Origin of the sequence: Enterobacter sp. SES19 (assembly GCF_011765665.1) — a bacterium.
Classification (GTDB): domain Bacteria; phylum Pseudomonadota; class Gammaproteobacteria; order Enterobacterales; family Enterobacteriaceae; genus Enterobacter; species Enterobacter pseudoroggenkampii.
In genome coordinates this window covers 917373-1378745 of record NZ_CP050320.1, presented here as the reverse complement: position 1 = coordinate 1378745, position 461373 = coordinate 917373, and the positions used below count along the sequence as shown (strand labels likewise).

Here is a 461373-nt window from a genome sequence, read left to right as displayed (position 1 = left end):
TGTAGCAAGTTCAGCGCTTTAATAATTTCATCGTAGGGTACGTCTTTCGCGCCACCGATTAAGAAGACCGTTTTCGGATTTGACTCCAGGCGACGCTGCGCTTCAGCAATCACCTGCTCAGGCGGCAGCTGATCCATACGATCTTTCTCTACCACGACGCTGTATTGCCCTACGCCGGAAACCTCAATGATAACCGGAGGATCGTCATTGGTGCTCACCGCCTGTGATTCTGTCGCATCCGGCAGATCCACTTCCACGCTCTGGGTAATGATTGGCGCTGTCGCCATGAAGATCAGCAGCAGTACCAACAGGACGTCCAGCAGTGGAACGATATTGATTTCGGACTTGAGCTCGCGACGACCTCGTCCACGCGATCTGGCCATGGTTTACCCCTTGTTGCTCTCGGTGCTGGTAAACGCCTGACGGTGCAGAATCGCAGTGAACTCTTCCATAAAGTTGTCGTAGTTCAGTTCCAGTTTGTTCACACGCTGGTTCAGACGGTTGTATGCCATAACCGCCGGAATTGCCGCAAACAGACCGATAGCGGTCGCAATCAGTGCTTCAGCGATACCCGGTGCAACCATCTGCAACGTCGCCTGCTTCACCGCGCCCAGCGCGATAAAGGCGTGCATGATCCCCCACACGGTACCAAACAGGCCGATATACGGGCTGATGGAACCGACAGTGCCGAGGAAAGGAATATGCGTTTCAAGGTTTTCCAGCTCGCGGTTCATAGAGATGCGCATCGCACGCGAGGCACCTTCCACCACCGCTTCCGGCGCATGATTGTTTGCACGATGCAGACGGGCAAACTCTTTGAAACCGCTATAAAAAATTTGCTCGGAGCCTGTAAGGTTTTCACGGCGTCCCTGGCTTTCCTGATACAGACGAGAAAGCTCAATACCCGACCAGAACTTATCTTCAAACGCTTCAGCTTCACGGCCAGCGGCATTGAGGATACGCGTTCTCTGGATGATGATGGCCCAGGATGCGATTGAAAAACCAATCAAAATCAACATGATAAGTTTAACCAGAAGGCTTGCCTTCAGGAACAAATCAAGGATATTCATGTCAGTCACTGCTTAAACTCCGCGACAATAGACTTAGGAAGCGCACGAGGCTTCATTATGGTTGGATCAACACAAACAATCAGTACTTCAGCTGAGTTCAGTACGGTATTCTCTGCGTTGACTATCCGCTGCGTGAAAACCAGTGAGGTCCCGCGCATTGATGTAATTTCAGTTTGGACTTCGAGCATATCGTCGAGTCTGGCAGGCGCAAAATACTCAAGCGTCATCTTGCGAACCACGAAGGCAACTCGCTCAGCCAACAGTACCTGTTGACTAAAGTGATGATGGCGCAGCATCTCTGTGCGTGCCCGTTCATAAAAAGCAACGTAGCTGGCGTGGTAAACCACACCACCGGCATCGGTATCTTCGTAATAGACACGAACCGGCCATCGAAACAGCGTTGTATTCACTTTACATCCCGGTAATGCAACAAAAGTTAATGCTTTTAAACTTCGCTACTATACGCGCGGGAAAGAGGGTTGGGAATGGGGGAAAGTAAACGGAGAGTAAATTTTTATGGGCTCGGGTAAGCCCATAACGTTAACGGACATTTCTTATTCAGAAGAAGAAGAAAATCAAACCGGCGAGAAGCACCAGATCGGCAATCAGCGGGCAAAAAATTCCCTGCCAGTGAACGGCTTTCGGACGAAAGCCCACGCCGTGGATCACACCTGCACACACCGCCCACATAATGAGGAAGCCGTGCCAGATTTCAAGCTCGCTGGTTTTCGCTGCAAAGCGCGAAGGGTCCCAGAAGATACAACCTGCCAGCAGTAATGCCATCACTAAAGAAAGCGCCCGTAACGGGCGCTTGTCCATTACCGCGTAAAGTTTCGCGATAATATTCATCAGTGTTTTTCTTCACCCGCTTTGGTCGCTTCTACGTGCTCAAGCGCCAGGGCAGTGATGACACCAAATGCACAGGCAAGAAGCGTCCCTAAAATCCATGCGAAATACCACATATTCAGCTCCTTACTTAGTACATAGAGTGGGTGTTGCTTTCGATATGTTCTTTCGTGATGCGACCGAACATTTTCCAGTAACACCAGATGGTGTAGGCCAGAACAATCGGAACGAATACGCAAGCAACATATGTCATCAGGTTCAGCGTCATATGGCTGGACGTTGCATCCCACATGGTCAGGCTAGCATTCAGCATGGTGCTGGATGGCATGACGAATGGGAACATCGCAATACCCGATGTCAGGATGATGCACGCCAGGGTCAGTGATGAGAACACGAACGCCAGAGCGCCTTTCTCCAGACGGGACGTCAACACGGTCAGCAGCGGCAGCAATACGCCCAGAGCCGGAATAGCCCACAGCGCAGGGGTATTGTTAAAGTTCACCAGCCATGCACCTGCCTGACGCGCCACTTCTTTGGTCAGCGGATTAGACGGCGCAGTATGGTTAATCGCAGACGTCACCACGTAGCCATCAATGCCGTACACCACCCACACACCAGCCAGTGCGAAGCAGACCAGCGTGACCAGCGCAGCGACCTGAGCCGTCGCGCGAGAACGCAGGTGCAGTTCACCAACCGTACGCATCTGCAGGTAGGTTGCGCCCTGAGTGATGATCATCGCCACGCTCACTACGCCGGCCAGCAGACCAAACGGATTCAGCAGCTGGAAGAAGTTACCGGTGTAGTAGAGACGCATGTACTCGTCCAGGTGGAACGGCACGCCCTGCAGCAGGTTACCGAACGCCACGCCGATGACCAGCGGTGGAACGAAGCTACCGATGAAGATGCCCCAGTCCCACATGTTGCGCCAGCGGGTGTCTTCAATCTTGGAACGGTAGTCGAAACCGACCGGACGGAAGAATAAAGAAGCCAGCACCAGAATCATCGCCACGTAGAAGCCGGAGAACGCAGCCGCGTAGACCATCGGCCAGGCAGCGAACAGCGCGCCGCCTGCGGTGATCAGCCACACCTGGTTACCGTCCCAGTGTGGGGCGATGGAGTTGATCATGATTCGACGCTCGGTGTCATTACGACCGAGGAAACGGGTGAGCATCCCCACCCCCATGTCGAAACCATCCGTGACGGCGAAACCGATCAGCAGAACGCCGATCAACAGCCACCAGATAAAACGCAATACTTCATAATCGATCATTTGATGACTCCTGTCTTAGCGTGCCGGCTGAGTAGTCGCAGTGGACTGCTCGTAGTGATAGCGACCGGTTTTCAGGCTGCTTGGGCCAAGGCGCGCGAACTTGAACATCAGGAACAGTTCAGCTACCAGGAACAGGGTGTACAGACCACAAATCAGCAGCATGGAGAAGATCAGGTCGCCCGCTGTCAGGGAGGAGTTCGCTACCGCCGTTGGCAGTACCTCACCAATCGCCCATGGCTGACGGCCATACTCCGCCACAAACCAGCCGGATTCGATTGCGATCCACGGCAGTGGAATACCGTACAGCGCAGTGCGCAGCAGCCATTTTTTCTCGCCGATGCGGTTGCGAATCACGGACCAGAAGGACGCCGCAATGATCAGCAGCATGATGATGCCGCAGCCCACCATGATACGGAATGCGAAGTACAGAGGCGCAACGCGTGGAATCGAGTCTTTGGTTGCCATCTGGATCTGTGCTTCTGTCGCATCAGACACGTTCGGGGTATAGCGCTTCAGCAGCAGACCGTAACCCAGATCTTTCTTCACGTTATTGAACTGGTCGCGAACGGCCTGGTCGGTAGAACCGGCACGCAGCTGTTCCAGCAGCGAGTAGGCTTTCATACCGTTACGGATACGCTCTTCGTGCTGAACCATCAGCTCTTTCAGCCCCGTCACCTGCTTATCAACAGAACGGGTGGCGATGATACCCAGCGCGTAAGGGATCTGAATCGCGAAGTGGTTTTGCTGCGCGTCCTGATCCGGAATACCGAACAGCGTAAAGGCCGCAGGCGCCGGTTGGGTTTCCCATTCGGCTTCGATGGCGGCCAGTTTGGTTTTCTGCACGTCACCCATTTCGTAACCGGATTCATCACCCAGAACGATAACAGAGAGGATTGCAGCCATACCGAAGCTTGCCGCGATAGCAAAGGAGCGCTTAGCAAACGCGAAGTCACGACCGCGCAGCATGTAGTAAGAACTGATACCCAGGATAAACATTGCGCCGCACACATAGCCAGAAGCGACGGTGTGAACGAATTTAACCTGCGCAACCGGGTTCAGGACCAGCTCGGCAAAGCTGACCATCTCCATACGCATGGTTTCGAAGTTGAAATCAGACGCGATCGGGTTCTGCATCCAGCCGTTCGCCACCAGGATCCACAGCGCGGACAGGTTCGAACCTAATGCCACCAGCCAGGTCACCGCCATATGCTGGACTTTACCCAGACGGTCCCAACCGAAGAAGAACAGACCTACAAAGGTGGATTCGAGGAAGAATGCCATCAGACCTTCAATGGCCAGCGGCGCACCGAAGATATCCCCTACATAGTGGGAATAGTAAGACCAGTTAGTCCCGAACTGGAACTCCATAGTCAGACCGGTTGCCACGCCCAGTGCGAAGTTGATACCAAACAACTTGCCCCAGAACTTGGTCATATCTTTATAAATCTGTTTGCCGGAGAGAACGTATACCGTTTCCATGATGGCCAGCAGGAACGCCATACCGAGCGTCAGTGGCACAAAAAGGAAGTGGTACATCGCGGTCAAGGCAAACTGTAAGCGCGACAGTTCGACTATATCTAACATCATGACTCCTTGCTCATCGCATGAAGACTCCGAGAGTGAACCCCGTCAGAAAGAGATCCACACGCATGCCCCAATACAAATTATTCGCATCCTTGTCGTCGTTATTACCCTAAAGGAGGATAAAAACGATGACGTGAGGTTACAAATACGTTAATAAAAAACTCAAATTGATCCCGCAAATATAATACGCTGCAAAACCCTTACAATAAACAGGTTTTTATTGAATCACATTTACGTTTTTCGACGGTGATCAATTTATAGCAAAATTACCACTTTTCGGCCATTTTGATCGGGGACAATTTAGCGCCTTTTGGTGTGTTTTTCCAAACATTAAACATTGATTTAAATCAAAAACAGTCTGTTATGTTAATTGTGTTTTGATGCGGTGAACATAGTAAAGACCATGTTAAAGATATGTATATAAAATACAATTAAGGTTATCGAATCGACGGGTGAATATAAACAGAAGTGATTTTTATTAACTTAGTAGTCTGAATGCCGATTTATTCAGGACATAAATTTTAGTGGGTTTTTCGTTTTTTTCCATCTGCTCTCTTTAAGGCAAATAAATAACAATTATTTTACTTTTACATCCTCTCTAATTAACACCTGTTTGTGACTATTGCATGACGCCCGGCAGGCAATAAAAAAGGCCGCTTTACAGCGGCCAACCATGTCGAAACGGACATTTTTATACTGCAACGCCCCCCTTTCGGGGAGCAGAGAGGACTTACTTAATGATGGATTTCAGTGCTTCGCCGATATCCGCCAGGCTGCGAACGGTTTTCACGCCTGCGGCTTCCAGCGCTGCGAATTTCTCATCAGCCGTACCCTTACCACCGGCGATGATCGCGCCTGCGTGACCCATACGCTTGCCTTTCGGCGCAGTCACACCCGCGATGTAACCCACAACTGGCTTGGTCACGTGTTCTTTGATGTAAGCAGCCGCTTCTTCTTCCGCGCTACCACCGATCTCACCGATCATCACGATCGCTTCGGTCTGTGGATCTTCCTGGAACAGCTTCAGGATGTCGATGAAGTTAGAGCCCGGGATCGGGTCACCGCCGATGCCCACGCAGGTGGACTGGCCGAAGCCGTAGTCGGTGGTTTGCTTAACGGCTTCATAGGTCAGGGTACCGGAACGGGACACGATGCCCACTTTGCCCGGCTTGTGAATGTGGCCCGGCATGATGCCGATTTTGCATTCGCCCGGGGTGATAACGCCAGGGCAGTTCGGGCCGATCATGCGCACTCCTGCTTCATCCAGCTTTACCTTCACGGTCAGCATATCCAGCGTCGGGATGCCTTCTGTGATGGTGATGATCAGTTTGATGCCTGCGTCGATCGCTTCCAGAATGGAGTCTTTGCAGAACGGCGCCGGAACGTAGATCACGGTCGCGGTTGCGCCCGTCGCTTCTACGGCTTCACGCACGGTGTTGAACACCGGCAGGCCCAGGTGGGTGGTGCCGCCTTTACCTGGCGTTACGCCGCCAACCATCTGCGTACCGTAGGCAATCGCCTGTTCGGAGTGGAAAGTCCCCTGGCTACCGGTGAAGCCCTGGCAGATAACCTTGGTATCTTTATTAATTAAAACTGACATTATTTCCCCTCCACTGCGGCAACAACCTGCTGAGCTGCATCCGTCAGACTTTTCGCTGCAATAATATTCAGGCCGCTGTCAGCCAGTTTTTTCGCGCCGAGTTCAGCGTTGTTACCTTCCAGACGTACAACAACCGGAACGTTAACACCCACTTCTTCTACCGCACCGATGATACCGTCGGCGATCAGGTCGCAACGGACGATACCGCCGAAGATGTTAACCAGAACGGCCTTCACGTTGTCGTCGGAGAGAATGATTTTGAACGCTTCGGTTACGCGCTCTTTGGTTGCGCCACCGCCCACGTCGAGGAAGTTTGCTGGCTCACCGCCGTGCAGCTTAACGATGTCCATGGTGCCCATCGCCAGGCCCGCACCGTTAACCATGCAGCCGATGTTGCCGTCCAGCGCCACGTAGTTCAGCTCCCACTGTGCAGCCTGCGCTTCACGCGGATCTTCCTGAGACTGATCGCGCATTTCGCGCAGATCCGGCTGGCGGAACAGCGCGTTGCCGTCAGCGCCCAGCTTGCCGTCGAGGCAGATCAGGTCGCCCTGGGTGGTGATCACCAGCGGGTTAATCTCGATCAGCGCCAGATCGCGCTCCAGGAAGATGGTTGCCAGACCCATGAAGATCTTGGTGAACTGCTGAACCAGTTTACCTTCCAGACCCAGTTTGAACGCCAGCTCGCGACCCTGGTAAGGCATTGGACCCGCCAGCGGATCGATAGCCACTTTGTGGATCAGGTGCGGGGTCTCTTCCGCCACTTTTTCGATTTCCACGCCGCCTTCGGTAGACGCCATGAACACCACGCGACGGGAGCTACGGTCAACAACCGCGCCCAGGTACAGTTCTTTCGCGATGTCGGTCGCCGCTTCAACCAGGATCTGGTTAACCGGCTGGCCGTTCGCGTCTGTCTGGTAGGTCACCAGACGCTTGCCGAGCCAATGTTCAGCAAACGCACGAATCTCTTCTTTACTCTTAACAACCTTCACACCGCCCGCTTTACCACGGCCACCAGCGTGAACCTGACACTTAACTACCCACGGGCCGGAACCGATTTTAGATGCAGCTTCTTCTGCTTCACGCGGGGTAGTACAGGCATAACCCACCGGAGCCGGTAAGCCATACCGGGCAAACAGCTGTTTGGCCTGATATTCATGTAAGTTCATGTGTTCTATCCATCCTTCAGGGTAATCGTTATCTTCAAACCTGTAGACCGGCGCAGTCTGTGTGCCGGATGGCGCTACGCTTATCCGGCCTACAGGGCAGGTGATGCTAAATAGTCACTAGACGTCCAGCAGCAGACGCGTTGGATCTTCCAGCAGCTCTTTAATCGCTACCAGGAAGCCCACGGACTCGCGGCCGTCGATCAGGCGGTGGTCGTAAGAGAGCGCCAGATACATCATTGGCAGGATCTCAACTTTACCGTCTACCGCCATCGGGCGATCTTTAATGGCATGCATACCCAGGATCGCGCTCTGCGGCGGGTTAATGATCGGGGTAGACATCAGCGAGCCGAATACGCCGCCGTTGGTAATGGTGAAGTTACCGCCGGTCAGATCGTCTACGGTCAGCTTGCCGTCGCGGCCTTTAACAGCCAGCTCTTTAATGTTTTTCTCGATGTCAGCCATCCCCAGGGTATCCACATCACGCAGAACCGGCGTTACCAGGCCGCGTGGGGTAGAAACCGCCATGCTGACGTCGAAATAGTTGTGGTAAACCACGTCATCGCCATCGATAGACGCGTTCACTTCCGGGTAGCGTTTCAGCGCTTCAACTACCGCTTTCACGTAGAAGGACATAAAGCCCAGACGGATACCGTGACGTTTTTCAAACGCGTCACCGTACTGCTTACGCAGGTCCATGATTGGCTTCATGTTCACTTCGTTGAAGGTGGTCAGCATCGCGGTGGAGTTTTTCGCTTCCAGCAGACGCTCGGCCACGCGCTTACGCAGGCGAGTCATCGGCACGCGTTTTTCGCTGCGGGCGCCCAGAGCAGGCTGAGCTGCTGGTGCTGCCGCAGGGGCTTTCGCTTCTGCCTGAGCAGGCGCTTTCGCCAGGTGTTTGTCGATGTCTTCGCGGGTCAGACGTCCGCCTACACCGGTGCCTTTGATGGCTGCCGGGTCAAGGCTGTGTTCAGCCAGCAGGCGACGGATCGCCGGGCTGAGGGCGTCGTTAGACTGTTCTTCCAGAGAAGCCTGCTGGCGCTGAGCCGGCGTAGAGGCTTTCTCTTCAGACTTCGCACTGGACTCTTTGCCCGCGCTGTTGCCTTCACGCAGGCGACCCAGGATCTGACGAGAGGTGACGGTGGTACCTTCATCTTCCAGCACCGCGTCCAGAACACCATCCGCCGAAGCCGGTACTTCCAGTACCACTTTGTCAGTTTCGATTTCTACCAGCACTTCATCGCGCTTAACGGCATCGCCTGGTTTTTTGTGCCAGGTAGCGACGGTCGCATCTGCTACGGATTCAGGCAGGTCGGGAACAAGAATATCTACGCTACTCATTTTGTATCCTTTAATTAATCGACGTTCAGCGCGTCATTGACCAGATCTTGTTGCTGCTTCTGGTGAACGGACATATACCCTACCGCCGGAGAGGCGGAGGCCGGGCGACCTGCATAACGCAGGGCTGACCCAAATGGAATCACTTCACGGAAATGATGCTGGCTGCAGTACCATGCGCCCTGGTTGAGCGGCTCTTCCTGGCACCAGACAAAATCATGTACGTGAGCATATTGTTTCAGCACTTCCTGCATCGCCTGATGCGGGAACGGATAAAGCTGTTCGATACGCACAATGGCGACATCTTTCTGATCGTTCTTGCGGCGCTGTTCCAGCAGGTCGTAATAAACCTTACCAGAACACATCACCACGCGCTTCACGCCCTGCGGATCCAGCTCGTCAATTTCACCAATGGCCGGCTGGAAGGTACCGTTCGCCAGTTCTTCCAGGCTGGACACCGCCAGCGGATGACGCAGCAGGGATTTTGGCGACATCACCACCAGCGGACGGCGCATACCGCGCAGCGCCTGACGACGCAGCATGTGGTACACCTGAGCCGGAGTAGACGGCACGCAGACCTGCATGTTCTGCTCGGCGCAGAGCTGCAGATAACGTTCCAGACGCGCGGAGGAGTGCTCAGGACCCTGGCCTTCATAGCCGTGCGGCAGCAGCATAACCAGGCCACACATACGGCCCCACTTCTGCTCGCCGGAGGAGATGAACTGGTCGATAACCACCTGCGCGCCGTTGGCGAAGTCACCAAACTGCGCTTCCCAGATGGTCAGGGTGCGTGGTTCAGCGGTGGCGTAGCCGTATTCGAAAGCCAGTACCGCTTCTTCAGACAGCACGGAGTCCCAGACCTTGAACTGGCCCTGACCGTTGTGCACGTGCTGCAGCGGGGTGTAGGTTGAACCGTTGGACTGGTTGTGAACAACCGCGTGACGGTGGAAGAAGGTCCCACGGCCCGCATCTTCACCGGACAGACGAACAGGAATGCCTTCGTCAACCAGCGTTGCGTAAGCCAGCGTTTCCGCGCCGCCCCAGTCGAACAGCTTCTCGCCTGCCGCCATGGACTGACGGTCAGCGTAGATTTTCTGCACGCGAGACTGCATCTCGATAGCGTCCGGTACGGTGCTGATGCGTTTAGCCAGCTCCTGCAGGCGCTTCATCTCAACCTTGTTCGGGTAGCTCTCATCCCACTCGTGGTTGAGGTACGGCGACCAGGTAAAGGAGTGCATGTTCATCGGACGCAGCTCTTTCACCACGCATTCACCCGCATCCAGCGCGTCGCGGTAGAGGTTGACCATTTCGGTCGCATCTTCCAGCGTCGCCACTTTGTCGCTCTCCAGCTTGTCAGCATAGATTTTGCGCGGGGTTGGGTGTTTTTTGATTTTCTGGTACATCAGCGGCTGGGTTGCACTTGGCTCATCCGCTTCATTGTGGCCGTGACGGCGGTAGCAGAAGAGGTCAATGAACACATCGCGTTTAAAGGTATTACGGAAGTCCAGCGCCAGACGGGTAACGAAAGCAACGGCTTCCGGGTCATCCGCGTTAACGTGGAAGATCGGCGCCTGTACCATCTTACCGATGTCGGTGCAGTACGGGGTAGAACGCGCATCCAGCGGGTTAGAGGTGGTGAAGCCCACCTGGTTGTTAATCACGATGCGAACAGTACCGCCCACTTCGTAACCACGCGCTTTCGACATGTTCAGGGTTTCCTGAACCACGCCCTGCCCTGTTACCGCCGCATCACCGTGGATGGTGATTGGCAGCACTTTATTGCTGCTTGGCTCGTCCAGACGATCCAGACGCGCACGTACGGAACCGATAACCACCGGGCTGACGATTTCCAGGTGTGACGGGTTAAACGCCAGCGCCAGGTGAACCAGACCGCCTTCGGTTTCGATATCAGACGAGAAGCCCATGTGGTACTTCACGTCGCCGGTGCCGAGGTGTTCTTTATGTTTGCCCGCGAATTCGTCGAACAGGTCCTGTGGTTTTTTACCCAGCACGTTGACCAGTACGTTCAGACGACCGCGGTGCGCCATACCCAGTACCACTTCACGGGTACCGCTCTTGCCTGCGTGACGAATCAGCTCTTTCAGCATCGGCACCAGCGCGTCGCCGCCTTCCAGCGAGAAGCGTTTTGCGCCCGGGAATTTCGCGCCCAGATAGCGCTCAAGCCCTTCCGCTGCGGTCAGTTCGTTCAGGAAGCGTTTTTTCTCGTCAGCCGAGAAGGTCGCGTGGCCCGCTACGGATTCGATGCGCTGCTGGATCCAGCGTTTCTCTTCGGTAGAGGTAATGTGCATGTATTCCGCGCCGATGGAGCCGCAGTAGGTTTGCTTGAGCGCGTCAATCAGATCGCCCAGCTTCATCGTGTCTTTGCCGATGGCAAAGGAACCTACGTTAAAGCTTTCCTGGAAATCGGCCTCGGTCAGATCGTGATACGCCGGATCGAGATCGGCCACACGGTCTTGTTTCCACAGTCCCAGCGGATCGAGATTCGCATGCTGGTGACCGCGGAAGCGATAAGCGTTGATAAGCTGCAGGACTTTAACCTGCTTCGCATTGGTGTCAGGGTCGGAAATCGCGGAAGAGTAACGTGAGGCATCCTTCGCCAGACGACGGAAATAATCACGTGTTTTGGAATGGAATTGATCCGGTTTGACCCCTGTGCCAGGCAACTGCTGGAACATGGAACGCCAGTTTGCGTCCACTGAGTCAGGATCGGTTAAGAAGTCTTCATAGAGCTGTTCTATCCAGCTCTGGTTCGCACCAGAGAGGTAAGAAGAGTCCAGCCAGGCTTTCATTGCGCCGTTCTGCATCGTGATCCCTTAAGCATTTTTATGCTTACTTTCGCCGTAGAAACTACCACGCACACCGCGTGTACGTGCCGGGGTTCACCTGCGAGCTCTTTTCATTTGGCCCGCGAAGGAACCTTTAGAAACTGTCTGGACTCCAGGGTAGTACAGGGCAGTTTTTAAAGGTTTCTGCAATCTGTTCCCTCTCCCTTTGGAAGAGGGTCAGGGTGAGGGGAACAGCGCTCCCCTCTCACTACTTACGCACTGCGCTGCAGCAGCATCGACTTAATATGGCCGATGGCGCGCGTCGGGTTGAGCCCCTTCGGACACACACTGACGCAGTTCATGATGCTATGGCAGCGGAATACGCTGAAAGCGTCACTCAGTCCTTCCAGACGGCTGTCGGTTTCGGTGTCGCGGCTATCGATCAGGAAGCGATAGGCAGCCAGCAGACCGGCCGGGCCGATAAACTTGTCCGGGTTCCACCAGAACGACGGGCAGGACGTTGAACAGCATGCGCAGAGAATACACTCGTACAACCCATCGAGTTTTTCACGCTGCTCTGGAGACTGTAAGTGCTCGCGAGCGGGTGGATTTTGCCCATTATTCAATAAGTAAGGCTTAATCTTCTCATATTGTGCATAGAATTGCCCCATGTCTACCACCAAATCACGCACAACCGGCAGGCCTGGCAGAGGACGGATAACAATTTTCTGACCAGGACGCTGCAACGCTGAAATTGGCGTGATGCAGGCCAGGCCATTTTTGCCGTTCATGTTCACCCCGTCAGAGCCACAAACCCCTTCACGGCAGGAGCGGCGGAACGACAGCGTTGGATCTTTTTCTTTCAGCTGGATTAACGCATCCAGCAGCATCATGTCGCGACCTTCTTCCGCTTCCAGGGTGTAGTCCTGCATGCGCGGAGCGTCATCAACATCCGGGTTATAACGATAAACTGAGAATTCGAGTTTCATTATCCTGTCTCCGCATTAATAAGTACGAATCTTCGGCGGGAACGCCGGACGCAGTTTCGGTTCCATATTGACGCTACGACGCGTCATGGTTTCCGACTCTGGCAGATACAGGGAATGGCACAGCCAGTTTTCGTCATCACGCTCCGGGAAGTCGAAGCGGCTATGCGCGCCACGGCTTTCGGTACGGAAGTTTGCCGACATTGCCGTCGCGAACGCGGTTTCCATCAGGTTATCCAGCTCCAGGCACTCAACGCGCTGGGTGTTGAACTCGCTGGAGGTGTCGTCCAGACGGGCATTTTTGAGACGCTCGCGGATAGCTTTCAGCTGCTCAAGGCCTTTGGCCATCGCATCGCCTTCACGGAATACCGAGAAGTTGTGCTGCATGCATTCCTGCAACGCTTTACGGATCTCCACCGGATCTTCGCCGTTACGGTTACCGTTCCAGCGGTTGAGGCGCTCAAGAGAGGCATCAATTTCGTCATCGGTCGCGTCACGCAGCGCGCCCTGCTCGGCAATAGATTCCTGCAGATGCAGACCCACTGCGCGACCAAACACTACCAGGTCCAGCAGGGAGTTGCCGCCCAGACGGTTTGCACCATGTACGGATACGCAGGCAATTTCGCCTACCGCGAACAGGCCAGGAATAACCACGTCTTCGCCCTGCTCGTTCACGGTCAGCGCCTGACCGGTCACTTTGGTCGGAATACCGCCCATCATGTAGTGGCAGGTTGGGATAACCGGAATCGGCTCTTTCACCGGGTCGACGTGTGCAAAGGTGCGGGAGAGTTCCAGGATGCCCGGCAGACGGGATTCCAGCACTTCTTTACCCAGATGGTCGAGTTTCAGCTTCGCGTGTGGACCCCATGGGCCATCACAGCCGCGGCCTTCACGGATTTCGATCATGATGGAACGCGCCACCACGTCACGACCCGCAAGGTCTTTCGCATTCGGGGCATAACGCTCCATAAAGCGCTCGCCGTGTTTGTTCAGCAGGTAACCACCTTCACCGCGGCAACCTTCTGTTACCAGAACGCCCGCACCGGCGATACCGGTTGGGTGGAACTGCCACATCTCCATATCCTGCACCGGCACGCCCGCGCGGATAGCCATACCGACACCGTCACCGGTGTTGATGTGGGCGTTAGTGGTGGACTGATAGATACGGCCTGCGCCGCCGGTCGCCAGCACGGTAGCGCGGGCTTTGAAGTAAACCACTTCACCGGTTTCGATGCACAGCGCGGTACAGCCGACCACTGCGCCGTCGGCGTTTTTCACCAGATCCAGCGCGTACCACTCGGAGAAGATGGTGGTATGGTTTTTCAGGTTCTGCTGATACAGGGTGTGCAGCAGCGCGTGACCGGTACGGTCAGCCGCCGCCGCGGTACGTGCCGCCTGCTCGCCGCCGAAGTTTTTCGACTGGCCGCCAAACGGACGCTGATAGATAGTGCCATTTTCCAGACGGGAGAACGGCAGACCCATATGGTCCAGCTCCAGAATCGCTTCCGGGCCGGTTTTACACATATATTCGATGGCATCCTGGTCGCCGATGTAGTCGGAACCTTTTACCGTGTCATACATGTGCCATTCCCAGTTGTCTTCATGGGAGTTACCCAGCGCAACGGTGATACCGCCCTGCGCAGACACGGTGTGGGAACGGGTCGGGAAAACTTTAGAGAGCAGCGCACAGGTCTGGCCGCTCTGGGAAATTTGCAGTGCGGCACGCATACCTGCGCCACCGGCACCAATCACAACAGCATCAAATTCTCTGACTGGCAGTTTCATTACACACCCCACACCACAACGAATCCATAAATAACGTAAACCACCAGTGCAACCACAATGGCCAGCTGCAGCGGGAGGCGAATCGCCAGCGGTTTAACGTAATCGGTCAACACCTGCCACATACCAATCCAGGCATGAATAAGGATGGAGAACAGAGCCAGCAGGGTGAACACTTTGGTGAAGGCGGATCCGAAGAACCCACTCCAGATTTCCCACGTCAGCGTGCCGCTGGTCGCGAAGAAACCGATCATATAGATGATGTAAAGGGTGAGAACGATGGCGGTAGCACGGACCAGGATGAAGTCATGTACGCCGTTGCGTCCTAATGCGGAGGCGTTGCTTACCATACGAGAACTCCTGCGAGAAGTGAAAGCACGACTGTAATCACAAATGAAATGTTAGCGGAGCGTTTCCCGGCTTCGAAAGTCTCTTCCAGATAGCCAAAGTCCATCAGCATATGGCGAACACCCACGACGACGTGGTACGCCAGCGCGGTCAGAATGCCCCACATGATGAATTTCACGAAGAAGCTGTTCATGATGGCAGAGGCCTGGAGGAATCCTTCAGGGGAAGAGAGGCTGGTGCCCAGTAACCACAGCAAAATACCGACCGCCACAAACGTAATCACACCAGAAACACGGTGCAGAATGGACGCTATTGCTGTTACAGGGAACCGGATCGTTTTGAGATCCAGATTGACAGGTCTTTGTTTTTTCACATTTCTTATCATGAATAACGCCCACATGCTGTTCTTATTGTTTCCTTCCTCCGGACTGCGATGCGGGTCAAGCAGCGTTCCTTTTCTATAACTGCGCGTCATGCAAAACATTGCTTCCAGATGCTAAAACGACACGTTACAACGCTGGGTGGCTCGGGATTGCAGGGTGTTCCGGAGACCTGGCGGCAGTATAGGCCGTTCACAAAATCATTACAATTAACCTACATACAGTTTGTCGGGTTTTCTCTGGAACAGTGATCAGGGTCACGATAACAACATCTTTTTAATTTTTAATCATCTGATTTGACAAATGTTAAACAATATTGTTACAAACGTCATCAGAAAAGGCATATAATGCGCAAAAGTTATGAGGTCTCACTTTCACCTGACAAATAGTTATGTAACAGTGTGATGGTATTGACCGAAGTTATCAGGACAGTTATTAGTGATATACAGGTTTGAATAATTCGGACTGCAAAAACGCTGATTTGCTGTTGTTTCACTGATATTTCATTCGTTTACCTGCAAGGCGCCATAGCTCTGTACCCTGGTTTGTCCTCGTGAGCTGAGCGGTAAGCCAAATAACAATCTGGTAACGGTGATTTACAGCTGAAAGCAAATCCGGTGAAGCGCAGTCTTAAGCATAAGGCGCTAAGGAGACCGTAAATGGCTGATACAAAGGCAACGCTCACCCTAAATGGTGACACTGCTATTGAACTGGATGTGCTAAAAGGCACGCTCGGTCAGGATGTTATTGATATCCGTACGCTGGGTTCTAAAGGTGTGTTCACCTTTGACCCTGGATTTACCTCTACCGCATCTTGCGAATCCAAAATCACCTACATTGACGGTGACGAAGGTATCCTGCTCCATCGCGGCTTCCCCATCGATCAGTTAGCCACCGAATCCAACTATCTGGAAGTGTGCTACATTCTGCTGAACGGCGAAAAACCGACGCAGGCCCAGTACGATGAATTCAAAACCACCGTGACCCGTCACACCATGATCCATGAGCAGATTACCCGTCTGTTCCATGCGTTCCGTCGTGACTCTCACCCTATGGCGGTGATGTGCGGGATTACCGGTGCGCTGGCGGCGTTCTACCACGACTCCCTTGACGTGAATAACCCGCGTCACCGTGATATCGCGGCGTTCCGCCTGCTGTCCAAAATGCCTACCATGGCGGCGATGTGCTACAAATACTCCATCGGCCAGCCGTTTGTGTATCCGCGCAACGACCTCTCCTACGCGGGTAACTTCCTGCGCATGATGTTCTCCACGCCGTGCGAAGAGTACGAAGTGAACCCGGTACTGGAACGTGCGATGGACCGTATTCTGATCCTGCACGCTGACCACGAACAGAACGCCTCTACCTCTACCGTCCGTACCGCGGGCTCTTCAGGCGCGAACCCATTCGCCTGTATCGCTGCGGGTATCGCCTCCCTGTGGGGACCGGCGCACGGCGGCGCGAACGAAGCGGCACTGAAGATGCTGGAAGAGATCAGCACCGTTGAGCACATTCCTGAGTTTGTGCGTCGTGCGAAAGACAAGAATGACTCCTTCCGCCTGATGGGCTTCGGTCACCGTGTTTACAAAAACTACGACCCGCGCGCCACCGTCATGCGTGAGACCTGCCACGAAGTGCTGAAAGAGCTGGGTACCAAAGATGACCTGCTGGAAGTGGCGATGGAGCTGGAACACATCGCGCTGAACGACCCGTACTTCATCGAGAAGAAACTCTACCCGAACGTCGATTTCTACTCTGGCATTATTCTGAAAGCGATGGGCATTCCGTCTTCCATGTTCACCGTCATCTTCGCCATGGCCCGTACCGTAGGCTGGATTGCGCACTGGAACGAAATGCACAGCGAAGGCATGAAAATCGCCCGTCCTCGTCAGCTGTATACCGGCTACGAGCAGCGTGATTTTAAGTCTGATATTAAGCGCTAAACGACGTTGGGTGCGGCCTGATGCCCTCACCCCGGCCCTCTCCCACAGGGAGAGGGAGAAAACATTAAAAACGGCAACTTTCGTTGCCGTTTTGCTTTTATTTCTGGCAGTGCGGGCACCAGTAAAAGGGTCTCGAAGAGAGCATAATCTTGTCGATAATCCCGCCGCATCGCTCGCACATTTTCCCCTCCCGATGAAACACCTTGAACCGGAACAGCGCCCCGTGATGCTTGTTCTCATCCACCACGCCGCGCGTGTTGTACGACAGCCGCGGAATATCCAGCAGCGCGTGGGATAACGCGTCCAGCTGTTCATCATTCAGCTGAGACGCTTTGTGCTGCGGCGCCAGCCCGACTTCCCAGAGGATCTCTACCCGCAGGTAGTTGCCCAGCCCGGCCAGAAAGGCCTGGTCGAGGAACAGGCCGGAAAACTGCCGGTTACGGAATGTGGGCGATAGCAGCCGGGCCTTCACATCGCTCGCCGTCAGGCGCTTGTCCAGCACGTCCGGCCCGACACGCTGCAGAAACGGGTGCGTCAGCAGCTGCTCCGGCGTTAACATTTCGATATCCGACGCGCTATAGAGCAGGATCGCCTTATCCGCCGTTTGCAGCCTGACGCGCAGCACGCGGGTGGTTTGCGGCTGCTCGTCCGCCTCCACCACGCGCCAGACGCCGTAAAGCTGATTATGGCTATATAACGTCAGGTTATGGGAAAAATGCGTGAGCAACGCTTTGCCGCGCGTTTCAATATGGGTCACCGTCTGCCCCACCAGCTGTGATTCAAACGGTTTTAGCTGAGGAAAAGCAAACCAGACATGCGTCAACGGTTTGCCCTTTATCGCCGCCTCCAGGCTATCCGCCGCGCGGCGGATCTCCGGACCTTCTGGCATGTTATTGTCCTTTCATGATTATTCTGCGCTGACCAGAATGCCCTCTTCAGAGAACGCCGCCCGCAAGCGGCGCGCGAACTGGAGCGCATGCTCGCCGTCGCCGTGTAAACATACCGTATCAGCCTGAACGTTTGCCTGTGTGCCATCCACGGCGGTCACCCGCCCGGCGCGCACCATCTCCAGCGTCTGCGCCAGCGCTTTAGCTTCGTCGGTAATCAGCGCCCCGGCCTGTGTACGTGGAACCAGGCTGCCGTCCGGCAGGTATCCCCGGTCGGCAAACACTTCCTGACGGGTGGTCAGGCCCAGCCGCTGTCCGGCACGAATAAGCTCGCTACCCGCAAGGCCTACCAGAATCAGCTGCGGATTACAGTCCCGCACCGCGCGGGCAATCGCCTCCGCCAGCGCCGGATCTTTCGCCGCCTGGTTATAGAGCATGCCGTGCGGCTTCACGTGGCGCATGACACCGTTCTCAGCGCGTACCATCGCCTCCAGCGCGCCGATCTGGTAGAGCACCTGAGCGTAGACCGTCTCCGGCGGCAGATCCATCGCCGTGCGGCCAAAGTTTTCCCGGTCAGGGAAGCTCGGATGAGCGCCAATCGCGACACCGTTTTTGATGGCATTACGCACGCTCTCCAGCATGGTTTGCGCATCGCCCGCATGAAAGCCACAGGCGATGTTGACCGAGGTGACCAGCGTCATCAGCACCGCATCGGCGCTGCTGCCCTCGCCCAGATCGGCATTCAAATCAATCTTTACCATCAAGCCTCCACGCCAGCTGTTCGAGATAACGCTGCTGATCCTGCCGCGCCTTCAGCGCCTCTTCCAGTGAACACTGCACGAAGTGAATCGGCTGTCCGAGGGGAATTTGCGCCAGATGGTAGCGATCGGCTTCAATGATGCAGGCAATTCGCGGGTAACCGCCGGTCGTCTGCGCGTCGTTCATTAACACGATCGGTTGCCCGTTGCCTGGAACCTGAATGACCCCCGGCAATAAACCGTGGGAGAGCAGTTCCCGGTCCGTCGTGCGGGTCAGCGGTTGCCCCTGAAGACGGTAGCCCATGCGGTTACTCTGCGGACTGAGCTTCCACGGCGAGCGCCAGAAGGACTCTTTGGAAGCCTCGTCAAACTCATGATATTCCGGCCCCGGTAAGGCGCGGATCTGGTTTCCCCACAGCAGCTGTTTTACGCCCTGCGCGGTCGAGAAATGGCGTGCCGAGGGCTTGATTGCCAGCCGGTCGCCGTCGCGCAGCAAACGTCCTTCATGACCGCCGATCCCGGCTTTCTGATCGGTGCTGGATGAGCCCAGCACCTCCGGCACGTCGATGCCGCCCGCCACCGCGAGATAGCTACGTACACCGTGCAAAGGACGCTTTAAGGTTAGACGCTGTCCGGCTTTCGCCCGCAGCCGCCAGCCGGTCCACACCGCTTTACCATCCAGCGTCGCGTCACACCCTGCGCCAGTTAAGGCAAACCAGGTCTCCTGACTAAACTCAATGACGCACTGGCCGAGCGTAATTTCGAGCGCGGCCGTATTGCCGGGGTTGCCCACCAGCACGTTAGCAATCTCCAGCGCAGGCCTGTCCAGCGCGCCACAATAGCTCACGCCAGACTGGCGCATACCAAAGCGGCCCGCATCCTGTACGGAGGTATAAAGCCCGGCGCGAATAAGCGTTAACATACCCCCTCCTTCTGCGGGATAAAGCGAAGGGTATCGCCGGGACGCAGGAGTATTGGCGTCTCCAGCCCCGGGTCAAATAACGGTGTGGCGGTATGCCCAATAAGCTGCCAGCCGCCGGGCGATGTCAGCGGATAAACGCCGGTCTGCTCGCCGCCGATAGCCACCGTCCCCGCCGGTACGCTCAGGCGCGGTTCGGCACGACGTGGCGTATGCAGCTGAGGGGCTAATCCCCCCAGATACGGGAATCCGGGCTGAAACCCCAGGAACCAGACCACGTAGTCAACCGAGCTGTGCAGCTCAACAACCTGCTTTGCTGTTAAACCACAGTGGTCTGCCACCACGTCGAGATCCGGTCCCCCCGTGCCGCCATACACGACCGGGATCTCGATGGCACGCGATTCCGGCTCCAGCGCCTCACTCTCTTCCCACCAGCGCTGCAAACGTTCGATGGCATCCAGCGCCAGCGTATGCGGGCTACGCAGCACCACGGTGATGTTATTCATCCCCGGAATGGCTTCAACCACTTCCGGCAGATCGACCAGACGCTGGGTTAGCCGCCAGATACGTTTTTGCGTGGCAAGGGTCACCGGCGGCTCGAGCTCCAGAACCACTGCCGTTTCTCCCAGAAGATAACAACGCGCTCGCTGCACTCAGGCACCTCTCATCAGGCCGGGTTAGGGATATCAATAAAAGTCACATCCAGATCGGTGTTTTCCGTCAGCCACTCGCTGAGGGCGCGAATGCCGCCGCGCTCGGTGGCATGATGGCCTGCCGCGTAAAAATGCAGCCCCTGCTCACGCGCCGAATGAATCGTCTGCTCGGACACCTCGCCGGTGATAAAAGCATCGACACCAAAACGCGCGGCGCTGTCGATAAAGCCCTGCCCGCCACCGGTACACCAGGCCACACGCTTGACCGTATCCGGGCCGGTATCACCGCTCCATAGCGGACGACGCCCCAGGCGCGCTTCAATCCACGAGGCCAGCTCCAGCCCCGGAACCGGCATCGCCAGTTCGCCCCACGGCACCAGCGGCTCAATCTCCCCCATCACGGTAATGCCCAGTAGCTGCGCCAGCTGGACGTTGTTGCCGAGCTCCGGGTGCGCATCCAGCGGCAGGTGGTAACCGTACAGGTTAATGTCATTTGCCAGCAGCGTTTTCAGGCGGTTGCGCTTCATGCCGCGAATAATCGGCGATTCGTTTTTCCAGAAGTAACCGTGATGGACAATCACCGCATCAGCGTTCTGACGGACCGCCTCGTCCAGCAGCGCCTGGCTTGCCGTGACGCCGGTGATAATTTTTTGCACCGTTTCACGTCCTTCGACCTGGAGCCCGTTCGGGCCGTAATCGCTGAAGGAGGCACTATTCAGTTTTTCGTTAATCAGGCGTTCCAGTTCGCTGTTTTTCATCATCACTCTCTTATGCTTTGCGGGCCGCTTCGTACGCAGCCAGCGTGGCGACACGCGCCTGTTTATGATCGACAATCGGACGGGGATAATTCAGTTTTACACGCTGTTTATCCGCCCATGCCCACGGTTCGTGGATCGCTTTAGCCGGTATCTCTTTAAGTTCAGGGACCCAGCGGCGGATAAACTCGCCGTCCTCATCAAATTTTTGTCCCTGAGTGGTTGGATTAAAAATCCGGAAATAGGGAGCCGCATCGGTGCCCGTTGAGGCTGCCCACTGCCAGCCGCCGTTATTCGCGGCAAGATCGCCATCGATCAGCTGAGAGATAAAATAGCGCTCTCCGATACGCCAGTCGATAAGCAGATCCTTCACCAGAAAGCTGGCGGTAATCATTCGCAGGCGGTTGTGCATCCACCCCGTCTCATTGAGCTGACGCATCGCGGCATCGACTATCGGATAGCCCGTCAGCCCTTTTTGCCAGGCCTGTAAAAGTGCCTCGTCGTGCTGCCATTTTACGTTGTCGGTCCAGGGAATGAACGGACGATGCTTACAGAGATCGGGATGATACGTCATCAGATGGCGGTAGAACTCACGCCAGATCAGTTCATTCAGCCAGACGGACCCAGCGCCGCCCTCCAGCGCCTGCGGCTGCTCGGCCAGAAGACGGTGTAAACACTGGCGAGGAGAGATCGCGCCCAGCGCCAGACAGGCCGACAGGCGGCTGGTGCCCTCGATGGCCGGAAAATCTCGCCGCGCGTCGTAGTTGGCCGCGTCCTGTTTGCAGAACTGGCGGAGCTGAGCGATGGCCGCTTTTTCATCGGCGGGGAACAGCGCTTTATCAAACGGCTGCTGAGGATAATCGAACGTCAGTTCAGGCAGGTCCTTTATGGCTTCGCCCCTCGCGGCAGGCGCAGCAACGCACTCCGGCAACGCCTCTTTCAGACGTTTGATAAAGGCATTTTTAAAAGGTGTGAAAACTTTATACATCTCACGGTTGCCGGTCATCACGCTGCCCGGCGCCAGCATCACGCTGTCATCAAATCCTTCACAGACCACATCCTGCAGCTCCTTCTCCAGCTGACGGTCGCGCTGCTGCTCGTTGAATTCGTACTGATAGTTGTAAAAAAGATGCGTAACGTTGTGCTGCTTACAGGTCTCCTGCACCGTCCGCAGCTGTGCGGCAAAATCACTCACCTCTTTATAGAGAAGCGGTATGCCTTTTCCGGCAAGCGAATGCTGCAGTTCGGTCAGATACGCCCGCAGCAAGGCCGCCTGGCGTGGCGCCATATCATGCTGCCGCCACTGCCCGGGCGTAGCCACAAACAGAGCCAGTACGTTAGCGTCTTTGGCGCGGCAGGCTGCCGCGAGGGCGATATTGTCATGTACGCGCAGATCCGCGCGAAACCAAACCAGATGGGTGGGCATAAAACTCCAGGCAAATATCCATTATGTCCGTAAGGGCATGCCGTAAAAGGAAAAAGCATGCATTGAACTACTTTGCCATGAAGTGTAGACGGGATGAAATAAAAAAGGCCGCCCGAGGCGGCCTTAACGCTACTTGTCCTGCGAGATCGTGGTTAAAGCAACAAACCCGATCGGCTCATCACTTATTAGGATTTTATAAAGGCTTCGAGGGATTGCCATCTGCTTAGAGGAGGGGATGATAAAAATCCCGGGTAGGGGCTGGAAGACCACCCAACGGACCGCGAATCCCGAGGGACAAAAAAACCGCCACATTGCTGTTGGCGGTTTTTTTATTGCTGTGTGTAGTCTTAGTAGAAGTCGCAGGTCGCTTTCTCGGCCTGATCCATCCATACCGGCTTCTCGCTGGTTTTCGCCCAGACGCGGTGCAGATAGCTATAAAAACGTGCACGATCTTTCCAGAACAGCATCACCGGCAGAGCCAGCACGCCAGCCACTACGGCGAAAGCGCGGCGCATGAACACGATATGAGCCGGATACTCTTTATAAAGATCCATATTTTTCTCCCCTATAGTTGGCCGGAAACGTCATCCGGAAAATTCAAAATCTGTGACCTGGCTAAAATAATATCGCTTTGTTTGTAATTTTACTACTCATCCGACCACTTATTTTCGTCCGTTTAGCAAAAATTTACACTCACACCGTAATTAAGTTACAAAAAAGTTAACGATTTACTTATCAATAGTTAAATTGTGGGCTTTGCCATTTTTATACTTTTTTTACACCCGCCCTTCTCATTTTTGCGAAATCTTTGCGCCATAAATCCTACCGTTAGCACAACAACAAAAGTCACCCGGAGGTGGATTGTGAGTGCAGGTCTTATTGCCGGCATCGTGCTGGTGTTCCTGTTATTGGGTTATCTGGTTTATGCCCTGATTAATGCGGAGGCATTCTGATGGCTGCTCAGGCGTTTTTGCTTATTGCCAGTTTCTTAGTGGTGTTGTTCGTCCTGGCAAGGCCGCTGGGCTCGGGGCTGGCACGGCTAATCAATAACGTTCCCCTGCCCGGCACGGGAAGCGTTGAAAAAGGGATCTGGCGCGTACTGGGAATAGACGATCGGGAGATGAACTGGCGTGACTATCTGATCGCCATTCTGCTGCTGAATATCGTTGGGCTCATTGCGCTTTTTGCCATGCTGATGTTGCAGGGCATTCTGCCGCTGAATCCGCAACAATTACCGGGCCTGTCCTGGCATCTTGCGCTTAACACGGCAGTCAGTTTTGTCACCAACACCAACTGGCAGTCCTATTCCGGTGAAACCACGCTCAGCTACTTCAGCCAGATGGTCGGGTTAACCGTGCAGAACTTCCTCTCTGCCGCGAGCGGTATTGCGGTGATCTTCGCGCTGACGCGTGCGTTTGCGCGGCAGAAAGTGAGCACGCTGGGTAACGCGTGGGTGGATCTGACGCGCATTACGCTGTGGATCCTGCTGCCGATTGCGCTGCTGATCGCGCTGTTCTTTATTCAGCAGGGCACCCTGCAAAACCTGATGCCTTACACACCTTATACCTCGCTGGAAGGCGCAAAACAGCTCCTGCCGATGGGGCCGGTGGCGTCGCAGGAAGCCATCAAAATGCTCGGGACGAACGGCGGGGGCTTCTTTAACGCCAACTCCTCGCATCCGTTTGAAAACCCTACCGCTCTGACCAATTTTGTGCAGATGCTGGCGATTTTCCTGATCCCCGCCGCGCTCTGCTTTGCCTTTGGCGACGTAGTCAACGATCGCCGTCAGGGGCGCACCCTGCTCTGGACCATGTCGCTTATCTTCGTGGTCTGTGTTGCGCTGGTGATGTGGGCCGAATGGCAGGGTAATTCGCACTTCCTGACACTGGGTGCCGACAGCGCAATCAATATGGAAGGTAAAGAGAGCCGCTTTGGCATTCTTGCCAGCAGCCTGTATGCGGTGGTCACCACGGCTGCCTCGTGCGGGGCCGTCAACGCCATGCACGATTCCTTTACGGCGCTGGGTGGCATGATCCCGATGTGGCTGATGCAGATTGGCGAGGTGGTGTTTGGCGGCGTAGGCTCTGGTCTTTACGGCATGCTGCTGTTCGTGCTGCTGGCGGTGTTTATTGCCGGTCTGATGATTGGCCGCACCCCGGAATATCTGGGTAAAAAAATCGACGTTCGCGAGATGAAATTAACCGCGCTGGCGATTCTGGTCACCCCGGCGCTTGTGCTGCTCGGCACCGCGCTGGCGCTGATGACCGAGGCCGGACGCAGCGGCATCTTTAACCCTGGCATTCACGGTTTCAGTGAAGTGCTGTATGCCGTCTCCTCTGCCGCCAACAACAACGGCAGCGCCTTTGCAGGCTTAAGCGCCAACTCACCGTTCTGGAACTGCCTGCTGGCGTTCTGCATGTTCGTGGGTCGCTTCGGGATCATTGTGCCGGTTATGGCGATTGCCGGATCGCTGGTGAACAAAAAAATCCAACCGACCACCACCGGGACGTTACCGACCCACGGCGCGCTGTTTATCGGCCTGCTGACGGGCACCGTGTTACTGGTCGGCGCCCTGACCTTTATCCCCGCCCTCGCGTTAGGCCCGGTCGCGGAATACCTCTCTTTACGCTGATTTTGCGGAGAAATTGTCATGAGTCGTAAACAACTGGCCCTGTTCGAACCGTCATTAGTTCGTCAGGCGCTCATGGATGCGGTGAAAAAGCTGAGCCCGCGCGTGCAGTGGCACAACCCGGTGATGTTTATTGTCTGGGCGGGAAGCGTCCTGACCACCGGCCTGGCGATTGCCATGGGAACGGGCCACATGCCGGGGAATGCGATGTTTACCGGCGCCATCAGCCTGTGGCTGTGGTTTACCGTGCTGTTCGCCAATTTTGCGGAAGCGCTGGCGGAAGGCCGGAGTAAAGCCCAGGCCAACAGCCTGAAAGGGGTGAAAAAAACCGCCTTCGCGCGCAAGCTACGTGAACCGAAATACGGCGCGCAGATGGACCACGTTCCGGCGGATGAACTGCGTAAAGGCGATGTGGTGCTGGTGGAAGCCGGTGACATCATCCCTTGCGACGGCGAAGTCATTGAAGGGGGAGCATCGGTGGATGAAAGCGCCATCACCGGCGAATCCGCGCCGGTGATCCGTGAGTCCGGCGGCGATTTCGCCTCCGTGACGGGCGGGACGCGCATTCTTTCCGACTGGCTGGTGATACAGTGCAGCGTTAACCCGGGTGAAACCTTCCTCGACCGGATGATCGCCATGGTGGAAGGCGCCCAGCGCCGTAAAACGCCAAACGAAATTGCCCTGACCATCCTGCTGGTGGCCCTGACCATTGTCTTCCTGCTGGCAACCGCGACGCTGTGGCCATTCTCTGCCTATGGCGGTACCGCGGTCACCGTCACGGTACTGGTGGCGCTGCTGGTTTGTCTGATCCCAACCACCATTGGCGGCCTGCTGTCGGCCATCGGCGTGGCCGGCATGAGCCGTATGCTCGGTGCCAACGTTATCGCCACCAGCGGGCGTGCGGTGGAAGCCGCCGGTGACGTGGACGTCTTGCTGCTGGATAAAACCGGGACCATCACCCTCGGTAACCGTCAGGCGTCAGATTTCTTACCCGCCCCGGGCGTGGATGAAAAAACGCTGGCAGATGCCGCACAGCTCTCTTCGCTTGCCGATGAAACCCCGGAAGGCCGCAGTATCGTGATCCTCGCCAAGCAACGCTTTAACCTGCGCCAGCGCGACGTTCAGAGCCTGCACGCCACGTTCGTGCCCTTCACGGCACAAACCCGCATGAGCGGCATTAACATTCAGGATCGCATGATCCGTAAAGGCTCGGTTGACGCCATCCGCCGCCACATCGAGGCTAACAACGGTCACTTCCCGCCGGAAGTGGACAGCCTGGTCGAAAGCGTGGCCCGTCAGGGGGCGACGCCGCTGGTGGTGGCCGAAGGGGCCCATGTGCTGGGGGTAATTGCGCTGAAGGATATCGTCAAAGGCGGCATCAAGGAGCGCTTTGCCCAGCTGCGTAAGATGGGGATCAAAACGGTAATGATCACCGGGGATAACCGTCTTACCGCCGCGGCGATTGCCGCCGAAGCGGGCGTGGATGATTTCCTTTCCGAAGCCACACCGGAAGCCAAGCTGGCACTGATTCGTCAGTATCAGGCGGAAGGCCGTCTGGTGGCGATGACGGGTGACGGTACCAACGATGCCCCTGCCCTGGCGCAGGCCGACGTGGCGGTGGCAATGAACTCCGGTACCCAGGCGGCAAAAGAGGCGGGCAATATGGTCGACCTCGACTCTAACCCGACCAAGCTGATCGAAGTGGTACACATCGGCAAGCAGATGCTGATGACGCGCGGGTCGCTGACCACGTTCAGCATCGCCAACGACGTGGCGAAGTATTTCGCCATCATTCCGGCCGCGTTTGCCGCGACCTATCCGCAGTTAAACGCCCTGAACGTGATGCACCTGCACTCTCCGGCCTCGGCCATTCTGAGCGCAGTCATCTTTAACGCCCTGATTATTGTCTTCCTGATCCCGCTGGCGCTGAAGGGCGTGAGCTACAAGCCGCTCACGGCGGCCGCCATGCTGCGCCGTAACCTGTGGATTTACGGCCTGGGCGGGCTGGTGGTGCCCTTCGTCGGTATCAAGGTTATCGACCTGCTGTTGACGCTGTTCGGCCTGGTTTAAAAGGTGAATCAAATGACCATGTTACGCCCCGCTATACTTCTGTTTATTCTGCTGTCTCTCATTACCGGCGGGCTGTACCCGCTGGTGACCACCGCGCTGGGCCAGTGGTGGTTTAAGGATCAGGCTAACGGCTCGCTGATACTGCAAAACGGTGAAAACCGCGGTTCTCGCCTGATTGGTCAGAACTTTACGGATGCCCGCTACTTCCAGGGACGCCCTTCCGCCACTGCCGAAAGCCCGTATAATCCGATGGCATCCGGCGGCAGCAACCTGGCGGGCAGCAACCCGGAGCTGGACAAAGCCGTCGCTGAGCGCGTGGCAACCCTTCGCGCCGCGAATCCACAGGCCAGCCGGGAAGTACCCGTGGAGCTGGTGACCGCCTCGGCCAGCGGGCTGGACTACAGCCTGACGCCGGCAGCCGTGGCATGGCAGATCCCGCGCGTCGCCGCCGCCCGCCAGCTAACCGTCGAACAGGTGAGCCAGCTGGTTGCAGAGCACACGCAAAAGCCGCTGGTCAGCTTCATCGGCATGCCCGTGGTAAATATTGTTGAGCTGAATCTGGCGCTGGACGCGCTAAGGAAAAACTAAATGACCGACGAGCCCATGCGCCCGGATCCGGACAGGCTGCTTGAACAGACGGCTGAAGCCCATCGTGGCAAACTGAAAATTTTCTTCGGCGCCTGCGCGGGCGTCGGGAAAACCTTCGCCATGCTGACGGAAGCCCAGCGGCTTCGGGCGCAGGGGCTCGATATTTTGATCGGCGTGGTTGAAACCCACGGACGTAAAGAGACGGCATCGCTGCTGAAGGGGCTGGCTACCCAGCCGCCCCGCCGCATCAGCCATCGCGGTCGGTTAGTCACCGAATTCGATCTCGATGCCGCCCTCGCCCGCCGTCCCGCCCTTATCCTGATGGACGAACTGGCGCACAGCAATGCGCCAGGCTCACGCCACCCAAAACGCTGGCAGGATGTTGAAGAGCTACTTGAAGCCGGTATCGATGTGTTCACCACGGTTAACGTTCAGCATCTTGAAAGCCTGAACGACGTGGTCAGCGGCGTGACCGGCATTCAGGTGCGCGAGACGGTGCCCGACCCCTTCTTTGATTCCGCGGACGAGGTGGTGCTGGTCGACCTGCCCCCCGATGATTTGCGCCAGCGCCTCCATGAAGGCAAAGTGTATATCGCCGGCCAGGCCGAGCGCGCCATCGAACATTTCTTCCGTAAAGGCAACCTGATAGCCCTGCGCGAGCTGGCCCTGCGCCGAACCGCCGACCGGGTGGACGATCAGATGCGCGCCTGGCGCGACCTGCAGGGCCAGGAACGCGTCTGGCACACGCGGGATGCCATCCTGCTGTGCGTGGGCCACGGCAGCGGTAATGAAAAGCTTGTCCGCACCGCCGCGCGCCTCGCTGCCAAATTTGGCAGCGTCTGGCATGCGGTATATGTCGAAACGCCGCAGCTGCACGCGCTGCCCGAAAACCAGCGTCGCGCGATCCTGAGTTCGCTGCGCCTGGCACAGGAGCTGGGTGCCGAAACCGCGACGCTTTCCGATCCGCAGGAAGATAAAGCCATTCTGCGCTACGCGCGCGAGCACAACCTGGGGAAAATCGTCATTGGCCGTCGCCAGCATCGCCGCTGGTTTAGCCGCGAATCCTTTGCCGACAAGCTGGCTCGTCGTGCGCCGGATCTGGATCTGGTGATCGTGGCGCTGGATGACAAACCTACCCCCTTACCGAATCGCGCGCCGGACAGCCGCACCTTCAGCGATAAATGGCGCATTCAGCTTCGCGGCTGTCTTGTCGCCGTCGTGCTCTGCGCCCTGATTACCGTCATTGCCAGCCAGTGGCTGATTGCGTTTGATGCCGCCAACCTGGTGATGATCTACCTTCTTGGTGTGGTGGTGGTGGCGCTCTTTTACGGGCGCTGGCCGTCGGTACTGGCGACGGTTGTCAACGTCATCAGCTTCGATCTGTTCTTTATTGCTCCCCGCGGGACGCTCGCCGTCTCGGACGTGCAGTACATCCTTACCTTCGCCGTGATGCTCACCGTCGGGCTGGTGATCGGGAATCTGACGGCGGGCGTACGCTACCAGGCACGCATCGCCCGCTACCGCGAACAGCGTACGCGCCATCTCTATGAGATGTCGAAATCGCTGGCGGTGGGTCGTACGCCGCTGGATATCGTGCAGACCAGCGAGCAGTTTATTCGCTCGACGTTTCATGCCAGCAACCTGATTTTACTCCCGGACGAACACGGTAAGCTGCGCCCGCTGACCTCGGCCACCGGCATGACGCCCTGGGACGAAGCCATCGCGCGCTGGAGCTTTGACAAAGGCTTACCGGCAGGCGCAGGCACCGACACCCTCCCCGGCGTGCCCTATCAAATTCTGCCGCTGCGCAGTGCCGATAAAAATCAGGGGCTGGTCATCGTAGAGCCTTCCAACCTGCGCCAGCTGATGATCCCCGAACAGCAGCGTTTACTGGAGACGTTTACGCTGCTGGTTGCCAGCGCGCTGGAACGACTGGCTCTCACCGCCAGCGAGGAACAGGCCCGTCTGGCGAGCGAGCGGGAAAGCATTCGTAACTCGCTGCTGGCGGCGCTCTCGCACGATCTGCGTACCCCGCTCACCGTCCTGTTTGGTCAGTCAGAAATCCTGACGCTGGACCTGGCGGCGGAAGGCTCTAAACACGCCCTTCAGGCCAGCGAGATCCGCCAGCATGTGCTGAATACCACGCGCCTGGTGAATAACCTGCTCGATATGGCGCGTATCCAGTCAGGCGGTTTTAACCTCAAAAAAGAGTGGCTCACGCTGGAAGAGGTGGTGGGCAGCGCCCTGAAAATGCTCGAACCCGGCCTGGGCGGGCGACATATCGCGCTGAACATGCCCGAGCCTCTGACGTTAATTCACGTCGACGGTCCGCTGTTTGAGCGGGTGCTGATCAACCTGCTGGAGAACGCCGGCAAATATGCGGGCTCCAGCGCCCGGATTGGGGTGGATGCGACGGTGGACGATGGTACGCTTCGTCTTGACGTCTGGGATACCGGCCCCGGCATCCCAGCCGGGCAGGAGCTGGCTATTTTCGAAAAATTCGCACGCGGCAATAAGGAGTCGGCCATTCCAGGCGTCGGGCTGGGGCTGGCGATTTGCCAGGCGATCATTGACGTCCATGGCGGGACCATTTCCGCAGAGAATCGTCCGGAAGGCGGCGCGCGGTTTTGTGTTACACTTCCTCTGGAAACCCCGCCAGAACTTAATGAATTACCAGAGGATTTGTGATCAACGTTCTGATTGTTGAAGATGAGATCGCCATTAGCCGTTTTCTGCGCGCTGCGCTGGAAGGAGACGGTCTGCGCGTTCATGATGCGGGTACGCTTCAGCGGGGTTTAATTGAAGCCGCTACCCGCAAGCCGGACCTGGTGATCCTCGATCTTGGCCTACCGGACGGTGACGGCATCGATTTTATCCGGGAAGTCCGTCAGTGGAGCCAGATGCCGATCCTCGTGCTATCCGCCCGTACTGAAGAGACGGATAAAATCGCGGCGCTGGATGCCGGGGCGGATGACTATCTGATTAAACCTTTTGGGATCGGCGAATTACAGGCCCGCCTTCGCGTGGCGCTGCGTCGCCACAGCGCAACCACGCCTGCTGACCCAACCTACACGTTTGGGGATATCCGGGTTGACCTGGCCGCGCGGCGCATTGTGCGCGGCGATGAGGAGATTCACCTCACGCCGATAGAATTTCGCCTGCTCGCCGTACTGCTCAACAACCACGGTAAGGTACTCACCCAACGCCAACTGTTAAGTCAGGTGTGGGGACCCAACGCTGTGGAACATAGTCATTATTTACGCATATATATGGGACATCTTCGTCAGAAACTCGAAGTCGACCCCGCTCGCCCTCGCCATCTATTAACTGAAACCGGTATCGGTTATCGGTTTATGCTTTGAATAACTATTCATTTTATTTATAAATAAAACTAAATCCCTCAGAAAATATTTCACAAATAACCCATACGTTATTTTTACGGGTTATTTTTGCTCATTTAAAACATTGATAACACAACCTATTAACGCACCATCAACAAATCAGAATTTTGATCTGCGATATTCATCTAAAACGAATATTTATTTCTGATTTGATCGATTATCGGTGATCTACCTCACGGTTAATCGCCTTTTCCTGGATAAAATGACCATGCTTTCAATTACTGAAAGGAAAATGAATCATGGAAAACAACAATCGCTTAATGCCCCATATAAGGCGGACAACACATATCATGATGTTTGCCCACCGAAACTGCTTTGACTTTCATCTCTTTAATGCCCGGTAGTCCTTCGACTTCTGGCGCACTCGCTTACAGGTCATCCTGAAACATCTTATTTTACAGGCTTTTGCCTGTGAACCCGTGCGCTCATTCATCTTGATTCAGACTCATCCGCACCGGGCGGACTGAATTTCAATCATCAAAAAAGCAATTCACTGATTTAAATCAGCGGCCACCCTTTGCTTTTTTTCCGGAAAATTATCGATTTCTTTCTTGCAAGAAATCGAGGGACGTTTATTACCTAAAATAAAGAGAGAAAGATGAAAAGTTTAAAAATCGCAGCCAGCCGTGCCTGTCCGGATTGCTTTACCACCCAGCGTGAACTGGTGGATGTCCGCGCTTCTGATTATATTGATGTTGCCGCCATTGTTCTGGCGGTCACGGATATTGCCAGCGGTATCCTGGACGAAATAGAAGCCACCGGTTTTGGCATTCCTGTTTTTGTCGCGACGCATAAAGAAGAGATCATTCCGGCAGACTATTTATCGCGCATTCATGGCGTATTTGAGTATTCAGACACCAGCAACGACTTTTATGGACGCCAGCTGGAAGCAGCGGCCCTGAAGTACGAAACCCAACTGCGCCCGCCGTTTTTCCGCGCACTGGTCGACTACGTGAAGCAGGGCAACAGTGCGTTTGACTGCCCGGGGCATCAGGGCGGCCAGTTCTTCCGCCGCCATCCAGCCGGTAATCAGTTCGTTGATTTCTTTGGCGAGACGCTTTTCCGCTCCGATCTGTGTAACGCCGACGTCGCAATGGGCGATCTGCTGATTCACGAGGGCGCGCCGTGCATTGCGCAGCAACATGCAGCAAAAGTCTTTAATGCCGATAAGACCTACTTCGTGCTGAACGGCACCTCGTCATCCAACAAAGTGGTGCTTAACGCCCTGCTCACCCCGGGCGACCTGGTGCTGTTCGACCGTAACAACCACAAATCTAACCATCACGGTGCCCTCCTCCAGGCTGGCGCAACGCCGGTCTATCTCGAAACCGCGCGTAACCCGTACGGCTTCATTGGTGGCATTGACGCCCACTGCTTTGAAGAAAGCTATCTGCGCGAGCTGGTAGCAGAGGTGGCGCCGGGCCGTGCACGCGATGCGCGTCCGTTCCGTCTGGCGGTGATCCAACTGGGTACCTACGATGGCACCATCTATAACGCCCGTCAGGTGGTGGATAAGATTGGGCACCTGTGTGATTACATCCTGTTTGACTCAGCCTGGGTGGGTTACGAGCAGTTTATTCCGATGATGGCCGACTGCTCGCCGCTGCTGCTGGAGCTGAACGAAAACGATCCGGGGATTTTGGTTACCCAGTCCGTGCATAAACAGCAGGCCGGCTTCTCGCAGACCTCGCAAATCCATAAGAAAGACAGCCATATCAAAGGGCAACAGCGCTATGTCCCGCATAAGCGGCTGAATAATGCCTTTATGATGCATGCCTCCACCAGCCCGTTTTATCCGCTGTTCGCTGCGCTGGACATTAACGCCCGTATGCATGAAGGCCAGAGCGGCCGCAACATGTGGATGGACTGCGTGGTGAACGGTATCGAAGCGCGCAAGCTGATCCTGGAGAACTGCCAGTATCTGCGTCCCTTCGTGCCGGAGACGGTGGATGGCCGTCCGTGGGAAAGCTGGGACACGGCGGAGATTGCAACCGATCTGCGCTTCTTCCACTTCGTTCCGGGTGAAAACTGGCACGCTTTTGAAGGCTACGCAGAGCACCAGTATTTTATCGACCCGTGCAAGCTCCTGCTGACCACGCCGGGCATTAACGCCCGCACCGGGGAGTATGACGACTTCGGCGTGCCCGCCACTATCCTCGCCAACTTCCTGCGTGAAAACGGCATCGTGCCGGAAAAATGCGATCTCAACTCGATCCTGTTCCTGCTCACGCCTGCGGAAGATATGGGCAAACTGCAGCAGCTGGTGGCGCAGCTGGTGCGCTTCGAAAAACTGCTCGAGAGCGATGTTCCGCTGAAAGAGGTCCTGCCTTCTCTCTACAAACAGCATCCGGAACGTTACGCGGATTACACCCTGCGCCAGATCTGCCAGGAGATGCATGACCTGTACGCCCGTCACAACGTGAAACAACTGCAGAAAGAGATGTTCCGCAAGTCTCACTTCCCACGCGTGATGATGAACCCGCAGGACGCGAACTACGCCTATCTGCGCGGTGAAGTTGAGCTGGTCTCCCTGCGCGACGCGGAAGGCCGCATCGCCGCCGAAGGCGCACTTCCTTATCCGCCGGGGGTGCTGTGTGTTGTCCCAGGGGAAGTCTGGGGCGGTTCCGTGCTGCGCTACTTTGCCGCCCTGGAAGAAGGCATCAACCTTCTGCCGGGCTTCGCGCCGGAGCTGCAGGGCGTGTACGTCGAGGAGTGTGAGGGCCGCAAACAGGTTCGCTGCAATGTCATCAAACAACCCGCCGCTCAGCCCGCGCTGCTGAAAGGAGAGAAATTATGAGTAAGTCCAATAAGATGGGCGTGGTGCAGCTGACCATCCTCACCATGGTGAACATGATGGGCTCCGGGATTATCATGCTGCCCACCAAGCTTGCAGAGGTGGGTACCATCTCTATCATCTCCTGGCTGGTGACGGCAGTCGGTTCAATGGCGCTGGCGTGGGCGTTCGCCAAGTGCGGGATGTTCAGCCGTAAGTCAGGTGGGATGGGGGGCTATGCCGAATACGCTTTTGGCAAGTCGGGCAACTTTATGGCCAACTACACCTACGGTGTGTCGCTGCTGATCGCCAACGTGGCGATTGCCATCTCCGCGGTGGGTTACGGTACGGAGCTGTTCGGCGCGACGCTCAGCCCGGTACAAATTGGGCTGGCGACCATCGGGGTTCTGTGGATCTGCACCGTGGCTAACTTTGGCGGTGCGCGTATTACCGGACAGCTCTCCAGCATCACCGTCTGGGGCGTGATTATCCCGGTTGTCGGCCTGTGCATCATCGGCTGGTTCTGGTTCAGCCCGACGCTGTACGCCAACTCCTGGAACCCGCACCATGTGCCGTTCTTTACCGCTGTGGGCTCTTCTATCGCCATGACGCTCTGGGCTTTTCTGGGGCTGGAATCCGCCTGCGCGAACGCGGAAGTGGTGGAGAATCCTGAAAAGAACGTGCCGATTGCGGTCCTTGGCGGAACGCTGGGCGCGGCGGTGATCTATATCGTCTCGACTAACGTCATTGCGGGCATCGTACCGAATATGGATCTGGCTAACTCCACGGCGCCGTTCGGGCTGGCCTTCGCGCAGATGTTCACGCCGGAAGTCGGGAAAGTGATCATGGGTCTGATGGTGATGTCCTGCTGCGGTTCACTCCTTGGGTGGCAGTTCACCATCGCACAGGTGTTTAAATCTTCGGCTGATGAAGGTTACTTCCCAAAAATCTTCTCCCGCGTGACCAAAGCGGATGCGCCGGTGCAGGGCATGCTGGCGATTGTTATCTTCCAGAGCGGATTGTCGCTGATGACCATTAGCCCGTCGCTGAACAGCCAGTTCAACGTGCTGGTCAACCTGGCGGTCGTGACAAATATCATTCCGTATATTCTGTCGATGGCGGCGCTGGTGATTATTCAGAAAGTCGCGAAGGTGGATCCACGCAAGGCGCGGGCGGCGAATATCGTGGCGCTGATTGGAGCAATCTACAGCTTCTATGCGCTCTACTCATCCGGTGAGGAAGCGATGCTGTATGGCGCGATGGTGACCTTTATGGGCTGGACGCTGTACGGTCTGGTGTCACCACGGTTTGAATTGAAGAATAAGCACAGTTAGGTAAAAGCAAAACGGCAACCCAAGGGTTGCCGTTTTTATTGTTTTCTCCCTCTCCCTGTGGGAGAGGGCCGGGGTGAGGGCATCAGCCCGCACACAAACCGCACTTACGCGTTTTTCAGCACTTCGCTGACAATCTCTACCGCTTCTTTCTCAATCTGCTGACGGTGCTCAGCGCCGAGGAAGCTTTCGCAATAGATTTTATACGCATCTTCCGTACCGGATGGACGCGCGGCGAACCAGCCGTTTTCGGTCATCACTTTCAGCCCACCAATGGAGGCGCCGTTGCCCGGTGCCGCCGTCAGACGCGCGGTGATCGGGTCACCTGCCAGGGTGCTTGCGCTGACCATCTCCGGAGAGAGTTTGGACAGGGCCGCTTTCTGAGCTGACGTCGCGCTGGCCTGAATACGGTTATAGCTTGGTGCACCAAAGCGTGCCGCCAGATCATTGTAATGTTCCTGCGGGTTTTTACCGGTGACCGCGGTGATTTCCGCCGCCAGCAGGCACATGATGATGCCGTCTTTATCGGTTGACCATGGCGTGCCGTCGAAACGCAGGAAAGAGGCCCCCGCGCTCTCTTCACCACCGAAACCAAAGCTGCCGTCGTGCAAACCGTCAACGAACCATTTGAAGCCCACCGGCACTTCCACCAGCTTGCGGCCCAGCGCCTCGACCACCCGGTCGATCATCGCCGAGGAAACCAGCGTTTTACCGACGGCCACCTCTTTGCCCCACTGCGGACGGTGCTGGAACAGGTAGTTAATCGCAACCGCCAGATAGTGGTTCGGGTTCATCAGCCCGGCAGGGGTGACGATACCGTGACGGTCATAATCCGGGTCGTTAGCAAACGCCAGATCGAATTTATCACGCAGCGCCAGCAGGCCCGCCATTGCGCACTCGGAAGAGCAGTCCATACGGATCGCGCCGTCTTTATCCAGGTGCATAAAACGGAAGGTCTGATCGACGTGATCGTTCACGATGGTCAGATCCAGCTTGTAATGCTCGGCGATACGCTTCCAGTATTCGATACCAGAGCCGCCCAACGGATCCACGCCCAGCTTCAGGCCGGCTTTCTGAATGGCCGCCATATCGACGATATCCGCCAGCCCTTCCACGAACGGCTGAACCAGATCCTGCTCTTTTACGTGGCCGGACGCCATGGCCGCATCCAGAGAAATGCGCTTCACGCCTTTCAGGCCGTCAGCCAGCAAGGCGTTCGCACGATCTTCGACCACTTTGGTGACGTTGGTGTCCGCCGGGCCACCGTTAGGCGGGTTGTATTTGATGCCACCGTCTTCCGGCGGGTTGTGGGATGGCGTGATAACGATACCGTCAGCCAGCGCGCCACCTTTTTTGTTGTGTACCAGGATGGCGTTAGAGACCGCAGGCGTTGGGGTGAAGCCATTGTTCTCCTGAACAATGACATCGACGCCGTTTGCAGCCAGCACTTCCACAACAGAGATGAACGCCGGTTCAGACAGGGCATGGGTATCTTTCCCCACGTAGCACGGACCGGTAACGCCGTTTTTAGCGCGCTCTTCCGCAATGGCCTGAGCAATGGCCAGAATGTGCGGTTCGTTAAAGCTGTGGCGCGCCGCGCTGCCGCGGTGACCAGATGTACCAAACTTCACTGCGTGTTCTGCGTTGCCCACGACCGGCTTCAGCACGTAATACTGCGCGGTCAGCTGAGCGACGTTAATCAAATCGCTTTGTTGTGCAGGTTGGCCTGCACGGCTGTGATTTGCCATTACCGGGTCCTTCTGATGCAAGGGTTAAATTGTACCGCAAACCTTTTCAATCAATTCCGCCGGGAACTGCATGGACTGCATGATGTGTTCAATCATGCTGCACTTGCGGCCCGTATTGGTATTGGTTATCACCCAGTATGGGGTGCCAGGAACATGTTTGGGTTTGGTTTGATTGCCATTTTGCAGCAGCGTCTGCTCGTCGCCCGCGAAATAGACGCGAGTACGACCGTGCAGCGACTCGGTCGCTTCAGCAAACGCTTTGTTATCCAGTGAATAAAGTGTAGACAGCACCAGCATAAAGCGGTTAACCGCCTTTTTCTGCTCCGCGTATTCATCGGAGAGCAGCAGCTCGCGCATCGCGCGCACTTTATCTTTTGCCGGCGTCACGGCAGGTTTTGCTTGTGCAACAACGCTTGGCTGAGACACGACATCTTTGGTGACTGGGGTAGCAGGCTGTGAAGCGGCGGAAATTTTAAGCATGCGCCGTAAAATGTCGGACGCGCTCTCCCCGATATGCCGCGTCTGGCTGGCAATATACTGATAGAGTTCGTCATCAACTTCGATTGTTTTCATCTTAATCCAGTGCGATATCTTATCTGAATACAAGTCATTGGGATTATAAGGTCAAATCCCAACAGCGGATAGCGTCAAACCAGGTTGGCGGCAAAAGTCAGATTAAACTGGAACCTTGCAGCCGGGCGGCAGAATGGTCAACATGATACCCTAACCTGACATACGTAAAAAAAGAACTTTGCCATGAAATTGAATACCCGAGCGCAAACTGCACAATCGCCGAACAATAATTCTCCCATCGTACTGGTTCACGGGCTTTTTGGCAGCCTGGATAACCTGGGCGTGCTGGCACGCGATCTGGTTACCGACCACGATATTTTACAGGTCGATATGCGCAATCACGGTCTTTCCGGGCGTTCCGACGAGATGACCTACGCAGCGATGGCGCAGGATCTGCTGGATACGCTGGACGCACATAGCCTGCAGAAGGTAACGCTGATCGGGCATTCAATGGGTGGTAAAGCGGTGATGGCCCTGACGGCACTGGCCCCGGACCGTATTAACGGCCTGGTGGTAATTGACGTCGCGCCCGTGGATTATGACGTCCGTCGTCACGACGAGATTTTTGCCGCCATTAATGCGGTCACAGAAGCGGGTGTCGCGACACGCCAACAGGCGGCTGCCGTCATGCGTGAGCATCTTGATGAAGAAGGCGTCGTGCAGTTCCTGCTGAAGTCGTTTGTTGACGGGCAATGGCGTTTTAACGTGCCGGTGCTCTGGGACCAGTACAACAACATCGTGGGCTGGAAAACCGTCCCCGCCTGGCCGCACCCTACCCTCTTTATTCGCGGCGGAAACTCGCCTTACGTAACCGACGCATACCGCGACACGCTGCTGGCCCAATTCCCGCAGGCTCGCGCCCACGTTATTGCCGGTGCCGGGCACTGGGTGCATGCGGAAAAACCTGACGCCGTGCTGCGCGCCATTCGCCGCTATCTTGCTGATACTGCAAATTGATTAAAAAGAAAGCGACTGGAAGGCTGCAGGCGTCCAGTCGTTGGCGTGCCGTTTTTGGTGATGTATGATGGCGCGCTTATCGCCCGGGCATTAGCAGGGCGGCGTGTTTCCCCCGAAGTCTCAGAATCATGGCCAAAGAACAAACGGACCGTACGACACTAGATCTGTTCGCGAATGAGCGTCGCCCGGGACGACCCAAGACGAATCCGCTTTCGCGCGATGAACAGCTGCGTATCAATAAACGCAACCAGCTTAAACGCGATAAAAATCGTGGGCTTAAGCGTGTCGAACTGAAGCTTAACGCCGACGCCGTCGATGCGCTGAACGAGCTGGCCGACGCGCGAAATATCAGCCGCAGCGAACTCATTGAAGAGATGTTGATCGCGCAGCTTGAGACGTTACGCGGCCAGGCATAAGTCTGAAAATCCCCTTTATCGCCCTTTTCATGTAGCACAGAGTGCAGTCCTGCGCGATAGCTGTTTCCGCAGGGTTGCCAGTTCTGCTATTATTGCCCTTATCCGTGGCCGAATTGCGCCACCATACTATTAAGTTTCAAGAGGTTATTTTACTCATGGCAATCATCGGCATTTTCTTTGGCAGTGATACCGGCAATACTGAAAATATCGCAAAAAACATTCAAAAACAGCTCGGTAAAGACGTTGCTGATGTGCATGACATCGCCAAGAGCAGCAAAGAAGATCTGGAAGGCTATGACATCCTGCTGCTGGGTATCCCAACCTGGTACTACGGTGAAGCCCAGTGCGACTGGGATGATTTCTTCCCGACGCTGGAAGAAGTCGACTTCAACGGTAAGCTGGTCGCCCTGTTTGGCTGTGGCGATCAGGAAGACTACGCCGAATACTTCTGTGACGCGCTGGGCACCATCCGCGACATCATTGAGCCGAATGGCGCGGTTATTGTAGGCCACTGGCCGACCGCCGGTTACCACTTCGAAGCGTCTAAAGGCCTGGCCGATGACGATCACTTCGTGGGTCTGGCCATCGACGAAGACCGTCAGCCAGAACTGACCGCCGAGCGTGTTGAGAAGTGGGTGAAGCAGATCCGTGAAGAACTGCACCTGGACGATATTCTGAACGCCTGATTTTTTCGCGGCGCAACCGCGGTTGCGCCCATGCCCCAGGTCAAACCGATTAAATTAATCGCTACAATCTTTTAACTTTTTCGCCCAGACCTGTACAATGTCTCCCTGATAAAATGTGGTTTTCCATTGAGCAAGTTTGTTGGTGATACCCCATTTTTATAAGCATATTTTGCCTGAGACTTGCAGTTTTCATTTAGCCATGGCAGTTCTATAATGAGACGCATTATCCCAGGTGCATTTTCTGTCACTTCCTACAGAAGTGAATCGTTTAGCAACAGGACAGATTCCGCATGACTGACAACAATACCGCATTAAAGAAGGCTGGCCTGAAAGTTACGCTTCCTCGGTTAAAAATCCTTGAAGTGCTTCAGGGTCCAGACAATCACCATGTCAGTGCGGAAGACCTTTATAAACGTCTTATCGACATGGGTGAAGAGATTGGGCTGGCTACCGTCTATCGCGTGCTGAACCAGTTTGATGACGCGGGCATTGTTACCCGTCATAATTTCGAAGGCGGTAAATCTGTTTTCGAACTGACCCAGCAGCAGCACCACGATCACCTGATCTGCCTCGATTGCGGCAAGGTCATTGAATTCAGCGATGATTCCATCGAATCACGCCAGCGTGAAATCGCCGCGCGTCATGGCATCCGCCTGACCAACCACAGCCTGTACCTTTACGGTCATTGTGCTGAAGGCGATTGCCGCGAAGACGACCACGCGCACGACGCGAAATAAACAAGTGTTCATACTCTGAGCCAGCCGTAAGGTTGGCTTTTTTTTGCCTAAAAAAATGCCCGGTGGCGCAGCGCCACCGGGCATGATAACAGCGAGTTACTTACTGTTATTGCTTCGAATTTCTTTCCAAATCTGGTCGCAACGCTTCGCCACTTCCTGATCGTTACCGGTTTTACGCGCCTGGATACAGGCCTGGTAATCCATTACGCGGACATTTTCCTGCGTCGCGAACTGCTCATGCGCTTTCTCTTTCTTCAGCACGTTTAGCACGCTCTGACAGGCTTCAATTTTCTCCGGCGAACCTTCCGCAGTATTAATGCAGGCGCTATACGCCTCCTTCAGACGGGAGTCCTCTTTTGGTGCCTGAGTCTGAGCACACGCCACCAGCCCTGATGCCAGCAACGCGACGACTACGATTTTTTTCATCATATACAGTCTCCATACCGGCGGGACTCAGCCCGCCAGTGCGTTTATCAGAAGATGGTGAATGGGGCGATAACCATGAATTTCACGTCACGTTCATCCTGGAAGATGTTGCCGTAACCGCCCGCATAGCTCGGGATATCGGAGTGGTTGTCATACTGGGTGAAGTGCAGTTTGAACATCGTGCCTTTCGCGCGGCCATCCTGCAGGGTATAGATTGCATCCAGGCTGTAGGAAGACTCTTTCAGGCGATAGTTGGGATCGTAGTATGCGTCCGGTGTTGCCATATCGGCAGGTTTTGCGTCCCAGGCGTAAGCGTAAGAAGCGCCCACCGCCCAGCCAGGCAGGTTCCAGTTTTTCAGATCGTACATTGCACCGAAGAAGACCGCTTTCTCGCCGTCGGCGTTGAAGTCTGAGCGGTTATCCCACCAGATATCAAGACGGCCGTTGGAGGAGGCGTAGGTCGGAGTCATACGCTGCAGGAAGTAGCCCTGCTGCCCTTCCGCCTTCACCCATGTGCCTTCCAGACGCAAATCAACCTGGCCAACCTTGTAGCCGAAGGTGAGTGCCTGCAGCCACGCGGTGCCGTCATAAATGTCATTGACCCCACCGTTACTGACTTTATCGCGCGTACCGTAGAACTGGTAGCTGGTACTCAGCGGGCTACCCGCGACATCAAACTTATAGCTGGCCTTGGCAAAGTACTGATCGATATAGCCTTGTGCCTGACCAAATGCCGCTTCAAGCACCAGATCGTTTTTGAAGTCGTATTTCGCGCCCAGCGAGTGCAGGTAATCGACTTTGGTTTTTTTATCGTTCTGGTAGAACTTGTCCATCTCGATGTGCCAAGGCGCTTTGTACTCGTTGGTCCACATATAGGAGAAGCTCAACGCACCCGCATCACCGTAGTCAAAGTTAGCCCCCGCTTCCGCACCCTGATAGGTACCCGGCATAAAGCTCCAGTGCGGTGCTAACAGGGTCTGGCCAGTTGGCTGAATATAACCACCGCGCGCCCATACCGGACCGTATTTAAATTTCGCCGCGGCTTTGTAAAGGCTTATACCGCTCTTATCCCCGGACCAGTCTTCATCATAGGCTTTGTTGCTGGAGGAGAAGGCGATTTCGTTCGGGTGGCCGCTGTCGCCGTTTTCCGCCATTTCAATCGCGGTGAACGCTGCAATATCCAGACCGAACATATCCGCGGCATAGCCTGACTGGAAGTCCAGATTGGCGTTCCAGGTGGAGTGAGAAAGGTTGGTTTTGTATTTATCTTCAGTGACGTCTTTACGGTCACGCTCACGCTGCCAGTAATAAATACCGCCCGTGAGGGTAGAATCTTCGATGAAACCCGCTGCTTTTGCCTCTGGCGCAATCACAAGTCCCGACATTGCTGTCACACCGGCAATAGCCAGCGCCAGCGCACTACGTTTGCCACTGAACGTACGCATAGATTATTCCTCTTTGACGAATTAAAACGCCTGAAACGGCGTAAATAAAAAAGACCAAATGGTCAGGGGTAGTTTTAAATACCCTCGAATTAACTACCGTCTTTAGGTTATTTTTCGCGACGCGAATTATCAATGCTTTTTAGCGGACAAAAGTCAGGATTATGACGAAGTGCACATAATTGGTAGTGCTTTGTAACATTTACGGGAAGGCGAGGAATGACGGGGAATTATCAGGTATTTCAGTGGGTAGACGTGGTATCTCTTTCCTTTTATGTAACATTTTTGATTTTCGCAATGGCACAAACTTTTTTTAAAAAAATAAGTAGCACCTCATTGACCTGATATTTTCATGACGCCTCTTTAGGCCCTGGCTTAATACCCTGATCGTTATATAAAAAAACGCCGCACAGTGCGGCGTTTGTCTCTCATTGACCAGAGCAGCAATATTATTCGCCGATCTTCGTCCAGGTATCACGCAGACCTACAGTACGGTTAAATACTGGTTTTTCCGCGGTGCTGTAACGGCTGTCCAGGCAGAAGTAACCTTCACGTTCGAACTGGAACGCTTTGCCCGCTTCAGCAGCTTTCAGAGAAGGTTCCGCATAACCCTGCTTGATCACCAGCGATTCCGGGTTGATGGTCGCCAGGAAGTCTTCCGCCGCACCCGGGTTAGGCACGCTGAACAGACGATCGTACAGACGAATTTCTACCGGCAGCGCGTGGGATGCGCTCACCCAGTGGATAACGCCCTTCACTTTACGGCCGTCAGCAGGATCTTTGCTCAGCGTTTCAGCGTCATAAGAACAGAAGATGGTGGTGATATTCCCTTCCGCATCTTTTTCAACGCGCTCGGCTTTGATGACGTAAGCATTACGCAGACGCACTTCTTTACCCAGCACCAGACGCTTGTACTGCTTGTTGGCTTCTTCGCGGAAGTCAGCGCGGTCAATCCAGATCTCGCCGCTGAACGGCACGTCACGGCTTCCCATTTCCGGTTTGTTCGGATGGTTAGGCATGGAGACCAGCTCGCTTTCACCCTGCGGATAGTTTTCGATGACCAGTTTCACCGGGTCGATAACCGCCATCGCGCGCGGGGCGTTTTCGTTGAGATCTTCACGAATGCAGGATTCCAGGGAAGCCATCTCAATGGTGTTATCCTGCTTGGTCACGCCGATACGTTTGCAGAACTCACGAATAGACGCGGCAGTGTAACCACGACGACGCAAACCAGAAATGGTAGGCATACGCGGGTCATCCCAGCCCTCAACGTGCTTGTCGGTCACCAGCAGGTTCAGCTTACGCTTGGACATCACGGTGTATTCCAGATTCAGACGAGAGAACTCGTACTGGCGCGGGTGCACAGGAATGGTGATGTTATCCAGCACCCAGTCGTACAGACGACGGTTATCCTGGAACTCCAGCGTACACAGCGAGTGAGTGATGCCTTCCAGCGCATCGCTGATGCAGTGGGTAAAGTCGTACATCGGGTAGATGCACCACTTGTTACCGGTCTGGTGGTGTTCTGCGAACTTGATGCGGTACAGCACCGGATCGCGCATCACGATGAACGGAGACGCCATGTCGATTTTGGCACGCAGGCACGCTTTGCCTTCTTCGAAGCCGCCGGCACGCATTTTTTCAAACAGCGCCAGGTTCTCTTCCACGCTGCGATCGCGGAACGGGCTGTTTTTGCCCGGCGCGGTCAGCGTACCGCGGTATTCGCGGATTTCGTCAGCAGACAGCTCGTCGACATACGCCAGACCTTTGTTGATAAGCTCTACCGCATAGGCGTACAGCTGATCGAAATAGTCAGAGGAGTAGCAGATGTCGCCAGACCAGTTGAAGCCCAGCCACTGCACGTCGTTCTTAATGGACTCAACGTATTCGATGTCTTCTTTTACTGGGTTGGTGTCATCGAAACGCAGGTTGCACTGGCCCTGGTAGTCCTGGGCAATGCCAAAGTTCAGGCAGATAGATTTTGCATGCCCGATGTGCAGGTAGCCGTTCGGCTCCGGCGGGAAACGGGTATGGATTGTGGTGTGCTTACCACTGGCCAGATCTTCATCGATGATCTGACGAATAAAGTTACTCGGGCGGGCTTCTGCCTCACTCATCGTGGATTCCTCAAAGCGTAAACAACGTATAACGGCGTATGATCTTATAAGCCGGACGTAGTGACAACCCTTAAAACGTCTCTGAAGAAAATAATGGGGGCATTTGCTGCAAAAAAAAGCGGCGGAGGATATCCCCCGCCGCTTAAGGCATGACTCTACTCAGGAGCGATTACTTGCCTTTAATCTCATATAGCGGTGTTTGACCCGCAACAACCTGACCTTTCGCCTGGATGACCAGACCGCTGAAGTCGTCAATGTTGCTGCAAACCACCGGGCTTATCATGGAGCGTGCGTTGGCGTTCAGGAAGTCCAGATCCATTTCCAGAATCGGCTGCCCTGCCAACACTTCAGCGCCCTCTTCCACCAGGCGAGTAAAGCCCTGACCGTTCAGCGCAACGGTATCGATACCCATATGGACAACGATCTCCGCACCATTTTCGGTTTCGAGGCAGAACGCGTGGTTGGTGTTGAAGATTTTCACGATGGTACCGGCCGCCGGAGACACAACGGTTTTTTCCGTTGGTTTCACCGCCACACCGTCACCGACCGCTTTGCTGGCGAAGGCTTCGTCAGGCACTTGCTCAATCGCAACGACTTCACCGGTTACCGGTGAAACCAGCGCGGCTACCGTTTTGGCGTTAGGTACTGCCTGCGGTTTTGCAGCCGCTGGCGCGGCGGCAGGTGCGGCAGAAGCTTCTGCTGCGGCTACCGGACCGGTGGTTTTCATGGCGTTAGCAATTTTCTCTGCCACGAAGCCAACGATAATCTGCACGCTGGTTTTGTTCAGGCGGATAACACCGGAAGCACCCAGACGTTTGGCCAGCGCTTCGTTCACCAGGGAAGAATCTTTCACGTTCAGACGCAGACGGGTGATACAGGCGTCGATACCGGTCAGGTTGTCAGAACCGCCAACAGCGGCGATGTACTGACGCGCCAGACCTGAAACATCCTGATCCTGAGCACCGCTCACGTTCACATCCTGACCATCCGCTTCGCTACCGGCCACGGCCAGCTCACGACCCGGGGTCATCAGGTTGAATTTGGTGATAGTGAAACGGAACACCATGTAGTAGATCGCGAAGAACACCAGACCTTGTGGAATCAGCATCCACCAGTGGGTCGCCAGCGGGTTACGGGAAGAAAGCACCATATCCACCAGACCCGCACTGAAGCCGAAACCGGCAATCCAGTGCATGCTGGCAGCGATAAACACGGAGATACCGGTCAGCACAGCGTGGATCACATACAGAACTGGCGCCACGAACATGAAGGAGAACTCCAGCGGCTCGGTGATACCGGTGAAGAAGGCCGCGAACGCCCCCGCCATCATGATACCCAGCACTTTCGCTTTGTTCTCTGGACGCGCGCAGTGGTAGATAGCCAGCGCAGCTCCCGGCAGACCAAACATCATGATCGGGAAGAAGCCAGCCTGGTAACGACCGGTGATACCGACAACCGCTTTACCTGCTTCGATGGACTGCGCACCACCCAGGAAGTTAGGAATATCGTTAATACCGGCAACATCGAACCAGAATACAGAGTTCAGCGCGTGGTGCAGACCGACCGGGATCAGCAGACGGTTAAAGAACGCGTACACGCCCGCACCGACAGAACCCAGTTTCTGGATGTGCTCACCGAAGTTCACCAGACCGTCGAAGATCATCGGCCAGACGTACATCATGATGAACGCAACAACGATCATCACAAACGAGGTCAGGATGGGGACCAGACGGCGGCCGCTAAAGAAGGAGAGCGCTTTTGGCAGCTCTACGCTGCTGAAGCGGTTATACAGTTCAGCGGAGATGATACCCACAAGGATACCGACAAACTGGTTACTGATCTTACCAAATGCCGCCGGAACCTGGTCCGCCGGGATTTTTTGGATCATGGCCACCGCTGCCGGTGAGCAGAGAGTGGTTAACACAAGGAAACCGACAAAACCGGTCAGCGCAGCGGCGCCGTCTTTGTCTTTGGACATACCATAAGCCACACCAATAGCAAACAACACGGACATGTTGTCGATAATGGCAGAGCCCGACTTGATAAAGAACGCCGCCAGCGCGCTGGTATTACCCCAGCCGTTGGGGTCGATCCAGTAGCCGACACCCATCAGGATGGCTGCGGCAGGCAGCGTGGCGACCGGCACCATCAGTGCGCGACCAACCTTTTGTAAATAACCTAGAATACTCACTTTCTTCCCCCTATGAGACCCCGTTTAAGGCATGTTCTCAGCTCTGTTTTTTTATTGTGTCACGAACTATAGATACAGTTGATGATTCACTGGCATTGTGAGTGTGTGAAAAATTAATTCGTATCGCAAATTAAACGCGTACTTTTTGTGATTTTTGTCACCAAATATCGTTATTCACCCTCCCTTATACTGGCTAACAGCGAAAACTTATTTTATCATTCAAAAAATCAAGACGGATTGATCCGGCCTGAAAGTTTCCAGGTTACGCTTAAGTATCAGGTTCCGATAGCCATCCGCCCACTCTTCTACTTTAACTCTCGAGGTGAACAATGAGACTGATTCCCCTGGCAACTGCTGAACAAGTTGGTAAATGGGCCGCTCGCCATATCGTAAACCGCATTAACGCATTCAACCCGACTGCCGATCGTCCTTTCGTTCTTGGACTTCCAACAGGCGGCACGCCGCTGACAGCCTATAAGGCGCTGGTTGAGATGCATAAAGCAGGCCAGGTTAGCTTCAAACATGTTGTCACCTTCAATATGGATGAATACGTTGGCTTACCGAAAGACCACCCGGAAAGCTACCATAGCTTTATGCACCGCAATTTCTTTGATCACGTTGATATTCCATCTGAAAATATTAACCTGCTGAATGGAAACGCGCCGGATATTGACGCAGAATGCCGTCAGTATGAAGAAAAAATCCGTTCTTACGGTAAGATCCACCTGTTCATGGGTGGTGTAGGTAATGATGGTCATATCGCGTTTAACGAACCGGCGTCATCTCTGGCTTCCCGCACCCGTATTAAAACGCTGACCCATGACACGCGCGTGGCAAACTCCCGCTTCTTTGACGGCGATGTTAACCAGGTTCCAAAATACGCCCTGACCGTAGGCGTAGGCACCCTGCTGGATGCCGAAGAAGTGATGATTCTGGTGCTGGGCGGCGTGAAAGCGCAGGCGCTCCAGGCTGCCGTTGAAGGCAACGTTAACCATATGTGGACCATCAGCTGCCTGCAGCTGCATCCGAAATCCGTCATCGTCTGTGACGAACCGTCCACGATGGAGCTGAAGGTAAAAACGCTGAAATACTTCAACGAGTTAGAAGCCGAGAATATCAAAGGTCTGTAATTGAATAACCGCCTCTTCATCAGGAGGCGGCCGCTTTTTTTTAACCGGGGGTCGTTATGTACGCTTTAACCCACGGTCGGATTTATACCGGCCATGAAATTCTGGATGACCATGCGATTGTTATCGCTGATGGCCTGATTGAACGTGTTTGCCCGCTGGCAGAACTACCGCCGGAGATTGAACAGCGCTCACTCAATGGAGCAGTAATCTCCCCCGGTTTCATCGACGTTCAGCTCAACGGCTGCGGCGGTGTGCAATTCAATGATACCGCCGAAGCCGTAACGGTCGAAACGCTGGAGATCATGCAAAAAGCCAATGAGAAATCGGGCTGCACCAGCTATCTGCCAACGCTCATTACCAGCAGTGATGACCTTATGAAGCAGGGTATCCGTGTGATGCGTGAATATCTGGCCAAACATCCTAATCAGGCGCTGGGTCTGCACCTTGAAGGGCCATGGCTGAACATGGTCAAGAAAGGAACGCATAACCCGAATTACGTGCGTAAGCCTGATGCGGAGCTGGTTGACTACATGTGTGCCAACGCCGATGTGATCACCAAAGTGACGCTGGCACCTGAAATGACGGGTACGGATGTCATCAGCAAACTTGCTGCCGCCGGGATTATCGTTTCAGCCGGTCACTCAAACGCGACCCTGAAAGAAGCGAAAGCCGGTTTCCGCGCGGGCATTACCTTCGCGACGCATCTCTACAACGCCATGCCGTATATCACAGGCCGTGAACCGGGTCTGGTCGGGGCGATTCTGGATGAGCCAGACGTCTACTGCGGTATTATTGCTGACGGCTTACACGTTGATTACACCAACATTCGCAATGCTAAGCGGCTGAAAGGTGACAAGCTTTGTCTGGTGACGGATGCCACTGCACCGGCAGGTGCAAATATTGAGCAGTTCATTTTTGCCGGTAAAACAATATACTACCGCAATGGACTGTGTGTTGATGAAAACGGTACGCTGAGTGGTTCCTCTTTGACCATGATTGAAGGGGTGCGTAACCTGGTTGAGCATTGCGGGATTGCGCTTGATGAAGTCCTGCGTATGGCAACCCTTTATCCGGCTCGCGCAATGGGCGTGGATAAACAGCTCGGCGGAATTGCACCAGGTATGGTTGCAAACCTGACGGCATTCACACACGATTATAAAATTATTAAGACCATCGTTAATGGTAACGAGGTCGTCACTGAGTAAGTAAAAGTATGACACCTGGCGGACAAGCTCAAATCGGTAATGTCGATCTCGTTAAACAACTTAACAGTGCGGCGGTATATCGCCTGATTGACCAACACGGCCCCATCTCGCGAATTCAGATAGCCGAACAAAGCCAGCTTGCACCCGCCAGCGTGACAAAAATTACCCGCCAGCTTATTGAGCGCGGTCTGATCAAAGAAGTCGATCAGCAGGCCTCCACCGGAGGCCGTCGCGCCATCTCCATTATTACTGAAACCCGTAATTTTCAGGCAATTGGCGTCCGTCTGGGCCGTCATGACACCACGCTCACGCTATACGATCTGAGCAGTAAAGCCATCGCGGAAGAGCACTACCCTCTTCCGGAGCGCACCCAGGAGACGCTGGAGCATGCGCTGCTGAATACCATCGCGCAGTTTATTGAAAGCTGTCAGCGCAAGATCCGCGAACTCATCGCTATCTCCGTAATTCTACCCGGTCTGGTCGACCCGGAAAGCGGCGTGATCCGCTATATGCCGCACATTCCGGTTGAAAACTGGGGGCTGGTCGATGCGCTGGAAAAGCGTTTTAAAGTGACCTGCTTTGTGGGCCATGATATTCGCTCGCTGGCGCTGGCGGAGCACTACTTTGGTGCGAGCCAGGACTGTGAAGACTCTATTCTGGTGCGCGTTCACCGCGGAACGGGCGCGGGCATTATCTCTAACGGCCGTATTTTCATTGGTCGCAACGGTAACGTCGGTGAGATTGGCCACATTCAGGTTGAGCCCCTTGGGGAGCGCTGCCACTGCGGCAATTTCGGCTGTCTTGAAACCATCGCCGCCAACACGGCCATTGAGCAGCGCGTTCGCCATCTGCTTGAACAGGGTTACCAAAGCCGCGTCACGCTGGACGACTGCAAAATAGGCACCATCTGCAAAGCCGCTAATAAAGGCGACGCGCTGGCCTGTGAAGTAATCGAGCAGGTGGGGCGCCATCTGGGGAAAACTATCGCCATCGCCATTAACCTGTTTAACCCACAAAAAGTGGTGATCGCCGGTGAAATTGTGGAAGCGGAAAAGGTGCTGCTCCCCGCGATTGAAGGCTGTATTAACACCCAGGCGCTGAAAGCATTCCGCCAGAATCTTCCGGTGGTTCGTTCAAAGCTTGACCATCGCTCGGCGATTGGCGCGTTCGCGCTGGTCAAACGCGCCATGCTCAACGGAATTCTGCTGCAGCATTTGCTGGAAAGTTGATCGGACCTTATAGTAACGCCTTCTTTTTTTAATGTCGGACTGTCCATGACCATTAAGAATGTAATTTGTGATATCGACGGCGTGCTGATGCACGACAACGTTGCCGTGCCGGGTGCTGCGGAGTTTCTTCACCGCATCATCGACAAAGGAATGCCTCTGGTTCTTCTCACGAACTACCCTTCTCAGACCGGTCAGGATCTGGCAAACCGCTTTGCCACGGCGGGTGTCGACGTCCCGGACAGCGTGTTTTATACCTCGGCGATGGCCACGGCGGATTTTCTGAAGCGTCAGGAAGGGAAAAAAGCCTACGTGGTGGGTGAAGGTGCGCTGATCCATGAACTATACAAAGCGGGCTTTACCATCACCGACGTCAACCCGGACTTTGTGATTGTTGGCGAAACGCGATCCTTTAACTGGGAGATGATGCATAAAGCTGCATACTTTGTCGCCAGCGGTGCGCGCTTTATCGCCACCAACCCGGATACCCACGGCCGCGGTTTTTATCCGGCCTGCGGCGCGCTGTGTGCCGGTATCGAAAAAATCTCTGGTCGTCAGCCGTTCGTTGTCGGGAAACCGAGCCCGTGGATCATTCGTGCCGCACTGAACAAAATGCAGGCCCACTCTGAAGAAACCGTTATTGTCGGCGACAACCTGCGCACCGATATTCTGGCCGGTTTCCAGGCGGGTCTGGAGACGATTCTGGTCCTCTCTGGCGTCTCTCAGCTTGATGACATTGATTCGATGCCGTTCCGGCCAAGCTGGATTTACCCCTCCGTCGACGAAATCGACATTATCTGATTCCGAACCACGCCTCAGGGCGTGGTTTTTTATTTTCTCGCCTGTAAAACACAACTGCATCTAACGGAAAAGCACTTTCATTGCATAATCATCAATAAAAGCGCTCATGACATACGCATTTTTCACAGATCGGCAACCACCATTGCACTATTTCCGTTTTCACCCGTAAAACGCTTGCGCGCCCTGCCCCTTTGCGGCATTTTCATAAGCAAGCAACATTACAAAGCAACAGGGTTAACGGAGAAGGTTATGTGTTCAATTTTTGGCGTACTGGATATTAAAACTGACGCAGGCGAACTGCGTAAAAAGGCACTCGAACTGTCCCGCCTGATGCGCCATCGCGGACCGGACTGGTCAGGCGTTTACGCCAGTGACAAAGCGATTCTGGCTCACGAACGTCTGTCTATTGTTGACGTCAACGCCGGTGCACAGCCGCTGTATAACGAGAAAAAAACGCACGCGCTGGCTGTCAACGGTGAGATCTACAACCACCAGGCGCTGCGCGCCGAATACGGCGACCGCTACGCGTTCCAGACCGGTTCTGACTGTGAAGTGATCCTGGCGCTTTATCAGGAGAAAGGGCCTGAGTTCCTGGACGACCTGCAGGGCATGTTCGCCTTCGCGCTGTACGACAGCGAAAAAGACGCTTACCTGATTGGCCGCGACCATATCGGCATTATCCCGCTGTACATGGGCCACGATGAGCATGGCAACTTCTACGTTGCCTCTGAAATGAAAGCCCTGGTACCGGTCTGCCGCACCATCAAAGAATTCCCGGCAGGCAGCTACCTGTGGAGCAAAGACGGCGAGATCCGTCAATATTATCAGCGTGACTGGTTCGATTTCGACGCGGTAAAAGACAACGTCACGGACAAAGCCGAGCTGCGTCAGGCGCTGGAAGATTCCGTGAAAAGCCACCTGATGTCCGACGTGCCGTACGGCGTGCTGCTCTCTGGCGGTCTGGACTCCTCCGTGATCTCCGCGATCACCAAGAAATTCGCGGCCCGTCGCGTGGAAGATCAGGAGCGCTCAGAAGCCTGGTGGCCACAGCTGCACTCCTTTGCCGTGGGCCTGGAAGGCGCACCTGACCTGAAAGCCGCGCAGGAAGTGGCAAACCACCTGGGGACCGTGCACCATGAAATTCATTTCACCGTGCAGGAAGGTCTGGATGCGATCCGCGATGTGATCTATCACATTGAAACCTATGACGTGACCACCATCCGCGCCTCGACCCCGATGTACCTGATGTCACGTAAGATCAAAGCGATGGGCATCAAGATGGTGCTCTCCGGTGAAGGTTCTGACGAAGTGTTTGGCGGCTACCTGTACTTCCACAAAGCGCCGAATGCCAAAGAGCTGCACGAAGAGACCGTGCGCAAACTGCAGGCGTTGCACATGTTCGACTGTGCGCGTGCCAACAAAGCGATGTCCGCCTGGGGCGTGGAAGCGCGCGTGCCGTTCCTGGATAAGAAATTCCTCGACGTGGCGATGCGCATCAACCCGCAGGACAAGATGTGCGGCAACGGCAAAATGGAAAAACATATCCTGCGTGAATGTTTTGAATCCTACCTGCCGGCGAGCGTGGCGTGGCGTCAGAAAGAGCAGTTCTCTGATGGCGTAGGTTATAGCTGGATCGACACCCTGAAAGAGGTCGCGGCGAAACAGGTTTCTGACCAGCAGCTGGAAACCGCAAGCTTCCGCTTCCCGTACAACACGCCGGGTTCGAAAGAAGCGTATCTCTACCGTGAAATTTTTGAAGAATTGTTCCCGGTACCGAGCGCTGCGGAGTGTGTGCCGGGTGGCCCGTCCGTCGCCTGCTCGTCTGCCAAAGCGATTGAATGGGATGAATCGTTCAAATCCATGAACGATCCGTCAGGACGTGCGGTAGGCGTTCACCAGTCAGCCTACAAATAATCGCGTATTTCATCATCAGGCCCTGCGGGGCCTGATTTTTTTTGCCCCGCTTTTGCACAGCTAAAAACGATTAATAACCAATAATTGCCGAATATTCGGTCACGCTGTTCGCAACCTAACCAAACAGTCACATTCCGGCTATTTTCGTTGAAAAAGGTGTTGACGCTGCAAGGGTCTATACGCATAATGCGCCCCGCAACGCCGATAAGGTAACGCGAAAAAAGATGGCTACGTAGCTCAGTTGGTTAGAGCACATCACTCATAATGATGGGGTCACAGGTTCGAATCCCGTCGTAGCCACCATCTTTTTTGCGGGAGTGGCGAAATTGGTAGACGCACCAGATTTAGGTTCTGGCGCCGCAAGGTGTGCGAGTTCAAGTCTCGCCTCCCGCACCATTCCCGGGTAAGCGTTGCACGGATGGGGTATCGCCAAGCGGTAAGGCACCGGTTTTTGATACCGGCATTCCCTGGTTCGAATCCAGGTACCCCAGCCATCGAAGATTGCAGTACTGGCTACGTAGCTCAGTTGGTTAGAGCACATCACTCATAATGATGGGGTCACAGGTTCGAATCCCGTCGTAGCCACCAAATTTAGATTATCGATGTTGTTCGGTAATGAAAAAAATTGTTGGGGTATCGCCAAGCGGTAAGGCACCGGATTCTGATTCCGGCATTCCGAGGTTCGAATCCTCGTACCCCAGCCAATTTAAAAAAGTCGTTAAGCAGTTTGTTTAACGCAATTGGGGTGTCGCCAAGCGGTAAGGCTCTGGTTTCTGATACCAGCATTCCGGGGTTCGAATCCCTGCACCCCAGCCACTTAGTAACAAAAAAGCCCGCTCTGCGGGCTTTTTTGTTTTTGTTGCTCAGCATTGTGCGGCCTGATGCCCTCACCCTGGCCCTCTCCCACGGGGAGAGGGTAAAAGGATTAGAGTCCGAGAGCGTATTTCAGCGCCTGGCGCTTCAAGCCACCGGCGCGTTCCGCCGCCATTAACCCAATATTACGCAGAATGCGCACCGGGGCCAGGTCATTGCTGAACCCGGCATAGAACAGATCCATTCCCGACTGCATGATGAAATTGTCCGCCATACGCCGCGTCTGATAACGCTTTAGCACCTGATGGCTGGCCCAGTTTTCCGCGTGTCCGCGGGCGCTGCCCAGCACATCCAGTAATGCATCGACGTCGCGATATCCCAGGTTCACACCCTGCCCGGCCAGCGGATGAATGGTGTGTGCCGCATCGCCCACCAGCGCCAGCCCTTCACGGGCATACTGCAAAGCGTGACGGCGCGTGAGCGGGAACGCCCCTGCTGCGACCGGCGTAACGTTGCCCAGACGGCTCGGGAAGTGCAGGCGGATTTCCCGCTGCAATTGTTCCATTGAAAGCCCCTGCAGCTGGCGAATACGCGCCGGTTTGTCGTACCACACCAGTGACGCCCAGTTATCAAACAGCGGTAAAAAGGCGTGCGGGCCGTTCGGCGTAAAGTGCTGCCAGGTGCTCTCTCCCGGCGCATTCTCGCACTCGACGGTAATCAGCATGCAGGACTGCTCATACTGCCAGGCATGAACCCCGATACCCGCCATCTGTCTGACCTGCGAGTTAGCGCCGTCCGCCCCAACGACCAGCTTCACGGCCAGTTCATCGCCGCTGTCGAGCGTCAGTAGATAGCCGCTCTCGTGAGGATGCAGTTCCTTAATCGAGGCCGGAAAACGCAGCGTCACCTTCGGATGTGTCTCCAGCGCCTGCCAGAGCGCCAGCTGGAGCACGTTGTTTTCCACCATATAACCCAGGCGCGGCAGCTTCAGCTCAGCGGCATCAAACGCAACGTGGGCATTTTCCCACTCCCAGGTTTCAAGACGGCTGTAAGGATGGGCGCGCATTGCCAGCACCGCCTCCCAGACGCCCAGCCCGCGCAGCAGATCGACGGAAGCCGCGCTGATCGCGGAAATGCGCACATCCGGTTTACTGGCGGGATCGAAGGCCGGCGGTGCAGCCTGTTCAATTACCGTTACCTCAAATCCCTGCTGCGCCAGCCCCAGCGCCAGCGCGCCGCCGACCATACCGCCGCCGACAACGGCAACTTCGGTGTGTAGGAGTGTCATGGTCAATTTTCCTTATTGGAGAATCCCTTAAGTTTACCGGATTTTTGCGGTCCTGAGACACATAACCTTCATACTGGTCACAACCCCACCAAAGCATTACAATACGCGGCTTGCAATCCTGAGCTGAGCAAGTCGATGACTAAAAAACTCCATATAAAAACCTGGGGCTGTCAGATGAACGAATACGATTCATCCAAGATGGCCGATCTGCTGGATTCAACCCACGGATACCAGCTGACAGAAAATGTGAAAGAAGCGGACGTGCTGCTGCTGAACACCTGTTCGATTCGTGAAAAAGCGCAGGAAAAAGTCTTTCACGTGTTAGGCCGCTGGAAGCTTCTCAAGCGAAAAAATCCGGACCTGATCATCGGCGTGGGTGGCTGCGTTGCGTCGCAGGAAGGCAAGCTGATCCGCCAGAGAGCCCCGTATGTGGACATTGTCTTTGGCCCTCAGACCCTGCACCGTCTGCCCGAGATGATCAATCAGGTCCGCGGTAACCGTAGCCCGGTCGTTGACGTCAGCTTCCCGGAAATCGAAAAGTTTGACCGTCTGCCTGAGCCGCGCGCCGATGGCCCGACCGCCTTCGTCTCGATCATGGAAGGCTGCAACAAATACTGTACTTACTGCGTGGTACCGTACACCCGTGGTGAAGAGGTCAGCCGCCCGGCAGATGACATTCTGTTTGAAATCGCGCAGCTTGCCGCGCAGGGCGTTCGCGAAGTGAATCTGCTGGGCCAGAACGTTAACGCCTGGCGCGGGGAAAACTACGACGGCACCACCGGCAGCTTTGCCGAACTGCTGCGTCTGGTGGCCGCGATTGACGGTATCGACCGCATTCGCTTTACCACCAGCCATCCGATGGAATTTACCGACGACATTATTGACGTCTATCGCGATACGCCAGAGCTGGTGAGCTTCCTGCACCTGCCGATTCAGTGCGGCTCTGACCGCGTGCTGAACCTGATGGGCCGCCCGCATACGGTGCTGGAGTACAAGTCCACCATCCGCAAGCTGCGTGAAGCGCGTCCGGATATCCAGATTAGCTCCGACTTTATAGTCGGCTTCCCTGGCGAAACCGCTGATGACTTCGAGCGCACCATGAAGCTCATCGGTGAAGTGAATTTTGACGTCAGCTACAGCTTCATTTTCTCTGCGCGTCCGGGAACACCGGCGGCCGATATGGTTGACGATGTTCCGGAAGAAGAGAAGAAACAGCGTCTGTATATTCTGCAGGAGCGTATCCTTCAGCAGGCCAACGCCTGGAGCCGCCGCATGCTCGGCACCGTTCAGCGCATTTTGGTGGAAGGCACCTCACGCAAGAGCATTATGGAACTGTCCGGTCGTACCGAGAACAACCGCGTGGTGAACTTTGAAGGCACCCCGGATATGATCGGTAAATTCGTAGACGTCGAGATTGTTGAAGTGCTGACCAACTCGCTGCGCGCGAAGGTAGTCCGCACCGAGGACGAAATGGGCCTGCGCATTGCCGAGTCACCGGAATCCGTGATCTCGCGTACCCGTAAAGAAAACGATTCTGGCGTTGGGATTTACCAGCCTTAATCCTCATGGCCTGCCCTTCCGGCAGGCCTTGTATTTCCTCTCATCGCCCCCAATATCTTCCGCAACGCTTGCGCCTTTATTCTGTGGCGTGAATAATTTCGGTAATGACCGTTTTATTACGTCCTGTCGCAACGGATCGGTTAACCAATTAAAGAGGAACAGTTTGAACATAGATACGCGTGAAATTAGCCTTGAGCCAGCAGACAACGCTCGCCTGCTGAGCCTGTGCGGGCCGTTTGATGACAATATCAAACAACTGGAGCGACGTCTGGGTATCGAAATCAATCGTCGCGATAATCATTTCAAACTTACCGGACGCCCTATCTGCGTCAACGCCGCTGCGGACATTCTGCGTAGCCTGTATGTTGATACCGCCCCAATGCGCGGCGAAACGCAGGATATCGAGCCGGAACAGATCCACCTCGCCATTAAAGAGGCGCGCGTGCTTGAGCAGAGCGCGGAAAGCGTGCCGGACTACGGCAAGGCCATTAACATCAAGACCAAACGTGGCGTCATTAAGCCGCGTACGCCAAACCAGGCGCAGTACATCGCCAATATCCTCGACCACGACATCACCTTCGGGGTGGGTCCGGCGGGGACGGGTAAAACCTATCTCGCCGTTGCCGCGGCGGTCGATGCGCTGGAGCGTCAGGAAATCCGCCGTATCCTGCTGACCCGCCCTGCCGTTGAAGCCGGTGAAAAACTGGGCTTCCTGCCAGGCGATCTGAGCCAGAAGGTCGACCCGTATCTGCGTCCTTTATACGATGCGCTGTTCGAAATGCTGGGCTTTGAGAAGGTCGAGAAGCTCATTGAGCGTAACGTTATCGAAGTTGCCCCGCTCGCCTACATGCGCGGTCGTACGCTGAACGATGCGTTCATCATTCTCGATGAGAGCCAGAACACCACCATTGAACAGATGAAAATGTTCCTGACGCGTATTGGCTTTAACTCGAAGGCGGTGATTACCGGCGACGTCACTCAGATTGACCTGCCGCGCAGTACCAAATCCGGTCTGCGCCACGCCATTGAGGTGCTGGCCGAGGTCGACGAAATCAGCTTTAACTTCTTCCACAGTGAAGACGTGGTACGCCACCCGGTGGTCGCGCGTATCGTTAATGCCTATGAAGCCTGGGAAGAGGCGGATCAGAAGCGTAAGGCCGAACTGGCCGCAGAACGTAAGCGCGAAGCGCAGGAGCAAGAACAGAAATGAGTCAGGTGATCCTCGATTTACAGCTGGCCTGTGAAGACAATTCCGGCATGCCAGATGAGGCACAGTTTCAGAAATGGCTGGATGCCGTTATTCCTCAGTTTCAGGAAGAATCAGAAGTTACGATTCGCCTGGTGGATGAAGCGGAAAGCCATGAGCTTAACCTGACCTATCGCGGGAAAGATAAGCCGACCAACGTGCTCTCTTTCCCGTTCGAAGCGCCGCCGGGCATCGAGATGCCGCTGCTGGGCGATCTGATCATCTGCCGTCAGGTGGTTGAGCAGGAAGCCAAAGAGCAGCAAAAGCCGCTTGAGGCCCACTGGGCGCATATGGTGGTACACGGCAGCCTGCATCTGCTCGGCTACGATCATATTGAAGACGACGAAGCGGAAGAGATGGAGTCCCTCGAGACAGAGATAATGCTTGCTCTGGGCTATGAGGATCCGTACATTGCCGAGAAAGAATAGTCCGTCACCTGACGGACTCCCCTGCCGCCACGAAAGGACATCGCGTGGCGGTAAACGTTGAACTAACAAGAGAACCCTTAACAAACGCCATGAGCGACGACAATTCACACAGTAGCGACACGACAACCAGTAAAAAGGGATTTTTCTCCCTCATTCTGAACCAGCTTTTCCACGGCGAACCGAAAAACCGTGATGAACTGCTGGAGCTGATTCGTGATTCCGGGCAGAACGACCTTATCGACGAAGATACGCGCGAAATGCTCGAAGGGGTAATGGACATCGCCGACCAGCGCGTTCGCGATATCATGATCCCCCGCTCGCAGATGATCACCCTGAAACGTAACCAGACGCTGGACGAGTGCCTCGATGTGATCATCGAATCCGCCCACTCGCGTTTCCCGGTCATCAGCGAAGACAAAGATCACATCGAAGGGATTTTGATGGCGAAAGACCTGCTGCCGTTTATGCGCAGCGATGCCGAAGCCTTCAGCATGGAAAAAGTGTTACGCCAGGCCGTGGTTGTGCCGGAAAGTAAACGTGTGGATCGGATGCTGAAAGAGTTTCGCTCTCAGCGTTACCACATGGCGATTGTTATTGATGAATTTGGTGGCGTTTCCGGTCTGGTCACGATCGAGGATATCCTTGAGCTGATCGTGGGCGAAATCGAAGACGAGTACGACGAAGAAGAAGATATCGACTTCCGTCAGCTTAGCCGCCACACCTGGACCGTGCGCGCGCTGGCCTCCATCGAAGACTTCAACGACGCCTTCGGAACCCACTTCAGCGATGAAGAGGTCGATACCATTGGCGGGCTGGTGATGCAGGCCTTTGGCCACCTCCCGGCGCGTGGAGAGACCGTTGACATCGACGGTTACCAGTTCAAAGTAGCCATGGCCGACAGCCGACGTATTATACAGGTTCACGTCAGAACGCCGGACGACTCACCGGTGCCAAAACTGGAAGATTAATGTAAATGGCATTTGCCCCATTGCTTGAACGCCAGCGCGTCCGTTTGCTGCTGGCGCTGTTACTCGGAGCCAGCGGTACGCTGGCTTTTTCTCCTTACGATATCTGGCCCGCGGCCATTCTCTCCCTGATGGGGCTTCAGGGTCTGACCCTGAACCGTCGTCCGGTACAGGCTGCCGCTATCGGCTACTTCTGGGGGCTGGGGCTGTTTGGCTCAGGCATCAACTGGGTTTATGTCAGCATCGCCCAGTTTGGCGGTATGCCTGGCCCGGTAAACGTCTTCCTGGTGGTACTGCTCGCCGCCTATCTCTCGCTCTATACCGGTCTGTTCGCCGGCATCCTTTCTCGCCTGTGGCCCAAAACCAACTGGCTGCGCGTCGCCATTGCCGCGCCGGTGGTCTGGCAGGTAACCGAGTTCCTGCGCGGCTGGGTGTTGACCGGCTTCCCGTGGCTGCAGTTCGGCTACAGCCAGATTGACGGCCCGCTGAAAGGCCTGGCACCGGTAATGGGTGTTGAAGCTATCAACTTCCTGCTGATGGTCGTGAGCGGCCTGCTGGTATTAGCGCTGGTCACGCGCGGCTGGAAACCGCTGGCTGTGGCGCTGGTGCTGTTCGCCCTGCCCTTCCCGCTGCGCTATATCCAGTGGTTCACGCCTGAGCCCGATCGCGCCATGCGGGTTTCCATGGTGCAGGGGAATATCCCGCAGTCCATGAAGTGGGACGAAAAAGAGCTGCTGAATACGCTGAAGATCTACGCCAACGCCACTGAAGAGGTGATGGGTAAATCACAGCTGATTATCTGGCCGGAATCTGCGATCCCCGATCTGGAAATTAACCAGCAGCCGTTCCTCAACATGATGAACGACCTGCTGCTGGCCCGCGACAGCACGCTTATCACCGGGATTGTCGATGCGCGTCTGAATCAGCAGAACCGCTACGACACCTACAACACCATCATTACGCTCGGCAAAGACAGCGAATACAGCTACCACTCCACTGACCGGTACAACAAGAACCACCTGGTGCCATTTGGTGAATTTGTGCCGCTGGAATCGATTCTGCGCCCGCTGGCCCCGTTCTTTGATTTGCCGATGTCCTCCTTCAGCCGCGGACCGTACGTTCAGCCTCAGCTGCACGCGCACGGCGCTGCCCTGACACCGGCCATCTGCTACGAAATCATTCTCGGCGAGCAGGTGCGCGATAACTTCCGCCCGGATACTGACTATCTGCTGACCATCTCCAACGATGCCTGGTTTGGTAAGTCAATCGGCCCGTGGCAGCACTTCCAGATGGCTCGTATGCGCTCCCTGGAGCTGGCGCGTCCGCTGCTGCGCAGCACCAACAACGGCATCACCGCCGTGATTGGTCCTCAGGGTGAAATTCAGGCGATGATCCCGCAGTTTACCCGTGAGGTACTGACCGCTAACGTCACGCCAACCACGGGACTGACGCCATACGCCCGTACCGGCAACTGGTCGCTGTGGATACTGACCGCGCTGTTCGGCTTTGGCGCGGTGCTGATGAGCCTGCGTCAGCGTCGTAAATAACCTTCCCTTCTGTTGCCGGGTGGCGGCTACGCCTTACCTGGCCTACATTTTTGCTCCCGTAGGTCGGGTAAGGCGTAGCCGCCACCCGACAATTCCCTCCAAATGCCCATTCTGGCACGCCTATTGCTTTGTTTATTCAGGTAAACGCAGTTTGGCTTAACGTGCAACTTTGTCGCACCAGCGTAGATCATCGGTAGCACCGAAACGGTGCAACGGGAGATATTTGCCTCTGAATGGTGCGGCGCGCTTCGCAAAAATAAACAATAACGCAGCAAAATCTTTACATTAAGCCAGACTAAATGTTAACAAGCTTGCATAACACTGCACTCGCATTGCGCGAGATATAACAACATCACAATGGGTATCAATGCGTCGCTGGCGCTGATAAAAAAGGAGTTGGGTATGCAATTACGTAAACTGGCCACAGCAATGCTGGTTATGGGAATGTCTGCTGGCGTGGTTCACGCTGAAGATGCGCCTGCAGCAGGCAGCACTCTCGACAAGATTGCCAAAAACGGCGTCATCGTGGTCGGCCACCGTGAATCATCTGTCCCGTTCTCTTACTACGACAACACGCAAAAAGTCGTGGGCTATTCACAGGATTACTCCAACGCTATCGTTGAAGCCGTGAAGAAAAAGCTGAACAAACCTGACCTGCAGGTGAAGCTGATCCCTATCACTTCACAAAACCGTATTCCACTGTTGCAAAACGGCACCTTTGACTTCGAGTGTGGCTCCACCACCAACAACCTCGAGCGTCAAAAACAGGCTGCCTTCTCTGACACCATCTTTGTTGTAGGCACCCGCCTGCTGACGAAGAAAGGCGGTGAGATTAAAGACTTCGCTGACCTGAAAGGCAAAGCGGTTGTTGTAACCTCCGGTACCACGTCAGAAGTGCTGCTGCACAAGCTGAACGACGAGAAAAAAATGGATATGCGCATCATCAGCGCGAAAGACCATGGCGACTCCTTCCGTACCCTGGAAAGCGGTCGTGCCGTCGCGTTTATGATGGATGACGCCCTGCTGGCGGGTGAACGTGCGAAAGCGAAAAAACCAGACAACTGGGATATCGTCGGCACCGCGCAGTCGAAAGAAGCCTACGGCTGTATGCTGCGTAAAGACGATCCGCAGTTCAAAAAGCTGATCGATGACACCATCGCTCAGGTGCAGACCTCCGGCGAAGCGGAAAAATGGTTCGACAAATGGTTCAAGAACCCAATTCCACCTAAAAATCTGAACATGAATTTTGAACTGTCTGACGACATGAAAGCGCTGTTCAAATCTCCAAATGACAAGGCTCTTAACTAATTAGAACAACAGGGGCGGGATCTCCTGCCCTCTCGATTGTCGGGAAGCATGGACAGACTATACGTTGAGTGGTCGTTCCCCACTCAGCGCGAAAAATGAGCTTCTCACCAATCTTCGAGGGTAGCGCTGCTACCCTTTTTTTTCTGGAGTTTATTATGTCAATCGACTGGAACTGGGGCATATTTCTGCAACAAGCCCCGTTCGGCAACACCACCTATCTTGGCTGGCTGTGGAGCGGCTTTCAGGTCACCGTGGCATTATCGATAACGGCGTGGATCATCGCGTTTCTTGTCGGTTCTTTGTTCGGTATTCTGCGCACCGTCCCTAACCGTTTTCTTTCAACACTCGGCACCCTGTATGTGGAACTGTTCCGTAACGTTCCGCTGATCGTGCAATTCTTTACCTGGTATCTGGTTATCCCGGAACTGCTTCCGGAAAATATTGGCATGTGGTTCAAGTCGGAACTGGATCCGAACGTACAGTTCTTTGTCTCCTCCATGATGTGTCTGGGGCTGTTTACCGCTGCGCGCGTTTGCGAGCAGGTGCGTGCCGCCATTCAGTCATTGCCCCGTGGACAAAAAAATGCGGGTCTGGCGATGGGATTAACCCTGCCACAAACCTACCGCTACGTGCTGCTGCCTAACGCCTACCGCGTCATCGTTCCGCCGATGACCTCCGAGATGATGAACCTGGTGAAAAACTCGGCCATCGCCTCAACCATCGGCCTGGTCGATATGGCTGCACAGGCGGGCAAGCTGCTGGATTACTCCGCTCACGCGTGGGAATCCTTCACCGCGATCACGCTCGCGTACGTTCTGATTAACGCTTTCATCATGCTGGTGATGAACCTGGTTGAACGCAAAATTCGCCTGCCGGGCAACATGGGGGGCAAATAATGTACGAATTTGACTGGAGTTCTATCGTTCCATCCATGCCTTACCTGCTTGATGGCCTGATGATTACCTTAAAAATCACCGTCATTGCCATCATCGTCGGTATCGTCTGGGGCACTCTGCTGGCCGTTATGCGACTGTCGAGCTTTAAGCCGCTCGCCTGGTTCGCGACCGCTTACGTTAACGTATTCCGCTCCATCCCGCTGGTGATGGTGCTGCTGTGGTTTTACCTGATCGTGCCCGGCTTCCTGCAGAACGTGCTGGGGCTGTCGCCGAAAACCGATATCCGTCTGATCTCGGCGATGGTAGCGTTCTCGATGTTTGAAGCCGCTTACTATTCAGAGATTATCCGAGCGGGCATTCAGAGTATCTCCCGCGGACAGTCCAGCGCCGCGCTGGCGCTGGGGATGACGCACTGGCAGTCCATGCAGCTCATTATTCTGCCGCAGGCGTTTCGCGCCATGGTTCCGCTCCTGCTGACCCAGGGTATCGTGCTGTTCCAGGATACCTCGCTGGTCTACGTTCTGAGCCTGGCAGACTTCTTCCGTACCGCGTCAACCATCGGTGAGCGTGATGGTACGCAGGTTGAGATGGTGCTCTTCGCGGGTGCGGTCTATTTTGTGATTAGTTTAAGCGCGTCGCTGTTGGTCAGCTGGCTGAAGAAAAGGACGGTATAATGATTTCCCTGAAAAATGTTTCTAAATGGTATGGGCACTTTCAGGTGCTGACCGACTGCTCCACCGAAGTGAAAAAAGGCGACGTGGTGGTAGTGTGCGGGCCGTCAGGTTCCGGTAAATCGACGCTGATCAAAACCGTCAACGGACTGGAGCCAGTGCAGCAGGGTGAGATCGTCGTCAACGGTACTAAAGTCAACGACAAGAAAACCAACCTCGCCCAGCTTCGCTCTCATGTTGGCATGGTATTCCAGCATTTTGAGCTATTCCCTCACCTCTCTATTATTGAGAACCTGACGCTGGCGCAGGTAAAAGTGCTTAAGCGTGATAAAAAAGCGTCGCGCGAGAAAGGTCTGAAGCTCCTGGAACGCGTTGGGCTTTCTGCGCATGCCGATAAGTTCCCGGCGCAGCTTTCTGGCGGCCAACAGCAGCGTGTGGCGATCGCCCGCGCGTTGTGCATGGATCCGGTGGCGATGCTGTTTGATGAGCCCACGTCGGCGCTCGATCCAGAGATGATCAACGAAGTGCTGGACGTGATGGTCGAACTGGCGCACGAAGGAATGACGATGATGGTGGTGACCCACGAAATGGGCTTTGCCCGTAAAGTGGCAAACCGCGTGATCTTTATGGACGAAGGGAAAATTGTCGAAGACTCGCCGAAAGAAGAGTTCTTCGCTAACCCGAAATCCGAGCGTGCGAAAGATTTCCTCGCGAAAATCCTGCACTAATCTTCCCGGTGCGCAATCTGCGGATTGCGCACTGCTTCACGCTTTCACTCACTTCCTCTCGTCGGCGTCACATTGCAGCGTTAACCTTGTCACAAAATAACGCTACGTATGGAGAACGCTATGGCACAGCCTATTATTCTCGATTGCGATCCGGGTCATGATGACGCGATCGCGCTCGTCCTTGCACTTGCCTCCCCTGAACTCGACGTCAAAGCCGTCACCTCTTCTGCCGGAAACCAGACGCCGGATAAAACCCTGCGTAACGTTTTACGTATGCTGACGTTGCTCAAGCGCACCGATATTCCCGTCGCTGGTGGAGCCCTCAAGCCCCTGATGCGTGAATTAATTATCGCGGATAACGTGCATGGTGAAAGCGGGCTGGACGGTCCGGCGCTGCCGGAGCCGGGCTTTACGCCGCAAAACTGCACCGCCGTGGAGCTGATGGCGAAGGTGCTGCGCGAGAGCGCGGAACCCGTGACGCTGGTGGCTACCGGGCCGCAAACCAACGTCGCGCTGCTGCTGAACAGCTACCCTGAACTGCACAGCAAAATAGCCCGTATCGTCATCATGGGCGGGGCCATGGGGCTGGGTAACTGGACCCCTGCGGCGGAGTTCAACATTTTTGTCGACCCGGAAGCAGCTGAGATTGTCTTCCAGTCCGGCTTACCGATTGTAATGGCGGGACTGGACGTTACCCATCGCGCGCAGATTATGGCGGACGATATTGAGCGCTTCCGTTCCGTTGGTAATCCGGTCGCGACAACCGTGGCCGAGCTGCTCGACTTCTTTATGGAGTATCACAAAGCCGAGAAGTGGGGCTTCCACGGCGCGCCCCTGCACGACCCGTGCACCATTGCCTGGCTGTTAAAGCCTGAGATATTCACCACGGTTGACCGCTGGGTTGGCGTGGAAACGCAGGGAAAATACACCCAGGGAATGACTGTGGTGGATTATTACTCGCTGACGGGGAATAAGCCGAATACTACCGTGATGGTGGACATCGACAGGGAGGCGTTTGTGGATTTGCTGGCGGAAAGACTGGCTTATTATAGTGCGGCCTGATGCCCTCACCCCGGCCCTCTCCCACGGGGAGAGGGAGCACACACTAAAAACGGCAACATGGTTGCCGTTTTGCTTTTACCTTGTGCGGCCTGATGACCTCACCCCGCCCCTCTCCCATGGGGAGAGGGAGCAAACCTGCGCTTTTACCTAGGGCTCAAACGGCCGACGCTGAAACTGATCGTGGCCGCATTTCGGGCACAGCGACAGAACCTCCGGCGTATACACCGCAATATGGTGGTGGCAATTCTCGCACACCAGATTTCCCAGCCCGACTACCTCACCACTGTGATAGACACCATGGTGGTTCAAATCCTGAAAGACCTCGCGCCACTCCAGCTGCGTTTTATCCGTAATATCGGCCAGCTCCTGCCACAGGCTCTCTTTAATCACCCGCATAAAAACGCTGTCCGTGACCTCCTCCTGGCTCTCCTGGTAGCTGCGCGCGAACTCTTCCAGATCGCGACGCACGGCGCGCGTCACCTCTTCCACTTCGGTTCGCGTTAACTCACCCGTTTGCGACACGCGGGCACGCGCCTGCTCCACCAGCGCATCGATATCGCGCTCGCCGTTACGCAGTCGTTCCGTCAGTGTCGCCACCAGTTCGCGGTAAAATTGAGCAACCTTGTTCATCATTTTGCCTCCCGGGTAAGTAACTATTTCTAATAATAGACCTTATTTCATCGCCGCTTTGTCAGGTGAAGCACAGACCCGGTAAATTCCTGCAAAGCGCATTTGTGCGAAAGGCTGTTTTGACGCGGGCGTTTGGGCTATGCTATGCGGATCTGAATGACCACATCCATTGGCTACATTTGTAGCTGTATTGAAAACAGGACCACTGGCTGCCATGCAAGAGCAATACCGCCCGGAAGAGATAGAATCAAAAGTCCAGCAACACTGGGACGAGAAGCGCACCTTTGAAGTAACCGAAGACGAGAGCAAAGAGAAGTATTACTGCCTGTCGATGCTTCCCTATCCTTCTGGTCGACTACACATGGGCCATGTGCGTAACTACACCATTGGCGATGTGATCGCACGTTATCAGCGCATGCTGGGCAAAAACGTTCTGCAGCCTATCGGCTGGGATGCGTTCGGTCTGCCTGCGGAAGGCGCGGCGGTCAAAAACAACACCGCACCGGCCCCGTGGACATACGACAACATCGCGTACATGAAAAACCAGCTCAAAATGCTGGGCTTTGGCTATGACTGGAGCCGCGAGCTGGCAACCTGTACCCCGGAATACTACCGCTGGGAGCAGAAGTTCTTCACCGAGCTGTACAAAAAAGGCCTGGTGTATAAGAAGACCTCTGCCGTTAACTGGTGTCCGAATGACCAGACCGTTCTCGCGAACGAACAGGTTATCGATGGCTGCTGCTGGCGCTGCGACACCAAAGTTGAGCGTAAAGAGATCCCGCAGTGGTTTATCAAAATCACCGCTTACGCTGATGAGCTGCTGAACGATCTGGATAACCTCGACCACTGGCCAGATACCGTTAAGACCATGCAGCGCAACTGGATCGGCCGTTCTGAAGGCGTGGAGATTACCTTCAACGTTGAGAACTACGACCAGACTCTGACTGTCTACACCACCCGTCCGGACACCTTCATGGGCGCGACCTACCTGGCCGTGGCTGCAGGTCACCCGCTGGCGCAGAAAGCGGCAGAAAACAATCCGGAACTGGCTACCTTCATCGATGAGTGCCGCAACACCAAAGTGGCCGAAGCCGACATGGCGACGATGGAGAAAAAAGGCGTTGCGACAGGCTTCTATGCTAAGCATCCACTGACTGGCGAAGCGATCCCGGTCTGGGCAGCGAACTTCGTGCTGATGGAGTACGGTACAGGTGCGGTAATGGCTGTTCCGGGCCACGATCAGCGCGACTACGAATTTGCCACCAAATACAACCTGCCGATTAAAGCCGTTATTCTGGCCGCCGATGGTTCTGAACCAGACCTGTCCGAAAACGCGCTGACTGAAAAAGGCACCCTGTTCAACTCCGGTGAATTCAGTGGTCTGAGCTTCGAAGAGGGCTTTAACGCCATCGCCGATAAGCTGGCCTCCCTTGGCGTGGGCGAGCGTAAAGTTAACTTCCGTCTGCGCGACTGGGGCGTTTCCCGTCAGCGTTACTGGGGTGCGCCAATCCCGATGGTGACGCTGGAAGATGGCACCGTGATGCCAACGCCAGAAGATCAGCTGCCGGTGATCCTGCCGGAAGACGTCGTCATGGACGGCATCACCAGCCCGATCAAAGCCGATCCTGAGTGGGCAAAAACCACCGTCAACGGTCAGCCTGCGCTGCGTGAAACCGATACCTTTGACACCTTTATGGAGTCATCCTGGTACTATGCGCGCTACACATGCCCGCAGTATCAGGACGGTATGCTGGATTCCAAAGCGGCAAACTACTGGCTTCCGGTAGACATCTACATCGGTGGTATCGAACACGCCATCATGCACCTGCTCTACTTCCGCTTCTTCCACAAGCTGATGCGCGATGCGGGCATGGTGAACTCTGACGAACCTGCAAAACAGCTGCTGTGCCAGGGCATGGTGCTGGCGGATGCCTTCTATTACGTCGGTGCCAACGGCGAGCGTAACTGGGTTTCTCCGGTTGATGCGATCGTCGAGCGCGACGAGAAGGGCCGTATCGTGAAGGCAAAAGACGCCGAAGGTCATGAGCTGGTCTACACCGGCATGAGCAAGATGTCCAAGTCTAAAAACAACGGTATCGATCCGCAGGTGATGGTTGAGCGTTACGGTGCGGATACCGTGCGTCTGTTCATGATGTTTGCCTCTCCGGCGGACATGACCCTGGAATGGCAGGAGTCGGGGGTTGAAGGCGCGAACCGCTTCCTGAAACGCGTCTGGAAACTGGTTTATGAACACACCGCCCTGGGCGATGCCCCGGCGCTGAATGCCGCCGCACTGACTGAAGATCAGCAGGCGCTGCGTCGCGATGTTCATAAAACGATTGCAAAAGTGACCGATGATATTGGTCGTCGTCAGACCTTCAATACCGCAATTGCGGCTATTATGGAACTGATGAACAAGCTGGCGAAGGCTTCGCAGGACGGCGAGCAGGATCGTGCTTTAATGCGTGAAGCGCTGCTGGCCGTTGTTCGCATGCTGAACCCGTTCACACCGCACGTTAGCTTTACCCTGTGGCAGGAGCTGAAAGGCGAAGGCGATATCGACAACGCGCCGTGGCCGCAGGCTGACGAATCAGCGATGGTGGAAAACACGACGCTGGTCGTGGTCCAGGTGAACGGCAAAGTCCGCGGTAAAATTACCGTGGCGGTCGATGCAACCGAAGAACAGGTTCGCGAGCGCGCGGGCCAGGAACCTCTGGTCGCAAAATATCTTGAGGGCGTTACCGTACGTAAAGTGATCTACGTACCGGGTAAACTGCTCAATCTGGTCGTTGGCTAAGCGCGGGAGGAAACGTGCGACAACTGGCAACAATACTCTTATCACTGGCGGTGCTTGTCACCGCTGGCTGTGGCTGGCACCTGCGCAATACCACGGCGGTGCCCGCTGAGATGAAAACGATGATGTTCGACTCACCAGATCCGAATGGCCCACTCAGCCGGGCCATTCGTAATCAGCTGCGTCTCAACGGCGTAGAGATTGTCGAAAAACAAACCCTGCGCCAGGATGTACCGTCTCTGCGTGTTATAGGTGGCGGCCTGTCGAGAGATACAGCCTCTATCTTCCAGGATGGACGTACAGCTGAGTATCAGATGGTGTTGACGGTCGACGCGGCAGTCCTGATCCCCGGTAAAGACATCTACCCGATCAGCACGAAAGTGTACCGTTCGTTCTTCGATAACCCGCAGACGGCGCTGGCAAAAGATGCCGAACAGCAGATTATCATCAACGAAATGTACGACAAGGCAGCAGAACAGCTGATCCGTAAACTGCCAAGTATTGCAGCGTCAACTAAACAAGGATCTGACATCGTTGAAAAACCGGTTGCTGGCACGCTTCCTGCTGCTAACTCTCTGGGTAAATGATGATCAGGCTGTATCCTGAACAACTCCGCGCGCAGCTCAATGAAGGGCTGCGCGCGGCGTATCTGCTTCTTGGAAACGATCCGTTATTGCTTCAGGAAAGCCTGGATGCCGTGCGGCATGCTGCCGCCGCGCAGGGCTTCGATGAACACCACACCGTCCAACTGGACAACAACACCGACTGGAACGCCCTCTTCTCGCTTTGTCAGGCGATGAGCCTTTTCGCCTCGCGCCAGACTATTCAGATCCTGCTGCCGGAAAATGGTCCTAACGCGGCCATGAACGAGCAGCTCGCTACGCTGGTCAGCCTGTTACACAGCGATCTGCTCTTTATTGTGCGTGGCAACAAGCTTACCAAAGCCCAGGAAAACGCGGCGTGGTTTACCCAGATCGCAGCCCACGCGGTGCAGGTCACCTGTCAGACGCCTGAGCAGGCGCATCTGCCCAAATGGGTGTCAGCGAGAGCGAAGCAGAACAACCTTCAACTGGATGATGCGGCGAATCAACTGTTGTGCTACTGCTATGAAGGTAACCTGCTGGCCCTGGCGCAGGCGCTTGACAGACTCTCCCTGCTCTGGCCGGATGGCAAGCTGACCTTGCCGCGCGTCGAGCAGGCCGTTAACGACGCGGCGCACTTCACGCCGTTCCACTGGGTGGACGCGCTACTGTCGGCAAAAAGCAAACGCGCCCTGCATATTCTGCAACAGCTGCGTCTTGAAGGGAGCGAACCCGTTATTCTGCTGCGTACGCTTCAGCGCGAATTACTGCTGCTGATTACGCTCAAGCGTCAGTCTGCCCATACGCCGCTGCGTTCGCTGTTTGATAAACACCGCGTGTGGCAAAATCGCCGGGCTTTGACCACCGAGGCCGTCAACCGCCTGAGTCATGAACAGCTTCGTCAGGCTGTACAGCTTCTGATGCGCGCTGAGCTCACGTTAAAACAAGATTACGGCCAGTCAGTCTGGGCGGAGCTGGAAAGCCTTTCTCTGCTGCTCTGCCACAAGGCGCTGGCAGACGTTTTTATTGATGGATAGTATGCACTCTTTACAGGCCCTGTATGGCGGCACCTTCGACCCGGTACATTACGGGCATCTGAAGCCGGTTGAAATTCTGGCGAATTTGATCGGCCTTCAGCGCGTCACCATCATGCCCAATAATGTTCCGCCCCATCGTCCACAGCCGGAGGCGACCAGCGAGCAGCGAAAAGCGATGCTCGCCCTTGCCATCGAAGATAAACCGCTCTTCCAACTTGATGAGCGTGAGCTGCGTCGCGACACGCCCTCCTGGACGTCACAGACGCTTCAGGAGTGGCGCACAGAACAGGGTCCAGACCAGCCGCTGGCGTTTATCATCGGCCAGGATTCCCTGCTGAATTTACCCACATGGCATCAGTATGAAACCATCCTGGAGAACAGCCATCTGCTCGTCTGCCGCCGCCCTGGCTATCCTCTGACCATGCGAGAAGCGCAGTACCAGCAGTGGCTGGAAGATCATCTCACCGATAATGTTGAAGATCTTCACAATCGGCCTGCCGGGAAGATCTATCTGGCGGAAACGCCGTGGTTCGATATCTCTGCAACCCTCATACGTGAGCGTTTACAGCAGGGTTTAACCTGTGACGATCTACTGCCAGCCCCGGTGCTGGCGTATATCCATACGCACGGGTTGTATCAGAAAAGCGCAGATGAATAGCCGGAGGGCATAAAAAGCGGCTTATTGTTTATCCTGCCTTGACAGGTTAAGCCATACTGTTATTCTCCGCTGCCAGACTTTCCCGCCGATCATTGCTTTACAGAAATTGTTTTACAAAAATGGCGATGCAATCTCAGGCAGAGGGTGGGATGATACCCGCCTTCAAAAGCCCGGTCGGAGACATTTGTCCCGACACAGGCGTGAGTTCAGGTATACTGTCTGGCTACGAATTCAACGTTTTACAATCTCATTCACCCCAGGGGGAAAACTTGCAGGGTAAAGCACTCCAGGATTTTGTTATTGACAAAATTGATGACCTGAAAGGTCAGGACATCATCGCTATCGACGTTAAGGGTAAATCCAGTATTACCGACTGCATGATCATCTGCACCGGTACATCTACGCGTCATGTTGTTTCGATTGCCGATCACGTGGTTCAGGAATCGCGTGCAGCAGGACTGTTGCCACTGGGTGTTGAAGGTGAAGCAACGGCTGACTGGGTGGTTGTCGACCTCGGCGATGTGATTGTCCACGTCATGCAGGACGAGAGCCGTCGCCTGTATGAGCTGGAAAAACTCTGGGGTTAATGCGTGAAGTTGCAGCTGGTCGCCGTCGGCACCAAAATGCCGGACTGGGTACAAACCGGTTTTACTGAATATCTGCGTCGTTTTCCAAAAGACATGCCGTTCGAACTGGTGGAAATTCCCGCCGGTAAGCGCGGCAAGAACGCGGATATCAAACGTATTCTCGATAAAGAGGGCGAACTGATGCTGGCTGCCGCAGGCAAAAACCGCATCGTCACCCTCGATATTCCAGGAAAACCCTGGGATACGCCGCAGCTGGCGCACGAACTGGAGCGCTGGAAGCAGGATGGCCGTGACGTCAGTCTGTTGATTGGCGGTCCAGAAGGGTTATCCCCCGCCTGCAAAGCGGCGGCTGAACAAAGTTGGTCCCTCTCCGCGCTGACACTTCCCCACCCGCTCGTTCGGGTACTGGTGGCAGAAAGCCTGTATCGCGCGTGGAGCATTACTACCAACCACCCCTATCACCGCGAGTAATGACTGACCAGGGTAGATTAAGCAGCGGATGAAACTACAGAATTCTTTTCGCGACTATACGGCTGAGTCCGCGCTGTTTGTGCGCCGGGCGCTGGTCGCCTTTACCGGGATTTTGCTGCTTACCGGCGTGCTGATCGCCAACCTTTATAATCTGCAAATTGTCCGCTTTACCGACTACCAGACGCGCTCAAACGAAAACCGTATCAAGCTGGTGCCAATCGCCCCCAGCCGCGGCATTATTTACGATCGTAACGGCACGCCGCTGGCATTAAACCGCACCATCTATCAAATCGAGATGATGCCGGAAAAAGTTGATAATGTTCAGGATACGCTGGAAGCGCTGAAAAGCGTTGTCGACCTTAACGATGACGATATCGCGGCCTTTAAAAAAGAGCGCTCCCGCTCTCACCGTTTCACCTCCATTCCGGTTAAAACCAACCTGACGGAAGTCCAGGTGGCCCGCTTTGCGGTAAACCAGTACCGCTTCCCCGGCGTGGAAGTGAAGGGTTATAAGCGTCGCTACTATCCCTACGGCTCCGCGCTGACGCATGTGATTGGCTACGTCTCCAAGATTAACGACAAAGACGTCGACCGCCTTGATAAAGACGGCAAGCTGGCAAACTACGCTGCAACGCACGATATCGGTAAGCTGGGGATCGAACGTTACTACGAAGACGTTTTGCACGGGCAAACCGGCTATGAAGAAGTTGAGGTTAACAACCGCGGCCGCGTGATTCGCCAGCTGAAAGAAGTCCCTCCTCAGGCGGGGCATGACGTCTATCTTACCCTCGACCTTAAGCTGCAGCAGTATATCGAAACCCTGCTGGCGGGCAGCCGTGCAGCCGTTGTGGTCACCGATCCTCGTACTGGCGGCATTCTGGCAATGGTGTCTATGCCCAGCTATGACCCGAACCTGTTCGTTGACGGCATTTCCAGTAAGGACTATTCCGGTCTGCTGAATGACCCGAACACGCCGCTGGTGAACCGCGCGACGCAAGGGGTTTATCCGCCGGCATCAACGGTTAAGCCGTACGTGGCGGTTTCTGCGCTGAGTGCCGGCGTCATTAACCGTAATACCAGTCTGTTTGACCCGGGCTGGTGGCAACTGCCTGGTTCAGATAAACGCTATCGTGACTGGAAAAAATGGGGCCACGGTCATCTGAACGTCACCAAATCGCTGGAAGAATCTGCGGATACCTTCTTCTATCAGGTGGCGTATGACATGGGGATCGACCGCCTGTCAGAGTGGATGAGCAAATTCGGATACGGGCATTACACCGGCGTTGACCTTTCCGAAGAACGTTCTGGCAACATGCCAACGCGAGAATGGAAGCTGAAGCGCTTTAAAAAACCGTGGTATCAGGGTGACACCATTCCGGTGGGTATCGGCCAGGGCTACTGGACGGCAACACCGCTTCAGATGAACAAGGCCATGATGATCCTCATCAATGACGGCGTGGTGAAAGTACCACATCTGCTACAGAGCACGGTTGAAGACGGCAAAAAAGTGCCGTGGAACCAGCCGCACGAGGCGCCGGTGGGTGACATTCATTCCGGCTTCTGGGAAATTGCGAAAGACGGTATGTACGGCGTGGCAAACCGCCCCAACGGTACCGCGCATAAGTACTTCACCGGTACGCCGTACAAAGTGGCCGCGAAATCCGGTACTGCGCAGGTGTTCGGTCTGAAAGCCAACGAAACCTATAACGCGCACCGCATTGCTGAACGTCTGCGTGACCATAAGCTGATGACGGCGTTTGCCCCTTATGATAACCCGCAGGTCGCGGTGGCGATGATTCTGGAGAACGGCGGTGCCGGTCCAGCTGTAGGGACCATCATGCGCCAGATCCTTGACCACATTATGCTGGGTGATAACAACACCGAACTGCCGGCTGAAAACCCGGCCGCCGCTGCGGCGGAGGACCAATAATCATGACGGATAATCCAAATAAAAAATCGCTGTGGGACAAAATCCACATCGACCCAGCCATGCTGCTGATCCTGCTGGCCCTGCTGGTTTACAGCGCCCTGGTTATCTGGAGCGCCAGCGGCCAGGACATCGGCATGATGGAGCGCAAAATTGGCCAGATTGCCATGGGTCTGATCATTATGGTGGTGATGGCGCAGATCCCGCCGCGCGTCTACGAAGGCTGGGCGCCCTACCTCTACATCTTCTGTATTATTTTGCTGGTTGCGGTAGATGCGTTTGGCGCCATATCAAAAGGGGCGCAGCGCTGGCTGGATTTGGGTATTGTCCGCTTCCAGCCCTCGGAGATTGCCAAAATCGCCGTGCCACTGATGGTGGCACGCTTTATCAACCGCGACGTCTGTCCGCCGTCTCTGAAGAATACCGCTATCGCGCTGGTGCTGATTTTCCTGCCAACGCTGCTGGTTGCGGCACAGCCTGACCTGGGGACCTCAATCCTTATTGCCCTCTCCGGCCTGTTTGTCCTGTTTCTGTCGGGACTGAGCTGGCGCCTGATTGGTATCGCGGTGGTGCTGATTGCGGCGTTCATCCCTATCCTCTGGTTCTTCCTGATGCATGACTACCAGCGCCAGCGCGTCATGATGCTACTCGATCCGGAAACCGATCCGCTGGGCGCGGGCTATCATATTATTCAGTCGAAGATTGCGATTGGCTCCGGGGGGCTGCGCGGTAAAGGCTGGCTGCACGGTACGCAGTCGCAGCTGGAATTTTTACCGGAACGCCACACCGATTTTATCTTTGCCGTACTGGCGGAAGAACTGGGGCTGGTTGGCATTCTGATACTTCTTGCGCTGTATGTCCTGCTGATCATGCGGGGATTGTGGATTGCAGCGCGTGCACAAACCACGTTTGGTCGCGTCATGGCTGGCGGGTTGATGCTGATTTTATTCGTTTATGTCTTCGTAAATATTGGTATGGTGAGTGGTATTCTGCCGGTGGTAGGCGTACCGCTGCCGCTGGTGAGTTACGGAGGCTCGGCACTGATCGTGTTGATGGCCGGGTTTGGTATCGTGATGTCGATCCATACCCACAGAAAAATGTTGTCAAAAAGCGTATAAAAATAAGGGGATCGGAATGCGTAAGCAGTGGCTGGGGATCTGCATCGCGGCAAGTTTACTTGCGGCCTGCACAAGTGATGATGGTCAGCAACAGGCAACCGTCGCGCCGCCGCAGCCTGCGGTGTGTAATGGCCCGATCGTTGAAATCAGCGGTGCCGATCCCGTTTATGAACCGCTGAATGCCAGTGCCAATCAGGATTACGAGCGCGACGGCAAAAGCTATAAAATTGTTCAGGATCCTTCCCGTTTCAGTCAGGCAGGCTTTGCCGCCATTTATGATGCCGAGCCAGGCAGTAACCTGACGGCTTCCGGGGAGGCGTTCGACCCAATGCAACTGACGGCGGCACACCCAACGCTGCCGATTCCGAGCTACGCCCGTATCACCAACCTGGCGAATGGCCGCATGATCGTCGTGCGTATCAACGATCGCGGCCCGTACGGGAATGACCGGGTGATCTCCCTGTCGCGCGCGTCTGCCGATCGCCTGAACACCTCGAACAACACCAAAGTTCGTATTGACCCGATTATCGTCGCGCAGGATGGTTCGCTCTCCGGACCGGGTACCGCGTGTACAACGGTGGCGAAACAGACCTATGCCCTTCCTGACCGCCCAAATCTTGACGGCGGAATGGGAAGCGTCTCGTCTCCGGCAGAGCCTGCTCAGCCGGGAGGAGAAATACGCCCGATCAGCAATGACACGCTGCAAAGCGAGGATGCTACCGGCGCACCGGTAAAGAGTAGCGGCTTTCTTGGCGCACCGACGACCTTAGCCGCGGGCGTGCTGGAAGGCAGTGAACCCACTCCAGCCCCTGCTCCCGTCGCTGCGCCAGCGACCCAGCCGGCTCCCGTAACGGCACCAGCGGCCACGCAAAGTGCGGCGGTGACAGCTCCAGCAGCGGCCAGCGGAAACTATGTGGTTCAGGTAGGCGCAGTGAGCGATCAGGCCCGGGCCAAACAATATCAACAGCGTCTGAGCCAGCAGTTTGGCGTACCAGGACGCGTTGAGCAGAACGGCGCGGTCTGGCGCATTCAGATGGGGCCGTTTGCCAGCAAATCGCAGGCAGCCTCCCTGCAGCAGCGTCTGCAGAATGAAGCTCAACTTCAGTCATTTATCGCTGTTGCGAAATAATTAACCGGCGGTATCCGAATTGTCAGTTAGTGTAAAACACATTCACAAACTCATGCTTAAAGTCGGATGCCTGCCTGAATAGCATTTGCTATAGTAAGGCACTTTTTTTAATTCCATCACGGATGTCGTAGTTCTGACCATGAAGACCACTTTTTCTGCTCGTTTTGTGCAGCGCATGGCGCTGACCACGGCCCTTTGCGCGGCTGCTCTTTCTGCAGCTCACGCCGATGACCTGAATATCAAGACCATGATCCCTGGCGTTCCGCAAATCGATGCGGAATCCTACATCCTGATCGATTACAACTCTGGCAAAGTGCTGGCAGAACAGAATGCCGATGCCCGCCGTGATCCGGCCAGCCTGACCAAAATGATGACCAGCTACGTTATCGGCCAGGCGATGAAGGCAGGTAAATTCAAAGAATCGGATCTGGTCACCATCGGTAACGATGCGTGGGCAACCGGGAACCCTGTCTTCAAAGGTTCCTCTCTGATGTTCCTGAAGCCGGGTATGCAGGTTCCTGTTTCCCAGCTGATTCGTGGTATCAACCTGCAGTCGGGTAACGATGCCTGCGTGGCGATGGCCGATTTCGCCGCCGGTAGCCAGGATGCCTTCGTGGGTCTGATGAACAGCTACGTTACCGCGCTGGGTCTGAAAAACAGCCACTTCCAGACCGTACACGGCCTGGACGCAGACGGTCAGTACAGCTCCGCACGTGATATGGCCCTGATTGGTCAGGCGCTGATCCGCGATGTCCCTAACGAATACTCTATCTACAAAGAAAAAGAGTTCACCTTCAACGGTATTCGTCAGACCAACCGTAACGGCCTGCTGTGGGATAACAGCCTGAACGTTGACGGCATTAAAACTGGCCACACCGACAAAGCGGGCTACAACCTGGTGGCCTCTGCTACTGAAGGTCAGATGCGTCTGATCTCTGCCGTGATGGGCGGCCGCACCTTTAAAGGTCGTGAAACAGAAAGCAAGAAGCTGCTGACCTGGGGCTTCCGTTTCTTCGAAACCGTGAATCCACTGAAAGCAGGCAAAGAGTTTGCGTCTGAACCCGTCTGGTTCGGGGACAACGACCGTGCTTCTCTCGGCGTTGATAAAGACCTCTACCTGACCATTCCGCGCGGTCGTATGAAGGATCTGAAAGCCAGCTACGTGCTGAACAGCACCGAGCTGCACGCTCCACTGCAGAAAAACCAGGTTGTAGGCACGATCAACTTCCAGCTGGATGGAAAAACGATCGATCAGCGTCCGCTGGTTGTCCTGCAAGAAATTCCTGAAGGCAATTTCTTCGGCAAAATCATTGATTACATTAAATTGATGTTCCACCACTGGTTTGGTTAAAAATTGAACACTTGAAAGTGTGATTTTGATCCCCATATACTAAGTATCCTGATAACTCCCACCTGACGTGGGAGTTATTATTTTTTGACGTTACGCCGGAGCTGACATGAAAACCAAACTTAACGAACTGCTTGAATTCCCTACCCCATTTACCTACAAAGTAATGGGTCTGGCGAAACCTGAGCTGGTTGATCAGGTGGTTGAAGTGGTACAGCGCCATGCGCCGGGTGACTACTCTCCGTCAGTAAAACCAAGCAGCAAGGGCAACTACCACTCGGTTTCTATCACCATCACTGCGACACACATTGAGCAGGTTGAGACGCTGTACGAAGAGCTCGGCAATATCGAAATCGTTCGTATGGTACTGTAGTCCCTTTGCGGTTACCCGGTTTGCCGGGTAACCCTTCTCCCCGCTGTGATATACTCCCCCCACACCTTTTGTCCCTCGTCTTCGGAGACGCAGTTTTGTATCAGGATAAAATTCTGGTCCGTCACCTCGGGCTGCAACCTTATGAGCCTGTCTCCCAGGCCATGCATGACTTCACCGATTCACGCGATGACAGCACCCCAGATGAAATCTGGCTGGTCGAACACCTGCCGGTATTTACGCAGGGTCAGGCGGGTAAAGCAGAACATCTATTAATGACGGGAGATATCCCGGTTATTCAGAGCGATCGCGGCGGTCAGGTCACGTACCATGGGCCCGGGCAGCAGGTGATGTACGTCCTGCTCAATCTGAAACGCAGAAAGCTGGGCGTGCGTGAACTGGTCACTTTACTGGAACAAACCGTCGTCAACACGCTGGCGGAATATGGTATTGACGCGCATCCGCGTGCCGATGCGCCGGGCGTTTACGTTGGGGAAATGAAGATCTGCTCCCTGGGGCTGCGTATTCGAAAAGGCTGCTCATTCCATGGCCTGGCATTGAATATCAATATGGATCTCGCGCCGTTCCAGCGCATAAACCCCTGCGGCTACGCCGGCATGGAAATGACGCAAATGCGCCAGTGGGTAGAAGCCGCTACGCCGGAACATATTCGTCCCGTGCTTTTGAAGAACGTGTTAGCGCTACTTAACAATCCCCCACACGAATATATCCCTGCTTAATATATCGTACAACAGGGCTCGATAATTTGACGGGCCACTGTTTATTTACCGCTTTTGCACTTTACAATAATCCACAGATTCTATATTTTCGAAGCGCCCGAATATTACCGCTACATATTATTTAGCCTCCAGCAAGCTCGGCAAACACGGCATAAGTAACGTGAGCAATTATCACACAACTGTTTGCTTTTGATAAACAAGTGAAACAAAACCAACACTTTACGAATCTCTACAAGCATAATAAATAAATTCAACTATCATTCATATTGTGAATGTATACGGGGTGAAAGCGTGGAGTATAATAATTTACCAGCCAAACGACTGAATGAACCTGGTGGCGAAGACAAGCCGCAAATTTTTCGGACTTTACGTAATATTGATCTCAATTTACTGACTATTTTTGAGGCAGTATATGTCCATAAAGGTATCGTTAACGCTGCGAAAATTCTTAATCTCACGCCATCAGCAATAAGTCAGTCAATCCAAAAGCTACGCGCTATATTTCCTGACCCGTTATTTATTCGTAAGGGCCAGGGGGTAACGCCGACGGCTTACGCCACGCATCTCCACGAGTACATCAGCCAGGGGCTGGAGTCGATTCTGGGCGCACTGGATTTAACCGGGAGCTATGATAAGCAGAGAACCATCACCATCGGCTGCTCCCCTTCTGTGGGTGTGCTGGTGATGCCGGCGATCTTCCAGGCCGTGAAAGAGCATGCTCCGCAGCTCCTGCTTCGTAATGTGCCGCTCAATGAACCTGACATTCAGCTTGCCCAGTTCCAGACGGACCTGATTATTGAAAGCGGCAGCTTCAGTGCCAGAGCGCTGGGTCAAAATGTGCTCTATTCGGATAACCTGGTGCTGGTTTGCCGGCAGCAGCATCCGGTTCTCAGCGAACCGCTGACCATCGAAAACCTGCGCAACTACGACCACTCGTCTTTCATGACCGAAGGGCAGTCTAACCACGCCCTTCGTCAGCGTATTGATGAAATTTTCCCGGAACGTCAGATCAGCTTCAGCAGTTACAATATGTTTACCACCGCATCGCTGATTGGCAGCAGCGATATGCTGTGCGTTATGCCATCACGCCTGTACAGCCTGCTACAAAAATGCTGGCCCCTGGAGAGCATTCCACTCAGTCAGCTTAATGCGGAATCAATCGAAATTTCACTGCATTACAACAAACTGAGTTTACGCGACCCGGTTCTGGAAAACGTCATCCGCATTATCCGTCAGGCCTTCTGACAGGTTTAGCCAGCACAAGACCCTGCACCAGGCAGGGCGAAAGGCACAAAACAACAACTATTTTACAAATTGGCGATCTGGCAGGCTGCTTTAACGACCGTTTCAATGATATACTGCCTGTCGTTCGTTCAAAAATAGTTGATAAATACAACATTCCCTTGAATTGAAACGCTTTCCTTCGATATTCGCAACTGGAACACGCACGCTATGAGTAAACCCATTGTGATGGAACGCGGTGTTAAATACCGCGATGCCGATAAAATGGCCCTTATCCCGGTTAAAAACGTGGCTACAGAGCGCGAGGCGCTGTTAAGAAAACCGGAATGGATGAAAATCAAACTTCCGGCCGACTCTTCGCGTATCCAGGGGATCAAAGCGGCGATGCGCAAGAATGGCCTTCACTCCGTATGTGAAGAAGCCTCTTGTCCGAACCTTGCTGAATGTTTCAATCACGGTACCGCGACGTTTATGATTCTGGGTGCTATCTGTACCCGCCGCTGCCCGTTCTGCGATGTTGCTCATGGCCGTCCAGTCGCACCTGATGCTAACGAACCCCAGAAACTGGCGCAGACCATTGCTGACATGGCGCTGCGCTATGTGGTTATCACCTCCGTTGACCGTGACGATCTGCGTGACGGTGGTGCTCAGCACTTCGCCGACTGTATTACGGCCATTCGCGAGAAAAGCCCTAACATCAAAATCGAGACGCTGGTGCCTGACTTCCGTGGCCGTATGGACCGCGCGCTGGATATCCTGACCGCAACGCCGCCAGATGTGTTTAACCACAACCTGGAGAACGTGCCGCGTCTCTACCGTCAGGTCCGCCCGGGAGCTGACTATAACTGGTCTCTGAAACTGCTGGAGCGTTTCAAAGAAGCGCATCCGCATATTCCGACCAAGTCTGGTCTGATGGTGGGGCTGGGTGAAACCAATGAGGAAATCATTGAGGTGATGCGCGATCTTCGCCGCCACGGTGTGACCATGTTGACCCTGGGGCAGTATCTGCAGCCAAGCCGTCACCACCTGCCGGTACAGCGCTACGTGAGCCCGGACGAGTTCGATGAAATGAAAGCCGAAGCGATGGCGATGGGCTTCACCCACGCAGCCTGCGGCCCGTTCGTTCGCTCCTCATACCACGCCGATATGCAGGCAAAAGGCGAAGAAGTTAAATAATGCTGTAATATTCTTTTACAGTAATACAAAAAAACCGGCCTCATGAGCCGGTTTTTTTTCGCAAGCCCTCAGGCGTTGCTGTCACTCTTTGTGAGAAAGCTTGTCTGCCGGGACGTCATCCTCGGCGCTTTTCTTCGCTGCTGCATCATCGTCGTTCATCGCTTTCTTAAAGCCTTTGATGGCAGCCCCCAGGTCACCACCCAGCGTGCGTAACTTCTTGGTACCAAACAGCAGGACGACCAGTGCGGCAACCACCAGCAGTTTGGTAATACTAATCTCACCCATAGATACCTTCTTTACTTAAAACAGGCTGCATTCAGCGCCAAAACCTGATTGTATTAACGGTCATTTAGCGCGTGCACACAATAGCAATCTGTAACAAGGTGAATCAAGCATTGTTGAAAAAAACATCACAATAATTGCGGTGGCGCAAACCGACGATTGCGAAGAACAGGTAGTTGCTGACGTGCAAGCGTAATTCTGTCTAAGTTTATCTCCGCCACCAGCAAATGCGGGGCTTCAGCGGCGGCGGCGATCGTCACCCCCAGCGGATCGACCACCCTGCTTTGCCCGATGTTTTTCGTGCCGCATTCTCCTGCGGCAACGACATAGCAGGTGGTATCCAGCGCGCGTGCCGCCAGCAGCGTTGCCCAGTGGTGCTCTTTCAACGGCCCGCGAACCCACGCTGCAGGCAGTACCATCACGTCCGCGCCCTGTAGCGCCAGATGAAGCGCCAGCTCGGGAAAACGCAGATCATAGCAGGTCATCAAGCCAACCTTAAGTCCGTCAATCTCCAGAAGCGGTGGGATACTGTCTCCGGGGTCAACGCGCCGCGACTCCTGAATGCTGAACGCATCATAGAGATGCAGCTTGGCGTAGCGGGCGACAATGGCTCCGCCGCGAATCGCCACAAGCGTATTGACTGCGCGACCCGGCGTTGAGGGGACATGGATCGTTAAGATCGTCGTCATCGTATTGCCCACGCTCTGGGCGAGCAGTTGCTGCAAGAATTCGCCGTCCAGCGACTGCGCGGACTTCACCGATAAATCCGGGTCATTATCATCCCTGGCCAGCAGCGCTTCAGGGAGAACCAGCAGCGACGCGCCTTTCTGCCGGGCCTGCTTCATCAGGTTGACGCACGTGAGCGCATTTTCATGCCAGTCAGGCGTGACCGCAAATTGCCCTACCGCAACATACATATTTGTCCCCTCATCATAAACGGCGTTAAACTCGCTTCTCTTACACATCAAATAGCAGGTATTTAGCGTGTTACAACTACTTTTAGCCGTTTTTATTGGTGGAGGAACGGGTAGCGTTGCGCGATGGTTTCTGAGTATGCGGTTTAACCCTCTGCATCAGGCGATTCCTATGGGGACACTGGCCGCTAACCTGATTGGTGCCTTTATCATTGGCATGGGTCTGGCCTGGTTTAACCGAATGACGCACATCGACCCGATGTGGAAAGTCCTGATTACGACGGGTTTCTGCGGCGGGTTAACCACCTTCTCAACGTTCTCCGCAGAAGTCGTGTTTCTCTTTCAGGAAGGCCGTATCGGCTGGGCACTGGCGAACATCGCGATTAACATGCTCGGCTCGTTTGCGATGACGGGGATCGCATTTTGGCTCTTTTCCTCCGCAAGCACGCATTAACCGTCGAACCGTTAATGTTGGCTTAATTTTTCTCTGTCACTCTGAATGCAGAACTGAACGAGGGTGACAGAATGAAACAGAGTCTGATGAGCGCAGGCATGGTGTTGTTGAGCGTGCTGATCGTTGCCAGCTTCCTGAAAATGTATCTGCTTGGCTGATTCAAAACGAAAAAAACCCGCTCAGGGAGCGGGTTTTGAAATTCTTGCTGACGCGTCTGAATTACAGAGCGATTACGTTAGCAGCAGAAGGGCCTTTGGCACCGTTAGTGATTTCGAACTCTACACGCTGACCTTCAGCCAGAGTTTTGAAACCATTAGACTGGATTGCAGAGAAGTGTACGAACACGTCTTTGCTGCCATCTTCAGGAGTAATGAAACCGAATCCTTTGGACTCATTAAACCACTTAACGTTACCTTTAATCTTAGACATCAAAATTACCTTTACATTAAAAAACGACACAAATGCTGTGTCGGTTACCAGTACATCAATTGTGGGACCTTTTGTCCAGCGGATCTTTGATAAAAAGTGACTAAAGTCGCGTTAATTTTCACTGGCAGATTTTTATCGTTTATGAATCAACGCCTGCGCGTTTTTTCACCGCTATGTAACGTTTTGTCAGTTAAAACTGAAAACGCATCCAGGCGAAGTAAACGTTTCCGTTGTTGTACGTACCCGGGATGTAGGTCATCTGGAACGTTGCGGGGCCATAGCCAATAGAGGCCAAAGGCAGCAGCACCGGGATCGGGATGTAGTTCCAGTTGTCACGTGCAGTGACCCCGGCGGTATAGCCCAAACCGACGTGGAAGTTCTCGTCCGCTAGCGGACGCCAGGTTTTCTCCCAACCATACCCCCCAATCGGCTCCCATTTATTAAACGAGTCTTTGAAGGCCATCAGATAGATGCCATGCCAGTTTCCCTTTTCGTCCCAGCGAGACTGACCAAAACCCGCGCCCCACGGACGCTCGTTGTATTTATCGGTTTTCTCTTTGTCATAAGCAAAACGCGCATGCCACGTTATTGCCGGAACATAGAGATCATAATGTTCAGGAGCCGTCCAGGTCTGGGAAACATTATCCGTAAAGGTGGAGAACCAGCCTTTGTCCGTCGCGTTGCCTTCTGCCTGTGCAACAGAAGAAAACGTTAACTGCCCAAAAATAAACAACAAAACAGAGAAAAATGTATTACGTACGATCACAATGCAATTACCATTCTTAGTATTCGAGGCAAAGTTTACCATAAAATAGTTGAATCAAGGCTTAACGGCATCGGCGTTATTCCTAATTATTCGGCCATTTTCCGGGAATATTCTTAAAGAAATCGGGGGATATGCTCAAATAAGCCTACAAGAGGTGTGACTTTTTCCATTTAGCGTTCGTAATCAGTGACATGCAAAACCGCACAAAACATTAACAATTTGTTATCATTATTGGGACACATTGCGCCATTTCTGATGGTCAAGACCCTCATGGTATAAATGTATGGGCCATGGCAAAAACACGCTTGTTCTGTTCTCTAGTCGTCTGTTTATTGATTTTAATCAGCAAGAACAGGCCAATTATTCGGCACATTTCCATCCTTCTTTTTTTATTGATTTTTTGTGCTCCACTGCAGCAGAGATACAGGGGAAATCATGCTTACGTTATTCGAGCTCCTTATTGGAGTCGTCGTCATTGTCGGCGTCGCGCGCTACATCATTAAAGGCTACTCGGCCACGGGCGTATTATTTGTTGGCGGTTTAACGCTGTTGATTATCAGCGCACTGATGGGGCACCAGGTGTTACCTGCCAGCGCCACGAGCACCGGTTACACCGCTACAGATATTGTTGAATACATTAAAATATTGCTCATGAGCCGCGGCGGCGATCTGGGCATGATGATCATGATGCTGTGTGGTTTTGCGGCCTACATGACCCACATCGGCGCCAACGACATGGTCGTTAAACTTGCCTCAAAACCCCTGCAGTACATTAACTCGCCGTATCTGCTGATGGTCGCCGCCTATTTCCTCGCCTGCCTGATGTCGCTGGCCGTTTCGTCGGCTACCGGACTTGGCGTACTGCTGATGGCCACGCTGTTCCCGGTCATGGTAAACGTCGGTATCAGCCGCGGCGCGGCAGCAGCCATTTGCGCGTCTCCGGCCGCGATTATTCTTTCCCCTACCTCCGGCGATGTCGTGCTGGCGGCAAAGGCAGCGGAGATGTCGCTCATCGACTTCGCCTTTAAAACCACGCTGCCGATCTCCATTGTTGCCATTGTCGGCATGGGTATCGCGCATTTCTTCTGGCAGCGCTATCTCGATAAGAAAGAAAACATCAGCCATGAAATGATGGACGTGAGTGAAATCACCACCACCGCTCCCGCGTTTTATGCCATTCTGCCCTTCACGCCGATTATCGGGGTGCTGATTTTTGACGGCAAATGGGGTCCGCAGCTGCACATCATCACCATTCTGGTTATCTGCATGCTGCTGGCTGCCGTGCTGGAATTTGTGCGTGGTTTTAACACGCAAAAGGTGTTCTCCGGTCTGGAAGTTGCCTATCGCGGTATGGCGGATGCCTTCGCTGGCGTGGTGATGCTGCTGGTGGCAGCGGGCGTTTTTGCCCAGGGTCTGAGCACCATCGGCTTTATCCAGAGCCTGATCTCTATCGCCACCTCGTTCGGATCGGCCAGTATTATCCTGATGCTGGTTCTGGTGGTGCTCACCATGCTGGCGGCGATGACCACGGGTTCCGGTAATGCGCCTTTCTACGCTTTCGTTGAGATGATCCCGAAACTGGCTCACTCCTCCGGTATTAACCCGGCCTATCTCTCCATACCCATGCTGCAAGCGTCAAACCTGGGCCGTACCATCTCCCCGGTATCAGGTGTGGTGGTCGCCGTTGCCGGGATGGCGAAAATCTCACCATTCGAAGTGGTAAAACGCACCTCAGTGCCCGTTATGGTTGGCCTGATTATCGTGATTATCGCCACGGAAGTGCTGGTTCCCGGCGCGGCCTAAGCTAAATTAGGGATATCCAAAAAGCGCCTGCGGGCGCTTTTTATGCTTTAATAACCCTCAGAAATTAATCACGCTCATTCGATTAGGAAATCATATGTTCAGGAAGGATATCGTCATCCCGTCTGGCGCACTGGCGCTTGCACTCTGTATCTTCTCCGCACAGGCGGAACCGCTGAAGGCAACCCAGTATGGCGATTTCGATCGCTATGTGCTGGCTTTGTCCTGGCAAACCGGGTTTTGTCAGAGCATGGTTGAGCGCAACCGTAATGAACCTGACGAATGTCGCCTGCAAAAAGAGCGCGAGAATAAAGCCGATTTTCTGACCGTTCACGGGTTATGGCCCGGCCTGCCGAAATCTATTGCCGCACGCGGCGTGGATGACCGTCGATGGATGCGTTTTGGCTGCGCCACACGCCCCATTCCGAACATGCCGGAAGTGAAGGCCAGCCGCAAATGCGATGCCGCCGAAACCGGACTGTCGCTTTCCGCTGCCGCAAAGCTCAATGACGTGATGCCGGGCGCGGGCGGGAATTCCTGCCTGGAACGCTACGAATACGCCAAACATGGCGTCTGCTTTGGTTTTGACCCGGATGCCTATTTCGGCACGATGGTGCGGATGAATCAGGAAGTTAAAAACAGTGCGGTCGGAAAATTCCTCGCCGATAACTACGGGAAACCCGTCAATCGTAGTGATTTTGACAGTGCCGTGGCCAAAAGCTGGGGCAACGAGAACGTCAAAGCGTTCAAGCTGACCTGCAACGGCAATCCGGCGTATCTCACCGAGATGCAGATTTCGCTGAAGGCAAACGCCATTAACAACCCGCTTTCTGCGACCTCGTTTGCCCCGCAGCCACATCCGGGTAACTGCGGAAACCAATTCGTGATTGATAAAGCCGGCTACTGATCCGCGCCCGGGCGCACCATATCAAACCGGTTTTCATCGCTGATGCCATAGTACGCCGTCGGCCCACCCGCACGCAGGATGGGCTGCGCTTTCGCCGTCTGGTATATCCCCTCTTCCAGCAGCGTTTCGGCAATATGGATACCGACCACCTCCCCCAACACCAGCCATGTGTCCACCGGCGTACCGTCGGCACCGGTCAGCTGAATGCACTGCGACAGTCGACACTCAAAATTCACCGGGCTTTCTGCAACGCGTGGGGCGTTAACCAGCTGGCTGGCCGCTGGCGTAAGTCCGGCAAAGCTAAATTCATCCCGGTCGTGGGGAAGCATCGCGGAGGTTTGGTTCATCGCTTGCGCGAGATCGCGCGTCGCCAGATTCCAGACAAACTCTTTTGTCTCAGTAATATTACGCACGCTGTCCTTCCAGCCGTTGCTGGAAAAGCCGATGATCGGTGGGCGATAGTTAAAGCAGTTAAAGAAGCTATACGGCGCAAGGTTCAGTTGACCGGCCTTATCGCATGAGGAGATCCAGCCTATCGGACGTGGACCAATAATGGCGTTCAGCGGGTCATGCGGCAGGCCGTGTCCCTGAGACGGTTGATAGAAGTACATAGTGCTCTCTCGTTGGCGGGCAACGCCCGGATTCAGGACACTCAGCGTAACGTATTCCGCCAGGAATGAAGACTGAATAAATTTCAGCGAAAATTCATATGGACCATGAATGTGACTTTCATCACTTCAAACTTGCGCGCTCAGCCAGTATCATCGGGAGAGTTAAACCCTCGCTGCCAGACGGCGAGGGTTTTCTTTTGGATCAGTTTCTGCGTTAGACGCAGCATTAACGACATGGAGTAAAAAATGTCCAGACCTACCATTATCATCAATGAGCTCGACGCAGAACGTATCGACAGGCTGCTGGAAAAAGCGGAATTTGCCTCGCTCCCCGTGGCCGACGCCCTGAATGAGGAGCTCGACCGGGCACAGATGTGCACGCCTGAGACGATGCCGCATGACGTAGTCACTATGAATAGCCAGGTGAAATTCCGCAATCTGACCACCGGTGAAGAGCTGACCCGCACGCTGGTTTACCCGGCGCAGATGACCGACAGCAGCGCACAGCTTTCTGTGCTTGCGCCTGTGGGTGCCGCACTGCTGGGACTGCGTACGGGGGATACGATCCACTGGGAATTGCCGGGCGGCGCTTCGACCCATCTGGAAGTGCTGGAGCTGCTCTACCAGCCAGAAGCCGCAGGCGATTACCTGCGTTAATCTCTTCTGAATAAGCGCCTATCCGCTTTGCACAGAGGATGCCACCGCATCCTCTTTCCGCAAATTCACACGATTTTCCTATACCGCGCAAAATGGCCTTAATCCACGCTTAATCTGTTTTAGTGCCGCGGGGACGGTCATGAGTGAGATAGGCGTTATCACACTTATCTTTCTGATTTTTGTGGCGATTATCGTCACGGCCGTGCTCTATCTTGAACGCCACTGGTAAGCGAACATTCTCAGGCCACCCCACCCGGGAAGGCATTCACCAGGCCCTTAACGGTCTGCTCTGCGGCTTCGGGGGTCTCTGCGCCCGGGACCAGAATCACCTTCCGGCACTCCTCCTCCCGTTTTTCGAAAATCTTATAGGCGCGTTCCGCATCCGCAAGGGGGAGATAATGGGTCACGATCTCTTCCGGCGTAAGCAGCCCTTTTTCGATCAGCGGTAACAGTTCACCCAGCCAGGCATGGACGTGCGTCTGACCCATCTTAAACGTCAGCCCCTTATCAAAGGCATCGCCAAACAGGAAGCCATGGATAAACCCGGCGTACACGCCGGGTACGCTAACTACCCCACCGCGCCGCACGGCAGCAATGCATTGACGCAACGCTTTGCCGCTGCTGCCTTCAATTTTAAGATTGCTGAGGATTGTTTCCGTGGTGCTGCCTTTCGCTTCAAACCCGACCGCATCAATCACGGCGTCAACGCCGCGCTGGCCCGCGGTCTGCTCGATGATTTTTTCCGCAGCGTCGTTATCATCGTCAAAGTTGATGGGAATTGCGCCGTAACGGGCCTCGGCAAATCGCAAACGGTACGGGTGGTGATCGATAACAAAGATCTGCTCCGCTCCCAGCAGCCGCGCGCAGGCAATGGTCAGTAGCCCCACCGGCCCAGCGCCAAAAACGGCTACGCTTGAACCTTTTTCAATCTGCGCATTTTTTGCCGCCTGCCAGGCCGTGGGCAAAATGTCGGAAAGGAAAAGTGCCTTATCATCAGAAAGAAGCTGCGGGACTTTAAACGGCCCGACGTTCCCCTTTGGCACGCGAACGTATTCCGCCTGTCCCCCCGGCACACCGCCGTAAAGGTGGCTATAGCCAAACAGCGCGGCCGGCGCGGGGATTTGCTTTTTGTTCAGCGCGGCACCCTGCCCGGCGTTGGTATTCTCACAGGCCGCGTATTGCTGCAGACGACAGAAGAAACAGTCTCCGCAGGCGATGACAAAAGGGATCACCACGCGATCGCCTTTTTGCAAATTCTTGACCTCTGCACCGCACTCGACGATTTCCCCCATAAACTCATGGCCAAAAATATCGCCGTGCTGCACCTTCGGGATCTTTCCGCGGTAGAGATGCAAATCGGAGCCGCAGATCGCCGTGGCCGTGACGCGCAGAATGATATCGTCGGGCTGTTCGATGATGGGGTCAGGGACATTCTCGACGCGAACATGGTGTGGACCGTGATACGTAAGTGCTTTCATGCGACCTCCGAAAGGTTCCAGGTAAGTCTATAAGGGTAGCTACCCATGAAGGTCTGCCCCGGAATACGGGTCTTTTGAGATTTATCCTGGCGAGATAAGAAAACTGACGGGGCGCTTACAGAAACCATTAATATTTTGTGGTTGAATGAGTACAGCGTTTATAAACAAGGAGAAACGGGTATGTATCAGAGAATCATTATGCCGGTTGATGTTTTTGAGATGGAGTTGAGCGACAAGGCCGTTCGCCACGCGGAGTTCCTGGCGCAGCAGGACGGTGTCATCCATCTGTTGCACGTACTGCCGGGCTCCGCCAGCCTGAGCCTGCACCGCTTCGCTGCCGATGTGCGCCGCTTCGAGGAGCATTTGCAGCATGAAGCGGAAACGCGTCTGCAAACCATGGTCAGCCACTTCAGTATTGACCCTTCACGGATCAAAACGCACGTCAGATTCGGCAGCGTACGTGATGCGGTAAATGAACTGGCGAACGAGCTGAAAGCAGACGTGGTGGTCATCGGTTCGCGCAACCCTTCCATTACCACACATCTGCTGGGCTCTAACGCCTCCAGCGTGATCCGCCACACACACATACCGGTGATGGTCGTCAGATAAAAAAAGAGGCCACCTTTCGGTGGCCTCTCGCTATTGCAGGTATCGCCTTACTTTCTTTTCTTATGCGGTTTTGGTGCGAATCAGATAGTCAAACGAACTCAGCGACGCCTTCGCCCCTTCGCCCGTGGCGATGATGATCTGTTTGTACGGCACGGTAGTACAGTCACCCGCCGCAAACACGCCCTTCACGCTGGTTTCACACTTCGCATCGATGATGATTTCGCCCATGCGGTTGCGCTCAATCGCGCCTTCCAGCCAGGTGGTGTTTGGCAGCAGACCAATCTGCACGAAGATCCCTGAAAGCTGCACGCTGTGAACGTCGCCGCTCACGCGGTCACGGTATTCCAGGCCGGTCACCTTGCTGCCGTCGCCCTTCACTTCCGTGGTCTGCGCGTTCAGGACGATGTCGACGTTTTTCAGGCTGCGAACTTTATCCTGCAGAACCTGGTCGGCCTTCATATCTGGTGCGAACTCCAGAAGAGTGACGTGTTCAACAATCCCCGCCAGGTCGATAGCCGCTTCCACGCCGGAGTTACCTCCGCCGATCACCGCCACGCGTTTACCTTTAAACAGCGGGCCGTCGCAGTGCGGGCAGTAGGTCACGCCTTTGGTGCGATACTGATCTTCACCCGGGACGTTCATGTTGCGCCATTTCGCACCGGTGGCAATGATAATGCTGCGCGCTTTCAGCACCGCGCCGGATGCGGTTTCAATGTGGTGTAAACCACCCTCAACCGCAGCAGGTACCAGCCTGCTGGCGCTCTGGCTGTCGATCACGTCCACGTCGTAGTCGCTGACGTGCGCCTTCAGCGCCCCCGCCAGCTTCTGACCTTCGGTTTTCGGCACGGAGATATAGTTTTCAATGTCCACGGTATCCAGTACCTGGCCACCGAAACGCTCGCCCATCAGGCCAGTGCGGATCCCTTTACGCGCGGAGTACACTGCCGCCGCCGCGCCCGCCGGACCGGAACCGACGATCAGCACGTCGTAGGCATCGCGTTTGTTCAGCGCTTCTGCGGCACGTTTTTCGGCACCGGTATCCACTTTGGCGACGATTTCCGTCAGCGTCATACGACCCTGACCGAATTCCTGACCGTTCAGATACACCGCCGGAACGCCCATCACGTTGCGATCGGTGATTTCATTCTGGAAGGTACCGCCGTCAATCGCCGTGTGCTTAATGCGCGGGTTCAGGACCGACATCAGGTTCAGCGCCTGCACCACGTCCGGGCAGTTATGGCAAGAGAGCGAGTAATAAGTTTCAAACTCGAAATCGCCGTCGATATCGCGGATCTGCTCCAGCAGCGCCTGCGCCTCTTTCGACGGATGACCACCGGTCCACAGCAGCGCCAGCACCAGCGAGGTAAATTCGTGACCCAGCGGCGAGCCGGCAAAGCGCGGCCCCAGCTCAGAGCCTGGGTTAGTAATCAGGAAAGAAGGCTTACGGACGTTAAGCGAGTTATCTTCTTTGAAGGTCACTTTTGGCGACAGTTCGGCGATCTCAGCCAGCAGTTCCTTGATCTCTGCCGATTTCGCGCTGTCATCCAGCGTGGCAATCAGCTCAACGGGTTTGGTCAGTTTCTCAAGATAGGCCTTGAGCTGGGTTTTCATATTAGTGTCGAGCATTATTCTTCCCTCTCTTAAAACGTCATCATGCAAGCTGCCTTACACAGGCGGCCTGAATGCAACTTGCATCATGGTGCTGGAATGAAATGGGCGCGGGGGGCGCCCATTGATTGCCGGGTGGCACTTCGTTTACCCGGCCTACGATACTGTAGGCCTGTGCAAGCGCAGCCCCGCCAGGCTTTACAGACTTAGATCTTGCCGACCAGGTCTAAGGATGGAGCGAGAGTCGCTTCGCCTTCTTTCCATTTCGCCGGGCACACTTCGCCTGGGTGAGAAGCCACGTACTGCGCTGCTTTCACTTTACGCAGCAGGTCAGACGCATCACGGCCGATACCTTCAGCGGTAACTTCGATAGCCTGGATAATACCCTGCGGGTCAACAACGAAGGTGGCGCGGTCAGCCAGGCCTTCATCTTCACGCATGTTGTCGAAGTTACGGGTCAGGGCGCCAGTCGGGTCGCCGATCATCGCGTATTTGATTTTTGCGATGGTTTCAGAGCTGCTGTGCCATGCTTTGTGGGTGAAGTGGGTATCGGTAGACACAGAGTAAACGTCTACGCCCAGCTTCTGCAGTTCGTCATAATGGTCAGCCACGTCGCCCAGTTCGGTCGGGCAAACGAAGGTGAAGTCAGCCGGATAGAAGAAGAAGACGCTCCAGCGACCTTCGGTATCTTTCTCGGTTACTTCGATGAACTCACCGTTTTTGAACGCCTGGTTTTTGAAAGGTTTAATTTTAGTGTTAATCAAAGACATCTGTACTTCCTCCGTGTTTTCGTTGAGATGTAAGGTAACCAACTTTATTCATCGGGGCTAATGCGTATGCTTTATCAAATCAATCAGCCAAACCTTACAACGTCGACAAGACAACAAGGTGAACCTTTTACAGGAAAGCCTGAAAGTAAAAAGGCCGCCTCAACGGGCGGCCCTGATACCTGAATTCCCCGCAGGTACATTCAGTGCCAGCCGAAGCTGGCGTTGCGTTGCGCTCTACAACCCTTTATATCAAGGGGTAACAGCCCTTTGATTACACCACCCGTTCAGGAATTGGGCAATCCATAAGAGAGGTATTCCTGCCTATGGCTGCGATAGGTTTTGCCAAACATCATTTCGGGACGTTATAAATTTATTTTCATTATAAAAATACCTCAATATATAAATGACAATTGTTATTTAAAATGCTCACTCCAACATCTGAGATAAAATTATCTTAATGTTCCTTGAAGCACTATTTCAATAATCTGGCGTCATGATATATTAAGGTGACTTTAATTTAAATTTAAGAGGGTTAATCGAAAGGATTGTAAATGGTTAACTTCAAACTATAGTTATCAGTGATGTGATAACCACAGCAAACACAGCATCCTCAGGACGAAACATGGCAAACCTCTACGACCTTAAAAAATTCGATCTTAATCTGTTAGTCATTTTCGAGTGCATTTATCAACATCTTAGTATCAGTAAAGCCGCCGAGACGCTGTATATCACACCCTCTGCCGTGAGTCAGTCACTGCAACGCCTGCGAGGACAACTCAACGATCCTCTGTTTATCCGTTCCGGTAAAGGGATCACGCCCACGACCGTCGGCGTCAATTTGCATCATCATCTGGAACAGAACCTGAACCAGCTTGAGCAGACTATCAATATCATGCACAGCAGCGGGTTGAAGAAGAATTTTGTCATTTACTGCCCGCAGTTTATGAGCACCAAAACGATGCTTGAGCCAATGAAACTGCTCATGAACAAGTATAACTATTCGATTGAATTACATGATGTTTTTCTTGCCCCTGATTCAGCAGAAGATCTCCTGGCTTACCGAAAAGCCGACCTGATATTTTCTTTTTCCTCCTCAAGCAGCCGCTCAATTGCCTCCAGCCTTTTCCATAAGCTGCCTTTTGTGCTCGTTTGCCGGAATGATCATCCCCGCTTGAGCGGAAATCCCACGCGTGAAGAGATTCTGAATGAACATTTCACCGCCTACCTGAGCGATGAGAACAGCGTCAAAGACTACCAGGAAAAAGCCGAGAGCCTGTTAACCGAAAGAAATATCGTTTATCGAAGCGACTCTTTTATATCCCTTCTGTCGGTGATCAGTTCATCCGACCTCATAGGGTTAGCGCCCACGCCGGCCTTTGAACAATATGGTCCAGCGCTTAACCTGCGCAAAGTAGAGACAGACATTCAATTTCCCAGCATTGATATTTACATGATGTATAATCGCTCCGCACTGAATAGCTCAGCATTCGCGAGTTTTATTGAAGAAATAACTTTACCGTGAGATGTTAGCGTGGTTTTCACACAGGATGGGAACCACCTTTTCCAGAAACATACACCATCGTTATATAAACATTCAGCATTAACTTTATACACATCATAAATTATTGACTGATATCATTCTCACTCTAGTATTGACACTAACGTCTGGTATTTATTCCTCAGGATGAGAACAAATATGTCAATTTATAAGTATCCTCTTAATCAGGATGTTCTTTCTGCGGCTCGGGAACGAATAAAATGGACTCTCGAAAATTTACCGAGGATCTGTGTCTCTTTTTCAGGAGGTAAAGACTCCACCACCATGCTGCACCTGGTTGCCCGGCAGGCGCGACAGATGAATATAAAAATAGACGTTCTCTTTATCGACTGGGAAGCGCAGTTTAGCCATACCATCACCCATGTTGAACGTATGCGCGAGTTATACAGCGATATCATCGGCCATTTCTGGTGGGTCGCGCTTCCCCTGACAACGCAAAATTCCCTGTCGCAATTTCAGCCGGAATGGCAATGCTGGGAACCCGGCACCCGATGGGTCCGCCAGCCCCCTGACGGTGCGATAACCGATCCCGCTTTTTTTCCCTTCTACCAGCCCGGCATGACGTTTGAAACTTTTGTTCGCAGCTTCTCCGACTGGTTCTCTCGCAATCGCCCGGCGGCGGTGATGATTGGCATCCGCGCCGATGAATCTTACAACCGTTTTCTGGCTATCGCGTCAGCGCGTAAACAACGGTTTGCCGATGATAAACCCTGGACAACCGTCGCCCCGGGGGGACATGCCTGGTATATCTACCCTCTCTATGACTGGAAAACCGCCGATATCTGGACCTGGTTCGCCAAATCGGGATGTTGCTATAACCCACTCTATGACCTGATGTTCCAGGCTGGCGTGCCTCCCCGCTATATGCGTATTTGTGAGCCCTTTGGTCCGGAGCAGCGTCAGGGATTATGGCTCTACCATGTTGTTGAGCCCGATCGCTGGGCGGCCATGTGCGAGCGCGTGAGCGGCGTACGCAGCGGAGGAATTTACGCCGGGCACGATAACCACTTTTATGGTCACCGGAAAATCCTGAAACCCGATCACCTCTGCTGGCGCGAATATGCCCTGCTGCTGCTCGACAGCATGCCGCAAAATACGGCTGAGCATTACCGCAATAAAATCGCCATTTATCTGCGCTGGTATCAGAAGAAAGGCATAGAGGATATTCCCGACACCCAGGACGGTGATATTGGTGCCAAAGACATTCCCTCATGGCGCCGTATTTGCAAGGTTATCCTTAATAACGACTACTGGTGCAGAGCGCTGTCGTTCAGCCCAAATAAACCCAAACATTATCAGCGCTACAGTGAAAGAGTGAAGGCGAAACGCAAGGAGTGGGGCATATTATGCGACAACGATTAATCACCGAGATCGAAACGTACCTGCAGTCTCTTCCCGAAGAGGATCGGATTAACGCCATCAATGCTTTTCGTGAAGCGATCCATCGAAACAGTCCTTTTCGTGAGCAACCGATAGACTGCGTGCTTTGGATCAAACAGGACGCGATTACCGCTAACGACTACAACCCCAATAACGTTGCCCCTCCAGAAAAACGGCTGCTCAGCAAGTCGCTGGAACTCGATGGATTCACCCAACCTATTGTCGTGACGGAAAGTGAACCGCAACATTACGAAATTGTGGATGGTTTCCACCGCCATGAAATCGGCAAAACTCGGGCGACGTTGAAGCGTCAGCTCAGGGGATATCTCCCCGTCACCTGCCTGCGCCAGGATCGACAGGAAAAGCATGACCGTATGGCCGCCACGATCCGTCACAACCGGGCGCGGGGTCGGCACCAGATTAACGCCATGTCGGATATCGTGCGCGAACTGGCACAGCTCGGCTGGAACGATGAGCGAATTGGCAAAGAGCTGGGGATGGACAGCGACGAGGTTCTGCGTCTCAAGCAAATCAACGGTCTGCTGATGCTGTTTGCAGACCGTCGCTATTCCGAAGCCTGGACGGTGAAATAATCAGAGCGTGTTCAAACGCTCTGCCGCCGCCAGCAGCGTCGATTCCTGCTTCGCAAAGCAAAGGCGGATCAGCTTATGCGGGAAGGGATCGGCGCAGAACACCGACAGCGGAATGGCGGCCACCCCCACCTCTTTTGTCAACCACTGGCAAAAGCTGACGTCATCCTGATCGGAAATTGCACTGTAGTCCGCGAGCAGGAAATAGGTTCCTTCAGACGGCAAAATTTCCAGGCGGCTTTTACTCAGCGCCGTCACGAACAGATCCCGACGTTCACGGTAGAAACGCGGCAGCGCGCGATAATGCTCGGGCTCCGCGCGCAGCATATCCGCCAGCGCCAGCTGAGCCGGCGTGTTCACGGCAAAGGTCAGGTACTGATGCACCTTGCGCAGCTCAGCGCTAATGGCGGCCGGTGCGACGCAGTAGCCCACTTTCCAGCCGGTCATATGGTAGGTCTTACCGAACGACGAGACGGCGATAGCGCGCTCGCGAAGCTGCGGATGGGCCAGCACGCTGGCGTGTCCCTCTTCTGCGAAGCAGATGTGCTCGTAAACTTCATCGCTCAGCACGTAGATTTCACGTTCGGCAATCGCCTGCCACAGCGCGGCGAAGTCCGTTTTCTGCCACACCGTCGCCGACGGATTGTGCGGGGTATTCAGGATCACCAGCCGGGTTTTGTCGCTCAGCAGCGCAGCAAACGCCTGCCAGTCGGGGCGGAAATGCGGTGGCTGTAACGCCACGCGTTTCACCACGCCGCCGGAGAGTTCAACCGCAGGCGCATAGCTGTCGTAGCTCGGGTCAAAGCAGATAACTTCATCGCCCGCCCGCACCAGCGCGGTAATCGCCGCATACAGCGCTTCGGTCGCCCCTGCCGTCACCGTGATGTCGCTGTTGGCATCGGGCCTATGGCCATACAGCTCAGCCGTTTTGTCCGCAATGGCTTCCCGCAGCGCCTGCACGCCCGTCATTGGCGCATACTGATTCGCCCCCTGCGCCACGTGGTACGCCAGACGCTCCTGCAGATAGGTCGGCCCGTCGAAATCCGGAAATCCCTGAGAAAGGTTAATGGCGTTGTGCTGCTGCGCCAGGGCGCTCATCTGCGTAAAGATGGTGGTACCGAGATTGGGAAGTTTACTTTGCGGAATCAATGCGTTAATGCTCATTGTGTTGTGCCTGCTTGTAATACTTATGTTGCTGCCACTATAACACGATGTTAGTCTTTGGCAATCAAGACGCTTAGACGTCTAAACAATATGAATATTCCTGTCCGAGAGGGTAAAAGGAAAATGACAGACAACCTGCAACTCACGCATCTGGTCGACGCCTGCCGCTGGATTGGCGCCAAAGGCTGGGCACCCGCCACCGGGGGCAATATGTCGGTGCGTCAGGACGAACGCCTCTGCTGGCTCAGCGAATCGGGCAAAGACAAAGGCAGCCTGACGACGAAGGATTTTCTCCAGGTGGAGATCGCCACCAACCGCGCGCCGTCTGGTCGTAAGCCATCAGCCGAAACGGGGCTACACACCCTTATCTATCGTCTGTTCCCTGAGGCCAACGCCGTCCTGCACGTTCATACGGTCAACGCCACGGTGCTCTCGCGTCTGGTCAAAGAAGCCGAGCTCAACATCAGCGGCTTTGAGATGCAAAAATCCCTCACCGGGCAGACCACGCATCTGGATACGGTGGCTATCCCGGTCTTCGATAACGACCAGGACATTGACGCCCTCGCCTCGCGAATCGCCCATTACGCGCAGGAACGCCCGCTTAATTATGGTTTTCTTCTGCGCGGCCATGGCTTAACCTGCTGGGGACGCGATGTGGCCGAAGCCCGCCGTCATCTGGAAGGACTGGAATTCCTGTTTGAATGTGAAATGCGTTTACGACAACTGGAGAGAGTATGATTCGCGCGATTGTGACGGATATTGAAGGCACCACCAGCGATATTCGTTTTGTCCATGATGTTTTATTCCCCTACGCGCGTGAGCGGCTGGCGGCCTTCGTGACCGCGCAGCAGTACGCCGAGCCGGTCACATCCATTCTGGACAACCTGCGTGATGAAATCGGTAATCCGCACGCCAGCGTCAGCGAACTTATCGACGCCCTGTTTGCCTTTATGGATGAAGACCGCAAGTCTACCGCGCTAAAAGCGCTGCAGGGGATCATCTGGCACGACGGCTACGTCAACGGCGACTTTACCGGACATCTTTACCCGGACGTGCTGCCCGCGCTGGAAAAATGGAAAGCGCAAGGGATTGATCTCTATGTTTATTCCTCTGGCTCCGTTGCTGCGCAGAAACTGTTATTTGGCTATAGCGATGAAGGTGATATTACTCATCTGTTCAGCGGCTATTTCGACACCCACATCGGCGCCAAGCGCGAGGTGCAGTCGTATCAGAACATTGCGGCGCAAACGGGCATCGCCCCGTCGCAGATCCTGTTCCTCTCCGATATTCATCAGGAGCTGGACGCGGCTGAACAGGCAGGTTTTCGTACCCTGCAGCTGATTCGCGGTGATGATGACGGCGCAAGCCACCACCATCAGGTCCACCAGTTTGACGAGATTAACCCGGAACAGATCCCTTCATGAGCGCATTGACCATTTATTCCGATAAAGACGCCAGTCAACACCAGTGGCACAGTACCGACGCCGCCGAGATTGCCCAACAGCTCAACGCGAAAGGCGTGCGGTTTGAACGCTGGGCGGCGGATCGCGATTTAGGACACGATCCCGCGCCTGAAGCCGTGATCGCGGCGTATCAACATGCGATCGACAAGCTGGTCGCAGAGAAGGGTTACCAGAGCTGGGACGTGATCAGCCTGCGCGCCGACAACCCGCAGAAAGAGGCGCTGCGCGCGAAGTTCCTGAACGAGCACACCCACGGCGAAGACGAAGTGCGCTTTTTCGTGGAAGGCGCAGGGCTGTTCTGCCTGCACATTGGCGATGAGGTGTATCAGGTGCTGTGCGAGAAAAACGACCTGATCTCCGTTCCTGCGGGCACGCCGCACTGGTTTGATATGGGCTCAGAGCCGAACTTTACGGCGATTCGTATTTTCGACAATCCGGAAGGCTGGGTGGCCCAGTTTACGGGTGATGCGATCGCGGACGCGTATCCACGGCTGGCATAGGTAAAAGCAAAACGGCAGCTATAGCTGCCGTTTTTAGTGTTTGCTCCCTCTCCCTGTGGGAGAGGGTCGGGGTGAGGGCATCAGGCCGCTCGAGCTTCAACGCTTCAACCCCTTCACATACTCCACCAGCTGATCCAACACAATCCCCCACCCTTCGTGGAAGCCCATCTGCTCGTGCTGCTCGCGGATGTCCTTCGTGGGGTGACGCGCAATCGCCGTATAGCGCGTTTTGCCCTCCCCGACATCTTCCAGCAATAAAATCGCCGTCATAAACGGCTTCTCGGCCGGTTTCCAGCCTTCGGTATAGCCGTCGGTAAAGACCAGCTTTTTCCCCGGGTCGATTTCAAGGAACACACCCCGGTTATCCATCCGCTGACCGTCCACCTCAAACACGGTGTTGAACCGTCCGCCCACCCGCAGATCGAGGTCGCATTCGGTCACCTTATGGGGAGCAGGAATGAAGAAGTTTTTGATGTGTTCGGGCGTAGTCCAGCAAAGCCACAGCAGGTCGCGCGGGGCATCCACCACGCGCTCCAGTTTTAAGTCTGTTTCAGGATCGAGCGTCACGATATTGTCCTCTCAGGGAAACCCCTTAAAGAATAGCCCGACTCAGGCGAATTTCCCGTTTGCCACCGCGTCCGGCGTGACCACGCCCGTATCCAGCACCCAGCCGCTAATCAGCGAGGCTGGCGTAACGTCAAACGCCGGGTTGTAGACCTGCGCGTTTTCCGGCGCCCACTGCACCGCGCCAAAGCTTCCGGCGACGCCCTTCACCTCGCTGGCGGCGCGCTGCTCAATCGGGATCGCGTCGCCGTTCGGGCAGTCCGGATCGAGGGTCGTTTGCGGCGCGGCCACGTAGAACGGAATGCCGTGGAACTTCGCCAGCACCGCCAGGGAATAGGTGCCGATCTTGTTCGCCACGTCGCCGTTGGCGGCAATGCGGTCTGCGCCCACCCACACGGCGTCCACCTGCCCTTTCGCCATCAGGCTGGCGGCCATGGAATCGGTAATCAGCTGATACCGCACGCCCAGCTCGCCAAGTTCCCAGGCGGTTAATCTTCCCCCCTGCAGCAGCGGACGGGTTTCATCCACCCAGACGTTGCTGACCTTGCCCTCCTGATGCGCGCGAGCAATCACGCCCAGCGCCGTACCGACGCCTGCCGTTGCCAGCCCGCCGGTGTTGCAGTGGGTGAGCAGGCGGCTGCCGGGCTTCACCAGCGCGCTGCCCGCTTGCGCAATGGCGTCACAGAGCCGTTTGTCTTCGTCGATCAGGCGCAGCGCCTCCGCGACCAGCGCCGGAACATACTCTTCCTGCCACAGCGCAATCTTCATGCGGTCAAGGTTGTTCATCAGGTTCACCGCCGTCGGGCGGGATGCGCGCAGGGTTTCCAGCGCAACCGCCAGCTCGTCGCGGCTTTTGCCGTTTTCCGCCAGCAGCGCCAGCAGCAGACTTGCAGAGAGACCAATCAGCGGCGCGCCGCGCACCCGCAGGGCGTGAATATGCCCGACCAGTGCCTCTACCGTTGAGGCATCAAGCCAGCGTTTCTCCTGCGGAAGGGCCTGCTGGTCGAGAATAAAGAGCTGATTATCCGCTACCCGCAGGCTGGTCGTCTGTAATGTCTGCATGTCGTTAATTCCCTGTTGCGTTGTTGTAGCACATTGTGTCAGGATGAAATCCAGATGTATAGACGTCTACATGTCTTTATTAGCAAACCGTGAGGAGCAGGCCATGTCGCAATACCGTACCTTTACCGCTCAGGACGCCGTGGAGTATGCCAGGCAGTTTGGCGGCCTTGACGATCCTTCATCGCTGGTGGAGGCGCAGGAGGTAGGCGACGGCAACCTCAATCTGGTGTTCAAAATCTTCGACAGCGCGGGCGTGAGCCGCATCATCGTTAAGCAGGCGCTGCCCTACGTGCGCTGCGTCGGCGAGTCCTGGCCGCTGACGCTGGACCGCGCCCGTCTGGAGGCGCAAACCCTGGTCGAGCACTACCGGCACAGCCCGCAGCACACGGTGAAAATCCACCACTTCGACCCGGAGCTGGCGGTGATGGTGATGGAAGATCTCTCCAGCCATCGCATCTGGCGCGGCGAGCTGATCGGCAACATCTACTACCCTCAGGCGGCGCGTCAGCTGGGTGAATACCTCGCGCACGCGCTGTTCCACACCAGTGATTTCTACCTGCACCCGCACGAGAAAAAAGCGCAGGTGGCAAAATTCATCAATCCGGAGATGTGCGAGATCACCGAAGATCTGTTTTTCAACGATCCGTACCAGATCCACGAACGCAACAGCTACCCGGCCGAACTGGAAAATGACGTCGCCGCGCTGCGCGACGACGCCCAGCTGAAAATTGCCGTGGCCTCCCTCAAGCACCGTTTCTTTTCTCAGGCGGAAGCCCTGCTGCACGGAGACATTCACAGCGGCTCGATTTTTGTGGCCGACGGCAGCCTGAAGGCCATCGACGCCGAGTTCGGCTATTTCGGCCCGATTGGCTTTGACGTCGGCACCGCCATCGGCAACCTGCTGCTGAACTTCTGCGGCCTGCCGGGGCACCTGGGCATTCGCGATGCCGCCGCCGCCCGCGAGCAGCGCCTGACCAATATTCAGGAACTGTGGAACACCTTCGCGGAGCGCTTCCAGGCGCTGGCACACGAGAAAACGCGCGATGCCGCGCTCAGCGTGCCGGGCTATGCCTCCGCCTTCCTGAAAAAGGTCTGGCATGACGCCATTGGATTCTGCGGCACCGAGCTGATTCGCCGCAGCGTCGGGCTTTCCCACGTCGCGGATATCGACACCATTCAGGACGAGGCGATGCGCCACGAATGCCTTCGCCACGCGATAACGCTCGGCAAGGCGCTGATTGTTATTGCTGACCGTATCGACAACGCGGAAGATCTGGTGGCGCGGGTACGGCAGTACAGCTGAGTGCCGGCTTTGTGCCCGGTGGCGCTGCGCTTACCGGGCCTACGATTCTGATTTTCTCCCTCTCCCTGTGGGAGAGGGCCGGGGTGAGGGCATCAAACCGCACTCACCCCAAATACTCAATCACCGACAGCCCACCGTTATAGTCCGTGCTGTAGATAATTCCCTGCGCATCCACGAACACGTCACACGACTGGATCACCTGCGGGCGATTCGGGCGGGTATCCATCATTTTCGCCGGCGCGGCAGGCACCAGCGCACCCGTTTCAACCGGACGATACGGATTGGAAATGTCATACGCGCGCACGCCCGCATTCTGATACGTGGCAAAAATCAGCGTGGAGCTGACAAAGCTCCCCGGCCGGTTCTCGTGCAGGTTGTGCGGCCCGAAATGCGCCCCTTTCGCCACGTAGTCAGTTTCGTCCGGCTGCGGAAAGGTAGAGATGCTGACCGGATTCGACGGCTCGCGAATATCAAACAGCCAGATCAGCTTCTCGCCGTCTTCCTGGTTGTCGAGCACCGCTTCATCCAGCACCACCAGCAGATCGCGGTCCGGCAGCGGCAGCGCGGTGTGCGTCCCGCCGCCAAACGGCGGGCTCCAGTTACGGTGGCTAATCAGCTTCGGCTGGGTACGATCCTTCACGTCCAGCAGCGTCAGGCCGCCGTCGCGCCAGCTGCCGTACGCGGTATCGCCGGCAATAATCGCATGGTGGAGCGCGTAGCGTTTCCCTTCCGGCCAGTTCGGCTGTTCCCCTTCGGCCTGGTTCATCCCCGGCAGCCACCATCGCCCGGCCACTTCTGGCTTACGCGGGTCCGCCAGATCGATGGTCAGAAAGATGTAGTCGGTAAAGCCGTCGATCAGCGCCGACACGTACGCCCAGCGGCCGCCGACGTACCAGATGCGGTGAATGCCAATTCCGTTCAGCGACAGAAAGCCGATTTCGCGCGGCCTGTCCGGCGTGGAGATATCAAACACTCGCAGCCCGGCGCTCCAGCCTTTGTCCTGCACGTCGCTGACGGTCTCTCCCACCTGGCGGGTGTAGTAGACCTTTTCGTCGGCAAAGCGGGCATCGGCAAACAGATCCCGGGCGTTGATGACCAGCAGCAGGTCATCATGCGCCTGCAGGTGCACGTTCCAGGTGCCGGGCGGCGCGGGCACGTAGCCCGCCGCTTTCGGGTTCTTCGGATCGCGCACGTCGACAACCGAAAAGCCCTGCGACACCATATGGCCGATCCAGGCGAAACCGCGGTGCACCATCAGCTGCACGCCGTCCGGGCGACCGCCCTGATCGCTATGGCCAATCAGCCGCATATTGCGGCTGTATTCGGGAGGGGGTAAATGATTCACCGTTAGCTCCTGTTGGTTTTCCCCCTCTCCCCGTGGGAGAGGGCCGGGGTGAGGGCATCAGGCCGCACCTGATGCCACCCGGCTTGGTTTTATTTATTCTTCGCTTCCAGCGTCGCAAACCACGGCGCGATAAAATCTTCCGTCTGGCCCCAGCCCGGAATGATTTTCCCCAGCGACGCCACGTTCACCGCGCCCGGCCGGGCGGTCAGCAGCGCCTGCGGAATGGCCGCCGCTTTGAAATCGTAGGTCGCAGGCGTGGTTTCTCCGGCAATCTTATTCGCCACCAGACGCACGTTGGTCGCGCCAATCAGCTTCGGATCCACCGCCACGCTCACCTTCCACGGGCTGCCCGGCTCGCGCATCAGCTGCAGATCCTGGTTGGAGATGTCGATGCTGTAGAGTTTGATCTCGGTACGGCCGTTCTCTTTCAGCGCCTTATACGCGCCCTGGCTGAAGGCGTCCCAGGTTCCCCAGATAGCGTCGATTTTACCTTTCGGGTATTTCGCCAGGATCGCGCCCACTTTGTTGGCGGTGTCGCCCTGCACGTCAGAGGAGACCGCGCCGATAGACTCCAGCTCTTTGATGTCCGGGTACTGTTTTTGCAACTCTTTATACGCCGCCTGACGACGCTCCATCGGCGGGAAGCCCGCCACCCACAGCTTGACGATATTGGCCTTGCCGTTGAAATCTTTCGCCAGCTGGCCGAAGGAGAGGTTCGTCAGGGAGGCGTCGTCCTGCTGGGTGACGGTCACGCCCGGGATCTCGCCGTTAACGGCGGTATCAAAGACGGCGACCTTAATCCCGGCGTCCACCGCCTTCTTCACCAGCGCGGTGGAGTACGGATCGCGGCCCTGAGAAAGGATAATCCCGTCGTACTTCTGGCTGATGGCCTGGTTCACGAAGTCCTGGAATTTAGCGTCGTCGCCGTTGCTTAAAAAAGTGCTGACCTTAAAGCCGAGCTTCTTCCCTTCCTGAATTGCCCCGGCAATAAACTGCGTGGTGTTGTCGTCTGAGCCGAGGTTACGGATCACCGCGATGCGGATCGGGCCGTCATGGTTGGCAATGGCCGCCGGAAGCGGCGCGGGCGTAGCCGCGAAGCCTGGCAGAGCCGTGAGCAACCCAAGTGCCACCAAAGAGAGTGCAATCTTTTTCATTTTTTATCCCGTTGTGTTGTCAGCGTTTTTGTATGTAGGTAATCGCCAGCGCTACCGCGAGCACCAGCCCTTTTATAATGTCCATGGCGTAATACGGCACGGAGAGCATCACCAGCCCGTTCGACAGCACGCCGAGAATCACCGCCCCGACCAGAGTTCCCAGCGCGTTCGGTTTGCCGGACCCGGCCAGCGAGAAGCCGATCCACGCCGCCGCCACCGCATCCATCAGGTATCCGCCGCCCGCGTTCACCTGCGACGAACCGATGCGCGAGGCCAGCAAAATCCCGCCCAGGCCCGCCAGCAGGGAGGCGATCACGTAGGCCGCCACCTTGTAGCGGGTGGTGCGAATGCCGGAGAGACGCGCGGCTTCAGGGTTGCCGCCAATGGCGTACATCCGACGACCGTGAGTGGTGAGCGACAACCCAAGCTGCGCCAGCACGGTCACCACCAGCATGACGATCACGATGGTCGGCACCTGCCCCAGCAGGCTGAACGCCGCCGGAATAGTGCCTTCCGCCATGTCGCCGCTCGGCAGCACCATGTTCTCGGTAATCGATCCGCCGTAGCTGTAGGTCATCGCCACGCCCTGGATCACAAACAGGCTGGCCAGCGTCGCGAGCATGTCCGGAATGCGCAGGATGACGATAAGAAAGGCGTTAAACAGCCCCACCAGCGTGCAGAGCGCGAGGGTGATCAGAATCGACTCGGTGGTACCAAAGCCGTGCCAGACGAACAGGGAAATCACCAGCGCATTCGCCAGTGAGGCGGTCGATCCCACGGAGAGATCGAACCCGCCAATGGTCAATGATATCGACACGCCAACGGCAATCACCGTCACGATGGCGATTGAGCGCAGAATATTGATGATGTTGTTCGGATCGAGGAAGCTGTCCGACGCCAGGCCAAAGACGGCCACCAGCGCGACGACGGTTAACAGCATGCCCCACTTGTAGAGAAAATCGAAAATCTGCTGACGGCCAGACGCCGTCGCGTTTACTGAAAGGGCCTTGCTCACGACGCCGTTCCTCCGGTTGAATAATAAAGTAGTGTCTCTTCACGGGCTTCGGCTCCGGCGATTTCCGCCACGATGCGCCCGTCCCACAGCACGCAGATGCGGTCGCACAGCCCGACCAGCTCGGCAAACTCGCCCGAGGCGTAAATGACCCCTTTGCCCTCGCGCGCCAGGCCGTCAATCAGCTGGAACAGATCGGTTTTGGCCTTCACGTCCACGCCTTTGGTTGGCTCGTCGAAGATCAGCACGCTCGCATCATTGCGCAGCCACTTGCCGATGGCGACCTTCTGCTGGTTGCCGCCGGAGAGACGTCGCAAAACCTGCCCGGGACCGCGGGCGCGCACGCCGACGCGGGCAATCACCTCCTCCGCCCAGCGCCACGCCTGACGATGGCCAAACAGGCTCCAGCGCGAGAAGCTGTTATCGGCGCACACGGCAAGGTTCATGCTCACCGGCTCGTCGATAAAAATGCCCTCTTTGCGCCGCTCTTCCGGCACCAGCGCCAGGCCGCGCAGCACCGAGTCGGCCGGGTCGCGCGGTTGCCAGGATTGGTGATTCAGCTCACCGCGCGCCACGCGGCTTTTGCTGGCGCCAAACAGCGCCTTGCAGAGTTCGGTTTTCCCCGCCCCCGCCAGCCCGGCAATCCCGAGAATTTCGCCTTTGCGCAGGTGCAGGGAGATATCTTTCAGCAGCGCGTCGTCATGCAGACCGTCCACCCGCAGCAGCGTTTCGTCGCCGTGCGGCGGCCGAGCGGGCGGGTAGATATCGCTCAGCACGTGGCCGAGCATCTTCTCGACGATCGCTTCGCCGCTAAGATCGGCCATCGGGCCGGACTCGATCAGCTTGCCGTCGCGCAGCACCGTCAGGGTGTCGCAGATGGCCTTCAGCTCGTGAATGCGGTGGGAGATAAACACCACGCCGATGCCCTGCTGCTTTAACCGTCTCACCACGGCAAACAGGCGCTCGCTCTCGTGCGCGTCCAACGGCGCGGTGGGTTCATCAAGAATCAAAAAACGACAGTGATGGGACAGGGCACGCGCCAGCAAAATCTGCTGCTTTTCGGCAAGCGTGCAGCTGTCGATGGAACGGCGTACGTCCAGAGAGACATCCAGCTGCGCCAGCGCCTGTCTCGCCTGCTGGCGGATTGCACGCCAGCGGAAGCGATGCCCCGGCTGCGCCAGCTGGTCGAGCATGATGTTCTCGGCGATGCTTAACCCCGGGATCAGCGCCACGTCCACTTCCTGCTGCACGAGGTGGATCCCCAGCCGTTTGGCATCGAGCGGCTCGCGGATGCTTACCGGCTGGTTATTGATGGAGATTTCGCCCTCATAGTGGTCGTGTGTCCCGCACAGCACCGCCATCAGCGTCGATTTCCCCGCGCCGTTGGCGCCGGTCAGCGCATGTACCGATCCGCCGGTTAAGGTGAAATTCACGCGCGACAGCGCCTGAAACCCGGAAAAGGCCAGGCTGATACCGCGCATTTCAAGGCGACTGGAAACCATCCGCGTAAATCCTTCATTACTCTTCTGATTTATCGAATTTTTCACAGCTCCGGTTGACTGACAACGACGGAAAAGGCATAAGTTAAAGCGAAATATTATTAGCCATCCGGATGTCCAGACATAACATCGGGTTAGCGCTTGCTAAAAAAGGACAACACCATGAGCAACACCGATATCCGCGTCGTGCCTGGCCCGGCGAACTACTTCTCCCATCCCGGAAGCCTTGCGCATCTGAATGACTTCTTTACCCCGGAACAGCTTTCCCGCGCGGTGTGGATCTACGGCGAGCGCGCTATCGACGGCGCGCGCCCTTTCCTGCCGGAGAGCTTTCACGCGCCGGGGGCGAAACACCTGCTGTTTAAAGGTCACTGCAGCGAGCGCGACGTCACCCATCTGGTGAACGAATCCGGCAGTGACGCCAGCGTGGTGATTGGCGTGGGCGGCGGTGCGGTACTGGATACCGTCAAGGCCGTGGCGCGTCGTCTGGGCGTGCCGTTCGTGGGCATCCCCACCATTGCCGCCACCTGCGCGGCGTGGACCCCGCTCTCCGTCTGGTACAACGATGCAGGTCAGGCGCTGCATTTTGAGATCTTCGACGACGCCAACTACCTGGTGCTGGTGGAGCCGCAGATCGTCCTTAACGCCCCGGCTGAATACCTGCTGGCGGGTATCGGCGATACGCTGGCGAAGTGGTACGAAGCGGTTGTGTTGACACCTGAGCCGGAGAACCTGCCGCTGACCGTGCGGCTGGGCATCAACGGCGCGCTGGCGATCCGCGACGTGCTGCTGGAGCACAGTGAGGAAGCGCTGGCCGACCAGCAGCGCGGCGAACAGACGCAGGCGTTCCGGGACGTGGTAGATGCGATTATCGCCGGCGGCGGGATGGTCGGCGGTCTGGGCGAACGCTATACCCGCGTGGCGGCGGCGCATGCGGTGCACAATGGTTTAACCGTGCTGCCGCAGACGGAAAAATACCTCCACGGTACCAAGGTGGCCTACGGCATTCTGGTGCAGAGCGCCCTGCTCGGCCAGGACGACGTGCTGGCGCAGCTGGTGACGGCGTACCAGCGCTTTAACCTGCCGACCACGCTTCGCGAGCTGGACGTCGACATCAATAACCGGGAAGCGCTGGATAAGGTCATTGCTCACACCCTGCGCCCGGTGGAGTCGATTCACTATCTACCGGTTGCGTTAACGCCTGACGTTCTGCGCGCCGCGTTTGAGAAAGTGGAATCCTTCAGCCGTTAATCGCGCCGACAGGCTATACCTAATGATGATTCTTTCTACTCTTGCAACGAGGTCATCATGCAGATCGATTTAACAGGTAAAAAGGCGCTGGTTACCGGTGCCAGCCGCGGGTTGGGTCGGGCTATTGCACTCTCGCTGGCGCGCGCCGGTGCGGATGTGATTATTACGTATGAAAAATCGGCCGATAAAGCCCAGGCGGTCGCCGATGAGATTAAGGCGCTGGGACGACACAGCGAAGCCGTGCAGGCGGACAGCGCCAGCGCGCAGGCGATTCAGGATGCCGTCACCCATGCGGCACGTTCCCTTGGCGGGCTGGACATTCTGGTCAACAATGCCGGGATCGCGCGCGGCGGCCCGCTGGAGTCCATGACGCTGGCAGATATTGACGCCCTTATCAACGTCAACATCCGCGGCGTGGTGATCGCCATTCAGGAAGCGCTGGTGCACATGTCCGACGGCGGGCGCATCATCAACATCGGCAGCTGTCTGGCAAACCGCGTGGCGATGCCGGGCATTGCCGTTTACTCGATGACGAAGTCCGCTCTTAACTCCCTCACCCGCGGTCTGGCCCGTGATTTAGGACCGCGCGGCATTACCGTAAACCTGGTGCACCCCGGCCCCACCAACAGCGATATGAACCCGGAAGACGGCGAACAGGCGGAAGCCCAGCGCCAGATGATTGCGGTCGGTCACTACGGCCAGCCGGAAGACATCGCGGCGGCGGTCACCTTCCTCGCCAGCCCGGCTGCCGGGCAGATCTCCGGTACCGGTCTGGACGTGGACGGTGGTTTGAACGCCTGATCGCACATTTCCTGCAAGCCTCTGTCGTCCGGCAGAGGCCTTCCCGAGCACCCTCGACGGTTCACGTTTTGCCGCTTTCTCCCGGTTTTTCTCCGCTCTACAGTACCCCATTAGAAATTCGGAATTTATCTAATAGTCTTATTATTTCCTTATATTTTGTGTGGGCGTACAGTGGAGGTACGGATGAAGATTGTCTGGTCCAATGGTGCAAAGAAGGCGTTTTCAAAGATTGAAGAGCGGTATCAGCGGCGCATTGAGGTAAAGCTTACTGAGCTGGATGACCGCTCGGCTCCCCGGCCCGATATCAAAAAAATATCGGCGACAGAAGATCATTTCCGGCTACGCGTTGGCGATTACCGCATCATCTATACGCTTCGGGACGATCCCGATGACCATTGTTATGTTTTGGCCGTCAAGCGCAGAACTTCAACGACTTACCTGCATGAGGAGAGTGCCACATATGGCTGTACAGCTAATCAAGGACGATAACGGGAAAACGCAGTACGCCGTTATTCCCTATCACGAATATTTTCGTATGCTCTTACAGATGTCAGAAATTGACGACGAAACCGATGACGATCTGGAGGATATTGAGGTCGAACACGATAGTCTGGATGACGTGGAATTGCCCGGAGAAGTGTGCAGCATCATGACCTGGCAGAACGTCAGCCTGCAGGCCGCGTGGCGTATTCTGCGTGGGTTATCCCAGCAGGAGGTGGCGGAGAAACTCGGTATCAGCCAGTCCGCCGTGTCACAGCTGGAAGCGCTGGACTCCCGTCCGCAAAAACGCACCCGCGAAAAGCTGGCGGCGATCTACGGCTGTAAGCAGGAGCAGATCAGCCTCTATCTCCCGAAAGAGGGTTAACAGCACTTCGCCCCGCCCTTGCCGCCGTAGCGGGCGTCCTGACGGTCACGGAAAAATTCTTCGTAGGTCATTGGCGTCTGGTCCGGATGGTTGACGCGCATATGCTCGACGTAGTTGTCGTAGTCCGGCACGCCAATCATCATTTTGGCGGCCTGGCCCAGGTACTTACCGGCTTTGGAAAGGGTGTCGAACATGATTCTGATCTCACAGGGAATGTAGGCCGGGTAAGGCGAAGCCGCCACCCGGCACAAAGGTTAGTGCGCCCCTTTCGCCTGGGTCACAATCTCTTCCAGGTTTTCAGGCATTGGCTCGTACGGCGTCTCTTTCGCCGTTGGCTTATCGTTTTTCAACGCCGCCAGCGCGGTCTTGAGAGAATACAACGCCAGCACCACGACCACCACCATAAAGAAGATGGTCAGCCCGGCGTCCAGACGGTTGTTAAACACCAGCTGCGACAGCTGCGACTCGGTGTACTGCGCCGGGATCTTACCGCTGTCGATCATCGCCTGGAACTTGTTGGCGATCGCCAGGAAGCCCACTTTGTTGTCCGGGCTGAAGGCTTTCTGCCAGCCCGCCGTCAGGGTACAAATCAGCAGCCATGCGGTTGGCACTAATGCCACCCAGGCGTAACGCTGGCGCTTCATCTTGAACAGCACCACCGCGCAGAGCATCAGCGCCATACCTGCCAGCATCTGGTTGGCGATACCGAACAGCGGCCACAGGGTGTTAATCCCGCCCAGCGGGTCGACCACACCCTGATGCAGGAAGTAGCCCCACGCCAGCACGCACAGCGCCGTCGCCAGCAGGTTAGCCGGGAGCGAATCGGTACGCTTCAGGTTCGGGGAGATCACCCCCAGCAGGTCCTGCAGCATAAAGCGCGCCGCACGGGTTCCCGCATCCACCGCCGTCAGGATAAACAGCGCCTCGAACAGAATGGCGAAGTGATACCAGAAGGAGACGTCCATCAGCCCGCCCAGCGCGCCGTGCAGGATGTAGGCCATGCCGACCGCCAGCGTTGGCGCCCCGCCCGCACGGGAGATAATCGACTGCTCGCCCACTTCACTGGCGATGCTCGTCAACGTATCAGGGGTAATCGCAAAGCCCCAGCCGCTCACTACCTGCGCGGCGGAGGCCACCACGTCAACGGTTCCGGCAGGCGCCAGGACCGCCATCGGGCTGTTCATCGCGAAGTACACGCCCGGGTCGATGATACAGGCCGAGACCAGCGCCATGATGGCGACGAAGGACTCCATCAGCATGCCGCCGTAGCCAATCAGGCAGGCCTGATTTTCATTCGCCAGCATCTTCGGCGTCGTCCCGGAGGCGATCAGCGCGTGGAAGCCGGACACCGCGCCGCAGGCAATGGTAATAAACAGGAACGGGAACAGGTTACCGGTCCAGACCGGGCCGGTGCCGTCGATAAATTTGGTTAACGCAGGCATGGTCAGGGTCGGGCGCATAATCAGAATGCCGATCGCCAGCCCAATGATGGTGCCGATTTTCAGGAAGGTAGAGAGGTAGTCACGCGGGGCCAGCAGCAGCCACACCGGCAGTACCGCCGCCACAAAGCCGTAGCCCACCAGCATCCAGGTCAGCTGTACGCCGGTAAAGTCGAAGAACGGCGCCCAGGTCGGGCTTTCCGCCACCCAGCCGCCGGAGATAATGGCGAACACCAGGAATACCAGACCAATCACCGACACTTCACCAATGCGCCCCGGGCGCAGATAGCGAATGTAGATCCCCATAAACAGCGCCAGCGGAATGGTAAAGGCTACGGTATAGGTTCCCCACGGGCTGTGGGTCAGCGCTTTCACCACTATCATCGCCAGCACCGCGAGGATGATCACCATGATCATAAAGGTCGCCACCAGCGCAATCACCCCGGCGGTGGCCCCCATCTCCTCTTTCACCAGCTCACCCAGCGAACGTCCGTCGCGGCGGGTGGAGACAAACAGCACCATAAAGTCCTGTACCGCCCCCGCCAACACCACCCCGGCGAGGATCCAGATCATCCCCGGCAGGTAACCCATTTGCGCCGCCAGCACCGGACCCACCAGCGGGCCTGCCCCGGCAATCGCCGCAAAATGGTGACCGAACAGCACTTTCTTGTCGGTCGGCACGTAGTCCAGCCCGTCGTTGTGGCGGACGGCTGGCGTCATGCGCGTCGCATCAACGCCTAACACGTTCTTTGCGATATAGCGGCCATAAAAACGGTACGCGATCAGATAAATGCAGACGGAGGCGACAACGATCCAGAGCGCGTTGATCTGCTCCCCCCGGTTGAGGGCGATATAGCCCAGGGCAAAGGCTCCCACAACGGAGAGCCCTGCCCATGTAAGGTATTTCCCTGAGTTGTTCATAGTTGTTGTCCGTTGTTGTGAAACAGTGAGATGTTACATTTTGTTTCTAGAACAACCGGAAAAATTTAACAACTTTGAAACGCAATAATGCGTGGTCAAACCAGAGATTTACACCACAGTGTTAAGCCGATCACTTTGATCTGCCTGGGCTAGCCCAACACCATCGTACTCAGCCGACAGGTGCAGCACCGCCGCCCCTGCTCGTCGAAGACCACGATCTCCCAGCTTTGGCTCGAACGCCCAAGATGCAGCGGCTGGCACACCCCGCGCACCTTACCGTGGGAGACCGCGCGATGGTGCGTGGCGTTCAGCTCCGTCCCCACCACGCTCTGCCCGTCGCGGGTCATCAGAAAACCGGCCATTGAGCCCAGCGTCTCCGCCAGCGCCGCCGAGGCGCCGCCGTGCAGCAGGCCAAACGGCTGGTGGGTACGCGCATCCACCGGCATCTCCGCTTCCAGCGTGTCGTCCCCGATGCGGGTATAGACAATGCCGAGATGCGCCACCAGGGTGTTCAGGCTGGTCGCGTTCAGCTCCTCGAGCGGTATATGACGTTTCCAGATCATCTTACGCTCCCAGCGTGGAGCCGCCGTCCACCACGATATCCTGCAGGGTGATATGGCTGGCGGCATCGGATGCCAGGAACAGCACCGTGCTGGCAATCTCCTGCGGACTGGCGATTTTGCCCAGCGGAATGCCGAGCTTAAACTGCTCGCCGAAGCCGCGGATGCGCTGCTGCTCCGCATCGTCGCTTTTCCACAGGGTGCGCTGCATATCGGTATCCGTTGAGCCCGGCGACACCAGATTACAGCGAACGCCGCTGCCTGCCAGCTCCAGCCCGACGGTCAGAGCCAGGCTTTTCAGCGCCGCTTTCGATGCGCCATAGGCGCTCATGCCGATGCGCGGCGTGTGTGCCGCGTCGGACGCCACGGTAACTATCGCCCCGCCCTGCTGACGGCGGAACTGGCCCATGGTCAGCTGGAACAGATTGAACGCGCCGCCGACGTTGACCGCGAAGGTCTGCTGCCAGTCCTCCTGCGAGAGCTGGTCAGTTGCCCCCATGCGCAGAATGCCCGCCGCGTTGACCAGCACGTCCAGATGCTCAAGCGTTGTCAGCACGCGCCCGCACACCTCATGCACCTGCGCGGCGTTCGCCACGTCCAGCGTTTCGGTGGCGAACGGGTAATCATCCTGCGGAAACGCCAGATCGAACCCGGTCACCTGCGCGCCGGCTTCGGCGAACGCCAGAGCCGTCGCGTAGCCAATCCCCTTCCCCGCGCCCGTCACCCAGACGGTTTTACCGGTGAAATCCAGTCCCATCACTTCACCTCGCGGGAAAGCAGCGCCCACCAGGCGTCGATTGTTGGATTTTTTGCCAGCATCACGAAGTCGATATCGCCGTGTACTTTGCGCCAGCGGGCGGCCAGCGCCATCATGCGTACCGAGTCCAGGCCGTAGTCGATCAGGTTTTCGTCATCCATCGGCTCGTCGGACTCGTCCAGCAGCGGCAGGATCAGCTCGCGCAGCGCGGCCTTCGATGCCGGAATGGACGGCAGCAGCTCGTCGGTCATCACCACGCGGCCCGAGCGTCCGGCCACATAGTTCAGCGACATCAGATGTTCGTCACGGGTAAAGTCCGCCAGCGCGTCGGCAATGAAGAACGGCTTAATGTCGCGCATAAAGGCGTCGGTGGCGGTGGTCATGCAACCGATGTGGGCGTACACGCCGGTAATCAGCAGCTGGTTTCGTCCCGTCTCTTTCAGCATCTGCTCCAGCGGCGAGCGGTGAAACGCGCTGTAGCGCCACTTCACCAGCACCGTGTCCGCTTCGTCCGGCGTCAGTTCACTGACGATGCGCTGCTGCTCCGGCGAGCGGGTCAGGCCCGGCCCCCACATGTCGTTCAGCAGGGCGCGGTCTTCGTCGCTCTGCTCTTTCGGCTGAGCGGTGTAGTACACCGGGATATTGTGCGCTTTACAGTAAGCGCGCAGTCTGGCGATATTCGCTACCACCTGCTGCATCATCGCGCTGTTTTCGCCCCAGAAGTTCAGGAAATACTCCTGCATATCGTGGATCAGCAGCACCGCGCGCTCGGGCTCAAACGCCCAGTTCACCTTGCTGGTCGGCAGCTCTGCGGCGGTCGGCAGCGCGTAAGCGGTTAATTTTGGAATGGCCATACTCTTTTCCTCAGCCCCGGGCGCGTTCAGCAAGCCACAGGCGCAACTGTTTCTTATCGACTTTGCCGACAGGCGTCAGCGGGAGCGCATCCACGCTCTCCACTCGGTCCGGCAGCTTGAATTCGGCGACGCCCTGCTCGCGCAGGAAGCGACGCACCTCGACCGCGCGCAGGGGCTGTTTCACCACCAGATACGCGCAGCTTTTTTCGCCCAGCAGGCTGTCCTCCATGCTCACCAGCGCGGCGTGGATCACCGCCTCATGGCGCAGCAGCAGGTTTTCGATCTCTTCTGCAGCGATCTTCTCGCCGCCGCGGTTGATCTGATCCTTCTCGCGTCCCTGCACGGTGATGTAGCCCTGCTCGTCAATGGCGATCAGATCCCCGGAGCAGTAAAAGCCGTCGGCGTCGAAGGCGCTGGCGTTGTGTTCCGGGCTGTTGAAATAGCCGCGGAAGGTATACGGACCGCGCGTCATCAGACGCCCGACTTCCCCGCGAGGCAGCGGGTTGCCGTGCTCGTCCGCCACCCACACTTCGTCGTCCGGGCACATCGGGCGGCCCTGGGTGTTGATGATGCGCTCCGGCGCGTCGTCGAGCGCGGTGTAGTTCACCAGCCCTTCCGCCATGCCGAACACCTGCTGAAGCTGGCAGCCGATTTCCGCCGGAATGCGCGCCGCAAGCGTGGCGGAGAGGCGTGCGCCCCCCACCTGCAGCAGCTTCAGGGAGTTAAGCTGCGCGTTCCCCGCACCGTCGGCAATCGCCTGCAGCCAGAGGCTCACCGCCGGAGGGACCAGCGAGGTGACGTTAATCTTATGCCGTTCAATCAGCGGGAAGCAGAGCGTCGCGCTCGGATCGTTCGCCAGCACCACGCAGCCGCCCGCCGTGAAGACGCCCAGCGAGCCCGGCGAACTCATGGCGTAGTTATGCGCCGCAGGGAGCGCGTTCAGATAGCGGGTGTGCGCAGTAATGCCGCAGATCTCGTTGCTGCGGCGAATGCTGTAGTCATAGTCGTTGTGCGTGCGCGGGATCAGCTTCGGCGTGCCGGTGCTGCCGCCGGAGAGCTGGAAGAATGCCACTTCGTCGGCGGGCGTCGGGTTAGGGATGAAGTTGTCAGCTGGACGCGCAATCGCCGCTTCCAGGGCGTAGTCACCCTTATCGCCGCGCAGGAGTACGACCCGTGCCGAGCGGTGCGCATCCACAAAGGCGTTAAGGAACTCATCGTCCGCGAACAGCGCGTGGTCGCGATCGGCAATCAGCACGGCGGGTTTGATCTGCTCCGCGTAGGCGTTCAGCTCGCTGCGCTGATGGCTAAAGAGCGCGTTGACCGGCGCGACGCCGATTTGCAGCAGCGCGAAGAAGGTGATGTAAAATTCGGCCACGTTGCCAAGCTGCACCAGCGCCGTCTCGCCGCGGTGCAGCCCCTGAGCCTGAAGGGCGGACGCCAGGTTGTTCACCGCCTGATTAAACGCGCGATAGGTGATGTGCCGCTCGCCGTCGATTATCGCCACGGCATCGCTATCCGCACGATCCGTCAGGATGTGGGTCAGCGGCAGATCCTGCCAGTAGCCTTTTTCGCGGTAGCGCCGGACGAATTTCTCAGGCCAGCGGGTAAAAGGGATGGTCATGAGTCTTCCTTAGTGCAAACCAAACACGTTGAGCATGGTGGAAAGCTTCACGCCGGTTTCGCGCCACTCGCCCACCGGCGAGGAGGCAGGCACAATGCCCGCACCGGCAAACAGGCGAACGGTATTTTCACGAAGACGCGCGCAGCGGATGGTCACCACCCACTCGCCGTTGCCTTCGCTGTCGCACCAGCCGACGATGCCGCCGAACAGCTCGCGGTCGAACGGCTCCAGCTCGGCGATCAGGTCTTTCGCCACCTGATGCGGGAAACCGCTCAGCGCCGGCGTCGGGTGCAGCAGACAGGCCAGCGTCAGGGCGTTTTCATTTTTACGCGCCTCGCCTTCTACCGGCGTTGCCAGATGCCACAGCGTCGGCGTGGTAATCAACTGAGGCGAATCCGGCATGCTGAGATGGTGGCTGCGCGGTGCCAGAATGGCCTTCATCGCCTGGGTCACCAGGTCGTGCTCGTGACGGTCTTTTTCAGAGGCCAGCAGCTTGTTGCCCGCTTCACGATCAAGCAAGTCGTCCGGCTGACGACGCGCGGAGCCTGCCAGCGGCAGCGAGCTAAAGTGCCCACCCTCTTTGCGCAGCAGCAGTTCCGGGCTGGCGCCGAGCAGTACGCCGCCGTCTTCCAGCGGCACGTGGAAGTTAAAGCTCGCCGGGTTCTGAGCGATCAGGCGCTCCATCAGCGCGCCGCTATCAATGTGCTTATCGGTCGTGATATCAATCAGGCGCGACAGCACCACCTTGTTCACCTGCGGCGTGGCAGTGAGCGACGCGGCGCGGGCAACCATCTCTTCGAACACGGGCTGCGGCGGGATCTCGGTGCGTTGTTCCACCTTCAGCGCCTGCGAGCCGGAAAAATAGCGTGCGGACTGCTGACGCGCCGGACGGGAAAAGGTCTGCCAGCGTTGTGGAATAAACAGAGAGGATGGCTTGCGGGTATCGAACGGGATAGCCCCTACCATCACCGGATGGGCGATGCCGCTGGCCTTCGCGTTCTGGAAAGCCTGGGCTAATTTCTGCTGGAAACGGCCTGCCGGATCGTCGCCGCCAACGGCGGGTTCACTGAAGCGGGCAAAGCAGCCGGACGTGGTAAAGCTGCGGTAAGGCGACATAAAGAAAAAGCGGTCTGATTCGAGCGTGGTTGCGGTGTGCTGAACTTCCTCAGCCAGGGACGTATCCATATCATCCTCCTCAAAATGATAAAAGAAGCAATAATGATTATCATTTATATTTTCGTCGGCTAACCTAATCCCACATCGCTTCGCTGTCAACCGTCGGGCAAATAACTTGTGCGACAAAAGCTTGCATCCCTTCGCGGCAACCATGAAAATGAGAAGCATTATCTTCAACAAAAACAGGATGTCGCGCTGTGAAATTCCCCGCCGTTTTCCGTAATTCCCTGCTTTTATTCGCACTTTTTGTTTTAGGACTTACCTCAGCCGCTGCCGCCGACTGGCCGCGTCAGGTAACCGACAGCCGCGGAGTACATACCCTTGAGCACAAACCGACGCGCATTGTCTCCACCAGCGTGACCTTAACCGGCTCCCTGCTGGCGATTGACGCACCGGTCGTCGCCAGCGGCGCGACCACGCCGAATAACCGCGTGGCGGATGGGCAGGGCTTCATGCGCCAGTGGGGTGATATCGCGAAGCAGCGGAAGGTTGCGCGACTGTACATTGGCGAGCCGAGCGCTGAAGCGGTCGCCGCGCAAATGCCGGATCTGATTTTGATCAGCGCCACCGGCGGGGATTCCGCACTGGCGCTGTACGATCAGCTCTCCGCCATCGCCCCGACGCTTATCATCAACTACGACGACAAGAGCTGGCAGGCGCTGCTAACTCAGCTGGGCACCATCACCGGACAGGAAAAGCAGGCCGCAGAGCGCATTGCCACGTTTGATAAACAGCTCGCGCAGGTGAAACAGCAGATGAAGCTGCCGCCGCAGCCGGTGAACGCCATCGTCTACACCGCCGCCGCGCACAGCGCCAACCTGTGGACCGCGGAATCCGCGCAGGGCAAGCTGCTGCACCAGCTGGGCTTTGCGCTGGCGGAGCTGCCTGCCGGATTGCAGACCTCAACTAGCCAGGGTAAGCGCCACGACATTATCCAGCTGGGCGGGGAAAACCTGGCGACGGGGCTGAACGGCGAAGGGCTGTTTGTGTTTGCCGGTGACGAGAAAGACGTGGCGGCGATTTACGCCAACCCGCTGCTGGCGCACCTGCCGTCGGTGAAAAACAAACGGGTTTGGGCATTGGGAACCGAGACGTTCCGCCTGGATTATTACAGCGCGATGTTGGTATTAGACAGATTGAATACGTTATTTAAGTAGGCATTTTCCCCTCCCTCTCCCCGTGGGAGAGGGCCGGGATGAGGGCATCAGGCCGCACCGTCGTTCAACACACTCTCCTGCCTGAATCGGCGCAATTCCACCAGCGCCACTAACAAAATCCCACCAACTATCGCTAACGCAAACCCGCTGCTGCTCGCCGACGCCGCCGGGGTCATTATCGCCCCCAGCCCGCCGAGTATCGCCGCGCCGATGGCATCACCCGTCACGTTCTGCGCCGTCCACAGGCCGTTGATGCGCCCGAGCATCCCTTCCGGCGTCTGGGTCTGGATCAGGGTGTACTGCAACAGCGAGCTGATGGCGCTCAGCCAGCCGAAAATCACCAGACACAGCACCCCGAGCGCCCAGACCGGCATCAGGCTAAAGAAGCCGATGGCGATAAACGAGGCCAGCGTGGCAAGCAGCATAATCAGCCCCGGACGCGCACTCTGCGCCAGGTTGCCGCTGGTCAGCGCCCCGCAGGCCGCACCGAGCGGAATGGCGGCGTAGAGAATGCCAATCTCCGAGGTGCTCATCTGCCACTCTCCCGCCAGCGCCGGGTAGAGCACGCGCACGGCGCTCGCCATGGTCAGCAGGCCGCCGAGCAGGGCAATGCCGCCAATCAGCGGGTTGCTGAACAGGAAACGAATAGCGGCCATCAGTGATGTCAGCGGATGCTCGCGCGGCTGCGGCGGAGGCGGCAGCAGCGGCAGGCGCAGCAGCGTCAGGGTGGTGATAAAGGTCCCCGCCGCCGCCAGCCCGTAGTTCCACGCCACGTTGCCGGTTGCCAGCAGCAGGCCGCCCACCATCGGCGAAATCACCGAGCCCAGACGCACGGTGAGCATGGTGATCGCCCCCGCCTGCATCAGGTTATCGCGCCCGACCAGCGCGGGCGTCGCCGCCAGCAGCGCCGTCACGCCTAAGGAGGCAAAGAAACCGTCCCACAGCCCGAGGGCATAAATGGCGATCAGCGACGGCTCCGGCAGCATAGCGTTCAGACACAGCCCGATAAAGCCCACGCCGCAGGTACCGCGCGCCAGCAGGATCAGCTTCTTGCGCTCGTAGCGGTCCGCCAGCACGCCGCCGACCATCAGACCGATAAACATCGCCCCGCCGGTTAAGGTGACGGATAACCCCACCAGCCAGCTGGAGTGGGTCATAGTCTGGATCTGTACCGGCACGGCCACGCCGAGCAGCCCGAGGGACAAAATGGAGATAAAGCGAGCGATAAAAACGGCGCGATACGCCGGGTGCGTTTTGAGCAGGCTGAGGTTGAGCAGCCAGGGTTTTTGATTCATGACAAAGCCTTGAGTGTAATTCTACCCATTCCATGGGCGCACATGCTAACATAGCCAAATAAGATAGATAACGATAATCACTATCATTATCAAATCATGGATGTTGCTATGTCGTTTTCCTCTTCTTCGGTGCGCGCCGTTGCCGTGCCCGTTTTATTGCTGCTATTGAGCCTGGCGATTGCACTCAGCCTGCTGGTTGGCGCGAAGCCTCTGCCCGCGTCCGTTATCGTTGATGCGCTCTCCGGTACCTGCCAGAGCGCCGACTGCGTCATTGTGCTCGACGCCCGCCTGCCCCGCACCCTTGCCGGACTGCTGGCCGGTGGCGCGCTCGGCCTTGCCGGTGCCCTGATGCAAACCCTCACCCGTAACCCGCTGGCCGACCCCGGCATTCTCGGCGTGAACTCCGGTGCCAGCTTTGCCATCGTGCTGGGCGCGGCGCTGTTCGGGTTGACGTCGCCCTCTGAACAGCTGGTGATGGCCTTCTGCGGCGCGCTGGCCGCCTCGCTGGTCGTCGCCTTTACCGGCAGCCAGGGCGGCGGACAGCTGAGCCCGGTGCGCCTGACGCTGGCGGGCGTGGCGCTCGCGGCGGTGCTGGAAGGCTTATCCAACGGCATCGCCCTGCTCAACCCGGACGTTTACGACCAGCTACGCTTCTGGCAGGCCGGTTCGCTGGATATCCGCACTCTTGAAACCCTGAAAGTGGTGGCGATCCCGGTGATGATTGCCGCTGCCGTGGCGCTGTTTTTAAGCCGGTCGCTCAACAGCCTGAGCCTCGGCAGCGACACCGCGACAGCCCTCGGCAACCGCGTGGCACGTACGCAGCTGATTGGTCTGCTCGCCATCACCGTGCTGTGCGGCAGCGCGACCGCCGTGGTCGGCCCGATCGCCTTTATTGGCCTGATGATGCCGCACATGGCGCGCTGGCTGGTAGGTGCGGATCACCGCTGGTCGCTGCCGGTGACGCTGCTGGCCACCCCTGCCCTGCTGCTGTTTGCCGACGTACTGGGCCGCCTGCTGGTGCCGGGTGAATTGCGCGTCTCGGTGGTCAGCGCCTTTATCGGCGCGCCGGTGCTGATCTTCCTGGTACGACGCAGACGCGGGGGTGGCGCATGATGGCCCCGTCCCGTCGATTACTCACCAGCGTCGCTCTGCTGGTCGTCACCAGTCTGCTGCTGGCGGTCTGGAGCCTGCAAAGCGGTGCCGTAACGCTTGATTTCGCGCAGGTCTTTCATGCTCTCACCGGCAGCGCGCCGCGTAACATCACCATGGTGGTCACCGAATGGCGACTGCCGCGCGTGGCGATGGCGATCCTGGTTGGCGCGGCGCTTGGCGTCAGCGGCGCGATATTCCAGTCGCTGATGCGCAACCCGCTCGGCAGCCCGGACGTGATGGGCCTCAATACCGGGGCCTGGAGCGGCGTGCTGGTGGCGATGGTGCTGTTTGGTCAGCACCTGACGGCCATTACCTTTACGGCGATGGCGGGCGGCATTCTGACGTCCTTACTGATCTGGGCGCTGGCCTGGCGCAACGGTATCGACACCTTCCGCCTGATCATCATCGGGATTGGTATCCGCGCCATGCTGATGGCCTTTAACACCTGGCTTTTACTGCAGGCCTCGCTGGAAACCGCGCTCTCCGCCGGGCTGTGGTACGCCGGTTCCCTCAACGGCCTGACGTGGGGCAAAACCTGGCCCGCAGCACCGCTGATTGTGCTGATGTTTATCGGCGCGCTGCTGCTGGTGCGGCGCATGCGGCTGCTGGAGATGGGCGACGACAGCGCCTGCGCGCTGGGCGTGGGCGTCGAACGCTCGCGCCTGATGCTGATGCTGGTCGCCGTACTGCTGACCGCCGCCTCCACCGCTATCGCCGGGCCGATCTCGTTTATTGCCCTCGTCGCGCCGCATATCGCGCGGCGACTTAGCGGTACCGCGCGCTGGGGATTAACTCAGGCGGCGCTATGCGGCGCTGTGCTGCTGCTGGCCGCCGATCTCTGCGCCCAGCGGCTGTTTATGCCTTACCAGCTGCCGGTGGGCGTGGTGACCGTCAGCCTCGGCGGCATTTACCTTATCGTCTTGCTCGTTCAGGAGTCACGCAAGAAATGACAGACTTCGCATCCCGCTTGCGCGGCGAAAATCTCACCCTCGGCTACGGCAAAAAAATCATTGCCCGTGACTTATCCGTCACCATTCCGGACGGCCATTTCACGGCAATTATCGGCCCTAACGGCTGCGGAAAATCAACCCTGCTGCGCACCCTGAGCCGCCTGATGACGCCGGCAGAAGGCAGCGTGCTCCTCGACGGGGAGCAGATCCAGCGCTTCGCCAGCAAAGAGGTGGCCAGGCGCATCGGGCTGCTGGCGCAAAATGCCACCACGCCGGGGGACATCACGGTGCAGGAGCTGGTCTCGCGCGGGCGCTACCCGCACCAGCCGCTGTTTACCCGCTGGCGCAAGGAAGATGACGAGGCGGTGAACCTCGCGATGCGGGCGACAGGCATTACCGATCTCGCTCAGCAAAGCGTGGATACCCTTTCCGGCGGACAGCGTCAGCGCGCGTGGATCGCGATGGTGCTGGCGCAGGAGACCTCCATCATGCTGCTGGACGAGCCGACGACCTGGCTCGATATCAGCCATCAGATTGATCTGCTGGAGCTGCTGAGCGAGCTGAACCGCGCGCAGGGGTACACCCTGGCAGCGGTGCTGCACGATTTAAACCAGGCGTGCCGCTACGCTACGCATCTGATTGCCTTGCGAGACGGTGAGATTGTGGCGCAGGGCGCGCCGAAAGAGATTGTGACGCCGGAGCTGATCGAGCGGATCTACGGCATGCGCTGCATTATTATTGACGATCCGGTAGCGGGTACGCCGCTGGTGGTGCCGCTTGGAAAGCGTGCGGTCTGATGCCCTCACCCCGGCCCTCTCCCACAGGGAGAGGGAGCAAACCCAACGCCACCCGGCGCTTTTGACGTTACCTCAAAATATTCTTCAACACTGGCCCAATTTTCTCAAACGCCTGCGGTGAAATGATATCCACGTGGGCGCAGTCCTGACTGTACACCTCCAGTTCCGCCACCCACGGCGCCCAGGCAACCTGCGGATCCATCGTTCGCGTGCGCTCGGCGACGAACAGCGTCGCTTTGCCGTCAAACCGCGCGCTGTGCGCCGTGGTGAGCAGCCGCACCGCGTCGGCGTAGTTGCCTTCGATAGCATTAAACAGCTCGCTGGAGCCCTGCCCCTGCTGGGCGGCGATAAACGCCTGACGTTCCCGCTCGATCTCTGCCAGCACCGCCGGGTCAAGGCCGTTGGCCTCTTTTTCCGCCCAGTTCTGGGTTTCCGGCGGCCAGGTATCCAGCAGGCCGAGGAAGGCCACCTCTTCACCCTGCTCGCGCAGACGGGCGGCAATCCCTTGTGCCAGCGTACCCCCGAGGGAATAGCCGAACAGATAATACGGCCCTTGCGGCTGCTGCATACGCAGCGTATTCAGATGATGCTCAATCACTCCATCCAGATCCGCACACTGCTGCATCGGCCCGTCCGGGCGCGGCGACTGAATGCCGACGATTGACCAGCGCGGGCTGAGGTAGCGCGCCAGCACGCTAAACTGCCAGGCGAAGCCGGACGCCGGATGGAAGCAGAATAGCGTCGGGCCGCCGCTCTCGCGCAGCGGCAGAAGCGTTTCATAACCCAGACGCTGCGCCTGCTCGTCGCTCATCTGCGAGTCCAGCAGCGTGCTCAGCTTGCTCACCGTGGAGGCGACCATAATCTGCCCCGGCGTAACCTTGCGCTCGAACGCGCGGCTAAGCTGCGCCGCCAGACGCATCGCCAGCAGCGAGTGTCCGCCGAGGGCAAAGAAGTCGGCCTCAATGTCGTTGACCTCGCAGCCCAGCAGCGCGGCAAACGCCTGCGCGACGGCAATTTCGGATTCGCTTTCCGGCGCACGTCCGGAGATTTTGCTGGTCAGCTCCGGCAGCGGCAGCGCCTTGCGGTCAAGCTTGCCGTTGGCGCTCAGCGGCAGCGCGCTGATTTGCAGCAGCACCACCGGCACCATATGCGGCGGCAGCTGTGCCTTGAGCGATTCGAGCAGCGCGTCGCGGTCCAGCGGTAAGCCGGTTTCAGAAACCACGTACCCCACCAGCTGCCGGGCATCGCCACCTGTTGCCGCCGCCCGGTTGAACACGCAGGCGTGCGCCACGGCCTGAGCCACGTCCGGCAGCGACAGCATCGCCCGGTCGATTTCACCCAGCTCGATGCGCTGGCCGCGAATTTTAAGCTGGTCGTCGCTGCGGCCCAGGTATTCCACCGCGCCGTTGTCCAGCCAACGGGCAACGTCTCCGGTGCGGTACATCCGCTCGCCCGGCGCAAACGGGTCGGCAATAAAGCGGCTGGCGGTGAGGTCCGGACGGCCCAGATACCCCTGCGCCAGCTGAATGCCGGTGAGATAAAGATCGCCCGCCACGCCGAACGGCACCGGGCGCATCATCGCGTCCAGAATGCGCAGCCCCGTGTTCCAGACCGGGAAGCCGATCGGCACGCTATTGCCCTCCACCGCCGCCAGCTCGGGACCAAACGCCGGATACCAGCTCACGTCCACCGCCGCTTCCGTCGGGCCATAGAGGTTGTGAAGCGGCGCATGGGACAACTGCTCCCACTCGCGGCACAGTTCGGTTGGCAGCGCTTCGCCGCTGCAGAACACCTGCTTAAGGGTTTTACAGCACGCCACGTTTTCCGGCGTCAGCGAGGCAACAAACGCCGCCAGCATCGACGGCACGAAGTGGGTGGTGGTCACGCCGTACCGGGTGAAGAAGCTCTGCATCGCCTGCGGATCGCGGTGCGCGTCCGGCTCGGCCATCACCAGCTTCGCCCCGGCGATAAACGGCCACCAGAACTCCCACACCGACACGTCAAAGCTGCACGGCGTTTTCTGCGCCACCACGTCCGTCGCGTCCAGCGGGTAATGATCCTGCATCCACTTCAGGCGGTTAACGATGGCGGTATGGCCGACCATGACCCCTTTAGGGCGCCCCGTCGAACCGGAGGTAAAGATGATGTACGCCGTCTGCTCCGGCGTCGCCAGCCGCAGCGGCTCAGCATCCGCGGTCGGTAACAGTGTGTTGTAACTAAACGTCGTAATAGGCAGATCGCTAAAGCGCGGAAGCTGTTCGTCGGTAGTAATGAGCAGGGACGGCTTCGCGTCCTCAAGCATCATCCGCAGGCGGTCGTCCGGGTAGCCGGTGTCGAGCGGCAGCCACGCGGCGCCCGCCTCCACAATGCCGTGCAATGCTAACGTCAGGAACACCGAGCGCGGCAGGGCCACCGCCACGCTGTCGCCCGGCTTCACGCCGCGCGCGCGCAGCAGGTTTGCCAGCGCGACCACCTGCTCGCGCATCTGACGATAGCTAAGCTCAATATGCGCGTCCGCCAGCGCAGGGGCGTCCGGCGTTTTGCTCGCCTGCTCCGCCACCAGATCCGCGAGCGTGGTGGACGGCAGCGCCAGCCCGGTATCGTTGATGCGCGCCAGCTGCTGATATTCCTGCTCTGAAACGGTTTCCACTTCGCCACAGCGCAGGTCCGGATTAGCCGCAAACTGCATTAGCATCGCGTTCAGACGCGCGACGTGTCGGGAAAGCGTCGCTTCATCGTAGCGCTGCTTATTGGCGAGGATCTCAATGCTCAACCCGCCCTGTTCGTCCGGGAACAGCGCCAGCTCCAGATCGTTCACCGGGCCGGTCGCCAGCGTGTGGGTGATGGCCTCCACGCCGTCGATATCCAGCTGGTAGTCGAACACTTTAACGTTCAGCACCGGGCCGAACAGCGCTTCATCGCCCGCCGCTTTCCCGCTGTCGCGCACGATCTGCTCGGCGTCGTAGCGCTGGTGGCGGCGCATTTTTTTCAGCTGGTTCGCCAGGCGCAGCGCCAGCGAGGGCAGGCTCTCCTGCGGATCGATATTGACCGCCAGCGGCAGGACGTTAAGCACCGGCCCGGTCGCGGTCAGCGCCGCGGAGCCCAAGCGGCGCATAAAGATAAACCCGGCGGCATAGTCCAGCCTCCCGGTCAGGCGGCCCAGCCACAGTGCCACCAGCGCAAGGGCCAGGTCGGTGCGCTGTACCTTTTCTGCCGCCTGCGCAAGCTGGCTAAAGGCGCGGCCGTCGGCGGCAACCTTTAGGCGAAGAATATCGGTCGTGGCGGCGCGTCCAGGCAGGGGCGCGGAGGAGAGCGAGACCGGAGAAGGCAGCTCCTTGCGCTGCTCTGCCCAGAACGCGCCGTCGCGCGCATACGCCTCGCTGTCGCGATAGCGCTGATACTCGTCCACTACCCCGGCAAACGGCGTAAACGGAGATGCGGGCGTAGGTTCGTCCTTTTTCCACGCGGCGTAAATCGCGGCGATCTGGCGGGTAATCGCCGGGAAACTGAAGCCATCCACCACCAGATGGTGATAGCGCTGATACCAGTACCAGTGGCTTTCACCCACCTGAATCAGCTGGTGAAACGCCAGCGGCTGACCGCTGTCGACGCGCAGGTTCTGGTCAAGATCGGATTCCATCAGCGTCATGGCGTCGTCGTGAGAGTTAACGCGAACGATGGACGGCTCAGGCAGGATCGTGGACTCGTCCATCCACTGCCACACCTCGCCGTTCTCCTCGGCAAAACGCATCCGCAGGGTATCGGCCTGCATCATGCCTTCAGCAATCGCTTTTGCCAGCAGCGGCGCGTCGATATCGCCTTTCAGCTCGGTGTAGTGTGCCACGCTCCAGGCGTTTGGCAGCGTGGACAGCTGTTCCGCCATCCAGATCCCCGGCTGGGCGGCGACGAGAGGAAGACGGATCATGCGTACTCCCCCGCAAAGTGAGACGGCTCAAGCGTTTGCCAGTGCCCGACAAGCCACTGCTGGCATGCCTCCTGAGACTGTGCTTCACACACCACGTGCCACCCCGCCGGCAGTTCGCACTGCTGCGGCCACAGGCTGTACTGCCCCTGGTCGTTTTGCAAAATGGCGAACTGTCCCTGCGGATTATCGAAAGGATTGCTGAATTCCATACAGACTCCGTTAGTGAATAAGCGGCTGCCAGAGGGTCATCAGCCCCTGCGTCAGCCCACCGCGCCAGCAAAGCGCATCGTGTCCGCCGTCAACCTGACGCCAGAAAACCGGTTGGTACGCGTGCAGCTCGGCGTAAATCGCCTGATTCGCGCGGAAGATGAGCGGCTCGTTGCGCCCGGCTTCAAGAATGATGCGTAGCCCGCGAGGAGATATTTCACCGGCTTTAAGTTGTTCGATTAATAGCCCGTCCTGCTGGCCGCCACGGTCTGGCCACCAGTAGGAGCCGGACTGGCTAAGCACGCAGCCAAAACGCTGCGGCCAGTGGAGGCCAGCATAAAGCGACGCGAGACCGCCAAAGCTCTGGCCAGCCACCACCGTACGGTCAGCACGGTCGCTAAACGGCACGCGTTTTTTAACAAGGGGGAGAAGTTCTTCCTGCACCGCCAGCCAGAAATCGGGATTACACGGCAGCTCGCGGTTGCGATGCTCCATATCGATAACATCGATTAAGACGTAGACCGCAGGCGGTAATTTGCGCTCGGCGGTGAGCGACGCCAGCGCAGGCCAGACCGGCATACTTTCGGCCCAGAACTGCCCGTCAAGCAGCACCGCCAGCGGACGTTCCGGGTCGTCGCCCCCGGTAGTGAAAATCCAGACGCGACGGCGATTTTTCAGGCGCACGCTTTCCCACTCAATGCAGACTGGCGGCTGATACGGCGTATCGGGATGATTCCACCCCGGCTGAACGGGTGCTTCCGGCATTTCCAGCGCGGAGACGGCATGGCCGCGCCCGCCGCGCCAGCTCTGCGGATTCAGCGGGTCGGAAACCGCATGAGGCAGCAGCTTGCGCCAGCCTTCGCGCAGCGCCATGCGGTCCGGCTGCTCGCCTTCGAATACCGCGTCGGCAAAATCGTTTTCATTCACGGAAGGGATAAAACAGTAGCTTCCGCGCCACTCGGGGCTGAAATCGCCCTGCCACTGCCAGACGTCGGTATCGGGCATGCGTTCGAGGGACTGCGGGCGGGCATTTTTGTGGTGATCGGTCACGCCGGTGACGTAGAGCCAGACGCGTTTGATCGGTGACGTTCTTTGCGTTCCTGCCGGGTCACGCCACCAGAACGTGACGCGATAGTTTCCCTTTTCCGGCTTCCATTCAGGCCCGTTTTTCGACTGCCACCACGCTTCACTTCCCGTTGTTAACGCCGTCACCCTTATAACCTCATGTTTAACAGTCTTTTTTGTTTCAGAGCAAATTTTATTGATAATATTATTGATAACTATTTGCATTTGCAATAGCGTAGTGCCCGCGCTGTGGGAAGCGCTCATAAAACAACCACAAAAGCAGGACGTACAATGAATAAGAAGATTCACTCTCTGGCCTTGCTGGTCAATTTAGGGATTTACGGCGTCGCGCTGCCCGCTCTGGCAGACGACAACACCGCCTCTGCGCAGCACGAAGACACGATGGTGATCACCGCCGCCGAGCAGAATCTGCAGGCGCCGGGGGTATCGACCATCACCGCCGATGAGATCCGTAAAAACCCGCCCGCGCGGGACGTGGCGGAAATCATCCGCACCATGCCGGGCGTTAACCTGACCGGTAACTCCACCAGCGGCCAGCGCGGGAATAACCGTCAGATTGATATCCGCGGCATGGGGCCAGAAAACACCCTGATCCTGATCGACGGCAAGCCGGTGACCAGCCGAAACTCCATCCGTCTGGGCTGGCGCGGCGAGCGCGACACCCGCGGCGATACCGGCTGGGTGCCGCCGGAGATGATCGAGCGCATCGAAGTGATCCGCGGTCCGGCCGCCGCGCGCTACGGCAACGGCGCGGCAGGCGGCGTGGTAAACATCATCACTAAAAAATTCGACGACCAGTGGCACGGCTCCTGGAACACCTACCTGAATGCGCCTGAGCACAAGGATGAAGGGTCTACCAAGCGCACCAACTTTAGCCTGAGCGGCCCGCTGGGCGGCGACTTCAGCTTCCGCATGTACGGCAATCTGGACAAAACCCAGGCCGACGCGTGGGACATCAACCAGGGTCACCAGTCTGACCGAACCGGTGCCTACGCCGACACGCTGCCCGCGGGCCGCGAGGGTGTAGAAAACAAAGACATTAACGGCGTGGTGCGCTGGGACTTTGCGCCGATGCAGTCTCTGGAATTTGAGGCGGGCTACAGCCGTCAGAACAACCTCTACGCCGGCGACACGCAGAACACCAACAACGACAACAGCTCCAGCGGTCTGGTGAAAAAGAACTACGGCAAAGAGACCAACCGTATCTATCGCCAGAACTTCGCGGTGACCTGGAACGGCGGCTGGGATAACGGCATTACCACCAGCAACTGGGCGCAGTACGAGCACACCCGCAACTCCCGTCTGGGCGAAGGGCTGGCAGGCGGCCTGGAAGGTCTGTTCAACAGTAATAAATTCACCGACACCGATCTGGCCGACGTGATGCTGCACAGCGAAGTCAACCTGCCGATTGATTTCATCGTCAACCAGAACCTGACGCTCGGCACCGAGTGGAACCAGCAGCGCATGAAGGACTCGACCTCCTTCACCCAAACCCAGCAGGGCGGCACCATTCCGGGCATGAGCAACGACCGCAGCCCGTACACGTCGGCAGAGATTTTCTCTCTGTTCGCCGAAAACAACATGGAGCTGACCGACAGCACCATGCTGACCCCTGCCCTGCGCTTCGACCATCACACCATCGTCGGCAACAACTGGAGCCCGTCACTTAACCTGTCGCAGGGCCTGGGGGATGACTTCACTCTGAAGATGGGGATCGCCCGCGCCTATAAGGCGCCGAGCCTGTACCAGACCAACCCGAACTACCTGCTTTACAGTAAAGGCCAGGGCTGCTACGCCAGCTCCGACGGCGTGGGCTGCTACATGATGGGTAACGACGACCTGAAGGCCGAAACCAGCATCAACAAAGAGATTGGTCTGGAGTGGAAGCGCGACGGCTGGCTGGCGGGCGTCACATGGTTCCGCAACGACTACCGCGACAAGATTGAAGCGGGCTACGCGCCGATTGGTCACACCTCTTCCGGTAAAGTGCAGACCGACATCTACCAGTGGGAAAACGTACCTAAAGCAGTCGTCGAAGGGCTGGAAGGCTCCCTGAACGTGCCGGTCAGCGACACGATTAACTGGACCAACAACATCACTTACATGCTGCAGAGCAAGAACAAGGAGACCGGCGACCGTCTGTCGATCATTCCGGAGTACACGCTGAACTCAACCCTGAGCTGGCAGGTGCATCAGGACGTGTCGCTCCAGTCGACCTTTACCTGGTACGGCAAGCAGCAGCCGAAAAAGTACAACTACAAAGGTCAGCCGGTGACCGGGTCTGAAAAAGACGAAGTCAGTCCGTACAGCATCGTTGGCCTGAGCGCGACCTGGGACATGACCAAAAACGTCAGCCTGACCGGCGGCGTGGACAACGTCTTTGACAAACGCCAGTGGCGCGCGGGTAATGCCCAGACAACCGGAAACACCACCACCGGTGCGTATATGTACGGTGCGGGTGCGTATACGTATAATGAACCGGGTCGCACCTGGTACATGAGCGTGAATACGCGTTTCTGATACAGGCAGTAACTCCCCCTCTCCCTGTGGGAGAGGGTCGGGGTGAGGGCGAGGTGAAAGCAAAACGGCAACCCTGTTGCCGTTTTTAGTGTTTGCTCCCTCTCCCCGTGGGAGAGGGCCGGGGTGAGGGCATCAGGCCGCACAATTCTGAAGGAAAAAACCATGCACACCACCCACAGCACGTTCATTCTCGCCGGCCACACCGTCCACCACGTTACCTTCGACCCAACCACCTTCACCGACGCCGATCTCCTCTGGCTCCCCCACCACGCCGAGCTTTCAAACGCCGGGCGCAAACGCAAAGCCGAGCATCTGGCAGGCCGCATCGCCGCCGCGCATGCCTTACCTGACCACACCGTGCCCGGCATCGGCCCCAGCGGTGAACCTCTCTGGGCTGACGGCGTTTCAGGAAGCATCACCCACTGCGGCACGCAGGCGATGGCGCTTGCCGTCCGTCATCCATATGCGCTTGTGGGTATTGATTGCGAAGCCATTCTTCCTGACCGTGAAGCCCGCGAAATCCAGGACGGCATCATTGATGCACAGGAAGCGATGTGCCTGAAGCGTTCGGGCTACCCCTTTGCGCTGGCATTGACGCTTGCATTCAGCGCCAAGGAAAGTTTGTTTAAAGCCCTGTTCCCTACGGCAAGGCACTACATGGGATTCGACTGTGCACGGGTCACGGCGTTGAATCAGCAAACTATCGCGTTGACGCTCAGCCATCCGGCGGGCCGTTATCAGCAGGGAAAATGCTTTAGCCTCGCCTGGCAACGTGTTAAAGAAGAGGTATATACCTTGATTGTCGTTCAGGAATAATGCTGCCCGTTTATTGCTCCCGGCAATTAAAGACTAAAAATAACGAAACTCTCACTCCCTACCATTTATAATAACCACCAAAATCTTCCTGAAGCATTTAAACGTATGCGGGCGATTTTTTTCATAACAGAATTTGGTCATAAAACCTCGAGCCAGATCAAAAACACGAGGATAAAAAATCAATAAATACAAAATAAGTTATTTCAATTTTATATTTTCAGGAACATTATTCCTTCGCTGTTTTACATTAGCTCGATGTGACTAAGGAAACATGACGTACTCAACTAACGCCACTAACAGAACAACATGAGCCCAGCCAGAAATGAAACATTGTCTGATACCGAGAATAAAACATATCAGCAAGCAGATAATTATTAGTACCCTCGCATTTTTTGGCTGTCTCTTTTTCGTTCATGCTAACGAAAATCCCTATGAGGATGACATGGATCCTTATCATTGGATGGAAACTCACCCCCAACAGACCGCGCGCTGGTTAAATCAACGCTCAAACCAGACGGTTAACATGCTCCACGCCCTTCCCTGGCGAAACGTGCTGGCGAAAAGGTTGAGCGAGTTAGTGAATACGGCCCCCACTATTTCAGACATTTATGATGCGGGAGACAATCGTTTTTATCTCCGCTCATCGGTCGAACATCCCTACCTGCGGCTGTTTGTAAAACAAGCGGGAAAGCCTGAACGTGTGCTCATCGATCCGCCTGTGGGTTATGGGATTAACTTTTTCATTCCTTCACATGATGGTCGCTTCGTTGCCGTTGGGCGCTCACGAAATGGAACGGAAAGCACGGATATCACGGTGATCGGAGTGGCTGATAACGTGGTATTAGACACTCGCATCCCCGCCGTTCGCTACCCCAATGTTGTCTGGGCCGCAGATAATCAGTCCTTTTATTACAGCCTGAACACTACAACTCAGGATTCAGGACGGCAGACCTGCGGCAAGGTCTATCTCCACCATATAGAAAGCAACAACGATATTATGACGTTTGACTGGCGCACCATTCCAGAACTCGCACAGCAGTCCTGCGAAAACGTTAATCTTTACGCCTCCCCTGATTCTGACTACCTGATTGTTAACGTGTCAAAATCCATTAGCGGTTATGGCAGCTCTCTTTTTTCCGCTAAAAAAGACGCAGATGGCAACGGCACGCTCAACTGGATCAGGATTGTTGATCCCGATGAAAATGTTTCTGCCTTTGTTTATTCCGGGGAGTGGATTTATCTGGCGAGCTATAACGCCTCCTCAGGCTATGATATTTCACGCATCAATCTGGCGGCTCCTGCCTCCACCAAAGAACCCGTGATGAGCTGGTCGAACGGAGAGTTAACACAATTAAGCCTGAGCAGGGATTCACTTTATGTGGTTTATCATGACGCTGGCAGCAGTAAATTCATGCGTATTCCGTTTGCTGAAATCAATAAACACCAGACAATTCCGGTCCCCGCAAATGAAGACGTGAGTGCGATATTTGCCAGCAGCGATAGTCAGGACATTCTCTTCACCCGCCAGGGCTGGCTGAAGCCCCCCGTCATTTATCATTATCAACCTGCGGACAACATTATCCAGAAAACAGAGTTAATACCGCCGTTAAGCCAGCCCCTGACAGACTATGTGACGGAAGAAAAATGGGTCACTACAGCAGACAATATTCGCGTCCCACTGACCCTCATATACCGTAAAGGCATTGCGCGCGATGGTTCGGTCCCTACCTGGTTGACGGCTTATGGCGCGTACGGCGTGAGTACGTTTCCTTCATTCGATCTGACCCGTCTGCTCTGGCTGGAACAAGGCGGTATTCTCGCTATCGCGCATGTACGCGGAGGCGGTGAAATGGGCCCTGAATGGCACGAAGCAGGAAGAGCAGATAAGAAAGAAAATTCCATTACCGATTTTATCCGTTGCGCGGAATATCTTATCGACAGTCGCTACACCTCACCGTCAAAACTGGCAATCGGGGGTGAAAGCGCGGGGGGAATTATCGTGGGTATGGCGATGACCCGTCGCCCGGAACTGTTTGCCGCTGTGGCCATAGACGCAGGGATGCTCAATACCAGCCGACTGGATAACATTCCGATAGGCGTGATGAACTATGACGAACTGGGATCGCCGCTGACGCCGTCTGGCAGGCTAAACTTACTGAAAATAGATGCTTACCGGCATCTGGTACCTGAAAAACGTTATCCTCCCGTGCTGTTAACCGTGGGCCTGCATGACCAGCGCGTTTCCCCGTGGCAAACAGCAAAATTCGCCGCCCGTTTAGAGGAAATAGGCTCGCCGCGCAGCGTGCTGGTTCTGGCTTACCGTCAGGGAGGACACAGTGCGGCAACCTATGCCGAGGCCGATTCAAAATTAGTCGACACGGTAAGCTTCTTTATTTGGAAAACCGGTCTTCACGTTCAGGATAGATGATAGCGGCACCCGTTACGGGTGCCCTGTCATTCATACACGAAATGGTTCAAACATCCGGGAACATCACGCTATTCCCCGGCGCTTCCCTGTGCAGATGGATAAAGTTCAGGTGCCGTTCATACTGATCCAGAATGTCCGTAATTACCTGCTCCTTGCTGTAGTCCATCAAATCGTTCCCCTGGCTCCCTTCCAGCAGGAAGGTCTCAAGCCGGTAGTAGGTCGATTTCCCGCTGCGCGCCCGGTAGGTAAAGCCGGGGACCGAGTACTGCTGCGGCCAGATCTGGTAGACAAAGTTCTGCTCGTCGCCCATATGCACCAGCAGATCCAGGTGCCCCAGGGTCTCGCCCTCCTCCGGCGGCAGGTTTTTCAGCTCCACGTAGGCGCCACGCAGCTTCAGCTCCTGGGCTACCTCTTCCATGGCGGGGAAGCAGACCGTCTCCATCATCTGTTTGGTGTAGCGCGTGCCCGGGTAGTTCATCAGGCGCGACAGACGTTTCTTCCAGCTCAGCCTGTCCTGCGCGCCCATCGGGCGCGGCGCGGTGTCGCGGCTGGCGCTGACGCGGCGGTAATCTTCCACCTTGAGGGACTTATACAGCCCGGCCATGACAAAGAAGATGACGAAGCTGAACGGCAGCCCCATGATCACCGTGGCGTTCTGCAGCGCCGAGATGCCGTTGGTCATCAGCATGCCGAGCGTCAGCAGGCCGATGGCGACGGACCAGAAGATGCGCAGCCAGTTCGGGGCATCGCTGTTGATGTCCTTCAGCTTCGAGGTGAAGTTACCCAGCACCAGCGCGCCGGAATCCGCCGAGGTGACGTAAAACAGCAGGCCGGTAATAGTCGCCACGGAGGCGCTAAAGGTGAACGCCGGATACTGCGCCAGCAGGCTGTAGAAGCCTCGCTCCGGGTGCGCCATCGCTTCCTGCGCGAAAGTAGCATTGCCGTGGATAATCTCGTGCAGCGCGCTGTTGCCGAACACCGACAGCCACAGCAGGGTAAAGGTGAACGGGATGATCAGCGTGCCCATCACAAACTGGCGGATGGTGCGGCCACGCGAAATACGCGCCAGGAACAGGCCAACAAACGGCGACCACGCGACCCACCACGCCCAGAAGAACAGCGTCCAGTTGTTCATCCACTCTACAGGGCGGTCGAAGGCGAAGCTGTTCAGCGTCATGCCCATAAAGCGGTTCACATAGTCGCCCACGTTGAGTACTAAGGCATTGAGCAGGAACGAGGTATCGCCCATAAACAGCACGAACAGGATCAGGCCCAGCGCCAGCGCCACGTTCAGCTCGGAGAGCACGCGGATGCCCTTATCGACGCCCGACGTCACCGAAATGGTGGCGATAATGACCGAAAGCGCAATCAGCGCCGCTTTCGCCGCCATCGAATCCGGAATATCAAACAGCACGCTCAGCCCGTAGTTAAGCTGCACCACGCCAATCCCAAGCGTCGTCGCGATACCGAAGATGGTCCCGATCACCGCCGCAATGTCGACGCTGTGGCCAATCGGGCCGTTTATCTTTTTACCAAAAATCGGGTACAGCGCGGAGCGGATGGTGAGGGGCAAATTATAACGATAGCTAAAGTATCCCAGCGCCATGCCCATCAGGGCGTACATTGACCAGCCGGTCAGGCCGTAGTGGAACAGCGTCCAGACCATCGCCTGGCGCGCGGCCTCCATCGTCTGCCCTGCCCCTTCCGGCGGCTGCATATACTGCGTGACCGGTTCCGCCACGGAGAAGAACATCAGGTCGATGCCGATGCCCGCGGCAAACAGCATCGCGGCCCAGCTCAGCAGGCTGAACTCGGGCTTTGACTGCTCTGGCCCGAGCTTCACCGGACCAAAGCGCGAGCAGGCAATGCAGACCACGAAGACGATATAGAGCGTCGCCGCCAGCAGGTAGTACCAGCCGAAGGTCTTCGACACCCAGTTCAGGGTGCGCCCAATCCACTCGGCAGAAAAATCGCGAAAGAAGATCGTTGTCAGGGAAAACAACAAAATCAGCCCGGCAGACGTATAAAAAACGACCGGGTTGATTTTGTCTTTTTCTCTGTCCTGTGAAAGGTCTGTCATCCAGTATCCCCACTGTTTTTGTAACTATTAAAATCCAAATCCGCAACAATTAAGACACATTTTATATTGAACGTCCAATCAAAAACCGCTTTAATGGTTAACCAACGCTGATGAATGGAGTGGCAATAATGCCCAAAGTGGGGATGCAGCCGATCCGGCGCAGGCAGCTTATCGACGCCACGCTGGAAGCAATAAATGAAGTGGGAATGCATGACGCGACGATCGCGCAGATCGCCCGTCGGGCAGGCGTTTCCACGGGGATCATCAGTCACTATTTCAAAGACAAAAACGGTCTGCTGGAAGCAACCATGCGCGACATCACCGGCCAGCTGCGCGACGCGGTATTGAGCCGCTTACGCGCCCTGCCGAACGCCAGCGCGGAGCAGCGACTGCAGGCGATTGTCGGCGGCAATTTTGATGAAACCCAGACCAGCGGCGCGGCAATGAAGGCCTGGCTGGCCTTCTGGGCAAGCAGCATGCACCAGCCGATGCTCTACCGCCTGCAGCAGGTGAGCAGCCGCCGCCTGCTGTCGAACCTGGTGTACGAGTTCCGCCGCGAACTGCCGCGCGAACAGGCCGAAGAGGCGGGCTACGGCCTGGCGGCGCTGATCGACGGGCTGTGGCTGCGCGCCGCGCTAAGCGGCAAGCCGCTGGATAAAACCCTGGCACAATCGCTCACCAGCCACTTTATCAGCCAGCATTTACCGACCGAATAACCGAGGAGAATTTATGTCCCGAATGGCAGAACAGCAGCTTTATATCAATGGTGGTTATACATCGGCCACCAGCGGTCGCACCTTCGAGACCATCAACCCGGCCAACGGTGAAGTCCTGGCGAGCGTACAGGCCGCCGGGCGCGAAGACGTCGATCGCGCCGTAGAAAGCGCAACGCGCGGGCAAAAAGTCTGGGCGGCGATGACCGCCATGGAGCGCGCGCGCATCCTGCGTCGCGCCGTCGACATCCTGCGCGAGCGCAACGACTATCTGGCAAAGCTGGAAACCCTCGACACCGGTAAAGCGTATTCCGAAACCTCAACCGTGGATATCGTCACCGGCGCGGACGTGCTGGAGTACTACGCGGGACTGATCCCGGCGCTGGAAGGCAGTCAGATCCCATTGCGCGAGACCTCATTCGTCTACACCCGCCGCGAGCCGCTGGGCGTGGTGGCGGGCATCGGCGCGTGGAACTACCCGATCCAGATCGCCCTGTGGAAATCCGCCCCGGCGCTGGCGGCGGGCAACGCGATGATCTTCAAGCCAAGCGAAGTGACGCCGCTTACCGCTCTGAAGCTTGCCGAGATCTACACCGAAGCGGGCCTGCCGGACGGCGTGTTTAACGTCCTGCCGGGCGTGGGCGCGGAGACCGGCCAGTACCTGACCGAGCATCCAGGCATCGCCAAAGTCTCCTTTACTGGCGGCGTCGCCAGCGGCAAAAAGGTGATGGCCAACTCGGCGGCCTCGTCCCTGAAAGAGGTGACGATGGAGCTGGGCGGTAAATCCCCGCTGATTATTTTCGACGACGCCGATCTGGATCTCGCGGCGGACATAGCCATGATGGCCAACTTCTTCAGCTCCGGCCAGGTGTGCACCAACGGCACCCGCGTGTTTGTTCCAGCCAAGTTCAAAGCCGCGTTTGAGCAGAAAATCGTCGAGCGTGTGGGCCGCATCCGCGCGGGCGATCTGTTCGATGAAGCTACCAACTTTGGTCCGATGGTCAGCTTCCCGCACCGCGACAGCGTGATGCGCTACATCGCCAAAGGCAAAGAGGAAGGCGCGCGCGTGCTGTGCGGCGGCGACGCGCTGAAGGGCGAAGGTTTCGATAACGGCGCATGGGTGGCACCGACCGTGTTCACCGACTGTACCGACGAGATGACCATCGTGCGCGAAGAGATCTTCGGCCCGGTGATGTCCATCCTCACTTATGACACCGACGAAGAAGCGATTCGCCGCGCCAACGACACCGACTACGGGCTGGCGGCAGGCATCGTCACGGCCGACCTGAACCGCGCCCACGGCGCCATTCATCAGCTCGAAGCGGGCATCTGCTGGATCAACACCTGGGGTGAATCCGCCGCAGAGATGCCGGTCGGCGGCTACAAGCACTCCGGCATTGGCCGCGAGAACGGCGTGATGACGCTGCAGAGCTACACCCAGGTGAAGTCCATCCAGGTTGAGATGGGTAAATTCCAGTCCATATTTTAACCGGGAGGTTTATTTGCAATTTGACTACATCATTATCGGGGCCGGCTCTGCCGGCAACGTGCTGGCTACACGACTGACTGAAGATCCGAACACCACCGTCCTGCTGCTTGAAGCAGGCGGACCGGATTACCGCTTTGACTTCCGCACCCAGATGCCCGCCGCGCTGGCGTTCCCGCTGCAGGGCAAGCGCTACAACTGGGCGTACGAAACCGAACCAGAGCCGTACATGAACAACCGCCGCATGGAGTGCGGGCGCGGCAAAGGGCTGGGCGGCTCGTCGCTGATCAACGGCATGTGCTACATCCGCGGTAACGCGATGGACCTCGACCACTGGGCAAAAGAGCCGGGTCTGGAGCACTGGAGCTACCTCAACTGCCTGCCCTACTACCGCAAGGCAGAGACGCGCGACGTGGGGCCGAACGACTACCACGGCGGCGACGGTCCGGTGAGCGTCACCACCTCGAAGCCGGGCGTGAACCCGCTGTTTGAGGCAATGGTGGAGGCGGGCGTGCAGGCGGGTTATCCGCGCACTGACGATCTTAACGGCTATCAGCAGGAGGGCTTCGGCCCGATGGACCGCACGGTCACGCCGCAGGGCCGACGCGCCAGCACCGCGCGCGGCTATCTGGACCAGGCGAAACCGCGTCCGAACCTGACCATCCGCACCCACGCCATGACCGATCGCATTCTCTTTGAGGGCAAGCGCGCGGTGGGCGTCGAGTGGCTGGAGGGTGAAAGCACCATCCCATCCAAAGCGACGGCAAAAAAAGAAGTGCTGCTGAGCGCCGGGGCGATTGCCTCTCCGCAGATCCTCCAGCGCTCCGGCGTGGGCAACGCTGACCTGCTGAAGCAGTTCGATATCCCGCTGGTACACGATCTGCCCGGCGTGGGCGAAAACCTGCAGGATCACCTGGAGATGTACCTCCAGTACGAATGCAAAGAGCCGGTCTCCCTCTACCCTGCCCTGCAGTGGTGGAACCAGCCGAAGATTGGCGCCGAGTGGCTGTTTGGCGGCACCGGCGTGGGCGCGAGCAACCACTTCGAAGCGGGCGGGTTTATCCGCAGCCGTGAAGAGTTCGAGTGGCCAAACATTCAGTACCACTTCCTGCCGGTGGCGATTAACTACAACGGCTCGAACGCGGTGAAAGAGCACGGCTTCCAGTGCCACGTCGGCTCCATGCGCTCCCCGAGCCGTGGACACGTGCGCATCCAGTCTCGCGATCCGCACCAGCATCCGGCGATCCTGTTCAACTATATGTCCCACGAGCAGGACTGGCAGGAGTTCCGCGACGCGATCCGCATTACCCGCGAGATCATGCACCAGCCCGCGCTGGACAAGTACCGCGGCCGTGAAATCAGTCCGGGTATTGACTGCCAGACCGATGAGCAGCTGGACGAGTTCGTGCGCAACCACGCCGAAACCGCCTTCCACCCTTGCGGCACCTGCAAGATGGGTTACGACGAGATGGCGGTGGTTGACGGCGAAGGCCGCGTTCACGGACTGGAAGGCCTGCGCGTGGTGGATGCGTCGATCATGCCGCAGATCGTCACCGGCAACCTGAACGCCACCACCATTATGATCGGCGAAAAGATTGCCGACGCCATTCGTGGACGCGAGCCGCTGGCGAAGAGCACGGCCGCGTATTATGTGGCGAACGGGGCACCGGTTCGCCTCTGAGGATATTTCCCCTCACCCCATAGGGGAGAGGGGATCAACCCCCCCTTCAAAAATTTATTTTTATTTTCCTGCATCCAGTTTCCACCCGCCCCTCGTATATCAGTCTGTGAGCAACCCCTTTGCTCCCCAATCCGAGGAAAGATGATGAAAAAGCTAACCCGTGTTGCATTCGTAACCAGCGCTTTACTCTTCTGTGCAGGCGCATCAGCCGCCATGACGTCAGGCTCCGTGATGGTGGGCGGAGCGGAAATGTTCCCGAGCAAAAATATTGTTGAAAACGCCATAAACTCGAAAGATCACACCACGCTGGTGGCCGCCGTCAAAGCGGCTGGACTGGTGGATACGCTTCAGAGCAAAGGGCCATTCACCGTGTTTGCGCCGACCAATGCGGCGTTTGCGAAATTGCCTGCCGGCACGGTCGAGAACCTCGTCAAACCCGAAAACAAAGCCACGCTCACCAGCATCCTGACCTATCACGTGGTCGCCGGTAATTACGATATGAAAGCGCTGGAGCAGAAAATTAAACAGGGCGGCGGCCACGCGGAGCTGAAAACCGTTAACGGTCAGCCGCTGTGGATCATGAGCAACGGCCCGCACAATATTCAGCTTAAGGATGGTAAAGGCAATGTGGCGAACATTAGCACCTATGACGTTCATCAAAAAAACGGCGTGATCGATGTGATTGATACCGTCCTGATGCCTAAGTAGTTGTCTATACTTCGGAAGTGTGACGTTGCCTTCCGGGAAAAACATGGATAACGCGCTGGCTGAACAGCAACTGAAATTAATGCAGGCGGTCGCAAACGGCGATCGCCGTGCATTTGAACAACTTTATCGACTCACGTCGCCACACCTGTTTGCCGTCGCGCTGCGCATGCTGCGTGACCGCGCGTGGGCAGAAGAGATCCTTCACGACTGTTTTATCACCGTCTGGAGTAAAGCCGAAACCTACAACGCTGCAATGAGCTCCCCGATGACCTGGCTTACGCACATTGTGCGCAACCGCTGTATTGACTGGCTGCGCAGCGGGCAAACCCGCGCTGCCGACCGCGAGACGGCGTATAACGAAGCGATTCTGCCTTGCGAGAACGATGAGCAGAATAACTGGCACGACGATGTGCAGGCAGAACGGCTCAGGCAGTGTCTCGAACATTTGAGCAGCGAACAGCGCCAGAGCATTACGCTCGCCTACTATCAGGGAATGTCTCACAGCGACATTGCCGACTGGCTCCAACAGCCTCTGGGCTCGGTGAAAAGCTGGATACGTCGGGCAATGGACCATCTTCGGGAGTGTGTCGGGCTATGAATGATGCAGAAAAACGCGACGACATGCTGGCAGCAGAGTATGCCCTCGGCACGCTGCGGGGAGGAGCGCGGCTTCAGTTCCAGAAAAGGCTCATTCATGAACCCGCTCTGGCCGCCCGCGTGGCGTACTGGCAGGAAATGTTCAGCACGCTGGATAGTCATCTTGTGCCCGTCCCTCCACCCGAGACGGTGTGGAAGAGAATCGCCCTCGATCTGCCGCCCAAAATGCCTTTACGCAAAAGTCGGCCTTATGTCGGCTGGATGGCGGCGGCCTCCCTTGCCGCCCTGACGGTCGTTGCCTGGTATACCACCCGTGCACCGGAACTTGCTCCGCTAATGGTACTCAACGATGCCCAACAGCACGGGCTGTGGGTCGTCAGCGCGGACGCCAGCCGTCAGCACCTGAGCATTGCCCCTCTTCGACCAACGGCCGTCGCGGCGCAACACAGCCTGCAGCTTTGGCTGATCCCAGGCGGGCAGGCGCCGGTATCCATGGGGCTGCTGCATAACGATATACCCACACGCGTCACCCTCAGGAACACAACGCTCCCTCCTGACGCCACGATAGCCATAAGCCTTGAACCAGAGGGCGGATCGCCCACTGGACTCCCCACAGGCCCGGTGCTTTACAGTGGCAAATTGTAATCCTCAGGCCCTGTTCGCAGGGCCGCTATCGTGACCCCATTTCATTTATATACTATTCTCGGTTACCTATAAGAATTAAATATTAAGTCTGCAATTAATTTAATAATTAAAAAACGACATTGACAGACTCTTCCGCACTCCATTAAGTTTTAAACGAACATCATTTTATTCCCGATACACAATATATCAAAAAACCGCGTTAATGAATTTGTCATTATTCATTAACGCTTCTCTGCCTTTTATTTTTTGCATCACTCAATAGCGAGATAAGATCATGAATAATAGTGCAAACAAGGTTGTTGTCATTACCGGTGCCAGCAGCGGTATTGGTCAGGCGATTGCCCTCCATTTAGCGAATAACGCGTTTTCGCTGGTGCTGGTGGCGCGCCGTCTGGACAGAATTAATGCCCTGGTGGATCAGATTATTCAGCAAGGCGGCAAGGCTATTGCCGTTAAGGCCGATGTCACCCGTCAGGAAGAGGTTCAGCGCGCCATTGACGCTGCCGTTGCCGCCTACCAGCGCGTGGATGTGCTGATCAACAACGCGGGCTTTATGGCTATCGCCCCCCTCAGCGAGCTGAAAACCGCCGAGTGGGACAAGATGATTGATACCAATCTGAAAGGGGTGCTGTACGGCATCGCTGCCGCTTTCCCGGTGTTCCAGCGTCAGGGCAGCGGGCATTTTATAAACGTTGCCTCCGTCGCGGGTATCAAGGTGCTGGCGCCTGGCGGCGTGGTGTACAGCGCCACGAAATTCGCCGTCCGCGCGCTGAGTGAAGGCTTACGTCAGGAGGCGGGTAAAACCCTCCGCACGACGCTTATTTCGCCCGGCGCCGTTGAAAGCGAACTGCAATTCGGTAGCTCTGACGAAGAGAGCAAAAAATTTCTCCATGAGTTTTATAAGCAGGCTATTCCGGCTGAAGCAATTGCCCGCGCGGTTTTATTTGCTATTGAACAGCCTGGCGACGTTGATATTAATGAAATTGTTGTTCGTCCGACGCAGGAAGAATTTTAGCCTGGGTTAAATAATACTGAATGAGGTGTCAGTATGATTAAATCATTAACGTCCTTATCAGATCTCAATATGCGAACGGGTGCCGATATTCTCCTTGAAGTGCTGGAGAGTGAAGGCGTGGAATATATTTTTGGCAACCCCGGTACCACCGAGCTTCCGCTCATTGATGCCCTGCTTCGCCATGAAAATATTCATTATATTCTGGCGCTACAGGAGAGCACCGTGGTGGCAATTGCTGACGGCTATGCGAAAGCCTCCGGCAAAACGGGCTTTATCAATTTGCATACCGCCAGCGGTCTGGGGCACGGCATGGGGAATCTGATTAATTCGCGGATCATGAAAACCCCGCTGGTGGTCACCGTCGGACAGCAGGATACGCGGCACTACGTCCGCGACCCGCTGCTGTATGATGATATTGTTTCCATTGGCTCCCCGGTCATGAAATGGGCGCAGGAGGTCACCAGCGCCGACCAGCTCCCGGTGCTGGTGCGCCGCGCGTTTCACGCTGCCAGCTATCCTCCGGCTGGTCCGGTGCTGCTCTCTCTGCCAATGAACGTGATGGAAGAGCTCAGCGACGCCGGGATACAAACGGCCTCTAAAGTGAACTACCACACCGTGGCGGGCTCGCTGGACGAACTGGCCGAAGAACTGAGCCAGGTTACGCCCGGCAGGATCATGATTGTGGCGGGCGATGAGGTGCACTCCAGCGGCTCGACGCAGGAGATTGTCCAGCTGGCGGAAGCGCTCAGCGCCCACGTCTATGGCTCCTCCTGGCCGCTGAATTTGCCTTTTCCCACTCAGCACGCGCTCTGGCGGGGCAATATGCCCACCACCGCCAGCGAAATCGCCAGCATCATCAATGCCTACGATGCTGTATTCATCATCGGCGGCAGAAGCCTGATCACCATTTTGTACAGCGAGGGGGAGGCCATTCCGGCGACCTGCGCGGTGTATCAGCTCTCGGCGGATATGCACGAGCTTGGCCGCACCTATGCCACTCGCCTTTCGGTGATGGGGGATATCAAACTGTCCCTGCACGAACTTTTGCCAAAGCTTAAGCAGCGCCTGATCGCCAGCACGCTGGCCCACCAGCGGCTGCTGGTTGCAGCCCGTGACGAACGGGAGAAGGAGTGGCAGCAGCAGGAGGAACGTCTGGCCGCCGAGCGGCTACGCCCGGCGATCTCCCCGATGGTCGCAGCCTGGGAAGTCATCCGGTCCATTCCGGCGGGTACCACCATCGTGGATGAGGCGATAGCGACCGCCCGGCATGTCCGCCGGTTCATCTCTGACCAGCAGCACCAGCGCTACTACTTTATGCGCGGTGGCGGACTGGGCTGGGGGATGCCCGCAGCAGTAGGTCACTCGCTGGGACGCGGACGGGAGCCGGTGGTCTGCCTGATAGGTGACGGAGCCTCCCTGTACTCGCCGCAGGCGCTCTGGACGGCGGCACACGAAAATCTGCCGGTCACCTTTATCGTCATGAATAACAGGGAGTACAACATCCTGAAAAACTTTATGAAGAGCCAGGCTGACTACAGCTCAACGCGGCTGGGGCGTTTTATCGGGATGGACCTGGTGAACCCGCATATCGATTTTCAGTCGCTGGCCACCGCCATGGGCGTCCACTGCTGCCGGGTAACCGAGGCTGCAGATATCGCCGAAGCGGTAGCGCGCGGGCTACAGTCAGGAAAAACCAACCTGATAGAAATCGCGATTTCCGCGGATTAGCCGCGCGTTTACGCTGTACCCTACATAAAACCCTTATAACCGAAACGCCTCAAGGCGCCTTATCTGACGCCCGTCGTCGTCAAAATTCTCCGCCGCCAGCCAGGCGCGCAGCTCCCCGTCTCTTTGCGGCCATTCGCCGTCAATAATAGAAAGCATATCGCTGTCGCGGTTGCGCCCTTTGCGCACCAGCTTCTGGCGCAGGCGTCCTTCCCAGACAAACCCCAGCCGCTCCGCCGCCCTGCGCGACGCCACGTTCATGGAATCGCACTTCCACTCGAGGCGCCGGTAGCCGTGCTCAAACGCATTTTTCAGCAGCAGCCACACCGTTTCGGTGCCGATGCGGGAGCCTTTCATCTTGCGCGACCAGGTGACGTGCCCGATCTCCACCGACCCCAGCAGCCGCTCGTTGGCCATATAGCTCACCAGCCCCACCGCACGTTCGGTGCGTAAGTCAATGACGGCAAACGGCACCAGCTCATCGTCCATCACCTTCGCCATGACCCAGTGCGCGGTGGCTTCCACGCTCGTGGGCTGCGTGCTGGCAAGCCACGTCCAGTCGCTGTCGTCGCCCAGCGCGTAGGCCTCATAGAGATCGGCCGCGTGGCGATCGGCGTCCAGCGGCTCCAGGCGGCAATACTGGCCGAAAAGCGGCGTGCGGGTTAACACGCGCGCGCCTTTCCAGTCGGGAACGATATCGTTAACGGTTTGACCATGTTGATTGATTTCGGGCACGGCGGTGACTCCCTGAAAGGTAAGGCATTTGTTATAGCAGGTTAAAAAGCGCGCGAAAAGCAGCGTATTTTAATAGCCCGAGCGCATGCGATATTCCCGGAAGGCATAAGCAAAGCTGAATTTCGACTTTGTGGAATGTCACAGTCGACCTAACGTAGCGGAGCATAAAACAATCACAATATATTCTTCTCAGGGATCGCTATGACGAAAAAACTGTTGCCGTTACTGGTGCTGGCTGCGCTCTCAGGCGCAGCCCACGCCGCTACTCCGCCCAACACGCTGGTGGTTGCCCAGGGGCTTGATGACATCGTGAGCCTCGACCCGGCCGAAGCCAACGAGCTCTCCAGCATCCAGACCGTGCCGAGCCTGTACCAGCGTCTGGTCCAGCCGGACCGCGATAATCCGGAAAAAATCACGCCGATCCTGGCGGAAAGCTGGGAAGCGGACGCGGCAGCAAAAACCCTGACCATCAAGCTTAAACCCGATGCGAAATTCGCCTCCGGCAACCCGCTGCGCCCGGAAGACGTGATTTTCTCCTACACCCGCGCCGTAACGCTGAATAAATCCCCGGCATTCATCCTGAACGTGCTGGGCTGGGACGCGAGCAACATCGCCAGCCAGCTGAAGAAAGTGGACGATCATACCCTTCAGCTTCACTGGACGGCGGACGTCAGCCCGTCGGTGGCGCTCAATATTCTCTCCACGCCGATTGCCTCTATCGTCGATGAAAAGCAGGTCGCCGCGAACGTGAAGGATAATGACTTCGGCAACGCGTGGCTGAAAATGCACTCGGCGGGCAGCGGCGCGTTCAAAATGCGCGTCTATCAGCCGCATCAGGCCATCGTGCTGGAAGCTAACGACTCCGCGCCCGGCGGCGCGCCGAAGCTCAAAAGCATCATCATTAAAAACGTCCCCGATCCGGCATCACGCCGCCTGCTGATCCAGCAGGGTGATGCGGACGTGGCGCGCGATCTGGGGGCCGATCAGATAAGCGCGCTGGACGGCAAGCCGGGCGTGAAGGTGCTGAGCATTCCGTCCGCCGAGCAGAATTATCTGGTGTTTAACACCGGCAACAGCGCTAACCCGCTGCTGAATAACCCGGCCTTCTGGGAAGCCTCGCGCTGGCTGGTCGATTATGACGGCATCACTAAAAATCTGCTGAAAGGCCAGTATTTTGTTCACCAGAGCTTCCTGCCGGTCGGTCTGCCGGGCGCGCTGGAAGACAATCCGTTTAAATTTGACCCGGCAAAAGCGAAAGCCATTCTCGCCAAAGCGGGCATTAAGGACGCGCACTTCACGCTGGACGTAGAGAACAAGCCGCCGTTTATCACCATCGCCCAGTCGATGCAGGCGAGCTTTGCGCAGGGTGGCGTGAAGGTGGATCTGCTGCCTGCCGCCGGGAGTCAGGTCTATGCCCGCGTGCGCGCTAAGCAGCATCAGGCGGCGATTCGTCTGTGGATCCCGGACTACTTCGATGCGCACTCTAACGCCAGCGCCTTCGCGTGGAACGACGGGAAGTCCAGCACCGTGGCCGGTCTGAACGGCTGGAAAATTCCGGAGCTGAACAAGGCCACGCTGGCGGCGGTAGCTGAGCCGGATCCGGCGAAGCGTCTGGATCTGTACAAGAAGATGCAGGAACAGCTGCAGCAGAGCTCACCGTACGTGTTCGTCGATCAGGGCAAAACCCAGATCGTGGTGCGCGATAACGTGAAGGGGTATCAGCAGGGGCTGAACGCGGATATGGTCTGGTACGATCGCGTTACGAAGTAGCCCTTGTCCTTCTCCCTCTCCCGTGGGAGAGGGTTGGGGTGAGGGCAACATCGCGCAGCAGAGCCGCCTGTTTCCCCTCACCCCCGCCCTCTCCCAAGGGGAGAGGGGGTCGTCCGTGCATATTTTCAGGATAACGATTTTCCCATGCCACATCTTTCCACCCGCGTGCTCCAGGGTCTGCTGACCCTGCTGCTCACGCTTTTCGGGCTGCTGCTCGTCACGTTTGCGCTTTCGGCCTTTTCACCTGTCGATCGCGTGCTGCAGATCGTCGGCGATCACGCCAGCCAGTCGACGTACGATCAGGTTCGCCACCAGCTCGGGCTGGATCGGCCCCTGCCCGTGCAGTTCTGGCACTATCTGCAAAACCTCGCCCACGGTGATTTAGGCACCGCCAGCGCCACCGGACAGCCGGTGCTGCAGGACCTGCTGCACGCCTTCCCCGCCACGCTGGAGCTGGCGACCCTTGCCTTGATCATTGGCGCCGTGCTCGGCGTGATTGCCGGGGTGCTGTGCGCCCGCTACGCAGGTTCGCCGCTCGATCTCGCCATCAGAACCCTCACCCTGCTCGGCAACTCGGTACCGATCTTCTGGCTTGGCCTGCTGATGCTGGCCCTGTTCTACGCGAAGCTGCAGTGGAGCGCGGGTCCCGGCAGGCTGGACGATATCTGGCAGTTCACCGTCGAGCCGCGCACCGGCTTTGCGCTGGTGGATACCTGGCTTTCCGGCGACCGCGAGGCGTTTCGCAACGCCCTCAGCCACCTGGTGCTGCCGGTGCTGCTGCTGGCCTATTACTCGCTGGCAAGCATTACCCGCCTGACGCGCTCCGCCTGCCTCGGCGAAATGAACAAGGAGTACATCCTGCTTGCCCGCGCCAAGGGAGCCGGGGAGATGACCATCCTGCTGCACCACGTGCTGCCAAACATTCGTGGCACCCTGCTGACGGTGATCGCCCTCGCCTACACCAGCATGCTGGAGGGCGCGGTACTGACCGAAACCGTCTTCTCCTGGCCGGGGATCGGGCGCTACCTCACCACCGCCCTGTTCGCCGGAGACACCACCGCCATCATGGGCGGCACGCTGCTGATTGGCGTCTGCTTTGTGCTGATCAATAACCTTACCGACCTGCTTGTGCGGGCGACCGATCCCAGGGTGCGCTGATGCTGTTTTATCTTTTCTTACGCCGCCTGCGCCGCTCCCCTGCCGCGTTTTGCGGGCTGGTGGCCATCGCGCTGCTGGTGTTTATCGCCCTGTTCGCCCCCTGGCTCGCGCCGCTTGACCCGAACTGGCAGGACACCGCCGCGCGCTTACAGGCACCGAACGGCCAGCACTGGCTGGGTACCGACAGCTACGGGCGCGACCTGCTCTCGCGCCTGATTTATGGCACCCGTCCGGCGCTCGGGCTGGTGGCGCTGGTTACCGTTATCACCCTGCCTGCCGGGCTGCTGGTGGGAATTTTGTCCGGCTACTACGGCGGCTGGATGGAGCGCATCCTGATGCGCTTTACCGACGTGGTGATGTCGATGCCGCGCCTGATCCTCGCCTTCGCGTTTGTGGCGATGCTCGGTCCGGGGCTGGTCAACGGCGCGCTGGCGCTGGCCTTAACCACCTGGCCTGCCTATGCGCGTCAGGCGCGGAGCGAGATTCAGCGTCTGCGCCACAGCGATTATCTGGCCGCCGCAGAGATGATGGGCATTCGCGGCCTGCGCCTGCTGGTCGGCCATATTCTGCCCCTGTGTCTGCCGTCCGCGATTGTGCGCCTGGCGCTGGATCTGGCAGGGATTATTCTGGCGGCCGCCGGTCTGGGCTTCCTCGGCCTTGGCGCACGGCCGCCCATGGCCGAATGGGGGGCGATGATTGCCGACGGCATGCAGGTCATTTTCGACCAGTGGTGGATTGCCGCCATTCCGGGCGGGGCGATTCTGTTTGCCAGTCTGGCCTTTAACCTGTTAGGCGACGGCCTGCGCGACGTACTGGAGCCACAGCATGACTGAACACCGCGTCATCGTCGATGCGCTGAATATCGACTACCCCGCCGCGCGCGTGGTCAACAACCTGAGCTTCACGCTTGGCAACGAGCGGCTGGCGCTGGTGGGGGAATCCGGCTCCGGCAAGTCGATGTCCGCCCGCGCCCTGATGGGGCTGGTGCGTAAGCCCGGCATCGTAAGCGCTAACCGGCTTAACGTGCTCGGCAACGACCTGCTGAACCTGAGCCCCCGCCGCTGGCAGGCGCTGCGCGGCAACGGGATTGCGATGGTCCTGCAGGACCCACGCTACGCCCTTAACCCCGTGAAAACCGTCGCCGCCCAGCTTGATGAGGCGCTTACGCTGCATCAGCGGCTGCCGCGTTCAGAACGCCAGGCACGCATTCACGACATCATCCGCGCCGTCGGACTCAACGAACATGTCCTCCAGCGCTACCCCGGTGAGCTTTCCGGGGGCATGGGCCAGCGGGTGATGATTGCAATTGCGCTCGTCAACAACCCGCAGGTGCTGATTGCCGACGAACCGACCTCCGCGCTGGATGCCCGCCTGCGTAGCCAGATCCTCGAACTGCTGGTGCAGCAGTGCGAAGAACGCCGGATGGCGATGCTGTTAATCAGCCACGATCTGCCGCTGGTGGCGGAGCACTGCGACCGCGTGCTGGTGATGTATCAGGGCGAAAAGGTGGATGAGATGGCGGCGAGCCAGCTTCCGCAGGCAACGCATCCGTACACGCGCACCCTGTGGACCTGTCGTCCAGACGCCCATACTTATGGACAGATGCTGCCAACGCTCGACCGTTCGCAGCCGTGGAAGGAGGCCGACAATGACGCTCGTTGAAGTAAAGGATCTCCAGGTGAGCTTCGGGGAGAAAACGGCGGTGTCCGCCGCCAGCTTTGCCATCGAGAAAGGTGAAACCTTCAGCCTGATAGGTGAATCCGGCTGCGGGAAATCGACGATTCTGCGCGTGCTGGCAGGGCTGCAGCGCGAGTGGCGCGGCAATATTGCGCTGCTGGCAGAAACGTTAACGCCTGGGCGACGTTTTGAAGGAGAGCTTCGCCGCAACGTACAGATGGTGTTTCAGGATCCGTGGGCGTCGCTGCACCCGAACCACACCATTGCGCGCACGCTGTCGGAGCCGTTAAGCATCCATGGCGAGACGCAAATCGCGGAAAAGGTGGCCAATGCACTGCACGAGGTGGGGCTTTCTGCCGACGCGGGTAAACGTTATCCGCACCAGCTTTCCGGCGGCCAGCGCCAGCGCGTGGCGATTGCCCGCGCGCTGCTGCTGCGCCCGCAGCTTCTGCTGCTGGACGAGCCGACCTCGGCGCTGGATATGTCCGTGCAGGCGGAGATCCTGAACCTGCTCAACCGCCTGAAGGCCGAGCACGAGATGACCTATCTGCTGGTGAGTCACGATGCGGACGTGATTGCCCATATGTCCGACCGGGCGGCGTTTATGTCGCACGGGGAGATCCAGAAGGTGTTTGACCGTGAGGCGATGTTACGGGGCGAGCACAGGATGGGTTAAGTTTTCCAGGCCGGGTAAGGCATCGCCGCCACCCGGCAAAAAAAATCACTTCAGCAGCTTCACCGTGGCATCAATGTCGATCTCATCTTCGGTGAAGATCAGCGTCGTGTTCTGGAAGGTGGTGATTGCCAGCTTCTTCACCGTGCGCATTTCGCCCGGCTTTTTATCAGATTTCGGCTTGATGCTGTTCATCAGCAGCCCCACCGACAGCACCGCATTCTCTTTGTCGATTTTGGTATCAACCGGCTCTTCTTCGTTAAACACCACGAAGGATTTGATGGAGGTGAGCTTCACGCGCTCGCCCGCAATAAAGAGATGTTTGCTTTCCGGGATCACCTTCACTGCGTAGGCGGAAAGGCCTTTGTTGTTGGTGGTTGGCTCGAAGGTCACCGCGGCATCTTTCTTAATCAGATCGGGGTTCGCGACCTTAATCACATGAAAATAGCGGTTATCGCCGTTTTCATCTTTGATAAATCCAAAGCCTTTATCTTTAAACCACGTTGTGATTGTACCGTTCATCGCTGTTACCGCCTGTCAGATCGTAATGACTAAAGTTTTGCAGCGCGCAGTGTAATGCACAATGGCGGAGGAGACAAAAAAAAGCCCCTGCACGGGTGCAGGGGAAAACTCATGTCAGAGCTTATTAGAATTTAGTTGAACACCATCCCACCATCAATTAAGAGCGACTGGCCGGTCATGTAGTCGGAATCCGGCCCAGCCAGGTATGAGACGCAGGCGGCGACATCTTCCGGTTCGGACAGGCGGCCAAGCGTAATGCGTTTGGCAAAGGTTTCAGTCCCGTAACCGAGCGGTTTACCCGCCGCCTCGGAGACCTGACGGTCGATCTCTGCCCACATCGGCGTTTTAACGATGCCCGGACAGTAGGCGTTAACGGTTATCCCCAGCGGCGCGAGATCCCGTGCCGCGGTCTGGGTCAAGCCGCGCACCGCGAACTTGCTGGAACTGTAGACCGCCAGCTCCGGGTTGCCGGTGTGGCCCGCCTGGGAGCAGGCGTTGATGATCTTGCCGCCGTGCCCCTCTTTGCGGAACGCGTCAATCGCGGCCTGGATCCCCCAGATCACCCCTTTCACGTTAATGTTGTAGACCTTGTCGACAATATCCGGCGTGATGGATTCAATTGGGGTAGACGGCGCAATCCCGGCGTTATTGACGATCACGTTGAATCCGCCCAGCGCGGTGCGGGCTTTCTCCACCGCCGCAAATACCTGTTCGCGGTCAGAGACATCCACCTTCACGGCGACGGCGTTCCCGCCGTTACGGATGATTTCATCGGCGACGGCTCTTGCCGTCTCCACGTTATAGTCGGCGATGGCGACGGCAAAGCCATCTTTCACCAGGCGAAGCGCGATCGCTTTACCAATCCCCTGGCCTGAGCCTGTTACGAGAGCAACTTTTTGCATTTCTCTGTCCTTATGTTGATTCACAAAATCTGGCTGAGATGGAGCTGGCCCATCAGCAGCGGGTTATCGCTGTAGTCGACGGGAATGGCCACCACGGCCGGGCCATCCACATCCATCGCCGCACGCAGCGTGGGTTCGAGCGCGTCGGCGCTCTCCACGGCAAAGCCTTTCGCGCCAAAGGCGTCGGCATAGACTTTGAAATCGACCGGGCCGAACTCGACGCCGGAAAGACGCTGGTATTTTTTCTCTTCCTGAATGGCAACCATGTTGTAGCCGTTATCCACCCAGATGATGTGCAGCACGTTAGCGTTGAGGCGCACCGCGGTTTCCAGCTCCATGCTCGACTGCAGGAAGCCGCCGTCACCGGAGACCGACACCACCTTGCGGCTCGGGTTGACCAGCCACGCGCCAATGGCCCACGGCAGCGCGACGCCCATGGTCTGCTGACCGTTGGAGATCATCACCTGACGTGCCCGGAAGCTGTAGAGATAGCGGGCGATCCAGATGTGGAAGCTGCCCATGTCGACGGTGAGCGTCACGTCGTTATTCACGATGTCCTGCATGGCGCGCACGATGCGCAGCGGATGCAGGGCAAACTGGTTGAGCGAGGCGCCGCGACGATCGAGCAGATCGCGCTGATGCTGGCGATCGACCAGAATTTCGGAGGCCCGCTGGCTTAGCTCAAGCTTATGGTCGATACGGTTAGCGAGCTGATTCAGCGTTTCGGCGATGTCCCCCACCAGCTCCAGATCCGGCACGTAGTTTCGTTCTTCATAGGCAGGCAGCACATCGATGTGCACCAGCGTAGCGTCGCCGCTGTTCCACATGGACGGCTCGTATTCCACCGGGCTGTAGCCGATGCAGATAATCAGATCCGCCAGATGGAGCAGCCGGTCGCCCGCCTGGTTATTGAAGAGACCGACGCGTCCGGCGAAGCGGGTGAAGTGCTCCTGGTTCACCGCCCCGGCGGCCTGATAGGTGCTGGTGACCGGAATGCGGCTTTTCTCCAGCAGCTTGCGCAGCGCGGCGCTGTTGGCTGGCTGGCTCGCCATCAGCCCCAGCAGAATGACCGGGTTTTTGGCCTTCTCGATAAGCTTCGCTACATCGTTGATGGCGGATTCCGGTGCCGGCCCCATCAGCGCGGGACCGCTGGCGGGCAAAATTGCCCCCGTGGCGGGCTGGTCGACAATATCCTGCGGCAGGCTGACGAATGCGCCCCCCGGCCTGCCGTGCTCGGCGGCGCGAAACGCGTTGGAAACCACCTCAGCAATCGCGTCCGGCGCACTCACCTCCACGGCGTATTTGGTGACCGGGCTGAACATGGCGACGGTGTCCATGCTCTGGTGCACCAGCTTGGCTTTATCTGCCCGCTTCACCGCCCCGCCCAGCGCCACCACCGGGTCGCCTTCGCTGTTGGCGGTGGCGATGCCGGTGATCAGGTTGGAACAGCCCGGCCCGGAGGTCACCAGCGCCACCCCGGCCTTGCCGGTCAGACGCCCTACCGCCGCCGCCATAAACGCCGCGTTGGCTTCGTGACGCACCGGAATAATCTCGATGGAAGAATCCAGCAGGGAGTCAAAGACCTTGTCGATTTTCGCCCCCGGGATCCCGAACACCTGCTTCACGCCCTGCGCTTCCAGCTGGCCAACAACCAAATCGGCGCCGTGCGCCCACTGACGTGACTGTTTCTCACTGTTCACGATAGTTCTCCTGTTAGTTTTCGACGGCACGGATCGCCGCATCCAGATTGCTGGGGTGAAGGTTGGCCTGTAAAAAGGCGCTGTCGGCGGGCAGATCGATCATCAGCTTGTGAATTTCACCGAAGGTGAGGACGCCGCTCTCCAGCTGGTAGTCGAGCAGATGTCCCCCGCCCTGACGGTCGTCGGTGATGAAATGCTCGTGATAGCCCGCCACGTTGATGCCCTGCATATGCTGCGGCGTGCGGAACCCGACCAGCACGCCCTCGCGCTGGTTGAAGCGGAACACCGGCTGGTCGTCCAGCACGTCGGTCATCGCGCGGTACGGCGGCTTCTGGCGCGGTACGGTGCGGGTGTGGGCGTGACGGAAGTTGCCGTCGATGCGCAGCGCGCAGAACAGGTTATCGGAGGGGATCTGCTGGTCGATGACGTCGTGGATCTGCTGACGGCTCACCGGCGCATCGAAAGTTTTGCGATACTGCGGCTGGAACCAGGTCATGACCGCGAACGGCGTTTTCTGCTCCGGCTTCGCGGCCCGGGCGCTGCCGTCGGCGCGCAGCTGGTACACCTGACTGCTGAAGGCAATCATTTCGCCGTCCAGCTCGTTGAAGGTACCCAGACCAAAATCACCGTGTGCCAGCAGATCGGCGATGGTGGTCTCTCCTTCATACACGCCGCTTAACAGGGCGCTCATTAGCGATGTCTGATAGATCACGCTGTCAGGATGCTGGGCGGAGAACCCGCGCAGGGTCTCACACAAACTGGCCTCACAGTCGCAGGCAGATGAATGCATCATCATGCTCGTCCTCTTCAACTTTATTTAGAAAGGTTAAATAAATGTTGACCCGATTCAGCAGAGAGTTCCAATATAGAAACCATGCTGGTTTGAGACGTTTTAGATATGGAACTTCGTTATCTGCGGTATTTTGTCGCGGTTGCACGCGAGCGACACTTCACCAGGGCGGCCGAAGCGCTGGGTATTTCACAGCCTCCTCTGAGTCAGCAAATCAAACGGCTCGAAGAGGAAGTGGGCACGCCGTTGTTCAGACGTCTGACGCGGGGCGTGGAGCTGACCGAAGCGGGAGAAGCCTTCTATGAGGATGCCTGCAAGATCCTGGCGCTGAGCGATGCCGCGCTGGAGAAAGCCCGCGGCATCGCGCGCGGGCTGAACGGCAACCTGTCGATTGGCATCACCAGCTCCGACGCTTTTCATCCCAAAATTTTTACCCTGATTCGCCAGTTTCAGGTGCAGAACATGGCGGTGCAGGTTCACCAGGTGGAAGCCAATATGTCGTCGCTGACGACGATGCTGGCAGAGGGTGAACTGGATATCGCCTTCGTGCGCCTGCCGTGCGAGAGCAGCAAGGCGTTCGAGTTAAAAATTCTCGACCGGGAGCCGATGGTGGTGGCGCTGCATCGCGATCATCCGCTGGCGGCGAGCGATTCGCTGGCGTTAGAGCAGCTTCGGGAGACGCCGGTGGTGTTGTTCCCGCAGGAGGTCGCGCCGGGCCTGTATGATCGGGTTCACGGCTGCTGCGAGCGGGCCGGGATTGACGTGCAGCACGCGCTGCAGTCGTCGCAGCTTTCGTCCTCCCTGAGCATGGTTTCCGCAGGCGGCGGGTTCGCGCTGGTCCCCAAATCCATGGCGGCCATTTCGCCGCCGAATGTCACCTATCACACGCTGAGCTCACCGGAGCTTTATACCGATATCGCGCTCTGCTGGCGGCGCTTTGAACGCTCGCGGACGGTGAAGCGGTTTTTGACGATGCTGAGCGAGGGGTGACGGCAGTGCGGCTGTGCCCGGCGGCGCTTCGCTTGCACGGGCCTACGGTTCGTGTCGCTTTTTTTCTCTTGTAGGCCGGGTAAGGCGCAGCCGCCACCCGGCAATGCCAGCCTCTGTCGTCAAATAACGGGATCTTAGAACGGTAAAGGTCTTGTTGATGCACGCTTCGGTACTACGTTTTCCTGGTAATTGTCTGCCGCAAACCATCTGTTACTCTGGCTGTGCTCAAAGGATGACAAGGAAGAACAATGCTGAACCCCGGATTCGTTACCCGCAAAGCGCTTGCTCAGTGGCGGGATGTTCCTGCTTTTCTACCCCAGTTCCAGTTTCATGAAAAACACCGAGCGGTCATTCATACTGCGCATCCTGAAAATATTCTGCCGTTGATTGCCAACTTTGACGTCCGGCAAGATGCCGTGATTCGTCGGCTGATGTCTTTGCGGCAATTGCCGCAAAGATTTCTGCGCAATCAGCAGGCTAACTCAATCAGCAACTTTGGGTTGCACAGCTTTACGCTTTTGAAAAGTTCAGCCTCTGAGCTCAGCTACGGCTTAAAAGGACAATTCTGGAGGACTGATTTCGGTCTGGAAAACGCACCGGATGCCATTGCTTTTCAGTCTCCAGCCGCGCCGGGCAGCGCAAAACTGTTGCTCCGCTACCAGGTAACGGAACTGGCCCCGGGTCAACATGAACTCTGTACGGAGACCTTCGTCTATTGTCCGGACAAACGTACTCACCTAAAAATGGTAGCCTACTGGCTGGCAATACGGGCCGGGAGCGGCTGGATCCGAAGAAGGACGCTGAAAGCGGTTAAGTCGAATATCGAAGGGCTGGAATGAGCGAGGAGCAGCGCTATGCTGCATAGAAAACAGTCTTACCTTTGGCCTTTATCATAATGATCATCAGATTGGTTTCGCGCGTCTGATAACCCCCTGTTCAGCTCCCCGTTGACTTATTCACTCTGTGTTTTCATCATCCGTTTCTGAGACAACGCGAACCCGTTCGGTCTGTGAAGATCGAACGTAAGTTGACAACAGCAGCGCTAACCTTAAAAAGCGGGACTATTTGCTATGAATCCAAGGGAAAATATTGTCAGTACATTCAGTGAGTTGTCTGCAGAATTACAGCGTGCTGCCGAGTTCTCTCTACAGAATACCAATCAGTTGGTCGTGCTATCGATGCGTGCCTTCGCCAGTGAAGCCGGTGTAAAACCCGCCACGCTGCTACGGTTAGCGCAACGATTGGGTTACAACGGCTGGGGTGAACTCAAGAACGCATTCATTGATGAACTCGGACTGCGCAATGATACATATGTATCCAAAGCCGAGAAACTAATTGCCAAAGGCACTCAGCCGCAGCTGTATGAAGAGGTGTTTCAGGCCCATCAGGTAAATTTGGCTTTCACACAGCATGAAAACCATCAGGCCATGGAGCAGGCTGTATCGCTGCTGGACGCGGCTGAGAATGTCTATATTTGCGGCTTCCGGGCCAGCTTTCCTATCGCCTGGTCGCTGTTTTATGTCTATCGACTGTTCAATCGGCAAGCATCACTCATTGATGGTCTGGCGAGCAATATCGAGGTGTTCACCCGCGAATTAACAGCACAAGATTGCCTGTTACTCACCAGTTTTGCCCCCTATTCGCGTGAGTCGCTCGATGTCCTGCGCGCAGCCCAGCAGGCAGGCGCGACAATCGTCGCCATTACGGATTCTCCCGTCTCGCCATTAGCCCAGGCTGCCGATTGCACGCTGCTGTTCTCCATCGACAGCCCGTCGTTTTTTCCTTCCGTGGTGTCTGGTATGGGGCTCGCCGAGTGTTTACTGGCGATGCTGGTCGCGCGCCATGGTCGGGATGCAGTCAATAAAATCGAAAATGCTGAACGCTATCTTATCGACTCTGGCGCCTATGTGGTGCCCGGAAAATCCTGAAAAATAATTCATTTGCATCCGGCATAAGAAAACAGAATGCATTTGGATCAAAATGAAATTGACGTGATACAAATGAATCCTGCAAGATGCGCTTTATTAGCACAGCGTATTCAGGAGCAGGACCCGCATGACCCATATCATTCACCGCAGTCTACGCAACACGCCCGCCGTGGCGGTACGCGCCCAGGGGGCGTACATTTTTGATGCACAGGGAAAACAGTATCTGGATGCCTGCGGTGGCGCCGCAGTTTCCTGTTTAGGTCACGCGCATCCGGACGTTCTGGCTGCGATGCATCGCCAGATCGATCAACTGGCCTATGCCCACACCAGTTTTTTTACCAGCGACACCGTTGAACAGCTTGCTGAACAGCTGACGCGCACGGCACCTGGCGATCTTAACTATGCCTATTTCGTTTCGGGCGGTTCGGAAGCGGTCGAAACTGCGCTCAAGCTGGCGCGCCAGTATTTTGTTGAGATCGGCCAGCCGTCGCGCACCAAATTTATCGCCCGTAAGCAGAGCTATCATGGCAATACCCTTGGCGCACTCGCGGTGGGAGGCAACGAATGGCGCCGCCGCCAGTTTGCTCCCTTGCTGATCGACGTTATTCGCGTTTCGGCCTGCAATGAGTATCGCGACCGCCGCGCAGATGAAACCCAGCAGCAATACACCACGCGTCTGCTCAACGAGCTGGAGCAAGCCATTATTGAGGCCGGTCCCGACACCATTATTGGTTTCTGTGCAGAAACCGTGGTGGGAGCCACCACCGGCGCCACGCCGCCTACCCCGGGCTATCTTAAAGGTGTACGCAACCTGTGTGATAAATACGGCATCCTCTATATCGCGGATGAAGTCATGTGCGGCATGGGACGCACCGGCACATTGCATGCGTTTGAACAGGATGATGTGGTGCCGGATTTGGTGACCATCGCGAAGGGGCTGGGGGGCGGCTATCAGCCGATTGGCGCAGTATTAGCGAGCGAGAAGATTGTCTCAGCGCTGCAGGCCGGTAGCGGTCTGTTCCAGCACGGGCACACCTACATTTGTCACGCGACCGCCGCGTCCGCAGCCCTGGCCGTGCAGCAGGTGATCGCGCGCGATAATTTACTGCAGGCGGTCAGGCAACAGGGGGCTTACCTGCACAACGCATTGCGTGAAGTGCTGGGGGAATTACCGCATGTCGGTGATACGCGTGGACGCGGCTTGTTTGCGGGCGTTGAGCTGGTACGCGATAAAGCCAGCAAAACCCCCTTCGATCCTGCCCTGAAACTGCACGCAGCAATCAAAGCAAACTGTATGTCACGTGGGCTGATGGTCTATCCAATGGGTGGAACGATTGACGGGCAATATGGCGACCATATCCTGATCGCCCCCCCGTTTATTGTCACGCCTGGCCAGCTCGACTTTGTAGTGGACACGCTGAACACTGTCATTCGTGAAGAGACCGGCAAATTATGATCAATCGTTTACCCCCACTGGCGGAGCATGAATGGGACGACCAGCAGCGTGCTTTGGCCGAAGAGATAATCAATGGGCCCCGCGGTGCACTGCTGCCACCTTTCGAGCCGCTGCTGCGCAGTCCCGAGCTGATGGCGCATGCGCAACGCATGGGCGAATACCTGCGTTATCGCAGCGCGCTGGGACAGCGCCTGTCGGAACTGGCGATTTTGATGACCGCGCGGCACTGGTCACAGCCTGTGGAGTGGGCGATTCATGCGCCGATAGCGCGCGAGAAAGGTATTTCTGCCGCGGCAGTGCAGGCGATTAATGAAAAGCGTCTTCCAGAGGATCTGCAGCCGGATGAATGGGCGGTCTATCACTTTTGCAAGGAGTTACAGGAGCAGCAGAAGGTCAGCGATGCCACCTGGCAGCACGCTATCGCGCTGTGGGGCGAGAAAGGCGTGGTGGATCTAATCGGAATTAATGGTTATTACAGTTTTCTCTCGATGGTAATGAACGGCGCACAGACGCCGGTGCCCGACACCCGGGATGAGATTATTCCCGCATAAGTATCGTTTTAATTTTGGCGCATGAAAGTGCGCCCTGCATATCAACTTTTTATTTCCCCACCCTGCCGATATATTTCGCCGGGTGACATTCATGCACGCTACTTTACTGACGCCGAGGGTTATCATGTCTGGATTATTCACTAAATTAAAAGTTACGTTAGCACTGGTCGCTTGCTCCGCCAGTTTTGTGGCAGAAGCACAGGATAAATTAACGGTTGGCGTTGATACCGCGTTTGTCCCCTTTGAATTTAAACAAGGCGATAAATACGTCGGCTTTGATATTGATTTGTGGGATGCCATTGCTAAAAAAATGCACGTCAGCTACGAATTACGCCCGATGGACTTCGGGGGACTGATTCCGGGTTTGCAATCACGTAATCTGGATGTCGCCATGGCGGGCATTACGATAACCGACGCGCGTAAACAGGTCGTCGATTTCAGCGACGGTTATTATGATGCTGATTTATTAATGGCGGTGAAAAGCAGCGATAATACCATTACTAAATTCAGCGATTTAGCAGGAAAGAAAGTGGGATTAAAGCAGGGAACGGCGGCGGCCAGCTTTATGAAAAGCAAATATAAGGCGAACTATGTCGAATTCCCGAATATCGATAACGCCTATCTTGATTTGCAGGCAGGTAACCTTGATGCCGTGGTGCATGATTCGCCCAACGTGCTCTATTACGTAAAAACGGCAGGTGATGGCAAAGTGAAATCGACCGGCGAGACTGACAGCATTCTGCCGCAGCACTACGGCTTTGCGATGCAGAAGAACAGCAGCCTGACGCCGAAGATCAACGCTGCGCTGCAGGCGCTACGTGCGGACGGAACTTACAACAAGATTTACGTGAAGTGGTTTGCTAAACAGCCAAAATAATCCCGCCAGGTCGGAGCGATCCGACCTCGTTGCATCTTAACGGGTAACATGATGAATTTCGACAGTAAATATATTTGGGAGTCCCTGCCGCTGCTGTTGCAAGGACTACAGTTGACGCTGATTATTTCATTATCAGGTTTATTGGGTGGTTTTGTTATTGGCCTGCTGGCGGGAACCTGCCGGGCGCTCGGAGGGAAAATATCAAAGACAGTCTCGTTAGTCTTTGTCGAGTTAATCCGCGGGACGCCTATTATGGTGCAAGTGATGTTTATTTACTTCGCACTGCCCATGGTGTTACCGATTCATATCGACCCGGTAACCGCGGCCATTACGACTATTGTGATTAACTCGGGTGCTTATATTGCAGAAATCACCCGAGGGGCGATCCTCTCGATTAACAAAGGTTTTAGAGAGGCCAGCCTGGCAATGGGATTATCTCAGCGCAGCACGCTATGGCATGTCATTATGCCGCTGGCATTACGCCGTATGATCCCTGCGTTAGGTAATCAGTGGATTATCAGTATTAAAGATACCTCGCTGTTTATTGTGATTGGTGTGGCGGAATTAACTCGTCAGGGGCAAGAAATTATTGCCGGTAATTTCCGCGCGCTGGAAGTCTGGACCGCAGTGGCAATGATTTATCTGCTGGTGACGCTGTGCCTGAGTTTCCTGCTGAAGCAACTGGAGAAGAGGATCCATATTTTATGAGCATGGTTGAATTTAGCGCAGTGTCGAAAAATTTCGGTGCCACTCAGGTGCTGCACGACATCAATTTAAAAATTGACGCCGGCGAAGTCGTGGTGATCATCGGCCCTTCCGGTTCGGGCAAATCGACGCTGCTGCGCTGCATTAACAAGCTGGAGGAAATTTCCTCCGGCACGCTGCTGGTAGCGGGAATGCATATTACCGATCCTCACGCTAACGAATGTGATATCCGCCGCGAAGCCGGGATGGTGTTTCAGCAGTTCCATCTGTTCCCCCATCTGACGGCGCTGGAGAATGTGATGTTTGGTCCGGTTCGCGTACGCAAACAGAGCAAAGCCGCCGCGCGGGAGCAGGCGCTGGCGCTACTGGACCGCGTTGGCTTACGCGAACGCGCCAGTCACTACCCATCAGAGCTCTCTGGCGGTCAGCAGCAACGCGTGGCCATCGCCAGAGCCCTGGCGGTGAAGCCGAAAATGATGCTGTTCGATGAGCCGACCTCAGCGCTGGACCCCGAATTACGGCATGAAGTGCTGAAAGTCATGCGCTCGCTGGCCGAAGAAGGCATGACCATGGTGATTGTGACCCATGAAATCGGCTTCGCCCGGGATGTGGCATCCCGGCTCATCTTTATTGATGGCGGCACCATTGCCGAAGATGGTCCACCTGATATGCTGCTGAATAGCAGTCGCAATCCACGCCTGAAAGAATTTTTGCAACACGTATCCTGAACAGAAGTGAATGATAATACTATGAAAAAAATCGACATTCGTGGTTCCGCTTTTGCAGTAGGTCAGGAACTTGGCGCCTTTGGCCGCGAGGCCTGGCATGCAAAACTCACGCAAACGGCGTTGTGGCAAACCGTTACCGCCATGAAAGACACAGAACAGACCCGAAGCATGCGCTCGCGGGTCCAGTCACACTATCCCCTGATCTGGCAGGAGCTGGAGGGATTAGCCGAGGGTCTGGAAGCACCGTTTGATGAGGTGTTTGCCTGGAACTGCCGCGGCGATCTGGTGCGCTCAACCTCTGATGGCTGTACCACGGTAGCGGGAAGAACCGCAGAGGGGGAGCTGATTATCGCGCATAATGAAGACGGTTTCCCGCAGCTTCGCAATGACTGTGCCATCGTCAGCATCACCCCGGATGACGGCCTGGCGTTCACCAGTTTTGCTTATCCAGGCTCAATTTGCGGACATACCTTCGCCGTAAACGAAAAGGGCGTGGTGAATACGGTGAATAACATTCGCGCTTTGCACCGTCCACGCGGAATGCCGCGCCAGGTATTAGCCCGCGCCGCGCTGAATGCCGCCACCTTAGATGAAGCCATCTCAATACTGACCACCGTGCCACGCGCCGGTGCATTTCATCATACGCTGGGACAAATGGGAGACAGCCGGCTGTTTAGCGTGGAAGCGACGGGAACAGGCTGTTCCGTCACGCCGCTGCGGGAGGTTTTCGCCCATGCTAATCACCTTATCCACCCTCAGCTTGCTGCGGTTGAGCAGGTGATCACTGACAGCTCCCGGTCACGCCAGCAGAGGTTAAACGCCTGGCTGGGGACGCAATCTCACCTTGATGGTGCGGCGGCACTGGGTATTCTTTCAGACCAGCATGATCCCGCGCTCCCGATTTATCGTCTCTCGCCAAACGATCCTGATGAAGAGAACACGCTTGCCACCGCCATTTTTACCCTGAGCATGTCGGAGATAAAATGGCAGATATTCACTCACGATCGGCAAAAACCCGCTTTACAGTCTTACTGAGCCGCTTCCGCACGTAATGCGGCCTGCACCGCTGGACGGGCATTAATTTTATCCCTGTACGCCAGCAGCGCAGGCCAGGGGCTCAGCTCGATGGAGAAGAACTTGCACCACCTCAGCACGGTAAAAAGATAGGCATCTGCCACGCTGAAGGTCGATCCTGTCAAATAAGCGCGAGTGGAGAGCGTTTCCTCAAGAAAACTGAACGGCCTGAAGAGCTTCTCACGAAAAATGGATTTGACCTCTTCGGGCAGCAGGCGGTTGAAAAGAGGAGCCGATCCCGCGTGTATTTCACTGGTGATAAAGTTAAGCCATTCCTGAAGCCGCACCCGCTCCCAGCTGTCTGCGCGCGGTGCCAGCCCCCTCTCCGGCTTGAGGTCAGCGAGGTATTGCAAAATCGCTGGCCCCTCGGTCAGGACATTTCCGTCATCCCGTTCAAGCGCGGCGACATAGCCTTTAGGGTTAATGGTCAGGAAGTCGCGCCCGTCAGCGGTAAGCTTGCTCCTGTTGTCCACTTTAACCAGCTCAAACTCAATCGCCAGTTCGCGAAGCACGATATGGGGTGAGAGTGAACAGGTGTCCGGGGCGTAATAGAGTTTCATAATCTCTCCGTTAAAGCTGTGAGTGATAAACATTCGGTTTGCATTCACTGTGCTTAAAACCGTTATCACTGTAAAATTAATGATTCATAAATTAACTATTAGCTGAGCTACTGATAGCCATGATGAATCTGTTGCACTGGCGCCTGATGGTTGCCGTGGCGGACGCCAGTAATATTTCGCGTGCCGCTGAAGAGGTCGGCATGACGCAGTCGGGTGCCAGCCAGGCGATCGCTCAGTTAGAGGCTTCATTAGGATTTGCGGTATTTACGCGTGAGCGACGCCACGTCGGTGTTACAGCCCTGGGCGAGCGGGTTGTCAAAGAGGCAAGAAGCATGCTGGCACGGCTGGACGCCATCCGCACACTGGCGGATGAGAGCCGCGGGCTGAGTGGCGGGCGCATTCGACTTGCCAGTTTTCCGTCAGTAACGTCCACGCTTTTGCCGGGGCTGCTGCGGGACGTGAAGCGCCTGCATCCTGAAATAGAGGTGGTCGTACTGGAAGGCACGGACCAGGAGGTCGAAGAGTGGCTTGCGGCAGATACTGTTGATATCGGTGTGGTCATGAACCCTGTTCCCGGACGCGCGGATGCGATCCTGGGGCAAGATGCATGGGTCGCAGTGTTACCAGCCAACCACCGTCTGGCTCGCTATGCACGCACGCGCGGCATCACCCTTGAGGAACTGGCAGACCAGCCCTTCGTACTCGCCACAGGCGGTTGTGCCGTCAATGGAAAAAGCCTGATGGAGCAGACTGGGTTGGAACTGTCTGACGTACAGGTGACCGTCCGCGACTGGATCAGCGCCTGCCTGCTGGTACGCGAAGGCTTGGGCGTCGCACTGATACCTGAATCCGCTCTGCCGGATGAATTACGCGGTTTGTGCGTCGTGCCCGTGACGCCTTCGCTGTGCCGGGAGTTTGGGCTGGTTTGCTCCCAGGCGGGCAAATCTTCCCGCGCGACGCAGACGTTATTAGAAGGATTGATCAAAATGAAAAAGTCTGCGTAAAGAGTAACCGCGGTACAAAATGTGCCCGGCGGCTACGCCCTTCTGGAAGCCGCCTCGCAAACCTGCAAGCAACCTGATGTAATTCATGGCTATCCCTTTTTTTCCCTTCTTCGCGGTCGTAAAGTGCCTGCGTTGCGGCACATCCGTAACCGGGCGTAGGAACCCGTTAGCATAACATGACATTTTTTTGCACAACGAGGATGCTAAATGGCTACTACCCCTGAATTTTCTTACGCGCTCTCTGCGGAAAGCGCTGTTTGTCACCTCATCAACAATTCAATTTCCGATTCTGCGGATCTCTTCGAACTGGCCGATGCCTGCACCGCCTATGTAAGCGTATTGGTGGAAACTGACGACGAAGTGACATACACCAAGCTCTGTAAGCGGTTGCTGGCTGCGCTGAAGCGACTACGGGAGTGCTGTGATGCTGAACTCCCGCCGTATCTGGTTGAACAGCTGATTGCGGGAGAAAAGATGGCTTCCTGCGTGCCGGACTGCTGGCAAGAGACGACTCTGCAGGTGGACTATGCCGTGGCGTTAACGCTGGCGGTGATGGGCGGAACACTGCCTGCGAGCGTGGCGAAAGAGCTGACCGGGCTGCTGCATGATATGGTCTGGCTAATGGCGGAGTTTGTGAAGGAGCCGTATATCGCGGCGCACTGAGGCGTGAGATGGGAGGCCGGAAAACTGCTGAGTAAGAAGCAGGAATTTCGGCCTTACGCAAAATACAATGTTGTTTGTCGAATGTCCCTTAAGAGTGAAAGCGGACGTTAGTGCGTGTATCTACAGCACGCACTTTTTCGCCAGAAACTTCATTTTTTCCATAAATAACATATAAAATAAAGGGTGTTATTGTTGCAATAAAGCGTCTTAAATATGAATCCCTATGAAGAAAAATACAGACAACTCATAGCGAATGGGGCTATAGCTTGGGCTGATAAAGGTTATTTCAGGGCAAAAGAACAGCAAGAAAAAATCTTTCAGTGGCTTGATTTTAATAATTATTTACCCCAACCTGGCGCGCCAATACTTGAAATGGGATGTGGTAATGGAGCGATGGCTGCGCAGTTTCTTGCTGAACGAGGATATTCAGTATGGGGTGTGGATTTTTCTGAAACCGCTATCAGATGGGCTGAAAGGCGTTTTCAACAAGCGGGCCTCTCCGCTCATTTTCTTGTCGGAAATGTTTGTCATATTTATCAATGCAAGGACTCAATGTTTGAGCTGGTTATTGATGGTAGTTGTTTGCATTGCCTGATAGATGATGACCGAACTCGCTTTTTCGCAGAAGCGAAAAGATTGCTCAAACCCGGCGGACGGCTTGTGATCAGCTCCATGTGTGGAAGCCCCCGTAATTCTGATGATATTAGTGTTTTTGATCCTATAAGACATCATTTACTGAAAGAAGGTCACCCCTGGCGTACCCTGAAACCTCTCCCTGCATTAACAAATGAGATACAGGAAGCACAATTTAACGTACTTGCAACAAAAGTTAATACCAACGAGTGGTGGGATCATGCCACTCTGGTATGTTCTTTGAAATAATTATCGGCTGATTGCTCGTTAAAGTTACATCCGCTTCAGTCATCGAAATTAGATGCTAGTCTGAATTCCGCTTTTAGCGAGGAGCGGAAGATGCCGACGCACATCAATTGGGCAAGAGATCGTGTGACAAACTAAAAAATGGCTACCGAAGCAGTGGTGATTCAGTCTGACATTGCATGGCGCGCTTGGGTTTGATACAACGAATAAACCATGTCGCCAAAAACACATACGAAGATGATTTCGAGTCACAACTTCCTGGTCCCGTTCCATGGCAAAACAATTCATGCTGAAAGCACATTTGGGCGCAATGGACATGTTCTGATGCTTCATGGTGGCGGCAAAGATCGAACCGTTTTCTACAAATACCGGGATATTTTGGATACCCTGGGTTTTGGAACGACGGTATTTGACTTTACAGGTCATGGTGAAACGGGGGGAGACATTCACGAATCTTCTCTTTTTAATCGTACGATGCAAGCAGAGGCGGTTATCGCTTCTCTGGGGCAGACGCTTACAGGTTGTATGGGCATCAGTATGGGAGCCTATAATGCACTTCAGCTTAGTAAAGCGATGCAATTCCGATCTCTCATCCTTATGGTTCCAGGTGTCTACTCAACACTTGCATATAAAGTTAAGTTTGGCCCTGATTTCTCTGCAATAATACGCCAACCCAGGAATTGGGAACATACAGATGCATGGAACATTGCTGCTGAGTTTAACGGGAATTTACTGATTATTGCTGCCGAAAATGATGCAATCATCCCCTCAGAAATACCAGAAAAGCTGCTGTCTTCTGCATCATGCTGTAGTCAAAAGCAACTTCTGACCATTCCCAAAGCTGGACATAATAATATTTGGGAAAATGTCATGCTCTCACCTGCGCTATACGAAAACGTAAGATCGGCCTTTAAGCATTGTTTATCTGATTAAATCAATGACCGCTCCTGGCACGCAGCAGACAAGCACCATCTATTCCTCCCGCAACGAGGCCGTAGTCTTTTTGAAATGTAAGCAAAGAAAACAGTGGCTTATTAAAAACCCAATTAAAAATCATAGTTGACATATTAAACTTTAACACCCGCCTTTTTGTTAACACGTTGACTTGAAAATGTTTTCATATTGTTAACATTGTGCATGCATTAGTTCTGTTTTTTATATTTTGATAACATCAATTCTGTTAAAACCATCACCAGGACAACTTTTGACTCATTAGTGGATTCTGTATCAAATTTTGTATGGAATAAATTACATAGATTAAATAACCCCATTTATGTTCCAGGGATTTTTTCTTTGAGATGTGTCGCAATATAAGCTTGTCTTCCAGAGTGAGAACTGGAAGTGAAAGGACAAGGTGTGTATAAATGAGGTGTTCTTTATATAACACTACTTGCTTATGGTGATGTAGTTGCATCTGCTGAAAAATTGATAGATGAGTAATTATAACGCCTGCTCTCAGTCGGTACTCTGGCCTTTTCATCCGGAAATTATGTTCAGGCTACCACTCTGTCTGCAAAATTACCCGGTATGTCGGCTACGATTGTCATGCCCCATGATGCTCCAGCCAAAGTATCGGCGACAAAAGTTAAGGCATCTGCCTTTTATCTAAGGAATAAGTCATGTTCAAGCCTATAAATCATCCTGTCGCGTTTGCGCTAACACTAGTATATGCCTCGCTATTTACTCATGGTTCTCAGGCTGCAACGGCCTCGCCGTCATTAACGACATATAGCCAAAAAGCGACTGAAGCTCTGCCTAAATTGATGATCCTTGCTACCGGCGGTACCATTGCTGGACAGAGCACTGGTGAAGACTCCAGCTCTATCGGATACACATCCGGCGCCATCAGCCCAAGAGTATTGCTTGCAGCCGTTCCAGGATTGGATAAAAAAGCCCAGCTTAGTAGTGTCCAGGTCGCATCCATTGGTTCTCAGGACATGAATGATAAAATCTGGTTTGATCTTGCCCAGAAGATCGACGATCTGTTCAGTACAGGTGCCGCTGACGCTATTATTATTACCCATGGCACAGATACTCTTGAAGAGACAGCTTTTTTCCTCAGTCTGGTAATACATCACCCCCAGCCTGTTATTATTACTGGAGCCATGCGACCGGCGACAGCAACTGGTGCAGATGGCCCTGCTAATTTGCTTGAATCTGTGAATACTGCTGTGGACAAACAATCGAAGGGACGGGGAGTAATGATTGTGATGAATGACACTATCCAGTCACCGATTTGGTCCACGAAATCGGATACAACCGGAGTGGCTACTTTTCAGTCACCTTACGCCGGCCCACTGGGTTATGTCGATGCGGCAGAAGTTCATTATATTACCCCGGTGCCGGCAGAATCTCGTCTGTCTCTACAATTACCTGCATCCCATAAACTTCCGCGGGTTGAGATCATTTATGCCCACAGTAATATGGACGATGTCCAAATCAACAATGCGGTGCGTGATGGTGCAAAAGGAATTATTCTCGCCGGCGTGGGAGACGGAAATACATCCGCCTCAGCGTTAGCTGCGCTCAAAGCGGCCCGGGAGCATGGACTTGTCGTGGTCCGCGCATCGCGCTCCTATACAGGAGCAGTAAAACGTAACGTCGAGGTCGATGATAACAAAGCCGGCTTTGTTGTTTCGTCGGGGCTGAATCCGGCAAAAGCACGGATCCTTACTCAGCTTCTGCTTGCAAACGGAAAGACTTCACCAGAAAACGTTCAGGCCGCATTCTGGTCAGTTACCGGCCATAAAAACTGACGTAAAAATACCCTTCGATAAGAGGCGTTTTCGATGCTTTTACAGATAATTTTTTATCTGGGGAAACGCCTGTGAAATATGGTGATCGGGCGGTATACCATAACGCATAGCCATGATCCGCGCATGTTCACGTTTGACAAAATCAAAATTGACGGCAGTTTTGTTAAAGATGCCGTCGTTCGGCCGGACTGTGCCGCTGTCGCTGAAGGTGTTGAAACTCAGGAGCAATTTGATCGTATCCTTGAGGAAGGTGTGCAGAGATACAGGGTTATTTTTACGCGCCTCCCGTTCCGTGCGAAAGAGACGTTATTGCCGTGGAAAGGTTAAACAAACTCAGAGCAGGTTCCCCTGCAGCGAATACGGAACATGGCTGCAACTGACTTCCAGAGCTCAAACCCTTTCTTCTGATGGCCAAACTCTCATAGAGGTACATCTAATCCCTTATCAAAGGCGATTTTTCAGGGCGTTTGGGGTTGCAGACATTGTGAAGAGTGCGTGGGAAAAAGACGTCTCCCCAGGGGAGGAGACGTAAAGAATAAAATGCTAAACAACAACGCCATCACAGCGATAGATAATGTGTCGAAAACGGTTAAAACCAACGAAACCGTTTGCGTGGGTTATTTTCTCATAACCGCTCACCCTTAACAGCTACCAGAACGGGTAAAAACGACAGCTTGCATTTCCGTTATCCGATGAGCAGTTCTCTGTCTAACGGTTCGATCCGGTTTCTGACGTCATCAATAGTGGCGAACGTCATTCTGTGCCCCCTTAAACTGCTTCGATAGGGCTCGCAGAGCGGAACTGATAAGCCTACTGAGATGAAGATCCGCTATGAGCGAGGAGCGGACACTGGGTTTACCCTTTCGGTAAAACTTAACTGGAAGATTTCGATACGACACCAGACCCGCTAAACAACATGCGGATGCCGAGGCCTATCATGACAACGCCTGTAAATCGTTCCTGCCATTTGATAAAGCCTGGGTGTTTACTTAGCCAGTTTCCAAATGTCCCTGATGCCATTGCGACTGACCCCAGGGAAATAATTCCTGCCAGCTTCTGGATACTACCCAGAACAAGCAATTGCAGCCAGACAGGACCCGCAGCGGGATCGACAAACTGAGGAAGAAAAGCGAACATGAACAGTAGAGATTTTGGGTTAGTCAGGCTGTTCAGGGCGCCTTCCTTAACGGCACTCCAGTCAGAAATTTTGGCAGTTTTTCGCAGCCGCGTATCTGTGCCTGAAGTCGCAATCATTTTTATGCCCAGCCACATCAGATAAACCGCACCAGCCCGCCTTAACAGATCTAGCGCAACCGGCCAGGCATGAACAACGGCTACCAGCCCCAGGACAAGAAAAGAAACTTGCACAAAACCAGCTACAAAGACATTACCCAGTACCGTAAGCAGTGCAATACGTCTTCCCTGACCGACTCCTCTTGCGATAGTTAGCATCATGTCTGGCCCCGGAGAAATCTCCAGAAGCGTTAGCGCGAGAAGAAAAGTGAGAAACGTTTCGATGGAAGGCATCTTGGTTAAGTCCGGATAAATATTTCTGCTACGTTACATCAGTCCGATTCGAGCCGAAAGTGGAATATACTGCAGCGTCTGCTTCTGGCACAAAGCGGACATATCTTTCGCATTCACCTCATACAGTGACGTAGCAATCCTATTCGCCGTTAAACGTTGGCTCAACACATGTGCCCTCTACTCGAAATGTCCCGCCTGCATCTTTTAAAGTTCGGGTGCTAAGATAGCAATGTAGTGGCTAAAACCTTACGGTAATTGTAGCGGTACATCACTGCCATCAAAGATTTCTCTTAAATACTTTTCAAGCGATTTAAAATCTTTTGCTGCAGGAATGACCACGCGATATTCGCTGATGCCAATTTTTTTTGCGGCATCATCATTAAGCACGATCACAAGTTTGCCATCTGTGAGTTGAACGGAACGAATAGAGTCTGTTAACTCATATTCCGTTGACTCACTCTGAAATCCAATGCAGTCGTTAATAGGTAATTCATCCTCATCAAATCGTCCGATAATGATAAAGTTTTTTGGATCATGAGTGTCATCTCCTATTCCGATAGTGAGGACATCATTTTCTTCAAAGCAGTTAATATACGCTGCGATAAGATTTTTAACATTACTCATCAGTTGTCCTTGTCTTGAATCGTTTTGCTCCTGACAGATTTTACCGAAAGCATGATATTCATTAACATGTTAGTATCGTAAAAGTAGTCGAAGATTGCATCCGCACAAATATTTTTAATATTGCTCCTGTTAAAGGCAAAGTATATATTTCCGGCATAGCGAAGCGGCTGATGTGCCATCGCCATGCGATTCACAACACATGGGAAACCTTGGCTCCGATGACGTACCTCGCCAAAGCTGCAGAGCTGGCCGCTTCTGCGCACTTAGCCGCATTCGTCGGTTATCTCGAAATCGATTTGACTTCTTCGGGCAGCACGAGGTTGAAAAGAGCTGTACATACAGCGTGATTTTAAGATGAATGTTGACCTTATCTGGGATCGGGATATTCATCCTTTGGTTATGCGTCTATTCACTATGTCATTCACATAATGTTCCATCGAAATATTGTGCTCCCGATTAATTTTAGAAATGAATGCGCTAAGATGCTCTTGCGATGCATGAAGGGTAGTGGCAATAAGGTTATCAAAATCGTTCTGAGTAAATCGTTTATGTCCCTTCAACGTCGAGTGCTGGAGCAAAGTGTGTGCGGACACTTCCAGGACGGCCCGCCGGTAATGATCGGACAGCAGGATGTCAAGATCGATCTGACGAATATCAAACTCAAAATGAAAGCTGACAAATCCCGATTCGACAGGTAAGGAATAAATCAGTTTGTCACCTAATTGCTCAACGTAAGGTTCATATCCTTCTCCCATTACTCGCGTAGTCTGCATATAATCCCTTTCCTTTCATGCATTAGATTAATTTCTCTTGAATAAATACACCGCATTACTATTTTAAATCTTGTTTAAAATACCCGTAAAAAAGAGAACCTCACCTCGCTATAAAATAATATTTTACCGTGAGGGTTTCCTTTTAAAGAAAAAATCTATCCATAAAAATAATTATAAAATGCATTGAAGTTTTCATTACCGATAAGAGGCACAATCCTTCCCCGCAATTCATCAATAAAATCATCTTTTACTTCGTCATTATCATCTGCTATATCAAAGATATCGTATTGGCCATATACCAAATCAATAAGCTCAGCTAGAGAAAATATGAACCCAGAGAGACTACTAGCTATCTGAAACGGTTCAATTACATCACAACCTGCATAAACAGAGGAACTCCCTTCATCGATAACCGCAATTATAGGTTTACCTCCGCCTAAATCATTACCAATAACAAGATAATTATCTGGTAAGTATTCATAACCACTTTGAGCCTTCAAGAGCTCACTGGCCGAGTGAAGTTTAATTGGCGTGAAGCCTGTTTCAATCTTTAACTTTTCAGGATTATAATTTTCATATAAAAATTCCACCTCTGTCGAACGAGGTAAGTTGGACGGGAAGGCATTGTCCAGATCAGTGACGGTGCTGAAACTTCCTGACAGCGAGTGTTTATTGCAAATAACAATAAGTTGTTTTAATGCTTTTTCAATCTCATTCACAATAGTCTCAGACGCATCCATAAATATAGCCCTCAGTAATAACCAATTAATTTAGAATTACATTCTCAGTATGTACTACCTTCAAATAAGCTAAGTAAATCAATCTTTAATTAATCTCTCGCTCTTTAAATAAAAGCTCTTTGAAGTTATCGTTCTCGAGATAAAAATTTAAACCTGATATGAAATCCGCTACAGATGGTTTTTCTCTTTGGATAGAGATATTATGTAATACATCTATAAATTGATCTCCATAGAAAAACAACTCTAGAGAATTATCAACAACAAAATCAGGATATACTTCCTCATCGTTATCACTAATGACAGGATAGTTATCTAAATAACAAACAAGCTCTTCTTTAGCAAATGCTTCATATTCTTTTGTATACACACAAAAATCATCTAATGTGTTCCCACCCATGATTTTATATATTAAGCCATCTAACCCATACGCTTTTCTGTATTCTAGCCAACTCATACGCACAATCCTTGAGGGTTATCTTTTATACTTTGCAAAGCAAGTAGTTAATGATAAAATCATATATTGAATTGGAATTTAAATGTTTTTATAATCCGGGAAAATCATTCCCAGGACCATTTTAGCTAATTAAAATCATACTCACATTAATAAATAGGGTCAGCAAAATCTATTCCTTTCACATTATTCTTAGAAAGGAACTCTTTTAATTCATTTGAAATAATTACGCAAGATTTATATTCACTACATCTTGCCATACTAAAATCTTCAACAACATTTTCTTTGAAGACTATTTTACTAAACTTCCTTGGACCATTAGGTAAATAACTTAATATAGGTTGGCTTTCTGAAGCTTCCATATCGATGCATGAAACCTCACTTAGTATATTAATTATTTTATACCCTTGATGTTGGGTTTCATTTACAGTTACAGTTGCGTCAATAAGTTGAACATCAGTCCGAAAAACATCGTGACAAGAAATTAGTGATGCTAGTCTGGGTGATATGAATATAGGCCCATCACTATAATAAAAATCATATGCAAGCAGTGCCTTCTCACTCACCTTAGATTTTAATTTAAAAAAATACCCCTCGTTACTTTCAATTGATTTACATTGAGAAAAAGCACTTCCAGATATGTCAGGGTGCTGGTATTCAAACCAATAACTATTGGGGTAATCAGAAGCAATTCGTAGCTCATACATACTTAGCACCTCGCTTTTCTAACCGAGTTTTTGTTAAGAATAGTTTTCCCACCGCGTAAATCGGCACGTTCATTTTTTATAATTTCACTAACAGCTTGTTTATACTCTGCTTGTTTCCAGCCGTTTTCCTTCCCGTATTCATATATAGCATCCATCTGGTCACCTATATTTTTTGTATAAACAGGGTGAGACCCACTATGGATTGTTCTTGTCGGATGGTAATCAGCTGACTTAGGTAAATAAATAACATTTTTAATATCATGGATATTAAAATCAGCCGCTTTTATTAAATCATGGCCTTTTAACTGTTGTGGAATAATATGATGCTTTTGGAAACCAGTAATACTCGGCATCGTGTTATAGGTCAGCAATCCAAGCGGATCAATCCACCCCAACGGGTTCGGCGCATACTGATAAAGGTTCCACCCACCATTCAACCCAATCGGATCCTGCACAATAAACCACCCGACCTGCGGGTCGTAGTAGCGGAACAGGTTATAGTGCAGTCCCGTCTCACCGTCAGCGTACTGCCCGGCATAGCGCAGCGGCTGGTGTGCCATCGCCGTGCGATTCACAACCCTTGAGAACCCTTCGCTCTGATGATGTACTTCGCCAAAGCTGCCGTACTGACCGCTCCAGCGCACCGCGCCGCGCTCGTCGGTCACTTCCAGCGGCGCGCCGTTCAGGTCGGTATTGAACCAGTAAATCTCACCGCACTTCTGGTCACGAAGGTGATCCACCCGCGCCAGGGGGCTCCAGGCTTCATTCGGATCGTATACATAAGTGCTGCACAGCCCGCTCTCCTGCTGCACCTGCAGCAGGCGGTAGCCCTGCCACAGGAAGCGGGTGTCGGTGGTGCCGTGCGTCGTGGTGACGATTTTGCGCGTGCGGCGGCCCAGCGCGTCATAGTGATAGCGCGCCTCAAACCGCCCTTCAGGCCCGGTTCCCCGGGCGAACACCAGACGGTTCTCGGCGTCATACGCATAATGCTGTTCATACAGCCCGTTGCGGCGGCTGACCAGGTTGCCCCAGTGGTCGTATTTCATAAACAGCGCCTGCCAGTGCTGCAGGCGGTTATCCGTGACCGGTACCGGATCGTCACTGGCGGCGAGGTTATCCGCGGCGTCATAGCTGAACTGCGCGCGACTGTGCCCCTGTCGCGCCTCGTATTGCTTCAGCAGACGCCCTTCGGCGTCATGACGGTAAGCGATCTCATCGCTTTCAATACCTAGGGCAACGCCTTCGGCGGTTGGCGTGCAGCGGATGCGGGTAATCTGGCCGCTCAGATCGCGGACGTAGCGGCTTGCATAAGACAATCATGCTACCGCCACACCCTGATAAATTAAGCCATCTGCACGATAACTATTTTAGTTTTTATACAACAGGTTAAACACTGAAACTTACCGAAACATAATGCTGTTTTATGGTCGATTAAGTAGGTATCACCCATTCCAGTCGTAACACCAAACCTCTGCAGAACATGCAATCAGACCAAACTGAACAAAATCAATGGGAGGATTTATTATCCTCCCATTCTTTATTATTTTGAAATTGTATAAGCTGTTATTGAAGAAATATCAATGAATTTTGCTTTTATTGAGAGAGAGAATATATCATCTTGAGCTAAAATGATGATAAAACCATCTTCTTTAGATATGTTAACATCTAAAGAAAAGTTAGTTTTATTCCAACCAAATAAGCTAGCCTCCGCTATATCAATAGCAGTCAATTGTAATTGTACGACATTACATTTCTGCATTATCCATTTTTTTGGTGGTTGCGAAGGATAACTTTCAATATTGAATCTTAGTGTGATTTTTGGCCCATCCCTATGGAAAACCACATCATGAAGTTCAACATTACGTAATGAAGGTTCTTCATCGGTGAAGATAGAAGAAATACTTCTTTTATCAATTAATAAATCAACCCATGAGTTCATTTTCCCTCCTTAAAATGGATAATGTTCTAGCGTTCCAGATATAGTACCATTTCGGGTATCACTGATCGGTCGAACATTTAAATGTGGCCCTTGGTTACCAGGTGTTCCTGGAGGTCCATAGATATGCCCTGGTGAATGGTCCTGGATTACAATGGATTCACCATCTGGACGCGAGAAAGTATATTCTCGTGTCTTTATAGGTAAATGATCGTCTCCTAAAATAGATTTCCCGTTTCGATCTGTTAAAGGTACTAGCTCAACTTTTGATGGTTGCTGGCTCACTGGTATTCCGGCATCTCTTTTCGCTGCCCTAAAGGTTGCATTTCTCGATTTAAATTTAGTAGTACAGCTAGCAAGACCCAGCGGATCAATCCACCCCAACGGATTCGGCGCATACTGATAAAGGTTCCACCCACCATTCAGCCCAATCGGATCTATTCAGTAAACTGAACCAACCTTAAATTATAAAAGCTAGGAAAATTTAAAAATCCACCACGACCTTTAGCTTACTGACTAATAGATACGAAAGGTCCCATTAATTGTATATGAGAACACTTCAAATTTAAAAAAATATCCGTCCCCTTTATTATAACTTCACTATGGGGAGTGTTTTTTTGTATTTCTATTTTTGCTGGCATATCCGTAGACATACCTTCTATTTTTAAGGATCTTACTCCACTGCAACTTATACCACACCTACATCTATTATAGCCTTTAACCCATTTTTGGGGAGGATTGTCAGGCAACTCATTAACAAAGTCAAAATATATTATTACCGTAGCAGTATCGCGGTCTATTTTAATATCAAAGATGTCGATTTCATTCACTTCAACATATCTACTGAAAACCTTGTTAAACAAAATACCACCTTCGATTTCGTTCCAATACATATGACTCTTCTCAAATTTCATGATTGTCTAATGTGCCAGAAACTGAACCTACCCAAGCAATTTCGAATGTTCTTTTTAAAATAGTCTCAGAGGGACATTACCATCACCGTAAGACTCTTGCCCCGGTTTTTTATCAAATCAAAAACATTACCTAAAACGTCCTGGGAGGATGAACCTCCCATTTCAATCATTTTTTATCTGACCATGAGAAACCGAAATCAATATATCCTTCAGCACTTATCACTAGACACCATTTATTTTCTCTATCAAAAAAATAATGATGCTGAGGGATATTTTTTATTGCCATATCAAGAAATAAAAAAAACTGCTTGGGATTCAACCTGACAGAAAAATCAAGAGACGAATCATTTATATAGTAAATCTCATCACTATTTGAAATCACATCATGAACATCAGTATCATGAATGAATCTCTTTATATCTACCAACCAATCCTTATAGTCCCCATGTAGTTCTAAAGACCTATGAGCATTGGTCTTTGACCAGTCAATTTTTGAACCAGCCCAACTATAACTATCGGATAACTTATCCGCAATGTGTTCCCAGTCATCCACAATTTCTGGTTGTTCAGGAAGCAAAGATATTTCCTTCCTGATTTCATCATCGAGCGTCATTAAGAGCCTCTCCATGGTTTTGATGGTAAATTAAATAAATCTTGAATTTTTGTCACAACGGATTCAGCCGCATCAAACATGAAGTGCTCCCCTTTATCTTTACCGCTAAACACATTGATATGAGCTCCACTTCGTTCATCATACTCAACTCTAAAACCTGTTTTTCCATCAATTGTTGTCATCCCGACAGGTTGACCTTTAGTCGAACCAAATTTGCCTGTGTTAACTTTTTCGGCTTTAAATCCTCGCTCTTCTAACCATTTCAGAGCTTTATTTCTGGCCTGTTCATATGAGTCTTTGGATGAACAGGTTGACAATCCAAGCGGATCAATCCACCCCAACGGGTTCGGCGCATACTGATAAAGATTCCACCCGCCGTTCAACCCAATCGGATCCTGCACAATAAACCGCCCGACCTGCGGGTCGTAGTAGCGGAACAGGTTATAGTGCAGTCCCGTCTCACCGTCAGCGTACTGCCCGGCATAGCGCAGCGGCTGGTGTGCCATCGCCGAGCGATTCACAACCCTCGAGAATCCTTCACTCTGATGATGTACTTCGCCAAAGCTGCCGTACTGGCCGCTCCAGCGCACCGCGCCGCGCTCGTCGGTCACGTCCAGCGGCGCCCCGTTCAGGTCAGTGTTGAACCAGTAAATCTCACCGCTCTTCTGGTCACGAAGATGGTCCACCCGCGCCAGGGGGCTCCAGGCTTCATTCGGGTCGTATACATACGTGCTGTACAGCCCGCTCTCCTGCTGCTCCTGCAGCAGGCGGTAGCCCTGCCACAGGAAGCGGGTGTCGGTGGTGCCGTGCGTCGTGGTGACGATTTTGCGCGTGCGGCGGCCCAGCGCGTCGTAGTGATAGCGCGCCTCAAACCGCCCTTCCGGCCCGGTTCCCCGGGCGGATACCAGACGGTTCTCGGCATCATACGCATAATGCTGTTCATACAGCCCGTTGCGGCGGCTGACCAGGTTGCCCCAGTGGTCGTATTTCATGAACAGCGCCTGCCAGTGCTGCAGGCGGTTATCCGTGACCGGTACCGGATCGTCATTGGCGGCGAGGTTATCCGCGGCGTCGTAGCTGAACTGCGCGCGGCTGTGCCCCTGGCGGGCCTCGTAGTGCTTCAGCAGACGCCCTTCGGCGTCGTAGCCGTAGTCCACCTCACCGCGCAGGGTGTCGCTGACGCCGGAAAGCTCACCGCGTGCGGTGTAGCGATAAAGGCGTTCCAGTAGCTCCTGCTCCGGCAGGGTCACGTCCGTACTCAGCTCGCTGCGCTGCAGGGTGCGTCTTCCGAGGCTGTCATACTGACGGAGCTGCTCGCGCGCGCCCTGAGTGCGGCGCACCTCGCGGTGCAGGCGGTCGCGGGTGAACTCGGTCACCAGCTGCTGCCCGAAGCGGATGGCGCTGACGTGGCCGGAGCCGTAGTGCAGCCAGGCCAGCTTTTGCTCGCCGGGCAGCGTCAGGCCGGTCAGGTTGCTCAGGGCATCCCACTCGTAGCCCACCGCGCCGTTAATGCCGGACTCGCTCAGCACGCGCCCGGCGGCGTCGTGGCGGTATGCGATCTCATCGCTTTCGATACCCAGGGCAACGCCTTCGGCCGTCGGCGTGCGGCGGATGCGGGTAATCTGGCCGCTCAGGTCGCGGAAGTAGCGGTACTCCGCGTGGCGCTGAGTACGCCCGATCAGCAGCCCGCTGTCGTCATAGCTGAACTGCTGGACGCGACGGGCGATACCGCCGTCGGCGGCAGGCCGGCCGTTTTCTTCGAGCGCGCAGAGGAACCCTCGCGCGTCCCATTCCATATGGCGCACGGTCTCGTCCGGGCGCGTTTCGCTGAGCGGGCGGCCCACGGCGTCGTAGGTGAAGCGGTATTCCGCCCCGTTGCCGTTATCGAGCCGCAGCAGGTTGCCGCGCGGATCGTAGCGCCACTGGCGCACGCGGCCAATACGGTCGGTGAGGCTGACCGGGAGGCCGAGCGCGTTGTAGGCCCAGCTCACCTCGCTTTCCAGCGGGTCGCGCCAGCCCGTGAGCTGGCCGCGTTCGTTCCACACCAGCGACTCGCGGCTGCCGTCCGGATGGATCACGACGCTCAGCAGCCCGGCACCACTCCACTCCCGGCGCGTGATATTCCCTTCCGCATCCTCGCTGGCAATCAGCTGCCCGAATCGATCGTAGGTGAAGCGGGTCACGCTGCCGGAGCAGTCGGTGCGCTGCGTCAGCAGCGCCTGGTGGTTCCAGACCAGGCGCACCACGCCACCTGTGGCGTCGGTGATGCTCTCAGGCAGGTTTTCTTCATCGTCAGGATAGCCATACGCGGTGGTGCTACCGGCCGGATCCGTTTCCGACAGCAGGCGACCGCGAAGGTCGTACATGGCCTGCGATGAGGTGCCGTCCGGGTACACCGTGCGGGTGATGCGGTCGGTCAGGCGATGCCAGTGGTACTCGGTGCGGCGGCCCGCCGGGTCCGTCTCGCTGGTCATGCGGCCGTATTTGTCCCACGTGCTGCGGCGCATTGCGCCGCCGGGCAGAATAACGTCGCAGAGCTCGCCGTCGCGGTAAACAAACGTCGTCTGGCGACCGTCGTAATCCGTGAAGCGCGCGACGTTGTCGTCGTCGTCGACCAGCCAGTGCGCCTGGGCGCCGTCATCGCGGATAGCACGGCGGATGCCATTTTCAAAATCGTATTCGAACGCCAGCTGTTCGCCGCCGCTGTGGCGGAAGCCGACCACGCGCGGCAGGCCGTCAATCTCCCGCCAGCGGTATTCGCTCAGCAGGCCGTTGGCGTCCTCATGGGCGCTCATCATCCCGTCCTGCCAGCGGAAGCGTCGGCGCACGCTACCGCCCCGGCCGGTCACGGAGACCAGCTGGCGCTGTTCATCATAAGCGTAACTGACCAGGCAGATCTCGTCATCCAGCCATGCGCCGACGAGCCTGTCACGGTCGTAGCGGCAGACCACGCGCTGGCTCGCGCTGTCGGTCAGGGCATGCAGGGTATGATCCGCATTCCATTCGAAGAGGATCTCGTTGCCGCAGGGTTCAGAGATGCGCTGAAGCAGTGACGGGGCATCATCCCGCAGCGGCGCATAGTGCCAGCGCTCGCCGCTGACGTCATACACCGACCAGCTGTCGTCAGAGTGATGTTCAAGCCAGTTTTTTTCGCTTTCGCAGTAGGTGCGCATCCCTTTCGGGACCTTCGGGAAGGCGACGTAATCGCCGGACGGCGCGCGCCACACCAGGCCGTCCTGGTAAGGCTCCAGGCGGCTTTCCCAGAACAGGCTCCAGCCGCGGCCCAGCACGCTGTCGCCGGGGTTGCCGCTGCGCCAGTAGCGCTGCCAGCGCACCGGAAGGCGGGAAGGAAGGACGAAGTCCAGCTCATCATCCCCGCTGAGAAATTTTTGTCCGCTGACGATATCCACCGGGCGGGCGATGATCCCTGCGGCCGCCACGCCTGTCATCAGCGTGCCGGCGCGACAGGCGATACGGGCCAGCTTATTGATGCCGGGGATTTTGCCCAGCAGCTTAGAGAGCGCCCCGACTTTACCAGCGGCACCGCCCCACCCGCCGATAAGCCCGGCAAACAGCAGAGTAAGATCGGAGACTTTATACAGCCACTCGGGGACTTCAGACTGAATGGGGAGGGTTTGCTGCGGGTCGCCGCCGATAATGACGTTGTCCGAACCGGTCATCACCTTCGCGTCGCAGGTGGTGCGATCCCCGATGCGTGCCGCAGGCAGGCCGTTGATAGAGACCCGTGAAGAGCCTTCGGCCATCTGCTGCGAGCCATCGTCAGAGCACTTCACCGCGCTGTCCGTGGCCATGGCGGCGGGTTTACCGTTGATAAACACGTTGGGCGAACCGGAGGTGATGACGCCTTTCTTCGTCATGCTGGATGCCCCGGCGTCCGCGATGCTGTCCCGGGCGGCGGTCGCCAGCTCCCCGGTGTAATACCCCACGGCCAGGCTGGCGCCGACGAGCAGGACGCCCACGCCAAGACAGGATGCACCAAGTCCGGCAATAAACATGGCCCCCGCCAGAATGCCCCCGGCGGCGGCAATCAGGCCGCCGACAATCGTTCCGGCAATCATCCCGGCCAGCGCACCGGAGTGGCCGATATCATCACCAACGCGTGCTGCTTCAAACATAACAACTGTCCCTGGTGTTAATGGTGGAAGCGGAAGCTCCTGAGAAGATCGCCAAACAGCGTGCTGTCAGCATCGCCCAGCGCGCGGGTGCAGGTCATGGTGAACACCAGAATGTTATTGCTGTCGACGTTAAATACGGCCTGCTGCTGCCATATGCGTTTCCCGTCGCGCAGGTAGGTAGCATGGACGGTTTCACCCTGTAAAAGGTCGTCGCCCAGCGTAGCGGCGCTGCGCTCACCCTGCTTCCAGCCCTTGATGTGTTTTTCCATCAGGGCGAGCTGGCGATCGATATACGCGGCAAGCGCTTCACCAGCGTTGAGAGCATCGCGGGAGATGTTGAACGCCGGTGCATCCGCAGCGGGCGGCGCAAATACGTTGACGGTACGATCCTGATATCCCTCAGGAAAAGAGATCAGTCCTTCACTGAAAAGGCACTGCGAATGTTGTTCTGACATTGAGCGGGTCCCACCACATATTTTCAGAAGCGGTAAGTTTCGCATATGTGTTTAAGGCTGACTATCCCCAGATTATCGCCCCACCGCCACGCTCGCCGACAGCCCCGCCACCAGTTCAACCCCCTCCGGCAACCTGTCGATATGAATACGCACCGGCACGCGCTGCGCCAGCCGCACCCAGCTAAAGGTAGGCTCGACGTCGGGCAGACCCAGCCCGCCCGTCTCGTCGTTGCTGTCCCCAATCCCGTGTCCGATGCTCTCCACGTGCCCCGTGATGACCGGCTCGTATCCCATCAGCACAACCTGCGCAGCATCCCCAACGCGAATATGGCGCAGCTTGGTCTCTTCAAAGTACCCCACCACCCAGAAGCTGTGGGCATCGACGATGGCGACCTTTGTCTCCCCCGCCGTCGCGTAGTCTCCGGGCCGCAGCCGCAGGTGCGTAACGTACCCCGAAACCGTCGCACGGACGGTGGCGTGCGCCAGATTAAGCTCAGCCAGATCCAGCGCGGCCAGCGCGCCGTGATAATTGGCCGCCGCGACGTTCGCCGCGCTGCCGGTTTGCTGCAAATCCTCGCCGGAGATGGCGTTTTTAATCAGCGTGCGGCGATGGGCCGCGTCCTGGCGCATCAGCATCTCATGGCGTTTCGACTCCACATCAGCCTGCGCGCTTGCCACCGCCAGCTTGAGCCAGCGCGGATCGATGGTGTAAAGCACATCGCCCCGATTCACCCACTGGTTATCCCGAACGGCCACGCTGATGACGGGCCCGGAGACGTCCGGCGCAATCTGCACCACATCCGCACGCACGCGCCCGTCGCGGGTCCACGGCGTTTCTGCGTAGTGTTTCCACATCTTAAAGGCCAGAAGCGTAGCCGCCGCGACGGCGCTTAACGTCAGCGCATAGCGAGCCAGTAAAGAGAGCAGTGATTTCATGACAATAACCCCAACGCGGTCAGGCCCTGCATCAGCAGGAAAAAGGTGACAATCCAGGTTGAAACATCCATCAGCGGGCGAAACGGCAAGCGCCGGTAGCCCCTGCTAAGAGAGAAAAGCGCGACGAGGCTTAGCGTACAGACCAGCGCCGCGAGGGCGACCGTCAGCAACCCCGGGATAAAAACCCCGCCGATATTGAGATCGTTAACCATGGTCTGGCTCCCGTAATGCACAGTGCAGATCCACCAGCCTGAAGACAAACTGGCGCGTATGTTCATCTGCCGCAGGCAGATGGCGCTCGACAAGGGTGACGATGCGTTCCCGTAAGGCGTTGCGGTCTGCGGCGTTTATCCTATGAAAAAGTGCGTCAACCTCCCTGCCGGGCGGTGCGTCACTGCGGCGTAAATACATGACCGACAGCCCCAGACGCAGCGCGTGTAACAGCCGATCGAGCGCCTGCTCTGGCGCGCGCTCGCTGCGCTGCAGTCGCGGCAGCAACAGGGCGGTTCGGTCCATCATCAGGTTGATCCAGTGCGTTTCGTCAACCCGCAGCGTGCCCTTCACGCTGCGGCGAATGTCGCGCTGGCACAGGTTCAGCAGACGCGTGATGGCACCATCCGCCTGCACGGTTTGCAGCAGGCTCATGCTGATAACGGCAAAGCCGGTCGCGGCAAATAGCGCGATGGCGGTGTTGGCCGCAACGGCGAAGTCTCCGCTGTAGTGCGCCCCCAGCTCGCACAGAATGGGCAGCGTCAGGGTGATGCCCATCGCCATAAACGTGGTCGGTGGACGCGCCTGAAGCGACCCGGCCAGAAGATACGCAGGAGCCAGCACCGCCACCAGCACCGGGAAATCGCTCACCAGCGGCAGCAGCGCAAAGCTGTAGAACAGGCTAATCACCACGCCCCAGAACGAGCCAATGATGTATTTCACAATGTGGGGGGCCGGGGTGTCGAAGCTGCCAAACAGCGTGCAGCAGACCCCCAGGATAGACACCGCCGTACCGCCATCCGGCCATGCTGAGAAGATCCAGACCAGACAGCCGCTCAGGATGATGGCGAAAGCCCCCAGCGCCGTGCGGGCCGCGGTAAGAGGATCGCGGTGGAAAACGTAGCCTTTCGCCGCGCGGGTTTGCCTCTCCCCAAAGACGGGTTTGGCGTGGAGGATGGCCCCGGAAAGACGTTCGCACTGCAGCAGAAGCGCGATCGCCTCCGAGAGGTAGCGAATAAAACTGACCAGCCGCGCGTCGTCAAACGTCTGCGCCTGCGCGGCATACCGATCGATGAGAAGCGCACAGCGGAGCCGCAGCGCCTCTGCCGTGCTGCTGGCACCCGCGCCTTCAGCGGCCAGCCAGGCCTGAACGTCCTCCAGCAACGCCTGCGCGTCGGCGGGCAGGGTTTCAAGCGTTGGCAGGCGATCGTGTAGTTCACAGTTGACGATAACGAGCCGCGCCAGCCGGTCGTGAATCGCTTTTCTGGCCTGCCGCACCGGGGCGGAGAGGGCAAAATCGTACGGAATATGGTGGCTTATGCCCTGCAGGAACTGCAGCGCCAGGGCCAGATGCAGCGGGCCGGAAGCCGCATCGGGCTTGCCCGCTAAGGTATCCGCCACCCGCTCGCGCGTGGCCTGTAGCGTCTGGGATAATTTAGCGTTGAACAGCCCTGATACCCGCGCGGGCAGCACGTAGCGGTGAATCAGCGCCGCGCAGAAAATCCCGATCGCGATCTCCTGCACGCGGACAATAGCGACGTTAAAGATGCCGCCGGGATCGGATACCGCGGGAAAACCAATCAGGCTCGCGGTGTAGCCCGCCAGCACAAAGGCATAGGCCCGGGGCGTGCGCTCCAGCAGGGAGAGCCACAGGCAGAATACGATCCAGCCCGTCAGCACCATGCTGCACAGGATCGGCGTATTCGCGAAGGTGGGCACAATCAGAACGGTCGCGCTGGCCCCGACAACCGTACCGGCCAGCCGGTAGAGGCTTCTGCTGAGCGATGCCCCGACCGACGTCTGCGACACGATGTAAACCGTAATAATCGCCCATGAGGGGCGTTCGAGGCCGATAGACAGCGCGATGTAATAAGCGAGCATCGCCGCGGCGAAACTCTTCGCGGCGTAGATCAGCGCCCCCGCGTCGTTTTGCAGCGCGGCGGGCAGGCGCACGGGATAAGAGAAGACGTTTTTCATGCCGGAATTATTACCGGCTTGCAGACCCGCTTAAATACTCTATTCTGTCAAAAAATACCTAAATGTTGCCAGAATCGTGAAGCCTCAATCTGCTACTACGCTGTATGACCCCGACTCTACCGCCAGCCCGGCGGTGGCGCGTCATCTGGACTTCGTGGACTACGCCGCGGAAGTACCGGTGCATAGCCACCGGAAAGGACAGCTGATTATTGCCCGGTACGGTGCGGTCAGCTGTTACGCGGAGAATGACATCTGGATCGTGCCGCCAGACTGCGCCGTCTGGATCCCAGGGGGGATCCCGCACAGTGCCAAAGCGACCTGGAACGCGCATCTGAACTATCTGTTTATTGAGCCCGGCGCGGCGGCGCTGCCGGAGAGATGCTGCACGCTGGCGATCTCGCCGCTGATCAAGGAGCTGGTCGATCGCCTAACCCGCGAGGGCGTTGATTATCCGCCCGACGGCCATGTCTCCAGGCTAATCAGGGTCACGCTTGATGAGCTTGCCAGCATGCCGCAGCAGAAGCTGAGCCTGCCGGTCTCAACCGACCCGAAAATTCGCGCCATGGCCGACGCGCTGGTCAGCCGACCTGAGGACAGAAGCAGCCTGAAGGAGTGGGCGAAACGGCTTGCCCTCAGCGAGCGTTCGTTTGCACGCCTGATGCAGCGCGAGACCGGGCTGAGCTTCGGGCGATGGCGCCAGCAGCTGCACTTGATTATTGCCCTGCGGGAGCTGGCAAGCGGCGTGCCGGTCCAGAACGTGGCGACAACGCTCGGGTACGAATCCGTGAACGCGTTTATCACCATGTTCCGAAAAGCGATGGGCAGCACGCCCGCGCATTACTTTGCCGAACGGAAAAACAGCGGCCGTTAACCCGGCCCCTCGCTCCCCGCCGCCAGCAGCGGCACCACCACGTCGCTGATGGGCACCGCAATGCCGTGCTTGCGGCCGTAGCGCTGGATCACGCCGTTACGGATGTCCCACTCCATCGGACGGTTGGCCTGACGGTCAGCCAGAATAGACGTACCCAGGTCCTCAGGGGCACGCTGAAAGTTCGCCAGGATCTCCTGCGCCACGTCATCGTTCAGCTTCGCCCCTTCCGCGCGGGCGACAGTAAGCCCCTCGCGCAGGTAGGCCAGCGAAAGTTCGCTGATATCCTCGCGCCTGAACATCCCGGCGCGGCGGTTGGCCAGCACCATCAGCCCGGCGACCGCGTTTTGCAGCAGCTTGCGCCAGGCGACGGTGGGGAAATCAGCCGAGAGTTCAACTTCACAGCGCGTACCGCGAAGCGCATCGACCACCCGCTGCGCCTGAGGCACGTCCGGCAGCGTCAGGCGCGGTTTGGCGCGCAGCCAGACGGAAGCATCCGGCTCGCGTTGCGCCGGGAACCAGACCACCGACGGCAGCACCGTCGCGCCACTGACCAAAGGCTCAAGCTGAGCCTTCTGCTCTACGCCATTTTGCAGGGCGCAGACCACCGTATTTTCATCGCACAGCGCGCGCAGCCACCCGGCGCTATCGGCATTTTGCGTCGTTTTCACCGCGATAAACACGAGGTCCACGGGGCGCGTGATGGCTGTCGGATCGGTTAATACCGGACCGGGCACCACCGTTTCACCCTCATCATGGCGCAGGCGTAACGCCGCGTGTGCGGTCCGTCCGCAGAGCAGCGGCGTGCGGCCAGCGTCATGCAGTACTGCGGCAATGGTGGTGCCAATCGCACCGGGTCCTATCAGCGCAATCGTTGGATAGTCAGACATGAGTCACTCCCCTTTTGCTAAGCCTGCTATCAGTTATACCACCCTGAGACGAGCGCGCCACGCCCGTTGTCTATACTCAACACTCTACAGACAACGGAGTGCGCCATGCCTTTACCCGATTTCAAATCCTCTGAACCGTTCACCCTCGGCATCGAGCTCGAACTGCAGGTGGTTAACCCGCCGGGCTACGATCTGAGCCAGGACTCCTCCGCGCTCATCGCCGCCGTCAAAGACGACATCAAAGGCGGTGAAGTCAAACACGACATCACCGAAAGCATGCTCGAAATCGCCACCGGCGTGTGTCAGACCATCGATCAGGCGGCGGCACAATTCTCAGTGATGCAGCAGAGCATCCTGCGCGCGGCGGCAGAGCAGCACATTCAGATCTGCGGCGGCGGGACGCATCCGTTCCAGAAATGGCAGCGCCAGGAGGTGTGCGACGACGAGCGCTATAACGTCACGCTGGAGCGCTTTGGCTATCTGATTTTGCAGGCAACGGTATTCGGTCAGCACGTTCACGTCGGCTGCCGGACCGGGGATGACGCGATTTACCTGCTGCACGGCCTGTCGCGCTTCGTGCCGCATTTTATCGCCCTGGCGGCCGCCTCGCCGTATATGCAGGGCACCGACACGAAGTTCTCCTCGTCGCGGCTCAACATCTTTTCAGGGTTCCCGGATAACGGCCAGATGCCGTGGGTCAACAGCTGGCAGGAGTTCGAGGGGCTGTTCCGCCGCCTGAGTTCCACCAGCATGATCGACAGCATCAAGGATCTGCACTGGGATATTCGCCCCAGCCCGCATTTTGGCACCGTGGAGGTGCGGGTGATGGATACGCCGCTGACGCTCGGCCACGCGATTAACATCGCTGGGCTGATCCAGGCGACGTCCCACTGGCTGCTGACCACGCGGCCTTATAAGCATCAGGAAAAAGATTTTCTGCTGTACCGCTTTAACCGTTTTCAGGCGTGTCGCTACGGGCTGGAGGGGATCCTGACGGACGTGCACACCGGCGAGCACAAAACCGTGGCGGAAGATATCGCCTGGCTACTGGAGCAGGTTGCGCCGTCGGCCGAGAAGCTTGGCGCGACGAGCGCAATTAATGAAATTGCCCTGCTGTTAAAGCAGGGCAAGAGCGAGGCGCAGCGCATGCGGGAGTTTATCGCCGACGGCGGCTCGCTGATTTCTCTGGTGCAGAAGCACTGCGAGCTGTGGGCGACGAGTCCGTAAGGCCGTGGCCCCACTCGCGCAGGCGCTGGAACAGCACGAACAGCGCCGGGATGAACAGGATCCCCACCACGGTCGCCACCAGCATGCCGCTGAACACCGTGGTGCCGATGATGCGGCGGCTCTGGGCACCTGCCCCGGTCGCCAGCATCATGGGCAGAACGCCGATAATGAACGACACGGCGGTCATCATCACCGCCCGGAAACGGCGCGAGGCCCCTTCCCGCGCGGCATCGACAATCGCCATTCCGTCCATACGCCGCGCGCGGGCGAACTCGACGATAAGAATCGCGTTCTTGGCCGCTAACGCGATCAGCAATACCAGACCAATCTGCACGTACACGTCGTTGGCGTATCCGGCCATCCACAGCCAGACCAGCGCCCCGCCGATGGCGAACAGCACCGAGAGCATCACGCTCGCCGGGAGCGTCCAGCTCTCGTACTGGGCGACGAGGAACAGCCACGCCATCACCACCGCCGCCAGCACGATCCAGATCGCCTGATTGCCGGTCTGCTGCTCCTGATACGACATGCCGCTCCAGGCGTAGTCGTATCCGGCCGGCAGGCTCTCCGCCAGAATCTCACCCATCACCGCCATCGCGGTGCTGCTGCTCACCCCAGCCGCTGCCGAGCCGCTCACCGACACCGACGGGAACTGGTTGTACTGCTGCAGGAACGGCGCGCCGACGGTCGGCGTGATGGTGACGAGGTTGCTCAGGCGCACCCGCTCGCCGCTGTTGCTGCGCACGAACAGCTCGCCGATCTGCTCTGCGCGCTCGCGCCACTGCATCTCGTTCTGCATCACCACGTGGTAGACGCGGTTGTTGATGCTGAAATCCCCGGTGCGCGTGCCGCCAAAGGCGGTTTGCAGGCTGCTGAAGATGCGCGATACCGGCACGTCGAGACGCGCGGCGCGCTCGCGGTCAACGGTCAGCGTCAGCTGCGGCACGTTGCTGCTCCAGGTGGTGAACACGCGGCTCAGCTGCGAATGCTGGTTAGCTTTCGCCAGCACCTCGCGGGTGACGCGCTCCAGCTCCGCCGGGCTCTGCCCCGCCTGAGCCTGGATGCGCAGGTCAAAGCCGGAGGCGTTGCCCAGCCCCGGCAGCGTCGGCGGCGCGAAGGTCATGATGGTCGCTTCCGGCAGGGCCAGCAGTTGGCGCTGCAGGGTGCCCATCACCTCCTCCAGCGGCGGACGCTCGCTCCAGTCCTTCAGCATGATGGAGATAAACCCACCGTTGGAGGCGCTGGTGCCGTTGAGGATGTTAAATCCGGAGACCTGAATGACGTCCTCCACCGCCGGATTTTGGGCGATCAGCTCCCGCGCGGTGGTCATCACCGCTTCGGTGCGCTCCAGCGAAGCCGCTTCCGGCAGCTGAACGCTGGCGAAGAAGTAGCCCTGGTCCTCCTGCGGCAGGAAACCTTTTGGCATCGACGTAAAGCTGAACAGCACGACTGCCGCCGCGCCTGCGGTGGCCAGCAGCGCCAGCCACGGACGTAGGTTTAAGACATTCACGATGCGGGTGTAGAAACCGCGCGTGGCGTCCAGCCCGCGGTTAAAGGCGCGATAAACGGCCGCTGGTTTCTCCGGGCGCGGACGCAGCAGCATTGCGCACAGGGCGGGCGTCAGGGTCAGCGCCACCAGGCTTGAGAGCGTCACGGCAGTCGAGAGCGTCACCGCAAACTGGCGGTAAAGCTCGCCGACAATCCCCGGCAGGAGCGCCACCGGCACAAACACCGCCAGCAGCACCAGCGTCGTCGCGATGACAGGCCCGGCGATCTGGCGCAGCGCCAGCGCGGTCGCCGCCGTGCGGCTCTGCCCTTCCGCCATCAGCGTTTCGACGCTCTCCACCACCACGATGGCGTCATCCACCACCATGGTCAGCGCCAGAATAATGGCGAACAGGCTCAGCGTGTTGGCGGAGTAGCCGAGCGTATAGAGCACGGCAAACGTCCCCACCAGCGACACCGGAATGGCGAGGGCGACAATCAGCGTGGCGCGCCAGCTTTGCAGGAACAGGGAAACGACCACCACAACCGCCAGCATGGTGAGCGCCAGCGAGACGCCGATCTCTTTAATGGTGGCGGCGACAAAGGAGGTGGTGTCGAATTTCACCTCGTAGACCAGGTCGTCCGGGAAGCGCGTCGAGAGGCGCTCCAGCTCCGCGCGCACCGCGTCGGCCACGCGCAGGGCGTTAGCGGACGGCGTCGGGTAGATACCGAGGTAGGCGGAATCGTGCCCGTTCAGCTGTGCGCCGGAGCTGTAGCTGCGCGAGCCGAGCTCGATGGTGGCGACGTCCTTCAGGCGCACCAGCTGGCCCATCTCCCCCGCGCGGATGATGATGTCGGCAAACTCGTCGGCCTGGCTTAAGCGCCCCAGCCCGTTGATGGTCAGGGTCTGCTGCTGGCCGTTAAACACCGGCGGCGTGCCCACCTGACCCGCCGCGCCCTGCACGTTCTGCTCGCGCAGCGCCTGCGCCACGTCGTCGGTGGTGACGTTCAGAGCGCTCATACGGTCCGGGCGCAGCCAGATGCGCATGCTGTAGTCGCGCGCGCCAAACATCTGCACCTGCCCCACGCCGGGCAGACGCGACAGCGCCTCGCGCACCTGGGTGCTGGCGTAGTTGCTGACGAACAGCGACGTGTGGGTGTTATTCGGTGAGTAAAGACTTACCCCCATCATCAGGTTGGTGGCCCGCTTGCGCACCTGCACGCCGTTTTGCTGCGCCTCGGTGGGCAGCTGCGCCACGGCCTGCGCCACGCGGTTCTGCACGTCGATGGCGGCGAGGTCCGGATCGGTGCCCGCCGCAAAGGTGATGTTCAGGCTGTACGTGCCTTCGTCCGAACTGGTGGACTCCATGTAGAGCATATGGTCCACGCCGTTCAGCTGCGTCTCTAGCGGCGTGGCGATGGCCTCCGCCACGTCAGCGGAGCTGGCGCCCGGCCAACTGGCAGAGACGTTCACCACCGGCGGCGTGATCTGCGGATACTGCTCCACCGGGATAATCTTCAGCGCAATGGCCCCCAGCAGGGTGATGACCAGCGCAATCACCATCGCGAAGCGCGGGCGTTTGATGAAAAACGTCAGCATGATGGCTCCTTAATTCAGTATCTGGACGGCAGCGCCGGGCTGCACGCGCTGCGCGCCGTCAGTAATCGCTCGCTCACCGGGCTTCACGCCGGATGAAATCTGGAACTGCTGGCCAATCTGTCCGGCGACCTTAAGCGGGCGCATTTCGGCGTTGCCGTCGGCGTTAACCACCCAGGCAAAGAACCCGTCGCCGTTCTGCTGGACCGCGGCGGCAGGCAGGGTCAGCACCGGCTGCTCGCTTGCCGGTCGCAGGGTCACGTTTACGTTGCCTCCGGGCAGGAGCTGATGGCGCGGATTGGCGAACTCGGCGCGCAGCATCACGCTGGCGGTGCGCGGGTCGATGCGATTGTCCACCGACGTCAGTTCACCGCTGACGCGCTGGCCGTTGCTGTCAATTAATGCCTGCCAGGCCTGCTTCATGGCGCTGATATCCGCATGTTGTCCGGCTTTGGCCGCAAACGCCCTCTCTTCCAGCGCAAAGGCGATACGGATGGGATCGAGTTGGACCACCTCCACCAGCACGCCGCTGGCAGGGTTGACCAGGCTACCCACGTGGAAGCTGCTGTGCCCCACGCGTCCGTCAATCGGCGAGGCGATGCGGGTGTAGTTCAGGGTGACGCTGCGGGTGTCGAGGCGGGCTTTGGCCTGCTCCAGCGCGGCGCTCGCCACGTCCCGCTGCATGCGGGCATTGTCCACGTCGTGACGGCTGATGGCGTTGCTGCTGCCCAGGCTTTCAAAGCGGGAAAGCTGCTGCTGCGCCTGACGCAGCGTGGCTTCGGCGCTTCTCACTTCGGCCTGCGCCAGGCGCAGGGCGGCGCGCGGCTCGGCGTCGTCCAGCTCAAACAGCACGTCGCCCTTTTTCACGTACTGCCCGTCGCGGAAGTGGATTTGGGTAATCACGCCTTCCGTGCGGGCGCGCAGCTCAACGGTGTGGATGGCTTCGATGCGGCCCGGGATCTGGCGCTCGGCGGCATGGGCGGTCTGCTCCACGGTGGCGATGCGCACGGGGATGGCGGCGGCGAATACGGGTTGCAGGGTACTGACAAGAAGTGCAAACAGGACCGGGAATTTCATGGGAGTACCTCAGCGTTGTTTCCCCTCACCCCGGCCCTCTCCCCAAAGGGGAGAGGGAGAAAACCGAGCCCAAGGGAGAGGGTTAGGGTGAGGGGTAAGGTTTTCGTTATGCAGACTTACGGAACCTGCGGGTCAGTCGCTTCTCGATTTCGACGACGAAGAACATCACGCCTGCAACGGCCAGGGTCACAAACCAGTAGCGCAGCGGCAGGGCTTCGGTGCCGAACAGCATCTGCATAAACGGCAGGTAGATAATCGCCGCCTGGAGCAGGAACAGCACGCCCGTCACCAGCCAGATCCCTTTGTTCGCCAGCAGGCCGCGGTTGAGGGAGAACCCTTCAGTGTTGCGGCAGTTAATCATGTACACCCACTGGGCGCAGACCAGCATCTGCAGCAGCACGGTGCGGATGAACTCCGCGCTGTGACCGCGCGGGGCCAGCCAGGCTTCCAGCGCAAAGGCGGCGATGGCAATCATGGTGCCGACGAAGGCCACTCGCCAGACGGCGTAGGCGTCCATCACGTGCTGCCCGGTCTGACGCGGCGGACGGCGCATGATGTTGCGCTCGGCGGCCTCAAAGGCCAGGCCGAAGGAGAGCGTGGCGGAGGTGGCCATGTTCATCCACAGAATCAGCACCGGCGTCAGCGGAATGATGTTCCCCGCCAGCAGCGCAATCACAATCAGCAGCCCCTGCGCCAGGTTGGTCGGCATGATGAACAGGATGGTCTTCTTCAGGTTGTCGTAAACGCGACGCCCCTCTTTCACCGCGCTGGCGATGGTGGCGAAGTTATCGTCCGTCAGGACCATATCCGCCGCCTCTTTGGTCACTTCCGTACCCTTGATGCCCATCGCGATGCCCACGTCCGCCTGACGCAGGGCCGGGGCATCGTTCACGCCGTCACCGGTCATGCCAACGATTTCGCCTTTGTCCTGCAGCGCTTTCACCAGACGCAGCTTATGCTCCGGGCTGGTACGGGCGAAGATGTCATACTTCACCGCGGCGTCCGCCAGGGCGGCGTCGTCCATCTTCTCCAGCTCGTAGCCGGTAACCGCCTGCTCGCTGTTGGTGATCCCCAGCATCTGACCAATGCTCATCGCCGTTTGCGGGTGATCCCCGGTGATCATCTTCACGCGGATCCCCGCCTGCTGGCAGGCGTTAATCGCGTCAATCGCTTCCGGACGCGGCGGATCCATCATCCCTGCGATGCCAAGGAAGATCAGGCCGTGGCTCAGGTCATCGTGCGTCAGCTCCTGCTCGCCGTTCGCCGGCCTGAACGCCGCGGCGACCATGCGCAGCCCCTGACGCGCATAGCGCTCCATCTCGCTTTCCCAGTACGTGCGGTTGAAGGCTTCCGCACCGTTGCGGGTCTGCTGCTCGGCGCACAGGGTGAAAATGACGTCCGGCGCGCCGGTGATCAGGATCTGCTCCTCACCGCCAATCTGGTAGTGGGTGCTCATGTACTTATACTGCGAGTCAAACGGGATCTTGTTAACCAGCGTGGTCACGACAGGCTCGAGGTTAGCCTTCGCCGCCAGCACCTTCAGCGCGCCCTCGGTCGGCCCACCGGTGATGCCCCACAGCCCGCGATCGTCCTGAATCAGCTGGCTGTCGTTACACAGGTCGATGGTGCGCAGGTACTGCTCCAGCACGGTGCCCGGCTGGATCTGCACCGGCTCGTCGCTGCCTTCCAGGTATATGTTGCCCACCGGCTCGTAGCTGTTACCGTCCACGCGGTAGCAGGCGTCAGCGGTAATGATGGCTTTAACCGTCATCTCGTTCATGGTCAGGGTACCGGTTTTATCCGAGCAGACCACGGTCATCGCGCCCAGGGTTTCAACCGTCGGCAGCTTGCGGATAATCGCCCGCTTGCGCGCCATCGCCTGCACGCCCAGGGAGAGGATGATGGAGATAATGGCCGGCAGACCTTCCGGTACGGAGGCGACCGCCAGGCTAATCAGGGAGAGCAGCAGCTCGCCCATTGGGATCTCACGGAACGCCAGGCTGAAGACAAACAGCGCGGCCATCATCGCCAGAATAATCGCGAAGATCGCTTTCCCCAGCTTGTCCATCTGCACCAGCAGCGGCGTACGGTGCTTTTCGATACCCGCCATCATCTGGTTGATGTGGCCGAGTTCCGTATCCTGACCGGTCGCGGTGACCACGCCGATGCCGCCGCCCGCGCTGACGGTCGTCCCGGAGAAGACCATGTTGGTGCGATCGCCCAGCGGTAATTCACCGCTCAGCGGATTAACGTGTTTATCCACCACGGTGGATTCACCGGTCAGAATCGCTTCTTCCACGCGTAAATTATGCGCTTCAATTAAACGCATATCCGCCGGAATACGATCCCCCGCGCGTAATACAATAATATCGCCCGGGACTATTTCAGTTGTGGGGATTGTTTCATGGTTACCGTTACGAATAACGCGCGCCTCGCTGGCGAGCATATTACGAATACTCTTCAGGGATTTTTCCGCGTTGCTTTCCTGAATATGGCCAATTAAGGCATTGATTACCGCCACGCCTAAAATAACCAGCGTATCCACCCAGTGGCCCATTATTGCCGTTAATACGGCGGCGGCCAGCAGGACATAAATCAGCACATCATTAAAATGGGCCAGGAAACGCAGCCAGGCAGGTTTACCTTTTTTCTCCGGCAGCGCGTTCGGCCCTGTTTTTTGCAGACGCGCCTGCGCCTCCGCACGATCCAGACCGCTGGCCTGGCTCTGCGCGTGCGCAAGCACCTGCTCTGCGGTCTGCTGGTATGCCAGCCCGCCGGAAGGCGGCATGTTTGGGGACAATTTTTTTTCGGTCATCGTATTTTTCCTTCAATATCCGGTGAACTGAAGCCTGAATTCCTTTCGGGCTTAAATAAATTCATTTTAAAGTCTTGCGGGTAAAATTGATCTACCGCAATATAATGACTTCTCGGTTATTCAAAACTGATTAAAACTATTTCGATGACCTGATTTTTACAAAATATTTCTAAACCAATACTAAACGAGGGGGAACCATGTGGGGTATTTATCGCAGGCGCAGACTGGTGTTATACGTTATCGCGGCCATTGTTATTGCCACGTTAATTGGTTATAGCACCTATACATTTGTAAAATTATTTTCCTGATTCAGACGTTTATTTACATAACGCGATATTAATATAAACGCCGGGTCGTATGTTGTTATTTGTGCGCAGTAATAATGTCTTTGTTTTATTCAAAAAGGTCAGCGGGGCTGATATTGCTTTACGTTACAGAATGCCGGACAATGACATTTTTAACTGACGATTAACATTACGATGAAACACCCGCTAGAATCGCTGCTCACCGCAGGCGGCATTTTATTGCTGGCCCTGCTTTCGTGCCTGCTGCTCCCTGCGCCTTCGCTTGGGCTGGTGCTGGCGCAGAAGCTGGTTCAGACCTTTCATATGGTCGATCTTAACCAGCTCTATACCATTCTGTTCTGCGTGTGGTTTTTACTGCTCGGGGCGATTGAATTCTTCGTGCTGCGTTTCGTCTGGCGACGCTGGTTTTCACTCGCGTCCTGAGCTCACAAAAAAGCCGGGTGGCGGCTACGCCTTACCCGGCCTGCACGCGACAGGTTAATGTGTCTGGCTATGGTTCTCTTTACGGTACGCACCCGGCGGCTGGTTGAACGTACGGGTGAAGATGCGGGTAAACGTCTGCTGCGAGTCAAACCCGTAGCGCAGGCAGATATCGTACACCCGGGCGTCGGATTCTCGCAGATCGCGCGCCGCCAGCAGCAGCTTACGTTCACGGATATAACGCCCCAGGCTCTCCCCTTTGTACTGCATAAACAGCCGCTGCAGGTGCCACTTCGAGTAACCCGCGTGGCGGGCAATCTCTTCTATACGTAATGGCTGATGCAGATTGTCGTCGATCCATTCGACGATAGTGTCGATAACTTGAGCGGAAATGGTCATACTGCTGTCCCCCTCTGCTTCTCGCTTAAACATTATTCCCACCACGCACGAAAGGTTTGTGCGCTGTCGCTTACCCTGACGGGCTCGCCCAGTTCCGGCGTCAGCAGCCGATAATTTTTATCCTTGCTGGCTTTTGCCAGCTGGATCAGCGGATCGTTCCAGGCGTGTTTCGCCAGCACGAAGCGTCCGTTATGCCCGGGCACCACGGCTTTCGCGTTGAGATCCGCCGAGGCCTGCGCCGTTTCCTCCGGCAGCATGTGGATGTACTTCCAGTCCTGGTCGTACTGGCCGTTTTCCATAATGGCGACGTCCACGTCACCAAACTGCTCGCCGATGGCCTTAAAGTGCGGGCCGTAACCGGAATCCCCGCTGTAGTAAACCTTCTGCTCTGGCGTGACGAACATAAAGCTGCCCCACAAGGTGCGATCGCGTTTAATGCCGCGCCCGGAGAAGTGACGTGCTGGCAGAACATGCACCGTCAATTCATCGCTGATGCGTACCGACTGGTTCCAGTCGCGCTCGTCAATAATCTCAGGCTTCATTCCCCAGTAGCGCAGGTGGGATCCCACGCCCAGCGGCGTCACCACGCGCTTCACCTTTGGCAGTAGTGCCCTGATGGTGGCGTAATCCAGATGATCGTAGTGATCGTGCGAGATAATCAGCAGGTCGATCGCCGGCATGCGTTCAGCGCGCCACGGATACTCGCCGGCAAAGGCCTTATTGAGGAACGAGAACGGCGCGGCATAGTTGCCAAGAACCGGGTCAATCAGGATCCGTTTGCCCGCGAGCTGCAGGTACCACGAGGAGTGACCGAGCCACACCAGGGTGTCCTGCTCCAGCGGCAGGCTCGCAAGATCGGTTTTCACCAGCGGAAGCGGCCGGGCCGGGCGGGCGTTTTCGGTTTTTTTGGTCAGAAACTCCCACATTGCGACCAGCATGTTTTTGTCACCGTTATAACCCGGCGTCGGCAGCGTATTGTGGAATTTCCCCTCGCGATACTGAGGGGAGGCCTCCACTTCAGTGAGCTGCTCACCCTGCGGCGGCTGGCCGAATCCGGCATTCAGAACAAACGGTAAACTCGCGGCTGAAGCAATAATCATGATTAACACCACGCAGATGAAGAGAGGTTTTTTCATATCCTGACCCGAAAACGCGCCCCATCCGATAGCGTGCGCAGGGTAAACTTGATTATGAGTGAGTAAGCACTCATTATAGATATGATGATAAAGTCGTCAAGACGTTTTCGATCTTTGACATTCCGCGTTGCAGCGTGTCAAAGCACGTGTTTCAATCAGGGTTTTAATCATTGACAGGGGGAACAATTTAGTGGCACGTCCGAAGAGTGAAGATAAAAAACAGGCCTTACTGGAAGCCGCAACGGCGGCGTTTGCACAGTCAGGTATCGCCGCCTCAACGGCGCTCATTGCCCGTAAGGCGGGCGTCGCCGAAGGTACCCTGTTCCGCTACTTTGCTACGAAAGACGATCTGCTGAATGCCCTCTATGTGCATCTGAAGCAGGATCTCTGCCAGACCATGCTGGCGAACCTCGATCGCACCATCACGCTGCCTAAAGAACATACCCGCAATATCTGGAACAGCTATGTGGACTGGGGTATACGTAACCCCGTTTCTCATGCGGCGATCCGCCAGATTGGCGTCAGTGAAAAGCTGAGCGTCGAAACTGAACAGGCGGTGAAAGATATGTTCCCGGAACTCCATGAGCTGTGCCGCCGCTCGGTGCGCCCGGTGTTTATGTCGGATGAATTTAAAACGTTTGGCGATGCACTTTTCTTATCGCTGGCTGAAAGCACGATGGAATTTGCCACCCGCGATCCGTCCCGCGCCGTTGATTTTAAAGCGCTCGGCTTTGAGGTGATGTGGCGCGGGCTTGCGTATGAGGACGCCAATGGAGAGTAAAGCCTTACAGGAGCACGCTATGCGTGTGGCCCTGGAACTGCCCTTCACCGAACACTGCTGGCCGTTCGGGCCGGAGTTTGACGTCTTCAAAGTGGGCGGAAAAATTTTCATGATTGTGGCCGTCGCGCACGGGCGGCCGCACGTCAGCCTGAAGTCAGACCCGGAGAAATCACTGTTAAACCAGCAGATCTACCGCGGGGTAGAACCCGGCTACCATCTGAGTAAAAAGCACTGGATTTCCCTTTACGGCACTGACGACGTGACGCCGGAACTGGTTACCGACCTCATTAATGACTCCTGGCATCTGGTGGTGGATAAGCTGCCGAAAAAAGACCAGAAGTGGATTAGGCCAGTCTGATTGTTCGTCTGAGACGAACAGATTAAGCGCTCGAATTGCACTTATCTTTTGCCGCTTCGCGCGGTAATCTGCTTTCCTTTCGCGCCCGCGAGCGGGCGAATTTCATCACCAGGAGTTGTTATGGATATCATTTCTGTCGCCCTGAAACGCCACTCCACCAAGGCGTTCGACGCAAGCAAAAAACTGACCGCGGAAGAAGCGGAAAAAATCAAAACCCTGCTGCAGTACAGCCCGTCCAGCACCAACTCCCAACCGTGGCACTTCATTGTGGCCAGCACCGAGGAAGGAAAAGCGCGGGTGGCGAAATCCGCGGCAGGCACCTATGTGTTCAACGAACGCAAAATGCTGGATGCATCTCACGTGGTGGTGTTCTGCGCGAAAACCGCGATGGACGATGCCTGGCTGGAGCGCGTTGTCGATCAGGAAGAAGCCGACGGTCGCTTCAACACCCCGGAAGCCAAAGCCGCGAACCATAAGGGCCGTACCTACTTTGCCGACATGCACCGCGTGGATCTGAAAGATGACGACCAGTGGATGGCGAAGCAGGTTTACCTGAACGTCGGCAACTTCCTGCTGGGCGTGGGTGCAATGGGCCTGGACGCGGTACCGATCGAAGGTTTCGACGCTGCGATCCTCGACGAAGAGTTTGGCCTGAAAGAGAAGGGCTTCACCAGCCTGGTGGTGGTGCCGGTTGGGCATCACAGCGTGGAAGATTTCAACGCCACGCTTCCGAAATCTCGCCTGCCGCTGAGCACGATTGTGACTGAGTGCTAATCAACACGGGCCGCTCTGTGCGGCCCGTTACGCTTTACTGATGACTAACCTGCGATGTGGATGCACGTCGCGATCGTATCCCCAGGCAAACGCAATCCAGCGCTCCTCCAACTCGGCGTATGAACTCACCGGTGTTAAGTGCCACTCTTCTCCTACCGTACCGTCAGCCACGCTTATCCGATAATTCATACTGAACGCCCAGTCGATCATGCGTAACCAAAACCGCTGTCCGTCGCCAGTCTGTTCGCTGTCAGAGACCACAATGTCGTATTCGCTTAGCACCCACTGGAAGAAAGATTGGGGTAATCCACTTATTACCCGCTGATGGACAGCGCGTGGCGTACGCCAGACCATAACCTGTGTCGCAGCCCCGTGGGGAAAGGTAATTTCTTTATGAAACGTCAACTTAACGGCATACGCCGTATAGGGTTTTCCGTCGTCGGTGGTGACGAGACGATATTCATCACCGTAGCGCGATTTTAACAGGCGATATCCCACCGGCAGCATAAATCCTGGCAGATGAAAATCCACCGTGCCCCGCGCAAGAAACGCTTCAGTATGTTCCACGTTTCGGGAGATAAGGCCTAATTTTTGGCTGAAATCTGCGGAATCAATCATCAGTGGCGACATGGTGGTTTCTCATGGCGTGAGTATAGACGACTTAACACCTCATCGAAATGATGTCGATTCAGTCGACTGGCTAAGTTAAACCCACCTTACACCTGTCTCATCCACTTAGCAGAATCGGCTCTTACTCCCTGAAAGCCCCTCGCAAAAAACTATTTCCCCTGCGCCGCCAGCCACGCCATCGCCCTCTCCCCCGCCTCATCTACCGGCAGATACACCAGCAAACGCGACCCGTTTCGCGGCGCGGAATACCAGTACATCTGCTGCAGCGTAAACTCCCCCAGCTCGGGATGGGTAAACAGCTTGAGCTGGTTCTCCACGCCGCGCACGTCGTTACGCTGGTGCCACAGGGTTTTAAACTCTTCGGACACCGCAAAGAAGCGCGCCAGTTTGGCTTCCCACAGCGGGTCGCCCCGGTGCTCGGCCATCGCCGCGCGGAAATAGGAGACAAAAATGGGCAGCACGTCGTCGCGTCTGCCGAGGCGCGCGCGCCACGCCGGATGCGTGAGGAACAGGTAAATACAGTTGCGGTCTTCCGGCGGGATTTCATTGAAATCCACACCCATCAGGTGGCCGAAGCTGTCGTTCCACGCCACGATGTCGAAATTGGGCTTCTGGATGCTGGCAGGTTTTGGCATCAGCGTATCCAGCAGGCGTCGGGTGCCTTCGCTGATGCCCTCGCAGCAGACCGCCTGCGGCGCTTCACCCGGCGGCAAACCCGCTAACACAAACAGATGCCGGGCCTCGGTCGGAGTACATTGCAGCGCTTTTGCCACGGCCGCCATCACCGCGCTGGACGGATTGACGTCCCTGCCCTGCTCAAGCCAGGTATACCAGGTTACGCCCACGTCAGCGAGCATCGCCACCTCTTCCCGGCGCAGACCGGGCGTGCGGCGGCGACCGCTGCGCGGCAGGCCTAAGCGCTGCGGATCGAGACTTTCACGCCGCGCGCGTAAAAATGCCCCCAGCTGTTTTCGGGTGTCATCCTGAAGTGAGACGACGGGTTCAGACATCAGCGCCATAAATCCCCCTGCATGGTAGTGCCAGTACCAGTATAAACAAGAACTGGTACCCGTTTATCTGATGGTAGATGCTACGACCATCTGTTGAATGACGCAATGGAGTTACCATGAATACGTCAGTTGTTTCACCGGGTCGCGCTGGCCTGATATTGCTGTTAACCGGCCAGATGCTTCCGATGATTGATACCTCAATCACCAACGTGGCGCTGGACGCCATTACCCATTCACTGCACGCTACCGCCACCGAGCTGGAGCTGATCGTCGCGCTCTACGGCGTGGCCTTTGCCGTCTGCCTCGCGCTCGGCAGCAAGCTGGGGGATAATTTTGGCCGTCGCCGTCTGTTTATGTGGGGTGTGGCGAGCTTTGGTCTGGCCTCGCTGCTGTGCGGAATGGCGGGGAACATTGAACAGCTGCTCGCCGCGCGCATCGTTCAGGGTGCGGGTGCCGCACTGATCATGCCGCAAATTCTTGCCACGCTGCACGTGACGCTGAAAGGTACGGCGCATGCAAAAGCCATCAGCCTGTTCGGCGGCATCGGCGGGATTGCGTTTATCGTCGGGCAGATGGGCGGGGGCTGGCTGGTGTCGGCGGATATCGCCGGGCTGGGCTGGCGTAACGCCTTCTTTATCAACGTGCCGATCTGTCTGGTGGTGCTGGCGCTGAGCCGCCGCTTCGTACCGGAAACCCGTCGCGAGACGCCGTCACGCATCGACTGGCCGGGTACCGTGTTGCTGGCCATCATGCTTTGCTGCCTGCTGTTCCCGATGGCGCTCGGCCCGCAGTGGCACTGGTCCTGGCCGCTGAAGACGATGCTGCTCGCCCTGGTCCCGCTGGCCTGGCTGATGGCGCTGAATGCGCGCAAAAAAGAGCGTGAGAATGCCCACCCGCTGATCCCGCCGCGCCTGCTTGCGCTTCGCAGCGTGCGCTTTGGCATTCTGATTGCGATGCTTTTTTTCAGCGTCTGGTCCGGGTTTATGTTCTGTATGGCCCTGACCATGCAAACCGGTCTGGGGATGGCGCCGTGGCAGTCCGGGAACAGTTTTATCGCCCTGGGCGTGACCTACTTTGTTTCGGCGTGGTTCGCGCCGCGGCTGATTGCCCGCTACAGCACCAGCACTATCCTGCTGACGGGTCTGGCGATCCAGATTACCGGCCTGCTGGCGCTGATCGCCACGTTCCGCGTTTGGGGCATGGAGAATACCGCCCTGACGCTGGCACCCGCCACCGGACTGGTGGGCTACGGGCAGGCGCTGATCGTGAACAGCTTCTACCGCATCGGGATGCGCGACATTCAGCCTGACGACGCGGGGGCCGCGAGCGCTATTTTAAGCACGCTGCAGCAGGCCGCGCTGGGTCTTGGCCCGGCCATTTTTGGCGCAATCTTGCTGCACGCGCTGCAAAACCATCACGGGGATTACACCCAGGCGATTAACGTCTTCCTGATGGTGGAAACGGCCATGATGGTGGTGCTGGCTCTGGCGACGCTGCGCATCCGCCATAGCCTGTGCCTGCCGGTGGTAAAGGTCTGCCAGGCCGCCAAATAAGTTCGTGAATTTGCATAATAGATCCGCAGCCGCCATTATGGGGCTGCAAAAATACAGGAGACGTTATGCAGGAATTGATTGCTCAGGTTGAAGAGTTAGGCATTGAAATTAATCACACCACCTCTTTAGTGATTATCTTTGGTATTATTTTTCTGACCGCCATCATCGTTCATTTTATTCTGCACAAAGGGGTGCTTCGCGCATTCGAAAAACGCGCGCAGGCCAGCAGCCATTTATGGCTGCAGATCATCACCCAGAATAAATTATTTCACCGTCTGGCCTTTACCCTGCAGGGGATAATTGTCAACGTCCAGGCGGTACTGTGGCTGCAAAAAGGCAGCGAAGCGGCGGAAATTCTCACTACCTGCGCCAGGCTGTGGGTAATGGTTTATGCCCTGCTCTCCTTCTTCTCGCTGCTGGACGTGATTTTCAATCTGTCGCAGAAAATGGCCACCGCGTCACAGCTGCCGCTGAAAGGGATCTTCCAGGGCATCAAGCTGGTGAGCGCCATCCTGGTGGGGATATTGATTATCTCCCTGCTCATCGGCCAGTCCCCGGCGATTCTTATAAGCGGTCTGGGCGCCATGGCCGCCGTGCTGATGCTGGTGTTTAAAGATCCGATACTCGGACTTGTGGCGGGTATTCAGCTTTCCGCCAACGACATGCTCAAGCTCGGCGACTGGCTGGAGATGCCTAAATACGGCGCCAACGGCACGGTGACGGATATCGGCCTGACCACCGTGAAAGTACGCAATTTCGATAATACGATTACGACCATTCCGACGTGGGCCCTGGTCTCCGACGCCTTTATCAACTGGAGCGGCATGTCGGCCTCCGGCGGGCGACGTATTAAGCGCAGCCTGAATATTGATACCACCAGTATTCATTTCCTCGACGAGCAGGAGCAGCAGAAACTCATTCAGGCGAAACTGCTGAAGCCTTATCTGGCCGCACGTCATGAGGAAATTAACCTGTGGAATCAGCAGAACGGTGAAGGGGAATCGGTACTAAACCTGCGCAAGATGACCAATATCGGCACCTTCCGCGCCTACCTGAACGAATATCTGCGCAACCACCCGCGCATTCGCAAAGATATGACGCTGATGGTGCGTCAGCTAGCACCTGACGCGAATGGTTTGCCGATTGAAATATATGCCTTCACCAATACGGTGGTCTGGGCAGAATATGAGGAGATTCAGGCTGACATCTTCGACCATATTTTCGCGGTGGTGGATGAATTTGGGTTGCGTATTCACCAGTCCCCGACCGGGAACGATATTCGCGCCCTGTCGGGGGTCATTGCCAGGTAATCTGTGTAGGCACCCGGGCGTGAAGGTAAGTGCGGTCTGGTGCCCTCACCCCGGCCCTCTCCCATAGGGAGAGGGTGAAAAACGTGCTACTTTTTGCGGGAAAGCTTAAACGTCACAAACAGGAAGATCACCCACACCGGCAGCAGCATCGCCGAGAGACGCATCTCATCCATGGTGCACATCAGCACCAGAATCAGCCCCAGGAAAGCGATACAGATGTAGTTCCCCGCCGGGTAAAGCAGCGCTTTGAACTGCGTTTCGCGTCCCTTGCGGCGCATCGCGGCACGAAAGCGCAGGTGCGCCAGGCAGATCATGATCCAGTTAAGCAGCAGCGTGGCGACAACCAGCGCCATCAGCAGGCCAAAGGCCTCTTTCGGCAGCAGGTAGTTGATTAGCACTACCAGCGACGTAATGGCACCGGAAAGGAACAAGGAATTTACCGGCACGCCGCGACGGCTGACGCGGGTAAGGAACTTCGGCGCGTTGCCCTGCACGGAGAGGCCAAACAGCATACGGCTGTTGGAGTAAACGCCGCTGTTATAGACCGACAGAGACGCCACCAGAATGACAAAGTTCAGCGCCGAGGCGACCACGTTGCTGTTCAGATCGTGGAAAATCATCACGAACGGGCTGCTGTCGGATTTCACTTCCACCCACGGATAGAGCGCCAGCAGCACCACCAGCGAGCCGATGTAGAACAGCAGAATACGGTATACCACCTGGTTAACCGCTTTTGGAATGCTTTTATGCGGGTCGTGCGCTTCCGCGGCGGTGATGCCAATCAACTCTAATCCGCCGAAGGAGAACATGATCACTGCCAGCGAGAGGATCAGCCCTTTCCAGCCGGTCGCCAGGAAGCCGCCGTGCTGCCAGAGGTTATCGATCGTGGCGCGCTCGCCGCCGTGGCCGGAGAACAGCAGCCACAGGCCAAAGCCGATCATGCCGATAATCGCCAGTACCTTGATCAGCGCAAACCAGAACTCGGTTTCGCCATACAGGCGGACGTTGACGAGGTTAACGGCGTTAATAATGATGAAGAAGGCCGCCGCCCAGATCCACGTCGGGACATCCGGCAGCCAGTACTGCATGTAGATGCCTGCGGCGGTCAGCTCCGCCATCCCCACCAGCACGAACATAACCCAGTAGTTCCAGCCGGACAGGAAGCCTGCAAACGGGCCCCAGTATTTATAAGCAAAGTGCGCGAAGGAGCCTGAAACCGGCTCTTCAACAACCATCTCGCCAAGCTGACGCATGATCAGGAAGGCAATAATCCCGGCGATACCATACCCCAGCAGTACCGCCGGGCCCGCCATCTGAATAGCGGGGCCGATACCAAGAAACAGCCCGGTACCGATCGCGCCGCCAAGGGCAATTAACTGAATATGTCGATTTTGCAAACCACGTTGCAGCGTCGGATTCTGATCCGACGAGGCTTCGGCGCTACCATGGCCTGAAGCGGATGACGCGTCTTTCACGTCCTACCCCTGTCTCTTTTTTAGAAGGGGCACGTTTTAACACTTCATGCTGGAGGTAGCAAGGGATTGGGGCATCCCTGCCCCGGATAACGAGATGGAACGCTTAGAATTCGTAGCCAACCGAGATCTTAAAGGTGCGCGGTTCGCCCTGCGTGATGTAAGTACCGGAATCGTCCACGCTGGCCCAGTAGTTTTCATTGGTCACGTTATCGATGCCTGCGCGCACGGTCATCTGGTTTGCATTGTGGTTCACCGCGAAGCGATAGCGCATCCCCAGATCCAGCGTGGTGTAGCTGTCCAGCTTTTTGGTGTTTGCCAGGTCAGCGTACTGCGCGCCGGAGTGGTTCACGCGGGCGGTGGCGGTCAGGCCGTCAATCGGCTTGATGTCGTACTCTGCGCCCAGCACGGCGTAAAAGTTCGGAATACCGATCGCATCGTTCCCCTGATTCACGCCATTTTTGGTTTTGGTTAGCTCAGCCTGCAGCCAGGTAGCGCTGGCATTCAGACGCATCCCCAGCAGGGGCTCGCCAAAGACGTTCAGCTCCACGCCACGGTTACGCTGCTCGGCGTCAAGGCCGTAGTGGCCTCTGTCGTCGAGGATCGCCGACGGCATCTTGATTTCGAACAGCGCAAGCGATCCGCCCACGCGGCCAAAGTCCGCCTTCACGCCCACTTCGTTCTGCTTAGAGTGCACGATACCGGTACTCTGGCCGTAGTTGGTGGCGGTATTCGGCGCGGTTTTGCCCGGCTGCAGCGCTTCGGTATGGTTAGCATAGAGGGAGATTTCCTCCCACGGCTTGTAGACCACGCCGTAGGTTGGCATCCAGCGACTGCCGTCGAAGCCGTCTGCTGCGTTTTCCGCACCGGTAATTTTGTTATACCCGCGAATGACCACCTTCTGGTGGCGCGCGCCGGCGGTGAACAGCAGCTTATCGTCCAGCACACCCAGGGTATCGCTCAACAGCCAGCCTTGGGTACGGGTGCGTCCGCTGGTCAGCGGATCGCTGTATTTCCCGCCTGAGCCGTTGAGGTTGCTGCTGTCCGGCATATCCACGCCGGTGTTGTGGTAGATGTTGGTCGTCGGGTTATCCTTCGTCGCCGACATTTTCCACGCGATTTTTTCGTTTTTGGTCATCGCCGAATAGCCAACGTTGACCTTGTGCGAGACGAAACCGGTATTGAAATTACCGCGAATGCCCGCCATGCCGCTGACGGAGTCGCTGATGCGGTTGGTATCAAGGCGGCTGACCGTTGCCTTACCGCTTTTATCCACCAGCTTCGGCGCGCTGTAGATCCCTTCCTCGTGCGCGTGCTGCGCGCCCAGGCCGGTATAGGCGGTCCAGCCGTCGGTGATGTCGTACTCGCTGCGCCACATCCCGAACTCGTTTTCGATGTTGCTGTAGGCCCACTTCTGCGAGAAGTTGCGATCGTTTTTCGGCGGCTCGGGCACGAAATCCACCGCCGAAATGTTGACGCTGGTTGGGCTACCGTGGAAGGTTTTCTTCTGATAGCCCAGATCAAGCGAGGTGCGGAAGCGGTCACCGCTGTAATCCAGGCCGGTAGAGAGCAGCGTGGTGCGGCGGCGATCGTTCGGTATGCCGGTTTCCCCTTCGCGATGGACCAGGTTCACCCGCGCGCCAAACTGGTCGTTGTCGCCGTAGCGACGACCCGCATCCAGCGTGGTGCCAATCTGAGAATCTGAGGTGTAGTCCACGCCCACTTTCGCCTGCGGGAGTTCGCCCGCGTGTTTTGGCTCAAGGTTGATCATCCCGCCCACGCCGGAGCTCGCCGCGCCGTTCATCAGGGCGTTTGCCCCTTTGAAGATCTCAATGCGCTCAACCATCTGGGTATCCACCACCTGGCGCGGCAGCACGCCGGACAGCCCGCCAAAGGTCATGTCGTCACCGTCGAACTTCAGGCCACGAATACGGTAGGTTTCCGCGCTGTTGCCGAATCCCTGGACGAACTGCACGCCCGCGTCGTTCGCGACGACATCGGCAATGGTTTTCGCCTGCTGATCTTCCACCAGCTTCGAGGTGTAGCTGATGATGTTGAACGGCACGTCCATGGCGTTCTGCTGGCCCAGCATCCCCATGCGCCCGCCGTTCGCCATCTGCCCGTCAAGGAAGGCCGGTACCAACTGGTCGCCACCGGGTTTGAAATCGCTGGCTGGCGCAGCCTGGACAACGAGGGTGTCCTCTTTTTGATCGTCCGCCGCGAAGGCGGAATGTGTCACCGCGCCAACGGCGAGCGCCAACAGCGTGTTGTTTATTTTGGTGTTGTTCATCGTTAACTCATTTAAACGTGCGCGCAAAAATGACCCGTTGTCAGGCCTTAGAATGTGTTTATTGAAATGCAAATGAGAACTATACGCATTATATATGCGTTAGCAAGTGTAACCGCGTTCATGAGGAGGTTTGGCGAGAAATGAGGGGAACAACCACCCCGTTGCGGGGGTGGCTGCAATGACGTTATTTTTTCTTGTAGATATTGGCCGTACCGTGAATTTTATTGTTGGTGTTCCCTGACGTGAGCACCAGGACATCTGCGCCTTTCTTATCGGCTTTCTCAATCAGTTCTTTTTTTGCATCATCAACCGATACCTCATTCGAGGTACTTACCGTACCGATTTTTTGATACTGAGACGCAACTTTCTTGAACTCATTTTTTGTCAGCAACTGAGCAGCAAAAGCATTGGTCGTAAACAGTAACGCCGTTCCCAACAAAATAGCAGTCGTCTTTTTCATAACCTTTTTTCCTTGAGATTAATCAGCAACTACGAAAAACCTCACGCATTGTGGTGAGGTTTTATGAGCATGGTAGAGAATCTCAGGAAATGCCATACGTTCGGGAAAATTCTTTTATAACAACCCGTTGCATGAAATTACTAACGAATATTAAGAATATTCGAATACCCGCGCGGTGCCAGCAATATCAATGCGTACCGCCGTGCCCGGGTTCCATCCTGGCTGGCTGACGGTCTTCAGAATCACGGGCTGTTGCTGCCCGGCTAATCCGAGGGTGAGCGTCGACAGGTGGCCGGTAAAATCCACATCAAGAATTGATATCGGGCTTTCATGTGAGGCGCATGCCGTCACGCTCAGCTGCTCCGGGCGCAGCATCACTCTGCCCTGCCCGGTCGCCTGCGCGTTGTCCGTGGGCACTTCACCCAGCGCGCACACGGCATACCCAGCAGTGAGCTGAGCTGGCAGGATCACGGCGTCGCCAAGAAATAGCGCCGTCTCTTCGTCAACGGGACGGGTGTAGACGTCATAAGGCGTGCCGACCTGTGTGAAACGTCCGGAGCGCATCACGGCAACCTGCGTAGCAAAGGACAACGCTTCGTTCTGATCGTGGGTGACCAGAATCGAGGCCACGCCCGCTTCGGCCAGCAGATCGGCCGTTGCCTTACGCGTCATGGCGCGCAGGCCGGTATCCAGCGCCGAGAACGGTTCATCCAGCAGCATCAGTGAAGGACGCTGGGCCAGCGCACGGGCAAGCGCCACGCGCTGCTGCTGTCCGCCGGAAATCTCGTGGGGCCAGTGCGTTGCCAGTTGCCTGTCCAGAGACACCATCTCCATCAGCGCCTCAACGCGCTGGCGTTTCTCGTGGCGGGTGCCGTCCAGCCCCCAGGCAATGTTGTCTGCCACGTTGAGGTGCGGGAACAGCGCCCCCTCCTGAGGTACAAAACCGATCCCGCGCTGGTGGGCAGGGACAAAACGGTTTTCATCAAACAGCGTTCTCCCCTGCATGACAATACGCCCGGTGTCAGGCGTTTCGAAACCGGCAAGAATACGCAGCAGCGTGGTTTTCCCCGACCCGGACGGCCCGACAATCGCCGTCCTGCTCCCCGGCGCAACGCTCAGGTTTAAGCTGTCGAGCACCTGCACATCAGAAAACGATTTAGAAATGGCGGTTAATTCAAGCATGTCATAGCCCTGCAATTTTTTTCGACTGCATATAGAGAATGGCGGTCAGCGGGAGTGAAATCAGGATCATCAGCATCGCGTAAGGCGCGGCGGCAACATAGTCAATTTCACTGGTCAGCGCCCAGAATCCGGTGGAGAGCGTGCGCGTGCCCAGCGGAGAGAGCAACAGCGTGGCGGTCAACTCGTTGCTGACGCCGAGGAAAACCAGCGCGGCACCCGCCGCAGCACCGGGCGCGGCCAGCCGCATCGTAACGCTCCAGAGCGCCTTCGCGGGCGTGCTGCCCAGGCTGCGCGCCACGTTTTCCAGCTCGACCGGCGCCTGCGCAATCCCCGCCCGAAGGTTGATGAGCGCTCGGGGCATAAACATCAGCAGGTAGGCCAGGAACAGGGTAATTTCCGTCTGGTAAATGGGGCGGGCGTAATGAATGGTGACGGTGACCAGCGCCAGCGCCGTGACAATGCCCGGCAGTGAACTGGTGATATAGATGCACCCTTCCAGCATCCGGAAGATACGGTGCGGATAGCGGATACCGAGCCACGCGATGGGGATCACGCACGCCGTTGTCAGGAGCGCTCCCCCCACGCCGAGCATCAGCGTCTGGCGCAGGGAGTGCCAGAGATCGGGACTCATCCAGTTTTGCACGCCCCCGAGCCAAATCCAGCGGCACAGGACAATCAACGGCACGCCCAGCGCCAGCACGATCAGCACGATGAAAAACAGCTGGCCCAGCGCGGCAGCCGCAGGCTTCAGCGGCCAGCGTTTTTGCTCGCGCGCGGCCCCGGCGCCAATGCGCGCGTAGCGTGCTTTTCCGCGCGTTACGCCTTCCAGCACCAGAATAGCCAGACAGCACAAGGCCAGCACGCCCGCCAGCATGTTCGCCGCCGGGCCGCTGAAGGTAGACTGGAACTGGTCATAGATTGCCGTGGTGAAGGTATCAAAGCGGATCATCACGTACAGGCCATATTCCGCCAGCAGATGCAATGCCACCAGCAGCGCGCCACCGCAGATAGCCAGCTTGAGCTGCGGCAGCACCACGCGGAAAAAGACCCGCCAGGGCGGCGTGCCGAGCGACGCGGCGACATCTTCAAGCGTCGGGTCAAGACGACGCAGCACCGCCGCAACCGGCATATAGATAAACGGATAGTAGGCCAGAACGGAGAGGAACACGCCCGCGGAGAGCCCGTGCATGGACGGGACAACGCTCACCCAGGCATAGCTTTGCACGAACGCGGGGATCGCCAGCGGGGCGACCGCCAGTGCAGACCAGATCCCTCGCCCGGCAAGCTGCGTGCGCTCGGTGAGCCAGGCTATCGCCACGCCCGTCACGATACACAGCGGAACCGCTAAAGCCGTCAGCCACAGCGTGTTGCTGAGTAGCTCAGCAACACGCGGGCGAAACACCAGCGCCTTAATGGTTTCCCAGCCGGTCTCAATGCCAATGGCAATGATAAAACCCAAAGGCAGAAGCGCCATTAATGAAAACAACACAGCTAACGCAACCATCGGCAGTGCAGGACGCCTGCGGGCAGGCTCCTGCACTCTGTTTTTTCCGATGTCGAGACTCAGACCAGACATAAGACGTTCACTTCACTCTCAGGATCACAGCAGACCGGCTTGCGTCATCAGCTCGATAACTTTTTTACTGTTGAGCGTTGAAGGTTCAACTTTCGGTGCATCAAGATCTTTCAGCGGGACCAGTTTCGGGTTTGAGGCCGCATTCACGCCCACTGCATATTCAAAGGCATTGTTGGTACGCAGACTTTCCTGGCCTTCTTTACCGGTAATGTATTTGATAAAGGCCTGCGCCTGCGCTTTGTGCTTGCTGGACGCCAGCACGCCACCGCCGGAAAGGCTCACAAACGCGCCCGGATCCTGGTGTTTGAAGTAGTAGAGCTGGGTGTTTTTGCTGTTTTCACCGGTTTTGGACTGATCGACAAAGCGGTAGTAGTGATAAATCACGCCGCCATCAATCTGGCCGGCATTGACGGCTTTCATCACCGTGCTGTTGCCTTTATAGGCAACGAAATTGGCTTTCATCGCCTTAAGCCATTCCAGAGTGGCCTTTTCGCCTTTCAGAGCCAGCATCGCGCTCACGATGGCCTGGAAATCCGCGCCTGACGGTGATGCCGCCCAGCGGCCTTTCCACTCGGGTTTCGCCAGATCCATCAGCGACTTAGGCAGCTGCTGCTCGCTCAGTTTTGCAGGATTATAGACGAATACCGTGCTGCGGGCGGCAATGCCGATCCAGCGACCGTGCGCCGGACGATACTCTGCCGGTACCTGCTTCAGGGTGTCTGCATCCAGCGGCGCAAACAGGTTAGCGTTATCCACCAGCACCATGGACGGTGAGTTTTCCGTCAGGAATACGTCGGCCGGCGATGCGCTGCCTTCCTGAACCAGCTGGTTACCCAGCTCGCTGTCATCACCATTGCGCAAAGTCACTTTAATGCCGGTTTCTTTGGTAAAACCGTCAACCCACGACTTCACCAGGTTTTCATGCTGCGCGTTATACACAACGATACCTTCGTTGTTATCGGCGGCAACTGATTGTGTGGAAAGGAAAAGGGATGACGACAACAAGGCAAGCGAGAAGCAGGACAGCAGGCGAGAATTCATGAACATATCCTTAATAGACCAACGGGAGTAACCACTCATAGCTTTGTGGGACAGGATTAAAGCACACAACAACGCTAATGATAATTAGTATCAATCCAGTTTACGCGTAAAAGTGTAAAATTTCATTATTGCGTGGTTTGAAATGATAAAAATCCAGATGGGAAAGATAGTTCAATTAAAAATTAAGAAAACCTTAAGACTGAACGGAAGAAGAATTCATTAGCCTTCTATTTATTATTGCGACATTTAATGCACAGATGAACAACTCTCCCGCCAGAGAGGCGGGAGAATGTAATGCAGTGTGTTATTTATCGATTAAATTAAAATCACCCTGGTTATATCTTTGCCCCTGGATATTGTCAGGCGTAAAGACATGGTCAACGAACTTAATATCAGAATCGGAAAGATTCAGGCTGACCGCCCCCGCATTATCCTGCAAATGCGCTATTTTTCGAGCCCCGGGAATAGGAACAATGTCATCTCCTTTACTCATCACCCATGCGAGGGCCAGCTGCGCGAGGGAACAGCGGTATTTATCCGCGACATCCTGTAGCTGGCCGAGCAGCTGTTGGTTTTTCTGCATCGCTGCTTTCTGGAAGCGGGGCAGGTTCCGCCGGAAATCATCCTCGCCAAAGCCGGAGCTGTCCGTGATTTTCCCGGTTAAAAATCCGCGACCCAGCGGACTGTAGGGCACAAACCCAACGCCCAGCTCGCGGCAAGCGTTGAGAATGCTTTCCTCCGGCTCGCGAGTCCAGAGCGAATATTCCGTTTGCACGGCGGTAATCGGATAAACTTTGCAGGCCCGGCGTAACGTGTCGGCTGAGACTTCTGAGAGCCCGATATGGCGAACTTTCCCTTCCTTGATTAAATCAGCCATTGTTCCCACAACGTCTTCAACAGGTACAGACGGGTCGACGCGGTGCTGATAAAGCAGATCGATAGTCTCGATATTGAGACGTTTAAGTGAACCTTCTACCGCTTCACGAATATGTTCAGGGCGGCTGTCAACACCAGCCATACGTTCAAGACCATGTCCGGAGGGAAGGATGCGAAAACCAAATTTTGTCGCAATCTGTACCTTGTCGCGAATGCCTTTAATCGCCTTCCCGACCAGGACTTCATTATCATAGGGGCCATAGACTTCCGCGGAATCAAGGAAGGTAACGCCCAAATCGACCGCAGCGTGAATGGTATTGATCGCCTCCGATTCTTCGGCGCCACCATAGGCAAAACTCATCCCCATACAACCCAACCCCAGTGCTGACACCTGGAATTTATCTTTTCCCAGATAACGTGTTTTCATCTTATATTCCTGTTTTGATAAATGACAGGAAATATATACTTTCATTCTTAACGCATAACAATTAGTATATTTTTAATGCAGTATTTTATGAGAATTAACAATGAAAAATGCACCAGAGTTACAACATATAGAAATATTACTTCTTATTGTAAAACACGGGAGTTTTCGTCAGGCCGCAAAAGAATTAAATGTTTCAGCGCCGACGTTAACTGTCGCCATAAATAATCTTGAAGAAAAACTTGGGGTTAGACTTTTGAATCGCTCCACCCGAAGCTTGTCTTTGACGGCCGTCGGTAAAGCGTTTCTTGATGACGTGATGCCCGTCCTGAATGACTACAGACGCGTCATTGATAATCTCAATGACCACAAAGAAAAGCCAGAAGGCGTCATCAAAGTCAACTTACCCCGGATCGTGGTTGATCTCTTTTTTCAAAGCCATTTCGTTACGTTCAAAAATGATTACCCGGGTATTAAATTAGAGTTGTTCACCACTGACAGAAAAATCAATATTATCGACTCAGGTTTCGATGCCGGAATACGTTATACACAAGATGTTCCTAAAGATATGGTTGCCATTCCTTTTGGTGGCAAGATGGCTCTTATTCCCGTTGCCAGCCCCGATTTTCTGAAGAAATCAGGCACGCCTGACTCACCAAAAGATCTGGTCAATTTCAGGTGTATAAATCGCTGTTTTCCTGATGGAAAGCTGTATCGCTGGGAGTTTATGGATCCACAAGGGGAAACAATGGAGGTATCTGTTAATGGCGATCTGGTTGTCGATTCAGACGCGGCAATGATCCAGGCTGCTGAATATGGGTTAGGGATTGCGTTTGTTTATGAGAATCTGGTTGAGGATAAAATTAGCGAAAACAAACTTGTCCGTTTGCTACCTGATTATACCTATCCCGCTGATAATTTTTGTGTTTACTACCCGAGCCGAAAACATCTGCCAGCACCGCTGAGAACCTTCATAGCGTGGGTGATGTCGATGAATAAAGACGTGCGTTGAGAGGAAATGGCACGCCCTGTAGGATTCGAACCTACGACCTACGGCTTAGAAGGCCGTTGCTCTATCCAACTGAGCTAAGGGCGCACTGAGAAGCGTGTGCTTCGCGGTGGTGAAACGCGAAGAATTATACGGTCAATGGCAGGTGAGTCAATGCCTTTTCCGCTTTCCAGGGCAATTACCGCTAGCCGATTGTAAATACGGCTATTTTCTCAACATTTCTCCCTGTTTCACCGTAAAATTTAGCGCTGCGAAAAGGCCTAGTTGCATTTAAGTAACGCCTGCTGTTTTCCTGAACGTCAGCTCGTCACACTAGAGTCAGATATCCCGGCCGCCTGGAGGCTGACAGACAACAGGACAATGGAGTGACAGCGCAAAACCTGATCGATACGCCCCCCCGGTTACAGTACCTTTCTCAGGACATCGTCGGCATTAAGCTTGAGCCTATCGTCGCCCTCACCTCCTTGCGCCAGGTTGGCGTGGAGGTACTTAGCGTTCTGTCCGACACGCGCCACAGCGAGGACTTTTTTTGCGATCGGTCCGCTGAATGGTCGATAACCCTGCTTGAAGCGCAGCTTGCCACGCTAAAAAATACGCCGCACGGACATAACCTTTTTATTAATCTGCCGATAACCGTCCTGACGGAGCCTGCGTCTTTTCAGCGACTTATCAGGTTACCTGGCGTGCAGCTCAATATTGAGATTGTCGACCTCGCGTCCTTTTTGGCGCTAACCGTCGCACAGAAGCAGCATGTGGTTCAGAATCTGCAGCAACTTAGCAGACAGGGACACGCTATCTGGCTGGATGACGTGGACGACGTCTTAGTGCAGTCGTTTTTATCCTGTCGACTCCCGTTAAGCGGCGTCAAAATAGATAAGGAAGCATTCTGGCGTTTACGCGACACCCCTGCGCTGAGGCAACTGGTTTCCCTTTGCTTTCAGCTGGCCGGGAAAGTGCTTATTGAAGGTATTGAGACTGAACGCGATCGTACCTGGGCACTGCAGGCAGGCGCAGACCTCGGCCAGGGATATTACTGGCCGTCCTGGACATGGCCGGAGGATTAAAACGCCATTTCCAGGAGGGAGACCATGCGAATGACAGTGCGCCGTTACCGGCGGCGGCGTACAGGAAGTGATGCACTGGGATTTACGCGCTCACCTTTTGCTCCCCCCTTTTTCGACCGACTCGAATTTTTGAGCCAGTCCATCAGCCAGCCCCGCAAAACAGACGCCCCTTTTATCCTTCTGGTGACGGAGGATCACTACCTGCGCACCGGCTTTCTCAACGGGCAGTTTCCTCTGAGCAGCTGCTGCGACTACGCCACGCTGGACGACGCCCTTATCGCGCAGACACAGTGGCCCTCCGCCCGTCTGGTCGTGGATATAGAAAGCCGGTCCACGGGGCTGCTGGAGAAACTGGATCAGTTGAGAAGGCATAGCCTGTTTCCTCCGTTCCTGACGCCCTGGCTGTTAGTCCGGGCCGATAATTACGACACCCGCCTCTTCTGCAAAGCGGCAGGTCCCTTTCATGTGCTCGAACGTCAACTGAACGCCGCCGCGCTCCAGCACAGCCTGCTGGATACCCGCCCCCCGCAGGGGTCCGACAAAGACTGGTTCTCGCGCAATGAATGGCCCATCCTGCAGGAGCTCTCACGGGGCAAGACGCTGCGTCAGATTGCCCTGATGCAGAATCGCCCCTATAGCCGCATTATCTATCGTCTCAGCTGCATCCTGCTGAAGCTGGGGCTGAGCCATCGCCAGGAATTGCTTCATCTTCTTAATAACCTCTCAGACTGCACGTTTTCACTCACGTCCTAACCCCTTATTTCCTAAAGCGGTTTAGGAATTTACTTACCAACTGCGTTACATAAATGTTAATTTTTAACAATAAAATCGAATTTATAACTATTCCTAATTTATGGGCGTAAACCTTGTGAAATGCCATAAATTGAATGAACGGCAGCACTTTCCTCCATCCGTTAAGCGAATGCAGATAGCGTTAACAAGATGATAATGATGTAAAAACAAGCAGCTTAGCGACAACGTCCAGGAGTAAAAAGCGAAGCGGGTAGCATGTTCTCCTGCGGACCTGGCGCCGTTATCGTGGTCAACGCAAGCACTTTCGGATGAAGGTCTACCGGCCTGCGAGGGCAATTTTTAACCTCCGCGTCGCGGGTTCGCCCCCAGAAATGATGTCTATTTTTGTTAACAATTGATCAACATACAGAGATATCTGTTATTTTTTGTTATTACATAAAGATGAAAATATGCGGTAAATGGGATAATAGGATATTTCCGCTAATTTTAAAAAAATAGTGATTCAGATCCAGAAGATAATACAAACCCATACGCGGATATTAATTTACAGGGTTTTCGGAAAAAACTTACCCTGTATAATAAGATGCGTACCAAATTTGAATAAGAAAAACCTTTTTGCCAACACCAGCCTAATGAGATGACCGCGCTGAGGCATAGTTCTTTTCATTACGTAAACAAGGATGCTTTCGCTCTTTCCAGGGAAATACTACGGTATAGGGATCTGCACATTATATCCTTCCGGCATTTCGAGAGTTTTACCAAACTCTGCATAACGCTTTTAACAATCTGAGGCATTAAAAATGAAACCGGCATCCGTTATCATTATGGACGAACATCCTATCGTCAGAATGTCGATAGAAGTCCTGCTACAGAAAAATAAGAATATCGCAGTCAAGCTCAAGTCTGGCGATAGCCATGAAGTCCTTGACTGTATCCGCAATCACCCTATCGATCTGGTGATCCTTGACATTGAACTCACGGGCACGGATGCTTTCGCTTTACTTAAGAGAATCAGAAACTTAAACAAAGAGATTAAGGTTCTGTTCCTCTCGTCTAAATCAGAGCTATTTTACGCGGGTCGCGCCATTCGCGCCGGGGCAAATGGCTTCGTCAGCAAACGGAAAGATTTGGGTGAGATCTACAACGCCGTAGAAATGATCCTGATGGGCTATTCCTTTTTCCCGTCGGAAACGCTGAACTTTATAAACCACCTGGGTTCAGGGAAAGGGATGGCAGTAGATATGCCATTATCGAATCGTGAGGTCACGGTATTACGGTATCTGGCGAATGGATTATCCAATAAGGAAATTGCTGAACAGCTACTATTAAGCAACAAAACTATTAGCGCGCATAAATCCAATATTTATTCCAAGCTGGGTGTGCAAAGCATCGTAGAATTAATTGATTACGCCAAAGCGCACGAACTGCTTTAACCTGAATTCACTCCCTGCAGCTTATCTGAGCTGCAGGGAGTGCGGTCAGTGCTAATTATAGTTAATCATAAAGGTGGCATCCGCATCGGCTCGTCCGGGCTGAGGATTATCTGCGGTGGCAATATAATTGGCATAAAACGACAATGTCGCATTCCCCTGCGCATCAACCGACACCGGCTGGCTGGCCTGCTGGAGAGCCAGACGCGTTTTATCCGCATCCCTGATCTCTACCGCGACATGACTTGCTGTACTGGCGTCATTGAGCGCCAGCAAACCGTTATTGCTCCCGTCAGCTTTACCCGAAAACGTAATGGACGCCGCGCCCGGCGGGCAGCCGGTCAGCTTCAGCGTAAACGGCATGGGCTGCGTGCGGCTTCCGGTGGTGCTGAGCTGTTTCGTGGGCCAGGTGCCCAGCGTGACGGTCTTGTCGCTGTCGCTGCCCTCGGCAACGCAGGTAAAATCGACGATATTGCCGTAGAGCCGAATGTTAATCTCGCCCAACGCGGTGTCCGCCTGAGCCTGTGTGCAAAGCGCAAAAAGCGCCACGGTGATAAAACGGATCCCGTTTCGCATATTGGCTCCTTAGTCGTAATCCACGCGCAAATACCCGCGCGAGGTGAAACGCCCTTCCGCTGGCTTATTGCCCGTCACGCTCACCGGCCAGACCCGGATCCCCACCTGCGCCTGCGCGCTGTCGTCAAGGCGGAACGGAATTTTGCTTGTCAGGTTGTTAGGCGTGAGCGGCGCTCCGCTCTCGTTGGCAATGATGAACCCCACATCCGGGTTATCCGACACCAGCACATTATCAGAGACTTTTTCCGCCTCGACGCGCATCGTCAGCATGGCGTTCGCCTCCACGTTGGTGCATTTGATCGCAATGGTTTTGCTTTGCGATGAGACGCCCTCCGGCTTGTTACCCACGCCCGCCTTGCTGAACAAAGAGGCGCCAATGTCACCGAAATCAAACTCCACCACGTTACCGGCATTAATGGCGCAGCTTTGCGGCACCTGAATGGTTCCGCTGTAGCTAATGGTATAGACCGGCGTGGTTAGCGGATCGGAGGAGGTAGTGGTGACGTAGACGCGGAACATGGTGGCGCGCGGGATCACCACCATGTTGATAAAACGCCGGGTCACCTTAAGGCGGAAGACAAGGCTGGAGTCCTGAACGCCAAACGGTTTGTTTTTGGAGACGTTAGGATGACTCCCCATCTGGATATAGCTTTTTGGCGGGTAAAACACGCCAGCGTAGCTGTCCGTGATTTTCATGGCCCCGTCCAGATAGTCGTTCAGCTTCAGATACTGGTAGCCATCGCTGGTCCCGGTGATCGGGTAATCCGTCACATAGCTGCGCTTGGTGGTGTTCCCGGTCGTGCCCTTCGGGCAGACGGCATTCACCCCTACCCACTGCGATTTTTCGCTGAGCGTTACGACCTGTCCAATCTGGTTATTCGAGCTATTAAATTTATCCGTCAGGTCGTAATGCACCTCCGTCGGCACGCCTTTCTCATTGACGCACACGGTAGCGAATGCGTTTGTCGCGGGCAGTAACGCCAGCAGCGACAAGGCAAAGATTTGGGTTTTAATCACAGCTGATCCCCTTAAGTGTGATTGCCTGTTGCAGGCTCTGTTCAGACAAGCTGTAAGGTGCGCGACACTGGGACTGCGCCCCGTCGCCCCACTGGATCAGCAGTTCGCCTTCCAGCGGCAGCCCACTCAGGTAAATTTGCCCGTCATCCCCCACCATGCTGGTGACACCGCTTCGGGTTTCACGGACCACCGCGCCGAACGGCACGGGCTGGTTACCGCGCATCACCGTCAGCAGAGCGCGCACGCCAATGCGGGTATCAAAGCTGGCGCGCACCAGCGCGCCTTTCGTCGGCACCACGCTGCTCACGTTGTTTTCGATATCGGTGTTGTTGCTCATGGTGTTGGTATCCAGCGCCACGCGGTTGTAGCGATAGACGGTGGCATACGGCATCACCGCGTAGCCTCGCCAGTCGGTTTTCACCCCGGTCTGGTTTTCAATGCTGACGCCTGATGCTCCCGGCGCTTTGATCAGCACGTTGGTGTCGCCCAGCGGCTGGCTGAAGGTCACGCCGTCGGCGTGTCCGACCACCCCGCCGGAGAGCTGCCAGTTGAGATCGTGCTGATCGTCGCTGTAGTTGTAGCCCACGCCCAATGTGCCGTAGGTCGCCTGCCAGTTGGCGCTGGCGCTTCCGCTTGCGCCGTTGGTGCTGGTGTGTCCCTGGGTCACGCTGTAGTTCAGGTTGCGGTCCTCCAGCAGCGTTCCGCTGACGCCGGTTTGCCAGCTTGTGTCGCCATCGCTGTTTCGACTGGCGGATGCCGTAGCGTAGGCGCGGTCAATCGCGCTGTCCCGGCGATAGCCCTGACGGGTAAAGAGGCTGAACGGCACGGAGACGTTAAATGACGCGATCCGATCGGTGCCGTCTATCCCAACGGATTTGTTCCACGACCACGAAACGGAGTAGTTGATTCCCTTCACGCCGCCCGCATAGCCCAACTGGTACCAGAGGTTCGTCTCATCGGTTCCCCAGTAGGTCTGCTCGCTACCGGAGATATAGACCGAGCCGTAGTCCCCCAGCGACTGAGATACGTTGAGCTGGAAGCGGCCTTTTTTATTCCACGTCAGGTTGTGATAACTCTGCACGTCTGGAACATCGTTATCGTTCTGGCTATCGGCATACTGATAGCCTTCCATTGAGCGCCAGGCGACATCGTCGAGGGTGTAAAAGCCTTTCGTGGAGTAGCGGTAGCCCAGCAGCTGGAAGTTGGTGCCGAAGCCGTTAAGGGATTTCGCATAGAGGAAGCGCAGAGACTGCCCTTCATGCTTGCTGTCGTCCGCAAGCTGGCTGCGGGCGTGGGTGATATCGAGCGAGACCGCGCCCCAGTCGCCCAGGTTTTTTCCGGCTCCGACGGCCACCGCGGTATAGCGTGACGCCAGCTGTGTCCCGCCGTAGAGCGTGTAACCGTTGGCAAGACCGGTAATCAGGGTGCCCTGGGTGAAGAACGGCGTATCCTGATCGCTGTTACCGCTGCGGTAATCCCCCGCGACGAGGTCGTACTTCCAGCGCCCTTCACGCTGCAGAAGCGGCACGGTGGAGTACGGCACGGTATAGCGCTGCTGGGTGCCGTCTTTCTCTTCGACCGTGACCTCCAGGTCACCGCTTGAGGAGGTCGGGTTAAGATCGGTAATGGCAAATGCGCCCGGCTGGACATAGCTTTGATAGATAACGTAGCCATTCTGGCGAACCACCACTTTGGCGGGCGTACGGGCGATCCCGCGCACGGTCGGCGCGTAGCCCTGCAGGCTGTCCGGGTACATGCTGTCAGACGAGAAGAGCCGCCCGCCGCGGAACCCCATGCTGTCGAAAACGTCATTCCCGGTATTGCTGTCGCCCAGCACCAGTTCGCTTTTCAGCGGGATAACGGTGCGCTGCGCCCAGGTGCCAATATTCTGCCACTCGCTGTGACGCTGCCCGTTATTCTGCGTGTACCGCCATGCGCCGTTGTTACGTAAACGCCAGGCGCCATAGTTCAACCCGCTTTGCAGGTTCAGATAATAGCTGTCGTCTTCGCTTCCCCGGTTACCGGTGAAGCTGTAGTTCACCAGCGCGGCGGGGATGCCTTCATCCCACTGTTCGGGCGGAATATAGCCCCGGGCGCTGTTCTGCAATGCCACCTGCGGCAGGCTGACGTCCAGACGCTGTGAGGCAAAGTTGAATACCGTTTCGCTGCCGGGTATGGCCGTAGCCAGCGGAACGCAGGTCTCGCCCTGCACCTTAGCCAGCTCGGGAAACGCCGCAACGTTGACGCCAAAGCGGTCAAGCATCGCGCGCGTAATGCAGGCCGATAAACCGCCCGCCACCGGTGGCGTATTCTCGGCCTGCTCAAAACGCACGTCCTGGGTACCGATAAACTCATCGTTGCGCCAGATATCCACGCGATAAACGCCGGGTGCCTGCTGGTGTCCTTGTTCAAAACGCGACAAATCCGCCACGCTGGCGGTGTCGTCGGACAAAAAGGCCGGGTTGAAATAGCTTTCGCTCCAGCCAGCCTGCGGCCAGAGCGCAGCCATCAGCGCCAGCGCAACCGGGCAGTAACGTCTCTGGTGGTTTTTCATCGCCCTGACTCTGCTCACAGGTTGACGCTACGCGCCGGGGTGATGGCACCGTAGTCATTCACGCTCTGCCAGGAAAGCGTACCGCTGGCACCGGCTGGCAGCACCTGCTGAGCCGAGCTTTTCGGCGCAACCATCAGGTTATCCAGCTGCTGCCCGCCCAGCTTCAGATTGACGAGGGTGATGTAATACGGGGACGCGTTGCTGACTTTGAGATGGCTGCCCGCGCGTTCGAACCGCAGCTGGGAAAGCGCCTCTTCCGGCTGCATCGCCAGGTTGTTCGGACGCACAAACAGCTTGATGCGCGAGAGGATCGCCAGCTGCAGCACGTTATTGTTTTCCGTTTTCGCTTTGTTCACTGACGGGATCGCCTTCACGTTCATGTAAAACAGCGATTCGCGGTCGGCAGGCAGCGCCGGCCCGGCGTAAATAATACGCAGCGTGTTTTCACTGTTCGGCTCGCTAACAAACAGGGGCGGCGTGACGGCAAAGGTTTTTTCTTTTTGCCCGTTCGCATTTTCGATCCACGCGTTAATTAAATAGCGTTCCTGTTTGTTGCTGTTGGTGATCGCCAGCGACGTTTGCTTCGCCTCTGCGGGATAAATAACACGCGTGGCCCCCAGCGCAATACCGCCGGATGCATTTGCGCAGGCAGAAACCATCATCAAAATAAACGATAAAAAAAGTCCTGGTTTAATTAGGGTATTCATCACAACCGTACCTTTAATAATGTGTTCGCAGGTGTTATGGATAAATCAACGTAAACCAGACATCCGACTGAATTTTGCCTGGCTCGAGATGTTCGGAAATAGCCCGATAGCGAGCGCTAAAATGGAACGCGAGCTCGCGGGTTTCGATCGGCAGCCAGCTGATGGCCGTGGCGTTTGGGATAATCTGACGCTGCTGTTCGTCAAAGAGCGCCAGCCCGACGCCGCTGCTGACAGGTGTTTCACCCGGCCGCGATGTCGCCAGAAAGACCTGCGGATCCTCTGCGGGTGTGACGCCCTGAAACTGGATCCCCACGGTGCGCGAAACATCCACGCTGCAGTCCAGCAGCCGCACGGTGAAAGGCACATTCACCGTAGAAAAACTGCCCACGCCGGAAAATGAATTGGTTCGGTACTGCCCCATGTCGATGCGCATATTCTGGCTATCGGGCGCCACGGCGCAGCCGCCGTTCACCAGTTCACCCCGAAGATGAACCTTGCCACCTTCGATCACCACGGTATGCGCCGATGCCGGGCAAGCCATCGCAAGGGTTAACAGCAGTAGTGTTCCAGTCCTTGTCATCCTTCGTTCCTGGCAATAGCGTATGACGGGCCTCGTCCCTGAGGCCTGAACATCCCTGTGCGGAGGAATTACTCGTATTTCATTACGAAGGTGGCGTCAGCATTCGCCTGGCCCGGCTCGGTGGTGGCAGCCGTTGATTTATAACGCGCGGTGAACTTCAGGGTGTTGGTCCCTTCGATCAGCGTCTGCGCAGCAGAGAAGGTCGCGCCGTCTGGGGTCAGAACGCTGGATTTGCTGTCGAGGATCTCGATACCCACGCCTTTCGCGGTGTTGTCGTTGTTACCGGAGGTCACGGCCAGCAGGGTTTTGTCGGTTGGGTCGATCTGCCCGGTGAACGCAACAGCTGCAGTTTTGGCAACCAGCGGATCGCAATCATTCAGTTCAATGTTGAATGGAATATTAGAGGTGGTGTCGCCCACTTTAGTAAATTTCGCGGTGCGATACTGACCCAGATTAACGGTCTGCTCGGAAGAATCCGTATTTACTGAACAAGCGGCATTAACCAGCTCACCTTTAAAATGTACGGTACCGCCATTTACGGAAACCGGCGCAGCAGGATCTGCTGCATTTGCGGCACCCGCAACCAGGGCCAAAGTTGCAATAACAGTAGAAGCAATGTTGCTGAGTTTCATGTCTATTCCTTTAAAATGTAAATAACCCTTCCCGCGAATAATCGGGAATAAGAAATACGTTCAATTGAGTAATTGAAAGCTTATTTCGGAGGAGACAAAGTAGCTCAGGAGGCGATTTTTAAATATGTCAAAACGCTGCCATTTCGCCAGGTCACATCCTAATCCCGCCTAAGAAATTGACCATCCCTTAAGAAGGGTTTTTGCGTCTTGCTGATAAAAACGCGTAAAGGGTGACTGACAGCGAGGCTCGCTTCTGACAAAATACACGCATCCCCCCTTTCGAACGTTACAGACGGAATCTTCTCTCTGATGGCAGCAAAGATTATTGACGGTAAAACGATTGCGCAGCAGGTGCGCTCTGAGGTCGCGGAAAAAGTGAAGGCGCGTAAAGCCGCCGGAAAACGCGCCCCCGGGCTGGCCGTTGTGCTGGTTGGCAGCAACCCGGCATCGCAGATTTATGTCGGCAGCAAGCGCAAAGCGTGTGAAGAGGTCGGCTTCGTCTCCCGCTCTTACGATTTGCCGGAAACCACCAGCGAAGCAGAACTGCTGGAACTTATTGACACTCTGAATGCCGATAAAGAGATCGACGGCATTCTGGTTCAGTTGCCGCTGCCAGCAGGTATCGACAACGTGAAGGTGCTGGAGCGTATCGCACCGGATAAAGACGTGGACGGTTTCCATCCGTACAACGTTGGCCGCCTGTGCCAGCGTGCGCCGCGTCTGCGCCCGTGCACGCCGCGCGGCATTGTGACGCTGCTGGAGCGCTATAACATCGATACTTACGGCCTGAACGCCGTGGTAATTGGTGCCTCTAACATCGTGGGCCGTCCGATGAGCATGGAGCTGCTGCTGGCCGGCTGCACCACCACCGTGACCCACCGCTTCACCAAGAACCTGCGTCATCACGTCGAAAATGCCGATCTGCTGATCGTCGCGGTCGGTAAGCCGGGCTTTATTCCGGGCGAGTGGATTAAAGAGGGTGCGATCGTCGTGGACGTCGGGATTAACCGTCTGGAAAACGGCAAAGTGGTTGGCGACGTGGTGTATGAAGATGCCGCCGCGCGCGCCTCTTACATTACCCCCGTACCGGGCGGCGTGGGTCCAATGACCGTCGCAACGCTGATTCAGAATACTTTGCAGGCATGCGAAGAATATCACGACGTAGAGGACGCGTAAGATGGCGACTTTTTCATTAGGTAAACATCCGCACGTTGAGCTGTGCGATCTGCTCAAGCTGGAAGGCTGGAGCGAAAGCGGCGCGCAGGCGAAAATCGTTATCGCCGACGGGCGGGTGAAAGTGGACGGCGTGGTAGAAACGCGCAAGCGCTGCAAGATTGTCGCGGGCCAGACCGTGAGCTTTGAAGGCCAGAGCGTAACCGTGACGGCCTGAGCCCCCTCACCCTAACCCTCTCCCCAAAGGGGAGAGGGAACAGTCCGAACGCCGTTTCCAGGCCGGGTAAGGCGAAGCCGCCACCCGGCAATTTCTCTCAGCATCCCCTCACACCCATCACGGTTATTTATCGATCAACTTCAAATAATCACTATTTCATCTGTTGAAACGTGAAAATTCAGTTGCGCGTTTTTCACTCTTTGCCCACGATAAGTAGAACGTTCTACTAAAACGTTCTACTTACAATAACAGCGCCAAAAAAAGCGCTACTCGGGGGAAATCAGCATGAGTCTGATATCAGGGTTTGTTAAATCGCTGTCTAAGTTATCGATGATTGGTCGCGCCTTAATGCTGCCAATTTCACTGCTTCCCGCTGCGGGCCTGCTGCTGGCCTTCGGCGATAAGTTCCATCTGCCGCTGATGATGAACGCGGGTGGGGTTATTTTTGATAACCTGCCAATGCTGTTTGCCATTGGCTCCGCCGTGGGTCTGGCATCAGAATCCGGCATCGCGGCGCTGTCTGCGGCCGTTTCGGTGTTTGTCACCAATATCACCATCAGCACCGTGCTGAGCATCACGCCGGAAATGGCCTCCCAGGGCGGGAAATACGCCATGGTGGTGGGCATTCCGACGCTGCAGATGGGCGTCTTCGGCGGCCTAATCTGCGGTATTCTCGCGGCCTGGTGCTATAACCGCTTCCACACCATGCAGCTGCCGGAGTTCCTGGGCTTCTTTTCCGGCAAGCGCTTCGTGGCAATTGCAACGGCGTTCCTCTCGTTCCTGATGGGGCTGCTGCTGCCGTACGTCTGGCAGCATATCCAGGCCGGTATCGACGCGCTCTCCGTGGTGGTGAACGGCGATAATCAGGCGGCGTCGACCTTTATCTTCGGTCTGGTGGAGCGTGCGCTGATCCCGCTCGGTCTGCACCATATCTGGTATCCGTCGTTCTGGTATTCGTTTGGCGATTACACCACCCAGGCAGGCCAGGTGATCCATGGCGACCAGACCATCTGGTTCAAGATGCTGGAAGAAGGGGTGAAATCTTTCAGCAGCGATACCTACCAGAACGCCGGTAAGTTCATGCAGGGTGAATTCCCGCTGATGCTGTTCGCGCTGCCCGCCGCGTGCCTGGCGATGTATCACGAAGCCCATACGAAGAATAAGAAAATCGCGGCCGGTATTCTGTTCTCCGCGGCGCTCACCTGCTTCCTGACCGGGATCACCGAACCGGTTGAGTTTACCTTTATCTTCGTGGCACCGATTCTGTACGTCTTTAACGCTATCATGGCGGGTCTGGCCTACATGACCATGTACCTGCTGCATGCGCATATCGCCAAGTCGTTCTCTGCGGGCTTTATCGACTATCTGTCATTCGGGATCCTGCCGTCGTTTAACGGCTACCAGACCCACTTCCTGAGCGCCATTATCATCGGTATTCCAATGGGCCTGATTTATTACTTCACGTTCCGCTTTGTGATCCGTCGCTTCGACGTGAAAACGCCGGGCCGCACTGAAGTGACCGCCAACGCGGATGAGAAATCGGATTCTGAACTCGCGACCGAGATCATCACCCTGCTGGGCGGGGCGCATAACATCGACTCCGTCGGCGCCTGTATCACCCGTCTTCGCCTGGAAGTGACAAAAAGTGAGGTGGTGGATAAAGACGGCCTGAACGGACTCGGCGCGCGCGGCGTGGTCTTTGTCGGCGACAACGGTATTCAGGTGATTTTCGGTGCCAGAGCACAGTTTATCGCCCAGACCATGTCCACCATGATCGGCAAATAATAAGATGCCTGAACGACACGTCTCCTGTACGCTGGGAGACGTGTTTTATCTGGCTGATAATCGGTAAATTTCAGGGAGCGGTTTTGAAGAAAGTCAGCATTATTGATGTCGCGAAGCACGCGGGCGTGTCGGTTTCAACCGTCTCGCTGGTGCTGCGCCAGAAAGGGAAAATCTCAGAGGCAACGATCGAGAAGGTCAACGCTGCCATCAATACACTGGGCTATGTTCATAACGTTGCCGCTGCCAACCTCCGCGCCAATACGTCCAACCTGATTGGCCTGATCCTCCGTGACTTTAGCGACAGTTTCTCCATCAAAGTGATGGCGAGCATCGTTCAGGATCTTGAAAAACAGGGGTATATGGTTTTTCTCGGCCAGCCCCAGAACGACCATGACCATCTTGAGCGCTGCCTGCTGTCGTTTAAGCAGCAGGGCGTCGCCGGGGTGATCTATCTGGCCTCGGATACCCGCACCGCCACCCTCCCGGAACAGATTCGCCACTGCCCGCTGCCGCTGGTGGTGGTCTCGCAGTCGCTGCTGGATGAAAAATGCAATCTGGTGATGCGCGATAACCGGCAGGCGGCCAGTCTGGCGGTGCGTTATCTTATCGAGCGCGGTCATCGCAATATCGCCTACATTGGTGGACGCGAAGGCTGCCTTATCCGCGAACAGCGCCTGCTCGGTTTTCGCAGCGCGATGACGCAAAACGGGCTGGTCTGGCGCGATGAATACTCTCCGGCCTGCAGCGATGACACCCTGGCTGCGGGTTTCGCCACCCGCCAGCTGCTGGAAAAAAACAATACTATCACCGCCCTGCTCTGCCACTCGCCGGATGCCATGATCGGCTCCATCTCCGGTATTCATCAGGTCGGGCGTACGGTGGGTAAAGATGTGTTTTTAACACAGCAGGTCGCGCTGGTCGGTTTCGAAGATATGCTCCACGTTAACCTCACCTCGCCGTCATTTACCTATGTCTCATCCGCCAGCGAAGAGACGGGGCGTCAGGCTGCCGGGCTGATTATTCGCACGCTAAAGGAGCCGACGCTGCAAACCCAGCGCATTACACTTTCCGGGCAGCTTATCGCGCGCGAGTCGGCGTAAAATCAGAATTTCGCACAGGTTTTTTAGCGCGGAATGGCTGCTATATTTCCATGATTTGCCATGGATAATCACAATGCCTACCGTCATTACACACGCTGCTGTTCCGCTTTGTCTGGGCTTAGGCCTGGGGACAAAAGTTATCCCACCCCGCCTGCTGTTTGCCGGGATTGTTCTCGCCATGCTGCCGGACGCCGACGTGCTGGCGTTTAAGTTCGGCGTCGCGTATGGAAATGTTTTCGGCCATCGCGGCTTTACCCACTCCCTGCTGTTCGCCTTTGTGGTGCCGATACTTTGCGTACTGACTGGACGACGATGGTTCAGGGCCAGCCTGACGCGGTGCTGGCTGTTTTTAACGGTATCACTGCTGTCGCACAGCCTGCTGGATTCGATTACCACGGGCGGAAAAGGCGTCGGCTGGCTGTGGCCGTGGTCAGATGAACGCTTTTTTGCGCCGTGGCAGGTGATTAAGGTCGCGCCGTTTGCGCTCTCACGCTATACCACGCCGTACGGGCATCAGGTGATTATTTCAGAACTGCTGTGGGTGTGGCTGCCGGGGGTTGTGCTAATGGGGATGTTGTGGTGGAGAAGAAGGTAAAAAAAAGCCGGGTGGCGGCTGCGCCTTACCCGGCCTACTTTTACCCGTAGGCCCGGTAAGCGTAAGCGCCACCGGGCGTTACAGACTTACTTACGGCGCCAGGTCGTTCCCTGCGGGCCGTCTTCCAGAATGATGCCCATCTCGGTCAGACGGTTACGCGCCGCATCGGCCGCCGCCCAGTCTTTCGCCTGACGCGCTTCCAGACGCGCTTTGATCAACGCTTCAATTTCCGCCACTTCGCCGTCATCCGCCTGCGCACCGCTCTGCAGGAACACGTCCGGATCCTGCTCCAGCAGGCCGAGCACGGAAGAGATCTTACGCAGATGAGACGCCAGCGCATTCGCCGCCGCCATATCTTCTGACTTCAGGCGGTTCACTTCGCGCGCCATGTCGAACAGCACGGAGTAGGCTTCCGGGGTGTTGAAGTCGTCGTTCATCACCTCAACAAAGCGTGCTTCGAACGCTTCGCCGCCTGCCGCCGGAACAGACCTGTCGGTCCCGCGCAGCGCGGTGTACAGACGCTCCAGCGCCGAGCGCGCCTGCTTCAGATTCTCTTCGCTGTAGTTCAGCTGGCTGCGATAGTGGCCAGACATCAGGAAGTAGCGCACGGTTTCCGCGTCGTAATACTTCAGCACGTCGCGCACGGTAAAGAAGTTGCCCAGCGATTTCGACATCTTCTCGCGGTCAACCATTACCATCCCGGAGTGCATCCAGTAGTTCACGTACTCGCCGCCGTGGGCGCAGGTGGACTGCGCAATTTCGTTTTCGTGGTGCGGGAACATCAGGTCTGAACCGCCGCCGTGAATGTCGAAGTGCTTGCCCAGCTGTTTGCAGTTCATCGCGGAACACTCAATGTGCCAGCCCGGACGGCCTTCGCCCCACGGGGATGGCCAGCTTGGCTCCCCCTCTTTGGACATCTTCCACAGCACGAAGTCCATCGGGTTACGCTTCACGTCAACCACGTCGACACGGGCACCGGCCTGGAGCTGATCCAGATCCTGACGGGAAAGCGAACCGTAGGTTGGGTCCGTTGGCACCGAGAACATCACGTCACCGTTATCCGCAACGTAGGCGTGACCGCGTGCGATCAGCTTTTCGGTGATCTCGATGATTTCGTGAATATGGTGGGTCGCGCGCGGCTCGCTGTCCGGGCGCTGAATATTCAGGGCGTCGAAATCTTTGTGCATCTCGACGATCATGCGATCCACCAGCGCGACAAAGCTTTCGCCGTTCTCATTAGCGCGCTTGATGATTTTGTCGTCGATGTCGGTGATATTACGCACGTATTTCAGGGTATAGCCCAGAAAACGCAGGTAGCGTGACACCACGTCAAAAGCGACAAAGGTACGGCCATGGCCAATGTGACAGAGATCGTAAACCGTAATACCACACACGTACATGCCGACTTCCCCGGCATGGATAGGTTTAAATTCCTCTTTTTGGCGCGTCATTGTATTAAAGATTTTTAACATCGAAGATTCCATGTAAACACGTGTGTGGTTGAAAACCGGCTATTCTACCCGTAATTCAAACCCGAAGCAGCACACAATGCAAGGTGATCGCATCCTGTGGTTATGCTATAACAAGCCCCTATAGATGACCCGAACGCGGGTCGACGTACCACAATAACGGAACAGGATGCAAAAATGGTTACTTTCCACACTAATCATGGCGATATCGTAATCAAAACCTTTGATGACAAAGCGCCTGAAACAGTTAAAAACTTCCTGGACTACTGCCGCGAAGGTTTCTACAACAACACCATTTTCCACCGCGTGATCAACGGTTTTATGATCCAGGGCGGCGGTTTCGAACCTGGCATGAACCAGAAAGCCACTAAAGAGCCGATCAAGAACGAAGCGAACAACGGCCTGAAAAACACCCGCGGCACGCTGGCGATGGCGCGTACTCAGGCACCTCACTCTGCAACCGCGCAGTTCTTCATTAACGTGGCTGACAACGACTTCCTGAACTTCTCCGGCGAAAGCCTGCAGGGTTGGGGCTACTGCGTATTCGCAGAAGTGGTTGAAGGTATGGACGTGGTTGACAAGATCAAAGCCGTCTCTACTGGCCGCAGCGGTATGCACCAGGACGTTCCAAAAGAAGACGTTGTGATTACAAGCGTGACCGTCAGCGAGTAATTCGTGGCGACACTCTTTATTGCGGATTTGCATCTGCAAACAGAAGAACCGGCGATAACCGCCGGTTTTCTGCGTTTTTTACGCGGTGAAGCGAAAAGCGCCGATGCGCTGTACATCCTGGGCGACCTCTTTGAAGCCTGGATTGGCGACGACGATCCTAACCCGCTGCACCGTGAAATGGCTTCGGCCATTAAAGCGCTGGTGGATTCCGGCGTCCCCTGCTACTTCATTCACGGCAACCGTGATTTCCTGATCGGCAAGCGCTACGCCCGTGAAAGCGGCATGACGCTGCTGCCGGAAGAACAGGTGCTCGACCTCTACGGCCGCAAGGTGCTGATCATGCACGGCGACACGCTCTGCACCGACGATACCGGCTACCTGGCGTTTCGCGCTAAAGTCCACACCCCGTGGATCCAGAAGGTGTTCCTTGCCCTGCCGCTGTTTATCCGCAACCGCATCGCCGCCAGAATGCGCGCGGGCAGTAAAGCCGCCAACAGCAGCAAATCCATGACCATCATGGACGTTAATCCTCACGCGGTGGTCAACGTGATGGAAAAACATGGCGTTCAGTGGTTGATCCACGGGCATACCCATCGTCCAGACGTGCATTCCCTTATCGCCAACGGCGAACCGGCCCATCGCGTGGTGTTGGGTGCATGGCACTCAGAAGGATCCATGGTCAAAGTCACGCCAGAGGGTGTGGAGCTGATCGCTTTTCCGTTTTAACCCCTTACAGTTCATTCTATTTTTTTGAACAATATTGGCAAATTGTTTCGATTTTAATCAGCCCGTGGTCGGCCTATTATTTATCACATCAGGGCAGCACGCCCTATCCCAGATAAATTACTTAAGGAATACGACCATGAAATCCATCAAAACTTTCGTTGCAGTTACCGCTCTTTCCCTGGCTTCCTTCGGCGCTTTCGCGCAGAGCGTCAGCGCAACCGGTTCAACCCTTGACCGCGCAGAAGCGAAAATTGCTGCACAGGCTGCTGAACAGGGCGCGTCTTACAAAATCACCAGCGCGAAGGTCGACAACCGCGTGTATATGACCGCAGAACTGACGAAATAATGATTGCCCTTCGACAAAAACAGACCGCCAGAATGCGGTCTGTTTTGTTATGAATTGATGGCAACAACGGCTCAAGATTTAACCGCGCAACCGTTTTCCTTGCCCGTATAACATGCTATTCTCTGTGCCCTCGAAAGCAGTGTGTTTCGCACCACAGGAGTTTTAAGACGCATGTCTTCCCGCAATAATCCGGCGCGTGTCGCCATCGTGATGGGGTCCAAAAGCGACTGGGCTACCATGCAGTTCGCCGCCGAAATCTTTGAAATCCTGAATGTTCCGCACCACGTCGAAGTGGTCTCCGCGCACCGTACACCGGACAAACTGTTCAGCTTCGCCGAAAGCGCCGAAGAGAACGGTTATGAGGTGATCATTGCCGGTGCGGGCGGCGCAGCACACCTGCCGGGCATGATTGCCGCCAAAACCCTGGTGCCGGTTCTGGGCGTCCCGGTACAAAGCGCCGCGTTAAGCGGTGTGGACAGCCTCTACTCCATCGTCCAGATGCCGCGCGGTATTCCTGTCGGGACGCTGGCGATTGGCAAAGCGGGCGCGGCGAACGCTGCCCTGTTGGCCGCGCAGATCCTGGCGACGCACGATAAAGCGTTACATCAGCGTCTGGCGGAGTGGCGTAAAGCCCAGACCGACGAAGTGCTGGACAATCCGGACCCGCGGGGTGCGGCATGAAGCAGGTTTGCGTCCTCGGTAACGGCCAGTTAGGCCGCATGCTGCGTCAGGCCGGTGAGCCGCTGGGTATTGCCGTCTGGCCCGTCGGGCTGGACGCTGAACCTGAAGCCGTACCGTTCCACCAGAGCGTGATCACCGCCGAGATCGAACGCTGGCCGGAAACCGCGCTGACCCGCGAACTGGCGCGTCATAACGCCTTCGTAAACCGCGACGTGTTCCCGATCATTGCCGACCGTCTGACGCAAAAGCAGCTGTTCGACAAGCTCGGCCTGCCGACCGCGCCGTGGCAGCTCCTGTCCGATAAAAGCAAGTGGAATGATGTTTTCGCGATGCTGGGCGAGCTGGCCATCGTGAAGCGCCGCGTGGGCGGCTACGACGGCCGTGGCCAGTGGCGTCTGCGCGCAGACGACACTGCCGAGCTGCCGGACGACTGCTACGGCGAATGCATCGTTGAGCAGGGCATCAACTTTAGCGGTGAAGTGTCACTGGTTGGCGCACGCGGGCACGACGGACATACCGTCTTTTATCCGCTGACGCATAACCTGCATCAGGACGGTATTCTGCGCACCAGCGTCGCCTTCCCGCACGCCAATGCTGAGCAGCAGGCGCAGGCAGAAGAGATGCTTTCTGCCATCATGCACGAACTCGGATATGTGGGCGTCATGGCGATGGAGTGCTTTATCACCCCGTCCGGTCTGCTGATCAACGAACTTGCACCGCGCGTGCACAACAGCGGCCACTGGACGCAAAACGGCGCGTCCATCAGCCAGTTCGAACTGCACCTGCGCGCGATCACCGACCTGCCGCTGCCGCAGCCGGTGGTGGACAGCCCGTCGGTGATGATCAACCTGATCGGCACCGATCTGAACTACGACTGGCTGAAGCTGCCGCTGGTGCATCTGCACTGGTATGACAAAGAGGTTCGCGCGGGTCGTAAGGTCGGTCACCTGAACCTGAACGACAGCGACACGGGCCGCCTGAGCGCCACCCTGGAAGCCATGATCCCTCTCCTGCCGCCGGAATATGCGAGCGGTATCGTCTGGGCACAGTCAAAGCTCAAGTAAGACATCTGCGCCGGGGAGTTGACCTTCCCCTTCCCCGGCGTACAATCCCCGCCCATTGCTGCTGAGTTTTCTTCTGGAATAACCATGAACGATGGAACGGACTATCGCGCGATCCTCGCGTCTGATACCCCTTTAATCGACGTTCGCGCGCCGATTGAATTTGCCCAGGGTGCGATGCCCGCCGCCATTAACCTGCCGTTGATGAATGACGACGAACGCGCCGCCGTCGGCACCTGCTATAAACGCCAGGGCCCCGAGGCCGCGCTGGCGCTTGGCCATAGTCTGGTGAACGGCGAGACGCGTGAGACACGTATTAACGCCTGGCGTGAAGCCAGCCTTGCCCATCCTGAGGGCTTTCTCTGCTGCGCGCGCGGCGGTCAGCGCTCGCATATCTCGCAGGCCTGGCTTAAAGAGGCGGGCATCGACTACCCGCTGATCCGCGGCGGCTATAAAGCCCTGCGCCAGACGGCGATTCAGGTGACGATTGAGCAGTCACAAAAGCCGATAGTGCTTATCGGCGGCTGTACCGGAAACGGTAAAACCCTGCTGGTGAAGCAGCACGCACAGGGCATCGATCTGGAAGGGCTGGCGCACCATCGCGGTTCGTCGTTTGGCCGCACGCTCACGCCGCAGCTTTCCCAGGCGAGCTTTGAAAACCACCTTGCGGTTGAGCTATTGAAAAAAGACGCCACGCGCTGGGTGCTGGAAGATGAAGGCCGGATGATTGGCTCTAACCACCTGCCGGAGTGCCTGCGCGACCGGATGGTTGAAGCCCCTATCGTTGTCGTCGAAGACCCGTTTGACGTCCGCCTTGAGCGCCTGCGCGAAGAGTATTTCGACCATATGTGGGCAGATTTTTCTGCTGCCTACGGCGAAGAGGCGGGCTGGAAAGAGTACAGCGAGTACCTGCACCACGGCCTGTTCGCCATTCGCCGCCGTCTGGGGCTGCAGCGCTTTGCGGAATTTACCGTCTTACTGGACGCCGCGCTTGTCAAACAACAACGTACTGGCAGCACGGATGCGCACTTCAGCTGGCTTGCGCCGCTGCTGAAGGACTATTACGACCCGATGTACGGCTATCAGCTGGAGAAAAAGGCGGAGAAGATTGTGTATCGCGGGACGTACGGCGAGGTAGCTGACTGGCTTAATCGCTAAAAGAAAGCCGGGTGGCGAGGTAAAAGCAAAACGGCAACCAGGGTTGCCGTTTTTAATGTTTGTTCCCTCTCCCCGTGGGAGAGGGTCAGGGTGAGGGCATCAGGCCGCACCCTACAAGATCACTTAGAAGTCGTAACGCAGACGCACCAGGTTCATGTCGCCCAGGTCGTCGGTGCTGGAGGTGAACACGTGCTCGTAGTCCACGCGGAAACCGTAATCCAGCTGGAAGCTGATACCCACGCCGTTGTCGATGCGCTGGTAGTTGCGGCCATTCACGTAGTCAATACGGTCGCCCATGAAGTAAGGCTGGATAGATTTAACCGCATACTGACCAATTGGGAACTTGTAGCCCGCAAAGTATTCAATACCCCATGCATCACCGGCGAAGTAGTCGTTAACAGACACTTTTTTGGTGGTCATGAAGTTCTGATACCAGCCGCCGCCAACGGAGAATGTCCAGTTGTCCGGGGTCCAGCTCAGCGCGGTACCGAGGATGTTCTGGTCGTAGGTTTTGCTGTCGCCATTGGCCGGGTTACGCATATCCGCACGGGTGTAGTTCCACGCGGCGCCCCAGGTCAGATCGGTGGTCAGGTGGTAATCCAGACCCAGTGAACCGCCGCCTTTACGCTTGTAGCGCAGGCCGTTGCCCGGTAGGTATTCGCTGTCTTCAAACAGGTAGGATGCATAAATGTCAGCATCGCCCACGGTTTTCTTATATTTCAGCATATTACGTGAACGGTAAGAGCCGTCGTAATCGCCTTTGATCCCGTTACCTGGTGCCTGACCGATCATGTCGTAGTCCCAGATATCGGTTTTCGCGCCCACCACATCATAGTAAACGCTGTTCTGTTGACCGAAGGTCAGCGTACCCCAGGTGTCGCTCTTCAGACCGGTGTAGAGCATACGACGCGTCGTGTCGTGGTCGCTTTCGCTGTAGTGGTTGTCCCAGTTGAACATTGCAGGGAAGTTCACGCCCAGCTCGTAGTAGCTTACCCAACTGATGTCATCAAACAGGTAGTAATCTGCTGCGAAACGGAAACGGGTGCCACCGTCGAAGCCGTTACGCTTGTAAGAACCTTTGTCGCCGTCACCGGTCATCATGTTGAACTGTGGACGGATACTCCCACCCACGGTGAAGTTCAGGCGGCTCAGCGGGTTACCCGCCTGAGGATCCTGCTTAAGAACGGTGATTTCCGCCTGAGAAGCGAAGGTAGTCAATGCCACTGCCGCGCCGATCGTTGCCGCCAGCGCTGATTTTTTTATAGTCATTATTTTTCCTTAATAGACACGCTGCTAAATATTTAGCGGGTGAATATTAACTGGAAATAATCGGGCTGTGTGGTCGGGTTTTTAATGATTTGTGCTACTAAATGAGTGGGCATTATCACTTTGTGCTTTTTAAACACTACGCACCGGCATTTAAAACCGGTGCGTAACTTTCACCGTGCTAAATCAACTCGCAAACTGACGGAACAGGGCTTTGCCCTTTAACAGCCGCGTGCCGAGCCAGCCTCCGCAGAGTGAAAGCAGCACAGCGCCACAGAGAGGCAGGATCAACCAGAGACGCCAGTCAGGCTCCCACGGGAAGTCGAAGACTTTTGTCTGCAGCACCGCCAGCGCCGTCTCTGCGCCAATGGCTGCCACCAGACCCGCCACCAGCCCCAGCAGCGCAAACTCGCTCCAGAGCGTCATCCGCAGCAGCCGCTTTCCGGCCCCCAGCGTGCGGTAGACCACCAGCTCCTGATGGCGCTGGCGCATGCCTACCTGCACCTGGGCCAGCAGCAACAGCACGCCGCAGATTGTCACCAGCACCACCATGACCTCCAGCGCGCGGCTCACCTGCTCCAGAACTTGCCCTACCTGCTTCAGGATCGCCCCAATATCCAGCAGGCTGACCGTCGGAAACTCCCGGTTAAGCTGGGTCAGCATGCCGTTGCCGTTTTCCCAGCGGAAGCTGGTCAGCCAGCTCTGCGGCTGACCGTCCAGCGCGCCCGGCGGGAAGATAAAGAAGAAGTTTGGCCGCAGGCTTTCCCAGTCCACTTTACGCAGGCTGGTCACTTTCGCGGTAAAATCCTGGGTATCCCCTGTGAAGGTGACGCTGTCTCCCAGCTTCACGTTCAGGCGCGTCGCCAGCCCCTCCTCCATCGACACCTCTCCCGCTTTCGGCGGCCAGGTGCCAGCGGTTATCGGGTTGTGGTCAGGGCGTTTCTCCTGCCAGGTCAGGTTCAGCTCGCGGTTAAGCGACTCGTCCTTGTTCCCCTCCGTTGGCTGCCCGTTGATCTGCGTCAGACGCGCGCGAACGATGGGATAGAACGACTCAGGGATAATGTGATGCTCCGACAGGAAACCCTTTAGCGGCGTGACCTGTTCTGGGGCAATGTTGATCAGGAAATAGTTCGGGCTTTCCGGGGGAAGCTGCTGCTGCCAGCGATCGAGCAGATCGCCGCGCAGCACTAAAAGCAGCGCCAGCAGCATAAATGACAGCGAAAAGGCCGACAGCTGGCTGAGCGTTGACCAGGGCTGATGCAGCAGACGGTTGACCGCCAGGCGCACGGGCAGGGATTTTACCGTCACCTTTTTCAGGAGGTTAAGCAGTATCCAGCCCAGCACGCCGCACAGCAGCGCCAGCACAACCGCCCCGGCCAGTACCGCCCACAGCAGCGTGCTGCCCCCCATCAGCCACGCCAGCAGCCCCACCGCCACCGCAATAATCACCGGAAGGTAGAACTTCAGCGGCCAGACGTTCGCCACCACATCGTTGCGGAGCACGCGCAGCGGCTGCGTGGCGAGCAGCAGTCGGTAAGGGCGTAGCCCTACCAGCAGCGAAATTACCGTCATCGCGCCGATTGCCCATAGCCACGGCCAGAGGCTGGCCGGCGGCAGTGCGGCCGGGAGCACCGGTTTTAGCATCACCATCAGCAGTTTTTCAAACAGCAGCCCCATTATTCCGCCGGTCAGCGCGGACAGGACCAGCAGCATCAGCCACTGACCGACAATCAGCTTGCGCAGCTGCGCCCGGCCAGCCCCCAGGGTTTTGAGGATCGCCACCAGGTCGTAGCGGCTGCGGCAGTAGTGCCCCATCGCCACGGCCACCGCCGCCACCGCCAGCAGCAGGGTCAACAGGGCCGACAGCAGCAGGAACTGCTGAGAGCGCTCCAGAGATTTACCGAGCGCCCCCTCGTCCTGCTCCAGCCCGTACCAGCGGTGTTCCGGTTTGAGCTGCGGCAGAAGCCATTTTTCATATGCGTCAAGCTGGGCAGGCGTGCCGCCAAACTTATAGCGCCAGGTAACGCGGCTGCCCGGCTGTACCGCATGGGTTGCTGCTACGTCCGCGGTGTTCATCAGCAGGCGCGGCGCAAGCTGGAACGGGTTAAACCCAGAGTCAGGTTCCTGTACCACTTCCCCGGCAATTTTGAGGGTGGCGTCGCCGACGTCGATACTGTCGCCGGGTTTCAGATTCAGCAGCGCCATCAGACGCGATGCCAGCAGCACCGTACCGGGCGTGGGCTTTAATCCCGGCGGGCGGGTCTGCAAGTCACCGTACATCGGGTAGATGTCATCGACGGCCTTGACGCTCGCCAGCTGCGGCGTGTCGCCCGCAAAGGTCATGGTCTGGAAGCTTACCTGCTCCCCCACCTTCAGCCCTTCTTTACGCGCTTCGTCAATCCAGCCCGGCGGCACGGGGCGGGAGCTTTGCAGCGCCCGGTCTCCCGCCATAAACTCCCGGCTCTGCTGGCTGAGCCCTTTTTCCATCCGGTCGCTGACGCTGCCGAGCGCCAGCACGCAGGCCACCGCCAGGCTTAACGCCAGCCAGACAATCAGCAGCGAGGGCGAGCGCCACTCGCGCCAGAACCAGCGGGTAATCATGCCTCCTCCTGAAGAATACCGTTAACCAGCCGCAGGCGACGGTCGCAGCGGGCGGCGAGCTGCGGATCGTGGGTCACGAGGATCAGCGTGGTGCCGTGCTCGCGGTTGAGCGAAAACAGCAGGTCGGCAATCCTGTCGCCGGTTTTACGGTCAAGGTTACCGGTAGGCTCATCGGCAAACAGCACTTCCGGGCGACCGTTAAACGCCCGCGCCAGCGCCACGCGCTGCTGCTCACCGCCAGAAAGCTGCGCGGGAAGATGGTCGAGACGTTTCCCCAGACCGAGCTGTTCCAGCAGCGCCTTCGCGTGAGCGCGGCTTTCACGGCTATTTTCCCCGCGCAGAAGCGCCGGGAGTTCGACGTTTTCCAGCGCGTTTAGGGTCGGGATCAGCATAAAAGATTGAAAAACAAAACCAACGTGACGCGCGCGCAGCGCGGCCCGCGCCTCTTCATCAAGCTGATGCAGCGGCTGCCCGACAAGGTGGACCTCGCCGCTGCTGCCGTCGTCCAGACCGGCCAAAATCGCCAGCAGCGTGGACTTACCGGAACCGGATTCGCCAATCAGCGCGATGGTTTCAGCGCGTTTGACAACGAGTTCAACTCCGGTAAGGATGGAAAGCTCGTGCTCCCCCTGACCGACGGACTTCTTAAGATGATGAACTTCAACACTGTTTTCCGCTGGCATTTGCCCTTCCTGTTTTTGATTCTGATGACCTTCCGCGCGGCGGCAGCGGACACGTTACTGGTTCTTGGCGACAGCCTGAGCGCAGGCTATCGCATGGCGGCCAGCGCGGCCTGGCCCGCCCTGCTCAATGAAAAATGGCAGAGCAAAACGTCTGTAATCAACGCCAGCATCAGCGGTGATACCTCGCAGCAGGGCCTGTCGCGCCTGCCTGCGCTGCTCAAACAGCATCAGCCACGGTGGGTGCTGGTTGAGCTTGGCGGTAATGATGGCCTGCGCGGTTTCCAGCCTCAGCAAACGGAGAATACGCTGCGCACCATTTTGCAGGACATCAGGGCGGCAAACGCCCAGCCGCTGCTGATGCAAATTCGCCTGCCCGCCAACTACGGTCGTCGGTATAATGAGGCCTTTAGCGCGATCTACCCCAAGCTTGCCAAAGAGTTTGATATTCCGCTGCTGCCATTTTTCATGGAAGAGGTCTATCTCAAACCCCAGTGGATGCAAGACGACGGGATCCACCCCAATCGCGATGCGCAGCCGTTTATTGCCGACTGGATGGCAACGCGGCTGGCTCCTTTAGTTAAACATGACTCCTGATTAAGCGGAGATCCTGACAGGTAAAGTTATGCAAAAATCGGTCTTAATTACAGGATGTTCCAGCGGAATCGGTCTGGAAAGCGCGCTCGAATTAAAGCGCCAGGGGTTTCGGGTCCTGGCGGCCTGCCGCAAACCCGACGATGTCGAACGCATGAACGGGCTGGGCTTTACCGGCGTGCTGCTGGATATGGACTCGCCGGAGAGCGTTGAGCGCGCCGCCGATGAGGTGATCGCGCTGACCGACAATCGTCTGTACGGGCTGTTTAACAATGCCGGCTACGGTGTATATGGCCCGCTGGATACTCTGTCCCGCGAAACGCTGGAGAAGCAGTTTTCGACCAATTTCTTCGGCGTGCATCAGCTCACCATGCGCCTGCTTCCCGCCATGCTGCCGCACGGTGAAGGACGCATCGTGATGACGTCGTCGGTGATGGGGCTGATTTCCACCCCGGGCCGCGGCGCCTACGCCGCCAGCAAATATGCGCTGGAGGCCTGGTCCGACGCCCTGCGCATGGAGCTACGCCACAGCGGCATTAAGGTCAGCCTGATTGAACCCGGCCCGATCCGCACCCGCTTTACCGAAAACGTGAACCAGACGCAGGCGGATAAACCGGTCGAGAACCCCGGTATTGCCGCACGTTTTACCCTCGGGCCAGAGGCGGTGGTGGCCAAAGTGCGCCATGCTTTTGAGAGCGAACATCCCAAAATGCGCTATCCGGTGACGCTGGTCACCCATGCCGTAGGCTGGTTAAAACGCCTGCTGCCGGGCCGGGTGATGGACAAAATTTTACACGGCTGAGTTGAAGCGACGACGCGCATCCCCATGTAAAGAACAAACCGACAAAAGAGAAAGCCGCATGTCCGTACAGAATATCGTCAATATTACAGAAGCTAACCTGCAACAGACCCTTGAACAGTCGATGACCAAACCGGTCCTGTTCTACTTCTGGTCTGAACGCAGCCAACACTGCCTGCAGCTGACGCCGGTGCTGGAAAGCCTTGCCGCCCAGTACAATGGTCAGTTCATTCTCGCGAAGCTGGACTGCGACGCCGAGCCGATGATCGCCTCTCAGTTTGGCCTGCGCGCCATTCCCACCGTCTATCTGTTCCAGAACGGTCAGCCTGTTGACGGCTTCCAGGGGCCGCAGCCGGAAGAGGCTATCCGCGCCCTGCTGGATAAGGTGCTGCCGCGCGAAGAAGAGCTGAAGGCGCAGGAAGGCATGGCGCTGATGCAGGAAGGCAAATACGACGAGGCGCTGCCGCTGCTCAAAGACGCATGGCAGCTGTCGAATCAAAACAGCCAGATTGGCCTGCTGCTGGCGGAAACGCAGATCGCCCTGCACCGTTCAGAGGACGCGGAAGCCGTACTCAAGACCGTTCCGCTGCAGGATCAGGACACCCGCTACCAGGGTCTGGTCGCACAAATTGAGCTGCTGAAACAGGCGGCGGACACCCCGGAAATTCAGCAGCTGCAGCAGCAGGTTGCCGACAACCCGGCGGACGCCGCGCTGGCAAGCCAGCTGGCGCTGCAGCTGCACCAGGTAGGGCGTAACGAAGAGGCGCTGGAGCTGCTGTTCAGCCATCTGCAAAAAGACCTCGCTGCCGCAGACGGTCAGGCGCGCAAGATGTTCCAGGAGATCCTGGCCGCGCTGGGCACCGGAGACGCGCTGGCGTCGAAGTATCGTCGTCAGCTGTACGCGTTGCTCTACTAACAAAAAAATGCCCGGTGGCGCTAACGCTTACCGGGCCTACAAAACAGGCTTAACCCGTTTTCTTTAATTGCGTCACCACCAGCTGGTGACGCGCGTTGTAAAACTTCCGATAGGTCAGGTAGCAGGCAATGATGGTCGACAGGCTTGCCGTGGAAAGCAGCATAAACGTCACCATGATCTGATACTTAATCGCTTTTACCGGATCGATACCGGCAAAAATCAGCCCCGACATCATGCCCGGCAGGCTCACCAGCCCCACCGTTTTGGCGGAATCTACCGTTGGGATCAGCGATGAACGAATGCTCTCACGAATCAGCCGCGCCGAGGCCACTTTTGGCGTTGCCCCCAGGCTTAGTTTCTCCTGTAGCTGCTGCTGTTCACTGCTGAATCGCTGGCCAAGGTTGTTGTAACAGAGCCCAACGGCCACCATCGCGTTCCCGGCAATCATCCCCGAGATAGGGATAACCTGCATCGGCGTAAACTCAATCGAGCCGGAGAGCACCAGCACCGCCAGCGTGAGCGCCGTACCGGTGGTAATGGCGATAAACGACGAGATAAATGCTTTATCAATGTATTTACTGCGTTTTTTCGCATTCCACGCCGCGTTAAAGCAGATAAAGAGCACCATCAGCAGCGTCAGCACCGCGTGGTTAACGTTGAAGATATACTTCAGCACATAGCCGACGATGATGAGCTGAATCACCGCGCGGCAGATGCTCCACACAATATCTTTTTCCAGCCCCAGCTTTTCGCGGTAGCTGACCACAATCGCAATCAATACCAGCACCATCGAAAAGGCCAGCGATTCGTTGGTAATGTTATGTTCACCCACGGTTTGCCTCCTGCATTTTTCCGCCGTGCGGCTGAAGCGTAATCACGTCATCCGCATGGGTTATTTCGTTAGCATCGTGCGTCACCCACAGCACGGCAATATTTTGCTCCCGGGCGTAGCGATGAATAATCTCGTTGACGTTGCGCTTGTTGACGTCATCCAGCGCGCTGGTGATTTCGTCAAGCAACAACACCTTCGGTAAAAACTGCAGGTTGCGGATCAGCGAGACGCGCTGCTTTTCTCCGCCCGACAGCGCGTTGATGGATTTGGTCAGCGTCTCCTGCGCCAGGCCAAAGCGGGCCAGATCGTTGATAAACTGTTCCGGCTCCGGCGCTTTATTGCGGATTTGCCACGGGAAAATCAGGTTGTCATAAACCGTATCGCCAAAAAGCACGGGCGTTTGCACGCAATAGGAGACCTGCTGGCGATAGCTTTCCGGAGAGAGCGACGCAATATCCTGTCCTTCAAACAGAATGGTTCCCTCCGTCGGGCTGAGGAGTGAGGCCACGATTTTCAACAGCGTGCTTTTGCCGCAGCCTGAGGGGCCCGTGATTAATTTAAACTCACCTGGCGACAGGCTAAACCCGACGTGCTGCAGGATCGTGTTTTCCCCGACCCGAAATCCGACATCCCTGAGAAGTAATACGTTTTTTTTATCGTTCATTGCGCTTCCGTTAACCGCTTTTTGTCATAACCGTCTGTAGCATAATCCTTTCGCCCGCACAGAGCGAATAGCCTCACGCTAAAGCAAGTGTTAAACTTTTTGTTTGTTATTTGTCACCACCATCACTACAGGAAGTATGCGACATGGCACATATCTTTTATGAGTTTCCTTCCCTGAAGCCTGGTGTTCCTGATGTCGAAACATTAATGGAAGTCATCAAATCGTCGGAACTCACGCGTTTTGTCATTGGTGCAGAGGTGGTGGATTTTGTTAAGAAGGCGCTCATCGTGAACACCACGATCGGCAGCTTCAAAAATTGCTATTTCGCCTTCGACAACGGGACACACTTCCTTGAATTTGACGGTAAGGGAAAATCAAAACGTTTCAATGACGTACCCGACTGGTTCGTCTCTCCGGCGGAATTTTCACGCACCCAGTGGCTTATCAACCACAATCTTGCGGATGTAAAAGCCACTCAGTTCATTGACGTGCTGATGTCCTACCCGCTGAAAGAACGCCGCGCGCACTGTAATTTGTTATTTGGGCTGGAGCTGGAAAAGGTGAATGCGGTTCCGGCCGCAGGTAAAATCGGCAATAAGAACGGTAAAACCACCAAACCACGCGTGACCGATCTGGGATCGTTTGAATTGTTCCGTCAGTTCTTTGCACGAATGAAAACCGCCGTGCTGGCCGATGAGTTCCCTACCCTGCAGGTCCTGACGGGCATGGATAATCTGACAAAAGCGCCGCATAATTTAAAGCAGGGTATCAGAACCTGGTTTAAGGCCATCGCGGGCGACCTTCCACCGAATAACAAGCGCGTTGAAGCGGGGAATGCCGTACTGTTCTGCGCCCCCATTCGCGAACAGATCCAGCGTATCGAAGCGCTGGGGCTGGAGAATTACTACGAGGGATTATCGAAAGCCATTGCCGAAGCGGGTGATGGATTCATCTCTGACTTTACCTATACTTACGAGCAATAAACACACACTTTCACTCGTCACAGCATGCAAAACAGGAGGTTTTTATGCTTATCGTTGTTCCTGTCCTTATTTTCGTTGCGCTGGTTATCGTGGGCGCCGGCGTCAAAATTGTCCCTCAGGGTTATCAGTGGACCGTTGAGCGTTTCGGTCGATACACCAACACACTCCAGCCTGGCTTAAGCCTGATTGTTCCGTTCATGGACAGAATTGGTCGCAAGATCAACATGATGGAGCAGGTTCTGGACATTCCGTCCCAGGAAGTGATCTCCAAAGATAACGCCAACGTCACCATCGACGCCGTCTGCTTTATTCAGGTGATTGATGCGCCAAAAGCGGCCTATGAGGTGAGCAACCTGGAGCTGGCGATCGTTAACCTGACGATGACCAACATCCGTACCGTGCTCGGCTCGATGGAGCTGGACGAGATGCTTTCCCAGCGCGACAGCATCAACACCCGCCTGCTGCACATTGTCGACGAGGCAACGAACCCGTGGGGGATCAAGGTCACCCGCATCGAGATCCGCGACGTGCGCCCACCGGCGGAGCTGATCGCCTCCATGAACGCCCAGATGAAGGCCGAGCGAACCAAGCGCGCCTATATTCTGGAAGCCGAAGGGGTGCGTCAGGCGGAGATCCTCAAAGCGGAAGGTGAAAAACAGTCGCAGATCCTGAAAGCGGAAGGCGATCGTCAGTCCGCATTCTTACAGGCTGAAGCGCGTGAACGTTCGGCCGAAGCGGAAGCCCGCGCTACCCAAATGGTGTCTGAGGCGATTGCCGCCGGTGATATCCAGGCCGTGAACTACTTTGTCGCGCAAAAATATACCGACGCCCTGAAACAGATTGGCTCGGCGAACAACAGCAAAGTGGTGATGATGCCGCTGGATGCCAGCAGCCTGATGGGCTCTATCGCCGGTATTGCCGAACTGATCAAGGACAGCGGAAACGAGCGTAAAAAATGATTGAGCTGATCGTTGCACATCCTCATGCCTTCTGGCTAAGCCTCGGTGGCTTATTGCTGGCGGCGGAGATGCTGGGCGGTAACGGCTACCTGCTCTGGAGCGGTGTTGCCGCCGTCATTACGGGCCTTCTGGTCTGGATCCTTCCCCTGGAGTGGGCGTGGCAGGGCGCACTGTTTGCCGTGCTCACTCTGGTGGCCGCGTGGCTGTGGTGGCGCTGGCTCAACCGGCGGGTTAACGAGCAGAAACCGGTCGACGCGCACCTTAACCAGCGCGGGCAGCAAATTGTCGGCAAACGTTTTACGCTCGATACCGCCCTGGTAAACGGGCGGGGGCATATGCGGGTGGGCGACAGCTCGTGGCCGGTGGTCGCCGACGACGACCTCAGCGCCGGCACGCGGGTTGAGGTCATTGCGGTTGAAGGCATTACCCTGCGGGTGAAAGCCTGTTAGGCAGAGGCCTTACGGTGGCAGCAGCCGGCAAGATTGTCGATTATCGGGCAGTCGGCGCTGTCATCCCCCGGACAGGACTCCGCGAGCTGCAGCAGCTGTTCGCGCATCGCCTGCAGTTCGGTGATGTGACGTTCAATCTCGGCCACCTTTTCCAGCGTGCGTTTTTTCACGTCGGCGCTGTGACGCTTCGGATCGTTGAACAGGTTAACCAGCTCGCCGCACTCTTCCAGATTAAACCCGACCTGTCTTGCCTGGCGCAGCAGCGTCAGCTCATCAATATGCAGTTTCGTATAGCTGCGGTAGCCGTTTTCGCTGCGCAGCGGCGGCGTTACCAATCCCTTTTCTTCATAAAAACGGATTGCCTTGCTGGTTAAGCCGGTTTTTTTTGCCACATCACTGATATTCACATTTCCCCCTTGACCTTCCCCTTGATGGAAGGTTTAACCTTCATAACAGTTAGTAAAAAGCGTTACTCCGGTCAACAACTGACCAAAATATTATACGGGAGTTTTGTTATGTCTCACACTATTGACCTGACGCTGGACGGCCTCTCATGCGGCCACTGCGTCAAACGCGTTAAAGAAAGCCTGGAACAGCGCCCTGACGTTGAAAGCGCTGAGGTGACTATCGATCATGCCGCCGTCACCGGCAGCGCTAGCGCGGATGCGCTGATCGATACCATCAAGCAGGCCGGTTACGGGGCGGAGTTAAGCCACCCAAAGGCTAAACCGCTGGCAGAGTCATCATCCCCGTCGGAAGCACTGACAGCGGCCACTCCTGAGCTTCCGGTAGCTGATGATATTGATGACAGCCAACAGCTGCTGATCAACGGCATGAGCTGCGCCAGCTGCGTCTCCCGGGTACAAAACGCCTTGCAGGCCGTACCGGGCGTCGCGCAGGCACGGGTCAATCTTGCGGAGCGTACTGCGCTGGTGATGGGCAGTGCCTCCGCCGCAGATTTAGTACAGGCCGTTGAGAAAGCGGGCTACGGGGCGGAGGCCATCGAAGATGATGCCGAGCGCCGCGAGCGCCAGCAGGAAACGGCTATCGCCACCATGAAGCGCTTCCGCTGGCAGGCCATCGTTGCCCTGCTGGTCGGTATTCCGGTGATGGTGTGGGGGATGATCGGCGACAACATGATGGTTACCGACGACAACCGCACGCTGTGGCTGGTGATTGGTCTGATTACCCTTGCGGTGATGGTGTTTGCAGGCGGACATTTCTATACCAGCGCCTGGAAGAGCCTGAAAAATCGCACCGCGACGATGGATACGCTAGTGGCGCTCGGTACCGGCGCAGCATGGCTCTATTCGATGAGCGTGAACGTCTGGCCCCAGTGGTTCCCGATGGAAGCGCGGCATCTCTATTATGAAGCCAGCGCGATGATTATCGGCCTGATTAACTTAGGCCATATGCTGGAAGCCCGCGCCCGTCAGCGCTCCTCGAAAGCGCTGGAAAGATTGCTCGATTTAACCCCACCGACGGCCCGCGTGGTCACGGACGAAGGGGAAAAGAGCGTCCCGCTGGCTGAGGTTCAGCCGGGCATGACGCTGCGTCTGACCACCGGCGATCGCGTTCCCGTTGACGGTAAGATAACCCAGGGCGAAGCCTGGCTGGATGAAGCGATGCTGACCGGGGAGCCTATCCCTCAGCAGAAATCAGACGGCGACGCCGTGCATGCCGGTACGGTCGTGCAGGACGGCAGCGTGCTGTTCACCGCCAGCGCCGTCGGCAGCCACACCACGCTGTCGCGTATTATCCGCATGGTGCGCCAGGCGCAGAGCAGCAAGCCGGAAATTGGCCAGCTTGCTGATAAAATCTCGGCCATTTTTGTGCCGGTGGTGGTCGGTATTGCCCTGCTGAGCGCGGCGATCTGGTATGTTTTCGGCCCTGCGCCGCAGATTGTTTATACCCTGGTGATCGCCACCACGGTACTGATCATCGCCTGTCCTTGCGCCCTTGGTCTGGCGACGCCGATGTCGATCATCTCCGGCGTTGGCCGCGCGGCCGAATTTGGCGTACTGGTGCGGGACGCGGACGCGTTGCAGCGAGCCAGCACCCTCGACACGCTGGTGTTTGATAAAACCGGCACGCTGACGGAAGGTAAACCGCAGGTGGTGGCCGTCCACACGGTCGGCATTACGGAAGAGAACGCGCTGCGCCTCGCCGCCGCGCTGGAGCAAGGCTCCAGCCATCCGCTGGCGCGCGCCATTCTCGATAAAGCGAGTGAGTCTGCCCTGCCGCAGGTCAGCAATTTCCGCACCCTGCGCGGGCTCGGCGTCAGCGGTGAAGCAGAAGGCCACGCCCTGCTGCTGGGCAACCAGGCATTGCTCAATGAAAACGGTATTGATACCACCGCGCTGGAAAGCGAGCTGAAAGCGCAGGCATCTCAGGGCGCCACGCCGGTTCTGCTGGCGGTGGATGGCAAAGCCGCCGCGCTGCTGGCCGTGCGCGATCCGCTTCGCCAGGACAGCGTGGACGCCCTGCAGCGCCTGCACCGTGCCGGCTACCGTCTGGTAATGCTGACCGGGGATAACCCGACCACCGCCAACGCCATCGCGAATGAAGCCGGAATTGATGAGGTAATTGCGGGCGTACTGCCGGACGGTAAAGCGGACGCCATCAAGAAACTGCAAAGCCAGGGCCGCCAGGTGGCGATGGTCGGCGACGGCATCAACGATGCCCCGGCGCTGGCCCAGGCTGACGTGGGGATTGCGATGGGTGGCGGGAGCGATGTCGCCATTGAAACCGCTGCCATCACGCTGATGCGCCATAGCCTGATGGGCGTTGCCGACGCGCTGGCCATTTCAAAAGCCACGCTGCGCAACATGAAGCAGAACCTGCTGGGGGCGTTTATCTATAACTCACTCGGCATCCCGATTGCTGCCGGCATTTTGTGGCCGCTGACCGGTACGCTGCTTAACCCGGTGGTCGCGGGTGCGGCGATGGCGCTCTCCTCCATCACCGTGGTGAGCAACGCCAACCGCCTGCTGCGCTTTAAACCGAAGGATTGAACCTTGTACCCGTACGCGCTAGCATGAACCTTTCCGTTCATGGAGCGCGTATGGGTCTGTTTAATCGTATAAAAACATCGTTTCGCGCCCTCTTTCCTCGCCGTTACGCCTGGCCCGGTCTGGATATCTCGCTTCCCGGCGGGCAACACCTGCACCTGGTCGGCAGCATCCATATGGGAACGCAGGATATGTCTCCCCTGCCACCCGGCCTGATAAAACTGCTGAAACACGCCGACGCGCTGGTCGTTGAGGCGGACATTTCGGGTCAGGAGTCACCGTTTGCCGGGCTCGAGAGCGATCTCCCCCTGGCGGAGCGCCTGGATGAAACCCAGCTTGCGGAACTGACGCGCGTTGCCGATGAGACGGGCGTCTCGCTCTCCATGATTGACACCCTGCCGCTCTGGCAAATCGCGATGGTATTACAGGCTACGCAGGCGCAGCGCCTGGGCCTGCGCGGTGATTACGGCATCGATTACCAGCTGCTGAACGCGGCAAGGGCGCGCAGCCTGCCCATCATCGAGCTGGAAGGAACGGACAGCCAGATTGCGCTTCTGCGGCAGCTTCCCGACGACGGTCTGATGCTGCTGGATGATACGCTGACCCACTGGCACACCAACGCGCGCCTGCTGCAGACCATGATTGGCTGGTGGCTGGATGCACCGCCAGAGGACGGTAAGCTGGCATTACCGTCGACGTTCAGCGAATCGCTGTATGATGTGCTGATGAATGCGCGCAACAAAGCCTGGCGGCAGACGCTGCATGCTTTACCTGCCGGGCATTACGTGGTGGCGGTTGGGGCGTTACATTTGTACGGAGAAGGGAATTTGCCGTCACTGTTAAAATAAAAAAATGGCCAATATTTCTATTGGCCCGTCAAAGAGGAATTTCATCGTTTTTATTATGCCGAAGGAGACCTTCGGTTGAGCCGATTGTCGCTCAAAGTGACCATCACTGCCAATACTATTGCGCAAGATGGTGCTATTTTTTAGACAAACGTCAGGCGTATGCTGTTGGCATGATTTGTCTGTCGTAAGAAGGATAGCTATGACTCCCGCCGTTAAATTACTCGAAAAAAACAACATTTCTTTCCGGATCCACACTTACGATCACGATCCGAACGAGACCAACTTTGGTGATGAAGTGGTGCGCAAGCTGGGACTGAACGCTGACCAGGTTTATAAAACGCTGCTGGTGGCGGTGAACGGCGATATGAAGCACCTCGCCGTCGCGGTGACTCCCGTGGCAGGACAGCTGGATCTGAAGAAAGTCGCCAAAGCGCTGGGGGCGAAGAAGGTGGATATGGCGGATCCGATGGTGGCGCAGCGCACCACGGGCTACCTGGTGGGCGGCATCAGCCCGCTCGGACAGAAAAAACGCCTGCCGACGCTGATCGATGCACCCTCACAGGAATTTGAGACCATTTTTATATCCGGCGGCAAACGCGGGCTGGACATTGAGCTTGCCGCGGGCGATCTGGCGAAAATGCTGGACGCGAAGTTTGCGGATATTGCCCGCCGGGAGTAAAAGAAAAGCCGGGTGGCGGCTACGAGGTAAAAGCAAAACGGTAACAGGCGTTACCGTTTTTTGTATTCGCGCCCTCTACCGGTGGGAGAGGGTTGGGGTGAGGGCATCAGGCCGCACAGCACTACTGCCAGCTAACCTCGCCTTTCGGCTCATACGCATTCACGTCAATCGGTGAATTCTGCTCGATGAACTGCTTCAGCACTTCGGCATCGATAAAGCCGGTATTCACGTATCCCGGTTTATTATCAATATGCGGATAGCCGTCGCCGCCCGTGGCGTTGAAACTTAGCGTCGCCAGACGGTACGTTTTAGCCGGGTCAACCGGTTCGCCTTTGATCTTCAGGTCGTTAAGCTTGCCGTCTTTTGCGACGAAGCTGACGTTGGCAAACTGCGGATAGGCCCCGGAATCTGGCTTCATCTGCGCCACGGCGGTCAGGTACTCAATCACCTCTTTCCCGCTCATATCCGCATACACCACCACGTTGCCGAACGGCTGTACCTTCAGCACGTCTTTATAGGTGATGTTTCCGCCTTCGATGGAATCACGAATGCCACCGCCGCTCATTACGCCAAAGTCAGCGCCGGTGCGCGCTATTTGCGCCGCCAGCACCAGGTGGCCCATGTTGGTCTGCACGAAGCGGACTTTGCTGCGGTCCCCTTCCAGGCGGCCGTTGAGCGTGCCAATCTTCACGTCCAGCTGCGCCTTGCCTTTGTTCTGGAACGGCGTCAGCAGGGAGAGCATCTGCTGGTTCTCTGCAATCTCAGGCGTGTAAAGTACGCGCTCACTTTTCCCGTCCGGGTAGGTGACCTTCTTCTTCAGGTTGACCGGAATGAGTTGGTAGTGGACCAGCTTCATCTCGCCGTTACGGAACTCGAAATCTGCACGACCCACGTATTTGCCCCACTCGTGCGCCTGTACGATCCAGATACCGTTCTGACGGTCCGGCGCGCACGGCGTGCCCGGCACGTAGTCCACCTGCTTTTTGTTCTCCGAGGCCATACACACCGGATCCTGTGAGTGACCGCCCACAATCATTGCCAGCGAGCCTGCCGGCAGGCTGCGCGCCATCTCGACGTCGCCGGGAGCATTGGAGCCGTGCTCACCGTTGTCGTAGTGCCCCATGTGCGTGGTGGCGATAATCACGTCCGGCTTTTCGTTTTGCTGCAATTCCTGAATCACCAGCTTCGCTTCGTCTGCCGGTTTACGGAATTCGATATCGGTGAAGAACTCAGGGTTGCCAATTTTCGCCGTATCGTCAGTGGTTAGGCCGATGACCGCGATCTTCAGATCCTGACGCTTAAACAGCGCCCAGGGTTTAAACAGGCGTTCGCCGGTGCTTTTCTGATAAATATTGGCTGAGAGGAACGGGAATTTGGCCCATTTTTCCTGCTGACGCAGCACGGTCAGCGGATTATCAAACTCATGGTTACCGACTGCCATCGCGTCGTAGCCAATCAGATTCATGCCGCGAAAGTCGGGTTCGGCGTCCTGCAAATCGGATTCCGGCACGCCGGTATTAATATCACCGCCTGAGAGCAACAGTACGCTGCCGCCCTGAGCCGCCACCTCTTTGCGAATGCCATCCACCAGCGTTTTTTGTGCCGACAGGCCATATTCGCCGTATTCACTGCGCCAGAAGTGACCGTGGTGGTCGTTGGTATGCAGAATGGTAATTTTATAGGTTTTGTCTTTTTCATACGCCTGCGCGGGCAGGCTTACCAGCCCCCACGCCGCGATGAGCGCCAGCGCGACGCCCCGCTTCATTAACTTCATCTTCTCTCTCCCTGACCAATAGACAAAGGCAGAAATTACAGTGACTAATAAGAATAGACAAATAAGTTTTCATAATTGCGACTTTCTTCAAATGTCCCGGGCGGGTATGTTAGTCGGATAATAATTACACCCTGCATCTCTAATAACTAAAGACGTGGTACTTCTCTCTATGGCAATCAGTGAATCAACCCAGCCCGCTCCGGGCGCGCCGGCGTCGCCGCCTGCATCGCGCACCTCCTTTAAAGTCTTAGGCGCAATCAGTCTCTCGCACCTGCTCAACGACATGATCCAGTCGTTGATTCTGGCGATTTACCCGCTGCTGCAGTCTGAGTTCTCACTCACCTTCGTGCAGATCGGGATGATCACCCTGACCTTCCAACTGGCTTCGTCGCTGCTGCAGCCGGTGGTGGGCTACTGGACGGATAAATACCCGATGCCGTGGTCGCTGCCGGTTGGCATGTGCTTTACCTTAAGCGGGCTGGTGCTGCTGGCCATGGCCGGGAGTTTTGAAGCCGTGCTGATCGCCGCCGCGCTGGTGGGTACCGGGTCGTCCGTGTTCCATCCGGAGTCCTCCCGCGTGGCACGGATGGCGTCCGGTGGTCGTCACGGGCTGGCGCAGTCGCTCTTCCAGGTGGGCGGTAACTTTGGTAGCTCCCTGGGCCCATTGCTGGCGGCGGTGATCATCGCGCCGTATGGCAAAGGCAACGTGGCCTGGTTTGTACTGGCCGCACTGCTGGCGATTATCGTGCTGGCGCAAATCAGCCGCTGGTATGCCGCGCAGCATCGCGTGAACAAAGGGAAACCTAAAGCGAAGGTTATTAATCCCCTGCCGCGCAATAAGGTTATCCTGGCCGTCTCTGTGCTGCTGGTGCTGATTTTCTCGAAATACTTCTATATGGCGAGCATCAGCAGCTATTACACCTTTTATCTGATGCAAAAATTCGGATTATCGGTACAGAACGCGCAGTTCCACCTGTTTGCCTTCCTGTTCGCCGTCGCGGCCGGTACGGTCATTGGCGGGCCTGTTGGCGATAAGATTGGGCGTAAATATGTCATTTGGGGCTCTATCCTCGGCGTGGCGCCGTTTACCCTTATTTTGCCGTACGCGAGCCTTGAATGGACGGGGATTTTAACCGTGATTATTGGTTTTATCCTCGCTTCCGCGTTTTCCGCCATTCTGGTTTATGCCCAGGAGCTGCTGCCTGGCCGTATCGGTATGGTTTCCGGACTCTTTTTCGGTTTCGCCTTCGGCATGGGCGGGCTTGGCGCAGCGGTGTTAGGGATGGTTGCGGATCACACCAGCATCTTCCTGGTTTATAAAATCTGCGCTTTCCTGCCGCTTCTTGGGATGTTAACTATATTCCTGCCTGATAACCGACATAAAGCCTGAATTACAGGTAGCCAAAGTTTTACTTTGGCTACCTGACACCCTGATGCCATAAGGGTTTCTTCTTCATCCCCTCTCTGAATTTATCAAAATGCGCTTTTTTACGTGCATATTGCTGTTTTATTCAAACTTCAACAATTATTCATAAACATAAGGGTAAAAATTGTCATAAACTATTACTCGGTTTTTTGGTTTTCGCCAAAAAGGAACACCCACAACGAAAGGAGACGGAATGCACCACGCCACACCGCTTATCACCACCATTGTTGGTGGACTTGTGCTCGCTTTTATCCTCGGCATGATTGCCAATAAACTGCGTATTTCTCCTCTTGTCGGCTATCTGCTGGCAGGTGTTCTGGCGGGACCGTTCACGCCAGGTTTCGTTGCGGATACCAAACTGGCACCTGAACTGGCGGAATTGGGCGTGATTCTGCTGATGTTTGGCGTCGGTCTGCATTTTTCCCTGAAGGATTTGATGGCGGTAAAGTCGATTGCCATACCGGGAGCGATCGCCCAGATAGGGGTGGCGACGCTGCTGGGGATGGCGCTTTCGGCCGTACTGGGCTGGTCGCTGATGACCGGCATCGTATTTGGGCTGTGTCTCTCAACCGCCAGTACCGTGGTGCTGCTGCGCGCGCTTGAGGAGAGACAGCTGATTGACAGCCAGCGCGGGCAGATCGCGATTGGCTGGCTGATTGTGGAAGATCTGGTCATGGTCCTGACGCTGGTACTGCTGCCTGCCGTCGCCGGGATGATGGAAAAAGACAACGTCGGCTTCGCCTCGCTGGCGCTGGATATGGGCATCACCATTGGTAAGGTTGTGGCGTTTATCGCCATCATGATGCTGGTGGGCCGCCGTCTGGTGCCGTGGATCATGTCCCGCAGCGCGGCGACCGGCTCACGCGAGCTGTTTACCCTCTCCGTGCTGGCGCTGGCGCTGGGCATCGCCTTTGGTGCCGTTGAGCTGTTTGATGTCTCCTTTGCTCTGGGTGCGTTCTTCGCCGGGATGGTACTGAACGAGTCCGAACTAAGCCACCGCGCGGCGCACGATACGCTACCGCTGCGCGATGCCTTCGCCGTACTGTTCTTCGTCTCCGTCGGGATGCTGTTTGACCCGATGGTCCTGATCCATCAACCGCTGGCCGTGCTGGGCACGCTGGCGATCATCATCTTTGGTAAGTCGCTTGCCGCCTTCTTCCTGGTGCGGATGTTTGGCCACTCACCGCGGACGGCGCTGACCATTGCCGCCAGCCTGGCGCAGATCGGTGAGTTCGCCTTTATTCTGGCCGGTCTGGGCATGGCCCTGAACCTGCTGCCGCAGGCGGGGCAAAACCTGGTGCTGGCGGGGGCGATCCTCTCCATCATGCTGAACCCGGTGCTGTTTGCCCTGCTGGAAAAATACCTCGATAAAACCGAAACGCTGGAAGAGCAGACGCTCGAAGAGGCCATCGAAGAAGAGAAGCAGATCCCGGTTGATATTTGCAACCACGCTCTGCTGGTCGGCTTTGGCCGCGTGGGCAGCCTGCTCGGTGAAAAGCTGATGGCACAGGGCATTCCGCTGGTGGTGATTGAGACCTCACGCACCCGCGTCGACGAGCTGCGCGAGCGCGGTATTCGTGCGGTGCTGGGCAATGCGGCGAACGAAGAGATCATGAATCTGGCGCATCTGGACTGCGCCCGCTGGCTGCTGCTGACCATTCCTAACGGCTATGAAGCGGGTGAGATTGTGGCTTCCGCACGCGCGAAGTGCCCAACGATTGAGATTATCGCCCGGGCGCACTATGACGACGAGGTGGAGTACATTACCGAGCGCGGTGCAGATAAGGTGGTGATGGGCGAGCGCGAGATTGCTAACACCATGCTGACGCTGCTGGAAAAACCGCCGGTTGAAGAGGCGGTGACGGGGTAAGTTTGGTGCGGTCTGATTCCCTCACCCTGGCCCTCTCCCACGGGGAGAGGGAACAAACATTAAAAAAGGCAACTTACGTTGCCTTTTTACATTTACCGATCCCAATAAGCCTCTTCGAGGCTGTCTTCCCGTTCCGGCAGGCCACGCGTTAAGCGCGGTGAGTGCTGGTTCAGTACCTGATAGCTCACGCGGTTGGCGTACTTACACACCTGCGCCAGCGACGAATAGGTCAGCCAGCTGAACTTGTGCTTGCTGGAGTTCGGCACGTTGGTTTTGTGGTAGGCGTTAGCGGTGATGTCGTGCAGCAGCGCGGCCAGCGCGCCGTCGCCCGCGCCGTTGGTGTTCATGATCTTCTCCGGGCCGCCCATATAAGGCGCGATGTGAGAGTAGATCCGCAGCGGGTTGATGCAATCCTGATGGCGCATACCGCGGCTGAACTCGTACTGGTTAAACTCGGCAATCGCGCCGGGCAGCAGCGGGTGCTGGGTCTTGCGTTTGCTCTCTTCCTCCGTGAAGCCGGCCATATACAGCCCAACCGGGCCCGCGGTGCAGAGCACCAGGTCCACCCAGTCCAGCGCTTTGTCAGACGCCAGCAGCGGATCGCTTTCGCCGGTCAGCGCTTCGGCCTCCTCTTCGTTCATCGCCAGAATCGAGACGTGCTCTTTCAGGAAGGCCTGCCACCACTCCGGGTTATCGGCGATAACGAATTTCGTGCCCAGCGTCAGAACGACCGGCACGTTGTATTTCTTCGCGTACTCAATCGCCTTCATGGTCGCGTCGGGCATGGGCTCGCCCGGCTTGCAGCGCACCAGGTAGGAGGTCAGCACCAGCGCCGAGGCGCCCGCGATCACCTCTTCCGGAATACTCTCGGCGCGCAGCTTGTTCATGTGGCCGGGGCTGATGGCAAAGGTACGCTCGCCGGACTCACCGATCAGCGTGAAGCAGCGGCCAATCGGCCCGTCAACGCCCTGCAGGTAGTTCAGATCGGTACGGCTGGAGGTGTTGCAGAGATAGCGGTAGGCATAGCCACCAATTTCGATATTGCTGCACATCACGCCGAGCAGCACCGAGCGGTCGTCTGCCAGCACGGAGTAGTTGTGCATGGTATTGCCGATGGTGCCACCGGCGAACTGATGGGTAATCAGGTTTTCGCGCACCAGCTCCTGGTACAGCGCTTCGGCAACATCGTCTTCAATCACCAGCGAATGTCCGGCGCTCAGACCGTAACGGGCGACAAACGCATCATCCACTTTGGCTTCAATGTCCACCAGCGTCTGATCGATACCGACGACCCACGCCGCGCTGGTTTCATTTTCTGGCTGGATTTGCTGCAGGAGCGGATCGCGGGCATCGACGGGGAAGTAGTGTTTGGATTTGCGTTTACCGGGAAATTTCATGGTCTGAACTGTACGAAGAATATGGGCCGGGAATGGTAGCACAAACCCGGCCCGGAGTGCGATCAGCGGCTGTTCGTCACCAGCGAGACCATCATGTCGATATGCTCAGACGAATCGTTAAGCGCCGGAATGTACTCGTACTTTTCGCCGCCAGCCTCCAGGAAAAATTCCCGGTTTTGCACCGCGATCTCCTCCAGCGTTTCCAGACAGTCTGCCGAGAAGCCCGGCGACATCACCTGAATATGCTTCACGCCCTTCTCGCCGAGCATTTTGAGGGTTTCATCGGTGTACGGCGTCAACCACGGCTCGCGGCCGAAGCGCGACTGGAAGGTCATCATCACCTTCTCCGGCGGCAGGCCAAGGGCGGAGACCAGCTCGCGGGTGGTATCGCGGCAACGCTGGGGGTAATCATCCCCTTCGTTAGCGAAACGCTGCGGGATCCCGTGATAGGAAAGCAGCAGCAGATCCGGCTCGCCGTGCTTTTCAAACGACGCGCGCGCGCTGTTGGCAAGCGCCTTGATATAGAGCTCGTTATCCGCGTAGTCGCGAATAAAGGTCACGCCCGGAATGCGGCGGCGGGTCGCCAGAATGCGGGCCAGCTCGTCCCAGACGGCGGCCACCGTCGAGCAGGAGTACTGCGGGTAGAGCGCCAGCACGACGATATGGTCCACGCCCTGCGCCAGCAGGGATTCTACCGCGCTTTCCAGGGAGGGTTTGCCGTAGCTCATGCCGAGCGCGACGGGCATATCCGGCAGGCGGGCGGCCAGCGCTTTTTCCTGACGACGGCTGTAAACCATCAGCGGCGAGCCCTCTTCCATCCAGACGGACTGATAGAGTTTGGCGACGCGCGGAGAACGAATCGGCAGAATGACGCCACGCAGCAGAGGCCACCACAGCAGTCTCGGGAAATCCACGACGCGCGTGTCGCTTAAAAACTGTCGCAGGTAGCGTTTTACCGCGTCTGATGTAGGTGCTTCTGGGGTGCCCAGATTGGCAAGCAGGATGCCGGTTTTCGCCTGACTCATTCACGCCTCTTAACCATTTGATAGGTTGTCAATTGTAGCGGAAATGCGTTTAAACGAAACCCATTGCTGTAATAGGTAAGATGAGAATATTTCTCACCCGGAGGGCCCGGGTGAGAGAAATGCGATTAGCCGAGGATTTTTTCCAGCTCTGCACGTACGTCAGCCACGGCTTTGGTGCCGTCAACTTTAGCGTATTTGGTGTTACCCGCCTGCGCTTCTTTGGTGTAGTAGCCGATCAGCGGCGCGGTCATCTGATGGTATTCCACCAGGCGCTTGCGCACGGTCTCTTCCTGATCGTCTTTACGGGTGGTCAGCTCTTCGCCGGTCACGTCGTCTTTGCCTTCAACCTTAGGCGGGTTGAATTTGATGTGGTAAACGCGGCCAGAAGCAGCGTGTACGCGACGACCAACGATACGGTCAACGATCAGCTCGTCCGGTACGTCGAACTCCAGAACGTAGTCCACGTTGATGCCCGCTTCTTTCATGGCGTCAGCCTGAGGAATGGTGCGTGGGAAGCCGTCCAGCAGGAAACCGTTACGGCAGTCTTCCTGAGCAATGCGCTCTTTGACCAGAGCAATCACCAGCTCGTCGGTCACCAGCTTGCCTGCGTCCATGATGTCTTTCGCCTGTTTACCCAGCTCGGAGCCAGATTTAACAGCGGCGCGCAGCATATCACCGGTGGAGATTTGCGGAATACCGTATTTCTCCATGATGAACTGAGCCTGAGTTCCTTTACCCGCGCCCGGAGCGCCAAGCAGAATAATACGCATTGCGAAAATCCCCTCAAAAGTCGTTTCAATTTTTCAAAAGCGCTAAACAATACCACCAGAACGGGCATCGCTCAAGGAAGGCAGGAAGGCTGAAACGGTTAACGGGGGGAGATTATTTGGGAGGGTGCGAGGGATCCCCCTCACCCTAACCCTCTCCCCAAAGGGGAGAGGGAACTTGAACACCCTCTCCCCTTTGGGGAGAGGGTAGGGTGAGGGGCAGGTGTTTAATTACGCCAGCAGCAGCGCATTCACACGTTTAATGAAGAGGTTAGGATCTTCCAGCGTGCCGCGTTCGGCCAGCAGGGACTGATCCAGCAGCAGTTCAACCCACTCGGCAAAGCGGGCGTCGTCCTGGGTATCCGCCGCGCGTTTCACCAGCGGATGATCCGGATTAAGCTCAAAGATATATTTCACTTCCGGCATCGCCTGGCCCGCCGCCGCGAACAGTTTCGCCATCTGAGTGCCCATTTCGTCGGCATCGGTGGTGACGATGGCTGGGGTGTCGGTCAGACGGTGCGTGAAACGCACCTCTTTCACACGGTCGCCCAGCAGGGTTTTCACGCGCTCAACGAACGGCTCCAGCGCCTTCTCGGCTTCTTTCGCGCTTTCGTCCACTTCATCCGCCAGCTTGTCGATGGACTCGTCGGCTTTGGCCACAGACTGGAAGGATTTACCGTCGAACTCGGTCAGGTAGTTCATCATCCACTCGTCGATGCGGTCAGAAAGCAGCAGCACTTCGATGCCTTTCTTGCGCAACAGCTCCAGGTGCGGGCTGCTCTTCGCCGCCGCGTAGCTGTCGGCGGTGATGTAGTAGATCTTCTCCTGCCCTTCTTTCATGCGGGAGACGTACTCTTCCAGCGACACGGTCTGCGCGGAGGAGTCGGTATGCGTTGAGGCGAAGCGCAGCAGTTTGGCGATGGTTTCAACGTTCGCGGTGTCTTCTGCCGGGCCTTCTTTCAGCACCAGGCCGAACTGTTTCCAGAAGGTCTGATATTTTTCCGCATCGTCTTTCGCCAGTTTTTCCAGCATCTGCAGCGCACGTTTGGTCAGGGCGTTGCGCAAGTTACGGGTGACGGTGCTGTCCTGCAGAATTTCACGGGAGACGTTGAGCGGCAGATCGTTAGAATCGATCAGGCCGCGCACAAAGCGCAGGTAGTTCGGCATGAACTGCTCGGCGTCGTCCATGATAAAGACGCGCTGCACGTACAGCTTCAGACCGTGCTTGTGATCGCGGTTCCACATGTCCCACGGCGCCTGTGCCGGAATGTACAGCAGGCTGGTGTACTCCTGCTTACCTTCCACACGGTTGTGGCTCCAGGTCAGCGGGTCGGTAAAATCGTGGGCGATGTGCTTGTAGAATTCGTTGTACTCGTCGTCTTTAATTTCAGACTTGTTGCGCGTCCACAGCGCCTGCGCCTTGTTGATTTTCTCCCAGGAAACCACGGTTTCGCCGTCTTTCTCTTCCTGTTTTTCAATCTCGACCGGCAGGGCAATGTGGTCGGAATATTTGCTGATGATGGAGCGCACGCGCCAGTCGTTCAGGAAATCGTCTTCGCCTTCGCGCAGGTGCAGGGTGATTTCGGTACCGCGGTCCGCTTTGGTGATGTCATCAACGGTGTATTCGCCTTCCCCTTTGGATTCCCACAGCACGCCGTTTTCAGCGCTGTCGCCCGCCGCACGGGTGCGCACGGTGACTTTGTCCGCCACGATGAACGCCGAGTAGAAACCGACGCCGAACTGGCCGATGAGCTGGCTGTCTTTCGCCTGGTCCGAGCCCATGGACTCGAGGAACGCTTTGGTGCCGGATTTGGCGATGGTGCCGAGGTGGTCGATCACCTCGTCGCGGTTCATCCCGATGCCGTTATCGGCGATGGTCAGGGTGCGGTTCTCTTTATTGAACGAGACGCGCACGCGCAGCTCGCCGTCGCCTTCGTACAGATCCGGGTTAGACAGCGCGCGGAAGCGCAGCTTGTCCGCCGCATCGGATGCGTTGGAAATCAGCTCACGCAGGAAAATTTCTTTGTTGGAATACAGGGAATGGATCATCAGGTGCAGAAGCTGTTTTACTTCTGACTGGAAACCACGGGTTTCTTGTCCTTTCATCTATGTCGACCTCAACAATGCCATTTAATGGGGTTTTAAAACGTTGAGTGAGAGATGGGGATACGGGGGGAAATTTTCAAGCGGAGGCCGCGCGCGCAGCCTCCGTTTGGTCAGAAAATAATCTTGTGACGTCCGGCCAGAGAGTGCGACAGCGTGGTGCCGTCCACCATCTCCAGCTCGCCGCCCACCGGCACGCCATGGGCGATGCGGCTGGCGTCAACGCCGTACTGCGAGCACAGCTCGGCGATGTAGTTGGCGGTTGCCTCCCCTTCCACCGTCGGGTTGGTGGCGAGGATCACCTCTTTGATGGTTTCGGACTCAAGACGCTGTTCAAGGCGGTCAAGACCGATATCATCCGGACCAATACCGTCCAGCGGGGAGAGATGCCCCATCAGCACGAAGTAGCGGCCGGAAAACTGCCCGGTTTGTTCGATGGCGTAGATGTCCGCCGGACTCTCCACCACGCAAATCTGACCGTTTTCCTGACGACGCGGGTTCGTACAGATGTTACACACGTCCTGCTCGGTAAAGGTACGGCAGTCCGCACAGTGACCAATTTCTGACATGGCGCGGGTCAGAGCCTGCGCCAGGCGCATCCCGCCGCTGCGGTCGCGCTGCAATAGCGTAAACGCCATGCGCTGCGCCGACTTCGGGCCAACGCCCGGCAGGCAGCGCAGTGCTTCCATTAACTGCGTGAGCAGCGGACTGGTTTGCATCAGAATGGCATCTTGAAGCCAGGCGGCAGCTGCATACCGCTGGAAACAGAAGCCATTTTCTCTTTCTGAGTTTCGTCGATACGGCGAGCGGCATCGTTAAACGCGGCTGCAACCAGATCTTCCAGCATCTCTTTGTCGTCTTCGAGCAGGCTTGGGTCGATTTCCACGCGACGGCAGTTGTGCGCACCGTTGATGGTCACTTTGACCAGACCGGCACCGGACTCACCCGTGACTTCCAGCTGAGCGATCTCTTCCTGCATCTTCTGCATTTTTTCCTGCATCTGCTGAGCCTGCTTCATCAGGCCACCCAGACCGCCTTTTCCACCAAACATAGGCTTCTCTCTTTTTCACGTTTAAGGATTACAACCGTAAGTCAGACTCACGATCAAATGGGGCGAATACTCTCTTCATCCAGATCGGCGTCGAAGAACCGGCGCAGGGTCTGAATGTTGTTATCCGCAATAATCGCCTCGCGCGCCTGCGCGAGCTTTTCTTCATAAATGGCCTGGCGCCACTCGAGCGGCGTTTTCACTGCCGGATTATCATCTTCAATGATAGTCAATTCAACCGGCGCGCCCTGTAATGTGGCGAGCGCCTCGGCCAGCGCCTTTTGCGCGCCAGGAGAATTGAGGTGTCGCTGGCCCGGACGCAGGTGCAGACGCACCTGATTGCCGTCCTGCTCTTTCCAGGCGTTCAGCGCGACCTGCTCCACCAGCTTCGGCAACTGGAGTTTGCTGACCTCAGCGGCCCAGGCGTCGCGCGCAATGGACTCTTCGGCAAGCTTCGCGGAAAGCTCCGGCGTTTTCTCATGCTCCAGCGCCTTTTTCAGCGCTTTCGGCGTGGCGACCTCTTCCTTCACCTCTTCGGTGATGGTGGTTGCCTTCCAGCGGTAAGCCTCTTCTTTCACCGGGGCTTTCTGCTCGAGCGCGGACGGTGCCGGACGCGACTGTACGCGCTCCGTTACCGAGGCCAGTCGTTCAAGCGCGGCGTTGTTAACCGGCCGCGCTCTTCCTGGCGCTGCCGGTTCACTCTTTTTTGGTTTGGTTACTCCCTGGGCACGCTGCAGCTGGCTGCGTGCGGCAAGCACCGAACTGGTGGCATCCGACAGCGGCACGTTTTGCTGCGGTGGCGGCGTCGGCTGCTGTGGTACCTGCTGCGGCGACATCACAGCCGTAGGGGCGACCGGCGCGAAAGACTGCCGCGGCACTTCCGGCTCCGACAATGGCATGCGCGGGTGGAACGCCAGCGCGCGCAGCAGCGTCATTTCAACGCCCATACGCGGATCCGGCGCGAACGGTAACTCTTTGCGGCCAATCAGCAGCGTCTGGTAGTACAGCTGCACGTCGGCAGGCGGCACGGTGCGGGCAAGTTCACGCATCCGCTGTTCAATGGTCGCCATATCCGCACCAATGGCGGAGGGAGAAAGCTGCAGCATCGCCACGCGGTGCAGCAGGCTGAGCATCTCAACCAGCAGCCCTTCCCACTCAATACCCCGGGCAGCGGCGGCATTCACCTGCGACATCACGCGTTCGCCGTTGGCAGCAATCATCGCTTCGATAAGCGACAGCGCCTGATCGTCATCCAGCGTGCCGAGCATGGTGCTGACCGCCTCGGTGGAGAGCTTGCCGTCACCGCTGGCAATCGCCTGGTCGGTCAGGCTGAGCGCATCACGCAGGCTGCCGTCCGCCGCGCGGGCCAGCAGCTGCAGGGCGCGCGGTTCGTGGACAATTTTCTCTTCATCAAGAATATGCTCAAGCTGCGCGCGGATCTGCTCAACGTCCAGCGCCTTCAGATGGAACTGCAGGCAGCGCGACAGGATCGTGACCGGCAGCTTTTGCGGATCGGTGGTCGCCAGCAGGAACTTCACGTGCGCGGGCGGCTCTTCCAGCGTTTTCAGCAGTGCGTTAAAGCTGTGGCGCGACAGCATGTGCACTTCATCGATCAGGTAGACCTTGAAGCGGCCGCGTGCCGGGGCGTACTGCACGTTATCGAGCAGATCGCGGGTATCTTCCACTTTGGTGCGCGAGGCGGCGTCGATCTCGATCAGATCGACAAAACGCCCCTGCTCGATCTCCCGACAGTTATCACACACGCCGCACGGCGTGGCGGTGATCCCGGTTTCGCAGTTGAGACCTTTTGCCAGCAAACGGGCAATAGAGGTCTTACCGACGCCGCGGGTGCCGGAAAAAAGATAGGCGTGATGGATGCGACCTAGCGACAAGCCGTTCGCCAGGGCCGTCAGCACATGTTCCTGACCAACAACGTCAGCAAAGGTTTGTGGTCGCCATTTACGGGCTAACACCTGATAACTCATGGGCAGGCTCTGCAACGCTGGAAGGTGAATTTATGGAGGGGAATGCTATCACAACCTCACCCATTGAGCGAGGTTGTGAAAACCGGGATTAATGACCCGGGAAAGGCACCAGACAGTAGCTGGTAATACCCTGTTTTTCCAGGCGCTGTTCACCGCCGAGATCGAACAGGTTGATGATGAAGGCCGCGTCGGTCACTTCCCCACCCAGACGACGGATCAGCTTCACGGTCGCTTCAATGGTGCCGCCGGTTGCCAGCAGATCGTCGACCACCAGCACTTTGTCGCCAGGCTTGATCGCATCAACGTGGATCTCCAGCTGATCGGTGCCGTACTCCAGCTCGTAGCTTTCTGCGATGGTTTCACGCGGCAGCTTGCGCGGCTTACGCACCGGCACAAAACCCACGCCCATTGCCAGCGCAACCGGTGCGCCAAACAGGAAACCACGGGCTTCGGTACCTACTACTTTGGTGATCCCGGCGTTTTTATAACGCTCGACCAGCAGTTCAATGCTGAGCGCGTACGCTTTCGGGTCTTCCAGCAAGCTGGTGACATCACGGAAAAGAATGCCAGGCTTTGGGTAGTCCTGGATGCTTTTGATGCTGTTTTTCAGATATTCAAGCTGCTGTGCAGTTGCGGTCATCGGTTTGTGCCTAAATAAAACAGTGTTACTCACAGCGCGCAACGAGTCGGCCAAGGCAACAATTGTTTAACCTTTGACCAGGCGCACCTGTGCTCGAAAACGGTCGAATTTACTGGCTGCGCGTGATAATTGCAACAGCCATGATGAGGCTTCAGTGCTTTTGTTGCTTTTCATCAACCACGGGGATCCGCCACATAAAGAAAAGCAGGCTGGTCAGGATCGCCAGCAGCAGAATACGTACCCACATCATTTTCACCAGCCATAATGAAATAGCGAAGGTGATGAGGATCACTGCGATCGCGCGCGGCTTCGCGCCGGGCGGCATGGCCCGGTGTTTTTGCCAGTGCCGCAGATAGCCGCCAAACCATGAGCGGTAGAGCAGCCAGTGGTGAAAACGCGGCGACGAGCGGGCGAAGCACCAGGCCGCCAGCAGGATAAATGGCGTGGTCGGCAGTAAGGGTAAAAACACACCCAGCGTGCCAAGCACTACCGCGAGCCAGCCAATGATGATTAAAATAGTACGCTTCATAATGCGAATCGTTATCAAACTGAACGGCTACTTTACCACTGGAGAGCGCCTTGAAAACAGCACTGCTTTTTGAGAGGCTGCAAAATCAGCTAATTGCTCTGCGGGAGCAGGCTACACCGCTAATGGGGCACGCCACGCTGAAGCCGCGCTTTGACCGACAGCTTTTTCGTACCCGCAGCACCGTCATTAAGGATTACCTGGCGGAAGCGCAGACGAATCTCGACGAGCTTCGCCATGCGGTTGAGAGTGAACAGCAGGAACAGGTGGCGTGGCTTGCGGCGCATCTCACCGAGCAGATCACCGCGCTGCATCGCGAAATCGCCGCCTGGCCGCTGCGCGCCTGGGACAGCGCCTCCCCGGGGCTCGGTAAATGGCAGCGCAAGCGGCTGGAGAACCAGGAGTTTGAACGCCGACTGTTTGAGATGAAGCGCGAACGCGAGGTGCGTCTGAACAACAGCGAAACGCTGGAAGAGCAGCAGCTATTGATGCGCGAGATTAGCGCGCTGGAAGGACGCATCGTCCGCTGCCGTCAGGCACTGGATGACATTGAGCGCGTCATTGAACGTTTGACCCGTTAACAGGAGCCACACCCATGTCACTGGAAAATGCACCCGATGAGGTCAAGCTGGCCGTCGATTTGATTATGCTGCTGGAGAATCATGAGATCCCCGCCGAAACGGTGCTTAAGGCACTGGAGATTGTACGGCGGGATTTTGAGGGGAAACTTCCCCCCCACTCTAACCCTCTCCCACAGGGAGAGGGAAAATAGATTAAGCCGGAGTCGGGTCGTCGCCCTTAATGTCGCGCTTCACTTCCGTATGCTCATCACCTTTCTCGTTACGCAGGTGAACCTCAAGCTGGTTGAAGGCGATATTAATATCGTTTTCACGGCACAGACGATCGATAGAACGGTTAAGTTCATCCACCGTGTAGCTGCGGTCACGCAGTTCACGCACGTATAAACGCAGTTCGTGATCCAGCGTACTCGGCCCAAAGGTGGTGAAGAAGACCGCCGGAGCCGGATCGTGCATTACTTTCGGATGCTCAGACGCCGCCTTCAGCAGCACCTCTTTCACCTTATCCAGATCCGATCCATAGGCCACGCCCAGGCGGATCACCACGCGCGTCACCGTATCCGAGAGTGACCAGTTGATCAGACGCTCGGTCACGAACGCTTTGTTCGGGATGATCACCTCTTTGCGATCGAAGTCGGTGATGGTGGTGGCACGAATACGGATCTTGCTGACCGTACCGGAGAAGGTGCCGATAGTAACGGTATCGCCGATACGTACCGGACGTTCGAACAGGATGATCAGGCCGGAGACAAAGTTACCGAAGATCTCCTGCAGGCCAAAACCAAGACCGACCGAGAGGGCGGCCGCCAGCCACTGCAGTTTATCCCACGAGACGCCAAGCGAACCAAAGACCGTCATCGCCCCAACAATAATGATCACGTAGTTGAGGATCGTCGTAATGGCGTAGGACGCCCCCTGGCGAAGATTCAGACGTGACAGGAGCAGCACTTCGAGCAGGCCTGGCAGGTTGCGGATCAGCGCCCAGGCCACCACCGACGACACCAGCGCAAACAGCAGGCTGCCCATGGTCACGCTTTTCATGACCGCCGCGCCCGCTTCGGTACCGTTGTATTGCCAGAGGGTAATACTGTCGAGATAGGCGAAAACGGTAATAAGATCGGACCAGATAGCCCAGAACATCACCGCAAACAGGGCGATCATCACCAGCATGGTGATACGCAGCGTCTGCTGGTTAACCTGCTCCAGCGCGATGGTCGGCTCTTCCTGTGGCTCCGCGCCTTCGGCCCCCTCTTTCACCTGATGCTGACGACGCGCAATGGCACGGCGATAGGCGATGCGGCGGGCCGCCACGCTCAGGCCGCGCAGTACGGTCTGATAGAGCAGGTTCCAGACGATCACCAGATAGACCGTTTCAATCCAGCGCCCGGACAGGCGCAGCGTGGTATAGAAGTAGCCCGTTGCCGTCAGCACCATCAGCGCCAGCGGAATGATCGCCAGCACGGTCACGGTGGCCAGACGGATATTGTGGGACTCTTTATCACGCCAGCTGTCGCGGCACATCGGCCACATCAGGATCGCAATCAACAGCAGGTTCAGCAGGATGACCAGCTGGCCCAGCACATCATCCATCAGATGCAGCGGGGAAAGCTCAGAAACAACCGACCAGAAGTGCAGCGGCAGGAGGGCCAGGCTGATGCGCACAATCTGGCGACGCCAGTGGCTGGTCAGCTGCGCAGGCATGTTGAAATGACGCACCGCCACGCCGTCTTTTTCCAGCACCTTCCAGCACACGCCAAACACCAGCCAGAACAGCGCCAGTTTTTTACTGAACGCCCACAGCAGATCGCTGACGTTGAGCTGCATCGTGAGCAGAATCAGGCCCACAGCCAGAATAATCAGGCACACCGGCAGGGCGCGAATGAGATCGATGAGAATCGCTTTTGGCGTATGGAGCTGGCTATCGTTACGCAGTTGCCCCACTTCGGAGGCCAGCTTCGCCTGGTATTTTTTCAGCCAGGCCAGACGCCAGCGGATCAGGCCAGCAATCAGCAGCAGCGGTAATCCCGCCAGCAAGGCAATCGTCACCGCAGGCCAGGCTTTCTCCCAGTTCACGGTGATCTTCATGCTCTTGATCTGCGTTTTAAGCGTCTCAGGGAAGGATTTAATCCAGTCCCAGTCCATCGGTTTGTTGCTGTTTACCCAGAAAATCTGCTGAGTCAGGATCTCCTGCAGACTTTTCGAGACGCTCACCAGCTGCTGCTGGTTGATTTGCAGGTTAATGGCCATCATCAGCTGGTTACCCAGCTGTTTGTTGAGCTGGTCCAGCAGCTCGCGACGCATATCGACGACCTGGAGCAGCGCGTCGTGCACTTCCGGGTTCACGTCGCTGGAATGCCCCTCTTCAATTTTGGCGACAAAGGTATCGCTCTGGAAAAGGGCATCGCGCTGCTGGTTGACGTCAAACTGTTCCAGACGCAAATCCGCGATGCGGTTGGTCATGTCTTCCAGCTCATCAGCGGACGGGAGCGTCTGCTGCTGCTGGTAGAGAATACGCGACAGCAGGAGGCTGCCCTTCAGGACCGCGATCTGCTCTTTGATGTTGCGCTCAGCCTGCAGCGCGCGATCCAGCCAGTTCTTCACTTTGATATTTTGCTGAACCAGTGAGTTACCCTTTTCCGTCGCCTGTATCAGGCGCTGGCTAAGCTGGTGGTTGGCGTCGAGCTCCTGTTTCACCAGCGGATTCGCCTGAATGCGGGCGGTCTCATCAGGCGATACGGCCTCCTGGGCGGTTTTTTCCGTCAGCGTCAGGCGCTTGCTGTTTACCGCCTCCTGCAACAGCTGAAGCTGGTGTTCAAGACGATTAATGTTGGCGGTGACGTAATCGCGCTGTTTTTGCAGGGTGTCCTGCAGCACCGTATTCCCTTCCAGACTTTTACGCTGCTGTTCGATTTGTGCATTGAGCAACGTCTGCTGAACCAGCAGCAGGGTTTGCTGGGTCGGGCGCAGCGTTCCCTCTCCCACCGTCGTGCCATTCAGACGGTTACGGATCTGCTGCAGCTGCTGAGACGCGGAGTACATCAAGTTTTGCACGCGTTCCGGCTGGGTTTGCAGGGAGACAAGCTGGCTGTTATAGGTCGCGAGGTCGGACTGCGCGGTTTGCAGGTCGTCGAGCAGTTGCGCGACGCGCGACTCCAGTTGGCGTAAAGAGAGCGTCGAGAGCGTCTTGCGCGTTTCGGTATCGTTATCGACGTCGCTCAGGGCATTCAGCGATTCCGTCGCCTTGCGCATGTTTTCAGGGGCCTGCGCCACCTTCTGACGAAGCTGGGCGGTATCGGCTTTGACGCGTTCAATTTTATCCAGTGTTTCCAGCGTTTCCGTCAGATCCTGCTGGATGAGCTTATCCTGAGGAGAGAGCTCTTTTTGTTTGTTCAGCGCGTCGAGCTGCGACTGAACATCGCCACGCGAGGGAATGTCATTGCTGTTATCGGCGCGGGCCCAGGTCAGCGGCGCCGTGGCAAAGAAAAACAGCATCGCAAAGAGCAATGCAAAAACAGGATGTTGCGAGCGATTGATGGGCAGCATAGTTGTGAATGATGTCAGAAGATGACCGAAAATAGTCCGGCGTGAAGAATATCACGCTCGCCGGAAGCAGAATAGCGCGAACGTGAGCCTCTGAGATAAATCCTGGAAATGACTCAGGCAGTTAGCGACGGCGCGTCGCTGCGCAGCGTCGGGCAGAGCTGTAGCATTTCCAGTAAAATCGCCACGTAGCTGCGGGCTTCCTCTTTGAGGTCAAAGGATTGCGGGGCAAACAGCCAGTTTTCCATCAGACCTGAAATGTAGCCGCGCATCAGGATAGCCGCCCGGCGGGTCAAGAGATTGGCCGGTAACAGCTTTGCCTGCATACACAGGTTCAGGTTCAGTTCGATACGGTCATAGCTTTCGAGGCTGAGGCTGCGTTGCGCCTGTTGCACCACCGCCATTTCGCCCACGAACTCGCATTTATGATAAATTATTTCCATCATTAATCTGCGACGTTCTTCAACTACCGTCGCTTCAAGGATATATACTAATATTTCTCTCATTACTGAGAGTGGATCATCAGGGAATTTTGCCCGATACTCACTCTCGAGATCGCTAATGCTGGACTCTGAAAGCTCCCAGATTTCACCGAACAGATCTGACTTATCTTTAAAATGCCAGTAAATCGCTCCCCGCGTCACACCGGCAGCCTGAGCAATTTGTGCCAGCGAGGTTGACGAAACACCCTGCTGAGAGAACAAACGTATTGCCACATCCAGAATGTGTTGTCGGGTTTCCAGCGCTTGTTGTTTAGTTTTTCGTGCCATAGGTGGGTGAATTTACAGGAGTCAGATTTACATACATTTGTGAATGTATGTACCATAGCATGACGATAATATAAACGCAGCAACGGGTTTTAGACTCAGGACCCTTGATCAATTTGAAATCGGACACTCGAGGTTTACATATGAACAAAAACAGAGGGTTAACGCCTCTGGCGGTCGTTCTGATGCTCTCAGGCAGCTTAGCGCTAACAGGATGTGACGACAAACCAGCTCAACAAGGAGCTCAGCAGGCGCCAGAAGTAGGCGTCGTGACGCTCAAATCTGAACCTCTACAAATCACCACCGAGTTACCAGGCCGTACAAATGCTTACCGCATTGCGGAAGTGCGTCCTCAGGTTAGTGGCATTATCCTGAAGCGTAACTTCACCGAAGGCGGTGATGTGAAGGCCGGTGAGTCTCTGTATCAGATTGATCCCGCAACCTATCAGGCAAATTATGAAAGCGCGAAAGGCGACCTGGCGAAAGCACAGGCCGCAGCCAAAATTGCCCAGCTGACGGTGAATCGTTATCAAAAACTGCTCGGGACCAAGTACATCAGCCAACAGGATTACGATACCGCCCTGGCAGATGCGCAGCAGGCTAACGCAGCCGTAGTGGCAGCCAAAGCGGCGGTCGAAACCGCGCGCATTAACCTGGCCTATACCAAAGTGACCTCCCCTATCAGCGGTCGTATTGGTAAGTCTTCAGTCACGGAAGGGGCACTGGTGCAGAACGGTCAGACCACCGCGCTGGCGACCGTGCAGCAGCTTGATCCGATCTACGTTGACGTGACGCAGTCCAGCAATGATTTCCTGCGCCTGAAACAGGAGCTGGCTAACGGCACCCTGAAACAGGAAAACGGCAAAGCCAAAGTGGAGCTGATTACCAACGATGGTATCAAGTTCCCGCAGGAAGGTACGCTGGAATTCTCTGACGTGACGGTCGACCAGACCACCGGTTCCATCACCTTACGTGCGATTTTCCCGAACCCTGACAAAAACCTGCTGCCAGGTATGTTCGTTCGCGCGCGTCTGGAAGAAGGAACGAATCCAACCGCCCTTCTGGTTCCACAGCAGGGTGTGACCCGTACGCCACGCGGCGATGCGAGCGCACTGGTTGTTGGAGCAGATGACAAAGTCGAAACGCGCAATATCACCGCCACCCAGGCGATTGGCGATAAATGGCTGGTGACGGAAGGTCTGAAAGATGGCGATCGCGTGATTGTTTCTGGTTTGCAAAAAGTTCGTCCTGGCGCGCAGGTTAAAGCACAGGAAGTGAAATCTGACGATAAACAACAAGCTTCGGCCGCTGGCCAGTCAGAACAAACCAAGTCTTAACTTAAACAGGAGCCGTTAAGACATGCCTAATTTCTTTATCGATCGCCCCATATTTGCGTGGGTGATCGCCATTATCATCATGCTGGCCGGGGGACTTGCGATCCTGAAGCTGCCTGTCGCGCAATATCCAACGATTGCGCCACCGGCGGTGACCATCTCCGCAACCTACCCTGGGGCTGATGCGAAAACGGTGCAGGACACCGTCACTCAGGTTATCGAACAGAACATGAACGGTATCGATAACCTGATGTACATGTCCTCAAACAGTGACTCTACCGGTACAGTTCAGATCACCCTGACCTTCCAGTCAGGTACGGATGCTGACATTGCGCAGGTTCAGGTACAGAACAAACTGCAGCTGGCGATGCCTTTGCTGCCGCAGGAAGTACAACAGCAGGGTGTGAGCGTCGAGAAATCGTCCAGCAGCTTCCTGATGGTTGTCGGCGTTATCAACACCAACGGCACCATGACGCAGGAGGATATTTCCGACTACGTGGGTGCCAACATGAAGGACGCCATCAGCCGTACTTCCGGTGTGGGTGACGTTCAGCTGTTCGGTTCTCAGTACGCAATGCGTATCTGGATGGATCCGAACAAACTGAACAACTTCCAGCTGACCCCCGTTGACGTGATCAATGCGATTAAAGCGCAGAACGCCCAGGTGGCAGCCGGTCAGCTAGGTGGTACGCCGCCGGTGAAAGGCCAGCAGCTTAACGCCTCGATCATCGCGCAGACCCGTCTGACCTCTGCCGATGAGTTCAGCAAAATTCTGCTGAAAGTGAATCAGGACGGTTCCCAGGTTCGCCTGCGCGACGTGGCAAAAGTAGAGCTGGGCGGTGAGAACTACGACATCATCGCGAAGTTTAACGGTAAACCGGCTTCCGGTCTGGGTATCAAACTGGCGACAGGTGCTAACGCCCTGGACACCGCCACGGCGATCCGCGCAGAGCTGAAGAAAATGGAACCGTTCTTCCCGTCAGGTCTGAAAATCGTTTACCCGTACGACACCACGCCGTTCGTCAAAATTTCGATTCACGAAGTGGTTAAAACGCTGGTAGAAGCGATCATCCTGGTGTTCCTGGTGATGTATCTGTTCCTGCAAAACTTCCGCGCGACGCTTATCCCAACGATTGCCGTGCCGGTTGTTCTGCTCGGGACCTTTGCGATCCTGTCGATATTTGGCTACTCGATAAACACCCTGACGATGTTCGGGATGGTGCTCGCCATCGGCCTGCTGGTGGATGATGCCATCGTCGTGGTCGAGAACGTCGAGCGCGTGATGGCGGAAGAAGGTCTACCGCCGAAGGAAGCGACCCGTAAATCAATGGGTCAGATCCAGGGCGCGCTGGTCGGTATCGCGATGGTACTGTCTGCGGTATTTATCCCGATGGCTTTCTTCGGAGGCTCTACCGGTGCGATTTACCGTCAGTTCTCGATTACCATCGTTTCCGCGATGGCGCTGTCGGTGCTGGTCGCGTTGATCCTGACGCCTGCGCTGTGTGCCACCATGCTGAAGCCGATTCAGAAAGGCGGTCACGGCGAGCATAAAGGGTTCTTCGGCTGGTTTAACCGCATGTTTGACAAGAGTACGCACCACTACACCGACAGCGTGGGCAACATCCTGCGCAGCACCGGTCGTTACCTGCTGCTCTATATCATCATCGTGGTGGGGATGGCGTTCCTGTTCGTTCGTCTGCCAAGCTCGTTCCTGCCGGATGAAGACCAGGGCGTGTTCCTGACAATGGCACAGCTTCCTGCGGGTGCGTCGCAAGAGCGTACCCAGAAAGTGCTGGATGAAGTGACGGACTACTACCTCACCAAAGAGAAAGACAACGTTGAATCCGTGTTTGCGGTTAACGGCTTTGGCTTTGCTGGTCGTGGTCAGAACACAGGTATTGCCTTCGTTTCTCTGAAAGACTGGTCTGAACGTCCGGGAGAAAAGAACAAGGTTGAAGCCATCACCGGCCGTGCAATGGGCACCTTCTCGCAGATTAAAGATGCGATGGTCTTCGCCTTTAACCTGCCAGCGATTGTTGAACTGGGTACCGCGACCGGCTTCGACTTCCAGCTGATTGACCAGGGCGGTCTGGGTCACGAAAAACTGACGCAGGCACGTAACCAGCTGTTTGGCGAAGTGGCTAAGCACCCTGACCTGCTGGTCGGCGTGCGTCCAAACGGCCTGGAAGATACGCCGCAGTATAAAATCGACATCGACCAGGAGAAAGCCCAGGCGCTGGGCGTATCCATCAGTGACATTAATACCACGCTGGGCGCCGCCTGGGGCGGTAGTTACGTTAACGACTTCATCGACCGCGGTCGCGTGAAGAAAGTGTACGTGATGTCAGAGGCGCAATACCGTATGTTGCCAAACGATATCAACAGCTGGTTCGTGCGCGGCAGCAATGGTCAGATGGTACCGTTCTCGGCGTTCTCAACGTCACGCTGGGAATACGGTTCGCCGCGTCTGGAACGCTATAACGGTCTGCCATCGATGGAAATCCTGGGTCAGGCCGCGCCGGGCCGAAGCACCGGTGAAGCCATGAATCTGATGGAAGAGCTGGCGAGTAAACTGCCTTCGGGTATCGGCTACGACTGGACCGGTATGTCCTATCAGGAACGTCTGTCCGGAAACCAGGCCCCTGCCCTGTACGCGATTTCACTGATCGTCGTCTTCCTGTGTCTGGCAGCGCTGTACGAGAGCTGGTCAATTCCGTTCTCCGTTATGCTGGTGGTACCGCTTGGGGTTATCGGTGCGCTGCTTGCGGCAACGTTCCGCGGACTGACCAACGACGTGTACTTCCAGGTAGGCCTGCTGACAACCATTGGCTTGTCGGCGAAGAACGCGATACTTATCGTTGAATTCGCCAAAGATCTGATGGAGAAAGAAGGTAAAGGCCTTATTGAGGCGACGCTTGAGGCTGTTCGTATGCGTCTGCGCCCAATCCTGATGACATCACTGGCGTTTATCCTCGGCGTACTGCCGCTGGTTATCAGCTCCGGCGCAGGCTCCGGTGCACAGAACGCAGTTGGTACAGGCGTTATGGGTGGTATGGTTACCGCAACCGTACTCGCTATCTTCTTCGTACCGGTGTTCTTCGTGGTGGTTCGCCGCCGCTTCAGCCGGAAGAATGAGGATATTGAGCACACGCATTCGGTAGAACCTCACTGATACCGGTTTCACATGATAAAAAGGCCGCATTAGCGGCCTTTTTCATTTTCAGAAAAAATCATAAATTACGCTTATTGTGGTTCTATTTATTTTCTGCCATCTTAAATAGACATATCATAATTAACTGATAACTTAATCGGTGAATTCAGGATTTTTTTAATTTCATTTCTCCGCTTAAGTTATTAGGAATATTCCTAATAAGAAGTTCTTACAAAGATAAGTCTGAATCTGAACTTTTCTCATCATTTTGCTAAGCCGATGAAACGTAAGGAAGCGATAAAGCACCCTCGTTAATTTGGATAAAAAGTTGAGTCCGGGATGACCATTTGCGTACTTGCTCGCATGTCTGCGGTTTTATTTGTAATTTTTCGTAATCGCGCGATGAAATCCAGGAAGGAGTGGCTTATAGTTAGGTTATCAGGAACACAGCACTCATGTAGCTAAGTCAGTTGTATCCATCCCGACAATGATGTTCGGTGAGTAAGAAATCACTCAGAAGGGGATGCGCTATGGACGAGTACTCGCCAAAAAGGCATGATATCGCGCAGTTGAAATTTCTCTGCGAATCCTTGTACCATGACTGCCTTGCCAACCTTGATGAAAGCAACCATGGCTGGGTAAACGACCCAACGTCTGCTATCAATTTACAGTTGAATGAGCTGATAGAGCATATCGCAACCTTCGCACTTAATTATAAAATTAAGTACAATGAAGATAATAAGCTCATTGAGCAAATTGATGAATACCTGGACGACACCTTTATGTTGTTCAGCAGTTACGGCATTAACGCCCAGGATTTGCAAAAATGGCGTAAATCGGGGAACCGGCTATTCCGCTGTTTCGTCAACGTGAGCAGAGCTAACCCGGTTAGTCTTTCCTGTTAAAATTATTACAATTACTAAGGTGAATTTATGTCTGATAAACCACTCACAAAAGTCGATTATTTGATGCGCTTACGACGTTGTCAGTCAATTGACACGCTTGAGCGCGTCATTGAAAAGAATAAATACGAGCTTTCGGATAATGAGCTGGCGGTATTTTATTCAGCCGCTGACCATCGTCTTGCCGAGCTGACAATGAATAAGCTGTATGACAAAATCCCTACTTCTGTGTGGAAATTTGTCCGTTAATCTTTGAAGGGTGTCTGTAGAGTTCTACGCCTCGTTCTCAGTTTTTACCTATCCCGTTATACTCCCTGTGCCCAGGCCAGGTCTCCGTGTAAAACGTGTTTTTCAGCAGCAATGTTGTGACGCCAGTCACATCGGCTTTTCGGGAACGTTCCCCTCCTGGCCTGTTCAGATTACCCTGCGGTAATCACATCCAGCGAGGTTTCCAATGAGCTTAGAAAAACAGAAGATGATTGCCGGTGAACATTATCGTCCCGGCGATGAGACGTTACGGGCCGACCGACTGCGAGCCCGCCATCTGGTCTATCGCTATAACCACACCGCACCTGATGAAAAAACAGAACGCCAGAACATTCTGGCGGAACTTCTGGGACAAAGCGAAGGCGCTTATATAGAACCGAGCTTCCGCTGCGACTATGGATATAACATTTATCTGGGCAAAAACTTTTACGCTAACTTCGACTGTGTAATGCTGGATGTCTGCCCTGTTCATATTGGCGATAACTGCATGCTCGCGCCGGGTGTTCATATTTATACGGCAACCCACCCGCTGGATGCGGAGGAACGCAATAGCGGCGTGGAGTTTGGAAAACCTGTCAGCATTGGCGATAACGTCTGGATTGGTGGCCGGGCGGTCATTAACCCTGGCGTCACCATTGGTGATAATGTCGTGGTGGCCTCCGGCGCCGTCGTGACGAAAGACGTCCCGGCTAACGTCGTCGTTGGCGGCAACCCGGCCAAAATCATTAAAACGCTGTGAGGTTACGGGGAGCCAACTGTTATGGTCTTTTAGCGCCAGACTGTTACTTTTTTCAGCCTGATGGCTCCCCTAAAATTGGCAGACACCCTGTATTGTCAACTCTCATGAAGGCAAAAAATGACCGAGATACAGCGCCTGCTTACCGCCACCATCGACGATCTTAACCTCCGCGAAAAGCGCGACAATCGCCCACGCTTTAGCATTAGCTTTATTCGCAAACATCCTGGACTGTTTGTCGCCATGTATGCCGCCTGGCTGGCGACGCTTATCGTAATGCTGACATCCGAAACGCTGGTGGACTCCGTCTGGCTGCTGGTTGTACTGTTTGTCGTCTTTAACGCCTTTTTCTTTTTCGACGTGAATCCGCGCTACCGTTACGAAGATATCGACGTGCTCGATTTCCGGGTCTGCTACAACGGCGAATGGTACAACACGCGTTTCGTGCCAGCGGAACTGATCGAAAACATCCTGCATTCTCCGGCGGTTGAAGCCGGGCAAAAAGAGAAACTGCAGAAAATGGTCTCCACCAAAGGACAGCTCTCTTTCTATGATGTCTTTAGCCTTTCCCGCCCTGCTGCTGCGTGATGAGCGCCTGCAGACGTCGGATCCCCGGGGCAAACTGAGAAGCAGAGGTATTGCCGTAACCTAAAACCAGACCGGTTTGCCCCTGCTTCGTCTCCAGGTAGTACCCGCTCAGTGCAGCGGGGGCCAGTTGAAACGCCCTCGCCTGCTCCACCAGTTTCTGGTCATCAATATTGTCTATCGCCAACGTCAGATGCATCCCGCCTTCACCGGCCAGAATACGGTGCGGCGCATGAAGCTCTGCGCCCAGCACCTCCCGCAGCTGGCGATAGCGTTTACGGTAGAGCCGACGCATGGCGGCAAGATGGCGAGCATAATGACCGTCCTCAATGAACAGCGCCAGCGTGCGCTGTTCGGCACGGTGCCCACCGCGCAACAGCGAGCCGATGGCCGGGCGAGCCGCTTTCGCCAGCGCTGGCGGTAACACCATAAATCCCATCCGGAGCGACGGAAACAGCGTTTTACTGAACGTCCCCAGATACACAACGGGCGCATTGTTGACCATTCCCAGCATCGCCGGTACGGGCTCACCGGCATAACGGAACTCGCTGTCGTAATCATCTTCAATGATCCACGCGTTGTGCTGCCGGGCCAGTTCCAGCAGCGCCAGCCGCCGCCGCGCGCTGAGCACGCTACCGTAAGGGAACTGGTGCGAAGGTGAGGTAAAAATCAGTGAGGGTGCAGGCGCATCCAGCCCTTCCCAGCACATTCCCTCGTCATCAACCGGTATTCCCGTCATTGCCAGGCCTGTTTTAACAAACGCGCTTTTTGCCCCGCTATAGCCGGGGTTTTCTACCCAGGCGATATCCCCCGGCTCGCTCAACAGCATCGTGCACAGGTTGACGCCTTCAAGCGCACCTTCGGTTATCACAATCTGGCTGGCGTCGCAGTCAATGCCGCGGGACAGGGCGAGATGCCGGGCAATCGCGGCCCGGAGCGACGGCTCGCCGGCCGGGTCGCCATACCCTAGCAGAGTATTTCCCTCCTCCCGCATCACGCGATCGTACAGTCGCCGCCACAGCGGCAGAGGGAAATAGTTGATGGCCGGCGTGCCTGGGGTAAACGCCAGAACAGGCGTGTCCCGGGGCACTGGCGCAGGCAGCAGCCCGACCCGTTTTGCGAGCGTGATGGCAGGGTCCGGCATTGTCCGGGTGACGGAACGGTGAGCTAACTGTGCCACCCGCGTTCCCTGGCGATTACGCTGCAAATACCCTTCGAGAGTGAGCTGGTCCAGCGCCGCATTGACGGTATTCCGGGAAAGGGAGAGCTGCTGAGCAAGCGTTCGCGAACCGGAAAGCTGGCTGCCGGATCGTAGCCTTCCGCACAGTATGGCCTCCCGCAGAGCAAGGTAGAGAGCGCGCTGGAGCGTCTCTTCTCCGCGTGTTTTCAGGGCTGCGTGGAGCAAGGTATAAAATTCATCACCCGGTATATTCATCTCGCCTCCTCGTGGCACCATCAAAACATAGCGCAGTGGTTCTTTTTAAGGAACCAGCAATTCACTAGTCTGAAGCTCTTTTCAACGTCACGGAAATTAAGATGAAGACATTCAATCAGTTCGGACAGCCGGTGGGCGAAGCGCTTACCGACTGGCAACCCCGTCAGCACCCGTCCCGGGTGGTCCTTCAGGGTCACTATTGTCGGCTTGAGCCGCTGCGCGTGGGGCATGCCCAGGCGCTGTTCTCTGCGTATTCCCTGGCCGAAGATACCCGCAGCTGGACGTGGCTACTGCGTGAACCCGATGCCACCGCAGAGGAGTTTGCCGAATGGGTGGCGAGCGTAAGTGAGTTATCCGATCCCATCCACTTTACCGTGATGGATAACCGGACTCAGTCCCCCGTTGGAACGCTGTCCCTGATGCGGATCGATCCTAAAAACGGGGTCGTGGAAGTGGGGCACGTTCACTTCTCTCCCCTGTTAAGCCGCACGCCCATGTCGACAGAGGCACAATATCTGCTGATGCGGTATGTGTTCGATACCCTTGGCTACCGGCGTTATGAGTGGAAGTGCAATAGCCTGAACGAACCTTCCCGCAAGGCCGCCCTGCGCCTGGGTTTTCAGTTTGAGGGGCGCTTTCGCCAGGCGCTGGTGATAAAAGGCCACAACCGGGATACCGACTGGTTTTCGATTCTCGATAAAGAGTGGCCGACGCTGGCGAACGCCTTTGAACGCTGGCTTGCCACCGACAATTTTACTGCCGATGGCAAACAGAAAAGATCCCTGGAAAGCTGGCGAGAAACGCGCGTCTAGCGTCTTTTTTTACGTCCCTGAACCGCCTTAAAGCGCGGATTGGATTTGCAAATCACGTACAAGCGTCCCTTGCGTTTGACTATCTGGCAATCCGGGTGACGCTGCTTTGCACTGCGTAATGAGTTAAGTACCTGCATGGTTAGCCCCGCTTCGCATTGAGAAAGCCGCCAAAACGCTTGCGGAAGCGCGCTGCGCTACCGTCCGTGGAGAACGTTTTCTGCTTACCGGTATAAAACGGGTGCGATTTTGAAGAAACCTCGATGGTGATATACGGATATGTTTCACCGTCGAGTTCAATTTCGCGGTCGGTCTTAATGGTTGAGCCAACCTTGAAGTATTCATTCGCGCTGGTGTCGTGGAAGACCACGGTGCGATAGGCTGGATGGATATTGGGTTTCATCGTCAATCCCTTATGTTTTGTTATAACATAACAAAATAATATCCAGGACAGGTTCTAAAAACAACCCCTTCCTTCTGACGATATTTTCTGGTTTACCTGAGATAAAATGAAAACCAGGCCACCCACGTGCTATAACTATATCATTTCGCGGTAAAATCTTTCTCTTCAGGCAGGGAACTCAGTGCTCAGGAACGGGTATACGAGGAAGGACACGACAGCATGAAAACCCGACATCTGGTCAGTCTGGTGACTGGCGTACTTATCTTTTCCGTGCTGGTCCCCATTTGCCTGAGCATCTGGCTGGCCCATCGCCAGGCGGAAGATAAATTTGTCGATGCGCTGGAAAACTATGCCTCACGCGTGCTGATACGCACCGACAAGGTCGTGGATCAGGCGAAAGAAGCGCTTAATCATCTGCAGGCCTTTGAGGGCGTGCCGTGCAGCCCGTTGCAGTTAAGAGAGATGCGACGGGTCGCTTTCTCGTGGCGATACGTTCAGGAAGTGATTTATATCGACAACCTCAGGCCGCTCTGCTCCTCTCTTGAGCAAACCAGCCATGCCGCCCCTTTCCCCCCGCCGATGCGCATTACCGAAGACGGTTACAGCGCATGGCTGACCACGCAAAACGATCTTGGGTTTCATCGCTACATGGCGGTGCTGGGGCAAGGTCATTACCTTGTCCTGGTCGATCCGGCCTCACTGGTGGATGTCATCCCTTTCGGCGAGATAGCGATTGATGCAGCCCTTGTTGGAAGCACAACACACCGTATCTTCGCCAGCAGCAATACACTCGATCCGCATATCCGTGACATGATCAAAGGTCAGGAGATGACCAGCATACAGTACGACGGTTCAATGTACGTTATGAAGCCTGTACCTGAACTGGGATTTACCGTTGTCGCATGGGCTACGCTCAAACCGCTGGCGGAAACCTGGCACCGGCAGCTGCTTTTATGGCTCCCCTTCGGCGTCCTGATAAGCCTGCTTGCCGCGCTCTTTGTCCTGCGGATACTGCGTCGCATTCAGTCGCCGCGCAACCGCCTGCTTGACGCCATTAACAGCCGCGATTTTGTGGTTCACTATCAGCCCATCGTGGCGCTGTGTAGCGGAAAAATTGTCGGCGCAGAAGCGCTGACGCGCTGGCCGCAGCCGGACGGAAGCAGCCTCTCGCCTGATATTTTTATTCCTCTTGCTGAGCAAACCGGGCTTATCTCCCAGCTGACGCAGCTCGTTATCGAAAAAGTGTTCGAGGATATGGGCAACTGGCTGCACCTTCACCCCGATCAGCATATCTCCATCAACCTCGCGCCCGCCGATTTAACCTCCGGCACGCTGCCGCCGCTGCTGAGTCACTTGCTGAACAAATGGAAGGTCCACCCGAGCCAAATCGCCCTTGAGGTCACCGAGCGCGGCTTTGCCGATCCCAAAATCAGCGCGCCGGCTATCGCCGCCTTCCGCCGTTCGGGGCACCCTGTCTATATAGATGATTTTGGTACGGGCTATTCCAGCCTGAGCTATCTGCAGGATCTGGATGTCGACACGCTAAAAATTGATAAATCGTTCGTGGATGCGCTGGAGTACAAAAACGTGACGCCGCACATTATTGAAATGGCGAAGTCGCTGCAGCTGGCGATGGTTGCGGAAGGCGTCGAGACCGCCGGGCAGCTCGCCTGGCTGCACCAGCACGGCGTGCAGTACGGACAGGGCTGGTACTACAGCAAAGCGCTGCCGAAAATGGAATTTATCCTTTGGGCAGAGAATAACCTCGGCACGCATTCTACTTAAGATAGGATTTGATCACCTGCAGCACCACGCCAAGATCGGCTTCACGCTGCGCTTCTTCAGGTTCTTTCACCACATGATCGGTTAAATGCCCTTCGATCACCTGCATCATCATGCCGTTGACCGCCCCGCGGATCGCCGCCAGCTGCTGTAACACCTCGGCGCATTCGTGATCGCTGTTGAGCATTTTCTCCAGGGCATGACTCTGCCCTTGAATTTTCTTCAGGCGAGTCAGTAACATTTTCTTATCGCGAACGGTATGCGACATCTCTCTATCCCTTATTTTTGGCTTTTAAAGCATAACACGCTCTACTCCCCCTGAGTATTTTTCTACTGGGGGGTAGTATTAATCTACTGGGGGGGAGTAGTATTTGCAGACATTTTCCACGCCGGAATCCCCCATGACCGATTTTGCTTCACTCCTGCAGCAGGGTAATGCCTGGCTGTTTGTTCCCAGCGCTATCCTGCTTGGCGCGCTGCATGGCCTGGAACCGGGCCACTCAAAGACCATGATGGCCGCTTTTATCGTGGCCATCCGCGGCACGCTGAAACAGGCGGTACTTCTCGGCCTGGCGGCCACGCTCTCCCATACGGCGGTGGTCTGGCTCGTTGCTATGGCGGGATTATGGTTTGGTCGGGGCTGGGATGCGCATACGTCCGAACCCTGGTTCCAGCTGATCTCCGGGGTGTTGATCGTTGCGATCGCCCTGTGGATGGCGTGGCGAACCTGGAAAGAGAGCCAGCCACACGATCATCACCATTACGATCATCACCACCATGACCATCATCATGATCATCACCACCACGAACACCCGCTGGTTGAAGAGGAGTGGCAGGATGCCCACCAGCGCGCGCACGCGCAGGATATTAACCGCCGCTTCAGCGGTCAAAACGTCACCACCGGACAGATCGTCATGTTTGGCCTGACCGGCGGGCTTATCCCCTGCCCGGCCTCCATCACCGTTCTGCTGATCTGCCTGCAGCTGAAGCATTTTGCCCTCGGCGCAACGCTGGTATTTAGCTTCAGTATCGGTCTGGCGCTAACGCTGGTCGCTTCCGGCGCGATTGCCGCCTTGAGCCTCAAACATGCGACAAAACGCTGGCCCGGGTTTAGCGAATTTTCCCGTAAAGCGCCGTGGATCTCCGCAGCGCTGATTACCGTGGTAGGGATTTATATGAGCCTGCACGGTCTGAGCGGCATTCTGGCGTAAGCCTACGGCCACGCCCTGTGGCCGCCTCTCCTGGTCAGTTAAGGGTTCTGCTGCCAGCTGAAGGTATAGCGAAGCTGACGAGTCTGGAGGATGAATTCCGGTGAAACGCTGGGGCTCCAGGAGTCGTCGCCGCCCACGCCCATATGGAATGCATCAAGGTTGAGCCAGCACCCCGGCTCTTCCCGCAGCAAATGGTGATGGGTTGTCTCCCGCAGCTGCTGCTGGCTGTAGCGGCTCACCGAGAAATGGAACCTGCCATTCAGCTGATGCGTTCCCAGCACAAGTTCGCGGGTATCGCAGCGCAAACCATTTTCCGTCGGGAAGATATACGGCGTGTGCATCTCCGCCAGGGGTAATGTCCAGCGTCCCTGCTGTGCCGCCAGCGTTCTGTCCGGGTAGTTTTCATGCGGCCCCAGCCCCAGCCAGGACACGTTTTCCGGCGTTTCGGCGAGATGAACGCTCAGGCCAATACGTGCGGGTTCCGGGATATCGGACGCAATATCCACCTGAATATCGCCGTGCAGCCTCCCGCGGTCATCCACCCGCCAGACTTTACGGCTCAGGAACAGCGTTTTGCCATGATACTCCCCGACGTGAAGGGTATTGACCACGACTTCGCCCGCATGCTGCTCTGCCTCACAGTACAGAACGCGTGAGGTGAAATTGTACATGCCCGCCGCTTTCCAGCGTTCAACCCAGGCATTCGGATCGATCCTCGTCGCTTCACTCACTCCAATATCATTGTCCAGCGGCGCACGGCTGACGTTATCCGTCAGAGGTGACATCAGCGTTTCCACGCCATTTCGCCACCATTGGGTCAGGTTTCCGGATGCACGATCGAACTGCCAGCGCTGTTGACCATGCGCGATCGCCAGGATGCGGTCGTTTTGCGTCAAAACCGGCGGCTCGCCCGCAGAGGCTGGCGGTGCGACAAACAGCGGAGACGGAAGCGGCCACTGCTCCCACGCGCAGCGATGGTCAGCCGGTAACCACGGCGTTGCACGCGGCTGGCGCACTTCAACATTCAGCCAGACTTCCCCCGGTTCGGCTTTCAATTCCGGCAGAGCGATCTCCAGACGCTGAGCGCCTTCAGGGGCTATCGCCAGCGTCACCTCGCCCGAAGCCAGTACCTTCCCATCCCGGGCAACCGTCCAGCTCAGCACTTCGTTATCGGTGTGGCGGAACAGGTAGCCGCTTTGCACCTCAATCACCAGCGGAGAGGTGCTGACCCGCGTAAAGGTGAAGAACTGCTGCGCGCGCTGCGCCTCGTACAGCGCCGGGTGCGGCGTGCGATCGGGGAAGACCAGCCCATTCAGGCAGAACTGTCGGTCGTTTGGCTTATCGCCAAAGTCCCCGCCGTATGCCCAGAACGAATTGCCCTCTTCATCTTGCTTCGTCAGAGCCTGATCGACCCAGTCCCAGACAAATCCCCCCTGCAACCGAGGGTGGCTGCGAAACGCCTGCCAGTATTTCGCGAACCCGCCGAAGCTGTTCCCCATCGCGTGGGCGTATTCGCAGAGGATCAGCGGACGCGTTTCATCCGGCATGCCGATCCATTTTTTGATTGACCATTTAGGCACTGCCGGGAAGGGCTGATCCTGATCGACCCGGGCATACATCGGACAGACAATATCCGTCGCCGCCGTGTTCGCGCCGCCGCCTTCATACTGCACCGGACGCGTCGGATCCGTGGACTTCACCCAGCGATACAGCGCGTCGTGGTTTGCACCGTGCCCGGACTCATTGCCCAGCGACCATATGATAATTGAGGGATGATTACGATCGCGCTGCACCATACGGGTCACGCGCTCGCTCATGGCGGGCAGCCAGCGCGGATCGTCAGCGAGGCGGCTCATCGGCACCATGCCGTGGGTTTCGATGTTGGCTTCGTCAACAACGTACAGCCCGTAGCGATCGCAAAGCCGGTACCACAGCGGATGGTTCGGGTAGTGCGAGCAGCGCACGGCGTTGAAGTTGTGCTGCTTCATGATCTCAATATCGCGACGCATCGTCGCTTCGTCCATCACCTGGCCGTTTTCCGGATGATGCTCGTGCCGGTTAACCCCGCGGATCAGCAGCGGTTTTCCGTTGAGCTTCAGCAGGCCGTTGCTGATTTCAACGCGGCGGAAGCCGACATCGCACGCTTCCGTCTCCAGCACGCTGCCCTGCGCATCCAAAAGCGCAATCGTCAGGCGATAGAGTTCCGGGGTTTCCGCACTCCATAACGCGGGGGTTGTAACCGGGATCGCCGCCGTTAACCGCTCGGCCCAGTTGCCGCGTTCATCCACAATGGCAGAGCCTGACCGTTGGGTGGTGCCGCCACAGCGTTCACCGTTGCGCCATAGCGTTATCACCACGTCGCACTCCGCGTAGTCAGCGCCTGTCAGCGAGACCTCGACTTTCAGCGTCGCGCGGTCCAGCTCCGCATTCAGATCGGTGACCACATGATAATCCGCAATGTGCGTCTCCGGCTTATGCAGCAGGGAGACATCACGGAAAATGCCGCTCATGCGCCACATGTCCTGATCTTCCAGATAGCTGCCGTCGCACCAGCGCAAGACCATGACCGCCAGGCGGTTCTGCCCGGGGCGTAATGCCGCCGAGAGGTCAAATTCGGCGGGCAATCGACTGTCCTGGGAATAGCCTATCCACTGCCCGTTGCACCACAGATGGAACGCCGAGTTCACGCCATCAAAAATAATTCGGGTTTGCCCGCTCTGCAGCCAGGCGTCATCCACATCGAATGTGAGCGAGTAACAACCGGTCGGGTTTTCCTGCGGCACAAAAGGCGGGTTGACGGGGATCGGGTAGGTGACATTGGTATAGATGGGCGTGTCGACCCCCTGCATCTGCCAGTTAGACGGCACGGGTATCGCAATGGGATCCGCGCAATCTTCTGTTACCCATGCCTGAGGAACCTGCTCCGGCGCTGAAAAGTAGCTAAACCGCCAGATCCCGTTGAGGGAGCGCCTGCTGAGGGAACCAGCGTCATCTCTGGCAGAAGATTCATTACGCCAGCTGTGCAACGGCGCGTGTGCGGCCAGACGGTTCCACTGGGTAACGCCGGGGTTTTCCCAGTCCCGACGGGCCAGGATGTCGCTGAGGGTCAGCGAAGATGTATGAGACATATCAACCTCTTTGCGAAGCGCTCACAATTTTGGTTAACATGCCCTGGCACTCTGCGACGGTAAAGCGCCCAATCGCAGGGTAGCGAGTCCGATCACAAAGTTTTATTTGCGGGCAAGCTGCTCGGCAAGCAAGGCCAGGCTTCTGAGCTGCTGCGCCAGATCCTCGCGTTCGGCCTGCTGCGGCGCGCGGCGCGCGGTGGAATGACGGGTAACCAGCGTCACCGGCAGCTGAACCTGCCAGCACGTCTCGCCTTCGGTGGGGGCCAGCAGCCACTCCACGCTGCGCTCGCCCGCCTCGCGAAACGCCTGCCGAATGGTCGTCAGCGGCGGAGAAAACCAGGCGCTGTCAGCCGTATCGTCGAACCCAACCACCGATATCTGGCCCGGAACCGCTACCCCTTTTTCCGCGCAGGCGCGCATCACCCCGAGCGCCATTTGATCGTTCGCCACCAGAATGGCATCCGGCAATGCGCTACCCGACAGCAGCACATGCCCTTTCTCATAACCGCTGGCCGCGCTCCAGTCACCGCAGGCCACCGCAGCGGCTTCAAGCCCCACCCGGGCCAGAGCCGCTTTCCATCCTGCCAGACGCGCCCGAGCAGAGACCGAGCTCTCCGGCCCGCTCAGCAGCGCAATGCGCTGATGCCCCAGAGAAAGCAGATGCTCAACGCCCAGATGCGCGCCCTGCCCGGCGTTAAACACGAGGCTGTTTACCTGTGCTGAAGGCGAGACATCAAGGAACAGCACCGGAACAGGCGACGCCAGCGCACTGAGCGCTTCGGCGTCAGGATCGTCAAGCGGCACATTCACCAGCAGCGCCTCTACCCGCTGTGCCAGCAGCGCCTGAAGCGCGGCCTGACACTGCTGCGGCTGCTCCACCATGGAAATAAGGACGCTCGCCCCCTGTTCCGCCGCCCGGGATTTTACCGCCGACACGATTTGCGAGGGCGCATGCAGGGCCAGATCGGTGGTGATGAGTCCCAGCGTGCGGGTGCGTTTACCCGCCAGCTGCTGTGCCCGCAGGTTAGGCACGTAGTGCAGCTCCGCCATCGCCTGCTGCACCTTTTCCCGCGTGCGGGCAGAGACATGCTCCGCGTCGTTAATGACGCGGGAAACGGTCTGATAAGAAACCCCCGCAAGGAGGGCGACATCATAGAGAGTGATCGCTTTCATGCATTGTGGCATCACGTGAGTCGTGGCCCATTATTGTGGCACAGCGACGCCGTTAAAACATGTGAGCGCTTCGCAAAATTAGACAACCCGCTCCGGCTGCACGATTTCAGCAACGCGCGGCTTCTGGCGGAACCAGGGCAGACAGAGCTGGATAAGCGGGCCAATGGTCAGGGCATACAGTACGGTTCCCACCCCAAACGTGCCGCCAAGCACGCACCCAATCAGCAGGACGGACACCTCAATGGAGGTGCGCACGCTGCGAATGGACCACCCCAGACGGGCATGAATGCCGGTCATCAGGCCGTCGCGTGGGCCAGGACCAAAACCTGCGCCAATGTACATGCTGGTCGCAATCGCGTTCATCACGATACCCGACACCAGGAAAGCGATGCGAACAGGTAACGAATCCAGTTCCGGAATAAGCGCCATGCTGGCGTCCGCCGCCAGACCGATACAAATCACGTTGCTGATGGTGCCCAGGCCCGGCATCTGGCGCAGGGGGATCCACAGCAGCAGCACCGCAGCGCCGGTCACAATGATCACCGTCCCGATCGTCATCCCCAGCTGCATCCCCACCCCAAGGTGAAAAACATCCCAGGGATCGACACCCAAATCGGAACGAATAAACATTGCGGTGGAAAGGCCATACAGTCCTAAACCGACATAGAGTTGTAGCAGACGACGTACCATTTTTATCTTCTCCAGTGAACCAGGCTTTCATCCTGACCTAAAATGGCACTATGATTAATGTCCAGTTTTCAAATAGTGGACTGCATATGTCATCACGTCGCTTCGGAAGCCAGTCTCTGGTACGCCTTTTAGGCCACTGGCAGCAAGCCTCATCCCGTACCCCGCTCTGGCGACAGCTGGCCGACGCGCTGCGTCTGTTAATCCTTGATGGACGTCTGGCGCTGAATACACGGCTACCGGGCGAGCGTGAGCTGGCCTCCGCGCTGGACGTGAGCCGGACCACCATCAGCAGCGCCCTCGCCCACCTGCGAGAAGAGGGTTATCTTGAAAGCCGCCACGGCAGCGGGTCACGCGTGCTCCTCCCGGATACGCGCGCCGTTCCCACCCTTTCAGCGGCAAGTGCCGCACTGGATCTCTCTACTGCTGCCCTCAATGCCGGGCCGGAGATCCATCAGGCTTATGCCCATGCGCTCACGGCCATTACGCAGCATCTCTCGCTGACGGGCTACGATCAGCTTGGGCTGCCCACGCTGCGGGAGGCCATCGCTGCGCGCTATACCGCGCGGGGTCTTCCTACCCGGGCAGACGAAGTGATGGTTGTCAATGGCGCCGTCAGCGGCTTCGCGCTGGTGCTGCGGATGATGACCGGGCCGGGGGATCGCGTCGTGGTCGATCACCCCACCTATCCGCTGGCGATTGCCGCCATTCAGGGTGCGCAGTGTCGGCCCGTGGGGGTGTCGCTGCCGGAAATCGGCTGGGATACGGATGGCTTCGCGGCAACGCTTGCCCAGACGGCGCCTCGCCTGGCGTATCTGATGCCTGATTTTCATAACCCCACCGGGCGCTGTATGGATATCGCGACCCGTCGGGCCATCACGGATATTGCTGCCCAAACCCGCACGGCGCTGGTGGTGGATGAAACAATGGTGGATCTCTGGTTTGACGCGCCTCCCCCGCCACCGCTGGCCGCTTTTAACACGCAGGCCACCGTCATCACCTTAGGCTCTGCCGGAAAAAGCTTCTGGGGAGGGCTGCGTCTTGGCTGGATCCGCGCCTCCTCGCGCACGATCGCCACGCTTGCCCAGACGCGGGATACTCTGGATTTAGGCTCGCCGCTGCTGGAACAGCTGGCGATGCTGTGGCTCATTAACAACAGCGAGACGTTTCTGCCCGCGCGCCGGAAGATGCTGGCGGAACGACGCGATCGATGCGGTGAACTGTTGCGCGAACATTTCCCGGACTGGAAATTCCATGAAGCGGAAGGCGGGCTCTCTTACTGGATTGAGCTGCCGGGCATGCTGGCGACACAGCTTGCCGCGCGGGCTGAGATTCTGGGGATCAATCTGGGAACCGGTACGCGGTTTGGTTTATCTGGCGCATTTGACCGCTATTTACGGATGCCCTTCTCGCTCGAATCGACAGAGCTTGAACAGGCGTTGCTGAGGATCAAACCGCTATGGCTCGCCCTGAATAAAAACGTGCCATCGTTAAAACGCAGCGTGATCTAATATTAAAATTTTTGAAGCAGATCATAAAAAATAAAAACTGCTGACTGTCACGGATACAGTCAGCAGTTTTCACCAGCCAGGAGTTAATGCTGAGCAGGAATAGGAAAACCTTTCAGTGAAATAACGAAGTTTTCACCGTCTTTCTTTATTTTTGCGCCGGTATCACACCAGTCAGACGCAATACGAAAGAACTCATCACTTCCGACATTCCAGCCAAGACGTACATGCTTCACGTAGCCTGAACGCAACAGATCGCAGGCCTCTTTGTAGTCACTGGCAGTTGACAGTTGTTGTTTCATTTTCTCTTCTTCAGAAGTTTGCGTAGAGCTTTGATTTCTTTAGGAGTAAAAGGAGAAACACTCTCTTCTTCCGTGTGCTGATTATCAATATCCTCTTCCGATACTCCCGCCTCTTCTACTGCTTCGAACGCCAGCAGCAGCAGTTTCTCTGTCGTCACGCTTAAATTCTCGTTATTCACTTCCGCATAGTGGCGAAGTCTTTCTTTCAGCGCATCATCAATCTTAACGTTTAATACCGCTGTAGCCATGTTTGTCACTTCCCTTCGGAATAAGTACTTTATTTAATACACGAAGTTAACAATGTTATCCAGATATATATTTTTTTGAGTTATGGAAGAAAATAACCGTCCAATTATAAAATGACAGTCTATTATTACAGGTTTATGACAATAATATTTCAGTGGGATGAAATATATATTACACGATATAGGCATAATATTATTGCGGGATAGCGGTTTAAAGGGAGAGGTGAAGCAGGAAGATCTTATGAGGGCAGAAATGGGTGGGGGCCCTGCCAGCTACATCCCGGCACACACGTCGTCTGCCCTGGCTGCTTCCTTCCGGACCTGACCTGGTGAACAGAGTAGCGTTGCGGGAGAACCAACAGAGCCCCCATTGAGAGCGTTGATAACCAACGCGCTGGCGCATTATCCCTGTGCGAGGGCCCAATTGCAAGCCGCCAGGAACCGGATGCTGGTTTCTTGCGCAAACAGACGCAGCAATCATGAAGATCCTGGTTTACCATAGCTTTCCAGAAACTCCCCACAGGTGAAGGTATGGACGAACACGACTCCTTTCCACAGCGCGTATGGCAAATCGTTGCCTCAATTCCGGAAGGCTATGTCACCACCTATGGTGATGTCGCACGCCTGGCCGGTTCACCGCGCGCGGCGCGACAGGTTGGAGGCGTCCTGAAACGGCTGCCGGAAGGCAGTACGTTGCCCTGGCATCGGGTAGTGAATCGTCATGGCACCATTTCGCTCACTGGGCCGGATCTCCAGCGTCAGCGTCAGGCGTTACTTTCAGAGGGGGTGCAGGTGTCAGGGTCGGGTCAGATCGATTTGCAGAAATTTCGCTGGGAATATTGACCCCTCTCCCGAAGGAGAGGGGGATACACATTACATCTGAGTCGGTGGGGTTGGCAGGGACGGCTGATTGGTCTGCGGCGCGACCGGCACTTCGGTCTGCTGCACAGGCACCAGGTTCAGGTCGATTTTGGTCCCACCGTTGTTAATCGCTTCCTGGACCGTATCAGTAATGAAGACCAGCTTACCGTTAATGGTTACCGCTGCGCTCAGCAGGATACGGGCATTAGGCTGCACGTCCGACGGGTTATACGGCAACACGAAGCTAAACGGCGCCTGCTTGCCTTCAGTACGAACGGCACGCTGAGCCACGACTTTCGACGGTGCGTCGGCCAGGGAAGCATCAGACAGCGTCACGGTTAATACCGCATCCGGCGGCAGCGCAACTCTCTGTTTAATCCAGATGGTACCGGAAACGTTAGGCTGCTGAATGGATTGCTGCGAAAGGGTATTAATCCCGTTCGGGTCTGCTGCTGGCACTGGCACCTGGGCGCTCTTACCGGCACAGGCGGACAACGCCACCGCAATAGCTACACCACTTAGCATGGGCACGAGTTTCATTGAAGTCTCCTTATCAATGCACCAGCGGGATCGATCCCATCCGATGTCGTTTCAATCACATAACGTAGTTAAGTGTGGCACAACTCACTGATTAATGCCTGAAATCATCCTGATATTCAGATTATTCTACCCATCGGACCACTTTCATTTCTGCGTTATACTCAGCCTATCTTTCGCTACGGCGTTTATTGAGGACAACTATGAGTCAGGCACTGAACAATCTGCTGACATTACTGAATCTGGAAAAAATTGAGGAAGGACTCTTTCGCGGACAGAGCGAAGATCTCGGCTTACGCCAGGTCTTCGGGGGGCAAGTCGTTGGACAAGCGCTGTACGCTGCAAAGGAGACTGTCCCGGCAGACCGTCTGGTGCATTCGTTCCACAGCTACTTCTTACGCCCTGGCGATAGCGCGAAACCGATCGTGTATGACGTTGAGGTCCTGAGAGACGGCAACAGCTTCAGCGCGCGCCGCGTCGCGGCCATTCAGAACGGCAAGCCGATCTTTTACATGACCGCCTCTTTCCAGGCGCCGGAACCCGGGTATGAACACCAGAAAGTGATGCCGCCGGCACCCGCGCCAGACGATCTCAAATCGGAAACGGATATCGCCCGTGCGCTGGCGCATCTGCTTCCGCCTCAGGTCAAAGAAAAGTTTCTCTGCGATAAACCGCTGGAGATCCGCCCGGTTGAGTTCCATAACCCGATGAAGGGCCACACCGCCGAGCCAAAGCGCCAGGTGTGGATCCGGGCTAACGGCACCGTGCCGGAAGATTTCCGAGTGCATCAGTATCTGCTGGGCTATGCGTCAGATTTCAACTTCCTGCCGGTGGCGCTGCAGCCGCACGGCGTTGGGTTCCTGGAAAAAGGGATGCAGGTCGCGACGATCGATCACTCGATGTGGTTCCACCGTCCCTTCAACATGAATGAGTGGCTGCTCTACAGCGTGGAGAGTACGTCGGCGTCGAGCGCTCGCGGGTTTGTGCGTGGGGAGTTTTACACCCAGGACGGCGTGCTGGTCGCTTCAACGGTGCAGGAAGGGGTAATGCGTAATCGCGGGTGATTATGTGCGGCCTGATGCCCTCACCCTGACCCTCTCCCACGGGGAGAGGGAATACACACTAAAAACGGCAACCTGAGGTTGCCGTTTTGCTTTTACCTTGTGCGGCCTGATGCCCTCACCCTGGCCCTCTCCCACGGGGAGAGGGAACAAACACTAAAAACGGCAACCTGAGGTTGCCGTTTTGCTGTTTATTACGCGTTATACGCATTCTCGCCGTGGCTGTTGACGTCCAGACCTTCGCGTTCCTGCTCTTCAGGGACACGCAGACCGACGGTCATATCCGCCAGTTTGTAGCCAATGAAAGCGACAACGGCAGACCACACCACGGTGATAGCAATACTTTCCAGCTGCACCAGAAGCTGGTGAGCCATGGTGACGCCTTCAGCGTAGCCCACACCACCCAGCGATTTCGCCGCGAAGATACCGGTCATGATACAGCCGACAATACCGCACACGCCGTGGACGCCAAATACGTCGCAAGGGTCATCCACGCGCAGCAGACGTTTCAGTGCGGTCACGCCCCACAGCCCCGCCAGACCGGACACCAGGCCGACCAGCAGCGCACCGCCCACACCGACATAACCACACGCAGGCGTGATGCCAACCAGACCGGCAATGGCACCCGAACAGGCACCCAGCAGAGAAGGTTTACCGCGTACCGCCCACTCGCCAAATACCCAGGAGAGGATTGCACCCGCCGTGGCCACAACGGTGTTCACGAAGGCCAGCGCGGCGATTTCGTTTGCTGCACTCGCTGAGCCGGCGTTGAAGCCAAACCAGCCAAAGTAGAGGATAGCCGTACCGGTAAAGACCATCGGCAGGTTGTGCGGTTTAAACGCTTCTTTACCGAAGCCCACGCGTTTGCCAATCAGGTAGGCACCCACCAGACCCGCTACCGCGGCGTTGATGTGAACAACGGTACCGCCCGCAAAGTCCAGCGCACCGTGCGTTGCCAGCAGACCGCCACCCCAGACCATGTGCGCAATCGGCACATAGGAGAGCGTCAGCCAGACCACCACGAAGATCAGGACCGCAGAGAAACGAATACGCTCGGCGAGCGCGCCCACAATCAGCCCGACGGTAATACAGGCGAATGAGCCCTGGAACGCAACGTGGATATACTGATAGAAGCTGCCCATCAGCGCGGTCAGCTCAATATTTTTCAGCATCACCCAGTCGAAGTTACCAAAGAACGCGTTGCCCGTGCCGAACGCCAGCGAGTAACCGTAAACCACCCACAGCACGCAGACCAGTGCGAACGTCACGGCAACCTGCGTCAGCATGGAGAGAACGTTTTTGCCACGGATCAGGCCGCCGTAGAACAGCGCAATGCCCGGAATGGACATGAACAGCACCAGCGCGGTGCTGATCATCATAAAGGCGTTATCGGCTTTGTCGACCACCGCAGGGGTAGCAGCCAGCGCCAGGCCCGGCAGCAGTGCCAGCGAACCCAGACCCGTTTTAAGTGTTGCTATCTTCATTTTCTCGATCCCTATCACTGTGTGCCAGGCGTTAATTACAGAGCCGCTTCGTCAGATTCGCCGGTACGAATGCGAATGACGCGCTGCAGTTCGGCAACGAAAATTTTGCCGTCGCCAATTTTGCCGGTATAGGCCGCTTTGCTAATGACATCAATGACTTCGTCAAGCTGATCGTCAGCAATCGCGACATCAATTTTTACTTTTGGCAGAAAGTTAACGCTGTATTCCGCCCCGCGATAAAGCTCGGCATGACCCTTCTGACGACCAAAGCCTTTCACTTCGGTGACAGTCAGTCCCTGAATACCCATTGAAGACAATGCTTCGCGCACGTCTTCGAGTTTGAATGGTTTGATTACAACCGTAACCAGCTTCATAGATCCCCTCCAGTCAGAATTCGGTAATGGCCGCAGCTTACGCAGAAGGTATTGCAAGGGGTGTGCCAGAAATGAAAACGAAGGGGAACAACGGTGTGATGAGCGTTACACGGTTCTGTTAAACGCCCGGGTGAAAAAAACGCACCATGCCGGTGCAGGGTGCGTTTCAGTTTTGCACCAACAGGAATGACTGTTAGCGCGCCGCCTCATTTTAGTGCATCAGGCGCTAAGCGACTCTTCATCACGCACGCTGGCGGCCAGCTCTTCGCCCGCCAGCTGCAGCTGGTACATCTGCCAGTAGCGCCCTTTTGCTTCCAGCAGCTCGCGGTGCGTACCGCGCTCAACGGCCTGTCCGCGATGCAGCACCAGAATGGTATCCGCATCGACGACGGTGGAAAGGCGGTGGGCAATCACCACCAGCGTCGTATGATCGCGTACCGCGGCCAGCGCCTGCTGGATAGCCTGCTCGGTGCCGGAGTCAATACTGGCCGTCGCTTCATCCAGAATCAGTATCTGCGGCGTTTCAATCAGCACCCGCGCCAGTGCCAGAAGCTGCTTTTGCCCGACAGAGAGATTGTTCCCCTGCTCGCCCAGCTTCGTGTTGATCCCGTCGCTGAACCCGCGCGCCAGCTCTGCCAGCTGCACTTTTTCCAGCACGTCCCAGACCTGCTCCTGGGTGTAGTCTCGCCCCAGGGTCACGTTGGCGTAGAAGGTATCGGCCAGAACGACCGGATCCTGCTGCACCATCGCAACGCCTTTGCGTAACACGGTGTGGCTGAGAGACGCAAGCGGGCGTCCGTCGAGGCGGATTTCACCTTGCGTGACCGGGTAATAGCCCATCAACAGGCTGGCAAGCGTGCTCTTACCACTGCCGGTATGCCCCACCAGCGCCACAAAACCGCGCGACGGAACGTCAAGCGTGATGTCCTGCAACACCAGGCGGTCTTCGCGATAGGCAAACGAGACGTTATCAAAGGTGATAGCCCCGCTTTGCAGAGGTCGCTCATCATTGCCGTAGGCCTGACGCGGCCTGTCCATCAGCTCAAAGACGCGCTCACCGGCGACGACCGCCTGTTGCAGCATCGATTGCTGCGTAGTGAGCTCGATCAGCGGCTCGTTGAGGCGTCCCAGATAGCTAATAAAAGCATACAGCACGCCCACTTCAATCGTACCGTTTGAGCTCAGGCCAAAGAGCATCAGCAGCCCACACAGCACCAGCGCCGAGAAAAGGCTCAGCAGCGGTCGCAGCAGGAAACCGTCCAGGCGCAGCGTCTGCATACGCGCCATATAGTGCGAACGGCTGGCTTCGCCCATGCGTTCGCCAAAGCGCGCCTGCTGGCGGAACTGCTGGATGACGCTCATGCCGTTGATCACTTCGTTGAAGCCATCATTGATGTCGGCCAGGTAAGCGCGCACCCGACGCACAATCGGCGTGCTGTAGCGCTGGTAAATCACCATAACAATCAGCACCGCCGGGAAGATGGTGATCGCCACCAGCGCCATGCGCCAGTCGAGGCTGAACATCGCCACCAGCATCGCGCCAATCAGCGCCGCGCTGCGTAATACCGTCGCAACCACGGTGACGTACAGATCGCGGATCACCTCGGTATCGTTGGTCACGCGCGATATCACCTGCCCGACTGGCTGGATATCAAACTCGCTGAGCGGCTGGCGAAGCGCCGCGTCCATCACGTCCGTACGCAGCTGCTGTACAACGCCCACGGCTGCACGGTTAAACAGCAGCGACTGAGCATAGTGCAACCCTGCCGCCGTCAGCTGTAAGCCGACGTAGGCCACGCCTAAACCCGCCACCAGACCCAGCGGTAGATAGCTTTTGGCGACCATGTTGTCGATAAAATAGCTGATGAGCAGCGGACCGCTCACCTCGGCAATTGCTGCAATCCAGAGCAAAAGCACGGCCACCGAGAGCGGTTTACGCCACGGTGAGCCGTAGGCCAGCAGACGTTTAAGCGTCGGCCACATCGTTCCGAGCTTACGCATTGGCGGCCTCCTCATCCTGCTCCGGCGCATCGTCCAGCGCCGCTTCAAGCTGTTGATAGCGGTACATATCGCGATACCAGCCCGGCTGCTCGGCCAGCGTTTCATGCTGCCCGCGCTGGGCAATGTGCCCGTGTTGTAAGACCAGAATTTCGCTGGCTTCGGTGAGCGCTGACAAACGGTGGGCGCTGATAATCACCGTGCGTCCGTCGCCCCACTGGCGCAGGTTATGCAGGATTTCGTGCTCGGTACGGCCATCCACGGCAGAAAGCGCATCATCCAGGATCAGGATTTCCGCATTCAGCAGCAGCGCCCGGGCAATGGAGATACGCTGTTTTTGTCCCCCGGACAGCATGACGCCGCGTTCCCCAACTTCCGTTTCGTAGCCCTGCGGCAGACGCAAAATATCCTCATGTACACTGGCCAAACGCGCCACATGTTCAATCTCTTCCTGCGTCGCCGACGGACGTCCAAGGGCAATGTTGTTCGCCACGGTGTCCGAAAATAAAAACGGCGTCTGGCTGACGACCGCCAGGCGACCACGCCACTCATCCAGCAGTAGCCTGGTCAGGGGAATATCGTGGAAGCGGATATCACCCTCGGTGACGTCAAAGTGGCGCTGGAGCAGCGACAGCACGGTACTTTTGCCGGATCCCGTCGGGCCGCAGATGCCCAGCATCTGGCCCGGCTGTAGGGTAAAGCTGACGTTCTCCAGTACCGGATTCTCCGTATGCGGATAGATAAACTGCCGGACGTCGACGGTCATGACGCCGCGCCCTTCCGGTACCGCGTCGCTGCCGTCAACGACCACAGGCGCTTCGGCCAGCATGGCGCGAATGCGGCTATAGGCGGCGCTGCCGCGCTCCACGATGTTAAACATCCAGGCCAGCGCCAGCATCGGCCAGATCATGAGCCCCAGATACATCGCAAAGCTGGTTAATTGCCCCAGGGTCAACGTGCCCTGCACCACCATCCAGCTGCCGCCGCCAATCGCCAAAAGGTTCGCCATGCCAATCGCGATATAGATCGTCGGGTCGAAGCGGGCGTCAATACGCGCAACGCGCATGTTTTTCGCTCCCGTGTCCGCCGCATCGGCCGCAAACAGCGCAGATTGCCGGTCTTCCAGGCCAAACGCTTTGATCATGCGAATGCTGGTCATGCTCTCCTGGGTGCGATCGTTCAGAGACGAAAACGCCGCCTGCGCCAGCTTAAAGCGCTCGTGCAGCTGTTCACCATAGCGATTGATCGCCAGCGCCATGATCGGCATCGGCAGAAGAGCGAGCAGGGTCAACTGCCAGCTGATCTGCGTGGACATCACGATCAGCACCGCACAGCCCATCACCAGCGAGTCCACCAGCGTCAATACCCCTTCCCCGGCAGCAAAGACCACGCGATCGACGTCGTTAGTGGCGCGGGCGATGAGATCCCCGGTACGGTGGCGCAGATAAAATTCAGGATGCTGTCGGCTCAGCTGGCGGTAAAAATCTTCACGCAGCTCAACGGCCAGCTGATAGGACGCACCAAACAGCAGCACGCGCCAGACGTAGCGCAGCAGATAAACAATGACCGCCGTCAGCACCAGCGTGCCGACCCACATCAACACCCGTGCGGTGGTGTAATGCTGTTCGGTGACGCCATCCACGACGTACCCCACCACTTTCGGCGGGATCAGCTGCAGGATGGCAATGATAATAAGCAGGGCTACTGCACCGAGGTAGCGTTGCCACTCCCGACGAAAGTACCAGCTTAATTGGGCAAATAATCGCACGCGGTTTGTTCCTGAAGGTATTTTACGAAGTTATTCAATAGGTAATGCTGTGGTGTATTTAATCTGTTCCATGGCGAAACTTGAGGTGACGTCCGACAAACCGGGTACGCTGTTCACCAGCCGCTTGTAGAAATCATCATAGCGCTTCATGTCGGCCACCTGGACGCGCATCAGGTAATCGTACTCGCCGGCCATGCGCCAGAAACCGAGCACCTCGGGCATCTCAGACACCTGAGTGACGAAGCGGCAATACCACTCGCTGCTGTGATGCTGGGTTTTAATCAACACAAATGCCGTCAGCCCAAGCCCCAGCTTTTCGGGATCTAATAACGCGACGCGCCCCAGAAGAATGCCGTCATCTTCCAGCTTCTTAAGACGCTTCCAGCACGGGGTGGTGGTCAGATTAACGGCATCTGCCAGCGCCTGCAAAGAGAGGGTACAGTCATTTTGCAGCAATGAAAGGAGCTTGCGGTCAATTTTATCTAGCATACCCACCTCACAGAGAAAATTTTTCTCCCTTCATTCTATTTTAAAGGCCAGATAGCAACAATTTTTTCTGTGCTTTTCGCTATGCTAGGCACAAAATGACAAACGGATAACGACGATGAATAGCACCTGGGTTAAACATGCGATCAGCGAAATCAATGCCGACTATCAGCGCTCGGCGGATACGCACCTGATTCGCCTTTCCCTGCCGGGATTTGACGGCATTCAGCTCTATCTGAAAGACGAAAGCACCCATCCTACCGGTAGCCTGAAGCATCGCCTGGCGCGCTCGCTGTTTTTATACGGTTTGTGTAACGGCTGGATCAATGAAGGCACCACCATCATAGAATCCTCATCCGGTTCAACGGCGGTGTCCGAAGCCTATTTTGCCCGCCTGCTGGGCCTGCCGTTTATCGCGGTGATGCCGTCATGCACCGCAAAACGCAAAATCGAGCAGATCGAATTTTACGGCGGTCGCTGCCACTTTGTGGGAAGCGCCTGCGAAATCTACGCCGCCTCCGAAATGCTGGCCCGTGAGCTGAACGGTCACTATATGGACCAGTTCACCTTCGCCGAGCGCGCAACGGACTGGCGCGGCAATAACAACATTGCCGACAGTATCTTCCGCCAGATGACCCACGAACCGCATCCGGTTCCGTCGTATATTGTCATGAGCGCCGGTACCGGCGGCACGTCAGCCACGATTGGACGCTACATCCGCTGTCAGGGCTACGATACCCAGCTGATGGTGGTTGACCCGCAGAACTCCGTGTTCCTCGACTACTGGCAAAATCGCGATGCCGGCCTGCGCAGCCCGGTGGGGAGTAAAATTGAAGGGATTGGCCGCCCGCGCGTGGAGCCCTCTTTCATCCCCGACGTGGTGGACGAGATGATGCGCGTACCGGATGCCGCCAGCGTGGCAACGGCGCACTGGCTGGAAACGCAGCTTGGCCGCAAGGTGGGTGCCTCCACGGGCACAAATATGTGGGGCGCGCTGCAGCTTGCCGCACGTATGCGCGAAGAGGGGCGCACCGGTTCCATCGTCACGCTGCTGTGTGACAGCGGCGAGCGTTATCTTGAAACCTACTACAACGCGGAGTGGGTGCAGGCCAACATTGGCGACATCACGCCGTGGAAAGCGCAGATTGCGCAGCTTGTGAAATAAAAAAAGCCAGACCGAAGTCTGGCTTGCTGGAAGGGTCTCACTATTCGGGGGAATATGGGAGGTTGTTGTTGTCCAGCCAATGCGTCAAAAAATGGGACACCGCTTCATTACGGCAGTGGCCGATAACCGGCAGATGAGGAAGTTCTGCTTTCAGCTGCGCCATCGCATTCCCCATGATCAGACCGCGACCTACGCTGCCCAGCATTTCGCGGTCGTTCATGGCGTCACCGAACGCCATACACTCCTGCAGCGTTAAGCCCAGGTGGTCGCTCAGAACCGCCAGAGCGGAACCTTTGTTACAGCCCACCGGCAGCACTTCCAGGCAATCCACCGCTGAGAAGGTCAGGTGCGCCCGGTCGCCCAGCGCCTCATTCAGTTGAATCCGTAAGCGGCACAGATCGTCGTGATCGCCGCAGAAGCAGATCTTAGTTACCGCATGGGCGGGGATCCGACGCAGATCGATAAGCTGGTATTTAAAGCCGCTGTAAACATGCGCGTGCAATAATTCAGGGATTTCACTTCCGGTAAACCAGCCCCGATCGTTAAAGACGTGGATGCTGGCCTGCGTGTCCCAGGTGCTGTGCAGCACGATGTCCGCCACTTCCGGGTTGAGATCCTGTCGGTGCAGCACGTCGCCTTCTACGGAGTGAATTCGCGTCCCGTTGCCGGTGATCAGAAAGGCGTCGAGGGAAAACGCCCCCAGCAGGTGGCGCATTTCCAGCACATGACGCCCGGTGGCAAACGTCAGGGTGACATTACGCTCGTGCAGGCGCTTCAGCGTGTTCAGGGTTTTTTCCCCTAAACGGTGATCCGGCATTAACAACGTACCGTCCATATCAAATGCAGCGAGCCGAGCCATGATTACTCCCGAAATGTGATGCGGTTAACTTGTGCATCAGTATCGTGTGAGATATACGGAAGTAATAGTGAATAGATGATAATTATTGTTCCGGGTTTCTTATGCGCCAGCTCAATCGACTCAACCAGTATCACCGCCTGTGGCAGCCTTCCCAGGGTGCAACGCAACAGGTCACCATCAGCGAGCTGGCCGCCCGCTGTTTTTGTAGCGAGCGGCATGTCCGAACGCTGCTGCGTCAGGCCCAGGAGGCGGGCTGGCTGAGCTGGCGAGCGCAGTCTGGCCGCGGTAAGCGGGGTGAGCTTACGTTCCATGTCACGCCGGAGTCACTGCGCAATGCGATGATGGAGGAGGCGCTGAAGAGCGGGCAGCAGCATAACGCGCTGGAACTGGCACAGCTTGCCCCTGCAGAATTACGATCGTTGCTACATCCGTTTTTAGGCGGGCAGTGGCAAAACGACACGCCGACGCTGCGCATCCCCTATTACCGCTCACTGGATCCGCTTCAGCCGGGTTTTTTACCTGGTCGGGCGGAGCAGCATCTTGCTGGACAGGTATTCTCCGGACTGACGCGATTTCACGGCAACAGCAGTGAACCCACGGGCGATCTCGCTCATCACTGGGAGGTGTCGACGGACGGTTTGCGCTGGCATTTCTATATTCGTTCCACTCTGCACTGGCATAACGGCGATAAGGTCGAAACCGGACAGCTTCAGCAAAGCCTGAATGCGCTTTTTGCCTTACCCGCCCTGCGTAAACTGTTCCAAAGCGTCCTGCGCATTGACGTCACCCATCCCCAGTGTCTGACGTTCACACTGCACCAGCCGGATTACTGGCTGGCACACCGCCTCGCCACCTACTGTAGCCGGCTTGCACATCCCGAACAGCCGCAGACGGGCTGCGGCCCCTTCAGACTCAGCGTGTATGCGCCGGATCTGGTTCGTCTGGAAAGCCACGAACAGTACCATCTCAGCCACCCGCTGCTTAAGGCTATCGAATACTGGATCACACCGTCGCTGTTTGACTATGGGCTGGGTACCAGCTGTCGCCATCCGGTGCAGATCGCCATTGGCGAGCCGGATGAACTTGAAAGCCTGCGCCTGGTGACGAACAGTACCAGTCTTGGCTTTTGCTATCTCACCCTGAAGCAAAGCCCGCGGCTGAGTGAAATGCAGGCACGACGGCTCATTAACATCATTCATCTCTCATCGCTTCTGCACACGCTACCGCTTAACGAGGGGCTGATTACCCCAACAGAGGAATTACTGCCCGGATGGGCGATCCCTCAGTGGTCGGATCTGGCACATGTCCCCCTGCCGGAGACCTTAACCCTGATTTACCATTTGCCGGTTGAGTTGCACACGATGGCGCGTCAGCTAAAACAGTACCTTGCACAGCAGGGCTGCGAGCTAACGGTTATCTTTCACGACGCAAAAACCTGGGACGGATGCCAGCAACTGGCGGACGCGGATCTCATGATGGGTGACAGGCTGATTGGCGAAGCGCCGGAATATACGCTTGAGCAGTGGCTACGCTGTGATGCCCTCTGGCCACACCTGCTGAGCGCGCCGCAATATGCCCATCTGCAGGCCACGCTGGATGCGGTACAGACTCAGTCCGATGAGCAGGCCAGACATGCCGGGCTCAGGGCCATTTTCTCCGGACTCATGGAAAAGGCGGTGATCACCCCACTGTTCAATTATCAATACCAGATCAGCGCCCCGCCGGGTGTCAACGGCATACGCCTCAACACCCGCGGCTGGTTTGACTTTACCGAAGCCTGGCTGCCCGCCCCTAAATCGTGAAGAAGCTGGTCGCCGTCGTGGTCTGACGGTAACATAACGTTTTTACCGTAACAGTCGAGATGATTTATGAAACGTGCCGTCGTCGTGTTCAGCGGAGGACAAGACTCTACTACCTGCCTGGTTCAGGCTCTTCATCAGTACGATGAAGTTCACTGTGTGACTTTCGATTATGGTCAGCGTCATCGCGCTGAAATCGACGTTGCCCGTGAACTTGCCCTGAAACTGGGCGCACGCGCGCACAAGGTGCTGGACGTTACGCTGTTAAATGAACTGGCCGTAAGCAGCCTCACCCGGGACAGTATTCCCGTCCCGGACTACGAACCCGATGCCAGCGGCATTCCGAATACCTTCGTGCCGGGTCGTAATATCCTCTTCCTGACCCTGACGGCGATCTACGCTTACCAGGTAAAAGCCGAAGCGGTGATCACGGGCGTGTGCGAGACCGACTTCTCCGGCTACCCGGACTGTCGTGATGAGTTCGTGAAAGCGTTAAACCACGCCGTCAATCTGGGGATGGCGAAAGAGACGCGCTTTGAAACCCCGCTCATGTGGCTGGATAAAGCAGAAACCTGGGCGCTGGCGGACTACTGGGGCAAGCTGGACCTCGTTCGCAGCGAAACGCTCACCTGCTATAACGGTATCAAAGGCGACGGTTGCGGCCACTGCGCGGCCTGTAATCTTCGCGCTAACGGGCTGAACCACTATCTTGCCGATAAAGTCGGCGTGATGGCCGCGATGCAGAAAAAGACCGGGCTTAAATAGGGCTATTTGACCGTGCTGTCGAACAGTTTCACACCGGCAGCACGGGTGACTTTCATCAGCGTTGTCAGCGTTGGGTTGCCGTTGTCTGATAAGGTTCGGTATAGCTGCTGGCGGGACAGACCTGCTTTGGTAGAAATTTCTCCGATACCGCCTCGCGCTTCGATGACCTGACGGAGTGCAATGAGATAAGCAGGGATCCCCTGGTCTTCATAGATCTCTTCCAGGGCCGTTTGCAGATAACGCTGAGCGTAGGAAGGATTCTCTCGCAGCATTTTCACAACAGCATCATGGTGGTTAACGGAGCTCGAATATTTTCGTTCAGCGGCACTCATTGGAATGTCCTTTTGTTTGATGATCTTTCCAGTAATCTACTGCCAGTTGGATATCTGCTTTTTGGCTCTTTTTGTCACCACCGATCAGTAACAATAAAACCTGCCGATTCTCTACTGAAAAATAGATTCTGTAGCCGGGGCCACTGTCGACTCGCATCTCCCAAACACCTTCCCTGAGATACCTGTAATCGCCAAAATTACGTTTTATCGCACGGTTAATCCGCATAAGGATCCGGAAAACCATATCCGGATCCTTTCGATTCATTCTGGCTACCCACTCTTCAAACGGCACTTTTCCGTCACGGGTCCGGTAACGTTCAACAACGTAGTCCCTGTCCATTATTCTATCCCTGAAAAACCCTTTTGTCTTTTATAAAAGACAAATTCCTACGCGATCATCAACTCCAGCTTTTCCCGCAGTTCCCCTTCCAGCGGCAGCGCTTTCTGCGTTTTCAGATCGATACAGACAAAAGTAATCAGCGCATCAGCCACCACCTGCCCTTCAGGATCGAGCGTCACCACCTGGCTTAGCACCCCGCTTTTGCCGTTGATCTGCTGCACCTGGCTGGTCACCGTGAGCACATCGCCCAGCACGGCCGGACGCCGGTAGTTGATATTGATATTGACGACCACAAACGCGATGTTGTGCGCGGTCAGCCACTGAAAACTTTCGCTATTTTCCAGCCCGTCCCAGCGCGCTTCTTCAAGAAACTCAAGATAGCGAGCGTTGTTCACATGCTGGTAAACGTCGAGATGAAAACCGCGTACTTTGATTTTTGTCTGCATAGCGCAATTGCCTTTACTGTTATTGTAGGATGAGAGGTCATAACTGGTATGACCTCTTTATCCTGGCAAAATTTTGCCGCAGTGCAAGAAATTGCGTAATTACAGCGTCAGGTGTGAGAGGTTGCGCTCAACCAGTGCGCCCCCCATGCCCGGAACCTGTTTGAGATCGTCGACCGTTTTGAAAGGACCATACTCTTCGCGGTAGCTGACGATGGCCTGCGCTTTTTTCAGGCCGACGCCATTCATCACGCGGGCCAGATCTTCCGCCGAGGCCGAATTGATACTCACCCGCGTACCGTCATCATCCGCATTTTTACCGGCGTCAGTCGCTTTGGTTTGCCCTTGCACCGGCGCGGCTGCGTCGGACTTGCTCTGCGTAGCCTGTGGTTTGGCGGCGGGCGTCGCCGCCAGCGCGCCCGCGCTCATCCCGGTGGTGGCAATAGCCAGCGTAATTAACAGTGCTTTGATTCCACATTTCATGCTGTTATCTCCTTGTTTGTTGACAGCCACGTCACGATAGCCGCCAGATAAACCCGGCACAAACAGCAGATTGCAGAAATGGAAAAGGCCGCGAAAGCGGCCTTTAGTTATTGCAGAGCGTTACGAAAATCTGCGAGCAGACACGTAATTACTGCTGCTGAGTCATCACATCACCCAGCTTGATTTTGGCTTCTTTACGCAGGTTGCTCATCATGGCTTCGAAGGCAATCTGAGCATTGTTCTGGGTAATCCCCTGAACCATCGCTTTCTTCTGCGCGTCTGGCAGGGTGCCGGCTTTTACTTCATCCAGCGCCAGCAGAACGACGTTACCCTGCGCATCGGTGGTGGTACCGAAGCTTGGCTTGTCCTTCGCAGGCAGAGTCAGACCAAACGCGGCCTGGCTGATTGGGTCCTGGCCGGTACGGCTCAGCGTTTTCGCTTCACCGAAGCTCAGGCCAGCCGCTTTCAGCGCGTCTTCTTTACCCGCTTTCAAATCAGACAGAATCTTTTCAGCATCCAGTTTCGCCTGCTGTTCCGCTTTGTTGTGCTTAACCTGGGCAACGACCTGATCCTTCACGTCCGCCAGCGGTTTGACCGCTTCTGGCTTGTGCTCGCTGACGCGCAACACAAACGCACGATCGCCGTCGACGGTAATGATGTCAGAGTTACTGCCCGGCGTGCCGTTCTCACCCACCAGACCACCATTGAAGATGGCATCGGAAACCGGTTTAAAGTTCAGCTCTTCCGGCAGGTTGTCACGACCAAACCAGGCCGTCTCAACCGCCTTCACACCCGCCGCCTGCTCAGCACCCGCCAGAGATTCGTTGTCGTTGCTGGCAGCATCGCTCACCTTCTGCTGCAGCGCGTAGTAGGCATCCAGCGCTTTTTCCTGTTTCACTTTCGCCGCGATATCGTCGCGAACCTCAGCCAGAGGCTTGGTTTTCGCCACGGTGATGTCGTCCAGACGCGCGACCAGGAAACCAACGGAAGACTTGATGACGCCAGAAAGTTGACCTTTCTCTTTCAGACCGGCATTTTTCAGCTCATCCGGTGTGGTCGCGTCTTCCAGCCATCCCATATCACCGCCGTTTTTCGCAGAGATAATGTCGGTGGATTTCGCTTTCGCAACGGTCGCGAAATCAGCGCCTTTATTCAGCTCTTCCAGTACCGCTTTGGCATCAGCCTCGGTCTTCGTCTGAATCACGCTGTAGCGGTTACGCTGCGGCTGAGTGAACTGATCCTGATGCTGGTCGTAGTAAGACTGGATTTCCGCATCAGACGCGGTTTCCTGCAGCGCGGCAGCATCCAGCTTGATGTAGCTCACACGGAACTGCTCTGGAGAAACAAAGGAATTCTTGTTCTGCTCGTAGTAAGCGTTAACGTCAGCGTCGCTCACCTGCTGTTTCGCCGCCAGGGCGTTCACATCAATAGTCGCTTCGCGTACAACGCGCTGCTGCGCCACCAGCGCGGCCAGTTCGTCCGTTTCACCTTTGAGCATGAAATCGGTGCCCACAACGGCATTGATGAGCTGCTGGGTGGTCAGCTGATTACGCAGAGCCTGCGCGTACTGATCGGCCGTCATGCCCATCTGGTTGACGATGCTGTTATAACGCGCGTTGTCGAATTTACCGTTAGACTGGAAAGCCTGGGTGGAGAAGATGGCTTTTTTCACCTGCTCATCGCTGATGCCAAGGCCCAGTTTTTTGGCATACTGATCCAGAAGCGCTTCGTCGATAAGACGGTTCAGTGTCTGCTGGCGCAGGGTCTTCATGTACCCTTCGTTCGCCGCCAGTTCAGAGAATTGGTCGCCCAGCTGTTGCTGCATACGGTTACGTTCACCGGCAAAAGCATTCTCGAACTGACCACGGCTGATCTCCTGGCCATTCACTTTTGCGGCATAGTTTGCGCCACCGCCAATAAGGTAACTGCTCACGCCGGTCAATATGAACGACACGATAATGATACCGAAAATAATCTTGAGCACGAGACTGTTAGCAGCCGTGCGTAAGCTGTCCATCATGGTGTAACAACACTCCGCTGTAGGTGACTGGTTACCTGACGCTGACGGAAAATCCTGCCCGTCGCGCGTGAAGGTGTATTGTGACAAGAAAACGGGGCGATTGTCAGCCCACAACTCGCATAAACTCGCACAAATCAGGTCTGGACAAACAAAAAAGGCACATCAAATGATGCGCCCTTGTACTTTCCGGCTTCCCTGAAACGGGAAAGCAATCAGTTTACTGCGTCTTTCAGCGCTTTACCTGCACGGAAACCCGGCACTTTAGCAGCAGCAATGGTGATCTCTTTACCGGTCTGAGGGTTGCGGCCAGTACGGGCAGCACGCTCTTTAACAGCAAAAGTACCGAAGCCTACCAGTGCAACGTCGTCCCCAGCCTGCAGAGATTCAGTAACAGAAGCAATTAATGCATCTAAGGCACGTCCAGCTGCAGCTTTAGAAATATCAGCACCAGCAGCAATTTTGTCAATCAGTTGAGATTTATTCACTGTTCTCTTCCTCTCTTTATAATTTATATCGCGCCTGAATCCTTCACAACGCGACCGCGCAGCAGTTATATCAGGCCTGCCATGACCTTACAACACCCGTTGTTGATGGCTGACCTAATCAGCAATCTAAATTAGCTATACAAAAAAAGGCTGGCAAGTGCGAAATGACTTACCAGCCTTGTTTTTATTGACGCTCTTTGCGCGAGGTCACTATTTTGCGGTTACAACCTGCATTCCGGAGGGTTCATTCTGCAGTGCGAGACTGAGAACTTCCTCAATTCGCTTAACAGGATGAATCTGCAGATCGGCAATCACGTTGTCCGGAATCTCTTCCAGATCGCGTTTATTTTCGTAAGGGATCAATACGGTTTTGATCCCACCGCGGTGCGCCGCCAGCAGTTTTTCTTTTAAACCACCAATCGGCAGAACCTGACCACGCAGCGTGATTTCACCGGTCATTGCCACATCAGCACGCACCGGGTTCCCTGTCAGACAGGAAACCAGAGCGGTACACATGGCAATACCCGCGCTTGGACCATCTTTCGGCGTCGCCCCTTCAGGTACGTGCACGTGGATGTCGCGTTTTTCGTAGAAATCAGGGTTGATACCCAGTTTCTCCGCACGTGCGCGCACCACGGTCAGCGCCGCCTGGATGGACTCCTGCATCACTTCACCCAGCGAGCCGGTGTAGGTCAGTTTGCCTTTACCTGGCACACAGGCGGTTTCGATGGTCAGCAGATCGCCACCCACTTCCGTCCATGCCAGGCCAGTCACCTGACCAACGCGGTTTTCGTTGTCCGCGCGACCGTAGTCGAAGCGCTGGACGCCCAGGTACGCATGCAGATTATCGCCGTTAATCACAATGTTTTTCAGGCTCTTATCCAGCAGCAGCTGTTTCACCGCCTTACGGCACAGTTTAGAGATTTCACGCTCAAGGCTACGCACGCCCGCTTCACGGGTGTAGTAGCGAATGATGCCGATAATCGCGCTGTCCTCGACGGTCAGCTCGTTGGCTTTCAGCGCGTTACGCTCGATCTGTTTCGGCAGCAGGTGCTGCTTAGCAATGTTCAGCTTCTCATCTTCGGTATAACCGGAGAGACGGATCACTTCCATACGGTCCAGCAGCGGGGCCGGAATGTTCATGGAGTTGGAGGTCGCCACGAACATCACATCGCTCAGGTCGTAGTCCACTTCCAGGTAGTGATCGCTGAACGCCACGTTCTGTTCTGGATCAAGCACTTCCAGCAGTGCAGACGCAGGGTCGCCACGCATGTCCGACGACATCTTATCGATCTCATCGAGCAGGAACAGCGGGTTTTTAACCCCCACTTTCGCCATCTTCTGGATCAGTTTACCCGGCATAGAACCGATGTAGGTACGGCGGTGACCGCGGATTTCCGCCTCATCGCGTACGCCACCCAGCGCCATACGGATATACTTACGTCCGGTCGCTTTGGCGATGGACTGACCCAGAGAGGTTTTGCCCACCCCCGGCGGCCCGACCAGGCACAGAATTGGGCCTTTGATTTTGTTTACACGGCTCTGTACCGCGAGGTACTCAAGAATGCGGTCTTTCACGCGTTCCAGGCCGTAGTGGTCAGTATCCAGGATTTCCTGCGCCTGACGCAGGTCTTTTTTGACCTTGCTGCGGGCGTTCCACGGAACCTGCACCATCCACTCAATATAGCCGCGTACAACGGTCGCTTCAGCCGACATTGGAGACATCATTTTCAGCTTCTGCAGTTCTGCTTCGGCTTTCTCTTTCGCCTCTTTCGGCATCTTCGCCGCGTCGATCTTACGCTTCAGCGCTTCGTTTTCGTCCGGCGCGTCGTCCATCTCGCCCAGCTCTTTCTGAATGGCCTTCATTTGCTCATTCAGATAGTACTCACGCTGGGATTTCTCCATCTGCTTTTTCACGCGGTTGCGAATGCGCTTCTCAACCTGCAGCAGATCGATTTCGGACTCCATCATCGCCATCAGGTATTCCAGACGTTCGTTAACGTCGGACATTTCCAGCACGGACTGTTTGTCAGCCAGCTTCAGCGGCATATGGGCAGCGATGGTGTCCGCCAGACGCGCAGGATCGTCGATGCTGTTCAGCGACGTCAGCACTTCTGGTGGGATTTTCTTGTTCAGCTTGATATAGCCTTCAAACTGGCTAATCGCGGTGCGCACCAGCACTTCCTGCTCGCGCTCATCAAGCTCAGGCGAATCAAGGTACTCTGCCTTCGCAGAGAAGTGCTCGCCATCGTCTGACAGAGTGGTAATACGCGCACGCTGCAGCCCTTCTACCAGCACCTTCACGGTGCCGTCAGGCAGCTTCAGCATCTGCAAAATAGAGGCCACGGTCCCGACGGTGAAAAGATCGTTTACACCCGGCTCATCCGTTGATGCTTCTTTCTGCGCCACCAGCATGATTTTTTTATCATGATCCATAGCGGCTTCGAGGCAACGGATAGATTTTTCCCGCCCTACAAATAAGGGTATGACCATGTGCGGATAAACCACCACATCGCGCAACGGCAATACGGGGATTTCAATGCGTTCAGAACGCTCAGGATTCATAGAGCTCTCTCTTAGTTAGTGTCCGCCAGGTAAGCTGGTCATGTCACTGTGCTTCACATAACCATTAACATGTATCCAGTATATGGGGATGTTTGCCACACATTCAACGCTATGAATACGGAAAAAGTAAAGGGGAGATAAAATCCCCCCTTTTTGATTAACTGCTTGTATGATTTGGTGAATTATTCGCCAGATGCCTGCTGGGCTTCCGGTTTACCGTAAATCAGCAGCGGCTTGGTTTGACCACTGATGACGGACTCGTCAATCACCACTTTCTCAACGTCTTCCATCGACGGCAGATCGTACATGGTGTCGAGCAGTGCCGCTTCAACGATAGAACGCAGACCACGAGCACCGGTTTTACGGACCATCGCTTTTTTGGCAATGGCATCCAGCGCTTCGTCGCGGAATTCCAGGTCAACGCCTTCCAGATTGAACAGCGCCTGATACTGCTTGGTCAGCGCATTTTTTGGCTCTTTCAGGATCTGGATCAGCGCGTCTTCACTCAGCTCATTCAGCGTTGCCACAACCGGCAGACGACCGATGAACTCAGGGATCAGACCGAATTTGATCAGATCTTCCGGTTCAACCTGAGACAGCAGTTCACCTTCGTTTGGTTTTTCGGACGTCGATTTCACCGTTGCGCCAAAACCAATGCCGGAGCCGGTTTCAACACGGTGGGAGATGACTTTATCCAGACCAGCAAACGCACCGCCACAGATGAACAGGATCTTGGAGGTATCAACCTGCAGGAACTCCTGCTGCGGATGTTTACGACCACCCTGTGGCGGAACAGCGGCAACCGTACCTTCGATCAGCTTCAGCAGTGCCTGCTGTACGCCTTCACCCGATACGTCACGGGTAATGGACGGGTTGTCGGATTTACGGGAGATCTTGTCGATCTCATCGATGTAAACAATCCCGCGCTGGGCTTTCTGTACGTCGTAATCGCATTTCTGCAGCAGTTTCTGGATGATGTTTTCAACATCCTCACCCACATAACCGGCCTCGGTCAGGGTGGTGGCATCCGCCATGGTGAACGGAACATCAAGCAGACGCGCCAGGGTTTCAGCCAGCAGCGTTTTACCGGAACCGGTTGGGCCGATCAGCAGAATGTTACTTTTACCCAGTTCTACGCCATTGCTGGTGTCGCCGTTACGCAGACGTTTGTAGTGGTTATAGACCGCTACCGCCAGCACTTTCTTGGCCTGCTCCTGTCCGATGACGTAGTCGTCAAGGTGATGACGAATTTCATGCGGCGTTGGCAGCGCGCTGCGCTCACGGTGCGGTGCGACTTCTTTAATCTCTTCGCGAATGATGTCGTTACATAAATCGACACATTCGTCGCAGATATACACGGACGGCCCGGCAATCAGTTTACGCACTTCATGCTGGCTTTTGCCGCAAAAAGAGCAGTACAGCAGTTTGCCCGAACCATCTTTGCGTTTATCTGTCATGAGTCCAAACCTCTTTTTAAGTTCTTTGTGCCGCACATGACGACGCAAATGCCAATCTAAGACGCAAGCTGCAATAAGCAGCGTGCCGCCCTACCTTAGTATAGCGGCACACTCGCGTCGCGGGCATCAATTACGATGGGTCAACACGGAGTCGACTAAGCCGTACTCAACTGCCTCTGGTGCAGAGAGGAAGCGATCGCGCTCGGTATCGCGCTCGATCTGCTCGAGTGGTTGACCCGTATGCTGCGCCATAAGTTCATTCATGCGCGCTTTTACTTTCAGAATTTCGCGGGCGTGGATTTCGATATCCGTCGCCTGCCCCTGGTAACCGCCCAGCGGCTGGTGAATCATCACGCGGGAATTTGGCAAGCAGAAACGCTTACCTTTCGCCCCTGCTGTTAACAGGAACGCGCCCATAGATGCAGCCTGACCCATACAGATAGTGCTGACATCTGGCTTGATGAATTGCATGGTGTCATAAATGGACATCCCCGCTGTAATCACGCCCCCCGGGGAGTTGATGTACAGGTAAATGTCTTTTTCCGGGTTTTCCGCTTCCAGAAACAGCATCTGCGCCACGATCAGGTTAGCCATGTGGTCTTCCACCTGGCCGGTCAGAAAGATAACGCGTTCCTTGAGCAGACGGGAATAGATATCAAAAGATCGCTCACCACGTGAGGTCTGTTCAATAACCATTGGCACCAGAGCCATATGGGGTGCAAAGTTATCTCGTTCGCCACTGTATGACATTTCCGTCTCCTGGATCTAAATTGAAAACACCTGCTGTACTGATTGTAACCTTATGGACGGATTATCAGCCAGTCTCATTCATCGTGATTACGTACTTATGGGGTTCACAGTGCCCTATTTCAAGCATAACAACCTTTTGTTGTTACGCTAACACTGAAAGGGCGTTTTAGCACTCTTCCTGGGCTATTGGTGTGATAAAAAAAACCCGTCACCAAAAGGCAACGGGTTTTTGTTCAAACTTTAAACCGTTGGGGCGAAATTACGCCTGCTGGTTCATCAGTTCGTTGAAAGAGGTCGCTTTTTCGGACACTTTCGCTTTCGCCAGTACCGCTTCAACAGCCTGCTCTTCCAGGGCAACGTTGCGCATGTTGTCCATCAGCTCTTTGTTCTTACCGTAGAACTCGATCACTTCTGATGGATCTTCGTATGCAGAAGCCATCTCTTCGATCAGGCCTTTCACACGCTCTTCGTCAGCTTTCAGCTCGTGGGTACGAATCACTTCACCCAGCAGCAGGCCAACAACTACGCGGCGTTTCGCTTGCTCTTCGAACAGCTCGCGTGGCAGTTCCATCGCTTGCTGCTGGTTGCCACCGAAACGCTGTGCAGCCTGACGGCGCAGAACGTCGATTTCGCTGTCGATCAGGGCAGCTGGAACGTCGATGTCGTTGGCTTTCACCAGACCTTCGATCGCCTGAGATTTCACACGGTTACGCACCGCGCCGTTCAGTTCGCGTTCCATGTTCTTACGCACTTCGGTGCGCAGACCCGCTACGGAACCATCTTCCACGCCGAAACGCTTGATGAATTCTTCAGTCAGTTCTGGCAGTTCGCGCTCTTCAACTTTCTTCAGGTTGATAGCGAACTTCGCTGCTTTCCCTTTCAGGTTTTCAGCGTGGTATTCTTCCGGGAAGGTCACGTCGATGGTGAACTCTTCGCCAGCCTTGTGGCCTTTGATACCGTCTTCGAAGCCTGGGATCATACGACCCTGGCCCATTGCCAGTACGAAGTCAGACGCTTTACCGCCTTCGAACTCTTCGCCGTCTACAGAACCGGTGAAGTCGATGGTGACACGGTCTTCAGCGTCAACAGCGCCTTCTTTCTCTTTCCAGTTCGCCTGCTGCTTGCGCAGGGTATCCAGCATGCCGTCAACGTCTTCGTCAGTCACGGAAACAACTGGTTTTTCAACTTCGATAGATTCCAGACCTTTCAGCTCAACTTCCGGGTACACTTCGAACTCTACGGAGTAGGTGAAGTCTTCGCCCAGTTTGTATTCGCCTGGAACGTAGTTCGGCGCGCCGGCCGGATTGATTTTTTCTTTGATGATCGCATCAATAAAGTTACGGCTCATCAGTTCACCCAGCACATCCTGACGCACGGAAGCGCCATAACGCTGAGCAACAACATTCATTGGTACTTTGCCCTTGCGGAAGCCGTCAATACGTACTTTTTTTGCTACGTTGACCAGCTCGCTTTTCACAGCAGTTTCGATGCTGTCAGCAGCGATAGTAATCGTTACACGGCGGCCAAGGCCTTGAGTGGTTTCAACTGAAACTTGCATCTTGTTACCTCAAAAAAATCACAGTGCTCGGTCAACTCTGAATCTGTCTGTTATACCGGGATGCTCTCTTAGTGCAGATTCACATTCCCTGTCGCCAGAATCATCCCGAAGACATTCAATAAGACGCGGCATTATAGCGGCATCACTTAGGTGAGTCGAGAACGGTTGGGGCATGTTGCTGCGGCTTTTTTCACACTTTAAGGCTATTTTTAGCCTTAAAATCGCACCATCCGCTCAAAACTCAGACAAAACAAAACGGCCCGGAGGCCGTTTTGAGGAAATCTGTAAGCAACATACTGGAAAAGCTCCAGCCGTTGCAAATCCGATTTATCAGGCGATTGTGCCTGCTCCGCGACAGGGCGGTGATGCAAAAACCGTATCCTGCAAGCCTTCCCATTCCTTAATGGTATAGGTATGCAGTGCCAGCGCATGTACGGTCGTGGAGAGTTCTTCCGTCAAGGTGCTGTAGATCAAGCGATGCCGATTCAGGAAACGTTCTCCCGTGAAGCGATCGCTAACCAGAACCACTTTGAAGTGGCTTTCAGAACCTGCCGGCACGTTATGACGATAGCTTTCGTCGACGACTTCGAGGAACACAGGGTTGAACGCCGCCCTTAATTTATCTTCTATATGCTCACGTATCATCATGAAATTACTCCTCCGACAACGCCAGGATGTCACCCATCCCTTTAAATGTTAGCCGCTTTTACCGTTTCCATTACACCTTGACAACAAATATTTAGCTTTCGTCTGATTTTCTCATTCAAACGAATGAAGTTCACTGTGAGACTCATACGTTTTGTCATACACGGATTGGGAAAAACGGTGAACTGGTCAGTTTTCGGACAAGGCGATGAATTTACATGCGTTGACCACTTCCCCTCGCCGTTGGCGATGTTATGATGGCGGCAATTTTTCTCTTTATATGCTTACGATTCGTTGAGAACCCGAAAATGTTAAAAAAACTCTTCTTTCCGTTGGTAGCCCTTTTTATGCTGGCAGGCTGCGCTACCCCGCCTACCACTATTGATGTCTCACCAAAAATCACCCTGCCTCAGCAGGACCCAAGCCTGATGGGCGTCACCGTGAGCATCAACGGCGCCGATCAGCGTCAGGATCAGGCGCTGGCAAAAGTGACCCGCGATAACCAGCAGGTTACCCTCACCGCGTCCCGCGACCTGCGCTTCCTGCTCCAGGAAGTGCTGGAGAAACAGATGACCGCTCGCGGCTACATGATTGGCCCAAGCGGCGCGGTTGATCTGCAGATCATCGTGAACAACCTGTATGCTGACGTGTCTCAGGGCAACGTGCGCTACAACATCGCGACCAAAGCGGATATCGCCATCATTGCCACCGCGAAGAATGGCAACAAGATGACCAAAAACTACCGCGCCAGCTACTCTGTTGAAGGGGCGTTCCAGGCCTCCAACCAGAACATTGCTAACGCCGTTAATAGCGTGCTGACCGATACCATCGCCGATATGGCGCAGGACACCAGCATTCACGACTTCATCAAGCAGAACGCGCGTTAATCCCGCTCGCTGACCCGGTGTATCACCGGGTCAGTTTTATAAGAACATGTCCAGCCATTACTTACGCATTTTCCAGCAACCGAAATCAGCGATTCTGCTGATCCTCGGCTTTGCCTCGGGTTTACCCCTCGCACTCACTTCCGGCACGCTTCAGGCGTGGATGACGGTCGAGAACATCGATCTTAAAACCATTGGTTTCTTCTCGCTTGTGGGCCAGGCCTACGTCTTTAAGTTCCTGTGGTCTCCGGTCATGGATCGCTACACGCCGCCTTTCCTCGGGCGTCGTCGCGGCTGGCTGGTGATGACGCAGATCCTCCTGCTGCTGGCCATTGCGGCGATGGGTTTTCTTGAACCCACCACGCAGCTTCGCTGGATGGCGGCGCTTGCGGTGGTGATAGCCTTCTGTTCCGCCTCTCAGGATATCGTGTTCGATGCCTGGAAGACGGACGTGTTACCTGCGGAAGAGCGTGGCGCCGGTGCGGCAATCAGCGTGCTGGGCTATCGCCTCGGGATGCTGGTCTCAGGTGGGCTGGCGCTGTGGCTTGCCGACCGTTACCTCGGCTGGCAGGGCATGTACTGGCTGATGGCCGCCCTGCTGATCCCCTGCATTATCGCAACCTTATTGGCGCCCGAACCGAGTGACGTTATCCCGGTTCCCCGCTCGCTGGAGCAGGCCGTCGCCGAACCGCTTCGTGACTTCTTTGGCCGCAACAACGCCTGGCTGATCCTGTTGCTCATCGTCCTTTATAAGCTGGGCGATGCCTTTGCCATGAGCCTGACCACCACCTTCCTGATCCGCGGTGTCGGTTTTGACGCCGGTGAAGTGGGTGTGGTGAATAAAACGCTGGGGCTGTTTGCGACCATTGTCGGGGCATTATACGGTGGCGTGCTGATGCAGCGCCTGACGCTGTTCCGCGCGCTGCTGATTTTCGGCATCCTTCAGGGCGCCTCTAACGCAGGCTACTGGCTGCTGTCGATTACCGATAAACATACTATCAGCATGGCCGCGGCGGTGTTCTTCGAAAACCTCTGCGGCGGTATGGGCACAGCGGCGTTTGTCGCCCTGCTGATGACCCTGTGCAACAAGTCATTTTCCGCCACGCAGTTCGCTCTGCTCTCGGCGCTCTCTGCCGTAGGCCGCGTGTACGTTGGCCCGATTGCCGGCTGGTTCGTGGAAGCCCACGGTTGGCCAACATTTTATCTCTTTTCGGTCGTGGCTGCCGTGCCGGGGATTTTATTGTTGCTGGTGTGTCGCCAGACGCTGGAATATACCCAGCGGACAGAACACTTTATGCCGCGCACCGAATATCACCGCGCCTACCGTTTTGCGTTACGTCTGTTAATGGTGGGCTGCCTTGCTCTGGCACTGTGGCTGGTGGTGCTCATTATTAATGCCAGCACGTCACTGGCACTCCCCTTCGAAGCCCTTCTGCTGGACGCAGGCGCCCTGCTGGCTATCGCCGGGATCCTGACCGGGGGCCTGCTCGATTTCATGGCCTTGCGTAAAACGCAGATGACCTGAAGAAAAATGCGAAAGGTTATTTCCCGTTGTAATCACTAACCGAAATTATAACGGCGAAATAGCCATCAACCGCAAAAAAAATATTTGTTGTTTTGTGCGGGATAGGATTTGGAAATTATTGGCTCCCATTCCAAAACGCTATTTTTCATTAAACGATTCAGCATGCGAGAGTTTGATTTTTCGTTTTTTAGATGTCTTTTTATTGATAATTAATTGTTAATTTTTTGTTTATTTTCAACAATGGTTATACCAATTGCCCCTTTTAGGGTATGCTTGGGGGTCCTTTCGTTATAAAGCCCATGCCATGCGGCTTCGGTCATAAAAACCGACATAATTTGCAACACTTGTGACACGTGCGGCAGAACCCGGTAACACCTTCCTGACACAGGCCTAATGATGTTTACAGTAATGTAACCTTCCCGTAAAATGCCCGCACACTTTAAACGCCACCAGACTCCGTGGAATTGAGGTCGTTAAATGAGACTCGGGAAATACAATAAAAGTTTGGGATGGTTGTCATTATTCGCGGGCACTGTATTACTCAGTGGCTGCGATTCTGCACTACTAGACCCCAAAGGACAGATTGGACTGGAACAACGTTCACTGATATTGACGGCTTTTGGCCTGATGTTGATTGTGGTTATTCCTGCCATTTTGATGGCTGTTGGTTTCGCCTGGAAGTATCGTGCGAGCAATAAAGATGCGAAGTATAGCCCTAACTGGTCACACTCCAATAAAGTGGAAGCTGTGGTCTGGACGGTACCTATTCTGATCATCCTGTTCCTTGCCGTACTGACCTGGAAAACCACTCACGCACTTGAGCCAAGCAAACCGCTGGTTCACGATGAGAAACCTATTACCATTGAAGTGGTCTCCATGGACTGGAAATGGTTCTTCATCTATCCAGAGCAGGGTATTGCTACCGTGAATGAAATCGCCTTCCCGGCGAACACTCCGGTTCAGTTCAAAGTGACCTCCAACTCCGTAATGAACTCCTTCTTCATCCCACGTCTGGGTAGCCAGATTTACGCGATGGCCGGTATGCAGACCAATCTGCACCTGATCGCGAATGAAGCAGGCACCTATGATGGTATCTCCGCCAGCTATAGCGGCCCGGGCTTCTCAGGTATGAAGTTCAAAGCTATTGCGACGCCGGACCGTGCCGCTTTCGACCAGTGGGTTGAAAAAGCGAAGCAGTCTCCAAACACCATGTCTGACATGGCGGCGTTCGAAAAAGTGGCTGCACCTAGCGAATACAACAAGGTGGAGTACTTCTCTAATGTGAAACCAGATTTGTTCAAAGACGTTATTGGCAAATTTATGGATCACGGCAAGAGCATGGACATGACCCAGCCTGAAGGCGAGCACAGCGCGCATGAAGGTATGGAAGGCATGGACATGAGCCACGCGGAAACCGCTCACTAAGGGGCCGAGGAAGAAAATGTTCGGAAAATTGACACTGGATGCAGTGCCCTACCATGAACCGATTATCGTGGTTACGGTGGCTGCAATTATCATTGGTGGCGCGGCCTTACTGGCCCTGATCACTTACTTCGGTAAGTGGAGCTACCTGTGGAACGAGTGGCTGACTTCGGTTGACCACAAAAAACTCGGTATCATGTACTGCATCGTCGGTATCGTCATGTTAATTCGTGGCTTTGCGGATGCGATCATGATGCGTAGCCAGCAGGCACTCGCTTCAGCGGGTGAAGCCGGCTTCCTGCCGCCGCACCACTACGATCAGATCTTTACCGCTCACGGCGTTATCATGATCTTCTTCGTGGCGATGCCGCTGGTTATCGGTCTGATGAACGTTGTCGTTCCGCTGCAAATCGGCGCGCGCGACGTGGCGTTCCCGTTCCTGAACAACCTGAGCTTCTGGTTCACGGTTGTCGGCGTTATTCTGGTTAACCTGTCACTGGGTGTGGGCGAATTCGCGCAGACCGGCTGGCTGGCTTACCCGCCGCTGTCAGGAATTGAGTACAGTCCGGGCGTTGGCGTCGACTACTGGATTTGGGCGCTTCAGCTCTCCGGTGTCGGTACTACCCTGACCGGTATCAACTTCTTCGTGACCATTATCAAGATGCGTGCCCCTGGCATGACCATGTTCAAGATGCCGGTATTTACCTGGGCATCTCTGTGCGCAAACATCCTGATTATTGCCTCCTTCCCAATTCTGACCGTCACCATCGCGCTGCTGACCCTGGACCGCTACCTGGGCACCCATTTCTTCACGAATGATATGGGTGGCAACATGATGATGTACATCAACCTGATTTGGGCCTGGGGTCACCCGGAAGTGTACATTCTGGTTCTGCCTGTGTTCGGTGTGTTCTCCGAAATCGCAGCAACCTTCTCGCGTAAACGTCTGTTTGGTTACACCTCTCTGGTGTGGGCAACCGTGTGTATTACCGTTCTGTCGTTCATCGTTTGGCTGCACCACTTCTTCACCATGGGTGCGGGCGCGAACGTAAACGCCTTCTTCGGTATCACCACTATGATTATCGCCATCCCTACCGGGGTGAAGATCTTCAACTGGCTGTTCACCATGTACCAGGGCCGTATCGTGTTCCACTCAGCGATGCTGTGGACCATCGGCTTCATCGTGACCTTCTCCGTAGGTGGGATGACCGGCGTACTGCTGGCGGTACCAGGTGCTGACTTCGTTCTGCACAACAGTCTGTTCCTGATTGCGCACTTCCATAACGTTATCATCGGTGGCGTGGTCTTCGGCTGCTTCGCTGGCGTAACCTACTGGTGGCCAAAAGCGTTCGGCTTCACGCTGAACGAGAAATGGGGTAAACGCGCGTTCTGGTTCTGGATCATCGGCTTCTTCGTAGCATTTATGCCGCTGTACGTGCTGGGCTTCATGGGTATGACCCGTCGTCTGAGCCAGCAGATCGATCCGCAGTTCCACCCAATGCTGATGGTTGCAGCGGGCGGTGCCGTGCTGATTGCCTGTGGTATCGCGTCTCAGCTGATTCAGTTCTACGTGTCTATTCGCGACCGCGACCAGAACCGTGACCTGACCGGTGACCCATGGGGTGGCCGTACGCTGGAGTGGGCGACCTCTTCTCCACCGCCTTTCTATAACTTTGCCATCGTGCCGCAGGTTCATGAACGCGACGCATTCTGGGAAATGAAAGAAAAAGGTGAAGCGTACAAGCAACCTGCTCATTACGAAGAGATCCACATGCCGAAAAACAGCGGTGCGGGCATCGTGATTGCCGCCTTCGCAACGGTATTTGGTTTCGCAATGATCTGGCACATCTGGTGGATGGCGATTGTTGGCTTCGCCGGCATCGTAATCAGCTGGATTGTGAAGAGCTTTGACGAGGACGTGGACTACTACGTACCAGTCCGTGAAGTTGAGAAGCTGGAAAATCAGCATTTCGACGAGATTTCTAAAGCGGGGCTGAAAAATGGCAACTGATACTCTGGCGCACTCAACTGCCCACGCGCATGAACATGCGCACCACGATACAGGACCGACCAAAGTCTTCGGTTTCTGGATCTACCTGATGAGCGACTGCATTCTGTTCTGCTGTCTGTTCGCGACCTATGCCGTTCTGGTGAACGGCACGGCGGGCGGCCCGGCTGGCAAGGATATCTTTGAACTGCCGTTCGTTCTGGTTGAAACCGCACTGCTGTTATTCAGCTCCATCACCTACGGCATGGCGGCTATCGCCATGTACAAAAACAACAAGAGCCAGGTTGTGTCCTGGCTGGCGTTGACCTGGTTGTTTGGTGCTGGATTTATCGGGATGGAAATCTATGAATTCCATCACCTGATTCTGGAAGGTTTCGGTCCGGATCGCAGTGGCTTCCTGTCCGCGTTCTTCGCGCTGGTAGGTACCCACGGTCTGCACGTTACCTCTGGTCTGATCTGGATGGCGGTACTGATGTTCCAGGTATCCCGTCGCGGCCTGACCAGCACTAACCGTACCCGTATTATGTGCCTGAGCCTGTTCTGGCACTTCCTGGACGTGGTGTGGATCTGTGTGTTCTCTGTTGTATATCTGATGGGGGCGATGTAATGAGTCATTCAAACGATCATGGCGCTTCCCACGGTAGCGTAAAAACCTACATGACAGGTTTCATCCTGTCGATCATCCTGACGGTGATCCCGTTCTGGATGGTGATGAGCGGTTCTGCGTCTAAGCCGGTTATTCTGGGTGCAATCCTGGTGACCGCGGTGATTCAGATTCTGGTGCATCTGGTTTGCTTCCTGCACATGAACACCAAGTCCGATGAAGGCTGGAATATGACCGCCTTTATCTTTACCGTGATTATCATCGCTATCCTGGTAGTCGGTTCCATCTGGATTATGTGGAACCTCAACTACAACATGATGGTTCACTAAGAGCGGCGAGTATGTTTAAGCAATACCTGCAAGTAACGAAACCAGGCATCATCTTTGGCAACCTGATCTCCGTGATCGGAGGGTTCCTGCTGGCCTCTAAGGGCAGCATTGATTACACCCTCTTTATCTACACGCTGGTCGGTGTGTCACTGGTTGTTGCGTCCGGTTGTGTATTTAACAACTACATCGACATGGATATCGACAAGAAGATGGAAAGGACCAAAAATCGGGTGCTGGTGAAAGGCCTGATCGCCCCTTCCGTCTCGCTGGTGTACGCCACCTTGCTGGGTATTGCTGGCTTTATGCTGCTGTGGTTTGGTGCTAACCCGCTGGCCTGCTGGCTGGGGGTGATGGGGTTCGTGGTGTATGTGGGCGTCTACAGCCTGTATATGAAACGCCACTCCGTCTACGGCACGCTGATTGGTTCTCTCTCCGGCGCTGCGCCGCCGGTGATTGGCTACTGCGCGGTCACGAACGAGTTCGACAGCGGTGCGCTGATCCTGCTGGCTATCTTTAGCCTGTGGCAGATGCCGCACTCTTATGCCATCGCGATTTTCCGCTTTAAGGATTATCAGGCAGCGAACATCCCGGTTCTGCCGGTCGTGAAAGGCATTTCGGTTGCCAAGAACCACATCACGCTTTACATCATCGCCTTTGCCGTGGCAACGCTGATGCTCTCTCTGGGTGGTTACGCTGGATATAAATATCTGGCGGTAGCGGCTGCGGTGAGCGTCTGGTGGCTCGGTATGGCGCTGCGCGGTTACAAAGTGGAAGATGACAAAGTCTGGGCGCGCAAACTGTTTGTGTTCTCGATTGTGGCCATCACCTCGCTGTCCGTGATGATGTCTGTCGATTTCATGGTGCCAGATTCACACAACCTGCTAACTTACGTCTGGTAAGCCACAACAGGTGAATAAAGGGGTGCTTCGGCACCCTTTTTTATTCACGGAATTTATTAATAACGCATGTAATATTTGTTAAATAACCCTTTATTTACCCCGCCCCTTCCCCGCACTACACTATGGCCTGCTTTTGAACTGAGGTGGTAATGAACGATTATAAAATGACGCCAGGCGAGCTTCGCGCGACCTGGGGCTTAGGGACTGTCTTCTCGCTACGGATGCTTGGCATGTTTATGGTCCTGCCTGTTCTGACCACGTACGGTATGGCGCTGCAGGGGGCCAGCGAGGCGCTGATTGGGCTCGCAATCGGCATCTACGGTCTGGCGCAGGCGGTATTCCAGATCCCGTTTGGCCTGCTCTCTGACCGGGTGGGCCGAAAGCCGCTGATCGTTGGTGGGCTGCTGGTCTTTGTGCTCGGGAGCGTCATTGCCGCCCTCTCCCACTCCATCTGGGGAATTATTCTCGGCCGCGCCCTGCAGGGTTCCGGCGCGATTGCCGCTGCGGTGATGGCGCTGCTGTCAGACTTAACCCGCGAGCAGAACCGCACTAAAGCGATGGCATTCATCGGCGTGAGCTTTGGCGTGACGTTTGCGATTGCGATGGTGCTGGGCCCCATCATTACGCACACATTGGGTCTGCACGCGCTGTTCTGGATGATTGCCGTGCTGGCGACCATCGGTATTGCCTTAACCCTGTGGGTGGTTCCGGACAGCAAAAACCACGTCCTCAACCGTGAGTCGGGGATGGTAAAAGGCTGCTTCAGCAAAGTGATCGTCGAGCCGCGCCTGCTGAAGCTGAATTTTGGCATTATGTGTTTGCACATCCTGCTGATGTCGACCTTTGTTGCCCTGCCCGGCCAGCTTGCCGCAGCGGGTTTTCCGGCTGCTGAGCACTGGAAAATCTATCTGGTCACGATGCTGATTTCGTTTGTCTCCGTCGTGCCGTTCATCATCTACGCCGAAGTGAAGCGCAAAATGAAGCGCGTCTTCGTGGGCTGCGTAGCGGTCCTGCTGATTGCCGAGATCGTGCTCTGGGGTGCCGGCCCGCACTTCTGGGAGCTGATTGCCGGCGTGCAGCTGTTCTTCCTGGCCTTTAACCTGATGGAAGCGTTGCTCCCGTCGCTTATCAGCAAAGAGTCCCCCGCCGGTTACAAAGGCACGGCAATGGGCATTTATTCCACCAGCCAGTTTCTCGGCGTGGCAATCGGCGGCTCGCTTGGCGGCTGGGTGGACGGCCTGTTTGATTCACAAACCGTGTTTCTCGCCGGTGCGCTGTTGGCGACAGTCTGGCTGCTGGTCGCCAGCACCATGAAAGAGCCGCGCTACGTGAGCAGCCTGCGCGTGGAAATCCCGAATGACGTTGAGATAAGCGATGCGCTGAAACAGCGTCTGGAAGCAAAAGAAGGCGTGACAGAAGTGCTGATTGTCCCCGAAGAGCGCAGCGCTTACGTCAAAATAGACAGTAAAATGACCAACCGCTTCGAAGTTGAGCAGGCGCTCAAAGCGTGAAAAAAAGCCCGGTTAAACCGGGCTTTTTATATTAATCGCGGAAGTTTTTAAACTGGAACGGCTGCCCCAGATCGCAGCCGCGCACCAGCGCCATCACCGACTGGAGGTCATCACGGGATTTCCCGGTGACGCGAATCTCTTCGCCCTGGATCTGCGCCTGCACCTTCAGCTTGCTGTCTTTGATGAGCTTCACAATCTTCTTCTGCACCGCGCTCTCGATGCCCTGCTTCAGCTTAGCTTCAACAAACCAGTTCTTACCGCTGTGCACAAACTCTTCCGGTACATCCAGAGACGTCCCTTCGATGCCGCGCTTTAACAGCTTGGCGCGCAGAATGTCGAGCAGCTGATTTACCTGGAAATCAGACTCGCTCAGCACCTTGATGGTCTTATTTGCATCGTTCAACTCAAACGACGCCTCAACGCCACGAAAATCGAAACGTGACTCAACTTCGCGGGTTGCGTTCTCAACGCCGTTGCGAACTTCCTGGATATCAACTTCGGAAACAATATCGAAAGATGGCATCTTTTCTTCTCCCTTCACTTTTGTTGCGTTGCATAATACCCGCTACGAGGCATAACTCAACAGAAGCTTAGCTGTATAATTAAGCTGTAACACCTGGCGCAGTTGCAGGTGAGGAGGAACAATGAAAATTACAGTGCTCGGATGTGGAGCCCTTGGTCAGCTGTGGCTGACCGCGCTGTGCAAGCACGGACATGAGGTTCAGGGCTGGTTGCGCGTGCCCCAGCCCTATTGCAGTGTAAACCTGATTGGTGAAGACGGAAGCATCTTTAACGAATCCCTCACCGCGAACGATCCGGATTTCCTGGCGCAAAGTGACCTTTTACTGGTGACGCTCAAAGCGTGGCAGGTCTCAGACGCGGTAAAGACGCTGTCCGCCCAGCTCCCCCCCACTTCGCCCATACTGCTGCTGCATAACGGCATGGGGACCCTTGACGAGCTGAAAAGCGTTCCGCAGCCCCTGCTGATGGCGACGACCACGCACGCTGCCCGTCGCGACGGCAACATCATCGTGCATGTCGCCAGCGGGGTGACGCACATTGGACCCGCCAGAACGCAGGATGGCGACTATAGCTATCTGGCCGATGTGCTGCAGAAGGTGCTGCCGGACGTGGCCTGGCATAACCATATTCGTCCTCAACTCTGGCGCAAGCTGGCCGTAAATTGCGTGATCAATCCGCTGACGGCGCTGTGGAACTGTCCGAACGGAGAGCTGAAAAATCATCCACAGGACGTTGCGGTGCTGTGTGCAGAAATCGCGGCGGTCGTTGAGCGGGAAGGCCTGCACACGTCGGCGGACGATTTGCGCTGTTATGTCGAGCAGGTCATTGAAAGCACGGCAGAAAACATCTCCTCGATGCTGCAGGATGTTCGGGCATTACGCCACACGGAAATCGACTATATCACCGGTTATCTGCTAAAACGCGCCCGCGCGCACGGCATCGCGGTGCCAGAAAACGCCCGTCTGTATGACCTGGTTAAACGTAAGGAGAGTGAATATGAGCGCGTCAGCCCTGATCTGCCTCGCCCCTGGTAGCGAAGAGATGGAAGCGGTCACCACCATTGATTTGATGGTGCGCGGCGGCATTAAGGTGACCACCGCCAGCGTCGCCAGCGACGGCAGCCTGGCGATTACCTGCTCGCGCGGCGTGAAGCTGCTCGCGGATGCCCCGCTCGTGGAGGTAGCCGACGGGGATTACGATATCATCGTGCTGCCAGGCGGCTTAAAAGGCGCGGAATGTTTTCGCGACAGCCCGCTGCTGGTCGAGACCGTGCGTCAGTTTCATTTATCCGGCCGTATCGTCGCCGCTATCTGTGCCGCCGCCGGCACGGTGCTGATTCCGCACGATATCTTCCCTATCGGCAACATGACCGGCTTCCCGGGGCTTAAGGATACGATCCCGGATGAGCATTGGGTGGATAAACGCGTCGTCTGGGACCCGCGCGTCAACCTGCTGACCAGCCAGGGACCCGGCACCGCAATTGATTTTGGCTTAAAGATTATTGACCTGCTGGTCGGGCGCGAGAAGGCGTACGAAGTGGCATCGTCGCTGGTGATGCCGGCGGGGATTTATAATTATTACGAATAGGTGTTTTCTCCCTCTCCCTGTGGGAGAGGGCCGGGGTGAGGGCATCAGGCCGTACTCCCCGGCGAGAAACTACGGGCGATACACCTTCACATTCGCAAAGCCCTGCTCGCGCAGATACAGCGCCTGCAGGCGGCTCATCACCCCGCGCTCACACCACAGCAGGTACGTTTTGCTCTGATCGAGATCGCCAAACTTCGTGCTCAGCTTGTAGAACGGCAGAGAAACCACGTCGACGCCTTCAACCTTCAGCGGCTTGTCATCCTGCTCGTCAATAGAGCGGATATCCAGAATCGCATCGTTAGCACCGAAACCGCTCACGGTTTCCACTTCTACCACTTCCTGCTCGGTCTGCTGGGCAATCTCGCGGATATCAATGTTGGACGCTTCCGCCACCACTTTTTCCAGAATGCTGAAATCGAAGTGCTCTTCTTCCGCTTCGATCTTCGCCTTCACCGCTTTCACCGTTGGGCTTTTTGAGATCACGCCGCAGTATTCCGGCATGGTGCGGGCAAAATCTTCGGTGCCGATTTCGCGCGCCAGATCGATGATGTGTTCTTTATCGTGAGAGATCAGCGGACGCAGGATCAGCGTATCAGACACGTTGTCGATCAGACGCAGGTTGGTCAGCGTCTGGCTGGAAACCTGGCCCAGCGCTTCGCCGGTCACCAGCGCCTGCACGCCGTAGCGTTCAGCCACTTTGGACGCCGCGCGCACCATCATGCGCTTCAGGATGACGCCCATCTGGCCGTCGTCTACTTTTTCGAGGATTTCGCCAACCACAGGTTCGAAGTTAATCGCCACGAAACGCACGCGGTGAGAGCTGCCGAAGCGGTTCCACAGGTAATGCGCGACCTGACGAACGCCGATTTCGTGCGCCGCGCCGCCCAGGTTGAAGAAGCAGTAATGCACGCGGCAGCCGCGGCGCATCAGCATATAGCTGGAGACGCCGGAGTCGAAGCCGCCGGAGATCAGGGACAGGACGTCTTCCTGGGTGCCGATCGGGAAGCCGCCGATGCCTTCATAGCGGCCTTTTACCAGCAGCAGGCGATCGTTTTCGATCTCCAGGTTCACGGTCACGTCCGGGTTAGTCAGACGTACGCGCGCCGTCTCAACGTGCTGGTTCAAACCGCCGCCGACGTAACGTTCCACTTCAATGGAGCTGAATTCGTGCTTGCCGCGACGCTTTACGCGCACGCAGAAGGTTTTGCCTTCGATCTGGTCGCGGTACTGGACCAGCGCTTTCTCGAAGATATCGTGCATATCGCTGAACGGGACATCTTCCACTTCCAGGATATGGTGGATACCCGGAATACGGGTCAGGGCGTCGCGAATATCCTGACGTTTGTTTTCGTCTTTGGCACGGACCTCAACGTGGTCCCAGTGGCGCACCACGGCGAGGGTTTCGTCGTAGTGCTTTAATACGTTTCGAATGTTCCCGGTGAGAATTTTAATAAAGCGCAAACGCACAGATTGGCTTTTGATGGTGATTTCAGGGAACAATTTAATGATAAACTTCATGGCGGCAATGTTTCTTAGGCAAGCGTATTAAGGCTTGTAATGGAAAAGAGTACAGCAGCCCACACCCGTGGCTGCATCCAGGCGCGCAAGTATACCACCATCGCGCCGCTCCTGTGCACATTGCGCGTTATTTGATAATTGCCCTGAGTCCGTTACCATGTCGGGGCTGAGAATATAAGAGTCAATTCACTATGCCGAAGAAGAACGACGCACCGGCCAGTTTCGAAACTGCGCTGAGTGAACTGGAGCAAATTGTTACCCGCCTTGAGAGCGGCGATCTCCCGCTGGAAGAGGCGCTCAACGAATTCGAGCGTGGCGTGCAGCTGGCGCGCCAGGGGCAGGTCAAGCTGCAGCAGGCCGAGCAGCGCGTGCAGATCCTGCTTTCCGACAGCGAAGACGCGAAAACCACGCCTTTCACACCGGACGCCGAGTAAATGGATTTTGCCAATGAGCTTCAGGCGCGTGTCGTACGCGCCAACGACGCCCTGCGCCGTTTTATCGCGCCACAGCCTTTTCAGAACACTCCACTGGTTGAAGCCATGCACTATGGCGCACTCTTGGGTGGAAAGCGCCTGCGCCCGTTCCTGGTGTACGCCACGGGCAATATGTTTGGCATCAGCGATAACACGCTGGACGCCCCGGCAGCCGCCGTTGAGTGCATCCATGCCTACTCGCTGATCCACGACGATCTCCCGGCCATGGACGACGACGATTTACGTCGGGGTCAACCCACCTGCCATATCAAGTTTGGCGAGGCGAATGCCATTCTGGCGGGTGATGCCCTGCAAACGCTGGCGTTCTCGATTTTGAGCGACGCGCCGATGGCGGAAGTGGCTGACCGTGACCGCCTGGCGATGATCTCCGAGCTGGCAATGGCCAGCGGCGTAGCCGGCATGTGCGGCGGACAGGCGCTGGATCTTGAAGCGGAAGGACGTCAGGTTAATCTGGAACAGCTGGAGCGTATTCATCGCCATAAAACAGGGGCGTTGATCCGTTCCGCCGTTCGCCTGGGCGCGCTGAGCGCGGGTGAACAAGGGCGCAAAGCCCTGCCGATTCTGGACAGATACGCAGAAAGTATCGGTCTGGCATTCCAGGTTCAGGATGACATTCTGGATGTGGTGGGCGATACTGCAACATTGGGTAAACGTCAGGGTGCGGACCAGCAGCTTGGCAAAAGTACCTACCCCGCCCTGCTGGGCCTTGAGCAAGCCCAACGTAAAGCCCGGGATCTGATTGACGATGCCCGCCAGTCGCTAAATGAACTGGCCGCGCAATCGCTGGATACCTCGGCACTGGAAGCGCTAGCGGACTATATAATCCAGCGTGATAAATAAACTATATATCTCGATGAGCCTTTGATGAGTTTTGATATTGCCAAATACCCGACACTGGCGTTAGTTGACTCCACCCAGGAGTTACGTCTGCTGCCGAAAGAGAGCCTGCCGAAGCTGTGCGACGAGCTGCGTCGCTACCTGCTCGACAGCGTTAGCCGCTCCAGCGGCCATTTCGCCTCCGGGCTTGGCACGGTAGAGCTGACCGTGGCGCTGCACTATGTCTATAACACGCCGTTCGATCAGCTCATCTGGGACGTGGGCCACCAGGCTTATCCGCACAAAATTCTGACCGGACGTCGCGATAAAATTGGCACCATTCGTCAGAAAGGCGGCCTGCACCCGTTCCCGTGGCGCGGTGAGAGCGAGTACGATGTGCTGAGCGTCGGCCACTCCTCTACCTCCATTTCGGCGGGCATCGGGATTGCCGTTGCCGCCGAAAAAGAGAACAAGCAGCGCCGCACCGTCTGCGTGATTGGCGACGGTGCCATCACCGCCGGTATGGCCTTTGAGGCCATGAACCATGCGGGCGACATCAAGCCGGACATGCTGGTTATCCTTAACGATAACGAAATGTCGATTTCCGAAAACGTCGGCGCGCTGAACAACCATCTGGCGCAGCTGCTCTCCGGCAAGCTTTACTCCTCGCTGCGTGAAGGCGGCAAGAAAGTCTTCTCCGGCGTGCCGCCAATCAAAGAGCTGCTCAAGCGTACCGAAGAGCACATTAAAGGCATGGTCGTGCCGGGCACCCTGTTTGAAGAGCTGGGCTTTAACTATATCGGCCCGGTTGACGGCCATGACGTGCTCGGTCTGGTGACCACGCTCAAGAACATGCGCGACCTGAAAGGCCCGCAGTTCCTGCACATCATGACCAAAAAAGGGCGTGGCTACGAACCGGCGGAAAAAGATCCGATCACCTTCCACGCGGTACCGAAATTTGACCCGTCCAGCGGCTGTCTGCCAAAAAGCAGCGGCGGCATGCCGAGCTATTCAAAAATATTCGGCGACTGGCTGTGCGAAACCGCCGCGAAAGACAACAAGCTGATGGCGATCACCCCGGCCATGCGTGAAGGCTCCGGCATGGTGGAGTTCTCCAGAAAATACCCTGACCAGTATTTTGACGTTGCCATTGCCGAGCAGCATGCGGTGACGTTTGCGGCGGGCCTGGCCATTGGCGGCTACAAGCCGGTTGTCGCGATCTATTCCACCTTCCTGCAGCGCGCCTACGATCAGGTGATCCACGACGTGGCGATTCAGAAGCTGCCGGTGCTGTTTGCTATCGATCGTGCAGGCATCGTCGGTGCCGACGGCCAGACGCACCAGGGCGCGTTTGACCTGTCGTTCCTGCGCTGTATTCCGGACATGGTCGTCATGACGCCAAGCGACGAGAACGAATGTCGTCAGATGCTGTTTACCGGCTACCACTATCAGGATGGCCCAAGCGCCGTTCGCTACCCGCGCGGCAATGCGGTGGGCGTTGAGCTCCAGCCGCTGGAAAAACTGCCGATCGGTAAAGGTCTGGTGAAGCGTCGCGGTGAAAAAGTGGCGATCCTGAACTTCGGCACGCTGATGCCAGAGGCGGCGAAAGCGGCTGAAGCGCTGAATGCCACCCTGGTGGACATGCGCTTTGTGAAACCGCTCGACGAATCGCTGATCCTGAGTATGGCGGAGACGCATGACGTGCTGGTCACGCTGGAAGAAAACGCCATTATGGGCGGCGCGGGCAGCGGCGTGAACGAGGTGCTGATGGCAAATCGTAAAGCCGTGCCGGTGCTAAACCTCGGCCTGCCGGATCATTTCATTCCGCAGGGTACCCAGGACGAAGCCCGTGCGGCGATTGGCCTGGACGCTGCCGGTATCGAAGCAAAAATCCGCCGCTGGCTGGACTGACCCCTTCCCCCTTTTCCGCTCCTGCTATGCTTAAACCTGGTGTTTAAACAGCAGGAGCGGAACCGTGCAATACACAACATTAGGAAAAACGGACCTTAAGGTTTCCCGACTTTGTCTGGGATGCATGACCTTTGGCGAACCCGATCGGGGAAACCACGCCTGGACGCTGCCGGAAGAGAGCAGCCGTCCGATTATCAAACGCGCCATCGAGGGCGGCATTAACTTCTTTGACACCGCCAACAGCTACTCCGACGGCAGCAGCGAGGAGATTGTTGGCCGCGCCCTGCGCGATTTTGCCCGTCGTGATGACATCGTCGTCGCCACCAAGGTCTACTATCCGGTAGGCGACCTGGCTGAGGGACTTTCTCGCGCACAGATCCTGCGATCCATTGATGACAGCCTCAGACGCCTGAACATGGATTACGTCGACCTGCTGCAAATTCACCGCTGGGATTACAACACGCCAGTCGAGGAGACGCTTGAAGCGCTGAACGACGTGGTCAAAGCCGGTAAAGCACGCTACATCGGCGCGTCGTCTATGCACGCGTCGCAGTTTGCTCAGGCGCTGGATCTCCAGGCGCAGCACGGCTGGGCGCGCTTCGTCACCATGCAGGATCACTACAACTTGATCTATCGTGAAGAAGAGCGCGAGATGTTGCCGCTGTGCCATCAGGAAGGTGTGGCGGTGATCCCGTGGAGCCCGCTGGCGCGCGGTCGTCTGACCCGTCCGTGGGGAGAAACCACAGCCCGTCTGGTATCGGATGAAGTGGGAAAAAATCTGTATGGCGGAACGGAAGCCAGCGATGCGCTGATTGCCGAACGTTTAGCCGGGATCGCCGACGATACCGGTGCAACCCGCGCCCAGGTGGCGCTGGCCTGGCTGCTGGGCAAGCGCGGCGTCGCGGCGCCGATTATCGGCACATCCCGGGAAGAGCAGCTTGACGAACTGCTGAATGCGGTGGATATCACGCTGACGCCGGAGCAGGTTGCCGAGCTGGAGACGCCGTATCAGCAGCATCCGGTGGTAGGATTTAAGTAAGCACGTAGGCCGGGTAAGGCGAAGCCGCCACCCGGCAATACAGAGCGCACAACATCACGCGAAGTGATCGTACCCTTTCCAATCCAGCGTAACCGGCTCACCGTCTTTCACAAACTTCAGCCCTTCACTCTCCGGCATGATCTGACCGATGCAGGTAAATTTCGCGCCGAGATGCGCTAACGCCACATCCAGCGTTCCGCGATTGAGCTCAGGCACCGTGAAGCACAGTTCGTAGTCTTCACCACCGGACAGCGCCCAGCGCAGGGCCAGCTCAGGCTCTACATGGCGAAGCAGTTGCTCAGACAGCGGGAACAGATCCAGGTCAACGCGCGCGCCGACGCCGCTGGCCTTCAGAATATGGCCGAGGTCCGAGATCAGCCCGTCAGAGAGATCGATAGCCGAGCTTGCCCGCTCGCGCAGCGCCTGGCCGTGCAAGATACGCGGTGTTGGCCGCAGATGGCGTTTTACCAGATATGCCGCATCATCAGCATCTTCAACCGTTAAACGGTTCTGAAGGATCGCCAGCCCTGCCGCGCTGTCGCCCGGCGTACCGGTCACGTAGATCCAGTCGCCTGGTTTTGCGCCTGAGCGCTTCAGCGCGCGGCCAAGCGGCACGTAGCCGTGGATCGCCAGCGTCATCGACAGCGGACCTGCAGTGGTATCACCGCCAATCAGCTGCATATCGTAGTAGCTAAGCTGTTCAAACAGCGCATCGCTAAAGGCTTCCAGCCAGGCTTCATCCACCTCTGGAAGGGTCAAAGCCAGCGTCAGCCACGCAGGATCGGCACCCATCGCCGCCAGATCGCTGACGTTCACCGCCAGCGCTTTATACGCCAGATCGGCAGGATCGATATCCGGTAAGAAATGACGGCCGCACACTAAGGTGTCGGTGCTGATTGCCAGCGTCTGTTTTTCGGGAATATTGAGAAGTGCACAGTCATCGCCAATGCCGGTTTCAACATCAAGACGAGAGGTTCTGACACGGTCGAAATAACGGGCAATCAGGGAGAATTCGCCGCATGCCATACGTTATGCCTCAGCAAATAAAAGAAAAAACCGGAGCCGCACTGCCCGTCAGGCAATGCAGAACTCCGGTTTGCGGATCACTTTTTGTGGGGACGGATCGCAGGTGCTGCTTTATCAAGTACGCCGTTTACAAACTTGTGGCTGTCTTCAGCGCCGAAGGTTTTCGCCAGTTCGATCGCTTCGTTGATGGCCACTTTATACGGCACATCATCACGTTTAGACAGCTCAAACAGCGCAATACGCAACACTGCTTTTTCTACCTGGCCCAGCTCTTCGAGCAGACGGGACAGGTAAGGCTTCATCAGACCATCGAGATACGCGCTATTAGTCGCCACTCCCGACAGCAGTTCACGGAAGTACAGAACGTCAACGTCTTTCACGTCCTGTTCTGACAGGAACTGGTATTCAACATCAGAGATGTCGTTCTGGGACAACTGCCAGGAGTAAAGTGCCTGGACGGCACATTCACGGGCGCGGCGACGAGCAGCAGGTTTCACGGAATTCCCCTTACAAAAAAATCAGGCCTTGATGGCTTTCAATACATTGATCATTTCAAGCGCGGTCAGTGCAGCTTCTGCACCTTTGTTACCGGCTTTGGTGCCAGCACGTTCGATGGCTTGTTCAATACTTTCGGTGGTCAGCACGCCGAACGCGACAGGAATTTCAGCATCCTGCGCAACGTGTGCCAGACCGTTGCTTGCACCGCCCGCAACGTATTCGAAGTGCGCAGTGCCGCCACGAATAACGGTACCCAGTGCAATCACCGCGTCATATTTACCGGTTTTCGCCAGCGCGCCCGCCGCCAGTGGCAGTTCGTAAGCGCCTGGAACCCAAACAACGGTAATATTGTCATCTTTAACCTGGCCGATACGTTTCAGGGCGTCAATAGCACCTTCCAGCAGGCTGTCGTTGATGAAGTTGTTGAAACGCGCAATGGTGATGGCGACGCGAGCGTCCGGGGTAGCTACAGCAGCTTCAATAATGTTCATACTCTTCCTTTACGGGTTCATTTGGCCCCGCAGGGGGGCGGATTTTATCATAATACTTTGCGCACTGCTTCCCTATTTCAGGAGCAATTACGCTGTCGTTAAGTGGAGGCAGACATCCGGACCTACCGGACGAATCTCGCTAAATTTGAGTTGCGGTGCGTCGGCCAGTTTTTCAAGGCCAGGCAGCACAAACAGGCCGCGCGCATCGTGACCTAACAGTTTAGGCGCAACGTAAACAATCAGTTCATCCACCAGTCCGGCCTGTAAGAGCGCACCGGCGAGCGTTGGCCCGGCTTCGACCCAGATGCTGTTCACCTGCTGCTTGCCGAGCAGCATCATCAGCACCACCAGATCCAGATGACCGTTATGCTCCGGCACCATAATGCTGCGCACGCCTTCCGGCCATTCGCGCGTATCTTCTTTAGTGCGGGCAATCCAGGTTTCACCCGGCTGCTGGACGATGCGGTGCTTCGGCGTCACCCGGTTCTGGCTATCAATGACAATACGCAGCGGCTGACGCAGGTTCTCCTGCGGGTAAAGCGCCTGGGTATCGGCATTCAGTTCGTCCCAGCGCACGGTCATAGCCGGATCGTCAGCCAGAACGGTTTCACTGCTGGTGAGAATAGCATGGCTTTGCGCGCGCAGACGTTGCACATCGCGCCTTGCCTGTGGCGACGTGATCCACTGGCTTTCGCCGTTTGCCATCGCCGTACGACCGTCCAGCGAGGCGCCCAGCTTGAGCTGAATATACGGGAACCCCGTGCGCATGCGCTTCAGAAAGCCTTTGTTGAGCGCTTCCGCGTCCTGCATCATCAGGCCATGGCTGACGTCAATGCCTTCCTGCTGCAGGCGATACAGACCGCGTCCGGCTACCTGCGGATTCGGATCCTGCATCGATGCGACCACGCGCGAAACACCTGCCGCGATCAGCGCTTCGCAGCACGGCGGCGTACGCCCGTGATGGCTGCAGGGCTCCAGCGTGACGTAGGCCGTAGCACCGCGCGCCTTCTCGCCGGCCATGCGCAGCGCATGAACCTCAGCATGCGGTTCGCCGGCACGATAGTGAAACCCCTCCCCCACGATCTCGCCATCTTTGACGATAACGCACCCGACGTTCGGGTTAGGATGGGTAGTAAAACGACCGCGCTGCGCCAGCTTCATGGCTCTCGCCATGTAAATCTCATCCTGCATGAGCTTAATCCTGTAAGCGGGCGATCTCTTCGCCAAACTCTTTGATATCTTCGAAACTGCGGTAGACCGAAGCGAAGCGGATATAGGCGACCTTATCGAGCTTTTTCAGCTGCTCCATCACCAGGTTGCCGATCATTTTGCTCGGCACTTCACGCTCACCCAAACCACGAAGGTAAGATTTTATGTGGTTTAACGCCATTTCAACGTCGTCCGCGCTGACGGGACGTTTTTCCAGGGCCTTCAGCATCCCACTGCGCAGTTTCTCTTCGTTAAACGGCTCGCGCACGTCGTTGCTTTTTACCACGCGCGGCATTACCAGCTCAGCAACCTCAAAGGTCGTGAAACGCTCGTTGCACACCAGACATTGCCGACGACGGCGTACGGATGACCCTTCGCCCACAAGACGAGAGTCGATGACTTTGGTATCCACAGCGGAGCAGAATGGGCAATGCATACGGTATCCCTGTTATCCGGTTAACTAATTTTCATTTTACCCTGATCTGGCCTGACAACAAAGGAAGAGCTTTTTGAGACAAAGGATCTATGTCTGACACGATGATGCTGACTACCATTAGGACGATCCGTTATTTCAAGGAAATAAACGCAATGACAAGACGTTACCTGAAAATTTTGCTGGTGGGGAGCCTCTTCACCCTTAGCGCCTGTGCACAGCAAACCGAAGTCCGTCAGATGAAACAGAGCGTGAATACGCTCAATACGGCGATGGACAAACTGAACAAAGAAACGGTGAAGATCACCCAGCAAAACGCGCTGAATGCTAAATCCAGCAGCGGGGTTTATCTGCTACCGGGGGCGAATACGCCCGCGCGGCTCAATAGTCAGATTGGCACGCTGAAAATGTCTCTGGTGAACGTGGCGGCGAATGCAAATGGTACTCGCGCAACATTACGCATCCAGGGAGAATCCAACGATCCGTTGCCAGCCTTCAGCGGCACCGTCGAATGGGGACAGATCCAGGGCACCACGGAGAGCTACCAGGAGGTGAATGTTAATCGTCAGCTGTTCACCGCACCGGCCAGCGTGCTGGCTCCGAGCGATGTTGACATTCCACTGCAGCTTAACGGACTGACTCCGGATCAGTTAGGTTTCATCCGTATTCACGATATCCAGCCCGCCGCTCAGTAACCCCTCTTTTAGCGGAGTGAAATGTCACTCCGCTAACATTTACATTTCGTATGGATTGGCAACATAAATGATTGCCGCTACAATCCCGGCCGTTTAAAGTACGCAAACGTGAACGCAATCGATTACGCGTGTGAGAGATATGTGAAACAACACATATTTTTGTGAGCAGGGATTCCTATAATAGGCACCGCAGAAACACGAAATATTTAGAAACGCAATTCGCGCATTTTTCACTCCCGGAAGGGAATTTCAATCAGTGGCATGATTATGAAAAAAACATTACTCGCAGCTGGCGCCGTGCTGGCACTTTCTTCCTCTTTCACTGTTAACGCAGCGGAAAACGATAAACCACAATACCTCTCCGACTGGTGGCACCAGAGCGTTAACGTGGTCGGCAGCTACCACACGCGCTTTTCTCCGAAGCTGAACAACGACGTTTATCTGGAATACGAAGCGTTTGCTAAAAAAGACTGGTTTGATTTCTATGGCTATATCGATATTCCTAAGACCTTTGACTGGGGTAACGGTAACGACAAAGGTATCTGGTCCGACGGTTCCCCGCTGTTCATGGAAATCGAACCGCGTTTCTCTATTGATAAACTGACGGGTACCGACCTGAGCTTTGGTCCGTTCAAAGAATGGTATTTCGCCAACAACTATATCTACGATATGGGCGATAACAAAGGCAGCCGTCAGAGCACCTGGTACATGGGTCTGGGTACAGATATCGATACCGGTCTGCCAATGGGCCTGTCTCTGAACGTGTATGCTAAATACCAGTGGCAGAACTATGGCGCTTCAAACGAAAACGAGTGGGATGGCTACCGTTTCAAAGTAAAATACTTTGTGCCAATCACTCAGGTTTGGGGTGGCCAGCTGACCTACATCGGCTTCACCAACTTCGACTGGGGCTCAGATCTGGGTGATGACAAGAACCGTACCAGTAACTCTATCGCGTCCAGCCACGTTCTGGCCCTGAACTACGATCACTGGCACTACTCTGTCGTCGCGCGTTATTTCCATAACGGCGGCCAGTGGAAAGGTGGGGATACCGTTAACTGGGGTGAGGGTGACTTCACGTCTAAATCAACCGGTTGGGGTGGCTACCTGGTTGTAGGTTACAACTTCTAATCAGTGTGGGTTTCGCCCGGTGGCGCTACGCTTACCGGGCCAACGATCCGAATGCAGGCCGGGTAAGGCGTAGCCGCCACCCGGCTTTTTACTGCTTAACCTTCCGCAAAAAATCTGCCAGAGACCTGTCCGCACTTTCGCTAAACCTCCTTTCCGTAGTCACAATATTGAGGCACCGGTCGAGCCGGAAACAGCGATAGTCATCGCGCCGTTCACACCACGCCGCCAGCAGCCAGCGCTCTCCCCAGAAGAACAGCCCCAGCGGCTGAACCTCACGATTAGACAGCTGTCCTGCTTCATCACGGTAATGCAGCGCCAGCACCTGTTGGGCGGAAATCGCCTGATGAATCCTGTCAAAGTCGCTGCGGGAGTGGCTTTGCATGCAAAAATCCGGGGCGTAGATCCGCGTCTGCTCCGCCTTTCGACGACTCTCCTCGGGCAGGATAGCCAGCACCTTTTCCTGAGCCGACTCCAGCTCGCGCGACAGCGATTCGCCTCCCCAGGTTTTGAGCAGGCGAATCGCGACGATCAGCGCCTCAGATTCCTTATTTGTCAGCATCAGTGGCGGCAGGTCAAAACCCGACATCAGCCGATATCCGCTCCCTGCCTCACCTTCCACCGGCACACCGGAAAGCGACAGGTCGCGGATATCGCGGTAGACCGTGCGCTCGGACACGCCAAGCCGGTCCGCCAGATGCGCTGCCGTTGTCAGACGCCTGCCCCGCAGGATCTGCACAATCTGAAACAAACGGTCAGCGCGTCGGGTCATATATTATTCCGTTCTCAGGCAGGTTGATGGAGGCCGACGCGGTTACCCTCGCTGTCGGTAAACAATGCGATAGTGCCAATGCCATGCGGCAGTTCCAGCGGGCCAAACACGCACTCGCCGCCCGCAGAGGCGATGCGATCGAGCGTGGCCGCCAGATTGTCAGTATGCAGGTAAATAATAGCGCCCTGCAAAGACGGTGTAACGCCGTCAAATTTTGCCAGAGCCCCGCCGGTACCCGGATCCTCATGTGGGAAAACGGCCAGCTCAGCGCAGTCCATTTTCTCGCGACGCAGCGCGAGCTGCATCACTGGCTCATAAAATTTGATAGCGCGATCCATATCCGTGACCGGAATTTCAAACCAGTTAATTACGCTTTTCATACATCCTCCTGACTCTTGTTTGGGTTCGAAAAGAGTCTACGACAGGGCTCCTGACAGCATACTGTCAGGAGTGTTTGTCAGGAGCAGATAAAAAAAATCCCGGTCAACAGACCGGGATTTCGATAACGCGCTAAACGTCGCTTTACGGCAGAATGGACGGCTGATCCGCCCCTTCTTTCTCAACTTTCTGCTGGAGCAGGTGCTCGCGCTTCATGCCGAGTTTCAGAGCCAGTGCAGATGCAACGTAGATAGACGATGCAGTACCGATGGTGACACCAATCAGCATGGTCAGCGAGAAGCCTTCCAGTACCGGACCACCGAAGAGGAACAGCATCAGGATCACCATCAATGTGGTACCGGAGGTGATCAAGGTACGGTGCAGCGTCTGGGTCAACGACACGTTAAAGATTTCGTACGGCGTACCGCGACGGATCTTACGGAAGTTTTCACGGATACGGTCAGAAACCACGATACTGTCGTTCAGTGAGTAACCGATAACGGACATCAGGGATGCCACAATCGTCAGGTCAATCTCAATGTGGAACAGCGACAGTATGCCCATGGTGATCACCACGTCGTGCGCCAGGGCGATAACCACACCGGCCGCCAGTCGCCACTCAAAGCGGAAACCGACGTATACCAGGATGGAGATCAGCGCCACCAGCAGCGCCATCGCGCCGGTCTGGGCCAGGTCAGCACCCACGCTTGGGCCGACGAACTCAATACGCTTAACCGCCGCGTTCTGGCTGGTTGTTTCGTTAATCACGCTAACAACCTTACTGCCCAGCTCCTGGCTGCCGTTAGCATCGTGCACCGGCGGCATACGCACCATGATGTCGCGGCTGCTGCCGAAGTTCTGCAGCAGCGGCTCTTCAAAGCCCGCTTTCTGCAGAGACAGGCGCATCTGGTCCATATCGACCGGTTTTTCCAGGGAGATCTCGATAACCGTACCACCGGTGAAATCGAGACCCCAGTTAAAGCCTTTCACGCCCATAATGACGATGGACAGAATCAGCAGGAAACCTGAAATGCCGAAGGCCCAGTAGTCCCAGCGCATAAAGTCCCAGACTTTACGGCCGTGGTTCAATTGTTCAACAGTATATTCCTGTGCCACAACGCACTCCTCAGATAGACAGCTTTTTGACGCGCTTGCCGCCGTACAGCAGGTTCACGATGGCACGGGTGCCGACAATAGCGGTAAACATTGACGTTGCGACACCAATACCGGTTGTAATCGCAAAGCCTTTGATCGCGCCAGTACCCACTGCATACAGGATAAGAACCTTAATCAGTGTTGTTACGTTCGCATCGAAGATGGAGCTGAACGCCCCTTTATAGCCTTCATCAATCGCCTGCTGAATAGAGCGACCGTTGCTCAACTCTTCTTTGATACGTTCGTTAATCAGTACGTTGGCGTCGACCGCCACCGCAAGGGTCAGGACGATACCCGCAATACCCGGCATGGTCAGCGTGGCCCCCGGCAGCAGGGACATAATGCCGATGATCAGCACCAGGTTGGCGATCAGCGCGGAGGTCGCAATCAGACCAAACTTCTTATAGAAGAAGATCATGAAGAGGATAGAGACAACCAGACCGGCCAGACACGCTTCCAGACCCTGCTGGATGTTTTGCATACCCAGTGTTGGACCAATGGTACGTTCTTCAACAATCTGAATTGGCGCAATCAGCGCACCGGCACGCAGCAGCAGGGAGAGCTGACGCGCTTCGTTCGGGTTGCTAATACCGGTAATGCGGAAGCTGTTACCCAGACGAGACTGGATGTTGGCGATGTTAATCACCTCTTCCTCTTTCACCAGCACCGCACGACCGTTTGCATCTTTCTTACCGCTGTCTTTGTACTCCACGAACAGGGTCGCCATCGGCTTGCCGATGTTGTCCTTGGTGAAGTTAGACATGATGTTACCACCCGCGCTATCCAGCGAGATGTTAACCTGCGGCTGGTTGTATTCGTCCTGGCTCGACGTGGAGTCGGTGATGTGATCACCGGTCAGAATCACGCGTTTGTACAGCACAACTGGCTGACCTTCGCGAGTCTGTTTCACTTCGGAGTCACCCGGAATACGCCCTGCGGCTGCAGCGGACTGATCGACGTTGGAGTTCACCAGACGGAATTCCAGGGTTGCAGTCGCACCCAGAATCTCTTTCGCACGCGCAGTGTCCTGGATACCCGGCAGTTCAACCACGATACGGTCAGCACCCTGACGCTGTACCAGCGGCTCAGCCACGCCCAGTTGGTTTACACGGTTACGCAGAATGTTGATGTTCTGCTGAACGGCATATTCACGCGCTTCTTTCAGACGCGCATCGGTCATCACCGCGCGCAGCTGGTTACTGCCCTGAGAGGTGATTACCAGGTCACGGTGACGTTGGGTCAGGTAATCTACAGCCTGATCGCGCGCCGCACTGTCGCGGAACGTGATGCTCATGCCGTAGTTATCTTCTTTACGCACGGTGGTGTAAGCGATGCCTTTTTCACGCAGATCGCTGCGCAGGCTGTCGATATTCTGTTCCTGCAGCTTGCCAAGCGCGGTATCCATATCCACTTCCATCAGGAAGTGAACGCCGCCACGCAGGTCAAGACCGAGTTTCATTGGCTCTGCTTTCATCGCAGCCAGCCAACGCGGGGTTGCAGGGGCAAGGTTAAGCGCCACGACGTATTTGTCACCCAGCACGCCCATCAGCGCTTCGCGAGCGCGGAGCTGCGTGTCGGTGGTGTCGAAGCGAGCAAGAATTGCACCCTCTTCCAGAGCCACAGACTTAGCGGTAATTTTTTCTTCTTGTAACGTTTTCTGGACCTGGATCAGCGTTTGCTCACTGGCGGCGACACCGCGCGCGCCAGTGATTTGAACAGCCGGATCCTCACCATACAGGTTGGGAAGCGCGTACAGCAGGCCGACGAGAATCACGACGACCAGCATGATGTACTTCCACAAAGGATAACGGTTTAACACGGCAGTTCCCTTTGGGAAAAGTTGGGATTACAGCGCCTTCATGGTGCCTTTCGGCAGAACGGCAGCTACGAAGTCACGTTTGATGACCACTTCAGTGGTGTCGTTCAGGGCGATAGCAATGTAGCCGTTTTCAGCCACTTTGGTTACGCGACCGACCAGACCACCGTTAGTCAGTACTTCATCGCCTTTCGCAATGGAGTTCATCAGGTTTTTGTGCTCTTTGGTGCGCTTCTGCTGTGGACGCAGGATCATGAAGTAGAAGATCAGACCGAACACAACCAGCATCAGAATCAGAGACATCGGGCTGCCCTGCGCTGGAGCACCTGTTGCCGCTACCGCATCAGAAATAAAAAAGCTCATTCAAATTCCCTCATTATTAAAATTAATCAACGTTCAACGGTGGAACATCCCGCCCCTGACGTTGGTAGAAATCGGTCACGAAGCTCTCTAATTTACCCTCTTCGATAGCCTTACGTAAACCAGCCATTAAGCGCTGATAATAACGAAGATTATGAATGGTATTGAGACGCGCGCCCAAAATCTCGTTACAACGATCGAGATGATGCAGATACGCGCGAGAATAATTGCGACAGGTATAGCAATCGCACTCGGAATCGAGCGGGCTGGTGTCACTCTTATGCTTCGCGTTACGGATTTTCACCACGCCATCGGTAACGAACAAGTGGCCGTTACGCGCGTTGCGGGTTGGCATGACGCAGTCAAACATATCAATGCCGCGGCGTACGCCTTCAACCAGATCTTCTGGTTTACCCACGCCCATCAGGTATCGTGGTTTATCCGCCGGGATTTGCGGGCAGACATGTTCCAGAATACGGTGCATGTCTTCCTTCGGCTCACCCACAGCCAAACCGCCGACAGCGTAGCCATCAAAACCTATCTCTACCAGACCTTTAACAGAGATATCGCGTAAATCTTCGTAAACGCTGCCCTGGATAATGCCGAACAGCGCATTTTTGTTCTGCAGAGAGTCAAAACGGTCACGGCTACGCTTCGCCCAGCGCAGGGACATCTCCATAGAGCGTTTTGCGTAGTCCCAGTCCGCCGGGTACGGCGTACATTCGTCGAAGATCATCACAATGTCAGAGCCGAGATCGTACTGAATCTCCATCGACTTTTCGGGATCGAGGAAAATCGGATCGCCGTTGATCGGGTTACGGAAGTGTACGCCCTGCTCGGTGATCTTGCGGATATCGCCCAGGCTGAAGACCTGGAAGCCACCGGAATCGGTCAGGATGGGGCCTTTCCACTGCATGAAATCGTGCAGATCGCCGTGGAGTTTCATGATCTCCTGACCCGGACGCAGCCACAGGTGGAAGGTGTTGCCGAGGATAATCTGTGCGCCAGTGGCTTCTACTTCTTCCGGCGTCATCCCTTTTACGGTGCCGTACGTGCCCACAGGCATAAACGCGGGGGTTTCCACCACGCCGCGATCAAACACCAGGCGACCGCGACGCGCGCGACCGTCGGTGGTATCGAGTTCAAATTTCATTTTTTCTCCGACGTCAGAAAAACAGTCCAACGTTGTAAAACGGTGCCGCGGACTTATTCCCCGACACGCTCATTCAAAGCCAGCGGATTGTACGTGATAAACATCGCGTCCCCGTAGCTAAAAAAGCGATATTTTTGTTCTACCGCAGACTTGTAGGCATTCATCGTATGCTGATAGCCCGCGAACGCGGAAACCAGCATAATCAGCGTCGATTCAGGCAGATGGAAGTTGGTCACCAGCGCGTCAATCACTTTGTACTGGTAGCCCGGGTAGATAAAGATCTGCGTATCGCCAAAGAACGGCTCAATAAGATCGTTCTTCGCCGCCTGCGCGGCGCTCTCCAGCGAGCGCACAGACGTCGTCCCGACCGCCACGACGCGGCTACCGCGCGCTTTCGCCGCCAGCACCGCGTCCACCACATCCTGAGGCACTTCAGCATACTCAGAGTGCATGATGTGGTCTTCAATGCTGTCCACGCGCACCGGCTGGAAGGTCCCCGCGCCGACGTGCAGCGTCACGAACGCCATCTCCACGCCCTTTGCACGCAGTTTTTCCAGCAGCGGCTCATCAAAATGCAGGCCCGCGGTCGGCGCAGCGACGGCACCCGGTTTCTGGCTGTAGACGGTCTGGTACAGCTCGCGGTCGGCCTCTTCGTCCGGACGCTCAATATATGGCGGCAGCGGCATGTGGCCGATGGCGTTCAGGATATCGAGCACCGTGCGCTCGTCGTCAAACGCCACCTCGAACAGCGCGTCGTGGCGCGCGGTCATAGTCGCCTTGATGCTCTCATCATCGCCCAGCAGCAGCTCCGCGCCCGGCTTCGGCGCCTTAGAAGCGCGAATATGTGCCAGAATACGTTTATCATCGAGCATACGTTCGACCAGCACTTCAATCTTACCGCCGCTGGCTTTACGGCCAAACAGGCGCGCCGGGATCACGCGGGTATTGTTAAAGACCAGCAGATCGCCAGGGTTGAGCTTGTCGAGCAAATCGGTGAAAGTACCGTGCGTCAGCTCGCCCGTTGGCCCATCCAGTGACAGTAAGCGACAGCTGCTGCGCTCAGGCATGGGATAGTGAGCAATCAGGGATTCAGGTAGTTCAAAGGAGAAATCGGCGACGCGCATGACGTATACTCGTGACTTAAAAACAGGCGGCATAGTCTAGTGCTCACACCCTTTTGCTGCAACAACTAGCCGCCCCCGGACAAATAAAACGCATGAATTTTCTCGCTCACCTGCATCTCGCGCACCTTGCTGACAGCTCCCTCTCGGGCAATTTGCTGGCCGATTTCGTACGCGGTAATCCCGCAGAAGACTACTCCCCTGAGGTTGTCGACGGGATTTTTATGCACCGCCGCATCGACGTGCTGACGGATAAGCTGCCGGAAGTGACGGAAGCCAAAGCCTGGTTCCGCCCTGAAACGCGCCGCGTTGCCCCGATCACGCTCGACGTGATGTGGGATCACTTCCTGTCGCGCCACTGGGAACAGCTGTCGCCGGAGATGCCGCTGCCGGCGTTTGTGCGCTATGCCCACCAGCAGGTGTCGATCATTCTGCCCGACTCGCCGCCGCGCTTTGTGAATCTGAATAACTATCTGTGGTCGGAACGCTGGCTGGAGCGCTATCGCGAGATGGACTTTATCCAGAACGTGTTGAATGGGATGGCGAGCCGTCGCCCGCGGCTGGATGCGCTGCGCGACTCATGGTATGACCTGGATGAACATTACGATGCGCTGGAGACCCGATTCTGGCAGTTTTACCCGCGCATGATGGCGCAGGCGAAAAACAAACAACTTTAATGGAGATTGGATTGATAGGTAAAAGCTGGCGGAACGATTGTCACCACCTCTTTGTCTTATCCATGAACACTCTCTATACTGGCTCGCGTTGCGTTCCAAATAACCTTAGTATCTACAGGAGAATCATATGGTTCTGGTAACTCGTCCGGCTCCGGATTTTACAGCTGCAGCAGTTCTGGGCAACGGTGAAATCGTTGAAAACTTCAACTTCAAACAGCACACCAACGGTAAAGCGACCGTTCTGTTCTTCTGGCCAATGGACTTCACTTTCGTTTGCCCGTCTGAGCTGATCGCTTTCGACAAACGTTATGAAGAATTCCAGAAGCGTGGCGTGGAAGTTGTTGGCGTCTCCTTCGACTCTGAATTTGTACACAACGCATGGCGTAACACCCCTGTCGACAAAGGCGGCATCGGTGCGGTGAAATACGCAATGGTTGCGGACATCAAACGCGAAATCCAGCAGGCTTACGGTATCGAACATCCGGACGCTGGCGTTGCGCTGCGCGGTTCCTTCCTGATCGACGCAAACGGCATCGTTCGTCACCAGGTTGTGAACGATCTGCCGCTGGGTCGTAACATCGACGAAATGCTGCGCATGGTTGACGCGCTGCAGTTCCACGAAGAGCACGGCGAAGTGTGCCCGGCTCAGTGGGAAAAAGGTAAAGAAGGTATGGCTGCTTCCCCAGACGGCGTGGCTAAATACCTGTCTGAGAACGTATCCAGCCTGTAATCGGCACGGTTTACGAGAAAGGCCCGCTTATGCGGGCCTTTTTTTATGCCTTACGCTGCGTTTCACGCCAGATGCGCCAGGCCATTCCCGCCAGCAGAAGCACGCCCGCAATCAGCACGCCCCACACCAGCAGGGCGTTCATCCAGCTCGCCCGATCGACCGCAGAGGTGGCGGTCAGACGCCCCTCGCCGCCTAACGCAACGTCATCCACAATGTCGGCCTGCGGCAGGTTCGCCATAGCATAGGTCTTGCGCAGGTCGGCTGGGATCAGCATGCCGGGCTCCACGCTGGCAGGCTTTGCGGCGCCGTTACCCCAGGCGAGCACGTACGGCGCTTTCCCCTGGGCGTTGAACACCAGATCGTAGCGGTCACGATGTCCCGTGACGCTCGGCAGGTATTCTGGCAGACGCGCATTCAGCGTCGTGATTTTCACTGCCTGCACCAGGCCCCCGTTAAGCGAAACCGGTGGCGACGTTTTTCCCTCAAGACGGTAAAGGACCTCTTTTTTCAGGGGGTGCCATGCGTCTTTTTCCGTACTCCGCCACGCTATCTCCACGGGAAGGACGCCATCGCCATTCAGTGAGATGCTGACAGCACTCAGCGGCTGCGGGCGCGCCCAGCGCCACTGCGCTTCGCTTGTTGATAGCTGCTCCCCTTCCCCCTCAAGATCGACCGCTTCCGGGGCCGACTGGGCAGGTGCGATGATTGCGTTAACGCCGGTCAAGGTTATCCCCTGGCTCTGCGCGTTCAGCACCACCATGAGATAGCGATTCGCATCGGGAGATAAAACCGTATCGGTATCGATCCGATCGAGCTTAAGACGATCCTGGCCGCTGACGGCGTCAAGCAATGGCATATCCTCGCGCAGGGTATACCAGCGCTTAAGATCCTCGCTGTAATAGACCGACGCCGTTCCCTGCCACGGCGTCTGAGGAGAATTCCAGAGCAGCTGCAGCTGGGATATGGCCATCTCCCCCGTAGCCTGCTCCGGCAGGGTCAGCAGATAATGTTGCCCGGCTGCGGCGGCTTTTTGCCCCTCCAGCACAATCTCAACACCGTTTCCGGAACGGAGCAGGATCTTATCGCTATCACCGGATCCTTGCGAAGCCGCAAGCGGCGAGGCATCCAGCGGGAAGAGGCGCAGCGCCGTGGATTGCACTGACGCCTGCGGACGCGTCACGCTGACCAGGCTGAAGGGAACCGGCTCGCCCGACTGGTTAAAGACGCGGACATCATGCAGATCTGGCGACGTGCTCTGCTCATAGACGGCGAGCGGCAGCATCACCCGATACCACTGGGAAGGAACAGACGTATCAAGTGAAAGACCAAAAGCATAGTCCCGGGGCGATTCCGTTTGTCCCTCGTCGCAAAACGCCGGGCCGGAAAGCGCCAGCAGCGCGGTACACGCTACCGCTTTCATCCATTTCATTTTTCATCTCCTGTTTTAGGCGGTAGCGGTGAGAAATACCCCACAATCAGAACCAGTATCGCCACGCCGATAAACGCTACCGCGCGCGACAAACCGCCTCCGCCCGCGCTGTCCACCAGCATCAGTTTAACCATTACCACACCCAGCAGCGCGGCACCGCAGAGCCACTCCTGCCGGGAAGCCCGACGGGTGGCATGGATCATGACCACCAGCGCGCTCAGCATCCAGAACAGGGCAAAACTGGTCTGGATAAGCCGCGAATCCCACAGAGATGCCATATTCCAGGCCACGTCGCCGTACCAGGCCAGGGCGCGCATCAGCGCACCGTTAAGCCACCAGAAGCCAAACGCCATGAGCGCGACGGTAGGCCACGGGCGCGCTTGCGCAAGCCACGCCGGGTAGTAACGATCCACCGCCCGATAAAAGACGACCAGCCCCAGCAACGCGAACGCCGCGCCTTCCTCAAGCGGGTTCACCAGCGGCAGCCAGGTCTGACGATAGACCACGCCGTCCTGGAAATTGGTCACCACCAGCAATACCAGCAGCGCCACGACTACAGGAATCGGTGCCAGGCAGGCGTAGAGCGCAGGCCACTCCCGGAACGGCCACACGCGACGCCGTACCGCAGCAGAGAGCGCCATAATCACCCCGCCGCCTGCGGCCATCGCTAAACCGCTACCCCAGGCCGCCATGCCCCAGGGCAGAGACCGGGCAAACCAGTAAAGCTCGGCGGCCAGCGCCAGTAAAATCATCCAGAAGAGCGACAAATGCAGCCCCATTGCGATGCGTGGCAGGAGTCTTTCACCGTCGCGCCGCAGCAGTACCAGCGCGGCAGGAAGCGCAACGCACCAGGCCAGATTTGACCAGCCGGCGGAGACGATCTGCTGGTGCCAGAGTTGATAGCCCACCATCAGCAGCATAACCGGCCACAGCAGCCATTTGCTGGCGTCCAGCTCTCGCCACGCCAGACGAGCGGCCACCTGCCGCCAGCCCCAGACCGACGCCGCCGTCAGCGCCAGCACGCCCGCCAGAATCGGTAATTCCTGCGTCAGCGCCAGCCGCGATGCGCCCAATAGCGCCACGAGCCAGAACAGCAGCCCGCCTGCCAGCAGCGCCCAGCTGACCGGCATAAAGAGAGTCCGCCACAGCCAGGCCGCAGCCAGCCAGCAAAGGCTGAGGATGGCGAAGATAAGGAGCAGACTCAGCGACGTAACGCCGTTCGTTTGTGCCCACAGCGCGCTGCCGAGCGCCAGCACCAGCAGCGCCGTCCCGCTATAGCTCATGCGACGCTGGTGCTGCTGCACGCCCAGCCAGAGGATACCCAGCCCTTCCAGCGCCCAGGCCATCGCCGTCCAGCGCGCTGACAGCGCCAGCGGAATGGCGAGCGTCGCGAACCCGCCGCCGATAGCCAGCGCCGCCATGACCAGCGGTCGTCCGACGGAGGGATAGCGCCGCAGCGCAAGGAACGCGAGGGTAAGATAAAATGCGCCGTATCCCAGCGCACTCAGGGCCGGACCATATTCCCAGTGCCGGGTCATGCCGTACTGCATCCCAAAACCGATTAGCGGCGGGGCAAACAGCAGCACGCCGTCAATAATCTGCTTCCCTTTCTCCTGCGCCCGCAGCGACAGCGCCACGCTCAGGACGCCGAATATCAGCGTATTGGCAATCAGGAACAGCTGGCAGATCCAATAGTCTTCAGGCTGGTAGTCATTCAGCCCCCACAGGCCGCCCACGCCGAACGTGAACAGCAGCCCAAGCAGGTTCAGCTCGCGCCAGTGCTGCCAGATGCTGATCGCGAGAATGCCGATAGACAACAGAAGATAGAAGGAGAACAGCGCGACAAAACTGCCGCCCCCGGTAGACAAGAGGAGCGGCGCAAGATAGCCGCCGAGGCTCGCCAGCATGGCAAGGCTCAGCGCCTTCTGCAGCACCGCCAGCCCGACGCTCGCCGCGCAAATCACCACCAGCAGCGCAAAGGCCAGCGTCATCGGCAACATTTGCCAGAGCCGGAAGGCGCCAAACACCGTCAGGTAGAGCACGCCGGTCGCCCCGCCCTGGAGGATCAGCGCATAGACGCGCTGCCTGTGCCGCAGCCGCCACCCGACAGCCAGCAGAACGATGGCAAACAGCGCCGTTGCCACGAGGCGCAGCTCAAGCGGGAACAGGGAATGTTCCACGGTATAGCGCAGCAGGAATGAAAGACCAAGGAAAAGCAGCAGGATCCCAAGCTTCGCCAGCGGATTACCCTGCATAAACCAGCGTACCAGCGACGTCAGGATGCCGCCAAAGGCAGAAGGTTGTTTCGCCGCAGGTGCCGGGGCCGGTTCTGCCACGGCAGCGGGAGTATCGGGGCGCCAGGGGTCGACAGGCACGGGAGCGTCTGCAACCACCGTCGCGGTCACAGCCTCCGGCGCGGCGGTCTGCACCGGCTCCGGCGCGTCCTCAGGCACGCCGCGCTGCTCAAGCGCCTCTATGCGCTGGCGCAGCCGGGCGATCTCCTGTCGCGCCGCCGTACTTCGATTAAAGCCTATAACCGCAAGCACGGGTGCCACCACCAGCGCAAATACCAGGAACAAACAGCCAAGGATGTAAAGCTCGTCCATGTTTCCACCTTCACCGTAAACGATCCGTTAAGATTGACACAAATCGTTGCATTTGCGCCATCTTAAAAGGTGGAAACATTAACAGGTCTTAGCTGCCGAACCAGATCGTCGCGGATACCGCAGGCAGCGCCAGCACGCCGTCCTGTATTGTTGCCTTGCCCTCTTTATTCTTCCACGTCGCTACCTTCAGCAGCGGTGAATCATCCAGCACCACTTCGCAGGCCTCTCCCCGGTTAATCGCCACCAGCACGCGCTGCTGGTTATAGACGCGAGCAAATACCACCACGTTATCGTGGGCGTACACCACCTGACAGCCGCCGTAGCGCAGGGCGAGACTCTGCTTACGCAGCTTTGCCAGCCGCTGATACAGGCTGAACAGCACCTTGTCCTGTTTCGCTGGCTCCCATGGGAAGGTTTTGCGGCAGAACGGATCGTTGTTGCCGTCCAGCCCCACCTCGTCTCCGTAGTAGATGCACGGTACGCCCGGCCAGGTGAAGAGCCAGGTCACCGCCAGCGACAGACGCGCGACATCCTTGCCGAGCAGGGATTTAAAACGCGCGGTATCGTGGCTATCGAGCTGGTTAAACATCCGCAGCTGCTGCTGATGCGACAGGCCGGCGCGGTAGTTCTCCATCCACGCCATGCAGGTTTCAGCATCGATATGATTCGGATCGTAGGAGATATCGGTGTTAGCGAGGAATCCCCACAGCGGGAAGGTAAAGCCGCGATAGTTCATCGCCGCATCTTCCGCATCGTTCTGCAGCCACTGGCGCGCGTCGCCAAAGTGCTCGCCAAAGACGAACGCCTCCGGCTGGGCCGCTTTTGCCGAGCGCGTAATCCCGGCGACGTGCTGAAGGTTTTCCCGCGCCCCGCCCGCTTCGCCGAGCATATGCACCACGTCCAGGCGCCAGCCGTCCATATTCCACGGCGCCTTCAGCCAGTGACGCACGATGCTGTCTTCCCCGCCGTAAATCTCGTTCACAAGCGTTGGCGACTGGAAATCCAGCTTCGGCAGGCTCGGGTAGCCCAGCCAGTCCAGCGCACGGCCCTCCTCGTTAAAGCTGTACCAGTCGCGCTGCGGCGAATCCGGGTTATGACATGCCCCGCCCATCGACTGATTATGACGGTCAAACCAGGCGTGCGAATCTCCGCTGTGGTTGAACACGCCGTCAAGAATGAGGCGCATGCCTTCGTTTTGGGTGTTCTTACGCAGGCGCAGCAGCGCCTCGTCACCGCCAAACTGCGCGTCAACGTGGCGATAATCTTCGGTATCGTATTTGTGTACGCTCGGGGCCTTAAACACCGGGTTGAGATACAGCGCCGTCACGCCCAGTTTTTTCAGGTACGGCAGCTTTTCGCTGATACCGTCGAGATCGCCGCCATAAAACGTCGATCCGCCCGCCTGCGCGGTTAATGGCTCGTCCCACGCTTTCAGGATAATGTCATGGCCCGCCGCATGGTGGTGATAGATTTTATCCTGGTCGGCAGTGCGTTTTTCGCTGCGCGCAAAACGGTCCGGGAAAATCTGGTAAAAGACCTGGTCGTTAACCCACTGCGGGCCGTTATCCGGATAATCGACCGCAAACTGCTCCAGCCGTGCGGGCGGGAAACGGCTAAACCCCTGCGGGGTAAACCACAGCTGGCGATTATTCCACAGCAGTTTGAAGCTGTAACGGCGACGCGGCTGCCCGCTGCTCAGGTCGATATTCGCCCGCCAGGCGGTGATCCCCGGCTGCGGCTGGCTGCGCAGCTTGTGCATTTTCAGCCCGGTCTCTTCGTTATCGATTTCGGCGCGGAGCGTCACGCGTTCAGGCTGATTTTCCCCCGCCAGCCAGAGCGTAATCACAAGGTTGTCTTTGTTTTGCTTAACAAATGGGGCAACCGGAAGGTGCCAGGCGTTTAACATCACGAATCCCCTTTGATGAAATTGACGTCACCTTGCCACAGGGTGGTTAAGGATAGCTCATCACGATCGGGATTATTGGGGGAGGAGAAAGGAGGAGGAGGCATCAGTGCGGCCTGATGCCCTCCCCCCAACCCTCTCCCACAGGGAGAGGGAGAAAAAAGATTACTGCGCTTCTGCCAGCTGACGGTCGCGGCGGCATTTAAACACCCAGCCCACCAGCAGCAGGACGATCCACGCGCAGCCCACGTACAGGGAAATGCGGGTATCCGGATGGTAGCCAATCAGGCCAATGATAAACACCAGGAAGATCAGCCCGACGACGGTCGTCGCAACGCCGCCCGGTACTTTGAACTTCAGCGCTTTCGCCTCATCCGGCGACAGGCGACGGCGGAAGGCAATCTGCGACAGCAGGATCATGATCCACACCCACACCGTCGCGAAGGTCGCCAGCGATGCAATCACCAGGAAGACGTTCTCCGGCATGATGTAGTTCAGGTAAACCGAGAACAGCAGCGCCACGGTCATGACCACGACGGTCACCCACGGCGTGCCGCGGCGTGAGGTTTTGGCGAACACCTTCGGCGCACTGCCCTGCTCCGCCATGCCGTGCAGCATACGGCCCACGCCAAAGACGTCACTGTTGATCGCGGAGAGCGACGCGGTCAGCACCACAAAGTTCAGAATGCTGGCGGCAAACGCAATCCCCATGTGCTGGAAGGTCAGAACAAACGGGCTACCGTTGGTGCCCACCTGGTTCCACGGGTAAATGGACATGATCACGAACAGCGTACCCACGTAGAACACCAGAATACGCATCGGCACCGAGTTGATCGCGCGCGGAATAGACTTCTCCGGGTCTTTCGCTTCCCCGGCGGTAATACCGATAATCTCGATACCGCCGTAGGCGAACATGACCATCTGGAGCGACATGACCATGCCGAGCCAGCCGTTGCTGAAGAAGCCGCCGTTGCTCCAGAGGTTATGGATGCCGGTCGGCTGCCCGCCGTTGCCGATTCCCCAGATGATGATGCCAAAACCGGCCACAATCATGATGATGATGGTGGCAACCTTGAAGAAGGAGAACCAGAACTCCAGCTCGCCGAACACCTTCACGCTCATCAGGTTGACGGCGCAGATGATCAGCACCACGCTCAGCACCCATATCCAGTGCGGCACTGCCGGAAACCAGACGCCCATATAGATGCCAAACGCCGTCACATCGGCAATCGCCACGATCAGGATTTCAAAGCAGTAGGTCCAGCCGGTGATAAACCCGGCCAGCGGGCCGAGGTTTTCCTGCGCGTAGCGGGAGAATGAGCTGGCAGACGGGTTGTGAACCGACATTTCGCCGAGGGCGCGCATGATGATATACGCCGCCACGCCGCCGATGATGTACGCCAGCAGCACGCTGGGACCGGCCATTTTGATGGCATCTGCCGAGCCATAAAAAAGACCGGTGCCGATAGCAGAGCCCAGCGCCATAAAGCGGATGTGGCGCGTGCTCAATCCACGTTTAAGTTTGTTAGTGCTTTCCATTTAAATCTTGCCATTCAACACGAAAAAAACAAAAAACCACGGGGCCTTAAGCCCCGTGGTTAAACAGTTTGTTGCCGTTGATTAATGGGCGTTCGATGCGACCTGACGCCCTGCAGCACGGTCCCAGATAATGGCCAGAACCAGTGCAACAACGGTAGGCATCAGCCAGGCCAGACCCTGCTCGGACAGCGGCAGACGCTGTGTCCATGCCGGCAGTATGTGCGCGAAAGCTGATGCTTTAATCCCGTCAAGGATACCAAAAATCAGGCTGATAAACATGGCTGGCGCAATAATTCGTGAAGAGTTGTTCCACCACGGGCGAGTAAAGCTCAGCACCACCAGCACGATGCACGGCGGATAAATCGCCGTCAGCACCGGAATAGAGACCTGAATCAGGTGGCTCAGACCGAGGTTTGACACCGCCATAGAGAAGATGCCGAGGATAAACACCAGGGTGCGGTAAGAGAGCGGCAGATACTGTGCAAAGAACTCTGCGCAGGCGCAGGTCAGGCCAACCGCGGTGACCAGACAGGCCAGGAAGATGAGTGCCGCCAGCAGCATACTGCCCGCACCGCCGAAGGTGTGCTGAACGTAGGCGTGCAGGATAGCCGCACCGTTGGCGTTCTGATCGACCAGCATGGCGCTGTCGGAACCCAGACGGAACAGTGCCAGATACAGCAACGTCAGACCCACACCGGCCATCAGGCCAGCCCAGATGGTATAGCGGGTCAGCAGACGCGCTTCGGTCACACCGCGGGAACGCGCGGCGTTAACGATAACGATACCAAACACCATGGCGCCCAGCGTATCCATCGTCAGGTAGCCGTTCACAAAGCCGTTAGAGAACGCGGCGTTTTTATAGGCATCCATCGCATCGCTAATCGGGCCCGCTGGCCAGACGATGGCCGCTACCGCCAGAACAATCAGCGCCACAATTTTGAGCGGAGCCAGGAAGTTACCCACGGTATCCAGCAGTTTGCCCGGATAGAGGGAAACCAGAATCACGATCGCGAAATAGATCAGGCTGTAGATAAACAGCGGCATCGCGCCGTCACCGGTCAGAGGAGCAATCCCCACTTCAAAGGAAACTGTCGCCGTACGCGGGGTCGCAAACAGCGGGCCCACGGCCAGATAGCAGACGGTTGCCAGCAGAACGCCCGCCACTTTACCAATCGGGGTGCTAAGGCTATCCACACCGCCACCGACTTTCGCCAGTGCGACGACGGTGAGAACCGGCAGACCCACGGCAGTAATCAGGAAACCAAACGCGGCGGTCCAGACGTGTTCACCCGCCTGTAAGCCAACCATTGGAGGGAAAATGATGTTGCCTGCGCCAACGAACAGCGCAAATGTCATAAAGCCCAGCGCGATGATGTCACGCGATTTTAAGTGATGGGTCATAAAACCTTACTGCCTGTGGATGTGGTGTTGAAAACATTGAGATTTTCGATATCCCTGACGGGACGATACAGCCGAAAATTTGCTCAATTTCAGCGGGAAATGCTCCCGTCCTGGCGTGGAGAAGAATAGTTTTTCGATTTACCACGCAAATACAGTCGGTCTGACAGTATCTGGGGCGCAATTTAAACGCTTATAACGTTTAAAGGCAAGGTGGGATCGCAAAACCAGAACAATATGCCAGCATGAAAATACACGTTAGAATAATACGCTGTTTATAAGAAAAACCCATGGCTAATCATGCGAACAAAAAACAGACAGCCGTATAAAATTCATCCGCGTTTCGCTTGACTGCAAAGCAAACGGGCCAGCGATGGCTGACCCGTGGAAAGGTAAAATGACACGCCTGCCGTCAGGCGATCTTTTTGGCAATTAATCGTTCCGGAATAACGAAACTGAAACGGGTTCCTTTACCCAGCGTACTCTGAATATCGAGACGGCTTTCATGGTGATTCACCGCGTGTTTCACAATTGCCAGCCCCAGGCCGCTTCCGCCCGTCTGCCGGGATCGCGCTTTATCCACACGGTAAAAGCGCTCGGTCAGACGCGGAATATGCTCCGGCGCGATCCCCGGCCCATTGTCTTCCACGCTAAACTCCGCCCCCGTTGGGGCATGGTGCCAGCGCACCACGATATTTGTCCCCTCAGGCGTATGATTCACCGCGTTATACACCAGGTTGGAAATAGCGCTACGCAGTTCATCTTCGCTGCCCAGCACCTTCAGCGTATTGTCGACCTCAAAGGTCAGGTGATGCTTTTTGTGGCTTAACGTCTGCGCTTCACGCTCCACGACCCGCAGCATCATCGGGACATCAATGGTGTCATTTAGTGCCAGCGTTGGCGCCGCTTCAATCTTCGAGAGCGTCAGCAGCTGCTTCACCAGCCCTTCCATCCGGTGCGTTTGCTCGCGCATGGTGTGCAGCGCTTTTTCACGCGGCGCGCCTTCCAGCGTTTGCTCCTGCATCATCTCCAGGTAGCCCTGCAGCACGGTCAACGGGGTTCGCAGTTCGTGACTAACGTTGGCGAAGAAGTTGCGACGCGCCCCTTCCAGCTGGTGCATTTGGGTAACATCGCGCGCCACCATCAGCCACTGCTTATCGCTGTAGGGCATCACGCGGATCTCCAGATGGCGACCATTATTGAGCTTCAGATTGTGCGGACGGGTAAAATCACGCTTTTTCAGGTACAGCGTAAACTCGGGATAGCGCAGAAGGTTGAGGATATTTTGACCGTTGTCATCCGGCCAGCGCAGGCCCAGCAGCTGTTGAGCCAGGCCGTTACACCAGAAGATCGTCCCTTCTTCGGTTGTCAGAATCACGGCATCCGGCAGCGACTCTGCACCGCTGCGGAAACGCTTAATCAGGCTTCCCAGCTCGCGGCGACGCTTTTTATTACGCATCTGCATCTGATGCAGACCGTACAGCAGCGGCTCCCAGCTGCCGCTTCCCGGCGGCGGCGTCATACTTCGGTCAACCCACAGCCACCAGGAGAGGCGCAGCAGGTTCCAGAAATGCCAGATCAGCAGCCCGGTGACCGACGCCAGCAGAAACCACGGCAGGTGTCCAAGAAAGGCCCCAAGAAGGAAGGCCGGAATACAGCATAAGATCAGTTCAAAGACGAGCCTTTTCCATGACAGACGTTCCAGCACGCGTCACACTCCTGTCATTGTTCAGAAACGGGTAGAAAAACGATAACCCGTGCCGCGGACCGTCTGCACCATGCGATCGTGGCCGCTCAGTTCCAGTGCTTTTCGCAGGCGGCGAATATGTACGTCAACCGTCCGGTCTTCGACATACACGTTAGTTCCCCAGACGTTATTCAGCAACTGCTCGCGGCTGTACACGCGTTCCGGGTGGGTCATAAAGAAGTGCAGGAGTTTAAATTCGGTAGGCCCCATGTCGAGGGGATTTTCACCGGTCATTACGCGGTGTGAGGTGGGATCAAGGCTCAGCCCCTGCATCTCAATCACCTCTTCCACCGCCATCGGCGAAATACGGCGCATCACGGCTTTAATGCGGGCGACCAGCTCTTTGGGGGAGAACGGTTTGGTAATGTAATCGTCCGCACCGGTCTCAAGACCGCGCACGCGATCCTCTTCTTCTCCGCGCGCCGTGAGCATCACAACCGGGATGTCGCGGGTCAGCGCCTCACGCTTCAGGTGTTTGATAAACTGCAGTCCGGAGCCGCCAGGCAACATCCAGTCCAGCAGAATCAGATCGGGCCAGGGTTCATTCAGCTGGTTCACTGCGCTGTCATAATCTTCCGCTTCAACCGGCTGGAAACCGTTTTGCTCGAGCACGAAGCACACCATTTCACGAATTGGAGCTTCATCTTCTACGACCAGAATACGTCTCGCCATACTTTGCCCTGTCTTATCTTATTTAAGTTACAAGTTTGTAATTCGGCGCCATTATGCGTCAGATTTATGACAGATTTATGAAAAACAGTACCACGATAACGGGCAAACCGTTGTTTTATTACAGCGGTTATTTTCCCTTCTCTGAACGTTTATAATCCTGCTTTCTCTTTTTTGCCACGGATCAGCTATGCGCATACTTCACACCTCGGACTGGCATCTGGGTCAAAATTTTTACAGCAAAAGCCGTGCGGCTGAACATGAAGCGTTCCTGAACTGGCTGCTGGAAACGGCCCGGACGCACGAGGTGGACGCGATTATTGTGGCGGGTGACATCTTTGATACCGGCTCGCCCCCCAGCTATGCGCGTGAGCTGTATAACCGCTTCGTGGTGAATCTGCAGCAAACCGGCTGTCACCTGGTGATTGTCGCCGGCAACCATGATTCCGTCGCCACGCTCAATGAATCCCGCGATATCCTGGCATTTCTCAATACCACCGTGGTCGCCAGCGCCGGGCACGCCCCACAGATCCTGAAAAAACGCGACGGCTCGCCGGGCGCTGTGCTGTGTCCGATACCGTTTTTACGTCCGCGGGACATCGTGCAAAGCCAGGCGGGGCTGTCGGGTGCAGAAAAGCAGCAACATCTCTTACAGGCCATCACCGACTATTACCACCAGCAGCACGCCGAAGCCTGTGCCCTGCGGGGTGACCAGTCTATTCCGGTGATTGCAACCGGGCATCTCACCACCGTCGGGGCCAGTAAAAGTGACGCCGTGCGTGACATCTATATCGGCACGCTGGATGCCTTTCCGGCGCAGAACTTCCCGCCAGCCGACTACATTGCGCTCGGGCATATCCACCGCGCGCAGGTTATTGGCAGCAGCGAGCACATCCGCTACTGCGGCTCCCCCATTTCGCTCAGCTTTGACGAAACGGGCAAAGCCAAATCCGTGCATCTGGTGAGCTTCAGCGAGGGAAAACTCCGCGCCGTCGAGACGCTGGAAGTACCGGTCACCCAGCCGCTGGCGGTGCTGAAAGGCGATCTCGATGCCATCACCGCCCAGCTGGAACAGTGGCGCGGTGCTGAACAAGATCCCCCCGTCTGGCTGGATATCGAAATCACCACCGATGACTACCTGCACGATATGCAGCGAAAAATCCAGGCGCTGACCGAAGATTTGCCGGTAGAGGTCTTACTGGTCCGCCGTAGCCGCGAGCAGCGCGAGAAAATTCTGTTAAGCGCTCAACGTGAAACGCTCAGTGAACTGCGGGTTGAAGAGGTGTTTGAACGCAGGCTCTCGCAGGAAGAGATTGACGACGCGAAGCGCGCAAGACTCAGCGAACTGTTCAGCCATACCCTGCATGCGCTCAATGATGAGGAAGAAAACGCATGAAAATTTTGAGCCTGCGCCTGAAAAATCTCAACTCACTCAAGGGCGAGTGGAAAATTGACTTTACCGCGGAGCCGTTTGCCAGCAACGGGCTGTTTGCCATCACCGGCGCGACCGGGGCAGGAAAAACTACCCTGCTCGACGCCATCTGTCTGGCGCTTTATCACGAAACGCCGCGACTGCAGAAGGTCTCTCAGGCGCAAAACGATCTGATGACGCGCGACACCGCCGAATGCCTGGCAGAAGTGGAGTTCGAGGTAAAAGGCACCGCCTATCGCGCCTTCTGGAGCCAGAACCGGGCGCGCAACCAGCCGGACGGGAACCTGCAGGCACCGCGCGTGGAGCTGGCGCGCTGTGAAGATGGCAAAATCCTGGCCGACAAAGTGTCGGATAAGCTGGAGCAAACCGCCGCGCTCACCGGGCTGGACTACGGGCGCTTTACCCGCTCGATGCTGCTCTCACAGGGGCAGTTTGCCGCCTTCCTTAATGCCAAACCGAGCGATCGTGCCGAGCTGCTGGAAGAGCTGACCGGCACCGAGATCTACGGCCAGATTTCCGCCATGGTGTTTGAAAAACATAAAGCCGCCCGCAGCGTGCTTGAAAAGTGCGAGGCGCAGGCGGCGGGCGTCGTTCTGTTGAGCGAAGAACAGCAGCAGCAGTTACAGCAAAGTTTGCAGGCACTTACTGACGAAGAGAAAACCCTGCTGGTTCAGCAGCAAAGCCAGCAGAAAGATTTTCAGTGGCTTACGCGTCATGATGAGCTCGTGCGCGAGCAACAGCGCGTCACCGCGACGCAGCAGCAGGCGCAACAGGCGCTGACGAACGCTGCGCCAGAGCTGGCAAAGCTCCAGCTTGCTCTGCCCGCCGCCCAGCTTCGACCGCTCTGGGAACATCAGCAGGAGCAAACCGCGCGTCTGGCACAGACACAGCAGCGAATTATCGAAGTAAATACTCGCTTACAAGCCAGAACCGCGCTGCGCTCACGTATCCGCAATACCGCCCTGCGTAACCACGAGCAGCTTCAGACCGAACTGACGGCGCTGGCGCAGTGGCTGGCGGAGCACGAGCGCTATCGGCTGCTGGGCCAGGAGATTGCCGGCTGGCGCGCCCAGTTCTCGCAGCTTAACCGCGATAAAACGCAATTAGCCTCGCTTGCTGCGCGGATGAGTGAATTACGCAACAGGCTGGCTGAGATGCCGGAAAATGCGCTGACCCTGACGGCGGATGAGGTCAGCGCGGCCATGGAGCAGCAGTCCCGGTCACGCACGCTGCGCCAGCGGCTAACGTCGCTGCATGCCCGCTATCAGCCGCTGCAAAAGCGCCTGCGCCAGAGCGGTGAAAGCGTGCAGAAGGCCCAGGCCGAACAAAATAAACTCAATGAAACGCTGACGCTGCGCCGCCAGCAGTACAAAGAGAAACACCAGCACTATCTGGACCTGAAGGCCCTGTGCGAACGTGAAGCGACGATTAAAGACCTGGAAAGCTATCGTGCCCGGCTTGAGGCCGGCAAACCCTGTCCGCTGTGCGGCTCCAGCGAGCATCCCGCCGTTGAGCAATACCAGTCGCTTGAGCTGACGGATAACCAGCGCCGCCGTGATGCCCTGGAAAAAGAGGTCGCCGCGCTTAAAGAGGAAGGCCTGCTGGTGCTGGGACAGGTTAATGCCCTGGCTCAGCAGATCCAGCGCGAGACAGACGAAGTTCAGACGCTCTCTCAGGAAGAGCAAGCACTCACTAAAGAGTGGATAGAGGCCTGTGCTTCCCTGAATATAGCGTTGAATATTCAGGAAGATATCACGCCATGGATGAACGAGCAGGAACAGTACGAGCGCCAACTTTATCAGCTCAGCCAGCGTCTGACCCTGCAAAACCAGTTGAACGAGCAGGAAGCGCAGGAGCGACAGTATCAGCAGCAGCTGACTACCGCGCGCCAGGCGCTGGAACACGCCCTGCTCTCGCTATCACTCAACGTACCTGAAGACGGAAATGAAGCCGCCTGGCTGCACGCCCGCGAAGCGGAATTCTCGCAGTGGCAGGAGAAGCAAACGCAGCACGGCGTGCTTCAGGAACGCATAAACGCCCTGAAGCCGCTGCTCGACGCGCTTCCGGCAACGAAAAGCGCAGACGCCGAACCGGTTGTTCCTGATAACTGGCGCGACATCCACGACGAGTGCGTGTCGCTACAGAGCCAACTGACCGCGCAACAGCAGCAGGAGACGCTGGAGCAAGAGCGTCTGCAGCAGTCGCAGACGCAGTTCACCGCGGCGCTCTCGGCAAGCTGCTTTGCCGATCGGGACGCGTTCCTTGCCGCGCTGTTGGATGACGACGCTATTCGCCACCTCGAACAGCTGAAACAGTCGCTGGAAAGCCAGATACAGCAGGCCGCGGCCCTTTCCGGCCAAGCTAACCAGCAGCTGCAGGCTCATCTGGCGCTGCGGCCGGAAGGGCTCGACGCCGATGCACCTGCGCTGCAAAGCCAGCTGCAGCAGCTGGCGCAGCGGCTGCGCGAGAACACCACGCATCAGGGCGAGATCCGCCAGCAGCTTAAGCAGGACAGCGATAACCGTCAGCACCAGCTGGCGTTGATGCAGCAAATTGAAGAGGCCGCGCGCCAGGCGGACGACTGGGGGTACCTGAACGCGCTGATCGGCTCCAGCACCGGCGACAAGTTCCGTAAGTTCGCCCAGGGGCTGACGCTGGACAATCTTGTCTGGCTCGCAAACCAGCAGCTTAACCGTCTGCACGGGCGTTATCTGCTGCAGCGTAAGGCCAGCGACGCGCTGGAGCTGGAAGTGGTCGATACCTGGCAGGCGGATGCGGTTCGCGATACCCGTACGCTCTCGGGCGGCGAAAGCTTCCTGGTCAGCCTGGCGCTGGCGCTGGCCCTTTCCGATCTGGTGAGTCATAAGACGCGGATCGATTCCCTGTTCCTGGATGAAGGGTTCGGCACGCTCGACAGTGAAACGCTGGATACCGCGCTGGATGCGCTCGACGCGCTGAACGCCACCGGGAAAACCATCGGCGTGATCAGCCACGTTGAGGCAATGAAAGAGCGCATTCCGGTGCAGATTAAGGTGAAGAAGATCAACGGCCTGGGGTATAGCAGGCTGGATAAGGTGTTTGCGGTGGAATGAATGGGGGGATCGTGCGGTCTGATGCCCTCACCCTAACCCTCTCCCACAGGGAGAGGGAATAAACGTTTATTCTGGCCATAACCACGCCGCGCCGCGCACGCCGCTGGAGTCCCCGTGCAGCGCTTTGCGGATCGGGGTTTCGCATTCACCGCCGAAGACCCACTGTTTCACCAGGTTCGGCACCGTGGCGTACAGCCGATCGACGTTGCTCATGCCCCCACCCAGCACTATCACGTCAGGATCGAGAATATTCACCACGTGGGCCAGCGATTTCGCCAGCCGCATTTCGTAGCGGCTAAGCGCCAGTTCGGCGACAGGATCCTGTTCTTCGACCAGACGCATGATTTCGTTGCCCTTGAGCGGCTGGCCGCTCAGACGGCGGTAGTCGGTCGCAAACCCGGTGCCGGAGATAAACGTCTCGATACAGCCTTGTTTTCCGCAGTAGCACGGAACTTCAGCGCGGTATTTAAGCTCGTCTTCATCCATCCACGGCAGCGGGTTGTGTCCCCACTCGCCCGCCGTGCCGTTGCCGCCGATATGGGCGCGCCCCCCGAACGCCACCCCCGCGCCGCAGCCGGTGCCGATAATAACGGCAAACACGGTCTGGGCACCCGCTGCCGCGCCGTCGATGGCCTCAGAGACCGCCAGGCAGTTGGCATCGTTGGCCAGACGCACGTCCCGGTTCAGACGCGCGCTTAAATCTTTATCAAACGGCTGGCCGTTGAGCCAGGTGGAGTTAGCATTTTTAACCACGCCGGTATACGGCGAGATCGACCCCGGGATCCCCATCCCGACGCTGCCAGTTTGCCCAGTCGCCTGCTCTGCCATCTCAACCAGCCTGGCAATCGTCTCGATAGTCTGGTGATAATCATCGCGCGGCGTCGGCAGACGATGGCGAAACAGCTGCTCCCCCTGCTCGCTCAGTGCGATAACTTCTGTTTTGGTGCCGCCCAAATCGATCCCAATACGCACAAGACTCTCCTCATTATTTTGATTATCAACAGAGTAGAAGCACGCTTCCCGATTAGCAATGCAAGCGATGCGACAATTCGTTATCATGCCCGCTGATTTAACGACAAGGCCGTGGAAATTATCATGCTGTGGTTCAAAAATTTGATGGTTTACCGTCTCAGCCGCGACGTTTCGCTGCGTGCAGAAGAGATGGAAAAACAGTTAGCCGCTTATACCTTTTCCCCTTGCGGTAGCCAGGATATGGCGAAAACCGGTTGGGTTCCGCCAATGGGTTCACAAAGCGATGCACTGACCCACGCCAGCAGCACGGGTCAAATCATCGTCTGCGCCCGTAAAGAAGAGAAAATCCTGCCGACGCCGGTGGTTAAGCAGGCGCTCGAAGCGAAAATTTTCAAGCTGGAAGCCGAACAGGGCCGCAAGCTGAAAAAGACCGAAAAAGATTCGCTGAAAGACGAAGTGCTGCACTCCCTGCTGCCGCGCGCCTTCAGCCGCTTTAGCCAGACCATGATGTGGATCGACACCGTCAACGGGCTGATCATGGTGGACTGCGCCAGCGCCAAGAAAGCAGAAGATACGCTGGCCCTGCTGCGCAAAAGCATCGGCTCGTTACCGGTCGTGCCGCTGGCGCTGGAAACGCCAATTGAGTTAACGCTGACCGAATGGGTACGCAGCGGTGCTGCGGCACAGGGTTTCCAGATCCTTGATGAAGCCGAGCTGAAAGCCCTGCTGGAAGACGGTGGCGTGATCCGCGCGAAGAAGCAGGATCTGGTGAGCGACGAGATCGCCGTACACATCGAAGCGGGTAAAGTGGTCACCAAACTGGCGCTCGACTGGCAGCAGCGTATTCAGTTCGTGATGTGCGACGACGGCTCCGTGAAGCGTCTGAAGTTCTGCGATGAGCTGCGCGATCAGAACGAAGATATCGACAGGGAAGATTACGCCCAGCGTTTTGACGCGGACTTCATCCTGATGACCGGCGAGCTGGCCGCGTTGATTCAGAATCTGGTGGAAGGTCTCGGCGGCGAAGCGCAGAGATAACGGGCAAAACGTAGGCCGGGTAAGCGTTAGCGCCACCCGGCTTTTTTTTATTTCAGGTAGCGGCACAGATAAGAGGTAGGCTCAGCCACCTGCAAATGAAATTCGCTGTGGCCAGGGACGTTGAAAACTTGCCCGGCAGCGTAAACTTTCCATTCCGTTTCACCTGGCAGCAGGACGTTCAGCGCGCCGCTGACCACCGTCATTTCTTCCGCTTCCGCGGTGCCAAAGGTGTATTCCCCTTCCGCCATTACGCCGACACTGGCGCGGCCAGTGCTGCTGCTGGTAAAACCAATGGATTTCACTTTACCGGAAAAGTATTCGTTACTCTGAAGCATGAACTGGCCCTTATATTTTTAGATAAAAATTCACTATAGGGGCCATGCTCATCACCTGTCACGCAAAATCATTACATGAGGAGTTCCGAGGCCAGGCGAGCCATCAGAACGTTGGATAACAGCACCGGCACATCCAGCGCTTTTTGCAGCAAATCACGATGATGCTGGTGGAACCCCAGGCAGTCCAGGATCAAGACATCTGCCCCTCTCTCCAGCAGTTCCTTCCCGGCAGCAATGAGTTTAGCGTCACTGTCCCAGAACGGATTTGCCAGCGCATACAAGGGCACTTTTTCCAGCACGTGCCATTTTGCCTCCTGGTTATCCATGAGCTCCTCAATGGGAACAATCACCCCCACCTGATGACCATCAACAATAGAGGCCACCAGCGGCGGAATGATGCGCATCGGTTCCAGCAAAATCGCATTACGCGCCGTGAGACCTTTAATGGGGGCAGTACTCATCAGCAAAATAACGTCGTAACCTTGATTATCGAGCACTTCTATCACGCCCTGCAGCGAGCGCTCGATTTTCTGGCGTGAAACGTGCGCCAGTTTACCGTCACTTAATAACGTCGCCAGGGGATCCTCCCCCGCCTCGACAGCGTAGTCTTCCATGACCTCTTCCCGACTCATCTTCCCCAGCAGGCTGAGATGCGTTATCTGTTGTTCAGATACGTGCTCGGTTAAGAGCGGTAACACTTCGCTTACAGGGACCACACCAATGGTGAGGATCGCCAACGTTGCCTTCATTTTTATCGCCTTCCATTACTCCAACATCGTGTACACAGGTACAGGCTCACTACGCTGCACAGTTCATTTTTTCAACAAAACAGCACCAAGCGTAGCAGGTGATCCCGACGTCGAAATGTAAAGATCGCCTGCCGATACCGGAGTTACTTGTAATAACTAAATATTAACTCCTGCTTAACTTTCCCGATGAGTAAAAAGTGTGATTCAGGCACGATCCTGGAGCGTTTAGGAAAACATTCAGGTTATGTCGGGATCTTCATAGCGCCGTTTCGCATCCAGCGCTTCCTGCTCAGTCTCGTGTTCACTGATCAGCGAGTCCGGTTTTGGGTGATCCGCACGCAGTTGATACCAGGTCACGGTATGACCCGTATGGCCTTTTTCAACGGTAACAATGCGCGCTTCACGCGGATAGGGAGGTCTGGTTGGCATAGCTCATCCTTTTTTTATGTCTGAGCTATAAGTATAGACGCCGCTTAGCTGGCACACGCCAAACGCAGGGCGGTAATAATCTGAATCACAACGTCTTCGGGAGTGGCTGACGCATCCACCACGTGGTGAGCCGCTTCGCGGTATAACGCATCGCGTTCGGCCAGCACTTCACTCACCTCTTCGTTGAGTGGCCTGGAGGTCAGCGCAGGGCGTTGCCCCTCTTCCGGAAAAGCTTCCAGACGCCCTACCAGAGCCGACACCGGCGCGCTGAGATAAATCACGATCCCCTTTTCGCGCATAAAGTGACGATTACACTCCGCCAGAACAATGCCACCCCCGGTCGCGATCACGGCAGACGGGGAAGTGACCGCTTTCAGTGCGGCGGTTTCGCGTGCGCGAAAGCTTTCCCATCCCTCTTGCTCAACGATCTCAGCGATGGTTTTTCCGGCCTCGGTTTGCAGCCAGTGGTCGGTATCAACAAACTGGCGATGACACACGCGTGCCAGCTCCAGGCCAACGGTGGTTTTCCCACAGCCGCGGGGGCCAACTAAAAAGATGGGTTGGGTCATGCCAGGTGTTCCCCTTGATGCCGAATGGCTGAAGAGTGTAAAGAAATAATTGCAGAAGATGTTTCGTTTACTTTACTGCAAAGCGGTACGGGATGACAACCCTGTGGAGGCCACACTGTACCACAAATTGACAATAATTATCATTACGCTGTGCGGCGCTTCACTTCCAGCAGCCATTTATCCAGTTCGGCAGCGAACTGCTGGCGATCGCGCTGGGACAAGCTGTCCGGTCCACCGGTCTGCACGCCGCTGGCCCGCATCGTATCCATAAAATCGCGCATGGTGAGCTTTTCCCGAATGGTCGAAGGCGAGTAACGCTCCCCGCGCGGATTGAGTGCCGCCGCCCCTTTCTCGAGCACTTCAGCGGCCAGCGGAATATCCGCCGTGATCACCAGATCCTCCGCGCTGCACAGGCGAACAATTTCGTTATCCGCCACGTCGAACCCGGCCGGCACGCGCAAAGAGCGGATGAACCGCGAAGGCGGTACGCGAATGTTCTGGTTTGCCACCAGCGTCAGCGGCATCTGAACGCGCTCGGCGGCGCGAAATAAAATCTCTTTAATCACATTCGGACACGCGTCCGCATCAACCCAAATCGCCATATTGTCTCCCCATAATGACTCTGTCGACTATTGTCGCCTGCATTTCGTTGTTAAGCTATCAATCAGAGAAAACAACGCATAATGACGGAGAATCGTGATGGACAAGAAAATCGGGTTTATCGGCTGCGGTAACATGGGCAAAGCCATCCTGGGCGGTCTGATCGCCAGCGGGCAGGTGCTGCCGGGTCAGATTTGGGTCTATACCCCGTCACCGGACAAGGTCGCCGCATTGCGCGATCAGTACGGGATCAACGCTGCCGAAAGCGCGCAGGAAGTGGCCCAGGTCGCCGATATCGTCTTTGGCGCCGTCAAGCCGAACATCATGATCAAAGTGCTGAGCGATATCACCTCCAGCCTGAACAAAGAGACGCTGGTCGTGTCGATTGCCGCGGGCGTCACGCTCGATCAGCTGGCGCGCGCGCTGGGCCACGACCGCAAAATCGTCCGTGCGATGCCAAACACCCCTTCACTGGTCAACGCCGGCATGACCTCCGTCACGCCTAACGCGCTGGTGACCACGGAAGAAGTGGCCGATGTGCTGAACATTTTCCGCTGCTTTGGTGAAGCTGAAGTGATTGCCGAATCGATGATCCATCCGGTGGTCGGCGTGAGTGGCTCAGCCCCTGCCTATGTATTCATGTTTTTAGAAGCGATGGCCGACGCCGCCGTGCTTGGCGGAATGCCGCGCGCGCAGGCGTATAAGTTCGCCGCGCAGGCCGTCATGGGCTCCGCCAAAATGGTGCTGGAAACCGGCAAACACCCGGGTGAACTGAAAGATATGGTCTGCTCCCCGGGCGGTACCACCATCGAAGCGGTGCGGGTGCTGGAAGAGCGCGGGTTCCGCTCGGCGGTCATTGAAGCGATGGCAAAATGCATGGAAAAATCAGAGAAGCTGAGTAAATCCTGATACACTCCATCGGGCGTCAGGCCGCCACTTCGGTGCGGCCACGCCCGGCATTTTTCGCCCTGTAGAGCGCCACGTCAGCCGCCTTCAGCCATTCCCGATAATGTCCAAACTGCGGTCCCCAGGGGGCAACGCCTACGCTGATGCGCAGCGCTTCTTTTGGCGCGCACGGTAACGTCAGGTTTTCCAGCCGCTCATGCAACCGCGACATCACGGCGATGGCGCTTTCCGCTGCTGTCTGGGACATGATCACCGCAAACTCATCCCCACCAAACCGGCCGATAGCATCGCCTGACCGTACTGACCGCTGGAGCTGGCGCGTAATAGCAATGATCGCCTCATCGCCCACGTCGTGCCCCCAGGTGTCGTTGATGTTTTTAAAGTGGTCGATATCAATCAGCAGTATCGTGGCGGTGCTGTGGTCGCGCCGACAATGCTCAAATTCATTTCGCAACAGCATTTCCCAGTGTCGGCGGTTAAAGACCCCGGTCATGCCGTCCCGGGTGCTCATCATTTCCAGCCGCTGCTTGTGCTCAGCAAGCCTGACGGCGGTGCGGTGGCTGAGCCAGGCAAACAGCATAGGATAAAATACGAGAACAGGCAGCGTTAAGCCCCACTCCACCGGGTCGGGGTTAAAGACGGCCACGCGGCCGACAAGCGGCAGCGTCACCAGCGCGGAGAGCAGGGTCAACAGGATCCCCGGAATAAACAGACGACAACCGCCGGAGCCCATCATATTCATCCCCACCATCATCACCAGCGCTGCCGTGGGTAACGCATTCATCCCCATCACGCCTATCCAGAGCCCGGCAATAATGGCATCTATTTTAAGATTGAAAGTTTCCTGCTGATGAGGTGACGTGGCCCGGCAGGATAGCTGCCAGGCGAAATGGGGCCAGACGAACGACCACCCCACCAGTAAAAGCCACCAGCCTCCGGGTAAAAAATGGGTGACCAGTATTCCCGCAACCGGGAAAAACATCGCCGCCAGCCCCACGGCGCGCGCCAGCCTAACTCGCCGGGCAAACTGAATGCCAGCGCGGTGAGGGTCATCCTGAGAAAGGGTTAAATTCCACTCTTCCCGAATGCGCTTTTTGTTGTAATACGTTTCATCATTCATCATTTTTGGGAATATTCTGAAACATTTTCCCAAATTATAGAGAGGGGGTCTGCGGGGAAAGTATGAAATTTCGGGTGAGCCGCCGGAGCCGCTCACCCGTTAGAACTACACTTTTTTCTTCAGGCAGGCACTCATGAACTTGCTGCGGTCGTCCCCTTTCAGGGACTGTTCGGTTGCCTTCGCATTACACTCGCGCATTTTTTGCTGCTGCGGGGTCAGGCTTTTTTCAGCCGGCTTCGCGGCGCCGTTTTTGAGGCAGTCGCTCATGTAGGTCTTGCGAGCATCGCCCTTCAGACTCTGAGACGTCGCCTGTTGATTACAGGTGGTCATACGCTGCTGCTGCGGCGTTAACGTTTTCTCTTCCGCGTTCGCCGATGCGACCAGGAACAGGCCGGAGAGCAGAGTAACCAGTAATGTTGTTTTCATTGCACCATCCTTTTGTGAACATTCCCTGTAAGTCTGGTTCGTGACAGGGAAAAAACCAGCCGACAGATGTGATTTCCGCCGGGATTTTATCATTTCAGACCCAGCGCCGCCTTCATGGTGTAGAACAGATCCGTTTGATCCGTCAGGCCTACCACGTTGGCCGCATGCGGACCGTAGGCGGCAATGCGCAGCTGGGTGCCCGTGTGCTCCATGGACTCTTCTTCAGAGTTGCCGTAGCTCATCACCATGACGGAGCCGTCTTTGGTGTTCAGCGCCTGCGTCAGGCCAGGGGCTTTGGTATCTGGCGGAATGATCTGGCTGGCGTGCGCATGATCCGCGGTGACGATCACCAGGGTGTTACCGTCTTTTTTCGCGAACGCGAGCGCCTTCTGCACCGCTTCGTCCAGATCGACGGTTTCACCAATCTGACCGCACGGATTCGCAGCATGATCCTGTTTATCAATCGACGCGCCCTCAACCTGCAGGAAGAACCCTTTTTCGCTCTTGCTCAAAAGAGAGATCGCTTTATCGGTCATCGCCGCCAGCGTCGGAATGCTGTCCGTACGTTTCGGGTTCGGCGTACAGGTCACCGCAGGCTGATCGATGTTGCCGTGATACGAGGCTTTTGGTCCTTCCCAGCGCACGGGCATGTTGCCGTCAGAGAACAGCCCCAGCAGCGGCTTGTCCTGGTTCGCCTCGCTTATCGCCGCCAGAGCATTTGCGTCACTCACCAGCTGATAGCCGCGAGCCTGCGCCTGCTCGCGCAGCGTTTTGCCCTGCCACTCGCCCGCCGTCGCGGTTTCCGCGAAGGTTTTCGCGCCGCCGCCCAGGGTCACGTCAGGACGCGCGTTCAGCAGCTGTTCCGTAATCGAGCCTTTGCCGCCTTTTTCCAGCGCATTCGTTGGGCATTTTTCGCTGGTCACTGACGGGCCGTAGCATTTACGCGATGTAACGTGCGCCACCAGCGCCGCGGGCGTTGCATCCTGGAGTTCAGCGGTGGAGACGTTGCCGGTCGCCAGGCCCGCCGCTTTTGCCATCTCCAGAAGGGTTTGATGATCTTTTTCGTGAATATCCACGCCCAGCGCGCCATTATAGGTTTTCACGCCGGTGGACCACGCCGTGGCAGAGGCCGCGGAGTCCGTGACGTAATCCGGTTTACCGGTTTTTTTATCCAGCGCGTAATGGGTATATTGTCCGGTCAGCGGTAAGGCATCGATACCTTTAAAAAAGCCGCCCGCTCCCTCGGCATAATTCCGCGCCGCCGTGATTTCGGAATCGCCCATTCCATCGCCAATCAGCAGAATAATATTTTTCGCCGGCTTATCATTCAGCGAAGCGCGAATAGCGGCAGTTTGATCTTCTGATAAACGGCGCGCGCCGCCAGGCTGGGTGATATCCCCTTTTGCCGCACGATTATCCAGCACGCTGGTTTGCGTCGTATCAGCATAAATGGCAGGGGTAATTAACAGGGGAAGTAATGCAATGAAAAGTGCGCTCTGTTTCAATTTATTTTCTCCATGTACAAATACATAAAAATAAAAACAGAGCGACTATAGGCATCCTGCATGACAATTCTATGACACGTCGTTACGTCCTGTGACGGTTTAGCTGCGCGGATGCCTTAACAGCTTCTTTACGTACTGGTGGAGCATCTCGGCATCCTCAACCGGAACCTGCGATTCAGGCCTGACGCTGTCCAGCGCACCTTCCACGCTCTCTATCAACGCCTGTTGATCGGTTTTTGCCATTTGTCGCAGCAGCGCGGTGACGACAATTTCAAGTGCTTCGACCTGAGCCACCAGCTCTTTTGACTCTTCTTCCTTTTGTGCCAGCTTAACCAGCAATTCAGCAATGAGGTTTTTCATCGTGCCAGTTCCTTTTTCAGTTTTGTCTGACGTTATCACTCTGAATCCCTATTGCAAAGAGAAGATATTAATTATGGTATGCAAAAGTGACACAGGAACAGAAATAAAGAGGCAGCGCCGTGATCGAAACGTTTTTCTATAAAAAGAAGCCGCATTTTGTTATATAAAAATGCGGCGACCATAAGAATATATAATACATCTGCGAAATTGTTATCTCGCCGATTTGGCCTCCGCCATTTGTCTGCGGCGTCGCAGCGCAATAGCCAGCTGGATAATATTGATTAAAACGACAATCGCTGTCGCCGCAAATACCCAGCGAAAACCGGCCATCGCGGAAACGGATGCGCCAATAAGCGGACCGGCAACATTCCCCAGATACATAAATGACTGGTTATATCCAAAAATACGCCCCGTCACCTGGTCGCTGGAATATTTAACCAGCAGGGTCTGCACCGCAGGCAACATGGCGCCATCAGCAAACCCGAGCAGAAATCGCAATACGCCAAGCTGAAGCGGAGAGGTGACAAACGACATCGCGAAGAAGAGTACCACCGCAAAGATCAGCGTCGCCATCAGGATGCGCGCCGTGCCGATCCTGTCACCCAGTTTGCCCAGACGCGGCGCGGAAATCAGGGCGGATACGCCCGGCACGGCGGCAATCATGCCGCTCAGAAAAGCGATATTGGTGCTATCCGGCTCCATCGACTTGATAAACAGCGCCAGAATCGGACCGACCGAACCGTTACAGAGCTGGATCACCATGGTGGTTACAAACAGGCTGATCATCAGCCCCGGATAAGGCAGCGAGGCGAAAACGGCCTTGCCGCTCAGGCGTTCAGATTTACTGATAACCGGACGGCCCCCCTCTTTAATCAGAAAGAGCGTCACCAGAAAACTGACCACCAGCAGAACCGCAGTGATGATAAATACCGCGCGCAGTCCGACGTGGTCCGCCAGAAAGCCCCCCAGCAGCGGACCGCCGATGACGCCGCTGATCTGTGCCGTGGAAAGCGTACTCAGCGCCCAGCCGCTACGCTCGCGCGGCACCTGAGAGGCGACCAGTGCCATGGCATTCGGAATGTACCCGGATGTCAGCCCCATCACCGCGCGCAGGAAAAACAGCTGCCAGACGTTAGTGGCGAAGGCCTGCAGCAGAATGGCAATCGCCATCCCGAGCGAGGCGCGCAGCAGCATCAGTTTTCGGCCTTTCCGATCCGCCAGGCTGCCCCACATCGGTGACACAATGGCGGAGACCAGAAACGTGACGCTGAACGTCAGACCGGACCACATGGAGAGCGCTTCATGCGAAGTCACCCCCAGCTGCGAGACGTACAGCGGCAGGAACGGCAGGATCTGGCTGATGGCCAACCCGGTGAAGAAGCAGCCGAACCAGACCGAGATGAGATTAACTTTCCAGGATTCCATAAAGAAATAGTCTTCATTTTTAGGCGAATTCGCCGTCAGATTAGCAAGTTACGCGTTTTGACGTCGCACCAGAGATGCGGCCTGACTGACTTTGGTGTTTTATCTTCCCAGTCATCATATTTGTGAAATAAGTCACAATTCATCCATTTTCTGGCGGAATATTATGCTTCACCGACAGAGTCCGAAACCGCGCATGCCCAGATGAAAATGGTTGGAATGCGCCGCGTTATACTCCGGCCCCAGGCCGTTTCCGTAGTAGCTGCAGCTTGCCGCCAGCATGGCCTTCAGCCATGGCTGCGTTGTTGCCGCCTTCCAGCCGTTCATCACCGTGACGCGTTCACCGTTCGCCAGACGAAAAGCGGCAATATCCAGCGCCTCAGCCGTAGCATGTTCACTGCGTCGCGCGTCAGGGCGGTGGTAAATATTGCGGCAGGCAAAGCTGCCGAGATGATCGATACGCGCCAGGTCGCTGCCCGTATAGCGTTTTGTCAGCGGCCGGGCCTGCTGGCTGATAAAGAGGGCTGAGCTGAGCGCCAGCGGACAGCTGGCGAGAAAACTGCTGTTCAGGCCGACCGGACCGAAGTCACGCACGCGTACAACGTTGTTAAGCGGACACGCGCCGCCGCTGTCAGCCACCGGCTGGGTGCGGATGAGATCTCTTTGGTTAGCCTGCGAAAGCAGGCTCGCGCACGCCTCGGGGGTTAAGCGCCGAAGCTTATACTGGGTGATTCGACCCGGCGGGTCCTCAAGCGTCAGCGGCATGAAAGGGTTGTAGTAAGGCGGCAACCAGCGGTAACCCACCGTTGCGATGGCCAAAATGATAAATACGGTCAGCAGCGTTTTTCCTTTCACTCTCCCCCCTCAACATTCCCCAAAACATTATGGCAGAAGGCCGCGAAACCCGCCGGGCATCGTGGTATGTTATTGGCTTTTCGTCAGACTGGAAGAGAGTGAGATGGCTAAGCAGCGCGTAGGTATTGTCTTTGGGGGAAAATCAGCGGAGCACGAAGTGTCATTGCAATCGGCCAAAAATATCGTTGATGCGATCGATAAAAGCCGCTTCGACGTGGTGCTGCTGGGCATTGATAAACAGGGCCAGTGGCATGTTAACGATGCCAGCCAGTATCTGCTGAATGCTCACGATCCGGCACACATCGCCCTTAATCCTTCGGAAGTGAGCGTCGCCACCGTACCCGGCGTCGTGAAGGGGCAGCTTATCGACGCCGGCAATGCACAGGCTCTCGCCCAGATCGACGTTGTCTTCCCTATCGTTCACGGCACACTGGGCGAAGATGGTTCCCTGCAGGGAATGCTGCGCATGGCCAACCTGCCGTTCGTCGGCTCGGACGTCCTCGGCTCTGCCGCATGCATGGACAAAGACGTCACCAAACGCCTGCTGCGCGATGCCGGGCTGAACATTGCGCCATTCGTGACCCTCACCCGCGCCAACCGCGACAAACACAGCTTCGCGCAAATTAGCGGAGAGCTGGGTCTGCCGCTGTTTGTGAAGCCTGCAAACCAGGGCTCCTCCGTGGGCGTCAGCAAAGTGACCAGCGAAGCTCAGTTCACTCAGGCCGTCCGCCTGGCGTTTGAGTTCGACCATAAAGTGGTGGTTGAGCAGGGTATCAAAGGCCGTGAAATTGAGTGCGCCGTGCTGGGCAACGATTTCCCACAGGCGAGCACCTGCGGAGAGGTGGTGTTAAACAGCGACTTCTACTCGTACGACACCAAATACATTGATGACAAAGGCGCCCAGGTTGTCGTGCCTGCGGATATCGATCCGGCGGTTAACGATAAGATCCGGGCGATCGCCATTCGCGCTTATCAGACGCTCGGCTGCTGCGGCATGGCGCGCGTGGATGTGTTCCTGACGCCGGAAAACGAGGTGGTGATCAATGAAATCAATACGCTGCCGGGGTTCACTAACATCAGCATGTATCCGAAACTGTGGCAGGCAAGTGGCCTGAGCTACCCGGAATTGATCACCCGCCTGATCGAACTGGCGCTGGAGCGTCACGCCGCCGACAGCGCGCTTAAAAGTTCCGTAAACGGTTAATCGGCGCGCTTCGCCGACTCCGCCTCATCCGCTGTCGTCTCTTCAGGACGACGGCGGATAATCAACCCCGCCAGCCAGAAACTGATCACCCAGGTCACCAGCCCAACGGCATACGTTTGCCAGCCTTTTGCCTCAAACCCCAACAGGCCCACAACACCGTTAAGAATAAAGATCAGCCCGATAGCGAAGGCGTAGTAGTGCCAGTCTCGGCGTAGTTTGGACGTGAGATTCATAACAACTCCGGCAGGAAAAAAAGACATCCTCTCACAGATTTACGGCCAGGTCTGTGGCAGATACGGAAATTCTGAAACGCGACGCAATTTCAGTTAAGTCATGAAATTGTGATGTGCTGCAGAAATCAACAATCCAGGAGGATTCCGGCGCGTAAATTACCACGATTCTGATATTGACAAATGCGATGACCTGTCAAACTCACCCTGTACGAAGCGTATTAACAGAGCGATTTATCCGGAGGTCATCATGGCTGACTTTACATTGTCGAAACCGATTTTTGGCGGAAAACCAAAAACCTCCACGGCGGGTAATATCGCGTATGCCCTGTTTGTCCTGTTCTGCTTCTGGGCTGGCTCACAGCTGCTCAATATGCTGGTCCATGCGCCAGGCGTTTATGAACACCTGATGCAGGTACAGGATAACGGACGCCCGCGAGTTGAGATTGGCTTTGGCGTCAGCACCCTGTTCGGCCTGATTCCCTTCCTCGCGGGATGTATGATTCTGGGCGTGGTGGCATTAGCGCTGCGCTTTCGCCGTCGCCGTTAAAGCCCCATACAGCGAGCCCGGCGATCGTCCACGCGTTTTGCGAACCACGCGGTGGTCAGGTTACGCGTGATCTTCGGGCTTTCCAGCTGAATGCCCGGCAGGATAGCCCTCGGTAACGTTTTCCCGCTTTTCTGCTCTGCGAGCGCAAACACCTTCTTGTACAGATCCGTTTTCTCAAAGGCCAGGCTATCGCCTTTCTCAAGCTGACGGCGAATGTCGCTGTTGCTCAAGCCAAGCGTTGTCGATAATTTCCGTACGGCAAGCTCAGTGCTTCCCGCCTCGCTGCTGCCGTAAGCGATGAGATCGCCGTCCAGCGCGAGCTTAACGCCGCTTGCGCGGCTGACCGCACTCTGGAATGCCGCATTACGGCTGGCATACCAGCCGGCGTTAAAGTCGGCAAAGCGGTACAGCGGCTCATCGTAGTTCGCCGGGTAGTTCAGCAGGTGATACGTGCCGAACCACAGCCCGCCGCGCAGGGAGAAGACCTCCTGGCGCACCGTACCGTCGATTTTCCACGGATAGCCGTCGGTGTGTTTCTCCGCGAACGCGATGCTTACCTGCATTGGGCCTCCGGTGTGGACCGGGTTCAGTGAGCCAAACAGCTTCTGCCCCATTGGGACCATGCTGATGAAATCATCAAAGATGGCGCTAAGCTGTTTTTCGGTTTTCACCGTATCCAGCCGTTCGCTGTAGCTTTTGCCGTTCGGTGAGGTGATTTTAAGCGCGGTATGCACGAGGAACACCGGGATGTGCATGGACTCCGCGCGGCGGTCGATCTCTTTCCAGGCGATTTTATTCAGCCCCGGCACAGCCGGGTCTGACTGGTACATCGACTCCTGCTGCGCCACCGCCAGCACCGAACAAATGTTCTCCTCGGTCGGCGCGATCTTTTGGCTTTCAAAAGTTTTTGCCAGCGCGTCTGCCCACGCATTGCGATCCTTCACGCTGGCGGGCATTTTCTGCCGCACAACGCTTGCCACATCGACGGGCTTCTCCCCCTTTTTGAGCGGAGCAGCCCCTTTTTCGGCACAGCCTGCCAGCACAAGAGCGGCCAGCAAGGACAAGGGTAACGCGCGCGGTACGGCAAAAGACATAGCAACGTCCTGTATTAGCTAAATGTGTTGGTGACTTCCTGCAGGTCACGATCGTCCAGCTCGCGTTCAAAGCTGCGCAGACGTTTGTAGATAGACATCAGTTCTACCAGCGTGGTCCAGGAGCTGATCAGGTACTGGAACGACCCACGAACCTGACCGAAAACGTTAGTGATCTGCGTCATCAGACCGAGCGTAATCGTACCCGCAACAATCGACGGGAACAGCAGGAACAAACCGAAAACGTTATCCACCTGCAGATACAAAATACGGGCAATGTTGAAATACATATAGTGGAAGTAGAGTCGGAAGTAGTTACGGCGTACGGCGCCAAACAGCTCGCGGACGGTCGGCGGCGAGGCGCGGTTGGCATCATCTTCGCCGTAAACCAGCTCTTTACGGTAAGCGGCTTCGACGCGTTGATTTTTAAACTCCAGCCCCGGCAGTTTGATCCCCACCACCGCCAGCAGGCCCGTTCCCATCAGCGACCAGACGATCGCGGCAATCACCAGACCATACGGAAGATGACCGACAATAGGCAGATCCGGCACGTGCGCAGAGAGCGTCACCAGCACCGGCAGGAAGGCAATCAGCGTCATGATGGCGTTGATAAAACTGACGCCCATGTCTTCAAGCGTGGAGGCAAAACGCATGGTGTCTTCCTGCACACGCTGTGCGGCGCCTTCGATATGGCGCAGGTGCTGCCAGTGCGCCATATAATGTTCGTTCATTGCGGTACGCCAGCGGAAAACGTAGTGGCTGACGAAGAAATTGTTCATCACGCCGATGATCACCGCTATCAGGGCGATACCGAGGAAGATCCCGACTTCATGGTAGAACTGGTTAATGGTCACCTTATGCGGCGAGCTGAGCGCGGTCTGGATCAGATCGTAGAACGGCGCATACCAGGCGTTAACCGCCACGCCCACCTCCACGAGGAACCAGGTCACAAAGATAATCAGCGATGTGCCGAGGATCGACCAGTACTGCCAGCGGTGCGGAGAATAGACAAACCAGAACAGTGCAAACAGCCCTACGCACACCGTGTAGTAGGCGTAAAACAGCAGGTAGCTCAGCGACCAGAAGCGCGCCGCGCTAATCGGCACCTCGCCTATCGCCCCCGTGATGCGCGTCAGCCATGCGCCGCCGCCCGCCTGCCAGAAAATGACAGCGATGAGTGCCCAAATAAATGCCGACAGGAAAAAAGGCCCTGGCTTTGGGAAAAAAGACTTAAACATAATGCTTCCTTCTTGTTGTTATGGCTGTTGCTGTGTACAACACGTCACCACACGAAAACCTGCCCGAGCCAGCCTCCCGGCTCCGGCAAAAAGGTCAGACCCGAGCGTTAATTATTAGTTCGCTTTCCAGTTTTCAAGAATTGTTTCGGTGCGTTTCACCGCGAGAGGATTCGCCGGCGCAATGAAGTTACGCCAGACGTCGTTGTGATGGTTAATCAGGATCTGCGCATCTGCCGCCGGGCGATTGGCTGTAGTATGGGCATCTTCCGCCACGGTGATGTGATAACCCCGGCTGACGCCGTTCTTAACCGTCGCATCGACGCAGTAATCGGTGGCGCAGCCGCAGATGACAAACTCGCGAATGCCCTGCTCACGCAGCAGCGCCTCAAGCGCGGTGTTGTAGAAGGCATCACAGGCGGTTTTGGTAACATAAAGCGCGTCAGCTGGTTGATGGAGTTCAGGCAGTAGTGCAAACCCCTCACTCCCCTCTTCCAGGCCACCAGCCTCGGTATGCTGAATAAAAATCACCGTGTCGGCTGCCTGCGTAAGCTGGTTGATCAGAGAGATACACTTTTCACGCTGATGACGAGGGGTTTCAAATACCCCGTTCTGCATATCGACAACCATAACCACACGCTTCTCAGACATACCGTTCTCCGTAAGATTGAGTGAAACTGGTGCCTATCATAAGCCCGATGTCACAAAATGGGAGATGGCTCGTAAGTAAATTGTTCATATTTACCCATGGTTACGTTTTTCTCGCTATCGTTATGCAATTCGGGGCATTGCGCGGTTCCGATTAGTAGTATAAATACCCATTACTTTCCTCATTCACTTCATGGATGCTTTTCGTTGAAACGTTGTCTGCTCTCTTTTGCCGCGCTGTGTGCGGTGAGCTTTTCTACCGCCCAGGCAGCCCAACCGCTGACGGCACCCGTTTTAGCTTCAGATATTGCCGATCGCTACGCGAACCTTATCTATTACGGCAGCGGCGCGACCGGGATGGCGATGGTCGTCATCGACGGCAACCAGCGTGTGTTCCGCAGCTTTGGCGAAACGCGCCCGGGAAATAACGTTCACCCGCAGCTGGATTCCGTTATCCGCATCGCATCCTTAACCAAACTGATGACCAGCGAAATGCTGGTGAAACTGCTCGACCAGGGCGTGGTGAAGCTTGACGATCCGCTCAGCAAATACGCGCCGCCAGGTGCCCGGGTCCCCACGTATCAGGGGACGCCGATCCGGCTTGTGAACCTTGCAACCCACACCAGCGCCCTGCCGCGTGAGCAGCCAGGCGGAGCAGCGCATCGTGACGTATTTGTCTGGCCAACGCGCGACCAGCGCTGGAGCTATCTGAGTACCGCCACACTGAAAGCGGCACCGGGCTCGCAGGCCTCTTATTCAAACCTGGCGTTCGACCTGCTGGCGGATGCCCTCTCAACGGCGGCTGGCAAACCCTATACGCAGCTGTTTGAAGAGCAGATCACCCGTCCGCTCGGCATGAAAGACACCACGTTTACCCCGTCCCCGGATCAGTGCCGTCGCCTGATGGTGGCAGAGAAAGGCGCCAGCCCCTGTAATAACACGCTCGCGGCTGTGGGCAGCGGCGGGGTTTACTCCACGCCTGGCGACATGATGCGCTGGATGCAGCAGTTCCTTTCTTCAGATTTCTACGCTCGCACCAGCCAGGCCGATCGCATGCAGACTCTGATTTATCAGCGTACTCAGCTGCACCGCGTCATCGGGATGGACGTACCGGGTAAAGCCGATGCGCTCGGCATGGGATGGGTCTATATGGCGCCGAAAAATGGGCGTCCAGGTATTATTCAGAAAACCGGCGGCGGTGGTGGATTCATCACCTATATGGCCATGATCCCGCAGTCAAACGTGGGCGCGTTTGTGGTGGTCACCCGCTCCCCGCATACGCGTTTCGTCAATATGAGTGACGGGATTAATAACCTGGTGGCAGAACTGAGCGCCAATAAAGCCCAGGTGCTCACCGCGTCTAACTGATCTTAATATTCCGTGGGCAAGCGGTTGATGCTGACCAGCTTGCCCCGGCTCATATTGATGTAGTTACCTTGCCGCAGGGCAGCGAGAACCTCAGCAACCACTGAACGTGAAATACGCGTACTTTGTTGAATATGATTCATCACACCGATTTTTGAACGCAACGTTTCATCCCACTCCGCCATATTCAACAGCATGGCGCGGATCTGGTGATAGGAATTATTTCCCACCAGCTGCATATCGCGTTTCTCAAGAATGTAGTTTATCCAGGATAACCAACCGAAGGCCTCTTTCCATAGCGCGTTCTGTTGTATAAGTTGACGGGTGGTTTCAGTGGGCAAATAAAAACCCGTGCAGGATGTTTTGGCTATCACTCTATATTCCTGGCAGTGATTAATCATCACTGTGGACAAACCCATAATAAACGGCGCTGTCGCGATGCCCACAAGCAGTTCATCTGAATGTCGATAGATTTCGATAACACCGGTTTGGAATACGATGGTGCGGCGCTCATTACATTCACCGGATATAATTAATTGTTTTGGAGCAGATTTAAAAGGGGTACTGGCTGATTTCAAACACTGTTCGAGCCGGCGTAATTCAGAAAGTGGTTTCGCATTAACCTTCATGCAGACCTCAAGGCATCCGTATTTGTCGGTTCAATATTATTTTTATTACTTCTGTAAAAAGCGGGGGGAGGTAACGCCTCCCCCGCTTTTATTTATTACCAGGTATATTTCACACCCAGGTTTGCCCCCCAGTTCTGATCAACGTCGCCGCCGCCCAGATAAGTGGCATCAGTGTAAGCACTGAAGTTCTTCGTGAAGCTGAACTGGGTGCCCAGCCCTACGCGCACAGCGGAGCCTTTAACGCCGTTATCAATGCTGTCACCGTTAATGTCGGCATTGTTATCAGCATCGTCATAGACCCAGGCCAGTTTGAAGTAAGGCGTCAGAGCCTGATCGCCACCGTAGTTAAAGGTATAACCCGTATCAACACCGAGTTCATAGCGCAGGCTATCGTAAGATTGCCCATCCATGCGCATGTCATTGCTGAGACGATAATCATCGCCAGACTGGAACAGGCCAGACACGGCTGCGTATGGTGTGACGTAGCCGGACAGGTTTGGTTTCCAGTCATAGCCCAGTTTCAGCCCAAAACCAACCGCGTCATTGGTGGTGTTGCCGTCAACATACTGGCCGTTGCTCATGTTAGCAGAGAGATCGCTGTTGAAGCGGGTGTAGCTCAGGGAGCTGTCGAGGAAAAGATCGTTCATGAATTTCGCAGACGCGTAGATCATCGCCGTCTGGCTGTCCTGATCGACCTGACCGGTACGATCGCTGATATCCCCCTTCGCGAAACCTGCCGCACCACCGACGATCCACTTCGCATTATTACCGTCAATCTGGGTATCCAGACCGACCATAATACCGCTCACGTCCTGATCGTAGCTAAGAACGCCATTGTCGCCGTCGAAGTTACCGCCGAAGTAACTCACCCACGCCCCGCCGTTATCCGCCAGGCCGTGACGGCTGTTGGTCAGACGAGCACCTACGGTATCCTGCTGCAGATTCCAGATGTTGGTGTTGGCAGAAGGGATGCTCAGCGCCATATTGGCGTAGTCGGTCAGCGCTTTCTGCTGGAGGACAACGGCGTCACCCTGCTGCTGCGCCTGGTAGGTGTAGGCACCTAAATCGGCTTTGTTTGCAGCAGTAAAGCTGGCTGCAGTATCCGCGTTATTGTCATAGACGCGAATAATCTCTTTGTTTTTGTAATCGGCGACGGAACCGGCTCCGGTCGCGTTGTCGATACGGACCTTGTAGTTACCGGCGACGTCACCGTTCACTGACAGATGACCATCAGAATTAATCGCCACAACGCCGTAGTCGTAATCGGCATTGTGCTTATCGTTGGTGATATAGCGTGCGTTGTTCAGATCGCTGTTCAGCACGTAATCACGGCTGGCAACGTTCAGCACACCACCATCGGTCAGTACCATATTGTGCGTATCAACCTGTCCCAACCCTAGCGCCAGCTCTGCACCGTTATCCACGGTGATGGTGTTGGCATACAGATCGGCCGTTTCTTCCGTCAGTGCCGCACGGCTATAGCTGTCCAGATACAGATGGTCGGTGGCCACGCCGCCGCTGTCGCCGATATTCAATGAGGAAGCATTGGTCAGGGTGATGGTATCCGCCAGCAGACCTGAGTTTTCAACATTGACCTGAGACTGGTTGTTGACCGTCAGCGTGTCGATGTTAGACACCTTGCGGGTATCCCATTCGGAGCCGTTATCCAGCGTGATGTTAAAGAGACCGCTCTGATACACCGCTTCGCCCGCAACATGTCCGTTGCTGTCATAGGTGGAGTCCGGCCAAATGCTGTTTGGGGACAGAGCGCTCCAGTCTACGTTGCTGTAGCCCAGGCCATACATCTGCGCCGTGCCGATAGCCTCGACGCTCGACTGCGCTGCACCAACCCATTTGCTGCCATTGGTCAGAGTAACGTCCAGCTTATCGGTACCGTCCCAGCCGTTGGTAGTTGGGTTATAGACACCGTCTGCACTGGTATCCGTTGCCGGATCGCCGTTCGGATAGAAGTTGTTGTCGAAGGTACTGGAGAAAAGAATGTCGCCAGTAACGGTGGAGTGATCGAACGTGGCGCTGGTCTGCATCGCGTTATCAGACGCGCTGGCGGCCACAATCAGCGCCGCATCATCTGCCGCTGTCGCGTTGGTTTCACCATAGTCGCTCGGCTTCGCGGTTTGACCGTAGAATCCGCTGGTACCTAAATCGCTGTACGCACCAGAAGTCAGTACCGAATCTTTCACCAGTAGCGTGTCGGTAAAGACGTTGCTGCTGTTGGCTACGCCTTCAACGCCGTCGTACGGGGTATTATCCAGCTCCTGATACCCCTGCGTCAGGGTAATACCCGCGACGTGAGAGTTATTCTGGATAACAATATCCGATTCAACATCCAGGGTAATTGCATTGCCCAACCCATAGGTATCAAGATAGTGGGTTTCGGTATTATCGCCATTTACCACATTGTAAGCATAATGCTCATAGGTGTCGTTAATGGTGGAGTGATCAACGGTCAGGCTAAAACGATCGTACTGAGAATGGGTCGTGCCGTCGGTGTCTATACCATCAGCACACGAGGTGGTCATACACTCAGAGGTAATCATGCCATTAATGGTACTGTTGGAAATGCTTAATGCATTAGCCCGACCATTGATACCATCATCCAGATAGTATGTTGAAATAATACCATTCACGGTGGATTTATTAATCACCGGATAAATATCACCGTCGTGGGTAACGTCTGAGTAATCCCAGTCGGCATAGCCATAATACCAGGGTGTGGACGCTGTATTATCGTATCCGAAGGTATTATAAGTTGTACCGGAAATATCCTTCGCATTGGCCTGAGAAGCGATAGCCAGGGTGCAGGCTAATGCAAGTTGAGATACAACGAGTTTCTTTTTCCATGTTTGCATTGGGTCATCCCTCCTCAGGGACGTAAGCAAGTTTGTCCATCAATGAATTTGCAACATTTAATTGCGGAGGGAATTATGCAGTTTCATTTCGAAAAGGTTCAATGAATGTTTCCATTAAGTCCGTATCCAGACCAATTACACATCAAAAACAACAAGCGCAGGGGTCACTCAAGATAAATATTATAAAAACAAAACGTTAAAATACAGACAAGCGAAGGAGAAATATATAACAACAAATAATAAATCACTTTTAATGATGCATCCCACTTAATATAGAAACAATACGAATATCTCACCCCCAATCAGTAATATACTAACCTGTATTAAATATTGATGAAATGAAACCTGACCTGCCGCATTTCGCAAAAAGCAAAATGCCCACTTTAGTAAAACACCCGTCTTCACTTTGAGGTACACTAGCCTTCTTTGTTCCACAAACATCAGGCATACCATGACCGATTTAATTGCACGCCCACGCCGCCTGCGCAAGTCACCTGCACTGCGCGCTATGTTTGAAGAGACAACCCTGACCTTAAACGATCTGGTGTTGCCGATTTTTGTCGAAGAAGAGATCGATGACTACAAAGCCATCGAAGCCATGCCGGGCGTCATGCGCATTCCGGAGAAATATCTGGCGCGTGAGATTGAACGCATCGCCAACGCGGGGATCCGCTCGGTGATGACCTTCGGCATCTCACACCATACCGATGCCACCGGCAGCGACGCGTGGAAAGAAGATGGCCTCGTCGCTCGCATGTCCCGCATCTGCAAAGAGACCGTGCCGGAAATGATCGTCATGTCCGATACCTGTTTCTGCGAATACACCTCACACGGCCACTGCGGCGTGCTGTGCGATCACGGCGTGGATAACGATGCCACCCTGCTGAACCTTGGCAAGCAGGCTGTCGTCGCGGCCGCGGCAGGTGCGGACTTCATCGCCCCATCTGCGGCAATGGACGGACAGGTTCAGGCGATTCGTCAGGCGCTGGACGCGGCGGGCTTTACCGACACCGCCATCATGTCTTACTCCACCAAATTCGCCTCCTCCTTCTACGGCCCGTTCCGTGAAGCGGCGGGCACGGCGCTGAAAGGCGATCGTAAAACCTATCAGATGAACCCGCTGAACCGCCGCGAAGCGATTCGTGAATCCCTGCTTGATGAAGCCCAGGGCGCAGACTGCCTGATGGTGAAACCGGCTGGCGCGTACCTTGATATCCTGCGCGACATCCGCGAGCGCACCGAGCTGCCGCTGGGCGCTTATCAGGTGAGCGGCGAGTACGCGATGATCAAATTCGCCGCGCTGGCGGGTGCCATTGACGAAGAGAAAGTGGTCCTCGAAAGCCTCGGCGCCATCAAACGCGCAGGCGCGGACCTGATCTTCAGCTACTTCGCGCTGGATCTGGCCGAGAAAAAAATCCTCCGCTAATCTTCACCAAACTGCAATACAACCGACATCTGCTCCTTCTACTGTCTTCGCAAGACGGCAGGAGGAGTAATCATGTTTAGCCTCGATAGCGTTCTCGACGATCTTTGGCCTCAGGCGAGGCCTGCACCCTGGCAAAAAAGTCTGTTAAAAAGACTGTTTTACGAAGACGAATTTCAGCAATTTGCTACAACCCACCGCCACCTGAAAGGCCTGGATATGGTGGAGCAAGTTCTGGAACACCTGGATATTCTCTGCACCGTTTCCGCCCGCGATCTTGAACAAATCCCCGAACATGGCCCGCTGGTCATTATTGCCAACCACCCGACGGGTACGATGGACGGACTGGCGCTGCTGTATGCCGTCTCCCGCGTCCGGCGCGATGTGAAAGTCGTGACCAACCGGATGCTGACCCACCTTGAGCCCCTCAACTCGCTGTTTATTCCGGTGGACAATATGGGCGGCAGGACGGCGAAAACATCCCTGGTGCAGATGGAACAGCATCTGCAAAACGCAGGCGTGCTGATCTTCTTCCCGGCCGGAGAAGTGTCCCGCCCCACGCGCAAAGGCATTCGCGACAAAAAGTGGCACTCCGGCTTTATTAAACTCGCCGGCAAGCTGCGCGCCCCGTTGCTGCCGGTGCATATTCAGGCGCATAACAGCCTGCTCTTTTATGCCAGCACGCTGGTCTCCCCGACGCTGTCGATGCTGTTGCTCATGCAGCAGATGTTCCGCCGCCGTCACAGCCAGCTGCCGATCAAAATCGGCCAGCAGATTGCGTGGCATCACTGGCACAGCGCCACCCTTTCGTCGCGTGAGATGGCCGAGCAGTGCCGTCAGCACGTGATGCGTCTTGGCAAGGGAGTGCCCGGCGTCTTTAAAACCCAGTGCGCGATTGCCCGTCCGGAAGATCGGGCTACCCTGAAACGTGCGCTGGCGCAGGCCGAATGTCTGGGCAAAACCAGCGACGGTAAAACCATCTATCTCTGGCAGCGTAACGGTCAGGAAGACGTCCCGCTGCTGCGCGAGCTGGGCCGCCTGCGCGAGATTGCCTTTCGCGCGGTGGAGGAAGGGAGCGGCAAACGCCGGGATACCGACAGCTACGACGATGATTATCTGCACCTGATCCTGTGGGATGAGGACGATCTGGAGATCGTCGGGGCGTATCGCTTTATGCCGACGGCCATGCAGATCGAAAAGCGCGGCGTTGAGGGGTTGTACAGCTATAGCCTCTTCCACTACGACGACAAAATGCAGGACGTGCTGGAGCACGGCATTGAGCTGGGGCGCAGCTTTATTCAGCCGCGCTACTGGGGGCGCCGCGGCCTGGACTATTTATGGTCCGGTATTGGGGCCTATCTGGCGCGTTATCCGCACTACCGCTACCTGTTTGGCCCGGTCTCCATTTCCGGTGGCTTACCGCCTGCTGCGCGGGATCTGCTGGTCGCCTTTTACCGCCTGTGGTTCCCGGCGACGCATCCGCTTGCCGCCTCGCGCCAGCCGTATCCCGCCTCCCTGCCGGACGTGCTGGCACAGTTTGGCGGCGTGGATTACGTGGACGATCTGACGAAGCTGAAGTCCCTGCTCGGCAATCTTGGCTGCGGTATTCCACCGCTCTACAAGCAATATTCCGAGCTGTGCGAGCCCGGCGGCGTGCAGTTTATTGATTTTGGCAGCGACCCGGCGTTCAACAACTGCGTTGACGGGCTGGTGCTGGTGGATTTGTGTTACCTGAAGGCGAACCGCTATCAGCGGTATATTGAGGCGCATTTAATACCCTCACCCCTGCCCTCTCCCTAAAAGGGAGAGGGTGAAAATCGCACCGGGCAGTCCCCTCGCCCCTTTGGGGAGAGGGTTAGGGTGAGGGGATCAAGGAGCACGGTAAAACGGCTTATCGCCCAAAATCGTCGCCCGCTGCATAATCCGGCGCTGCGGCAGATAGTCCGCATTGGCATAATGCTGCGTTACGCGGTTATCCCAGATCGCCAGATCGTTCTCCTGCCAGCGCCAGCGCACCTGAAACTCCGGCTTGGTGATATGCGCGAACAGGAATCCCAGCAGCGCCTCACTCTCTTTCTCGGACACGTCCACAATGCGCGTGGTGAACCCTTCGTTTACGAACAGCGCCTGTTTGCCCGTCACCGGATGGGTCCGCACCACCGGGTGCAGCAGCGGAGGATGTTTCGCCACAGCCTCCTGCCAGCGCTGATGTTCCTCTTCCGTTTTACGGTACTTGTACTCCGGGAACGATTTCTTGAAATCGTGCTCCGCCCGCAGCCCGCTCAGCAGCGTCCTGAACGGCTCTGACAGCGCCTCATACGCCGCAATCCCGCTGGTCCACAGCGTATCGCCGCCGGTTTCCGGCAGCAGCTTCGCCGCCAGAATGGCCCCGGCAGGCGGCGTCTCGATAAAGGTCACGTCGGTATGCCAGTTATCGTTATCCGGCGGGTTATCGTTGTGGGTGTCGAGGACGATAATCTCCTCCACCCCTTCCGCATGCGGATAGACCGGGTGGATATGCAGATCGCCAAAGCGCAGGGCCAGCGAGCGCTGCTGCTGCGGGGTGATCGCCTGCTCGCGCAGGAACACCACCTGATGGCGCAGCACCGCGTGGTACAGCTGCTCGAACTGGTTATCGCTCAGCGGACGGGTCACATCCAGGCCCGACACCTGTGCACCAATGTACGGCCCCAGCGGGGTGATGGTCAGACGTTCACTCATTGTATTTCTCCATGCCAGGGCGTCAGACGGCGCTGTAACGCGCGCAGCCCCAGTTCTAATCCGAAGGCGATCGCGGCGATCACCGCGATCCCTGCCAGCACCACGTCAGTCGCCAGGAACTCTCCCGCCGACTGCACCATAAACCCAAGGCCGCGCGTGGCCGCAATCAGCTCCGCCGCCACCAGCGTGGACCAGCCCACGCCAAGGCCGATGCGCAGCCCGGTTAAAATCTCCGGCAGTGCGCCCGGTAAAATCACGAACAGCAGCACCTGCGTACGGCTGGCTCCCAGCGACTGCGCCGCGCGGATCCGCACCTGCTGGGCGCTCTTCACGCCCGCCAGCGCCGACATGGCAACCGGGGCGAAAATCGCCAGATAGATCAGCAGGATTTTTGACGTTTCCCCGATGCCGAACCAGATCACCATCAGCGGCAGATAGGCCAGCGGCGGCACCGGGCGGTAAAGCTCAATCAGCGGGTCAAGGATGCCGCGCACCGTCGGGCTTAAGCCCATCGCGATCCCGACCGGTATCCCGATAATCACCGCCGCCAGCAGCGCCACCAGAATGCGCGCCAGGCTGGCACCTAAGTGCTGCCAGAGCGTGGCATCCATAAAGCCCTGCGGCCCGGCGATGGTAATGAGTTTGGCCAGCACCTGTCCCGGCGGCGGCAGAAACAGCGGGCTGACCCACTGCAGGGCAGCAACTGCCCACCACACCGCCAGCAACACCAGCAGCGTACCGACGCTCAACGTGATTTGACGTGAGAAAGGCCAGCGCAGCGCCAGACGCGTGCGGCGCGTTTTTTCACTGAAGACGATGCTCATGAGAAGGCCTCCCGCTGTTCAAACACGCGGCTTAAAACGTATTCACGCTGTTCGATAAACAGCGGATCGGATTTGATGCTGCGCACGGGTTCCCCCGCAACGTAGCGGCGGGCGAAATCCAGCGGCAAGCGCTCCAGCACGCGGCCCGGCCCCGGCGAGAGCAGCACCAGCTCGGTGGCCATAAACACCGCCTCTTCGATATCGTGGGTAATCAACAGCACCTGCTTGCCGGTCTCATGCCACAGGCGCAGGAGCAGGGTTTGCATCTGCTCGCGGGTGAAGGCATCGAGCGCCCCGAACGGCTCGTCCAGCAGCAACAGCTGCGGATTCGCTGCCAGCGCGCGGGCAATCCCGACACGCTGTCGCTGGCCGCCGGAAAGCTGCCAGATATAGCGTTTTTCCGCGCCTTCCAGCCCCACTTTTTTAAGCATCGCCCGCGCGGTTTCCAGCCGCTGTTCACGATTGACGCCCGCAAGCTGCAGCCCAAACGCCACGTTTTCCTGCACGTTGCGCCACGGGAGCAGGCCTTCATTCTGGAAGACCACGCCGCGCTCGGCGCCGGGGCCTTCCACCTTTTTGCCTTCCAGTTGAATGGTGCCATGCTGATAAGGGACAAACCCGGCGATCAGATTCAGCAGCGTGGTTTTTCCGCACCCGGACGGACCCAGCACCACCAGCAGTTCACCGCTGTCCAGCGTCAGGTTGATCTCCTCCAGCGCGGGTTTGCCACCGTAATCAGCAGACAGATTTGTAATATTCAGCATGGCGGACTCCTTATTTCACAAAACGATCGGTCACGTACTGGCTGTAATCCGCTGCCACCGCAGGCACTTTGCCCTGCTCTTTCAGGAAGGTGGCGGTATCAACAATCGCTTTGTTTACCGGACCGGTCAGCTGCTGCACCTGCTGCGCGGGGGTCAGATAGGTATTGCCCTTCACCAGCCCCGGCACGTCCGCTTCCGGCACGCCGCTCAGGCGGGAGAGTTTTTCCAGGTTGGCGGGCTGCTTTAGCCATTCATCCGGGTTACTGATGTACGGCTGCTGGGCGTCAATCGCGCTTTTCGCGAAGGCTTTCACCACCTCAGGATGTTTCTCGGCGAAGTCTTTACGCACGACCCACACGTCGAGCGTTGGCGCGCCCCACTGGCCCACTTTTTCGGAGTCGGTCAGCACGGTACCGTCTTTTTCCAGCTCGTTCACGGCCGGTGCCCACACATAGGCCCCGTCAATGTCGCCGCGCTGCCAGGCCGCGATAATCGCCGGCGGCTGGAGGTTGATAATCTGTACCTGCCCCGGCTTGATGTCCCAGTGTTTGAGCGCCGCCAGCAGGCTGTAGTGGGTGGTTGAGATAAACGGCACGGCGATGCGTTTGCCGATCAGGTCTTCCGGTTTGGTGATGTTTTTCTTCACCACCAGCGCTTCAGAGTTACCGAGCTGCGAGGCGAGCAGGAACACCTCAATCGGCACCTGCTGGCTGGCCGCGACCGCCAGCGGGCTGGAGCCGATATTGCCGATCTGCACGTCGCCGGAGGCTAACGCACGCACGACGGAGGCCCCGCTGTCGAACTTGCGCCAGTCGACTTTCGCGCCGCTCTCTTTGGCAAAGGTGTTGTCCGCCTGCGCGACTTTCGCCGGTTCCGCAGAAGTTTGATACGCGACGGTGACGTCCACCGCCTGCGCCTGAAATGCCCACAGCGCCAGTGCGCCGAGAAGTGTGATTCGCGATGAAATTGCCATAGTGCCTGCTCCCCTTGTTGTTATGAGGGCAGTATTTCCAACGCGAGAATTTTGATAAAGGAATAAAAATGAATCGCTCATAACGATTCGTTTTTAGATAAAAAGCGGGAAAGGATAGTTGGTTTTGTGCGGTTGTTTTTTTCCCTCTCCCCGTGGGAGAGGGTCAGCGATCCGTAGGCCGGGTAAGGCGCAGCCGCCACCCGGCAAAGCACTCAGCGCTGCGCGTTAAGCTCAGCAATATCCTTCGGCGTGGTGCGACAGCAGCCGCCAATCAGCTTCGCTCCGGCGTCCAGCCACTGGGGCAGATACCCTGCCAGCGTCTCGCACGCTTCACCGTGGTGATGCCAGGTTTTGGTTACCGCGTCATAATGCTCGCCCGAGTTCGGGTAAACCACCAGCGGCAGCGACGTCAGGCTTTGCAGGTGCTTCAGCGCCGCCGTGGTGTTTTCCAGTGCGATACAGTTAATGCCCAGCGCGACGATATGCGGAGAGTCGGCCAGCGCGCTGACTACGTCACGCAGGGGCGTACCGTCGCTCAGGTGCTCGCTGTCCCGCAGGGTAAAGGAGAACCACGCCCGGGCGCGGGGATATTCAGACAGCAACGCCGCCAGCGCCTTAATCTCCTCAAAGGACGGTAGGGTTTCGCAGGCCAGCAGGTCAGCGCCAGCATCCAGCAGCGCTTCCACGCGCGGGCGATGGAAGTCGGTGAACGCTTCCGCACTGCGCACGTAGTCGCCGCGATACTCTGAGCCATCCGCCAGATAGGCGCCGTACGGCCCAACGGAGCCCGCCACCAGCAGCGTGCCCGCATGCGGATTTTCAGCCAGATACGCTTCGCGCGCCTTACGCGCCAGCTCCACGCTTCTGCCGATCAGCGCCCGGGACTGCGCCTCGTCCAGGCCGCGCGCCGCAAAACCCGCAGGCGTGGCCTGATAGCTGGCGGTGATCGCCACCTGCGCGCCCGCGCGATAGTAATCAAGATGCACTTCGCGGATAAGCTCCGGGTTTTCCATCAGCACTTTGGCAGACCAGAGGCTGTCTGCCAGGTTACAGCCGCGCGCTTCCAGCTCCGTCGCCATCGCGCCATCCAGCACCACAAACGGCTGCTTTTCAAGGAGGGCGGTAAGCGGATTATTCTGCGACATGTTCGGGCTCCTGCGATGTCATATTTCGGGTCAGATAGTAGGCACCATAACACAGGGCGACAAACGGAATCCCGCAATAAAGGGCAATGCGCTGGCTTGGGTCAAACCACAGGCCGACACAGGCCACCACGCAGAGGATAAAACCGAGCACCGGCACCAGCGGATACCACGGCGCGCGGTACTGCAGCGCAGAGAGCGGCTGACCGGACTGCAGATGACGACGACGGAAAACGAAGTGCGACGCGCAGATGCTGATCCAGACGGCCACCACCGCAAAGCCAGAAATCGCCGAGAGCGCGACAAACACCGTGTCCGGTGCCACGACGCTTGAGAACAGCGCCAGCACGCCACCGAGCATAGAGACCGAGAGCGCCGTCAGCGGCACGCCGTTTTTGTTCACGCGGGCAAAGCAGCGCGGGAGCGTTTTCTCATTAGAGAGCGACCACAGCATGCGCCCGGAGGCGTACAGCCCGGAGTTCGCCGCCGAGAGGATCGCCGTCAAAATCACAAAGTTAAAAATATCCGCCGCGTAAGGAATACCAACCTTTTCGAACACCAGCACGAACGGGCTTTTTTCTACCCCGGCCTGCTGCATCGGGATCAGCGCCGCCAGCACAAACACGGTGCCGATAAAGAAGATAATCAGGCGCGCAATGGTGGTGCGGATCGCGACCGGAATCACCTTGTGCGGATTTTCCGTTTCCCCTGCGGCGATGCCGATAAGCTCGGTCCCGGAGAAGGCAAAGTTCACCGCCACCATGGTCATCAGGATCGGCAGGCCGCCGTGCGGGAACCAGCCCTCGGCGGTGATGTTGCTTAAGCCCGGCGCGGGTGAACCGTCCTGCATCGGAATAAAGCCAAAGACCGCCGCGCCGCCAAGAATAATGAAAGCGATGATGGTGATGACTTTCACCAGGGAGAACCAGAACTCGCCTTCCGCAAAGAAGCGCGTTGAGATGACGTTCAGGCCAAAAATCACCACGCAGAAGACCACGCACCACGCCCAGACGGGCACCTGCGGGAACCAGTACTGCATGCAGAACCCGGCGGCGGTAAAGCTCGACCCGAGCGCCACCGTCCAGGTGAGCCAGTAGAGCCACGCCACGGTGTAGCCCGTCGCCGGGCCAAGATAGCGGGCGGCATAGACGTGGAACGCGCCGGTTTCCGGCATCGCCACGGAGAGCTCGCCCAGACACTGCATCACCAGCCAGACCACCAGCGCACCTATCAGGTAGGCCAGCAGCGTGCCCGCCGCCCCGGTCGTGGAAATGATGTAGCCGGTATTGAAGAATAACCCTGTCCCAATCACGCCACCCAGCGAGAGCATGATCAGGTGGCGTGTTTTCATGGTGCGCTTAAGCTGCCCATTTTCTTGTTGTGTTTGCATATTACCTTCTATACGTATGGACATCTAAACATCCAAAGAAGGTGTGTTATACCGCGATTGTTAATAAAAAGCTAGATGACCAGACGCAAACGGGCGCGTCGCGCGCTGAGTCTGGGGTGGGTTGTGAGGATGACATAGAGAATCGGACGCCAGGCCATAAGCACCTCCGCAAGCAGATACTTACAGCATGGTGCGGGAGAAGGCGATCTTCGGTCAGTCGAAAGTGGTATCCGTGAAGCGCGAAGTCATACCGTAACACTGCCCGCGGGACGGGTAAGGCGCAGCCGCCACCCGATGCAAGGTTGGTAATTCTCACAATCAGTTCTATAGTCGACACAGTTTATGAGTAACCAGGACTGACTGATGCGCTTTAACGGACTGACTAAAGGTTTCTTTATTTTCATTCTCGCCCTTGTGACCTGGGCCTTCTTCGACGTGCTGTCGCCCTACTTCTCCGCGATACTGTGGGCCGCCATTCTGACCGTCATCTTCAACCCGGTAAAAAACAAGCTGCGCGCCGCGCTGGGGGATCGCAACGGGCTGGCCTCGCTGTTGACCATCGGTATTATCTGCCTGATCGTCTTTATCCCGCTGATGGTGATCCTCTCCTCGCTCGCCATTGAGCTGAACGTGGTTTACACCAAACTACAGGAGAACAACACCCAGTTCCCGGAAGTGGTGGCGAGCATCTTCAACCACCTGCCTGACTGGGCCAGCGGCTTCCTCGCGGATCACAACCTGACCAACGCGGCGCAGATCCAGAAAAAACTCTCCGACGTCGCCCTGCAGGGCGGACAGTATCTGGCGGGCAGCGCGTTCCTGATCGGCAAGGGGACGTTTGGCTTTGCGATTAGCTTCGGCATCATGCTGTATCTGCTGTTCTTCCTGCTGAAAGACGGCCCGTATCTGGTACGCCAGATCCTCGATTCCCTGCCCCTGTCCGATTTTGCCAAGCAGCATCTGTTCGCCAAATTCGTCGGCGTGTCACGCGCCACGGTAAAAGGGACGGCGGCGGTGGCCGTGGTTCAGGGCATCCTCGGCGGGATTGCCTTTGCCATTGCCGGTATCGACGGCAGCGTGCTCTGGGGCGCACTGATGGCGTTCCTTTCCCTCGTGCCCGCCATCGGCTCGGCGATTGTCTGGGTGCCCGCCGCTATCTTCCTGTTCGCCACGCACCAGATCTGGCAGGGGCTGTTTATTGTCGGCTTTTTCGTAATTATCGTCGGGCTGGTGGACAATATTCTGCGCCCGCTGCTGGTGGGGAAAGACACCAAAATGCCGGACTACCTGATTCTGATCTCCACCCTCGGCGGCATGGAGCTGTACGGCATTAACGGCTTTGTGATCGGGCCGCTCATCGCCGCGCTGTTTATCGCCTGCTGGAACCTCTTCTCCGGACGCGATCACGAAGGCAACGCCGAAGAGCTGGACGCGGATTTCATCGAAGAAGGAAAAAATCCTCCAGATTTGTAAGGACGTGACGATAAAGACCACACCAGGCGGCGCTGTGCCGCCTTTTTTTTCGCCTTAAATCAGACGTTTTCTATAATTTGAAGAACGCCATCCTACTCATGTCGTAAAAGGATCATCTGGTGCGAATCGCGACGATAACAAACTGGGCCTATGGGGCCACGGTCTGCCTGACCATCGCCTCCGGCATCATCATGCTGATGGCGTCCAGTGCGGATACCCTCGAACGTCAGGCCGTTGAACAACGGCAGAAATTTGATCAGCTGACGGAAGATATCGAAACCGATATCTGGGCGCAGTCTGATTTAGCGCGGCTGTACGTCATTAAAAAAGATCCTCAGGTGCTCAAGGAATATAACCAGGCAGAAAACAGCCTGAAGCGCATCGAGCTTCGTCTGGAAAAGCTGCAGGATAACGGCGCATCGGATGAAGAACTGGCCCTGCTGCATGAAGGAATAAAGATCGTCGATGAGCTGCAGGACGAGCAGCAAACCGCCCTCGCCAGCCTGGAACGCGGTGAAGACGCCCAGGCCGTTGCCTTGCTCTATGGTCAGCCCTATGAGCAGGAGCTGGATCGCGCGCAAAATCAGATCGATCACTTTCGCCAGATACTCGACAAGCGCGTTATCGGCTCCGTTAAAGATGCGACAAAAAAATCGAAAGCGCTGCGTACCGCCTCTGAGCTGACGGTCGGCCTGACCGCCCTGCTGTTCCTGTTTGTGCTCGGTTTTATATTGAAACGCCGCGTGTTGCGCCCCGTGGTGCGCCTGAGCGACGTGGTGCACCGCCTGGCATCCCAGGATTACGCGGTTGAAACGCCCAATTTCAACCAGATCGATGAGATTGGCGATATGGCTCAGGCCATCAGCATCTTCCGTGAAAACGGCCTGGCACGACAGCGTCTGGAAAAAGAGCGCGATGCCGACTGGGCCATCCGCGAGCTGCTGGCGCGCATGACCCAGCGGCTGCAGGGGTGTGAGAACTTTAACGATGTGATTAACGTGGCGGAGCTGTTTGCTCCCAATATCGCGCCAGGGATCGCGGGCCGGCTCTACGTCCTTGACCGCGAGCCGTGGCAGATGCGCTGCGTCGCGCAGTGGCTTTCGCCGGTTGGTGAAGAGACGACATTCCATCCGGACGAGTGCTGGGCCGTGCGACGCGGGCAAAGTCACCCGCCGGTGAACGGTGAGCCGGATATTGCCTGCTACCATCTTCCGGCATCCCAGGCGGAAAGCGCGCTTTGCGTGCCGCTTATCGCTCAGGGCGAGGCCATTGGCCTGCTCTCCTTCCAGAATATCACGGCGGATAATGCCCCTTCCCGCGCGTATCTGGAGCTGATGGCCGAGGCGCTCGGGCTGGCGCTGGCCAACCAGCGTCTGCGCGACGCGTTGCTGGAAAAAGCGTTGTTTGACCCGCTCACCGGCCTGCGTAACCGTCATCATCTGGAAGATACCCTGCAAACCCAAACGGCACAGGCGATACGCACTGGCGTACCGTTAAGCTGCATGATGATTGATATCGACCACTTCAAGAGCATTAACGATCGGTTCGGTCATGAAGCGGGCGATCTGGTGATCAAAAGCGTGGCGTCAATTGTTCAGCGGGCCGCGCATGACAACGGACTGGCATTCCGCTACGGCGGCGAGGAGTTTCTGGTGCTGCTTTCCGGTGCCGATGAGGCAGAAGCGTACGCCTGCGCGCAGAAGATTTACACCGGCGTACATGAGCTGTCGCTTCGCTACGGGCTGACCGAGATTGGGCCGGTGGATGTGTCGATTGGCATCGCCAGCTACCCACAGCATGCCCAGACCGACAACCTGCTGCGCGCTGCGGATGTGGCGCTATACCGGGCAAAAGAGCTGGGACGCGCGCGGATTGTGAGTTTTGGGATGCTGGAGGCGGGCTGACGCTGATTCTCGCGCCCTGACTTTCCCCGGTTCAGGCGCGCGTGATAGCCCAAAGCACCACAATCCCCAGGGCATTGCTCCGCTTTTCCACATACAGGGTGGTATCGGAATAAACGTCACCCTGCGGGTTACAGATGCGGATCTCCTTCTTTAATTCCGGCTCGTAGACTTCCGCACCCGAGCAGCGGTGGCGGGTACTGGACTCATACCGGTAAGGTTTGCTCCAGGCCGAATAGTCCCCCTCCAGCAGCCAGGCCGTTGTAAAGACCACGAACATGGCAACCGGCAGACTGCAAATAAAGAAGCCGAGGTAGATTTTTACCGCGCCAGCAAGGCGCTTACCTTTCAGTCTCCCCTTTCTGATGAAATAGACCATCGGCACCAGCGCCAGCAGCAACGCCCCACAGGCAAGGTACTGCTCCCCGCGGATCGAAAGGTATGTCACGCGGTAAATGTTGACTGACCAGACCACAAAACCCGATATCAGTGCTATCCCGCTCACGATGAGTGGGATCCAAAAGGAAAAACGCGCTTTTTTCATGGTGGACTCGTCCTTGTCATTCTTGTCGGGTCAGAAGGTCAATCATTGCTCGGGTGGCTGCTGACTGACGTCGGTGCGGGGCAAACAGCACGGAGAAAGGTCGCGATCGTCCCCGAAGGTGCGGCAGCACCTCAACTAACTGGCCGCCCTGTATTCTGTCGCGAACGATAAATTCATAGCTCTGGCAGATCCCCATCCCCTGCTCCGCCAGCGAAACCACGCCGAGTACATCGTCTGATATTTCGATGGTTGAACCCGGCAACCAGTCAATATCGCGCCCTTCATCATGAAATACCCAGGGGGCGATGCGCCCGGTGCGCGGCATGATAAACGGCAGGCACTGATGGCGCTGCAGCTCTTCCAGCGTCTGAGGCTTTCCTCTCCGATGCAGGTAGTCCGGAGAGGCGACCAGAAGCAATGCCGCGTCTTCCAGCTTACGCGCCACAAGTCCACTGTCAGGCAACTGTCCCAGACGGATCGCCAGATCGAACCCCTCTGCGATCAGGTCAACGTTGCGATTGGTAATGTTCAGCTCCACCTGTACGCGTGGGTAGCGTTGATTATAGTGCGCCAGCAGCGGCGGCAGGCGGTAGTGGGCATAGGTGGTTGGGACACTCATTCTCACGCGACCGGTCAGATCGCCCTCCTGACCCCGGCCAACGCGTTCGGCGTCATCGAGCAGAGAAAACGCTGAGCGCGCCTGCTCAAGATAGACGCGTCCGGCTTCGGTCAGCCCCACCCGGCGGGTCGTGCGCTGTAACAGCTGCCGTCCAAGACGCGCTTCCAGGCGAGTGACCGCGCGGCTCAGTACCGAAGGGGTGGTTGAAAGGGCAACCGCTGCGCCCGTAAATGAGCCGTGTTCAACCACCGCAATGAAGACTTCAACGTCGCCGAGGTAATCAAATTTCCGGCTCATTTTGCTCTCTCAGGAACAAATGTTTTTCAATTTGGCTAATTTATCTCCCGTTGGGCGATGAGTAAAGTGGCCAGCATTCATCACCTGAACGTTCCACTGGAGCCTGTCAATGTTCAACCGTCCCCATATTCTGTCCGCCATCGCAATGGCGGCGTTGTTCTCTTTCCCAAGTGTTGTCAACGCGGCGAACCACCCGCCTCTGGAGCGCTGGCGAAGCTACGCCGGTGTGAGCTGGGATACCGCTCAAGACGGAAAGATACCTGCGACGTTTTCCGGTTCGGTCAATGCCCCTATTGCAGGTATCCACTTTGATGCAATGGACCGTGCCTTTGTCAGCACGCCCCGGCTGGTTTCCGCCGCAGCACCCGCCACGTTAAGCATTCTGGATACGACGGCGCAGTCTGGCCCTGCCCGCCTGAACGCATTTCCCTCCCGCGAGGGGAATGCGGTGAACACCGATCCCGCTCAGAGCCTGCGCAACGTGCTCGGTTTTTATATTGACCGTAAAAACGGCTGGCTATGGGCGCTGGACATGGGGTTTGTTGCAGGCGAAACAGAGTCCCCCGCGGGGGCGCAGAAACTGGTTGTACTGGATCTCCTCTCTGGCCGCACCATCAAACGCATCGCCCTGGACGGCGTAGCGGACCGCAAGGCCAGCTTTCTGAATGATGTGGTGGTCGATGAGAACCGCCGTGTCGCCTATATCTCCGACAGCGGCTCGCGGAGTGCGCCTGAAAACCAGGTGGGACTAATTATCGTCGATTTCGCTACCGGTACAGCCCGGCGCGTGCTCGATCGTCACCCTGCGCTGCAGATTGAACCAGGCGTTAACGTCGTCTCGCACGGGGTTGAAGTCTGGCCTGGTAAACCATTACTGATTGGTATCAATGGCATTGCGCTTTCACCCGATGCGAGCACGCTGTACTGGACGGTGACAACCGGCACGCGCGCCTATGCGGTACCGACTGCGATACTGAGGCAGCCTGCGTCAACCAATGCGCAAATTGCCGGGCAGATCCGCGATCTGGGTCGCGTGGGGGGCAACACCGACGGAATGGTGACAGATGTAAAAGGTAACCTCTACATTACCGATGTCACACGCAATGGTATCGTCAGATACGATCCTGAAACCCATGCCATGTCGCTGATTGCGGCAAGCGAAGAGGTGCGATGGCCAGACACGCCGGCAATCCGTCCGAACGGAGACCTGGTATTTACCTCGAGTCGCCTCAATGACCACTTCGCGGGAGCCGTTAAACCGGGAGAAGAACGCTATGATTTGTGGCGCTTGCGTCGCGATGCTTCAAAGGATTAGTCGCGCGTCACCTCAGTAATCAATATCGACAAGCCATTCATGTCATGACTTTTTTTAGCCATCTCACGGTATTTGGTTGGGGAGAGTCCATATTGATTCGAGAACGCTCTGCTGAACGTTGACGGCTCTTCGTAGCCTAACATTGTAAATATATCTGAAACAGAGAGCTGCGTATGTCTGAGCATATGCGCGGCTTTTTCAAGTTTCCGGCTTCGAATATAGAGACCGATACTTATGCCACACTCCTGGCGAAAGTTTCGTTGAATATAAGCCAATGAATAACCGGATTTTCGCGCCACATCCAGAACGGTAATAGGTCTATATAAATTCGAGTCAATCCAGTGAGTCAGGGACTTAATTACAGCTTCACGATCTTTTAAGAGAGTAAACTTTATACACATAAGTATCCACGAAATTTTATTTACAAGAAGGCCGCTGGCAACGTCATCCAATGACAATTGAAAATAATATTTCCTAAAAGAAAAATCACCCTAATAATAGGGTGAGAGAATGCTTACTGTATTTTAGTGAGATGTCTTTGCAACATCCTCATTTTGTTCAGGACCATACAGTTTCATAAACGCATTAACGGAGGCCTGCGCTTTCATGACAATTTCACTTTCGTCCGGCTGATCCTTTCGCGCTTTTAAAAGCAAGGGTTCAAGGATACCGGCCTGGAGAAGAGAGCGAAAATACTCAGCGGCCAGCACAGGGTCATCTTTTCTTAAGATATTTTGATTCATTAAATCGGTGAAAAGCGCCGATACGTTTGAACGCAGTTTTTGCATTCGCTCATAATATAACTCTCCGATTCCCGACCTTCCGGCTTCGGAAATCATTAATCTTTGCAAATCCACAATATCCGGTGAACAAATATAGCGTAAAAAGGCAACGGCAAATTGCTCGATGACAAGTTGTGGTGATTTTCTGAAAAGGCGCACCTGCCCTGCAGTTTCAATAGTCATGCTCTTTATATACTGTTCAGTTTCTGAAGACATGCATTCTACAAATAGCTCTTCTTTCGAAGAAAAGTGACTGTAAATTGTCGATTTTGAGCCACCCACAATCGCGTTAATCTCTGAGATAGACGTGGCATCAAATCCCTTTTGTCGAAACAGTCCGGATGCGACTTCCAGAATCTGTTGCCGTTTAAGCGCTCTTTTATCCATATGTTTCCTCGTTAGTTTAGGTGTCTGACCGGGGCCAACACTTTTTGTTCTCTGATTTCGGAATCACGTCTGGTAGTAGGGTTCGTAATCGTACTGACGAGTACATTTTCATTTGACGACGCTCAGAAGTCAAGATATAAAGTGTACCGTACTGTACGGTACTGTATTTGGACTTCTCTATGAACAGCATGACGAGCGTACTGATGAAAGGTTTTCAGGAGACACTACTGGGGTGTCGTATTTCCGGTTTAACCCGGTCCAGAATAGTGATGGGCTGTGTTGTCATTTCCGCCATCAGTATGAGCGGATGCGCCATGATCCCCGACCTTGGCACCCCACCGCCTATGAAGACGGTCACACAACTTAAAAGCGATCAAAGTTTCCCACATCAGAACGGCCAGTGGCCGAAAGATGACTGGTGGAAGAAATACGGTGACGAGCAGCTCAACGGGCTGATTGATGACGCGCTTAAAAATTCCCCTACGCTTAACATCGCCGAAGCTCGCGTGAAACAAGCGCAGGCGATGACGCAAAGTGCGAGCGGTTCGCTTTTCCCTGAGGTCACCGCAAACGCCAGCTTTATGCGGGACAAAATGAGTTACAACTATGTGACGCCTGAAAGCGCAACGCCTCAAAACTGGAACAGCTATGGCCGTACCACGCTGGATATGAGCTGGGAAATAGATTTTTGGGGTAAAAACCGCGCCGCGCTCGCGGCTGCAACGTCAGGTGAAATGGCGGCTGTCGCGGAAGAAGCACAAACAAGGCTGGTGCTCTCTTCTTCTATTGTTACCGTTTACGCGGAGCTGGCGCATTTATACACCGTACGCGAAACGCTTAACGATACCCTCACTATACGAACCAGTACGCTCGCGTTGTTCCAGCAACGACATGATGCGGGGCTTGAAGATTTATCCAGCCTTCAACAGGTTGAGACGCGTCAACTCAACGCAAAAGCAAATCTGGTGGCAATAGATGAAGCGATTGCGATCAAAAAACATGAGCTCGCTGCATTGATCGGTGATGGGCCTGACAGATCGCTGGCCATAACCGCGCCTAAGGCAACGCTTTTAGCGCATGAGGAACTTCCTCCCAATATTGCGCTGGATCTGATTGGTCGACGTCCTGATATTGTCGCGGCACGTTTACGCGCAGAGGCTGCAGCAGAGCAAATCAAACAGAAAAAAGCCGGTTTTTACCCCAGCGTTAATCTGGTTGCCTTTGCCGGGTTCCAGTCACTGGGTATTAACAACCTTACCCGGAGTGGTTCAGCAATTGGCAGTTTTGGTCCGGCCATATCGTTGCCAATATTTAATACGCAAAAGCTACAGGGTGATTTGAAATACGCCAGCGGTGAATATGACATTGCGGTGAACGTTTATAACGCCACGTTAACGAATGCACTTCGTGAAGTGAGCGATGCGCTCACCAGCAGAGCCTCTCTGAAAGACGAGATGCTTTATTCTCAGGGTGCAGTCACGTCGGCAGAAAAAGCGTATTCGCTCACCAGACAAAGGTATGAAGGAAAGGTCGCTGATTATCTCGACGTTTTATCCTCGGAAGATGAGCTGGTTGCGGCCCGCAGAAAATTAGCCGATGTAAATTCCCGTGCCTTTACGATTGACGTCGCATTAGCGCGTGCATTGGGCGGCGGATATACCTCGAGCAAACAGTGATTTTTAACACCAGGTTAATTACTAAATAGTGGAAAGAAAGGAAATAAAATGAGTCATTCTGCAGCTATTGAAAATCAAAATATTCAATCATCCGATATCAAAAAGAAAAAAAGAAAACGTTTATTCTCTTACCTTGCATTAAGCATCGCGCTGGCTGGCGCAGGCTCGTTCGCATATTGGGAATTAGTGGGTTCTCGCTATGTTGAGACCGATAACGCCTATACCGATGTCGAGTCCGCTCAGCTCTCTTCCGCGATCACCGGTACGGTAAGTGCCATCCTCGTCACGGATTCTCAGGTGGTAAAAAAAGGCGATGTTCTGATCCAGCTGGATCCTACTGATGCAGAGTTAGCCCTTAATCAGGCGGAAGCAAACCTGAACCTGTCCATTCGGCGGGTCAATGGATATAAGGCTACCGACACAAAACTCGGCGCTGAAGTTGTGGCAAATGAAAAAGAGCAAAAACGTCTGCTGGCCCAGGTTGATGCCGCAAACGCTGACTTCCAGCGCGCGACGGTTGACCTCAAGCGACGCGAGGCGCTCATGCAGACAGGCGCGATTTCAGGCGACGAGTTGACGCGTATTCAAAACGTTTATGCTTCCGCTCTGGCAAACCTGAATGCCGCTAAAGCCGCCGTGGCGCAAGCCGATGCAGCAAGACAGGCGGCAGTGGGTGCAAGACAGGCGAATGCCGTAATGATTGAGGATGCAAATACCGAGACCAACCCAGAAGTCACTCTCGCCAGAGCAAAGCGCGATCAGGCCAGACTGGATCTGGAAAGAACCGTGATCCGTTCGCCAGTTGATGGCGTGGTTGCTCGTCGCCAGGTCGAGCTTGGGCAACGTGTCCAGCCTTCCACGCCGTTATTGTCCGTGGTGCCGGTACAGCAAATTCACGTCAATGCCAACTTCAAGGAAGTTCAGCTCCAGCATGTGAAAGTGGGGCAGAAAGTGGAACTGGTGAGCGATCTGTACGGCGACAACGTTCCTTTCCATGGAACGGTAGAAGGCTTTGATGGCGGCACCGGCGCAGCGTTTTCAGTTATTCCTGCGCAGAACGCAACGGGTAACTGGATTAAGGTTGTTCAGCGTTTGCCCGTGCGCATCAAACTCAATGCTGATGAGCTTGCAGCACATCCGTTGCGGGTTGGGCTGTCCATGAAAGCGACTGTTAATTTAAAAAGTGAATAACGGAAACCAGGCTATGTCTACATTCGTTATCGATAACCAGCCGCCTTCGCTGAAGGGCGGTATGTTATGGGTGGGTGCCCTGGTTCTTGCAATGGCAAACTTTTTAGCCGTGCTCAATATGACCATTGCAAACGTCACTCAACCCAACATGGCTGGCGCCCTGGGCGCAGGAACCAGCCAGGGAACCTGGATCATCACGGCCTATGCCGTGGCTGAAGCCATAACGGTGCCGCTATCAGGATGGTTAACCACCCGGTTCGGCGGCGTGCGCGTTTTCTGCATTTCCGTGTTCATGTTTGGCATTTTTTCTTTGCTTTGCGGCCTTTCCACTTCTCTGGGAATGCTGCTGATGATGAGGGTTTTTCAGGGCATGGCGGGAGGCCCTCTGATGGCCTTATCACAAACGTTGCTCCTGCGTATTTTCCCGAAAGAAAAATCCATGCAGGCGACGGGATTATGGGCAATGACCACATTGCTGGCGCCCGTTATAGGCCCGGTTCTCGGTGGCTGGATTTGCGATCATTACAGCTGGTCGTGGGTGTTTATCATCAACGTTCCGATGGCCATCGCTTTTTCAGTCATCGCGTGGTCAGTATTAAAAATCTTCGAAGATGAGCTGGTTAATAACGCTATTGATATCGTTGGGTTTATTTTACTGGTTATCTGGGTTGGCGCACTGCAGATCATGCTGGATGAAGGGAAAGACCTTGACTGGTTTGCCTCAGAAGAAATTTGGGTTCTGGCGATTGTGGCCTGTATCGGCTTTTTAAGTTTCTGCATCTGGGAGCTGACCGCTGACCATCCGATTGTCGATATCAGCGTTTTTCGCCATCGTGGTTTTTCGGCCAGCATGTTTGTGCTCGCACTCGCGTTTGGATGTTTTTTTGGTCTGAATGTTCTCACGCCGTTGTGGCTACAATATAACTTAGGGTATACAACAACATGGGCAGGGATTGTGGTTGCCTGGGGCGGCCTTCTGCAGGTGGTTTTCTCTCCGGTTGCCGCTAACCTTTCCAACAGAATCGATCCGCGTATTCTTATCTTCTTTGGCTGTGCCTGGCTCGGTCTCGATACCTTCTGGCGCTCCTATGCGACGACCGACATGGATTACTGGTCCATCTGTGTCCCTTTGTTATTCATGGGCGTTGGCATGCCGTTGTACTATGTCCCGATTACGGGGCTTGCAATGGGCTCTGTAGATGAAGCGGAAATGCCCTCGGCGGCCGGGTTAATGAACTTTGTTCGAACGTTATCAGGCGCGTTTGCCACATCGCTCGTGACAACGTCCTGGCAGGACCAGCGCTATATTGCGCATGACAGACTGGCGTCCGTCGTTGACCCGACAGGCGATCTTTCACAGTACATCAACTCGGCGCCTCAGCAAGGTGGGCAGTTTGTTAGGGAGCTTTTTGACAAGATGGTTAACAGCCAAAGCATGATGCTTTCGACCAATAATCTGATGATGTCGATAGGCATCATATTCTTTATCGCTGCTTTTGCTATTGCTTTAGCACCGAAACCCTCTCGCGTTGTTGATGCCGCATCTGTAGGACATTAATCGTTATTCAGCACAGGGATGTGAGCGTCAAATAAAAGAGAACATTTAATGGAAGAAATACCAGGACTTTCTGTACAGGAAAAGCGTTGCTTAATATCAGAAATATATTTTTCAATATATAAAAAAGTGGACGCTTCCCAGTGGAAGAAGCGTCCTAAATCAGGCAATTATTCAGACACAGATTGAAACCGTTAACTGACGATCTCAGCGATAATATCGCATACTCCCTTCTGTTCATTATTTACATTTTCTGCCATCGCCTACCTGTTTCGCCACTCTTTCTCGCTGGGTCACCGACTCGGTCACAACTTCCGACACGATGAGTAACCCGGCCTTTTTGACAGCGGAAAGGTTTAAACTTTTCGTGATATTCTTTCTTTACTCCCCTTAGTTCCTATACTCGAGCCATATTCGCCACTGTATTAACACCTGTCACGCGCAATACGTTGTGCATGACAGATGAAGATATTTTGTTCTGGAAAAACGTCTATGTCGAAACTGGATTTGAGGTCCAAAAAAACCTGGGGCGCGCTGGCAGCAATCGCCGTTGTCGCCGGTACATTAGCATCTGCTTTTGCATGGACAGCGGGCCGGCTTGGTTCACGCACGGTCAGCCAGGCACTGGTAGGGGAAACACCGAAACCCTTCCCGCCGGGTTTTCGCCGCGCGCATGGAAAAGGCATCTGCTTTGCCGGCACCTTTACGCCAAACGGCTCGGCGGTTTCTCTTTCTACCTCCCGCCTCTTCTCGCAGCAGGAAGTGCCCGTGGTGGGTCGATTCTCTATTGGTACTGGCGATCCGCATGCCCCGGATAGTACGACCAAAACCCTGAGCATGGCGCTGCTGCTGAAGACAGATGACAAGCAACAATGGCGGATGGCGATGAACAACGAGCCTTTCTTCGCCACGCACAGCCCGGAAGGTTTTCTGGCCTTGCGAAAAGCCACGGCCATTGATGCGGCCACCGGAAAACCGGATCCGCAGCGTCTGGCAGACTTTTTGAAAGCGTACCCGGAGGCGGAGAAATACCTTAAATGGGCGGCACAAAAACCCGCGCCCGGCAGCTTCGCGGGCGCGACGTTTTACAGCATTAACGCCTTTTACCTTGTGAACGCACAGGGGGATCGCCAGGCCGTTCGCTGGATGATGCGTCCGCACGAGCCTTTCCTGTCGATAAGCGATGAGCAACGACAGAAAGCCGATGACAACTTCCTGTTCGAAAACCTGCGTCAGCGCCTGGCGCAGAAGCCACTCTACTGGGATTACGTTTTGCAGTTCGCACAGCCGGGCGATCCGGTGGATGACCCATCCCAGCCATGGCCGGACGATCGCAAAAAGGTGGTAGCCGGCACGCTGGAAGTGACGCGGGTCGAAGCACAATCCTCAGGCGCGTGCCGCGACGTTAACTTTGATCCTTCTGTCGTTCCCGCAGGCGTTGCGGTGTCTGATGATCCCATCTTAAACGCCCGCTCCGCTGCCTACTCCCACTCTTTCAGCCGCCGTGAGCGGGAAATCGGCTACGGCAAGGCCACCGAAGCCGTGCAAAAGCAGGAGGTAAAATGAGCTCAAATAAAGATATGCGAGCGCACGCGCCGCAGCATTTCAATACCCTGGCGCGAAGCCTGCACTGGCTGATGGCGGTGATGATCCTGGCCATGCTTTTCATCGGTGCCGCGATGATGACGTCGTTACATCACCGGATTTGGTTAATCGACCTCCACCGGCCGCTGGGGATCGCCATTTTACTGCTGGCACTGGTTCGTCTGGTCAACCGCCTCCTGAGCCGCACCCCCCCACTTCCTGCCGATTTGCCCGTCTGGCAGGTGCTTGCCGCAAAGGCATCACACTGGATGCTGTATGGGTTAATGCTGGCTATGCCGCTGCTGGGCTGGGCGCAGCTGTCGGCAGCGGGCCTGCCAATTGTCATGTTTGATGGCGTCAACCTGCCGGCGATTGTCCCGACCAGTCCAGCACTCTATGCCTGGTGCCACGACGCCCATAGCCTTCTGGCAAAGTTGCTTTTTGCCGTGGTGCTGGTCCATCTCTCCGCCGCACTCGTTCATGCGTGGATCTACCGGGACACAGTGTTTGCCAGCATGGCGAAAGGGGGTAAGTCGGCGTCAGCCATCCGGGATGACGTGAAGTAAGGCAAGCGGTAGGGGACACGCACAATCAGAATGTTTGTGTCCTCGCTTATCATCATCATCCTGAAACAGCGCACACAACCGGGGCACGTATTTCGTCGCCAGATTCGCGCGCCAAAAAGCCACGGACACCCCGCAATTATCGTGGAAGATAATATCTCTCAATTAAAGCGGTTATTTTTTAAACAGAAGAGCATTTATGCCCGCAATTTTAGCTTTTATCAAAAAGTTAAGCGTCGCTCTAGTATCAAACACCCTGACACTCGCAACACCTAACTCATTGATTAAAATGAGTTTACATCAATAAAAACGATAAAACCCCCTACTCCCCAACAAAATATATCAACTCGTGTGATATCTAAATTATAATTCTTATACTTCTGTTAAAAAGGTGGAGGTCAAAATGCGATTAACCCTACTGCTGTTATGCTGTCTGGTACAAAGTGTAACCTGGGCTGGCGACCTGCCAAAACCAGTTGGTAAACCCATTTTAACGATTTACGGTAATATAGAAAATACCAATGAAAATGGAAAAGCAGTGTTTGATCTCGCCAGCCTTGAAAAACTCGGAGTAGTGAGTTTCGAGACGACTTCCCCCTGGTATAACGGTCGTACGAAGTTTGAGGGTGTCCCCATGAGCAAGCTCATGGATTATGTGGGTGCAAAAGGTACGAACGTTAATGTTATTGCGCTCAATGATTACTCAACCGTCATCCCTCTCAGCGACTTTAAAAAATACAACGCCATCCTTGCCTTAAAGGTCAATGGCGAATATATGCGCATCCGCGATAAAGGCCCATCGTTCATTGTATACCCCTATGACAGTCTTCCTGAGTTGAATAATCAGATTTATTACTCACGATCAGCATGGCAGGTAAGCAAAATGAAGATTGAGTAGTCGTTCAGGAGAACATAATGAACAGGATACTGGTTGGTATCATTTTTTCTCTTTTTATCACGACAGGATATATTGCATACCTTGTTTATGATCGACAGCAGGAATTGCAAAAACTGACTCAATACACTGAGTCCTGGTCCGTGGCACAACTGGTATCAGAGTATTACCGTTTTGAATCATGGCTTGGTCTATACGCAACCAATACTGATGACGTTACGATAGACCAGGTCCGCATGCGCCTCGAAATTATGCTCAGTCAGGGCGATTTAATGAAGGGAGGCGATTTAGGTCGCTACATTGACAGCGATAAAACGCATCAGGAGCTCGCTTTACGCTTAGAAAAAATACTGGCCTATCTGGATAGTCATCTTGAAAAAATGAGCCACCCGGAGTTACAGGCATACCTGACAAATATGCATGAGCTCGATGCACCGCTCAGCCAGCTGTCTGCAACGGCATTAACAAAAGATATTAACACGGTTAATGAATCCAACAACAAAATACAAATTCTGTATTATATTTACTCCGCACTTTCTTTGCTTCTGGTGATTTTAAGCTTTATTCTTGGCTTCTTAATGATCTACCAGAATAAAAACATTCTGAAAGCACACATGCAGGTTAAAAGCCTGGCTGACGAACTTCAAATATCAAAAGAAAAACTGCAAATTCAGAACTCGAAGCTGGAATATGATGTTTATCATGACTCCCTCACCGGCATGAAAAACCGCCTTTTCTTCTGGGACGATCTCAACAAAATTAATCTTCAAGCAGATAAAAACCACGTCCCCGTCACGGTGATGTTATTTGATTTAGACCGCTTCAAAGAGGTCAACGATACCTATGGCCATGATACGGGAGATTTGCTGCTGAATCAGGTATCCCGACGGCTGACCTCGATGAGCAGCGCAACGGATACGTTTTACCGTTTAGGCGGCGATGAATTCGCCCTTCTCTCCAGCGGACTCACGGAAACCGCCGCCGTTTCGCGCGCCAAAGAAATCAGCGATCATATCAGTCAGCCCTATACGATTAATAACCAGCTGATAAAAATTGCCACCTGCGTGGGCATCGTTTTATCAGATAATGAACGACGCTCTGATTATCTTTACAAATTTGCCGACCTGGCCCTCTACGAAGCGAAAAAAGAAGGTTCGCAGCAGATCAAAGTCTTCCGGCAGTGGATGCTGCAAAGACTGCAGGAAAGCAGGACCCTTGAACATGATATGGCTCTGGCGATCGATCACAATGAATTCGTTGTGTATTACCAGCCTATTGTCGATGCATTCAGCAATGAAATTTACGGCTATGAAGCGCTTATTCGCTGGATACACCCGGTGAAAGGGATACTCGCGCCAGATTATTTTATTTCCGTCGCTGAAAAAACGGGGATGATCAATGAGATCGGCAAGTCGGTGCTTGAGATGGCCTGCCGGGAAGCGGTGTCCTGGGCGGTGCCGGCCAGGATCTCGGTGAATGTCTCACCCGTTCAGCTAGGCACTAAATCGTTTACCACGATGGTACAGTCCATTCTGAAAGAGACGGGGCTACCGGCCAACCGACTCGAGTTAGAGGTAACAGAGTCTTCGCTCTTCAGTGACAGCAACATGCCGATCACTATTCTCAAAAAGCTCCGGGCACTGGGCGTAAAAATTTCCATCGATGATTTCGGAACGGGATATTCCTCGCTTTCACGACTGAGTGAACTTAATTTTGATAAAATTAAAATCGACAAATCCTTTGTGAACCCGATATCCACGCAGGATGATGCCCTAAATATCGTTAAGTTGATTACCGGCATGGCGAAGAGCCTCAATATGCGGGTCATTGCTGAAGGTGTTGAAACCGAAGCGCAGCTTGAACGTCTTCAGGCGCTTGGCTGCGATCTCGTGCAGGGATACCTGTTCGGAAAACCACAGGCTGAGATTGACAGGAAGATTAGATACGGTTGAAATGGTTGTGCGGTTGTTTCTGGCCCAAAATCATGTAGACGATTGATAATCAAAGGTTAAACAATGAAAAAAACAGCCCCGGCCTATACGCCTGTTGATTTATCTCGTTGGCCAAGGAAGGAGCATTTTGAAATCTTCCAGTCATTTGCTGAGTGCACAATTAACCAAACCGTTCTGATCGACATTACCGCGCTGCGAAAACATATCAAAGCGGTGGGTTGGAAGTTTTACCCCACGATCATTTTTCTCCTGTCTAACATCATGAACCGGCATCCGGAATTCCGTATGGCCATGAAAGATGATGAGCTCGTCGTCTGGAATGAAATTCATCCAAGCTATACGATTTTCCATCCCGAAACGGAGACGTTTTCGTCGCTATGGAGCCATTATGACGGCAATATTCATCACTTTCAGAACACGTATGCAGAAGATACGGCCCGCTATGGAAATAGCCTTTCTTACTGGCCGAAGGAAGAGTCCCGGGAAAATGTCTTTTTCGTGTCGTCGATTCCGTGGGTAACGTTTACGAACTTTAATATGAACATTGCGCACATGAAGAACTTCTTTTCGCCTATGTTCACGTTTGGAAAATACTACGAGCAGGATGGAAAAGTGCTGCTGCCGCTCGCGGTGCAGGTCCATCATTCGGTGTGCGATGGCTTCCATGTGGCAAGGATGTTTAATGAGTTGCAGGAGATGTGTGAAGGTTTGTCGGGGCTGTCAGAGGAACCTGGCGCATGATGCCTAAGAAGTGTTGATGTTTTCCTTCTGTCAGGAGTGAGTGAGAAGCCTACCGGCCTTTCATCATTTTATGCGCTTTCCATGTGAGGCCAAGTGGAATCAGATACCAGACCGCAATAACGCCAATAATTGCAACAGGTAAGTAATATAACAGCAGCGAGGGCGTATAAAAGATGGGAAGGAAAATCAGCGGTGCAAGGATAAGCATCAGACAGATAATCCCTCCATAAAAACGCTTGCTCAGTTCATCTATTAATGTTGAAAGCGTTTCGCCAGTATTTTCATTACTACTCAATACCTCTTTCAGACGAGACAATTGCTTATTCGAAAAACCATTATCCAGTAGATCTTTTTCCGTTAGTTCACTGGTCATTTGCTCGCCTATCTTCATGGTAGTTATGTTCATGCAAGAATACCCTTAAGATGTGCTTTTTTAAACACTAGCCCAACTGAGGAATTACCAGAGATAGCAGACAGGATTGAGGATCAATAAGCACTATGAATCGCCACAGGTTTAACAGACGCCTCAGAGTCATGTTGGACTGACCCCATCCCGGTAGACGATCCTGCACGTACTCCAGGACGTTTGATACGTCGGACAATGAAAAATAGAGAATTACCGCGTGGAGTCCCAGAGTTTGATTATGTGTTCGTTCCGCTAAAATCAGACGTTGGGAAAGCATTTCCTGTTGTCTTCGACCTTATTGCACGTAAAATGACCAGACACATTTTGGGAAGGAGTCTTTAATGGATATTGCGCTGCTCAACAGGGGCTGGAACAGAACATGGTCAGATACCATGGTGAATCTGGAAGCCCGGAAACTCGTCGAAACAGCAAATCGGCTATCAGCATTCTATTTGCAAGATGGGATAACACGTATCAAGTTTGTTGGAGAGATAAAACAGGTTGTAGATAAAGAATTTGAAACAGCACGACGAGCTAAAACCGATGAAGAATGTATTGTATGCATCAAAAATCTTCGTGCTGAAACAGACAACCTGCTTGAACAAGAGCGTCTATTAAAAACCAAGTCCGCACAGCTTTACGCGAAGGTCGAGTTTGTTAAGGAAAATAATAAAATCGTCGGTTATGTTATATCCGCTGTAAATGTGGTGCTATCAGGCGTGGTTCTCTTTGGTGGCTTTATGATGTTATCCACTATGGGGCCGATTGGTATGCTGGCTGGGGCAGTCCTGATTGCCGATGGAATGAACGGATTAACGAAAGAAGTGCTCAACTTTGATCAGCCAGCAGGACATATACCCTCGCAAGGTATCATTGCTGACTCCGCGATGCATACGGCCCAGTTCATGGGATTTAATCCTAACACGGGCTTGGCTCTCTATAATGGTGTTACTCTTGGTGCCAGTGTGTACAGCATTGTTGGACTCGCTCGAAAAACTGGAGCCTGGAGATTATTCCGCTGGCTTCCACACGATTACTATCGCAAAGTCAGCACAATGAGCACTCCTAAGCTAACAATGAAGATTGTCGGTTATGGTGTTAAAGCAAAAGTGATTTTCGATCTATTGACAACCGAAAATGGAACCAGTTAATCCTTGATAGTTTTTCGGTAACGCCAGGATTTATAGGAAATTACCGGCGGCTGTGCAAAGGACATAATGGCAACCCCAAAGATCATCGCCAGCCCCCATGCAAATGCTCTATCAGGTGAGCTGAAGACGATAAGTAGCAGTAGGATTAAGGCACACACAGCCACCACTCCCGCTAAGGTAACAAATCGCCTAGCGAGGTCATTTATGGCCTCTCCAAGCGTTCCTCCATATTTTTCAATATTGCTTTTTATCTTCTGCAATTCGGGCTGCGTAAACCCTGAACGTAACAAAGCCTCATCAGTCACTTTCATATCGTCTCGTCCCTTATCTTCCAGAAGTGCTTTCCCAATCGCTGATTGTACAAGCAATCATACTGATGAACTTTACAGCAATCCACATGATGTTTGTGCAATGTATCAGATTTAAGACAATAGAAGCCATAAAGCCCCGTTAATGGTACAAGCAACAAGCGGAGCGTAGCGACTTCATCAGGCCAACCTAGTTGGTTTCGCTTTGCGAAAGTCACCAGTGACCAAATCAGATTGTCAGAGAGATCACACCTTATCAGGGTGCTCGTGTACCTTTCGGAGCGTGAGCGAAGCGCTGGCAGAGCCGGATCTGTTGCTACCGGGGCATTACCACTATTCACCTGTTTACGCAGCCACAAGGCCGCACATCGGGCTTAAATGCGTGTGATCAATCTGTTTCGGGATGGTTTAGAGACGTTGGCAGCGTCATCAGCTTCGAGTTGATAGCGGTTCGTGGGGACTGTTCACGCTTTGTACCTGTTCGAGCTTTACAACTACAGGCCGCTACGTGCTAACATCCCTGAATAGCCACTGTTAACCATAGCGGCAACTGTTGGTCATAGAATCCCTTAAAAAAAGGTTGTATCTTGAGAACAAAAATCGTCTTAAGTTATTGTTTTTAAAGGATTTTGTTGTGTGAGTGCCGATAATAGGAGTCAATAAAACAACCCAACCAATTGAATATCAACAAAAATGACAGTTATGAATTACAAAGATACCCCCAAAAGTACCCCCTATCGACTATGTTTTATTGATACCAGTAAAACTATTTCATAGCCATTTAAATATTAATTTATAATCTATTCAAAATTCAAAAAATAAAATCGATGCAGAAATTAATTGAAATTCTGCATCGCTGTACATTAATGAAAAATTTAAACAAATCTATCTTCTTTTTCGTTCACTCCGCTTTGCAAGCTCTGGCACAGATTCTGCGGGGCTAGCTATAGTCGCTATTGATACACCAGAGTCATTTTTTAGAACAACCGAGAAACAATAAGCTAAAGTTTTCCCGGTTTCTCTTGCCATTGTTAGAGCCTTGTCAATCTGCTCGCCAGAAATCCCCCCTTCTGGCGCTGTAATAATAGATTGCATATGAATTTGCCCATCATCCGGATCAGTTGCGACCAATGAGCTCTCAAGAAATTCTTCATAATTATATTGAAGCTGATCCATTCTTTCTTGCATTCCTATCCCACCGGGGCCGTAAGAATGAACAAAACCTGAATCAGAATCTGATTCTAAATCTATTTTTAATTGGTCATTCTCGGAAAAAGGGATATGAAAGTCATTGAAGTTAATAAATTGCCTTCCATCAATTCTCATTTGAAAATGCCAATGGGGAAAATCTGTCTTCGTACCTTCATGACCACGGAAATCGTTTTTTGAACAATCCAAGGTCCATTCTATATTGAGCCACTTTATTGTTATTTCGAAGATTTTACGCTTATCACTCTCTTCTTTTAAGTTATTTATATTTTTGCTGCCGGCTTCTGCAAAAGCAACCCATCTCAAATAAGCAGATATGGAGTAAAAATCATAGTTTTCATATATTTTAGGAAAGTCATTTTTTTTAAACTTACAGCGCCTTAATAACCAGTGAAGACATGGTGAGTTTGAACTTATCGTTGCGAAAGGTTTTTTGCAGAGATAACACATTTGATTTTCATAGTGCTCTATGAAATCACTATACTCATGCTCATATTGTTCCAACTGATGTTTAGTATGTGCTAATGACTCCTCCTCAGTAAGTCTCTTAATTGAGGACTTAATGCCCTCAATTTTTTGTTTGTAATCTTCACTCATTTTAACCCCCTTAATTATTTATTTAATTTTATGATGACTCCCATATTTTTTTGAAAATATCTAACAAAGAATATAAATCCAATCGATTTTGTCATCTAAATATATTAACGCTTTCATTTCGAACTTCCTCTTTCATTGATATGAAATTGTAAATCAAATATTAGACCATCAACTTTTTTTGAAAGAGATTTATAATCCTCAGTAATTTGCTCTTGACTTTTGTTTGCCAAAAAGAAAAGAGTTGATGATAAGTGTTTTAGCAAGACTGCAATTTCATTATCAGAACTAATGTTATTGGCTCTTGACCATCTTTCAATTGCTTTTTCGGTTAAACTTAACAATGGCTCCTCAAAAAAACTCGAACCATTAATTTCTTTCAAGACAATCCTCTGCGCTTTTATTCTATTATTGAATTCACTCACAATTGTCACCTTCAATATTTTTAATTAAATCATTCATCCATAACTCAACATCATTCAACTGACTCTTGGCTTGAATTATTTCCTTTTCATTTAAAATAATGCCCACGCCTCTTGTAGAAAGCACTCTAGCTCTTTCAAGTATCCTGTATGAAGATTCACTCATCTTCAGACTTTTTTCACCTAAATTTTTTGCTGAATTACGAGAAAAATCAGCACATTCACAGGAACTTAACGAATAACATGTTGCAAAATTTCGCACCGCCAAGAAAATCGTCGATAAATCAAATACTTCTGTCAATCTTGAGGATTGAATTGACTCTTTAGCTGATAAAAAGATGTTAAGGAATTTACGGCAATCATCTAATCCTGATTTATATGTACTGGGACATCCGATATCACGCAGAAAATTTTTACCATCAGATGAAAAAACCATCTTTGCCTCTAAAAATAGATGCCAAGCAAAAGGATTACCTTCATTCCAAAGTTTTTTTATCCGGTCGTAAGAATATATTGAGTAGTCATTAGGATTAAACCTTGTATCTTTTCCATTAACAATTGCCAGCATATCAACATCTGAGTGAACGTCAATTTCCCCTCGACATACAGAACCAAAAGCATATATGTGCATTGTTATCGCCTATTAAATCTCTTAATTATTATTGACATGAAAAAACCAAACATCACTAATCTTACAAAGGTTATTAAAGTAATATAAGATGTTGCGTAACCAGAAGGAGTTAAAGTGCCTAATAAAATTTGGGGGGATATCTCGAGCGCATCTAAATAAGATTTCACTGACCATACATCACCATAACACCAAACATGATTTAAAGACATAAGTAATATAATTATCATTACAGCTCTAATCAGCTTTATAGTGGATTCTCCATTCCCCCAAACGATATCCAAAGCTTTAAACTGTATCCATTCAAGATACATATAGAATCTTTCACGCCCTTTATATTTCTGTCGATAATATGATTCATTCGAATCCCATGCTTTATGAAGGTGTGCTTCAGTTGCTTGGAGTTCAATTGCAATTGCTTTATTAGCCGATTTAGAATCACCAATTTGCTGATAATTCACCCGCAAGGAACGTGCAAACTTAAGCTTTAAATTTTCTGGACCAGGGCAACCGACATCGAGAATATCATTATCGATGTGAGTCTTATCAAAGCTAGCATAATCAAATTTACACCCATTAAAACTAGTACCTGTGAAATTACAATTTATGAATCGGCATCCAGTGAAATTGCAATTATCAAAGCTACACTTCCTAATATACGCAGCATCAAAAATACAATAACGAAAATCTATATTTTTGAACTCTATATTTAATGCAACCAAACGTTCAAATAATTTATTAATATAAGTTTCATTACTAATTGATGAGTCAAACTTTTTGTCAGAAATCTTTTCCCTTCCACTGTCAATCATTAACTTTTTCCTTAGTTAGAAATTGTTTTGAAGAAAGCACACTTTCTTATAAAGAATTTTCAGTCTAGCACCTTGATATTAATAATAAAAATCATATTTTTTTATACAAGGGTTCTAGTAGTTACTGTCTTAGTAAAACATGACAAATACCAAATTGTCTTTATCACGCAACTGTAACCTAGAGCGCGCACAGCCAAAAACCCCCGCTAGCGGTGCCTGTGGATGACATGTTTTGACAGGTGCATCCAACGATGCTGTACCTGAAGTTTTCTAAAGGGGGAACTGTCAACCGCTCCCCCTAGTAAGGCATAACAAACCATAACAGGCTGACACCTGCCCTGCTTCGCATCAGGATTAACAAAAGTTAACAGCCAAGGCTCAACAAATCTCAACGCCAGCCCTTTACACTTCTGCTGTAGCTGCTGTTCGTAGGCGTCAGGATCCGTTAGGTTGGGTTGACACTTTTCCCAGTTTCTCGTGAAAAAGTGTCAAGTTTGAGGGGCTGGGGGGTTTACAGTTTTTCGCCGTCCAGCAGGCAGAGCGCCCTTAATCTTGTTTTGCTCCAGTCATCCGGCGTATCGGGGTGCATTGTGGCAACGTAGGCCAGCTCAGAACGAAGAAACCGTAAAGCGCCCGCGGCACGGTCTTTGCCATAGAAGCTGTGGGTTTCTTCATCCGGCCGGAAGAGAATCAGCAATTGTTCATCGGGCTCGTGCTGAACATCAAAACCCAGTTCAGCGGCTGCTGCCTCTATTCGCTGGCCAGCATCAATATCACCCGGCAGCTCTTTCCCGCCATCATGCCCCCATACCCATGCGGCGGCCTGCGCCCACGTCATTTCAGTCTGGTGTTCGCCAACACCAACAGAATTTTGTTTAGCCTGCGATGCGTCAACATCCACTTTATCGCCTGAAATTACAATTTCACCTCGCGCTATCCAGCCATAAACAGTTTGCCGGCTAACGCCCATATGCCTGGCGTAGGCTGATTTACTTAATAGCATTCTGGTGTATCCCTCCGGGCAGATAAAAGCCGCCCTCAGGCGGCCTGCTTCTCTTCTGAATGTGTCTGCCGCTGGCTGCCTTTGAGCATCGCGCTGACATGTTCGCTTAACTGGTCAAGGCCGGTCATGCGGGGCTGTACGTCTGATGGATCGTCGTTCTTCCCGTACACGAGATTGTTATACCAGGTTCGGACAGCTGTAATTTGTGCAACGTCCTTCCTTACCGCGTCGACCAGATCGGCAACCGCGTTAATCACCTGCCCGTTCTCTGATGCAATACGGGAGAAGCCGAGACGTTTTAGCTGTTCCGTATCGAGTCCCGAACACACTGCGTGCGCCCTTAGTAAGGCGTCCGCCAGCTCCTGATGCTTTCCACTGTGCATCGACAGCAGCATTTTTTCCTGGCTGCGGCGATCCAGTCGGGCGAATGCCTGGCGCATTTCACTGTCACGCATGAATCCCTGAACATCATCAGATGCCAGTGGATTAACCGGAGCGAGCTTGTTCTTCAGGTAATCGAGAATGTTTGCGGCCTGCTCGCTTACGGCTGCCACCCCGCGGGTAAAGTCTTTGAGCGTGTCCGGGTTCCGGGCTTCACCTGCCCTGCGATTTTTTGCCTGTTCGTTCAGATCGGGATCGTTGCGGATAACGTCCAGCAAATCCGCCTCAGCTTCGGCCTGCTGCGCCGTTGTCCTCAGGCTGGTGAGTTCGCCCGCCATACCACGGAATAAAGCGGCCATCTGAGTATTTGGCGCAACAACCTTACCGGCATAACCTGCCAGCTCGATGCTGTGTTTCCCAATTTTGATTGAGTAGCTCATTGCCCTGCCTCCATTTTTGACAGCCCCGCATCAAATACCTTGCGCGCAACAGCATGGATTGACGGCGCGATCCCCATGCCCGACTTCTGGCGCTCCCTCTCCTGAATGGTTTTCAGAGCCTGAATCTGTTCCCCGTTCAGCAGAACGGGCTTAACGTTAACCTTGCTCATGATGCCCCCTGTAATAGCGACCGTTAAAGTTTCATTAATCGCAACAATCAAATAATCAATTGCGATTTATGAAACGATATTAATGAAATAGCAGGGGTTCACAACGTGAAAAGAGTGGATGCGTTTTAAAGAATTTGCCCTCAAGGTATACATGGTGTTCACAAAGGCAACAAAATACTTATAAAACAATATATTAACCCATGAATACCAGCCTACATTTTGGGATTTCAGGTCTACACGGTATACATCATTCTGTTTAATAAACCATCAGATGATTAATGTGAGAATGAACACCATGTACACCCTGTGTATACCTGAAAGCAAGGTATACATGGCTTATTTCACTGATTTATATATAAATTATTCTCTCGATGTATACCATGTATACCTTTCTCCATATTTATCTGAACTTCATTCTTTATGACCGGCTACAGGATGCGTCTGAGGTAACCAGTCTTCCGCACTTTCCGAAAGTTCGACGTTAGTCACCATGCCACGGGCTCTGCGTTCCTTACGGTACTCGTGATTAAACTCCCTCATCGCGCTTTCCATCCCCTCTGCGAATTTATTCAGCGTCAGAGGTTTGTCGAAACCGTTGGCCTCAAGGAATGCCAGATAAGCGTGATAGAGATAAATTCGCGGATAGTGAGGCGGATTACGGTTTCCTACCATCATTCCCGCACAATCAGCCAGCCGCTCAAGGTGAGCGCAGAAGGCATATAGCGGATCTGTTTTCTGCTTCACCTCCAGTGCTTCTTCGCTGTTCCGTTGCTCCAGCAGCAGCGCCCGCGCTTTTTCCGGGTTCGCAAAGTTCGCCAGCAGCCGGCGAACAACCACCGGAATTTCAGCGGATATCTTTTCTGCCAGGTCGGGATCCTTATCCTCTTCGCTGACGCGCCGGTTAAACTGGAAAATTACGCGGCGCCGGGAAACGCCGCCGGCACGTTCGGTGAAAATCATCGGCGTATTGTTTGTGGCCACAACCACCGCCCGCAGAACGGCGGTGTACTGGTGCTCGTGTTTCGGGTCGATCTCCACGGCATCCCCGCCGGTTATCGCTTTTATCCCGGTGCCCTCTCCTGAATATTTGGGCTGATCAGGAAGCGTTATCATGCTTTTCCCGACGAACTGCGCCCGCCCACGCGCGCTGTCGAGCGCCGCCATGTTCCCGCTGGCGGTGTTATGCGCACCGGCCAGCATCGTGGCGATATGGGTAAAGACACTTTTCCCGCTGCCGCCCTCACCGGTTATCTCGAGGAACAACTGCCAGTCGTACCGGTTCGCCAGCACCATAAAGAGCGCAGCAGCGATACGCTGCATCTTAATTGCGTCTCTATCTGATGCGTAACTTAGCCATTTATGGAAGTTCGGCGCGTGGTCGCGGAGGTTTTCGCCCGGCACCGCCGGCGTGTAGGTCACGCCGTTATGGTTGGTCAGCCAGTTATCCTGGCTGTGTTCGGAGAAAACGCCGGTTTCCATATCGTAGACGCCATTAGCAAAGGGGATCAGGCTGCGCCGCGGCTCCCCCATTACCGGGATAACAATTTTCAGGGCGTCGATAACGTTGTTAATCGCGCGCTTGCTGAAGTTGGTTTTGTTCTCGTTGTAGATAGCCACCATTTCGCGGCTCAGCTCGAGCAGAGACGTTTTCTCCCAGATGCCGGCACGGTAGACGTACACGCCTTCGCTGTTTTCATTGATCGCAATGCCGGTGTAACGCGCGGCCAGTATGAGCGCCTTTTCGTTATCAGCCAGGTCGCGAAGGTTTACATCCGTCAGCGGTTTGCCGATCACCATGCTTTTGCCGGCTTCCGCATCGGCTTTGAGGCGCGGCAGCTGTGGCGTCCAGTCCTCCAGAAGCTGATAACCTTCAGAGTAGAATTGCGCGCGCTCCACGCCGGCCACCGCCAGCTTTGTAGCGAGAATGGTTATCTGCCGTTCGGTCAGATGCCCGCCACGACAAACGCGGGCATAGAGCCGGCCATCATCCACAATCCGGATATTCTCCAGCTCCGCCAGCTGCTTTTTATCCAGCACGACCGGCGGCACGGTGTCGCCAATCGGGTTCATTTCCTGCCATGCTTTAGCGAACGTCCAGGCATCGTCGCCGGCAAAGATAATTGACTCCTCCATGAGATCCGCCGGCTGCTTTTTAAGGTTTGGTGCATTCTTCATTTTCTGTTCCCTCGCTCCCTGATGATTTCCCGCATAACCCGAATTCGTTCGATGCCCTGTACCCGCATAATCCGATCGATATCTTTCTCGCCGGCAACCGGCGCGGAAGAAACAAATTCAAACTCCCGCACCAGTCTTTCGGGCGTACAAAAACACGGTGAGCTGTACCCTTCACGGCAATATGTCACTCTGTCGAATCGGTAACTTTCGATAATTACTATGTTGCCCCGACTGTCCTTCCATTTATCGCCCGGCCTGATTTCAGGGTGAGCGCGGCCACCAGCAGCTAAGCCGGAATTTTTAATCGTCATATTTTTTACCTCACGCCGCTGGCGGGATTACCTGATAACCAATTTTCCTCAGAAAGCGCGCGGCACTCTCCACCGTAAAAATGATCTCGTCGTCCAGAAGGGGGCGCATCGACTGCAACCCGTTCGACGTGTCCACCAGATAGCGACCACCGGCCGGAAAACTGAATACGTTTTTGCCGTCGGCCCGGCGAACCAGATCGTAAACAGGAGTCATAATTTCCCCTCCCCGTCCCTTAATAACTGTCTGGCAAAACAAAATCGCACACTATTTAATTGCGCAGGGATGTGATCGGCGAAAGCACCGAGACAGCAAATTGGGATAACCGTTGTCATACAGATACCTCCATGGCCAGACGGGATTGAATGGCGGAGGCCTTGCTGCCTAACTGGAGGTAAGTTCGGGTGATTGCCGGGTTACTGTGCCCGAGCATTTCAGAGGCGACCAGCAAACCCTGTTCGCCGCCGGCGGACATGAGATTAAAGGCGGCAATCTTGCGGCTGGAATAGGCACTCAGGCGCAGACGCGTGTTTACCACTCGGGTAAACCACACCATTACGTTGTGCAGTTTCTTCCAGATCGTCTGGCGGCTCACGCTACCTTCCAGAGACTGGCAACGGTTACTTTCAATCTGGCTGCGGGAAAATACCAGGTCGTCACCGATAAGATTGCGCTCCATGCGTTCCCGCAGTCGTTTGATGATGCCCGGCGGCAGCTGTTTGGTGTCGTGCTTCACTTCAGCCTTTGCCACCAGCTCAAACACGATCGCCTGTTCTTCTTCCGTCATGCCGGCGGCCAGCTCGTCGCAGCTCACGCTATCCCAGTGCATGTACCCAATGTGATCGCCAGCAAGCCGGGCAGCGTCCTTGCGCTGCTGGCGAACAATCTCGATCCCCTTCCGGGTCGCTCTGGCTTCCGCTGCTTTGGTCTGCTTCGCCACGATGATTGTTGCTATGCCGGTTTCCCAGTTGATGCAGGAGTAACGGAAGTTGCACACGTCGCTGGTACGCCAGCCGGTAACGGTAGCAATATCCCACCAGAGTAAAACCCATTCTGACTGGGTCTGCTGGATGCGTTCGCGCAGTTTGCGCTGCTCTTCCCGTTCGTAAACGGGGGTCATGGTGCGGGTACCTTTCGTGGTAGTAGCTCTTACCACGTTGCCGCGCAGCTCGCGGGCTTTAGCTGTCAAGGTCTGGAGGTTAAACATGGCTACCTCCCAGTTTCGCAACATCCAGTTCAAACGCGCCGCTGCTGTACTGATAAAGCGAACATTCAGAGCGAATTTTGGCGGCAAAGATAAGATCCCAGCGGGAATAAAACTCGCGGGCTTCTTGCTCACTGTCGGCAACGATGCGGATAACAACGGGAGTGCAGGTCCGGTCTTTCGGCGTACCGAGGAAAAGCCAGGTGAACTTGGGCAGTTTTTGGGTTGGGGTAGTAGCCATGTGGCAGCCTCCATACAGTGGTCTAGATAACCACCACCGGAAACGCCAATTTCACTGGTGGTGGACTGAGCAGGGTTGGCGTAACCGGACTGTATGGACTCCGGCGCGGATTTCTCCGCCCCCACCCAGCCCACCATAATTTTGCTAGCAGAGCGGTTTTGAACCACAACGCGTGAAAATAGGTGAGACGGATCAACGGCACAAAAAAAGACGCTTGGCGCGTCATGTGTCGCCATACAGTCATTCAGGACGCCAATCCTGGCACCAGATTTTGCCGGTGCTTTTAAAGCATACCCTTCAGCGGAATAACAAGGCAAGGAGTTTTTGGGGTGAGCGAAGCCCTGCCCCAGATGGGCATAAATGTTCTTCATGGCATTAACCTTTTCGAATTGTTTAGTGAGCTGTCGCGACAAACTTATTTTGAGTGCTCAACATCGCAAGAGCACGCAAGTTATTCACGAACTCAATTTTTTTCATCCGTTAAAGGGCGAACTTCAGTAAACGGCTCATGACAATCTTCGCCTAACAGCTCGGGCTGATACTTACGCCATAGCTGGCTCTCCTCCCGCACAAGAGCCTCTTTTACTGCCTTACACTGCTGCAACTTATACCCGCGTTTGCTGGCCTCCTGCTGATAAGCAGCCATGCGCCGGCTGTAGTCATTCAGGAACACGAACGGCACACCATAAGAGCCAGTTATGCGGATAGAAGGGATAACCTCGCGAAATACCCAATTACTGAAACGATGGGCGAATGTGCCCGGCGTAATAGCTTTACGGCTGCGGGCGATCAGCTTGTAGAAACCAGATTCAGAGACAGCGCTATGATTTGGGTTCCCGCGAATACCGTAAGTTAAAGTTACGGTATTTCTCTCGTCATCATCCAGAGCCTGCAACGCCATGCGCGAATTGGATAGTTCCAGCGCCGCGCAAACATCTTTTGCAACGAACCACGGTTCACCGTTGATCTTAACAATACGGACTTTCGCGGCCTCAAATTTAATGACCGAAATATCATCACTGCTGTTTTCTGGGTGAGTAAGACCCTGCCCGGCACGGGCATTTTTGATAGTCATATTAGTTTTCCCCGGGCTAAGTTACAGTTGTGGCTTTGTGGAAATTAACGCATCACGCTCTTCGATCCTCTGGCTTATCCATTCGTCAATTTCACTTTCAACAAATGCGATAGATCGGGCTCCAATTTTAACTGATTGTGGAAAGCGATTTTCTTTAAGGAGACGATAGATCCACGCTTTGCTATAGCCTGTTCGTTTCTGTACTTCTGCAAATCTAATTAATGAATAAGACATATATACCTCGTGTCGTCTAATGAAGTTCACGAGAATAATTTAATCAGAACTAGAACTATGATTGTGGAAACCGATATAAGATTGTTGGAAGGGATGACAGATAGCCTACAGGCCATAAAATCGTTTTTTTAAGTGCGTTTGGAAATGACTAAAGCATGAACGCGAGACTTTGGAAGTTGAGACCCGCGTTCACATTAACTTTGGAAATGCTAACCATCGCTTTCTGGAAATGTGACTTCCAAAGCCTCCTTTATGAGGTTTGTCATCTGTTTTTCCGTCACTACCATCCCTTGATATCCCAGAGTAGCCAGGTTCTGTGCAACCGCACGAGCAATTGCCAGTTTGTTCAGGCGCTCACCATTTCGATAGCTCTTACTTGATTTTTCGAGGGCGATAGCCATACCTGCAATCATCATCAATGCAGTGTTTTTACCAGGGAACTCCCCCCATTGATCTAGATAGACCTGATTTGTTTGTTCATTTACAGTTGGTTGCTGTAAGGGTAAAGGCCAGGTGAAATTATGTTCTGTAACCCATTTTTCAACCTCACTACGCACGAGCATACAATCACGCCGATCATGATCCATGTTATCGTAGTGGGAAATATCCCTTGCGGTTAGTTTTGAATTATCAATCGCATCCCAGAGAGATTCTTTATAAGCTTCATATTCGTGAGATTTTTCACCTGTAATATTTTCTCTTGGATTTGCGCCAACAATTAAACGTGCAGAGTCACTAAGAGAGATGCTATCTCTTGAAAGATATGGAACAAGCCAACTTGGTAAATTTTTCTTTAACCCAATGTTATATTCCAATAAATTATCATGCAGATTAAGGCCTAACGTTTTCTCAATCTCTGAACGATTAAATCCTATAAAATCAAATGAATTCATAGCATCACCTTAAAATGGAATATCATCATGAAAATTGAGATCTGAAGAGCTAGAGGTTTGCTCTTGGCCTTCTTGTGTCATAGATGGAGTCCATCCCTCGTAAGGAGGTTCATCCATAGTAGGGTTTGCCATAACACTGCTAAGCATTTCATAGGCACTAAAAGAAGGATCACCGAAGGTTGGTCGTCTGGTGATTCCACGAGAGTCTTGTATTAATAGATTCGGCGCGTATTCTTGTTCTTCATCAAGTTTAATGATTATCCAATTTGCGATTTGATCCCTTGTCATATCAGGGAATTTTGCCTCAATTCGAGCAATCAATTCCCTAATGCTTATAAACTGCTGTTTTTTTGCTTTGAGCTCTACTGCTGGATTAAGCATACGCCACCTCGCGTCCTCTATCTGGTGGCATTGCCAGCCCGCAGAGGTGCGCGGGTTTTCGGTGATCAGCCTAGACAATGCCTAATTATTGTTCGTCTACTGAAGTCTACTACTGTCAATTAGCACTGTCTATACATACAGTTAAGCGCTTTTCCCAAACGTTCCGTGCACTACATTTTCGCCGTTTTCCAACGCCTCCATATAGTCGGCATACCACTGGAGCATTTCGCGGCGGCCATCCAGATACTGGGCGTGGTTGTACGTTCCTCGTATAGAGTTTTTGTCGACGTGTGCCAGTTGCGTTTCAATCCACGCGGTGTTGTAGCCTTGTTCGTGCAGGATGGTACTCATGGTGTGCCGGAAACCGTGTCCGGTGACTTTTCCGTTATAGCCAATCCGCTTAAAGACTTGGTTTATGCTGGCTTCACTCATTGTTTTTCGCGGATCGTTACGGCCTGGGAACACAAGCGGGTAATTGCCTGTTAGCTCTTGGATCTGACCAATAAGCGTAAGAGCTTGCCTGGACAATGGCACCACATGAGGGCGACGCATTTTCATGCGTGAGGCGGGTATTTCCCAGACCGCCTTACTGATATTGATTTCATCCCAAAATGCCCCACGGAGTTCGCCGGGACGCAATCCGGTGATAATCAGCAAACGAGCAGCCAAAACTACTAACTCGCTTCCTGAATATCCTGACAACGCATTGAAGAAATCAGGCAATTCTTTAGGTGTGAGGAAAGGAAAATGATTGGACTCGTGCCCTTGCATCGCGCTGGTGAGATCCGGGGCGGGGTTATACTCAGCTCGACCGGTGACTATTGCGTAACGGAAAACTTCCCCACAGCGCTGCCTAACTTTTCTTGCCTTTTCGGTAGCGCCGCGCCCCTCAATGCGCCGCAGCACATTCAACAGTTCAAGCGGTTTGATTTCGGCTATTGGTTTTTTGCCAATGTATGGGAACACATCTTTATTGAAGGCTTCGAGTATGTCTGAAGCATAACCAGCAGACCATTTTTTTAGTTTGCTGCTGTGCCATTCAAGGGCAATATCTTTGAAGGTGTTGTTTAACTGAATTTCACGGGCAATCTTCTCCTCCCGTTTCGCTTCCATAGGATCGATACCCCCAGCGATACCCCTTTTGGCTTCTTCACGTTTTGCCCGAGCATCGGCCAATGTGACATCAGGATATACGCCAAGCGCTAACAACTTCTCTTTGCCGGCTACACGATACTTGAGCCGCCAGTATTTGCCGCCATTAGGTTTAATCAGGAGATACAAACCACCACCATCAGCCAGCTTGTAAGGCTTATCTTTAGGTTTGGCGGCATCCACCTGCCGGGCGTTTAGTTTCACTTGGGGGTACCTCCTCTAGACCGAACAGCATATACCCCCATAAGTACCCCCAAACGACCGTAGATTTCAGGGAACTTTAGTAGACGTAGAAATACCAAAAGGGGCTGTAAAGCGCAGAGTATAAGGGGTTTCAGTGAACTTTAGTAGACTTGGGGAGACGTTAGAATGGTGCCGATAATAGGAGTCGAACCTACGACCTTCGCATTACGAATGCGCTGCTCTACCAACTGAGCTATATCGGCCCTGAGAGGCCGGTTACGAGTGTAACCACGGGGCAAAAGGTTAGATCTATCCGGGTGATGCGTCAATGCCCTTTTGAATCAAACGGCTACTTTTGCATCACCCGTTATTATTTACGCACGAATCGTATCGTCGCCGAAGCCGATCCACTTGTACGTGGTCAGCGCTTCCAGCCCCATCGGACCGCGCGCGTGCAGTTTTTGCGTACTGACCGCCACTTCTGCGCCCAAACCAAACTGTCCACCGTCGGTGAAGCGGGTAGAGGCATTCACATAGACCGCAGAGGAATCCACTTCGTTCACGAAGCGATCGGCATTGCGCAGGGTGCGCGTCAGGATCGCGTCAGAATGCTGCGTGCCGTGTTCACGGATGTGCGCAATGGCGTCGTCGAGATCGGCAACGATTTTCACGTTCAGATCCAGTGACAGGAACTCATCGTCGTACTGCTCCGCGTTGACGGGAACGACGTTAGCCGGGCCTTCCTGAAGCAGTGCGAGCGCACTGGCGTCAGCATGCAGCGTCACGCCGCTCTCTGCCATCTGTTTGCTCAGGGCCGGCAGGAAGGTGTTCGCAATATCCTGATGCACCAGCAGCGTTTCTACGGTGTTACAGGTGCTTGGACGCTGGGTTTTCGCGTTAACGATAATCTTCAGCGCCGGTGCAATCTCAGCGCTGTCGTCGACCACGATGTGACACACTCCAATACCGCCGGTGATCACCGGAATCGTCGACTGCTCGCGGCACAGCTTGTGCAGGCCCGCGCCGCCGCGTGGGATCAGCATGTCGATGTATTTATCCATGCGCAGCATCTCGTTGACCAGCGCGCGGTCTGGGCTCTCGATCGCCTGTACGGCACCCGCCGGTAAGCCACACTCCTCCAGCGCCTGCTGAATGACTTTTACCGTTGCGGCGTTGGTGCGCCAGGTCTCTTTCCCACCGCGCAGAATAGCGGCGTTGCCGGTTTTCAGGCACAGGGAGGCGACATCCACCGTCACGTTTGGACGGGCTTCATAAATAACGCCGATAACGCCGAGCGGCACGCGGCGGCGCTCCAGGCGTAAACCGCTGTCGAGCAGCCCGCCGTCGATCACCTGCCCTACCGGGTCGGCCAGATTGCAGACCTGACGAACATCGTCGGCGATGCCTTTCAGGCGTGCCGGATTCAGCGCCAGACGGTCGAGCATCGCTTCGCTCAGACCGTTGCGACGCGCTTCCAGTAAATCCTGCTCGTTAGCGAGCAAAATCTCCTGGGACTGTGATTCCAGATAATCAGCGATTTTTTCCAGCACGCGGTTTTTCTCGCGGCTGGAAAGGAGCGCCAGTTTGTAAGAGGCGGCCTTCGCGGCGGCGCCCATTTGTTCCAGCATGTTCTGGCTCCTTAACGAATAATCATGTCATCGCGATGCACGGCAACCGGACCATATTCATAGCCCAGAATGGCGTCGATCTGCTGTGAGTGGTGACCCGCGATGCGGCGCAGGGCATCGCTGTTATAACGGCTTACGCCGTGGGCGATGTCGCGGCCTTCGAGGTTACGGATACGGATCACTTCACCACGGGAGAAGTTGCCTGTCACGCTTTTAATTCCTTTAGGAAGTAATGAACTTCCTCGTTCCAGAATCGCGGCGGTTGCTCCTTCATCGACGACGAGTTCGCCCGCAGGCGGCGCGCCAAATATCCAGCGTTTACGGTTTTCCAGCGGGGATTCCTGAGCGTGGAAGCGGGTGCCGACGGAGATGCCTTCCATCACGTCACCAATCACGCCTGGGCGGCTGCCCGCCGCAATGATGGTGTCGATACCGGCGCGGCACGCCACGTCAGCGGCCTGCAGCTTGGTCCCCATGCCGCCCGTTCCGAGGCCGGACACGCTGTCACCGGCGATGGCGCGCAGCGCATCGTCGATACCGTGAACGTCGGTAATCAGCTCGGCATCCGGGTTAGAGCGCGGATCGGCAGTGAACAGCCCCTGCTGATCGGTCAGAAGCAGTAATTTATCGGCACCGGCCAGAATGGCGGCCAGCGCAGAGAGGTTATCGTTATCGCCTACTTTGATTTCAGCGGTAGCAACGGCATCGTTCTCGTTAATGACCGGAACGATATTGTTGTCCAGCAGCGCGCGCAGGGTATCGCGGGCGTTCAGGAAGCGCTCTCTGTCTTCCATATCCGCACGCGTCAGCAGCATCTGCCCGACGTGGATGCCATAGATAGAGAACAGCTGTTCCCAGAGTTGAATGAGTCGGCTTTGCCCCACGGCGGCCAGCAGCTGTTTGGAGGCTATCGTCGCGGGGAGTTCGGGGTAACCCAGGTGTTCACGCCCGGCGGCAATCGCCCCGGAGGTCACAATCACAATACGATGCCCTGCGGCATGTAACTGAGCGCACTGACGTACAAGCTCAACAATGTGGGCGCGATTTAGGCGGCGCGATCCGCCTGTTAAAACACTGGTACCGAGTTTTACCACCAGCGTCTGGCTGTCACTCATGATTCTCTGCCGTTCAACGATAAGGGAAAGTAATGTCGAACGAACGTTTTAGCAGGAGTCAGCCCCGTTGCCAACTGCCTTAGCACATCGCGAAACACTTTGTTGCGCGGGATCAGGAAGCGTAGCGGGACAATTTGACACTTTTATTACCGAAATAATAAATCACAGTTTTTTAAAATTATTCTTAGTTTGTCATAAAAGTTTCATTCCAGAACGATAAAACCCTTCCTGTTTTTTCACGGGACTTAAGCATGAGCTTATCGTCCAGCGAATTTTTTAGCGCGTTTATAAGACAGGATCGAAAATGAAAAAGAGCACTCTGGCATTAATGGTTATGGGCGTAGTGGCTTCTGCATCCGTTCACGCAGCTGAAGTTTATAATAAAGATGGTAATAAGCTGGACGTGTACGGCAAAGTGAAAGCCATGCACTACATCAGCGATGATGCCACCAAAGATGGCGATCAGACTTACGTTCGTTTCGGTTTTAAAGGCGAAACCCAGATTAACGATCAGCTGACGGGCTATGGCCGTTGGGAATCTGAATTTGCAGGTAACAAAGCCGAGAGCGACTCCTCTCAGAAAACCCGTCTGGCGTTCGCGGGCCTGAAGCTGAAAAACTTTGGTTCTCTGGATTACGGTCGTAACCTGGGTGCCCTGTATGACGTTGAAGCATGGACCGACATGTTCCCTGAGTTCGGCGGCGACTCTTCCGCGCAGACCGATAACTTCATGACCAAGCGTGCGACCGGTCTTGCTACCTACCGTAACACCGACTTCTTCGGCGCGGTTGACGGTCTGGACATGACCCTGCAGTACCAGGGCAAAAACGAAAACCGTGACGCCAAGAAACAGAACGGTGACGGTTTTGGTACCTCTCTGACCTATGACTTCGGCGGCAGCGATTTCGCCGTCAGCGGCGCTTACACCAACTCTGACCGCACCAATGCGCAGAACCTGTTGGCACGTGGCCAGGGTCAGAAAGCCGAAGCCTGGGCTACCGGTCTGAAATATGACGCGAACGATATTTATCTGGCAGCGATGTATTCAGAAACCCGTAATATGACGCCAATTTCTGGCGGGTTTGCCAATAAAGCGCAGAACTTTGAAGTGGTCGCACAATATCAGTTCGATTTCGGTCTGCGTCCGTCCCTGGGTTATGTCCAGTCTAAAGGCAAAGATATCGAAGGTATTGGTGACGAAGATCTGGTGAAATACATTGACGTTGGCGCGACCTATTACTTCAACAAAAATATGTCCACCTTTGTTGATTATAAAATCAACCAGATTGACGACAAAAATAAACTGGGCGTGAGCAGCGATGACATCGTTGCCGTGGGTATGACCTACCAGTTCTGATGATGCGAAATAAAAAAACCGGCCTAGTGCCGGTTTTTTTATTTCAGGGATTAATGCGGTCTGGTGCCCTCTCCCACGGGGAGAGGGAGAAAACCATCATTTTTTGTAGGCCGGGTAAGGCGAAGCCGCCACCCGGCGCTGGGACGCCATCAGGCAGTCAGCTTCACCGCTTCACTGGAAAAGTTATCTGCGGGCTCGAGCTTGAGATCCAGAGTCGCCAGCAGTGCACGAGCCTTATCATGGAACTCTTTTAGCGTATATTCCAGGCGGTCAATCACTTCCTGATCTTTAATAGAGGTCGCCTGCCAGTTGCCGTCTTTATTAAACAGGCCAAACTGGTAGCTATACGTAAAGCGTTTTTCCTCTGCTTCCATTTCCATCCACCAGCCCCAGAATTCACGTTTTTCGGGTGCAGGCTTCACGTTGACGCATACAGCCAGGCAGTCGAAAAAAAAGCGATTCTCTTCACACTGCTCTTCTCGAATATACGGGCCGAGAGCCATAAACTTCTTAATCAGTCTACTTTTCGGGTGTCCACTCGGTAACGTCATTGCGATCTCCTTTTGTGAAGCCACTGTTTTACCAAACCAGCAAAATTTAGCAATCTATTAACACAATCTCTGAGCGATCCAGCGCGTAATCTCTTTCAGCGCTTTATCGAAATTCTGATAGACCGGGCTGAACGGCACTTCTAGCAATTTGCCATCCGCAGATGACGACGTGATTAAGCGCGACTCTTCTTCAGGACTGAACGGATCGTTTTTCCAGAATCCCGACAGCATCGGCGTTGGGCAGCGGCGTCCCAGCAACCCTTGCGTTTTTAACGAGTAGCGATTGAGCTCAACGCGCAGCGCTTCGTCTGATGCATCATGCATGCCAAGACGGCTGGCCAGCACATCAAGATACATTTCAGGCACGCTCCCCTGACGTGCGGGATCGCTGAGCAGGGCGTGAACGACCGGACCAAGGCAGGCGACGGCTTTCAGGCGAGAAGATTCAAGGTAAGCCAGACGCACCGCGACGTTGGCACCAAAGCGGAAGCCAAATGCCGCCACGCGGGTGTGGTCGACCCACGGAATGTTTTCCAGCGCTTTTAGCGCATGCTGGTGCAGCAGACTGGAATCCTGAGTCAGCTTCCATTTGGAGGAGAAGCCGATAGAGGGCATATCCAGCGTCAGCATGGCGATCCCTTTTGGTGCGAAGTAACGCTCATACAGGCTGTAGTAATCGATCTGCAACGAATCCAGCCCACCGCACATAAGGACGGTCGGGAACGGGCCTTCACCTTCAGGCATATGCAGGAACCCGGTAATGGATGACCCACCCGGAATGGTAAACTCGAGTTCGCGCATCTGGCCCGGCAGGCGTTGAGCCGCCTCTTCATAGGCGCGATTCGCCAGCGCCTGTGCCTGCTCGGCCAGCTCATCACCTTTCAGATGTGGATACGCGGCAATAGCGTAGAGATTGGCCGCATGCAGCCAGTGCTTGCCGCTGCGCGTGGCATCCTCTTCCTGGCTGGCTTTTTGCTGCCAGAGCATCGCCTGTTTAGACCATTCATAGATCCAGTTTCCACCCCGGTAACCCACCACCGTATCATAGAGTTCGCTGTCGGTACGCTCGGCTTCACTCATCACGATACGTGCCTGCACATCAAGGATTTCACGGGGGTCGATACCGCGCCAGACCCACATCAGGCGGTTAATCATACGATACCAGTGGGGCACGTTTTTACCGTCTAACGCGGACTGGACGGCAGGCTGGGTACCCGGATTAAAGCGACGCACCAGCGTCGACGTTTCAGGGTGTTTGAAACGGGGTTTGAAAAGTGTCTCGGTGAGATTCGCCTGCGTCATTGCGTTGCCTCCATGAATACGTCATATGAAGACTATTGTAACGCGTGGCAGGCCAAAAAGAACAACGCCCGGCATTGCCGGGCGTGTAAAGTTACGTACTGGGATTAACGGCCTGAAATCGGCGGTACGAAGACCACGCCCATATCCCATGGCTGTTCAATCCAGGTATCCTGCGGGATATCAATCACGTAATCGTCAACCAGCGGGCGGCCTGCAGGTTTCGCGAAGATAGTGACGAAATGTGCTTTCGGATACATTTCGCGGATAGCGACCGCAGTACCGCCGGTATCTACCAGGTCATCAATCACGATGAAACCTTCACCGTCGCCTTCCGCGCGTTTCAGCACGGTCAGCTCACGCTGGTTGTCATGGTCATAGCTGGAGATGCAAACGGTATCGACATGACGAATACCCAGCTCACGTGCCAGCAGCGCCCCCGGTACCAGACCGCCACGGCTGACGGCAATAATGCCTTTCCACTGTTCGGAAGGCATCAGACGCGCAGCCAGTTTGCGTGCGTGAATCTGCAACATGTCCCAGGTGACGACGTATTTTTCGCTCATGTGAAGTGTCCCAGCCTGTTTTTATACGGCTTAAAAAGTGTTCGAGGGGGAAATAGGTTGCGCGAGATTATAGAGATCTGGCGCACTAAAAACCAGTGTTTAGCGCCCTCTGCCTGTGTTTTTACATGCTTTATGCTACCAGCCAGCAGAGAAAGTGGTATTCTCAGTTTCATCTCGCAAGCCTGACTTGTGGTAACTATTAACCTGCTAACCCTGTGACCTGCAACCCTGTTTGCAGCGCCTCGACAAGGAGACTTATCGTGTCTGAACTGTCTCAACTATCTCCGCAGCCGCTGTGGGATATTTTTGCCAAAATCTGCTCCATTCCACACCCTTCCTACCATGAAGAACAGCTTGCCGAACATATTATGGGCTGGGCGAAGGAAAAAGGTCTGCATGCGGAACGTGACCAGGTTGGCAACATTCTGATCCGCAAACCCGCCACCGCAGGCATGGAAAACCGCAAACCGGTTGTGCTGCAGGCGCACCTGGACATGGTGCCACAGAAGAACAACGACACCGTTCACGACTTCACTAAAGATCCTATTCAGCCGTACATCGACGGCGACTGGGTGAAAGCACGCGGCACCACCCTGGGCGCGGATAACGGCATCGGTATGGCCTCTGCGCTGGCGGTACTGGCTGACGACAGCGTTGAGCACGGTCCACTGGAAGTGCTGCTGACCATGACCGAAGAAGCAGGAATGGACGGCGCGTTCGGTCTGCAGGCGAACTGGCTGCAGGCGGATATCCTGATCAACACCGACTCTGAAGAAGAAGGTGAGATCTACATGGGCTGCGCGGGCGGGATTGATTTCATCTCTACCCTGCCGCTGTCACGCGAAGCGATTCCTGCCGGTTTCCAGACCTTCAAGATGACGCTGAAAGGTCTGAAAGGCGGCCACTCCGGCGGCGATATTCACCTGGGTCTGGGCAACGCCAACAAGCTGCTGGCGCGCTTCCTGGCAGGCCATGCGGCTGAGCTGGATCTGCGTCTGGTTGATTTCAACGGCGGTACCCTGCGCAACGCGATCCCACGCGAAGCCTTCGCCACAGTGGCAGTACCGGCGGCAAAAGCCGACGAGCTGAAAAAACTCTCCACCGTGTACCTGGATATCCTGAAAAACGAACTGTCAGCGAAAGAGAAGAACCTGACCGTGGTGCTGGAATCCGTCTCCACGGATAAAGCCGCGCTGACCGCGAAGTCTCGTGACACCTTCGTTCAGCTGCTGAACGCGACGCCAAACGGCGTGATCCGCAACTCTGACGTGGCGAAAGGCGTGGTGGAAACCTCACTGAACGTGGGCGTGGTGACCATGAGCGACGACAGCGCGGAAATCATCTGCCTGATCCGCTCCCTTATCGACAGCGGTAAAGAGTACGTGGTGAGCATGCTGGAATCTCTGGGCACGCTGGCGGGCGCGAAAACGTCTGCAAAAGGCAGCTACCCGGGCTGGCAGCCGGATGCAAGTTCTCCGGTGATGGCGCTGGTGCGTGAAACCTATCAGCGTCTGTTCAACAGCACCCCGAACATTCAGGTGATCCACGCCGGTCTGGAATGTGGTCTGTTCAAGAAGCCGTATCCGGATATGGACATGGTATCTATCGGGCCAACCATTACCGGTCCACACTCGCCGGATGAGCAGGTTCATATCGAAAGCGTTGGCCATTACTGGACGCTGCTGACGGAACTGCTGAAAGCGATCCCCGTTAAGTAATTCCCTCACCCCAGCCCTCTCCCAAAGGGAGAGGGTGAAAAACGCAGGCCCGGTAAGCGTAGCGCACCGGGCTTTTTTACAATCCTAATACCAGCTGTCGCTCTAACTGCGGATCCAGCAGCGTGACGTGCAATCCCACCAGCCTCACCCCTCGCCCGCCCCGGCGTTCTTCCCATGCCTTTTTTGCCGTCGCGATAAGATCGTCTTTATTCAGTCGCGGCCAGACGTGTTCCTGCGTGGTCTGCTGGAAGTCGTTGAATTTTAATTTGATACCCTGACGGGCAATGAGCAGGTCCGGCTTCACCTTGCTTAAGCGTCGCTCCAGCTCCGGGTAAAGCTGTTCCGTAATTATGGTTTCGCATTCGGACCAGTCATGAATATCTTCAATGAGGGTGCGCTCAACGCCGACGGATTTCCGTAGCCGTTCGCTGTTCACATCGCGATCGTCAATCCCCTGGCTGCGCTCCCACAGCACGCGGCCAAACTTCCCAAAGCGCTTCAGCAGCATGGCGAGGTCGCTTCGCTGTACGTCTTCGCAGGTCCGTAGCCCCATGCTTTCCAGCTTTGCGGCGGAGACTTTCCCGACGCCGGGGATTTTACCGAGCGGTAGCGTTTTCAAAAACGCAGGTACCTCTTCCGGCGTGATGACGTACTGGCCGTTGGGCTTATTTAAATCGGAGGCGATTTTGGCGAGGAATTTAACGGGCGCGACCCCCGCCGATGCCGTCAGATTCAGCTCGTTGAAAATCGTCTGGCGGATCTCCTGCGCCATCAGCGTGGCGGAGCCGTGGCAATGCACGCTGTCGGTCACATCGAGATAGGCTTCGTCCAGCGACAGCGGCTCTATCAGAGAGGTATAGCGGGAGAAGATTTCCCGAATATGCAGGGAAGCCTCTTTATAGGCGTCGAACCGCCCGGGCAGAAGTATGAGATGAGGGCAAAGCTTTAAGGCCATCGCCGTCGGCATGGCGCTGCGCACGCCAAATTTGCGCGCAGGATAGTTGGCGGTGCTGATGACACCACGCTGCACGCGGCTGCCGCCAATGGCGATGGGAATATCCCGCAGCGCCGGGTTGTCACGCATCTCCACTGCGGCAAAAAAGCAGTCCATATCGACATGGATTATTTTGCGCATAGTAAGCCCTCACTCATTACTGGATAAGTATACAGTAAATGAATGAGGATTGAGAAGTGTGCGTGGGAATTGTCGGGTGGCGGCTTCGCCTTACCCGACCAGGAAGACTAAATAATGCGCTGCTGCTCGCGGGCCATTCTTTTTTTCCGCGCATCGCACGGTTCCGGGCAGTCGCAGACCTTTTCCATCCCAATGGAGGAAATACCGCCGCAGCTGCCCTGAATGCTTTTCCGTTTAACGATCCAGCCTAACGACATGCCGAAGATGACAAGCACAAAAACCACAAAGGTTGCCAAAAACGTCAGCATCATCAGCCTCCAAAATCATCGAGCATGATATTCTCATCTTCGACGCCGAGATCTTTCAGCATCTTAATCACGGCGGCGTTCATCATCGGCGGACCACACATATAGAACTCGCAGTCCTCGGGCGCCGGGTGCTGTTTGAGGTAGTTTTCATACAGCACGTTGTGGATGAACCCCGTATAGCCCGTCCAGTTATCTTCCGGCTGCGGATCGGAGAGCGCCACATGGAAGGTAAAGTTCGGGTTTTCACGCGCCAGCTGTTCAAACTCGTCGTCATAGAACATTTCGCGCAACGAACGCGCCCCGTACCAGAAGCTGATTTTACGCTTGCTGCCGAGCCGCTTGAGCTGGTCAAAAATGTGCGAGCGCATCGGGGCCATACCGGCACCGCCGCCGATAAAGACCATTTCCGCATCGGTATCTTTCGCAAAGAACTCCCCGAACGGACCGGAGATGGTCACCTTATCTCCCGGCTTCAGAGACCAGATGTATGACGACATCACGCCCGGCGGTGCATCCGGCACATTCGGTGGCGGCGTGGCGATACGCACGTTGAGCATGATGATGCCCTTCTCTTCCGGGTAGTTGGCCATCGAGTAGGCGCGCAGCGTCGACTCTTTTACCTCGGATACAAAACGGAAGAGATTGAATTTGTCCCAGTCGGCGCGGTACTCCTCAGGCACGTCGAAGTCCGCATACGCCACGGTATGCTCAGGACACTCAATCTGAATGTAACCCCCGGCGCGGAACGGAACATCTTCCCCTTCCGGTACCCGCAGCTTCAGCTCTTTAATAAAGGTGGCTTTGTTATCATTAGAGATAACCTCGCACTCCCATTTTTTAACGCCGAAGATCTCTTCCGGCAGCTCAATTTTCATGTTCTGGCGCACCGCAACCTGACAGGCCAGACGACAGCCCTCTTTTGCCTCACGCTTAGTGATATGCGCCAGCTCGGTGGGCAAAATATCGCCACCGCCCTCTTTTACCGTCACGCGGCACTGCCCGCAGGAGCCGCCGCCGCCGCAGGCTGAGGAGACAAAAATACCGTTACCGGAGAGCGTGTTGAGCAGTTTATCTCCCGCAGGCGTGCGGATCTGATTCTGCGGATCGTCATTAATATCAATCACCACGTCGCCGGAATTCACCAGCTTCGCGCGCGCCGCCAGAATGAGTCCTGACAGCACCAGTACAATCAGCGTGAACATCACCACGCCAAGAATAATTTCCATCTGTTAGCCCTTATAGCTGCACACCGGAGAAGGACATAAAGCCCAGCGCCATCAGCCCGGTGGTGATAAAGGTGATCCCTAAGCCACGCAGACCCGCAGGCACGTTGGCATATTTCATTTTCTCGCGGATCCCCGCCATGGTGACAATCGCCAGCATCCAGCCGATGCCGGAACCAAAACCGTACACCACGGATTCACTGAAGTTGTAATCACGCTGAACCATAAACGAGACGCCGCCAAAGATGGCGCAGTTCACCGCGATCAGCGGCAGGAAGATCCCCAGCGCGTTGTACAGCGACGGGAAGTACTTATCGAGGATCATTTCGAGGATTTGCACCAGCGCTGCGATCACCCCGATAAAGGTGATGAAGTTCAGGAAGCTGAGATCAACTCCTTCCACCAGCGCGCCGTCCCGCAGCACGAAGTTGTACACCAGATTGTTAATCGGAACCGAAAGTCCCAACACAACGGTGACCGCCACCCCCAGGCCAAATGCCGTGGAGACCTTTTTAGACACGGCCAGGAACGTACACATGCCGAGGAAAAACGCGAGCGCCATGTTTTCAACAAACACCGCGCGCACAAACAAACTCAGGTAATGAGCCATCGTCGGTTACTCCTTTTCCTGCTGTTCTGGCTTCAGCGTACGAATCAGCCAGATCAGCAAACCGATAATGAAAAATGCGCTAGGGGCCAACAGGAACAGGCCGTTTGGCAGATACCAGCCGCCGTTCTGCACCGTGTCCAGCACCGTGATGCCAAACAGCTTGCCGCTGCCAATCAGCTCGCGCAGGAACCCCACGGTCAGCAGGATCGCGCCGTAGCCCAGGCCGTTGCCGATACCGTCCATAAAGCTCGCCAGCGGCGGCATTTTCATGGCGTAGGCTTCCGCACGCCCCATGACGATACAGTTGGTGATGATCAGCCCGACAAACACCGAGAGCTGTTTGGAGGTTTCATAGGCGAAGGCGCGCAGCAGCTGATCGACCACGATCACCAGCGAGGCGATAATCGCCATCTGCACGATGATCCTCACGCTGTTGGGAATGTGGTGGCGGATCATCGAGATAAACATGCTCGAAAACGCCGTGACCAGCGTGACGGCCAGCGTCATCACCACCGCCGTTTCCAGCTTGGTCGTTACCGCCAGGGCCGAACAGACGCCCAGCACCTGCAGCGTGATCGGGTTATTGGCGAGCAGTGGGCCAATGAGCACCTTTTTCACTTCTTTCAGTTCACCGGTATCAGCCATTGTTCAGCGCTCCTTCACGTACGTTTTTCAGGAAAGGACCAAAGCCCAGCTCGCCCATCCAGAAATCAAAACTGTGCTGCACCCCGTTTGAGGTGAGCGTGGCGCCGGAAAGCCCGTCGACGGCGTAGTCGTCACCGGGACGTGCCGCCCCTTTCATCACCTTCAGCGCAGGCAAACCGTTATCGTCGAGCACTTTCTTGCCGACAAACTGTGCCCGCCAGTTCGGATTTTCCACTTCGCCGCCCAGCCCCGGCGTTTCGCCCTGGTCATAATACGTAATGCCTTTAACGGTGCGGCCATCCGTATCCAGTGCCACAAAGGCATACATCATTGACCACAGGCCGTTGCCGTAGACAGGAAGCACCACTTCCTGAATGCGTTTTTGGGGGTCACGCACCAGGTAAATTTCGGCCAGGTTGCTGCGGCGCTTAATCCCGGCCAGATCTTGCGATGCCTCGAGCGTCACGCTCATCTGCGGATCTTTCAGCGCCAGCGCCTGGTTGAAGGTTGCCGGGTCTTTATCCAGCAGTTCACCCGTTTTTAAATCCACCAGCCGCGCGGAAATACGTTCGGCAAAGACGGCCGAAACGTCGTCTGCGCTCATTCCTTCCTGCATCAGCCCGGCCACGGCCAGAATGTTGCGCTGTTTATCCAGCGCGCGTTGCTCCTGCTGCAGGGGTTTTAACCCCACGGCAGAACCGGCCACGACGATGGAACAGACCAGACAGAGCACCAGCACCACCAGCAGCGTTTTGCTGATGCTGTCGTTATTTTTTACTTCAGCCACGCGCCTTCCTCCGCTTGATGTTGGCCCGCACCACCAGGTAGTCGAACAGCGGCGCAAACAGGTTGGCAAACAGAATGGCCAGCATCATCCCCTCCGGATAGGCCGGGTTGACCACGCGGATCAGGACGCACATCGCGCCAATGAGCACGCCATAGCTCCATTTACCTTTGTCTGTAAACGAGGCCGAGACCGGGTCCGTCGCCATGAACATCATGCCGAACGCGAAGCCCCCCAACACCAGATGCCAGTACCACGGCATGGAGAACATCGGGTTGGTAGTAGAACCAATAACGTTGAACAGGGTGGCGGTCAGCACCATGCCGATCATCACGCCCGCCACAATCCGCCAGGAGGCCACACGTCCGAAAAGAATGATCGCCCCGCCAAGCAAAATCATCAGCGTCGAGACTTCACCGATGGAGCCCGGAATGCTGCCAATAAAGGCATCAAGCCAGGTGACTGGCTGACCCGTCGCGTTGTTCACCAGCGTTTCGCCACCATGGGCCGCCCACTGTGAAAGCGGCGTCGCGCCGGAAAAACCGTCTGCCGCCGTCCAGACCAGGTCGCCCGAGATTTGCGCCGGATAGGCAAAGAAGAGGAACGCACGGCCCGCCAGCGCCGGGTTAAGGAAGTTCCGCCCGGTGCCGCCGAAGATCTCTTTGGCAATCACCACGCCGAAACTGATGCCCAGCGCCGCCTGCCAGAGCGGTAAGGTTGGCGGGACAATCAGGGCAAACAGAATCGAGGTCACGAAGAAGCCTTCGTTGATCTCGTGTTTACGGATGATGGCAAACAGCACTTCCCAGAAACCGCCCACGATAAATACCGTGAGGTAAATCGGCAGGAAGAACACCGCGCCCAGCGTCATCATGCTGATCCAGCCCGCGTCTGCAGCGAAGCTCACCCCTAACGACTGGGCCAGACGGTAGTGCCAGTCAGACTGGAGCACCTGCGCCAGCTGCTGCGCATCGTACATGTGGTGCAGCGCCGGAATGGTCTGCAGGCCAACGTTGTACATTCCCCAGAACATCGCCGGGAAGACCGCAAACCACACCAGGATCATCATCCGTTTGAGGTCGATGGCGTCGCGAACGTGCGCCGCGCCTTTCGTCACCAGCCCCGGCGTGTAGAAAATGGTCGCCGTTGCTTCATACAGCGGGTAGTACTTTTTGAGCTTCCCTTCGGTAAAGTGCGGCTCAATTTTTTCAAAGAGGTGTTTTAAGCCCATCGGTTATCCTTCCTGCTCAATGCGGGTTAACACCTCGCGCAATACCGGTCCATATTCGTATTTGCCCGGACAGACATAGGTACAGAGCGCCAGATCTTCTTCGTCAAGCTCCAGACAGCCCAGCGCCTGCGCGCTGTCGGTATCACCGGCGAGCAGATCGCGCAGCAGCATGGTCGGCAGAATATCCAGCGGCATGACGCGCTCGTAGTTACCAATCGGGACCATGGCGCGCTCGCCACCGTGCGTACTGGTCGAGAAGCTAAACAGCTTATTACGCAGGAAATGGCCCAGCGTGGTGCGGGTGACGGAATATTTTTCCGCACCGGGCAGCACCCAGCCGAACAGCTCTTTCTCACGCCCTTCCTGCACAATGCTGACCTGCAAATGGAAACGTCCCAGATACGCGTGTGCATTGGCAGCATGGCGTCCGCTGAGGACCGAACCGGAAATCAGGCGGTTTTCACCCTCTTTGGTTTCCCCCACCAGCAGTTCATTGATGTCTGCGCCCAGCAGCGTCTTCACCAGGCGCGGGTGTGCAGCCTGCGGCCCGCCGATGGCAACGATCCGTTCAGCGCAGAGTTCACCCGTAGTAAAAAGCTTACCGATGGCGATGACGTCCTGATAATTCAGATGCCAGACCCGTTTCGTCAGGCTTACCGGCTCAAGAAAGTGGATGTGCGTTCCGACCAGACCCGCCGGATGCGGGCCAGCAAACTCATTAAACGTGACCTGCCCCTGCGGATGCCCGCCAAGCTTGCCGCCGCTGGCCTGGCAAACGTGGACTTTCCCTGACGTGAGGCGGGTTAAAACGGTCAATCCGGCATCGAAGGCTTTGCGCTGTGCCAGGATAACCGGCTGCGGATCCACACTAAGCGGATTGGTGTCGATGGCCGTGACGAAAATCGCGGCCGGTTCCGTGCCCGGAACAGGGGATTTGCTGAAGGGACGCGTACGAAGCGCGGTCCATAAACCGGACGCCAGAAGCTGAGCCTGAACGGCGTCACGGCTCAGCGACGCGAGGTCTGCGGCATCGTAATGGGCGAATTCACGCTGTTCGTTGCCTTCAATGCGAATAACCACCGACTGCAGAACGCGTCGTTCGCCACGGTTAATCGCCACAACGGTGCCACTTGCGGGGGCCGTGAACACCATGCCGGGATTTTTTTTGTCCTCAAAGAGCGCCTGTCCTTTGATCACGCGATCGCCTTCCTGTACCAACATAGAAGGTCGCATTCCCAGGTAGTCATCGCCCAAAATGGCGACATGATGGACGCTTGCGCCTGTCGAAACGTGCTGCGCGGGCACGCCTGCAATCGGCAGATCAAGTCCTTTTTTTATTTTAAACATGTGGTTAGCAGGTTTCCATGAACAACAATCCAGTGGCCGCGAAGTGTAACATTTTCCCCTTCTCGCGGGCAGGGAATCCGCCGTAGCGCGTGCCAAATTGCGAGCTAATGCGCAAAGTTCCTGGAGCCATCGCGATTTTGATGGTTTATAAAGTAAAACTAATTTGTAAACTCACCGCCCGGCTCTTGCGAAAATCTATAGCGGTGCTAATGTGAGCGCTCCTAACAGAATAATCTGATTTCGGGTCTCTTTTGCCGTCCTGGCAAGTTGGTCATGGTTTTATCAAGGAACTAGTAGTATGCGTAAAATCGCATTGTTCATTGCGATGCTTCTGATTCCGTGCATGTCGTTTGCCGGACTGCTCAGCAGTAATAGCTCAACGACGCCGGTCAGCAAGGAATATAAACAGCAGTTAATGGGATCGCCGGTTTATATTCAAATCTTCAAGGAAGAACGCACTCTCGATCTGTTTGTGAAAATGGGCGAGACCTATCAGCTGCTTGATAGTTACAAAATTTGTAACTACTCCGGCGGGCTGGGGCCAAAACAGCGTCAGGGCGACTTCAAAAGTCCGGAAGGGTTCTACAACGTTCAGCGCAGCCAGCTCAAGCCTGACAGCCGCTTCTATAAAGCCATTAACATCGGCTTCCCGAATGCCTATGACCGTGCTCACGGTTATGAAGGTAAATACCTGATGATCCACGGTGCCTGCGTGTCTATCGGCTGTTATGCGATGACCGATTCCGGCATTGATGAGATATTCCAGTTCGTGACCGGCGCGCTGGTCTTTGGACAGCCTAGCGTACAGGTCAGCATCTATCCGTTCCGCATGACGGACGCCAACATGGCGCGTCACAAGTACTCATACTACGCGGATTTCTGGAAACAGCTGAAGCCAGGTTACGACTACTTTGAGCAGACCCACAAGCCGCCGGTGGTCTCTATCGTAGATGGCCGTTACGTGGTCAGCAAACCGCTGAGCCACGAAGTCGTCCATCCACAGCTGGCGTCAAATTACACGGTCCCCGAGACAAAATAGCACCCACTCGCCTGGCATAATCTTTTGCCAGGTTTCGTTGCCCGTCAGCGGCTGCGTTGCAATGACTGTGACCACATCGTTCGGTGTGGTCTCCTTCTGAAAGTCTATCTCCACATCCTGATCCAGCAGCGTCGCCACGCCAAACGGCGCACGGCGGGTGATCCAGAACAGATTCGTCGAGCAGAACGCCATCACATAGCGGCCGTCAGAGAGCAGCATGTTGAACACGCCTTTTTCGCGCAGCTCGGTCGCCAGCGTCGCGATGTATTTGAACACGGCAGCCATGTTGCCGGGCGTGCGGGGATAGCGCTCCGTCAGCTTGTGCAGCAGCCAGCAGAAGGCTTTTTCGCTATCCGTTTCGCCGACCGGGCGGAAATTGCCCGTCTCCAGCGACTTATAGCCCGTGAGTTGCCCGTTGTGCGCGTAGGTCCAGTTACGGCCCCACAGCTCGCGGGTAAATGGATGGGTATTTTCCAGCGCCACTTCGCCACGGTTAGCCTGACGGATGTGGGCGATCACCGAGCGGGACTTGATGGGATAGTCCTGCACCAGTTTGGCAATCGGTGAGTTAAAGCTGGGCTGTGGATCTTTGAACGTGCGACACCCTTTGCCTTCGTAGAAGGTGATGCCCCAGCCGTCTTTATGCGGCCCGGTTCCTCCACCGCGCTGAACCAGCCCGGTGAAACTAAAGCAGATATCGGTTGGCACATTGGCGCTCATCCCGAGCAGTTCGCACATACGTCACCTCCACAACAGCGGGGGCAAGAGTGCCCCCAGCGAAGTCTTACTTAACCATCTCTTTTTCGATCAGCTGGATCAGGATGTGGATCACTTTGATGTGAATTTCCTGAATGCGGTCAGCATAACCGAAGTGCGGAACGCGGATTTCAACGTCCGCCGTACCGTCCATCTTACCGCCATCTTTGCCGGTCAGGGTGATGACTTTCATCCCTTTTTCACGCGCGGCGGCGATCGCTTTGATCACATTGCCGGAGTTGCCGGAGGTAGAAATCCCCAGCAGCACGTCGCCTTCACGGCCTACCGCTTCAACGTAGCGGGAGAAGATGTGATCGTAACCGAAGTCGTTGCCTACGCAGGAGATGTGGCTCACGTCTGAAATCGCAATCGCCGGGTAGCCCGGGCGGTTTTCGCGATAGCGTCCGGTCAGCTCTTCTGCAAAGTGCATCGCGTCGCAGTGGGAACCGCCATTACCGCAGGAGAGCACTTTGCCACCGGCTTTGAAGCTGTCGGCCAGCAGGACCGCTGCGCGCTGAATAGCGTGAATATTGGCATCATCTTTCAGAAAGTTCGCCAGCGTTTCCGCCGCTTCGTTCAGTTCGTTACGAATAAGATCCTGGTACATGAGGATAATCCTTCAGTATTGATGAAATAACACAGTGGAGTGTACCGGATAGCGCGAAAAGCGAGAAGCTAAAGCCATGCGAATCGTCCGGCGTTTTGTTTTTTTGTGCCGGCTAAAACACGAACAATGTGAACCAGGTTGTAATTATTTTGTAAACACATTGCTAAAGGAATTTACATCAACTACAACCATATCATCACAAGTGGTCAGACCTCCTACAAGCAAGGGAGCTTTTCTTTATGATGATTTTGAGCATTCTCGCAACCGTTGTTCTGCTCGGTGTGTTGTTCTATCACCGCGTAAGTTTATTCCTGAGCAGCCTGATTCTTCTGGCCTGGACGGCTGCGCTTGGCGTCGCAGGTCTCTGGAATATCTGGCTTTTAGTCCCTCTTGCCATCATTCTTCTGCCGTTTAACCTGGCGCCGATGCGTAAATCCATGATCTCTGCGCCGGTGTTCAAAGGCTTCCGCAAAGTGATGCCGCCAATGTCGCGTACCGAGAAAGAAGCGATTGATGCGGGCACTACCTGGTGGGAAGGCGACCTGTTCCAGGGCAATCCGGACTGGAAAAAGCTGCATAACTATCCGCAGCCGCGCCTGACCGCGGAAGAACAGGCGTTTATTGACGGCCCGGTAGAAGAAGCCTGCCGTATGGCAAACGACTTTGCCATCACCCACGAAATGGCCGATCTGCCGCCAGAGCTGTGGGCGTACCTGAAAGAGCATCGCTTCTTCGCGATGATCATCAAGAAAGAGTACGGCGGTCTGGAGTTCTCCGCTTACGCTCAGGCTCGCGTCCTGCAGAAGCTGGCGGGCGTTTCCGGGATCCTGGCGATTACCGTTGGCGTACCTAACTCCTTAGGGCCGGGCGAACTGCTGCAGCATTACGGTACGGAAGAGCAGAAAGATCACTACCTGCCGCGTCTGGCACGCGGTCAGGAAATCCCGTGCTTCGCGCTGACCAGCCCGGAAGCAGGCTCCGATGCGGGCGCGATCCCGGATACCGGCGTGGTCTGCATGGGCGAGTGGCAGGGCGAGCAGGTGCTGGGCATGCGCCTGACCTGGAACAAGCGTTATATCACCCTGGCGCCTATCGCCACCGTGCTGGGTCTGGCCTTTAAGCTCTCTGACCCGGAAAAACTGCTGGGCGGTGAAGAAGATCTGGGCATTACCTGTGCGCTGATCCCAACCTCTACCCCAGGCGTCGAGATTGGTCGTCGTCACTTCCCGCTGAACGTGCCGTTCCAGAACGGTCCGACCCGCGGTCAGGATATCTTTGTGCCGATTGACTACATCATCGGTGGCCCGAAAATGGCCGGTCAGGGCTGGCGTATGCTGGTGGAATGTCTGTCGGTGGGCCGCGGCATTACCCTGCCGTCGAACTCAACCGGCGGTCTGAAGTCGGTCGCGATGGGGATTGGTGCCTACGCTCACATCCGCCGTCAGTTCAAAATCTCCATCGGCAAGATGGAAGGTATCGAAGAGCCGCTGGCGCGTATCGCGGGCAACGCCTACGTGATGGATGCTGCCGCCACGCTGATTACCTACGGCATTATGCTGGGCGAAAAACCAGCCGTACTGTCCGCCATTGTGAAGTACCACTGTACCCACCGCGCGCAGCAGTCGATCATTGACGCGATGGATATTGCAGGCGGTAAAGGCATTATGCTCGGCGAAGGCAACTTCCTGGCGCGCGGCTATCAGGGCGCACCGATTGCCATCACCGTGGAAGGGGCAAACATCCTGACCCGCAGCATGATGATCTTCGGTCAGGGCGCAATTCGCTGCCATCCGTACGTGCTGGAAGAGATGGCCGCCGCGCAGAACAACGACGTGGATGCCTTCGATAAGCTGTTGTTCAAACATATCGGTCACGTGGGCAGCAACAAGGTGCGCAGCTTCTGGCTGGGCCTGACGCGCGGTCTTACCAGCGCGACGCCGACCGGCGATGCGACCAAACGTTATTACCAGCATCTGAACCGTCTGAGCGCCAACCTGGCCCTGCTGTCTGACGTTTCCATGGCGGTGCTGGGCGGCAGCCTGAAGCGTCGCGAACGTATCTCTGCCCGTCTGGGCGATGTGCTGAGCCAGATCTTCCTGGCCTCTGCGGTCCTGAAGCGCTACGACGATGAAGGCCGTCAGGAAGCGGATCTGCCGCTGGTGCACTGGGGCGTGCAGGATGCGATGTATCAGGCTGAACAGGCGATTGACGATCTGCTGGCGAACTTCCCGAACCGCTTTGTGGCAGGCGCCCTGCGCGTGGTGATCTTCCCGACCGGTCGTCACCACCTGGCACCGTCCGACAAACTGGACCATAAGGTGGCGAAGATCCTGCAGGTTCCGAGCGCAACCCGCTCCCGTATCGGTCGCGGTCAGTATCTGACGCCGACGCCGCATAACCCGGTGGGTCTGCTGGAAGAAGCGCTGCTGGACGTGATGGCTGCCGATCCGATTCACCAGAAGATCTGTAAACAGCTGGGCAAAAACCTGCCGTTTACCCGTCTGGACGAACTGGCAAAACAGGCGCTCGCCGGTGGCATTATCAATAAAGATGAAGCCGCTCTGCTGGTGAAAGCCGAAGAGAGCCGTCTGCGCAGTATTAACGTGGATGATTTCGAACCGGACGAGCTGGCGACGCAGCCGGTAAAGCTGCCGGAGAAGCACCGCAAACCTGAAGCGGCATAACGCGTTTCGCTTATACAAACCCCGCCTCGCGCGGGGTTTTTTATTGCCACATTTTCTCGTTATGTCGTGCTACAGTGTCAAAAAGTGGTCGTTTGAGGAGTCTGAATTGTGCCTGGTCTGAAGATTTCTATTTTGCAGCAACCTTTAGTGTGGATGGATGGCCCCGCCAACCTGCGCCACTTTGATCGTCAACTGGAAGACATTACCGGGCGTGATGTGATTGTCCTGCCGGAAATGTTCACCACCGGCTTCGCCATGGAAGCGGCACAACAGTCAATGCCGCAGGATGAGGTGGTCGCCTGGATGCATGTCAAAGCGCAGCAGACTAATGCGCTGATCGCTGGCAGCGCCGCCCTGCAGACCGAACGCGGGCCGGTGAACCGCTTCCTGCTGGTAGAGCCGGAAGGGAAAGTGCATTTTTACGATAAACGCCACCTGTTCCGCATGGCGGATGAGCATCATCACTATGAAGCAGGTCACGAGCGCGTGGTGTTCGAGTGGCGAGGCTGGCGTATTCTGCCGCTGGTCTGCTACGACCTGCGTTTCCCGGTGTGGTCGCGTAACCGCAACGATTACGACCTGGCGCTGTATGTCGCCAACTGGCCTGCACCGCGCTCCCTGCACTGGCAATCGCTGCTGGTGGCGCGCGCGATTGAGAACCAGGCGTACGTGGTGGGCTGTAACCGCGTGGGAACAGACGGCAACGGACATCACTATCGCGGCGACAGCCGGGTGGTGAATCCGCAGGGCGAGATCATCGCCACCGCCGAGCCGCACCAGGCGACGCGCATTGATGCGGAGCTGTCGTTAACGGCGCTGAAAGAGTACCGGGAGAAGTTTCCGGCGTGGCAGGATGCGGATCCGTTTAGCATCGGCTGAAATTTTCCCCTCACCCCGCCCCTCTCCCAAAGGGAGAGGGAGGATAAAACATTAACTCACCAGCGCCTGCCCGTCCTTGCGGCTTTCCGTCGCGGCCACGTAGTGCCCTTCCGGCAGGCGGTAAATCACCTGCGCACCGCCGAAGTTGTAGTCCTGAAGCGGATCTTCCACCAGGATCTGATGCCCGCGCTCGCGCAGCGCGGCGATAGTATTACGATCGAACGTCGATTCAACGATCACTTCCCTGCCCTGCACCACGCGCCAGCGCGGGGCGTCGATTGCCGCCTGCGGGTTTTGCCCGTGCAGCATGATGCGCAGCGCCATCTGCATGTGCCCCTGCGCCTGCATCGGGCCGCCCATCACGCCGAAGGACATCAGCGGCTGACCGTTGCCGTCCATCGCAAAGCCCGGAATGATGGTGTGGAACGGACGCTTGCTGCCCGCCAGTGCGTTCGGGTGATTAGGATCCAGCACAAACCCGCAGCCCCGGTTTTGCAGGCTGATCCCGGTATCCGGCACCACGATGCCTGACCCAAAGCCCATATAGTTGGACTGAATAAACGAGACCATCATCCCACTGGCGTCGGCGGTGCTGATGTAGACCGTGCCGCTCTGCGTCGGGGAACCGTAGACAAAATCAGATGCGCTGTCGTGGTTGATCAGCGCCGCGCGCGACTTCAGGTAATGGTCGCTCAGCAGCTCTTTCGCCGCGAACGCCATGTGTTCTTCATCCGCCACGTAGCGGTCGAGATCCGCCAGCGCCAGCTTCATCGCCTCGATGGAGAGATGCAGGGACTGCACGGAATCCGGATGATGCTTCTCAATGCCGCACTGCTCCAGAATGCCGAGCGCAATCAGCGTGGCGATCCCCTGGCCGTTAGGCGGCAGCTCCTGAACCGAACCGCCCGCGAAGTCGCGCGACAGCAGCTCTACCCAGTCCACGCGATGGTTGGCTAAATCCTCAGCCGTCAGGTGCGCGCCGTGTTCTTTGGCGAAGGCAGCAATTTTCTGCGCCAGCTCGCCGCGGTAAAAGGCTTCGCCGTTGGTGCGGGCGATCAGCTCAAGCGAGTTCGCCTGCGCCGGGTTACGGAAGATCTCCCCCACGCGCGGGGCGCGGCCTTCCGGCGCGAAGCAGGCGCTAAAGCCCGGCTGATCTTTCAGCTTGCTATAGCCGCGCTGCCACAGATGACTGATCAGAGGGGAGACCGGGAAACCGTTGCGCGCGTAGTCAATGGCAGGCTGCGCCAGGGTGGTAAACGGCAGCGTGCCGAAGCGTTCCGCCAGCGCGACCCAGCCGGATACCGCCCCCGGCACGGTCACCGCGTCCCAGCCGATTTCCGGCACTGCGGTTTTACCGGCAAACAGATCCGCATGCCAGCTCGCAGGCGAACGACCGGACGCGTTCAGGCCGTGCAGCTTTTCGCCGTCCCAGACGATGGCAAAGGCATCGCTGCCAATCCCGTTGCCGGTCGGCTCGACCACCGTCAGCGCCATCGCGGTGGCAATGGCCGCATCCACGGCATTCCCGCCCAGCAGCAGCATCTTCATGCCCGCCTGCGCCGCCAGCGGCTGAGACGTCGCAACGGCGTTATGGCCCAGCATCGGCGGGCGGCGTGAATCGTAACCGGACGTAAAATCAAGCGCTTTGGTCATCATGACTCCTTAGTCATGGCGCGGATCGAGCGCATCGCGCAGCCCGTCGCCGAGTAAATTAAAGCCCTGCACGGCAAGAAAAATCGCCACGCCGGGGAAAATGGACATCCACGGGGCCTGCTCAAGAAACCCTTTCGCGGTGTTAAGCATGGACCCCCAGGACGGATTGGGCGGCTGCTGTCCCAGCCCCAAAAACGACAGGCTGGCTTCAGCGATAATCGCCGAGGCAATGGCCAGCGTGGCCTGCACCAGGATCGGCGACATCACGTTGGGCAGGACGTATTTAATGATGATCCAGCGATCCGGCAGGCCAATCGCCCGCGCGCCGTCGATATACTCTTCGTTGCGAATGGCGATTACCTGGCCGCGCGTCAGGCGGGCGAAGATCGGCATCGCCGAAAGGCCGATGGCGATCATCGCGTTGGTCAGGCTTGGGCCCAAAAATGCCCCCAGCGCGATCGCCATGATCAGGAACGGACAGGCCAGCAGCGCCTCGATAAAGCGCGAGATCACGCCGTCCCACATCTTCTGGAAGTAGCCCGCCACCAGCCCCAGCGGCACGCCGATAACCACCGCAATCACCACCGACATACAGCCCGCCATCAGCGAGGTGCGAGCCCCCCAGATAATGCGGGATAAGATGTCGCGCCCCAGCTCGTCGGTGCCGAACCAGTACATCGCCGACGGCGCTTTGCGCACCGCCAGGAAGTTGGCTTTCACCGGATCGAACGGGGCGATCCACGGCGCCAGCAGCGCCACCAGCACAAAGAACCCCACCGCCACCGCGCCAATGACCGCGCTTTTATTGCCGAGGAATTTCTTCAGTACCCGGTTCTGCGCGCGCGGCAGCGCGGGCGTAACGGTTTGCGTCGTCAGTTCCGCCATGGTTAACCTCGCATTTTCGGGTTGATAAGGACGTAGAGCACGTCGGCCAGCAGGTTGAGCATCAGGAAGCCGATTGCCACGATCAGCACCACACCCTGCACCACCGCGTAGTCACGGTTGAATACCGAGTCGACGATCATCTTGCCGAAGCCCGGAATGGTGAAAACCTGCTCGGTCAGCACCGCGCCGCCCAGCAGCTCGCCAAACAGCAGCGTGGTGAGGGTAATCACCGGCACCAGCGCGTTGCGAAACGCGTGCTTTAAGATCACCGCCTTCGGCAGCAGCCCCTTAGCGCGCGCGGTGCGGATGTAATCCGCTTTCAGCACGGCAATCATCGAGGCGCGGGTATGGCGCATCAGCGTTGCCGCGAGGCCCGTTCCGAGAACGGACGCGGGCAGCAGCAGCGTACGCAGGTTCTGGATCGGATCTTCACTGAACGGCACGTAGCCGGAGGCGGGTAGCCACTGCAGGTTCACCGAAAAAACCAGAATCAGCAGGATCCCCAGCCAGAAGTGCGGGATCGAGATCCCCGAGATCGCCACGAAGTTCGCCCCGTGATCGACCCAGCTGTTTTTGTTCACAGCCGCGAGGATCCCCATGCTGATGCCAAACACCAGCGCGATAATCATCGCCAGCAGCGACAGCTCCAGCGTGACCGGCAGCTTGCTGGCGATCAGCTGCGTCACCGGCTCGTGCGTGCGTAAGGAGACGCCCAGATCCCCCTGCAGCGCCCGCGTCAGCCAGTGGAAATACTGCACGGGGATCGGCGCATCGAGGTTCAGCTCCGCACGCAGCTGAGCGATGACCGCCGGATCGCGCTCCTCGCCGGCCATGGCGATCAGCGGGTCGCCGGGCAGCAGCTTTTGCAGCCCGAACACCATCATGCTCACCAGCAGTAGCGTCGGGACGGCCAGCAGCAGACGTTTGCAAATCAGTTCCAGCATGGGCTCTCCTCAGGACGGTTATTTCGCCAGCGTCAAACCCGCCAGACGCACGATGCCGTCCGGGTAAGGCTTAAAGCCCTGCACGCTTTTGTTCAGGCCGAAAATGCGCGGCTCGAAGTAGAGGTAGGCAATAGGCATGTCGGTTTGCAGCTGCTTCACCACCTTGTCGTACAGCGGCTGGCGCGCGGCCTGGTCGGTGTTCTGGCGTGCCTGGGTCAGCCATTCGTCAACCTGCGCGTTGCTGTAGCGGCCGTCGTTAAGGGTGCCTTTGCTGTTGATAAAGCCGTAGATGCTGCCGTCCGGATCCGGGCGTCCCGACCAGCCGGAGAAGCTCAGCTGATAGTCACCGCTCTGCTGGCGATCCAGCAGCGTGGCGAATTCGGTCATCTGCAGGTTCAGGGTGAAGCCCGCCTCGGCCACCATCGCCTGCAGCACCTGTCCCACCTGCTGCGAGGTAGGGTTGTTCGGCACCAGCAGGTTGACGGTCAGCGGCGTGGTCACACCGGCGGCTTTCAGCAGCGCTTTGGCTCTGTCGACGTCACGCGGCGGCACCGGCAGGTTGACGTGATACGGGCTGACCGGTGAAAACGCCTGGTTGGCCGGGGTGTAGAGCCCTTCAAAGACCACCTGGTTTAACGCATCGCGGTCGATAGCCTGCGAGAAGGCTTCGCGCACGCGGGCATCTTTGAACGGATCGTTCGCCGGCACCTTGCCGTTGTTGATGTTAAAGGTGATGCCCTGATAGCCCAGGCCCGTTACCTTTGCCAGCGCCAGCTTGCTGTCAGCCTCGACGGTTTTCACATCGCTGGCGGCGATGCCTTCGGTCAGGTCGAGATCGCCCGCCCGCAGGTTCGCGAGGCGCACGGAGGCATCCGGGATCGGCAGATAGATAATTTTGTCGAAGTGGTAGGCGTCTTTGTTCCAGTAGTTGTCGAAGCGGGTCAGGACGATGCGGTCCTGGGACACGCGGCTGTCGAATTTATACGGGCCAGAACAGACGGGATGGGCAGCAAAGTCAGGCTTTTTCGCCGCCTCGGGGGCCATCATTGCACCCGCGCGGTCGGTGAGCTGCATCAGCAGCGCGGCATCGGGGGTCTTCAGGTGCAGCGCAATCTGCATCGGGCCGGTGACCTCGACCGATTCAACGGAGGAGATCTCGCTCTTACGCAGGGAGCCTTTCAGGGTCAGGGCGCGGTCGAGGTTGTATTTTGCCGCGGCGGCATCGAATTTCTCACCGTCGTGGAAGGTGACGCCTTCGCGCAGATTGAGCGTCAGGGTTTTACCGTCCGCACTCCACGCCCAGTCTTTGGCCAGACCGGGAACAACCTTCAGATTTTCATCCACGTCCACCAGCCTGTCGCACAGGGAGGCAAACACGAAGCGGCCATAGTAGGTGCGCGCCAGATGCGGGTCGAGCATGTCCGGGTCAGCGCCCAGACCGATTCGCAGCACGCTTTCAGAATGGGCGGGCAGCGCCGCGCCAAGCAACATAACACTTCCCAGTACGGTCAAAAGAGAATTACGCATTGTCATTATCATGAGTTCCTTGAAGGAAGGGACGAGTGAGTGGCCGCGTGTTCAAACAGCGCGCGGCGGCGCAGAAAAGCGGCGGATGGCGGTGCAATCTGGATAACGCTGCGATCGCGGTTGATCTCCTGCCAGCGGTGGCAGGCAACCTGACGCCCGCCGTCGAGCACCTGATTGATCGGCTCGACCTGACGGCATTCGTCGGTGACGTACGGGCAGCGGGTGTGGAAACGACAGCCGGACGGCGGGCTGGCTGGGTTGGGCAGATCCCCCTGCAGCAGCGGCGCATCTCGCTCAATGCCCGGCTGCATCTGCGGCGCCGAGGCGATCAGCGCCTGGGTATAGGGATGCAGCGGCGCGTCAAAAATCTCATCCACGGTGGCAAGCTCGACGATTTGCCCAAGATACATGACCGCCACGCGGTCGCTCATATGGCGGATCACCGCCAGGCCGTGGGCGACAATCACCATCGTCAGCCCTAGCTGGTGCTTCAGGCTTTCCAGCAGGTTGACCACCTGCGCCTGAACGGAGACGTCCAGCGCGGATACCGGCTCATCACCCAGCAGCAGCTTCGGTCCCGAGGCCAGCGCGCGCGCAATGCCGATACGCTGGCGCTGCCCGCCGGAAAACTCGTGCGGATACCGGCCGGCCCAGGCGGCGGGCAGGCCAACGGTTTTAAGCAGCTCGGCAACGCGGTACTGGCGATCCGCTTTTTTCATGTTCTGGTGCAGCCACAGCGGCTCGCCGACGATCTGCTCCACCGTCATGCGCGGGTTCAGGGAGGCGAAGGGATCCTGGAAGATGATCTGCAGCTCGCGCCGGAGTTGATTGAGGCGCGCCCCCGAGGCATGCGTGATCTCTTCCCCCTGGTAAAACACGCGCCCTTCGCTGGCGGCCAGCAGGCGCAGCAGCAGACGGCCAAGCGTGGATTTTCCGGAGCCGGATTCGCCGACGATCGCCAACGTTTCGCCCGGCATCACGGCAAGCGAAACGCGATCGACCGCCGTGACAAACCGTGCCGGAGTAAAGAGTTTTTTCGGGCCGGGGAAAAGCTTGCTGAGGTCACGGGCTTCAAGAATGGGCGCGGTCATGCGATTTCTCCCAGGGCAATGTGCTGTTCGAGCGGCACGCGGAAGCAGGCGACCTGATGGCCCGCGCCGAGCGTAGTAAGCTGCGGTTTTTCAGCGTGGCAGCGCGTCTGCGCAAACGGGCAGCGCGTCGCGAAACGACAGCCTTTCGGCATGGATTCCGGGAGCGGGACCGCGCCGGGAATGGTGGAGAGCTGGCCCTTGCGTGCGCCCAGCGAGGGGATCGAGCCCATCAGGCCGATGGTGTACGGGTGCTGCGGGTCGGCAAAAATAGCCTCCACGCTCCCCTGCTCCACCACCTGCCCGGCATACATCACGGCGACCTGCTGGGCGACTTCTGCCACCACGCCTAAATCGTGGGTGATCATCAGCACTGCCGTGCCGGTTTCCTCTTTTAAGGCGTTGAGCAAGGCAAGGATTTGCGCCTGGATGGTGACGTCGAGCGCGGTGGTGGGCTCGTCAGCAATCAGCAGTTTGGGATGGTTAATCAGCGCCATCGCAATCATCACGCGCTGGCGCATGCCGCCGGAAAGCTGGTGGGGATACGCTTTCAGGCGCATCTCTGCCGCCGGGATCTGTACCTTCTCGAGGATCTGCAGCGCGACCTTCATCGCCTCTGCGCGCGAGACGTTCTGGTGTCGTATAACCGCTTCGCTAAGCTGATCGCCCAGCGTAAACGCCGGATTGAGCGAGGTCATCGGCTCCTGAAAAATCATCGCCAGCTCGCTGCCGCGCAGATCGGCATATTCCCGCGGTGAGAGCTTGCGCAGATCGTGGCGGCGGAACTGCATCTCCCCGCTGACGATCCGTGCGCTGGCGGGCAGTAACCCCATCAGCGCCAGTGAGGTGATACTTTTCCCGCAGCCGGACTCCCCCACCAGCGCGAGCGTTTCGCCCGCCCTGACGGTCAGAGAAATACCATCAAGCACGCTAACCGGCGAGCCAGCAAACGTAACGTTGAGGTTTTGCACTCGCAATACGGGCGTGGCGTCCTTAAAGGGTATTGTCGTCATGGCGTGAAGTCGTCCTCGAGGTGGATCGCCTGAATCAGGGCGGTTTGCAGGCTGAGCAGGTGTTCGCGCATGGCGGTCGCGGCTTCATTTGGCTGGCGATGGATAATCGCAGCCATGATCTTGTGGTGGTGGTCGTTATAGCTGTCGACACGTTCGGGGGTGCGTGCCAGTTCGCGAAGATGCTGCCAGCCCGGTTCACGCCGCACAGCATCAATGGCATCAAACAGGCCGAGCATCAGACGGTTGCCCGCCGCCTCGGCAATCGCCCGGTGAAAGGCGCTATCCCACAGTTCGTTGAGATCGCGGTCATCCGGGCTGACCTTATCGATGCGTTCCAGCATGCGCTGCATGAGCGCGAGGTTTTCCCTGGTGGCACGCAGTGCCGCAAGCCGGGCTAAGCCGGGTTCGAGCTGTAGACGAGCTTCCATCACTTCCAGAAGGTTGGTCTGCTGAACCAATCCCTGAAGGGCCAGCGGTTCAACAGGTGCCGCCGGACCAATAAAGGTCCCTTTGCCCTGCTTACGCCAGATGCGCCCCTCTTCTTCCAGCACGTCCAGCGCACGACGCACTTCACGTCGCCCTACGCCGAGAGTGTCCGACAGCTCACGTTCCGTGGGCAGCGGTATGCCTGGTGTTGACTCATGCTGGTTGATTAGCCCGCGCAGCTGCTCAAGCGCGGTGCTGGAATTGGCCAGAAACCGTGACGGTTTTTCCATATTGGTTCGCTCGCTTTCATCATAATTTTATTTTTATTAACGATAAGTTATTGATATGGAATGAAGCTTATCGTGCTAATGATTAAGCAATAACCAAACCAATACGCAATTGGTTCGGTGTTTTTTTGGAAAGCGGGAGATAACCAAATGATTCTGCGTGAATTATTTTTACACTAAGACACATTCTGACTGAGGTCTGAAAGGAGGTTCGGTGGTTAATTGCACAATATCAGTGCAGATAACGCACTATATTTGTGCAATTGTTAATTAATTGCACCATAGATATTAACTTTTTGTTAACGATAGTTGAGGGGATGAGATTACAGAATGCTGAAACGACGAAGGCCTGAATCATTTCTGATTCAGGCCTTCTGAATAGTGGCGGAACGGACGGGACTCGAACCCGCGACCCCCTGCGTGACAGGCAGGTATTCTAACCGACTGAACTACCGCTCCACTGTTCCCGTTTGGGGAACGAGGCGCATATTACGGTGCGCCTCCGATCTCGTCAACGCTTTTTCTCGCGTTTTGAATCGTTTGCTGCAAAAATCGCCCAAACGATGATTTTACAGGCATTCCGGCGTTTTTTCAGGCGCGCCACATACAGCTACCGCCCTTCTTCTGGACCAGATCAAGCCGGGATTCGTGGTTATGAAGCTCTTCATCACTGGCTAAAACAACCCGCAACCGGCTTGCCTGACGGACAACACGCTGAATGCCCGCTTCGCCTTGCGTCTGCTGGGATTCATTTTCCATACTGAACTTCATTGAGGTCTGCCCGCCGGTCATCGTCAGATAGACATCCGCCAGGATCTGGGCATCGAGCAACGCCCCGTGGAGCGTTCGTTTGGTATTGTCTATCTCGTAGCGCGAGCAGAGCGCATCCAGGCTGTTACGCTTGCCGGGAAACATCTTCCTTGCCAGCGCCAGGCTGTCCGTCACCTTACAGAAGGTGTTCGTCTTCGGGATATCACGATTAAGCTTGCTGAATTCATAATCCATAAAGCCGATATCGAACGAGGCGTTATGGATGACAAGCTCGGCACCCTTGATATATTCCAGGAACTCGTCAGCGACATCCGCAAACGTCGGCTTATCCAGCAAGAACTCATCGGCAATCCCGTGAACGCCGAACGCTTCCGGATCCACCAGCCGATCGGGTTTGAGGTAGACGTGGAAGTTGTTCCCCGTAAGACGACGGTTCACCACTTCAACGGCGCCGATCTCGATGATCTTATGCCCTTCGTAGTGCGCGCCGATCTGGTTCATACCGGTGGTTTCGGTATCGAGGACAATCTGGCGAGTAATTGCAGTGCTCATAGCGGTCATTTATGTCAGACTTATCGTTTTACTGAACGTTTCGAATACAGGAAGTCTACCAGAGATGCGTAAACAGGTAGAAATTTTCACCGATGGATCTTGTCTCGGTAACCCAGGACCCGGCGGTTACGGCGCGATTATGCGCTATCGCCAGTACGAAAAAACTTTTAGCGAAGGCTATTTTCTGACCACCAACAACCGGATGGAGTTGATGGCGGCCATCGTGGCGCTGGAGGCGTTAAAAGAACATTGTGACGTGGTGTTAAGCACCGACAGTCAGTACGTGCGCCAGGGGATTACCCAGTGGATCCACAACTGGAAAAAACGCGGCTGGAAAACCGCCGATAAGAAACCGGTCAAGAACGTCGATCTCTGGAAACGTCTTGATGCTGCGCTGGGCCAGCACCAGATTAAGTGGGAGTGGGTTAAAGGCCACGCAGGCCACCCGGAAAACGAACGCTGCGACGAACTGGCGCGTGCTGCGGCATCCAATCCCGCTCATGAAGATGCGGGCTATCAGCCCGACGTTTAATCGTTTTTTTTGTACTGCCGCGTGGCACCGACGGTCTGGCGGATGGGCGTTTTCGACTTGCTCTGCTTCATGGGGTTAAGCGTAAGGGGAATGGTTCGCTTACGCGCGACGATAAACTGCAAACAGCCCAATGCAGGGAGGTGGGTACTCAGTACAACGCCCCCCTGCCGCGCCCAGGGCAGCACCTGAAAACCACCGTAGCAGAGCACTTCAAAGTTCAGCAGCGAAAGCCAGTCGAGCTGGCGCATCATGGTGAACATCCGGCTGTTGTAAGGTGGGGCCCGGCGTAGTACCGGTACCAGCTTACGCAGGCCCATCAGGCTTAGCGGATTAAATCCGCTCAGTACCAGCCAGCCGTCATCAATCAGCACGCGATCGGCTTCGCGAAGCAGACGATGCGGATCGCTGCACCAGGGCAGCGTGTGGGCGAGCAAACAGGCATCAACGGATTTTTCCGCAAACGGCAGATGCAACGGGTCTGCTTTCACCTGAACCGGCGCTCCGCCGAGAGAGACGTTGACCTGATGCGAGATAGCGCAGCTTTCGGTATTGATTTCCGCGCTGAGATTGCCAATCTTAAGCAGGTGAAAGCCATACATCTTCGCAAGCCAGGGCTTCAGCTGTTGTTCTAACGCTTCGCGATAGTATTCACCCCAGGGCAATTCCGCCCAACGTTCCGGTGCTGCGACAGTCTGAGGTATCCTTGCCGGTTTCATCAAAACACCCGCCACGCTATAAGAGGTAATGTATGAATCTTATCAGTATTCCAGCCTTTGAGGACAATTACATCTGGGTTTTGGTTGACGACGATCGCCGATGCGTCATTGTCGATCCCGGAGAATCCGCCCCCCTTCTGCGCGCAATAAAAGAGAACGGTTGGCAGCCGGAAGCCATTCTGTTGACGCATCACCATCACGATCATACTGGCGGCGTGCCTGAACTGCGCGCTCATTTTCCGCATCTGGTGGTTTACGGACCGGCGGAGGCACAAGATAAGGGCGTCATGCAAGTAGTCGAAGAAGGCGAAACTATCCTCATACGCGAGTGGGAGTTTTCCGTATTTGCTACACCAGGTCACACTTTGGGACATCTGTGTTTCTACAGTAAACCTTATCTTTTTTGCGGCGACACGTTGTTCTCCGGAGGCTGCGGAAGACTGTTTGAAGGCACGCCAGCTCAAATGCACCAGTCTTTACAGAAGATTAATGCGTTACCCGATGACACCATTATTTGTTGCGCCCATGAGTATACATTAGGAAATATGAAGTTTGCCGTGAGCCTCTTACCCGAGGATCGGGCGATTCAGGATTATTATCACAAAGTGAAGGAGTTACGTGCAAAAGACCAAAAAACACTACCCGTAATTCTGAAAAATGAGCGCCAAATTAATTTATTTTTACGAACAGATGATCTTGATTTAATTAATAAAATTAACCAAGAAACAAATTTGCAACAACCAGAACAGCGATTTGCATGGTTAAGGTCAAAGAAAGATAACTTCAGATAATTGCGGGTTGCCTTTTCAAAATTTCGCCGTTATTATCGCTCGTCTTTTAAGCAACTATTGACACACACATGAAGGCAAAAGCGATATTACTCGCCTCTGTCCTGCTTGTAGGTTGCCAGTCGCAGAACGGCAGCAACGTACAACAGCACGCACAGAGCCTTTCTGCAGCTGGTCAAGGGGAAGCAGGGAAGTTTGCAAGTTCGGCGCGCTGGATGGACGATGGAACATCTTTCGCGCAGGATCAAGACTTGTGGACCTCTATTGGCGACGAGCTAAAGATGGGAATTCCGGAAAATACCCGGATTCGCGAACAGAAACAGAAGTATTTAAGTAATAAGAGCTATCTCCACGATGTAACGTTACGGGCAGAGCCGTATATGTACTGGATAGCCGGGCAAGTTAAGAAACGTAACATGCCTATGGAGCTGGTACTCCTACCCATAGTGGAGAGCGCTTTTGACCCACACGCGACGTCTGGCGCCAATGCCGCAGGCATTTGGCAGATCATTCCGAGCACCGGGCGAAACTATGGTCTGAAACAGACCCGCAACTATGATGCGCGTCGCGATGTTGTCGCTTCAACGACAGCCGCTCTCGACATGATGCAACGTCTGAACAAGATGTTTGACGGTGACTGGCTGTTAACGGTCGCAGCGTACAATAGCGGCGAAGGTCGTGTACTGAAGGCAATGAAAGCGAATAAAGCACGGGGTAAATCCACCGATTTTTGGTCGCTCTCACTGCCACAGGAAACAAAGATTTACGTACCGAAAATGCTGGCATTGAGCGATATTCTCAAGAACAGCAAGCGTTACGGTGTACAACTGCCAACACCAGACGAAAGTCGTGCACTGGCGCGTGTTCGCCTCAGCAATCCGGTTGATATTCAACAGGTTGCTGATATGACGGGTATGTCGGTAAGTAAATTGAAAACCTTTAATGCTGGCGTTAAAGGCTCAACCCTGGGGGCAAGTGGCCCGCAGTATGTAATGGTTCCGCAGAAACATGCTGAGCAGTTACGTGAGTCTTTAGCTTCGGGTGAAATCGCCGCCGTTCAGTCAACGCTGATCGCGGATGTCTCATCAGTTAACAGCCGCAGTTATAAGGTTCGTTCAGGTGATACGCTTTCGGGCATTGCTTCACGTCTTGGCGTGAATGCGAAAGATCTGCAGCAGTGGAATAATCTGCGCAGCTCCGGCCTGAAAGTGGGTCAGACTCTGACGGTAGGCGCAGGTAGCAGCGCACAGCGTCTCGCCAGCAACAGCGATAGCATTACCTATCGCGTGCGCAAGGGCGATTCACTGTCCAGTATCGCAAAACGACACGGCGTGAACATCAAGGATGTGATGCGCTGGAACAATGATACTGACAATCTGAAACCTGGCGACCAGCTGACGCTGTTTGTGAAGAACAGCGCGACGCCAGACTCCTGATAGCACGATCGAAAGATAAAAAGGCACCGATTCCCCTCGGTGCCTTTTTTGTTTATCCCGCTTTTTGCGCTTCAGCCATGATGGTATCGCTGGTAAACGAACCATCGTCCTGCAGTTCAAAGTATGCCTTTACCTCTGCGGACGCACTCTCCTGATACAGCCTGATTGCATGGCTTAATGCTTCCGGGGTGCGCATACGCGCGATCCACGAGCTGAACTCAAGCGGCAAACGGTCTGTGATTAACGCGCGTGTAATCAGTCCCGCTTCCGTGATAAGCGATAACCACTCTCCGCTGGCGTAGTTTTGCACGTGCGAGGTGTCGCGCAGCGCTTCCACCGTTTGCAGCCAGATATTGCGCACCGGATGTCCAGGAGACATCACATCCATAATAATGAAGATGCCGCCCGGCTTCAGAACACGTCTGACTTCGCGTAATGCCTGGCCAACATCATGCCAGTGGTGCGCGGAGTAACGGCTGATCACCACCTCAAACGACGCATCATCAAAAGGTAAGGATTCGGCATAGCCCTGACGCGTATCAATGTTGTCCAGCCCCTTCGCTTTCGCCGCCTCAGCAACGACGTCCAGCATCTGGCTGGATAAGTCATACGCGGTAACATGCGCGACATGCTGTGCAGCCGTAAAGCTGGCATGCCCTGCCCCGCAGCCTAAATCCAGCACGTGGGCCTGCGGGAATGCCGCCAGACGTTCACCGAGACGCACCAGATCGCGGCCAGAAGCATGCACGGCGCTGCTCAGATAGGCATTTGCCTGAGAACCAAACTGTTTTTCTACGTTGTCATGATGGGAGTGTGTTGTTGTCATCGTACTGTCCTTTGTGAGTGAAAAATAAAGGGCAGCACCCGCGCAGGCCTGCCCCACGGCAGACCTGACACACCATTATTTATCAGGTTTGCCGGGACTGAATTCGACTAGTAGAGGGTTATGATCCGAGGCGCGCGTCACCAGAACAGAGGCGTCATGCACGCTCAAACCACGATAGAAGACAAAGTCGAGAGGACGACCAAAGGCTTTTTTGCGCTGGTCATCGCTAAAACGAACTTCACGCAGCGACATTTCGCGCGCAAAGCGATACAGCGCATTCATGCGTGGACGGCTCCAGGCATTGAAATCGCCTGCCATAATAATGGGTCCGCTGTGATGCGCTATCTGATCGCCGATGGGAAGTAACTGCTTACTGTAGACATCCACGCCCAGGCTGAAGTTTACCGCGTGGATATTCACGACCATCAACATACGGGTATCCGGCAGCGGATAGACCGTCACCAGCGCCGATTTTGCCAGACGCAGAATAGGTTCACGTTCGCGCAGAGGACAGCAATAGACGGGATGTGCTGCTGAAAGCGTCATCACGCCTGAGGGGTGTTGTGGCAGAACAAATGCAGGCACCTGGTCGGCGGCAAGATAGTTCGTGGTGGCAAACCGGACCAGCTCAGGGGTGGTTTGCGCCTCCTGGAGCAGAACCAGATGGGCATCTTTGCCAAAATTCTTGAGGACCGATAACCACTCCGCACGCTGCTGCTTAAAGATATTCCACACCAGTACACGGATTTTTTCATCGCTGCTTAACGGAGTGCCGGCGGGTAATGCCTGGCTTATGCTCGCAAATGACCCCGGAGGCAAGATCCTCTCCGCGGGCATTCCGGCAACATAACGCATGGCATAGGTATTTTTTCGCACTTTTGGAAACAGCCTCTGTAACATGAACCAGCCCGGAAAACGGACTGGTTCTAATGTTATAGGGACTTTAGGTCATACTTTCAACGCAATTTCTGAGAAACCGCTTTCCAGTTTTGTAAGCAAGCACTTACTGATTTTATCCCAGCGCGACACGAGCGGGTTTATCAAGACGTCCACTCAGACCAATCAGCAGGAAGGCGACCAGGACAATCACCGCGCCAATCCATGGGGTCTGAGTTAATCCAACATGCGCTACGGTTTGTCCGCCAATGATGGAGCCCAGCGCGATGCCGATATTAAATGCGGCAATGTTCAGACCCGATGCCACATCCACCGCATTGGGCGTATAGAGCTCGGCTTTCTGGACAACGTAAACCTGAAGCCCGGGCACATTACCAAAGGCAAAGATCCCCATGACCAGCACCGTGACCAGCGCGGCGTAGTGTAGCGAAGCCGTGAACTGGAAAATCATCAGCAGGACAACCAGGGCGGCGAAGATGAATTTCAGCGCCGGTACCGCACCATGATTATCCGCAAGCTTGCCGCCCCAGATATTGCCAATCGCAACGGAAATACCGTATCCCAGCAAAATCCAGCTCACGGCATTGGGGGAGAAGCCTGCCAGGTCCTGCATCATCGGTGCCAGGAAGGTGAAGGCGGTGAATACGCCGCCATAGCCCAGTGCCGTGACCGCGTAGATGATCAGCAAACGCGGATGCGTGAGCACCTTCAGCTGATCGCGCAGGCTGGCGCTGGCCCGGCCAGGAATATTCGACGGTACCAGCAGCAGGCTGGTCACCAGGGCAATGACGCCCAGTAAGGAGACGGCCAGGAACGTTTCACGCCAGCCGAAGTGCTGTCCGATAAACGTGCCCAGCGGTACGCCCGTAACGAGAGCGACGGTCAGCCCACCGAACATGATCGCAATGGCAGACGCCGCTTTCTCCTTGGGTACCAGGCTGGTTGCAATAGTGGAACCAATCGAGAAGAACACCCCGTGTGCGAGGCCGGTCAACAGACGAGCGATGACCAGCGTGGTGTAGTCCGGTGCCTGCCAGGCCAACACGTTGCCGGCGGTGAACAGCACCATCAGCGCGACTAACAGCTGCTTACGCGGAAAACGTCCGGTCAGGGCCGTCAGCACGGGCGCACCGACGGCGACGCCCAGGGCGTAGATGGACACCAGCAGCCCGGCGGAGGGCAACGAGATCGCAAGCTGGTTAGCAATAGTGGGAACCAGTCCCACGATAACAAATTCGGTCGTGCCAATTGCAAAGGCACTGATCGTCAGGGCAAGAAGCGCCAGTGGCATAAAATACTCCGTATCAACAGGATTAAGATGACAGGCAGTATGCGCCAGTGCTTAAATAACAAAAATGGTCAAAATATCAATAGAATTTTGCGGGTGGTGCAACAATGAAAGCAACGTCAGAAGAGCTGACAATCTTTGTCGCCGTCGTTGAAAGCGGCAGCTTTAGCCGCGCGGCCGAACAGCTGGGACAGGCTAACTCAGCCATCAGCCGCTCGGTAAAAAAGCTGGAGATGAAGCTTGGGGTGAGTCTGCTCAACCGAACGACGCGTCAACTGAGCCTGACGGAAGAAGGAGAGCGTTATTTTCGCCGCGTGCAGTCGGTACTGCAGGAGATGGCTGCAGCGGAGACGGAGATTATGGAGACCCGCAGCACGCCGCGTGGGTTACTGCGCATTGATGCGGCCACGCCGGTGGTGCTTCACTTTCTGATGCCGCTGATTAAACCTTTCCGCGAACGTTATCCGGAGATGACGCTCTCTCTGGTCTCCTCAGAGACGTTTATCAACCTCATCGAGCGTAAAGTGGATGTGGCTATCCGGGCAGGAACCCTGACCGATTCAAGCTTGCGTGCCCGCCCTCTGTTTGCCAGCTACCGCAAAATTATCGCATCACCAGAGTATATTGCTGAACATGGTAAACCGGAGACGGTTGAAGAACTGAAGCAGCATCTGTGTCTGGGCTTTACGGAGCCGGTGTCACTGAACACCTGGCCTGTCGCCTGTCATGATGGTCAACTTCATGAAATTACCTGCGGATTATCCTCAAACAGCGGGGAAACGTTGAAGCAGCTGTGCCTTACCGGGAATGGCATCGCCTGTTTATCGGATTACATGATTGATAAAGAAATTGCGCGCGGTGAACTTGTGGAGTTAATGGCCGATAAGCGTCTGCCGGTAGAGATGCCTTTTAGCGCGGTGTATTACAGTGACAGAGCAGTAAGCACGCGCATACGGGCCTTTATTGACTTCCTGAGCGAACATATAAAAACAGCTCCCGAAGGAGCTGTATGAGGGTTTAGAGTACAGAGGGGGTTAATATCAGTCCCAGTGAGGCGCTAAGCCTTCTGGGCTGACCAGGCGATCGTTGCACTCCAGGGCTGCGATCGCTTTTTTATCGTCAGCATCCAGCTGAAGATCCGTTGCTAACAGGTTGCTCGCCAGGTTTTCACGCTTAGTTGATGATGGGATCACGGCATAACCTTCCCCCATTGCCCATGCCAGAATCACCTGCGCGGCAGTCGCGCTATGTTTCTCAGCGATACGCGTAATCACTTCATCTTTCAGCGCTTTACCGTAGGCCAGCGTCATGTATGACGTGATGTGGATCCCGTGCTGTTTTGCCCAGTCCACGACTTTGCGGTTTTGCAGGTATGGAGACAGCTCAATCTGGTTGGTCGCAATATTTTCTGCACCAACAGCAGCAATGGCTTTTTCCATCAGCGGAATGGTGAAGTTGGAGATCCCAATTTCGCGGGTTAAGCCCTGCTTTTTCGCTTCCAGCAGCGCCTGCATGAATTCTTCCACGGAGACGGCATCGTTCGGTGATGGCCAGTGGATCAGCGTCAGATCGACGTAGTCAGTACGCAGTTTTTTCAGGCTCTCTTTCAGGCTAGGGATAAGCTTGTCTTTGCTGAGATTCTCAATCCAGATTTTCGTGGTAATAAACAGCTCATTACGCGGTACACCGCTCTCTTCGAGAGCTTGTCCAACGGCAGCTTCGTTTTCATAGATCTGTGCCGTATCAACTGCGCGATAGCCCAGTTCGAGTGCGGTTTTAACTGATGCGATAACAACGTCGTCTTTCAGGCGGAAAGTGCCCAAACCAAATGCAGGGAGAGTCATAATATTCCTCAATCGTTATGTTCGTAAACTGAGGAAGATTATCGCTGGCGGTGTTATAGAGAAAAAGATCGCAAAACGCAGAGGATTTTTGCTAATTTCGCAATAATTAAACGTCAGATAAGAAAAAAGCCCTGAGCGTTAGCTCAGGGCTTTTAATAAGTGGCGGAACGGACGGGACTCGAACCCGCGACCCCCTGCGTGACAGGCAGGTATTCTAACCGACTGAACTACCGCTCCACCGAAGACTGCTTGTAACCACCGGATTTATGCACCGGCTTACTACTTAATTTGATGCCTGGCAGTTCCCTACTCTCACATGGGGAGACCCCACACTACCATCGGCGCTACGGCGTTTCACTTCTAATTTGATGCCTGGCAGTTCCCTACTCTCACATGGGGAGACCCCACACTACCATCGGCGCTACGGCGTTTCACTTCTGA

General features: G+C 55.7%; 435 protein-coding genes, 10 tRNA genes, 1 other RNA gene, 3 pseudogenes and 1 other annotated feature (1 of these 450 cut by a window edge). Of the genes and pseudogenes, 201 read left to right on the top strand and 248 right to left on the bottom strand.

The window, feature by feature from the left end; all coding sequences use genetic code 11:
• The 15 genes from tolR to sdhC form a co-directional block, all read right to left on the bottom strand.
• Positions 1-383, bottom strand: the 5' portion of a protein-coding gene (gene tolR / locus GXP72_RS06475; RefSeq protein WP_003858589.1) for a colicin uptake protein TolR. Its footprint begins 46 nt before the window's first position; only the first 383 of its 429 coding nucleotides appear in the window; it begins with the start codon at positions 381-383; its stop codon lies beyond the left edge, outside the window.
• 3 nt (positions 384-386) lie between these two features.
• A complete protein-coding gene (tolQ, locus tag GXP72_RS06470; protein ID WP_008501101.1) occupies positions 387-1079 on the bottom strand; it encodes a Tol-Pal system protein TolQ in 693 nt (230 codons plus the stop codon).
• Entirely contained in the window at positions 1076-1480 is a 405-nt protein-coding gene (gene ybgC, locus GXP72_RS06465; protein WP_003858593.1) for a tol-pal system-associated acyl-CoA thioesterase, read from the bottom strand. The genes tolQ and ybgC overlap by 4 nt, the downstream gene beginning before the upstream one ends.
• A 148-nt stretch (positions 1481-1628) precedes the next feature.
• Positions 1629-1919 (bottom strand): cyd operon protein YbgE, encoded by a 291-nt coding sequence (gene ybgE, locus GXP72_RS06460; protein ID WP_008501100.1) that lies wholly within the window; start codon positions 1917-1919, stop codon positions 1629-1631.
• A complete protein-coding gene (gene cydX, locus GXP72_RS06455; RefSeq protein WP_003858598.1) occupies positions 1919-2032 on the bottom strand; it encodes a cytochrome bd-I oxidase subunit CydX in 114 nt (37 codons plus the stop codon). Before cydX ends, ybgE begins: the two co-directional genes overlap by 1 nt.
• 14 nt (positions 2033-2046) lie before the next feature.
• The gene (gene cydB / locus GXP72_RS06450; protein ID WP_023334940.1) at positions 2047-3186 is read right to left on the bottom strand and encodes a cytochrome d ubiquinol oxidase subunit II; all 1140 of its coding nucleotides are present in this window, start codon (positions 3184-3186) and stop codon (positions 2047-2049) included.
• A gap of 15 nt (positions 3187-3201) precedes the next feature.
• Positions 3202-4770, bottom strand: coding sequence for a cytochrome ubiquinol oxidase subunit I (gene cydA, locus GXP72_RS06445; protein ID WP_048990050.1), 1569 nt, complete (start codon positions 4768-4770; stop codon positions 3202-3204).
• A gap of 730 nt (positions 4771-5500) precedes the next feature.
• The gene (gene sucD, locus GXP72_RS06440; RefSeq protein WP_008501094.1) at positions 5501-6370 is read right to left on the bottom strand and encodes a succinate--CoA ligase subunit alpha; all 870 of its coding nucleotides are present in this window, start codon (positions 6368-6370) and stop codon (positions 5501-5503) included.
• Positions 6370-7536 (bottom strand): ADP-forming succinate--CoA ligase subunit beta, encoded by a 1167-nt coding sequence (gene sucC, locus GXP72_RS06435; RefSeq protein WP_006809579.1) that lies wholly within the window; start codon positions 7534-7536, stop codon positions 6370-6372. Before sucC ends, sucD begins: the two co-directional genes overlap by 1 nt.
• A 117-nt stretch (positions 7537-7653) precedes the next feature.
• Positions 7654-8874 (bottom strand): 2-oxoglutarate dehydrogenase complex dihydrolipoyllysine-residue succinyltransferase, encoded by a 1221-nt coding sequence (odhB, locus tag GXP72_RS06430; protein WP_008501093.1) that lies wholly within the window; start codon positions 8872-8874, stop codon positions 7654-7656.
• 14 nt (positions 8875-8888) lie between these two features.
• Positions 8889-11696, bottom strand: a complete 2808-nt coding sequence (gene sucA, locus GXP72_RS06425) for a 2-oxoglutarate dehydrogenase E1 component (RefSeq protein WP_032649515.1) — start codon at positions 11694-11696, stop codon at positions 8889-8891.
• Positions 11697-11929: 233 nt separating this feature from the next.
• Positions 11930-12646 (bottom strand): succinate dehydrogenase iron-sulfur subunit SdhB, encoded by a 717-nt coding sequence (gene sdhB, locus GXP72_RS06420; RefSeq protein ID WP_008501090.1) that lies wholly within the window; start codon positions 12644-12646, stop codon positions 11930-11932.
• A gap of 15 nt (positions 12647-12661) precedes the next feature.
• A complete protein-coding gene (gene sdhA, locus GXP72_RS06415) occupies positions 12662-14428 on the bottom strand; it encodes a succinate dehydrogenase flavoprotein subunit (RefSeq protein ID WP_022650618.1) in 1767 nt (588 codons plus the stop codon).
• Entirely contained in the window at positions 14428-14775 is a 348-nt protein-coding gene (gene sdhD / locus GXP72_RS06410; protein WP_008501088.1) for a succinate dehydrogenase membrane anchor subunit, read from the bottom strand. The genes sdhA and sdhD overlap by 1 nt, the downstream gene beginning before the upstream one ends.
• Entirely contained in the window at positions 14769-15173 is a 405-nt protein-coding gene (sdhC, locus tag GXP72_RS06405; protein WP_020684965.1) for a succinate dehydrogenase cytochrome b556 subunit, read from the bottom strand. Before sdhC ends, sdhD begins: the two co-directional genes overlap by 7 nt.
• A gap of 639 nt (positions 15174-15812) precedes the next feature.
• Here sdhC and GXP72_RS06400 point away from each other — a divergent pair.
• Positions 15813-17096, top strand: coding sequence for a citrate synthase (locus GXP72_RS06400; RefSeq protein ID WP_023334930.1), 1284 nt, complete (start codon positions 15813-15815; stop codon positions 17094-17096).
• 97 nt (positions 17097-17193) lie between these two features.
• On the opposite strand, the gene nei is transcribed toward GXP72_RS06400, so the two are convergent.
• The 7 genes from nei to GXP72_RS06365 all read right to left on the bottom strand — a co-directional run bounded on the left by nei (position 17194) and on the right by GXP72_RS06365 (position 23048).
• A complete protein-coding gene (nei, locus tag GXP72_RS06395) occupies positions 17194-17985 on the bottom strand; it encodes an endonuclease VIII (RefSeq protein ID WP_090417770.1) in 792 nt (263 codons plus the stop codon).
• 18 nt (positions 17986-18003) lie between these two features.
• A complete protein-coding gene (gene pxpA, locus GXP72_RS06390) occupies positions 18004-18744 on the bottom strand; it encodes a 5-oxoprolinase subunit PxpA (RefSeq protein ID WP_208763627.1) in 741 nt (246 codons plus the stop codon).
• Positions 18731-19663, bottom strand: coding sequence for a 5-oxoprolinase subunit PxpC (gene pxpC, locus GXP72_RS06385; protein ID WP_024908804.1), 933 nt, complete (start codon positions 19661-19663; stop codon positions 18731-18733). The genes pxpA and pxpC overlap by 14 nt, the downstream gene beginning before the upstream one ends.
• Positions 19657-20313, bottom strand: a complete 657-nt coding sequence (gene pxpB, locus GXP72_RS06380; protein ID WP_032649521.1) for a 5-oxoprolinase subunit PxpB — start codon at positions 20311-20313, stop codon at positions 19657-19659. The genes pxpC and pxpB overlap by 7 nt, the downstream gene beginning before the upstream one ends.
• 14 nt (positions 20314-20327) lie before the next feature.
• Entirely contained in the window at positions 20328-21071 is a 744-nt protein-coding gene (locus tag GXP72_RS06375) for a type 2 GTP cyclohydrolase I (RefSeq protein WP_024908806.1), read from the bottom strand.
• Positions 21072-21081: 10 nt separating this feature from the next.
• A complete protein-coding gene (gene phrB, locus GXP72_RS06370; protein ID WP_208763626.1) occupies positions 21082-22494 on the bottom strand; it encodes a deoxyribodipyrimidine photo-lyase in 1413 nt (470 codons plus the stop codon).
• A gap of 347 nt (positions 22495-22841) precedes the next feature.
• Entirely contained in the window at positions 22842-23048 is a 207-nt protein-coding gene (locus tag GXP72_RS06365; RefSeq protein WP_013097552.1) for a YbfA family protein, read from the bottom strand.
• A gap of 309 nt (positions 23049-23357) precedes the next feature.
• Between GXP72_RS06365 and kdpF the strand changes: the two genes are divergently transcribed.
• The 9 genes from kdpF (at position 23358) to potE (ending at position 35289) form a co-directional block, all read left to right on the top strand.
• Complete coding sequence (kdpF, locus tag GXP72_RS06360; RefSeq protein ID WP_014069365.1) at positions 23358-23447, top strand: K(+)-transporting ATPase subunit F; 90 nt, start codon at positions 23358-23360, stop codon at positions 23445-23447.
• Positions 23447-25126, top strand: coding sequence for a potassium-transporting ATPase subunit KdpA (gene kdpA, locus GXP72_RS06355; protein WP_208763625.1), 1680 nt, complete (start codon positions 23447-23449; stop codon positions 25124-25126). The genes kdpF and kdpA overlap by 1 nt, the downstream gene beginning before the upstream one ends.
• Positions 25127-25144: 18 nt before the next feature.
• A complete protein-coding gene (gene kdpB / locus GXP72_RS06350; protein WP_024908809.1) occupies positions 25145-27193 on the top strand; it encodes a potassium-transporting ATPase subunit KdpB in 2049 nt (682 codons plus the stop codon).
• Positions 27194-27205: 12 nt separating this feature from the next.
• Positions 27206-27781, top strand: a complete 576-nt coding sequence (gene kdpC, locus GXP72_RS06345) for a potassium-transporting ATPase subunit KdpC (RefSeq protein ID WP_208763624.1) — start codon at positions 27206-27208, stop codon at positions 27779-27781.
• Positions 27782-30469, top strand: a complete 2688-nt coding sequence (kdpD, locus tag GXP72_RS06340) for a two-component system sensor histidine kinase KdpD (RefSeq protein ID WP_032649527.1) — start codon at positions 27782-27784, stop codon at positions 30467-30469.
• Positions 30466-31143, top strand: a complete 678-nt coding sequence (gene kdpE / locus GXP72_RS06335; RefSeq protein WP_024908812.1) for a two-component system response regulator KdpE — start codon at positions 30466-30468, stop codon at positions 31141-31143. Before kdpD ends, kdpE begins: the two co-directional genes overlap by 4 nt.
• 278 nt (positions 31144-31421) lie before the next feature.
• A complete protein-coding gene (gene speFL / locus GXP72_RS06330; protein WP_003858645.1) occupies positions 31422-31526 on the top strand; it encodes a leader peptide SpeFL in 105 nt (34 codons plus the stop codon).
• 254 nt (positions 31527-31780) lie between these two features.
• Positions 31781-33979 carry an ornithine decarboxylase SpeF gene (gene speF, locus GXP72_RS06325; RefSeq protein WP_032649529.1) on the top strand — a complete coding sequence of 733 codons (2199 nt, stop codon included), beginning with the start codon at positions 31781-31783 and terminating at the stop codon, positions 33977-33979.
• Positions 33976-35289 carry a putrescine-ornithine antiporter gene (potE, locus tag GXP72_RS06320; RefSeq protein WP_032649532.1) on the top strand — a complete coding sequence of 438 codons (1314 nt, stop codon included), beginning with the start codon at positions 33976-33978 and terminating at the stop codon, positions 35287-35289. Before speF ends, potE begins: the two co-directional genes overlap by 4 nt.
• Positions 35290-35393: 104 nt before the next feature.
• On the opposite strand, the gene pgm is transcribed toward potE, so the two are convergent.
• A complete protein-coding gene (gene pgm / locus GXP72_RS06315; RefSeq protein WP_032649535.1) occupies positions 35394-37034 on the bottom strand; it encodes a phosphoglucomutase (alpha-D-glucose-1,6-bisphosphate-dependent) in 1641 nt (546 codons plus the stop codon).
• Positions 37035-37058: 24 nt separating this feature from the next.
• Positions 37059-37607 (bottom strand): replication initiation negative regulator SeqA, encoded by a 549-nt coding sequence (gene seqA / locus GXP72_RS06310; RefSeq protein WP_008501070.1) that lies wholly within the window; start codon positions 37605-37607, stop codon positions 37059-37061.
• 183 nt (positions 37608-37790) lie between these two features.
• Here seqA and ybfF point away from each other — a divergent pair, with 183 nt between their 5' ends.
• From ybfF to fur, 4 genes are all read left to right on the top strand, one after another.
• The gene (gene ybfF, locus GXP72_RS06305) at positions 37791-38564 is read left to right on the top strand and encodes an esterase (protein ID WP_208763623.1); all 774 of its coding nucleotides are present in this window, start codon (positions 37791-37793) and stop codon (positions 38562-38564) included.
• Positions 38565-38692: 128 nt separating this feature from the next.
• Positions 38693-38980, top strand: a complete 288-nt coding sequence (ybfE, locus tag GXP72_RS06300; RefSeq protein WP_024908816.1) for a LexA regulated protein — start codon at positions 38693-38695, stop codon at positions 38978-38980.
• A gap of 155 nt (positions 38981-39135) precedes the next feature.
• The gene (fldA, locus tag GXP72_RS06295) at positions 39136-39666 is read left to right on the top strand and encodes a flavodoxin FldA (protein WP_008501067.1); all 531 of its coding nucleotides are present in this window, start codon (positions 39136-39138) and stop codon (positions 39664-39666) included.
• A 290-nt stretch (positions 39667-39956) separates the two neighbouring features.
• Positions 39957-40403 (top strand): ferric iron uptake transcriptional regulator, encoded by a 447-nt coding sequence (fur, locus tag GXP72_RS06290; RefSeq protein WP_023310771.1) that lies wholly within the window; start codon positions 39957-39959, stop codon positions 40401-40403.
• A 96-nt stretch (positions 40404-40499) separates the two neighbouring features.
• Here the strand turns inward: fur and chiQ are convergent, their stop codons facing one another.
• From chiQ to nagE, 4 genes are all read right to left on the bottom strand, one after another.
• Positions 40500-40829 carry a ChiQ/YbfN family lipoprotein gene (chiQ, locus tag GXP72_RS06285; protein ID WP_024908817.1) on the bottom strand — a complete coding sequence of 110 codons (330 nt, stop codon included), beginning with the start codon at positions 40827-40829 and terminating at the stop codon, positions 40500-40502.
• A gap of 47 nt (positions 40830-40876) precedes the next feature.
• Positions 40877-42274, bottom strand: coding sequence for a chitoporin (gene chiP, locus GXP72_RS06280; protein ID WP_032649540.1), 1398 nt, complete (start codon positions 42272-42274; stop codon positions 40877-40879).
• Between the two features lie 446 nt (positions 42275-42720).
• Positions 42721-44388 (bottom strand): glutamine--tRNA ligase, encoded by a 1668-nt coding sequence (gene glnS / locus GXP72_RS06275; RefSeq protein WP_032649541.1) that lies wholly within the window; start codon positions 44386-44388, stop codon positions 42721-42723.
• A 169-nt stretch (positions 44389-44557) separates the two neighbouring features.
• Positions 44558-46579: an N-acetylglucosamine-specific PTS transporter subunit IIBC gene (gene nagE, locus GXP72_RS06270; protein ID WP_208763622.1), complete on the bottom strand. Its 2022-nt coding sequence runs from the start codon at positions 46577-46579 to the stop codon at positions 44558-44560.
• 329 nt (positions 46580-46908) lie between these two features.
• Here nagE and nagB point away from each other — a divergent pair, with 329 nt between their 5' ends.
• The 11 genes from nagB to GXP72_RS06215 all read left to right on the top strand — a co-directional run bounded on the left by nagB (position 46909) and on the right by GXP72_RS06215 (position 53671).
• Positions 46909-47709, top strand: coding sequence for a glucosamine-6-phosphate deaminase (gene nagB, locus GXP72_RS06265; RefSeq protein ID WP_208763621.1), 801 nt, complete (start codon positions 46909-46911; stop codon positions 47707-47709).
• A gap of 56 nt (positions 47710-47765) precedes the next feature.
• Positions 47766-48914: an N-acetylglucosamine-6-phosphate deacetylase gene (gene nagA, locus GXP72_RS06260; RefSeq protein WP_024907026.1), complete on the top strand. Its 1149-nt coding sequence runs from the start codon at positions 47766-47768 to the stop codon at positions 48912-48914.
• A gap of 8 nt (positions 48915-48922) precedes the next feature.
• A complete protein-coding gene (locus tag GXP72_RS06255; RefSeq protein WP_024907025.1) occupies positions 48923-50143 on the top strand; it encodes an N-acetylglucosamine repressor in 1221 nt (406 codons plus the stop codon).
• A 45-nt stretch (positions 50144-50188) separates the two neighbouring features.
• Positions 50189-50941 (top strand): ribonucleotide monophosphatase NagD, encoded by a 753-nt coding sequence (gene nagD, locus GXP72_RS06250; protein WP_023310763.1) that lies wholly within the window; start codon positions 50189-50191, stop codon positions 50939-50941.
• A 249-nt stretch (positions 50942-51190) separates the two neighbouring features.
• The gene (asnB, locus tag GXP72_RS06245) at positions 51191-52855 is read left to right on the top strand and encodes an asparagine synthase B (RefSeq protein WP_014069343.1); all 1665 of its coding nucleotides are present in this window, start codon (positions 51191-51193) and stop codon (positions 52853-52855) included.
• 226 nt (positions 52856-53081) lie between these two features.
• Positions 53082-53158 (top strand) — tRNA-Met (locus GXP72_RS06240).
• An 8-nt stretch (positions 53159-53166) separates the two neighbouring features.
• Positions 53167-53251 (top strand) — tRNA-Leu (locus GXP72_RS06235).
• Positions 53252-53274: 23 nt separating this feature from the next.
• Positions 53275-53349 (top strand) — tRNA-Gln (locus tag GXP72_RS06230).
• A gap of 17 nt (positions 53350-53366) precedes the next feature.
• Positions 53367-53443, top strand: a tRNA-Met gene (locus GXP72_RS06225).
• 41 nt (positions 53444-53484) lie between these two features.
• Positions 53485-53559 (top strand) — tRNA-Gln (locus GXP72_RS06220).
• Between the two features lie 37 nt (positions 53560-53596).
• Positions 53597-53671, top strand: a tRNA-Gln gene (locus tag GXP72_RS06215).
• A 109-nt stretch (positions 53672-53780) separates the two neighbouring features.
• On the opposite strand, the gene ubiF is transcribed toward GXP72_RS06215, so the two are convergent.
• Positions 53781-54956: a 3-demethoxyubiquinol 3-hydroxylase gene (ubiF, locus tag GXP72_RS06210; protein ID WP_208763620.1), complete on the bottom strand. Its 1176-nt coding sequence runs from the start codon at positions 54954-54956 to the stop codon at positions 53781-53783.
• Between the two features lie 135 nt (positions 54957-55091).
• Here ubiF and miaB point away from each other — a divergent pair, with 135 nt between their 5' ends.
• The 10 genes from miaB to rihA all read left to right on the top strand — a co-directional run bounded on the left by miaB (position 55092) and on the right by rihA (position 65367).
• Complete coding sequence (gene miaB / locus GXP72_RS06205; protein ID WP_024907023.1) at positions 55092-56516, top strand: tRNA (N6-isopentenyl adenosine(37)-C2)-methylthiotransferase MiaB; 1425 nt, start codon at positions 55092-55094, stop codon at positions 56514-56516.
• 163 nt (positions 56517-56679) lie between these two features.
• Complete coding sequence (locus tag GXP72_RS06200) at positions 56680-57726, top strand: PhoH family protein (RefSeq protein ID WP_023310759.1); 1047 nt, start codon at positions 56680-56682, stop codon at positions 57724-57726.
• Entirely contained in the window at positions 57723-58190 is a 468-nt protein-coding gene (ybeY, locus tag GXP72_RS06195; protein WP_008501052.1) for an rRNA maturation RNase YbeY, read from the top strand. Before GXP72_RS06200 ends, ybeY begins: the two co-directional genes overlap by 4 nt.
• Positions 58191-58279: 89 nt before the next feature.
• Positions 58280-59158: a CNNM family magnesium/cobalt transport protein CorC gene (gene corC, locus GXP72_RS06190; protein ID WP_021242574.1), complete on the top strand. Its 879-nt coding sequence runs from the start codon at positions 58280-58282 to the stop codon at positions 59156-59158.
• Between the two features lie 5 nt (positions 59159-59163).
• Positions 59164-60702, top strand: a complete 1539-nt coding sequence (lnt, locus tag GXP72_RS06185) for an apolipoprotein N-acyltransferase (RefSeq protein WP_208763619.1) — start codon at positions 59164-59166, stop codon at positions 60700-60702.
• Positions 60703-61104: 402 nt separating this feature from the next.
• The gene (locus tag GXP72_RS06180) at positions 61105-62010 is read left to right on the top strand and encodes an amino acid ABC transporter substrate-binding protein (RefSeq protein WP_008501049.1); all 906 of its coding nucleotides are present in this window, start codon (positions 61105-61107) and stop codon (positions 62008-62010) included.
• A 155-nt stretch (positions 62011-62165) separates the two neighbouring features.
• The gene (gltJ, locus tag GXP72_RS06175) at positions 62166-62906 is read left to right on the top strand and encodes a glutamate/aspartate ABC transporter permease GltJ (protein WP_008501048.1); all 741 of its coding nucleotides are present in this window, start codon (positions 62166-62168) and stop codon (positions 62904-62906) included.
• Positions 62906-63580, top strand: a complete 675-nt coding sequence (gltK, locus tag GXP72_RS06170; protein WP_032649550.1) for a glutamate/aspartate ABC transporter permease GltK — start codon at positions 62906-62908, stop codon at positions 63578-63580. Before gltJ ends, gltK begins: the two co-directional genes overlap by 1 nt.
• Positions 63580-64305, top strand: a complete 726-nt coding sequence (locus GXP72_RS06165; RefSeq protein WP_014883001.1) for an amino acid ABC transporter ATP-binding protein — start codon at positions 63580-63582, stop codon at positions 64303-64305. Before gltK ends, GXP72_RS06165 begins: the two co-directional genes overlap by 1 nt.
• Before the next feature lie 120 nt (positions 64306-64425).
• Positions 64426-65367, top strand: a complete 942-nt coding sequence (rihA, locus tag GXP72_RS06160) for a pyrimidine-specific ribonucleoside hydrolase RihA (RefSeq protein WP_090417802.1) — start codon at positions 64426-64428, stop codon at positions 65365-65367.
• Between the two features lie 147 nt (positions 65368-65514).
• Here rihA and GXP72_RS06155 read toward each other — a convergent pair whose 3' ends face one another.
• Positions 65515-65997, bottom strand: a complete 483-nt coding sequence (locus tag GXP72_RS06155) for a zinc ribbon-containing protein (protein WP_023617134.1) — start codon at positions 65995-65997, stop codon at positions 65515-65517.
• Positions 65998-66211: 214 nt separating this feature from the next.
• On the opposite strand from GXP72_RS06155, the gene leuS reads away from it, so the two are divergent.
• From leuS to lipA, 14 genes are all read left to right on the top strand, one after another.
• Complete coding sequence (leuS, locus tag GXP72_RS06150; RefSeq protein WP_208763618.1) at positions 66212-68794, top strand: leucine--tRNA ligase; 2583 nt, start codon at positions 66212-66214, stop codon at positions 68792-68794.
• 14 nt (positions 68795-68808) lie between these two features.
• Positions 68809-69378: an LPS assembly lipoprotein LptE gene (lptE, locus tag GXP72_RS06145; protein ID WP_061715758.1), complete on the top strand. Its 570-nt coding sequence runs from the start codon at positions 68809-68811 to the stop codon at positions 69376-69378.
• On the top strand, positions 69378-70409 hold the full coding sequence (gene holA / locus GXP72_RS06140) for a DNA polymerase III subunit delta (protein WP_208763902.1): 1032 nt from the start codon (positions 69378-69380) through the stop codon (positions 70407-70409). Before lptE ends, holA begins: the two co-directional genes overlap by 1 nt.
• Positions 70402-71067, top strand: coding sequence for a nicotinate-nucleotide adenylyltransferase (gene nadD, locus GXP72_RS06135; RefSeq protein WP_024907017.1), 666 nt, complete (start codon positions 70402-70404; stop codon positions 71065-71067). Before holA ends, nadD begins: the two co-directional genes overlap by 8 nt.
• Before the next feature lie 269 nt (positions 71068-71336).
• On the top strand, positions 71337-71654 hold the full coding sequence (rsfS, locus tag GXP72_RS06130; RefSeq protein WP_023334893.1) for a ribosome silencing factor: 318 nt from the start codon (positions 71337-71339) through the stop codon (positions 71652-71654).
• Between the two features lie 3 nt (positions 71655-71657).
• Positions 71658-72125 carry a 23S rRNA (pseudouridine(1915)-N(3))-methyltransferase RlmH gene (gene rlmH, locus GXP72_RS06125; RefSeq protein ID WP_003858701.1) on the top strand — a complete coding sequence of 156 codons (468 nt, stop codon included), beginning with the start codon at positions 71658-71660 and terminating at the stop codon, positions 72123-72125.
• Between the two features lie 28 nt (positions 72126-72153).
• Positions 72154-74055, top strand: coding sequence for a peptidoglycan DD-transpeptidase MrdA (mrdA, locus tag GXP72_RS06120; protein ID WP_032649564.1), 1902 nt, complete (start codon positions 72154-72156; stop codon positions 74053-74055).
• A 2-nt stretch (positions 74056-74057) separates the two neighbouring features.
• Complete coding sequence (mrdB, locus tag GXP72_RS06115) at positions 74058-75170, top strand: peptidoglycan glycosyltransferase MrdB (RefSeq protein ID WP_008501037.1); 1113 nt, start codon at positions 74058-74060, stop codon at positions 75168-75170.
• Between the two features lie 16 nt (positions 75171-75186).
• A complete protein-coding gene (rlpA, locus tag GXP72_RS06110; RefSeq protein ID WP_208763617.1) occupies positions 75187-76299 on the top strand; it encodes an endolytic peptidoglycan transglycosylase RlpA in 1113 nt (370 codons plus the stop codon).
• 139 nt (positions 76300-76438) lie between these two features.
• Positions 76439-77650 (top strand): D-alanyl-D-alanine carboxypeptidase DacA, encoded by a 1212-nt coding sequence (dacA, locus tag GXP72_RS06105; protein ID WP_014069323.1) that lies wholly within the window; start codon positions 76439-76441, stop codon positions 77648-77650.
• 106 nt (positions 77651-77756) lie between these two features.
• The gene (ybeD, locus tag GXP72_RS06100) at positions 77757-78020 is read left to right on the top strand and encodes a DUF493 family protein YbeD (protein ID WP_003858718.1); all 264 of its coding nucleotides are present in this window, start codon (positions 77757-77759) and stop codon (positions 78018-78020) included.
• A 95-nt stretch (positions 78021-78115) separates the two neighbouring features.
• A complete protein-coding gene (lipB, locus tag GXP72_RS06095; RefSeq protein ID WP_024907014.1) occupies positions 78116-78757 on the top strand; it encodes a lipoyl(octanoyl) transferase LipB in 642 nt (213 codons plus the stop codon).
• A 291-nt stretch (positions 78758-79048) separates the two neighbouring features.
• Positions 79049-80002 carry a YbeF family transcriptional regulator gene (locus tag GXP72_RS06090; RefSeq protein ID WP_024907013.1) on the top strand — a complete coding sequence of 318 codons (954 nt, stop codon included), beginning with the start codon at positions 79049-79051 and terminating at the stop codon, positions 80000-80002.
• Between the two features lie 207 nt (positions 80003-80209).
• Positions 80210-81175 carry a lipoyl synthase gene (gene lipA / locus GXP72_RS06085; RefSeq protein ID WP_024907012.1) on the top strand — a complete coding sequence of 322 codons (966 nt, stop codon included), beginning with the start codon at positions 80210-80212 and terminating at the stop codon, positions 81173-81175.
• An 81-nt stretch (positions 81176-81256) separates the two neighbouring features.
• On the opposite strand, the gene tatE is transcribed toward lipA, so the two are convergent.
• On the bottom strand, positions 81257-81460 hold the full coding sequence (tatE, locus tag GXP72_RS06080) for a twin-arginine translocase subunit TatE (protein WP_023310742.1): 204 nt from the start codon (positions 81458-81460) through the stop codon (positions 81257-81259).
• A gap of 125 nt (positions 81461-81585) precedes the next feature.
• Positions 81586-82374, bottom strand: a complete 789-nt coding sequence (locus GXP72_RS06075; RefSeq protein WP_208763616.1) for a deaminated glutathione amidase — start codon at positions 82372-82374, stop codon at positions 81586-81588.
• A gap of 67 nt (positions 82375-82441) precedes the next feature.
• Between GXP72_RS06075 and crcB the strand changes: the two genes are divergently transcribed.
• Positions 82442-82825, top strand: a complete 384-nt coding sequence (gene crcB / locus GXP72_RS06070; protein ID WP_024907010.1) for a fluoride efflux transporter CrcB — start codon at positions 82442-82444, stop codon at positions 82823-82825.
• 219 nt (positions 82826-83044) lie between these two features.
• On the opposite strand, the gene cspE is transcribed toward crcB, so the two are convergent.
• The gene (cspE, locus tag GXP72_RS06065; RefSeq protein WP_002439184.1) at positions 83045-83254 is read right to left on the bottom strand and encodes a transcription antiterminator/RNA stability regulator CspE; all 210 of its coding nucleotides are present in this window, start codon (positions 83252-83254) and stop codon (positions 83045-83047) included.
• 190 nt (positions 83255-83444) lie between these two features.
• Complete coding sequence (gene pagP / locus GXP72_RS06060) at positions 83445-84062, bottom strand: lipid IV(A) palmitoyltransferase PagP (RefSeq protein WP_080350496.1); 618 nt, start codon at positions 84060-84062, stop codon at positions 83445-83447.
• A 393-nt stretch (positions 84063-84455) separates the two neighbouring features.
• Here pagP and dcuC point away from each other — a divergent pair, with 393 nt between their 5' ends.
• Positions 84456-85823, top strand: coding sequence for an anaerobic C4-dicarboxylate transporter DcuC (gene dcuC / locus GXP72_RS06055; protein ID WP_032649567.1), 1368 nt, complete (start codon positions 84456-84458; stop codon positions 85821-85823).
• A gap of 94 nt (positions 85824-85917) precedes the next feature.
• The gene (gene rna / locus GXP72_RS06050) at positions 85918-86727 is read left to right on the top strand and encodes a ribonuclease I (RefSeq protein WP_208763615.1); all 810 of its coding nucleotides are present in this window, start codon (positions 85918-85920) and stop codon (positions 86725-86727) included.
• Here the strand turns inward: rna and GXP72_RS06045 are convergent.
• Positions 86721-87338 carry a flavin reductase family protein gene (locus GXP72_RS06045; protein WP_023310735.1) on the bottom strand — a complete coding sequence of 206 codons (618 nt, stop codon included), beginning with the start codon at positions 87336-87338 and terminating at the stop codon, positions 86721-86723. The two genes, rna and GXP72_RS06045, sit on opposite strands and share 7 nt — an antisense overlap.
• A gap of 246 nt (positions 87339-87584) precedes the next feature.
• Between GXP72_RS06045 and rnk the strand changes: the two genes are divergently transcribed.
• Both rnk and yldA read left to right on the top strand, forming a co-directional pair.
• The gene (rnk, locus tag GXP72_RS06040) at positions 87585-87995 is read left to right on the top strand and encodes a nucleoside diphosphate kinase regulator (protein WP_024907006.1); all 411 of its coding nucleotides are present in this window, start codon (positions 87585-87587) and stop codon (positions 87993-87995) included.
• Positions 87996-88134: 139 nt separating this feature from the next.
• Positions 88135-88224 carry a small membrane protein YldA gene (gene yldA, locus GXP72_RS22770; protein ID WP_008501020.1) on the top strand — a complete coding sequence of 30 codons (90 nt, stop codon included), beginning with the start codon at positions 88135-88137 and terminating at the stop codon, positions 88222-88224.
• A gap of 10 nt (positions 88225-88234) precedes the next feature.
• Here the strand turns inward: yldA and GXP72_RS06035 are convergent, their stop codons facing one another.
• On the bottom strand, positions 88235-89473 hold the full coding sequence (locus GXP72_RS06035) for a zinc-dependent alcohol dehydrogenase (protein WP_008501018.1): 1239 nt from the start codon (positions 89471-89473) through the stop codon (positions 88235-88237).
• Positions 89474-89653: 180 nt separating this feature from the next.
• Here GXP72_RS06035 and uspG point away from each other — a divergent pair, with 180 nt between their 5' ends.
• Entirely contained in the window at positions 89654-90082 is a 429-nt protein-coding gene (gene uspG / locus GXP72_RS06030; RefSeq protein WP_023310731.1) for a universal stress protein UspG, read from the top strand.
• A 60-nt stretch (positions 90083-90142) separates the two neighbouring features.
• On the opposite strand, the gene ahpF is transcribed toward uspG, so the two are convergent.
• Together ahpF and ahpC are read right to left on the bottom strand one after the other, a co-directional pair.
• The gene (gene ahpF, locus GXP72_RS06025; RefSeq protein WP_208763614.1) at positions 90143-91708 is read right to left on the bottom strand and encodes an alkyl hydroperoxide reductase subunit F; all 1566 of its coding nucleotides are present in this window, start codon (positions 91706-91708) and stop codon (positions 90143-90145) included.
• A gap of 188 nt (positions 91709-91896) precedes the next feature.
• Complete coding sequence (gene ahpC, locus GXP72_RS06020; protein WP_008501015.1) at positions 91897-92460, bottom strand: alkyl hydroperoxide reductase subunit C; 564 nt, start codon at positions 92458-92460, stop codon at positions 91897-91899.
• 622 nt (positions 92461-93082) lie between these two features.
• On the opposite strand from ahpC, the gene GXP72_RS06015 reads away from it, so the two are divergent.
• The 3 genes from GXP72_RS06015 to GXP72_RS06005 all read left to right on the top strand — a co-directional run bounded on the left by GXP72_RS06015 (position 93083) and on the right by GXP72_RS06005 (position 95991).
• Complete coding sequence (locus GXP72_RS06015) at positions 93083-93982, top strand: LysR family transcriptional regulator (protein WP_208763613.1); 900 nt, start codon at positions 93083-93085, stop codon at positions 93980-93982.
• 174 nt (positions 93983-94156) lie between these two features.
• A complete protein-coding gene (locus GXP72_RS06010) occupies positions 94157-95380 on the top strand; it encodes a phosphoadenosine phosphosulfate reductase (protein WP_208763612.1) in 1224 nt (407 codons plus the stop codon).
• Positions 95365-95991, top strand: a complete 627-nt coding sequence (locus tag GXP72_RS06005) for a ParB/RepB/Spo0J family partition protein (protein ID WP_208763611.1) — start codon at positions 95365-95367, stop codon at positions 95989-95991. Before GXP72_RS06010 ends, GXP72_RS06005 begins: the two co-directional genes overlap by 16 nt.
• Here GXP72_RS06005 and GXP72_RS06000 read toward each other — a convergent pair whose 3' ends face one another.
• Complete coding sequence (locus GXP72_RS06000) at positions 95992-97152, bottom strand: pyridoxal phosphate-dependent aminotransferase (protein ID WP_208763610.1); 1161 nt, start codon at positions 97150-97152, stop codon at positions 95992-95994.
• A 123-nt stretch (positions 97153-97275) separates the two neighbouring features.
• Between GXP72_RS06000 and GXP72_RS05995 the strand changes: the two genes are divergently transcribed.
• From GXP72_RS05995 to GXP72_RS05985, 3 genes are read left to right on the top strand one after another with little or no spacing between them, the layout of a single operon-like run.
• Positions 97276-97890: a methylthioribulose 1-phosphate dehydratase gene (locus GXP72_RS05995; RefSeq protein WP_208763609.1), complete on the top strand. Its 615-nt coding sequence runs from the start codon at positions 97276-97278 to the stop codon at positions 97888-97890.
• Positions 97887-98576, top strand: a complete 690-nt coding sequence (gene mtnC, locus GXP72_RS05990) for an acireductone synthase (protein WP_024906997.1) — start codon at positions 97887-97889, stop codon at positions 98574-98576. The genes GXP72_RS05995 and mtnC overlap by 4 nt, the downstream gene beginning before the upstream one ends.
• Positions 98573-99115 carry an acireductone dioxygenase gene (locus GXP72_RS05985; protein ID WP_023315605.1) on the top strand — a complete coding sequence of 181 codons (543 nt, stop codon included), beginning with the start codon at positions 98573-98575 and terminating at the stop codon, positions 99113-99115. Before mtnC ends, GXP72_RS05985 begins: the two co-directional genes overlap by 4 nt.
• A gap of 96 nt (positions 99116-99211) precedes the next feature.
• On the opposite strand, the gene GXP72_RS05980 is transcribed toward GXP72_RS05985, so the two are convergent.
• Together GXP72_RS05980 and mtnA are read right to left on the bottom strand one after the other, a co-directional pair.
• Complete coding sequence (locus tag GXP72_RS05980; protein WP_032649582.1) at positions 99212-99682, bottom strand: SRPBCC family protein; 471 nt, start codon at positions 99680-99682, stop codon at positions 99212-99214.
• A 42-nt stretch (positions 99683-99724) separates the two neighbouring features.
• Positions 99725-100741, bottom strand: a complete 1017-nt coding sequence (gene mtnA / locus GXP72_RS05975; RefSeq protein WP_208763608.1) for an S-methyl-5-thioribose-1-phosphate isomerase — start codon at positions 100739-100741, stop codon at positions 99725-99727.
• A 103-nt stretch (positions 100742-100844) separates the two neighbouring features.
• Here mtnA and mtnK point away from each other — a divergent pair, with 103 nt between their 5' ends.
• On the top strand, positions 100845-102044 hold the full coding sequence (mtnK, locus tag GXP72_RS05970; protein WP_208763607.1) for an S-methyl-5-thioribose kinase: 1200 nt from the start codon (positions 100845-100847) through the stop codon (positions 102042-102044).
• Positions 102045-102147: 103 nt separating this feature from the next.
• On the opposite strand, the gene GXP72_RS05965 is transcribed toward mtnK, so the two are convergent.
• The 4 genes from GXP72_RS05965 to GXP72_RS05950 all read right to left on the bottom strand — a co-directional run bounded on the left by GXP72_RS05965 (position 102148) and on the right by GXP72_RS05950 (position 107057).
• Positions 102148-103389, bottom strand: coding sequence for an LVIVD repeat-containing protein (locus GXP72_RS05965; protein WP_208763606.1), 1242 nt, complete (start codon positions 103387-103389; stop codon positions 102148-102150).
• 89 nt (positions 103390-103478) lie between these two features.
• Positions 103479-104543 carry a sugar ABC transporter substrate-binding protein gene (locus GXP72_RS05960; protein ID WP_208763605.1) on the bottom strand — a complete coding sequence of 355 codons (1065 nt, stop codon included), beginning with the start codon at positions 104541-104543 and terminating at the stop codon, positions 103479-103481.
• Positions 104544-104562: 19 nt separating this feature from the next.
• The gene (locus GXP72_RS05955) at positions 104563-105558 is read right to left on the bottom strand and encodes an ABC transporter permease (protein WP_208763604.1); all 996 of its coding nucleotides are present in this window, start codon (positions 105556-105558) and stop codon (positions 104563-104565) included.
• Positions 105555-107057 carry a sugar ABC transporter ATP-binding protein gene (locus tag GXP72_RS05950; protein WP_208763603.1) on the bottom strand — a complete coding sequence of 501 codons (1503 nt, stop codon included), beginning with the start codon at positions 107055-107057 and terminating at the stop codon, positions 105555-105557. Before GXP72_RS05950 ends, GXP72_RS05955 begins: the two co-directional genes overlap by 4 nt.
• A 159-nt stretch (positions 107058-107216) precedes the next feature.
• Here GXP72_RS05950 and GXP72_RS05945 point away from each other — a divergent pair, with 159 nt between their 5' ends.
• The 4 genes from GXP72_RS05945 to GXP72_RS05930 all read left to right on the top strand — a co-directional run bounded on the left by GXP72_RS05945 (position 107217) and on the right by GXP72_RS05930 (position 109971).
• Complete coding sequence (locus tag GXP72_RS05945; RefSeq protein WP_208763602.1) at positions 107217-108305, top strand: oxidoreductase; 1089 nt, start codon at positions 107217-107219, stop codon at positions 108303-108305.
• A 57-nt stretch (positions 108306-108362) separates the two neighbouring features.
• On the top strand, positions 108363-109106 hold the full coding sequence (locus GXP72_RS05940) for a 3-oxoacyl-ACP reductase family protein (RefSeq protein WP_024906989.1): 744 nt from the start codon (positions 108363-108365) through the stop codon (positions 109104-109106).
• 183 nt (positions 109107-109289) lie between these two features.
• Positions 109290-109595 carry a type II toxin-antitoxin system RelE/ParE family toxin gene (locus GXP72_RS05935; protein WP_032649596.1) on the top strand — a complete coding sequence of 102 codons (306 nt, stop codon included), beginning with the start codon at positions 109290-109292 and terminating at the stop codon, positions 109593-109595.
• On the top strand, positions 109567-109971 hold the full coding sequence (locus GXP72_RS05930) for a helix-turn-helix transcriptional regulator (RefSeq protein WP_045909615.1): 405 nt from the start codon (positions 109567-109569) through the stop codon (positions 109969-109971). The genes GXP72_RS05935 and GXP72_RS05930 overlap by 29 nt, the downstream gene beginning before the upstream one ends.
• Here GXP72_RS05930 and GXP72_RS05925 read toward each other — a convergent pair.
• The 7 genes from GXP72_RS05925 to entC all read right to left on the bottom strand — a co-directional run bounded on the left by GXP72_RS05925 (position 109968) and on the right by entC (position 117308).
• Complete coding sequence (locus GXP72_RS05925; RefSeq protein ID WP_006809671.1) at positions 109968-110165, bottom strand: YbdD/YjiX family protein; 198 nt, start codon at positions 110163-110165, stop codon at positions 109968-109970. The two genes, GXP72_RS05930 and GXP72_RS05925, sit on opposite strands and share 4 nt — an antisense overlap.
• A gap of 60 nt (positions 110166-110225) precedes the next feature.
• Entirely contained in the window at positions 110226-112331 is a 2106-nt protein-coding gene (gene cstA / locus GXP72_RS05920) for a pyruvate/proton symporter CstA (RefSeq protein WP_024906987.1), read from the bottom strand.
• A gap of 149 nt (positions 112332-112480) precedes the next feature.
• Complete coding sequence (gene entH, locus GXP72_RS05915) at positions 112481-112894, bottom strand: proofreading thioesterase EntH (protein ID WP_048993150.1); 414 nt, start codon at positions 112892-112894, stop codon at positions 112481-112483.
• A gap of 1 nt (position 112895) precedes the next feature.
• On the bottom strand, positions 112896-113642 hold the full coding sequence (gene entA, locus GXP72_RS05910) for a 2,3-dihydro-2,3-dihydroxybenzoate dehydrogenase EntA (RefSeq protein ID WP_208763901.1): 747 nt from the start codon (positions 113640-113642) through the stop codon (positions 112896-112898).
• A gap of 5 nt (positions 113643-113647) precedes the next feature.
• Positions 113648-114502 (bottom strand): isochorismatase, encoded by an 855-nt coding sequence (locus tag GXP72_RS05905; RefSeq protein ID WP_208763601.1) that lies wholly within the window; start codon positions 114500-114502, stop codon positions 113648-113650.
• A gap of 10 nt (positions 114503-114512) precedes the next feature.
• Positions 114513-116123, bottom strand: coding sequence for a (2,3-dihydroxybenzoyl)adenylate synthase EntE (entE, locus tag GXP72_RS05900; RefSeq protein WP_208763600.1), 1611 nt, complete (start codon positions 116121-116123; stop codon positions 114513-114515).
• Positions 116124-116132: 9 nt separating this feature from the next.
• Entirely contained in the window at positions 116133-117308 is a 1176-nt protein-coding gene (gene entC, locus GXP72_RS05895; RefSeq protein ID WP_048993159.1) for an isochorismate synthase EntC, read from the bottom strand.
• 188 nt (positions 117309-117496) lie between these two features.
• Here entC and fepB point away from each other — a divergent pair, with 188 nt between their 5' ends.
• Positions 117497-118456, top strand: a complete 960-nt coding sequence (fepB, locus tag GXP72_RS05890; protein WP_208763599.1) for a Fe2+-enterobactin ABC transporter substrate-binding protein — start codon at positions 117497-117499, stop codon at positions 118454-118456.
• A gap of 47 nt (positions 118457-118503) precedes the next feature.
• Here fepB and entS read toward each other — a convergent pair whose 3' ends face one another.
• Positions 118504-119751, bottom strand: a complete 1248-nt coding sequence (gene entS, locus GXP72_RS05885) for an enterobactin transporter EntS (RefSeq protein ID WP_208763598.1) — start codon at positions 119749-119751, stop codon at positions 118504-118506.
• 108 nt (positions 119752-119859) lie between these two features.
• Here entS and fepD point away from each other — a divergent pair, with 108 nt between their 5' ends.
• Genes fepD through fepC form a run of 3 tightly spaced genes read left to right on the top strand, consistent with a single transcriptional unit; the run spans position 119860 to position 122650 of the window.
• Entirely contained in the window at positions 119860-120864 is a 1005-nt protein-coding gene (gene fepD / locus GXP72_RS05880; protein WP_208763597.1) for a Fe(3+)-siderophore ABC transporter permease, read from the top strand.
• Entirely contained in the window at positions 120864-121853 is a 990-nt protein-coding gene (gene fepG / locus GXP72_RS05875) for an iron-enterobactin ABC transporter permease (protein WP_208763900.1), read from the top strand. The genes fepD and fepG overlap by 1 nt, the downstream gene beginning before the upstream one ends.
• Entirely contained in the window at positions 121850-122650 is an 801-nt protein-coding gene (gene fepC / locus GXP72_RS05870; RefSeq protein WP_208763596.1) for an iron-enterobactin ABC transporter ATP-binding protein, read from the top strand. Before fepG ends, fepC begins: the two co-directional genes overlap by 4 nt.
• Positions 122651-122717: 67 nt before the next feature.
• On the opposite strand, the gene entF is transcribed toward fepC, so the two are convergent.
• From entF to fes, 3 genes are read right to left on the bottom strand one after another with little or no spacing between them, the layout of a single operon-like run.
• The gene (gene entF / locus GXP72_RS05865; protein WP_208763595.1) at positions 122718-126575 is read right to left on the bottom strand and encodes an enterobactin non-ribosomal peptide synthetase EntF; all 3858 of its coding nucleotides are present in this window, start codon (positions 126573-126575) and stop codon (positions 122718-122720) included.
• Positions 126572-126784, bottom strand: coding sequence for an MbtH family NRPS accessory protein (locus GXP72_RS05860; protein WP_061715786.1), 213 nt, complete (start codon positions 126782-126784; stop codon positions 126572-126574). The genes entF and GXP72_RS05860 overlap by 4 nt, the downstream gene beginning before the upstream one ends.
• A gap of 10 nt (positions 126785-126794) precedes the next feature.
• On the bottom strand, positions 126795-127994 hold the full coding sequence (gene fes / locus GXP72_RS05855) for an enterochelin esterase (protein ID WP_208763594.1): 1200 nt from the start codon (positions 127992-127994) through the stop codon (positions 126795-126797).
• A gap of 144 nt (positions 127995-128138) precedes the next feature.
• Between fes and GXP72_RS05850 the strand changes: the two genes are divergently transcribed.
• The 3 genes from GXP72_RS05850 to GXP72_RS05840 all read left to right on the top strand — a co-directional run bounded on the left by GXP72_RS05850 (position 128139) and on the right by GXP72_RS05840 (position 133632).
• Positions 128139-130388 carry a TonB-dependent siderophore receptor gene (locus GXP72_RS05850; RefSeq protein ID WP_208763593.1) on the top strand — a complete coding sequence of 750 codons (2250 nt, stop codon included), beginning with the start codon at positions 128139-128141 and terminating at the stop codon, positions 130386-130388.
• A gap of 162 nt (positions 130389-130550) precedes the next feature.
• Complete coding sequence (gene entD, locus GXP72_RS05845) at positions 130551-131204, top strand: enterobactin synthase subunit EntD (RefSeq protein WP_208763899.1); 654 nt, start codon at positions 130551-130553, stop codon at positions 131202-131204.
• 322 nt (positions 131205-131526) lie between these two features.
• Positions 131527-133632, top strand: a complete 2106-nt coding sequence (locus GXP72_RS05840; RefSeq protein WP_090417862.1) for a prolyl oligopeptidase family serine peptidase — start codon at positions 131527-131529, stop codon at positions 133630-133632.
• Positions 133633-133678: 46 nt separating this feature from the next.
• Here the strand turns inward: GXP72_RS05840 and betT are convergent, their stop codons facing one another.
• On the bottom strand, positions 133679-135712 hold the full coding sequence (gene betT, locus GXP72_RS05835) for a choline BCCT transporter BetT (RefSeq protein ID WP_208763592.1): 2034 nt from the start codon (positions 135710-135712) through the stop codon (positions 133679-133681).
• A 128-nt stretch (positions 135713-135840) separates the two neighbouring features.
• On the opposite strand from betT, the gene betI reads away from it, so the two are divergent.
• The 8 genes from betI to GXP72_RS05795 all read left to right on the top strand — a co-directional run bounded on the left by betI (position 135841) and on the right by GXP72_RS05795 (position 144285).
• A complete protein-coding gene (gene betI, locus GXP72_RS05830; RefSeq protein WP_029741650.1) occupies positions 135841-136428 on the top strand; it encodes a transcriptional regulator BetI in 588 nt (195 codons plus the stop codon).
• Positions 136429-136441: 13 nt separating this feature from the next.
• Positions 136442-137914: a betaine-aldehyde dehydrogenase gene (gene betB / locus GXP72_RS05825; RefSeq protein ID WP_061715792.1), complete on the top strand. Its 1473-nt coding sequence runs from the start codon at positions 136442-136444 to the stop codon at positions 137912-137914.
• A gap of 13 nt (positions 137915-137927) precedes the next feature.
• Positions 137928-139592 carry a choline dehydrogenase gene (gene betA, locus GXP72_RS05820; RefSeq protein WP_061715793.1) on the top strand — a complete coding sequence of 555 codons (1665 nt, stop codon included), beginning with the start codon at positions 137928-137930 and terminating at the stop codon, positions 139590-139592.
• Between the two features lie 144 nt (positions 139593-139736).
• Positions 139737-140300, top strand: a complete 564-nt coding sequence (locus GXP72_RS05815; RefSeq protein ID WP_024906966.1) for a fasciclin domain-containing protein — start codon at positions 139737-139739, stop codon at positions 140298-140300.
• A 43-nt stretch (positions 140301-140343) separates the two neighbouring features.
• The gene (locus tag GXP72_RS05810) at positions 140344-140898 is read left to right on the top strand and encodes a sigma-70 family RNA polymerase sigma factor (RefSeq protein ID WP_024906965.1); all 555 of its coding nucleotides are present in this window, start codon (positions 140344-140346) and stop codon (positions 140896-140898) included.
• Positions 140895-141542, top strand: coding sequence for an anti-sigma factor (locus GXP72_RS05805; RefSeq protein WP_061715794.1), 648 nt, complete (start codon positions 140895-140897; stop codon positions 141540-141542). Before GXP72_RS05810 ends, GXP72_RS05805 begins: the two co-directional genes overlap by 4 nt.
• Positions 141543-141816: 274 nt before the next feature.
• Positions 141817-142557 (top strand): SDR family oxidoreductase, encoded by a 741-nt coding sequence (locus GXP72_RS05800; RefSeq protein WP_090417866.1) that lies wholly within the window; start codon positions 141817-141819, stop codon positions 142555-142557.
• Between the two features lie 33 nt (positions 142558-142590).
• Complete coding sequence (locus tag GXP72_RS05795; RefSeq protein WP_090417869.1) at positions 142591-144285, top strand: thiamine pyrophosphate-binding protein; 1695 nt, start codon at positions 142591-142593, stop codon at positions 144283-144285.
• Between the two features lie 33 nt (positions 144286-144318).
• On the opposite strand, the gene GXP72_RS05790 is transcribed toward GXP72_RS05795, so the two are convergent.
• A complete protein-coding gene (locus GXP72_RS05790; protein ID WP_090417872.1) occupies positions 144319-145017 on the bottom strand; it encodes a GNAT family protein in 699 nt (232 codons plus the stop codon).
• A gap of 201 nt (positions 145018-145218) precedes the next feature.
• Between GXP72_RS05790 and GXP72_RS05785 the strand changes: the two genes are divergently transcribed.
• The 5 genes from GXP72_RS05785 (at position 145219) to GXP72_RS05765 (ending at position 150298) form a co-directional block, all read left to right on the top strand.
• The gene (locus tag GXP72_RS05785; RefSeq protein WP_061715798.1) at positions 145219-146787 is read left to right on the top strand and encodes an ABC transporter substrate-binding protein; all 1569 of its coding nucleotides are present in this window, start codon (positions 145219-145221) and stop codon (positions 146785-146787) included.
• A 144-nt stretch (positions 146788-146931) separates the two neighbouring features.
• Complete coding sequence (locus GXP72_RS05780; protein ID WP_148768770.1) at positions 146932-147945, top strand: ABC transporter permease; 1014 nt, start codon at positions 146932-146934, stop codon at positions 147943-147945.
• Positions 147945-148778, top strand: coding sequence for an ABC transporter permease (locus GXP72_RS05775; protein ID WP_048993192.1), 834 nt, complete (start codon positions 147945-147947; stop codon positions 148776-148778). The genes GXP72_RS05780 and GXP72_RS05775 overlap by 1 nt, the downstream gene beginning before the upstream one ends.
• A complete protein-coding gene (locus tag GXP72_RS05770; protein WP_208763591.1) occupies positions 148771-149607 on the top strand; it encodes an ABC transporter ATP-binding protein in 837 nt (278 codons plus the stop codon). The genes GXP72_RS05775 and GXP72_RS05770 overlap by 8 nt, the downstream gene beginning before the upstream one ends.
• Positions 149594-150298: an ABC transporter ATP-binding protein gene (locus GXP72_RS05765; protein WP_048993196.1), complete on the top strand. Its 705-nt coding sequence runs from the start codon at positions 149594-149596 to the stop codon at positions 150296-150298. The genes GXP72_RS05770 and GXP72_RS05765 overlap by 14 nt, the downstream gene beginning before the upstream one ends.
• A 45-nt stretch (positions 150299-150343) precedes the next feature.
• On the opposite strand, the gene GXP72_RS05760 is transcribed toward GXP72_RS05765, so the two are convergent.
• From GXP72_RS05760 to budA, 4 genes are all read right to left on the bottom strand, one after another.
• On the bottom strand, positions 150344-150817 hold the full coding sequence (locus GXP72_RS05760) for a cold shock domain-containing protein (RefSeq protein WP_024906955.1): 474 nt from the start codon (positions 150815-150817) through the stop codon (positions 150344-150346).
• 131 nt (positions 150818-150948) lie between these two features.
• Positions 150949-151719, bottom strand: a complete 771-nt coding sequence (locus GXP72_RS05755; protein WP_024906954.1) for a (S)-acetoin forming diacetyl reductase — start codon at positions 151717-151719, stop codon at positions 150949-150951.
• Between the two features lie 20 nt (positions 151720-151739).
• Complete coding sequence (gene alsS / locus GXP72_RS05750) at positions 151740-153419, bottom strand: acetolactate synthase AlsS (RefSeq protein ID WP_024906953.1); 1680 nt, start codon at positions 153417-153419, stop codon at positions 151740-151742.
• 13 nt (positions 153420-153432) lie between these two features.
• Complete coding sequence (budA, locus tag GXP72_RS05745) at positions 153433-154212, bottom strand: acetolactate decarboxylase (protein ID WP_061098944.1); 780 nt, start codon at positions 154210-154212, stop codon at positions 153433-153435.
• Between the two features lie 105 nt (positions 154213-154317).
• Here budA and GXP72_RS05740 point away from each other — a divergent pair, with 105 nt between their 5' ends.
• The 9 genes from GXP72_RS05740 to GXP72_RS05700 all read left to right on the top strand — a co-directional run bounded on the left by GXP72_RS05740 (position 154318) and on the right by GXP72_RS05700 (position 162479).
• Positions 154318-155199, top strand: a complete 882-nt coding sequence (locus tag GXP72_RS05740; protein ID WP_157188737.1) for a LysR family transcriptional regulator — start codon at positions 154318-154320, stop codon at positions 155197-155199.
• Positions 155200-155447: 248 nt separating this feature from the next.
• Positions 155448-156038 carry a hypothetical protein gene (locus tag GXP72_RS05735; protein WP_024906950.1) on the top strand — a complete coding sequence of 197 codons (591 nt, stop codon included), beginning with the start codon at positions 155448-155450 and terminating at the stop codon, positions 156036-156038.
• A 231-nt stretch (positions 156039-156269) separates the two neighbouring features.
• Positions 156270-157127 carry a MurR/RpiR family transcriptional regulator gene (locus GXP72_RS05730; protein WP_208763590.1) on the top strand — a complete coding sequence of 286 codons (858 nt, stop codon included), beginning with the start codon at positions 156270-156272 and terminating at the stop codon, positions 157125-157127.
• Positions 157128-157254: 127 nt separating this feature from the next.
• Positions 157255-158583 (top strand): aspartate aminotransferase family protein, encoded by a 1329-nt coding sequence (locus GXP72_RS05725; protein WP_048993199.1) that lies wholly within the window; start codon positions 157255-157257, stop codon positions 158581-158583.
• Positions 158580-159134 carry a carboxymuconolactone decarboxylase family protein gene (locus GXP72_RS05720; protein WP_175557789.1) on the top strand — a complete coding sequence of 185 codons (555 nt, stop codon included), beginning with the start codon at positions 158580-158582 and terminating at the stop codon, positions 159132-159134. The genes GXP72_RS05725 and GXP72_RS05720 overlap by 4 nt, the downstream gene beginning before the upstream one ends.
• A gap of 124 nt (positions 159135-159258) precedes the next feature.
• Positions 159259-160011, top strand: coding sequence for a glutamine ABC transporter substrate-binding protein GlnH (gene glnH, locus GXP72_RS05715; RefSeq protein ID WP_208763589.1), 753 nt, complete (start codon positions 159259-159261; stop codon positions 160009-160011).
• A gap of 51 nt (positions 160012-160062) precedes the next feature.
• Positions 160063-160719 (top strand): glutamine ABC transporter permease GlnP, encoded by a 657-nt coding sequence (gene glnP / locus GXP72_RS05710; protein ID WP_024906945.1) that lies wholly within the window; start codon positions 160063-160065, stop codon positions 160717-160719.
• A gap of 2 nt (positions 160720-160721) precedes the next feature.
• Complete coding sequence (gene glnQ / locus GXP72_RS05705) at positions 160722-161444, top strand: glutamine ABC transporter ATP-binding protein GlnQ (protein WP_024906944.1); 723 nt, start codon at positions 160722-160724, stop codon at positions 161442-161444.
• 21 nt (positions 161445-161465) lie between these two features.
• Positions 161466-162479, top strand: a complete 1014-nt coding sequence (locus tag GXP72_RS05700) for a C45 family peptidase (RefSeq protein WP_061715807.1) — start codon at positions 161466-161468, stop codon at positions 162477-162479.
• On the opposite strand, the gene gstA is transcribed toward GXP72_RS05700, so the two are convergent.
• Positions 162473-163078, bottom strand: a complete 606-nt coding sequence (gene gstA / locus GXP72_RS05695; protein ID WP_024906942.1) for a glutathione transferase GstA — start codon at positions 163076-163078, stop codon at positions 162473-162475. The genes GXP72_RS05700 and gstA overlap by 7 nt on opposite strands.
• 119 nt (positions 163079-163197) lie before the next feature.
• On the opposite strand from gstA, the gene GXP72_RS05690 reads away from it, so the two are divergent.
• The 7 genes and pseudogenes from GXP72_RS05690 (at position 163198) to GXP72_RS05665 (ending at position 168707) form a co-directional block, all read left to right on the top strand.
• Positions 163198-164082: a LysR family transcriptional regulator gene (locus tag GXP72_RS05690; RefSeq protein WP_090417896.1), complete on the top strand. Its 885-nt coding sequence runs from the start codon at positions 163198-163200 to the stop codon at positions 164080-164082.
• Between the two features lie 207 nt (positions 164083-164289).
• Entirely contained in the window at positions 164290-164745 is a 456-nt protein-coding gene (locus GXP72_RS05685; protein WP_148769270.1) for a hypothetical protein, read from the top strand.
• A 213-nt stretch (positions 164746-164958) separates the two neighbouring features.
• Positions 164959-165627: a class I SAM-dependent methyltransferase gene (locus GXP72_RS05680; protein WP_071994451.1), complete on the top strand. Its 669-nt coding sequence runs from the start codon at positions 164959-164961 to the stop codon at positions 165625-165627.
• A 210-nt stretch (positions 165628-165837) separates the two neighbouring features.
• On the top strand, positions 165838-166557 hold the full coding sequence (locus GXP72_RS05675; RefSeq protein ID WP_061715811.1) for an alpha/beta hydrolase: 720 nt from the start codon (positions 165838-165840) through the stop codon (positions 166555-166557).
• Between the two features lie 528 nt (positions 166558-167085).
• Positions 167086-167208, top strand: a pseudogene (locus GXP72_RS22560) (serine dehydratase); the annotation flags it as partial.
• A gap of 35 nt (positions 167209-167243) precedes the next feature.
• On the top strand, positions 167244-168380 hold the full coding sequence (locus tag GXP72_RS05670) for an asparaginase (RefSeq protein WP_024906937.1): 1137 nt from the start codon (positions 167244-167246) through the stop codon (positions 168378-168380).
• 123 nt (positions 168381-168503) lie between these two features.
• Positions 168504-168707: a hypothetical protein gene (locus GXP72_RS05665; RefSeq protein WP_061715812.1), complete on the top strand. Its 204-nt coding sequence runs from the start codon at positions 168504-168506 to the stop codon at positions 168705-168707.
• A 546-nt stretch (positions 168708-169253) separates the two neighbouring features.
• Here the strand turns inward: GXP72_RS05665 and GXP72_RS05660 are convergent.
• From GXP72_RS05660 to GXP72_RS05585, 16 genes and pseudogenes are all read right to left on the bottom strand, one after another.
• Positions 169254-169907 (bottom strand): LysE family translocator, encoded by a 654-nt coding sequence (locus GXP72_RS05660; RefSeq protein WP_208763588.1) that lies wholly within the window; start codon positions 169905-169907, stop codon positions 169254-169256.
• 246 nt (positions 169908-170153) lie between these two features.
• Positions 170154-170531 carry a hypothetical protein gene (locus tag GXP72_RS05655; protein ID WP_061715814.1) on the bottom strand — a complete coding sequence of 126 codons (378 nt, stop codon included), beginning with the start codon at positions 170529-170531 and terminating at the stop codon, positions 170154-170156.
• 386 nt (positions 170532-170917) lie between these two features.
• On the bottom strand, positions 170918-171304 hold the full coding sequence (locus GXP72_RS05650) for a hypothetical protein (protein ID WP_208763587.1): 387 nt from the start codon (positions 171302-171304) through the stop codon (positions 170918-170920).
• Positions 171305-171459: 155 nt separating this feature from the next.
• The gene (locus GXP72_RS05645) at positions 171460-172044 is read right to left on the bottom strand and encodes a hypothetical protein (RefSeq protein WP_090417901.1); all 585 of its coding nucleotides are present in this window, start codon (positions 172042-172044) and stop codon (positions 171460-171462) included.
• Between the two features lie 85 nt (positions 172045-172129).
• A complete protein-coding gene (locus GXP72_RS05640) occupies positions 172130-172498 on the bottom strand; it encodes a hypothetical protein (RefSeq protein ID WP_024906921.1) in 369 nt (122 codons plus the stop codon).
• A gap of 146 nt (positions 172499-172644) precedes the next feature.
• Positions 172645-173202, bottom strand: coding sequence for a DUF1629 domain-containing protein (locus GXP72_RS05635; RefSeq protein ID WP_208763586.1), 558 nt, complete (start codon positions 173200-173202; stop codon positions 172645-172647).
• A gap of 2 nt (positions 173203-173204) precedes the next feature.
• A pseudogene (locus tag GXP72_RS05630) lies at positions 173205-174419 on the bottom strand (RHS repeat-associated core domain-containing protein); the annotation flags it as partial.
• Between the two features lie 323 nt (positions 174420-174742).
• On the bottom strand, positions 174743-175141 hold the full coding sequence (locus GXP72_RS05625) for an Imm50 family immunity protein (protein ID WP_024906919.1): 399 nt from the start codon (positions 175139-175141) through the stop codon (positions 174743-174745).
• Positions 175142-175150: 9 nt separating this feature from the next.
• Positions 175151-175423 carry an HNH/endonuclease VII fold putative polymorphic toxin gene (locus GXP72_RS22555; RefSeq protein ID WP_071994450.1) on the bottom strand — a complete coding sequence of 91 codons (273 nt, stop codon included), beginning with the start codon at positions 175421-175423 and terminating at the stop codon, positions 175151-175153.
• 224 nt (positions 175424-175647) lie between these two features.
• Entirely contained in the window at positions 175648-176031 is a 384-nt protein-coding gene (locus GXP72_RS05615; protein ID WP_208763585.1) for an Imm50 family immunity protein, read from the bottom strand.
• Positions 176032-176218: 187 nt separating this feature from the next.
• Complete coding sequence (locus GXP72_RS05610; protein ID WP_024906918.1) at positions 176219-176665, bottom strand: hypothetical protein; 447 nt, start codon at positions 176663-176665, stop codon at positions 176219-176221.
• Positions 176665-180801, bottom strand: a complete 4137-nt coding sequence (locus GXP72_RS05605; protein WP_244319942.1) for an RHS repeat-associated core domain-containing protein — start codon at positions 180799-180801, stop codon at positions 176665-176667. The genes GXP72_RS05610 and GXP72_RS05605 overlap by 1 nt, the downstream gene beginning before the upstream one ends.
• 17 nt (positions 180802-180818) lie before the next feature.
• Positions 180819-181256 (bottom strand): DUF1795 domain-containing protein, encoded by a 438-nt coding sequence (locus GXP72_RS05600; protein WP_048993217.1) that lies wholly within the window; start codon positions 181254-181256, stop codon positions 180819-180821.
• Positions 181257-181328: 72 nt separating this feature from the next.
• On the bottom strand, positions 181329-182192 hold the full coding sequence (locus GXP72_RS05595) for an HlyD family secretion protein (protein WP_208763584.1): 864 nt from the start codon (positions 182190-182192) through the stop codon (positions 181329-181331).
• A complete protein-coding gene (locus GXP72_RS05590) occupies positions 182189-182404 on the bottom strand; it encodes a DUF1656 domain-containing protein (RefSeq protein WP_024906912.1) in 216 nt (71 codons plus the stop codon). The genes GXP72_RS05595 and GXP72_RS05590 overlap by 4 nt, the downstream gene beginning before the upstream one ends.
• Positions 182397-184379, bottom strand: coding sequence for an FUSC family protein (locus GXP72_RS05585; protein WP_208763583.1), 1983 nt, complete (start codon positions 184377-184379; stop codon positions 182397-182399). The genes GXP72_RS05590 and GXP72_RS05585 overlap by 8 nt, the downstream gene beginning before the upstream one ends.
• Positions 184380-184455: 76 nt before the next feature.
• Here GXP72_RS05585 and GXP72_RS05580 point away from each other — a divergent pair, with 76 nt between their 5' ends.
• The gene (locus GXP72_RS05580; RefSeq protein WP_061715819.1) at positions 184456-185250 is read left to right on the top strand and encodes a helix-turn-helix transcriptional regulator; all 795 of its coding nucleotides are present in this window, start codon (positions 184456-184458) and stop codon (positions 185248-185250) included.
• On the opposite strand, the gene GXP72_RS05575 is transcribed toward GXP72_RS05580, so the two are convergent.
• Positions 185247-186137: an oxidoreductase gene (locus tag GXP72_RS05575; RefSeq protein ID WP_208763582.1), complete on the bottom strand. Its 891-nt coding sequence runs from the start codon at positions 186135-186137 to the stop codon at positions 185247-185249. The two genes, GXP72_RS05580 and GXP72_RS05575, sit on opposite strands and share 4 nt — an antisense overlap.
• Before the next feature lie 105 nt (positions 186138-186242).
• Here GXP72_RS05575 and GXP72_RS05570 point away from each other — a divergent pair, with 105 nt between their 5' ends.
• Positions 186243-187364 (top strand): YbdK family carboxylate-amine ligase, encoded by a 1122-nt coding sequence (locus GXP72_RS05570; protein WP_024906908.1) that lies wholly within the window; start codon positions 186243-186245, stop codon positions 187362-187364.
• Here GXP72_RS05570 and GXP72_RS05565 read toward each other — a convergent pair.
• The 3 genes from GXP72_RS05565 to GXP72_RS05555 all read right to left on the bottom strand — a co-directional run bounded on the left by GXP72_RS05565 (position 187294) and on the right by GXP72_RS05555 (position 194338).
• Positions 187294-190449 (bottom strand): efflux RND transporter permease subunit, encoded by a 3156-nt coding sequence (locus GXP72_RS05565; protein ID WP_090417917.1) that lies wholly within the window; start codon positions 190447-190449, stop codon positions 187294-187296. The genes GXP72_RS05570 and GXP72_RS05565 overlap by 71 nt on opposite strands.
• A gap of 9 nt (positions 190450-190458) precedes the next feature.
• Entirely contained in the window at positions 190459-191523 is a 1065-nt protein-coding gene (locus GXP72_RS05560; protein ID WP_090417920.1) for an efflux RND transporter periplasmic adaptor subunit, read from the bottom strand.
• A gap of 106 nt (positions 191524-191629) precedes the next feature.
• Positions 191630-194338, bottom strand: coding sequence for a cation-transporting P-type ATPase (locus GXP72_RS05555; RefSeq protein ID WP_090417923.1), 2709 nt, complete (start codon positions 194336-194338; stop codon positions 191630-191632).
• A gap of 479 nt (positions 194339-194817) precedes the next feature.
• Here GXP72_RS05555 and GXP72_RS05550 point away from each other — a divergent pair, with 479 nt between their 5' ends.
• The gene (locus GXP72_RS05550; protein ID WP_013097677.1) at positions 194818-195066 is read left to right on the top strand and encodes a DUF1158 domain-containing protein; all 249 of its coding nucleotides are present in this window, start codon (positions 194818-194820) and stop codon (positions 195064-195066) included.
• Between the two features lie 54 nt (positions 195067-195120).
• On the opposite strand, the gene GXP72_RS05545 is transcribed toward GXP72_RS05550, so the two are convergent.
• Positions 195121-195462 (bottom strand): RamA family antibiotic efflux transcriptional regulator, encoded by a 342-nt coding sequence (locus GXP72_RS05545; RefSeq protein WP_010428317.1) that lies wholly within the window; start codon positions 195460-195462, stop codon positions 195121-195123.
• A 32-nt stretch (positions 195463-195494) separates the two neighbouring features.
• Complete coding sequence (locus GXP72_RS05540) at positions 195495-196598, bottom strand: MBL fold metallo-hydrolase (protein ID WP_090417926.1); 1104 nt, start codon at positions 196596-196598, stop codon at positions 195495-195497.
• Between the two features lie 190 nt (positions 196599-196788).
• Between GXP72_RS05540 and GXP72_RS05535 the strand changes: the two genes are divergently transcribed.
• The 3 genes from GXP72_RS05535 to nfsB all read left to right on the top strand — a co-directional run bounded on the left by GXP72_RS05535 (position 196789) and on the right by nfsB (position 198511).
• A complete protein-coding gene (locus GXP72_RS05535) occupies positions 196789-197379 on the top strand; it encodes a TetR/AcrR family transcriptional regulator (protein WP_024906903.1) in 591 nt (196 codons plus the stop codon).
• A complete protein-coding gene (locus GXP72_RS05530) occupies positions 197369-197737 on the top strand; it encodes an MmcQ/YjbR family DNA-binding protein (RefSeq protein ID WP_024906902.1) in 369 nt (122 codons plus the stop codon). The genes GXP72_RS05535 and GXP72_RS05530 overlap by 11 nt, the downstream gene beginning before the upstream one ends.
• Positions 197738-197857: 120 nt before the next feature.
• Positions 197858-198511, top strand: coding sequence for an oxygen-insensitive NAD(P)H nitroreductase (gene nfsB, locus GXP72_RS05525; RefSeq protein ID WP_024906901.1), 654 nt, complete (start codon positions 197858-197860; stop codon positions 198509-198511).
• Positions 198512-198538: 27 nt separating this feature from the next.
• On the opposite strand, the gene GXP72_RS05520 is transcribed toward nfsB, so the two are convergent.
• Positions 198539-199141, bottom strand: a complete 603-nt coding sequence (locus GXP72_RS05520) for a hypothetical protein (RefSeq protein ID WP_024906900.1) — start codon at positions 199139-199141, stop codon at positions 198539-198541.
• A 149-nt stretch (positions 199142-199290) separates the two neighbouring features.
• Positions 199291-200160 carry a helix-turn-helix transcriptional regulator gene (locus GXP72_RS05515; RefSeq protein WP_090417935.1) on the bottom strand — a complete coding sequence of 290 codons (870 nt, stop codon included), beginning with the start codon at positions 200158-200160 and terminating at the stop codon, positions 199291-199293.
• Between the two features lie 107 nt (positions 200161-200267).
• Between GXP72_RS05515 and GXP72_RS05510 the strand changes: the two genes are divergently transcribed.
• Positions 200268-201704, top strand: a complete 1437-nt coding sequence (locus tag GXP72_RS05510) for an MFS transporter (RefSeq protein ID WP_048991438.1) — start codon at positions 200268-200270, stop codon at positions 201702-201704.
• Positions 201705-201769: 65 nt separating this feature from the next.
• Positions 201770-203014, top strand: coding sequence for a mechanosensitive ion channel family protein (locus GXP72_RS05505; protein ID WP_024906897.1), 1245 nt, complete (start codon positions 201770-201772; stop codon positions 203012-203014).
• Positions 203015-203100: 86 nt separating this feature from the next.
• Here the strand turns inward: GXP72_RS05505 and pheP are convergent, their stop codons facing one another.
• From pheP to GXP72_RS05470, 7 genes are all read right to left on the bottom strand, one after another.
• Entirely contained in the window at positions 203101-204489 is a 1389-nt protein-coding gene (gene pheP / locus GXP72_RS05500; RefSeq protein WP_048991439.1) for a phenylalanine transporter, read from the bottom strand.
• 103 nt (positions 204490-204592) lie between these two features.
• Positions 204593-206776: a TonB-dependent siderophore receptor gene (locus GXP72_RS05495; protein WP_208763581.1), complete on the bottom strand. Its 2184-nt coding sequence runs from the start codon at positions 206774-206776 to the stop codon at positions 204593-204595.
• Positions 206777-206960: 184 nt separating this feature from the next.
• Entirely contained in the window at positions 206961-207236 is a 276-nt protein-coding gene (yahO, locus tag GXP72_RS05490; protein ID WP_024906894.1) for a DUF1471 family periplasmic protein YahO, read from the bottom strand.
• Between the two features lie 150 nt (positions 207237-207386).
• Positions 207387-208418: an ABC transporter ATP-binding protein gene (locus GXP72_RS05485; RefSeq protein ID WP_208763580.1), complete on the bottom strand. Its 1032-nt coding sequence runs from the start codon at positions 208416-208418 to the stop codon at positions 207387-207389.
• A 1-nt stretch (position 208419) separates the two neighbouring features.
• Positions 208420-209994, bottom strand: coding sequence for an iron ABC transporter permease (locus GXP72_RS05480; RefSeq protein ID WP_024906892.1), 1575 nt, complete (start codon positions 209992-209994; stop codon positions 208420-208422).
• A 24-nt stretch (positions 209995-210018) separates the two neighbouring features.
• Positions 210019-211035, bottom strand: a complete 1017-nt coding sequence (locus GXP72_RS05475; protein WP_047748646.1) for an iron ABC transporter substrate-binding protein — start codon at positions 211033-211035, stop codon at positions 210019-210021.
• 304 nt (positions 211036-211339) lie between these two features.
• Positions 211340-212338 (bottom strand): aldo/keto reductase, encoded by a 999-nt coding sequence (locus GXP72_RS05470; protein WP_208763579.1) that lies wholly within the window; start codon positions 212336-212338, stop codon positions 211340-211342.
• 100 nt (positions 212339-212438) lie between these two features.
• Here GXP72_RS05470 and GXP72_RS05465 point away from each other — a divergent pair, with 100 nt between their 5' ends.
• Positions 212439-213347: a LysR family transcriptional regulator gene (locus tag GXP72_RS05465; protein WP_061715831.1), complete on the top strand. Its 909-nt coding sequence runs from the start codon at positions 212439-212441 to the stop codon at positions 213345-213347.
• A 7-nt stretch (positions 213348-213354) separates the two neighbouring features.
• Here the strand turns inward: GXP72_RS05465 and GXP72_RS05460 are convergent.
• Positions 213355-213431, bottom strand: a tRNA-Arg gene (locus GXP72_RS05460).
• Between the two features lie 278 nt (positions 213432-213709).
• On the opposite strand from GXP72_RS05460, the gene GXP72_RS05455 reads away from it, so the two are divergent.
• The 3 genes from GXP72_RS05455 (at position 213710) to fimZ (ending at position 216594) form a co-directional block, all read left to right on the top strand.
• On the top strand, positions 213710-214408 hold the full coding sequence (locus GXP72_RS05455) for an EAL domain-containing protein (RefSeq protein ID WP_048991446.1): 699 nt from the start codon (positions 213710-213712) through the stop codon (positions 214406-214408).
• 24 nt (positions 214409-214432) lie between these two features.
• A complete protein-coding gene (locus tag GXP72_RS05450; RefSeq protein WP_024906887.1) occupies positions 214433-215161 on the top strand; it encodes a response regulator transcription factor in 729 nt (242 codons plus the stop codon).
• Between the two features lie 800 nt (positions 215162-215961).
• Complete coding sequence (fimZ, locus tag GXP72_RS05445) at positions 215962-216594, top strand: fimbria biosynthesis transcriptional regulator FimZ (RefSeq protein WP_024906886.1); 633 nt, start codon at positions 215962-215964, stop codon at positions 216592-216594.
• A 51-nt stretch (positions 216595-216645) separates the two neighbouring features.
• Here the strand turns inward: fimZ and sfmF are convergent, their stop codons facing one another.
• The 6 genes from sfmF to fimA all read right to left on the bottom strand — a co-directional run bounded on the left by sfmF (position 216646) and on the right by fimA (position 222657).
• Complete coding sequence (gene sfmF / locus GXP72_RS05440) at positions 216646-217167, bottom strand: fimbria assembly protein (protein WP_032646212.1); 522 nt, start codon at positions 217165-217167, stop codon at positions 216646-216648.
• A 9-nt stretch (positions 217168-217176) separates the two neighbouring features.
• A complete protein-coding gene (gene fimH / locus GXP72_RS05435; RefSeq protein WP_024906884.1) occupies positions 217177-218184 on the bottom strand; it encodes a type 1 fimbria D-mannose specific adhesin FimH in 1008 nt (335 codons plus the stop codon).
• Positions 218177-220738 carry a fimbrial biogenesis usher protein gene (locus GXP72_RS05430; protein ID WP_024906883.1) on the bottom strand — a complete coding sequence of 854 codons (2562 nt, stop codon included), beginning with the start codon at positions 220736-220738 and terminating at the stop codon, positions 218177-218179. The genes fimH and GXP72_RS05430 overlap by 8 nt, the downstream gene beginning before the upstream one ends.
• A 14-nt stretch (positions 220739-220752) precedes the next feature.
• Positions 220753-221445, bottom strand: a complete 693-nt coding sequence (gene fimC / locus GXP72_RS05425) for a type 1 fimbria chaperone FimC (protein WP_032646209.1) — start codon at positions 221443-221445, stop codon at positions 220753-220755.
• A gap of 34 nt (positions 221446-221479) precedes the next feature.
• Positions 221480-222025 carry a type 1 fimbrial protein subunit FimI gene (gene fimI / locus GXP72_RS05420; protein WP_048991450.1) on the bottom strand — a complete coding sequence of 182 codons (546 nt, stop codon included), beginning with the start codon at positions 222023-222025 and terminating at the stop codon, positions 221480-221482.
• Between the two features lie 68 nt (positions 222026-222093).
• Positions 222094-222657, bottom strand: coding sequence for a type 1 fimbrial major subunit FimA (gene fimA / locus GXP72_RS05415; RefSeq protein ID WP_023310641.1), 564 nt, complete (start codon positions 222655-222657; stop codon positions 222094-222096).
• A gap of 309 nt (positions 222658-222966) precedes the next feature.
• Here fimA and folD point away from each other — a divergent pair, with 309 nt between their 5' ends.
• The 5 genes from folD to GXP72_RS05390 all read left to right on the top strand — a co-directional run bounded on the left by folD (position 222967) and on the right by GXP72_RS05390 (position 227527).
• Complete coding sequence (gene folD, locus GXP72_RS05410; RefSeq protein ID WP_008499332.1) at positions 222967-223833, top strand: bifunctional methylenetetrahydrofolate dehydrogenase/methenyltetrahydrofolate cyclohydrolase FolD; 867 nt, start codon at positions 222967-222969, stop codon at positions 223831-223833.
• A 1-nt stretch (position 223834) separates the two neighbouring features.
• Positions 223835-224047, top strand: coding sequence for a ribosome-associated protein YbcJ (gene ybcJ / locus GXP72_RS05405; protein ID WP_023310640.1), 213 nt, complete (start codon positions 223835-223837; stop codon positions 224045-224047).
• Positions 224048-224332: 285 nt separating this feature from the next.
• Complete coding sequence (locus GXP72_RS05400) at positions 224333-225832, top strand: PTS transporter subunit EIIC (protein ID WP_024906880.1); 1500 nt, start codon at positions 224333-224335, stop codon at positions 225830-225832.
• 83 nt (positions 225833-225915) lie between these two features.
• A complete protein-coding gene (gene malI / locus GXP72_RS05395) occupies positions 225916-226932 on the top strand; it encodes a Mal regulon transcriptional regulator MalI (protein WP_208763578.1) in 1017 nt (338 codons plus the stop codon).
• Positions 226933-227005: 73 nt separating this feature from the next.
• Positions 227006-227527: a metal-dependent hydrolase gene (locus GXP72_RS05390; protein WP_032646207.1), complete on the top strand. Its 522-nt coding sequence runs from the start codon at positions 227006-227008 to the stop codon at positions 227525-227527.
• An 86-nt stretch (positions 227528-227613) separates the two neighbouring features.
• On the opposite strand, the gene cysS is transcribed toward GXP72_RS05390, so the two are convergent.
• Positions 227614-228999 carry a cysteine--tRNA ligase gene (cysS, locus tag GXP72_RS05385; protein WP_032646206.1) on the bottom strand — a complete coding sequence of 462 codons (1386 nt, stop codon included), beginning with the start codon at positions 228997-228999 and terminating at the stop codon, positions 227614-227616.
• 174 nt (positions 229000-229173) lie between these two features.
• Between cysS and ppiB the strand changes: the two genes are divergently transcribed.
• The 6 genes from ppiB (at position 229174) to mnmH (ending at position 233640) form a co-directional block, all read left to right on the top strand.
• Positions 229174-229668, top strand: a complete 495-nt coding sequence (ppiB, locus tag GXP72_RS05380; RefSeq protein ID WP_008499327.1) for a peptidylprolyl isomerase B — start codon at positions 229174-229176, stop codon at positions 229666-229668.
• Positions 229669-229671: 3 nt separating this feature from the next.
• Complete coding sequence (lpxH, locus tag GXP72_RS05375) at positions 229672-230394, top strand: UDP-2,3-diacylglucosamine diphosphatase (RefSeq protein ID WP_024906876.1); 723 nt, start codon at positions 229672-229674, stop codon at positions 230392-230394.
• Between the two features lie 136 nt (positions 230395-230530).
• On the top strand, positions 230531-230740 hold the full coding sequence (locus GXP72_RS05370; RefSeq protein ID WP_024906875.1) for a YdgH/BhsA/McbA-like domain containing protein: 210 nt from the start codon (positions 230531-230533) through the stop codon (positions 230738-230740).
• Positions 230741-230911: 171 nt separating this feature from the next.
• Positions 230912-231421, top strand: coding sequence for a 5-(carboxyamino)imidazole ribonucleotide mutase (gene purE / locus GXP72_RS05365; RefSeq protein ID WP_014882834.1), 510 nt, complete (start codon positions 230912-230914; stop codon positions 231419-231421).
• Positions 231418-232485 carry a 5-(carboxyamino)imidazole ribonucleotide synthase gene (gene purK / locus GXP72_RS05360; RefSeq protein ID WP_061715844.1) on the top strand — a complete coding sequence of 356 codons (1068 nt, stop codon included), beginning with the start codon at positions 231418-231420 and terminating at the stop codon, positions 232483-232485. The genes purE and purK overlap by 4 nt, the downstream gene beginning before the upstream one ends.
• Positions 232486-232569: 84 nt before the next feature.
• Positions 232570-233640 (top strand): tRNA 2-selenouridine(34) synthase MnmH, encoded by a 1071-nt coding sequence (gene mnmH, locus GXP72_RS05355; RefSeq protein ID WP_208763577.1) that lies wholly within the window; start codon positions 232570-232572, stop codon positions 233638-233640.
• Between the two features lie 123 nt (positions 233641-233763).
• Here mnmH and GXP72_RS05350 read toward each other — a convergent pair whose 3' ends face one another.
• From GXP72_RS05350 to ybbA, 3 genes are all read right to left on the bottom strand, one after another.
• Complete coding sequence (locus tag GXP72_RS05350) at positions 233764-234909, bottom strand: porin (RefSeq protein WP_024906872.1); 1146 nt, start codon at positions 234907-234909, stop codon at positions 233764-233766.
• Between the two features lie 183 nt (positions 234910-235092).
• Positions 235093-237507 carry a putative ABC transporter permease subunit YbbP gene (gene ybbP / locus GXP72_RS05345; protein WP_208763576.1) on the bottom strand — a complete coding sequence of 805 codons (2415 nt, stop codon included), beginning with the start codon at positions 237505-237507 and terminating at the stop codon, positions 235093-235095.
• Positions 237504-238190: a putative ABC transporter ATP-binding protein YbbA gene (gene ybbA, locus GXP72_RS05340; RefSeq protein WP_023617272.1), complete on the bottom strand. Its 687-nt coding sequence runs from the start codon at positions 238188-238190 to the stop codon at positions 237504-237506. The genes ybbP and ybbA overlap by 4 nt, the downstream gene beginning before the upstream one ends.
• Here ybbA and tesA point away from each other — a divergent pair.
• From tesA to GXP72_RS05325, 3 genes are read left to right on the top strand one after another with little or no spacing between them, the layout of a single operon-like run.
• Positions 238161-238784 (top strand): multifunctional acyl-CoA thioesterase I/protease I/lysophospholipase L1, encoded by a 624-nt coding sequence (tesA, locus tag GXP72_RS05335; RefSeq protein WP_032646200.1) that lies wholly within the window; start codon positions 238161-238163, stop codon positions 238782-238784. The two genes, ybbA and tesA, sit on opposite strands and share 30 nt — an antisense overlap.
• Before the next feature lie 28 nt (positions 238785-238812).
• On the top strand, positions 238813-239583 hold the full coding sequence (locus tag GXP72_RS05330; RefSeq protein ID WP_048991462.1) for an SDR family oxidoreductase: 771 nt from the start codon (positions 238813-238815) through the stop codon (positions 239581-239583).
• A gap of 58 nt (positions 239584-239641) precedes the next feature.
• Entirely contained in the window at positions 239642-240496 is an 855-nt protein-coding gene (locus GXP72_RS05325) for a co-chaperone YbbN (protein ID WP_208763575.1), read from the top strand.
• A gap of 49 nt (positions 240497-240545) precedes the next feature.
• Here the strand turns inward: GXP72_RS05325 and fetB are convergent, their stop codons facing one another.
• Together fetB and fetA are read right to left on the bottom strand one after the other, a co-directional pair.
• The gene (gene fetB, locus GXP72_RS05320) at positions 240546-241328 is read right to left on the bottom strand and encodes an iron export ABC transporter permease subunit FetB (protein ID WP_024906866.1); all 783 of its coding nucleotides are present in this window, start codon (positions 241326-241328) and stop codon (positions 240546-240548) included.
• On the bottom strand, positions 241321-241992 hold the full coding sequence (gene fetA / locus GXP72_RS05315; protein ID WP_208763574.1) for an iron ABC transporter ATP-binding protein FetA: 672 nt from the start codon (positions 241990-241992) through the stop codon (positions 241321-241323). The genes fetB and fetA overlap by 8 nt, the downstream gene beginning before the upstream one ends.
• 143 nt (positions 241993-242135) lie before the next feature.
• Here fetA and GXP72_RS05310 point away from each other — a divergent pair, with 143 nt between their 5' ends.
• Genes GXP72_RS05310 through GXP72_RS05300 form a run of 3 tightly spaced genes read left to right on the top strand, consistent with a single transcriptional unit; the run spans position 242136 to position 244383 of the window.
• Entirely contained in the window at positions 242136-242975 is an 840-nt protein-coding gene (locus tag GXP72_RS05310; RefSeq protein WP_024906864.1) for a hypothetical protein, read from the top strand.
• A gap of 44 nt (positions 242976-243019) precedes the next feature.
• On the top strand, positions 243020-243934 hold the full coding sequence (locus tag GXP72_RS05305; RefSeq protein WP_024906863.1) for an SPFH domain-containing protein: 915 nt from the start codon (positions 243020-243022) through the stop codon (positions 243932-243934).
• A complete protein-coding gene (locus tag GXP72_RS05300) occupies positions 243931-244383 on the top strand; it encodes an NfeD family protein (protein WP_024906862.1) in 453 nt (150 codons plus the stop codon). Before GXP72_RS05305 ends, GXP72_RS05300 begins: the two co-directional genes overlap by 4 nt.
• Here GXP72_RS05300 and cueR read toward each other — a convergent pair.
• Positions 244380-244790, bottom strand: coding sequence for a Cu(I)-responsive transcriptional regulator (cueR, locus tag GXP72_RS05295; protein WP_024906861.1), 411 nt, complete (start codon positions 244788-244790; stop codon positions 244380-244382). The two genes, GXP72_RS05300 and cueR, sit on opposite strands and share 4 nt — an antisense overlap.
• Positions 244791-244898: 108 nt before the next feature.
• On the opposite strand from cueR, the gene copA reads away from it, so the two are divergent.
• From copA to ybaK, 3 genes are all read left to right on the top strand, one after another.
• Positions 244899-247397: a copper-exporting P-type ATPase CopA gene (gene copA, locus GXP72_RS05290; protein ID WP_208763573.1), complete on the top strand. Its 2499-nt coding sequence runs from the start codon at positions 244899-244901 to the stop codon at positions 247395-247397.
• Positions 247398-247447: 50 nt separating this feature from the next.
• Positions 247448-248242 carry a TraB/GumN family protein gene (locus GXP72_RS05285; RefSeq protein WP_208763572.1) on the top strand — a complete coding sequence of 265 codons (795 nt, stop codon included), beginning with the start codon at positions 247448-247450 and terminating at the stop codon, positions 248240-248242.
• Between the two features lie 199 nt (positions 248243-248441).
• On the top strand, positions 248442-248921 hold the full coding sequence (gene ybaK, locus GXP72_RS05280) for a Cys-tRNA(Pro)/Cys-tRNA(Cys) deacylase YbaK (RefSeq protein WP_059311188.1): 480 nt from the start codon (positions 248442-248444) through the stop codon (positions 248919-248921).
• A 121-nt stretch (positions 248922-249042) separates the two neighbouring features.
• On the opposite strand, the gene ushA is transcribed toward ybaK, so the two are convergent.
• On the bottom strand, positions 249043-250695 hold the full coding sequence (ushA, locus tag GXP72_RS05275) for a bifunctional UDP-sugar hydrolase/5'-nucleotidase UshA (protein WP_024906858.1): 1653 nt from the start codon (positions 250693-250695) through the stop codon (positions 249043-249045).
• A 169-nt stretch (positions 250696-250864) separates the two neighbouring features.
• Here ushA and GXP72_RS05270 point away from each other — a divergent pair, with 169 nt between their 5' ends.
• On the top strand, positions 250865-252085 hold the full coding sequence (locus tag GXP72_RS05270; RefSeq protein ID WP_208763571.1) for an MFS transporter: 1221 nt from the start codon (positions 250865-250867) through the stop codon (positions 252083-252085).
• Between the two features lie 229 nt (positions 252086-252314).
• Positions 252315-253991 carry a YbaL family putative K(+) efflux transporter gene (gene ybaL, locus GXP72_RS05265; protein ID WP_024906856.1) on the top strand — a complete coding sequence of 559 codons (1677 nt, stop codon included), beginning with the start codon at positions 252315-252317 and terminating at the stop codon, positions 253989-253991.
• A 92-nt stretch (positions 253992-254083) separates the two neighbouring features.
• On the opposite strand, the gene GXP72_RS05260 is transcribed toward ybaL, so the two are convergent.
• The 9 genes from GXP72_RS05260 to GXP72_RS05220 form a co-directional block, all read right to left on the bottom strand.
• Positions 254084-255388, bottom strand: a complete 1305-nt coding sequence (locus tag GXP72_RS05260; RefSeq protein ID WP_047347244.1) for an inosine/guanosine kinase — start codon at positions 255386-255388, stop codon at positions 254084-254086.
• A 62-nt stretch (positions 255389-255450) separates the two neighbouring features.
• Positions 255451-256413 (bottom strand): ferrochelatase, encoded by a 963-nt coding sequence (hemH, locus tag GXP72_RS05255; protein WP_208763570.1) that lies wholly within the window; start codon positions 256411-256413, stop codon positions 255451-255453.
• A 125-nt stretch (positions 256414-256538) separates the two neighbouring features.
• Positions 256539-257183: an adenylate kinase gene (gene adk, locus GXP72_RS05250; RefSeq protein WP_006809841.1), complete on the bottom strand. Its 645-nt coding sequence runs from the start codon at positions 257181-257183 to the stop codon at positions 256539-256541.
• Positions 257184-257411: 228 nt separating this feature from the next.
• Positions 257412-259286 (bottom strand): molecular chaperone HtpG, encoded by a 1875-nt coding sequence (gene htpG, locus GXP72_RS05245; protein ID WP_024906853.1) that lies wholly within the window; start codon positions 259284-259286, stop codon positions 257412-257414.
• Between the two features lie 110 nt (positions 259287-259396).
• On the bottom strand, positions 259397-260002 hold the full coding sequence (gene recR / locus GXP72_RS05240; RefSeq protein WP_008499298.1) for a recombination mediator RecR: 606 nt from the start codon (positions 260000-260002) through the stop codon (positions 259397-259399).
• The gene (locus GXP72_RS05235; RefSeq protein ID WP_003858972.1) at positions 260002-260334 is read right to left on the bottom strand and encodes a YbaB/EbfC family nucleoid-associated protein; all 333 of its coding nucleotides are present in this window, start codon (positions 260332-260334) and stop codon (positions 260002-260004) included. The genes recR and GXP72_RS05235 overlap by 1 nt, the downstream gene beginning before the upstream one ends.
• A 53-nt stretch (positions 260335-260387) precedes the next feature.
• Complete coding sequence (gene dnaX, locus GXP72_RS05230) at positions 260388-262316, bottom strand: DNA polymerase III subunit gamma/tau (protein ID WP_208763569.1); 1929 nt, start codon at positions 262314-262316, stop codon at positions 260388-260390.
• Positions 260994-261058, bottom strand: a sequence feature (DnaX frameshifting element). (Overlaps the previous gene by 65 nt.)
• A gap of 88 nt (positions 262317-262404) precedes the next feature.
• Positions 262405-262956, bottom strand: a complete 552-nt coding sequence (gene apt, locus GXP72_RS05225; RefSeq protein ID WP_006176947.1) for an adenine phosphoribosyltransferase — start codon at positions 262954-262956, stop codon at positions 262405-262407.
• A gap of 151 nt (positions 262957-263107) precedes the next feature.
• Entirely contained in the window at positions 263108-263485 is a 378-nt protein-coding gene (locus GXP72_RS05220; protein ID WP_090417986.1) for a DUF454 family protein, read from the bottom strand.
• A 50-nt stretch (positions 263486-263535) separates the two neighbouring features.
• Here GXP72_RS05220 and priC point away from each other — a divergent pair, with 50 nt between their 5' ends.
• Together priC and rsmS are read left to right on the top strand one after the other, a co-directional pair.
• Positions 263536-264063 (top strand): primosomal replication protein N'', encoded by a 528-nt coding sequence (priC, locus tag GXP72_RS05215; protein WP_208763568.1) that lies wholly within the window; start codon positions 263536-263538, stop codon positions 264061-264063.
• 14 nt (positions 264064-264077) lie between these two features.
• Positions 264078-264254, top strand: coding sequence for a pleiotropic regulatory protein RsmS (rsmS, locus tag GXP72_RS05210; protein WP_048991481.1), 177 nt, complete (start codon positions 264078-264080; stop codon positions 264252-264254).
• A gap of 1 nt (position 264255) precedes the next feature.
• On the opposite strand, the gene mscK is transcribed toward rsmS, so the two are convergent.
• Positions 264256-267603, bottom strand: a complete 3348-nt coding sequence (mscK, locus tag GXP72_RS05205) for a mechanosensitive channel MscK (protein ID WP_061715857.1) — start codon at positions 267601-267603, stop codon at positions 264256-264258.
• Positions 267604-267716: 113 nt separating this feature from the next.
• Positions 267717-268370: a multidrug efflux transporter transcriptional repressor AcrR gene (acrR, locus tag GXP72_RS05200; RefSeq protein ID WP_090417992.1), complete on the bottom strand. Its 654-nt coding sequence runs from the start codon at positions 268368-268370 to the stop codon at positions 267717-267719.
• 140 nt (positions 268371-268510) lie between these two features.
• On the opposite strand from acrR, the gene acrA reads away from it, so the two are divergent.
• The 6 genes from acrA (at position 268511) to GXP72_RS05170 (ending at position 275345) form a co-directional block, all read left to right on the top strand.
• Positions 268511-269704 carry a multidrug efflux RND transporter periplasmic adaptor subunit AcrA gene (gene acrA, locus GXP72_RS05195; protein ID WP_024906847.1) on the top strand — a complete coding sequence of 398 codons (1194 nt, stop codon included), beginning with the start codon at positions 268511-268513 and terminating at the stop codon, positions 269702-269704.
• 22 nt (positions 269705-269726) lie between these two features.
• Positions 269727-272873, top strand: a complete 3147-nt coding sequence (acrB, locus tag GXP72_RS05190; RefSeq protein WP_024906846.1) for a multidrug efflux RND transporter permease subunit AcrB — start codon at positions 269727-269729, stop codon at positions 272871-272873.
• 509 nt (positions 272874-273382) lie between these two features.
• Complete coding sequence (tomB, locus tag GXP72_RS05185) at positions 273383-273757, top strand: Hha toxicity modulator TomB (RefSeq protein ID WP_008499288.1); 375 nt, start codon at positions 273383-273385, stop codon at positions 273755-273757.
• A 27-nt stretch (positions 273758-273784) separates the two neighbouring features.
• Positions 273785-274003 carry an HHA domain-containing protein gene (locus tag GXP72_RS05180; RefSeq protein WP_010428174.1) on the top strand — a complete coding sequence of 73 codons (219 nt, stop codon included), beginning with the start codon at positions 273785-273787 and terminating at the stop codon, positions 274001-274003.
• A 205-nt stretch (positions 274004-274208) separates the two neighbouring features.
• Positions 274209-274760, top strand: coding sequence for a maltose O-acetyltransferase (maa, locus tag GXP72_RS05175; protein WP_090417995.1), 552 nt, complete (start codon positions 274209-274211; stop codon positions 274758-274760).
• A 117-nt stretch (positions 274761-274877) separates the two neighbouring features.
• Positions 274878-275345 (top strand): YlaC family protein, encoded by a 468-nt coding sequence (locus GXP72_RS05170; RefSeq protein WP_024906844.1) that lies wholly within the window; start codon positions 274878-274880, stop codon positions 275343-275345.
• On the opposite strand, the gene GXP72_RS05165 is transcribed toward GXP72_RS05170, so the two are convergent.
• A complete protein-coding gene (locus GXP72_RS05165; RefSeq protein WP_208763567.1) occupies positions 275317-276777 on the bottom strand; it encodes a PLP-dependent aminotransferase family protein in 1461 nt (486 codons plus the stop codon). The two genes, GXP72_RS05170 and GXP72_RS05165, sit on opposite strands and share 29 nt — an antisense overlap.
• Before the next feature lie 101 nt (positions 276778-276878).
• On the opposite strand from GXP72_RS05165, the gene GXP72_RS05160 reads away from it, so the two are divergent.
• Positions 276879-277589 carry a GNAT family protein gene (locus tag GXP72_RS05160; protein WP_208763566.1) on the top strand — a complete coding sequence of 237 codons (711 nt, stop codon included), beginning with the start codon at positions 276879-276881 and terminating at the stop codon, positions 277587-277589.
• On the opposite strand, the gene ykgO is transcribed toward GXP72_RS05160, so the two are convergent.
• Entirely contained in the window at positions 277586-277726 is a 141-nt protein-coding gene (gene ykgO, locus GXP72_RS05155; protein ID WP_003859006.1) for a type B 50S ribosomal protein L36, read from the bottom strand. The two genes, GXP72_RS05160 and ykgO, sit on opposite strands and share 4 nt — an antisense overlap.
• 2 nt (positions 277727-277728) lie before the next feature.
• Positions 277729-277989, bottom strand: coding sequence for a type B 50S ribosomal protein L31 (locus GXP72_RS05150; protein ID WP_006176933.1), 261 nt, complete (start codon positions 277987-277989; stop codon positions 277729-277731).
• Positions 277990-278208: 219 nt separating this feature from the next.
• On the opposite strand from GXP72_RS05150, the gene GXP72_RS05145 reads away from it, so the two are divergent.
• Positions 278209-279774, top strand: coding sequence for an EAL domain-containing protein (locus GXP72_RS05145; protein WP_032646180.1), 1566 nt, complete (start codon positions 278209-278211; stop codon positions 279772-279774).
• On the opposite strand, the gene GXP72_RS05140 is transcribed toward GXP72_RS05145, so the two are convergent.
• The gene (locus GXP72_RS05140; protein ID WP_032646179.1) at positions 279767-280039 is read right to left on the bottom strand and encodes a metal/formaldehyde-sensitive transcriptional repressor; all 273 of its coding nucleotides are present in this window, start codon (positions 280037-280039) and stop codon (positions 279767-279769) included. The two genes, GXP72_RS05145 and GXP72_RS05140, sit on opposite strands and share 8 nt — an antisense overlap.
• Positions 280040-280172: 133 nt before the next feature.
• Between GXP72_RS05140 and GXP72_RS05135 the strand changes: the two genes are divergently transcribed.
• Complete coding sequence (locus GXP72_RS05135; RefSeq protein ID WP_208763565.1) at positions 280173-280982, top strand: nickel/cobalt efflux protein RcnA; 810 nt, start codon at positions 280173-280175, stop codon at positions 280980-280982.
• A gap of 38 nt (positions 280983-281020) precedes the next feature.
• On the opposite strand, the gene GXP72_RS05130 is transcribed toward GXP72_RS05135, so the two are convergent.
• From GXP72_RS05130 to GXP72_RS05120, 3 genes are all read right to left on the bottom strand, one after another.
• On the bottom strand, positions 281021-284110 hold the full coding sequence (locus GXP72_RS05130) for a beta-galactosidase (RefSeq protein ID WP_208763564.1): 3090 nt from the start codon (positions 284108-284110) through the stop codon (positions 281021-281023).
• 102 nt (positions 284111-284212) lie between these two features.
• Positions 284213-285283, bottom strand: coding sequence for a LacI family DNA-binding transcriptional regulator (locus tag GXP72_RS05125; RefSeq protein ID WP_148769738.1), 1071 nt, complete (start codon positions 285281-285283; stop codon positions 284213-284215).
• A gap of 78 nt (positions 285284-285361) precedes the next feature.
• Positions 285362-285973, bottom strand: coding sequence for a membrane protein (locus tag GXP72_RS05120; RefSeq protein WP_032646175.1), 612 nt, complete (start codon positions 285971-285973; stop codon positions 285362-285364).
• A gap of 86 nt (positions 285974-286059) precedes the next feature.
• Between GXP72_RS05120 and GXP72_RS05115 the strand changes: the two genes are divergently transcribed.
• Positions 286060-287481 (top strand): PLP-dependent aminotransferase family protein, encoded by a 1422-nt coding sequence (locus tag GXP72_RS05115; protein ID WP_024906835.1) that lies wholly within the window; start codon positions 286060-286062, stop codon positions 287479-287481.
• Between the two features lie 83 nt (positions 287482-287564).
• Here GXP72_RS05115 and GXP72_RS05110 read toward each other — a convergent pair whose 3' ends face one another.
• From GXP72_RS05110 to ffs, 3 genes are all read right to left on the bottom strand, one after another.
• Complete coding sequence (locus GXP72_RS05110) at positions 287565-287780, bottom strand: hypothetical protein (RefSeq protein WP_008503298.1); 216 nt, start codon at positions 287778-287780, stop codon at positions 287565-287567.
• The gene (locus GXP72_RS05105) at positions 287777-288028 is read right to left on the bottom strand and encodes a hypothetical protein (protein WP_023310587.1); all 252 of its coding nucleotides are present in this window, start codon (positions 288026-288028) and stop codon (positions 287777-287779) included. Before GXP72_RS05105 ends, GXP72_RS05110 begins: the two co-directional genes overlap by 4 nt.
• 261 nt (positions 288029-288289) lie before the next feature.
• An RNA gene (gene ffs / locus GXP72_RS05100) (signal recognition particle sRNA small type) lies at positions 288290-288386 on the bottom strand.
• 170 nt (positions 288387-288556) lie between these two features.
• Here ffs and GXP72_RS05095 point away from each other — a divergent pair.
• Complete coding sequence (locus GXP72_RS05095) at positions 288557-288868, top strand: MGMT family protein (RefSeq protein ID WP_061715865.1); 312 nt, start codon at positions 288557-288559, stop codon at positions 288866-288868.
• Positions 288869-288898: 30 nt separating this feature from the next.
• On the opposite strand, the gene GXP72_RS05090 is transcribed toward GXP72_RS05095, so the two are convergent.
• Positions 288899-289426, bottom strand: a complete 528-nt coding sequence (locus tag GXP72_RS05090; RefSeq protein ID WP_024906833.1) for a YbaY family lipoprotein — start codon at positions 289424-289426, stop codon at positions 288899-288901.
• Positions 289427-289626: 200 nt separating this feature from the next.
• Between GXP72_RS05090 and tesB the strand changes: the two genes are divergently transcribed.
• Positions 289627-290487: an acyl-CoA thioesterase II gene (gene tesB, locus GXP72_RS05085; RefSeq protein ID WP_024906832.1), complete on the top strand. Its 861-nt coding sequence runs from the start codon at positions 289627-289629 to the stop codon at positions 290485-290487.
• 191 nt (positions 290488-290678) lie between these two features.
• Here the strand turns inward: tesB and amtB are convergent, their stop codons facing one another.
• The 5 genes from amtB to GXP72_RS05060 form a co-directional block, all read right to left on the bottom strand.
• Positions 290679-291968, bottom strand: coding sequence for an ammonium transporter AmtB (gene amtB / locus GXP72_RS05080; protein ID WP_208763563.1), 1290 nt, complete (start codon positions 291966-291968; stop codon positions 290679-290681).
• A gap of 35 nt (positions 291969-292003) precedes the next feature.
• Positions 292004-292342 carry a P-II family nitrogen regulator gene (gene glnK, locus GXP72_RS05075; RefSeq protein WP_008503304.1) on the bottom strand — a complete coding sequence of 113 codons (339 nt, stop codon included), beginning with the start codon at positions 292340-292342 and terminating at the stop codon, positions 292004-292006.
• Positions 292343-292561: 219 nt separating this feature from the next.
• The gene (locus GXP72_RS05070; protein ID WP_024906830.1) at positions 292562-294343 is read right to left on the bottom strand and encodes a SmdB family multidrug efflux ABC transporter permease/ATP-binding protein; all 1782 of its coding nucleotides are present in this window, start codon (positions 294341-294343) and stop codon (positions 292562-292564) included.
• Positions 294336-296108, bottom strand: a complete 1773-nt coding sequence (locus GXP72_RS05065) for a SmdA family multidrug ABC transporter permease/ATP-binding protein (protein ID WP_148769736.1) — start codon at positions 296106-296108, stop codon at positions 294336-294338. The genes GXP72_RS05070 and GXP72_RS05065 overlap by 8 nt, the downstream gene beginning before the upstream one ends.
• 30 nt (positions 296109-296138) lie before the next feature.
• Positions 296139-296597 (bottom strand): Lrp/AsnC family transcriptional regulator, encoded by a 459-nt coding sequence (locus GXP72_RS05060; RefSeq protein WP_023310581.1) that lies wholly within the window; start codon positions 296595-296597, stop codon positions 296139-296141.
• A 115-nt stretch (positions 296598-296712) separates the two neighbouring features.
• Here GXP72_RS05060 and GXP72_RS05055 point away from each other — a divergent pair, with 115 nt between their 5' ends.
• A complete protein-coding gene (locus GXP72_RS05055) occupies positions 296713-297759 on the top strand; it encodes a PLP-dependent cysteine synthase family protein (protein ID WP_061715870.1) in 1047 nt (348 codons plus the stop codon).
• A gap of 40 nt (positions 297760-297799) precedes the next feature.
• Here the strand turns inward: GXP72_RS05055 and cof are convergent, their stop codons facing one another.
• Entirely contained in the window at positions 297800-298618 is an 819-nt protein-coding gene (gene cof, locus GXP72_RS05050) for an HMP-PP phosphatase (protein WP_032661517.1), read from the bottom strand.
• 101 nt (positions 298619-298719) lie between these two features.
• Between cof and GXP72_RS05045 the strand changes: the two genes are divergently transcribed.
• Positions 298720-300420 carry an SgrR family transcriptional regulator gene (locus GXP72_RS05045; protein WP_208763562.1) on the top strand — a complete coding sequence of 567 codons (1701 nt, stop codon included), beginning with the start codon at positions 298720-298722 and terminating at the stop codon, positions 300418-300420.
• Positions 300421-300486: 66 nt separating this feature from the next.
• Positions 300487-301182 (top strand): 7-cyano-7-deazaguanine synthase QueC, encoded by a 696-nt coding sequence (gene queC / locus GXP72_RS05040; protein ID WP_208763561.1) that lies wholly within the window; start codon positions 300487-300489, stop codon positions 301180-301182.
• 2 nt (positions 301183-301184) lie between these two features.
• On the opposite strand, the gene GXP72_RS05035 is transcribed toward queC, so the two are convergent.
• The 11 genes from GXP72_RS05035 to bolA form a co-directional block, all read right to left on the bottom strand.
• The gene (locus GXP72_RS05035; protein ID WP_024906824.1) at positions 301185-301514 is read right to left on the bottom strand and encodes an addiction module antidote protein; all 330 of its coding nucleotides are present in this window, start codon (positions 301512-301514) and stop codon (positions 301185-301187) included.
• Entirely contained in the window at positions 301501-301854 is a 354-nt protein-coding gene (locus GXP72_RS05030; protein ID WP_024906823.1) for a type II toxin-antitoxin system RelE/ParE family toxin, read from the bottom strand. Before GXP72_RS05030 ends, GXP72_RS05035 begins: the two co-directional genes overlap by 14 nt.
• Positions 301855-301901: 47 nt before the next feature.
• Entirely contained in the window at positions 301902-302300 is a 399-nt protein-coding gene (locus tag GXP72_RS05025; RefSeq protein WP_024906822.1) for a YbgC/FadM family acyl-CoA thioesterase, read from the bottom strand.
• 99 nt (positions 302301-302399) lie between these two features.
• On the bottom strand, positions 302400-302780 hold the full coding sequence (locus tag GXP72_RS05020) for a helix-hairpin-helix domain-containing protein (RefSeq protein ID WP_061715872.1): 381 nt from the start codon (positions 302778-302780) through the stop codon (positions 302400-302402).
• A gap of 148 nt (positions 302781-302928) precedes the next feature.
• A complete protein-coding gene (gene ppiD, locus GXP72_RS05015) occupies positions 302929-304800 on the bottom strand; it encodes a peptidylprolyl isomerase (RefSeq protein WP_208763560.1) in 1872 nt (623 codons plus the stop codon).
• 212 nt (positions 304801-305012) lie between these two features.
• On the bottom strand, positions 305013-305285 hold the full coding sequence (hupB, locus tag GXP72_RS05010) for a nucleoid-associated protein HU-beta (RefSeq protein ID WP_002444653.1): 273 nt from the start codon (positions 305283-305285) through the stop codon (positions 305013-305015).
• A 210-nt stretch (positions 305286-305495) separates the two neighbouring features.
• Positions 305496-307850, bottom strand: coding sequence for an endopeptidase La (gene lon / locus GXP72_RS05005; RefSeq protein WP_208763559.1), 2355 nt, complete (start codon positions 307848-307850; stop codon positions 305496-305498).
• A 182-nt stretch (positions 307851-308032) separates the two neighbouring features.
• The gene (gene clpX / locus GXP72_RS05000) at positions 308033-309307 is read right to left on the bottom strand and encodes an ATP-dependent protease ATP-binding subunit ClpX (RefSeq protein WP_023310570.1); all 1275 of its coding nucleotides are present in this window, start codon (positions 309305-309307) and stop codon (positions 308033-308035) included.
• A gap of 126 nt (positions 309308-309433) precedes the next feature.
• The gene (gene clpP, locus GXP72_RS04995) at positions 309434-310057 is read right to left on the bottom strand and encodes an ATP-dependent Clp endopeptidase proteolytic subunit ClpP (RefSeq protein WP_010428105.1); all 624 of its coding nucleotides are present in this window, start codon (positions 310055-310057) and stop codon (positions 309434-309436) included.
• Positions 310058-310316: 259 nt separating this feature from the next.
• Entirely contained in the window at positions 310317-311615 is a 1299-nt protein-coding gene (gene tig / locus GXP72_RS04990; protein ID WP_024906818.1) for a trigger factor, read from the bottom strand.
• A 330-nt stretch (positions 311616-311945) separates the two neighbouring features.
• Positions 311946-312263, bottom strand: coding sequence for a transcriptional regulator BolA (gene bolA / locus GXP72_RS04985; RefSeq protein WP_021241655.1), 318 nt, complete (start codon positions 312261-312263; stop codon positions 311946-311948).
• Between the two features lie 305 nt (positions 312264-312568).
• On the opposite strand from bolA, the gene GXP72_RS04980 reads away from it, so the two are divergent.
• From GXP72_RS04980 to GXP72_RS04945, 8 genes are all read left to right on the top strand, one after another.
• Positions 312569-313147 (top strand): lipoprotein, encoded by a 579-nt coding sequence (locus GXP72_RS04980; RefSeq protein ID WP_023310568.1) that lies wholly within the window; start codon positions 312569-312571, stop codon positions 313145-313147.
• Between the two features lie 46 nt (positions 313148-313193).
• Complete coding sequence (ampG, locus tag GXP72_RS04975; RefSeq protein ID WP_032646163.1) at positions 313194-314669, top strand: muropeptide MFS transporter AmpG; 1476 nt, start codon at positions 313194-313196, stop codon at positions 314667-314669.
• A 477-nt stretch (positions 314670-315146) separates the two neighbouring features.
• Entirely contained in the window at positions 315147-316094 is a 948-nt protein-coding gene (cyoA, locus tag GXP72_RS04970) for a cytochrome o ubiquinol oxidase subunit II (protein WP_014882770.1), read from the top strand.
• A 16-nt stretch (positions 316095-316110) separates the two neighbouring features.
• A complete protein-coding gene (cyoB, locus tag GXP72_RS04965) occupies positions 316111-318102 on the top strand; it encodes a cytochrome o ubiquinol oxidase subunit I (RefSeq protein ID WP_014168864.1) in 1992 nt (663 codons plus the stop codon).
• Positions 318092-318706 (top strand): cytochrome o ubiquinol oxidase subunit III, encoded by a 615-nt coding sequence (locus GXP72_RS04960; protein ID WP_023334703.1) that lies wholly within the window; start codon positions 318092-318094, stop codon positions 318704-318706. Before cyoB ends, GXP72_RS04960 begins: the two co-directional genes overlap by 11 nt.
• Positions 318706-319032, top strand: coding sequence for a cytochrome o ubiquinol oxidase subunit IV (locus GXP72_RS04955; protein ID WP_006176899.1), 327 nt, complete (start codon positions 318706-318708; stop codon positions 319030-319032). The genes GXP72_RS04960 and GXP72_RS04955 overlap by 1 nt, the downstream gene beginning before the upstream one ends.
• Before the next feature lie 11 nt (positions 319033-319043).
• Positions 319044-319931, top strand: coding sequence for a heme o synthase (gene cyoE, locus GXP72_RS04950; protein ID WP_013095848.1), 888 nt, complete (start codon positions 319044-319046; stop codon positions 319929-319931).
• A gap of 149 nt (positions 319932-320080) precedes the next feature.
• A complete protein-coding gene (locus GXP72_RS04945; RefSeq protein ID WP_208763558.1) occupies positions 320081-321442 on the top strand; it encodes an MFS transporter in 1362 nt (453 codons plus the stop codon).
• A gap of 31 nt (positions 321443-321473) precedes the next feature.
• Here GXP72_RS04945 and GXP72_RS04940 read toward each other — a convergent pair whose 3' ends face one another.
• Positions 321474-321965 (bottom strand): YajQ family cyclic di-GMP-binding protein, encoded by a 492-nt coding sequence (locus GXP72_RS04940; protein ID WP_208763557.1) that lies wholly within the window; start codon positions 321963-321965, stop codon positions 321474-321476.
• A gap of 121 nt (positions 321966-322086) precedes the next feature.
• On the opposite strand from GXP72_RS04940, the gene panE reads away from it, so the two are divergent.
• A complete protein-coding gene (gene panE / locus GXP72_RS04935; RefSeq protein ID WP_032646160.1) occupies positions 322087-322998 on the top strand; it encodes a 2-dehydropantoate 2-reductase in 912 nt (303 codons plus the stop codon).
• Positions 322961-323551 (top strand): protein deglycase YajL, encoded by a 591-nt coding sequence (gene yajL, locus GXP72_RS04930; protein WP_061715877.1) that lies wholly within the window; start codon positions 322961-322963, stop codon positions 323549-323551. The genes panE and yajL overlap by 38 nt, the downstream gene beginning before the upstream one ends.
• A gap of 69 nt (positions 323552-323620) precedes the next feature.
• Here the strand turns inward: yajL and thiI are convergent, their stop codons facing one another.
• Positions 323621-325069 carry a tRNA uracil 4-sulfurtransferase ThiI gene (thiI, locus tag GXP72_RS04925; protein WP_032646157.1) on the bottom strand — a complete coding sequence of 483 codons (1449 nt, stop codon included), beginning with the start codon at positions 325067-325069 and terminating at the stop codon, positions 323621-323623.
• 191 nt (positions 325070-325260) lie between these two features.
• Here thiI and xseB point away from each other — a divergent pair, with 191 nt between their 5' ends.
• The 4 genes from xseB (at position 325261) to GXP72_RS04905 (ending at position 329329) form a co-directional block, all read left to right on the top strand.
• A complete protein-coding gene (xseB, locus tag GXP72_RS04920; protein ID WP_008503331.1) occupies positions 325261-325503 on the top strand; it encodes an exodeoxyribonuclease VII small subunit in 243 nt (80 codons plus the stop codon).
• The gene (gene ispA / locus GXP72_RS04915) at positions 325504-326403 is read left to right on the top strand and encodes a (2E,6E)-farnesyl diphosphate synthase (RefSeq protein WP_008503332.1); all 900 of its coding nucleotides are present in this window, start codon (positions 325504-325506) and stop codon (positions 326401-326403) included.
• A gap of 24 nt (positions 326404-326427) precedes the next feature.
• Entirely contained in the window at positions 326428-328290 is a 1863-nt protein-coding gene (gene dxs, locus GXP72_RS04910; protein WP_024906812.1) for a 1-deoxy-D-xylulose-5-phosphate synthase, read from the top strand.
• 64 nt (positions 328291-328354) lie between these two features.
• Positions 328355-329329 (top strand): aldo/keto reductase, encoded by a 975-nt coding sequence (locus GXP72_RS04905; protein ID WP_048992550.1) that lies wholly within the window; start codon positions 328355-328357, stop codon positions 329327-329329.
• 54 nt (positions 329330-329383) lie between these two features.
• On the opposite strand, the gene thiL is transcribed toward GXP72_RS04905, so the two are convergent.
• From thiL to nrdR, 5 genes are all read right to left on the bottom strand, one after another.
• Entirely contained in the window at positions 329384-330355 is a 972-nt protein-coding gene (gene thiL / locus GXP72_RS04900; protein WP_024906810.1) for a thiamine-phosphate kinase, read from the bottom strand.
• A gap of 77 nt (positions 330356-330432) precedes the next feature.
• Entirely contained in the window at positions 330433-330852 is a 420-nt protein-coding gene (gene nusB, locus GXP72_RS04895; RefSeq protein WP_024906809.1) for a transcription antitermination factor NusB, read from the bottom strand.
• Between the two features lie 21 nt (positions 330853-330873).
• Positions 330874-331344, bottom strand: coding sequence for a 6,7-dimethyl-8-ribityllumazine synthase (gene ribE / locus GXP72_RS04890; RefSeq protein WP_006176874.1), 471 nt, complete (start codon positions 331342-331344; stop codon positions 330874-330876).
• Positions 331345-331431: 87 nt separating this feature from the next.
• Positions 331432-332535, bottom strand: coding sequence for a bifunctional diaminohydroxyphosphoribosylaminopyrimidine deaminase/5-amino-6-(5-phosphoribosylamino)uracil reductase RibD (gene ribD, locus GXP72_RS04885; protein WP_090418042.1), 1104 nt, complete (start codon positions 332533-332535; stop codon positions 331432-331434).
• 4 nt (positions 332536-332539) lie between these two features.
• A complete protein-coding gene (nrdR, locus tag GXP72_RS04880) occupies positions 332540-332989 on the bottom strand; it encodes a transcriptional regulator NrdR (RefSeq protein ID WP_008503337.1) in 450 nt (149 codons plus the stop codon).
• Between the two features lie 152 nt (positions 332990-333141).
• Here nrdR and GXP72_RS04875 point away from each other — a divergent pair, with 152 nt between their 5' ends.
• A complete protein-coding gene (locus tag GXP72_RS04875; RefSeq protein ID WP_024906807.1) occupies positions 333142-333681 on the top strand; it encodes a DUF3251 domain-containing protein in 540 nt (179 codons plus the stop codon).
• A gap of 267 nt (positions 333682-333948) precedes the next feature.
• Positions 333949-334812 (top strand): nucleoside-specific channel-forming protein Tsx, encoded by an 864-nt coding sequence (locus tag GXP72_RS04870; RefSeq protein ID WP_024906806.1) that lies wholly within the window; start codon positions 333949-333951, stop codon positions 334810-334812.
• 88 nt (positions 334813-334900) lie between these two features.
• Here the strand turns inward: GXP72_RS04870 and GXP72_RS04865 are convergent, their stop codons facing one another.
• The 7 genes from GXP72_RS04865 to queA all read right to left on the bottom strand — a co-directional run bounded on the left by GXP72_RS04865 (position 334901) and on the right by queA (position 341567).
• A complete protein-coding gene (locus tag GXP72_RS04865) occupies positions 334901-335581 on the bottom strand; it encodes a YafY family protein (RefSeq protein ID WP_048992545.1) in 681 nt (226 codons plus the stop codon).
• A 14-nt stretch (positions 335582-335595) separates the two neighbouring features.
• On the bottom strand, positions 335596-335961 hold the full coding sequence (locus tag GXP72_RS04860; RefSeq protein ID WP_032646150.1) for a VOC family protein: 366 nt from the start codon (positions 335959-335961) through the stop codon (positions 335596-335598).
• 142 nt (positions 335962-336103) lie between these two features.
• Positions 336104-337075: a protein translocase subunit SecF gene (secF, locus tag GXP72_RS04855; protein ID WP_024906803.1), complete on the bottom strand. Its 972-nt coding sequence runs from the start codon at positions 337073-337075 to the stop codon at positions 336104-336106.
• A 10-nt stretch (positions 337076-337085) separates the two neighbouring features.
• Positions 337086-338933, bottom strand: a complete 1848-nt coding sequence (secD, locus tag GXP72_RS04850) for a protein translocase subunit SecD (protein ID WP_090418045.1) — start codon at positions 338931-338933, stop codon at positions 337086-337088.
• A gap of 27 nt (positions 338934-338960) precedes the next feature.
• A complete protein-coding gene (gene yajC, locus GXP72_RS04845) occupies positions 338961-339293 on the bottom strand; it encodes a preprotein translocase subunit YajC (RefSeq protein WP_003859109.1) in 333 nt (110 codons plus the stop codon).
• Positions 339294-339315: 22 nt separating this feature from the next.
• The gene (tgt, locus tag GXP72_RS04840) at positions 339316-340443 is read right to left on the bottom strand and encodes a tRNA guanosine(34) transglycosylase Tgt (protein ID WP_003859110.1); all 1128 of its coding nucleotides are present in this window, start codon (positions 340441-340443) and stop codon (positions 339316-339318) included.
• Positions 340444-340496: 53 nt separating this feature from the next.
• Positions 340497-341567, bottom strand: a complete 1071-nt coding sequence (gene queA, locus GXP72_RS04835; RefSeq protein WP_032646148.1) for a tRNA preQ1(34) S-adenosylmethionine ribosyltransferase-isomerase QueA — start codon at positions 341565-341567, stop codon at positions 340497-340499.
• 92 nt (positions 341568-341659) lie between these two features.
• Here queA and acpH point away from each other — a divergent pair, with 92 nt between their 5' ends.
• Together acpH and GXP72_RS04825 are read left to right on the top strand one after the other, a co-directional pair.
• The gene (gene acpH / locus GXP72_RS04830) at positions 341660-342241 is read left to right on the top strand and encodes an ACP phosphodiesterase (protein WP_024906800.1); all 582 of its coding nucleotides are present in this window, start codon (positions 341660-341662) and stop codon (positions 342239-342241) included.
• A gap of 127 nt (positions 342242-342368) precedes the next feature.
• Positions 342369-342971, top strand: a complete 603-nt coding sequence (locus GXP72_RS04825; protein ID WP_008503347.1) for a peroxiredoxin — start codon at positions 342369-342371, stop codon at positions 342969-342971.
• Between the two features lie 43 nt (positions 342972-343014).
• Here GXP72_RS04825 and GXP72_RS04820 read toward each other — a convergent pair whose 3' ends face one another.
• The 7 genes from GXP72_RS04820 to phoB all read right to left on the bottom strand — a co-directional run bounded on the left by GXP72_RS04820 (position 343015) and on the right by phoB (position 354265).
• Positions 343015-344400, bottom strand: coding sequence for a DUF3999 domain-containing protein (locus tag GXP72_RS04820; protein WP_208763556.1), 1386 nt, complete (start codon positions 344398-344400; stop codon positions 343015-343017).
• A complete protein-coding gene (locus tag GXP72_RS04815; RefSeq protein WP_208763555.1) occupies positions 344397-347006 on the bottom strand; it encodes a DUF2339 domain-containing protein in 2610 nt (869 codons plus the stop codon). Before GXP72_RS04815 ends, GXP72_RS04820 begins: the two co-directional genes overlap by 4 nt.
• Positions 347007-347094: 88 nt before the next feature.
• Positions 347095-348912: a maltodextrin glucosidase gene (gene malZ, locus GXP72_RS04810; protein WP_208763554.1), complete on the bottom strand. Its 1818-nt coding sequence runs from the start codon at positions 348910-348912 to the stop codon at positions 347095-347097.
• 162 nt (positions 348913-349074) lie between these two features.
• Positions 349075-350448 (bottom strand): proline-specific permease ProY, encoded by a 1374-nt coding sequence (gene proY, locus GXP72_RS04805; protein WP_008503261.1) that lies wholly within the window; start codon positions 350446-350448, stop codon positions 349075-349077.
• Between the two features lie 81 nt (positions 350449-350529).
• On the bottom strand, positions 350530-351849 hold the full coding sequence (gene brnQ, locus GXP72_RS04800; protein WP_024906795.1) for a branched-chain amino acid transporter carrier protein BrnQ: 1320 nt from the start codon (positions 351847-351849) through the stop codon (positions 350530-350532).
• Between the two features lie 409 nt (positions 351850-352258).
• Positions 352259-353554, bottom strand: a complete 1296-nt coding sequence (gene phoR, locus GXP72_RS04795; RefSeq protein ID WP_023310544.1) for a phosphate regulon sensor histidine kinase PhoR — start codon at positions 353552-353554, stop codon at positions 352259-352261.
• Between the two features lie 21 nt (positions 353555-353575).
• A complete protein-coding gene (phoB, locus tag GXP72_RS04790; RefSeq protein ID WP_008503265.1) occupies positions 353576-354265 on the bottom strand; it encodes a phosphate response regulator transcription factor PhoB in 690 nt (229 codons plus the stop codon).
• A 187-nt stretch (positions 354266-354452) separates the two neighbouring features.
• Between phoB and sbcD the strand changes: the two genes are divergently transcribed.
• Together sbcD and sbcC are read left to right on the top strand one after the other, a co-directional pair.
• Positions 354453-355658, top strand: a complete 1206-nt coding sequence (gene sbcD, locus GXP72_RS04785; protein ID WP_208763553.1) for an exonuclease subunit SbcD — start codon at positions 354453-354455, stop codon at positions 355656-355658.
• Positions 355655-358786, top strand: coding sequence for an exonuclease subunit SbcC (gene sbcC / locus GXP72_RS04780; RefSeq protein WP_208763552.1), 3132 nt, complete (start codon positions 355655-355657; stop codon positions 358784-358786). The genes sbcD and sbcC overlap by 4 nt, the downstream gene beginning before the upstream one ends.
• Positions 358787-358852: 66 nt before the next feature.
• Here the strand turns inward: sbcC and mak are convergent, their stop codons facing one another.
• Positions 358853-359758, bottom strand: coding sequence for a fructokinase (gene mak, locus GXP72_RS04775; RefSeq protein ID WP_148768940.1), 906 nt, complete (start codon positions 359756-359758; stop codon positions 358853-358855).
• 123 nt (positions 359759-359881) lie between these two features.
• Here mak and rdgC point away from each other — a divergent pair, with 123 nt between their 5' ends.
• Positions 359882-360796 carry a recombination-associated protein RdgC gene (rdgC, locus tag GXP72_RS04770; RefSeq protein ID WP_023310540.1) on the top strand — a complete coding sequence of 305 codons (915 nt, stop codon included), beginning with the start codon at positions 359882-359884 and terminating at the stop codon, positions 360794-360796.
• A gap of 47 nt (positions 360797-360843) precedes the next feature.
• Here the strand turns inward: rdgC and ppnP are convergent, their stop codons facing one another.
• From ppnP to GXP72_RS04745, 5 genes are all read right to left on the bottom strand, one after another.
• On the bottom strand, positions 360844-361131 hold the full coding sequence (ppnP, locus tag GXP72_RS04765; RefSeq protein ID WP_008503270.1) for a pyrimidine/purine nucleoside phosphorylase: 288 nt from the start codon (positions 361129-361131) through the stop codon (positions 360844-360846).
• Between the two features lie 71 nt (positions 361132-361202).
• Positions 361203-361880, bottom strand: a complete 678-nt coding sequence (locus GXP72_RS04760; RefSeq protein ID WP_024906791.1) for an AroM family protein — start codon at positions 361878-361880, stop codon at positions 361203-361205.
• A 237-nt stretch (positions 361881-362117) separates the two neighbouring features.
• The gene (yaiA, locus tag GXP72_RS04755; protein ID WP_023334675.1) at positions 362118-362309 is read right to left on the bottom strand and encodes a protein YaiA; all 192 of its coding nucleotides are present in this window, start codon (positions 362307-362309) and stop codon (positions 362118-362120) included.
• 44 nt (positions 362310-362353) lie between these two features.
• A complete protein-coding gene (gene aroL / locus GXP72_RS04750) occupies positions 362354-362878 on the bottom strand; it encodes a shikimate kinase AroL (RefSeq protein WP_032646138.1) in 525 nt (174 codons plus the stop codon).
• 143 nt (positions 362879-363021) lie between these two features.
• On the bottom strand, positions 363022-363480 hold the full coding sequence (locus GXP72_RS04745; protein ID WP_010428006.1) for a YaiI/YqxD family protein: 459 nt from the start codon (positions 363478-363480) through the stop codon (positions 363022-363024).
• Positions 363481-363577: 97 nt separating this feature from the next.
• Between GXP72_RS04745 and proC the strand changes: the two genes are divergently transcribed.
• Positions 363578-364387 carry a pyrroline-5-carboxylate reductase gene (gene proC, locus GXP72_RS04740; protein WP_024906789.1) on the top strand — a complete coding sequence of 270 codons (810 nt, stop codon included), beginning with the start codon at positions 363578-363580 and terminating at the stop codon, positions 364385-364387.
• Positions 364388-364403: 16 nt separating this feature from the next.
• Here proC and adrA read toward each other — a convergent pair whose 3' ends face one another.
• The 6 genes from adrA to GXP72_RS04710 all read right to left on the bottom strand — a co-directional run bounded on the left by adrA (position 364404) and on the right by GXP72_RS04710 (position 370072).
• Positions 364404-365507, bottom strand: coding sequence for a diguanylate cyclase AdrA (gene adrA / locus GXP72_RS04735; RefSeq protein ID WP_208763551.1), 1104 nt, complete (start codon positions 365505-365507; stop codon positions 364404-364406).
• Positions 365508-365609: 102 nt separating this feature from the next.
• Complete coding sequence (gene psiF / locus GXP72_RS04730) at positions 365610-365930, bottom strand: phosphate starvation-inducible protein PsiF (RefSeq protein WP_023334671.1); 321 nt, start codon at positions 365928-365930, stop codon at positions 365610-365612.
• Between the two features lie 89 nt (positions 365931-366019).
• Entirely contained in the window at positions 366020-367435 is a 1416-nt protein-coding gene (gene phoA / locus GXP72_RS04725) for an alkaline phosphatase (protein ID WP_090418067.1), read from the bottom strand.
• A gap of 99 nt (positions 367436-367534) precedes the next feature.
• Positions 367535-367795 carry an anti-adapter protein IraP gene (gene iraP, locus GXP72_RS04720; RefSeq protein ID WP_024906786.1) on the bottom strand — a complete coding sequence of 87 codons (261 nt, stop codon included), beginning with the start codon at positions 367793-367795 and terminating at the stop codon, positions 367535-367537.
• A gap of 210 nt (positions 367796-368005) precedes the next feature.
• Positions 368006-369220, bottom strand: a complete 1215-nt coding sequence (locus GXP72_RS04715) for a multidrug efflux MFS transporter (protein ID WP_024906785.1) — start codon at positions 369218-369220, stop codon at positions 368006-368008.
• 168 nt (positions 369221-369388) lie between these two features.
• Complete coding sequence (locus tag GXP72_RS04710; RefSeq protein ID WP_208763550.1) at positions 369389-370072, bottom strand: extensin family protein; 684 nt, start codon at positions 370070-370072, stop codon at positions 369389-369391.
• 103 nt (positions 370073-370175) lie between these two features.
• On the opposite strand from GXP72_RS04710, the gene ddlA reads away from it, so the two are divergent.
• The gene (gene ddlA, locus GXP72_RS04705) at positions 370176-371276 is read left to right on the top strand and encodes a D-alanine--D-alanine ligase (protein WP_208763549.1); all 1101 of its coding nucleotides are present in this window, start codon (positions 370176-370178) and stop codon (positions 371274-371276) included.
• Here ddlA and GXP72_RS04700 read toward each other — a convergent pair.
• Complete coding sequence (locus GXP72_RS04700) at positions 371273-371509, bottom strand: DUF2754 domain-containing protein (RefSeq protein ID WP_208763548.1); 237 nt, start codon at positions 371507-371509, stop codon at positions 371273-371275. The two genes, ddlA and GXP72_RS04700, sit on opposite strands and share 4 nt — an antisense overlap.
• 247 nt (positions 371510-371756) lie before the next feature.
• Between GXP72_RS04700 and GXP72_RS04695 the strand changes: the two genes are divergently transcribed.
• The gene (locus GXP72_RS04695; protein WP_024906782.1) at positions 371757-372056 is read left to right on the top strand and encodes a DUF2755 family protein; all 300 of its coding nucleotides are present in this window, start codon (positions 371757-371759) and stop codon (positions 372054-372056) included.
• Here the strand turns inward: GXP72_RS04695 and GXP72_RS04690 are convergent.
• The 3 genes from GXP72_RS04690 to GXP72_RS04680 all read right to left on the bottom strand — a co-directional run bounded on the left by GXP72_RS04690 (position 372053) and on the right by GXP72_RS04680 (position 375033).
• Positions 372053-373150, bottom strand: a complete 1098-nt coding sequence (locus tag GXP72_RS04690) for a DUF1615 domain-containing protein (protein ID WP_048990432.1) — start codon at positions 373148-373150, stop codon at positions 372053-372055. The genes GXP72_RS04695 and GXP72_RS04690 overlap by 4 nt on opposite strands.
• A gap of 14 nt (positions 373151-373164) precedes the next feature.
• Positions 373165-374385, bottom strand: a complete 1221-nt coding sequence (gene sbmA, locus GXP72_RS04685; RefSeq protein WP_208763547.1) for a peptide antibiotic transporter SbmA — start codon at positions 374383-374385, stop codon at positions 373165-373167.
• A gap of 114 nt (positions 374386-374499) precedes the next feature.
• The gene (locus GXP72_RS04680; protein ID WP_208763546.1) at positions 374500-375033 is read right to left on the bottom strand and encodes an isochorismatase family protein; all 534 of its coding nucleotides are present in this window, start codon (positions 375031-375033) and stop codon (positions 374500-374502) included.
• 204 nt (positions 375034-375237) lie between these two features.
• Between GXP72_RS04680 and ampH the strand changes: the two genes are divergently transcribed.
• Entirely contained in the window at positions 375238-376398 is a 1161-nt protein-coding gene (ampH, locus tag GXP72_RS04675; protein WP_024906778.1) for a D-alanyl-D-alanine-carboxypeptidase/endopeptidase AmpH, read from the top strand.
• A 2-nt stretch (positions 376399-376400) separates the two neighbouring features.
• Here ampH and GXP72_RS04670 read toward each other — a convergent pair whose 3' ends face one another.
• Together GXP72_RS04670 and GXP72_RS04665 are read right to left on the bottom strand one after the other, a co-directional pair.
• Complete coding sequence (locus GXP72_RS04670; protein WP_024906777.1) at positions 376401-377024, bottom strand: helix-turn-helix domain-containing protein; 624 nt, start codon at positions 377022-377024, stop codon at positions 376401-376403.
• A gap of 95 nt (positions 377025-377119) precedes the next feature.
• Positions 377120-379894, bottom strand: a complete 2775-nt coding sequence (locus tag GXP72_RS04665; RefSeq protein WP_208763545.1) for an autotransporter outer membrane beta-barrel domain-containing protein — start codon at positions 379892-379894, stop codon at positions 377120-377122.
• A gap of 451 nt (positions 379895-380345) precedes the next feature.
• Between GXP72_RS04665 and hemB the strand changes: the two genes are divergently transcribed.
• On the top strand, positions 380346-381320 hold the full coding sequence (hemB, locus tag GXP72_RS04660; RefSeq protein ID WP_024906774.1) for a porphobilinogen synthase: 975 nt from the start codon (positions 380346-380348) through the stop codon (positions 381318-381320).
• A 72-nt stretch (positions 381321-381392) separates the two neighbouring features.
• Positions 381393-383117: a lysophospholipid acyltransferase family protein gene (locus tag GXP72_RS04655; RefSeq protein ID WP_208763544.1), complete on the top strand. Its 1725-nt coding sequence runs from the start codon at positions 381393-381395 to the stop codon at positions 383115-383117.
• Positions 383118-383186: 69 nt separating this feature from the next.
• Here the strand turns inward: GXP72_RS04655 and tauD are convergent, their stop codons facing one another.
• From tauD to mmuP, 6 genes are all read right to left on the bottom strand, one after another.
• The gene (gene tauD / locus GXP72_RS04650) at positions 383187-384038 is read right to left on the bottom strand and encodes a taurine dioxygenase (RefSeq protein WP_208763543.1); all 852 of its coding nucleotides are present in this window, start codon (positions 384036-384038) and stop codon (positions 383187-383189) included.
• Complete coding sequence (tauC, locus tag GXP72_RS04645) at positions 384035-384862, bottom strand: taurine ABC transporter permease TauC (RefSeq protein ID WP_048225831.1); 828 nt, start codon at positions 384860-384862, stop codon at positions 384035-384037. Before tauC ends, tauD begins: the two co-directional genes overlap by 4 nt.
• The gene (gene tauB / locus GXP72_RS04640; protein WP_032646117.1) at positions 384859-385626 is read right to left on the bottom strand and encodes a taurine ABC transporter ATP-binding subunit; all 768 of its coding nucleotides are present in this window, start codon (positions 385624-385626) and stop codon (positions 384859-384861) included. The genes tauC and tauB overlap by 4 nt, the downstream gene beginning before the upstream one ends.
• A gap of 10 nt (positions 385627-385636) precedes the next feature.
• On the bottom strand, positions 385637-386599 hold the full coding sequence (gene tauA / locus GXP72_RS04635; protein WP_208763542.1) for a taurine ABC transporter substrate-binding protein: 963 nt from the start codon (positions 386597-386599) through the stop codon (positions 385637-385639).
• Between the two features lie 212 nt (positions 386600-386811).
• Positions 386812-387744, bottom strand: a complete 933-nt coding sequence (mmuM, locus tag GXP72_RS04630) for a homocysteine S-methyltransferase (RefSeq protein ID WP_208763541.1) — start codon at positions 387742-387744, stop codon at positions 386812-386814.
• Positions 387731-389131, bottom strand: coding sequence for an S-methylmethionine permease (gene mmuP, locus GXP72_RS04625; protein WP_008503244.1), 1401 nt, complete (start codon positions 389129-389131; stop codon positions 387731-387733). The genes mmuM and mmuP overlap by 14 nt, the downstream gene beginning before the upstream one ends.
• Positions 389132-389494: 363 nt before the next feature.
• Here mmuP and GXP72_RS04620 point away from each other — a divergent pair, with 363 nt between their 5' ends.
• Together GXP72_RS04620 and GXP72_RS04615 are read left to right on the top strand one after the other, a co-directional pair.
• Entirely contained in the window at positions 389495-390604 is a 1110-nt protein-coding gene (locus tag GXP72_RS04620) for an AI-2E family transporter (RefSeq protein WP_045909822.1), read from the top strand.
• A 119-nt stretch (positions 390605-390723) separates the two neighbouring features.
• On the top strand, positions 390724-392508 hold the full coding sequence (locus tag GXP72_RS04615; RefSeq protein ID WP_063620906.1) for a diguanylate cyclase: 1785 nt from the start codon (positions 390724-390726) through the stop codon (positions 392506-392508).
• A 31-nt stretch (positions 392509-392539) separates the two neighbouring features.
• Here the strand turns inward: GXP72_RS04615 and GXP72_RS04610 are convergent, their stop codons facing one another.
• Positions 392540-393049 carry a hypothetical protein gene (locus GXP72_RS04610; RefSeq protein WP_208763540.1) on the bottom strand — a complete coding sequence of 170 codons (510 nt, stop codon included), beginning with the start codon at positions 393047-393049 and terminating at the stop codon, positions 392540-392542.
• 16 nt (positions 393050-393065) lie between these two features.
• The gene (locus tag GXP72_RS04605; RefSeq protein ID WP_023293192.1) at positions 393066-393965 is read right to left on the bottom strand and encodes a LysR family transcriptional regulator; all 900 of its coding nucleotides are present in this window, start codon (positions 393963-393965) and stop codon (positions 393066-393068) included.
• 109 nt (positions 393966-394074) lie between these two features.
• Between GXP72_RS04605 and GXP72_RS04600 the strand changes: the two genes are divergently transcribed.
• Positions 394075-395280 (top strand): L-dopachrome tautomerase-related protein, encoded by a 1206-nt coding sequence (locus GXP72_RS04600; RefSeq protein WP_208763539.1) that lies wholly within the window; start codon positions 394075-394077, stop codon positions 395278-395280.
• Here GXP72_RS04600 and GXP72_RS04595 read toward each other — a convergent pair.
• Together GXP72_RS04595 and GXP72_RS04590 are read right to left on the bottom strand one after the other, a co-directional pair.
• On the bottom strand, positions 395277-395681 hold the full coding sequence (locus GXP72_RS04595; protein WP_048990412.1) for a helix-turn-helix domain-containing protein: 405 nt from the start codon (positions 395679-395681) through the stop codon (positions 395277-395279). The two genes, GXP72_RS04600 and GXP72_RS04595, sit on opposite strands and share 4 nt — an antisense overlap.
• A 123-nt stretch (positions 395682-395804) precedes the next feature.
• On the bottom strand, positions 395805-396449 hold the full coding sequence (locus tag GXP72_RS04590; RefSeq protein WP_032646111.1) for a TetR/AcrR family transcriptional regulator: 645 nt from the start codon (positions 396447-396449) through the stop codon (positions 395805-395807).
• Between the two features lie 179 nt (positions 396450-396628).
• Between GXP72_RS04590 and GXP72_RS04585 the strand changes: the two genes are divergently transcribed.
• The 8 genes from GXP72_RS04585 to catA all read left to right on the top strand — a co-directional run bounded on the left by GXP72_RS04585 (position 396629) and on the right by catA (position 406606).
• On the top strand, positions 396629-398125 hold the full coding sequence (locus GXP72_RS04585) for an efflux transporter outer membrane subunit (protein WP_208763538.1): 1497 nt from the start codon (positions 396629-396631) through the stop codon (positions 398123-398125).
• Positions 398126-398173: 48 nt separating this feature from the next.
• Complete coding sequence (locus tag GXP72_RS04580) at positions 398174-399316, top strand: HlyD family efflux transporter periplasmic adaptor subunit (protein WP_208763537.1); 1143 nt, start codon at positions 398174-398176, stop codon at positions 399314-399316.
• 13 nt (positions 399317-399329) lie between these two features.
• On the top strand, positions 399330-400874 hold the full coding sequence (locus GXP72_RS04575) for a DHA2 family efflux MFS transporter permease subunit (protein WP_244319941.1): 1545 nt from the start codon (positions 399330-399332) through the stop codon (positions 400872-400874).
• Positions 400875-401363: 489 nt separating this feature from the next.
• Positions 401364-402437, top strand: coding sequence for a catalase family peroxidase (locus tag GXP72_RS04570; protein WP_208763536.1), 1074 nt, complete (start codon positions 401364-401366; stop codon positions 402435-402437).
• Complete coding sequence (locus GXP72_RS04565; RefSeq protein WP_208763535.1) at positions 402434-403021, top strand: cytochrome b; 588 nt, start codon at positions 402434-402436, stop codon at positions 403019-403021. The genes GXP72_RS04570 and GXP72_RS04565 overlap by 4 nt, the downstream gene beginning before the upstream one ends.
• A 400-nt stretch (positions 403022-403421) precedes the next feature.
• The gene (locus tag GXP72_RS04560; protein WP_024909477.1) at positions 403422-403916 is read left to right on the top strand and encodes a molybdopterin-dependent oxidoreductase; all 495 of its coding nucleotides are present in this window, start codon (positions 403422-403424) and stop codon (positions 403914-403916) included.
• 17 nt (positions 403917-403933) lie between these two features.
• Positions 403934-405865: a GGDEF domain-containing phosphodiesterase gene (locus tag GXP72_RS04555; RefSeq protein WP_208763534.1), complete on the top strand. Its 1932-nt coding sequence runs from the start codon at positions 403934-403936 to the stop codon at positions 405863-405865.
• Between the two features lie 63 nt (positions 405866-405928).
• Positions 405929-406606 carry a type A chloramphenicol O-acetyltransferase gene (gene catA / locus GXP72_RS04550; protein WP_208763533.1) on the top strand — a complete coding sequence of 226 codons (678 nt, stop codon included), beginning with the start codon at positions 405929-405931 and terminating at the stop codon, positions 406604-406606.
• 49 nt (positions 406607-406655) lie between these two features.
• Here the strand turns inward: catA and GXP72_RS04545 are convergent, their stop codons facing one another.
• Complete coding sequence (locus tag GXP72_RS04545; RefSeq protein WP_230581871.1) at positions 406656-407012, bottom strand: hypothetical protein; 357 nt, start codon at positions 407010-407012, stop codon at positions 406656-406658.
• A 341-nt stretch (positions 407013-407353) separates the two neighbouring features.
• On the opposite strand from GXP72_RS04545, the gene GXP72_RS04540 reads away from it, so the two are divergent.
• Positions 407354-408163, top strand: a complete 810-nt coding sequence (locus GXP72_RS04540) for a DUF4225 domain-containing protein (RefSeq protein WP_024909473.1) — start codon at positions 407354-407356, stop codon at positions 408161-408163.
• Here the strand turns inward: GXP72_RS04540 and GXP72_RS04535 are convergent.
• The 22 genes and pseudogenes from GXP72_RS04535 to proB form a co-directional block, all read right to left on the bottom strand.
• Positions 408160-408474: a hypothetical protein gene (locus tag GXP72_RS04535; RefSeq protein ID WP_020882780.1), complete on the bottom strand. Its 315-nt coding sequence runs from the start codon at positions 408472-408474 to the stop codon at positions 408160-408162. The genes GXP72_RS04540 and GXP72_RS04535 overlap by 4 nt on opposite strands.
• Before the next feature lie 882 nt (positions 408475-409356).
• Complete coding sequence (locus tag GXP72_RS04530) at positions 409357-410277, bottom strand: hypothetical protein (RefSeq protein ID WP_208763532.1); 921 nt, start codon at positions 410275-410277, stop codon at positions 409357-409359.
• 113 nt (positions 410278-410390) lie between these two features.
• Positions 410391-410699, bottom strand: a complete 309-nt coding sequence (locus GXP72_RS04525) for a hypothetical protein (RefSeq protein ID WP_121930935.1) — start codon at positions 410697-410699, stop codon at positions 410391-410393.
• Entirely contained in the window at positions 410692-411327 is a 636-nt protein-coding gene (locus GXP72_RS04520; RefSeq protein ID WP_208763531.1) for a nucleotidyltransferase domain-containing protein, read from the bottom strand. Before GXP72_RS04520 ends, GXP72_RS04525 begins: the two co-directional genes overlap by 8 nt.
• 2 nt (positions 411328-411329) lie before the next feature.
• Positions 411330-412136 carry a pentapeptide repeat-containing protein gene (locus GXP72_RS04515; RefSeq protein ID WP_208763530.1) on the bottom strand — a complete coding sequence of 269 codons (807 nt, stop codon included), beginning with the start codon at positions 412134-412136 and terminating at the stop codon, positions 411330-411332.
• 511 nt (positions 412137-412647) lie between these two features.
• Positions 412648-413139, bottom strand: a complete 492-nt coding sequence (locus tag GXP72_RS04510; RefSeq protein ID WP_244319939.1) for a DNA-binding protein — start codon at positions 413137-413139, stop codon at positions 412648-412650.
• A 35-nt stretch (positions 413140-413174) separates the two neighbouring features.
• Positions 413175-413960: a hypothetical protein gene (locus GXP72_RS04505; RefSeq protein WP_048973615.1), complete on the bottom strand. Its 786-nt coding sequence runs from the start codon at positions 413958-413960 to the stop codon at positions 413175-413177.
• Complete coding sequence (locus tag GXP72_RS04500; RefSeq protein WP_014830800.1) at positions 413957-414130, bottom strand: hypothetical protein; 174 nt, start codon at positions 414128-414130, stop codon at positions 413957-413959. The genes GXP72_RS04505 and GXP72_RS04500 overlap by 4 nt, the downstream gene beginning before the upstream one ends.
• A 411-nt stretch (positions 414131-414541) precedes the next feature.
• On the bottom strand, positions 414542-416305 hold the full coding sequence (locus tag GXP72_RS04495; RefSeq protein WP_208763529.1) for a primase-like DNA-binding domain-containing protein: 1764 nt from the start codon (positions 416303-416305) through the stop codon (positions 414542-414544).
• The gene (locus tag GXP72_RS04490) at positions 416302-416616 is read right to left on the bottom strand and encodes a DUF4222 domain-containing protein (RefSeq protein WP_006809968.1); all 315 of its coding nucleotides are present in this window, start codon (positions 416614-416616) and stop codon (positions 416302-416304) included. Before GXP72_RS04490 ends, GXP72_RS04495 begins: the two co-directional genes overlap by 4 nt.
• A gap of 10 nt (positions 416617-416626) precedes the next feature.
• Positions 416627-416830: a hypothetical protein gene (locus GXP72_RS04485; protein WP_006809969.1), complete on the bottom strand. Its 204-nt coding sequence runs from the start codon at positions 416828-416830 to the stop codon at positions 416627-416629.
• A 115-nt stretch (positions 416831-416945) separates the two neighbouring features.
• Entirely contained in the window at positions 416946-417821 is an 876-nt protein-coding gene (locus tag GXP72_RS04480; protein WP_208763896.1) for a tyrosine-type recombinase/integrase, read from the bottom strand.
• Entirely contained in the window at positions 417814-418059 is a 246-nt protein-coding gene (locus GXP72_RS04475) for a host cell division inhibitor Icd-like protein (protein WP_089591343.1), read from the bottom strand. The genes GXP72_RS04480 and GXP72_RS04475 overlap by 8 nt, the downstream gene beginning before the upstream one ends.
• Positions 418060-418106: 47 nt before the next feature.
• Positions 418107-418295 (bottom strand): annotated as a pseudogene (locus tag GXP72_RS22550) (ash family protein); the annotation flags it as partial.
• Positions 418296-418522: 227 nt separating this feature from the next.
• Entirely contained in the window at positions 418523-419134 is a 612-nt protein-coding gene (locus GXP72_RS04465; RefSeq protein WP_208763528.1) for a BRO family protein, read from the bottom strand.
• A 21-nt stretch (positions 419135-419155) separates the two neighbouring features.
• Complete coding sequence (locus GXP72_RS04460) at positions 419156-419368, bottom strand: AlpA family transcriptional regulator (protein WP_074143186.1); 213 nt, start codon at positions 419366-419368, stop codon at positions 419156-419158.
• Positions 419369-419577: 209 nt separating this feature from the next.
• Positions 419578-420261 carry a hypothetical protein gene (locus GXP72_RS22545; protein WP_244319938.1) on the bottom strand — a complete coding sequence of 228 codons (684 nt, stop codon included), beginning with the start codon at positions 420259-420261 and terminating at the stop codon, positions 419578-419580.
• 9 nt (positions 420262-420270) lie between these two features.
• A complete protein-coding gene (locus GXP72_RS04450; RefSeq protein WP_208763527.1) occupies positions 420271-420642 on the bottom strand; it encodes a hypothetical protein in 372 nt (123 codons plus the stop codon).
• 141 nt (positions 420643-420783) lie between these two features.
• Positions 420784-421998: an integrase arm-type DNA-binding domain-containing protein gene (locus GXP72_RS04445; RefSeq protein ID WP_087924312.1), complete on the bottom strand. Its 1215-nt coding sequence runs from the start codon at positions 421996-421998 to the stop codon at positions 420784-420786.
• Between the two features lie 166 nt (positions 421999-422164).
• Positions 422165-422240: transfer RNA gene (locus GXP72_RS04440), tRNA-Thr, on the bottom strand.
• Positions 422241-422351: 111 nt separating this feature from the next.
• On the bottom strand, positions 422352-423605 hold the full coding sequence (gene proA / locus GXP72_RS04435; protein ID WP_208763526.1) for a glutamate-5-semialdehyde dehydrogenase: 1254 nt from the start codon (positions 423603-423605) through the stop codon (positions 422352-422354).
• An 11-nt stretch (positions 423606-423616) separates the two neighbouring features.
• Complete coding sequence (proB, locus tag GXP72_RS04430) at positions 423617-424720, bottom strand: glutamate 5-kinase (RefSeq protein WP_061715910.1); 1104 nt, start codon at positions 424718-424720, stop codon at positions 423617-423619.
• A gap of 304 nt (positions 424721-425024) precedes the next feature.
• On the opposite strand from proB, the gene phoE reads away from it, so the two are divergent.
• Positions 425025-426077 carry a phosphoporin PhoE gene (gene phoE, locus GXP72_RS04425; protein ID WP_032646978.1) on the top strand — a complete coding sequence of 351 codons (1053 nt, stop codon included), beginning with the start codon at positions 425025-425027 and terminating at the stop codon, positions 426075-426077.
• Between the two features lie 149 nt (positions 426078-426226).
• On the opposite strand, the gene crl is transcribed toward phoE, so the two are convergent.
• From crl to gpt, 3 genes are all read right to left on the bottom strand, one after another.
• Positions 426227-426628: a sigma factor-binding protein Crl gene (gene crl / locus GXP72_RS04420; RefSeq protein WP_024909470.1), complete on the bottom strand. Its 402-nt coding sequence runs from the start codon at positions 426626-426628 to the stop codon at positions 426227-426229.
• Between the two features lie 57 nt (positions 426629-426685).
• Entirely contained in the window at positions 426686-427930 is a 1245-nt protein-coding gene (frsA, locus tag GXP72_RS04415) for an esterase FrsA (protein WP_024909469.1), read from the bottom strand.
• Between the two features lie 104 nt (positions 427931-428034).
• Positions 428035-428493, bottom strand: coding sequence for a xanthine phosphoribosyltransferase (gene gpt, locus GXP72_RS04410; protein ID WP_010427903.1), 459 nt, complete (start codon positions 428491-428493; stop codon positions 428035-428037).
• 260 nt (positions 428494-428753) lie between these two features.
• Here gpt and pepD point away from each other — a divergent pair, with 260 nt between their 5' ends.
• Positions 428754-430211 (top strand): cytosol nonspecific dipeptidase, encoded by a 1458-nt coding sequence (pepD, locus tag GXP72_RS04405; RefSeq protein WP_208763525.1) that lies wholly within the window; start codon positions 428754-428756, stop codon positions 430209-430211.
• Between the two features lie 76 nt (positions 430212-430287).
• Here pepD and dinB read toward each other — a convergent pair whose 3' ends face one another.
• The 8 genes from dinB to GXP72_RS04365 all read right to left on the bottom strand — a co-directional run bounded on the left by dinB (position 430288) and on the right by GXP72_RS04365 (position 437494).
• Entirely contained in the window at positions 430288-431346 is a 1059-nt protein-coding gene (gene dinB, locus GXP72_RS04400; protein WP_208763524.1) for a DNA polymerase IV, read from the bottom strand.
• A gap of 107 nt (positions 431347-431453) precedes the next feature.
• Positions 431454-431657, bottom strand: a complete 204-nt coding sequence (gene nqrM / locus GXP72_RS04395) for a (Na+)-NQR maturation NqrM (protein ID WP_023615899.1) — start codon at positions 431655-431657, stop codon at positions 431454-431456.
• Positions 431657-432880 (bottom strand): NADH:ubiquinone reductase (Na(+)-transporting) subunit F, encoded by a 1224-nt coding sequence (gene nqrF, locus GXP72_RS04390; protein WP_208763523.1) that lies wholly within the window; start codon positions 432878-432880, stop codon positions 431657-431659. Before nqrF ends, nqrM begins: the two co-directional genes overlap by 1 nt.
• 10 nt (positions 432881-432890) lie before the next feature.
• On the bottom strand, positions 432891-433487 hold the full coding sequence (nqrE, locus tag GXP72_RS04385; protein WP_023334613.1) for an NADH:ubiquinone reductase (Na(+)-transporting) subunit E: 597 nt from the start codon (positions 433485-433487) through the stop codon (positions 432891-432893).
• A 6-nt stretch (positions 433488-433493) separates the two neighbouring features.
• Positions 433494-434132: an NADH:ubiquinone reductase (Na(+)-transporting) subunit D gene (locus GXP72_RS04380; RefSeq protein WP_024909466.1), complete on the bottom strand. Its 639-nt coding sequence runs from the start codon at positions 434130-434132 to the stop codon at positions 433494-433496.
• Complete coding sequence (locus GXP72_RS04375) at positions 434125-434919, bottom strand: Na(+)-translocating NADH-quinone reductase subunit C (RefSeq protein ID WP_208763522.1); 795 nt, start codon at positions 434917-434919, stop codon at positions 434125-434127. The genes GXP72_RS04380 and GXP72_RS04375 overlap by 8 nt, the downstream gene beginning before the upstream one ends.
• Positions 434912-436147, bottom strand: a complete 1236-nt coding sequence (locus GXP72_RS04370) for an NADH:ubiquinone reductase (Na(+)-transporting) subunit B (protein WP_208763521.1) — start codon at positions 436145-436147, stop codon at positions 434912-434914. The genes GXP72_RS04375 and GXP72_RS04370 overlap by 8 nt, the downstream gene beginning before the upstream one ends.
• Before the next feature lie 3 nt (positions 436148-436150).
• Positions 436151-437494, bottom strand: a complete 1344-nt coding sequence (locus GXP72_RS04365) for a Na(+)-translocating NADH-quinone reductase subunit A (RefSeq protein ID WP_208763520.1) — start codon at positions 437492-437494, stop codon at positions 436151-436153.
• A gap of 298 nt (positions 437495-437792) precedes the next feature.
• Here GXP72_RS04365 and dpaA point away from each other — a divergent pair, with 298 nt between their 5' ends.
• Positions 437793-438533 (top strand): peptidoglycan meso-diaminopimelic acid protein amidase, encoded by a 741-nt coding sequence (gene dpaA / locus GXP72_RS04360; RefSeq protein WP_024909462.1) that lies wholly within the window; start codon positions 437793-437795, stop codon positions 438531-438533.
• Here the strand turns inward: dpaA and GXP72_RS04355 are convergent.
• Both GXP72_RS04355 and lpcA read right to left on the bottom strand, forming a co-directional pair.
• Entirely contained in the window at positions 438504-439271 is a 768-nt protein-coding gene (locus GXP72_RS04355; RefSeq protein ID WP_008500262.1) for a class II glutamine amidotransferase, read from the bottom strand. The two genes, dpaA and GXP72_RS04355, sit on opposite strands and share 30 nt — an antisense overlap.
• 46 nt (positions 439272-439317) lie before the next feature.
• On the bottom strand, positions 439318-439896 hold the full coding sequence (lpcA, locus tag GXP72_RS04350; protein ID WP_010427884.1) for a D-sedoheptulose 7-phosphate isomerase: 579 nt from the start codon (positions 439894-439896) through the stop codon (positions 439318-439320).
• A 239-nt stretch (positions 439897-440135) separates the two neighbouring features.
• Between lpcA and fadE the strand changes: the two genes are divergently transcribed.
• Positions 440136-442580: an acyl-CoA dehydrogenase FadE gene (gene fadE, locus GXP72_RS04345; RefSeq protein WP_024909461.1), complete on the top strand. Its 2445-nt coding sequence runs from the start codon at positions 440136-440138 to the stop codon at positions 442578-442580.
• 108 nt (positions 442581-442688) lie between these two features.
• On the top strand, positions 442689-443459 hold the full coding sequence (locus GXP72_RS04340; RefSeq protein ID WP_024909460.1) for an amidohydrolase: 771 nt from the start codon (positions 442689-442691) through the stop codon (positions 443457-443459).
• Between the two features lie 51 nt (positions 443460-443510).
• On the opposite strand, the gene GXP72_RS04335 is transcribed toward GXP72_RS04340, so the two are convergent.
• From GXP72_RS04335 to dnaQ, 9 genes are all read right to left on the bottom strand, one after another.
• Positions 443511-445112 carry a gamma-glutamyltransferase family protein gene (locus GXP72_RS04335; RefSeq protein ID WP_208763895.1) on the bottom strand — a complete coding sequence of 534 codons (1602 nt, stop codon included), beginning with the start codon at positions 445110-445112 and terminating at the stop codon, positions 443511-443513.
• Positions 445113-445121: 9 nt separating this feature from the next.
• Complete coding sequence (locus tag GXP72_RS04330; protein WP_048990101.1) at positions 445122-445997, bottom strand: ABC transporter permease; 876 nt, start codon at positions 445995-445997, stop codon at positions 445122-445124.
• A gap of 2 nt (positions 445998-445999) precedes the next feature.
• Positions 446000-446941: an ABC transporter permease gene (locus GXP72_RS04325; protein ID WP_015571382.1), complete on the bottom strand. Its 942-nt coding sequence runs from the start codon at positions 446939-446941 to the stop codon at positions 446000-446002.
• An 18-nt stretch (positions 446942-446959) separates the two neighbouring features.
• Positions 446960-448474 carry an ABC transporter substrate-binding protein gene (locus GXP72_RS04320; protein ID WP_208763519.1) on the bottom strand — a complete coding sequence of 505 codons (1515 nt, stop codon included), beginning with the start codon at positions 448472-448474 and terminating at the stop codon, positions 446960-446962.
• Positions 448475-448476: 2 nt separating this feature from the next.
• Positions 448477-449559 carry an oligopeptide/dipeptide ABC transporter ATP-binding protein gene (locus tag GXP72_RS04315; protein ID WP_024909456.1) on the bottom strand — a complete coding sequence of 361 codons (1083 nt, stop codon included), beginning with the start codon at positions 449557-449559 and terminating at the stop codon, positions 448477-448479.
• Positions 449556-450569, bottom strand: coding sequence for an ABC transporter ATP-binding protein (locus GXP72_RS04310; RefSeq protein WP_208763518.1), 1014 nt, complete (start codon positions 450567-450569; stop codon positions 449556-449558). The genes GXP72_RS04315 and GXP72_RS04310 overlap by 4 nt, the downstream gene beginning before the upstream one ends.
• Entirely contained in the window at positions 450566-451285 is a 720-nt protein-coding gene (locus GXP72_RS04305; protein ID WP_208763517.1) for an FCD domain-containing protein, read from the bottom strand. The genes GXP72_RS04310 and GXP72_RS04305 overlap by 4 nt, the downstream gene beginning before the upstream one ends.
• A 379-nt stretch (positions 451286-451664) precedes the next feature.
• Positions 451665-451741, bottom strand: a tRNA-Asp gene (locus tag GXP72_RS04300).
• A 132-nt stretch (positions 451742-451873) separates the two neighbouring features.
• Positions 451874-452605, bottom strand: a complete 732-nt coding sequence (gene dnaQ, locus GXP72_RS04295; protein ID WP_055726119.1) for a DNA polymerase III subunit epsilon — start codon at positions 452603-452605, stop codon at positions 451874-451876.
• On the opposite strand from dnaQ, the gene rnhA reads away from it, so the two are divergent.
• On the top strand, positions 452559-453137 hold the full coding sequence (rnhA, locus tag GXP72_RS04290) for a ribonuclease HI (protein ID WP_161798576.1): 579 nt from the start codon (positions 452559-452561) through the stop codon (positions 453135-453137). The two genes, dnaQ and rnhA, sit on opposite strands and share 47 nt — an antisense overlap.
• Here the strand turns inward: rnhA and GXP72_RS04285 are convergent.
• Positions 453134-453853, bottom strand: a complete 720-nt coding sequence (locus tag GXP72_RS04285; protein WP_048990292.1) for a class I SAM-dependent methyltransferase — start codon at positions 453851-453853, stop codon at positions 453134-453136. The genes rnhA and GXP72_RS04285 overlap by 4 nt on opposite strands.
• Positions 453854-453885: 32 nt before the next feature.
• Between GXP72_RS04285 and gloB the strand changes: the two genes are divergently transcribed.
• Both gloB and mltD read left to right on the top strand, forming a co-directional pair.
• Positions 453886-454644 (top strand): hydroxyacylglutathione hydrolase, encoded by a 759-nt coding sequence (gloB, locus tag GXP72_RS04280; protein ID WP_208763516.1) that lies wholly within the window; start codon positions 453886-453888, stop codon positions 454642-454644.
• A gap of 68 nt (positions 454645-454712) precedes the next feature.
• Positions 454713-456077, top strand: coding sequence for a murein transglycosylase D (gene mltD / locus GXP72_RS04275; RefSeq protein ID WP_032645479.1), 1365 nt, complete (start codon positions 454713-454715; stop codon positions 456075-456077).
• 52 nt (positions 456078-456129) lie between these two features.
• On the opposite strand, the gene GXP72_RS04270 is transcribed toward mltD, so the two are convergent.
• The 3 genes from GXP72_RS04270 to GXP72_RS04260 all read right to left on the bottom strand — a co-directional run bounded on the left by GXP72_RS04270 (position 456130) and on the right by GXP72_RS04260 (position 459091).
• A complete protein-coding gene (locus GXP72_RS04270; protein ID WP_208763515.1) occupies positions 456130-456903 on the bottom strand; it encodes a class I SAM-dependent methyltransferase in 774 nt (257 codons plus the stop codon).
• A gap of 75 nt (positions 456904-456978) precedes the next feature.
• Positions 456979-457779, bottom strand: a complete 801-nt coding sequence (locus GXP72_RS04265) for an endonuclease/exonuclease/phosphatase family protein (RefSeq protein ID WP_024909448.1) — start codon at positions 457777-457779, stop codon at positions 456979-456981.
• Between the two features lie 136 nt (positions 457780-457915).
• Positions 457916-459091, bottom strand: a complete 1176-nt coding sequence (locus GXP72_RS04260) for an MFS transporter (protein WP_208763514.1) — start codon at positions 459089-459091, stop codon at positions 457916-457918.
• A gap of 104 nt (positions 459092-459195) precedes the next feature.
• Here GXP72_RS04260 and yafC point away from each other — a divergent pair, with 104 nt between their 5' ends.
• The gene (gene yafC, locus GXP72_RS04255) at positions 459196-460101 is read left to right on the top strand and encodes a DNA-binding transcriptional regulator YafC (protein WP_024909446.1); all 906 of its coding nucleotides are present in this window, start codon (positions 459196-459198) and stop codon (positions 460099-460101) included.
• Positions 460102-460128: 27 nt separating this feature from the next.
• Here the strand turns inward: yafC and dkgB are convergent, their stop codons facing one another.
• Positions 460129-460932, bottom strand: a complete 804-nt coding sequence (gene dkgB, locus GXP72_RS04250; RefSeq protein WP_048990301.1) for a 2,5-didehydrogluconate reductase DkgB — start codon at positions 460930-460932, stop codon at positions 460129-460131.
• A 160-nt stretch (positions 460933-461092) separates the two neighbouring features.
• Positions 461093-461169, bottom strand: a tRNA-Asp gene (locus tag GXP72_RS04245).
• Between the last annotated feature and the right edge of the window lie 204 nt (positions 461170-461373).

What these genes read in the sequence shown, in the direction of transcription:
- ybgE (WP_008501100.1), bottom strand. Translation starts at nt 1,919, where the DNA reads ATGAATATTATCGCGAAACTTTACGCGGTAATGGACAAGCGCCCGTTA.
- cydX (WP_003858598.1), bottom strand. Translation starts at nt 2,032, where the DNA reads ATGTGGTATTTCGCATGGATTTTAGGGACGCTTCTTGCCTGTGCATTT.
- cydB (WP_023334940.1), bottom strand. Translation starts at nt 3,186, where the DNA reads ATGATCGATTATGAAGTATTGCGTTTTATCTGGTGGCTGTTGATCGGC.
- cydA (WP_048990050.1), bottom strand. Translation starts at nt 4,770, where the DNA reads ATGTTAGATATAGTCGAACTGTCGCGCTTACAGTTTGCCTTGACCGCG.
- sucD (WP_008501094.1), bottom strand. Translation starts at nt 6,370, where the DNA reads ATGTCAGTTTTAATTAATAAAGATACCAAGGTTATCTGCCAGGGCTTC.
- sucC (WP_006809579.1), bottom strand. Translation starts at nt 7,536, where the DNA reads ATGAACTTACATGAATATCAGGCCAAACAGCTGTTTGCCCGGTATGGC.
- odhB (WP_008501093.1), bottom strand. Translation starts at nt 8,874, where the DNA reads ATGAGTAGCGTAGATATTCTTGTTCCCGACCTGCCTGAATCCGTAGCA.
- sucA (WP_032649515.1), bottom strand. Translation starts at nt 11,696, where the DNA reads ATGCAGAACGGCGCAATGAAAGCCTGGCTGGACTCTTCTTACCTCTCT.
- sdhB (WP_008501090.1), bottom strand. Translation starts at nt 12,646, where the DNA reads ATGAAACTCGAATTCTCAGTTTATCGTTATAACCCGGATGTTGATGAC.
- sdhA (WP_022650618.1), bottom strand. Translation starts at nt 14,428, where the DNA reads ATGAAACTGCCAGTCAGAGAATTTGATGCTGTTGTGATTGGTGCCGGT.
- sdhD (WP_008501088.1), bottom strand. Translation starts at nt 14,775, where the DNA reads ATGGTAAGCAACGCCTCCGCATTAGGACGCAACGGCGTACATGACTTC.
- sdhC (WP_020684965.1), bottom strand. Translation starts at nt 15,173, where the DNA reads ATGTGGGCGTTATTCATGATAAGAAATGTGAAAAAACAAAGACCTGTC.
- GXP72_RS06400 (WP_023334930.1), top strand. Translation starts at nt 15,813, where the DNA reads ATGGCTGATACAAAGGCAACGCTCACCCTAAATGGTGACACTGCTATT.
- nei (WP_090417770.1), bottom strand. Translation starts at nt 17,985, where the DNA reads ATGCCAGAAGGTCCGGAGATCCGCCGCGCGGCGGATAGCCTGGAGGCG.
- pxpA (WP_208763627.1), bottom strand. Translation starts at nt 18,744, where the DNA reads ATGGTAAAGATTGATTTGAATGCCGATCTGGGCGAGGGCAGCAGCGCC.
- pxpC (WP_024908804.1), bottom strand. Translation starts at nt 19,663, where the DNA reads ATGTTAACGCTTATTCGCGCCGGGCTTTATACCTCCGTACAGGATGCG.
- GXP72_RS06375 (WP_024908806.1), bottom strand. Translation starts at nt 21,071, where the DNA reads ATGAAAAACAGCGAACTGGAACGCCTGATTAACGAAAAACTGAATAGT.
- phrB (WP_208763626.1), bottom strand. Translation starts at nt 22,494, where the DNA reads ATGCCCACCCATCTGGTTTGGTTTCGCGCGGATCTGCGCGTACATGAC.
- GXP72_RS06365 (WP_013097552.1), bottom strand. Translation starts at nt 23,048, where the DNA reads ATGGATCTTTATAAAGAGTATCCGGCTCATATCGTGTTCATGCGCCGC.
- kdpA (WP_208763625.1), top strand. Translation starts at nt 23,447, where the DNA reads ATGGCTGCTCAGGCGTTTTTGCTTATTGCCAGTTTCTTAGTGGTGTTG.
- kdpB (WP_024908809.1), top strand. Translation starts at nt 25,145, where the DNA reads ATGAGTCGTAAACAACTGGCCCTGTTCGAACCGTCATTAGTTCGTCAG.
- kdpC (WP_208763624.1), top strand. Translation starts at nt 27,206, where the DNA reads ATGACCATGTTACGCCCCGCTATACTTCTGTTTATTCTGCTGTCTCTC.
- kdpD (WP_032649527.1), top strand. Translation starts at nt 27,782, where the DNA reads ATGACCGACGAGCCCATGCGCCCGGATCCGGACAGGCTGCTTGAACAG.
- speFL (WP_003858645.1), top strand. Translation starts at nt 31,422, where the DNA reads ATGGAAAACAACAATCGCTTAATGCCCCATATAAGGCGGACAACACAT.
- speF (WP_032649529.1), top strand. Translation starts at nt 31,781, where the DNA reads ATGAAAAGTTTAAAAATCGCAGCCAGCCGTGCCTGTCCGGATTGCTTT.
- potE (WP_032649532.1), top strand. Translation starts at nt 33,976, where the DNA reads ATGAGTAAGTCCAATAAGATGGGCGTGGTGCAGCTGACCATCCTCACC.
- pgm (WP_032649535.1), bottom strand. Translation starts at nt 37,034, where the DNA reads ATGGCAAATCACAGCCGTGCAGGCCAACCTGCACAACAAAGCGATTTG.
- seqA (WP_008501070.1), bottom strand. Translation starts at nt 37,607, where the DNA reads ATGAAAACAATCGAAGTTGATGACGAACTCTATCAGTATATTGCCAGC.
- ybfF (WP_208763623.1), top strand. Translation starts at nt 37,791, where the DNA reads ATGAAATTGAATACCCGAGCGCAAACTGCACAATCGCCGAACAATAAT.
- ybfE (WP_024908816.1), top strand. Translation starts at nt 38,693, where the DNA reads ATGGCCAAAGAACAAACGGACCGTACGACACTAGATCTGTTCGCGAAT.
- fldA (WP_008501067.1), top strand. Translation starts at nt 39,136, where the DNA reads ATGGCAATCATCGGCATTTTCTTTGGCAGTGATACCGGCAATACTGAA.
- fur (WP_023310771.1), top strand. Translation starts at nt 39,957, where the DNA reads ATGACTGACAACAATACCGCATTAAAGAAGGCTGGCCTGAAAGTTACG.
- chiQ (WP_024908817.1), bottom strand. Translation starts at nt 40,829, where the DNA reads ATGAAAAAAATCGTAGTCGTCGCGTTGCTGGCATCAGGGCTGGTGGCG.
- chiP (WP_032649540.1), bottom strand. Translation starts at nt 42,274, where the DNA reads ATGCGTACGTTCAGTGGCAAACGTAGTGCGCTGGCGCTGGCTATTGCC.
- glnS (WP_032649541.1), bottom strand. Translation starts at nt 44,388, where the DNA reads ATGAGTGAGGCAGAAGCCCGCCCGAGTAACTTTATTCGTCAGATCATC.
- nagB (WP_208763621.1), top strand. Translation starts at nt 46,909, where the DNA reads ATGAGACTGATTCCCCTGGCAACTGCTGAACAAGTTGGTAAATGGGCC.
- nagA (WP_024907026.1), top strand. Translation starts at nt 47,766, where the DNA reads ATGTACGCTTTAACCCACGGTCGGATTTATACCGGCCATGAAATTCTG.
- GXP72_RS06255 (WP_024907025.1), top strand. Translation starts at nt 48,923, where the DNA reads ATGACACCTGGCGGACAAGCTCAAATCGGTAATGTCGATCTCGTTAAA.
- nagD (WP_023310763.1), top strand. Translation starts at nt 50,189, where the DNA reads ATGACCATTAAGAATGTAATTTGTGATATCGACGGCGTGCTGATGCAC.
- asnB (WP_014069343.1), top strand. Translation starts at nt 51,191, where the DNA reads ATGTGTTCAATTTTTGGCGTACTGGATATTAAAACTGACGCAGGCGAA.
- ubiF (WP_208763620.1), bottom strand. Translation starts at nt 54,956, where the DNA reads ATGACACTCCTACACACCGAAGTTGCCGTTGTCGGCGGCGGTATGGTC.
- miaB (WP_024907023.1), top strand. Translation starts at nt 55,092, where the DNA reads ATGACTAAAAAACTCCATATAAAAACCTGGGGCTGTCAGATGAACGAA.
- ybeY (WP_008501052.1), top strand. Translation starts at nt 57,723, where the DNA reads ATGAGTCAGGTGATCCTCGATTTACAGCTGGCCTGTGAAGACAATTCC.
- corC (WP_021242574.1), top strand. Translation starts at nt 58,280, where the DNA reads ATGAGCGACGACAATTCACACAGTAGCGACACGACAACCAGTAAAAAG.
- lnt (WP_208763619.1), top strand. Translation starts at nt 59,164, where the DNA reads ATGGCATTTGCCCCATTGCTTGAACGCCAGCGCGTCCGTTTGCTGCTG.
- GXP72_RS06180 (WP_008501049.1), top strand. Translation starts at nt 61,105, where the DNA reads ATGCAATTACGTAAACTGGCCACAGCAATGCTGGTTATGGGAATGTCT.
- gltJ (WP_008501048.1), top strand. Translation starts at nt 62,166, where the DNA reads ATGTCAATCGACTGGAACTGGGGCATATTTCTGCAACAAGCCCCGTTC.
- gltK (WP_032649550.1), top strand. Translation starts at nt 62,906, where the DNA reads ATGTACGAATTTGACTGGAGTTCTATCGTTCCATCCATGCCTTACCTG.
- GXP72_RS06165 (WP_014883001.1), top strand. Translation starts at nt 63,580, where the DNA reads ATGATTTCCCTGAAAAATGTTTCTAAATGGTATGGGCACTTTCAGGTG.
- rihA (WP_090417802.1), top strand. Translation starts at nt 64,426, where the DNA reads ATGGCACAGCCTATTATTCTCGATTGCGATCCGGGTCATGATGACGCG.
- GXP72_RS06155 (WP_023617134.1), bottom strand. Translation starts at nt 65,997, where the DNA reads ATGAACAAGGTTGCTCAATTTTACCGCGAACTGGTGGCGACACTGACG.
- leuS (WP_208763618.1), top strand. Translation starts at nt 66,212, where the DNA reads ATGCAAGAGCAATACCGCCCGGAAGAGATAGAATCAAAAGTCCAGCAA.
- holA (WP_208763902.1), top strand. Translation starts at nt 69,378, where the DNA reads ATGATCAGGCTGTATCCTGAACAACTCCGCGCGCAGCTCAATGAAGGG.
- nadD (WP_024907017.1), top strand. Translation starts at nt 70,402, where the DNA reads ATGGATAGTATGCACTCTTTACAGGCCCTGTATGGCGGCACCTTCGAC.
- mrdA (WP_032649564.1), top strand. Translation starts at nt 72,154, where the DNA reads ATGAAACTACAGAATTCTTTTCGCGACTATACGGCTGAGTCCGCGCTG.
- mrdB (WP_008501037.1), top strand. Translation starts at nt 74,058, where the DNA reads ATGACGGATAATCCAAATAAAAAATCGCTGTGGGACAAAATCCACATC.
- rlpA (WP_208763617.1), top strand. Translation starts at nt 75,187, where the DNA reads ATGCGTAAGCAGTGGCTGGGGATCTGCATCGCGGCAAGTTTACTTGCG.
- dacA (WP_014069323.1), top strand. Translation starts at nt 76,439, where the DNA reads ATGAAGACCACTTTTTCTGCTCGTTTTGTGCAGCGCATGGCGCTGACC.
- ybeD (WP_003858718.1), top strand. Translation starts at nt 77,757, where the DNA reads ATGAAAACCAAACTTAACGAACTGCTTGAATTCCCTACCCCATTTACC.
- lipA (WP_024907012.1), top strand. Translation starts at nt 80,210, where the DNA reads ATGAGTAAACCCATTGTGATGGAACGCGGTGTTAAATACCGCGATGCC.
- tatE (WP_023310742.1), bottom strand. Translation starts at nt 81,460, where the DNA reads ATGGGTGAGATTAGTATTACCAAACTGCTGGTGGTTGCCGCACTGGTC.
- GXP72_RS06075 (WP_208763616.1), bottom strand. Translation starts at nt 82,374, where the DNA reads ATGTATGTTGCGGTAGGGCAATTTGCGGTCACGCCTGACTGGCATGAA.
- cspE (WP_002439184.1), bottom strand. Translation starts at nt 83,254, where the DNA reads ATGTCTAAGATTAAAGGTAACGTTAAGTGGTTTAATGAGTCCAAAGGA.
- pagP (WP_080350496.1), bottom strand. Translation starts at nt 84,062, where the DNA reads ATGGTAAACTTTGCCTCGAATACTAAGAATGGTAATTGCATTGTGATC.
- dcuC (WP_032649567.1), top strand. Translation starts at nt 84,456, where the DNA reads ATGCTTACGTTATTCGAGCTCCTTATTGGAGTCGTCGTCATTGTCGGC.
- rna (WP_208763615.1), top strand. Translation starts at nt 85,918, where the DNA reads ATGTTCAGGAAGGATATCGTCATCCCGTCTGGCGCACTGGCGCTTGCA.
- GXP72_RS06045 (WP_023310735.1), bottom strand. Translation starts at nt 87,338, where the DNA reads ATGTACTTCTATCAACCGTCTCAGGGACACGGCCTGCCGCATGACCCG.
- rnk (WP_024907006.1), top strand. Translation starts at nt 87,585, where the DNA reads ATGTCCAGACCTACCATTATCATCAATGAGCTCGACGCAGAACGTATC.
- yldA (WP_008501020.1), top strand. Translation starts at nt 88,135, where the DNA reads ATGAGTGAGATAGGCGTTATCACACTTATCTTTCTGATTTTTGTGGCG.
- GXP72_RS06035 (WP_008501018.1), bottom strand. Translation starts at nt 89,473, where the DNA reads ATGAAAGCACTTACGTATCACGGTCCACACCATGTTCGCGTCGAGAAT.
- uspG (WP_023310731.1), top strand. Translation starts at nt 89,654, where the DNA reads ATGTATCAGAGAATCATTATGCCGGTTGATGTTTTTGAGATGGAGTTG.
- ahpF (WP_208763614.1), bottom strand. Translation starts at nt 91,708, where the DNA reads ATGCTCGACACTAATATGAAAACCCAGCTCAAGGCCTATCTTGAGAAA.
- ahpC (WP_008501015.1), bottom strand. Translation starts at nt 92,460, where the DNA reads ATGTCTTTGATTAACACTAAAATTAAACCTTTCAAAAACCAGGCGTTC.
- GXP72_RS06015 (WP_208763613.1), top strand. Translation starts at nt 93,083, where the DNA reads ATGGCAAACCTCTACGACCTTAAAAAATTCGATCTTAATCTGTTAGTC.
- GXP72_RS06010 (WP_208763612.1), top strand. Translation starts at nt 94,157, where the DNA reads ATGTCAATTTATAAGTATCCTCTTAATCAGGATGTTCTTTCTGCGGCT.
- GXP72_RS06005 (WP_208763611.1), top strand. Translation starts at nt 95,365, where the DNA reads ATGCGACAACGATTAATCACCGAGATCGAAACGTACCTGCAGTCTCTT.
- GXP72_RS06000 (WP_208763610.1), bottom strand. Translation starts at nt 97,152, where the DNA reads ATGAGCATTAACGCATTGATTCCGCAAAGTAAACTTCCCAATCTCGGT.
- GXP72_RS05995 (WP_208763609.1), top strand. Translation starts at nt 97,276, where the DNA reads ATGACAGACAACCTGCAACTCACGCATCTGGTCGACGCCTGCCGCTGG.
- mtnC (WP_024906997.1), top strand. Translation starts at nt 97,887, where the DNA reads ATGATTCGCGCGATTGTGACGGATATTGAAGGCACCACCAGCGATATT.
- GXP72_RS05985 (WP_023315605.1), top strand. Translation starts at nt 98,573, where the DNA reads ATGAGCGCATTGACCATTTATTCCGATAAAGACGCCAGTCAACACCAG.
- mtnA (WP_208763608.1), bottom strand. Translation starts at nt 100,741, where the DNA reads ATGCAGACATTACAGACGACCAGCCTGCGGGTAGCGGATAATCAGCTC.
- mtnK (WP_208763607.1), top strand. Translation starts at nt 100,845, where the DNA reads ATGTCGCAATACCGTACCTTTACCGCTCAGGACGCCGTGGAGTATGCC.
- GXP72_RS05960 (WP_208763605.1), bottom strand. Translation starts at nt 104,543, where the DNA reads ATGAAAAAGATTGCACTCTCTTTGGTGGCACTTGGGTTGCTCACGGCT.
- GXP72_RS05950 (WP_208763603.1), bottom strand. Translation starts at nt 107,057, where the DNA reads ATGGTTTCCAGTCGCCTTGAAATGCGCGGTATCAGCCTGGCCTTTTCC.
- GXP72_RS05945 (WP_208763602.1), top strand. Translation starts at nt 107,217, where the DNA reads ATGAGCAACACCGATATCCGCGTCGTGCCTGGCCCGGCGAACTACTTC.
- GXP72_RS05940 (WP_024906989.1), top strand. Translation starts at nt 108,363, where the DNA reads ATGCAGATCGATTTAACAGGTAAAAAGGCGCTGGTTACCGGTGCCAGC.
- GXP72_RS05935 (WP_032649596.1), top strand. Translation starts at nt 109,290, where the DNA reads ATGAAGATTGTCTGGTCCAATGGTGCAAAGAAGGCGTTTTCAAAGATT.
- GXP72_RS05930 (WP_045909615.1), top strand. Translation starts at nt 109,567, where the DNA reads ATGGCTGTACAGCTAATCAAGGACGATAACGGGAAAACGCAGTACGCC.
- GXP72_RS05925 (WP_006809671.1), bottom strand. Translation starts at nt 110,165, where the DNA reads ATGTTCGACACCCTTTCCAAAGCCGGTAAGTACCTGGGCCAGGCCGCC.
- cstA (WP_024906987.1), bottom strand. Translation starts at nt 112,331, where the DNA reads ATGAACAACTCAGGGAAATACCTTACATGGGCAGGGCTCTCCGTTGTG.
- entH (WP_048993150.1), bottom strand. Translation starts at nt 112,894, where the DNA reads ATGATCTGGAAACGTCATATACCGCTCGAGGAGCTGAACGCGACCAGC.
- GXP72_RS05905 (WP_208763601.1), bottom strand. Translation starts at nt 114,502, where the DNA reads ATGGCCATTCCAAAATTAACCGCTTACGCGCTGCCGACCGCCGCAGAG.
- entE (WP_208763600.1), bottom strand. Translation starts at nt 116,123, where the DNA reads ATGACCATCCCTTTTACCCGCTGGCCTGAGAAATTCGTCCGGCGCTAC.
- entC (WP_048993159.1), bottom strand. Translation starts at nt 117,308, where the DNA reads ATGGATACGTCCCTGGCTGAGGAAGTTCAGCACACCGCAACCACGCTC.
- entS (WP_208763598.1), bottom strand. Translation starts at nt 119,751, where the DNA reads ATGAATCAAAAACCCTGGCTGCTCAACCTCAGCCTGCTCAAAACGCAC.
- fepD (WP_208763597.1), top strand. Translation starts at nt 119,860, where the DNA reads ATGTCGTTTTCCTCTTCTTCGGTGCGCGCCGTTGCCGTGCCCGTTTTA.
- fepG (WP_208763900.1), top strand. Translation starts at nt 120,864, where the DNA reads ATGGCCCCGTCCCGTCGATTACTCACCAGCGTCGCTCTGCTGGTCGTC.
- fepC (WP_208763596.1), top strand. Translation starts at nt 121,850, where the DNA reads ATGACAGACTTCGCATCCCGCTTGCGCGGCGAAAATCTCACCCTCGGC.
- entF (WP_208763595.1), bottom strand. Translation starts at nt 126,575, where the DNA reads ATGATCCGTCTTCCTCTCGTCGCCGCCCAGCCGGGGATCTGGATGGCG.
- GXP72_RS05860 (WP_061715786.1), bottom strand. Translation starts at nt 126,784, where the DNA reads ATGGAATTCAGCAATCCTTTCGATAATCCGCAGGGACAGTTCGCCATT.
- GXP72_RS05850 (WP_208763593.1), top strand. Translation starts at nt 128,139, where the DNA reads ATGAATAAGAAGATTCACTCTCTGGCCTTGCTGGTCAATTTAGGGATT.
- entD (WP_208763899.1), top strand. Translation starts at nt 130,551, where the DNA reads ATGCACACCACCCACAGCACGTTCATTCTCGCCGGCCACACCGTCCAC.
- GXP72_RS05840 (WP_090417862.1), top strand. Translation starts at nt 131,527, where the DNA reads ATGAAACATTGTCTGATACCGAGAATAAAACATATCAGCAAGCAGATA.
- betT (WP_208763592.1), bottom strand. Translation starts at nt 135,712, where the DNA reads ATGACAGACCTTTCACAGGACAGAGAAAAAGACAAAATCAACCCGGTC.
- betI (WP_029741650.1), top strand. Translation starts at nt 135,841, where the DNA reads ATGCCCAAAGTGGGGATGCAGCCGATCCGGCGCAGGCAGCTTATCGAC.
- betB (WP_061715792.1), top strand. Translation starts at nt 136,442, where the DNA reads ATGTCCCGAATGGCAGAACAGCAGCTTTATATCAATGGTGGTTATACA.
- GXP72_RS05815 (WP_024906966.1), top strand. Translation starts at nt 139,737, where the DNA reads ATGAAAAAGCTAACCCGTGTTGCATTCGTAACCAGCGCTTTACTCTTC.
- GXP72_RS05810 (WP_024906965.1), top strand. Translation starts at nt 140,344, where the DNA reads ATGGATAACGCGCTGGCTGAACAGCAACTGAAATTAATGCAGGCGGTC.
- GXP72_RS05805 (WP_061715794.1), top strand. Translation starts at nt 140,895, where the DNA reads ATGAATGATGCAGAAAAACGCGACGACATGCTGGCAGCAGAGTATGCC.
- GXP72_RS05800 (WP_090417866.1), top strand. Translation starts at nt 141,817, where the DNA reads ATGAATAATAGTGCAAACAAGGTTGTTGTCATTACCGGTGCCAGCAGC.
- GXP72_RS05795 (WP_090417869.1), top strand. Translation starts at nt 142,591, where the DNA reads ATGATTAAATCATTAACGTCCTTATCAGATCTCAATATGCGAACGGGT.
- GXP72_RS05785 (WP_061715798.1), top strand. Translation starts at nt 145,219, where the DNA reads ATGACGAAAAAACTGTTGCCGTTACTGGTGCTGGCTGCGCTCTCAGGC.
- GXP72_RS05780 (WP_148768770.1), top strand. Translation starts at nt 146,932, where the DNA reads ATGCCACATCTTTCCACCCGCGTGCTCCAGGGTCTGCTGACCCTGCTG.
- GXP72_RS05775 (WP_048993192.1), top strand. Translation starts at nt 147,945, where the DNA reads ATGCTGTTTTATCTTTTCTTACGCCGCCTGCGCCGCTCCCCTGCCGCG.
- GXP72_RS05770 (WP_208763591.1), top strand. Translation starts at nt 148,771, where the DNA reads ATGACTGAACACCGCGTCATCGTCGATGCGCTGAATATCGACTACCCC.
- GXP72_RS05765 (WP_048993196.1), top strand. Translation starts at nt 149,594, where the DNA reads ATGACGCTCGTTGAAGTAAAGGATCTCCAGGTGAGCTTCGGGGAGAAA.
- GXP72_RS05760 (WP_024906955.1), bottom strand. Translation starts at nt 150,817, where the DNA reads ATGAACGGTACAATCACAACGTGGTTTAAAGATAAAGGCTTTGGATTT.
- GXP72_RS05755 (WP_024906954.1), bottom strand. Translation starts at nt 151,719, where the DNA reads ATGCAAAAAGTTGCTCTCGTAACAGGCTCAGGCCAGGGGATTGGTAAA.
- budA (WP_061098944.1), bottom strand. Translation starts at nt 154,212, where the DNA reads ATGATGCATTCATCTGCCTGCGACTGTGAGGCCAGTTTGTGTGAGACC.
- GXP72_RS05740 (WP_157188737.1), top strand. Translation starts at nt 154,318, where the DNA reads ATGGAACTTCGTTATCTGCGGTATTTTGTCGCGGTTGCACGCGAGCGA.
- GXP72_RS05735 (WP_024906950.1), top strand. Translation starts at nt 155,448, where the DNA reads ATGCTGAACCCCGGATTCGTTACCCGCAAAGCGCTTGCTCAGTGGCGG.
- GXP72_RS05730 (WP_208763590.1), top strand. Translation starts at nt 156,270, where the DNA reads ATGAATCCAAGGGAAAATATTGTCAGTACATTCAGTGAGTTGTCTGCA.
- GXP72_RS05725 (WP_048993199.1), top strand. Translation starts at nt 157,255, where the DNA reads ATGACCCATATCATTCACCGCAGTCTACGCAACACGCCCGCCGTGGCG.
- GXP72_RS05720 (WP_175557789.1), top strand. Translation starts at nt 158,580, where the DNA reads ATGATCAATCGTTTACCCCCACTGGCGGAGCATGAATGGGACGACCAG.
- glnH (WP_208763589.1), top strand. Translation starts at nt 159,259, where the DNA reads ATGTCTGGATTATTCACTAAATTAAAAGTTACGTTAGCACTGGTCGCT.
- glnP (WP_024906945.1), top strand. Translation starts at nt 160,063, where the DNA reads ATGAATTTCGACAGTAAATATATTTGGGAGTCCCTGCCGCTGCTGTTG.
- glnQ (WP_024906944.1), top strand. Translation starts at nt 160,722, where the DNA reads ATGGTTGAATTTAGCGCAGTGTCGAAAAATTTCGGTGCCACTCAGGTG.
- GXP72_RS05700 (WP_061715807.1), top strand. Translation starts at nt 161,466, where the DNA reads ATGAAAAAAATCGACATTCGTGGTTCCGCTTTTGCAGTAGGTCAGGAA.
- gstA (WP_024906942.1), bottom strand. Translation starts at nt 163,078, where the DNA reads ATGAAACTCTATTACGCCCCGGACACCTGTTCACTCTCACCCCATATC.
- GXP72_RS05690 (WP_090417896.1), top strand. Translation starts at nt 163,198, where the DNA reads ATGATGAATCTGTTGCACTGGCGCCTGATGGTTGCCGTGGCGGACGCC.
- GXP72_RS05685 (WP_148769270.1), top strand. Translation starts at nt 164,290, where the DNA reads ATGGCTACTACCCCTGAATTTTCTTACGCGCTCTCTGCGGAAAGCGCT.
- GXP72_RS05680 (WP_071994451.1), top strand. Translation starts at nt 164,959, where the DNA reads ATGAATCCCTATGAAGAAAAATACAGACAACTCATAGCGAATGGGGCT.
- GXP72_RS05675 (WP_061715811.1), top strand. Translation starts at nt 165,838, where the DNA reads ATGTCGCCAAAAACACATACGAAGATGATTTCGAGTCACAACTTCCTG.
- GXP72_RS05670 (WP_024906937.1), top strand. Translation starts at nt 167,244, where the DNA reads ATGTTCAAGCCTATAAATCATCCTGTCGCGTTTGCGCTAACACTAGTA.
- GXP72_RS05665 (WP_061715812.1), top strand. Translation starts at nt 168,504, where the DNA reads ATGTTCACGTTTGACAAAATCAAAATTGACGGCAGTTTTGTTAAAGAT.
- GXP72_RS05660 (WP_208763588.1), bottom strand. Translation starts at nt 169,907, where the DNA reads ATGCCTTCCATCGAAACGTTTCTCACTTTTCTTCTCGCGCTAACGCTT.
- GXP72_RS05655 (WP_061715814.1), bottom strand. Translation starts at nt 170,531, where the DNA reads ATGAGTAATGTTAAAAATCTTATCGCAGCGTATATTAACTGCTTTGAA.
- GXP72_RS05650 (WP_208763587.1), bottom strand. Translation starts at nt 171,304, where the DNA reads ATGCAGACTACGCGAGTAATGGGAGAAGGATATGAACCTTACGTTGAG.
- GXP72_RS05645 (WP_090417901.1), bottom strand. Translation starts at nt 172,044, where the DNA reads ATGGATGCGTCTGAGACTATTGTGAATGAGATTGAAAAAGCATTAAAA.
- GXP72_RS05640 (WP_024906921.1), bottom strand. Translation starts at nt 172,498, where the DNA reads ATGAGTTGGCTAGAATACAGAAAAGCGTATGGGTTAGATGGCTTAATA.
- GXP72_RS05635 (WP_208763586.1), bottom strand. Translation starts at nt 173,202, where the DNA reads ATGTATGAGCTACGAATTGCTTCTGATTACCCCAATAGTTATTGGTTT.
- GXP72_RS05625 (WP_024906919.1), bottom strand. Translation starts at nt 175,141, where the DNA reads ATGAACTCATGGGTTGATTTATTAATTGATAAAAGAAGTATTTCTTCT.
- GXP72_RS05615 (WP_208763585.1), bottom strand. Translation starts at nt 176,031, where the DNA reads ATGTATTGGAACGAAATCGAAGGTGGTATTTTGTTTAACAAGGTTTTC.
- GXP72_RS05610 (WP_024906918.1), bottom strand. Translation starts at nt 176,665, where the DNA reads ATGACGCTCGATGATGAAATCAGGAAGGAAATATCTTTGCTTCCTGAA.
- GXP72_RS05605 (WP_244319942.1), bottom strand. Translation starts at nt 180,801, where the DNA reads ATGTTTGAAGCAGCACGCGTTGGTGATGATATCGGCCACTCCGGTGCG.
- GXP72_RS05600 (WP_048993217.1), bottom strand. Translation starts at nt 181,256, where the DNA reads ATGTCAGAACAACATTCGCAGTGCCTTTTCAGTGAAGGACTGATCTCT.
- GXP72_RS05595 (WP_208763584.1), bottom strand. Translation starts at nt 182,192, where the DNA reads ATGAAATCACTGCTCTCTTTACTGGCTCGCTATGCGCTGACGTTAAGC.
- GXP72_RS05590 (WP_024906912.1), bottom strand. Translation starts at nt 182,404, where the DNA reads ATGGTTAACGATCTCAATATCGGCGGGGTTTTTATCCCGGGGTTGCTG.
- GXP72_RS05585 (WP_208763583.1), bottom strand. Translation starts at nt 184,379, where the DNA reads ATGAAAAACGTCTTCTCTTATCCCGTGCGCCTGCCCGCCGCGCTGCAA.
- GXP72_RS05575 (WP_208763582.1), bottom strand. Translation starts at nt 186,137, where the DNA reads ATGTCTGACTATCCAACGATTGCGCTGATAGGACCCGGTGCGATTGGC.
- GXP72_RS05570 (WP_024906908.1), top strand. Translation starts at nt 186,243, where the DNA reads ATGCCTTTACCCGATTTCAAATCCTCTGAACCGTTCACCCTCGGCATC.
- GXP72_RS05565 (WP_090417917.1), bottom strand. Translation starts at nt 190,449, where the DNA reads ATGCTGACGTTTTTCATCAAACGCCCGCGCTTCGCGATGGTGATTGCG.
- GXP72_RS05560 (WP_090417920.1), bottom strand. Translation starts at nt 191,523, where the DNA reads ATGAAATTCCCGGTCCTGTTTGCACTTCTTGTCAGTACCCTGCAACCC.
- GXP72_RS05555 (WP_090417923.1), bottom strand. Translation starts at nt 194,338, where the DNA reads ATGACCGAAAAAAAATTGTCCCCAAACATGCCGCCTTCCGGCGGGCTG.
- GXP72_RS05550 (WP_013097677.1), top strand. Translation starts at nt 194,818, where the DNA reads ATGAAACACCCGCTAGAATCGCTGCTCACCGCAGGCGGCATTTTATTG.
- GXP72_RS05545 (WP_010428317.1), bottom strand. Translation starts at nt 195,462, where the DNA reads ATGACCATTTCCGCTCAAGTTATCGACACTATCGTCGAATGGATCGAC.
- GXP72_RS05540 (WP_090417926.1), bottom strand. Translation starts at nt 196,598, where the DNA reads ATGAAAAAACCTCTCTTCATCTGCGTGGTGTTAATCATGATTATTGCT.
- GXP72_RS05530 (WP_024906902.1), top strand. Translation starts at nt 197,369, where the DNA reads ATGGAGAGTAAAGCCTTACAGGAGCACGCTATGCGTGTGGCCCTGGAA.
- nfsB (WP_024906901.1), top strand. Translation starts at nt 197,858, where the DNA reads ATGGATATCATTTCTGTCGCCCTGAAACGCCACTCCACCAAGGCGTTC.
- GXP72_RS05520 (WP_024906900.1), bottom strand. Translation starts at nt 199,141, where the DNA reads ATGTCGCCACTGATGATTGATTCCGCAGATTTCAGCCAAAAATTAGGC.
- GXP72_RS05515 (WP_090417935.1), bottom strand. Translation starts at nt 200,160, where the DNA reads ATGGCGCTGATGTCTGAACCCGTCGTCTCACTTCAGGATGACACCCGA.
- GXP72_RS05510 (WP_048991438.1), top strand. Translation starts at nt 200,268, where the DNA reads ATGAATACGTCAGTTGTTTCACCGGGTCGCGCTGGCCTGATATTGCTG.
- GXP72_RS05505 (WP_024906897.1), top strand. Translation starts at nt 201,770, where the DNA reads ATGCAGGAATTGATTGCTCAGGTTGAAGAGTTAGGCATTGAAATTAAT.
- GXP72_RS05495 (WP_208763581.1), bottom strand. Translation starts at nt 206,776, where the DNA reads ATGAACAACACCAAAATAAACAACACGCTGTTGGCGCTCGCCGTTGGC.
- yahO (WP_024906894.1), bottom strand. Translation starts at nt 207,236, where the DNA reads ATGAAAAAGACGACTGCTATTTTGTTGGGAACGGCGTTACTGTTTACG.
- GXP72_RS05485 (WP_208763580.1), bottom strand. Translation starts at nt 208,418, where the DNA reads ATGCTTGAATTAACCGCCATTTCTAAATCGTTTTCTGATGTGCAGGTG.
- GXP72_RS05480 (WP_024906892.1), bottom strand. Translation starts at nt 209,994, where the DNA reads ATGTCTGGTCTGAGTCTCGACATCGGAAAAAACAGAGTGCAGGAGCCT.
- GXP72_RS05475 (WP_047748646.1), bottom strand. Translation starts at nt 211,035, where the DNA reads ATGAATTCTCGCCTGCTGTCCTGCTTCTCGCTTGCCTTGTTGTCGTCA.
- GXP72_RS05470 (WP_208763579.1), bottom strand. Translation starts at nt 212,338, where the DNA reads ATGAAAACACGTTATCTGGGAAAAGATAAATTCCAGGTGTCAGCACTG.
- GXP72_RS05465 (WP_061715831.1), top strand. Translation starts at nt 212,439, where the DNA reads ATGAAAAATGCACCAGAGTTACAACATATAGAAATATTACTTCTTATT.
- GXP72_RS05450 (WP_024906887.1), top strand. Translation starts at nt 214,433, where the DNA reads ATGCGAATGACAGTGCGCCGTTACCGGCGGCGGCGTACAGGAAGTGAT.
- fimZ (WP_024906886.1), top strand. Translation starts at nt 215,962, where the DNA reads ATGAAACCGGCATCCGTTATCATTATGGACGAACATCCTATCGTCAGA.
- sfmF (WP_032646212.1), bottom strand. Translation starts at nt 217,167, where the DNA reads ATGCGAAACGGGATCCGTTTTATCACCGTGGCGCTTTTTGCGCTTTGC.
- GXP72_RS05430 (WP_024906883.1), bottom strand. Translation starts at nt 220,738, where the DNA reads ATGAAAAACCACCAGAGACGTTACTGCCCGGTTGCGCTGGCGCTGATG.
- fimC (WP_032646209.1), bottom strand. Translation starts at nt 221,445, where the DNA reads ATGAATACCCTAATTAAACCAGGACTTTTTTTATCGTTTATTTTGATG.
- fimI (WP_048991450.1), bottom strand. Translation starts at nt 222,025, where the DNA reads ATGACAAGGACTGGAACACTACTGCTGTTAACCCTTGCGATGGCTTGC.
- fimA (WP_023310641.1), bottom strand. Translation starts at nt 222,657, where the DNA reads ATGAAACTCAGCAACATTGCTTCTACTGTTATTGCAACTTTGGCCCTG.
- folD (WP_008499332.1), top strand. Translation starts at nt 222,967, where the DNA reads ATGGCAGCAAAGATTATTGACGGTAAAACGATTGCGCAGCAGGTGCGC.
- ybcJ (WP_023310640.1), top strand. Translation starts at nt 223,835, where the DNA reads ATGGCGACTTTTTCATTAGGTAAACATCCGCACGTTGAGCTGTGCGAT.
- GXP72_RS05400 (WP_024906880.1), top strand. Translation starts at nt 224,333, where the DNA reads ATGAGTCTGATATCAGGGTTTGTTAAATCGCTGTCTAAGTTATCGATG.
- GXP72_RS05390 (WP_032646207.1), top strand. Translation starts at nt 227,006, where the DNA reads ATGCCTACCGTCATTACACACGCTGCTGTTCCGCTTTGTCTGGGCTTA.
- cysS (WP_032646206.1), bottom strand. Translation starts at nt 228,999, where the DNA reads ATGTTAAAAATCTTTAATACAATGACGCGCCAAAAAGAGGAATTTAAA.
- ppiB (WP_008499327.1), top strand. Translation starts at nt 229,174, where the DNA reads ATGGTTACTTTCCACACTAATCATGGCGATATCGTAATCAAAACCTTT.
- GXP72_RS05370 (WP_024906875.1), top strand. Translation starts at nt 230,531, where the DNA reads ATGAAATCCATCAAAACTTTCGTTGCAGTTACCGCTCTTTCCCTGGCT.
- purE (WP_014882834.1), top strand. Translation starts at nt 230,912, where the DNA reads ATGTCTTCCCGCAATAATCCGGCGCGTGTCGCCATCGTGATGGGGTCC.
- purK (WP_061715844.1), top strand. Translation starts at nt 231,418, where the DNA reads ATGAAGCAGGTTTGCGTCCTCGGTAACGGCCAGTTAGGCCGCATGCTG.
- mnmH (WP_208763577.1), top strand. Translation starts at nt 232,570, where the DNA reads ATGAACGATGGAACGGACTATCGCGCGATCCTCGCGTCTGATACCCCT.
- GXP72_RS05350 (WP_024906872.1), bottom strand. Translation starts at nt 234,909, where the DNA reads ATGACTATAAAAAAATCAGCGCTGGCGGCAACGATCGGCGCGGCAGTG.
- ybbP (WP_208763576.1), bottom strand. Translation starts at nt 237,507, where the DNA reads ATGATTACCCGCTGGTTCTGGCGCGAGTGGCGCTCGCCCTCGCTGCTG.
- tesA (WP_032646200.1), top strand. Translation starts at nt 238,161, where the DNA reads ATGAACTTCAACACTGTTTTCCGCTGGCATTTGCCCTTCCTGTTTTTG.
- ybbA (WP_023617272.1), bottom strand. Translation starts at nt 238,190, where the DNA reads ATGCCAGCGGAAAACAGTGTTGAAGTTCATCATCTTAAGAAGTCCGTC.
- GXP72_RS05330 (WP_048991462.1), top strand. Translation starts at nt 238,813, where the DNA reads ATGCAAAAATCGGTCTTAATTACAGGATGTTCCAGCGGAATCGGTCTG.
- GXP72_RS05325 (WP_208763575.1), top strand. Translation starts at nt 239,642, where the DNA reads ATGTCCGTACAGAATATCGTCAATATTACAGAAGCTAACCTGCAACAG.
- fetA (WP_208763574.1), bottom strand. Translation starts at nt 241,992, where the DNA reads ATGAACGATAAAAAAAACGTATTACTTCTCAGGGATGTCGGATTTCGG.
- GXP72_RS05310 (WP_024906864.1), top strand. Translation starts at nt 242,136, where the DNA reads ATGGCACATATCTTTTATGAGTTTCCTTCCCTGAAGCCTGGTGTTCCT.
- GXP72_RS05305 (WP_024906863.1), top strand. Translation starts at nt 243,020, where the DNA reads ATGCTTATCGTTGTTCCTGTCCTTATTTTCGTTGCGCTGGTTATCGTG.
- GXP72_RS05300 (WP_024906862.1), top strand. Translation starts at nt 243,931, where the DNA reads ATGATTGAGCTGATCGTTGCACATCCTCATGCCTTCTGGCTAAGCCTC.
- copA (WP_208763573.1), top strand. Translation starts at nt 244,899, where the DNA reads ATGTCTCACACTATTGACCTGACGCTGGACGGCCTCTCATGCGGCCAC.
- GXP72_RS05285 (WP_208763572.1), top strand. Translation starts at nt 247,448, where the DNA reads ATGGGTCTGTTTAATCGTATAAAAACATCGTTTCGCGCCCTCTTTCCT.
- ybaK (WP_059311188.1), top strand. Translation starts at nt 248,442, where the DNA reads ATGACTCCCGCCGTTAAATTACTCGAAAAAAACAACATTTCTTTCCGG.
- ushA (WP_024906858.1), bottom strand. Translation starts at nt 250,695, where the DNA reads ATGAAGTTAATGAAGCGGGGCGTCGCGCTGGCGCTCATCGCGGCGTGG.
- GXP72_RS05270 (WP_208763571.1), top strand. Translation starts at nt 250,865, where the DNA reads ATGGCAATCAGTGAATCAACCCAGCCCGCTCCGGGCGCGCCGGCGTCG.
- ybaL (WP_024906856.1), top strand. Translation starts at nt 252,315, where the DNA reads ATGCACCACGCCACACCGCTTATCACCACCATTGTTGGTGGACTTGTG.
- GXP72_RS05260 (WP_047347244.1), bottom strand. Translation starts at nt 255,388, where the DNA reads ATGAAATTTCCCGGTAAACGCAAATCCAAACACTACTTCCCCGTCGAT.
- hemH (WP_208763570.1), bottom strand. Translation starts at nt 256,413, where the DNA reads ATGAGTCAGGCGAAAACCGGCATCCTGCTTGCCAATCTGGGCACCCCA.
- adk (WP_006809841.1), bottom strand. Translation starts at nt 257,183, where the DNA reads ATGCGTATTATTCTGCTTGGCGCTCCGGGCGCGGGTAAAGGAACTCAG.
- htpG (WP_024906853.1), bottom strand. Translation starts at nt 259,286, where the DNA reads ATGAAAGGACAAGAAACCCGTGGTTTCCAGTCAGAAGTAAAACAGCTT.
- recR (WP_008499298.1), bottom strand. Translation starts at nt 260,002, where the DNA reads ATGCAAACCAGTCCGCTGCTCACGCAGTTAATGGAAGCACTGCGCTGC.
- GXP72_RS05235 (WP_003858972.1), bottom strand. Translation starts at nt 260,334, where the DNA reads ATGTTTGGTGGAAAAGGCGGTCTGGGTGGCCTGATGAAGCAGGCTCAG.
- dnaX (WP_208763569.1), bottom strand. Translation starts at nt 262,316, where the DNA reads ATGAGTTATCAGGTGTTAGCCCGTAAATGGCGACCACAAACCTTTGCT.
- apt (WP_006176947.1), bottom strand. Translation starts at nt 262,956, where the DNA reads ATGACCGCAACTGCACAGCAGCTTGAATATCTGAAAAACAGCATCAAA.
- GXP72_RS05220 (WP_090417986.1), bottom strand. Translation starts at nt 263,485, where the DNA reads ATGAAGCGTACTATTTTAATCATCATTGGCTGGCTCGCGGTAGTGCTT.
- rsmS (WP_048991481.1), top strand. Translation starts at nt 264,078, where the DNA reads ATGTCACTGGAAAATGCACCCGATGAGGTCAAGCTGGCCGTCGATTTG.
- mscK (WP_061715857.1), bottom strand. Translation starts at nt 267,603, where the DNA reads ATGCTGCCCATCAATCGCTCGCAACATCCTGTTTTTGCATTGCTCTTT.
- acrR (WP_090417992.1), bottom strand. Translation starts at nt 268,370, where the DNA reads ATGGCACGAAAAACTAAACAACAAGCGCTGGAAACCCGACAACACATT.
- acrA (WP_024906847.1), top strand. Translation starts at nt 268,511, where the DNA reads ATGAACAAAAACAGAGGGTTAACGCCTCTGGCGGTCGTTCTGATGCTC.
- acrB (WP_024906846.1), top strand. Translation starts at nt 269,727, where the DNA reads ATGCCTAATTTCTTTATCGATCGCCCCATATTTGCGTGGGTGATCGCC.
- tomB (WP_008499288.1), top strand. Translation starts at nt 273,383, where the DNA reads ATGGACGAGTACTCGCCAAAAAGGCATGATATCGCGCAGTTGAAATTT.
- GXP72_RS05180 (WP_010428174.1), top strand. Translation starts at nt 273,785, where the DNA reads ATGTCTGATAAACCACTCACAAAAGTCGATTATTTGATGCGCTTACGA.
- maa (WP_090417995.1), top strand. Translation starts at nt 274,209, where the DNA reads ATGAGCTTAGAAAAACAGAAGATGATTGCCGGTGAACATTATCGTCCC.
- GXP72_RS05170 (WP_024906844.1), top strand. Translation starts at nt 274,878, where the DNA reads ATGACCGAGATACAGCGCCTGCTTACCGCCACCATCGACGATCTTAAC.
- GXP72_RS05165 (WP_208763567.1), bottom strand. Translation starts at nt 276,777, where the DNA reads ATGAATATACCGGGTGATGAATTTTATACCTTGCTCCACGCAGCCCTG.
- GXP72_RS05160 (WP_208763566.1), top strand. Translation starts at nt 276,879, where the DNA reads ATGAAGACATTCAATCAGTTCGGACAGCCGGTGGGCGAAGCGCTTACC.
- ykgO (WP_003859006.1), bottom strand. Translation starts at nt 277,726, where the DNA reads ATGCAGGTACTTAACTCATTACGCAGTGCAAAGCAGCGTCACCCGGAT.
- GXP72_RS05150 (WP_006176933.1), bottom strand. Translation starts at nt 277,989, where the DNA reads ATGAAACCCAATATCCATCCAGCCTATCGCACCGTGGTCTTCCACGAC.
- GXP72_RS05145 (WP_032646180.1), top strand. Translation starts at nt 278,209, where the DNA reads ATGAAAACCCGACATCTGGTCAGTCTGGTGACTGGCGTACTTATCTTT.
- GXP72_RS05140 (WP_032646179.1), bottom strand. Translation starts at nt 280,039, where the DNA reads ATGTCGCATACCGTTCGCGATAAGAAAATGTTACTGACTCGCCTGAAG.
- GXP72_RS05135 (WP_208763565.1), top strand. Translation starts at nt 280,173, where the DNA reads ATGACCGATTTTGCTTCACTCCTGCAGCAGGGTAATGCCTGGCTGTTT.
- GXP72_RS05130 (WP_208763564.1), bottom strand. Translation starts at nt 284,110, where the DNA reads ATGTCTCATACATCTTCGCTGACCCTCAGCGACATCCTGGCCCGTCGG.
- GXP72_RS05125 (WP_148769738.1), bottom strand. Translation starts at nt 285,283, where the DNA reads ATGAAAGCGATCACTCTCTATGATGTCGCCCTCCTTGCGGGGGTTTCT.
- GXP72_RS05120 (WP_032646175.1), bottom strand. Translation starts at nt 285,973, where the DNA reads ATGGTACGTCGTCTGCTACAACTCTATGTCGGTTTAGGACTGTATGGC.
- GXP72_RS05115 (WP_024906835.1), top strand. Translation starts at nt 286,060, where the DNA reads ATGTCATCACGTCGCTTCGGAAGCCAGTCTCTGGTACGCCTTTTAGGC.
- GXP72_RS05110 (WP_008503298.1), bottom strand. Translation starts at nt 287,780, where the DNA reads ATGAAACAACAACTGTCAACTGCCAGTGACTACAAAGAGGCCTGCGAT.
- GXP72_RS05105 (WP_023310587.1), bottom strand. Translation starts at nt 288,028, where the DNA reads ATGGCTACAGCGGTATTAAACGTTAAGATTGATGATGCGCTGAAAGAA.
- GXP72_RS05095 (WP_061715865.1), top strand. Translation starts at nt 288,557, where the DNA reads ATGGACGAACACGACTCCTTTCCACAGCGCGTATGGCAAATCGTTGCC.
- GXP72_RS05090 (WP_024906833.1), bottom strand. Translation starts at nt 289,426, where the DNA reads ATGAAACTCGTGCCCATGCTAAGTGGTGTAGCTATTGCGGTGGCGTTG.
- tesB (WP_024906832.1), top strand. Translation starts at nt 289,627, where the DNA reads ATGAGTCAGGCACTGAACAATCTGCTGACATTACTGAATCTGGAAAAA.
- amtB (WP_208763563.1), bottom strand. Translation starts at nt 291,968, where the DNA reads ATGAAGATAGCAACACTTAAAACGGGTCTGGGTTCGCTGGCACTGCTG.
- glnK (WP_008503304.1), bottom strand. Translation starts at nt 292,342, where the DNA reads ATGAAGCTGGTTACGGTTGTAATCAAACCATTCAAACTCGAAGACGTG.
- GXP72_RS05070 (WP_024906830.1), bottom strand. Translation starts at nt 294,343, where the DNA reads ATGCGTAAGCTCGGAACGATGTGGCCGACGCTTAAACGTCTGCTGGCC.
- GXP72_RS05060 (WP_023310581.1), bottom strand. Translation starts at nt 296,597, where the DNA reads ATGCTAGATAAAATTGACCGCAAGCTCCTTTCATTGCTGCAAAATGAC.
- GXP72_RS05055 (WP_061715870.1), top strand. Translation starts at nt 296,713, where the DNA reads ATGAATAGCACCTGGGTTAAACATGCGATCAGCGAAATCAATGCCGAC.
- cof (WP_032661517.1), bottom strand. Translation starts at nt 298,618, where the DNA reads ATGGCTCGGCTCGCTGCATTTGATATGGACGGTACGTTGTTAATGCCG.
- GXP72_RS05045 (WP_208763562.1), top strand. Translation starts at nt 298,720, where the DNA reads ATGCGCCAGCTCAATCGACTCAACCAGTATCACCGCCTGTGGCAGCCT.
- queC (WP_208763561.1), top strand. Translation starts at nt 300,487, where the DNA reads ATGAAACGTGCCGTCGTCGTGTTCAGCGGAGGACAAGACTCTACTACC.
- GXP72_RS05035 (WP_024906824.1), bottom strand. Translation starts at nt 301,514, where the DNA reads ATGAGTGCCGCTGAACGAAAATATTCGAGCTCCGTTAACCACCATGAT.
- GXP72_RS05030 (WP_024906823.1), bottom strand. Translation starts at nt 301,854, where the DNA reads ATGGACAGGGACTACGTTGTTGAACGTTACCGGACCCGTGACGGAAAA.
- GXP72_RS05025 (WP_024906822.1), bottom strand. Translation starts at nt 302,300, where the DNA reads ATGCAGACAAAAATCAAAGTACGCGGTTTTCATCTCGACGTTTACCAG.
- GXP72_RS05020 (WP_061715872.1), bottom strand. Translation starts at nt 302,780, where the DNA reads ATGAAATGTGGAATCAAAGCACTGTTAATTACGCTGGCTATTGCCACC.
- ppiD (WP_208763560.1), bottom strand. Translation starts at nt 304,800, where the DNA reads ATGATGGACAGCTTACGCACGGCTGCTAACAGTCTCGTGCTCAAGATT.
- lon (WP_208763559.1), bottom strand. Translation starts at nt 307,850, where the DNA reads ATGAATCCTGAGCGTTCTGAACGCATTGAAATCCCCGTATTGCCGTTG.
- clpX (WP_023310570.1), bottom strand. Translation starts at nt 309,307, where the DNA reads ATGACAGATAAACGCAAAGATGGTTCGGGCAAACTGCTGTACTGCTCT.
- clpP (WP_010428105.1), bottom strand. Translation starts at nt 310,057, where the DNA reads ATGTCATACAGTGGCGAACGAGATAACTTTGCACCCCATATGGCTCTG.
- tig (WP_024906818.1), bottom strand. Translation starts at nt 311,615, where the DNA reads ATGCAAGTTTCAGTTGAAACCACTCAAGGCCTTGGCCGCCGTGTAACG.
- bolA (WP_021241655.1), bottom strand. Translation starts at nt 312,263, where the DNA reads ATGATGATACGTGAGCATATAGAAGATAAATTAAGGGCGGCGTTCAAC.
- GXP72_RS04980 (WP_023310568.1), top strand. Translation starts at nt 312,569, where the DNA reads ATGTTAAAAAAACTCTTCTTTCCGTTGGTAGCCCTTTTTATGCTGGCA.
- ampG (WP_032646163.1), top strand. Translation starts at nt 313,194, where the DNA reads ATGTCCAGCCATTACTTACGCATTTTCCAGCAACCGAAATCAGCGATT.
- cyoA (WP_014882770.1), top strand. Translation starts at nt 315,147, where the DNA reads ATGAGACTCGGGAAATACAATAAAAGTTTGGGATGGTTGTCATTATTC.
- cyoB (WP_014168864.1), top strand. Translation starts at nt 316,111, where the DNA reads ATGTTCGGAAAATTGACACTGGATGCAGTGCCCTACCATGAACCGATT.
- GXP72_RS04960 (WP_023334703.1), top strand. Translation starts at nt 318,092, where the DNA reads ATGGCAACTGATACTCTGGCGCACTCAACTGCCCACGCGCATGAACAT.
- GXP72_RS04955 (WP_006176899.1), top strand. Translation starts at nt 318,706, where the DNA reads ATGAGTCATTCAAACGATCATGGCGCTTCCCACGGTAGCGTAAAAACC.
- cyoE (WP_013095848.1), top strand. Translation starts at nt 319,044, where the DNA reads ATGTTTAAGCAATACCTGCAAGTAACGAAACCAGGCATCATCTTTGGC.
- GXP72_RS04945 (WP_208763558.1), top strand. Translation starts at nt 320,081, where the DNA reads ATGAACGATTATAAAATGACGCCAGGCGAGCTTCGCGCGACCTGGGGC.
- GXP72_RS04940 (WP_208763557.1), bottom strand. Translation starts at nt 321,965, where the DNA reads ATGCCATCTTTCGATATTGTTTCCGAAGTTGATATCCAGGAAGTTCGC.
- panE (WP_032646160.1), top strand. Translation starts at nt 322,087, where the DNA reads ATGAAAATTACAGTGCTCGGATGTGGAGCCCTTGGTCAGCTGTGGCTG.
- yajL (WP_061715877.1), top strand. Translation starts at nt 322,961, where the DNA reads ATGAGCGCGTCAGCCCTGATCTGCCTCGCCCCTGGTAGCGAAGAGATG.
- thiI (WP_032646157.1), bottom strand. Translation starts at nt 325,069, where the DNA reads ATGAAGTTTATCATTAAATTGTTCCCTGAAATCACCATCAAAAGCCAA.
- xseB (WP_008503331.1), top strand. Translation starts at nt 325,261, where the DNA reads ATGCCGAAGAAGAACGACGCACCGGCCAGTTTCGAAACTGCGCTGAGT.
- ispA (WP_008503332.1), top strand. Translation starts at nt 325,504, where the DNA reads ATGGATTTTGCCAATGAGCTTCAGGCGCGTGTCGTACGCGCCAACGAC.
- dxs (WP_024906812.1), top strand. Translation starts at nt 326,428, where the DNA reads ATGAGTTTTGATATTGCCAAATACCCGACACTGGCGTTAGTTGACTCC.
- thiL (WP_024906810.1), bottom strand. Translation starts at nt 330,355, where the DNA reads ATGGCATGCGGCGAATTCTCCCTGATTGCCCGTTATTTCGACCGTGTC.
- ribE (WP_006176874.1), bottom strand. Translation starts at nt 331,344, where the DNA reads ATGAACATTATTGAAGCTGCTGTAGCTACCCCGGACGCTCGCGTCGCC.
- ribD (WP_090418042.1), bottom strand. Translation starts at nt 332,535, where the DNA reads ATGCAGGATGAGATTTACATGGCGAGAGCCATGAAGCTGGCGCAGCGC.
- nrdR (WP_008503337.1), bottom strand. Translation starts at nt 332,989, where the DNA reads ATGCATTGCCCATTCTGCTCCGCTGTGGATACCAAAGTCATCGACTCT.
- GXP72_RS04875 (WP_024906807.1), top strand. Translation starts at nt 333,142, where the DNA reads ATGACAAGACGTTACCTGAAAATTTTGCTGGTGGGGAGCCTCTTCACC.
- GXP72_RS04870 (WP_024906806.1), top strand. Translation starts at nt 333,949, where the DNA reads ATGAAAAAAACATTACTCGCAGCTGGCGCCGTGCTGGCACTTTCTTCC.
- GXP72_RS04865 (WP_048992545.1), bottom strand. Translation starts at nt 335,581, where the DNA reads ATGACCCGACGCGCTGACCGTTTGTTTCAGATTGTGCAGATCCTGCGG.
- GXP72_RS04860 (WP_032646150.1), bottom strand. Translation starts at nt 335,961, where the DNA reads ATGAAAAGCGTAATTAACTGGTTTGAAATTCCGGTCACGGATATGGAT.
- yajC (WP_003859109.1), bottom strand. Translation starts at nt 339,293, where the DNA reads ATGAGCTTTTTTATTTCTGATGCGGTAGCGGCAACAGGTGCTCCAGCG.
- tgt (WP_003859110.1), bottom strand. Translation starts at nt 340,443, where the DNA reads ATGAAATTTGAACTCGATACCACCGACGGTCGCGCGCGTCGCGGTCGC.
- queA (WP_032646148.1), bottom strand. Translation starts at nt 341,567, where the DNA reads ATGCGCGTCGCCGATTTCTCCTTTGAACTACCTGAATCCCTGATTGCT.
- acpH (WP_024906800.1), top strand. Translation starts at nt 341,660, where the DNA reads ATGAATTTTCTCGCTCACCTGCATCTCGCGCACCTTGCTGACAGCTCC.
- GXP72_RS04825 (WP_008503347.1), top strand. Translation starts at nt 342,369, where the DNA reads ATGGTTCTGGTAACTCGTCCGGCTCCGGATTTTACAGCTGCAGCAGTT.
- GXP72_RS04820 (WP_208763556.1), bottom strand. Translation starts at nt 344,400, where the DNA reads ATGAAATGGATGAAAGCGGTAGCGTGTACCGCGCTGCTGGCGCTTTCC.
- GXP72_RS04815 (WP_208763555.1), bottom strand. Translation starts at nt 347,006, where the DNA reads ATGGACGAGCTTTACATCCTTGGCTGTTTGTTCCTGGTATTTGCGCTG.
- malZ (WP_208763554.1), bottom strand. Translation starts at nt 348,912, where the DNA reads ATGTTAAACGCCTGGCACCTTCCGGTTGCCCCATTTGTTAAGCAAAAC.
- proY (WP_008503261.1), bottom strand. Translation starts at nt 350,448, where the DNA reads ATGGAAAGCACTAACAAACTTAAACGTGGATTGAGCACGCGCCACATC.
- brnQ (WP_024906795.1), bottom strand. Translation starts at nt 351,849, where the DNA reads ATGACCCATCACTTAAAATCGCGTGACATCATCGCGCTGGGCTTTATG.
- phoB (WP_008503265.1), bottom strand. Translation starts at nt 354,265, where the DNA reads ATGGCGAGACGTATTCTGGTCGTAGAAGATGAAGCTCCAATTCGTGAA.
- sbcD (WP_208763553.1), top strand. Translation starts at nt 354,453, where the DNA reads ATGCGCATACTTCACACCTCGGACTGGCATCTGGGTCAAAATTTTTAC.
- sbcC (WP_208763552.1), top strand. Translation starts at nt 355,655, where the DNA reads ATGAAAATTTTGAGCCTGCGCCTGAAAAATCTCAACTCACTCAAGGGC.
- rdgC (WP_023310540.1), top strand. Translation starts at nt 359,882, where the DNA reads ATGCTGTGGTTCAAAAATTTGATGGTTTACCGTCTCAGCCGCGACGTT.
- ppnP (WP_008503270.1), bottom strand. Translation starts at nt 361,131, where the DNA reads ATGCTTCAGAGTAACGAATACTTTTCCGGTAAAGTGAAATCCATTGGT.
- GXP72_RS04760 (WP_024906791.1), bottom strand. Translation starts at nt 361,880, where the DNA reads ATGAAGGCAACGTTGGCGATCCTCACCATTGGTGTGGTCCCTGTAAGC.
- yaiA (WP_023334675.1), bottom strand. Translation starts at nt 362,309, where the DNA reads ATGCCAACCAGACCTCCCTATCCGCGTGAAGCGCGCATTGTTACCGTT.
- aroL (WP_032646138.1), bottom strand. Translation starts at nt 362,878, where the DNA reads ATGACCCAACCCATCTTTTTAGTTGGCCCCCGCGGCTGTGGGAAAACC.
- GXP72_RS04745 (WP_010428006.1), bottom strand. Translation starts at nt 363,480, where the DNA reads ATGGCGATTTGGGTTGATGCGGACGCGTGTCCGAATGTGATTAAAGAG.
- proC (WP_024906789.1), top strand. Translation starts at nt 363,578, where the DNA reads ATGGACAAGAAAATCGGGTTTATCGGCTGCGGTAACATGGGCAAAGCC.
- adrA (WP_208763551.1), bottom strand. Translation starts at nt 365,507, where the DNA reads ATGATGAATGATGAAACGTATTACAACAAAAAGCGCATTCGGGAAGAG.
- psiF (WP_023334671.1), bottom strand. Translation starts at nt 365,930, where the DNA reads ATGAAAACAACATTACTGGTTACTCTGCTCTCCGGCCTGTTCCTGGTC.
- iraP (WP_024906786.1), bottom strand. Translation starts at nt 367,795, where the DNA reads ATGAAAAACCTCATTGCTGAATTGCTGGTTAAGCTGGCACAAAAGGAA.
- GXP72_RS04715 (WP_024906785.1), bottom strand. Translation starts at nt 369,220, where the DNA reads ATGGAATCCTGGAAAGTTAATCTCATCTCGGTCTGGTTCGGCTGCTTC.
- ddlA (WP_208763549.1), top strand. Translation starts at nt 370,176, where the DNA reads ATGGCTAAGCAGCGCGTAGGTATTGTCTTTGGGGGAAAATCAGCGGAG.
- GXP72_RS04700 (WP_208763548.1), bottom strand. Translation starts at nt 371,509, where the DNA reads ATGAATCTCACGTCCAAACTACGCCGAGACTGGCACTACTACGCCTTC.
- GXP72_RS04695 (WP_024906782.1), top strand. Translation starts at nt 371,757, where the DNA reads ATGGCTGACTTTACATTGTCGAAACCGATTTTTGGCGGAAAACCAAAA.
- GXP72_RS04690 (WP_048990432.1), bottom strand. Translation starts at nt 373,150, where the DNA reads ATGTCTTTTGCCGTACCGCGCGCGTTACCCTTGTCCTTGCTGGCCGCT.
- sbmA (WP_208763547.1), bottom strand. Translation starts at nt 374,385, where the DNA reads ATGTTTAAGTCTTTTTTCCCAAAGCCAGGGCCTTTTTTCCTGTCGGCA.
- GXP72_RS04680 (WP_208763546.1), bottom strand. Translation starts at nt 375,033, where the DNA reads ATGTCTGAGAAGCGTGTGGTTATGGTTGTCGATATGCAGAACGGGGTA.
- GXP72_RS04670 (WP_024906777.1), bottom strand. Translation starts at nt 377,024, where the DNA reads ATGAAGGTTAATGCGAAACCACTTTCTGAATTACGCCGGCTCGAACAG.
- GXP72_RS04665 (WP_208763545.1), bottom strand. Translation starts at nt 379,894, where the DNA reads ATGCAAACATGGAAAAAGAAACTCGTTGTATCTCAACTTGCATTAGCC.
- hemB (WP_024906774.1), top strand. Translation starts at nt 380,346, where the DNA reads ATGACCGATTTAATTGCACGCCCACGCCGCCTGCGCAAGTCACCTGCA.
- GXP72_RS04655 (WP_208763544.1), top strand. Translation starts at nt 381,393, where the DNA reads ATGTTTAGCCTCGATAGCGTTCTCGACGATCTTTGGCCTCAGGCGAGG.
- tauD (WP_208763543.1), bottom strand. Translation starts at nt 384,038, where the DNA reads ATGAGTGAACGTCTGACCATCACCCCGCTGGGGCCGTACATTGGTGCA.
- tauC (WP_048225831.1), bottom strand. Translation starts at nt 384,862, where the DNA reads ATGAGCATCGTCTTCAGTGAAAAAACGCGCCGCACGCGTCTGGCGCTG.
- tauB (WP_032646117.1), bottom strand. Translation starts at nt 385,626, where the DNA reads ATGCTGAATATTACAAATCTGTCTGCTGATTACGGTGGCAAACCCGCG.
- tauA (WP_208763542.1), bottom strand. Translation starts at nt 386,599, where the DNA reads ATGGCAATTTCATCGCGAATCACACTTCTCGGCGCACTGGCGCTGTGG.
- mmuM (WP_208763541.1), bottom strand. Translation starts at nt 387,744, where the DNA reads ATGTCGCAGAATAATCCGCTTACCGCCCTCCTTGAAAAGCAGCCGTTT.
- mmuP (WP_008503244.1), bottom strand. Translation starts at nt 389,131, where the DNA reads ATGCAAACACAACAAGAAAATGGGCAGCTTAAGCGCACCATGAAAACA.
- GXP72_RS04620 (WP_045909822.1), top strand. Translation starts at nt 389,495, where the DNA reads ATGCGCTTTAACGGACTGACTAAAGGTTTCTTTATTTTCATTCTCGCC.
- GXP72_RS04610 (WP_208763540.1), bottom strand. Translation starts at nt 393,049, where the DNA reads ATGAAAAAAGCGCGTTTTTCCTTTTGGATCCCACTCATCGTGAGCGGG.
- GXP72_RS04605 (WP_023293192.1), bottom strand. Translation starts at nt 393,965, where the DNA reads ATGAGCCGGAAATTTGATTACCTCGGCGACGTTGAAGTCTTCATTGCG.
- GXP72_RS04600 (WP_208763539.1), top strand. Translation starts at nt 394,075, where the DNA reads ATGTTCAACCGTCCCCATATTCTGTCCGCCATCGCAATGGCGGCGTTG.
- GXP72_RS04595 (WP_048990412.1), bottom strand. Translation starts at nt 395,681, where the DNA reads ATGTGTATAAAGTTTACTCTCTTAAAAGATCGTGAAGCTGTAATTAAG.
- GXP72_RS04590 (WP_032646111.1), bottom strand. Translation starts at nt 396,449, where the DNA reads ATGGATAAAAGAGCGCTTAAACGGCAACAGATTCTGGAAGTCGCATCC.
- GXP72_RS04585 (WP_208763538.1), top strand. Translation starts at nt 396,629, where the DNA reads ATGAACAGCATGACGAGCGTACTGATGAAAGGTTTTCAGGAGACACTA.
- GXP72_RS04580 (WP_208763537.1), top strand. Translation starts at nt 398,174, where the DNA reads ATGAGTCATTCTGCAGCTATTGAAAATCAAAATATTCAATCATCCGAT.
- GXP72_RS04575 (WP_244319941.1), top strand. Translation starts at nt 399,330, where the DNA reads ATGTCTACATTCGTTATCGATAACCAGCCGCCTTCGCTGAAGGGCGGT.
- GXP72_RS04570 (WP_208763536.1), top strand. Translation starts at nt 401,364, where the DNA reads ATGTCGAAACTGGATTTGAGGTCCAAAAAAACCTGGGGCGCGCTGGCA.
- GXP72_RS04565 (WP_208763535.1), top strand. Translation starts at nt 402,434, where the DNA reads ATGAGCTCAAATAAAGATATGCGAGCGCACGCGCCGCAGCATTTCAAT.
- GXP72_RS04560 (WP_024909477.1), top strand. Translation starts at nt 403,422, where the DNA reads ATGCGATTAACCCTACTGCTGTTATGCTGTCTGGTACAAAGTGTAACC.
- GXP72_RS04555 (WP_208763534.1), top strand. Translation starts at nt 403,934, where the DNA reads ATGAACAGGATACTGGTTGGTATCATTTTTTCTCTTTTTATCACGACA.
- catA (WP_208763533.1), top strand. Translation starts at nt 405,929, where the DNA reads ATGAAAAAAACAGCCCCGGCCTATACGCCTGTTGATTTATCTCGTTGG.
- GXP72_RS04545 (WP_230581871.1), bottom strand. Translation starts at nt 407,012, where the DNA reads ATGAACATAACTACCATGAAGATAGGCGAGCAAATGACCAGTGAACTA.
- GXP72_RS04540 (WP_024909473.1), top strand. Translation starts at nt 407,354, where the DNA reads ATGGATATTGCGCTGCTCAACAGGGGCTGGAACAGAACATGGTCAGAT.
- GXP72_RS04535 (WP_020882780.1), bottom strand. Translation starts at nt 408,474, where the DNA reads ATGAAAGTGACTGATGAGGCTTTGTTACGTTCAGGGTTTACGCAGCCC.
- GXP72_RS04530 (WP_208763532.1), bottom strand. Translation starts at nt 410,277, where the DNA reads ATGAGTGAAGATTACAAACAAAAAATTGAGGGCATTAAGTCCTCAATT.
- GXP72_RS04520 (WP_208763531.1), bottom strand. Translation starts at nt 411,327, where the DNA reads ATGCACATATATGCTTTTGGTTCTGTATGTCGAGGGGAAATTGACGTT.
- GXP72_RS04515 (WP_208763530.1), bottom strand. Translation starts at nt 412,136, where the DNA reads ATGATTGACAGTGGAAGGGAAAAGATTTCTGACAAAAAGTTTGACTCA.
- GXP72_RS04510 (WP_244319939.1), bottom strand. Translation starts at nt 413,139, where the DNA reads ATGCTATTAAGTAAATCAGCCTACGCCAGGCATATGGGCGTTAGCCGG.
- GXP72_RS04505 (WP_048973615.1), bottom strand. Translation starts at nt 413,960, where the DNA reads ATGAGCTACTCAATCAAAATTGGGAAACACAGCATCGAGCTGGCAGGT.
- GXP72_RS04500 (WP_014830800.1), bottom strand. Translation starts at nt 414,130, where the DNA reads ATGAGCAAGGTTAACGTTAAGCCCGTTCTGCTGAACGGGGAACAGATT.
- GXP72_RS04495 (WP_208763529.1), bottom strand. Translation starts at nt 416,305, where the DNA reads ATGAAGAATGCACCAAACCTTAAAAAGCAGCCGGCGGATCTCATGGAG.
- GXP72_RS04490 (WP_006809968.1), bottom strand. Translation starts at nt 416,616, where the DNA reads ATGACGATTAAAAATTCCGGCTTAGCTGCTGGTGGCCGCGCTCACCCT.
- GXP72_RS04485 (WP_006809969.1), bottom strand. Translation starts at nt 416,830, where the DNA reads ATGACTCCTGTTTACGATCTGGTTCGCCGGGCCGACGGCAAAAACGTA.
- GXP72_RS04480 (WP_208763896.1), bottom strand. Translation starts at nt 417,821, where the DNA reads ATGTTTAACCTCCAGACCTTGACAGCTAAAGCCCGCGAGCTGCGCGGC.
- GXP72_RS04475 (WP_089591343.1), bottom strand. Translation starts at nt 418,059, where the DNA reads ATGGCTACTACCCCAACCCAAAAACTGCCCAAGTTCACCTGGCTTTTC.
- GXP72_RS04465 (WP_208763528.1), bottom strand. Translation starts at nt 419,134, where the DNA reads ATGACTATCAAAAATGCCCGTGCCGGGCAGGGTCTTACTCACCCAGAA.
- GXP72_RS04460 (WP_074143186.1), bottom strand. Translation starts at nt 419,368, where the DNA reads ATGTCTTATTCATTAATTAGATTTGCAGAAGTACAGAAACGAACAGGC.
- GXP72_RS22545 (WP_244319938.1), bottom strand. Translation starts at nt 420,261, where the DNA reads ATGAATTCATTTGATTTTATAGGATTTAATCGTTCAGAGATTGAGAAA.
- GXP72_RS04450 (WP_208763527.1), bottom strand. Translation starts at nt 420,642, where the DNA reads ATGCTTAATCCAGCAGTAGAGCTCAAAGCAAAAAAACAGCAGTTTATA.
- proA (WP_208763526.1), bottom strand. Translation starts at nt 423,605, where the DNA reads ATGCTGGAACAAATGGGCGCCGCCGCGAAGGCCGCCTCTTACAAACTG.
- proB (WP_061715910.1), bottom strand. Translation starts at nt 424,720, where the DNA reads ATGAGTGACAGCCAGACGCTGGTGGTAAAACTCGGTACCAGTGTTTTA.
- phoE (WP_032646978.1), top strand. Translation starts at nt 425,025, where the DNA reads ATGAAAAAGAGCACTCTGGCATTAATGGTTATGGGCGTAGTGGCTTCT.
- crl (WP_024909470.1), bottom strand. Translation starts at nt 426,628, where the DNA reads ATGACGTTACCGAGTGGACACCCGAAAAGTAGACTGATTAAGAAGTTT.
- frsA (WP_024909469.1), bottom strand. Translation starts at nt 427,930, where the DNA reads ATGACGCAGGCGAATCTCACCGAGACACTTTTCAAACCCCGTTTCAAA.
- gpt (WP_010427903.1), bottom strand. Translation starts at nt 428,493, where the DNA reads ATGAGCGAAAAATACGTCGTCACCTGGGACATGTTGCAGATTCACGCA.
- dinB (WP_208763524.1), bottom strand. Translation starts at nt 431,346, where the DNA reads ATGCGCAAAATAATCCATGTCGATATGGACTGCTTTTTTGCCGCAGTG.
- nqrM (WP_023615899.1), bottom strand. Translation starts at nt 431,657, where the DNA reads ATGATGCTGACGTTTTTGGCAACCTTTGTGGTTTTTGTGCTTGTCATC.
- nqrF (WP_208763523.1), bottom strand. Translation starts at nt 432,880, where the DNA reads ATGGAAATTATTCTTGGCGTGGTGATGTTCACGCTGATTGTACTGGTG.
- nqrE (WP_023334613.1), bottom strand. Translation starts at nt 433,487, where the DNA reads ATGGCTCATTACCTGAGTTTGTTTGTGCGCGCGGTGTTTGTTGAAAAC.
- GXP72_RS04380 (WP_024909466.1), bottom strand. Translation starts at nt 434,132, where the DNA reads ATGGCTGATACCGGTGAACTGAAAGAAGTGAAAAAGGTGCTCATTGGC.
- GXP72_RS04370 (WP_208763521.1), bottom strand. Translation starts at nt 436,147, where the DNA reads ATGGGCTTAAAACACCTCTTTGAAAAAATTGAGCCGCACTTTACCGAA.
- GXP72_RS04365 (WP_208763520.1), bottom strand. Translation starts at nt 437,494, where the DNA reads ATGTTTAAAATAAAAAAAGGACTTGATCTGCCGATTGCAGGCGTGCCC.
- dpaA (WP_024909462.1), top strand. Translation starts at nt 437,793, where the DNA reads ATGCGTAAAATCGCATTGTTCATTGCGATGCTTCTGATTCCGTGCATG.
- GXP72_RS04355 (WP_008500262.1), bottom strand. Translation starts at nt 439,271, where the DNA reads ATGTGCGAACTGCTCGGGATGAGCGCCAATGTGCCAACCGATATCTGC.
- lpcA (WP_010427884.1), bottom strand. Translation starts at nt 439,896, where the DNA reads ATGTACCAGGATCTTATTCGTAACGAACTGAACGAAGCGGCGGAAACG.
- fadE (WP_024909461.1), top strand. Translation starts at nt 440,136, where the DNA reads ATGATGATTTTGAGCATTCTCGCAACCGTTGTTCTGCTCGGTGTGTTG.
- GXP72_RS04335 (WP_208763895.1), bottom strand. Translation starts at nt 445,112, where the DNA reads ATGACCAAAGCGCTTGATTTTACGTCCGGTTACGATTCACGCCGCCCG.
- GXP72_RS04330 (WP_048990101.1), bottom strand. Translation starts at nt 445,997, where the DNA reads ATGGCGGAACTGACGACGCAAACCGTTACGCCCGCGCTGCCGCGCGCG.
- GXP72_RS04325 (WP_015571382.1), bottom strand. Translation starts at nt 446,941, where the DNA reads ATGCTGGAACTGATTTGCAAACGTCTGCTGCTGGCCGTCCCGACGCTA.
- GXP72_RS04320 (WP_208763519.1), bottom strand. Translation starts at nt 448,474, where the DNA reads ATGACAATGCGTAATTCTCTTTTGACCGTACTGGGAAGTGTTATGTTG.
- GXP72_RS04315 (WP_024909456.1), bottom strand. Translation starts at nt 449,559, where the DNA reads ATGACCGCGCCCATTCTTGAAGCCCGTGACCTCAGCAAGCTTTTCCCC.
- GXP72_RS04310 (WP_208763518.1), bottom strand. Translation starts at nt 450,569, where the DNA reads ATGACGACAATACCCTTTAAGGACGCCACGCCCGTATTGCGAGTGCAA.
- GXP72_RS04305 (WP_208763517.1), bottom strand. Translation starts at nt 451,285, where the DNA reads ATGGAAAAACCGTCACGGTTTCTGGCCAATTCCAGCACCGCGCTTGAG.
- dnaQ (WP_055726119.1), bottom strand. Translation starts at nt 452,605, where the DNA reads ATGAGCACTGCAATTACTCGCCAGATTGTCCTCGATACCGAAACCACC.
- GXP72_RS04285 (WP_048990292.1), bottom strand. Translation starts at nt 453,853, where the DNA reads ATGAAACCGGCAAGGATACCTCAGACTGTCGCAGCACCGGAACGTTGG.
- gloB (WP_208763516.1), top strand. Translation starts at nt 453,886, where the DNA reads ATGAATCTTATCAGTATTCCAGCCTTTGAGGACAATTACATCTGGGTT.
- mltD (WP_032645479.1), top strand. Translation starts at nt 454,713, where the DNA reads ATGAAGGCAAAAGCGATATTACTCGCCTCTGTCCTGCTTGTAGGTTGC.
- GXP72_RS04270 (WP_208763515.1), bottom strand. Translation starts at nt 456,903, where the DNA reads ATGACAACAACACACTCCCATCATGACAACGTAGAAAAACAGTTTGGT.
- GXP72_RS04260 (WP_208763514.1), bottom strand. Translation starts at nt 459,091, where the DNA reads ATGCCACTGGCGCTTCTTGCCCTGACGATCAGTGCCTTTGCAATTGGC.
- yafC (WP_024909446.1), top strand. Translation starts at nt 459,196, where the DNA reads ATGAAAGCAACGTCAGAAGAGCTGACAATCTTTGTCGCCGTCGTTGAA.
- dkgB (WP_048990301.1), bottom strand. Translation starts at nt 460,932, where the DNA reads ATGACTCTCCCTGCATTTGGTTTGGGCACTTTCCGCCTGAAAGACGAC.